The following is a 461,373-nucleotide window of genomic DNA, read 5'->3' on the forward strand; positions in this document are numbered from 1 at the left end:
GCGGCATGTTGGCCTCATCGCCCATCCAGGTTCGTTCAAAAACCGCCCGCTGTAATGAACTAATCGCAATGCTAAGTTGCTGTAACACCGGGTTATGCACTGATTGCAGTACCGCCTCGTGATAGCGAATATCCGCTTCGTTAAACGCTTCGCGGTCCTGATTGTTGGCGATCATCTCGTTCAGCGCTGATTCAATCTGCGCCAGATCGCTGGAAGTCGCGCGCTCTGCCGCCCAACGGGCAATCGCCGGTTCCACCAGATTTCGCACTTCGCTCATTGCACTGATAAGCCGTGGGTCGTAGTCGTTTTCCAGCACCCATTGCAGCACGTCAGTATCGAGGTAATTCCACTGATTACGCGGTGCCACAAACGCCCCGCGATAACGTTTCATTTCAATCAGCCGCTTCGCCATCAGCGAACGAAACACCTCACGGATGATGTTGCGCGAGGTTGCAAACTCCTCACAAAGTTCCGCTTCGGCCGGAAGCGGCGAGCCTGGCACGTATTTGCCGTGAACGATCTGTTTACCCAGCGTAATGACGATGCGATCGGTTTTATTGAGAGTCATGGAGAGTCCTTGTGCTCTGTATGTACTTCTCTACTTTACCCCGATCGATGCATAACGCGGCAATTTTGTAGTACCAGCGTGATGACGTTCGCGTTTGCCGTGCGTGTAATGTAGTACAAACTAATATTGTTGTACTACAATTTAGATCACAAAAAGAACAATGCATAAAAAAATGACATGCGTCGGGCAGAAATCTGAAAAGGGATATCAGGCGCTAAACAGGAGGGAAAGAAGAGTATGCTTTCAACGGCTTAGCTACTCGTTTAAAGGATTAGTCATGAAGTTGAATTTTAAGGGATTTTTTAAGGCTGCCGGTTTGTGTTATTTGGCATTTGCGTTGACCGGATGTCTAACCGCAGGACTGCTTTTCAATACCGCAAGTCCTCCACATGCCGAGCAATGGCGGTCAGACTCGATTAAGGGGTTATCGCTGGCAGAGGATAGTAACGGTACGAAAGGCTATGTTTTTGTTGGTGAATCGTTGGACTATCTGTTGACCACGGGCGGCGGCGAGGTGGTTAAAATGCTGAACGATCCGGCAATTCATGGCGAAAGAATCACCGTTTCCGATAACGCGAAATTTATTTTAAGCAGCAGTGATACTAATTTTTCTGGTTCAATAACGCTCTATTACGACTGGGATAATGAGGAAGATAAAGCACTGGCGACACAATATGGTTTTATTTGTAATACCCAGCGTTGTACCTGGGCACTTGACGGCCTGAAAGGCTCTATCCACCAGAAAAATAAAAAAGCGGATTACTCAAACGTGATGGTTTTCCATCAACCCTTTACGGTGGGATTTTATAAGTACAAAGCAACTGATGGCGTTCCGCGCGGCCTCGCTAATGCACTGCTACCAGTCACTCTTACGCTGGATATAGTAACGTCACCACTCCAGTTCCTGATTTTATGCACGACCAGAAATTGTTAATCGCTGCGGGCAAACGCATTTATGCAGTTTGCCCTCCCACTGATTAATTCAGCACATACTTCTCAATAGCAAACGCCACGCCATCTTCCAGGTTGGATTTGGTGACAAAGTTCGCCACTTCTTTCACCGAAGGAATAGCGTTATCCATTGCCACACCAACACCTGCATATTCAATCATTGCGATGTCGTTTTCCTGATCGCCAATCGCCATGATTTCTTCCGGCTTAATGCCCAGCACATCGGCCAGTGATTTCACACCCGTACCTTTGTTAACGCGTTTATCGAGGATTTCGAGGAAGTACGGCGCACTTTTCAGCACGGTATATTTCTCTTTCACTTCCTGCGGAATACGCGCGATAGCCTGGTCGAGGATGGCGGGTTCATCAATCATCATCACTTTCAGGAACTGGGTATTGGGGTCCATTTTCTCCGCTTCGCAGAACACCAGCGGAATAGTGGCAACGAAAGATTCATGCACCGTGTAGTAGCTGATATCACGGTTGGCGGTGTACAGCGTGGTGCGGTCCAGGGCGTGGAAATGAGAACCGACTTCGCGAGAGAGTTTTTCCAGGAAACGGTAGTCTTCATAGCTCAGAGCGGTTTGCGCCACGGTGCTACCATCGGCGGCCTTCTGTACCAGCGCGCCGTTATAAGTAATGCAGTAATCGCCCGGCTGTTCCATATGCAGCTCTTTCAGGTAGTTGTGAACACCTGCATAAGGGCGACCCGTCGTTAGCACGACATTCACGCCACGGGCGCGAGCTGCGGCAATCGCGTTTTTAACAGCGGGTGAAATGGTGTGATCGGGCAGCAGAAGGGTGCCATCCATATCGATAGCAATGAGTTTGATAGCCATGAGTTCCCCAGGTAGATTGGTTCCTGACCCATGCTAACGCGATTCCGCTCAAAAATCAGTACAACACCCGAGGGAAAAGGGGGATGCAACGCGCGTTGCATGCTCCCCTTTTGCTTAGCGGAAGAGTTTCCCTTTCAGCAGTTCCATGCCTGCGGAAAGCAGATCGTTATTGGCTTGCGAAGACACTTCACCCTGCGGTGAGAGAGCATCAATAATCTTTGGCAGTTGCTCTGCCAGCAAGCTGGAAGCCGTACTGGCATCTACACCCAGTTTTTGCCCGAGATCGGACACCGCATTTGTGCCGAGCGCCGACTCCAGTTGCTCGCCGCTCACCGGCTGATTGCCCTGTTGATTACTCAACCAGGTTGAGAGAATGGCACCTAAGCCGCCACTTTGCAGTTTTTCCAACAGCACCTGAATGCCACCCTGCTCCTCAACCCAACTCAAAATAGCCTGATATTTCCCCGCATCGCCTTTCAGAAAGGCGCCGACAACTTCATCCAAAAGTCCCATGATAATCACCTGTAAAGCGTTACGTGTTGACTCAAAAAGTATAGTTCTGCGGAATGATAATTACGGATTGCAGAAATAAAAAGGGCGGAGATGATCTCCGCCCTTTTCTTATAGCTTCTTGCCGAATGCGGCGTTAACGTCTGATCCGGCCTACAAAATCATGCAAATTCAAAATATTGCAGGAGTCTCGTAGGCCTGATAAGCGTAGCGCATCAGGCACGCTCGCATTGTTAACGCCATTAAATATCGATATTCGCCGCTTTCAGGGCATTCTCTTCGATAAACGCACGACGCGGTTCAACGGCGTCGCCCATCAGCGTGGTGAACAACTGATCGGCAGCAATCGCATCTTTAACGGTAACGCGCAGCATACGACGGCTTTCCGGGTCCATGGTGGTTTCCCACAGCTGTTCCGGGTTCATCTCGCCCAGACCTTTATAACGCTGGATGGAGAGGCCGCGACGGGACTCTTTCACCAGCCAGTCCAGCGCCTGCTCGAAGCTGGCTACCGGCTGACGACGCTCGCCACGTTCGATAAACGCATCTTCTTCCAGAAGGCCACGCAGTTTCTCACCCAGCGTGCAGATACGACGATATTCGCCACCGGTGATAAACTCGTGATCCAGCGGATAGTCAGTATCCACACCGTGGGTACGCACGCGAACAATCGGTTCAAACAGGTTTTGATCAGCATTGGTGTGGACATCAAACTTCCACTGGCTGCCGTGCTGTTCTTTGTCGTTCAGTTCGCTGACCAGGGCGTTCACCCAACGGGTAACGGTCTGCTCATCAGAGAGGTCGGCTTCCGTCAGCGTCGGCTGATAGATAAGCTCTTTCAGCATTGCTTTCGGATAACGACGCTCCATGCGGTTGATCATTTTCTGCGTCGCGTTGTACTCAGACACCAGTTTCTCTAACGCTTCGCCAGCCAATGCCGGTGCACTGGCGTTGGTGTGCAGCGTTGCGCCATCCAGCGCGATAGAGATCTGGTACTGATCCATCGCTTCGTCGTCTTTAATGTACTGTTCCTGCTTGCCTTTCTTCACTTTGTACAGCGGCGGCTGAGCGATGTAGACGTGACCACGTTCAACGATTTCCGGCATCTGACGATAGAAGAAGGTCAACAGCAGCGTACGAATGTGCGAGCCGTCGACGTCCGCATCGGTCATGATGATGATGCTGTGATAACGCAGTTTGTCCGGGTTGTACTCGTCACGACCGATACCACAACCAAGCGCGGTGATCAGCGTCGCCACTTCCTGGGAAGAGAGCATCTTATCGAAGCGCGCTTTCTCGACGTTGAGGATTTTACCCTTCAGCGGCAGAATCGCCTGGTTCTTGCGGTTACGCCCCTGCTTCGCAGAGCCGCCCGCGGAGTCCCCTTCCACAAGGTACAGTTCAGAGAGCGCCGGGTCGCGTTCCTGACAGTCCGCCAGTTTACCTGGCAGGCCCGCTAAATCCAGCGCACCTTTACGACGGGTCATTTCACGAGCGCGACGCGCAGCTTCACGGGCACGAGCAGCATCGATAATTTTGCCGACTACGATTTTCGCGTCGGTTGGGTTTTCCAGCAGGTATTCTGCCAGCAGTTCGTTCATCTGCTGTTCAACCGCCGATTTCACCTCAGAAGAAACCAGTTTGTCTTTGGTCTGAGAGGAGAATTTCGGGTCCGGCACTTTTACGGAAACGACGGCAATCAGGCCTTCACGCGCATCGTCACCGGTGGCGCTGACTTTGGCTTTTTTGCTGTAGCCTTCTTTATCCATGTAGGCGTTCAGAGTACGGGTCATCGCCGCACGGAAGCCTGCCAGGTGAGTACCGCCATCACGCTGCGGAATGTTGTTGGTAAAGCAGTAGATGTTTTCCTGGAAGCCATCATTCCACTGCAATGCAACTTCAACGCCGATACCGTCTTTTTCGGTGGAGAAGTAGAAGATATTCGGGTGGATCGGCGTTTTGTTTTTGTTCAGATATTCAACGAACGCCTTGATACCGCCTTCATAGTGGAAGTGGTCTTCTTTGCCGTCGCGCTTGTCGCGCAGACGAATGGAAACGCCAGAGTTGAGGAACGACAACTCACGCAGGCGTTTCGCCAGAATGTCATATTCGAATTCGGTCACATTGGTGAAGGTTTCGAGGCTTGGCCAGAAACGCACCATGGTGCCGGTTTTTTCAGTCTCGCCGGTAACCGCCAGCGGAGCCTGCGGTACACCGTGTTCGTAGATCTGACGGTGAATTTTACCCTCGCGCTGGATAACCAGCTCCAGTTTTTGCGACAGGGCGTTTACTACCGAAACACCAACGCCGTGCAGACCGCCGGACACTTTATAGGAGTTATCGTCAAATTTACCGCCTGCGTGCAGGACGGTCATGATCACTTCCGCCGCCGATACGCCCTCTTCCGGGTGAATACCGGTCGGAATGCCGCGCCCGTCATCCTGTACAGAGACAGAGTTATCGGCGTGAATGGTGACGATAATTTCTTTACAGTGACCCGCGAGCGCTTCGTCGATAGCGTTATCTACCACCTCGAATACCATGTGGTGCAGACCGGTGCCGTCATCCGTGTCGCCGATATACATACCCGGGCGCTTACGCACCGCATCCAGCCCTTTCAGGACTTTGATACTGGAGGAGTCATAAGAATTCGACATCAACGTTTCTCGCTCATTTATTCTTGGGTTAATCCGTTATTTTACCCTTTTCCACGGTAAACATCTTCGAATTTTCGTCCGACATGTCTATTACGTGTTCAGCACTGATCGCGCTGACAAAGACCTGTGATTGCGTCGCTTTTAAGCGGCTGGCAAGCAGTCCGCGACGCTCATCATCAAGCTCAGAGGCAAAATCATCTATCAGGTAGAGACACCGCCGCCCGCTTTCACGGGTGAGGAACTCTCCTTGCGCCAGACGTAAGGCGCACATCAACAGCTTAAGCTGCCCACGCGATAAGGTATCTTCCACCGGCGCACCGTCGGCGCGAATGCGTAAGTCCGCTTTATGCGGGCCGTGCGCGGTGTAGGTTAGCTGGCGATCGCGTTCAAAATTACGTTCCAGCACCTCAGCATATTCTGTCTCTTTCTCCCAGCCGCGCTGAAAAGAGAAAGTCAGAGTAAACTCCGGGAGAAATTGCTTACAAGTATCGGCCATATCAGCGGCGATACCGGCACTGTACTCGGCGCGCCAGGTGCTGATTTGTTCTGCCAGCGGGATCAGTTCTTTATCCCACGGGCGTAGCTGTTCATAACGAGTCACCTGGCGCAGTGCCGCATTGCGCTGCTTGAGTAATCGCTTGAGATTGCTCCAGGCGGTGAAAAATCCGGGTTCGTTGTGAAAGCATCCCCAGTCGAGGAAAGCTCTTCTGTATTTGGGGCCGCCGTTGAGTAAAGTAAACCCTTCTGGCGTTATCAGTTGCATCGGCATCAGATGCGCCAGCTCGGCGACCTTATGCCCGTCAGTACCGTCGATGCGGACTTTGCTGTCGCCCTGTTTATCTTTGGTTAGGCCAATCGCCGTCTCGCGCTCTTCGCCCTGTAAACGCCCATGGAGAATAAACGCCTCCTGCTCGTGGCGAATAACACGACCAATCTGCAAACTGCGAAACGCCCGACCGTGGCCGAGCGTATAGATAGCTTCCAGCACGCTGGTTTTGCCACTGCCGTTGGCACCAACCAGAAAGTTAAAGCCGGGAGATAAAGCGAGATCCGCGGTTTCAATGTTGCGGAAATCGCGGATCAACAAGCGGGTGAGGGACATTACAGTCTCATTGGCATGACAACATAGGCAGCCGACTGTGATGCGGCATCTTCAATCTGCACACTGGAAACCGAATCGGTCAGCATCATGCGCACGTTTTCGCATTTCAGCGCGTTCAGAACATCCAGCACATAGCTGACGTTGAAGCCAATTTCCATCTCCGCACCGCTATAGGTAACGTCGAGGATCTCTTCCGCTTCTTCCTGTTCCGGGTTATTGGCGGTGATTTTCAGCTGATTTTCGCTGACATACAGACGCACGCCGCGGAATTTCTCGTTGGAGAGGATCGCTGCACGGGCAAACGCCTGCTTGAGCAGATCGCAGCCTGCTTCCAGATGTTTGTCCGGGTTCTTCGGCAGAACGCGGCGATAATCCGGGAAGCGACCATCCACCAGTTTGGAGGTGAAGATAAAGTCGCCAACGTGGGCGCGAATGTTGTTGCTGCCAATCTGCACGCGCAGCGGATTGTCGCCGCCGTCGAGCATACGCATCAGTTCAATCACACCTTTACGCGGCACGATCACCGAATGGCTTGGCAAAGACTGACCAATTGGCATGGAACAGACCGCCAGACGGTGACCGTCGGTCGCCACGGTACGCAGTTCTTCACCTTCGGTTTCGAACAGCATACCGTTTAAGTAATAGCGAACATCCTGATGCGCCATCGAAAACTGAGTCGCTTCAATCAGACGCTTCATCGTCGCCTGCGGCAGGGTAAATTCGACTTCGCTCTGCCAGTCATCGAGGTTCGGGAAATCTGCTGCTGGCAGGGTGGAAAGCGAAAAACGGCTACGCCCGGAACGCACCAGCATCCGCTCACCTTCCAGTTGCACGGCAATTTCCGCGCCTTCAGGCAGACCACGGCAGATATCAAAGAATTTGCGCGCCGGAACGGTCGTCGCCCCTGGTTCGTGCGGCTGAACCAGCGCAACACGTGCCACCATTTCCATCTCGAGATCGGTACCGGTCAGCGACAACGTACCGTCAGCAACCTGTAACAGCAGATTACCGAGAATCGGTAGCGTAGGACGACCACCTAACGGACCGCTCACCTGTTGTAGCGGTTTTAATAAATGCTCACGTTCTACGGTAAATTTCATAGGTTTACGATGACAATGTTCTGATTAAATTTGAAAAATCTTCTTTGATATCGTGGCTCTCTTCACGCAACTGCTCGATCTTCCGGCAAGCATGAAGCACCGTTGTGTGGTCACGACCACCAAACGCATCGCCAATCTCGGGCAGACTGTGGTTAGTCAACTCTTTCGCCAGCGCCATCGCCATCTGGCGCGGACGCGCCACCGAGCGGGATCGACGCTTGGAAAGGAGATCCGCAACTTTGATCTTGTAGTACTCTGCCACCGTCTTCTGAATATTGTCGATGGTGACCAGTTTTTCCTGCAATGCCAGCAAGTCGCGCAGCGCCTCACGCACGAAGTCGATGGTGATCGCCCGTCCGGTAAAGTTGGCGTTAGCAATGACGCGGTTCAACGCCCCTTCCAGCTCACGTACGTTAGAGCGTAGACGCTTGGCGATAAAGAACGCCACTTCGCCCGGCAAACGAATGTCGTTTTCGTCGGCCTTTTTCATCAGGATCGCCACGCGGGTTTCTAACTCTGGCGGTTCGATCGCCACAGTCAGTCCCCAACCGAAGCGGGATTTCAGACGATCCTCAACGCCGTTGATCTCTTTCGGATAGCGATCCGAGGTGAGAATGATCTGCTGGTTACCTTCCAGCAGGGCGTTGAAGGTGTGGAAAAACTCTTCCTGAGATCGTTCTTTATTAGCAAAAAACTGAATATCGTCGATCAGTAGTGCATCTACGGAACGGTAGTAGCGTTTAAACTCTTCGATCGCGTTGTTTTGCAGGGCTTTAACCATGTCCTGAACAAAGCGCTCGGAGTGCATATAAACCACTTTGGCATTCGGCTTACGCGCCATAATGCCGTTACCCACCGCATGCAGCAGGTGAGTTTTACCCAGACCCGTGCCGCCATAAAGGAACAACGGGTTATAGGCACCGCCAGGGTTATCAGCCACCTGACGAGCCGCCGCGCGCGCCAGTTGGTTAGATTTACCTTCAACGAAGTTATCAAACGTGTGTTTGACGTTTACGTTAGAACGATAGGTCGGTTCTGCCGGAGCCGGGACGTTATCCCAACCGGAACGCGTAGAAGGCGCAACACGTTGCGGCTGCGCATGCGCCACCTGTGCTGGGGCCGCGACGTTGCTCGTCACTGCCGCTTGTGGCGTTTGTGTCACCGGTTTGGTGCCGACTTCAAAACGCAGCTGTGGGGCATCCGCTCCGCAGAAACTGGTTAGCAGTCCATTGATATTATTAAGGTACTTGTCCCGTACCCAATCGAGGACAAAACGGTTTGGCGCGTACAGGGCCAGCGTGTTATCGCTCAGTTCCGCCTGCAATGGGCGTATCCACATACTGAATTCTGTGGCTGGTAACTCATCCTGCAATCGGGCAAGACACTGCTGCCAAAGCGAAAGTGACACGGCGGACTCCACTCGAACAAAAGTCGATAATGACTAAGGCTGAAACATTCATGATTGTTGACGTACGTCGAAAAGACCCTGCTTGAGGGTGACGCACGAACCGCTGTCTGCGGTTATATGCCCGATCAAGATCCTGCTAAACGATCGGGACCGCGGATCATAGCCTAAACTGCGCAAGAGATCTTCTGTTTCTCACAGATTTTCCCGATTTATCCACAGGATGATCCAGAACTCGCTAAGTGTAAACGATCCTGCCGCGAGGCGGGCACGATTTACGCCGCATATTGGAAAATTTAATGACCATAGACAAAAATTGGCTTAATCGATCTAATAAAGATCCAGGACGATCCTTGCGCTTTACCCGTCAGCCCGTATAATCCTCCACCCGGCGCGCCATGCTGGTTTTCACTGGTGTGAGGTCGTACGTTTTCCCTGCGAAAAGGTGCGGAAAAGCGCGGTAAATAAGGAAAGAGAATTGACTCCGGAGTGTACAATTATTACAATCCGGCCTCTTTAATCACCCATGGCTTCGGTGTCCATCGTTTCATTTTTCGGCGGATATCCAATAAAGCCATTGAATTTATTCAAGTTTAGGTAGAAATCGCCATGAAACGCACTTTTCAACCGTCTGTACTGAAGCGCAACCGTTCTCACGGCTTCCGTGCTCGTATGGCTACTAAAAATGGTCGTCAGGTTCTGGCACGTCGTCGTGCTAAAGGCCGCGCTCGTCTGACCGTTTCTAAGTAATAAAGCTAACCCCTGAGTGGTTAAGCTCGCATTTCCCAGGGAGTTACGCTTGTTAACTCCCAGTCAATTCACATTCGTCTTCCAGCAGCCACAACGGGCTGGCACGCCGCAAATTACCATTCTCGGCCGCCTGAATTCGCTGGGGCATCCCCGTATCGGTCTTACAGTCGCCAAGAAAAACGTTCGACGCGCCCATGAACGCAATCGGATTAAACGTCTGACGCGTGAAAGCTTCCGTCTGCGCCAACATGAACTCCCGGCTATGGATTTCGTGGTGGTGGCGAAAAAAGGGGTTGCCGACCTCGATAACCGTGCTCTCTCGGAAGCGTTGGAAAAATTATGGCGCCGCCACTGTCGCCTGGCTCGCGGGTCCTGATAGCCCTCATTCGGGTCTATCAACGCCTGATTAGTCCGCTACTCGGGCCGCATTGTCGTTTCACTCCAACCTGTTCAAGCTACGGAATTGAGGCATTGCGCAGGTTTGGAGTGATAAAAGGCAGTTGGTTGACGGTGAAACGCGTATTAAAATGCCACCCTTTACACCCTGGTGGTGACGATCCCGTCCCGCCCGGACCATTTGATACCAGAGAACACTAACGATGGATTCGCAACGCAATCTTTTAGTCATCGCTTTGCTGTTCGTGTCTTTCATGATCTGGCAAGCCTGGGAGCAGGATAAAAACCCGCAACCTCAGGCCCAACAGACCACGCAGACAACGACCACCGCAGCGGGTAGCGCCGCCGACCAGGGCGTACCGGCCAGTGGCCAGGGGAAACTGATCTCGGTTAAGACCGACGTGCTTGATCTGACCATCAACACCCGTGGTGGTGATGTTGAGCAAGCTCTGCTGCCTGCTTACCCGAAAGAGCTGAACTCTACCCAACCGTTCCAGCTGCTGGAAACTTCACCGCAGTTTATTTATCAGGCACAGAGCGGTCTGACCGGTCGTGATGGCCCGGATAACCCGGCTAACGGCCCGCGTCCGCTGTATAACGTTGAAAAAGACGCTTATGTGCTGGCTGAAGGTCAAAACGAACTGCAGGTGCCGATGACGTATACCGACGCGGCAGGCAACACGTTTACCAAAACGTTTGTCCTGAAACGTGGTGATTACGCTGTCAACGTCAACTACAACGTGCAGAACGCTGGCGAGAAACCGCTGGAGATCTCCACCTTTGGTCAGTTGAAGCAATCCATTACACTGCCACCGCATCTCGACACCGGAAGCAGCAACTTCGCACTGCACACCTTCCGTGGCGCGGCGTACTCCACGCCTGACGAGAAGTACGAGAAATATAAGTTCGATACCATTGCCGATAACGAAAACCTGAACATCTCTTCGAAAGGTGGTTGGGTGGCGATGCTGCAACAGTATTTCGCGACTGCGTGGATCCCGCATAACGACGGTATCAACAACTTCTACACCGCTAATCTGGGTAACGGCATCGCCGCTATCGGCTATAAATCTCAGCCGGTACTGGTTCAGCCTGGTCAGACTGGCGCAATGAACAGCACCCTGTGGGTTGGCCCGGAAATCCAGGACAAAATGGCAGCAGTTGCTCCGCACCTGGATCTGACCGTTGATTACGGTTGGTTGTGGTTCATCTCTCAGCCGCTGTTCAAACTGCTGAAATGGATCCATAGCTTTGTGGGTAACTGGGGCTTCTCCATTATCATCATCACCTTTATCGTTCGTGGCATCATGTACCCGCTGACCAAAGCGCAGTACACCTCCATGGCGAAGATGCGTATGCTGCAGCCGAAGATTCAGGCGATGCGTGAGCGTCTGGGCGATGACAAACAGCGTATCAGCCAGGAAATGATGGCGCTGTACAAAGCTGAGAAGGTTAACCCGCTGGGCGGCTGCTTCCCGCTGCTGATCCAGATGCCAATCTTCCTGGCGTTGTACTACATGCTGATGGGTTCCGTTGAACTGCGTCAGGCACCGTTTGCACTGTGGATCCACGACCTGTCAGCACAGGACCCGTACTACATCCTGCCGATCCTGATGGGCGTAACGATGTTCTTCATTCAGAAGATGTCGCCGACCACTGTGACCGACCCGATGCAGCAGAAGATCATGACCTTTATGCCGGTCATCTTCACGGTGTTCTTCCTGTGGTTCCCATCAGGTCTGGTGCTGTACTATATCGTCAGCAACCTGGTTACCATTATCCAGCAGCAGCTGATTTACCGTGGTCTGGAGAAACGTGGCCTGCATAGCCGCGAGAAGAAAAAATCCTGATTCGGTGAGTTTTCGCTAAAATAAGGGCGGTCAGTTGACCGCCTTTTTTCTTTTCGTAGGGCGGATAAGCACCGCGCATCCGCCACACAAAGCAACAGGAACATCATGAGCGATAATGACACTATCGTAGCCCAGGCCACGCCTCCGGGACGTGGCGGCGTTGGCATCCTGCGCATCTCCGGCCTCAAAGCCCGTGAGGTTGCCGAAACCGTGCTGGGTAAACTGCCTAAGCCGCGCTACGCCGATTATCTTCCGTTTAAAGACGCCGATGGCAGCGTGCTCGATCAGGGGATTGCGCTATGGTTCCCTGGCCCGAACTCGTTCACCGGCGAAGATGTGCTGGAACTGCAAGGTCATGGCGGTCCGGTGATCCTCGACCTGCTGTTAAAACGCATTCTGACTATTCCCGGCCTGCGGATTGCCCGTCCTGGTGAGTTTTCCGAACGCGCATTTCTGAACGATAAACTCGACTTAGCCCAGGCCGAAGCGATTGCCGATCTGATCGACGCCAGCTCGGAACAGGCGGCGCGCTCAGCGCTAAACTCGCTGCAAGGCGCGTTCTCCGCACGGGTTAACCATCTGGTGGAAGCCCTCACCCACTTGCGCATTTACGTCGAAGCGGCAATTGATTTCCCTGATGAAGAGATCGATTTCCTCTCCGACGGCAAAATTGAAGCCCAGCTCAATGACGTGATTGCCGATCTCGACGCAGTACGCGCCGAGGCTCGTCAGGGCAGCTTGTTGCGCGAAGGGATGAAAGTCGTCATTGCCGGGCGTCCAAACGCCGGTAAATCAAGCCTACTGAACGCGCTGGCGGGCCGTGAAGCGGCAATCGTGACTGATATCGCCGGAACCACGCGTGACGTACTGCGTGAGCATATCCACATTGACGGAATGCCGCTGCATATCATCGATACCGCCGGACTACGTGAAGCCAGTGACGAAGTTGAACGTATTGGGATCGAGCGCGCGTGGCAGGAAATTGAACAGGCCGACCGCGTGCTGTTTATGGTTGATGGCACCACCACGGATGCCGTTGATCCAGCAGAGATCTGGCCGGAGTTTATCGCCCGTCTGCCAGCGAAACTGCCGATCACCGTGGTACGCAATAAAGCCGATATCACCGGCGAAACGCTGGGGATGAGTGAAGTGAACGGTCACGCGTTAATTCGTCTCTCGGCAAGGACTGGTGAAGGTGTGGACGTACTGCGTAACCATCTCAAACAGAGCATGGGCTTTGACACCAACATGGAAGGCGGCTTCCTGGCGCGTCGTCGTCACCTACAGGCACTGGAACAGGCGGCAGAGCACCTGCAACAGGGTAAAGCGCAACTGTTAGGTGCCTGGGCGGGTGAGCTGCTGGCGGAAGAACTGCGTCTGGCGCAGCAGAATTTAAGCGAGATCACCGGAGAATTTACCTCAGACGACCTACTGGGGCGGATTTTCTCCAGCTTCTGTATTGGTAAGTGAGTCGTCTAAATTGATATAAAGGGCACTGTTCCGTTCTGGGGAAACTAACTATCAGAACGGAACAGCGCTTGTTTTTTATGAGCATCCTGCACCGAAACTGCATTTGCTACTGGCTGGAGCGACTTTAAACACCTTGCAGTCCTGTCTTTACAGAGAACGATATTGCTTTAACCTATTAAGCTCCTCTTGCGGAAAGTTAAATTCGTCTACTGCTTTCCAGAATAGTTCTTTAAGTACAGGATTGCCATTTGCCTGACTTATTACAGATTTACCTTCATTATTCTTTTCTTCCAGCTGCATCATCACATCTTTAAGGTAATTTTCATTTTCACCAACCACAATTTTGAATATTTTCAGCCAGAGTCCCATATGTATATCATCCCCGTTATTTACCACATGAGAGAATGGCTTGCCATCAAAGTCACGGGTAAACTGCTCCACAATTTCATCGAAAGTGAATCCGTGTTGCAACGCCAGGCGAATCGCCGCATTCAGATATACGTCAATGACCTGTTTACTCATTTTCTTAAAGCTTGCAATATGCAAAGAGCAGACGGCATTATTTCTGCTCAGCGACAGTAGTTCGCTCACCACATCTTTATCATTTTCATAATGGCTGGCTATCACATCAGCTGTCTCCATCCAGGCGGCAACAATCTCCGTATACCCTTTCACTATCGCAGAATATAAGCCTGATGCCTTCGTCCATTTGTCTGACTCCCCCGTCCATTTTTCTCTTGCAGCCATCAGTTTCAATATATCTTCTTTATTTATTTCATTTTTAAACATTTTGGCTTTTATATTGGCGAGCAATATATTAACAACATTATAATTATTGGTTTTAATAGCGCTATTTAAATCATAAGTTGAGCATATTTTTTTTCCTATATAAAGAAGTATTTCATTTTTATTTACCCCAAACTCTTTCTCAAAGTCATCTATCGCCAAGAACAATGCCTTGACACTTTCTTTTTTATTTTTTGATAACGCTACAGAAATCGCGCTCACACCACGGTTATCTTTCGCAAGGAGTAGAGTTTCCAGGTCTTCCCGGCTAAAGTTAAATTTTCGGGCCAACTCTTTTAAATTTGTTATATATTCATTAATCTTATTAAGATTATCGTGTTGCAGTGACATATATAACCCATATGTTCCCCCTGGTCCTTTAGCAGCAAGAATCTCAAGAACCTTTGATACTGTCATTTCTTGGGAATTTCTTAACTTATCGAAAAAAAGAACAATATTTTCATACGTCCCCATTTGCATTAATAGATATAATGCTGATGGTGATAATGGTGGTTGCAATTCATTTTCTATACCACTTAATAAATGGGCCTGCTCTCGAGGGAGATAAGGAATTATGCCTACACACTCGGAGCAAATTTCTGTTTTTACCCATTTTATATTCGCCAACTCAATATTTATAAATGATTGTAATGACCCAAAAGAATCACAGTTTTTTGCTTTATAGCGTACTGCAGTATTGGTTGCATTAGGATCATAAAAGGATACAACATATTCAGTTTCTCCGGCAGGCGTTTGTTTTATCCTCAAGCGGACGGCCATAGCGTGTGTTTGAGATTTAACGATTGCCGCCATATGCGTTAACTTCTCTTTTTCCATTCTGTGAAAGAAGACAGATAATATCTCCCCGAACTTGTCACTAGCAACGACGCATGTACCTGGTGGTGGATTGTTTATTAGATTATCAAATTGCTGATCAAGCTCGTATGGAAAATGTTGCTGTATCCCTTCTGGAGTTGAATAGCATTCCTTCAATGGAACTTTACCTGTATTTTCATTCATTGAATCTATACAATACTGCAGAGAAATATGCCTGCACACGACTAAATCTTCTGGTTTTTCATTAAAATAAACCTTACAGTTATAATCTACAATATCATATTTACTATTAGCTTTTTTCTGCTCTTTAGTAAAACTCTCATCATCTGCGTTCGTATGAGAGCGAATAAAAATATCTTTGAGGGATGTTGTAAGCGCAGGCGGTACAAAAATCTGTGTAGCATACTTTCCTTCAGCATCCCCCACAGTTACAATCATACTTTCAGGGTCTTGCTCAGATGTTGAGACAATAATAATAAGTCCACCACCGATAAAAACCCATGGTTCAATCTCACTGCTATTATTAACAAAATTACTTAATGAACCCGCTTTTTCAAGTGAATAAACTGAAGGATTTTTAAGATACGACACTATATCGTCAACGATTAATTGAGTTTTATTTTTTCCTCCATCCAAATCAGGTATGAAAGAAGAAGATTGTACACATACTCTGCCAACAGTTACGTTATCAACCATTTCCTTTCTCCTCATTCATATGAAAGTTGTAGTAATAATAAGGTTACTATTTAAATATCAACTATCAAATTTCGCTCATTTATAGAGTTATTCGTCTTTTTACGTCATTTCCCTATAAGGTCATCGACCTGGTAATGAGGTGAGTAAACCGCGACACGTCAACGTGGGAAAAAGCTCCTTGTAATGGTATCCCTATAATCAATGCCATCACCTTCAACAATAATGATAAAAATTAAAAAATTATCCACCCACGGATTTATGTTAATATTCCGTATGCGCCAGCTCCCACAAACACAGCCAATAACTAATTGTGATTCGATTCACATTTAAACAATTTCAGCATAGACAAATTTCTTGAGTATTATACTGTAGCCTCGTGTCTTTCGAGGATAAGTGCATTATGAATATCTTACATATATGTGTGACCTCAAAATGGTTCAATATTGACAACAAGATTGTCGATCACCGCCCTTGATTTGCCCTTCTGTAGCCATCACCAGAGCCAAACCGATTAGATTCAATGTGATCTATTTGTTTGCTATATCTTAATTTTGCCTTTTGCAAAGGCTGTCTCTCATTTATTTACTTGTTTTAGTAAATGATGGTCTTGGCATATATAACTGGCGAATTAATAGATATTGCAAATATCATATTCACAGGGATCACTGTAATTAAAATAAATGAAGGATTATGTAATGGAAAACTTTAAACATCTCCCTGAACCATTCCGCATTCGTGTTATTGAGCCAGTAAAACGTACGACTCGCACTTACCGTGAAGAGGCAATTATTAAATCCGGTATGAACCCATTCCTGCTGGATAGTGAAGATGTGTTTATCGATTTACTGACCGACAGCGGCACCGGGGCAGTGACGCAGAGTATGCAGGCCGCGATGATGCGCGGCGACGAAGCCTACAGCGGCAGCCGCAGCTACTATGCGTTAGCCGAATCAGTGAAAAATATCTTTGGTTATCAATACACTATTCCGACTCACCAGGGCCGTGGTGCAGAGCAAATCTATATTCCTGTTCTGATTAAAAAACGCGAGCAGGAAAAGGGCCTGGATCGCAGCAAAATGGTGGCGTTCTCTAACTATTTCTTTGATACCACGCAGGGCCATAGCCAGATCAACGGCTGTACCGTGCGTAACGTCTATATCAAAGAAGCCTTCGATACTGGCGTGCGTTACGACTTTAAAGGCAACTTTGACCTTGAGGGATTAGAACGCGGTATTGAAGAAGTTGGCCCGAATAACGTGCCGTATATCGTTGCAACCATCACCAGTAACTCCGCAGGTGGTCAGCCGGTTTCACTGGCAAACTTAAAAGCGATGTACAGCATCGCGAAGAAATACGATATTCCGGTGGTCATGGACTCCGCACGCTTTGCCGAAAACGCCTATTTCATCAAGCAGCGTGAAGCAGAATACAAAGACTGGACTATCGAGCAGATCACCCGCGAAACCTACAAATATGCCGATATGCTGGCGATGTCCGCCAAGAAAGATGCAATGGTGCCGATGGGCGGCTTGCTGTGCATGAAAGACGACAGCTTCTTTGATGTGTATACCGAATGCAGAACCCTTTGCGTGGTACAGGAAGGCTTCCCGACATATGGCGGCCTGGAAGGCGGCGCGATGGAGCGTCTGGCGGTAGGTCTGTATGACGGCATGAATCTGGACTGGCTGGCTTATCGTATCGCGCAGGTGCAGTATCTGGTCGATGGTCTGGAAGAGATTGGCGTTGTCTGCCAACAGGCGGGCGGTCACGCGGCGTTCGTTGATGCCGGTAAACTGTTGCCGCATATCCCGGCAGATCAGTTCCCGGCACAGGCGCTGGCCTGCGAGCTGTATAAAGTCGCCGGTATCCGTGCGGTAGAAATTGGCTCTTTCCTGTTAGGCCGCGATCCGAAAACCGGTAAACAGTTGCCGTGCCCGGCTGAGCTGCTGCGTTTAACCATTCCGCGCGCAACCTATACCCAAACACATATGGACTTCATTATTGAAGCCTTCAAACATGTGAAAGAGAACGCGGCGAATATTAAAGGGTTAACCTTTACCTATGAGCCAAAAGTATTGCGTCACTTCACCGCAAAACTGAAAGAAGTTTAATTAATACATTCAGAGTGGCTATAAGGATGTTAGCCACTCTAACTCCCTACATCTTCAATAACAAAAATAGCCTTCCTCTAAAGGTGGCATCATGACTGATCAAGCTGAAAAAAAGCACTCTGCATTTTGGGGTGTTATGGTTATAGCAGGTACAGTAATCGGTGGAGGTATGTTTGCTTTACCTGTTGATCTTGCCGGTGCCTGGTTTTTCTGGGGTGCCTTTATCCTTATCATTGCCTGGTTTTCGATGCTTCATTCCGGGTTATTATTATTAGAAGCAAATTTAAATTATCCCGTCGGCTCCAGTTTTAACACCATCACCAAAGATTTAATCGGTAACACCTGGAACATTATCAGCGGTATTACCGTTGCCTTCGTTCTCTATATCCTCACTTATGCCTATATCTCTGCTAATGGTGCGATCATTAGTGAAACGATATCAATGAATTTGGGTTATCACGCTAATCCACGTATTGTCGGGATCTGCACAGCCATTTTCGTTGCCAGCGTATTGTGGATAAGCTCGTTAGCCGCCAGCCGTATTACCTCGTTGTTCCTCGGGCTGAAAATTATCTCCTTTGTGATCGTGTTTGGTTCTTTCTTCTTCCAGATCGATTACTCCATTCTGCGCGATGCCACCAGCACCACGGCGGGAACGTCTTACTTCCCGTATATCTTTATGGCTTTGCCGGTGTGTCTGGCGTCATTTGGTTTCCACGGCAATATTCCCAGCCTGATTATTTGCTATGGCAAACGCAAAGATAAGCTAATCAAAAGCGTGGTTTTCGGTTCGCTGTTGGCGCTGGTGATTTATCTCTTCTGGCTCTATTGCACGATGGGGAACATTCCGCGAGAAAGCTTTAAGGCGATTATCTCTTCAGGCGGCAACGTTGATTCGCTGGTGAAATCGTTCCTCGGCACCAAACAGCACGGCATTATCGAGTTTTGCCTGCTGGTGTTCTCTAACTTAGCTGTCGCCAGTTCGTTCTTTGGTGTCACACTGGGGTTGTTCGATTATCTGGCGGATCTGTTTAAGATTGATAACTCCCACGGCGGGCGTTTCAAAACCGTGCTGTTAACCTTCCTGCCACCTGCTTTGTTATATCTCGTCTTCCCAAACGGCTTTATTTACGGGATCGGCGGTGCCGGGTTGTGCGCCACCATCTGGGCAGTCATTATCCCCGCAGTGCTGGCAATCAAAGCTCGCAAGAAATTTCCCAATCAGATGTTCACGGTCTGGGGCGGCAATCTTATTCCGGCGATTGTCATTCTCTTTGGTATAACCGTAATTTTATGCTGGTTCGGTAACGTCTTTAATGTGTTACCTAAATTTGGCTAATCCGTTTAAGAAGCCAGCGAAATAGCTGGCTTCTTGCCTGTCAGGAAATCACTTATGTCCAAATGGCAACTCGCCTGATTCTCCTTCACCACGTATGCTTTGCGTCACCTTACTATCAGGACGCTTTAGCCCATGTCCCGCTTTTTGATTTGTAGTTTTGCCCTGGTTTTACTTTATCCCGCCGGGATTGATATGTACCTCGTTGGTTTACCGCGCATCGCCGCCGATCTCAATGCCAGCGAAGCGCAGTTGCATATTGCGTTCTCCGTTTATCTGGCAGGTATGGCAGCAGCGATGTTATTTGCCGGTAAAGTGGCCGATCGTTCAGGGAGAAAGCCTGTCGCCATACCCGGCGCGGCGCTATTTATTATCGCCTCGGTGTTCTGTTCACTGGCTGAAACCAGCACGTTATTTCTTGCAGGGCGATTTCTACAGGGGTTAGGCGCAGGCTGTTGTTACGTGGTGGCGTTCGCCATTTTACGTGACACACTGGATGATCGACGTCGGGCAAAAGTGCTGTCGTTACTCAACGGTATTACCTGCATCATTCCGGTGTTAGCGCCAGTGCTCGGACACCTGATTATGCTTAAATTCCCGTGGCAGAGTCTGTTCTGGACGATGGCAACGATGGGCATCGCAGTACTGATGTTGTCTTTGTTTATTTTAAAAGAAACGCGCCCTGCCGCCCCCGCAGCTTCTGACAAACCACGAGAAAATAGCGAGTCGCTGCTTAACCGGTTTTTCCTCAGCCGTGTTGTTATCACCACCCTCAGCGTTTCGGTGATCCTCACCTTCGTGAATACGTCGCCGGTATTGCTGATGGAAATCATGGGCTTTGAGCGCGGAGAATACGCCACCATAATGGCGTTGACCGCAGGGGTCAGCATGACCGTTTCATTCTCCACGCCATTTGCACTGGGGATCTTTAAGCCACGTACGTTGATGATCACCTCACAGGTGTTATTTCTGGCGGCAGGTATCACTCTTGCCGTTTCACCTTCCCATGCGGTTTCTCTGTTTGGTATCACGCTGATTTGCGCCGGTTTCTCGGTAGGTTTTGGCGTAGCGATGAGTCAGGCGTTAGGGCCGTTTTCATTACGCGCGGGCGTAGCCAGCTCGACCTTAGGTATTGCGCAAGTTTGCGGTTCGTCACTGTGGATTTGGCTGGCAGCGGTGGTTGGTATCGGCGCATGGAATATGCTGATCGGGATTCTGATTGCCTGTAGCATAGTGAGCCTGTTGCTGATTATGTTCGTCGCGCCTGGACGCCCCGTTGCCGCTCATGAAGAAATCCATCACCACGCTTGATCTCAATTTACTGCTCTGCCTGCAACTGCTGATGCAGGAACGCAGCGTGACCAAAGCGGCTAAGCGGATGAACGTGACGCCTTCGGCGGTGAGTAAGTCGCTGGCAAAGTTAAGAGCGTGGTTTGACGACCCGCTCTTTGTGAACTCACCGCTGGGCCTGTCACCCACACCGCTAATGGTCAGCATGGAGCAAAATCTGGCGGAGTGGATGCAAATGAGCAATTTGCTGCTGGATAAACCACACCACGAAACGCCGCGCGGTCTTAAGTTTGAACTGGCGGCGGAATCGCCGCTGATGATGATTATGCTTAATGCGCTATCGAAACGGATCTACCAACGATACCCGCAGGCGACCATCAAATTGCGCAACTGGGATTATGATTCACTGGATGCGATTACCCGTGGCGAAGTGGATATTGGTTTTTCCGGTCGCGAAAGTCATCCCCGTTCGCGGGAGCTGTTAAGCTCGCTGCCATTAGCCATTGATTATGAAGTACTGTTTAGTGATGTGCCCTGCGTCTGGTTGCGCCAGGATCATCCAGCACTGCATGAAGCGTGGGATCTGGATACCTTTTTACGTTACCCACATATCAGCATTTGCTGGGAACAGAGCGATACCTGGGCGCTGGACAATGTGTTACAGGAGCTGGGGCGCGAACGCACGATTGCTATGAGTTTGCCGGAATTCGAGCAGTCACTGTTTATGGCAGCGCAGCCCGACAATCTGCTACTGGCGACCGCACCACGCTACTGTCAGTACTACAATCAACTCCACCAACTGCCGTTGGTTGCTCTACCTCTCCCGTTTGACGAAAGCCAGCAAAAAAAGTTGGAAGTCCCTTTTACCCTACTGTGGCATAAACGGAACAGCCATAATCCGAAAATCGTCTGGTTACGGGAAACCATTAAAAATCTTTACGCGTCGATGGCATAACCGAATCGTATGAAACGCGACCCTATTTCACAATAAAATGTAAAAAAGTTGTAATAAACTTATCTGAATCGAACTTTTAGCCGCTTTAGTCTGTCCATCATTCCAGTAAATGATTACTCTTGTATTCATAATGGACCATTAAGCATGGAGCGAAAAATGGCGACTCACTTTGCCCGAGGGATTTTAACGGAAGGACATCTGATTTCTGTTCGTCTCTCCTCCCAGTGTCATCAAGAAGCCCGAAATATTCCCCCTCATCGTCAAAGCCGTTTCCTGGCGTCCAGAGGTTTACTCGCAGAACTGATGTTCATGCTGTATGGCATCGGCGAATTACCGGAAATCGTCACCCTGCCGAAAGGAAAACCGGTTTTCAGTGATAAAAATTTGCCCTCGTTTTCTATTTCCTATGCCGGGAATATGGTTGGCGTGGCGCTAACAACCGAAGGTGAATGTGGCCTCGATATGGAACTGCAGCGTGCGACGCGCGGGTTTCATAGCCCACACGCGCCCGATAACCACACCTTTTCCAGCAACGAATCACTATGGATCAGTAAACAAAACGATCATAACGAAGCGCGAGCGCAACTCATCACGCTGCGCCGAAGCGTGCTAAAACTAACCGGTGATGTTTTGAATGACGATCCGCGCGATCTGCAACTGCTGCCCATTGCCGGACGCCTGAAATGTGCTCATGTAAATCATGTTGAAGCGTTATGCGACGCGGAGGACGTGCTGGTGTGGTCCGTGGCGGTCACGCCCACAATTGAAAAGCTCAGTGTCTGGGAGTTAGATGGCAAACGCGGCTGGAAAAGCCTGCCGGATATTCACAGCCGCGCCAACAATCCTACCAGCCGGATGATGCGTTTTGCCCAACTCTCTACCGTGAAGTCTTTTTCGCCAAATTGATAGACAACCACAGGAGTCATCATGTCTGAAAAATTGAAGGTGGTTACGTTACTGGGGAGCCTGCGCAAAGGCTCATTTAATGGCATGGTTGCACGTACCCTGCCGAAAATTGCTCCTGCTAGCATGGAAATCAATGCATTACCTTCCATTGCCGACATTCCCCTGTATGACGCTGATGTACAGCAGGAAGAAGGTTTTCCCGCAACGGTAGAAGCTATGGCGGAGCAGATCCGTCAGGCTGACGGTGTGGTGATCGTCACGCCGGAATATAACTACTCGGTACCGGGCGGGCTGAAAAATGCCATCGACTGGCTTTCCCGCCTGCCGGATCAACCTCTGGCTGGTAAACCGGTGTTGATTCAGACCAGCTCAATGGGCGTGATTGGCGGCGCGCGCTGTCAGTATCACCTGCGCCAGATTCTGGTTTTCCTCGATGCAATGGTGATGAACAAGCCGGAATTTATGGGCGGCGTGATTCAGAACAAAGTTGATCCGCAAACCGGAGAAGTGATTGATCAGGGTACGCTGGATCACCTGACCGGGCAATTAACCGCATTTGGTGAGTTTATTCAGCGAGTTAAGATCTAAATAAAAAACCCGCCAGCAATCATGCATGGCGGGTTTTTAACGCGCTATCGATTTTAGTGAGCGTCGATAAACACAATCTTCAGGATAAACAGCAGCGCAACGATGATTACGCACGGGCTTAGATCACGCAGACGTCCGGTACCGATTTTCATCACGCAGTAGGAGATAAAGCCCAGCGCAATACCTTCGGTAATCGAGAAGCTGAACGGCATCATCACGGCGGTAATAAACGCTGGAACGGATTCGGTAAGATCCTGCCAATTCACGCGAGCAAGACTTGAGGTCATCAGCACACCAACGTAGATCAACGCACCAGCTGCAGCGTAGCCAGGCACCATCCCCGCCAGCGGCGACAGGAAGATAACCAGCAGGAACAGCAAGCCGACAACAACTGCCGTCAGACCGGTGCGACCACCAACAGAAACGCCGGAAGAGGACTCAATATACGCCGTAACAGAAGAAGTACCGATAAACGAACCTGTCACGGAAGAGATACTGTCGACATACAGTGCCTGCTTCATGCGCGGGAATTTACCTTTCTCATCCGCCAGACCTGCTTTATCAGTTACGCCAATCAGCGTACCGGAGGAGTCAAACAGGTTGACCAGCATGAAAGAGAAAATCACCCCTGCCAAACCGAGATTAAACGAACCGGCTAAATCGACATGACCCACTACTGTCATTACGCTCGGTGGCGCAGACACGATGCCGTTGTAGTGCACATCACCCAGCATCCAGCCCAGCAGCGTCGTCACCACAATAGAAACCAGCACCGCCGCGTGAATATTGCGCGAGGCCAGAATAGCGATGATGAAGAAGCCGAGGATACCCAGCAGCACGCTGTGAGAAGTCAGGTTACCGATGCTCACCAGCGTTTCGGGATTCGCGACAATCACGCCCGCGTTTTTCAGCCCCATCATGCCAATGAACAGGCCGATACCGCTGGTGATGCCCACACGCAGACTTACCGGAATGTTAGCAATCATCCAGTAGCGAATGCGGAAAACTGTCAGTAACAATAGACCAATCGCGCCCCAGAAGATTGCGCCCATCCCGACCTGCCACGGCAAGCCCATCGCCTGTACAACCACAAAAGCGAAGAATGCGTTCAGGCCCATTGCTGGTGCCAGTGCAACTGGCAGATTAGCAAACAGTCCCATCAGAATGCTGCCAAATGCAGCAATCAGACAAGTGGTGACGAAGACGGCGCTGGTGTCCATGCCAGCAACGCCAAGAATTTGCGGGTTAACAAAAACGATGTAAACCATCGTCAGGAAGGTGGTAAAACCGGCGATCACTTCGGTCCGAGCCGTCGTGCCATGTTCGCGCAGTTTAAACACGCGTTCCAGCATCCCCTGACCAGAAGCCTGGGTTGTGTGTTGTTGACTCATTATCTATTTCCGAACTAAGGAGGGAAAATCCGTCGCTATCGTATACCAAAATGAGACAATATGGACGGCTGAAGATAACTTTTTTTCATTGTATTTGCTTATACGGCAACGATTGCGTTGTGCAAATTTGCATGACGAAAACGTTAAACTAATGATAAAGGAAAGACATGTCCCAGATAGAAGCGGTATTTTTCGACTGCGACGGTACGCTGGTCGATAGCGAGGTCATTTGCTCTCGCGCATATGTGACGATGTTCAGGGAATTTGGCATTAACGTAGACCTGGAAGAGATTTTTACCCGTTTTAAAGGCGTAAAACTCTATGAAATCATCGATATCATCAGTAAAGAGCAGGACGTGACGATGGTCCAGGCCGATGCAGAGCACGTTTACCGCGCAGAAGTCACCCGCCTGTTTGATAGCGAACTAGAGGTCATCACGGGAGCGAACGAATTGCTGGCGAGCGTTAACGTGCCGATGTGCGTGGTTTCTAATGGCCCGGTGAGCAAAATGCAGCATTCGCTTGGTAAGCTCAATATGCTGCACTACTTCCCGGAAAAACTGTTCAGTGGTTACGACATTCAGCGTTGGAAGCCTGACCCGGCATTAATGTTCCATGCGGCAAAAGCGATGAATGTGAACGTTGAAAACTGCATTCTGGTCGATGACTCCAGCGCCGGTGCGCAGTCAGGGATAGATGCCGGTATGGAAGTGTTTTACTTCTGCGCTGACCCGCACAATAAGCCGATCGTTCACCCGAAAGTCACCACCTTTACCGAGCTGGCGCAACTGCCTGCGCTCTGGAAGGCACGCGGCTGGGATATAGCGCGTTAATTGCTCCGAACTTTAACGCTTACACATCAGTCACGCTGGTTTGAGATAAAGACTACCAAGTGTCTGATGAGTAAGCGTATGTTTCCCTTTCAAAAATTTATGTCGTTATTCGTCCAGTCAATCACTCTCTGCTTAGCTAAGCCTGGGTTATATTTTTCACAATATCGGGATATTTATCGAACCATGTAATAATATTCAAGATTATTTCACTGAGTTTTTTATACTTTTTATATTTTTTCTCCCGACTATAATTTTGAACAATATCCTGGTAAGTTCGTATTTCATCATCTATTTTATCAATATCAATCTTAAAGTTATTTAATTTTCTTTGTATATCATTACGCGTCAAATTATCTTTGTTTTCACTAACTAGTTGTGCTTTCTCTTTCACAATTTTATTATGTTCTTTTGTTAATTCGTTAATTTTTTGCAATATGTCCTCGTAACCTTCATTGGACTCTTTTACTTCCTGATAATATTTGGTTAAACTTTCCTTGTTAATTTTAAATATACCTGCTAAATTTTGAAAATCGAAAGCAAAATTATTGAGTGCTGAGTCGTAAAGTTCTTTAAAAGATTTTATTTTTTCTAGTTGTTTTTTTAGCTCTATTTTGTCTATATCAACATCGTCAAATAGGTGGACAAGATTTTTAAATTTGAAATTTAAATTTCTATCAAATTGGTTATGAGACTCTTGCCTTTCTTTTCGGATAAATTCTTCTGAATATTTAAGATCTTCTTGTGCATTTGACTGCGAAATTTTTTCTTTTATGACAGATTCAACAAAGTTAATTCTGTCACGTCCCATCATATTGTTAATGATATGTTGTGCCCTACCATGCATATCTTTGAAGATAAAAAAATTAGCTTTTTCAATATCAAAAGAAAATTCCTCTTTAAACGATCCATTTTCATTATAGAGTGCGGCTAAAAACGACTGTAATTCTGCAAATGCTTTTTCATATATTAGCCGAGTATTTGGCAAGGATTTTTCAAGTTCCCCTATGTCTTTATATAGAGCATCTGCCTGATTTATGAAATTAGGTATTTGTTCTTTACTTATAGCTCCGTCTATATTCATATAAATGTATTTTTTATCGGTAAGACTACCTTGTGAATAAATTGTAGCAGAATCGATAGCACAGCCTTCGAGTCTGTCCTCTCTGTAACAATAGCCCAGATCCGCCCCGTGCAAACGACTATTTTTAAAGAAAATGTTATTATTCTCTGTATTTTCATTGCTATATGAAGAGTTAATACCTTTATTAATATTGTCTGCACATTTAATAAAATTATCATCTAACTTAAGAGTTCTCGATCTTCTTTCAATGCGATCAGAAAAATACTCAACGGGGTTAAACATATATTTACCTGAACCAGCTTCACCAAGACCACTGTTTATTTTAATATGGTTCAAAGTACAATTATTAAATACTATCCCATGATCCCTCCCCCTGATGTAATTATTATTAGACTTGTTGAATGAGTTTGCCAAAAATTTCATTCCAGGAGCTTCAAGTCCTGTGATATCACAGTTATAAAAATGACTCAGAAGTATACTCGATCCAGGACAACTACCTCCCTGAATTGTACAGTCTTGAACAAAAGACTGCATAAAGAGATAAGCCCCTAATTTTTCTTGGATATTGACGGGTTGTTTAACGGTGTAGACTTGAGACGTCTCACAACTATATTGTTTTATTTCGCATTTAGAAATAAAACAACCTTTAAACATACCTATTATTGATTTTTCATTTCCTGACTCTGCAGTTTTTTCATTAGGATCATAAAAATGTATGTTGTTGAACTTACAATCTTCGAAATAACAATTTTCAAAAACTGGGCCTTCAAGGGTCGGAGTTTCTATATTTCCTGAAAAAGTTACATTTTTAAAACTACAATATTTTAATGAATTTAATACATCTTTAGGCAACGAAGTTAAATTGATAGTTGTATCAAAAATAGGAATTTTATTTTTAATCAGCGTCGTAAGTTTTACAGCATTATCAGAAAACTTTAATCTCTTCATGGGAGAATTATCAAAATGTAAATCATCAAGATAGTTATCAAGAGTGAATCTTTCAGAAAAAACTTGATGCTTATCGGCCTCATTTACAGTCTCCCCCGTGTAGAGATTAAAAGATCTACACACAACCACTTCATTATTTTCATTTGTGGTAAAATCTGTAGTAGTACTAAATCGCCATTGTTCTTCTACTTTGGCCAGAGATTTAATATTCTTGAACATCTCCGCTTTATTATCATTTTTTGTCACAAATTCGTAAATTAAGCTTTTAACTTGTTTAATATGCGATCCGGGAAAAAGATCGCGAATAAACTCCCACAGTGTACGTTTTTTAAATAATGCCCCATTACCATCCAGAATATTTTCAATATCCTTAAAATTTACATCGTATTTCTTATTATTAATATCTAAAGTAACCTTGTCAGAATATCCGTTATGCTTATGCTTCTCATTTTTCACCTCTGAAAAGGGATTAGCATTTATAAGAACATCTGATCTTAATTTAGCAACCATAAATCCTCCGATGTGCAATATTAGGGTGTTTAAAAATAACGACATCTAGATTGTTAATTAACACTACCGCTAGCCAGGTTAGCAACAAGTGTTACTTATATTACTAGTGAAGACTATAAAAAATAGCTCATTTCCCCCGATTTAATCCAGGGTGTTTACCTTGGATTCCCAATTTTTAGGCATAACGAATCATCCCTCAGGTAAACCGCAATATCTGAAAATGAGCGATTTTTTATAGCTGGTTATATTGTCAATGTTAGAATAAATAGATTTTATAATATGTTACCAAGGTGATTTATGGAAAATCTTATTGGCACTCCACCAAACTATGCAGTTCCCCATAAGTATATAGACATGGAGCAAATGGAATATTTATGTCATATCAATCGTTTTTCTAAAATACCTGACGATTTTTTGATAACTGGTCAGAGAGAGGACCTTTTTACATACAAATATGTTTTAGATGGCTCTTTTTCAAATTTACAGCATTTACTTCCCAAAGGACAACTACAGAAGATACAACAGAGATTAAGTTCTCTTATTGACAAAAATAAGTTCCATTGTTTTCATATTTTTTTATTAAAACTATGCTCAATTGAAAATATTCCAGTCCCAAATGCCGATTACGCTTTCTTTGATGACGAAATGCCATTGACATTAACTGATGAACAGATCGAAAATATTTCTTTTTTAAACGCATATCACAAAGAAAAGAAAGAAAACAACGACATTGTTACATTTGATTTCATGAGCGCTGATCACCACCATAATTTTAGCACAACCATAGCTTTAACAAATGATAGCTTCCATATATCTTCAATAAACAACCATAACTCACAGGTTATATTCGATGAAAACATCCATTTACATCCCTATGAATTACCAGAATCATCACAATGGTGTTATCAGTTAATAAAAAACATGATTTCTTTACATTGCAGATATAATAACAATTTCAAAATAAAAAAAACCTTTTGTTTTGATTTTAAAAATAAATCTTTTTGTAATGCCAGGTTGCAATATATAACGTTTATTGCATGTTTATTTTCACATGCAAACATGAAATATTCGACATTTCATGATGTTAACCTTGATATGTGTGAGATAAAGAATTGCAATTTTGACAATTCAGAGATGAATTTCATTTCGTGCGTCGGGACAAATTTTAGCGGTTCTACATTTAACAATGTAAAAACAACAACAGCGCAACTAATTAAGACACCAACAAAGTGGACGAATAATACTCTAAAATATTGGTTCTCCAGTTGTAATAAACGTAATATCATCTTCACTTTTAATACAATATCTGATAGAAATATGAAATTAAAAGGTATCAAGGATATATTACTGTCGTTGGTTGACCAAAAAGTCAATATTTATAGTGTAAGGCAAGAGCTTCTGGATTTTCTTAATAATGATTTATATAAAAATAATGGAGAGATTCTCTCTTATAAAGAATCAATAATGTTGTTTTGTGCTGTGTAGCCGAAAAATAGATGATTCAGATTAACTACCGCACTCTATGTTGTGTTTATATCCATGTCAGGTAACAGGTCATTTGTGAATCCTGACACCAGACTATGACTATCGTCCAGGGATAATCCACAACCGCTGGAAGTAGTCTCATTTCTGCAGGATAAAACCGTAGAGTGCGATTGCGATGAATAATAAATACAGGCTTATTATTCCAGTCTTTTTTATTGCGTTGGTTGTTTCAAATGGCTCGGTTAGTAAAATGCACCATTCGCTCGGAAAACTCAACATGTTGCACTCTTATACGCCGTCTGGAAAAGGCGTAGGAGTGGTATAACCATTTAATCGCCTCCCAACGTCAACGCTTACACATCAGCGACACTGGTTTAATTAAAGCATACCAAATTTCTGATGAGTAAGCGTCTTTTCGTATAACCTCATTGTCACAGGAACGACTTGATCCGTTTATTTATTCGCCATGTTATTCAGTATCAATTTTCTTAATAGCTTTCACCATATTTTCATTTTCTTTTAGCCAACTCCTGATATTTTGAACTACATCATTAAGTGTATTTTCTTGTTGATACTCTTTCTCCAATCTCTCTGTTTCATCCTTAAGATGTAGAATCTCTTTACTTATATTTGGTATTTTTCCATCTATCACCTTTATTATCCCCTTAATCTCATTAATTCTTTCCGCATCTTTTTTATCTTTATTGTCTTTATTATTTAAGTAAAAATCCTCTTTAATCAATTGATCCTTAGTATCGACTAAATCATTTCTTTCGACAATAAGTTTGGCATATTTGTCTTTTATATCGCCATAATTTTCCTTATTATAGTCATTATTTTTCTCAATTACCCACCGTAAGTATTGCTCAATGCCAGAGAATAAATCGACTTTATCATCTACATATTTTGATACTTTTCTATAATCCCTATAATTTATTTTCGTTCTTTCCTTAAATTCATTCAATGCTAAAAAAATCTTTTGCATTTTATCAAAACTATCATCTTTATGATTTTTATTATATTCTTTGTAAATATTTCGCAAATCATTAAAATCAAAGTGGAAGTGAAATGTTTTGCTGTTTGAAATAGCAGAACGATTTATTTTTAAATAGTTACGTTGATCGTAAGGTCTTTGCCAAAAGAATCCAGTATAGAGCTTATGCATGAAATTCACTTTATCAATATCTATTTCATTGGCTATATCTTTTTCTATATTGTACAAAACTTTTAATATAATATACTGGATAGCTTCACCATTAAGTTGATATTTTTTTCCTTCATCATCAAGATTGAAGCGCCCCAGCTTGACCAACAAAGATTGTAAATATAATAGTTCCTTTTGGTAATGACTTTCCGCATCCTTGCCATATTTATTAAATTCTTCTACCCATGAATTAATTTCCATTAAATTTTTCATGAAATCTGAAATGCCATTTTCAGCTATAGCTCCTTTCATGTCCATATAAACAGGAATTCTAATCTGGGTGTTCGCAGCAAGATTACCACTTAACCAAGTGGTTAAATGATCAATAGCACAATCATCCAATTTAATTCCATTGATTGACTCGCCCAAACAAGTTTTAAGTAAATTGCAATTACTAAGTTTTAAATATTTATCTATATCATCAGCAACGTATTTATCATTTATATAACGACCGCCACTCATATTAGGGAAAAGATTAACGTAGATAAGGTTTGAAATGTGTTTATCCAGATTAAGTTTACCTCCATCCTTTTTGAAATACTCTCTGGGATCAAAATCCAGTAAATCTTTGCGAATTCCATTTCGCTTGTATGTCATATCAGAGGAGCTAAAATCACAATTATAAAAATGATTATCATATTTTAATTCACATTTATATTTGTGATAAAACGAAGTCCCTATGAAATCCATTTCAGCACCATTAAGCTTTGCTATTTTACAACATAACAAACTGCTTGCAATAACACTTGCATTTTTACACACTCCATCCTGAAGAGTACACTCATCTACAAATGACTGCATAAACAGATATGCACCAACTGGCTTACCCACATTGGGATCTTGATTTACAGAGTATATTTTTGATGTATCTATGTTAAAATTTTTTATTTCACATCGATACAGAAAACACTCTTTAAACACGCCGTAAATAGGTATTTCATTATTTGGTTTTACTCGATACCTGGAGCTAACAAGTGACACATTCTCAAAAATACAGTCCTCAAAAAAACAATTTCCAAATACTGAACCATTAAGATTTTCGTAAGATATAGCACCAGTGAATGTCACTTTTTTAAAGTTACAATATTTTAGAGATGCCAGGGCTTCTTTTTCCAGCGCAGATAAATCGATTGTGATATTTTCAAAGGGGATTTTATTTTTTAAATATACGCTAAGCTTTTCATTATCATTTGGGAACTGTATTTTCAGCATCCCTGATTGAAAAGCCTTCTGATCAAAATGAATATCATGCTTATAAATATCCAAGCTGAGTTCTTCAGAAAATAAAGAACGCATTGTGTTTTTTTCAGCATCATTATGATAATCTTGCGCATTAATATTTATATTAAATACTCTACTAACAATAATGTCTTTATTTTCATCTACAGTAAATTCTGTAGTCGTATTAAAGCGCCATTGTTGATCTTGATCGGCGAGAGATTTAACTCTATTAAACATCTCAACTTTATCATCAGTTTTCGTCACAAAATCTACAATGGCTTGTTTAGCCTCCTTAATATGAGACATGGGAAAAAGATCGAGTATAAACTCCCAAAGACTTCGTTTAAGAAAAGATTGACTATCACCAGCTAAAATATTTGTTATATCTTTATGAGTTACTGAATACTTACCCACATCATCAAGAGACAAACCAATTTTTCCTGAATATTTTTGCGTTCTATTTTTTTCATTCAGATTTTCATCTGGCATTTTAGTCAGAGTAGCAAATTTATCTGTAACTGTACTATATGATGATATAGCCATAATCATTTCTCCTGAACACAATATTTATTCGCCCGCTCACAATACATAACCGTTTTGTATAAAAAAGAACACTTTGGTGTTGTTTTGATACGATTATGACTAAACCACCTATGAATACTGTAAAAAATCGCTCATTTTTTATGTTCCGATATAGGGCTTTTACCCTGGTTTTTTTGTTTTCTTTTCCATTTTCTGTACGGGTAACGATATAAATGAAAGGAATAACAAAAAAAATTTTATAACGGGGCACTACATTAAAAGTAAAATAATTCAAATGAAATAATATATTTGCATTGCACTGGGGAGAGTTTCGAGGTGAGTTTGTGTGGCAATATTTCAAGGAGAAAGTTTATCAGCCCGGTAACTATGTATGACCGGGCTGATTGCCAGATGCGGCGTAAAAGCCTTATCTGACCTACAGTTAGCGTTACTCTTTCGGGTCTTTTCCGGCCAGCAGTTTATCCAGCTCATCACCGCCTACGTGACGGAAATCCTGACCTTTCACGTAGTAGAAGATAAACTCACAAATATTCTGGCAGCGGTCGCCGATACGTTCGATTGAACGCGCACAAAACAGCGCGGTAAGTACGCTTGGAATGGTGCGCGAATCTTCCATCATGTAGGTCATCAGCTGACGAACAATACCTTCGTACTCCTGATCGACTTTTTTATCTTCACGATAAATACGTACCGCTTCGTCAATGTCCATCCGCGCGAACGCGTCGAGCACGTCGTGCAGCATCTGGATGGTATGACGGCCCAGCGACTCCAGACTTACCAGCAACGGCTGATGCTGCTGGGAGAATTTCTCCAGCGCGGTGCGGCAGATTTTATCCGCCACGTCACCAATACGCTCCAGTTCGGCGATGGTTTTGCTGATCACCATCACCAGACGCAGGTCGCTCGCCGTCGGCTGACGTTTGGCGATAATGCGCACGCAGGCTTCATCGATCGCCACTTCCATCATGTTGACGTTCTTGTCGCCTTCGATCACCCGCTTCGCCAGATCGCTGTCCTGGTTATGCATCGCGGTGATCGCATCAGAAAGCTGCTGCTCCACCATGCCGCCCATGGTCATCACCTGCGTGCGGATGCTTTCCAGTTCGGCATTGAACTGGCCGGAAATATGTTTATTAAGATTGAGACTGTCCATAACGCACTCCTGAATCAACCGTAACGACCGGTGATGTAGTCTTCTGTTTGTTTCTTCGCTGGTTTGGTGAACAGATCGTCCGTGTTGCTGAACTCAATCAATTCGCCCAGGTACATAAACGCCGTGTGGTCGGAACAACGCGCTGCCTGCTGCATGTTGTGGGTGACGATCACTACGGTGTAATCCTGCTTCAGTTCGGTGATCAGCTCTTCAATACGCCCGGTAGAGATAGGGTCGAGCGCCGAACACGGTTCGTCGAGTAGCAGCACTTCCGGGCGAATGGCGATACCACGCGCAATGCACAGACGCTGTTGCTGACCACCAGAGAGAGAGTAACCGCTCTGGTGCAATTTATCTTTGGTTTCGTTCCACAATGCGGCTTTGGTCAATGCCCACTGCACGCGCTCGTCCATGTCGGCACGGGAGAGCTTCTCAAACAGACGCACGCCAAAGGCGATGTTGTCGTAAATGGACATCGGGAACGGCGTCGGTTTCTGGAACACCATGCCCACTTTCGCACGCAGCAGGGCGATATCCTGAGTGTTAGTCAGGATGTTGTCGCCATCGAGCAAAATCTCACCTTCCGCACGCTGCTCCGGATACAGTTCAAACATTTTGTTGAAAGTACGCAGCAGCGTCGATTTACCGCAGCCAGACGGCCCGATAAACGCCGTAACCTGGTTTTTGGCGATATCCAGGTTGATGTTTTTCAGGGCATGGAATTTGCCGTAGTAGAAGTTCAAATTACGAACCTGAATTTTACTCGGGGCAGTTTCAACCATACTCATTGCAATCTTTTCCTCATCGTGCCTGATGCACTTCGCTAATCAGGCTTACCGTAGGCCGGATAAGGCGTTCACACCGCATCCGGCAAAGTGTTAACCGTGTTTATTCTTCGCAAAAACAACGCGCGCCAGAATGTTCAGCAGCAGGACGCACAGGGTAATAATCAACACCCCGGCCCAGGCCAATTGCTGCCATTCTGCAAATGGGCTCATCGCAAACTTAAAGATCGTCACCGGCAAGTTGGCGATCGGCTGCATCATGTCCGTGCTCCAGAACTGGTTGGAGAGCGCGGTAAACAGCAGCGGCGCGGTTTCACCAGCAATACGGGCAATCGCCAGCAGGATACCGGTCATGATCCCGGACACCGACGCTTTTAGCGTAATCGCGGAGATCATCTTCCACTTCGGCGTACCCAGCGCATAAGCCGCTTCACGCAGGCTGTCCGGCACCAGTTTCAGCATGTTCTCGGTGGTGCGGATAACAATCGGTACCTGCAACAACGCCAGGGCAATCACGCCCGCCCAGCCGGAGAAGTGCTCCATTTGCGCCACCACGATGGTGTAAACAAACAGACCAACCACAATCGACGGCGCGGAGAGCAGAATGTCGTTAATGAAGCGAATAACTTCTGCCAGCCAGGATTTACGTCCATATTCCGCCAGGTAAATCCCCGCCATAATGCCCAGTGGCGTACCGAATACCGTGGCCCACAAAATTAACAGGCCGCTACCCGCCAGGGCGTTCGCCAGACCACCGCCTTCCGTATTTGGCGGCGGCGTCATTTCGGTGAACAGCGCCAGCGACATACCATCGATACCGCGAGTGATGGTGGACATTAAAATCCAGATCAGCCAAAACAAACCGAAAGCCATCGTCGCCATTGAGAGCGTCAGTGCAATACGGTTTTTGAGGCGGCGACGCGCCTGCATTTTGCGGCGGGATTCTGCCAGTGCCGCAGTGGTTTGCGTTTCAACCATAGCCATTAGCGTGCCCCCTCATTCTTAGCCAAGCGCATAATCATAAACTTCGATGCGGCGAGGACGATGAAGGTAATCACAAACAGGATCAGGCCCAGTTCCATCAGTGCGGCAACGTGCAGACCGGATTCCGCTTCAGCAAATTCGTTCGCCAGCGCAGAGGTGATACTGTTGCCCGGCATGTACAGCGAGGCGCTGTCGAGCTGGTAGGTGTTACCGATGATAAAGGTCACCGCCATGGTTTCACCGAGCGCGCGCCCCAGACCCAGCATGATGCCGCCGATAACCCCATTTTTGGTGAACGGAAGAACGATACGCCAGATAACTTCCCAGGTGGTGCAGCCGATACCGTAGGCTGACTCTTTCATCATCACCGGGGTTTGTTCGAATACATCGCGCATTACCGCTGCAATGTACGGAATAATCATGATGGCGAGGATCACGCCTGCCGCAAGGATACCGATACCAAAGGCCGGGCCGGAGAACAGCGCGCCAACAATCGGGATATTAGACATGATATTGCCGACCGGCTCCTGGAAGTAAACGGCGAACAGTGGCGCGAAGATAAACAGGCCCCACATGCCGTACACGATACTTGGAATGGCTGCCAGCAACTCAATGGCGATACCCAGCGGGCGCTTCAGCCAGCCAGGCGCAAGCTCGGTCAGGAACAGGGCGATACCGAAACTCACCGGGACGGCGATCAGCAGCGCGATAAACGAGGTCACCAACGTACCGTAGATCGGCACCAGCGCCCCGTAGATATCGTTCGGCGCATCCCACTCTTTGGTCCACAGGAAAGCCAGACCAAATTTCTGAATGCTCGGCCAGGAGGAGATGATCAGAGAGACAATAATGCCACCCAACATCAATAGCACAATCAGCGCCGCCAGTTTTACCAGCACGCTGAAAATTATGTCGCCCTTTTTACCCGGTGGGTTAAAAGCAGGCTTGGTTGCAGCCATAAGTTACTCTTCAGTTAAACGCGTTTACAAAGTCATTTTGTAATGCCGGATAAGCCGTTAATGCCTTATCCGGCATGGTGTTTTATTAGTACAGTGGCTTGCCGCTACTGTCTTTAATATTGGTCTTCCACGCAGCGCGAACTTGTTCAACTACGCTATCCGGCAGGCTGGCGTAATCCAGGTCGTTAGCCTGTTTAGCCCCTGTTTTGTACGCCCAGTCGAAGAACTTCAGCACTTCTACACCCTGCTCAGGTTTCTTCTGATCTTTGTGGACCAGAATGAAGGTGGTAGAAGTGATAGGCCATGCATCTTCGCCTTTCTGGTTGGTCAGATCCTGAGCGAATGTTTTGCTCCAGTCTGCGCCTTTTGCTGCATTAGCGAAGTTTTCTTCGGTCGGACTAACCGGTTTACCATCAGCGGAGATCAGTTTGGTGTACGCCAGGTTGTTCTGCTTAGCGTAAGCATATTCAACGTAACCAATTGCACCCGGCAGACGCTGAACGAACGCGGCGATACCGTCGTTACCTTTACCGCCCAGACCGATTGGCCATTTTACGGTAGAGCCAGTACCAACGTTGTTTTTCCATTCTTCGTTCACTTTCGCCAGGTAGCTGGTGAAGACGAAGGATGTCCCGGAGCCATCTGCGCGGCGCACTACAGCAATGTTCTGTGAAGGCAGTTTCAGACCCGGATTCAGTTTGGCGATGGCTTCATCATCCCACTTTTTGATTTTGCCCAGGTAGATGTCGCCGAGGGTTTTACCATCCAGCACCAGTTCGCCAGATTTTAGCCCCGGAATGTTAACCGCCAGCACCACGCCGCCAATTACGGTCGGGAACTGGAACAGACCTTCCTGAGCCAGTTTTTCGTCAGACAGCGGCGCGTCAGAAGCACCGAAATCAACGGTGTTGGCGATAATCTGTTTTACGCCGCCGGAAGAACCGATACCCTGGTAGTTAACTTTATTACCGGTTTCTTTCTGGTAAGTGTCAGCCCATTTGGCATACACCGGCGCAGGGAAGGTTGCACCTGCACCTGTCAGGCTTGCTTCTGCAAACACAGAGAAAGCGCTCATCGATAAGGTCGCGGCGACAACAGTTGCGACGGTGGTACGCATAACTTTCATAATGTCTCCTGGGAGGATTCATAAAGCATTGTTTGTTGGCTACGAGAAGCAAAATAGGACAAACAGGTGACAGTTATATGTATGGAATATGACAGTTTTATGACACAACGAGATTTATGCGTAATTTATTGATTTTTATAACCAGGCAAAAAGAAAAACCATGTCATCTTTTTGTCATGTCATGTGCAAATAGGTTAGAAAGAGGTGTCTGATGACAACGGTGCGAGGAGCACCGTTGTCCTTTGATTAACGAACAATTTCGATGGTGATAGTTGCCGTAGCAGTAAATGTTCCTGGCGCGGGTCGTGCACCAGTGAGGCTCGCAGGGGCAGCAGAAAAAGTTACATTGCCAGCTTTCTCACCAATAACGCTTGTTGCTCCCATATCAGTTGGTAGTTCGCCCCCGTTGACGTTGATTTCCCTGTTATTTTTATCGTAGATTTTTATCCCTACATTTGGGTTTGATGTTACAACCATCGAATTATCGCTACTGGGTTCAGTAGCATAAAAAGAGGTAGTGATATCATCCGTATTCATTATTCCTAAATACTCACACTCAATAGTGACAGTTTTGGTGATTTTATGCGCTGACACAGCACTCCCGACAACAGATGAAAAATCTGCGGCTGGAATAGTACTAAAATCAAAATTAATAGGCTGTAAACTATTAATTTCACAACTTTGTGGCGCAGTGATGTCTCCACGAACATAAACATCAGCCATCGGCTGCGAATAATCAATCGGTGTGTCACGGCTGATAGTTCCGTACAACTTCGCAACAAGCGTTGTGGGAATAGTTACCTTTCCCGCAAAGGGTTTTTTAATATAAAAATAAACCTTAGCCTTGGCACCACTAGAAATATCTAATGGCTCCTCTCTTCCACAATTATATACTGTAGTTACATCAGGATCATTAGCATGATACTCGAATGGTGCATTAACAAATCCGACCCCCAAAAGATCAATTGCTATACCCACATCCAGATGTGGATTAAGATTATAGTAATTTACATTAGAATGAACCCCAGCATAACTTAAAGCATCATTTATTTTTGCCGTGTAGTAAATATAGGGAAATTCACCGACCTTTCCTGTATTACAGTGACAGTGTGCCGGATAAGACCCGCCATTAGTTACTGTTGTATTAAATGTGGACCCCGCTTTATTCTGAGTTGCCGTAATAACATATCCAGGAAAATCAAGCACACTATGAAAAACGCCATTATCCGGAGTACAGATACCTTGAGGGGCCGCAAGAGTCGTACTCGTGTAAAAAATGGCGACAATAGAAAAACACCACAACAGAATATTATTTCTCATAAAAAACCTTTAATTACAGGTGACACTCTGCTCAATTAAACCATTCTCATTTTCTGGTACTGAAAGTGAGTAGCCAAAGGTACATTTCGTGACTGCGTCTCCTCCCCAGGATAAAGTGACCTGCCCTTTATCTGACAGACCCGAGAGATAAAGCTCACCAGAATCACCGACTATTCCTGAATCGGCGGTACTTGTGTTTTGAACTGAGGCAATGGCGCCAAAAGGTGCCGGTTTACCATTTGCATTTACCACTCTGAAGAGAACGCGGTAACCCACATGCGTCACAAACTCCGCTTTAACCACCGCGCCGCGGGTAGGAACCATCGTAACGACGGTATTATCGAGTTCAACATTCGACTTAGAGAAATAGTTGTCGCTGATCGCTACCCGGTTTTCATCATAAGGATTTAGCTGTGTCTTAACCGTGTAACCACGCCAGTCTGTTGCCGCCCCGCGCATATTATCAATTTCCAGACCTGCGGCTCCCGGTGCTTTAATAAGGGCAATGGTTTCACCCAGTTCCTGGCTAAACGTTATCCCTTCACTGTGCGCCAGAATGCCACCCCGGATACCATAATTGAGTCGCTGAGAATTTTGGCTGTAGTTATAACTGCCGTTTAACGTGCCGTAGGTACCGTCATAGGTCAGCGACATATTACCGCCTACTTGATCATCGCGGCTGTTATAGGACTGCATGAGATTCCAGGAGAGATTATTTTTCTCCAGCGCCGTACCGCTTAGGCCAAGTTGATGCGAGCTACCAGAATCATCATTTTGCGAAACCGAATAGGTGGCATAACTATTTCCCCACCAGCCCGATAATGGAACTGATAAAGAGAGCATGTAGATTTGTTCGCTGGTGTTATCATTGGCATAACTATTACTCGTCCCTTGCCGGGCCGTATTGGAATAACTCCATGAGACGTTCCACGAGAGGCGCTTCCAGCTACTGCTGTAACCAAATTGGATTAATCGTTCGACATCATCTGTGTGCCAATATTGCTGGCGGCTTAATGTCAGGTATAAGTTGCCATAATCTCTGCCCAGCGATTGCGTTAACGTTCCTTCCACACGGCTGCGACGGTTTCCGGTTTGCCAGAAATCTTCGGGACTATTTTGCCGGGAGGCCCATTCATTGAGGGTATAGTAGCCTTCGGTAGAGTAACGATAGCCAACCAGGCGTAAGCTGGTGTCTGTATCGTCAAAACGTTTTGAATACAGAAAACGATATGATTGACCCGTTTCCGTATCATCAGCAAATTTCGCTCTGGCATGTGTTACATCTAAGGAGATGGCTCCCAGAGAACCGAGATCTTTACCTACCCCCAAAGCAACAGAACCATACTTTTCAGCAGCCTGTACGCCGCCATACAAGGTAAAACCGTAGGGCAAGCCATGAAGGATCTGTGCCTGAAGCACGTCAGGAGTAAAACCATCTTCATCGCGCAGTTCCCCCACGCTAACATCTACATCGGTCTGACCTTCACGTTTGAGGATAGCCAGCGACGCATAAGGCTGGGTGAATCGTTGTTCACTACCATCTTCTTCCTTGATAGTTACATCCAGGTCGCCGCCTGAGCTGGCAGTATTGAGGTCGGTGATTTCAAAGGCGCCTTGTGGCACGGCTGACTGATAAATTACGTAGCCGTTCTGCCGAATGATGACGGTGGCGTTGGATTTTGCAATCCCACGAACCACAGGCGCGAAGCCATTCTGGCTGGCGGGTAACATATCTTTATCAGTATAAAGTCGTGCACCACGGATTTGCGTGCTGTCGAAAATATCGCTCGCCGTCCACGTATCGCCGATCATAATCTGGCTTCTTAACGCAGCAATATCACGTTGTATCCAGGTGCTGATAGAGTTGTATTCCGCACGACCATCGGTGGTGTTTAAGGTGCTGTAATTGCGTAGTCGCCACGGCCCAATATTGAGTCCGTTACGCAGGTTGAGATAACTGGTATCGGTCTCCTGAGAGCTGTAATCCGAGCGCAGGGTATGAGAACCGGAAAAATCGTAGTTGATAGTCAGTGCGTTAATTCCCTCATCCCAACGCGTGGGGCTTATGTAATCGTAAGCCATCGCATCCATATAGATCTGGGGAATGGTGATATTCAGTTGCAGCTTATCGCTGTCCAGTTGCCAGGTTGAGCCTTCAATGCGTGGTGCAGGGTCAATACAGGCCTTGTCATCCACCTTATTGAGCGCTTTCAGCGCGTCAACTTTTACGCCAAAGGAAGTCAGCGTTTTTTTTACCGCGACAAAGCAAGCGTGCAGATCGGCATCAGGGTTATCCTGAACAAAAGTCACATCCTGACGCTCGAACATTTTGCCATTGATAAAAATATCAACACTGTAGGCGCCGGGAGGTATGTGATTCGCTTTGTTAAACTGGCGAATATCGACTCCGGATTGATGGTCTATTTCCAGCAGCGCCGGATTAAATACGCTGACCTCGGCCATCAGGCTTTGCGAGAAAACGAGACACGTCCCTGCCGTCAGACCAACCGCTATTCTGGTCGTAACCATAATTCGCCTATCCTTATGCAATGCTTACAACGCTTGCTTTATTGGCTCGCTTATCGCGCCGTAGTCATTAATAAATCGCCAGGTCATTTGGCTACCCGAAGAATTAGCAGGCAACGGTAATGTGAGCGTCTCGAAAGGTCGGATCATGTTGAGAGGCACATCATGGCCATCAACAATGACATCCATCACGCTGATATGAATCGGGTTAGGGTTCTCAGCAATAAGATTTCGGCCTTCCCGATGCCACTTCACCTTTGGTGCGGCATTTTCGGGAATCATGCGGATAGATGCCGGTCTCCAGAACAGCTTAATTCGCGTTTTAACGGCGATTTCCAGCGAATTCGCTTCTTTGTTGCTCGCAGAGGGCGGAATGTTTTTGATATTTAGCCAGAAGACAGACTCACGATCCTCTGGTAATGACAAACCTTTGGTGTGGACAATACGTAATATTTTTTCTTGCGCGGGCTCTAAACGTGATACCGGCGGAATAACAATAAATGGCGCTTTAGTTTTATCATCTTTATTAAATGGGTCCACCCACGCCTGGATGAGGTAAGGAATTTTTTCTTCTTTACTAAATACAGAAATAGATTTATCTGCATCATTGCTCACATAAACGACTCGTGTACCGCCAATAACAACACCAGCATAGGTTAATGCCGGCCGGACTAAATAGGCGCTTAGTAGAATTAAAACTAATAAGTTATGCGAAATTATTGCTTTAAAGAGCCTGATTAGACAACTTTTTCTGGACATAACGACTCCCTGGCCAAAGCCAACTGAATAAAAAGGCCCTGAATTAATTATTTCTTATATTCGACGGTAAATTGTGAATCAGCGTTCGCTGTACCTGCCGTTACGGTCGCATTGGTAGCAACATAGCGTGCAATAAACTTCATTTCAGCCTTGCCGTCACCGTCGATAGCGGTATAGGCGGAGTCGTTATAGAGTTTAACCTGAGAGTTATCGGACTGGTTAAATATACGGATGCCGACGCCAGTAGCAACTATTGCAGCACCTGTGCCAGTATAATCACCTGGATTGCTCGCAGTAATAGGTGTACCTACTTTCAGATCACCGTCTCCGCCAGGTGCTTCGGTACCATCAAAACGAACGGCTGCCTCAGTATAGGTTGACGGACATTTTTCCAGTTTAATACTAAATTGCTGTGGTGACGCCAGGCTGCCTACTCCTGAAAACGCACTTTTGTTGACCTTACCAAGAGGAACAGTTTGATCGGCGGTATCGGAAGTCACTTCACATGTGCTATCGACAATTTCACCGACAAAGTGAACAACGCCATCTTCTGCAAGTGCATTTCCGGCTAACATTAAAGATGCCAGCGTAAGTGCACCACCAATAATATTACGTTTCATACGAACTCCATTGATATAATATATCCTTCAGTCTAAATCATCACTTAAATTAATAAGTGTATTTATGATTCAGAGGCATAGTACACCAATGGGGTATTTTTATCTAAAAATAATATTAATTATGCAAAATTAAATATAAATTTATTATTTAGATATTATTAAAACAGTAAAAAATCAAGTGTATTATCGGACATCACCAATAATTCAGAATATATTTATATTAATTTTCGCATCAATAATAACCCACTGATACCCTTTATAAAAAAAAGGCCGCCCGTCGGCAGCCCTTTATATCAATGATGAAAATTACTCAACCGTAACCGATTTTGCCAGGTTACGCGGCTGGTCAACGTCGGTGCCTTTGATCAGCGCGACGTGATAAGCCAGTAACTGCAGCGGAACAGTGTAGAAGATCGGTGCAATAACCTCTTCCACATGCGGCATCTCGATGATGTGCATGTTATCGCTACCGACAAAACCAGCATCCTGATCGGCGAAGACGTACAGTTGACCACCACGCGCACGAACTTCTTCAATGTTGGATTTCAGTTTTTCCAGCAATTCGTTGTTCGGTGCGACGACGATAACCGGCATATCGGCGTCAATCAGCGCCAGCGGACCGTGTTTCAGTTCGCCTGCTGCGTAGGCTTCCGCATGAATATAAGAGATCTCTTTCAGCTTCAATGCGCCTTCCAGCGCAATTGGATACTGATCGCCACGGCCCAGGAACAGCGCGTGGTGTTTGTCAGAGAAATCTTCCGCCAGAGCTTCAATGCGTTTGTCCTGAGACAGCATCTGCTCAATACGGTTCGGCAGCGCCTGCAGACCATGCACGATATCATGCTCAATGGAGGCATCCAGACCTTTCAGGCGAGACAGTTTCGCCACCAGCATCAACAGCACAGTTAGCTGAGTGGTAAATGCTTTGGTGGACGCCACGCCGATTTCAGTACCTGCGTTGGTCATCAGCGCCAGATCGGATTCACGTACCAGAGAAGAACCCGGAACGTTACAAATTGCCAGCGAGCCCAAATATCCCAGCTCTTTCGACAGACGCAGGCCCGCCAGGGTATCCGCGGTTTCGCCAGACTGCGACAGAGTGATCATCAAGCTATTGCGACGCACAGCAGATTTGCGATAGCGGAATTCAGAGGCGATTTCAACGTCGCACGGAATACCTGCCAGCGATTCAAACCAGTAACGGGAAACCATACCGGAGTTGTAAGAAGTACCACAGGCGAGGATCTGAATATGCTCAACCTTCGACAGCAGTTCGTCAGCGTTCGGCCCCAGCTCGCTTAGGTCCACCTGGCCGTGGCTGATACGCCCGGTAAGGGTGTTTTTGATCGCGTTCGGCTGTTCGTAGATCTCTTTCTGCATGTAGTGGCGGTAAATACCTTTATCGCCCGCGTCATATTGCAGATTGGATTCGATATCCTGACGTTTCACTTCCGCGCCAGTTTTATCGAAGATGTTTACCGAACGGCGAGTGATTTCCGCAATATCGCCTTCTTCAAGGAAGATAAAGCGACGGGTCACTGGCAACAGCGCCAACTGGTCAGAAGCAATAAAGTTTTCGCCCATGCCCAGGCCAATCACCAGCGGGCTACCAGAACGAGCCGCCAGCAGGGTATCCGGGTGACGGGAGTCCATAATTACCGTACCGTACGCGCCGCGCAGTTGCGGAATAGCACGCAGAACAGCCTCACGCAGAGTACCGCCTTGTTTCAGCTCCCAGTTCACCAGGTGTGCAATCACTTCGGTGTCGGTTTCAGAAACGAAGGTATAGCCACGTGCTTTTAACGCTTCACGCAGCGGTTCATGGTTTTCGATGATGCCGTTATGCACCACCACAATGTGTTCAGAAACATGCGGATGCGCATTCACTTCTGAAGGTTCGCCGTGCGTCGCCCAGCGAGTGTGAGCAATCCCGGTGCCGCCATGCAGAGGATGTTCTTCCGCTGCCTGGGCCAGCATCTGGACTTTACCGAGGCGACGCAGGCGGGTCATATGACCTTCTGCATCTACAACCGCCAGACCGGCAGAGTCATATCCGCGGTATTCCAGACGACGTAAACCTTCAAGAAGGATTTCTGCTACATCACGTTGCGCGATCGCGCCAACAATTCCACACATAGTTTTTGATTCCGATTTATATCGTTGTCGGTCAACCTGTATGCCCGTTTTTCGGGCGCCCCGAGCCTTTGTAGAGAGTGGGGTTATTTTTATAGTTACTGCTTGTGGGCGGGAGATTATGTTATCTCCTCATCCCATATGACCGGATTACCCGGCCAGAATTACTTTTTCTTTACCGGACGACGCCAGCCTTCTTTTTGCGACTGCGGCACACGGCTGATTGCCAGAGCATTTTCGCCAACATTACGCGTCACAGTTGTACCCGCAGCAATGGTTGCGCCTTTGCCTACCGTTACCGGGGCCACCAGCTGAGTATCGGATCCAACAAACACATCGTCGCCAATAATGGTTTTAAATTTATTGGCACCATCGTAGTTGCAGGTAATGGTTCCTGCGCCGATGTTGACGTTATCGCCAATTTCCGCATCCCCCAGGTAAGTCAGATGACCTGCTTTCGAGCCTTTACCCAGACGCGCTTTTTTCATCTCAACGAAGTTACCGACGTGTGCGCCTTCCAGCAACTCAGCACCAGGACGCAGACGGGCAAACGGGCCAATGGTACAGGCCGCTGCCAGATTCGCATCTTCCACAACGGTATACGGGCTAATTTCGCAATCATCGCCAATCACGCTGTTTTTAATCACGCAACCGGTGCCGATTTTCACACGATTACCGAGAGTCACGTTGCCCTCGATGATAACGTTAGTATCAATTTCAACATCGCGCCCGTGAGTTAGCGTACCGCGTAGATCAAAACGCGCCGGATCGCGCAGCATAACGCCTGCTAACAGCAGTTTTTCAGCTTGTTCGGATTGATAAACACGCTCCAGACGCGAGAGTTGCAGGCGGTTATTCACGCCTTCTACTTCGCTTAAACGTTGCGGATGAACGGCAACAATTTCACGTCCTTCCTGATACGCCAGCGCAATAATGTCGGTGATGTAGTATTCGCCCTGCGCATTATTATTGGTCAGCTTCACCAGCCAGCGTTTCATATCTGCGCCGTTGGCGATCAGAATACCGGTGTTGATCTCCTGAATCTGACGCTGCTCGTCGGTGGCATCTTTGTGCTCAACAATGCCGGTAACTTTGCCGTTTTCACGGGTGATACGTCCATAACCGGTCGGATCATCCAGTTTCACCGTCAGCAGACCAATGCCGCCCTGCGGTTTAGCATCACGCAGGCGCTGGAGTGTTTCAACAGAGATCAGCGGCACGTCGCCGTAGAGCATTAAAATGTCTTCATCATCGGCAAAGAAAGGTGCGGCCTGCTGCATTGCATGACCCGTACCCAGCTGTTCTGCCTGAAGCACCCAGTTCAGGTTGTCGTCTTTCAGCGCCTGTTTAAGCAGCTCACCGCCGTGACCGTAAACCAGGTGAACGTGCGCTGCGCCTAATTCATTCGCAGCATCAATGACATGCTGAACCATCGCTTTCCCGGCAAGGGTATGCAGCACTTTCGGAAGATCGGAATACATGCGCGTGCCTTTACCTGCGGCAAGGATCACTACGCTCATAGCATTATTCAACATACGCGTCCTGACTGTAATTTGAGAACGAATTTAAACCGCTTCACCTTGAAAAAACTACATTTTTTTCATCGTGAAATGGACAGAGGATAAATTGTTCAATAACGGATTATCCCCGCTGACGAAAGCGCCATTTTCGACCATCGTCACGCCTTTTGTCTGCAGAAAATTAAGGCAATACCTTCATTTAAGCGTCAGGTGGATGTTTTTGCTCTTATTTCGATCAATGAATAAACGGGAAACAGGGGGTTTTATATCAGCAGGATCTATGTGAACGCTCTTCAGGACGGGTCAATACGCGTAAAAAAAAGCCAGCCTGTTTCCAGACTGGCTTTTGTGCTTTTCAAGCCGGTGTTACATCGCTTTTTTGGTCAACTCGATAACGCGCAACTGCGCGATCGCTTTGGCCAGTTCCGCAGACGCCTGAGCGTAATCTACGTCGCCGTGAGAGCTGCTAATGTGCTCTTCAGCCTTACGTTTCGCTTCCATGGCTCGCGCTTCGTCGAGATCCTGGCCGCGAATTGCGGTGTCGGCCAGAACGGTCACGTTGCCAGGCTGCACTTCAAGAATGCCGCCAGACAGATAGATAAACTCTTCGTGACCGTGCTGTTTCACGATGCGAATCATACCAGGCTTAATGGCGGTGAGCAGCGGTGCGTGGCCCGGGTAAATGCCCAGTTCACCTTCGCTACCCGTTACCTGGATTTTCTCGACCAGACCAGAGAACATTTGTTGCTCTGCGCTGACGACGTCCAGGTGGTAAGTCATTGCCATATCACCCTCCGATTAAGGCGTTAAAGTTTTTTGGCTTTTTCCACTGCTTCTTCGATGGAACCGACCATGTAGAACGCCTGCTCCGGCAGGTGATCGTATTCGCCTTCCATGATGCCTTTAAAGCCACGGATGGTGTCTTTCAGGGAGACGTATTTACCCGGAGAACCGGTGAATACTTCTGCCACGAAGAACGGCTGGGACAGGAAGCGCTGGATCTTACGAGCGCGCGCTACCACCAGTTTGTCTTCTTCAGACAGTTCATCCATACCCAGGATGGCGATGATGTCTTTCAGTTCCTGATAACGTTGCAGGATGGACTGAACGCCACGCGCGGTGTCGTAGTGTTCCTGACCAACCACCAGCGGGTCCAGCTGACGGCTGGTAGAGTCCAGCGGGTCAACAGCCGGGTAGATACCCAGAGACGCGATCTGACGGCTCAGTACCACGGTTGCGTCAAGGTGCGCAAAGGTGGTTGCCGGAGACGGGTCAGTCAAGTCATCCGCAGGTACGTATACCGCCTGTACGGAGGTGATAGAACCAGTTTTGGTGGAGGTGATACGTTCCTGAAGAACGCCCATCTCTTCCGCCAGAGTCGGCTGATAACCTACCGCTGAAGGCATACGGCCCAGCAGTGCGGATACTTCCGTACCGGCCAGGGTGTAACGATAGATGTTGTCAACGAACAGCAGAACGTCACGACCTTCGTCACGGAATTTCTCAGCCATGGTCAGGCCGGTCAGTGCAACGCGCAGACGGTTTCCCGGCGGCTCGTTCATCTGGCCATATACCAGGGATACTTTGTCGATAACGTTGGAGTCGGTCATTTCGTGGTAGAAGTCGTTACCCTCACGAGTACGTTCACCTACGCCCGCAAACACAGAGTAACCGGAGTGCTCGATCGCGATGTTACGAATAAGCTCCATCATGTTTACGGTTTTACCTACACCCGCACCACCGAACAGACCGACTTTACCGCCCTTAGCGAACGGACACATCAGGTCGATAACTTTGATACCGGTTTCCAGCAGTTCCTGAGAGTTTGACAGCTCTTCGTAGGAAGGTGCTGCGCGGTGAATCGCCCAACGCTCTTCTTCACCGATCTCGCCTTTCATGTCGACCGGTTCACCCAGTACGTTCATGATACGGCCCAGAGTCGCTTTACCTACCGGGACTTCGATCGGGTGTTCGAGGTCTGTTACATCCAGACCGCGACGCAGACCGTCGGAGGAACCCATTGCGATGGTACGCACGATACCGCCGCCGAGCTGCTGCTGAACTTCCAGCACCAGACGCTCATTACCATTTTGCACCTCAAGAGCATCGTACACGCGCGGTACGGCATCCTGAGGGAATTCGACGTCAACTACGGCGCCGATTACCTGGACAATCTTTCCAGTAGCCATCTTAAATCCTCTACGAAATAACCTGTTTAAACCGCGGCGGCCCCCGAGACGATCTCGGTGAGTTCCTGAGTAATGCTGGCCTGACGAGCTTTGTTGTATACCAACTGCAGCTCTTTAATCAGGCTGCCGCCATTGTCGGTCGCGGCTTTCATCGCCACCATACGGGCGGCCTGCTCGCTGGCCAGGTTTTCAACCACGCCCTGATAAACCTGAGATTCGACATAACGACGCAGCAGGGTATCCAGCAACGCCTTCGGATCGGGTTCGTACAGGTAATCCCAGGATTTATGTTTCAGATCATCATCATCTGATGCCGGTAACGGCAGCAGCTGGCTGATGGTCGGAACCTGAGACATGGTGTTAATAAATTTGTTGCTGACAATGTAAAGCTTGTCCAGACGGCCTTCGTCGTAGGCCTGCAACATCACTTTTACCGGACCGATCAGTTCGGACAGGGAAGGGTTATCCCCCATGCCGGTGACCTGGGCAACAACATTGCCGCCCACGGAGTTGAAGAACGACACGCCTTTCGAGCCGATCATTGCGAGGTCGCATTGAACGCCTTTGTCGGTCCAGGTCTTCATTTCCGCCAGCAGTTTTTTGAACAGGTTAATGTTCAAACCACCGCACAAACCACGGTCGGTCGACACCACCAGGTAGCCTACGCGTTTAACGTCGCGGTCTTCCAGGTATGGGTGCTTATATTCCAGATTACCGTGTGCAAGGTGACCAATCACTTTGCGCATGGTTTCTGCATAAGGACGGCTGGCCGCCATGCGATCCTGCGATTTACGCATTTTGGAAGCGGCGACCATCTCCATCGCTTTAGTGATCTTTTGCGTGTTCTGGACGCTTGCGATCTTACTACGTATCTCTTTTGCGCCGGCCATGAGCTTCTCCTCAATGCCTTGCGGCCTGCCCTAAGGCAAGCCGCCAGACGTTACCAGGATTGGGTTGCTTTGAAGGAATCGAGGATGCCTTTCAGCTTGCCTTCGATTTCGTCGTTGTAGCCACCGGTCTGGTTGATCTCTTGCATCAACGGAGCGTGATCACGGTCGACGTAAGCCAGCAGAGCGGCTTCGAAGCTGCCGATTTTCGACAGTTCAACATCCGCCAGGTAACCACGTTCTGCTGCGAACAGAACCAGAGACTGCTGCGCAACGGACATCGGCGCATACTGTTTCTGTTTCAGCAGTTCGGTCACTTTCTGACCGTGGTCAAGCTGCTTACGTGTTGCATCGTCAAGGTCGGATGCAAACTGAGAGAACGCTGCCAGTTCACGATACTGTGCCAGAGCGGTACGGATACCACCGGACAGTTTTTTCATGATCTTGGTCTGTGCTGCACCACCAACACGGGATACGGAAATACCCGGGTTAACCGCAGGACGAATACCGGCGTTGAACAGGTTGGTTTCCAGGAAGATCTGACCATCGGTAATGGAGATTACGTTAGTCGGAACGAACGCAGAAACGTCACCCGCCTGAGTTTCGATAATCGGCAGCGCGGTCAGAGAACCGGTTTTCCCTTTCACTTCACCTTTGGTGAAGGCTTCAACGTATTCGGCGTTAACACGCGCAGCACGCTCCAGCAGACGAGAGTGGAGGTAGAATACGTCGCCCGGGAATGCTTCACGTCCTGGCGGACGACGGAGCAGCAAGGAGATCTGACGGTAAGCAACAGCCTGTTTAGACAGGTCATCGTAAATGATCAGCGCATCTTCACCGCGGTCACGGAAGTATTCGCCCATTGCGCAACCGGCATACGGCGCCAAGTATTGCAGTGCAGCGGATTCAGACGCGGTTGCTACCACAACGATGGTGTTAGCCAGTGCGCCGTGCTCTTCCAGTTTACGTACCACGTTAGAAATAGTGGACGCTTTCTGGCCGATAGCGACATAGATACATTTGATACCGGAATCGCGCTGGTTAATGATGGCATCGATTGCCAGTGCGGTTTTACCGGTCTGACGGTCACCGATGATCAATTCACGCTGACCACGACCGATTGGGATCATGGAGTCAACGGCTTTATAACCGGTCTGTACCGGCTGATCTACGGACTGACGTTCGATAACGCCCGGGGCGATAGCTTCTACAGCAGAAAAGCCGTCGTGATCCAGCGGACCTTTACCGTCGATTGGTGCACCCAGAGTGTTAACCACACGGCCCAGCAGGCCACGGCCAACCGGAACTTCCAGGATACGGCCAGTACACTTAACTTTCATGCCTTCGGCAAGGTCAGCGTACGGACCCATAACAACCGCACCTACAGAGTCACGCTCGAGGTTCAGTGCGATAGCGTAACGGTTACCCGGCAGGGAGATCATTTCACCCTGCATACAATCGGCCAGGCCGTGGATGCGGATAACACCGTCACTTACAGAAACAATAGTACCTTCGTTGTGAGCTTCACTCACAACATTGAACTGAGCAATGCGCTGCTTGATCAGTTCGCTGATTTCGGTGGAATTCAGTTGCATGCTCCAGTCCCCTTAAGACTGCAAGATGTCTGCAAGGCGCTCAAGACGACCGCGTACGCTGCCATCAATGACCATATCACCCGCTCGGATGATAACGCCTGCCATTACAGACTTATCGATTTTGCAATTCAGCTTAACTTTGCGTGACAGACGTTTTTCCATCGCAGCAGAAATTTTCGCGAGCTGTTGTTCACTCAACGCGGCAGCGGAAATGACGTCTACCTCAGCGGTAGCCTCACTCACAGCACGCAGGTGAATAAACTGCTCCAGAACATCCGGGAGCGCATTAAGACGACCATTTTCAGCCATAACCCGAATCAGGTTCTGACCGTTTTCGTCCAGTTGCTCACCACAAACTGCGATAAACGACTCGGCGAGCGTTTCTGGCGCAAGCGCGCCAGAGAGAAGCTCTGCCATTTGTTCGTTTTTGGTTACCTCGGCGGCAAACGCCAGCATGTCCTGCCAGCGTTCTACACTTTGGTGTTCGACGGCAAAGTCAAAAGCTGCTTTGGCGTAGGGGCGAGCTACCGTAATAAATTCAGACATCAGCCCCTCCCTCCTTACAGTTCAGCGACAAGTTTATCCACGATGTCGCTGTTAGCAGCTTCATCCACGGAACGTTCGATGATCTTCTCGGCGCCAGCAACAGCCAGGATAGCAACTTGCTTACGCAGCTCTTCACGGGCACGTTTACGCTCGGCTTCAATTTCCGCCTGCGCCTGGGCCACGATTTTAGTACGTTCCTGCTCTGCTTCAGCTTTAGCTTCGTCCAGAATCTGCGAGCGGCGTTTGTTCGCCTGCTCGATGATTACCTGGGCTTCCGCTTTCGCTTTTTTCAGCTGGTCGGTCGCGCTGGCCTTTGCAAGGTCAAGGTCCTTATGTGCTCGTTCTGCGGAAGCAAGGCCGTCAGCAATTTCTTTTTGACGTTTTTCGATGGCTGCCATTAATGGCGGCCATACGTACTTCATGCAGAACAGAACGAACAGGACAAACGCGATGGCCTGGCCGAGGATTGTTGCGTTAAGATTCACAGCACAATGCCTCTATTTAGTTAACGTTCTGATATTGCTCTTTAAATAAAAGCAACGCTTACTACGCGACAGCGAACATCACGTACAGACCCAGACCTACAGCGATCATCGGGATAGCATCCACCAGACCCATAACGATAAAGAACTGAGTACGCAGCAGAGGAATCAGATCAGGTTGACGCGCTGCGCCTTCCAGGAATTTACCCCCGAGGATGCCGATACCGATCGCAGCACCGATTGCCGCCAGACCCATCATCACAGCGGCAGCCATGTACAGCAGATCCATATTCAGGTTTTCCATGACAGTCTCCAGTTTGTTTCAGTTAAAACGTAGTAGTGTTGGTAAATTAATGTTCTTCAGACGCCATCGACAGATAGACGATCGTCAGAACCATGAAGATGAAGGCTTGCAGCGTAATGATCAGGATGTGGAAAATGGCCCACGGCACATTCAGGATCCACTGTGACCACCACGGCAACAGACCAGCAATCAGAATGAAAATCAGCTCACCGGCATACATGTTACCGAACAGTCGCAAACCGAGTGAAACTGGTTTGGACAGCAGGCTTACCCCTTCAAGGATTAAGTTGACAGGAATGAACGCCCAGTGATTGAACGGCTGCAGCGTCAACTCTTTCGTGAAGCCGCCGATGCCTTTCATTTTGATGCTGTAGAACAGAATCAGGATAAATACGCCCAGTGCCATAGACAGCGTTACGTTCACGTCCGCAGACGGAACCACACGCAGTGCCGGCAGACCCAGTACATGTTCAGCGATGTACGGCAGCAGGTCGATAGGCAGTAAGTCCATCAAGTTCATCAGGAATACCCAGACGAAAATCGTCAGGGCCAGCGGAGCAATCAGCTTGCTCTTGCCATGGTACATGTCTTTCACGCTACCATTAACAAAGCCGATCACCAGCTCAATCGCGGTCTGAAACTTACCTGGCACGCCGCTGGTCGCCTTTTTGGCTACACTACGGAATAAAACCAGGAACAACAGACCCAGCACCACCGAGAAGAACATGGAGTCAATATTGATTGTCCAGAAGGTGGCTGGGGGGTTATGCGGATCCACCAGCGAGAATGTACGCAGGTCCAGCTGAAGGTTATTCAGGTGGTGTCCTATGTAATCCTGCGGCGTCATATTTTCTGAAGCCATGATGCCTTTTACCCTTTGTTGTTAATTACAGCCGGTGCCAGTATCTGAACCACCAGCACCAAAACCCACGTAACGATCAGCGGCAAGAATACCGCCTTTAAAACCGCCAACGCCACCACCAGTAACACCAACATCGCCAGAACTTTAAAAGCTTCGCTAAATGCGAATGTCCAGGCCACCCGGCCTTTCGCTGGTGTATGTGCCTGGTGACGCCAGGCAAATATCATAAACAAAACGTTAGGCAGAAAGACTGCCAGGCCTCCACTTAATGCAGAGACGCCCCAGAAGGGGTCTTTGAGGCTGAACAGCAATCCACTTGCTATCACCACCAGTAACTGAACGAGCAGAAGCTTCCGAGCAACGTTTCGACTCACGAGCGACACAGACATCACGTTTTTCACTCCTGCTCCCTTCGAGGTATGCCGCGTGTCGTATAAAACTTTCTTTAAGGCTTAGAGTCAAGCATCAAAAAGCGGTCAAATTATACGGTGCGCCCCCGTGATTTCAAACAATAAGTAGCCAAAAGGTGAATAAATGTTTAAATATTTTTCCAGTGCATACAATTGCGACTTTTCTGCAAACCCTGTTCGATCATGAAAAACTGTAAATAACGCGTAAACACTGGCGACAAAGCGTGCTTCAGATCACATATTGAGCATGTTCGCGCACAGCATATTTATTTACTTGGCAAATGATGCCTTTGCAAGTTTATGATATTTCAGTCTAAAAACAGATACTGTTTTAATAAATGACATTTACACAACAAAAACCACCCATTGACATTTTTAATAATGTTTTAACAGACAATGATGATTCTTAGCGCCGATTTTTAGCAGACTGATATTTTCACTTATGACTTATTTTCTGCTTACCAAAAAAAGCCACGTTACTTTGTTGATGCAAAAGAGTGAACGTGGCGTTAAATGTAACCAGTTATATCAGTAGAAAACCTGGTTGTTGTTAACAGTCTAACCGGTCAATTTTTTATGATTTTTTTGATAAAAATTAAATTTTATTTGCTTTAATCACCACCAGATGACGTTCGCCATCCAGGGCCGGAACGTGAAGTTTAACCACTGATTCGACCTGATATTCTTCGGGCAACAAAGCGATTTCATCTTCCGGTATTTGGCCTTTCAGCGCGTAGAAACGACCTTGCTCACCAGGAAGATGGTGGCACCAGCTCACCATATCGTTCAGAGAGGCAAAGGCGCGGCTAATTACGCCATCAAATGGCGGCTCAGAAGGAAACTCTTCTACCCTGCTCTGTACTGGCTCAATATTCGCCAGTTTAAGCTCATGTTGCACCTGACGAAGGAAACGCACGCGTTTACCAAGGCTATCCAACAACGTGAAATGGGCTTCAGGACGCACGATAGAGAGTGGAATGCCAGGCAGTCCTGGTCCGGTGCCGACATCGATAAACCGTTCACCTTGCAGATACGGTGCCACCACAATGCTATCGAGAATATGGCGTACCAGCATCTCATTAGGATCGCGGACCGAAGTCAGGTTGTACGCTTTATTCCATTTATGCAGCATATTCACGTAGGCAATTAGCTGGTTTTTCTGGTGATCGGTAAGCGAAATTCCTGCGTCTTTCAGCAGAGAGGAGAGTTTGTTGAGCACGGTGATTACCTGTTCTTGATGCGTAGCCCGGTAAGCGGGTGCTTACCAGGCATTTTTAATGCGTTATGCGCTACGACGCAGCATACCCTGTTTTTTCAGCCACACCAGCAGAATGGAGATGGCCGCAGGCGTGACGCCAGAAATACGCGAAGCCTGACCGATAGAAGCCGGTTTGTGATCGTTAAGTTTGGCGATCACTTCGTTAGAAAGACCGGATACCTGGCGGTAATCCAGCGTCGCTGGTAGCAGGGTGTTCTCGTTACGCAGCTGCTTTTCGATCTCATCTTGCTGGCGCGCGATATAACCTTCGTATTTAACCTGAATCTCAACCTGTTCCGCCGCCTGTTCGTCTGTCAACGCAGGGGCAAAAGGCGTCAGCATGGTTAATTTTTCATAAGTCATTTCCGGACGACGCAGCAGATCTTCACCACTGGCTTCACGGGAAAGCGGCGCAGTCAGGTGAGCATTCACTTCGGCTGCAGCTTCCGCCGACGGGGTTACCCAGGTCGATTTCAGACGCTGACGCTCACGCTCGATATTCTCAAGTTTCTCGTTAAAGCGCGCCCAACGTTCGTCATCCACCAGGCCCAGTTCACGACCAATTTCAGTCAAACGCAGATCCGCATTATCTTCGCGCAGCATCAGACGATATTCTGCGCGCGAGGTAAACATACGATACGGTTCTTTGGTTCCTAAAGTGCACAGGTCATCAACCAGTACGCCGAGATACGCCTGAGAACGCGCCGGAGCCCAACCTTCTTTGTCAGCAGACAGACGGGCAGCGTTAAGACCAGCCAGCAAACCTTGCGCAGCGGCTTCTTCGTAACCGGTAGTGCCGTTAATCTGACCAGCAAAGAACAGCCCCTGGATAAACTTGCTCTCCAGCGTCGGTTTCAGGTCGCGAGGATCGAAGAAGTCATACTCAATGGCATAACCCGGACGCACGATCTTCGCGTTTTCCATCCCCTGCATGGAGCGGACGATTTGCATCTGCACATCGAACGGCAGGCTGGTGGAGATACCGTTCGGATAAATTTCGTTAGAGGTCAGCCCTTCCGGTTCAAGGAAGATCTGATGCTGATTTCTGTCGGCGAAGCGCATGACTTTGTCTTCGATCGACGGGCAGTAGCGTGGGCCGACACCTTCGATCACCCCTGCGTACATTGGGCTACGATCGAGGTTACTGCGGATCACATCATGGGTTTTCTCGTTGGTATGAGTGATATAACACGGCACCTGCTGTGGATGCTGGGACGCATTGCCCATAAACGAGAATACCGGCATTGGGTTATCGCCATGCTGTTGCGCCAGCACGCTGAAGTCGATAGTACGCGCATCAATACGCGGCGGAGTCCCGGTTTTCAGACGACCAACGCGCAGCGGCAGTTCACGCAAACGGCGAGAAAGCGGAATGGACGGCGGATCACCAGCACGGCCACCGCTGTAGTTATCCAGACCGATATGAATTTTACCGTCGAGGAACGTCCCAACGGTGAGCACGACGGCTTTGGCACGGAACTTCAGTCCCATTTGGGTAACAGCGCCAACTACACGATCGTTTTCGACAATAAGATCTTCAACCGCCTGCTGGAAGATCATCAGGTTCGGTTGGTTCTCCAGCGCCGTACGTACCGCCTGACGGTAGAGCACACGATCCGCCTGAGCTCGGGTAGCGCGAACTGCCGGTCCCTTGCTTGCGTTTAGTATCCTAAACTGGATACCCGCCTGATCGATCGCTTTCGCCATCAGACCGCCGAGTGCATCCACTTCTTTTACCAGATGTCCCTTCCCAATACCGCCGATCGCCGGGTTGCAGCTCATCTGCCCCAGAGTGTCGATATTGTGTGTCAAAAGCAGAGTCTGTTGACCCATACGCGCCGCGGCCATCGCGGCCTCGGTGCCTGCATGACCCCCGCCAATGATGATGACGTCAAAAGGATCCGGATAAAACATGGTGATTGCCTCGCATAACGCGGTATGAAAATGGATTGAAGCCCGGGCCGTGGATTCTACTCAACTTTGTCGGCTTGAGAAAGACCTGGGATCCTGGGTATTAAAAAGAAGATCTATTTATTTAGAGATCTGTTCTATTGTGATCTCTTATTAGGATCGCACTTCCCTGTGGATAACAAGGATCCGGCTTTTAAGATCAACAACCTGGAAAGGATCATTAACTGTGAATGATCGGTGATCCTGGACCGTATAAGCTGGGATCAGAATGAGGGGTTATACACAACTCAAAAACTGAACAACGGTTGTTCTTTGGATAACTACCGGTTGATCCAAGCTTCCTGACAGAGTTATCCACAGTAAATCGCACGATCTGTATACTTATTTGAGTAAATTAATCCACGATCCCAGCCATTCTTCTGCCGGATCTTCCGGAATGTCGTGATCAAGGATGTTGATCTTCAGTGTTTCGCCTGTCTGTTTTGCACCGGAATTTTTGAGTTCTGCCTCGAGTTTATCGATAGCCCCACAAAAGGTGTCATATTCACGACTACCAATACCGATTGCGCCAAAGCGGACCGCAGAAAGATCGGGCTTCTGTTCCTGCAATGCTTCATAGAAAGGAGAAAGGTTGTCCGGAATATCTCCGGCACCGTGGGTTGAGCTGATAACCAGCCAGATCCCCGAGGCAGATAAATCTTCCAACAGCGGACCGTGCAGCGTTTCGGTGGTAAAACCCGCCTCTTCCAGCTTTTCAGCCAGGTGTTCTGCTACATATTCGGCACCGCCGAGGGTGCTGCCGCTGATAAGAGTGATATCTGCCATAAACCGCCACCTTTATTAAGAGTGGCGTATTGTACGCTGTGAACGCGTTGGGATCTACCTGTGGAAAAGTATGGGATTAAAAAAGCCGATCAGGGCTTAATGGTACGCATGATCGGGTTCTGCAGGACGATCAGTGTCTCGGTGGACTGAATTTCATCAATTGTTTGGATCTTGTTGATAAGTACATGCTGGAGAGCATCGATCGAACGGCACATCACTTTTATAAAGATGCTGTAGTGGCCGGTTGTGTAATAGGCTTCAGTGACTTCATCGAGGCTTTCCAGCTTTGCCAGCGCGGAAGGATAGTCTTTGGCGCTCTTTAATATAATGCCGATAAAGCAGCCTACGTCATAACCGAGCTGCTTCGGGCTGACATCAATACGCGCCCCGGTAATGATCCCCGCCTGCTTCATTTTCTCTACTCGAACGTGAATCGTCCCCGGACTGACGCCAAATTGTTTCGCCAGTTCGGCGTAAGCGGTGCGCGCATTGCCCATTAATGCTTCCAGGATGCCACGGTCCAGATTGTCGATCAGATAATTTTCCATAGGATTTTCTTATGCGGATTGATGATTCATTCTATTTTAGCCTTCTTTTTTAATGAATCAAAAGTGAGTTAGGCTTTTTATTGAATGATTATTGCATGTGTGTCGGTTTTTGTTGCTTAATCATAAGCAACAGGACGCAGGAGTATAAAAAATGAAAACCGCTTACATTGCCAAACAACGCCAAATTAGCTTCGTGAAATCTCACTTTTCTCGTCAACTGGAAGAACGTCTGGGGCTGATCGAAGTCCAGGCGCCGATTCTTAGCCGTGTGGGGGATGGCACGCAGGATAACTTGTCGGGCTGTGAAAAAGCGGTACAGGTAAAAGTGAAAGCTCTGCCTGATGCCCAGTTCGAAGTGGTTCATTCACTGGCGAAATGGAAACGTCAGACCTTAGGGCAACACGACTTCAGCGCGGGCGAAGGGCTGTACACGCACATGAAAGCCCTTCGCCCCGATGAAGACCGTCTTTCCCCGTTGCACTCGGTCTATGTTGACCAGTGGGACTGGGAACGCGTAATGGGCGACGGCGAGCGTCAATTCTCGACTCTGAAAAGCACGGTAGAGGCGATCTGGGCGGGAATTAAAGCAACCGAAGCTGCAGTTAGCGAAGAGTTTGGCCTGGCACCGTTCCTGCCGGATCAGATCCACTTCGTACACAGCCAGGAGTTACTGGCTCGTTATCCGGATCTCGATGCCAAAGGACGTGAGCGGGCGATTGCGAAAGATCTTGGCGCGGTATTCCTCGTCGGGATTGGCGGCAAGTTGAGTGATGGTCATCGTCACGACGTACGCGCACCGGATTATGATGACTGGAGCACCCCGTCAGAGCTGGGCCATGCGGGTCTGAACGGCGATATTCTGGTATGGAACCCGGTACTGGAAGATGCGTTTGAGCTTTCTTCCATGGGGATCCGCGTGGATGCCGATACGTTGAAACATCAGCTGGCGCTGACCGGTGATGAAGATCGTCTGCAGCTGGAGTGGCATCAGGCGCTGCTGCGCGGTGAAATGCCGCAGACCATCGGCGGCGGTATCGGGCAGTCTCGTTTGACCATGCTGCTGCTGCAACTGCCACATATCGGCCAGGTTCAGTGTGGTGTATGGCCGGCAGCTGTTCGCGAGAGCGTCCCTTCTCTGCTGTAATTGTTTATCGCCGCCAGCGTCTGAGCAGGCGGCTTCGCATCCCGGTATCAAAGCGCCAGATATGATCGAAAATGCGCATGATGCCGGGTTTGCCATGTGCCGACATCGCCACGGCATGAAAGCGATGCTGATGTACCCGCTGCAACTCTTTCACTTTGCTCGTCACGTCGTCAGGCAACCGCTGGGCGATAAAATCAGAAATCACCACCGCATCGGCGTCAAACCACTCCCGACTTTGCAAGCGTTCCATAATGGCGCGAAAACAACTGGCAAGATCGGTGCCACCACGAAACTGCTGACTTAAAAAGCGGATCGCTTGCTCAATACCTTGTGGGCCTGAAAGCTCATAACGGACGATCTCGGTGGAAAATAGCATAATATAGCAGCGCCGGTTTTCAGCGAGAGCAATGCGCATCAAGGCCAGGCAGAACGCTTTCGCACACTGTTCATTAAAGCCGCCCATTGAGCCGGAAGTATCCACGCAGACAATAAACGGTCCGCGCGGCTGTTCGTCGTAATCTTTATGGACTACCGGGCGTTCGATAACTTTTTCACGCCACGACTCACCGTGCAGGCGATAGGTGAGCAACTGTTTTTCCACCAGCCGACGGTAAAACTCATACTCCAGTTCCGTTATCCCCAGTGTCGCCAGTTCTGGCGGCAGGAGACGTAAAATATCGTCGCTTTGTTGCAGACCATCAACCTGCTCAGGAACTGTCGCCGGTTCGCGCACCATGGTGCGGAAGGTTTCCATCTGCGCATCGTTGCGCGGTATTGATTTGGCTTCCCGGGAACGCCCCAACTGTTCTGCCAGGCGTTTCAGTTCCGGCTGTTCGTTAAGAAATTCACCGTATTTCACAATCAACTGATAGTCACCACGTTTAAGCTGACCGGCGCTCATATCCCACAGACGACCAGCTGCGGTATTGTTATCTGCGAGAATCGGTTCAAGTTGCCCGCTCAGCGTCATGCGTTCCTGAACTTCACTCAACAGTTGTTCGCGTTCTTCTTCTAATAGCTGTTGATTTAACGTCGTTGCTTGCACGATCAGACTTAAACGCCAACGCTGGAGAAAAAGTGTGTGTAACGCTGAAGTGATCGTGCTGTTAGCATCAACCAACTGTCGGGCTTGTTCTGCCCATGGGGAATTCAGACGATGCAGTAAGTCCAGGATCTGTGGTAGCTGCACAATAAACTGCGGCGTGGAGAGGAGCTGGCTTTCCTGATAGCACATCACCTCTTCGGTGAGTTCCGGCGGGACTCGGGCATCTTTCAGCCGACTGCGCAGTGCCTCACGCCAGCGGGGAACATCATCAGTGATTGCCGCCTTCAGTCGTGGGAATTTTTCAAAGAAGACTGCCAGCTGCGGTGAGGCCAGCAGCGCGATGATCATCTCTTCGATCAATCCCTCTTCGCTGACGGCCAGCATCACATTAAGCGTATCCAGCGTTAGCATTGTTGTGCCTGGCGAATCTGGGTGCCGACATCCTGTAGGCTGGCTTCAATGCGACCTAACCAGTCGCCAGGGATAAACAGACATTTTTGCTGTTCGCTGAATAAAGCGTGTTGCTTGCGCCAGTCGCTTTCAAGCTCTTCCAGTTGTTGTTTTATTTCACCTGGCAGACCTTCAGCAGATGAACCGGGAAGTGCCAGCGTACTGCCTTGTAAACTTACATCGCGTACGACAAGATGTTGGGCGCTATCAACTTCCAGATTCAATTTCTGGGCAAAGCCGATACCGTTCAGTTTGCCGCGAATTTCACCACCTCTGCTCAGCCACTGTTCCAGCGCGCTACGCTCAAAGGAGATATGAACCACTTCCATATCATGCAGTTTTAACGGTTTTTGCAGCAGCAGAGTCAGAGTGGAAGCAGTAACGTTAACAGGGAGTTGATACTGCTGACGACGGCTGAAAATGCCGCCCAGACGAATTACCGTTAAGGCTGTTTTATCGCTTTGTTGCTGCTGTAGTTGCAGGTGACGTTGCACAATCGCGCCCAGGCGGGTCAACATCCCTTGCTGTTGCCAGGCATGACCGGTCATCAATACATCAATTTGTTGTTGTATCAAATTCAGGCTTTGCGCGTCATACCACAGGCAATCTTTCAGCAAAATGAGATCTACCGGGGCAACAGCACTGCGACCGCTAAAAAAGGCGCTGGCCTGCAATAAGCGGATCGCTTTTTTCCAGCGACGATCCGAGACATAAGGCGCATCCGGTAATTTATCCAGTTGCTGGCGCAGCATAAAAATCAGCTCAAATACATGATCGGGCAGCGTAATTTCACCAATCTCTTTCTGCCAGCGTTCATATTCTTCATCTGTGACCTGCAAGGAGGCAGGAACCGGATTGTCATTTTCATCCTGTTGACTGGTCAGCATGGAGCGGAAATTCGCTTTATCCTGCACTTTATCTAACCACAGACGAATCAGCATGCGGTCATATAACGCTTCCAGACTGCTGTCTGCTTCCGGCAGCTCGTTGGAGGCCGCCACCAGCAGACGCATCGGGATTTTTTCTACGTGTGCACCGTTGCGGAACTGGCGCTCGTTAATGGCGGTGAGCAAGGTATTAAGAATTGCCGGGCCCGCTTTCCAGATCTCATCCAGAAAGACGATTTCTGCTTCCGGCAGGTAACCGCTGGTTAAACGTTCATAGCGCCCTTCATCTTTTAGCGCCTGAATAGAAAGGGGACCAAAAACCTCTTCCGGCGTGGAGAAGCGGGTCATCAGATATTCAAACGCGCGGGCATTCTGAAAGGCGAATTTTAAGCGCCGAGCGATCAAACTTTTGGCAATGCCTGGCGGGCCAAGGAGGAACACACTTTCACCACTTAATGCCGCTAATAAACACAAGCGGATGGCGTGGCTACGTTCATAAAGCCCCTTTTCCAACGAACTGCTCAGGCGGGAAATTCTTTCCGCTAATAAATGAGGGTGAGCCATAATGAAGTGGCGTCCTTTCGTCAAAAGTTCTGCGTAAATTGCGAGTATAGACGTTTCTTGCTGGTGGCTAAAATAGTCTCAAAGGGGGGTTATTTTTCTTTGAGCCAGGTTAATGTGGCCGCATTTAGGAGTACGATTTTGCCGTTAATCGTGCATACTGTGCGCTTTTTTGTGGGCCAAGGGACTAAGCACACATTTCATATTTCAACGAAAGACTAGTCTATGAGCACTGATAATAAGCAATCATTGCCCGCGATTACCCTCGCGGCGATTGGAGTTGTCTACGGCGATATTGGTACCAGCCCGTTATATACACTTCGTGAATGTTTGTCCGGCCAGTTTGGTTTTGGCGTTGAACGCGATGCCGTGTTTGGCTTTTTATCGCTGATCTTCTGGCTGCTAATCTTTGTGGTTTCCATTAAATATCTCACCTTCGTGATGCGGGCAGATAACGCCGGTGAAGGGGGGATCCTGACGTTGATGTCGCTTGCCGGGCGTAATACGTCGGCGCGAACCACATCAATGCTGGTGATTATGGGGCTAATCGGCGGCAGCTTTTTCTATGGTGAAGTCGTCATAACACCCGCTATTTCGGTGATGTCTGCCATTGAAGGTCTGGAAATCGTCGCCCCGCAGCTGGATACCTGGATAGTTCCCCTCTCAATTATCGTTCTCACTTTATTATTTATGATTCAAAAACATGGCACGGCTATGGTCGGTAAGCTGTTTGCGCCGATCATGCTGACCTGGTTTTTGATTCTGGCAGGGCTGGGGTTACGTAGCATTATTGCTAACCCGGAAGTGCTGCATGCGCTGAATCCGATGTGGGCGGTGCATTTCTTCCTTGAATACAAAACGGTTTCGTTTATTGCGTTAGGGGCAGTGGTGCTGTCGATTACCGGTGTCGAGGCGCTGTACGCTGATATGGGGCACTTTGGTAAGTTCCCGATTCGCCTGGCGTGGTTCACCGTCGTATTGCCTTCATTAACTCTTAATTACTTTGGCCAGGGCGCTCTGTTGTTAAAGAACCCGGAAGCGATTAAGAACCCGTTCTTCCTGTTGGCACCGGACTGGGCGCTGATCCCGCTGCTGATCATCGCCGCACTGGCGACGGTAATTGCCTCGCAGGCAGTTATCTCTGGCGTCTTCTCATTGACGCGTCAGGCCGTACGTCTGGGATATTTGTCGCCGATGCGCATTATTCACACCTCCGAAATGGAGTCAGGGCAAATCTATATTCCGTTTGTGAACTGGATGCTCTATGTCGCGGTCGTGATTGTGATCGTCAGCTTTGAGCACTCCAGCAACCTGGCGGCGGCGTACGGGATTGCGGTGACCGGAACCATGGTGCTGACATCTATTCTCTCGACTACCGTGGCACGTCAGAACTGGCACTGGAATAAGTATTTTGTTGCGCTGATCCTGATTGCTTTCCTTTGTGTCGATATTCCATTGTTCACCGCTAACCTCGATAAACTGCTCTCCGGCGGCTGGTTGCCATTGAGCCTCGGTACGGTGATGTTTATCGTGATGACCACCTGGAAGAGCGAGCGTTTCCGCTTGCTGCGGCGGATGCATGAACATGGCAACTCTCTGGAGGCGATGATTGCTTCGCTGGAGAAATCACCGCCCGTTCGCGTGCCTGGGACCGCGGTGTATATGTCACGTGCAATCAACGTCATTCCCTTTGCGCTGATGCATAACCTTAAACATAACAAGGTATTGCATGAGCGGGTGATTCTGTTAACTCTGCGCACCGAAGACGCGCCTTATGTCCATAACGTCCGTCGGGTACAGATTGAACAACTGTCGCCCACTTTCTGGCGCGTGGTGGCAAGTTATGGATGGCGGGAAACGCCAAACGTGGAAGAAGTTTTCCACCGCTGTGGTCTGGAAGGGTTAAGTTGCCGGATGATGGAAACCTCCTTCTTTATGTCGCATGAGTCGTTGATCCTCGGCAAACGCCCGTGGTATTTGCGTCTGCGCGGCAAGCTGTACTTGCTGCTGCAACGTAATGCGCTGCGTGCGCCGGATCAATTTGAAATCCCACCAAACAGGGTTATCGAACTGGGTACTCAGGTCGAAATCTAACGCCAGACGCCTCCTTTCTCCATAAGGGGGCGTTTTTGTTTTCATGGTTAATCACCATGTAAAACGTTTCGAGGTTGATCACATTTCCGTAACGTCACGATGGTTTTCCCAACTCAGTCAGGATTAAACTGCGGGTCAGCGAAACGTTTCGCTGATGGAGAAAAAAATGAAAAAAGGCACCGTTCTTAATTCTGATATTTCATCGGTGATCTCCCGACTGGGACATACCGATACGCTGGTGGTGTGTGATGCAGGTTTACCTATCCCCAAAAGTACAACGCGTATCGATATGGCATTAACCCAGGGTGTACCTTCTTTTATGCAGGTGCTGGGCGTCGTCACAAATGAAATGCAGGTTGAGGCTGCCATTATCGCGGAAGAGATCAAACAACATAATCCGCAACTCCACGAAACGTTGCTCACTCACCTTGAGCAGCTGCAACAACACCAGGGAAATACCATTGAAATTCGTTACACCACGCATGAACAATTCAAACAACTAACCGCAGAAAGTCAGGCGGTAATTCGCAGCGGAGAATGTTCTCCGTATGCGAATATCATTCTCTGTGCTGGCGTGACGTTCTGAGGCCGTCATGGAAGCATTACTTCAGCTTAAAGGCATCGATAAAGCCTTCCCGGGCGTAAAAGCCCTCTCGGGCGCAGCGTTAAATGTCTATCCTGGCCGCGTGATGGCGCTGGTGGGCGAAAACGGTGCGGGTAAATCCACCATGATGAAAGTGCTTACGGGTATCTATACTCGCGATGCCGGTACGCTTTTATGGCTGGGGAAAGAAACGACGTTTACCGGGCCGAAATCTTCCCAGGAAGCCGGGATTGGGATTATCCATCAGGAACTGAACCTGATCCCGCAGTTGACCATTGCCGAAAACATTTTCCTCGGTCGTGAGTTTGTTAATCGCTTTGGCAAAATTGACTGGAAAACCATGTATGCCGAAGCGGATAAATTGCTGGCTAAACTTAACCTGCGCTTTAAAAGCGACAAGCTGGTGGGCGATCTTTCCATCGGTGACCAGCAAATGGTTGAAATTGCAAAAGTGCTGAGCTTTGAGTCGAAAGTCATCATTATGGATGAACCGACCGATGCACTGACCGATACCGAAACCGAATCCTTGTTCCGCGTCATCCGCGAGCTGAAATCGCAAGGCCGCGGTATTGTCTATATTTCCCACCGCATGAAAGAAATCTTCGAGATTTGCGATGACGTTACCGTTTTTCGTGATGGGCAATTTATTGCTGAGCGTGAAGTAGCATCACTGACCGAAGATTCGCTGATTGAGATGATGGTGGGCCGCAAGCTGGAAGATCAATATCCGCACCTGGACAAAGCGCCAGGAGATATTCGCCTGAAAGTCGATAATCTCTGCGGACCTGGCGTTAACGATGTCTCTTTTACTTTACGCAAAGGCGAAATTCTTGGCGTCTCTGGTTTGATGGGCGCTGGGCGTACCGAACTGATGAAAGTGCTCTACGGCGCACTGCCGCGCACCAGCGGTTACGTCACCCTGGATGGGCATGAAGTTGTTACCCGTTCACCGCAGGATGGCCTGGCAAACGGCATTGTGTATATCTCCGAAGACCGTAAACGCGACGGTTTGGTGCTGGGCATGTCAGTAAAAGAGAATATGTCGCTGACCGCGCTGCGCTACTTCAGCCGTACTGGTGGCAGTTTGAAGCATGCCGATGAACAGCAGGCAGTAAGTGATTTCATTCGTCTGTTTAATGTGAAAACGCCGTCGATGGAACAGGCAATTGGTCTGCTTTCCGGTGGCAATCAGCAAAAAGTGGCGATTGCCCGTGGTCTGATGACACGCCCCAAAGTGTTGATCCTCGATGAGCCTACCCGTGGCGTAGATGTCGGCGCGAAAAAAGAGATCTATCAACTGATTAACCAGTTCAAAGCCGATGGCTTGAGCATCATTCTGGTGTCATCGGAGATGCCAGAAGTATTAGGCATGAGCGATCGCATCATCGTCATGCATGAAGGGCATCTCAGCGGGGAATTTACTCGTGAGCAGGCCACCCAGGAAGTGTTAATGGCTGCCGCTGTGGGCAAGCTTAATCGCGTGAATCAGGAGTAAAAAAATGACAACCCAGACTGTCTCTGGTCGCCGTTATTTCACGAAAGCGTGGCTGATGGAGCAGAAATCGCTTATCGCTCTGCTGGTGCTGATCGCGATTGTCTCGACGTTAAGCCCGAACTTTTTCACCATCAATAACTTATTCAATATTCTCCAGCAAACCTCGGTGAACGCCATTATGGCGGTCGGGATGACGCTGGTGATCCTGACGTCGGGCATCGATTTGTCGGTAGGTTCTCTGTTGGCGCTGACCGGCGCAGTGGCTGCATCTATCGTCGGCATTGAAGTCAATGCGCTGGTGGCTGTCGCTGCCGCTCTCGCATTAGGTGCTGCAATTGGTGCGGTAACCGGGGTGATTGTAGCGAAAGGTCGCGTCCAGGCGTTTATCGCTACGCTGGTTATGATGCTTTTACTGCGCGGCGTGACCATGGTTTATACCAACGGTAGCCCAGTGAATACCGGCTTTACTGAGAACGCCGATCTGTTTGGCTGGTTTGGTATTGGTCGTCCGCTGGGCGTACCTACGCCAGTCTGGATCATGGGAATTGTCTTCTTCGCGGCCTGGTACATGCTGCATCACACGCGTCTGGGGCGTTACATCTACGCGCTGGGCGGCAACGAAGCGGCAACGCGTCTTTCTGGTATCAACGTCAATAAAATCAAAATCATCGTCTATTCTCTTTGTGGTCTGCTGGCATCGCTGGCCGGGATCATTGAAGTGGCGCGTCTCTCCTCCGCACAACCCACGGCGGGGACTGGCTATGAGCTGGATGCTATTGCTGCGGTGGTTCTGGGCGGTACGAGTCTGGCGGGCGGAAAAGGTCGCATTGTTGGGACGTTGATCGGTGCATTAATTCTTGGCTTCCTTAATAATGGATTGAATTTGTTAGGTGTTTCCTCCTGTTACCAGATGATCGTCAAAGCGGTGGTGATTTTGCTGGCGGTGCTGGTAGACAACAAAAAACAGTAATAACGACTACAGGACATCTTGAATATGAACATGAAAAAACTGGCTACCCTGGTTTCCGCTGTTGCGCTAAGCGCCACCGTCAGTGCGAATGCGATGGCAAAAGACACCATCGCGCTGGTGGTTTCCACGCTTAACAACCCGTTCTTTGTATCGCTGAAAGATGGCGCGCAGAAAGAGGCGGATAAACTCGGCTATAACCTGGTGGTGCTGGACTCCCAGAACAACCCGGCGAAAGAGCTGGCGAACGTGCAGGACTTAACTGTTCGCGGCACCAAAATTCTGCTGATTAACCCGACCGACTCCGACGCAGTGGGTAATGCTGTGAAGATGGCTAACCAGGCGAACATCCCGGTTATCACTCTTGACCGCCAGGCCACGAAAGGTGAAGTGGTGAGCCACATTGCTTCTGATAACGTACTGGGCGGCAAAATCGCGGGTGATTATATCGCGAAGAAAGCGGGTGAAGGTGCCAAAGTTATCGAGCTGCAAGGCATTGCCGGTACCTCCGCAGCCCGTGAGCGTGGCGAAGGTTTCCAGCAGGCCGTTGCTGCTCACAAGTTTAATGTTCTTGCCAGCCAGCCAGCGGACTTTGACCGCACCAAAGGTTTGAACGTAATGCAGAACCTGTTGACCGCTCATCCGGATGTTCAGGCTGTGTTCGCGCAGAATGATGAAATGGCGCTGGGCGCGCTGCGCGCACTGCAAACTGCCGGTAAATCGGATGTGATGGTCGTCGGATTTGACGGTACACCGGATGGCGAAAAAGCGGTGAATGATGGCAAACTAGCAGCGACTATCGCTCAGCTACCCGATCAGATTGGCGCGAAAGGCGTCGAAACCGCCGATAAAGTGCTGAAAGGCGAGAAAGTTCAGGCTAAGTATCCGGTTGATCTGAAACTGGTTGTTAAGCAGTAGTTTTAATCAGGTTGTATGACCTGATGGTGACACAAATACGTCATCGACAGATGAACGTGTAATATAAAGAAAAGCAGGGCACGCGCCACCCTAACACGGTGGCGCATTTTATGGACATCCCGAATATGCAAAACGCAGGCAGCCTCGTTGTTCTTGGCAGCATTAATGCTGACCACATTCTTAATCTTCAATCTTTTCCTACTCCAGGCGAAACCGTAACCGGTAACCACTATCAGGTTGCATTTGGCGGCAAAGGCGCGAATCAGGCTGTGGCTGCTGGGCGTAGCGGTGCGAATATCGCGTTTATTGCCTGTACGGGTGATGACAGCATTGGTGAGAACGTTCGCCAGCAGCTCGCTACTGATAACATCGATATTTCTCCGGTCAGCGTGATCAAAGGCGAATCAACAGGTGTGGCGCTGATTTTTGTTAATGGCGAAGGTGAGAATGTCATTGGTATTCATGCCGGCGCTAACGCAGCCCTTTCCCCTGCGCTGGTGGAGGCGCAACGTGAGCGTATTGCTAACGCATCGGCATTATTAATGCAGCTGGAATCACCACTCGAAAGTGTGATGGCAGCGGCGAAAATCGCCCATCAAAATAAGACTATCGTTGCGCTTAACCCGGCTCCGGCTCGCGAACTTCCTGACGAACTGCTGGCGCTGGTGGACATTATTACGCCAAACGAAACGGAAGCAGAAAAGCTCACCGATATTCGTGTTGAAAATGATGAAGATGCAGCGAAAGCGGCGCAGGTACTGCATGAAAAAGGTATCCGTACTGTACTGATTACTTTAGGAAGTCGTGGTGTATGGGCTAGCGTGAATGGTGAAGGTCAGCGCGTTCCTGGATTCCGGGTGCAGGCTGTCGATACCATTGCTGCCGGAGATACTTTTAACGGCGCGTTAATCACGGCGTTGCTGGAAGAAAAACCGTTGCCGGAGGCGATTCGTTTTGCTCATGCCGCCGCAGCGATTGCTGTAACGCGCAAAGGCGCACAACCTTCCGTTCCATGGCGTGAAGAGATCGACGCATTTTTAGACAGGCAGAGGTGACGCTTGGCTACAATGAAAGATGTTGCCCGCCTGGCGGGCGTTTCTACCTCAACAGTTTCTCACGTCATCAATAAAGATCGCTTCGTCAGTGAAGCGATTACTGCCAAAGTTGAAGCGGCAATTAAAGAACTCAATTACGCGCCATCAGCTCTGGCGCGTAGCCTCAAGCTCAATCAGACTCGAACCATTGGCATGTTGATTACTGCCAGTACCAATCCTTTTTATTCTGAACTGGTGCGTGGCGTTGAACGCAGCTGCTTCGAGCGCGGCTATAGTCTTGTTCTTTGCAATACCGAAGGCGATGAGCAGCGGATGAATCGTAATCTGGAAACGCTGATGCAAAAGCGCGTTGATGGCTTGCTGTTACTGTGCACCGAAACGCATCAGCCTTCGCGTGAAATCATGCAACGTTATCCGACAGTGCCTACCGTGATGATGGACTGGGCACCATTCGATGGCGACAGCGATCTCATTCAGGATAATTCGTTGCTGGGCGGAGACTTAGCAACGCAATATCTGATCGATAAAGGTCATACCCGTATCGCCTGTATTACCGGCCCGCTGGATAAAACTCCGGCGCGCCTGCGGTTGGAAGGTTATCGGGCGGCGATGAAACGTGCGGGTCTCAACATTCCTGATGGCTATGAAGTCACTGGTGATTTTGAATTTAACGGCGGGTTTGACGCTATGCGCCAACTGTTATCACATCCGCTGCGTCCTCAGGCCGTCTTTACCGGAAATGACGCTATGGCTGTTGGCGTTTACCAGGCGCTATATCAGGCAGAGTTACAGGTTCCGCAGGATATCGCGGTGATTGGCTATGACGATATCGAACTGGCAAGCTTTATGACGCCACCATTAACCACTATCCATCAACCGAAAGATGAACTGGGGGAGCTGGCGATTGATGTACTCATCCATCGGATAACCCAACCGACCCTTCAGCAACAACGATTACAACTTACTCCGATTCTGATGGAACGCGGTTCGGCTTAGATTTACGCTGTCTTTTGATCAAATTATTACCATCGGTTGTTTTCAGAAGCATGAACATTGCTGCTGAAGCAACAGTAATAATGCCCATTGTGATAAACGTATAGTGGAATTGTTCGACAGTCGTTGTGCCTTCCATCCCTTCATAAACGCGAAGGACGGCCGCACTTACAGCAACGCCTAAACTGATAGACAGTTGCTGCGTGACCGCCAGAACACTGTTACCGCTGCTGGCGTTGTCATCGGTCAGATCGGCAAGTGTGATGGTATTCATCGCGGTAAATTGCGTCGACATAGCCATCCCTAATATAAACAACGGCAAGATCAGCATCCATATCGCCATTGCTGGTGATTGCAAAGAGAACTGAGCGATCATTAGCCCAATAATTACCGTGATCCCCACTAACGTATGGCGATAGCCCAGACGACGTAAGACTTGGGTAACCATCGATTTTGCAATAATGGAACCTAACGCTGTCGGTGCCATCATACAGCCGGCAATAAACGCCTGATAACCAAATCCTACCTGTAACATCAATGGCATAAGGAACGGTACACAGCCGGTCCCCAGACGGGTTGCAATATTGCCTACTATACCGATCGAGAAAGTGCGGGTTTTAAATAAATCTAATGAAATTAATGGGTTTAGCGTGCGTCGTGCATGGAGAATATAGAGAAGCAGTAACCCGATGCTGGTGACAATTACCGTCAAGGCAATCCAACTGGCGACAATCTTTTCACCGAAGAGCTCTATTCCGCTTGAGAAGAGAACAAGGCTGAGGCCAAACAGCAAAAAGCCAGTGATATCGAATCTGCGTCGTGCGGTGGTGAAATTGGGCATATGTTTGCGCGCGTAAAGAAGGCCGGCAATACCTATGGGGATATTGATTAAAAATATCCAGTGCCAGGTTGCCCAGGTGACCAGCACGCCGCCAAGTACGGGGCCTAAAATTGGCCCCACCAGACCCGGCATGGCGACAAAATTCAATACAGGAAGAAGCTCATTACGAGGATAAGCACGCAGTAAGGCCAGCCGAGCAACAGGCATCATCATTGCGCCACCTATCCCCTGAATAACCCGGAAGACAACCAGCTGTGGTAGCGAGTTAGAAAGTGCGCAGGCCAGAGAACCCAATGTGAACAGACTCACGGCAAGGGTAAATATGCGACGCGTACCGAAGCGATCGGCTAGCCATCCGCTTACCGGAATAAGCATCGCCACCGTCAGCGTGTAACTGATGATGGCTGATTGCATCGCGAGAGGAGAACGATTAAGGCTATGAGCGATTGCGGGTAAGGCGGTATTCAGAATAGTGGCATCAAGTGCCTGCATGAAGAAGGCCATCGCCGCGATCCACGGCAAACCCGCCATACTGCGCTTCTTTTTATCGCTCATTCAATGTCCTGTTATCGGGGTGTCACTTATCAGGTGAGCGTAGCAGCGCCTGACAAGCTTTAAATGCCGCGTCGCCATCGCTTTGGATAATCGCATCAACAATCGCCTGGTGCAGATCCAGCTTTATCACTGTGTCGCTGGTAATTGACGTGAAGTAAGTGTGATAAACCGAATGGAAGAGCGAGGCGAATGAGGTCAAAAACGGATTGGCGCTCATTTCATAGATATGCTCATGCCAGGCCATATCGACCTCAATCCAGCGTTCACGGCGAAAGTTCTCTTTTAATGCCACCATTTCGGCCATTAACGTATTGAGATGCGCCTTCTGTTCCGCGGTGCCAACCGTTGCAGCCAGTAGGCAAGCTTGCGGCTCCAGACAGATACGCATAACCAGAAAGTGATCGATGACCTGATGAAAGTTCTCTTCTGTCATCCACCAGGTAAGCAATTCCTGATCAAGAAAATTCCAGTTTGATTGTGGCATGACCCGGGTACCAATTCGTGGTCGCGGTAAAACCATCCCTTTTGCCGTTAACGTTTTAACCGCTTCGCGTACCGCTGTACGACTCACTCCAAATTGCTCGCCCAGCTCAATCTCACCAGGCAAAATGGTGCCGGGTTCATATTCACCTTTTAAGATCCGTTGCGCCAGCTTCTCAGCCAGAACATACGAAAGGTTTTTCTGTGCAGCTAACTGTTGTGCGCTTAAAGGCATTACTAATCTTCCTTTTTCTTTTTATTCCTCCTTAGTATGCCACCAGGAAGTGTGATTACGGTTGCAAAAACGGCAAATTGCTTGTTTTATGGCACATTAACGGGGCTTTTGCTGAAAAAATGCGCGGTCGGAAAATTATTTTAAATTTCCTCTTGTCAGGCCGGAATAACTCCCTATAATGCGCCACCACTGACACGGAACAACGGCAAACACGCCGCCGGGTCAGCGGAGTTCTCCTGAGAACTTCGGCAGAGAAAGCAAAAATAAATGCTTGACTCTGTAGCGGGAAAGCGTATTATGCACACCCCGCGCCGCTGAGAAAAAGCGAAGCGGCACTGCTCTTTAACAATTTATCAGACAATCTGTGTGGGCACTCGAAGATACGGATTCTTAACGTCGCAAGACGAAAAATGAATACCAAGTCTCAAGAGTGAACACGTAATTCATTACGAAGTTTAATTCTTTGAGCATCAAACTTTTAAATTGAAGAGTTTGATCATGGCTCAGATTGAACGCTGGCGGCAGGCCTAACACATGCAAGTCGAACGGTAACAGGAAGCAGCTTGCTGCTTTGCTGACGAGTGGCGGACGGGTGAGTAATGTCTGGGAAACTGCCTGATGGAGGGGGATAACTACTGGAAACGGTAGCTAATACCGCATAACGTCGCAAGACCAAAGAGGGGGACCTTCGGGCCTCTTGCCATCGGATGTGCCCAGATGGGATTAGCTAGTAGGTGGGGTAACGGCTCACCTAGGCGACGATCCCTAGCTGGTCTGAGAGGATGACCAGCCACACTGGAACTGAGACACGGTCCAGACTCCTACGGGAGGCAGCAGTGGGGAATATTGCACAATGGGCGCAAGCCTGATGCAGCCATGCCGCGTGTATGAAGAAGGCCTTCGGGTTGTAAAGTACTTTCAGCGGGGAGGAAGGGAGTAAAGTTAATACCTTTGCTCATTGACGTTACCCGCAGAAGAAGCACCGGCTAACTCCGTGCCAGCAGCCGCGGTAATACGGAGGGTGCAAGCGTTAATCGGAATTACTGGGCGTAAAGCGCACGCAGGCGGTTTGTTAAGTCAGATGTGAAATCCCCGGGCTCAACCTGGGAACTGCATCTGATACTGGCAAGCTTGAGTCTCGTAGAGGGGGGTAGAATTCCAGGTGTAGCGGTGAAATGCGTAGAGATCTGGAGGAATACCGGTGGCGAAGGCGGCCCCCTGGACGAAGACTGACGCTCAGGTGCGAAAGCGTGGGGAGCAAACAGGATTAGATACCCTGGTAGTCCACGCCGTAAACGATGTCGACTTGGAGGTTGTGCCCTTGAGGCGTGGCTTCCGGAGCTAACGCGTTAAGTCGACCGCCTGGGGAGTACGGCCGCAAGGTTAAAACTCAAATGAATTGACGGGGGCCCGCACAAGCGGTGGAGCATGTGGTTTAATTCGATGCAACGCGAAGAACCTTACCTGGTCTTGACATCCACGGAAGTTTTCAGAGATGAGAATGTGCCTTCGGGAACCGTGAGACAGGTGCTGCATGGCTGTCGTCAGCTCGTGTTGTGAAATGTTGGGTTAAGTCCCGCAACGAGCGCAACCCTTATCCTTTGTTGCCAGCGGTCCGGCCGGGAACTCAAAGGAGACTGCCAGTGATAAACTGGAGGAAGGTGGGGATGACGTCAAGTCATCATGGCCCTTACGACCAGGGCTACACACGTGCTACAATGGCGCATACAAAGAGAAGCGACCTCGCGAGAGCAAGCGGACCTCATAAAGTGCGTCGTAGTCCGGATTGGAGTCTGCAACTCGACTCCATGAAGTCGGAATCGCTAGTAATCGTGGATCAGAATGCCACGGTGAATACGTTCCCGGGCCTTGTACACACCGCCCGTCACACCATGGGAGTGGGTTGCAAAAGAAGTAGGTAGCTTAACCTTCGGGAGGGCGCTTACCACTTTGTGATTCATGACTGGGGTGAAGTCGTAACAAGGTAACCGTAGGGGAACCTGCGGTTGGATCACCTCCTTACCTGAAAGAACTGTTCTTTGCAGTGCTCACACAGATTGTCTGATAGAAAGTGAAAAGCAAGGCGTCTTGCGAAGCAGACTGATACGTCCCCTTCGTCTAGAGGCCCAGGACACCGCCCTTTCACGGCGGTAACAGGGGTTCGAATCCCCTAGGGGACGCCACTTGCTGGTTTGTGAGTGAAAGTCACCTGCCTTAATATCTCAAAACTCATCTTCGGGTGATGTTTGAGATATTTGCTCTTTAAAAATCTGGATCAAGCTGAAAATTGAAACACTGAACAACGAAAGTTGTTCGTGAGTCTCTCAAATTTTCGCAACACGATGATGAATCGCAAGAAACATCTTCGGGTTGTGAGGTTAAGCGACTAAGCGTACACGGTGGATGCCCTGGCAGTCAGAGGCGATGAAGGACGTGCTAATCTGCGATAAGCGTCGGTAAGGTGATATGAACCGTTATAACCGGCGATTTCCGAATGGGGAAACCCAGTGTGATTCGTCACACTATCATTAACTGAATCCATAGGTTAATGAGGCGAACCGGGGGAACTGAAACATCTAAGTACCCCGAGGAAAAGAAATCAACCGAGATTCCCCCAGTAGCGGCGAGCGAACGGGGAGCAGCCCAGAGCCTGAATCAGTGTGTGTGTTAGTGGAAGCGTCTGGAAAGGCGCGCGATACAGGGTGACAGCCCCGTACACAAAAATGCACATACTGTGAGCTCGATGAGTAGGGCGGGACACGTGGTATCCTGTCTGAATATGGGGGGACCATCCTCCAAGGCTAAATACTCCTGACTGACCGATAGTGAACCAGTACCGTGAGGGAAAGGCGAAAAGAACCCCGGCGAGGGGAGTGAAAAAGAACCTGAAACCGTGTACGTACAAGCAGTGGGAGCACCCTTTGGGGTGTGACTGCGTACCTTTTGTATAATGGGTCAGCGACTTATATTCTGTAGCAAGGTTAACCGAATAGGGGAGCCGAAGGGAAACCGAGTCTTAACTGGGCGTTAAGTTGCAGGGTATAGACCCGAAACCCGGTGATCTAGCCATGGGCAGGTTGAAGGTTGGGTAACACTAACTGGAGGACCGAACCGACTAATGTTGAAAAATTAGCGGATGACTTGTGGCTGGGGGTGAAAGGCCAATCAAACCGGGAGATAGCTGGTTCTCCCCGAAAGCTATTTAGGTAGCGCCTCGTGAATTCATCTCCGGGGGTAGAGCACTGTTTCGGCAAGGGGGTCATCCCGACTTACCAACCCGATGCAAACTGCGAATACCGGAGAATGTTATCACGGGAGACACACGGCGGGTGCTAACGTCCGTCGTGAAGAGGGAAACAACCCAGACCGCCAGCTAAGGTCCCAAAGTCATGGTTAAGTGGGAAACGATGTGGGAAGGCCCAGACAGCCAGGATGTTGGCTTAGAAGCAGCCATCATTTAAAGAAAGCGTAATAGCTCACTGGTCGAGTCGGCCTGCGCGGAAGATGTAACGGGGCTAAACCATGCACCGAAGCTGCGGCAGCGACGCTTATGCGTTGTTGGGTAGGGGAGCGTTCTGTAAGCCTGCGAAGGTGTACTGTGAGGTATGCTGGAGGTATCAGAAGTGCGAATGCTGACATAAGTAACGATAAAGCGGGTGAAAAGCCCGCTCGCCGGAAGACCAAGGGTTCCTGTCCAACGTTAATCGGGGCAGGGTGAGTCGACCCCTAAGGCGAGGCCGAAAGGCGTAGTCGATGGGAAACAGGTTAATATTCCTGTACTTGGTGTTACTGCGAAGGGGGGACGGAGAAGGCTATGTTGGCCGGGCGACGGTTGTCCCGGTTTAAGCGTGTAGGCTGGTTTTCCAGGCAAATCCGGAAAATCAAGGCTGAGGCGTGATGACGAGGCACTACGGTGCTGAAGCAACAAATGCCCTGCTTCCAGGAAAAGCCTCTAAGCATCAGGTAACAACAAATCGTACCCCAAACCGACACAGGTGGTCAGGTAGAGAATACCAAGGCGCTTGAGAGAACTCGGGTGAAGGAACTAGGCAAAATGGTGCCGTAACTTCGGGAGAAGGCACGCTGATATGTAGGTGAAGCGACTTGCTCGTGGAGCTGAAATCAGTCGAAGATACCAGCTGGCTGCAACTGTTTATTAAAAACACAGCACTGTGCAAACACGAAAGTGGACGTATACGGTGTGACGCCTGCCCGGTGCCGGAAGGTTAATTGATGGGGTTAGCGGTAACGCGAAGCTCTTGATCGAAGCCCCGGTAAACGGCGGCCGTAACTATAACGGTCCTAAGGTAGCGAAATTCCTTGTCGGGTAAGTTCCGACCTGCACGAATGGCGTAATGATGGCCAGGCTGTCTCCACCCGAGACTCAGTGAAATTGAACTCGCTGTGAAGATGCAGTGTACCCGCGGCAAGACGGAAAGACCCCGTGAACCTTTACTATAGCTTGACACTGAACATTGAGCCTTGATGTGTAGGATAGGTGGGAGGCTTTGAAGTGTGGACGCCAGTCTGCATGGAGCCGACCTTGAAATACCACCCTTTAATGTTTGATGTTCTAACGTAGGCCCCTTATCGGGGTTGCGGACAGTGTCTGGTGGGTAGTTTGACTGGGGCGGTCTCCTCCTAAAGAGTAACGGAGGAGCACGAAGGTTGGCTAATCCTGGTCGGACATCAGGAGGTTAGTGCAATGGCATAAGCCAGCTTGACTGCGAGCGTGACGGCGCGAGCAGGTGCGAAAGCAGGTCATAGTGATCCGGTGGTTCTGAATGGAAGGGCCATCGCTCAACGGATAAAAGGTACTCCGGGGATAACAGGCTGATACCGCCCAAGAGTTCATATCGACGGCGGTGTTTGGCACCTCGATGTCGGCTCATCACATCCTGGGGCTGAAGTAGGTCCCAAGGGTATGGCTGTTCGCCATTTAAAGTGGTACGCGAGCTGGGTTTAGAACGTCGTGAGACAGTTCGGTCCCTATCTGCCGTGGGCGCTGGAGAACTGAGGGGGGCTGCTCCTAGTACGAGAGGACCGAAGTGGACGCATCACTGGTGTTCGGGTTGTCATGCCAATGGCACTGCCCGGTAGCTAAATGCGGAAGAGATAAGTGCTGAAAGCATCTAAGCACGAAACTTGCCCCGAGATGAGTTCTCCCTGACCCTTTAAGGGTCCTGAAGGAACGTTGAAGACGACGACGTTGATAGGCCGGGTGTGTAAGCGCAGCGATGCGTTGAGCTAACCGGTACTAATGAGCCGTGAGGCTTAACCTTACAACGCCGAAGATGTTTTGGCGGATTGAGAGAAGATTTTCAGCCTGATACAGATTAAATCAGAACGCAGAAGCGGTCTGATGAAACAGAATTTGCCTGGCGGCCTTAGCGCGGTGGTCCCACCTGACCCCATGCCGAACTCAGAAGTGAAACGCCGTAGCGCCGATGGTAGTGTGGGGTCTCCCCATGCGAGAGTAGGGAACTGCCAGGCATCAAATTAAGCAGTAAGCCGGTCATAAAACCGGTGGTTGTAAAAGAATTCGGTGGAGCGGTAGTTCAGTCGGTTAGAATACCTGCCTGTCACGCAGGGGGTCGCGGGTTCGAGTCCCGTCCGTTCCGCCACCCTAATTAGGGGCGTAGTTCAATTGGTAGAGCACCGGTCTCCAAAACCGGGTGTTGGGAGTTCGAGTCTCTCCGCCCCTGCCAGAAATCATCCTTAGCGAAAGCTAAGGATTTTTTTTATCTGTACCAACCCTCTCCGAAGTAAATCCTTCCACCGGCATCCTTGCCAGTCATTTTGATTAATACACTTCATCCAGCACGTTAATTTTCAATAGATCACGAATCAACGCATTTTTATCGCTATTTTGCAGCCATATAGCATAAAGCGGCCGTGAAAGTGTTGTGCTATCGACAACGGTATGCAGACCGCCTTTTTTACGCGCCCAGCTGACTGGTAGCCAGGTGCAACCATTAAGCATCGCAATCTGTTGCTGTGCCAGTTCAGCTGAACTCGTTGTCAGAATGGGAACTTCGTCAGCACCGATCAAACCTGCCTCATGCTGTTGAAAATCTGGCCCCCACTCTAATCGCAGATAGTTTAGATCTCCCTTTAGTTTAGAAGGGGCACTGGTATAAAGCGCTAAAGTGAAATACCCCAACAACTGACTGCTAAATTCGTCCATTTTGGGTGCTTCAGTAGTAATAAGAAGATCAAGCTGGCGTTCATGCAGCTGTTTTACCAGAGACTGCCGTTGGGCAATTCGCGCTTCGAACTGTAAACCTGTATGGGCATCCTGATTTTGATACAAGCGTCCCAGCCACTGATTAAGCATACATTCCCACAACGAGGCGCTGGCACCGATAGAAAACTCGTTATGTCGTGAGGTATGCGCCACCTCCTTACGGGCGGCCTGCCAGGTGCTCATGAGCGTTTCTGCGTAAGGCAGTAGTTTTTCACCGGCAGCGGTTAAACGGATATTGTTTCTGTGGCGGGTGAAAAGGTTCACACCCAGTTGATTTTCCAGTTGTCTGATTCGAAAGCTCACTGCTGACTGGGTCAGATAGAGCGATTCAGCTGCTCGACCAAAGTGACGCGTTCGGCTAACTTCCAGGAAAGTTTTTAACAATTCCGTATCCACAGTGCTCTCCGCAAAATTATTTGTCGTTATGATTTAAATGTTTTGTTTTACACTCTGTCAAGCGTAACTAATACTCCGCGCCATAACTAGCTCGGTCAAAGAATTAGGAGCGTGCAGGATGGCGGAAAGCTTTACGACGACTAATCGATATTTCGACAATAAACATTATCCACGTGGATTCTCTCGTCATGGTGATTTCACCATCAAAGAGGCACAACTGCTTGAGCGTCATGGTTATGCCTTCAATGAGCTGGATCTCGGCAAACGCGAGCCGGTTACCGAGGAAGAGAAACTCTTCGTAGCAGTATGCCGTGGCGAACGTGAGCCAGTGACAGAAGCAGAACGCGTGTGGTCCAAGTATATGACGCGTATCAAGCGTCCAAAACGTTTTCACACCCTTTCCGGCGGTAAACCGCAGGTTGAAGGTGCTGAAGACTACACCGATTCTGACGATTAATAAAAAGGGCGAAATGCCCTTTTTTTTATGTCAGTAGTTTTTGCAGATGGATGAGCAAACGGTCAATGGCACGATAGCTAACTGCCTCCTGCAAATGCTGACGTGTGATAATGTCGGACTGATCAATATCAGCAATGGTTCGTGCAACTTTCAGTAACCGCTGCCAGGCACGAATCGATAACCCCAGATGGATCAGCGTTTCTTCCAGCCACTGCGCATCTTCGCTCTCAAGCTTGCAGAATTGGCGTATTTCCGGACTATCCAGCCAGGCATTCAGTTTATTCTGCCGCTTAAATTGGCGCTCTCTGGCGGCCATTACGCGTTGTTTAACGGTGGCGCTGTTTTCCCCCTGAACAACCGCTTTACTCAAAATACCGGGTGGCGGTAGTGGGATCTCCAGTGAGAGGTCGAATCGGTCAAGAAAGGGACCAGAGAGTCGGTTGAGATAACGCAGCGTTTGCTCTGGTGTGCAGCGGTTATGGTTTCCCTGATAATGTCCGGTAGGGCTGGGATTCATCGCCGCGACAAGCTGGAAACGGGCTGGATAGGTTATTTTTGCTCGCGTGCGTGAAAGATGGATCTGCCCGGATTCAATCGGCTCTCGCAAGGCATCCAGTGTACGCCGTTCAAATTCAGGTAGCTCATCAAGAAAAAGCACGCCGTTATGCGCCAGCGAAATTTCACCAGGCCCTGGAATTGCACCACCGCCCACCATCGCAGTTAACGACGCACTGTGATGCGGTGAGCGGAACGGGCGCTGCCGCCATTGTTTTTGTACTGATTCAGCATTTACCAGACTTAATATCGCAGCGCTCTCCAGTGCCTCTTCATTGCTTAAATCTGGCAACAGGCCATTAATACGGCTGGCGAGCATTGTTTTACCTGTTCCCGGCGGTCCAATCAGTAAAAGGTTGTGCCCGCCAGCTGCGGTAATTTCCAGTCCTCGCTTTCCTTGCTCCTGACCGACAACATCACTGAGATCATGTTGTAGCGCCCGGGATACTGCATCAGTTGGTTTCGGGCGTTCGAGAGCGTGCTTACCCTCCAGAAACGCACAGACAGCCTGCAGATGATCGGCTATCAGGCATCCTTCACCGTTAATTAGCCCCACTTCATCCTCGTTATCTTTCGCGACGATAATTTTTCTGCCCGACTTAATGGCTTCAGTTGCACTGGAGATTGCGCCGGGAACGCCACGCAGAGCGCCTGTAAGCGCCAGTTCTCCGACTAATTCATATTCATCTAACTTATTGGCTGTAAGCTGTTCTGAGGCTGCCAGCAACGCAATGGCGATAGGTAAATCATATCGTCCCCCTTCTTTTGGCAGATCGGCTGGAGCAAGGTTGATGGTGATTTTTTTCGCCGGATATTCATATCCGCTATTGATAATGGCGCTGCGCACGCGATCGCGAGCTTCTTTTACCGTTGTTTCTGGTAAGCCCACCATCGTTAAGCCGGGTAGACCTTTACTGATATGTACCTCAACAGTGATTGGGGGCGCATTTACTCCCAGGGCTGCGCGGGTATGAACAATTGACAGTGACATAAGCCCTCCTTGAGTCGCCATTATGTGCATAAGATATCGCTGCTGTAGCCCGCTAATTCGTGAATTTTAGTGGCTGATTCCTGTTTATTTGTGCAAGTGAAGTTGAGTTGTTCTGGCGGTGGAACGATGCTCGCAAAAATGCAGTGGACAAAGGATTAACTACGAGGAAGGGAACAACATTCATACTGAAATTGAATTTTTTTCACTCACTGTTTTCTTTTTAAAAAACAACAATTTCTATTGAAATTATTAAAGGCATCATAAAAATCGGCCAAAAAATATCTTGTGCTATTCGCAAAATCTATGGTAACTCTTTAGGCATTCCTTCGAACAAGATGCAAGAAAAGACAAAATGACAGCCCTTCTACGAGTGATTAGCCTGGTCGTGATTAGCGTGGTGGTGATTATTATCCCACCGTGCGGGGCTGCACTTGGACGAGGAAAGGCTTAGAGATCAAGCCTTAACGAACTAAGACCCCCGCACCGAAAGGTCCGGGGGTTTTTTTTGACCTTAAAAACATAACTGAGGAGCAGACAATGAATAACAGCACAAAATTCTGTTTCTCAAGATTCAGGACGGGGAACTAACTATGAATGGCGCACAGTGGGTGGTACATGCGTTGCGGGCACAGGGTGTGAACACCGTTTTCGGTTATCCGGGTGGCGCAATTATGCCGGTTTACGATGCATTGTATGACGGTGGCGTGGAACACTTGCTGTGCCGACACGAGCAAGGTGCAGCAATGGCGGCTATCGGTTATGCCCGTGCTACCGGCAAAACTGGCGTTTGCATCGCCACGTCTGGTCCTGGTGCAACCAACCTGATAACCGGGCTTGCGGACGCGCTGTTAGATTCCATCCCCGTTGTTGCTATCACCGGTCAGGTATCCGCACCGTTTATCGGCACTGACGCATTTCAGGAGGTGGATATTCTGGGGTTGTCGTTAGCCTGCACCAAGCACAGTTTCCTGGTGCAATCACTGGAAGAGTTACCGCGTATCATGGCCGAAGCGTTTGACGTCGCCAGCTCAGGTCGTCCCGGTCCGGTTTTGGTCGATATCCCAAAAGATATCCAGTTAGCCAGCGGCGATCTGGAACCGTGGTTCACCACTGTTGAAAACGAAGTGACTTTCCCACATGCCGAAGTCGAGCAAGCGCGTCAGATGCTGGCAAAAGCGCAAAAACCGATGCTGTACGTTGGCGGTGGCGTGGGCATGGCGCAGGCAGTTTCGGCTTTGCGTGAATTTCTCTCTGCCACAAAAATGCCTGCCACCTGCACGCTGAAAGGACTTGGCGCAGTTGATGCGGATTATCCGTACTATCTGGGCATGCTGGGGATGCACGGCACCAAAGCGGCGAACTTTGCGGTGCAGGAATGCGACTTGTTGATCGCCGTGGGTGCACGTTTTGATGACCGGGTAACTGGCAAACTGAACACCTTCGCACCACACGCCAGTGTTATCCATATGGATATCGACCCGGCAGAAATGAACAAGCTGCGTCAGGCGCATGTGGCATTGCAGGGTGATTTAAACACGCTGTTGCCTGCGTTACAGCAGCCGTTAAATATCAATGACTGGCAGCAACACTGCGCGCAGCTGCGTGATGAACATGCATGGCGTTACAACCATCCCGGTGATGCTATCTACGCGCCGTTGTTGTTAAAACAACTGTCGGATCGTAAACCTGAAGATTGTGTAGTAACCACAGATGTAGGGCAGCACCAGATGTGGGCCGCGCAGCACATCGTCCACACTCGCCCGGAAAATTTCATCACTTCAAGCGGATTAGGCACCATGGGGTTTGGTTTACCGGCAGCGGTTGGTGCGCAAGTTGCGCGACCGAACGATACCGTCGTCTGTATCTCCGGTGACGGCTCTTTCATGATGAATGTGCAAGAGCTGGGCACCGTAAAACGCAAGCAGTTACCGTTGAAAATCGTCTTACTCGATAACCAACGGTTAGGGATGGTTCGACAATGGCAGCAACTGTTTTTCCAGGAACGATATAGCGAAACCACCCTTACCGATAATCCCGATTTCCTCATGTTAGCCAGCGCCTTCGGCATCCCTGGCCAACACATCACCCGTAAAGACCAGGTTGAAGCGGCACTCGACACCATGCTGAACAGTGATGGGCCATACCTGCTTCATGTCTCAATCGACGAACTTGAGAACGTCTGGCCGCTGGTGCCGCCTGGCGCCAGTAATTCAGAAATGTTGGAGAAATTATCATGATGCAACATCAGGTCAATGTATCGGCTCGCTTCAATCCGGAAACCTTAGAACGTGTTTTACGCGTGGTGCGTCATCGTGGTTTCCACGTCTGCTCAATGAATATGGCCGCCGCCAGCGATGCACAAAATATAAATATCGAATTGACCGTTGCCAGCCCACGGTCGGTCGACTTACTGTTTAGTCAGTTAAATAAACTGGTGGACGTCGCACACGTTGCCATCTGCCAGAGCACAACCACATCACAACAAATCCGCGCCTGAGCGCAAAAGGAATATAAAAATGACCACGAAGAAAGCTGATTACATTTGGTTCAATGGGGAAATGGTTCGCTGGGAAGACGCGAAGGTGCATGTGATGTCGCACGCGCTGCACTATGGTACCTCAGTTTTTGAAGGTATCCGTTGCTATGATTCGCACAAAGGACCAGTTGTATTCCGCCATCGTGAGCATATGCAGCGTCTGCATGACTCCGCCAAAATCTATCGCTTCCCGGTTTCGCAGAGCATTGATGAGCTGATGGAAGCGTGTCGTGACGTGATCCGCAAAAACAATCTCACCAGCGCCTATATCCGTCCGCTGATCTTCGTCGGTGATGTTGGCATGGGCGTAAACCCGCCAGCGGGATACTCAACCGACGTGATTATCGCCGCTTTCCCGTGGGGAGCGTATCTGGGTGCAGAAGCGCTGGAGCAGGGGATCGATGCAATGGTTTCCTCCTGGAACCGCGCAGCGCCAAACACCATCCCAACCGCGGCAAAAGCCGGTGGTAACTACCTCTCTTCTCTGCTGGTGGGTAGCGAAGCGCGCCGCCACGGTTATCAGGAAGGTATCGCGCTGGACGTGAATGGTTATATCTCTGAAGGTGCGGGCGAAAACCTGTTTGAAGTGAAAGACGGTGTGCTGTTTACCCCACCGTTCACCTCATCCGCGCTGCCGGGGATTACCCGTGACGCCATCATCAAACTGGCGAAAGAACTGGGAATTGAAGTGCGTGAGCAGGTGCTGTCGCGCGAATCACTGTACCTGGCGGATGAAGTGTTTATGTCTGGTACAGCGGCTGAAATCACGCCAGTGCGCAGTGTAGATGGTATCCAGGTAGGCGAAGGCCGTTGTGGCCCGGTTACCAAACGCATCCAGCAAGCCTTCTTCGGCCTCTTCACCGGCGAAACCGAAGATAAATGGGGCTGGTTAGATCAAGTTAATCAATAAATACAAAAAATGGGACGGCACGCACCGTCCCATTTACGAGACAGACACTGGGAGTAAATAAAGTATGCCTAAGTACCGTTCCGCCACCACCACTCATGGTCGTAATATGGCGGGTGCTCGTGCGCTGTGGCGCGCCACCGGAATGACCGACGCCGATTTCGGTAAGCCGATTATCGCGGTTGTGAACTCGTTCACCCAATTTGTACCGGGTCACGTTCATCTGCGCGATCTCGGTAAACTGGTCGCCGAACAAATTGAAGCGGCTGGCGGCGTTGCCAAAGAGTTCAATACCATTGCGGTGGATGATGGGATCGCTATGGGCCACGGGGGGATGCTTTATTCACTGCCATCTCGCGAACTGATCGCTGATTCCGTTGAGTATATGGTCAATGCCCACTGCGCCGACGCCATGGTCTGCATCTCTAACTGCGACAAAATCACCCCGGGGATGCTGATGGCTTCCCTGCGCCTGAATATTCCGGTGATCTTTGTTTCCGGCGGCCCGATGGAGGCCGGGAAAACCAAACTGTCCGATCAGATCATCAAGCTCGATCTGGTTGATGCGATGATCAAGGGCGCAGACCCGAAAGTCTCTGACTCCCAGAGCGATCAGGTTGAACGTTCCGCCTGTCCAACCTGCGGATCGTGTTCCGGGATGTTCACCGCTAACTCGATGAACTGCCTGACCGAAGCTCTGGGCCTGTCGCAGCCGGGCAACGGCTCGCTGCTGGCAACCCACGCTGACCGTAAGCAGTTGTTCCTCAATGCCGGTAAACGCATTGTTGAATTGACCAAACGTTACTACGAACAGGATGATGAAAGCGCACTGCCGCGTAACATCGCCAGTAAGGCGGCGTTTGAAAACGCCATGACGCTGGATATCGCGATGGGCGGATCGACTAACACCGTACTTCACCTGCTGGCGGCGGCACAGGAAGCGGAAATCGACTTCACCATGAGTGATATCGATAAGCTCTCCCGCAAAGTACCGCAGCTGTGTAAAGTCGCGCCGAGCACCCAGAAATACCATATGGAAGATGTTCACCGTGCTGGTGGTGTTATCGGTATTCTCGGCGAACTGGATCGCGCGGGGTTACTGAACCGTGATGTGAAAAACGTACTTGGCCTGACGTTGCCGCAAACACTGGAACAATACGACATCGTCGTGACCCAGGATGATGCGGTAAAAAATATGTTCCGCGCTGGCCCTGCGGGCATTCGTACTACACAGGCATTCTCGCAGGATTGCCGCTGGGATACGCTGGACGACGATCGCTCCAATGGCTGTATCCGCTCGCTGGAACACGCCTACAGCAAAGACGGCGGTCTGGCGGTGCTCTACGGTAATTTCGCAGAAAACGGCTGCATCGTTAAAACCGCAGGCGTCGATGACAGCATCCTAAAATTCACCGGCCCGGCGAAAGTGTACGAAAGCCAGGACGACGCGGTAGAAGCGATCCTCGGTGGCAAAGTTGTCGCGGGCGATGTGGTGGTGATCCGCTATGAAGGCCCGAAAGGCGGCCCTGGCATGCAGGAAATGCTCTACCCAACCAGCTTCCTGAAATCAATGGGGCTCGGCAAAGCCTGTGCGCTGATCACCGATGGACGCTTCTCCGGCGGCACCTCTGGTCTTTCCATCGGCCACGTCTCGCCGGAAGCGGCAAGCGGCGGCAGCATTGGCCTGATTGAAGATGGTGACCTGATCGCTATCGACATTCCGAACCGTGGCATTCAGTTACAGGTAAGCGATGCCGAACTGGCGGCCCGTCGTGAAGCGCAGGAAGCCCGTGGCAACAAAGCCTGGACGCCGAAAAACCGTGAACGTCAGGTTTCCTTTGCCCTGCGCGCCTACGCCAGCCTGGCAACCAGCGCCGACAAAGGCGCGGTGCGCGATAAATCGAAACTGGGGGGTTAATGATGGCAGACTCACAACCCCTGTCTGGTGCTCCGGAAGGCGCCGAATATTTAAGAGCGGTGCTACGTGCACCGGTTTACGAGGCGGCGCAGGTCACGCCGCTACAAAAAATGGAAAAGCTCTCGTCGCGTCTTGATAACGTGATTCTGGTGAAGCGCGAAGATCGCCAGCCGGTACACAGCTTTAAGCTGCGCGGTGCATACGCCATGATGGCGGGCCTGACGGAAGAACAAAAAGCGCACGGCGTGATCACTGCCTCGGCGGGTAATCACGCGCAGGGCGTCGCGTTTTCTTCCGCACGGTTAGGCGTGAAGGCGCTGATCGTCATGCCAACCGCCACCGCCGATATCAAAGTTGATGCGGTACGCGGCTTTGGCGGCGAAGTGTTGCTTCATGGCGCGAACTTTGACGAAGCAAAAGCGAAAGCGATCGAACTGTCACAGCAGCAGGGCTTCACCTGGGTGCCACCGTTCGACCACCCGATGGTGATCGCTGGGCAAGGCACGCTGGCGCTGGAACTGCTCCAGCAGGATGCCCATCTTGACCGCGTGTTTGTGCCGGTCGGCGGCGGCGGTCTGGCGGCGGGTGTGGCGGTGTTGATCAAACAACTGATGCCGCAAATCAAAGTGATCGCCGTAGAAGCGGAAGATTCTGCCTGCCTGAAAGCGGCGCTGGATGCGGGTCATCCTGTGGATCTGCCGCGCGTGGGGCTGTTTGCTGAAGGCGTTGCGGTAAAACGCATTGGCGACGAAACCTTCCGTTTGTGCCAGGAGTATCTCGACGACATCATCACCGTCGATAGTGATGCTATCTGTGCGGCGATGAAGGATTTATTCGAAGATGTGCGCGCGGTGGCGGAACCCTCCGGCGCGCTGGCACTGGCAGGGATGAAAAAATATATCGCTCAGCACAACATTCGCGGTGAACGGCTGGCGCATATTCTTTCCGGTGCTAACGTGAACTTCCACGGCCTGCGCTACGTCTCGGAACGCTGCGAACTGGGCGAACAACGTGAAGCATTGCTGGCGGTGACCATTCCGGAAGAGAAGGGCAGCTTCCTGAAGTTCTGCCAGTTGCTTGGCGGGCGCTCGGTCACCGAGTTCAACTACCGCTTTGCCGATGCGAAAAACGCCTGCATTTTTGTCGGCGTGCGCTTAAGCCGCGGCCTCGAAGAGCGTAAAGAAATTTTGCAGATGCTCAACGATGGCGGCTACAGCGTGGTTGATCTCTCCGACGACGAAATGGCGAAGCTACACGTGCGCTATATGGTTGGCGGGCGTCCATCGCATCCGTTGCAGGAACGTCTCTACAGCTTCGAATTCCCGGAATCACCGGGTGCGCTGCTGCGCTTCCTCAACACGCTGGGTACGCACTGGAACATCTCGCTGTTCCATTATCGCAGCCACGGTACCGACTACGGGCGCGTACTGGCGGCGTTCGAGCTTGGCGATCATGAACCGGATTTCGAAACCCGGCTAAATGAGCTGGGCTACGATTGCCACGACGAAACCCATAACCCGGCGTTCAGGTTCTTTTTGGCAGGTTAATGGTTCGGTAAAATCTTCCAGAAAGCCTCAATCAGCGGCTCATGCAGCCGCTTTTTTTGTGCACAAACGCCCAGCTCAAACGGCGTTTTCTCATCGCTACGCTCCAGAATCATCACGCGGTTACGCACCGGTTCCGGGCTGTTTTCCAGCACCACTTCTGGCAACAAGGCCACGCCGCAGCCGAGCGCCACCATCGATACCATCGCTTCATGCCCACCAACCGTGGCGTAAATCATCGGGTTGCTGATTTTGTTGCGTCGGAACCACAGTTCAATGCGGCGGCGTACCGGTCCCTGATCGGCCATGATAAACGGCACTGTAGACCAGTCCGGCTTCTCTACCGAAACCTGATTACGCACCGGGCACGGTAAGGCTGGCGCGATCAGCACCACCGCAAGGTTCTCCAGCATCGAAAACGCCACCGCACCGGGCAGCGTCTCCGGCTTCCCGGCAATCGCCAGATCCGCTTCCCCCGTTACAACTTTTTCCATTGCGTCCGCCGCATCACCAGTAGTGAGTTTAATCTCCACCGACGGGTGTTCCGCGCGGAAGCGATCCAGAATCGGCGGCAGATGGCTGTAGGCAGCGGTCACCGAGCAGAAGATATGTAATTCGCCAGAGAGGGACGGCCCTTGCTGGTCGATGGTGTGGCGCAATTGCTGATACTGCAACAGTGTTTGCTGGGCGAAAACGCGCAGTTCTTCGCCCGCTTCCGTCAGCGTCACCGTACGGTTATCGCGTACAAACAATGGTTGACCGAGATCGTCTTCCAGGCGCTGAATCTGACGCGAAAGCGTGGACGGACTGACGTGCATCGCCCGTGCGCTGCGGCCAAAATGGCGGCTTTCCGCCAGATGTAGAAACATTTTCAGGTCGCGTAAATCCACTGGTAGATCCCCCGGTTAGGACGTTGCAGAAATTGCAACATGACGTTGTGAATATATCAATTTCCGCAATAAATTTCCTGTTGTAATGTGGTGACATTCTCGCTCATCAGCGAACCGAACAATAAGAAGCACAACATCACGAGGAATCACCATGGCTAACTACTTCAATACACTGAATCTGCGCCAGCAACTGGCGCAACTGGGTAAATGTCGCTTTATGGGCCGCGACGAATTCGCTGACGGCGCGAGCTACCTTCAGGGTAAAAAAGTGGTCATCGTCGGTTGTGGCGCACAGGGTCTGAACCAGGGCCTGAACATGCGTGATTCTGGTCTGGACATCTCCTATGCCTTGCGTAAAGAAGCGATCGCTGAGAAGCGCGCATCCTGGCGTAAAGCGACCGAAAACGGTTTTAAAGTTGGCACTTATGAAGAGCTGATCCCGCAGGCGGATCTGGTCGTTAACCTGACGCCAGACAAACAGCACTCCGACGTGGTGCGTTCCGTACAGCCGCTGATGAAAGACGGCGCGGCGCTGGGTTACTCGCATGGTTTCAACATCGTCGAAGTGGGCGAGCAGATCCGTAAAGACATCACCGTAGTAATGGTTGCGCCGAAATGCCCTGGCACCGAAGTGCGTGAAGAGTACAAACGTGGGTTTGGCGTACCGACGCTGATTGCCGTTCACCCGGAAAACGATCCGAAAGGCGAAGGCATGGCGATCGCTAAAGCATGGGCGGCAGCCACCGGTGGTCACCGTGCGGGCGTGCTGGAGTCGTCCTTTGTTGCGGAAGTGAAATCTGACCTGATGGGCGAGCAAACCATTCTGTGCGGTATGTTGCAGGCTGGCTCTCTGCTGTGCTTCGACAAGCTGGTGGAAGAAGGCACCGACCCGGCATATGCAGAAAAACTGATTCAGTTCGGTTGGGAAACCATCACCGAAGCCCTGAAGCAGGGCGGCATCACCCTGATGATGGACCGTCTCTCTAACCCGGCGAAACTGCGTGCTTATGCGCTGTCAGAGCAACTGAAAGAGATCATGGCACCGCTGTTCCAGAAACATATGGACGATATCATCTCTGGCGAATTCTCTTCCGGCATGATGGCGGACTGGGCTAACGACGATAAGAAACTGCTGACCTGGCGTGAAGAGACCGGCAAAACCGCGTTCGAAACCGCGCCGCAGTATGAAGGCAAAATCGGCGAGCAGGAGTACTTCGATAAAGGCGTACTGATGATCGCGATGGTAAAAGCAGGCGTTGAGCTGGCATTCGAAACCATGGTTGATTCCGGCATCATCGAAGAGTCTGCTTACTATGAATCACTGCACGAACTGCCGCTGATTGCCAATACCATCGCCCGTAAGCGTCTGTACGAAATGAACGTGGTTATCTCTGATACCGCCGAGTACGGTAACTATCTGTTCTCTTACGCTTGTGTGCCGTTGCTGAAACCGTTTATGGCAGAGCTGCAACCGGGCGACCTGGGTAAAGCTATTCCGGAAGGTGCGGTAGATAACGCGCAGTTGCGTGATGTGAACGAAGCGATTCGCAGCCATGCGATTGAGCAGGTAGGTAAGAAACTGCGCGGCTATATGACGGATATGAAACGTATTGCAGTTGCGGGTTAAGTGCGATTCAGAGTTCAAGGCCTTCTCCCGGAGAAGGCCTTGCTGTTAGTTACGGTAAAGCACCTTAATGATGTGATACCCGAACTGGGTATGCAGCGGACCGGTTGGCTCCAGTACCGGACAAGAGAAAACCACTTTATCGAACGCCGGAACCATCTGGCCCTGGCGGAATTCACCTAAATCACCGCCGCGTTTCCCTGACGGGCAAATAGAGTGTTTCTTCGCCAGCTTGCCGAAATCGGCACCATTCTTAATCTGCTCGAGAAGTTCCAGAGCCAGTTTCTCTTCTTTTACAAGGATATGCAGTGCTGCTGCTGTTTTTGCCATGATCGTGCCTTGAATTAAAAATTGTCAGTCAGGGAGGGGGGACATATATGGCAAAAGCCCGGAAAATCCGGGCTTCGCAGGTCCCTCAAGGGGAGAAAACTTAGGGCCTCTATGGGCTACAGAGTCATTATCGGGGATGGTGATTTTATTGTCAATTTATGAGCGATATGGCATTGATTGACTTGATGACTGCCCTCTGTATGTCTGCAACCAACTCATGTGGCAAACATTGATTAAGATACCCCCGATAAGTCCTTGCTCTGTTTAATCGGTTTCGACTGACTTGTTGTACCAGGTCGGCTTTAGCCCAACGTATCTGCTGATCAAAGAATTGCAGGTCATTGATAACATTACTGGCTATTTCAACATGCATTCCACGATTTAACTTGTCATGGTCGCGAGTGGTTGATAATGGAACGACGATACATGCGTTGCCATTAATTTTTCCGTTGAGCACGACAACCAACCTATTTTTTATCATCTCAGGTGGAATGCGGCCATCGTAATACGTCGTGCTGAACTGTCCATTCTGGCTAACAGGATAGTTACCAAAGTTGCATTCCAGTATTTCACCAACCTTGGGGCTGAAATTAATCGCCACGAGTAAACCTCTCCTTAGTAAACTCTGAAAAAGTAATAACACAACGTTACGACCCGATATTTTCTAAGTCTAATGGATTCATGATGCACTCCGGTTTCGGCCTTCCCTCTCTGATTTAAACATCCGCAGCCATCCGGTTAGCGGTTTTCACTCGGTCACATTCAAATGCGATTCTGCTACAATCCTCCCCCCGTTCGAAGATTGAGCAATACACCTATGCGTCTAAACCCCGGCCAACAACAAGCTGTCGAATTCGTTACCGGCCCCTGCCTGGTGCTGGCGGGCGCGGGTTCCGGTAAAACTCGTGTTATCACCAATAAAATCGCCCATCTGATCCGCGGTTGCGGTTATCAGGCACGGCATATCGCGGCGGTGACCTTTACCAATAAGGCGGCGCGCGAGATGAAAGAGCGTGTCGGGCAGACGCTGGGGCGTAAAGAGGCGCGCGGGCTGATGATCTCCACCTTCCATACATTAGGGCTGGATATCATCAAACGGGAGTATGCGGCGCTTGGGATGAAAGCGAACTTTTCACTGTTTGACGATACCGATCAACTGGCGTTGCTCAAAGAACTGACCGAGGGGCTGATTGAAGATGACAAAGTTCTTCTGCAACAGCTGATTTCGACCATCTCTAACTGGAAGAACGATCTCAAAACACCGGCGCAGGCGGCGGCAGAAGCAAAGGGCGAGCGGGATCGCATTTTTGCCCATTGTTATGGGCTGTATGATTCACACCTGAAAGCCTGTAACGTTCTCGACTTCGATGATCTGATTTTATTGCCGACGTTACTGCTGCAACGCAATGAAGAAGTCCGCGAGCGCTGGCAGAACAAAATTCGCTACCTGCTGGTGGATGAGTATCAGGACACCAACACCAGCCAGTATGAACTGGTGAAACTGCTGGTGGGCAGCCGCGCACGTTTTACCGTGGTAGGCGATGATGACCAGTCGATCTACTCCTGGCGCGGTGCCCGTCCGCAAAACCTGGTGCTGTTGAGCCAGGATTTCCCTGCGTTGAAGGTGATTAAACTCGAACAGAACTATCGCTCTTCCGGGCGTATTCTGAAAGCGGCGAACATCCTTATCGCCAATAACCCGCACGTCTTTGAAAAGCGTCTTTTTTCTGAACTGGGTTACGGCACAGAGCTAAAAGTTTTAAGCGCGAATAACGAGGAACATGAGGCCGAGCGCGTCACCGGTGAATTGATCGCCCATCACTTCGTCAATAAAACGCAGTACAAAGATTACGCCATTCTTTATCGTGGTAACCATCAGTCGCGGGTGTTTGAAAAATTCCTGATGCAAAACCGCATCCCGTACAAAATTTCCGGTGGCACGTCGTTTTTCTCTCGCCCAGAAATCAAAGATTTGCTGGCTTATCTGCGCGTGCTGACTAACCCGGACGATGACAGCGCATTTCTGCGTATCGTTAACACGCCGAAACGAGAGATTGGCCCGGCGACGCTGAAAAAGCTGGGCGAGTGGGCGATGACGCGCAATAAAAGTATGTTTACCGCCAGTTTTGATATGGGCCTGAGTCAGACGCTTAGTGGACGTGGTTATGAAGCATTGACCCGCTTCACTCACTGGCTAGCGGAAATCCAGCGCCTGGCGGAGCGGGAACCGATTGCCGCAGTACGCGATCTGATCCACGGCATGGATTATGAATCCTGGCTGTATGAAACATCGCCCAGCCCGAAAGCTGCCGAAATGCGCATGAAGAACGTCAACCAACTGTTTAGCTGGATGACGGAGATGCTGGAAGGCAGTGAACTGGATGAGCCGATGACGCTCACTCAGGTGGTGACGCGCTTTACTCTGCGAGACATGATGGAGCGCGGCGAGAGCGAGGAAGAGCTGGATCAGGTACAACTGATGACTCTGCACGCGTCAAAAGGGCTGGAGTTTCCTTATGTCTACATGGTCGGTATGGAAGAAGGATTTTTGCCTCACCAGAGCAGCATCGATGAAGACAATATTGATGAGGAGCGTCGGCTGGCCTATGTTGGCATCACCCGCGCCCAGAAGGAATTGACCTTTACGCTGTGTAAAGAACGCCGTCAGTACGGCGAACTTGTGCGCCCGGAGCCGAGTCGCTTCCTGCTGGAGCTGCCGCAGGATGATTTGGTATGGGAACAGGAGCGCAAAGTTGTCAGCGCCGAAGAACGAATGCAGAAAGGCCAAAACCATCTGGCAAATCTGAAGGCGATGATGGCAGCAAAACGAGGGAAATAATCAAGGCCGGGTAAGATGCGCGAGCATCGCACCCAGCATATTACTCTTTAATGCACTTCCAACGGCCAGTGAACATAGCTTTGCCACTGGCTTTCCTGATCAATAATCTCTTTACCCAGCGGATGTTGGGTTAGCCAACCTTGCGGAAGCGTCAAGGTCAACAGTTCATGGTTGGCCTTTAATGTCATCTCTGGCACGAGATCGTCACGGCGACGGCTGGCAAAAATGATGGCCAGGCGTAGTAAACGGCAGAGTTGTTCTGCGACGCGTGGCGGTACGGCATTTTGTTGATGCAACGAGGAGAGATCTATTGGGTTCGTCTGGTTGAGTAGTAGCGTCGCCAGTAATTTTTTCTGTGCAGGCGTAAAACCGGGAAGATCCAGATTACGCACCAGATAAGCAGCATGTTGCGGCGCTTGTTTGAAATCAACGCTCAGACCGATTTCATGAAGCTGACAGGCGCTGATGAGCAAATCACGGCTTATTGCTTCAAGATGCCATTCGTTTTCCACCTGATCGAAGAAATTAGCCGCAACTTTGGCTACTCGCTGAGCCTGATCAATATCGATCATAAAGCGGCGTTGAATATTACGCAGCGTACGGCTGCGAATATCCTGCTCGACGGCCAGATGCAACATGCCGTAGACCAGGCCTTCACGCAGTGCACCGCCAGCCAGGGTCATACACTGAATATTCAGTTCGGTAAAAATGGCTATCAGGATCGCCAGACCACTCGGGAACACTAACGCACGTTCCAGCGTCAGCCCGTCGATCTCCAGTTCCTCCAGTCGACCACAATGAATGGCGCGCTGTTTCAGTTGCTGCAACTTTTCCAGGGTAATCCGTTCATCCATCCCCTGTGCCATCATGATTTCTTGTAAGGCCTGCACAGTGCCGGAAGCACCAACGCATACTTTCCAGCCGTGATACCGCAATTCATCGGCAACCGGACGTAACACTTCGCGTGCCGCTTTTTCTGCGGCATCAAAATTTTCCTGCCCCAGATTACGATCGGCAAAATAGCGTTCCAGCCAGGTGACGCAGCCCATCGACAGGCTGAACAACGAGGTGGTTTGTGCGCCCGTGCCGGTTACCAGTTCAGTACTGGCGCCGCCGATATCCACCACCAGGCGCTGATCGGCACCGCCAGTGGTGTGAGCAACCCCCTGATAAATCAGGCGAGCTTCTTCTTCACCGCTGATCACTTGTACCGGACAACCGAGGATTTCCTGCGCTTTGGCAATAAAATCACCGGCATTGACGGCAAGGCGTAATGTCGCCGTGGCGACAACGCGAATTTGCGAGGGAGGGATATCTTGCAGACGTTCAGCAAACAGGCGCAAACATTGCCAACCGCGCTCCATTGCTTCATTAGACAGGGCATTTTCGCTGTTCAGGCCAGCAGCCAGACGCACTTTGCGTTTAATTCGCGTCAGCGTCTGGATGCTTCCAGCCACCTCGCGCACAACCAGCATATGAAAACTATTCGAACCGAGATCAATGGCTGCATATAATGACGAAGTGGAACCCATACTCTTCATCCTTCATTCTGTCTCTGCGTTGGCTGCGTTCTTTCATCCGAATCACTTACTACAGTAAGTTCATTGGGATTAACTCTCTTGCCATCTTGATACAGTTTGAATGATTTTGAGTATGACATTTTTTATTTAACCTGAACGACGACGATTACGCGGAGCGCCAGTACGACGCGGACCATTACCTGTACGCGGGCGTGTGAGGCGCAGCGGTTTTGGCAGATCGGTCATCAATGCGTCCGGATTGTATTTGCTTACCGGAATTGAGTGACCAATATAGGTCTCAATAGCAGGCAAATTCAATGCATACTCTTCACAGGCCAGGCTGATAGAGTGACCGCTTGCTCCTGCGCGACCTGTACGACCAATACGGTGAACGTAATCTTCACAGTCATCGGGTAAATCGTAGTTAAAGACGTGCGTCACTGCCGGAATATGCAAACCACGCGCGGCAACGTCGGTGGCAACCAGAATATCCAGATCGCCACGGGTAAATTCATCAAGGATACGCAGACGTTTTTTCTGCGCGACATCGCCTGTCAACAAACCGACACGATGACCATCTGCTGCCAGGTGGCCCCAGATCTCTTCACAACGATGTTTGGTGTTGGCGAAAATAATCGCTCGGTCTGGCCATTCTTCTTCAATCAGCGTTTGCAGCAAACGCATTTTTTCTTCGTTAGAAGGGTAGAAAAGCTCTTCTTTTATACGGTGGCCCGTTTTCTGTTCCGGTTCCACTTCAATATATTCGGCATTGTTCATCTGCTCGAATGCCAGTTCGCGTACCCGGTACGAAAGCGTGGCGGAGAACAGCATGTTGAGGCGCTGGTTTGCAGGCGGCATACGGCGGAACAGCCAGCGGATATCTTTAATAAAGCCCAGATCGTACATGCGATCGGCTTCGTCCAGTACTACCACCTGAATGGCACCGAGGTTAATGTGGTTCTGCTTGGCGTAGTCAATTAAACGACCCGTGGTGCCAATCAGTATGTCAACGCCGCTTTCCAGCACTTTCAGCTGTTTGTCGTAGCCATCACCACCGTAAGCCAGACCCAGCTTCAGGCCGGTAGCTTGCGCCAGTGGCTCCGCATCGGCGTGGATCTGCACGGCAAGTTCACGCGTCGGTGCCATAATTAAGGCACGCGGCTGATTCACCTTGCGATCGGCAATCGCGGGATGAGAGAGAAGATAATGAAACGTTGACGTAAGAAACGCCATCGTTTTCCCGGTACCGGTTTGCGCCTGCCCGGCTACGTCACGACCCGCCAGCGTCAGCGGAAGGGCCAGTGCCTGAATGGGCGTACAGTTATGAAACCCTTTTTTTTCAAGGGCTTCTACAACCTTCGGATGCAGGGCGAAGTCGGAAAACTTCTGTTCTGTTAAATGTGTTTTGCTCATAGTGTGGTAGAATATCAGCTTACTATTGCTTTACGAAAGCGTATCCGGTGAAATAAAGTCAACCTTTAGTTGGTTAATGTTACACCAACAACGAAACCAACACGCCAGGCTTATTCCTGTGGAGTTATATATGAGCGATAAAATTATTCACCTGACTGACGACAGTTTTGACACGGATGTACTCAAAGCGGACGGGGCGATCCTCGTTGATTTCTGGGCAGAGTGGTGCGGTCCGTGCAAAATGATCGCCCCGATTCTGGATGAAATCGCTGACGAATATCAGGGCAAACTGACCGTTGCAAAACTGAACATCGATCAAAACCCTGGCACTGCGCCGAAATATGGCATCCGTGGTATCCCGACTCTGCTGCTGTTCAAAAACGGTGAAGTGGCGGCAACCAAAGTGGGCGCACTGTCTAAAGGTCAGTTGAAAGAGTTCCTCGACGCTAACCTGGCGTAAGGGAATTTCATGTTCGGGTGCCCTGTCGCTAAAAACTGGACGCCCGGCGTGAGTCATGCTAACTTAGTGTTGACTTCGTATTAAACATACCTTATTAAGTTTGAATCTTGTAATTTCCAACGCTTCCCGTTTTATCTTAAATGCGAAGTGAACAGATTTCTGGCTCGTCACTCAATCCGTCTTGTCGTTTCAGTTCTGCGTACTCTCCTGTGACCAGGCAGCGAAAAGACATGAGTCGATGACCGTAAACAGGCATGGATGATCCTGCCATACCATTCACAACATTAAGTTCGAGATTTACCCCAAGTTTAAGAACTCACACCACTATGAATCTTACCGAATTAAAGAATACGCCGGTTTCTGAGCTGATCACTCTCGGCGAAAATATGGGGCTGGAAAACCTGGCTCGTATGCGTAAGCAGGACATTATTTTTGCCATCCTGAAGCAGCACGCAAAGAGTGGCGAAGATATCTTTGGTGATGGCGTACTGGAGATATTGCAGGATGGATTTGGTTTCCTCCGTTCCGCAGACAGCTCCTACCTCGCCGGTCCTGATGACATCTACGTTTCTCCTAGCCAAATCCGCCGTTTCAACCTCCGCACTGGTGATACCATCTCTGGTAAGATTCGCCCGCCGAAAGAAGGTGAACGCTATTTTGCGCTGCTGAAAGTTAACGAAGTTAACTTCGACAAACCTGAAAACGCCCGCAACAAAATCCTCTTTGAGAACTTAACCCCGCTGCACGCAAACTCTCGTCTGCGCATGGAACGTGGTAACGGTTCTACTGAAGATTTAACCGCTCGCGTACTGGATCTGGCATCACCTATCGGTCGTGGTCAGCGTGGTCTGATTGTGGCACCGCCGAAAGCCGGTAAAACCATGCTGCTGCAGAACATTGCTCAGAGCATTGCTTACAACCACCCGGATTGTGTGCTGATGGTTCTGCTGATTGACGAACGTCCGGAAGAAGTCACCGAGATGCAGCGTCTGGTAAAAGGTGAAGTTGTTGCTTCCACCTTTGACGAACCCGCATCTCGCCACGTTCAGGTTGCGGAAATGGTGATCGAGAAGGCGAAACGCCTGGTTGAGCACAAGAAAGACGTTATCATTCTGCTCGACTCCATCACTCGTTTGGCGCGTGCTTACAACACCGTTGTTCCGGCGTCAGGTAAAGTGCTGACCGGTGGTGTGGATGCCAACGCCCTGCATCGCCCGAAACGCTTCTTCGGTGCGGCGCGTAATGTGGAAGAGGGCGGCAGCCTGACCATCATCGCTACCGCGCTTATCGATACCGGTTCCAAGATGGACGAAGTTATCTACGAAGAGTTTAAAGGTACAGGCAACATGGAACTGCACCTCTCTCGTAAGATCGCTGAAAAACGCGTCTTCCCGGCAATCGACTACAACCGTTCCGGTACCCGTAAAGAAGAGCTGCTCACTACTCAGGAAGAGCTGCAGAAAATGTGGATCCTGCGCAAAATCATTCACCCGATGGGCGAAATCGATGCCATGGAGTTCCTCATTAATAAACTGGCGATGACCAAGACCAATGACGATTTCTTCGAAATGATGAAGCGCTCATAAATTTGTCTTATGCCAAAAACGCCACGTGTTTACGTGGCGTTTTGCTTTTATATCTGTAATCTTATTGCCGCACTGGCAATGTTAGGAAAATTCCTGGGTTTTGCTCGTGTGTTATGCAATTTGCATATCGAATGATTAATTTTTGCACAGGACTGGTGGGTTCGGAACGGACTTTCCCTTCTGAATAAAGGTCTTCGTGGTTATACTTCTGCTAATAATTTTCTCTGAGAGCATGCATTGTGAATTTACTGACAGTGAGTACTGATCTCATCAGTATTTTTTTATTCACGACACTGTTTCTGTTTTTTGCCCGAAAGGTAGCAAAAAAAGTCGGTTTAGTGGATAAACCTAACTTCCGCAAACGTCACCAGGGATTGATACCTCTCGTTGGGGGTATTTCGGTTTACGCAGGGATTTGCTTCACGTTCGGAATTGTCGATTATTATATTCCGCATGCATCTCTCTATCTCGCTTGTGCCGGTGTGCTTGTGTTCATCGGTGCGCTGGATGACCGTTTTGATATCAGCGTAAAAATCCGTGCCACCATACAGGCCGCTGTTGGCATTGTTATGATGGTGTTCGGCAAACTTTATCTCAGTAGCCTGGGTTATATCTTTGGCTCCTGGGAGATGGTGCTCGGACCGTTTGGCTACTTCCTGACGCTATTTGCCGTCTGGGCGGCAATTAATGCTTTCAACATGGTTGATGGCATTGATGGCTTGCTGGGCGGGTTGTCCTGCGTCTCGTTTGCAGCAATCGGTATGATTTTGTGGTTCGACGGGCAAACCAGCCTCGCTATCTGGTGCTTTGCGATGATCGCCGCCATCCTGCCCTATATCATGCTCAACCTTGGTATCCTGGGTCGCCGCTACAAAGTCTTTATGGGTGATGCGGGCAGTACGCTGATTGGTTTTACCGTTATCTGGATCCTGCTCGAAACGACTCAGGGAAAAACGCACCCAATAAGCCCGGTTACTGCATTATGGATTATCGCCATTCCGCTAATGGATATGGTGGCAATTATGTACCGTCGCCTGCGTAAAGGCATGAGCCCATTCTCTCCTGACCGTCAGCATATTCACCATTTGATCATGCGTGCCGGGTTTACTTCCCGCCAGGCGTTTGTGCTGATTACCCTTGCCGCAGCACTGCTCGCCTCAATTGGCGTGCTGGCAGAATACTCTCATTTTGTCCCGGAATGGGTCATGCTGGTGCTCTTTTTGCTAGCATTCTTCCTCTATGGATATTGCATTAAGCGTGCCTGGAAAGTTGCTCGCTTTATTAAGCGCGTAAAACGCAGACTGCGTAGAAATCGTGGTGGCAGCCCCAATTTAACCAAATAAATGAGGATGTGATGACACAACCAATGCCTGGGAAACCGGCCGAAGACGCTGAAAATGAACTGGATATTCGTGGGTTGTTTCGTACCTTGTGGGCTGGGAAGCTGTGGATTATTGGCATGGGGCTGGCGTTTGCGTTAATCGCGCTGGCGTATACTTTTTTTGCTCGTCAGGAGTGGAGCTCGACGGCGATTACCGATCGTCCAACAGTGAATATGCTGGGAGGATACTACTCGCAGCAGCAATTTTTGCGTAACCTGGACGTCCGTTCGAACATGGCTTCTGCCGACCAACCATCGGTCATGGATGAAGCCTATAAAGAGTTTGTTATGCAACTGGCCTCGTGGGATACCCGCCGCGATTTCTGGTTGCAGACAGACTATTACAAACAGCGGATGGTCGGGAACAGCAAAGCCGATGCGGCGTTGCTGGATGAAATGATTAACAACATCGTGTTTATTCCCGGTGACTTCACGCGTGCGGTCAATGATAGCGTTAAGCTGATTGCCGAAACCGCGCCTGACGCTAATAACCTGTTACGTCAGTATGTTGCGTTTGCCAGCCAACGAGCAGCCAGCCATCTGAATGATGAGCTGAAAGGCGCATGGGCGGCGCGTACCATCCAGATGAAAGCTCAGGTGAAGCGTCAGGAAGAAGTGGCGAAAGCCATCTACGACCGCCGGATGAACAGCATTGAACAGGCGCTGAAAATTGCTGAGCAGCATAATATTTCGCGCAGTGCGACAGATGTACCTGCCGAGGAACTACCTGATTCAGAAATGTTCCTGCTTGGGCGTCCAATGCTCCAGGCGCGACTGGAAAATTTACAGGCCGTCGGTCCGGCCTTTGATCTCGACTATGATCAGAATCGGGCCATGTTAAACACCCTGAATGTTGGTCCAACCCTGGATCCGCGTTTTCAGACCTATCGCTATTTGCGTACGCCGGAAGAACCGGTAAAACGCGATAGCCCACGTCGTGCCTTCCTGATGATTATGTGGGGCATTGTCGGGGGGCTGATCGGGGCTGGTGTCGCATTAACCCGCCGTTGCTCGAAATAGCAACACTGCTGCGGTGAGCGCAAAGGCGCTCGCCGCTTATTCGAAGAGAATCGATGTGAAAGTACTGACTGTATTTGGTACGCGCCCGGAAGCCATCAAGATGGCGCCGTTGGTGCATGCGTTGGCAAAAGATCCTTTTTTTGAGGCTAAAGTTTGCGTCACTGCGCAGCATCGGGAGATGCTCGATCAGGTGCTGAAACTCTTTTCCATTGTACCTGACTACGATCTCAACATAATGCAGCCAGGACAGGGTCTGACAGAGATAACCTGTCGGATTCTGGAAGGGCTAAAACCTATTCTTGCCGAGTTCAAACCAGACGTCGTGCTGGTTCACGGCGATACGACGACGACGCTGGCAACCAGCCTGGCGGCGTTTTATCAGCGTATTCCTGTTGGTCACGTTGAGGCTGGTCTGCGCACGGGCGATCTCTATTCGCCGTGGCCGGAAGAGGCTAACCGTACATTGACCGGGCATCTGGCGATGTATCACTTCTCTCCAACCGAAACTTCCCGGCAAAACTTGCTGCGTGAAAACGTTGCTGACAGCCGAATCTTCATTACCGGTAATACCGTTATTGATGCACTGTTATGGGTGCGTGACCAGGTGATGAGCAGCGATACGCTGCGTTCAGAACTGGCGGCAAATTATCCGTTTATCGACCCTGATAAAAAAATGATTCTGGTGACCGGTCACAGACGTGAGAGTTTTGGTCGTGGCTTTGAAGAAATCTGCCATGCGCTGGCAGACATCGCCACCACTCACCAGGACATTCAGATTGTCTATCCGGTGCATCTCAACCCGAACGTCAGAGAGCCGGTCAATCGCATTCTGGGGCACGTGAAAAATGTCATTCTGATCGATCCCCAGGAGTATTTACCGTTTGTCTGGCTGATGAACCACGCCTGGCTGATTTTGACCGATTCAGGTGGCATTCAGGAGGAAGCGCCTTCGCTGGGGAAACCAGTGCTGGTGATGCGTGAAACCACTGAACGTCCGGAAGCAGTGAAGGCGGGTACGGTACGTCTGGTCGGCACGGATAAGCAGCGAATCGTCGAGGAAGTGACGCGTCTTTTAAAAGACGAAAACGAATATCAAACCATGAGCCGCGCCCATAACCCGTATGGTGATGGTCAGGCATGCTCTCGCATTCTGGAAGCGTTAAAAAATAATCGGATATCACTATGAGTTTTGCGACCATTTCTGTCATTGGACTGGGTTACATTGGACTGCCAACGGCGGCAGCGTTTGCCTCCCGGCAAAAACAGGTGATTGGTGTTGATATCAACCAACACGCGGTTGATACCATCAATCGTGGCGAAATCCATATCGTCGAGCCTGATTTGGCGAGCGTAGTAAAAACTGCCGTAGAAGGCGGTTTTTTACGAGCGAGCACGACGCCGGTTGAAGCGGATGCCTGGCTGATTGCTGTACCCACGCCGTTTAAAGGCGATCATGAGCCTGATATGGCTTACGTTGAATCGGCTGCTCGCTCTATTGCGCCAGTGCTGAAAAAAGGCGCGCTGGTGATCCTTGAGTCCACCTCGCCGGTGGGTTCAACCGAGAAGATGGCAGAATGGTTAGCAGAGATGCGTCCGGACCTGACTTTCCCACAGCAGGTGGGCGAGCAGGCGGACGTCAACATTGCTTACTGCCCGGAACGAGTGTTACCGGGCCAGGTTATGGTCGAGCTGATTAAAAACGATCGCGTGATTGGTGGTATGACGCCGGTTTGTTCGGCCCGTGCCAGCGAACTGTACAAAATTTTCCTCGAAGGTGAGTGTGTCGTCACTAACTCACGGACGGCGGAAATGTGTAAACTCACCGAGAACAGCTTCCGCGATGTGAATATCGCTTTTGCTAATGAATTGTCGCTGATTTGTGCCGATCAGGGGATTAACGTCTGGGAACTGATTCGCCTGGCGAATCGCCACCCACGCGTCAATATTCTTCAGCCTGGCCCAGGTGTGGGCGGCCACTGCATCGCTGTTGATCCGTGGTTTATCGTGGCACAGAATCCGCAGCAGGCGCGGCTTATCCGTACCGCGCGCGAAGTGAACGATCACAAACCGTTCTGGGTGATTGATCAGGTCAAAGCGGCGGTTGCCGACTGCCTGGCCGCTACCGATAAACGCGCCAGTGAGCTGAAAATTGCCTGCTTTGGTCTGGCGTTTAAACCGAATATTGATGACCTGCGCGAAAGTCCGGCGATGGAAATCGCTGAATTGATCGCTCAGTGGCACAGCGGCGAAACGCTGGTTGTTGAGCCTAACATTCACCAGTTGCCGAACAAACTGAATGGGCTTTGTACTCTGGCGCAGCTTGACGAGGCGCTGGCAACGGCAGATGTGCTGGTGATGTTGGTCGATCATAGTCAGTTCAAAGTTATCAATGGCGACAACGTCCATCAGCAGTATGTCGTCGATGCCAAAGGAGTCTGGCGCTAATGAGAAAGATTCTGATAACAGGCGGTGCCGGGTTTATTGGCTCGGCGCTGGTGCGTTATATCATCAACGAGACGAACGATGCGGTGGTGGTGGTCGATAAGCTGACCTACGCCGGAAACCTGATGTCGTTGGCACCAGTCGCGCAAAGCGATCGCTTTGCCTTTGAGAAAGTTGATATCTGCGATCGGGCAGAGTTGGCGCGCATTTTCACAGAACATCAGCCAGACTGCGTTATGCATCTGGCAGCTGAAAGCCATGTTGACCGTTCTATTGACGGCCCGGCAGCGTTTATCGAAACCAACATTGTCGGGACTTATACACTGCTTGAAGCGGCGCGGGCTTACTGGAATGCGCTGGCAGAAGACAAAAAATCGGCGTTCCGTTTTCATCATATCTCCACCGACGAAGTATACGGTGACCTGCATTCCACAGATGATTTCTTTACCGAAACCACGCCGTATTCGCCGAGCAGCCCTTATTCTGCTTCAAAAGCAAGCAGCGACCATCTGGTGCGCGCCTGGCTGCGGACCTACGGCCTGCCGACGTTAATCACCAACTGCTCTAATAACTACGGTCCTTACCACTTTCCGGAAAAACTGATCCCGCTGATGATCCTCAACGCGCTGGCGGGTAAACCGCTGCCGGTATATGGCAATGGGCAGCAAATCCGTGACTGGTTATATGTTGAAGATCATGCCCGCGCGCTGTATTGCGTGGTGACCACCGGGAAAGTCGGTGAAACCTATAATATTGGTGGTCACAACGAGCGTAAGAATCTCGAGGTTGTGGAAACCATCTGCGAGCTGCTGGAAGAACTGGCCCCGAATAAATCGCACGGTGTGGCGCACTATCGCGATCTGATTACCTTTGTCGCTGACCGTCCAGGGCATGACCTACGCTATGCCATTGATGCTTCGAAAATTGCCCGTGAACTTGGCTGGCTGCCGCAGGAAACCTTTGAAAGTGGAATGCGTAAAACAGTGCAGTGGTATCTGGCTAATGAAAGCTGGTGGAAGCAGGTGCAGGACGGCAGCTATCAGGGTGAGCGTTTAGGTCTGAACGGCTAATTCTCAGCGGAGGCAAACATGAAAGGTATTATCCTGGCGGGCGGTTCCGGCACCCGATTGCATCCGATTACGCGCGGCGTATCGAAGCAATTGTTGCCGATTTACGATAAGCCAATGATTTACTATCCGCTGTCGGTGCTGATGCTGGCCGGTATCCGCGAAATTCTCATCATCACCACGCCGGAAGATAAAGGTTATTTCCAGCGCCTGCTGGGCGATGGTAGTGAGTTCGGTATCCAGCTGGAATATGCCGAACAGCCCAGCCCGGACGGTCTTGCGCAGGCATTTATCATCGGTGAAACCTTCCTTAATGGTGAACCATCTTGTCTGGTGCTGGGCGATAACATCTTCTTCGGCCAGGGCTTCAGTCCGAAGCTGCGTCATGTTGCGGCGCGCACGCAAGGGGCGACGGTATTTGGCTATCAGGTAATGGATCCAGAACGCTTTGGCGTCGTGGAGTTTGACGAAAATTTCCGCGCTATCTCTCTGGAAGAAAAGCCAAAACAGCCAAAATCAAACTGGGCGGTGACCGGGCTTTATTTCTACGACAGTAAAGTTGTGGAGTACGCAAAGCAGGTGAAGCCGTCGGAGCGTGGTGAACTGGAGATTACCTCCATCAACCAGATGTACCTCGAGGCAGGCAACCTGACCGTTGAACTGCTCGGGCGCGGATTTGCCTGGCTGGACACCGGCACACACGACAGCCTGATTGAAGCCAGTACCTTTGTACAGACGGTGGAAAAACGCCAGGGCTTTAAGATTGCCTGCCTGGAAGAGATTGCCTGGCGTAACGGCTGGCTCGATGACGAAGGTGTGAAGCGTGCTGCCAGTTCATTAGCGAAAACTGGCTACGGCCAATATCTGCTGGAGTTACTCCGTGCCCGTCCGCGCCAGTATTGAACCACTAACCTGGGAAAATGCCTTCTTTGGCGTTAACAGCGCTATCGTGCATCTCACTCCTGATGCGCCACTCCTGACGCCAGACGCTTTAGCGCCGTGGTCACGAGTGCAGGCCAAAATTGCTGCATCAAATACTGTTGAGCTGGATGCCTTGCAACAGCTGGGATTCTGCCTGGTTGAAGGTGAAGTTGATTTGGCGCTACCCGTGAACAATGTCAGTGATAGCGGCGCAGAAGTGGCACAAGAGACAGATATTCCCGTATTACGTCAGTTAGCCAGTGCCGCATTTGCGCAAAGCCGTTTTCGTGCGCCGTGGTATGCGCCTGACGCCAGCGGTCGCTTTTATGCGCAGTGGGTTGAAAATGCCGTGCGCGGCACCTTTGATCATCAATGCCTCATTTTACGTTCGGCGTCCGGCGATATTCGCGGCTATGTCTCTTTACGGGAACTCAATGCGACAGATGCGCGAATTGGCCTGCTGGCTGGACGCGGTGCAGGTGCTGAGCTGATGCAAACAGCGCTAAACTGGGCGTATGCTCGCGGTAAAACAACTTTGCGGGTGGCGACCCAGATGGGCAACACCGCCGCGCTTAAACGATACATACAAAGTGGTGCGAATGTAGAAAGCACCGCGTACTGGTTATACAGGTGATCACATGATTCCATTTAACGCACCGCCGGTGGTGGGAACCGAACTCGACTATATGCAGTCGGCAATGGGTAGCGGCAAACTGTGTGGCGATGGCGGTTTTACCCGTCGCTGCCAGCAGTGGCTGGAGCAACGTTTTGGCAGCGCCAAAGTGTTACTGACGCCGTCCTGCACCGCTTCTCTGGAGATGGCGGCGCTGCTGCTCGATATCCAGCCTGGCGATGAAGTGATCATGCCGAGCTACACCTTTGTCTCCACCGCCAATGCCTTTGTGCTGCGTGGCGCGAAAATCGTCTTTGTGGATGTTCGCCCGGACACTATGAACATCGACGAAACGCTGATTGAAGCGGCGATCACCGACAAAACGCGCGTTATCGTGCCGGTCCATTACGCGGGTGTGGCCTGCGAAATGGACACCATTATGGCGTTGGCGAAAAAGTATAACCTGTTTGTGGTGGAAGATGCCGCTCAGGGCGTGATGTCCACTTATAAAGGGCGTGCACTGGGAACCATTGGTCATATTGGCTGCTTTAGCTTCCATGAAACCAAAAACTACACGGCGGGCGGTGAAGGCGGCGCGACGCTGATTAACGATAAAGCGTTAATCGAACGAGCCGAGATCATCCGTGAAAAAGGCACAAACCGCAGCCAGTTCTTCCGTGGTCAGGTCGATAAATATACCTGGCGCGATATTGGCTCCAGCTATTTGATGTCCGATCTGCAAGCTGCGTACCTGTGGGCGCAACTGGAAGCAGCGGATCGTATCAATCAGCAACGTCTGGCGCTGTGGCAAAACTACTACGATGCGTTAGCACCTCTGGCGAAAGCCGGGCGTATCGAGCTGCCGTCGATTCCCGATGGCTGCGTGCAGAACGCGCATATGTTCTACATTAAACTGCGGGATATTGATGACCGGAGCGCGTTGATTAACTTTCTGAAAGAAGCGGAAATCATGGCGGTGTTCCATTACATTCCGCTGCACGGTTGCCCTGCGGGGGAACGCTTTGGTGAGTTCCACGGTGAAGATCGCTACACCACCAAAGAGAGCGAGCGCCTGCTGCGCCTGCCGTTGTTCTACAACCTGTCGCCCGTCAATCAGCGCACGGTAATTGCGACCTTGTTGAACTACTTCTCCTGATATGTCGTTGGCAAAAGCGTCCTTGTGGACGGCGGCCAGTACACTGGTCAAGATTGGTGCCGGGTTACTAGTCGGTAAGTTGCTGGCGGTGTCATTTGGTCCTGCGGGGCTTGGGCTGGCGGCAAATTTCCGCCAGTTGATTACCGTGCTCGGCGTGCTTGCTGGTGCAGGCATCTTTAACGGCGTAACCAAATACGTTGCCCAGTACCATGATAATCCGCAGCAGCTGCGCCGCGTGGTCGGCACTTCATCAGCGATGGTGCTTGGTTTCTCTACGCTGATGGCGCTGGTTTTTGTGCTGGCGGCAGCGCCAATTAGCCAGGGATTGTTTGGTAATACCGACTATGTGGGGCTGGTGCGTTTAGTGGCGCTGGTGCAAATGGGGATCGCCTGGGGCAACCTGTTGCTGGCGCTGATGAAAGGCTTTCGCGATGCTGCAGGTAATGCGTTATCGCTGATTGTCGGCAGCCTGATTGGCGTAATTGCTTATTATGTCAGTTACCGTTTGGGCGGTTATGAAGGGGCATTGCTGGGGCTGGCGCTGATTCCCGCGTTGGTGGTGATTCCTGCCGTCATCATGTTGATCAAACGTGGTGCCATCCCGTTAAGCTATCTGAAACCCTGCTGGGATAACGGCCTGGCAGGGCAGTTGAGCAAATTTACGCTCATGGCGTTGATTACGTCGGTGACCTTGCCCGTTGCGTACATCATGATGCGTAAACTGTTGGCGGCGCAGTATAGCTGGGATGAAGTGGGTATCTGGCAAGGGGTGAGCAGTATTTCCGATGCCTACCTGCAATTTATTACGGCATCGTTCAGCGTATATTTACTGCCCACGTTGTCGCGGCTAACGGAAAAGCGCGATATCACCCGGGAAGTGGTTAAATCGCTGAAATTCGTCTTACCGGCAGTGGCGGCGGCGAGTTTTACCGTCTGGTTGCTGCGTGATTTTGCTATCTGGCTGCTGTTGTCGAATAAATTTACCGCTATGCGCGATCTCTTTGCCTGGCAGTTAGTGGGTGATGTGTTAAAAGTGGGCGCTTATGTCTTTGGTTATCTGGTGATCGCCAAAGCGTCACTGCGGTTTTATATTCTGGCGGAAGTCAGCCAGTTCACTTTATTGATGGTATTTGCCCACTGGCTAATCCCTGCGCATGGTGCACTGGGCGCGGCGCAGGCCTATATGGCAACCTATATCGTCTATTTTTCTCTTTGTTGTGGCGTGTTTTTACTCTGGCGTAGGCGGGCATGACTGTACTGATTCACGTACTGGGATCGGATATCCCTCACCATAACCAAACCGTTTTGCGGTTTTTCAACGACGTGCTGGCCGCGACGAGCGAGCATGCGCGCGAGTTTATGGTTGTTGGCAAGGACGACGGCTTAAGTGATAGCTGTCCGGCGCTTTCTGTGCAATTTTTCCCTGGGAAAAAATCGCTGGCGGAAGCGGTCATCGCGAAAGCAAAAGCTAACCGTCAGCAGCGATTTTTTTTCCACGGTCAGTTCAATCCCAAACTGTGGCTGGCTCTGCTGAGTGGTGGCATTAAGCCCAGCCAGTTTTTCTGGCATATCTGGGGGGCAGACCTGTATGAGCTTTCCAGTGGCTTGAGATATAAGCTTTTTTACCCGTTGCGTCGCCTGGCGCAAAAGCGAGTCGGCTGTGTATTTGCCACCCGCGGTGATTTGAGTTTTTTTGCCAAAACGCATCCAAAGGTGCGGGGCGAACTGCTGTACTTCCCGACGCGGATGGACCCTTCTCTCAATACGATGGCGAACGATCGCCAACGTGAAGGGAAAATGACCATTCTGGTGGGGAACTCCGGCGACCGCAGCAATGAGCATGTCGCCGCCTTACGCGCCGTTCATCAGCAATTTGGCGATACTGTAAAAGTGGTTGTACCGATGGGATATCCGCCTAATAACGAAGCGTACATCGAGGAAGTTCGTCAGGCGGGGCTGGCGTTATTCAGCGAAGAAAATCTGCAAGTTCTGAGCGAAAAACTGGAATTTGACGCCTATCTGACGCTACTTCGTCAGTGCGATCTCGGTTACTTTATTTTTGCCCGCCAGCAGGGCATTGGTACGCTGTGCTTACTTATTCAGGCGGGTATTCCTTGTGTGCTTAACCGGGAAAATCCGTTCTGGCAGGATATGACGGAACAGCATTTGCCGGTGCTGTTTACTACCGACGATCTCAACGAGGATATTGTGCGTGAAGCGCAGCGCCAGCTGGCGTCGGTGGATAAAAACACCATTGCCTTCTTTAGCCCGAACTATCTGCAAGGCTGGCAGCGGGCATTGGCGATTGCCGCCGGGGAGGTCGCATGAGTCTGCTGCAATTCAGTGGCCTGTTTGTTGTCTGGCTGCTCTGCACGTTGTTTATTGCCACGCTGACCTGGTTTGAGTTTCGCCGTGTGCGCTTTAACTTCAATGTCTTCTTTTCATTGCTGTTTTTGCTCACCTTTTTCTTCGGCTTTCCGCTGACCAGCGTGCTGGTATTTCGCTTTGATGTTGGTGTTGCGCCGCCAGAAATCTTGTTGCAGGCGTTGCTTTCTGCGGGCTGCTTCTACGCGGTTTACTATGTCACCTACAAAACCCGCCTACGCAAACGCGTTGCTGATGTACCGCGCCGTCCGCTGTTTACCATGAACCGCGTGGAGACCAATCTCACGTGGGTGATCCTGATGGGCATTGCGTTGGTAAGCGTCGGCATCTTCTTCATGCACAACGGTTTTTTGCTGTTCCGTCTTAACTCCTACAGTCAGATCTTCTCCAGTGAAGTCTCCGGCGTGGCGTTAAAGCGCTTCTTTTACTTTTTCATCCCAGCAATGCTGGTGGTCTACTTTCTGCGCCAGGACAGCAAAGCGTGGCTGTTTTTCCTCGTCAGCACGGTCGCCTTTGGCTTGCTGACTTACATGATTGTCGGCGGCACTCGCGCCAATATTATCATCGCATTTGCTATCTTCCTGTTTATTGGCATTATTCGCGGCTGGATTTCGTTGTGGATGCTGGCGGCGGCGGGCGTGCTGGGGATTGTGGGCATGTTCTGGCTGGCGCTAAAACGCTATGGAATGAATGTGAGCGGCGATGAAGCGTTCTATACGTTTCTCTATCTCACTCGCGACACCTTCTCGCCGTGGGAGAATCTGGCGTTGCTGTTGCAGAACTACGACAACATCGACTTCCAGGGCCTGGCTCCCATTGTCCGCGATTTCTATGTCTTTATCCCTTCCTGGCTGTGGCCGGGTCGCCCGAGTATGGTACTGAACTCCGCCAACTACTTTACCTGGGAAGTGCTGAATAACCACTCCGGGCTGGCGATCTCGCCTACGCTTATAGGCTCACTGGTTGTTATGGGCGGCGCGTTGTTCATCCCACTCGGGGCGATTGTGGTTGGACTGATCATCAAATGGTTCGACTGGCTGTATGAACTGGGCAATCGCGAAACTAATCGCTATAAGGCTGCGATATTGCACAGTTTCTGCTTCGGGGCGATCTTCAATATGGTCGTACTGGCGCGTGAAGGGCTGGATTCGTTTGTCTCACGCGTGGTCTTTTTTATCGTGGTCTTCGGCGCATGTCTGATGATCGCAAAACTGTTGTACTGGCTTTTTGAAAGCGCCGGACTCATTCATAAACGTACAAAATCATCGCTCCGGACGCAGGTTGAAGGATAACAATGAATAACAACACCACAGCACCGACCTATACGCTGCGTGGCTTACAGTTGATTGGTTGGCGTGATATGCAGCACGCCCTCGATTATCTGTTTGCTGACGGGCAGCTTAAGCAGGGAACGCTGGTTGCCATTAATGCCGAAAAAATGCTGACCATTGAAGATAACGCCGAGGTCAGGGAGTTAATTAATGCTGCCGAATTTAAATATGCTGATGGCATCAGCGTTGTACGTTCAGTACGTAAAAAGTACCCGCAGGCGCAGGTTTCCCGCGTTGCCGGGGCCGATCTCTGGGAAGAGCTGATGGCGCGCGCAGGCAAAGAAGGGACGCCGGTATTTCTTGTGGGCGGTAAACCTGAAGTGCTGGCGCAAACTGAAGCTAAACTGCGCAATCAGTGGAATGTGAATATCGTTGGCAGTCAGGATGGTTATTTTAAACCCGAGCAGCGTCAGGCGCTGTTTGAACGCATTCATGCCAGCGGAGCGCAAATCGTCACCGTTGCGATGGGATCGCCAAAGCAGGAGATCTTCATGCGCGACTGCCGTCTGGTGCATCCGGATGCGCTGTATATGGGCGTTGGCGGGACTTACGATGTTTTCACCGGTCACGTGAAACGCGCACCGAAAATCTGGCAAACGCTGGGGCTGGAGTGGCTCTACCGCCTGCTTTCGCAGCCGAGCCGCATTAAGCGTCAGCTTCGTTTGCTGCGTTATTTACGCTGGTATTACACCGGCAACCTCTGATTTTCCTCTCTCTGTAAAGCGACGGAGTGGTCACTTCGTCGCCTGCCTGTCTTTTTATTACACAAAGCATTCAAATTTTTAATGCTTTATTTGCCATTTCTCCTGAATTACGAAAACATTCGCAACACTCGATGTACCCATAACGATAACCGGTAACACCGGAAAGCATGCAAACACAACACGAGGATTTATGGCAGATAACAAACCAGAGCTACAGCGTGGGCTGGAAGCTCGACATATCGAACTCATCGCCCTGGGGGGCACCATTGGCGTCGGCCTGTTTATGGGGGCCGCCAGTACCCTGAAATGGGCCGGGCCATCCGTATTGTTGGCCTATATCATCGCCGGGCTGTTTGTCTTTTTCATCATGCGTTCAATGGGCGAAATGTTGTTCCTCGAACCGGTTACCGGTTCGTTCGCCGTTTATGCGCATCGTTATATGAGCCCGTTTTTTGGCTATCTCACCGCCTGGTCTTACTGGTTTATGTGGATGGCGGTGGGGATCTCAGAAATCACCGCCATTGGCGTTTATGTCCAGTTCTGGTTCCCGGAGATGGCGCAGTGGATACCCGCATTGATCGCGGTGGCGCTGGTGGCGCTGGCGAATCTGGCGGCAGTGCGGTTGTACGGCGAAATCGAGTTCTGGTTCGCGATGATCAAAGTCACCACGATTATCGTGATGATTGTTATTGGCCTGGGCGTGATTTTCTTTGGCTTTGGCAATGGCGGGCAGTCGATTGGTTTTAGCAATCTCACAGAGCATGGCGGTTTCTTTGCGGGTGGCTGGAAAGGGTTCCTGACCGCATTGTGTATTGTGGTGGCGTCCTACCAGGGCGTGGAGCTGATTGGCATTACTGCCGGTGAAGCGAAGAATCCGCAGGTGACGCTGCGCAGTGCCGTAGGCAAGGTGCTGTGGCGTATCCTGATTTTCTACGTAGGCGCGATTTTCGTTATCGTCACCATCTTCCCGTGGAATGAAATAGGCAGTAACGGCAGCCCGTTCGTACTGACTTTCGCCAAAATCGGCATTACTGCAGCGGCGGGTATTATCAACTTTGTGGTACTGACGGCTGCGCTCTCTGGCTGTAACAGCGGCATGTACAGTTGTGGACGTATGCTCTACGCACTGGCGAAAAACCGTCAGTTACCGGCGGCAATGGCGAAAGTTTCCCGTCAAGGTGTTCCGGTTGCAGGCGTGGCGGTATCAATTGCTATTCTGTTAATTGGCTCATGCCTGAACTACATCATTCCCAATCCACAGCGTGTGTTTGTCTATGTCTACAGTGCCAGCGTGCTTCCGGGGATGGTGCCATGGTTTGTGATTTTGATTAGCCAGTTGCGTTTTCGTCGAGCGCACAAAGCGGCGATTGCCAGCCATCCGTTCCGCTCAATCCTGTTCCCGTGGGCCAACTACGTAACAATGGCATTCCTGATTTGCGTTTTGATCGGCATGTACTTTAATGAAGATACGCGTATGTCGCTGTTTGTCGGTATCATCTTTATGCTGGCGGTGACGGCAATTTATAAAGTTTTTGGGCTTAATCGCCACGGTAAAGCGCATAAACTGGAGGAATAAGCAGCAAAACGCACAAACCGTAACCAAACGCGCAATTTATTTAAAAAGGGACTAGACAGAGGGGTGGGAAGTCCGTATTATCCACCCCCGCAACGGCGCTAAGCGCCCGTAGCTCAGCTGGATAGAGCGCTGCCCTCCGGAGGCAGAGGTCTCAGGTTCGAATCCTGTCGGGCGCGCCATTTAGTCCCGGCGCTTGAGCTGCGGTGGTAGTAATACCGCGTAACAAGATTTGTAGTGGTGGCTATAGCTCAGTTGGTAGAGCCCTGGATTGTGATTCCAGTTGTCGTGGGTTCGAATCCCATTAGCCACCCCATTATTAGAAGTTGTGACAATGCGAAGGTGGCGGAATTGGTAGACGCGCTAGCTTCAGGTGTTAGTGTCCTTACGGACGTGGGGGTTCAAGTCCCCCCCCTCGCACCACGACTTTAAAAAATTGAACTAAAAATTCAAAAAGCAGTATTTCGGCGAGTAGCGCAGCTTGGTAGCGCAACTGGTTTGGGACCAGTGGGTCGGAGGTTCGAATCCTCTCTCGCCGACCAATTTTGAACCCCGCTTCGGCGGGGTTTTTTGTTTTCTGTGCATTTCATCACTCTCCCTTCGCAATAAACGCCCGTAGTCACTCATTGCTACACGGTATGATTTCGCCCTTAACGTATTGAAGGATGACTTCAGGCAAGGAGCGACCATGCTGCAACAGGTTCCAACGCGTGCTTTTCATGTGATGGCGAAACCAAGCGGTTCCGATTGTAATCTGAACTGTGACTACTGTTTTTATCTCGAAAAACAATCCCTTTACCGCGAAAAGCCAGTTGCGCATATGGACGATGACACGCTGGAAGCGTATGTCCGTCACTATATCGCTGCCAGCGAACCCCAAAACGAAGTGGCTTTTACCTGGCAGGGCGGCGAACCAACGTTACTCGGGCTGGATTTTTACCGCCGTGCCGTGGCGCTACAGGCGAAATATGGTGCTGGTAGGAAGGTAAGTAACAGCTTCCAGACTAACGGTGTGCTGCTTGATGATGAGTGGTGTGCATTTCTGGCAGAAAATCATTTTCTTGTTGGGTTATCGCTGGACGGTCCGGCTGAGATCCACAATCAATATCGCGTGACCAAAGGTGGCAGACCCACGCATAAGCTGGTGATGCGTGCCCTGACGCTCCTGCAAAAACATCATGTCGACTATAACGTGCTGGTCTGTGTCAACCGCACCAGCGCGCAGCAACCGTTACAGGTTTATGATTTTTTGTGCAATGCAGGCGTGGAGTTCATCCAGTTTATTCCGGTGGTGGAGCGCCTGGCTGATGAAACAGCTGCCCGCAATGGACTGAAATTACATGCGCCTGGTGATATTCAGGGGGAACTGACAGAATGGTCGGTGCGCCCCGATGAGTTCGGTGAGTTTCTGGTGGCGATTTTCGACCACTGGATTAAGCGCGACGTCGGTAAGATTTTCGTAATGAATATCGAATGGGCGTTCGCCAATTTTGTTGGCGCACCGGGCGCGGTTTGCCATCATCAGCCGACCTGTGGACGCTCGGTGATTGTTGAGCACAACGGTGACGTTTATGCCTGCGATCACTATGTTTATCCCCAGTATCGACTAGGGAATATGCTTCAGCAAACAATTGCAGAAATGTTAGATTCCCCGCAGCAGCAGGTGTTTGGAGAAGATAAATTTAAGCAGTTACCGGCGCAGTGTCGCAGTTGTAACGTGTTAAAAGCATGTTGGGGAGGCTGCCCGAAACACCGCTTTATGCTCGATGCCAGCGGTAAGCCGGGGCTGAATTATTTGTGTGCCGGGTATCAGCGTTATTTCCGCTATCTACCGCCATATCTTAAAGCAATGGCTGATTTGCTGGCGCACGGTCGCCCGGCCAGCGACATTATGCAGGCGCATTTGATGGTGGTGAATAAGTAAAAAAGCAGCCATTTTGTGGCCGCCTGCGGTTGATTGCCGGATGCGATGCTGACGCATCTTATCCGGCCTACAGGACGCTGCAATTTATTGAATTTGCAAGGCTTGTAGGCCGGATAAGGCGTTCACGCCGCATCCGGCAAGGTCAGTGTGGCCCGATGTAGCGATAGCGCCGGCTTAATCAGATTTAATCTGCGCGCGCGGCGGATATTTTTTCAGGATCTCCATATACGCGTGCATTTCGGTCTGTAGCGGTACACCCATTGGGATATGGCGCACGCCGATAGAGTCGCTTTCCTGCGGATCGGTGTACAGGTTAAACACCGACGATCCCGCCGTTTGCATTACTGTGCCGGTGAATCCACCCTGATACCCGCTCTGGGTATAAGCGTATGGCTGTTGGATGAGTACGTGATATTTAAACTCATCCATACGCACAGCAGAAAGTTTGCCGTTGAGGAAGTAGTGCTCGGCCTTACGGTTAGACTGACCATTTGTTCCCAGGAAGAAAGATGTCTGGTCCACACCATCAATAAAGGTGGTTTTCGGCACTAAATTCGCCACTTTCGCTCCAGGATGTCCTGCCAGATCCAGCGCCGTAGGGAAGAGATCCGCCAGATCGACAATACCGTCAGATTTACGCGGTTGGATCATCCCTTTCCAGTAAACGAAGGTTGGCACACGAACGCCGCCTTCCCATGTAGAACCTTTCGCACCGCGGAACGGCGTGCGACCGTGCGGCGGAACTTCAGCTTCCGGACCGTTATCAGAGGTGAACACAATCAGCGTGTTATCAAGCTGACCGTTTTTCTCCAGTGCTTTATACAGATTGGCGAAGATATCGTTCATCTCCACCATGCAGTCGCCGTAAGAGGTGCGCGCCGGAGAGCTACCCGCATATTTCGCATTTGGGTAGTTATCGAAGTGACAGCCGCGAGTGCCGTAGTAGAGGAAGAAAGGCTTATCGCTCTTCGCCATCTTGTCGAGGAACTTAACGCCATATTCCATCCAGCGTTGATCCAGGTCTTCCATATATTTCGGCGTAATGTCGGCAATGGCTTCCTGTTCACCGCCGCGCACGGCATGAACGTCATCTTTGCTGAACGGCAGTTTTTGGATGTATTCAGAACGATCCGGGCTCAGGGCGACTTCCGGGTTGACATGAACATCACGCCATTCGGTATACATATCGGATACCGAGTTAAAGCCGCGGAAATCATCAAAGCCAACGTTCTGCGGCTGCGACTCTTTGTTTTCCCCCATATGCCATTTCCCGATGGCCTGGGTGACGTAGCCCTGATCGTGCAGCAACTGCGGCAGAGTGGTTAACCCTTGCAGACCGCCCGGTTGCCCGTACATTGGCGGCATCAGAATGCCGTGGTGGATGGAGTATTGTCCGGTGAGAATCGTGGCGCGGGTTGGGGAAGAACTCGGTTGAGAATACGCCGAAGTTAAAATCAGCCCCTGGCTGGCAACGGCGTCGATATCTGGTGTAGGGTTACCCACCGCCACGCCGCCGCCGTTAAAGCCAACGTCCATCCAGCCCACATCATCCAGCAAGAAAACAACCACGTTCGGTTTCTTACCGGTCTTTTTCTCTAATTCCGCCAGCTTCTGCTGGGTTTCTTTGTCTTGTGCAGGATGCTGCATCACCGGCATCATGTTGTCGGCAATAGTGGTCGCCGGTTTAACCAGATACTGGTTTGGGTGATCGTATCCGGCAAAGCCTTTGCGTGCGGTGGCGGTTGACGGGGTATCTGCTGCGCTGGCCATGAGTGGAAGAGCGGCGGCGACAGCCACAACAAGAAGTTTGGGTGAAAACGAAAATTCCATGCAAAATGCTCCGGTTTCATGTCGTCAAAATGTTGACGTAATTAAGCATTGATAATTGAGATCCCTCTCCCTGACAGGATGATTGCATAAATAATAGTGATGAAAATAAATTATTTATTTATCCAGATAATGAATTTGAAAATCAGGAGAGCGTTTTCAATCCTACCTCTGGCGCAGGTGATATGTAAGGCGGTGATGTTATATCGCGTTGATTATTGATGCTGTTTTTAGTTTTAATGGCAATTAATATATATATTATTAATTGAATGACTTTTATTATTCATTATATATATGTGTAGAATCGTGCGCAGGAGAAATATTCACTCAGGAAGTTATTACTCAGGAAGCAAAGAGGATTACAGAATTATCTCATAACAAGTGTTAAGGGATGTTATTTCCCGGTTCTCTGTGGCATACTAAACGAGTAGATGCTCATTCCATCTCTTATGTTCGCCTTAGTGCCTCATAAACTCCGGAATGACGCAGAGCCGTTTACGGTGCTTATCGTCCACTGACAGATGTCGCTTATGCCTCATCAGACACCATGGACACAACGTTGAGTGAAGCACCCACTTGTTGTCATACAGACCTGTTTTAACGCCTGCTCCGTAATAAGAGCAGGCGTTTTTTTATGACCGAATAAAGAACTGGTTACGTCGCTCCTGGGTCATCGGTTGCGCGTTTAAAACTCTTACAAGAGAGCCTACCGTGACGATGGGAAGAAACGGATTCTCTTCTATTCCGCATAGATCGCGCCCGCAACGAGCAGCGGTATCTTCAACCAGCTCTTCTAACTCGACTGCGTCGCGCACCAAATCCAGATCATCGTCCAGTATATCATCGGCTTTCAGTGGCAGTGGGTAATCGATATAGCCGTTTCCTTGCAAGGTATCCCACACCGCACGAATCACCCATGTATCTACGGTGTAGGTGTCAAATTCGCGGGCGAACTGGCAAATGGAGCGTACCCGACGTTTATCTGCCATGATTCGGTACTTCTTGAGGAGCTTGATTTTTTCCTGCTTCGCCGCAGCTATCAGATACCCAATAAAAAGTGTTAACCAGAAGATGAATGTATTGCCCGTACGCACAAAGGAAATAATCAGCCAACTTACGCCAGCCAGAGCGGCACATATCAACAAGATTAAAAAGAGCGTTGCCCGAAAAGGAGTAATTTCATGCGATGGCAAGCGGAAAAGATAGCGGGACGGCGTGCGCAATTTTGACATCCTGGTAAAAAATATCGCCTCTGAACGAGGCGATATAGATTACTGTGACGGGTTATTCTGTAAGGTTAGCATCAAGCCATCGCGACGCATCGCTGCGGCTTCTTCCGGCTTGTGCAGTCTGTCCAGCGCGTCGGCAAGCCATGCGTAATCGTAGGCGTCCGGACGTTGTTTCAGCGCCGCGCGGAAGGCGAGCGATGCTTCCTGCCATTCGCCGTGCTTCATCAGCGACTGACCCAGTGTGCTCCACAACAACGGGCGATCGCCCACGTTTTTGATCTGTTGGCGCAGCACTTTTTCCAGCTGTTCCGGGTTATTGGTTTTCAGACGCGGGATCGGCAGCAGCAGGCGATCGTCATACTGGCGTTTCAGGCCGTCGATGATAATTTGCTGGGCAGTATCATGATCGTCACATTCAATAAGATGTTCCGCCATTGCCACCTGTAACGCCACCTGATGACGCGTTTTCCGGCTTTGGTTTTTCCACCAGTTACGCAAACCTTCGCTACCGTTATCGGCACGCGCCTGATCCATCAGGCCAATCCATGCCTGTTGTTCCAGCATTGCACGATGCTCTTCATCGCCAACGTGGGCTTTTGCCATTGATGGGATGATATCCAGCAGCGAACTCCATGCACCGGTGCGGATATACGCCTGTTCCGCCAGACGTAATACTTCCGGATGGCGTGGCGTAACTTCCAGCAGCTTATCAACGCCGTGACGTGCTGCATGGTTTTCATTACGGGCCAGTTGCAGACGTACACGGGTGATTTCTACCGGAATTGTGTCGTTGCCGGCCAGCTCCGCTGCGCGTTCCAGATGTTGGTTGGCGCGTGCTTCATCACCGCGTTGTTGCGCGGCTTCGGCAGCCAGCAGATAGTTCACCACCGGTTGTTCAGCGTGATCGGCATTTTTCGCCATCAGCTTTTCAACTTGCTGATAATCGCCTTCCGCTAGTTTCAGCAGCGCCTGTTCGGTCTGCTTACGGGCACGGCGACGCTTACGTCCGACAAACCACCCACGGGTGTGTGCGCCTGTGCGGAAGATCCGCCGCAGTAGCCACTCAATGGCAAACAGCACTACCATCGCCAGAATCAAAATGATCGCCAGGCCCGTGACGCTGGTTTCGATATTGTAGGTATCGGTCTGGATCAGCACGTACCCCTGATGACCGGCAATCATCGGGCCGACCACGATCCCCGCAATCAGCAACACAAAGAGCAATAACACTTTTAGCATGGTTATTCTCCTTGCGGCGCGGCTGCCGGAGTATCAGCTTGCGGTGCAGGTGCAGGTGCAGGTGCAGGTGCAGGTTTAGCTTCCGTTGTCCCTGCTGCCGGTTGTGCCAGCAGGTTACGCACGCGGGTCTGCATCAGTTTTTCCAGCATCGCCTGGCTTTGCAGGGTTTCCGGGAGATCCATCGAGATATTTTGCTGACTTAACTGGTCCACCTCGTCGAGGAACGCTTTGGTGGTGGCATCATCAGTATCGTAGTAAGCACGTACCCAGGTGGAGACATTCTCCAGCGCCTGGCGGTAAGTCTCTTCCTGATGACGCGGTACGGCTTGTGCCGCGACCAGCAGGCGGGAGCGAATATTTTCGCGCAGATAGATATCCTGATTCGGTGCTAACAGTGGTACGGCGGTGTCATCACGACGGCGAATCGTAATGAAGTTGTCCATAAAGTTCTGCCAGCTTTTTTGTAGATTGATACGCCATTCGCTGAGGGAACTGGAAAGCTCTTCACCGTCGGAATCCATTGGTGAACCATCGCTGTCATTATCGGCCAGACGCAGGTTATCTACCTGATTAGAAAGCTGGTTCAGCTTAAGGATGATGCCGTCATAATCCACCTGCGATACCGCAGAAAGGCTGGCGATATCATCGGTAATTGCCCGACGAACGGTAATCAGACTCGGGTCATTCATATCCGCCAGGCTGGCATCTGCACTTTTCAGCAACGCTGCAGCGGTCGTGACGTCCTGATCGCTCCACAGCTTCCTTCCGGCGAGTTTCACCAGGAAATCAGCCTGAGCCAGCAGCCAGGTTTTAGCATCGCTGCCGGAAATAGTCGCGACCTTTTGTTGGACTTCATCCAGCTGTTTTGCCAGCGTTTCTTGCTGACGATTCGCTTGCTCAAGCTGTACAGCTTGTTGCTTGATAATGCCTTCCAGCTCGGCTTTTTGGCTCTCCTGGGCTTTTTGCAGTGCCGTAAGTTGGTTAGCCAGGGCATCGCTGGTGGCAGTCTGATTGACGGCCTGTTGTTTACCCCAGCCATACAAACCGACGCCCGCCGCCAGAGCAATAGCGATAGCCACCGCGCTGAGAATCAATGCGGTATTGTTCTTACTCTTTTTTTCTGTTGCGACAGGTTGTGACGTGGTGTCCACGGCCTCCCTGGTCTCTTCAACCACGGCGGAGGTTTTTTCTTGTTCCGTCATTATGGCTTCCTGTTATGAGAGTTATTGTAATGCCCGTAAAAGCGCATCGTTGTCAGCGTTATCGGCGACCTTAATGTCTTGCCAGCCCAGTTCCCGGGCGAGTTTCGCCAAACGCTCACTGACGACCAATAGTCGACAGCGTAGTAACCAGTGCTCACGATACCATTGTGGGATCAGCGACCAGAGTTGCTGCAACATTTCACCGCTGGTAACAACGACCGTCGTCACCTCGCGGGATTGCCAGCGCATCGCTTCTTCTGCACCATCGTAATGGATTGCGCATCGTTGATAACATTCACAAAAAGTGACCTCAGCACCGCGCGCCGTCAGGGTATCCCCAATCAGCTCACGACCGCCATTGCCACGCAATATCAACGCACGTTTGCCCGCAATATTTTGTAATTCAGGTAATTGTAGCAAGACTTCGCTGATTTCCCGATCCTGCGGGTAGAGAATCTTCTGTCCGCTTACGGTATGTAGCGCCAGTGCGGTGGTCCGTCCAATGGCAAAATAATCAGGTAGTCGGGGCCATTTACGATCTTGCTGATGCAGCTGTGATTGGGCAAAAGCAACCGCGTGTTGCGAGAGGGCAAACAACAGATCCCTCTCCCCCAGCGCTGCCAGTTGATCAGCAAGTTGCGGTAATTGTCGACCCGGAGAAAACTTAATCAGCGGAAAATGCCAGGCCACCTGCCCCAGTGTGCGCAGACGGCTCACTAACTCTTCTCCAGCGGGAGACGGGCGGGTGACCAGGATACTCATGCCGGGGCGTCTCCGTTATAGACTTCAGCAAGGATCTCGCGCGCGCCGTTATTCAGTAGCTCTTCTGCCAGCGAAATCCCCATTTGTTCGGCATCTTGCGGCGCACCGCGGCGTTCACCGCGAATAATCTGCGAACCGTCCGGCGCGCCGACCAGCGCACGCAGCCAGATTTCGCCATCAATAAGCTCGGCGTAGCTACCAATTGGCACCTGACATCCGCCTTCGAGACGGGTATTCATGGCGCGTTCTGCGGTAACACGCAGTGCAGTTTCGTGGTGATTCAGCGCGGCAAGCAGCTCGCGAGTGCGAGTATCATTAAGGCGGCATTCAATACCGACCGCACCTTGTCCTACCGCCGGAAGAGAAATCTCGGGTGGCAACGCGGCGCGAATGCGTGACTCCAGACCTAAACGTTTTAGTCCGGCTACGGCAAGAATGATGGCATCGTATTCGCCGTTATCCAGTTTGCTCAGGCGAGTGCCGACGTTGCCGCGCAGGGAGCGGATAATCAGATCCGGGCGGCGTTCAGCCAGTTGGCACTGGCGACGTAAACTGGACGTCCCGACGATACTGCCTGCAGGTAACGCATCCAGACTGTCATAGTTATTGGACACAAAGGCATCGCGAGGATCTTCACGCTCGCAAATGGTGACCAGCCCCAGACCTTGCGGGAATTCAACCGGCACATCTTTCATTGAATGTACGGCGATATCGGCGCGATTCTCCAGGAGCGCGACTTCCAGCTCTTTAACAAATAAACCTTTTCCGCCTACTTTCGCCAGCGGCGTATCAAGAATCACATCGCCGCGCGTCACCATCGGTACCAGTTCAACGACCAGACCCGGATGGCTCGCCATTAACTTGTCTTTGACATAGTGTGCCTGCCAGAGTGCAAGTGGGCTTTGGCGTGTGGCAATTCTTAAAACATTGTCTAACATGCTTGTTACCGTCATTATCATCCGTGGTCCATCCTAACATCCTTGCCAGAGCGATGTCAGTGTTGTGGTGAAACGTAGACGCCTGCGCAAACCGTAAAATGAGGTCTGGCAGTGGATCCTGACAGGCGTTTCACGCCGTCGTAATAAGGAATTTACAGAGAATAAACGGTGCTACACTTGTATGTAGCGCATCTTTCTTTACGGTCAATCAGCAAGGTGTTAAATTGATCACGTTTTAGACCATTTTTTCGTCGTGAAACTAAAAAAACCAGGCGCGAAAAGTGGTAACGGTTACCTTTGACATACGAAATATCCCGAATGCCGCGTGTTACCGTTGATGTTGGCGGAATCACAGTCATGACGGGTAGCAAATCAGGCGATACGTCTTGTACCTCTATATTGAGACTCTGAAACAGAGACTGGATGCCATAAATCAATTGCGCGTGGATCGCGCGCTTGCTGCTATGGGGCCTGCATTCCAACAGGTCTACAGTCTACTGCCGACATTGTTGCACTATCACCATCCGCTAATGCCGGGTTACCTTGATGGTAACGTTCCCAAAGGCATTTGCCTTTACACGCCTGATGAAACTCAACGCCACTACCTGAACGAGCTTGAACTGTATCGTGGAATGTCAGTACAGGATCCGCCGAAAGGTGAGCTTCCAATTACTGGTGTATACACCATGGGCAGCACCTCGTCCGTAGGGCAAAGTTGTTCCTCTGACCTGGATATCTGGGTCTGTCATCAATCCTGGCTTGATAGCGAAGAGCGCCAGTTACTACAACGTAAATGCAGCCTGCTGGAAAGCTGGGCCGCCTCGCTGGGCGTGGAAGTTAGCTTCTTCCTGATTGATGAAAATCGCTTCCGTCATAATGAAAGCGGCAGCCTGGGGGGCGAAGATTGTGGCTCCACCCAGCATATACTGCTGCTTGACGAATTTTATCGTACCGCCGTGCGTCTCGCCGGTAAGCGTATTCTGTGGAATATGGTGCCGTGTGACGAAGAAGAGCATTACGATGACTATGTGATGACGCTTTACGCGCAGGGCGTGCTGACGCCAAATGAATGGCTGGATCTCGGTGGCTTAAGCTCGCTTTCTGCTGAAGAGTACTTTGGTGCCAGCCTTTGGCAGCTCTACAAGAGTATCGATTCCCCATACAAAGCGGTACTGAAAACACTGCTGCTGGAAGCCTATTCCTGGGAATACCCGAACCCACGTCTGCTGGCGAAAGATATCAAACAGCGTTTGCACGACGGCGAGATTGTATCGTTTGGTCTCGATCCGTACTGCATGATGCTGGAGCGTGTTACTGAATACCTGACGGCGATTGAAGATTTCACCCGTCTGGATTTAGTGCGTCGCTGCTTCTATTTAAAAGTGTGCGAAAAACTCAGCCGTGAACGCGCCTGTGTAGGCTGGCGTCGTGAAGTGCTAACCCAGTTAGTGAAAGAGTGGGAATGGGACGATGGTCGTCTTGCAATGCTCGATAACCGCGCTAACTGGAAGATTGATCAGGTGCGTGAGGCGCACAACGAGCTGCTCGATGCAATGATGCAGAGCTACCGTAATCTGATCCGCTTTGCGCGTCGCAATAACCTTAGCGTCTCCGCCAGCCCACAGGATATCGGTGTTCTGACGCGTAAACTGTACGCCGCGTTTGAAGCATTGCCAGGTAAAGTGACGCTGGTAAACCCGCAGATTTCGCCCGATCTCTCGGAACCGAATCTGACCTTTATTTATGTGCCGCCGGGCCGGGCTAACCGTTCAGGTTGGTATCTGTATAACCGCGCGCCAAATATTGAGTCGATCATCAGCCATCAGCCGCTGGAATATAACCGTTACCTGAATAAACTGGTGGCGTGGGCATGGTTTAACGGCCTGCTGACCTCGCGCACCCGCTTGTATATTAAAGGCAACGGCATTGTCGATTTGCCTAAGTTGCAGGAGATGGTCGCCGATGTGTCGCACCATTTCCCGCTGCGCCTGCCTGCACCGACGCCAAAAGCGCTCTACAGCCCGTGTGAAATTCGCCATCTGGCGATTATCGTTAACCTGGAATATGACCCGACAGCTGCGTTCCGCAATCAGGTGGTGCATTTTGATTTCCGTAAGCTGGACGTCTTCAGCTTTGGCGAAAACCAAAATTGCCTGGTAGGTAGCGTTGACCTGCTGTACCGCAACTCGTGGAACGAAGTGCGTACGCTGCACTTCAACGGCGAGCAGTCGATGATCGAAGCCCTGAAAACCATTCTCGGCAAAATGCATCAGGACGCCGCACCGCCAGATAGCGTGGAAGTCTTCTGCTACAGCCAGCATCTGCGCGGCTTAATCCGTACTCGCGTGCAGCAACTGGTTTCTGAGTGCATTGAACTGCGTCTTTCCAGCACCCGCCAGGAAACCGGGCGCTTCAAGGCGCTGCGCGTTTCTGGTCAAACTTGGGGCTTATTCTTCGAACGCCTGAATGTATCGGTACAGAAACTGGAAAATGCCATCGAGTTTTATGGCGCTATTTCGCATAACAAACTGCACGGCCTGTCAGTGCAGGTTGAAACCAATCACGTCAAATTACCGGCGGTGGTGGACGGCTTTGCCAGCGAAGGGATCATCCAGTTCTTCTTCGAAGAAACGCAAGACGAGAATGGCTTTAATATCTACATTCTCGACGAAAGCAACCGGGTTGAGGTGTATCACCACTGCGAAGGCAGCAAAGAGGAACTGGTGCGTGACGTCAGTCGCTTCTACTCGTCTTCGCACGACCGTTTCACCTACGGCTCAAGCTTCATCAACTTCAACCTGCCGCAGTTCTATCAAATTGTGAAGGTTGATGGTCGTGAACAGGTGATTCCGTTCCGCACCAAATCTATCGGCAACATGCCGCCTGCCAATCAGGATCACGACACGCCGCTATTACAGCAGTATTTTTCGTGATGAGCGTGCCGGAAAGCGAGGCTTATCCGGCATGCAATCTTAGCGGAAACTGACTGTTTCACCCGCTTGCTGCGTTGCCGCCTGTTCCAGCAAATCCCAGAAGGTTTCGCCGCTACGGTCGCAAATCCATTCGTCGCCTTTCAGATCAAAATGGTAGCCGCCCTGTTTGGTTGCCAGCCAAACCTGGTGCAGCGGTTCCTGACGGTTGATAATGATTTTGCTGCCATTTTCAAAGGTAATGGTCAGCACACCGCCGTTGATTTCGCAGTCGATATCGCTGTCGCCATCCCAGTCATCCAGACGTTCTTCAATGGTCAGCCACAGGGTATCGGCCAGGCGATGAAATTCACTGTCGTTCATTGTTGTTTCCTGTTTTTAGGTGATGGCGGCAGTATAGCGGCATGGTGTCAGGGCTTCAAAGTTTGCCCGTCTGCTGCTGCGTTCCGGCACGATTCCTCCGTCACCGGAATAATAATGTCGCTATTATGAATTTCACGGACATTCTTTTCTCTGACGTATGTTTTCGCTGGGCAGGGGGAGGGTGTAATCCTTACCTCTGTATCGGTCCATGTATAAACATTGCGATCGTCATAAGCAAAGCGATCGTTTTTAGTTAGCGGGCCGTTAACTGGAATAATTTGCACGCTCTTGCGTGACCGTAATTGGTGGATAAAGTAAGCATGCTGTTTGCCGCGATTAAATGAGTGATCAATGACCAGGTCTGGCAAATCCAGCGGGATTATTTCAAGCTGGTCTTCACCAAAAGTCGATAATTTTGTTACATACAGCCGATCTTTATACTGCGCAATATTGTCAGTAATCAGATGAAATTGTTCAGGTTCAATACCTGGTAGGTCTATCCACTGGCTCCACTGACGGTCGGACGTGAGCTGTTTACGCCAGCGAACGCGACTTTCCCCTACTTCAAAAGAGACGTCATCATCTACGGGTATCGCTTTGCCAGACAATTGCCCAAAGGGATAACGATGCATACCCTTATTGTCGCGAAAAACCAGCAGTGAATGAGGTATCCAGCGAATTATCTCAAATGAGTCTGCATTCGCCGTAAGGTGAACGCCATTTAAATAAATATTCTGCCCACTGCGGATAAGCAGATCATTGGAATACAAATTTCTGTTTACACTCATAAGACGTGGATTAATACCCCACCATCTTTTTTCTAATACAGTAACATTACTGCTGCTCCCCTGACGTCGACCGGACAAATAGAGATTTTTACTATCCACCAGCGTGGTAGAGTTACCTTCGATAGCTTTTAGTGTCGCCAGATCAACACGTGACGCGCCGCTATTACTTTCGGTGCGCTGTCCGTCAAAATAGAGGCTATATTTATCGACCGCGAAGCGGCCCATAGCCTGAAAGCTGGCAATATCGACAGTGGGTGTTCCCGGTGGATTGCTAACGATTTTGCCACGCCAGAGAATAACGCGGCCGTCTGTCACCCAGTGGTATTCCTCATTTTTTATGCTTATTTCATCGGTGGGTATATAGCCTTCCACCAACTCCCGCTCCCTGGATATATTTGTCACAAGGCGTAAATCGGCTCTGTTCATCTTCGGAAATTGGGCAATGATTTTCTCATCCTCCCCATAACCTTTACCGTAAGACATAACACCGTGATCATTGTAATAGTCGAACCCTATGGCCTGTACAGCAGGCGTCAGAAATATGTGCCCCAACAGGATGAGTGCAACAGTGATTATTTGACCTTTCATTTTGTCGCCTCATTGCGCGGGGCAGGAATAAATTCGCCGTCATCGGTAATTTTTCCGTCCAGATATCCCGTTTTGTAATTTACCCCGTAGCCATATCCCGAATGTTGTTCCTTCCAGATTAAGCGAACTTGTTTCGGATCCGCAGTGCGGTATCGCCAGAGCTGCGCGCCATCAAAGCTGTAAACGTAGCGGTTATCGCGGGCATACCATCTGCGCAAAAAGGGATGGTCATCAAGATGGGCTTCGCGTTCATCCGGAGAGTGGTTATCCAGTAAGATCAGCGGTCCGTCAGATTCAAACACGTGTAAACCGGAATGGTTTGGCCACCCTTCGGCACGCGTAAGTAAATAGCCATGGCGTTTCCCGGCGTTGAAACGTTTGTTGATAATAAGATTGGGATCATCAAGTTTTACGATCTCCAGCTTGCGGTCACCAGACTCTGTTTCGATGATGGTATAAAGCGAATCCTGATACTGGGCGACAGCATCACTGATGGGGTGGAACTGTTCAGGATCGAGCCCCGGTAATTCTTCCTGTTTACAAGCAGGCCCTTTACGCCAGAACACTTTCTTTTCCAGCAGAGAAAAATCCAGACAGTGCTTTGTTAAATCTTCATCCCACGCCAGATTTTCCTTGTCGAGGACTTTACGCTGTAGCCCGTTTTTATCACGCCAGGTCAAGAGTGAGCCGGGCATCCAGCGCACGACGGAAAAGGTGTCCGGGTCGGCATCAAGCTGTTCGCCGTTGATCAGGATTTTGGTCCGTGTACGAGCCAGGGTATCCCAGGGGCCAAATGGCATAGCCACACAGGGATTAAACGCGGTAGAAAACTTTCCTCGCTGATCCCATGACTTTTGTGCCAGCACACGGAAACTATCGGGATCTGCGAGGCGATGCCCATTGATATACAAGAAATTAGCGTCACGTAATATCAGCCCCAGTAAGTCAGGATCCCAGGGAGGCCGGAATTCCACCTGATGCAGTGTTTTGATATCTAAGCTATTTCCCCCGCCATTGTTATCGGTGCGCTTGCCTTCAAAATAGAGACTGTGTTTATCCGCGGCAAAATCTCCCCATGCCTTGAATGAGGCGATATCGACGGGTGGTGCGTCGTGAGGATTTTGCACTACTTCACCCGCGTAGAGGATATAGCGACCATCGCTATGCCAGGAGTAATGGGGATACCAGGCTTGTGCGCCCTCATAGAGGTTGTCAGTTGTTAGATCAGTCAGAGGTGGTTCTTTATTCCATTCATCTTGTGTTGTTGCGTCTATTAATAAATTAGGTAAACGACGCAAACTCTTGTAATTCACGTCAGGTAGAGAAAGATTTGTTTCTTTATAAGGGCGCAGGTACACCACGCCTTTTCCCTGTTTCTGGTAAATATTATGTTCAGGCGCGGAAAGCCGACATCCCCATGCCGGGGATAAGAATAACGAACAAGACAACAAACAAACCACATTGCGATAGTGCATAAAGCCATCCTGGCGCGAGGTGCCGATCACGAAACTACCAGCAAAACATAAATCCCCACGTGTAAGCGTTATACTCGCAGCAATTCCTCATTTTTCAGACTTCATAAAGAGTCGCTAAACGCTTGCTTTTACGTCTTCTCCTGCGATGATAGAAAGCAGAAAGCGATGAACTTTACAGGCAATCCATAATGAAAAACGTGTTTAAGGCACTCACTGTATTACTTACTCTCTTCAGCCTGACGGGCTGCGGTCTGAAAGGTCCGCTCTATTTCCCGCCTGCAGATAAAAACGCACCGCCACCGACCAAACCGGTAGAGACGCAAACGCAATCCACGGTGCCGGATAAAAACGACCGCGCCACTGGCGATGGCCCATCCCAGGTGAATTACTAAAAGTCAGTTTCTGTACCCGCGTGATTGGAGTAAATGATGCAGTTCTCGAAAATGCATGGCCTTGGCAACGATTTTATGGTCGTCGACGCGGTAACGCAGAATGTCTTTTTTTCACCAGAACTGATTCGTCGCCTGGCGGATCGGCACCTGGGGATAGGGTTTGACCAACTGCTGGTGGTTGAGCCACCGTATGATCCGGAACTGGATTTTCACTATCGCATTTTCAATGCTGATGGCAGTGAAGTGACGCAGTGCGGCAACGGCGCGCGCTGCTTTGCCCGCTTTGTGCGCCTGAAAGGGCTGACCAATAAGCGCGATATCCGCGTCAGCACTGCCAACGGGCGGATGGTTCTGACCGTCACCGATGACGATCTGGTGCGCGTCAATATGGGCGAACCCAACTTCGAACCTTCTGCCGTGCCATTTCGCGCTAACAAAGCGGAAAAGACCTATATTATGCGCGCCGCCGAGCAGACAATCTTATGCGGCGTGGTGTCGATGGGAAATCCGCACTGCGTGATTCAGGTTGATGATGTCGATACTGCGGCGGTAGAAACGCTTGGTCCTGTTCTGGAAAGCCACGAACGTTTTCCGGAGCGCGCTAATATCGGTTTTATGCAAGTGGTTAAGCGCGAGCATATTCGTTTACGCGTTTATGAGCGTGGGGCAGGAGAAACCCAGGCCTGCGGCAGCGGCGCGTGTGCGGCGGTGGCGGTAGGGATTCAGCAAGGTTTGCTGGCCGAAGAAGTACGTGTGGAACTCCCCGGCGGTCGTCTTGATATCGCCTGGAAAGGTCCGGGTCACCCCTTATATATGACGGGGCCGGCGGTACATGTCTACGACGGATTTATTCATCTATGAAGCAACCAGGGGAAGAACTACAGGAAACACTCACGGAGCTAGATGACCGGGCGGTTGTCGATTATCTGATTAAAAATCCTGAGTTTTTTATCCGCAATGCGCGCGCAGTAGAAGCGATACGTGTGCCGCATCCGGTACGCGGCACCGTTTCGTTGGTCGAGTGGCACATGGCCCGCGCACGTCATCATATTCATGTTCTGGAAGAGAACATGGCGCTGTTGATGGAACAGGCTATCGCCAACGAAGGCTTGTTCTATCGCTTACTTTACCTGCAGCGTAGTCTCACAGCCGCCAGCAGTCTCGACGATATGCTGATGCGTTTTCACCGCTGGGCGCGCGATCTCGGCCTGGCAGGTGCGAGTCTGCGCCTGTTTCCGGATCGCTGGCGCTTAGGTGCGCCGTCGAACCACACTCATCTCGCATTAAGCCGTCAGTCTTTCGAACCGCTGCGTATTCAGCGTCTGGGGCAGGAACAGCACTATCTTGGGCCGCTTAACGGACCGGAGCTGCTGGTGGTGCTACCGGAAGCGAAAGCGGTGGGATCGGTGGCGATGTCGATGCTGGGAAGCGATGCTGATTTGGGTGTCGTGCTGTTCACCAGCCGCGATGCCAGTCACTATCAACAAGGGCAGGGAACGCAGTTACTTCATGAAATTGCGCTGATGTTGCCGGAGCTTCTGGAGCGTTGGATTGAACGCGTATGACCGATTTACACACCGATGTAGAACGCTACCTACGTTATCTGAGCGTGGAGCGTCAGCTTAGCCCGATAACCCTGCTTAACTACCAGCGCCAACTTGAGGCGATCATCAATTTTGCCAGCGAAAACGGCCTGCAAAGCTGGCAGCAATGTGATGCGGCGATGGTGCGCAATTTCGCTGTACGCAGTCGCCGTAAAGGGCTGGGCGCGGCAAGCCTCGCATTACGCCTCTCTGCGCTACGTAGCTTTTTTGACTGGTTGGTCAGCCAGAACGAACTTAAAGCCAACCCGGCGAAAGGTGTTTCGGCACCGAAAGCGCCGCGTCATCTGCCGAAAAATATCGACGTCGATGATATAAATCGGCTGCTGGATATTGATATCAACGATCCCCTCGCCGTGCGCGATCGGGCAATGCTGGAAGTAATGTACGGTGCGGGTCTGCGTCTTTCCGAACTGGTGGGGCTCGATATCAAACACCTCGACCTGGAGTCCGGTGAAGTGTGGGTGATGGGGAAAGGCAGCAAAGAGCGCCGCCTGCCGATTGGTCGCAACGCCGTGGCGTGGATTGAGCACTGGCTTGATTTGCGCGACCTGTTTGGTAGCGAAGACGACGCGCTTTTTCTGTCGAAACTGGGCAAGCGTATCTCCGCGCGTAATGTGCAGAAACGCTTTGCCGAATGGGGCATAAAACAAGGGCTGAATAATCACGTTCACCCGCATAAATTACGTCACTCGTTCGCTACGCATATGCTGGAGTCGAGCGGTGATCTTCGTGGTGTACAGGAGCTGCTGGGTCATGCCAACCTTTCTACCACGCAAATCTATACTCATCTTGATTTTCAACACCTTGCCTCGGTGTACGATGCGGCGCATCCACGCGCCAAACGGGGGAAATAATGCGTTTTTACCGGCCTTTGGGGCGCATCTCGGCGCTCACCTTTGACCTGGATGATACCCTTTACGATAACCGTCCGGTGATTTTGCGCACTGAGCAGGAGGCGCTTACCTTTGTGCAAAATTACCATCCGGCGCTGCGCAGCTTCCAGAATGAAGATCTGCAACGTCTGCGTCAGGCGGTACGGGAAGCGGAACCCGAGATTTATCATGATGTGACGCGCTGGCGTTTTCGCTCAATAGAACAAGCGATGCTTGATGCCGGGCTGAGCGCGGAAGAGGCCAGTGCAGGCGCACACGCGGCAATGATCAACTTTGCCAAATGGCGTAGCCGGATCGACGTTCCGCAGCAAACGCACGACACCTTAAAACAGCTGGCGAAGAAATGGCCGCTGGTGGCGATCACCAACGGTAACGCCCAGCCGGAGCTGTTTGGTTTGGGGCATTATTTTGAGTTTGTGCTGCGCGCTGGTCCGCACGGGCGCTCGAAACCGTTCAGCGATATGTACTTCCTGGCGGCGGAAAAACTCAACGTGCCGATCGGTGAGATCTTACATGTCGGGGACGATCTCACCACTGACGTGGGTGGGGCAATTCGCAGCGGAATGCAGGCCTGTTGGATCAGACCGGAAAATGGCGATCTGATGCAAACCTGGGACAGCCGTTTACTCCCGCATCTGGAAATTTCCCGGTTGGCATCTCTGACCTCGCTGATATAATCAGCAAATCTGTATATATACCCAGCTTTTTGGCGGAGGGCGTTGCGCTTCTCCGCCCAACCTATTTTTACGCGGCGGTGCCAATGGACGTTTCTTACCTGCTCGACAGCCTTAATGACAAACAGCGCGAAGCGGTGGCCGCGCCACGCAGCAACCTTCTGGTGCTGGCGGGCGCGGGCAGTGGTAAGACGCGCGTACTGGTGCATCGTATCGCCTGGCTGATGAGCGTGGAAAACTGCTCGCCGTACTCGATTATGGCGGTGACATTTACCAACAAAGCGGCGGCGGAAATGCGCCATCGTATCGGGCAACTGATGGGTACCAGCCAGGGCGGTATATGGGTCGGCACTTTCCACGGGCTGGCACACCGTCTGCTGCGTGCGCACCATATGGACGCCAACCTGCCGCAGGATTTCCAGATCCTCGACAGCGAAGACCAGCTGCGCCTGCTTAAGCGTCTGATCAAAGCCATGAACCTCGACGAGAAGCAGTGGCCGCCGCGCCAGGCAATGTGGTACATCAACAGCCAGAAAGATGAAGGGCTGCGTCCGCATCATATTCAAAGCTACGGTAATCCGGTGGAGCAGACCTGGCAGAAGGTGTACCAGGCGTATCAGGAAGCGTGCGACCGCGCGGGCCTGGTAGACTTCGCTGAACTACTGCTACGCGCCCACGAACTGTGGCTTAACAAGCCGCATATCCTGCAACACTACCGCGAACGTTTTACCAATATCCTGGTAGACGAATTCCAGGATACCAACAACATTCAGTACGCGTGGATCCGCCTGCTGGCGGGCGATACTGGCAAAGTGATGATTGTTGGCGATGACGACCAGTCAATCTACGGCTGGCGCGGGGCGCAGGTGGAGAATATTCAGCGTTTCCTCAATGATTTCCCCGGTGCCGAAACTATCCGTCTGGAGCAAAACTACCGCTCCACTAGCAATATCCTGAGCGCGGCGAACGCCTTGATTGAAAACAACAACGGGCGTTTGGGTAAAAAGTTGTGGACCGATGGCGCGGACGGTGAGCCGATTTCCCTCTATTGCGCTTTTAACGAACTCGACGAAGCGCGTTTTGTTGTTAACCGCATCAAGACCTGGCAGGACAACGGCGGGGCGCTCGCCGAGTGCGCCATTCTCTATCGTAGCAATGCCCAGTCGCGTGTACTGGAAGAGGCGTTATTACAAGCCAGTATGCCGTACCGTATTTATGGCGGGATGCGCTTCTTCGAACGCCAGGAAATCAAAGATGCGCTCTCGTATCTGCGCCTGATTGCCAACCGTAACGACGACGCGGCCTTTGAGCGCGTGGTGAATACGCCAACGCGGGGTATTGGTGACCGGACGCTGGACGTGGTACGTCAGACATCGCGCGATCGCCAGTTAACACTCTGGCAGGCATGTCGTGAACTGTTGCAGGAAAAAGCCCTCGCCGGACGTGCTGCCAGCGCTTTGCAACGGTTTATGGAACTGATCGACGCCTTAGCGCAAGAAACTGCCGATATGCCGCTGCATGTACAGACTGATCGGGTAATTAAAGACTCCGGCCTGCGCACCATGTACGAGCAAGAGAAGGGCGAAAAAGGCCAGACGCGTATCGAAAACTTAGAGGAACTGGTGACGGCAACGCGCCAGTTCAGCTACAACGAAGAAGACGAAGATTTAATGCCGCTGCAGGCGTTCCTCTCCCATGCGGCACTGGAAGCAGGTGAAGGGCAGGCGGATACCTGGCAGGATGCGGTACAGCTGATGACGCTACACTCGGCGAAAGGTCTGGAATTCCCGCAGGTGTTTATTGTCGGTATGGAAGAGGGCATGTTCCCAAGCCAGATGTCGCTGGATGAAGGCGGGCGTCTGGAAGAAGAACGCCGTCTGGCCTACGTTGGCGTAACCCGCGCGATGCAGAAACTGACGCTGACCTACGCGGAAACCCGGCGTCTGTATGGCAAAGAGGTTTACCATCGCCCGTCGCGTTTTATTGGCGAGTTGCCGGAAGAGTGTGTGGAAGAGGTGCGTTTACGCGCTACGGTAAGCCGCCCGGTCAGCCATCAGCGTATGGGTACGCCGATGGTTGAGAACGACAGCGGTTACAAACTCGGCCAGCGCGTACGACACGCCAAGTTTGGTGAAGGGACTATCGTCAATATGGAAGGCAGCGGCGAACATAGTCGTTTGCAGGTGGCATTTCAGGGCCAGGGTATTAAATGGCTGGTGGCGGCTTACGCCCGGCTGGAGACGGTATAACGTTGCCGGATGCGGTGCTGCGCACCTTATCCGGCCTACAAAATCATGTAGATTCAATAAATTGCAATGTCATGTAGGCCGGGTAAGGCGTTTACGCCGCATCCGGCATCTGCACCATATTCAGTGACACAAAACGGTTGTTTTAACTTTTCTGCTCGACGGAAATCATGGTAACAAAAGGATAGCGTTGCCACGGGATTGCCCCGCCTTTCACATACATATGTGAAATCGTGCCATCAAGATAAAGCAGTTGCTCAACGTTCAGTTTCGTTTTGGCATAACAGGCAAAATCATAAAAATTTGTCACCTGCTGGCTCAACAAAAACACGGCGTTCCCTTGTTTATTAATCCCAACACCGTTACGAATTTTGCGTGAGGCGACGTTGGGATGAATACGCGGATTAATGACGCCGTTTTCCATCAACATTGGCCCTGACTGCACCGCGAACTGAATCTCTTTACTGGTTTTAAAGGCATCCAGACGAACGATGCCGACTTTATCTCCCGCGACATAAAACACACCGCCAGGACGGATAAAGAAATTCCCTTCACCTGAAGCGAGATTTAACGCCACCTTCTGCTGACCGTTTTCGATGTACAAACCGAGCGGCGCATAGCTTTCATCATATATGCTGCCGTTCATCGCCATTTGCACCTGACCCTGACTATTAATATCCGTCAGCAGCGCATGTAACGTTTCCCACGCTTCGCCATTGGCTTTTTGCCAGTACATTTTCACCCGCTCTGTTTGAGGATTAACGGTATACGCCTGTACGGTCAGTGTCGGATCTGATAGTGCGCAATCATCAGCGGCAACAGCAAACAAGGGAAGTAAGGTGAGGGCGAGAAAAATCCGTTTGAGATTCAAGGTGATCATTCCTTTACCAATGAGTAGCCGATGCGCCATTATAGGTCCTGGATGTGGGATTTTTTTATCCTGTTAGCGACCTTGACGAGTACCAAAAAGCGCGAAGTTCAACTATTGTTCTGTGGTGTTCTGTTGCGTGTTGACGGCAAAATTTTGCTGGCGTAACATGCGCGCACGATCACTCTAAGAGGACATTCGCCTTGGACACACCCAGTAGATACTGGCTCATTATCCTGTCATCCAGGATCAACTCCTAAGGCTATCCCTTTTTGCTGATAGCCTTAGCGGTTGTCAGCGACCTCAATTTTTCCCGTCGCGCTGAGTCAGGCTGTTTAATGGTCTGAAACCCAATTTGTTTCTGTGTGCCCACCGAACTGTCCGATATTTTAAGCATTGGGAGTCCCGGTCATGCTGAGCGCATTTCAACTGGAAAATAACCGACTGACCCGGCTGGAAGTCGAAGAGTCACAACCCCTTGTAAATGCAGTATGGATTGATCTTGTCGAACCGGATGACGACGAGCGACTGCGCGTACAATCTGAACTTGGGCAGAGCCTGGCAACCCGCCCGGAACTGGAAGACATCGAAGCATCGGCACGTTTCTTTGAAGACGATGACGGCCTGCATATTCACTCCTTCTTCTTCTTTGAAGATGCGGAAGATCACGCCGGTAACTCCACTGTGGCATTTACCATCCGTGATGGTCGTCTGTTTACTCTGCGTGAGCGTGAACTGCCCGCTTTTCGTCTGTATCGTATGCGTGCCCGTAGCCAGTCAATGGTGGACGGTAACGCCTACGAGCTGCTGCTGGATCTGTTCGAAACCAAAATCGAACAGTTGGCAGATGAAATTGAAAATATCTACAGCGACCTGGAGCAGTTGAGCCGGGTAATTATGGAAGGGCATCAGGGCGATGAGTACGACGAGGCGCTCTCCACGCTGGCGGAACTGGAAGATATCGGCTGGAAAGTTCGCCTGTGTCTGATGGATACCCAGCGCGCGCTCAACTTCCTGGTACGTAAAGCACGCTTACCGGGTGGGCAACTGGAACAGGCGCGTGAAATCCTGCGAGATATCGAATCCCTGCTGCCGCATAACGAATCCCTGTTCCAGAAGGTGAACTTCCTGATGCAGGCGGCGATGGGCTTTATCAATATCGAGCAGAACCGCATCATCAAAATCTTCTCGGTGGTATCCGTGGTGTTCCTGCCACCGACGCTGGTCGCTTCCAGCTACGGGATGAACTTTGAGTTTATGCCGGAACTGAAGTGGAGCTTCGGCTACCCAGGCGCGATTATCTTTATGATCCTCGCGGGCCTGGCACCGTATCTGTACTTTAAACGGAAGAACTGGTTGTAAAAAACGAGAGTGGTGGTTTAGCCCGGCTAAGCCACCAGTTATTCAAAGGCTCCAGGTATTTAACCCTTTTACCTCTTTCTCATAAAACCATTTGTTCGTGTTAACAGCAACATAGGCTGCTACGGCAATTCCCAAAATGTTAACGCCAATTAGTGCACCAACAAATAGAGATAGAATGCAAAGTAATAGAACTATAATTGCTTTTTTCCATAAACCCAGAACAAATAGATAGATCCAGGAACAGAAGAAAGCAATGAAATTAATTTGAATAGTTAATCGTTGTCTTACTTTTAATGCTTTAAATGCTGCTTTATATTCTGGTGTTGCCCCCCAGAATCCAGGAAAGCCATGTTGATCATAAAAACTAAAGCGATATTTCCATTTTTCACTTAATGAACCATCGTTCATATATTCCTTACTCATAAATACTCCATAACTATTGTTTTGATGAATCAGTAGGTGCAAGCATTAGCATACTGAAAGTAGAAAAATAACAAATCAAAAAAATCATCGAACCATTGCCTGAACAATCAAAATGTTCGGCTATCATTGTGATGATAGAGATGATATATACTGCTAATGTACCAAAAACATAAGTTTTTATATATATGAAACCACTATCACGGAGTCGTTGGCAATTCATGTTGATGACGAGATAATGGAGTGCGATGGTAGAGACAATAACAAGAAAACCTGCGTCCCCATCGTTAAAAAAGATAATAAGAAAGGCAAAAATGAAATTTATTAAAATAAATGAAAATATATAACGACGTCTGGAAATCTTACCGTTAGATGTTGGGATAAATATACGCAACATAAATTTTACATCCTTGTGTGAGTCTCCTGTCAGCATGACAATATGCCCACTCTCATGCAAGAGTCGGCATATTTTTTCAGAATATATTTATTTGGACGTTCTACGCTGCGTATAAATCGCATCCATCACAAAAATTGCCAGCGCCACCCAAATAAAGGCGAAGGTCACCATCTTATCGGCACCCGGTTTTTCACCATAAAACGTCACAGCCAGCAGGAACATCAGCGTCGGGCCAATATACTGAAAAAAGCCTAACGTTGAGAGACGCAGGCGTGTCGCAGCCGCAGTAAAACACAACAGCGGTACGGTAGTGACAATACCGGCGGCGATCAGCAGTAAATTCAGCGACATCGGGTTTTGCCCCAGATGGCTGGTTGAGCTGTCGGCAATAGCAAACAGGTAAATCGCCGCCACGGGCAGCAGCCACATAGTTTCGATTAACATGCCGGTTTGCGCTTCAACAGCAATCTTCTTGCGTACCAGGCCGTAGAAGGCAAAACTAAACGCCAGCCCCAGCGCGATAATCGGCAGTGAACCAAAAGTCCACAACTGAACCAACACACCACATATCGCCAGAATCACCGCCAGCCATTGCATCCGGCGGAATCGCTCGCCGAGGAAAATCATTCCCAGCACTATATTCACCAGTGGGTTAATAAAATAACCGAGGCTCGCTTCCAGCATATGGTGATTGTTCACCGCCCAGATAAACAGTAGCCAGTTGCCGCCAATCAGTACGGCAGAGACGGCCAGCATAAAAATTTTCTGTGGCGTCTGAATCAGCGTTTTTAAATAAGACCACTGGCGGCAGATGCTCATCAGCACCACCATAAAGAAAAACGACCAGATCACGCGATGCGTCAGGATCTCATCGGCGGGCACGTAGTAAATCAGCTTGAAGTACGCTGGCGCAATACCCCAAATAAAATAAGCGGCAAGAGCGAGTAATACGCCCTGCCGCGTTTGTTTGGTGTCCATTGGCAAAACTCATTTTTTATTGGTAAAAGCAGTTTACCTGCTTTTACGTTATCAACCTACCATATAGGTGGCTGTAGCGCTGGCAATATAAAGCTGTTCTTCATTGTGTAATTCAACGCGGGCGACGGCGACTTTATTGCCTGCCCGCAACAGGCTACTGGTAGCAGTAAAACGCTCGCCTCTGCCTGGGCGCAGATAATCGACGCGAAGATCAATGGTCCCCATCCGCGATAGCCGCTGGCGCAGTTCATCTTCACTGATGGTTTCGTGGCGGGTTAAGGTACTTCCCACGCACACCAGACCTGCGGCGACATCCAGCGCCGACGCAATGACCCCGCCGTGCAAAATGCTTTGCGCCCAGTTACCCACCATCATTGGCTGATTTTTAAAGGCCAGCTGTGCGAACTCTTTTTCGTAACGCTCCAGTTCCATCCCTAACGCACGGTTAAATGGCATGTGATAAACAAACATCTCACCCACTAATTTCAGGGCTTGTTCAGCGGTCAGTACGGCAGACATATCATCCTTACACTTTATTGGTTAATGAAATGTTGATTTTATGCTTCTTTTTTGTTGGTTTCTACTTTAGGAAGGGATAACTAACGGCAAAGGAGTTAAGTATGTAAAATAGCCCGCAGAAAAATATTCATCTAATCAATAATTCGTTACGGAGAACACGACCGATGCGGACTCTGCAGGGCTGGTTGTTGCCGGTGTTTATGTTGCCAATGGCAGTGTATGCGCAAGAGGCAACGGTAAAAGAGGTGCATGACGCGCCTGCGGTGCGTGGCAGTATTATTGCGAATATGCTGCAGGAGCATGACAATCCTTTCACGCTCTATCCTTATGACACCAACTACCTCATCTACACCCAAACCAGCGATCTGAATAAAGAAGCGATTGCCAGTTATGACTGGGCGGAAAATGCGCGTAAGGATGAAGTGAAATTCCAGTTGAGTCTGGCATTTCCGCTGTGGCGCGGAATATTGGGGCCAAATTCGGTGTTGGGAGCTTCTTACACGCAAAAATCCTGGTGGCAACTGTCCAATAGCGAAGAGTCTTCACCGTTTCGTGAAACCAACTACGAACCGCAATTGTTCCTTGGTTTTGCCACAGATTACCGCTTTGCTGGCTGGACGCTGCGCGATGTGGAGATGGGTTATAACCACGACTCTAACGGGCGTTCAGACCCGACTTCCCGCAGCTGGAACCGCCTTTATACCCGTCTGATGGCAGAAAACGGTAACTGGCTGGTAGAGGTGAAGCCGTGGTATGTGGTGGGGAATACTGACGATAACCCAGATATCACCAAATATATGGGTTACTACCAGCTTAAAATCGGCTATCACCTGGGTGATGCGGTGCTGAGTGCGAAAGGACAGTACAACTGGAACACCGGTTACGGTGGTGCGGAGTTAGGCTTAAGTTACCCGATCACCAGGCATGTGCGCCTTTATACCCAGGTTTACAGCGGTTATGGCGAATCGCTCATCGACTATAACTTTAACCAGACCCGTGTGGGTGTGGGGGTTATGCTAAACGACTTGTTCTAATGTGAGTTGATTGAAAGGCAAAACTGGAATCCAGCATCCAGGATTACCCTCTCAGAGACTAAAAGCATTGCAGTTTCTCGCGCAGGCGCTGAAAATAGCGCCTGTTTTTATTTCAGGCAATCGGGGTTAATGTGGCGCAGGCGGAAGTGTTGAATCTGGAGTCCGGGGCTAAACAGGTTTTACAAGAAACCTTTGGCTACCAACAGTTTCGCCCCGGCCAGGAAGAGATTATCGACACCGTACTTTCCGGTCGCGATTGCCTGGTCGTCATGCCCACTGGTGGCGGAAAATCCCTTTGCTATCAAATTCCTGCCTTACTGCTAAACGGTCTTACCGTGGTTGTTTCACCACTGATTTCGTTGATGAAAGATCAGGTGGATCAGCTACAGGCCAACGGCGTGGCGGCGGCGTGCCTTAACTCGACGCAAACCCGCGAGCAGCAGCTTGAAGTAATGACAGGCTGCCGCACCGGGCAAATCCGCCTGCTGTATATCGCGCCGGAACGCCTGATGCTGGATAACTTCCTTGAGCATCTGGCGCACTGGAATCCAGTGTTATTAGCCGTTGATGAAGCGCACTGTATCTCCCAATGGGGGCACGATTTCCGCCCGGAATACGCCGCGCTCGGTCAGCTGCGTCAGCGTTTTCCTACTCTGCCGTTTATGGCGCTAACCGCCACCGCCGACGACACCACGCGGCAGGATATCGTGCGCCTGCTGGGGCTGAACGATCCGCTGATTCAAATCAGCAGTTTTGATCGCCCGAATATTCGCTACATGCTGATGGAGAAGTTCAAACCTCTCGATCAGCTGATGCGCTACGTGCAGGAACAACGCGGTAAGTCGGGGATTATTTACTGTAATAGTCGTGCGAAAGTAGAAGACACCGCAGCGCGTCTGCAAAGCAAGGGTATCAGCGCAGCGGCTTATCACGCCGGGCTTGAAAACGATGTCCGTGCGGACGTGCAGGAAAAATTCCAGCGCGATGACCTGCAAATTGTGGTGGCGACGGTGGCGTTCGGCATGGGCATCAATAAACCAAACGTCCGCTTCGTGGTCCACTTTGATATTCCGCGCAATATCGAATCCTATTATCAGGAAACCGGACGCGCCGGGCGTGATGGCCTGCCCGCGGAAGCGATGCTGTTTTACGATCCAGCGGATATGGCGTGGCTGCGCCGTTGCCTGGAAGAGAAGCCGCAGGGGCAGTTGCAGGATATCGAACGTCATAAACTCAATGCGATGGGCGCGTTTGCCGAAGCGCAAACTTGCCGTCGTCTGGTGTTGCTGAACTATTTTGGCGAAGGGCGGCAGGAGCCGTGCGGGAACTGCGATATCTGCCTCGATCCGCCGAAACAGTACGATGGTTCAACCGATGCGCAGATTGCGCTTTCCACCATTGGTCGTGTGAATCAGCGTTTTGGTATGGGCTATGTAGTGGAAGTGATTCGCGGCGCCAATAACCAGCGAATCCGCGACTATGGTCATGACAAACTGAAAGTCTACGGCATGGGTCGCGATAAAAGCCATGAACATTGGGTCAGCGTGATCCGCCAGCTGATTCACCTCGGCCTGGTGACGCAAAATATTGCGCAGCATTCTGCCCTACAACTGACAGAGGCCGCGCGCCCGGTGTTGCGCGGCGAATCCTCTTTACAACTTGCCGTGCCGCGTATTGTGGCGCTCAAACCGAAAGCGATGCAGAAATCGTTCGGTGGCAATTACGATCGCAAACTGTTCGCCAAATTACGCAAACTGCGTAAATCCATTGCTGATGAAAGTAATGTCCCGCCGTATGTGGTGTTTAACGACGCGACCCTGATTGAGATGGCGGAACAGATGCCAATCACCGCCAGCGAAATGCTCAGCGTTAACGGCGTTGGGATGCGCAAACTGGAGCGCTTTGGCAAACCGTTTATGGCACTTATCCGTGCGCATGTCGATGGCGACGACGAAGAGTAGTCAGCGGCATAAAAAAGTGCCAGGATGAAGACTCCGTAAACGATTTCCCCGCGAGTCAATTGTATGTTGATGTTATTCCTCACCGTCGCCATGGTTCATATCGTGGCGCTTATGAGCCCCGGTCCCGATTTCTTTTTTGTCTCCCAGACTGCCGTTAGCCGTTCGCGCAAAGAAGCGATGATGGGCGTGCTGGGCATTACCTGCGGCGTAATGGTCTGGGCAGGGATCGCGTTGCTTGGCCTGCATTTGATTATCGAAAAAATGGCCTGGCTGCATACGCTGATTATGGTGGGCGGTGGCCTGTATCTCTGCTGGATGGGTTATCAGATGCTGCGTAGCGCACTGAAAAAAGAGGTCGTTTCTGCGCCTGCGCCACAGGTAGAACTGGCAAAAAGCGGGCGCAGTTTCCTGAAAGGCTTACTGACCAATCTCGCCAATCCGAAAGCGATTATCTACTTTGGTTCGGTATTCTCGCTGTTTGTCGGCGATAACGTCGGCACCACTGAGCGCTGGGGCATTTTCGCGTTGATTATTATCGAAACACTGGCGTGGTTTACCGTCGTTGCCAGCCTGTTTGCCCTGCCGCAAATGCGCCGTGGTTATCAACGTCTGGCGAAGTGGATTGATGGTTTTGCCGGGGCGTTATTTGCCGGATTTGGTATTCATTTGATTATTTCGCGTTGATGCCAGACGCGTCATCAGAGTAAGTCGGATAAGGCGTTTACGCCGCATCCGACATTATTTTTCACGCATGCCTCGCCGATGCCAACAACGCTCCTACCAGCATAAACAACGAGCCGAAAATCTTATTCAATGCCTTCATCTGTTTTGGCCCTTTTATCCATAATGCGATCCGTTGGGCGAGGGTGGCGTAACCGATCATCACAATAATATCGACCACAATAGTGGTGACGCCGAGCACGATATACTGCATCAGTTGCGGCTGCTGCGGCATGATGAATTGCGGAAAGAGCGCCGCCAGAAACACAATACTTTTGGGATTGGTGAGATTCACAAACACTGCGCGTTGGAACAAATGTCGGCGCGATTGAGTAGAGGCCAGCGATTTAAGATCAATTGCGCCAGCAGCACGCCACTGCTGGATACCCAGCCAAATCAAATAAGCTGCTCCTGCCCACTTCAACACTTCAAACGCAATCACTGAGCGGGAGAATAGCGTACCCAACCCCACACCAACCAGCACAATATGAATCGCCAGTCCGGTCTGAAGCCCAGCAATAGACGCCATCGCACCACGATAACCGTGGTTGAGCGAGGTGGTCATGGTGTTGATTGCACCAGAGCCTGGCGACAGGCTTAAAATGATTGATGTTAGCAGGTAGGCAAACCACCATTCTAAGGTCATGATGAACTCCCGGTGTGTCTATTTTTGTGCCACAATACGCTACTGTCGCAGCGTTGTGTCAGACACGCTTAAAAAAACGATTTTACGTGGTTTAAGAGGCAGATTACCCGATGTTTCAGCAGCAAAAAGACTGGGAAACAAGAGAAAACGCGTTTGCTGCTTTTACCATGGGACCGCTGACTGATTTCTGGCGTCAGCGTGATGAAGCAGAGTTTACTGGTGTAGATGACATTCCGGTGCGCTTTGTCCGTTTTCGCGCACAGCACCATGACCGGGTGATAGTCATCTGCCCGGGGCGTATTGAGAGCTACGTAAAATATGCGGAACTGGCCTACGACCTGTTCCATTTGGGGTTTGATGTCTTAATCATCGACCATCGCGGGCAGGGACGTTCCGGTCGCCTGTTAGCCGATCCGCATCTTGGGCATGTTAATCGCTTTAATGATTATGTTGATGATCTGGCGGCATTCTGGCAACAGGAGGTCCAGCCCGGTCCGTGGCGTAAGCGCTATATACTGGCACATTCGATGGGCGGTGCGATCTCCACGTTATTTCTGCAACGCCATCCAGGTGTATGTGACGCCATTGCGCTAACTGCGCCAATGTTTGGGATCGTGATTCGTATGCCGTCATTTATGGCGCGGCAGATCCTTAACTGGGCCGAAGCGCATCCCCGTTTCCGTGATGGCTATGCAATAGGCACCGGGCGCTGGCGCGCGTTGCCGTTTGCTATCAACGTACTGACCCACAGCAGACAGCGATATCGACGTAACTTACGCTTCTATGCTGATGACCCAACGATTCGCGTCGGTGGGCCGACCTACCATTGGGTACGCGAAAGTATTCTGGCTGGCGAACAGGTGTTAGCCGGTGCGGGTGATGACGCCACGCCAACGCTTCTCTTGCAGGCTGAAGAGGAACGCGTGGTGGATAACCGCATGCACGACCGTTTTTGTGAACTCCGCACCGCTGCGGGCCATCCTGTCGAAGGGGGACGACCGCTGGTAATTAAAGGTGCGTACCATGAGATCCTTTTTGAAAAGGACGCAATGCGCTCAGTCGCGCTCCACGCCATTGTTGATTTTTTCAACAGGCATAACTCACCCAGCGGAAACCGCTCTACAGAGGTTTAAATTTCTTATGTACCAGGTTGTTGCGTCTGATTTAGATGGCACGTTACTTTCTCCCGACCATACGTTATCCCCTTACGCCAAAGAAACTCTGAAGCTGCTCACCGCGCGCGGCATTAACTTTGTGTTTGCGACCGGTCGCCACCACGTTGATGTAGGGCAAATTCGCGATAATCTGGAGATTAAGTCTTACATGATTACCTCCAATGGCGCGCGTGTTCACGATCTGGATGGCAATCTGATTTTTGCTCATAACCTGGATCGCGACATTGCCAGCGATCTGTTTGGCGTGGTCAACGACAACCCGGACATCATTACTAACGTTTATCGCGACGACGAATGGTTTATGAATCGCCACCGCCCGGAAGAGATGCGCTTTTTTAAAGAAGCGGTGTTCAAATATGCGCTGTATGAGCCAGGATTACTGGAGCCGGAAGGCGTCAGCAAAGTGTTCTTCACCTGCGATTCCCATGAGCAACTGCTGCCGCTGGAGCAGGCAATCAACGCTCGTTGGGGCGATCGCGTCAACGTCAGCTTCTCTACCCTAACTTGTCTGGAAGTGATGGCGGGTGGCGTTTCAAAAGGCCATGCCCTGGAAGCGGTAGCGAAGAAACTGGGCTACAGTCTGAAAGATTGTATTGCCTTTGGTGACGGGATGAACGACGCCGAAATGCTGTCGATGGCAGGTAAAGGCTGCATTATGGGCAGTGCGCACCAGCGTCTGAAAGATCTGCATCCGGAGCTGGAAGTGATTGGTACTAATGCCGACGACGCGGTGCCGCATTATCTGCGTAAACTCTATTTATCGTAATTGTTCTTTATTTGGTCAGTTGTCAACCTGATACTTCGCTACAATGGATACTCGTTAATCAAAGAGTTTTCCATTGTGGCGCTACTTATCATCACCACGATTCTGTGGGCCTTCTCCTTTAGCTTTTATGGCGAGTACCTTGCGGGGCACGTCGATAGCTATTTTGCAGTGCTGGTGCGCGTTGGCCTGGCGGCACTCGTGTTTCTGCCGTTTCTGCGTACCCGTGGCAATAGCCTGAAAACGGTCGGTCTGTATATGCTGGTGGGCGCGATGCAGCTTGGCGTGATGTATATGCTGAGTTTTCGCGCCTATCTCTACCTGACGGTCTCCGAACTGTTGCTGTTCACCGTACTGACGCCGCTCTACATCACGCTGATTTATGACATCATGAGTAAGCGCCGTCTGCGCTGGGGCTATGCTTTTAGCGCCTTGTTGGCGGTGATTGGTGCCGGGATTATTCGCTATGATCAGGTCACTGACCATTTCTGGACCGGCCTGTTGCTGGTGCAACTCTCCAATATCACTTTTGCCATCGGCATGGTGGGCTACAAACGCCTGATGGAAACTCGCCCGATGCCGCAGCATAACGCCTTTGCGTGGTTCTATCTTGGCGCGTTCCTGGTGGCGGTGATTGCATGGTTCTTGCTGGGAAATGCGCAGAAAATGCCGCAAACCACGCTGCAATGGGGCATTCTGGTGTTTCTTGGCGTGGTGGCTTCCGGTATTGGCTACTTTATGTGGAACTACGGCGCGACTCAGGTGGACGCCGGAACGCTGGGCATTATGAATAATATGCACGTTCCGGCAGGGCTGTTGGTTAACCTGGCTATCTGGCACCAACAGCCGCACTGGCCAACGTTTATTACAGGCGCGCTGGTGATCCTGGCCTCACTGTGGGTGCATCGTAAGTGGGTCGCTCCGCGCTCTTCACAAACGGCAGATGATCGCAGGCGTGATTGCGCGCTGAACGAATAAACGCTTCCGTAATCGGCTGACGCTGCTCACCATCGCGAACGGCGGCGTACAGTCGGCTCCACAAGCCTTCGCCCAGGGTTTTGGTGACCACCAGACCCTGGCGTTCAAAACTCTCCACCACCCAGTGCGGTAGAGCAGCGATGCCCATCCGTGCGGCAACCATCTGAATCAACAACAAGGTGTTATCGACGCTTTTCAGTGACGGGCTAACGCCTGCGGGCTGAAGAAAATGCCGCCAGACATCCAGTCGGCTACGCTGCACCGGATAAATTAACAGCGTCTCGCTGGCGAGATCTTCCGGCGTGATTCGCGTTTTTGTCGCCAGTGGATGGTCAGGTGCCAACACCAGACGCACTTCATAATCGAACATCGGCGAATAATGCAGGCCACTGCGCGGCAGAATATCGGAGGTCATCACCAGATCCAGCTCACCCTGCTGCAACGCGGGCTGCGGGTCAAACGTCACGCCCGATTTAAAATCCATCTCCACCTGCGGCCAGTTCTTATGGAAATTTTCTAACGCGGGCGTCAGCCACTGAATACAGCTATGGCACTCAATGGCAATGCGCAGGCGCGTCTGCTGCGGTTCATTGCAGGCTTGCAGTGCCTGGCTGATTTGCGGCAGCACCTGATTCGCCAGTTGCAACAGGATTTCTCCCTGCGGTGTAAACCGAAGCGGCTGGCTTTTACGCACAAATAGCCGGAAGCCAAGGCGTTGTTCCAGATCGCTAAACTGGTGAGACAGGGCGGATTGCGTTTGATGCAACGTCGCCGCAGCGGCTGCGAGTGAGCCGCAGTTCCGCAACGCTTGTAGCGTTTTCAGGTGTTTTACTTCGATCATGAAAGTCCTTCACTTCGGCATGAATAATTTGCGCTTGAGGAATATACAGTAACCGCCAATTATGGATGTGTAAACATCTGGACGGCTAAATACTAAAAATTCCATAAGGGGCATATAATGACAATTCTTAATCACACCCTCGGTTTCCCTCGCGTTGGCCTGCGTCGCGAGCTGAAAAAAGCGCAAGAGAGTTATTGGGCGGGGAACTCCACGCGTGAAGAACTGCTGGCGGTAGGGCGTGAACTGCGTGCTCGTCACTGGGATCAACAAAAGCAAGCAGGTATCGACCTGCTGCCGGTGGGTGATTTTGCCTGGTACGATCATGTCCTGACCACCAGCCTGCTGCTGGGTAACGTTCCGGCGCGTCACCAGAACAAAGATGGTTCGGTAGATATCGACACCCTGTTCCGTATTGGTCGTGGACGTGCGCCGACTGGCGAACCTGCGGCGGCAGCGGAAATGACCAAATGGTTTAACACCAACTATCACTACATGGTGCCGGAGTTCGTTAAAGGCCAACAGTTCAAACTGACCTGGACGCAACTGCTGGAGGAAGTGGACGAGGCGCTGGCGCTGGGCCACAAGGTCAAGCCCGTGCTGCTGGGACCGGTTACCTACCTGTGGCTGGGTAAAGTGAAAGGTGAACAGTTTGATCGCCTGAGCCTGCTAAACGACATTCTGCCGGTTTATCAGCAAGTGTTGGCAGAACTGGCAAAACGCGGCATTGAGTGGGTACAGATCGACGAACCCGCGCTGGTGCTGGAACTGCCGCAGGCGTGGCTGGACGCCTATAAACCCGCTTACGACGCGCTCCAGGGCCAGGTGAAACTGCTGCTGACTACCTATTTTGAAGGCGTAACGCCAAATCTCGACACCATTACTGCGCTGCCTGTTCAGGGTCTGCATGTCGATCTCGTACATGGTAAAGATGACGTTGCTGAACTGCACAAGCGTCTGCCTTCTGACTGGCTGCTATCTGCTGGTCTTATCAATGGTCGTAACGTCTGGCGCGCCGATCTTACCGAGAAATATGCGCAAATTAAGGACATTGTCGGCAAACGTGATTTGTGGGTGGCATCTTCCTGCTCATTGCTGCACAGCCCTATCGACCTGAGCGTGGAAACGCGTCTTGATGCAGAAGTGAAAAGCTGGTTTGCCTTCGCCCTGCAAAAATGTCATGAACTGGCATTGCTGCGCGATGCGCTGAACAGTGGTGATACGGCAGCTCTGGCAGGGTGGAGCGCTCCGATTCAGGCGCGTCGTCACTCTACTCGTGTACATAATCCGGCAGTAGAAAAGCGTCTGTCGGCGATCACCGCCCAGGACAGTCAGCGTGCGAACGTTTATGAAGTGCGTGCTGAAGCCCAGCGTGCGCGTTTTAAACTGCCAGCCTGGCCGACCACCACGATTGGCTCTTTCCCGCAAACCACAGAAATCCGTACCCTGCGTCTGGATTTCAAAAAGGGTAATCTCGACGCCAACAACTATCGTACGGGCATTGCAGAACATATCAAGCAGGCCATTGTTGAGCAGGAACGTCTGGGTCTGGATGTGCTGGTGCATGGTGAGGCCGAGCGTAATGACATGGTGGAATACTTTGGCGAGCACCTGGATGGCTTTGTCTTTACGCAAAACGGTTGGGTACAGAGCTACGGTTCCCGCTGCGTGAAGCCACCGATTGTCATTGGTGACGTTAGCCGCCCGGCACCGATTACTGTGGAGTGGGCGAAGTATGCGCAATCGCTGACCGACAAACCGGTGAAAGGGATGCTGACTGGTCCGGTGACCATTCTCTGCTGGTCGTTCCCGCGTGAAGATGTCAGCCGTGAAACCATCGCCAAACAAATTGCGCTGGCGCTGCGTGATGAAGTGGCCGATCTGGAAGCGGCTGGAATTGGCATCATCCAGATTGATGAACCGGCGCTACGCGAAGGTTTACCGCTGCGTCGCAGCGACTGGGATGCCTATCTTCAGTGGGGCGTGGAGGCTTTCCGTATCAACGCTGCCGTAGCGAAAGATGACACGCAAATCCACACTCACATGTGTTACTGCGAGTTCAACGACATCATGGATTCGATTGCGGCGCTGGATGCTGACGTCATCACAATCGAAACCTCGCGTTCCGACATGGAGTTGCTGGAGTCGTTTGAAGAGTTTGATTATCCGAATGAAATCGGTCCTGGCGTCTATGACATTCACTCGCCAAACGTACCGAGCGTGGAATGGATTGAGTCCCTGCTGAAGAAAGCGGCAAAACGCATTCCGGCAGAGCGTCTGTGGGTCAACCCGGACTGTGGTCTGAAAACGCGCGGCTGGCCAGAAACCCGCGCGGCACTGGCGAACATGGTGCAGGCGGCGCAGAATTTGCGTCGGGGGTAAAATCCAAACCGGGTGGTAATACCACCCGGTCTTTTCTCATTACAGCGACTTCTTCCCACCATACAGCCTGAACCACTCCAGCATTCGCTGCCAGCCATCTTTCGCAGATTCGGCATGATAGCTCGGGCGATAATCGGCGTTGAATGCATGCCCGGCATCCGGGTAGACGATAATCTCTGCTTTCGCATTAGCAGCCCGCAGCGCCTGGCGCATGGTTTCAACGCTCTCCTGCGGAATGCTGTTATCCTGGCCGCCATATAAGCCGAGAACCGGAGCGTTAAGATCGGTTGCGATATCAACAGGTTGTTTCGGTGAATTCAGCGTCTTATCGCCGGTTAATTTGCCGTACCATGCCACCGCTGCTTTCAGTTGTGGATTATGCGCAGCATACAGCCAGGTGATGCGCCCACCCCAGCAAAATCCGGTGATCATTAAGCGATGAACATCGCCGCCGTTGCGTGACGCCCAACTGGCGACATGATCGAGATCGGCCAGCACCTGCGAGTCAGGCACTTTTGCTACCAGACCGCTAAGCAGCGTAGGGATATCGGCAAAATCATTCGGATCGCCTTCGCGGAAGTAAAGTTCAGGTGCGATAGCCAGATACCCCTCCAGCGCCAGACGGCGACAAATATCGCGGATATGTTCATGCACGCCAAAAATTTCCTGCACTACAATGACCACTGGTAGTAGGCCATCGCTCTGCTTTGGTCTGGCATGGTAAGCAGGCATGTTATCCCCTTGTGAAGGGATAGAGGTGATGCCTGCTACAATCGCGTCATCCGGGGTCTGAACGATGGTCGAAGCGAGAGGTGATGCAGCAGGTGCAAATCCAGATTGTTGTGTTGTTGCCATGGTATTCTCCGTACCCTTATAAAAATGTTGCGCAATGTTAACTATAGTCAGCATGCAACAAATCACATTGCCTGAATCGGCTCATCTTTTATGCAGTCATGCAGAATGAAGAGTGATTTATGTGATTCGCATCACTTTTGCTGGGTAAATTTATGCAACGCATTTGCATCAAGGTGATGAGTGTCACGAAAAAATGTTAAACCCTTCGGTAAAGTGTCTTTTTGCTTCTTCTGACTAAACCGATTCACAGAGGAGTTGTATATGTCCAAGTCTGATGTTTTTCATCTCGGCCTCACTAAAAACGATTTACAAGGGGCTACGCTTGCCATCGTCCCTGGCGACCCGGATCGTGTGGAAAAGATCGCCGCGCTGATGGATAAGCCGGTTAAGCTGGCATCTCACCGCGAATTCACCACCTGGCGTGCAGAGCTGGATGGTAAACCTGTTATCGTCTGCTCTACCGGTATCGGCGGCCCGTCTACCTCTATTGCAGTTGAAGAGCTGGCACAGCTGGGCATTCGCACCTTCCTGCGTATCGGTACAACGGGCGCTATTCAGCCGCATATTAATGTTGGCGATGTCCTGGTTACCACGGCGTCTGTTCGTCTGGATGGCGCGAGCCTGCACTTCGCACCGCTGGAATTCCCGGCTGTCGCTGATTTCGAATGTACGACCGCGCTGGTTGAGGCTGCGAAATCCATCGGCGCGACGACTCACGTTGGCGTGACGGCTTCTTCTGATACCTTCTACCCAGGTCAGGAACGTTACGATACTTACTCTGGTCGCGTAGTTCGTCACTTTAAAGGTTCTATGGAAGAGTGGCAGGCGATGGGCGTAATGAACTATGAAATGGAATCTGCAACCCTGCTGACCATGTGTGCAAGCCAGGGCCTTCGTGCCGGTATGGTGGCGGGCGTTATCGTCAATCGTACCCAACAAGAGATCCCGAATGCTGAGACGATGAAACAAACCGAAAGCCATGCGGTGAAAATCGTGGTGGAAGCGGCGCGTCGTCTGCTGAAATAAAAAACGCTCCCTGGCTTAGGGGAGCATTCCGATTGTTGTTAACGTGTGCTTTGTTCATGCCGGATGCGGCGTGATCGCCTTATCCGGCCTACAAAAGCATGCAAATTCAATATATTGCATTTCTGTGGTAGGCCTGATAAGCGCAGCGCATCAGGCAATTTAGCGTTTGTCATCAGTCTCATACTCCCCAACGTCGGGGAGCGATATCAATTACTGACGCCGTAAGCGCATAATTTTGCGTATTATTGGCGTCAGTAGCGTAAAGGCTGCCAGTGTCAGCAATGCCAGGGTTATCGGTCGGGTATACAGAAAGTCGAGTGACCCACCAGAAAGCGACAGCGCACGGCGAAAATTACTTTCCGCCATTGGCCCCATAATCAATGCCAGCACTACGGGTGATGCCGGATACCCCCCTTTTTGCATGAAATAGCCCACCACGCCTGCAATCAGCATAATGCCAACATCAAACAGGCTATTGTTCAGCGCATAAGTCCCGACCACACAAAGTGCGAGGATCATCGGCGTGAGAATATTGCCGGGGATCTTCACCACGTTACCGATGACTTTCAAAGAGAGCAGTCCAAGAACTAGCAGCATGAAGTAACAAAAGATCATGCCGACAAACAGCGTATAAACCATATCGCCGTGGTCGGTAAACATAAGTGGGCCTGGCTGCATCCCTTGTAACGTTAACGCGCCCAGCATGATGGCAGTTACCGCATCGCCTGGGATCCCCAACGTCAGCATAGGTAACAATGCGCCACCGGTGCAGCCATTCGCGCCTGCCTCACAGGAGGCCACCGCCTTAATCTCACCCTTACCAAAGTTTTCAGGCGTCTTACTGAAACGACGAGTTTCGTTATAGGCAACAAAAGCTGCAATATCTGCCCCCGCACCGGGGATCATGCCGATAAAAACCCCTAATCCTGATGAGCGCAAAATGGTTAATGCGATGCGGCGTAGTGTTTGCCAGGGCAGTAACAGACTGCCGATAGCCACCTTCGCCCCCTGACGAATTTGCTGGTTTTGCTCCATAGAGCGGAATGCTTCTGAAGCAGCAAATAAACCAATCATCACCGGGATAAATGGCACATTCATCAGCTCCACAAATCCACCTGTAAAGCGTGGAAAACCGCCCATTGGATCAAGGCCTATCGTTGCGATAAGCAATCCGCCAACCCCGGCAATCAGCCCTTTAATCAGTGACTCACCGGAAATACTGGCAATAATGCTCAGTCCGAAGGTTGCCAGGGCGAAGGACTCCGAGGCACTAAATTTCAACGCCCAACTGGCAAGTACCGGAGAGAGAAACATCAATACGATAATGCTGAGCGTTCCACCGCTAAAAGAAGAGAACGTGGCGGCACTTAACGCCAGCCCGGCTTTTCCCTGCTTCGTCAGCTCATATCCGTCAATGGCGGTGGCAGCGGCGGCAGGCGTACCGGGAATTTTGAGCAAAATTGCGGTGATAGAACCACCATACACACCACCAAAAAAGACACCGCAAATCATCAACAAGCCAGAAACAGGCTCCATGCCGTAGGTGAAAGGCAGCAAAATCGCCACACCCATGGTCGCTGTCAGGCCAGGCAGAGCGCCAATCATAATACCCAGCATCACTCCAAACGTGGCAAACAGCAGCGCCTGAGGATTACTGAGTAATGTCGAAAACCCCTGAGTTAAAAGTTCACTTTCAAACATTGCAGGCCCCTGTTATTCGAAAAATGTGCCGACAGGCAATGGCACCTGTAACGCTTCGACAAACAGCAACCAGAGGATTGCCGTTAACAGCAGCGCAATACCCGGTGTGAGTACCCATCGCCTGTAGCCCATCAATGCCATAATGACGATGAGGAAAACAGGAGTAGTAATGAGATAACCGCAGTAGCTCATTGCCACGATATAAAACGCGGTTGCCGCAATTCCTGTTGCCGTTTTCCTGAATGCCGGTTTTTCCTGTGCGTTGGCGCAAGGGACTGGTTTTGCCAGCAAAAGATCGCGTATCACAAGTAAGACAGCGAGCACAATCAGAGCGCAGGCATAGAAAGTAGGGAAGGCACTTGCACCGGGATCCGTTTCAATGGCAGTTGCTGGAAAATCAGCGGCATTAATTATCACCGCGCCAGCAACCACACAAAGTAACAGCGCCACCACCACAGTGGATGAAAGGCGCTTGCGGTGCGGTACGGCGAGTTGAGCAACAGACTGTTTTGTGTTCATCGACCGTACCTCGGGATTATTTTTTCAGGCCCAGGCGAGTCAGCAGCTCGTCAAAGTACTTTTCCTGCTCGTTGATTTGGGTCTGGAAGCTGACACCATCAAGCCATGCATAGTTGAGATTCAACTTTTGCAGCGCATCCTGGAATGCAGGCTCTTCAGCCGTCTCTTTTGCTGCCTTTGCCAGAACATCCACCACATCCTGCGGCGTTTTTTGCGACACAATCAGGCCGCGCCAGGTGCCGATGGAGAGATCAACGCCTTTCTCTTTTAACGTCGGTACGTCAGGCATGGTTTTCATATGTTCATCCGCCATCACTACCAGTGTCTTCAGCTTGCCGCCTTTCACATGATTGATAACTTCACCTGGGCTTACGGAAACCGCTTCAATATGCCCGCCTAACAGGCCTGTAATGGCAGGGGCTGCGCCGTCATATGGGACATGAGAAAACTTCACGCCCGTTTTGTCTTCCAGTGCAGCTGCCGCCAGATGCCAGATTGCTCCGGTGCCTGAGTTACCAATGCGTACTTTTCCGGGATTCGCTTTGGCGTAAGTCATAAATTCTTCATAGCTATTCCACGGTGCATCGGCACGGACGGTGATAGCAGCCGGATCCGCATTCAGACGGGCAATGGGTTTAAAGTCGCTGGTTTTAAAACGCACCATTCCGAGACTGGGAAGGGTGGTCAGTTCAACCGTGCCTAAACCCATTTTGTAACCGTTAGGGCGGGCAGCGGCGATTTCACTCAGGCCGATAGCGCCGCCACCGCCAGGTTTATTGATAACCCCGATGCTGACGGGCAAATGGTTTTTGGCGGCATCAGCAAAGGCACGGGCAACCAGATCCGTACCGCCTCCGGCCGCGTAGGGTACGACTAACTCGATCTGTTTGGTTGGCCAGGAGGCCGCCTGCACAGGCGCAGTGCTGAGGGCAGCGCCGGCAAGAAGTACCATTGCAGCCATTTTTTTCGGTAAGGTAAGATGTTTTATCATTGCTTTTATATCCTTATTTATCAGTTATTTGCTATTTAAATTGTTCCATGCGTTCATAAACAGTACTGCATTTTCATAGACTTGCTCTGGCGTCATGCCGGGGCGATATAGCGCAGAACCGAGGCCAAAGCCGTTTGCGCCGTGGCTCAGATAACGCGCCATTGTGTCTGGAGTGATACCGCCAACCGGTAACATCGGAACGGATTGTGGAATAACCGCACGCCAGGCTTTGGTGACTTCAGGCGTAATTTGTTCAGCCGGGAACAGCTTGATGGCATTGGCGCCATGTTCAATGGCAGCAAAAGCTTCGGTGGGCGTAGCGACGCCAGGCGCACAATACATACCCAGCGCACGGGCACGACGGATCACCGCAGTATCGCAATGCGGCATTACGATAATCTGGCCTCCAGCCTCTTTAACCGCGACGACTTGCTCCACCGAAAGCACAGTTCCGGCTCCGACCAGGCAGTCCTTAGGCAGGGCGTCGCGCAGTAAACTGATACTTTGCAACGGCTCCGGCGAGTTCATGGGAATCTCAATCAGGCGAAATCCAGCGGCATACAGCTTTTCACCGATGGCGACAATCTCATCCGGTTTCACGCCGCGTAAAATGGCGACTAACCCGGTTTTTTGCAAAAGCGTATTAAATGGCATGAGTACATTCCCTGGCGTTGGTGGAGAGTAGCCCGGCAGCGTGGGCGATCCGCCATAACCCCTGTTCAGTGGCATTAGGAATGGCGTGTAGCTGTCTGTCGGGAAAAACGTGGCTGAATGCTTGTGAATAGCGGCTGTTCAGAGTGGCGCTACCGATTAAGGCGATCGGTGTTGTGGCGGGTAAATCACGTAGCAAACTGGATGCCAGACCGCATAATTCATGGCCTATCAGTAATCCTGAAAGGTAATCCCCCTGCGAGGACGGCGTAAGATTACTGGTCAGCAGGCGCGAACGGGTCGAAAACAGCGTCGATAATAATCCGGTCTGATGATGCTCTTGTGCTGATTTCAGCCCATGGGTGAAGGCATCCCAGTGCGGTTCATCTCCCGAACGCATGGTGGCACCGAGAATCGAATGGCGGGATAAAACATCAAATAACTCGCCTGTCATAAAGGTTCGGAAATCGGTAATGGTGTTGTTTTCAACTACCGCCCATTTCGCATGTGTGCCAGGTAAGCCAATCAGCACAGGCATACCCTGGCGGATCGCGTTTTGCAGGGCCGGTTCCATCGAGATAGCACCGAAGATTTGTGTCTCTTCGCCACGCATCACTTCGGGCATTTCACCTTCTTTAATCACGCCGGGAATGATGTGCAGCATTGTCTGCTGCTGGTAGATAACAGGCGTCAACTGCTTTGCCAGACCCTCGAGAGTGACCGGGCAAGGTAAATAAGCTGCGGGTTGCCACCCTTGCGCACTGCCGATCATGCCGCAAGCCAGAACCGGGCATTGGGATTGTGCCAGCCAGTCGCCGCAGACACGTAAAAACGTATCGTGGAAAGCGTCCTCACGTGTTGCTGCCTGGGAGGGTAATTTCATGATCCCCCACGGGAATTCACGTTTTTCTTGTGGATTGGGTGAGTCGCCAAAACGCCATGCCCGAAGCGATGACGTTCCCCAGTCCAGGGCAATAAATGAGGTGTTTCCCGACATTAGCCGTTTCCTTTAGTCATGGTTTATTTATTTTTGTGGACGTGCTTACCCCAGCCCAGTTCAGCGGATATCTCTTCTGCACAGGATTTGACGTAAGGTGCCAGTTCTTCCAGACGCGCCAGTGACATATACGTAGTGGTACTGGCGACAGAAATAGCCGCCACAATTTCATCCCGGGCGTTGTAAACCGGCGCTGCAACGCAACGGATAGTCGGCTCGTTCTCTTCCAGATCAAAAGCAAAACCACTGGCGGCATAACGACGCATGTTCTGAATAAATGTGCCCAGTTTTGTTTCATCACCACAGGTCTTAAACAGCGTGCGCCACTCTTCTTCTGTTCGGTTGAGGATCAATGCCTTGCCGATGCCGGTGATTGCCAGTGGCATGCGATGGCCTGGGCGTGAGCGCATTTCCAGCCCACGCTGACTGTTGATCTTCTCCAGATACAGCACTTCGCCGCCTTCAACGATCCCCAGATGCACGGTGTCCAGGGTGTAACGGGCCAGACGCTGCAAAACGGGCAGCGCAACTTCGTACAGCGAGGTGCTTTCCAGTGCTCTGGCACCGAATTCGATCAGTTTGGCGCCCAGTTGGTAGCCCTGCGTTGGGACGTGGCGCAGGTAGCGTTGTTCCACCAGAACGGTGACTAAACGATGGGTTGTGCTCCGGGTCGTGCCGGTGAACTCGCCGATACTTTTCAGGTCATGGCAGCCGTTATAAACAGCATTAAGAACCGCCAGCCCGCGTAATAACGTTTGTGCGCCAGCGGTGGTTGAAGAGGTATCTGCCATACGTTTCTCCTGATGATATTGCTGAAGTGTTCCACATAATGACGTGGGGAAAAGGTGATATATCCCACAATATAAACTACGTCTCATATTGTGGGATAAAATAATAAAAATTAAGGATCGTTTTGCGTAGCGCCTCGCAGGAAACTTCTTTCAAACTGGACGTTTGTACAGCACAATTCTATTTTGTGCGGGTAAGTAATGAGGCTGGAGGCGTTGTGGATATCTCAATCATGGTTTACGCAGTTATTGCGTTGGTGAGCGTGGCGATTGGCTGGCTGATTGCCAGTTATCAGCATGCGCAGCAAAAAGCCGAGCAATTCGCTGAACGTGAAGAGATGGTCGCGGAGTTAAGTGCGGCAAAACAACAAATTACCCAAAGCGAACATTGGCGTGCTGAGTGCGAGTTACTCAATAATGAAGTGCGCAGTCTGCAAAGCATTAACACCTCGCTGGAGGCGGATCTGCGTGAGGTCACCACGCGAATGGAGGCCGTACAGCAACATGCTGACGATAAAATTCGCCAAATGATCAACAGCGAACAGCGCCTCAGTGAGCAGTTTGAAAACCTCGCCAACCGTATTTTCGAGCACAGCAATCGCCGGGTTGATGAGCAAAACCGTCAGAGTCTGAACAGCCTGTTGTCGCCACTACGTGAACAACTGGACGGTTTTCGTCGTCAGGTTCAGGACAGTTTCGGTAAAGAAGCACAAGAACGCCATACCCTGACTCACGAAATACGCAATCTCCAGCAGCTCAACGCGCAAATGGCCCAGGAAGCGATCAACCTGACGCGTGCGCTGAAAGGCGACAATAAAACCCAGGGCAACTGGGGCGAGGTAGTATTGACGCGTGTGCTGGAGGCTTCCGGTCTGCGTGAAGGGTATGAATATGAAACCCAGGTCAGCATCGAAAATGACGCCCGCTCGCGGATGCAGCCGGATGTCATCGTGCGGCTGCCGCAGGGCAAAGATGTGGTGATCGACGCAAAAATGACGCTGGTCGCCTATGAACGCTATTTCAACGCAGAAGACGACTACACCCGCGAAAGCGCGCTACAGGAACATATCGCGTCGGTGCGTAACCATATCCGTTTGCTGGGACGCAAAGATTATCAACAGCTGCCGGGGCTGCGAACCCTGGATTACGTGCTGATGTTTATTCCCGTTGAACCCGCTTTTTTACTGGCGCTTGACCGCCAGCCGGAGCTGATCACCGAAGCGTTGAAAAACAATATCATGCTGGTTAGCCCGACCACGCTGCTGGTGGCGCTGCGCACTATCGCCAACCTCTGGCGCTATGAGCATCAAAGTCGTAACGCCCAGAAAATAGCCGATCGCGCCAGCAAGTTGTACGACAAAATGCGCTTGTTTGTCGATGATATGTCCGCGATTGGTCAAAGTCTGGACAAAGCACAGGACAACTATCGTCAGGCAATGAAAAAACTCTCTTCAGGTCGCGGAAATGTGCTGGCGCAAGCAGAAGCGTTTCGCGGTTTAGGGGTAGAAATTAAACGCGAGATTAATCCGGATTTGGCTGAACAAGCGGTGAGCCAGGATGAAGAGTATCGACTGCGGTCGGTTCCGGAGCAGCCGAATGATGAAGCTTATCAACGCGATGATGAATATAATCAGCAGTCGCGCTAGCCCATTGGGGGTAGTTAAGCCGGGTAGAAATCTAGGGCATCGACGCCCAATCTGTTACACTTCTGGAACAATTTTTTGATGAGCAGGCATTGAGATGGTGGATAAGTCACAAGAAACGACGCACTTTGGTTTTCAGACCGTCGCGAAGGAACAAAAAGCGGATATGGTCGCTCACGTTTTCCATTCCGTGGCATCGAAATACGATGTCATGAATGATTTGATGTCTTTTGGCATACATCGTTTGTGGAAACGCTTCACGATTGATTGCAGCGGCGTACGCCGTGGGCAGACCGTGCTGGATCTGGCAGGCGGTACTGGCGACCTGACAGCGAAATTCTCCCGCCTGGTGGGTGAAACTGGCAAAGTGGTCCTTGCTGATATCAATGAATCCATGCTCAAAATGGGCCGCGAGAAGCTGCGTAATATTGGTGTGATTGGCAACGTTGAGTATGTTCAGGCGAACGCTGAGGCGCTGCCGTTCCCGGATAACACCTTTGATTGCATCACCATTTCGTTTGGTCTGCGTAACGTCACTGACAAAGATAAAGCTCTGCGTTCAATGTATCGCGTTCTGAAACCTGGCGGCCGACTGCTGGTGCTTGAGTTCTCGAAGCCGATTATCGAGCCGTTAAGTAAGGCCTATGACGCTTACTCCTTCCATGTGCTGCCGCGTATTGGCTCACTGGTCGCGAACGACGCTGACAGCTACCGTTATCTTGCTGAATCTATCCGCATGCATCCCGATCAGGACACCCTGAAAGCTATGATGCAGGATGCTGGATTCGAAAGTGTCGACTATTACAACCTGACGGCAGGGGTTGTGGCGCTGCATCGTGGTTATAAGTTCTGACAGGAGACCGGAAATGCCTTTTAAACCTTTAGTGACGGCAGGAATTGAAAGTCTGCTCAACACCTTCCTGTATCGTTCACCCGCGCTGAAAACGGCCCGCTCGCGTCTGCTGGGTAAAGTTTTGCGCGTGGAGGTAAAAGGCTTTTCGACGTCATTGATTCTGGTGTTCAGCGAACGCCAGGTCGATGTGCTGGGCGAATGGGCAGGAGATGCTGACTGCACCGTTATCGCCTACGCCAGCGTGTTGCCGAAACTTCGCGATCGCCAGCAGCTTGCTGCGTTAATTCGCAGCGGTGAGCTGGAAGTACAGGGCGATATTCAGGTGGTGCAAAACTTCGTTGCGCTGGCAGATCTGGCAGAGTTCGACCCTGCGGAACTGCTGGCCCCTTATACCGGTGATATCGCCGCTGAAGGTATCAGCAAAGCCCTGCGTGGAGGCGCAAAGCTCCTGCATCACGGTATTAAACGCCAGCAACGTTATGTGGCGGAAGCCATTACTGAAGAGTGGCGTATGGCACCTGGTCCACTTGAAGTGGCCTGGTTTGCGGAAGAGACGGCTGCCGTCGAGCGTGCTGTTGATGCCCTGACCAAACGGCTGGAAAAACTGGAGGCTAAATGACGCCAGGTGAAGTACGGCGCCTATATTTCATCATTCGCACTTTTTTAAGCTACGGACTTGATGAACTGATCCCTAAAATGCGTATCACCCTGCCGTTACGACTATGGCGATACTCATTATTCTGGATGCCAAATCGGCATAAAGACAAACCTTTAGGTGAGCGACTACGACTGGCTCTGCAAGAACTGGGGCCAGTGTGGATCAAGTTCGGGCAGATGCTGTCTACCCGCCGCGACCTTTTTCCTCCGCATATTGCCGATCAGCTGGCGTTATTGCAGGACAAAGTTGCTCCGTTTGATGGCAAGCTGGCAAAGCAACAGATTGAAGCTGCAATGGGCGGTTTGCCGGTAGAAGCGTGGTTTGACGATTTTGAAATCAAGCCGCTGGCGTCGGCTTCTATCGCCCAGGTTCATACCGCGCGATTGAAATCGAATGGTAAAGAGGTGGTGATTAAAGTCATCCGCCCGGATATTTTGCCGGTCATTAAAGCGGATCTGAAACTTATCTACCGTCTGGCTCGCTGGGTGCCGCGTTTGCTGCCGGATGGTCGCCGTCTGCGCCCAACCGAAGTGGTGCGCGAGTACGAAAAGACATTGATTGATGAACTGAATTTGCTGCGGGAATCCGCCAACGCCATTCAGCTTCGGCGCAATTTTGAAGACAGCCCGATGCTCTACATCCCGGAAGTTTACCCTGACTATTGTAGTGAAGGGATGATGGTGATGGAGCGCATTTACGGCATTCCGGTTTCAGATGTCGCAGCGCTGGAGAAAAACGGCACTAACATGAAATTGCTGGCAGAACGCGGCGTGCAGGTGTTCTTCACTCAGGTCTTTCGTGACAGCTTTTTCCATGCCGATATGCACCCTGGCAACATCTTTGTAAGCTATGAACACCCAGAAAACCCGAAATATATCGGCATTGATTGCGGGATTGTTGGCTCGCTAAACAAAGAAGATAAACGCTATCTGGCGGAAAACTTTATCGCCTTCTTTAATCGCGATTATCGCAAAGTGGCAGAGCTACACGTCGATTCAGGCTGGGTGCCGCCAGATACCAATGTTGAAGAGTTCGAATTTGCCATTCGTACGGTCTGTGAACCTATCTTTGAGAAACCGCTGGCCGAAATTTCGTTTGGACATGTACTGTTAAATCTGTTTAATACGGCGCGTCGCTTCAATATGGAAGTGCAGCCGCAACTGGTGTTACTCCAGAAAACCCTGCTCTACGTCGAAGGGGTAGGACGCCAGCTTTATCCGCAGCTCGATTTATGGAAAACGGCGAAGCCTTTCCTGGAGTCGTGGATTAAAGATCAGGTCGGTATTCCTGCGCTGGTGAGAGCATTTAAAGAAAAAGCGCCGTTCTGGGTCGAAAAAATGCCAGAACTGCCTGAATTGGTTTACGACAGTTTGCGCCAGGGCAAGTATTTACAGCACAGTGTTGATAAGATTGCCCGCGAGCTTCAGTCAAATCATGTACGTCAGGGACAATCGCGTTATTTTCTCGGAATTGGCGCTACGTTAGTATTAAGTGGCACATTCTTGTTGGTCAGCCGTCCTGAATGGGGGTTGATGCCCGGCTGGTTAATGGCAGGTGGTCTGATCGCCTGGTTTGTCGGTTGGCGCAAAACACGCTGATTTTTTCATCGCTCAAGGCGGGCCGTGTAACGTATAATGCGGCCTTGTTTAATCATCATCTACCACAGAGGAACATGTATGGGTGGTATCAGTATTTGGCAGTTATTGATTATTGCCGTCATCGTTGTACTGCTTTTTGGCACCAAAAAGCTCGGCTCCATCGGTTCCGATCTTGGTGCGTCGATCAAAGGCTTTAAAAAAGCAATGAGCGATGATGAACCAAAGCAGGATAAAACCAGTCAGGATGCTGATTTTACTGCGAAAACTATCGCCGATAAGCAGGCGGATACGAATCAGGAACAGGCTAAAACAGAAGACGCAAAGCGCCACGATAAAGAGCAGGTGTAATCCGTGTTTGATATCGGTTTTAGCGAACTGCTATTGGTGTTCATCATCGGCCTCGTCGTTCTGGGGCCGCAACGACTGCCTGTGGCGGTAAAAACGGTAGCGGGCTGGATTCGCGCGTTGCGTTCACTGGCGACAACGGTGCAGAACGAACTGACCCAGGAGTTAAAACTCCAGGAGTTTCAGGACAGCCTGAAAAAGGTTGAAAAGGCGAGCCTCACTAACCTGACGCCCGAACTGAAAGCGTCGATGGATGAACTACGCCAGGCCGCGGAGTCGATGAAGCGTTCCTACGTTGCAAACGATCCTGAAAAGGCGAGCGATGAAGCGCACACCATCCATAATCCGGTGGTGAAAGATAATGAAGCTGCGCATGAAGGCGTAACGCCTGCCGCTGCACAAACGCAGGCCAGTTCGCCAGAACAGAAGCCAGAAACCACGCCAGAGCCGGTGGTAAAACCTGCTGCGGACGCTGAACCGAAAACCGCTGCACCTTCCCCTTCGTCGAGTGATAAACCGTAAACATGTCTGTAGAAGATACTCAACCGCTTATCACGCATCTGATTGAGCTGCGTAAGCGTCTGCTGAACTGCATTATCGCGGTGATCGTGATATTCCTGTGTCTGGTCTATTTCGCCAATGACATCTATCACCTGGTATCCGCGCCATTGATCAAGCAGTTACCGCAAGGCTCAACGATGATCGCCACTGACGTGGCCTCGCCGTTCTTTACGCCGATCAAGCTAACCTTTATGGTGTCGCTGATTCTATCAGCGCCGGTGATTCTCTATCAGGTGTGGGCGTTTATCGCCCCAGCATTGTATAAGCACGAACGTCGCCTGGTGGTGCCGCTGCTGGTTTCCAGCTCTCTGCTGTTTTATATCGGCATGGCGTTCGCCTACTTTGTGGTCTTTCCTCTGGCATTTGGCTTCCTTGCCAATACCGCGCCGGAAGGGGTACAGGTATCCACCGACATCGCCAGCTATTTAAGCTTCGTTATGGCGCTGTTTATGGCGTTTGGTGTCTCCTTTGAAGTGCCGGTGGCAATTGTGTTGCTGTGCTGGATGGGAATTACCTCGCCAGAAGACTTACGCAAAAAACGTCCGTATGTGCTGGTTGGCGCATTTGTTGTCGGGATGCTGCTGACGCCGCCGGATGTCTTCTCGCAAACGCTGCTGGCGATCCCGATGTACTGCCTGTTTGAAATCGGTGTCTTCTTCTCACGCTTTTACGTTGGTAAGGGTCGAAACCGGGAAGAGGAAAACGACGCTGAAGCAGAAAGCGAAAAAACTGAAGAATAAATTCAACCGCCCGTCAGGGCGGTTGTCATATGGAGTACAGGATGTTTGATATCGGCGTTAATTTGACCAGTTCGCAATTTGCGAAAGACCGTGATGATGTTGTAGCACGCGCTTTTGACGCAGGAGTTGATGGGCTGCTCATCACTGGCACTAACCTGCACGAAAGCCAGCAGGCACAAAAACTGGCGCGTCAGTATTCATCCTGTTGGTCAACGGCGGGCGTGCATCCTCATGACAGCAGCCAGTGGCAAGCAGCGACCGAAGAAGCGATCATTGAACTGGCCTCGCAGCCAGAAGTGGTGGCGATTGGTGAGTGTGGCCTCGACTTTAACCGCAACTTTTCTACCCCAGAAGAGCAGGAACGTGCTTTTGTTGCCCAGCTACGCATTGCCGCAGAATTAAACATGCCGGTATTTATGCACTGTCGCGATGCCCACGAGCGGTTTATGACATTGCTGGAGCCGTGGCTGGATACACTGCCTGGTGCGGTTCTTCATTGCTTTACCGGCACACGCGAAGAGATGCAGGCGTGCGTGGCGTGTGGAATTTATATCGGCATTACTGGTTGGGTTTGCGATGAACGACGCGGGCTGGAGCTGCGGGAATTGTTGCCGTTGATTCCGGCGGAGAAATTGCTGATCGAAACTGATGCGCCGTATTTGCTCCCGCGCGATCTCACGCCGAAGCCATCATCCCGGCGCAACGAGCCAGCCCATCTGCCCCATATTTTGCAACGTATTGCGCACTGGCGTGGAGAAGATGCCGCATGGCTGGCTGCCACCACGGATGCCAATGTTAAAACACTGTTTGGGATTGCGTTTTAGAGTTTGCGGAACTCGGTGTTCTTCACACTGTGCTTAATCTCTTTATTAATAAGATTAAGCAATAGCATGGAGCGAGCCTCACCGTCGGGTTCGGTGAAAATGGCCTGAAAACCTTCGAACGCGCCTTCGGTAATAATCACCTTATCACCCGGATAAGGGGTTGCCGGATCGACAATGTCTTTCGGTTTATATACCGACAGTTGATGGATTACCGCTGATGGGACTATCGCCGGCGATGCGCCAAAGCGCACAAAGTGGCTGACACCACGGGTCGCGTTGATTGTCGTGGTATGAATGACTTCTGGATCAAATTCGACAAACAGGTAGTTGGGGAACAATGGCTCACTGACTGCAGTACGTTTGCCACGCACGATTTTTTCCAGGGTGATCATCGGTGCCAGGCAATTCACCGCCTGTCTTTCGAGGTGTTCCTGGGCACGTTGAAGTTGCCCGCGCTTGCAGTATAGTAAATACCAGGATTGCATAATGACTCTTATCCGTTTAATCGGGGCGCAAGGATAGCAAAAGCTTTACGCTAAGTTAATTATATTCCCCGGTTTGCGTTATACCGTCAGAGTTCACGCTAATTTAACAAATTTACAGCATCGCAAAGATGAACGCCGTATAATGGGCGCAGATTAAGAGGCTACAATGGATGCCATGAAATATAACGATTTACGCGACTTCCTGACGCTGCTTGAACAGCAGGGTGAGCTAAAACGTATCACGCTCCCGGTGGATCCGCATCTGGAAATCACTGAAATTGCTGACCGCACTTTGCGTGCCGGTGGGCCTGCGCTGTTATTCGAAAACCCTAAAGGGTACTCAATGCCGGTGCTTTGCAACCTGTTCGGTACGCCGAAGCGCGTGGCGATGGGCATGGGGCAGGAAGATGTTTCGGCGCTGCGTGAAGTGGGTAAATTATTGGCTTTTCTGAAAGAGCCGGAGCCGCCAAAAGGTTTCCGCGACCTGTTTGATAAACTGCCGCAGTTTAAACAAGTATTGAACATGCCGACAAAGCGACTGCGTGGTGCGCCCTGCCAACAAAAAATCGTCTCTGGCGATGACGTCGATCTTAACCGCATTCCCATTATGACCTGCTGGCCGGAAGATGCCGCGCCGCTGATTACCTGGGGGCTGACCGTAACGCGCGGCCCGAATAAAGAACGGCAGAATCTGGGTATTTATCGCCAGCAGCTGATTGGTAAAAACAAACTGATTATGCGTTGGCTGTCGCATCGCGGCGGCGCGCTGGATTATCAGGAGTGGTGCGCGGCGCATCCGGGCGAACGTTTCCCGGTTTCTGTGGCGCTGGGTGCTGATCCCGCCACGATTCTCGGTGCGGTAACGCCCGTTCCGGATACACTTTCAGAATATGCGTTTGCCGGATTGCTGCGCGGCACCAAGACCGAAGTGGTGAAGTGTATCTCCAATGACCTTGAAGTGCCCGCCAGTGCGGAGATTGTGCTGGAAGGGTATATCGAACAAGGTGAAACGGCGCCGGAAGGGCCGTATGGCGACCACACCGGTTACTATAACGAAGTCGATAGTTTCCCGGTATTTACTGTGACGCATATTACCCAGCGTGAAGATGCGATTTATCATTCCACCTATACCGGGCGTCCGCCGGATGAACCTGCGGTGCTGGGTGTCGCACTGAACGAAGTGTTTGTGCCGATTCTGCAAAAACAGTTCCCGGAAATTGTCGATTTTTACCTGCCGCCGGAAGGCTGCTCTTATCGCCTGGCGGTAGTGACGATCAAAAAACAGTACGCCGGACACGCGAAGCGCGTCATGATGGGCGTCTGGTCGTTCTTACGCCAGTTTATGTACACTAAATTTGTGATCGTTTGCGATGATGACGTCAACGCACGCGACTGGAACGATGTGATTTGGGCGATTACCACCCGTATGGACCCGGCGCGGGATACTGTTCTGGTAGAAAATACGCCTATTGATTATCTGGATTTTGCCTCGCCTGTGTCCGGGCTGGGTTCAAAAATGGGGCTGGATGCCACGAATAAATGGCCAGGGGAAACCCAGCGTGAATGGGGACGTCCCATCAAAAAAGATCCGGATGTTGTCGCGCATATTGACGCCATCTGGGATGAACTGGCCATCTTTAACAACGGTAAAAGCGCCTGATGCGCGTTTGTTTTGCCCTATTTATCGATCCGACAGAGAAAGCGCATGACAACCTTAAGCTGTAAAGTGACCTCGGTAGAAGCTATCACGGATACCGTATACCGTGTCCGAATCGTACCAGATGCGGCCTTTTCTTTTCGTGCTGGTCAGTATTTGATGGTAGTGATGGATGAGCGCGACAAACGTCCGTTTTCAATGGCCTCGACGCCGGATGAAAAAGGTTTCATCGAGCTGCATATTGGCGCTTCTGAAATTAACCTTTACGCGAAAGCCGTTATGGACCGTATTCTCAAAGATCATCAAATCGTGGTCGATATTCCCCACGGAGAAGCGTGGCTGCGCGATGATGAAGAACGTCCGATGATTTTGATTGCGGGTGGCACCGGGTTCTCTTATGCGCGCTCGATTTTGCTGACGGCGCTGGCGCGTAACCCAAACCGTGATATCACCATTTACTGGGGCGGGCGTGAAGAGCAGCATCTTTATGATCTCTCCGAGCTTGAGGCGCTTTCGCTGAAGCATCCTGGTCTGCAAGTGGTGCCGGTGGTTGAACAACCGGAAGCGGGTTGGCGTGGGCGTACTGGCACCGTGTTAACGGCGGTATTGCAGGATCACGGCACGCTGGCAGAGCATGATATCTATATTGCCGGACGTTTTGAGATGGCGAAAATTGCCCGTGACCTGTTTTGCAGTGAGCGTAATGCGCGGGAAGATCGCCTGTTTGGCGATGCGTTTGCATTTATCTGAGATATAAAAAACCCGCCCCTGACAGGCGGGAAGAACGGCAACTAAAACTTTATACAGTGGCATTTAGATCTATGTCGCATCCGGCATTCGGCACACGATGCCTGATGCGACGCTTGCGCGTCTTATCAGGCCCACATGGGCGCAGGATCGGTAGACCGGATAAGGCGTTTACGCCGCATCCGGCAAGTGGTTAAACCCGCTCAAACACCGTTGCAATACCCTGACCCAGACCGATACACATCGTCGCCAGACCAAACTGAACGTCTTTGCGTTCCATCAGATTCAGCAGCGTGGTGCTGATACGCGCACCGGAACAACCCAGCGGATGACCCAGCGCGATCGCGCCACCGTTGAGGTTGATCTTCTCGTCAATCTGCTCCATTAGCCCCAGATCTTTAATACATGGCAGGATCTGTGCGGCAAAAGCTTCATTCATTTCAAACACGCCGATATCGCTGGCAGAAAGCCCCGCTTTTTTCAGCGCCAGCTTCGAGGCTGGAACCGGGCCGTAACCCATAATCGACGGGTCACAACCAACGACCGCCATCGAACGTACGCGGGCGCGTGGCTTAAGACCTAATTCACGAGCGCGGCTTTCACTCATCACCAGCATGGCTGCAGCGCCATCGGAGAGAGCGGAAGACGTACCCGCCGTTACCGTGCCGCTGACTGGATCGAACGCCGGACGCAGCGTGGCGAGGGCTTCCACGGTGGTTTCCGGCCGAATCACTTCGTCGTAATTAAACTGCTTCAGGACGCCGTCGGCATCGTGACCACCGGTCGGGATGATTTCATTTTTAAATGCGCCCGACTGCGTGGCGGCCCAGGCGCGGGCGTGTGATCGCGCGGCAAAGGCATCCTGCATTTCACGGCTGATACCGTGCATACGCGCCAGCATTTCTGCCGTTAAGCCCATCATGCCCGCCGCTTTGGCGACATTGCGGCTCAGGCCGGGGTGAAAATCGACGCCGTGACTCATCGGCACATGGCCCATATGCTCCACGCCACCGACCAGACATGCCTGTGCATCGCCAGTCATAATCATCCGTGCTGCGTCATGCAGTGCCTGCATGGATGAACCGCACAAGCGATTGACGGTCACCGCCGGGACAGAATGCGGCACTTCTGCCAACAGCGCCGCGTTACGAGCGATATTAAAACCCTGCTCCAGCGTCTGCTGCACACAACCCCAGTAAATATCATCGAGGGCCGCTGCTTCCAGCGCCGGGTTACGCGCCAGCAGGCTACGCATTAAATGAGCGGAGAGATCTTCCGCACGCACGTTACGAAAAGCACCGCCCTTCGAACGGCCCATCGGGGTACGAATTGCATCGACAATGACAACCTGTTCCATTGTGACTCCTTAAGCCGTTTTCAGGTCGCCAACCGGACGGGCTGGCTCAACCAGGGGATAGTACGGTTCGTTATGACGCGCTTTATTACGCAGACCTTCCGGCACTTCATACAGCGGGCCGAGGTGCTGATATTGTTGTGCCATATCGAGGTATTTTGCGCTACCGAGGGTGTCCAGCCAGCGGAACGCGCCGCCGTGGAACGGAGGGAAGCCCAGGCCGTAGACCAGTGCCATATCGGCTTCTGCCGGAGTGGCGATAATGCCTTCCTCCAGACAACGCACCACTTCGTTGACCATCGGGATCATCATGCGGGCGATAATCTCTTCTTCGCTGAAATCGCGCTTCGGCTGGCTGACTTCTGCCAGCAGGTCGTCAACGGCGGCATCTTCTTCTTTCTTCGGCTTACCTTTGCTGTCTTCTTTATAACGCCAGAAACCAAGGCCGTTCTTCTGACCAAAACGGTTGGCATCAAACAGTGCGTCGATGGCATCGCGATAATCTTTCTGCATCCGCTGCGGGAAACCTGCTGCCATCACTGCCTGGGCGTGATGCGCGGTATCAATGCCCACGACATCCAGCAAGTATGCCGGACCCATCGGCCAGCCGAACTGTTTTTCCATCACTTTGTCGATCTTGCGAAAATCCGCGCCGTCGCGCAGCAGCTGGCTGAAACCGGCGAAATAGGGGAACAGCACGCGGTTAACAAAGAAGCCGGGGCAGTCGTTAACCACAATCGGCGTTTTGCCCATCTTGCTCGCCCAGGCGACGACTTTCGCGATGGTTTCGTCGGAGCTTTTCTCGCCGCGAATTATTTCTACCAACGGCATCCGGTGGACCGGGTTAAAGAAGTGCATCCCGCAGAAGTTTTCCGGACGTTCCAGCGCGTTGGCCAGTTCGCTGATAGGAATGGTTGAAGTGTTAGACGCCAGCACGGTATCCGGGCGTACTTTCTGCTCGGTTTCTGCCAGTACGGCTTTTTTCACTTTCGGGTTTTCGACAACCGCTTCTACCACAACATCCACGCGGTCAAACCCGGCGTAGTCGAGCGTTGGATGAATCGTGGAGATCACGCCAGCCAGTTTCAGACCGTCGATCTTGCCGCGCTCAAGCTGCTTGTTCAGCAGTTTTGCGGCTTCAGTCATACCGAGGGTTAACGACTTGTCATTGATATCTTTCATGACAACCGGCACGCCTTTCCACGCAGACTGGTAAGCAATGCCGCCGCCCATAATGCCTGCGCCCAGCACAGCGGCCTGTTTTGGGGTTTCAACGTCTTTGGTGAGTTTCTTCGCTTTGCCTTTTACATATTGATCGTTAAGGAAAATGCCGACCAGTGCGCGAGCTTCGTTGGTATGCGCCAGCGGGACAAAACTTTTGTTTTCCAGATTTAATGCTTCTTCACGACCAAAACGGGCAGCCGCTTCAATGGTTTTTACTGCGGTGATGGGCGCGGGGTAATGTTTCCCTGCTGTTTGTGCGACCATTCCTTTAGCGATGGTGAAGCTCATGGTGGCTTCAATCTTGCTCAGTTTTAGCGGTTCCAGCTTCGGCTGACGTTTCGCTTTCCAGTCGAGGTCGCCGTTAATGGCCTGACGTAAAATCGCCTTCGCGCCTTCAACCAGTTTTTCTGCTTTGACTACGCCATCCACCAGACCGATTTTCAGCGCCTGATCCGCGCCGACATCTTTACCGGCAGCAATGATTTCCAGCGCACTATCAGCACCGAGCATACGTGGCATACGTACAGAACCGCCAAAGCCCGGCATGATGCCCAGTTTGGTTTCCGGCAGACCGATGCGCAGATCTGGCGTCGCCAGACGATAATCGGTCGCCAGCACACATTCGCAGCCACCGCCCAGCGCATAGCCGTTGACGGCAGCAATGGTCGGCACCGGCAGATCTTCCAGGCGATTAAACACGCTATTGGCAAAATGCAGCCACTGGCTTAACTGTTCTTCAGGAACGAGGAACAGGGACAAGAATTCGGTGATATCAGCACCGACGATAAAGGCTGCTTTATTCGAACGCAGCAGCAGCCCTTTTAAATCTGATTGCTGTTCCAGCACGCCGATGGCCTCGCCGAGGCTGGCGACGGTCGCAGTGTCGAGTTTATTAACTGAACCTGGGGCATCAAATACCAGTTCGGCAATGCCATCTTCCAGCCAGTCAAGGTACAGGGTGTCGCCTTTGTAAAGCATGTCAGTCTCCTGAATCCGCAAGGTGATCTGGTCGTACCAGATGAGACGAAGTGTGTATTTTGTGTTAAAAATATGCAAATAAAAGATTAAAGAAATGCCAATCTGATCACGCTCGGCAGAAATCACGCTCTGTATTAACGTTGTGCTAAGATGCGGAGACTTAAGGTCAAAAAACAGAAGGGTAAAAAATGGAATCACTGGCCTCGCTCTATAAAAATCATATAGCTACCTTACAGGAACGGACTCGCGATGCGCTGGCGCGCTTCAAGCTGGATGCGTTACTTATTCACTCCGGCGAACTGTTCAACGTTTTTCTCGACGATCATCCCTATCCTTTTAAAGTGAACCCGCAATTCAAAGCGTGGGTGCCGGTAACCCAGGTGCCAAACTGCTGGTTGCTGGTAGATGGCGTGAACAAGCCGAAACTGTGGTTTTATCTGCCGGTTGATTACTGGCACAACGTTGAACCACTGCCGACCTCCTTCTGGACTGAGGACGTGGAAGTAATTGCGTTGCCGAAAGCCGATGGCATTGGTAGCCTGTTGCCAGCTGCGCGCGGCAATATCGGTTATATCGGTCCGGTGCCGGAACGTGCGCTGCAACTGGGTATTGAGGCCAGCAATATCAACCCGAAAGGGGTGATCGACTACCTGCATTACTACCGCTCCTTCAAAACCGAGTACGAACTGGCCTGTATGCGTGAAGCGCAGAAAATGGCGGTCAACGGTCATCGCGCGGCAGAAGAAGCGTTCCGTTCTGGCATGAGCGAGTTCGATATCAACATTGCCTATCTGACCGCGACCGGTCATCGTGATACCGACGTGCCTTACAGCAACATTGTGGCGCTCAACGAACACGCTGCGGTACTGCATTACACCAAACTCGACCATCAGGCACCGGAAGAGATGCGCAGCTTCCTGCTGGATGCCGGGGCCGAATATAACGGCTATGCGGCTGACCTGACTCGTACCTGGTCGGCAAAAAGCGACAACGACTATGCACAGCTGGTGAAAGACGTAAATGATGAACAACTGGCGCTGATCGCCACCATGAAAGCAGGCGTCAGCTATGTGGATTACCACATCCAGTTCCATCAGCGTATCGCCAAACTGCTGCGTAAACATCAAATCATCACCGATATGAGTGAAGAGGCGATGGTCGAAAATGATCTTACCGGACCGTTTATGCCGCACGGTATCGGCCATCCGCTGGGCCTGCAGGTGCATGACGTGGCCGGTTTTATGCAGGATGATAGCGGTACGCACCTCGCGGCACCGGCAAAATATCCGTACCTGCGCTGCACCCGTATTCTCCAGCCGGGCATGGTCTTAACCATCGAACCGGGTATCTACTTCATCGAATCGCTGCTGGCACCGTGGCGTGAAGGGCAGTTCAGCAAACACTTCAACTGGCAGAAAATTGAAGCACTGAAACCGTTCGGCGGTATTCGTATCGAAGACAACGTGGTGATCCACGAAAACAACGTGGAAAACATGACCCGGGATCTGAAACTGGCGTGATGGAAAGCTGGTTAATTCCTGCGGCACCGGTCACGGTTGTTGAAGAGATCAAAAAAAGCCGCTTCATTACGCTGTTGGCGCATACCGATGGCGTCGAGGCGGCGAAAGCGTTTGTTGAATCGGTGCGGGCAGAACACCCTGATGCCCGCCACCATTGCGTGGCGTGGGTAGCTGGCGCACCGGATGATTCTCAACAACTGGGTTTCTCTGATGACGGGGAACCCGCGGGAACGGCAGGTAAACCGATGCTCGCCCAACTTATGGGCAGCGGCGTCGGGGAAATTACCGCCGTGGTGGTGCGCTACTACGGCGGCATATTGCTGGGCACCGGTGGGTTAGTGAAAGCGTATGGCGGCGGCGTGAATCAGGCACTGCGCCAGCTAACGACCCAACGCAAGACGCCATTAACCGAATATACTTTGCAATGTGAATATAGTCAGTTAACCGGCATTGAAGCATTGCTGGGGCAGTGTGGCGGCAAAATTATCAACAGTGATTATCAGACATTCGTTCTGCTGCGGGTGGCGCTTCCGGCGGCGAAAGTGGCTGAATTTTCCGCAAAACTGGCGGATTTTAGCCGTGGTTCATTGCAATTGTTAGCGATTGAAGAATAATCCCCACTTCATTTTGCAGAACTAAGGAAGCGGCAGAGATGCATTTTCGCGCCATTACCCGAATTGTTGGACTACTGGTCATCTTATTTTCAGGGACCATGATTATCCCTGGGCTGGTAGCACTCATCTACCGGGATGGTGCGGGCCGCGCCTTTACCCAGACCTTTTTTGTCGCCCTTGCCATTGGTTCTATGCTGTGGTGGCCGAACCGTAAAGAAAAGGGCGAACTGAAATCCCGTGAAGGGTTTCTGATAGTGGTGCTGTTCTGGACCGTGTTGGGTAGCGTCGGTGCGCTCCCTTTTATCTTTTCGGAAAGCCCAAACCTCACGATTACCGATGCGTTTTTTGAATCTTTCTCCGGTCTGACTACCACGGGGGCCACTACGCTGGTGGGACTGGATACACTTCCTCACGCAATCCTCTTTTATCGCCAGATGCTGCAATGGTTTGGCGGGATGGGGATCATCGTGTTGGCGGTTGCGATACTGCCTATCCTCGGCGTGGGTGGGATGCAGCTCTATCGCGCGGAAATGCCCGGCCCGCTGAAAGATAACAAAATGCGCCCGCGAATTGCGGAAACGGCGAAAACCCTGTGGTTGATTTATGTCTTGCTGACCGTCGCCTGTGCGCTGGCGTTGTGGTTTGCCGGAATGGATGCCTTTGATGCCATCGGCCATAGCTTTGCGACTATCGCTATTGGCGGCTTCTCGACACATGATGCCAGTATCGGTTATTTCGACAGCCCGACTATTAACACTATCATTGCTATCTTCCTGCTGATCTCCGGCTGTAACTACGGTCTGCACTTTTCGCTGTTAAGTGGGCGTAGTCTGAAGGTTTATTGGCGCGATCCGGAATTTCGCATGTTTATCGGCGTACAGTTTACGCTGGTGGTTATTTGTACCCTCGTGCTGTGGTTTCATAATGTCTATAGTTCGGCGCTGATGACAATTAACCAGGCGTTTTTCCAGGTGGTGTCGATGGCGACAACCGCCGGGTTTACGACTGACAGCATTGCCCGCTGGCCGCTCTTTTTGCCGGTACTGCTTTTATGTTCAGCATTTATTGGCGGTTGCGCCGGGTCTACGGGCGGTGGCCTGAAAGTGATCCGCATTCTGCTGCTGTTTAAGCAGGGGAACCGTGAGCTGAAACGACTGGTGCATCCGAACGCCGTTTACAGCATTAAGCTGGGGAATCGCGCACTGCCGGAACGTATCCTCGAAGCTGTTTGGGGATTTTTCTCCGCTTATGCCCTGGTGTTTATCGTCAGTATGCTGGCGATTATCGCCACGGGTGTGGATGACTTTTCTGCCTTTGCCTCGGTTGTTGCGACATTGAATAACCTGGGGCCAGGGCTTGGCGTGGTTGCTGATAACTTTACCAGTATGAACCCGGTGGCTAAATGGATCCTGATTGCCAATATGCTGTTTGGTCGTCTCGAGGTCTTTACATTGCTGGTGCTCTTTACCCCGACTTTCTGGCGTGAATGATGGAGTAATACGTGAAAACATTAATTCTTTTCTCAACAAGGGACGGACAAACGCGCGAGATTGCCGCCTACCTGGCTTCGGAACTGAAAGAACTGGGGATCCAGGCAGATGTCGCTAATGTGCATCGCATTGAAGAACCCCAGTGGGAAAACTACGATCGCGTGGTCATTGGTGCTTCTATTCGCTATGGTCACTACCACTCTGCGTTCCAGGAATTTGTCAAAAAGCATGCGACGCGGCTGAATTCGATGCCGAGCGCCTTTTACTCCGTAAACCTGGTGGCGCGTAAACCGGAGAAGCGTACTCCACAGACCAACAGCTACGCGCGGAAGTTTCTGATGAGTTCACAATGGCGTCCCGATCGCTGTGCCGTCATTGCCGGGGCGCTACGTTATCCACGTTACCGCTGGTACGACCGCTTTATGATCAAGCTGATTATGAAGATGTCAGGCGGTGAAACGGATACGCGCAAAGAAGTTGTCTATACCGATTGGCAGCAGGTGGCGAATTTCGCCCGAGAAATCGCCCATTTAACCGACAAACCGACGCTGAAATAAGCATAAAGAGTAAAAAATGCGCGGTCGGAAAATTATTTTAAATTTCCTCTTGTCAGGCCGGAATAACTCCCTATAATGCGCCACCACTGACACGGAACAACGGCAAACACGCCGCCGGGTCAGCGAGATTCTCCTGAGAATCTCGACAGAGAAAAGCAAAAAAATGCTTGACTCTGAAGCGGGAAAGCGTATTATGCACACCCCGCGCCGCTGAGAAAAAGCGAAGCGGCACTGCTCTTTAACAATTTATCAGACAATCTGTGTGGGCACTCGAAGATACGGATTCTTAACGTCGCAAGACGAAAAATGAATACCAAGTCTCAAGAGTGAACACGTAATTCATTACGAAGTTTAATTCTTTGAGCATCAAACTTTTAAATTGAAGAGTTTGATCATGGCTCAGATTGAACGCTGGCGGCAGGCCTAACACATGCAAGTCGAACGGTAACAGGAAGCAGCTTGCTGCTTTGCTGACGAGTGGCGGACGGGTGAGTAATGTCTGGGAAACTGCCTGATGGAGGGGGATAACTACTGGAAACGGTAGCTAATACCGCATAACGTCGCAAGACCAAAGAGGGGGACCTTCGGGCCTCTTGCCATCGGATGTGCCCAGATGGGATTAGCTAGTAGGTGGGGTAACGGCTCACCTAGGCGACGATCCCTAGCTGGTCTGAGAGGATGACCAGCCACACTGGAACTGAGACACGGTCCAGACTCCTACGGGAGGCAGCAGTGGGGAATATTGCACAATGGGCGCAAGCCTGATGCAGCCATGCCGCGTGTATGAAGAAGGCCTTCGGGTTGTAAAGTACTTTCAGCGGGGAGGAAGGGAGTAAAGTTAATACCTTTGCTCATTGACGTTACCCGCAGAAGAAGCACCGGCTAACTCCGTGCCAGCAGCCGCGGTAATACGGAGGGTGCAAGCGTTAATCGGAATTACTGGGCGTAAAGCGCACGCAGGCGGTTTGTTAAGTCAGATGTGAAATCCCCGGGCTCAACCTGGGAACTGCATCTGATACTGGCAAGCTTGAGTCTCGTAGAGGGGGGTAGAATTCCAGGTGTAGCGGTGAAATGCGTAGAGATCTGGAGGAATACCGGTGGCGAAGGCGGCCCCCTGGACGAAGACTGACGCTCAGGTGCGAAAGCGTGGGGAGCAAACAGGATTAGATACCCTGGTAGTCCACGCCGTAAACGATGTCGACTTGGAGGTTGTGCCCTTGAGGCGTGGCTTCCGGAGCTAACGCGTTAAGTCGACCGCCTGGGGAGTACGGCCGCAAGGTTAAAACTCAAATGAATTGACGGGGGCCCGCACAAGCGGTGGAGCATGTGGTTTAATTCGATGCAACGCGAAGAACCTTACCTGGTCTTGACATCCACGGAAGTTTTCAGAGATGAGAATGTGCCTTCGGGAACCGTGAGACAGGTGCTGCATGGCTGTCGTCAGCTCGTGTTGTGAAATGTTGGGTTAAGTCCCGCAACGAGCGCAACCCTTATCCTTTGTTGCCAGCGGTCCGGCCGGGAACTCAAAGGAGACTGCCAGTGATAAACTGGAGGAAGGTGGGGATGACGTCAAGTCATCATGGCCCTTACGACCAGGGCTACACACGTGCTACAATGGCGCATACAAAGAGAAGCGACCTCGCGAGAGCAAGCGGACCTCATAAAGTGCGTCGTAGTCCGGATTGGAGTCTGCAACTCGACTCCATGAAGTCGGAATCGCTAGTAATCGTGGATCAGAATGCCACGGTGAATACGTTCCCGGGCCTTGTACACACCGCCCGTCACACCATGGGAGTGGGTTGCAAAAGAAGTAGGTAGCTTAACCTTCGGGAGGGCGCTTACCACTTTGTGATTCATGACTGGGGTGAAGTCGTAACAAGGTAACCGTAGGGGAACCTGCGGTTGGATCACCTCCTTACCTTAAAGAACTGTTCTTTGCAGTGCTCACACAGATTGTCTGATGAGAATGAGCAGTAAAACCTCTACAGGCTTGTAGCTCAGGTGGTTAGAGCGCACCCCTGATAAGGGTGAGGTCGGTGGTTCAAGTCCACTCAGGCCTACCAAATTTGCACCGCAAATTTGAAGAGGTTTTAACTACATGTTATGGGGCTATAGCTCAGCTGGGAGAGCGCCTGCTTTGCACGCAGGAGGTCTGCGGTTCGATCCCGCATAGCTCCACCATCTCTGTAGTGATTAAATAAAAAATACTTCAGAGTGTACCTGCAAAGGTTCACTGCGAAGTTTTGCTCTTTAAAAATCTGGATCAAGCTGAAAATTGAAACACTGAACAACGAAAGTTGTTCGTGAGTCTCTCAAATTTTCGCAACACGATGATGAATCGCAAGAAACATCTTCGGGTTGTGAGGTTAAGCGACTAAGCGTACACGGTGGATGCCCTGGCAGTCAGAGGCGATGAAGGACGTGCTAATCTGCGATAAGCGTCGGTAAGGTGATATGAACCGTTATAACCGGCGATTTCCGAATGGGGAAACCCAGTGTGATTCGTCACACTATCATTAACTGAATCCATAGGTTAATGAGGCGAACCGGGGGAACTGAAACATCTAAGTACCCCGAGGAAAAGAAATCAACCGAGATTCCCCCAGTAGCGGCGAGCGAACGGGGAGCAGCCCAGAGCCTGAATCAGTGTGTGTGTTAGTGGAAGCGTCTGGAAAGGCGCGCGATACAGGGTGACAGCCCCGTACACAAAAATGCACATACTGTGAGCTCGATGAGTAGGGCGGGACACGTGGTATCCTGTCTGAATATGGGGGGACCATCCTCCAAGGCTAAATACTCCTGACTGACCGATAGTGAACCAGTACCGTGAGGGAAAGGCGAAAAGAACCCCGGCGAGGGGAGTGAAAAAGAACCTGAAACCGTGTACGTACAAGCAGTGGGAGCACCCTTTGGGGTGTGACTGCGTACCTTTTGTATAATGGGTCAGCGACTTATATTCTGTAGCAAGGTTAACCGAATAGGGGAGCCGAAGGGAAACCGAGTCTTAACTGGGCGTTAAGTTGCAGGGTATAGACCCGAAACCCGGTGATCTAGCCATGGGCAGGTTGAAGGTTGGGTAACACTAACTGGAGGACCGAACCGACTAATGTTGAAAAATTAGCGGATGACTTGTGGCTGGGGGTGAAAGGCCAATCAAACCGGGAGATAGCTGGTTCTCCCCGAAAGCTATTTAGGTAGCGCCTCGTGAATTCATCTCCGGGGGTAGAGCACTGTTTCGGCAAGGGGGTCATCCCGACTTACCAACCCGATGCAAACTGCGAATACCGGAGAATGTTATCACGGGAGACACACGGCGGGTGCTAACGTCCGTCGTGAAGAGGGAAACAACCCAGACCGCCAGCTAAGGTCCCAAAGTCATGGTTAAGTGGGAAACGATGTGGGAAGGCCCAGACAGCCAGGATGTTGGCTTAGAAGCAGCCATCATTTAAAGAAAGCGTAATAGCTCACTGGTCGAGTCGGCCTGCGCGGAAGATGTAACGGGGCTAAACCATGCACCGAAGCTGCGGCAGCGACGCTTATGCGTTGTTGGGTAGGGGAGCGTTCTGTAAGCCTGCGAAGGTGTACTGTGAGGTATGCTGGAGGTATCAGAAGTGCGAATGCTGACATAAGTAACGATAAAGCGGGTGAAAAGCCCGCTCGCCGGAAGACCAAGGGTTCCTGTCCAACGTTAATCGGGGCAGGGTGAGTCGACCCCTAAGGCGAGGCCGAAAGGCGTAGTCGATGGGAAACAGGTTAATATTCCTGTACTTGGTGTTACTGCGAAGGGGGGACGGAGAAGGCTATGTTGGCCGGGCGACGGTTGTCCCGGTTTAAGCGTGTAGGCTGGTTTTCCAGGCAAATCCGGAAAATCAAGGCTGAGGCGTGATGACGAGGCACTACGGTGCTGAAGCAACAAATGCCCTGCTTCCAGGAAAAGCCTCTAAGCATCAGGTAACAACAAATCGTACCCCAAACCGACACAGGTGGTCAGGTAGAGAATACCAAGGCGCTTGAGAGAACTCGGGTGAAGGAACTAGGCAAAATGGTGCCGTAACTTCGGGAGAAGGCACGCTGATATGTAGGTGAAGCGACTTGCTCGTGGAGCTGAAATCAGTCGAAGATACCAGCTGGCTGCAACTGTTTATTAAAAACACAGCACTGTGCAAACACGAAAGTGGACGTATACGGTGTGACGCCTGCCCGGTGCCGGAAGGTTAATTGATGGGGTTAGCGGTAACGCGAAGCTCTTGATCGAAGCCCCGGTAAACGGCGGCCGTAACTATAACGGTCCTAAGGTAGCGAAATTCCTTGTCGGGTAAGTTCCGACCTGCACGAATGGCGTAATGATGGCCAGGCTGTCTCCACCCGAGACTCAGTGAAATTGAACTCGCTGTGAAGATGCAGTGTACCCGCGGCAAGACGGAAAGACCCCGTGAACCTTTACTATAGCTTGACACTGAACATTGAGCCTTGATGTGTAGGATAGGTGGGAGGCTTTGAAGTGTGGACGCCAGTCTGCATGGAGCCGACCTTGAAATACCACCCTTTAATGTTTGATGTTCTAACGTAGGCCCCTTATCGGGGTTGCGGACAGTGTCTGGTGGGTAGTTTGACTGGGGCGGTCTCCTCCTAAAGAGTAACGGAGGAGCACGAAGGTTGGCTAATCCTGGTCGGACATCAGGAGGTTAGTGCAATGGCATAAGCCAGCTTGACTGCGAGCGTGACGGCGCGAGCAGGTGCGAAAGCAGGTCATAGTGATCCGGTGGTTCTGAATGGAAGGGCCATCGCTCAACGGATAAAAGGTACTCCGGGGATAACAGGCTGATACCGCCCAAGAGTTCATATCGACGGCGGTGTTTGGCACCTCGATGTCGGCTCATCACATCCTGGGGCTGAAGTAGGTCCCAAGGGTATGGCTGTTCGCCATTTAAAGTGGTACGCGAGCTGGGTTTAGAACGTCGTGAGACAGTTCGGTCCCTATCTGCCGTGGGCGCTGGAGAACTGAGGGGGGCTGCTCCTAGTACGAGAGGACCGGAGTGGACGCATCACTGGTGTTCGGGTTGTCATGCCAATGGCACTGCCCGGTAGCTAAATGCGGAAGAGATAAGTGCTGAAAGCATCTAAGCACGAAACTTGCCCCGAGATGAGTTCTCCCTGACCCTTTAAGGGTCCTGAAGGAACGTTGAAGACGACGACGTTGATAGGCCGGGTGTGTAAGCGCAGCGATGCGTTGAGCTAACCGGTACTAATGAACCGTGAGGCTTAACCTTACAACGCCGAAGATGTTTTGGCGGATTGAGAGAAGATTTTCAGCCTGATACAGATTAAATCAGAACGCAGATGCGGTCTGATGAAACAGAATTTGCCTGGCGGCCTTAGCGCGGTGGTCCCACCTGACCCCATGCCGAACTCAGAAGTGAAACGCCGTAGCGCCGATGGTAGTGTGGGGTCTCCCCATGCGAGAGTAGGGAACTGCCAGGCATCAAATTAAGCGAAAGGCCATCCTGACGGATGGCCTTTTTGCATTGGTGCAGAAAATCATGCCGGATGCGACGCTGGCGCATCTTATCCAGCCTACTTTTGCATCCACTCCACCACAAAATCAGCCAGCCCCTCAACATCATTAATATCCAGTAACGCGACATCAAGATTAAGCGGCACATCACTGGCTACAGCAATAACATGTCTGTCTATCACTAATTCTTCCGGTCGATGTCCGGCTCCATCGCGAAACAGCACAATCTTTGCGATCTCTTCATGCTTAAACCCTTCGACCAGAATCAAATCCAGCTTTGAGGTATCCATTCGACTTGCGAGAAAATGTAGATCCAGCTCTTCTTCGTCTGGTGTTTCCGTCATCAAGGCCCATCGCTGCTGGCTGGCAACGATGGTTTGTGCCGCGCCAGCCTTGCGCAGCTCATAGCTATCTTTGCCCGGTTTATCAACATCCATATCATGGTGCGTATGCTTAATCAGCCCTGGACGGATCCCTCTGGCGCATAATGCCGGGATCAGTTTTTTCAGCAGCGTAGTTTTTCCAGTGCCGCTCCACGCGGCAAAGGCGAGTAACGGTATCATCGTTTTTCCTGCCATCGGGCAAGCTCCTCTGGCGTATTCACGTTTACAAATGCATCTTTATGATCGCTGAAATCGACCGCGTGACCGCCAGCCAGACGCATAAATGCCATTACCCGGCGTTCTCCTGCTTGCAGATATTCCAGTAATAAAGGCTCAATTGCGCGGTTTACCAGAGCAATAGTCGGGTGATCGCGTTCACCGTCGTGGACCCACACGACAGGCGCATCTTTGCGCTGATGATTAAGCCGGGCAGCTAAATCAGGGGGAATGTAAGGCGTATCGCATGGGCAAAACAAAAACCACTCCCCCGCTTCCTGCTGCATTACTGAAAGCATTCCTGCCAGAGGGCCTGGGTAATCCGCCAGTGTATCTTCAATCACTTTCAGACCGCTTGCCTGATAGATTTCCTGATGACGATTAGCATTAACCACGACGTGAGAGAGCTGCGTCATAAGCGCGTCAGCGACATGTTGCCATAATGGTTTGCCGTTTAATTCAAGCAATCCTTTATCTACGCCGCCCATTCGTCTGGCTTTACCGCCCGCCAGCACAACGCCTGTTATCGTCGTCATCAGATTCACCGATATCGCCTCTTTTATTGTGGGATTGACCCTGCTAACGTGTCTGTCTCAAGAGTAAGGAGCATTACTATGAAATGTAAACGTCTGAATGAAGTTATTGAACTCCTCCAGCCAGCCTGGCAAAAAGAGCCAGACCTTAACCTGCTGCAATTTTTGCAGAAACTGGCGAAAGAGTCAGGTTTTGACGGCGAACTGGCGGATTTGACGGATGACATTCTGATCTATCACCTGAAAATGCGTGATTCCGCGAAAGATGCGGTGATCCCGGGTTTGCAGAAAGATTATGAAGAAGATTTCAAAACGGCGCTGTTACGCGCTCGCGGCGTAATTAAAGAGTAAAAGCTTGTAAGCGGTGCCACCAAAATCATCGTGAAATGATATCCTTCATCATTCGTAATGTTTTCCGGATGATGGGATGAACAACAGCGCTTTTACTTTCCAGACACTACACCCGGATACCATCATGGACGCTCTGTTTGAGCATGGGATCCGGGTGGATTCCGGTCTTACCCCGCTTAACAGCTATGAAAACCGTGTCTATCAATTTCAGGACGAAGATCGTCGACGTTTTGTCGTCAAATTTTATCGCCCTGAACGTTGGACAGCCGATCAAATCCTCGAAGAACATCAATTTGCGTTGCAGCTGGTTAACGATGAAGTTCCGGTCGCAGCGCCTGTGGCCTTTAACGGTCAGACTTTATTGAATCATCAGGGATTTTATTTCGCTGTTTTTCCAAGCGTCGGTGGTCGCCAGTTCGAAGCTGATAATATCGATCAGATGGAAGCTGTTGGGCGTTATTTAGGGCGTATGCACCAGACGGGGCGCAAACAGCTTTTTATCCATCGCCCGACCATCGGTCTGAATGAATATCTCATTGAGCCACGCAAGCTGTTTGAGGACGCCACACTGATACCTTCCGGGTTGAAAGCGGCATTCCTGAAAGCGACAGATGAGCTGATCGCCGCCGTTACAGCACACTGGCGGGAAGATTTCACCGTTCTGCGGCTACATGGAGACTGCCACGCCGGGAATATCCTCTGGCGCGATGGTCCAATGTTTGTTGATCTGGATGATGCACGTAATGGTCCGGCTATTCAGGATTTGTGGATGTTGCTCAATGGCGATAAAGCCGAGCAGCGGATGCAACTGGAAACTATTATTGAAGCTTATGAAGAATTTAGCGAGTTCGACACCGCTGAAATCGGACTGATTGAACCTTTACGCGCCATGCGTTTGGTTTATTATCTTGCCTGGCTAATGCGGCGTTGGGCTGATCCCGCGTTCCCGAAAAATTTCCCGTGGTTAACCGGGGAAGATTACTGGCTGCGACAGACGGCGACTTTTATAGAACAGGCAAAAGTTCTACAAGAACCCCCTTTGCAATTAACACCTATGTATTAATCGGAGAGAGTAGATCATGAAAAAGATTTGGCTGGCGCTGGCTGGTTTAGTTTTAGCGTTTAGCGCATCGGCGGCGCAGTATGAAGATGGTAAACAGTACACTACCCTGGAAAAACCGGTAGCTGGCGCGCCGCAAGTGCTGGAGTTTTTCTCTTTCTTCTGCCCGCACTGCTATCAGTTTGAAGAAGTTCTGCATATTTCTGATAACGTGAAGAAAAAACTGCCGGAAGGCGTGAAGATGACTAAATACCACGTCAACTTCATGGGGGGTGACCTGGGCAAAGATCTGACTCAGGCATGGGCAGTGGCGATGGCACTGGGCGTGGAAGACAAAGTCACTGTTCCGCTGTTTGAAGGCGTACAGAAAACCCAGACCATTCGTTCAGCATCTGATATCCGCGATGTATTTATCAACGCAGGTATTAAAGGTGAAGAGTACGACGCGGCGTGGAACAGCTTCGTGGTGAAATCCCTGGTCGCTCAGCAGGAAAAAGCTGCAGCTGACGTGCAATTGCGTGGCGTTCCGGCGATGTTTGTTAACGGTAAATATCAGCTGAATCCGCAGGGTATGGATACCAGCAATATGGATGTTTTTGTTCAGCAGTATGCTGATACTGTGAAATATCTGTCCGAGAAAAAATAATTCAATGTAAATTACATAAAGCCCGTGAATATTCACGGGCTTTTTTATTATTTAATAAATATAAATACATTCTGATAATGCGTCCTGCCGCTGGACATTATTTCAGCATAAGTGGATATTCAAAGTTTTGCTGTTTTATCAGGGAATATTTATATGATACGTAAGTCAGCTACAGGTGTTATTGTTGCGTTAGCCGTAATCTGGGGTGGTGGCACATGGTACACAGGTACGCAAATTCAGCCTGGTGTCGAAAAGTTTATTAAAGATTTTAACGATGCTAAAAAGAAAGGTGAACATGTCTACGATATGACGTTAAGTTATAAAAATTTTGACAAAGGCTTTTTTAATTCTCGTTTTCAAATGCAAATGACATTTGATAACGGTGCACCTGATCTCAATATCAAACCTGGCCAGAAAGTTGCGTTTGATGTGGATGTTGAGCACGGTCCGTTACCCATCACAATGTTAATGCGTGGTAATGTCATCCCCGCACTGGCAGCGGCAAAAGTGAAATTAGTGGATAATGAACTGACACAACCGCTATTTATCGCCGCAAAAAATAAATCTCCTGTGGAAGCGACATTGCGATTCGCGTTTGGTGGCTCATTCTCCACGACATTAGATGTTGCCCCTGCAAAATATGGAAAGTTTTCTTTTGGTGAAGGCCAGTTTACTTTTAATGGTGATGGTAGCTCATTGTCTAACCTGGATATTGAAGGCAAAGTCGAAGATATTGTTCTGGAATTATCGCCATTGAACAAAGTAACGGCGAAAAGTTTTACCATTGATTCTCTGACGCGATTAGAAGAAAAGAAATTTCCGGTTGGCGAAAGCGAGTCGAAATTCAATCAGATTAACATTATCAATCAGGGAGAAGACGTTGCCCAAATCGATGCTTTCGTTGCAAAAACCAGGCTGGATCGCGTTAAAGACAAAGATTATATCAATGTCAATCTGACCTACGAACTTGATAAGTTAACAAAAGGGAATCAGCAACTCGGTAGTGGTGAGTGGTCCTTGATTGCGGAATCTATTGATCCCTCAGCGGTGCGCCAATTTATCATTCAGTATAACATTGCGATGCAGAAGCAGCTTGCTGCACACCCTGAGTTAGCAAACGATGAAGTTGCTCTGCAAGAAGTGAATGCTGCATTGTTCAAAGAGTATTTACCGTTATTACAAAAAAGTGAGCCGACCATTAAACAACCGGTAAGATGGAAGAACGCACTCGGCGAACTAAATGCCAATCTGGATATCAGTATTGCCGACCCAGCCAAATCTTCATCATCCACAAACAAAGATATTAAATCGCTCAATTTTGACGTGAAGTTACCGCTTAATGTTGTCACAGAAACCGCAAAACAGCTTAATTTATCTGAAGGCATGGATGCGGAAAAAGCGCAAAAGCAGGCTGATAAACAAATCAGCGGGATGATGACATTAGGTCAGATGTTTCAGTTAATCACGATTGACAACAATACCGCCTCGCTGCAACTGCGTTATACACCGGGTAAAGTTGTTTTTAACGGACAGGAGATGAGCGAAGAAGAATTTATGTCTCGTGCCGGACGTTTTGTTCATTAAAATACTCACTCGCCTCTGCTCATTCAGAGGCGAGCAAAATTTACTTGTCCTGCCGCTGTGATGACATCAACGACGTCAGAAGCCGGTCTTTTTCCTGCCACAGTGAGTTCAGCCATTGCTGAAAATGGCGCTTAAAGCTTTTGTCATTGATGTAGTCGCCATGTAACTCATCGGCAATAGGCTGCAAATCCACATGTACGACAATTCGCGTCAGTTTACCGCTTAACATATCGAAGAACGGCTGACGGTTATTGTCCGGATAACACAGCGTAACATTAAGCAGTTTATCGAATTGTTTACCCAGTACATTTAGCGCCATCGCAATGCCTGCCGCCTTTGGTGGCAACAAGTTTTGAAAAGTGGAGTGGGTTTGCTGATGTTTTTCTTGCGTGAAACGGGAGCCTTCAACGAAATTGACAATGGTGGTGGGGTGCAGGCGAAACTTTTCACAAGAACGCCGGGTGGTTTCAACATCTTTACCACGTCGTTCCGGATGACGTAATAAATAAGCGCGGGAATAACGCTTCATAAACGGCATATCCAGCGCCCAGCATGCCAGGCCAAGAAATGGCACCCAGGCAAGCTGCTGCTTGAGGAAATATTTATTCATCGGAATGTGCTTACGAAACAGCACGCACAGTACGACAATATCTGCCCAACTACGGTGGTTACAAATAAGCAGATACCAGTTCTTCTTACTTAACCCTTCCAGCCCGTGAACTTCCCATTGCAGGTGTGGGTTCAGATGCAGTAATACCGCCAGACTTTCACACCAGCAATACATCATAAAATCACAAAAACGCGAAACCTTTCGCCAAATGACTGGCACAGGTAGCAATAGTTTTACAATCCCGGCAATGATGATCGGGACGGAGCAAAAAATAGTGACCAAAATGGTCAATACGATACTCAGCAAAAGGGTTATCGCAGCGAGTATTCTCGTCATAATGAATTTATTCAAAAGGTTAGCCATAGACAGTGCGCTAAAGAAGCGCAAGGCGCCGATTTTAGCAGAAAACGCCCCAAATAACGGATGATCCTTAAGGAGAAAAATAATTCATATCTATCCACATTAGAAAAAATCCCATTATCACAATTATTAGGGATGGCTTTATATTTAACTGTATGAAAAGCAAAGACAAACATCATGCTGTAAAAAGCATGATAATAAATTAAAAGTGATGTAAATAATTTATGCACAAAGTTATCCACATGACGATTTGCGAGCGATCCAGAAGATCTACAAAAGATTTTCACGAAAAGCGGTGAAAAACTCATGTTTTCATCCTGTCTGTGGCATCCTTTACCCATAATCTGATAAACAGGCACGGACATTATGGTTCAGATCCCCCAAAATCCACTTATCCTTGTAGATGGTTCATCTTATCTTTATCGCGCATATCACGCGTTTCCCCCGCTGACTAACAGCGCAGGCGAGCCGACCGGTGCGATGTATGGTGTCCTCAACATGCTGCGCAGTCTAATCATGCAATATAAACCGACGCATGCAGCGGTGGTCTTTGACGCCAAGGGAAAAACCTTTCGTGATGAACTGTTTGAACATTACAAATCACATCGCCCGCCAATGCCGGACGATCTGCGAGCACAAATCGGACCTCTGCACGCGATGGTCAAAGCGATGGGACTGCCGCTGCTGGCGGTTTCTGGCGTAGAAGCGGACGACGTTATCGGTACTCTGGCGCGCGAAGCCGAAAAAGCCGGGCGTCCGGTGCTGATCAGCACTGGCGATAAAGATATGGCGCAGCTGGTGACGCCAAATATTACGCTTATCAATACCATGACGAATACCATCCTCGGCCCGGAAGAGGTGGTGAATAAGTACGGCGTGCCGCCAGAACTGATCATCGACTTCCTGGCGCTGATGGGTGACTCCTCTGATAACATCCCTGGCGTACCGGGCGTCGGTGAAAAAACCGCGCAGGCATTGCTGCAAGGTCTTGGCGGGCTGGATACGCTGTATGCCGAGCCAGAAAAAATTGCTGGGTTGAGCTTCCGTGGCGCGAAAACAATGGCAGCGAAGCTCGAGCAAAACAAAGAAGTTGCTTATCTCTCATACCAGCTGGCGACGATTAAAACCGACGTTGAACTGGAGCTGACCTGTGAACAACTGGAAGTGCAGCAACCGGCGGCGGAAGAGTTGTTGGGGCTGTTCAAAAAGTATGAGTTCAAACGCTGGACTGCTGATGTCGAAGCGGGCAAATGGTTACAGGCTAAAGGGGCGAAACCCGCAGCCAGGCCGCAGGAAACCAGTGTTGCAGACGAAGCGCCAGAAGTGACGGCAACGGTGATTTCTTATGACAACTACGTCACCATCCTTGATGAAGAAATACTGAAAGCGTGGATTGCGAAGCTGGAAAAAGCGCCGGTATTTGCATTTGATACCGAAACCGACAGCCTCGATAACATCTCTGCCAACCTGGTCGGGCTTTCTTTTGCTATCGAGCCAGGCGTAGCGGCATATATTCCGGTTGCTCATGATTATCTTGATGCGCCCGATCAAATCTCTCGCGGGCGTGCACTCGAGTTGCTAAAACCGCTGCTGGAAGATGAAAAGGCGCTGAAGGTTGGGCAAAACCTAAAATACGATCGCGGTATTCTGGCGAATTACGGCATTGAGCTGCGTGGGATTGCGTTTGATACCATGCTTGAATCCTACATTCTCAATAGCGTTGCCGGGCGTCACGATATGGACAGCCTCGCGGAACGTTGGTTGAAGCACAAAACCATCACTTTTGAAGAGATTGCCGGTAAAGGCAAAAATCAACTGACCTTTAACCAGATTGCCCTCGAAGAGGCCGGACGTTACGCAGCCGAAGATGCCGATGTCACCTTGCAGCTGCATCTGAAAATGTGGCCGGATCTGCAAAAACACAAAGGGCCGTTGAACGTCTTCGAGAACATCGAAATGCCGCTGGTGCCGGTGCTTTCACGCATTGAACGTAACGGTGTGAAGATCGATCCGAAAGTGCTTCATAATCATTCTGAAGAGCTCACTCTACGTCTGGCTGAGCTGGAAAAGAAAGCGCATGAAATTGCAGGTGAAGAATTTAACCTTTCTTCCACCAAGCAGTTACAAACCATTCTGTTTGAAAAACAGGGCATTAAACCGCTGAAGAAAACGCCGGGTGGTGCGCCGTCAACGTCGGAAGAGGTACTGGAAGAACTGGCGCTGGACTATCCGTTGCCAAAAGTGATTCTGGAGTATCGTGGTCTGGCGAAGCTGAAATCGACCTACACCGACAAGCTGCCGCTGATGATCAACCCGAAAACCGGGCGTGTACATACCTCTTATCACCAGGCAGTAACCGCAACGGGACGTTTATCGTCAACCGATCCTAACCTGCAAAACATTCCGGTGCGTAACGAAGAAGGTCGTCGTATCCGCCAGGCGTTTATTGCGCCAGAGGATTATGTGATTGTCTCGGCGGACTACTCGCAGATTGAACTGCGCATTATGGCGCATCTCTCGCGTGACAAAGGCTTGCTGACCGCATTCGCGGAAGGAAAAGATATCCACCGGGCTACGGCGGCAGAAGTGTTTGGTTTGCCACTGGAAACCGTCACCAGCGAGCAACGTCGTAGCGCGAAAGCGATCAACTTTGGTCTGATTTATGGCATGAGTGCTTTCGGTCTGGCGCGACAATTGAACATTCCACGTAAAGAAGCGCAGAAGTACATGGACCTTTACTTCGAACGCTACCCAGGCGTGCTGGAGTATATGGAGCGCACCCGTGCGCAGGCGAAAGAACAGGGCTACGTTGAAACGCTGGACGGACGCCGTCTGTATCTGCCGGATATCAAATCCAGCAATGGTGCTCGTCGTGCAGCGGCTGAACGTGCAGCCATTAACGCGCCAATGCAGGGAACCGCCGCCGACATTATCAAACGAGCGATGATTGCCGTTGATGCGTGGTTACAAGCTGAGCAACCGCGTGTGCGTATGATTATGCAGGTACACGATGAACTGGTATTTGAAGTTCATAAAGATGATGTCGATGCCGTCGCGAAGCAGATTCATCAACTGATGGAAAACTGTACCCGTCTGGATGTGCCGTTGCTGGTGGAAGTGGGGAGTGGCGAAAACTGGGATCAGGCGCACTAAGATTCGCCTGAACATGCCCTTTTTTCGTAAGTAAGCAACATAAGCTGTCACGTTTTGTGATGGCTATTAGAAATTCCTATGCAACAACTGAAAAAAAATTACAAAAAATGCTTTCTGAACTGAACAAAAAAGAGTAAAGTTAGTCGCGTAGGGTACAGAGGTAAGATGTTCTATCTTTCAGACCTTTTACTTCACGTAATCGGATTTGGCTGAATATTTTAGCCGCCCCAGTCAGTAATGACTGGGGCGTTTTTTATTGGGCGAAAGAAAAGATCCGTAATGCCTGATGCGCACTGATTATCAGGCCAACGGTAGAAGTGTAATCTATTGAATTTACGGGCCGGATACGCCACATCCGGCACAAGCATTAAGGCAAGAAAATTATTCGCCGTCCTGCGTTTCTTTTACAGGCTGCATCTCGCTAAACCAGGTATCCAGTTTCTGCCGCAGCTTGTCCACGCCTTGCTTCTTCAGCGAAGAGAACGTTTCAACCTGCACATCACCGTTAAACGCCAGCACTGCTTCACGCACCATATTCAATTGTGCTTTACGTGCGCCGCTTGCCAGTTTGTCCGCTTTGGTCAGCAGCACCAGTACGGCGATATTACTGTCTACCGCCCACTCAATCATCTGCTGATCCAAATCTTTCAGCGGATGGCGAATATCCATGAGTACCACCAGGCCTTGCAGGCTCTGACGTTTTTCGAGGTACTCGCCGAGCGCGCGTTGCCATTTGCGCTTCATCTCTTCCGGGACTTCCGCGTAGCCATAGCCGGGCAGGTCAACCAGACGCTTGCCGTCAGCCACTTCAAACAGGTTGATAAGCTGGGTGCGCCCTGGGGTTTTTGAGGTCCGCGCCAGGCTTTTCTGGTTAGTCAGCGTGTTCAGCGCGCTGGATTTACCTGCGTTGGAACGGCCTGCAAAAGCCACTTCAATTCCGGTATCGGAAGGTAGGTGGCGAATATCAGGCGCACTCATCACAAAATGCGTCTGTTGATAATTCAAATTAGTCAAAGCGGTCGTCTCCGTCAGTCAAAGCTTTGCGGTGATTATACCTGAACCATAATAAAAGGCGGATTTTTCGGCGTGAGCGTTGTAAGTAAAAGCCATACGCTTTGTGAGACATTGCCGATAGTCTTTATGCGAAATAGCAGAGAAAATTCTGCGATGCATGTCAAATAAGCTATATAAATCAGTTAATTGCTTTTATATAAAACTCTGAAAATGTGCAAATACTGATGGCGGTTGATTGTTTGTTTAAAGCAAAGGCGTAAAGTAGCACCCATAGAGCGAGGACGCTAACAGGAACAATGACTCAGGATGAGGGTCAGGAGCGCCAGGAGGCGAAGACAGAGGATTGTCAGGAAGACAAACGTCCGGAGACGTAATTAAACGGAAATGGAATCAACACGGATTGTTCCGGCTAATGGAAAAACAGGGTGTGTTGGCGGCCTGCAAGGATTGTAAGACCCGTTAAGGGTTATGAGTCAGGAAAAAAGGCGACAGAGTAATCTGTCGCCTTTTTTCTTTGCTTGCTTTCTGTTAGATTCCGCCGCAAATCTATACTGAATAAAACGGCTAAAAGACGAACCATTATGAAACCATCATCTTCAAACTCACGCAGCAAAGGTCATGCAAAAGCGCGTCGAAAAACACGCGAGGAGCTGGATCAGGAAGCTCGTGACCGTAAGCGTCAGAAAAAACGTCGTGGTCATGCGCCGGGCAGCCGCGCAGCGGGCGGTAACACCACGTCAGGCAGCAAAGGCCAGAACGCACCGAAAGATCCACGTATTGGCAGTAAAACCCCTATTCCATTGGGCGTGACTGAAAAAGTCACCAAACAGCACAAACCGAAGAGTGAGAAACCTATGCTTTCACCGCAGGCGGAGTTGGAGTTACTGGAAACGGATGAGCGTCTGGATGCGCTGCTGGAACGTCTGGAGGCAGGCGAAACCCTGAGCGCCGAAGAGCAATCCTGGGTGGATGCCAAACTGGATCGTATTGATGAGTTGATGCAGAAACTCGGCCTCTCTTATGACGATGACGAAGAAGAGGAAGAAGACGAGAAGCAAGAAGACATGATGCGTTTGCTGCGGGGCAACTAACGGATTGCCGCCGTGGGCCTTCCCGTTCTGCTGATAACCCTTCCGGTTATATGTTATCTGGTGTGGTTATTCGTTAAACTACAGCGGTTGTCGCGGCGACAAAAGTGGCTGCGCAACCGGTTGATGACCCGAAACGGGCATCCGCCGGTACGCCGTAGCCGCCAGAGACGCCATCGGAAGGAGTGAGCATGTCTGTACAGCAAATCGACTGGGATCTGGCCCTGATCCAGAAATATAACTATTCCGGGCCACGATACACCTCGTACCCAACCGCGCTGGAGTTTTCAGAAGACTTCGGCGAACAGGCGTTTTTACAAGCCGTGGCGCGCTATCCTGAGCGTCCATTATCTCTCTACGTACATATCCCGTTCTGCCATAAGCTTTGTTACTTCTGCGGTTGCAATAAGATTGTTACTCGCCAGCAGCACAAGGCCGATCAGTATCTGGACGCGCTGGAGCAAGAAATCGTCCATCGTGCACCGCTGTTCGCCGGGCGTCACGTCAGCCAATTGCACTGGGGCGGAGGAACGCCGACGTATCTGAATAAAGCGCAAATCAGCCGTCTGATGAAGCTGCTGCGCGAAAACTTCCAGTTCAATGCCGATGCGGAGATCTCGATCGAAGTCGATCCGCGGGAAATCGAACTGGATGTACTCGATCATTTACGCGCCGAAGGCTTTAATCGCCTGAGCATGGGCGTGCAGGACTTCAACAAAGAAGTGCAACGTCTGGTTAACCGCGAGCAGGATGAAGAGTTCATCTTTGCACTGCTTAACCATGCGCGTGAGATTGGCTTTACCTCCACCAACATCGACCTGATTTACGGCCTGCCGAAACAAACGCCGGAGAGTTTCGCCTTTACCCTGAAACGCGTGGCGGAACTTAACCCCGATCGCCTGAGTGTCTTTAACTACGCGCATTTGCCGACCATTTTTGCTGCTCAGCGTAAAATCAAAGATGCTGACCTGCCGAGTCCGCAGCAAAAACTCGATATCCTGCAGGAAACCATCGCCTTCCTGACACAATCGGGCTATCAGTTTATCGGTATGGATCACTTTGCCCGTCCGGATGACGAGCTGGCGGTGGCCCAGCGTGAAGGCGTGCTGCATCGTAACTTCCAGGGCTACACCACTCAGGGCGATACCGATCTGCTGGGGATGGGCGTTTCCGCCATCAGCATGATTGGCGACTGCTACGCGCAGAACCAGAAAGAGTTGAAGCAGTACTATCAGCAAGTGGATGAACAAGGCAATGCGCTGTGGCGTGGTATTGCGCTAACGCGTGATGACTGTATTCGCCGCGATGTGATTAAGTCGCTCATCTGCAACTTCCGTCTGGATTACGCCCCTATTGAGCAACAGTGGGATTTGCTCTTCGCTGACTACTTTGCAGAAGATCTCAAGCTGCTCGCCCCGTTAGCAAAAGATGGGCTGGTGGATGTGGATGAGAAGGGGATTCAGGTAACGGCGAAAGGTCGCCTGCTGATCCGCAACATTTGCATGTGCTTTGATACCTATCTGCGCCAGAAAGCGCGGATGCAGCAGTTCTCACGGGTGATTTAAATGGTGAATGGCGCTTCGTTTACAAAGTAGAAAACGAAAGCGCCATCAATGTGCTGAGAACAAGATTGCTTGATGCGCTGGTTAAGAAAACCTGTTGAAATTATTGCTTTTGTAGGCCGGATAAGGCGTTTACGCTGCATCCGGCATCTGAGCATGATGCCTGATGCGACGCTGGTCGCGTCTTATCAGGCCTACGACTTTCTCCGCATCCGGCATAAACAACGAGCTTCAGCTAAACAGCCCAATCATCGCGGCACACAGAACAGCAGCAACAGCAGTTTGTGGTGTGTGGCTGTCAACTGCGCCACTCGATACGAGATTAATTATTGATTCCAGCATAATGACTCTCCCCGTTTTCCGGGCAAGATCATACTGAACTTATCGGAACAGTAAAGCGCAAAATACCAGCAATTTGCGCTCAATAATCAATCTTTACACACAAGCCGTGAATCACTCCATCCCCAGCTCTTTTAACTTCCGCGTCAGTGTGTTACGCCCCCAGCCGAGTAGCCGCGCCGCTTCCTGTTTATGCCCCTGCGTATGTCGCAACGCGGTTGTCAGTAATGTCCGCTCAAGCTCAGGCTGCGCTTCGGAAAGCAGGTTTTGATGACCGGAACGTAGCGCTCTGTCTGCCCACTGCGCTAACAGCGTTGCCCAACTGTCCGGCTGTAATTGCGAAGGGCTTTCCGCTACGGTTGATTCAAACAGTTCGCCTGGCAAATCCTGAATCAACACTTCCTGCCCGGCGGCCATCACCGTTAGCCAGCGGCAGGTGTTTTCCAGCTGGCGCACGTTACCCGGCCATGCCAGACGCGTCAGCGCGGCTTCGGTTTCCGGATGCAGCAACTTCGCTTCTACGCCCAGTTCGCGCGCGGCAACCTGTAAAAAATGGCGTGCCAGACGGGGAATATCTTCCCGACGCTCGCGCAATGGCGGCAGATGAACGCGGATAACGTTCAGGCGGTGGAACAAATCCTCACGGAACTTGCCTTCCTGTACCCGCTGTTCGAGATTCTGGTGGGTCGCAGCGATAATCCGCACATCCACTTTCACCGGCGCATAACCGCCAACGCGATAAAACTGACCGTCTGCCAGCACGCGCAGCAAACGCGTCTGTACATCGAGCGGCATATCGCCAATTTCATCGAGGAATAACGTGCCGCCATCGGCCTGTTCAAAACGCCCCTGACGAATGGTATTCGCGCCGGTAAACGCGCCTTTCTCGTGACCGAACAGTTCTGATTCGATCAAATCCTTCGGGATAGCCGCCATATTCAGCGCGATAAACGGCGCTTTGGCTCGCGGACTGTGGCGATGCAGGGCATGAGCGACCAATTCTTTACCGGTACCGGACTCGCCGTTAATCAGCACACTAATAGAAGAACGTGAAAGCCGACCGATAATCCGGAACACGTCCTGCATGGCTGGCGCTTCGCCGATGATATCGGTCGTCGGGCCGTTAAGCTGAACATTACGCGGTTGCTGCTGTTCCTGATAATGGCTGATGGCGCGCTCAACCAGCGCCACGGCTTCGTCGATATCAAATGGTTTAGGCAGATAATCAAACGCCCCTTGTTGATAGGCGCTGACGGCAGCATCCAGATCGGAATGTGCGGTCATAATGATGACCGGAAGCATCGGATGGCGCTGTTTAATCTGCTTGAGCAGCGCAAGCCCGTCCATTCCCGGCATACGGATATCCGACAGCAGTACATCCGGTGTTTTGCTCGCCAGCGCCTCCAGCACTTCCGCGCCGTTCTCAAACGTCGTACAGGTTAAACCTGCTCCAGCGAGCGCACGTTCAAGCACCCAACGGATGGAACTATCGTCATCGACTACCCAGACTATCCCTCGTTGCATAAACGTCACCTTTATTTCCTGATAGGCAGGTAAACCGAGAACTCGGTATGACCTGGCCAACTGGTAAATTCAATTTTGCCTGAATGCTGATCAATCAAATTACGGGCGATGGATAAGCCAAGCCCGGTGCCACCTTCGCGGCCGCTGACCATCGGGTAAAACAGCGTATCCTGCAAATGAGGCGGAATGCCTGGCCCGTTATCTTCCACATCAATCCGCGCCGCCAGCCGATAGCGCTCGCCGTGTAAAGTCAGTTGAAACGCGGTGCGGGTACGCAGAATGATTTCACCACCTTCCGGCCCCAGCGCCTGAAGTGCATTGCGCACAATATTCAGCAATACCTGTTCAATTTGATCCGGGTCGTGCGCCAGTTCCGGCAGGCTGGGGTCGTAATCACGAATCAACCGCACGTTGTCCGGCAGTTCCATCGACACCAACGTCACCACGCGTTCAGCCACTTTGTGAATACTTTCGGTAACGCGCGTACCAGGCAGCTGCGGCCCCAACAGACGGTCGACCAGATTTCGCAGCCGGTCCGCCTGTTCGATAATCACTTTGGTATATTCGAGCAGTGACGGGTCAGGTAATGCTTTGCTGAGCAACTGGGCCGCGCCACGTAAACCGCCAAGCGGATTTTTAATCTCATGCGCCAGGCCGCGCACTAAATCACGGGCAGCAACCTGCTGGGCGTGCTGTAGCTGTTCCTGACTTAAGCGGCGCTGGTTATCCATCGGTGCCATCTCCAGCAGGATCATGCCGTCCGGCATACGCTGGGCCGTCACAGAAAGGATATGCGAGCGCCCGTCGATGACCAGCGTCACTTCGTTATCGGTAAAACCTTGCCCCGCCTCAAGACTTTCTTGCATCAGCTCGATATTTAATGAGAAGTAGCTCAACAGTTCCGGTAACGGTGTACCAAACAATTTGCGGGAGCTTTGAGCGAGCAGTTGTTGTGCGGCGGGGTTGGCGTAATGGATCGCCAGGTTGTCATCAATTAACAAAATACTGTTAATCAGCGAGTTGAGGATCTGCCCAGCATCGGGCTGCGTGCCTGTTGCCATAAAGCAGTCTCCTGAACAGGTTGCACCATTTTAGTGCATTATAGCTTTTTACGGATAAAAAGCGCGAAGCATCAAAGAAGTTACGGAGAAAAAAGCCCATGCAGAGATGGGCTGAAAGTTTCCACGGCAACTAAATCCCGGCCTTCTTAGCACCGGGTAGTACAACTTCAACTATTAGACGCTGTAGTACAGCTCAAACTCTACCGGATGCGGAGTCATACGCACGCGGTCATTTTCTTCGCGACGCAGAGCGATGTACGCATCAATGGCTTCGTCAGTGAACACGCCACCGGCTTTCAGGAACTCGCGGTCCAGATCCAGTTCGTTCAGTGCTTCTTCCAGAGAGCCTGCAACCTGTGGGATCTCTTTCGCTTCTTCTGGCGGCAGGTCATACAGGTTTTTGTCCATGGCTTCGCCTGGGTGGATCTTGTTCTTGATACCATCAAGACCGGCCATCAGCAGGGCAGCAAAGCACAGGTACGGGTTAGCCGCTGGGTCCGGGAAACGGACTTCGATACGACGTGCTTTCGGAGAAGAAACCACTGGAATACGGATAGACGCAGAACGGTTGCGCGCAGAGTAAGCCAGCATTACCGGTGCTTCGTAGCCCGGGACCAGACGCTTGTAAGAGTTGGTGGTCGGGTTTGCCAGGGCGTTAATTGCTTTAGCGTGTTTGATTACGCCGCCAATGTAGTACAACGCCTGCTCAGACAGACCTGCATATTTGTCGCCAGCGAACAGGTTGACGCCGTTTTTAGACAGTGACATGTGGCAGTGCATACCGGAGCCGTTATCACCGAACATCGGTTTTGGCATAAAGGTCGCGGTTTTACCGAAGCGGTGTGCTACGTTGTGCACAACATATTTGTAGATCTGAATTTCGTCAGCTTTTTTGGTCATGGTATTGAAGCGGGTAGCCACTTCGTTCTGACCAGCAGTCGCTACTTCGTGGTGATGGGCTTCAACTACCAGTCCCATCTGTTCCATCACCAGACACATTTCAGAACGGATATCCTGAGCAGAGTCTACCGGCGGAACCGGGAAGTAACCGCCTTTCACTGCCGGACGGTGACCTTTGTTACCACCTTCATATTTGGTGGAGGAGTTCCATGCACCTTCGATATCGTCGATGGCAACATGAGAACCGGAGATAGACGCGCCGAAACGGATGTCATCGAACAGGAAGAATTCAGGTTCTGGCCCGAACAGTACGGTGTCGGCAATGCCAGTAGAACGCAGGTAATCTTCAGCGCGCTTCGCGATGGAACGCGGGTCACGGTCATAGCCTTGCAGGGTGCCTGGTTCAAGGATATCGCAACGGATAATCAGGGTAGAGTCCGCGAAGAACGGGTCAATCACTGCGGTGGATGCGTCTGGCATCAGCACCATGTCGGATTCGTTAATGCCTTTCCAGCCGCCAATCGAGGAGCCGTCAAACATTTTGCCTTCTTCGAAGAATTCAGCATTCACCTGATGAGCAGGGATAGTGACGTGCTGTTCTTTACCTTTGGTATCGGTGAAGCGCAAATCAACAAACTTCACTTCGTGCTCGTTCAGCATCGTCAGTACGTGTTCAGCGGACATACTTTAACTCTCCTGGATTGGTCATGGTCGTCGTGGTAACGAAATCTGCAATTATTTTGGCCGTGTCGCCGTAAAAAAGATAAAGCGAAAACTGTGCCAACTTTTAAATTGCCCCTAAAAGGCGTTATCATGCGCACCATCGTGCAAAAGGGCTGCACCACGATGTGAATATTGCACCAATATAGTGCTTCAATGGAAACATTAAGCACCATATTGGTGCAATGACCTTTGGATAACCCTTTTTATGCTCCGTGAAAGCGATCACAAAGGGACTCTGCAATACTTGTTTGCGGAGGATGTTTGTGATCCTGTTTTGTAGTGCGATTAATCCGTGTACAATAACGCGCTATTTCTAATGCCTGAGGCAAAGTTGTGATCGAAAAATTGCGTAATATCGCCATCATCGCGCACGTAGACCATGGTAAAACCACCCTGGTAGACAAGCTGCTCCAACAATCCGGTACGTTCGACTCTCGTGCCGAAACCCAAGAGCGCGTGATGGACTCCAACGATTTGGAGAAAGAGCGTGGGATTACCATCCTCGCGAAAAACACCGCTATCAAATGGAATGATTACCGTATCAACATCGTTGATACCCCGGGGCACGCCGACTTCGGTGGTGAAGTTGAACGTGTAATGTCCATGGTAGACTCAGTGCTGCTGGTGGTTGACGCATTTGACGGCCCGATGCCGCAAACGCGCTTCGTAACCAAAAAAGCGTTTGCTTACGGCCTGAAGCCAATTGTTGTTATCAACAAAGTTGACCGCCCTGGCGCGCGTCCTGACTGGGTTGTGGATCAGGTATTCGACCTGTTCGTTAACCTCGACGCGACCGACGAGCAGCTGGACTTCCCGATCGTTTACGCTTCTGCGCTGAACGGTATCGCCGGTCTGGACCACGAAGATATGGCGGAAGACATGACCCCGCTGTATCAGGCAATTGTTGACCACGTTCCTGCGCCGGACGTTGACCTTGACGGTCCGTTCCAGATGCAGATTTCTCAGCTCGATTACAACAGCTATGTTGGCGTTATCGGCATTGGCCGCATCAAGCGCGGTAAAGTGAAGCCGAACCAGCAAGTTACTATCATCGATAGCGAAGGCAAAACCCGCAACGCGAAAGTCGGTAAAGTGCTGGGCCACCTCGGTCTGGAACGTATCGAAACCGATCTGGCGGAAGCTGGCGATATCGTGGCGATCACGGGCCTGGGCGAACTGAACATTTCTGACACCGTTTGCGACACGCAAAACGTTGAAGCGCTGCCGGCACTCTCCGTTGATGAGCCGACCGTTTCTATGTTCTTCTGCGTTAACACCTCGCCGTTCTGCGGTAAAGAAGGTAAGTTCGTAACGTCTCGTCAGATTCTGGATCGTCTGAACAAAGAACTGGTACACAACGTTGCGCTGCGCGTAGAAGAAACTGAAGACGCCGATGCGTTCCGCGTTTCTGGTCGTGGCGAACTGCACCTGTCTGTTCTGATCGAAAACATGCGTCGTGAAGGTTTCGAACTGGCGGTATCCCGTCCGAAAGTTATCTTCCGTGAAATCGACGGTCGTAAACAAGAGCCGTATGAAAACGTGACGCTGGACGTTGAAGAACAGCATCAGGGTTCTGTGATGCAGGCGCTGGGCGAACGTAAAGGCGACCTGAAAAACATGAATCCAGACGGTAAAGGCCGCGTACGTCTCGACTACGTGATCCCAAGCCGTGGTCTGATTGGCTTCCGTTCTGAGTTCATGACCATGACCTCTGGTACGGGTCTGTTGTACTCCACCTTCAGCCACTACGACGACGTGCGTCCGGGTGAAGTGGGTCAGCGTCAGAACGGCGTACTGATCTCTAACGGTCAGGGTAAAGCGGTCGCGTTCGCGCTGTTCGGTCTGCAGGATCGCGGTAAGCTGTTCCTCGGTCACGGTGCAGAAGTTTACGAAGGTCAGATTATCGGTATTCACAGCCGTTCTAACGACCTGACTGTAAACTGTCTGACCGGTAAGAAACTGACCAACATGCGTGCTTCCGGTACTGACGAAGCCGTTGTTCTGGTTCCGCCTATCCGCATGACGCTGGAACAAGCGCTGGAGTTCATCGATGATGACGAACTGGTAGAAGTGACTCCGACCTCTATCCGTATTCGTAAACGTCACCTGACGGAAAACGATCGTCGTCGCGCCAACCGCGCACCGAAAGACGATTAATTTCGTTTTTTAGTCATAAAAAACCTGCCAGCGATGGCAGGTTTTTTGCTTTTGTAGGCCTGATAAGATGCGTCAGCATCGCATCAGGCGTCATCTGAAACCCTGCGCATCAAGAAAATCCGCAATAGCATCTGTGTTGTTGTGACCAATAACGCGGTCAGCACTGACTTTTGCCAGCGAACTGCCATTGCCCATCGCAATCCCTTTGCCTACCATCCGCAGCATCCCCGCATCATTATCGTTATCGCCAAAGGCGATGATTTCATCCAGCACGATATTTTGCTGTCGGGCATACCAGGCCAGACTTTTGCCTTTCTCACACCCCACCTGTGTAATATCCAGTTGATGATGCCAGGACCAGCTACAGGCCAGCGATAATTCTTGTCGGGCAAATTCCTCTGTCTGGCGCAATAACGAAGCCTTGCGGTGTATCAGGCTAATCTGCAAAACAAAATCATCGTACGTATAAATATTTGGCTGCAATATTTGTTGTGAAAACCAGAGTCGTAGCCTTTCCACCTTGTGGATATCAAGCGCCAGCGGACGCAATATTTGCCGCTGGCGCGGATGATAAAGATAGCTGCCGTTACAGCAAATCATCGGCTCGGTTAACTGCAATTGTTGGTAATAAGGCAGGGCTTCGCTGTGCGAACGTCCGGTGGCGAGGATAATTTTCACACCTGCCTGTTGTGCGCTTTGCAGTGCCGAAACAGACGCAGGGGAAATCATCTTCTTGCTGTTCAGCAATGTGCCGTCTAAATCGAGCGCGATTAACCGCCAGATCATAACGAGAAGATCCGAAAGCAGCGTTCAGCATCAAATTGTGAGAGGGCCGGAATATCCTCACGCAGGTGATAAGCCAGATAACAGTGACAGTGCCTGGACATACAAGACGGAGATGAAAGTTGCTGTTGATATAAATTGCCAATCTTAATTTTGCTGATATTACAGGCGAAGAGATCGCCATCAGCATTCATAAACACGCTCTTTTTGCCGCCCAGACAAAACTCGACATTGGCAGGCCAGAGGCTGGTTTCCAGATAATAAAGCGGGTCCAGCAACTGAAACTGGCTATTTCTTTCGTCGCTGGTGGGCCTTTTATCGCGCTCATTGGCGTTTAGCCAGAAATAGATATCGGGAGGAAGATGCGCGCGTAACCACTGTAATTCGTCATAGTCGGCTACGCTGGCGACGGCCCCCACAGAACAGGTAATCCCCGTGTCCTTAATTGCCAGTAACTGTTTAAGGAAAACTTCTTTACTTGCCTGGGAAGGATGAAACGAACACCACAGCCGCAGCTTTGCTAAATCGCCCTGAGAGTGCTGAAAAGTCGCGACTAAGGTGGATAAATTAAAAGAGGCGTTGGTCTGAATACCCACCGCCTGCACATGGGAATAGCGGCTGATTTCCGCCATCGCCGCCATATAATAACGATAACGCAATGCTTCGCCGTAGGGCGTAATAAATACATTTAATGGTGAACCCAGCGCCGGTAAATGTTCAACCATGCGCCATAATGCCACTTCATCCTGCTGTTTATCATTGCGGTCTTGTTTATGAAAAGGGCAATAACCACAGCGATAATTACACGACTTTATCTCGCCGCGATAAATCAGCGTCTGGATCTGCTTGAGCGTCATCGTTTATGCGTCTCCAGCCTGCGAACTTCCGGGGAGATAAACAGCGGGCCAAGCTGGTCCGAAAGCGCTAAACCCTGCGCGGTGAGCAGAATACGATTATCCTGCTGGTGGCAGTAATCTTGTTTGATGAAATCGCCCAGCAGGGGAAAATCGCTTAATACCTCAGAGAAGAACTGGTGCTGATAATCCCGTAACGAAAGCCCCTTATAGAAAAAGAGATTCTTGATAATAAAACGCCGCTTCATTTCTGCTTGTGAAAGTACATAGCCGTGGTGAATCTGGGTCTTATCTGGCCGGGCGATAAAATCCGTGACAATTTGCCGCGATGCGGGCTGGTTTTGCGACCACGGCGTGCAGTAATGTAAATTGCCAAGATAACTGCGCCCGCCCGCGCCAAGCGCCAGCGAATTTTCAAAGCCACAACTTTCAGCCGCCGAATCATTATTCACCCGCACAAAACGGCGCATTGACGTTTGCGTATAACCTTCATGCAATAAGCGATCGCGGGCTTCAATATAGAGGCTATACATATCCGGCTGACGCGGCATGTTATATAGCGGGTACAGAAACAGTTCGTCAGGCTGATAATCTAATGCTTGATTAAGCGACGCCATTAAACTTGCGGCTGTTTGACCAGGAATACCGTAAATAATATCAATATTGATTATCGGGAAATTACCCCTGCGCAGTAGCTCCAGCGCCCGATGGGCATTTTCCGCACTATGGCGGCGGTGTAATGTGGCAAGTTCCAGATCGTTAAAACTCTGAATGCCAATACTGACGCGGTTTACCGCAAGCTGGCGCAATAACGCGACCTTTTCGGCGGTGGTATCGGAAGGCGATGTTTCAATTGCCTTAAAAATCTGCGCATCGACCTGTAATTCGTCAAACACCCCGCGAAACAACCGTGACAGTTGCCCGGTATTAAGCAGTAGTGGCGTACCGCCGCCAATGGTAAAACTGGCCCAGTCTACAGGCGCAAGTTGCATTTGCCGGGCCTGGATAATAATTGCTTCTATGTAGTTGTCGATAAAGGCATTGTCTGCCCCCGTGCAGGTAAAGAGATTACAAAACCCGCAGCGGCTCTGGCAAAAAGGCATATGAATATAGAGATGTGTTTTATGCTCGTAAATACGCGATTTCACATCCGCAAAAGCAATATTGTTTAATTCCCGATAAGCGGTCTTATGCGGGTAACTGTACATATATTGCTGATAAATCGATTCATTATTCATGGTCTTTGCCGTCTAACACAAAGTGAAAATAGGGTACGGTATTCACAATCGGATGGTTAAAACTGTGGAAATATTTACCGTCTTCCCCGTAGCAGGTGCCATGATCGGAACAGAGAATAACTAACGTCTCCCGCCCGGTTTGCCGAAAGATATCGAAAAGTTTTTCGATTCTGGCATCAATATAATGCAGGGCAGCGGCGTGAGTTTCTACCGTATCGCCAGGTTTGGCATTTTCAATATAAAAATGATTCGGATAATGAATGGTGTCGATATTGATATACATCATCAGCGGCTGTTCAGCGTTCACCTTTTTGTTAATTAAGGTGAGCTGATTATCCATGCTCTCTTTCACCGTGCAGGAGAAATTAGGATACCAGTAACTCTCTTTAAACATCGCCGGGAACACTTTTCCCATCCCTGAGCGGTTATTAAAAAAGGAGACGCCACCCACGCAGATAGTGCGGTAACCTTTGTTTTCCAGCCCTTTAATCCACGTCTCTTCGCTGAACGCGAACGCATTTTTTGGCCCTAAACGACCTAAACCAATATCTTTCGGGAAAAAGAGCATTGAATGACCAGGTGCAGCTTCCAGCGGCTTAGGCATAAAACCAGAGAACATCGAATGATGCGAAGGCCAGGTAAAATTGCCAGCGGCTTCACACTTTATCCAGCGACCATAGCGGTTAATATTTGGTGTATTTCCCGCCTCTTGTTCCTGAAACGCAATATCAAAACGCAGGGAATCAAGCACCACAAACAGGATATTGGCTTCCCTGGCAATTAAATCATTCAGATTGATTTCGCCATCGCAGGAATGGATTGCCGTGCGGGTATTTTCCGGTACTTCGTCTGTTACGTTATACATGATGTTCTCTCATTACCTGAATCTGGCGTTGATAAATTTTGTTTTTTTCGCAGGTGTCCTGATAAATAAGATCGCCCTGGCCGTTAATTTCGATAATATAGGGTGTTAAATTTTGCGTGAGTAATACGTCAAGCCCGGCAATGTGTACGTCCGGATAGAGGGTCATGGCGTTGAGACAAAGCGTATCAATTTCAGCTACTTTTTCTACGGGTAAATTAAGATCGGCAAAACGGATAGCTTCATTTTGTAAATGTAAATTGGTGATCGGCTGTGATGATGTTCTGACAACCCGCCAGACGATTTCACCATTAACGTACACGATGCGTAAATCGTAGCTTTTATTGCCCACTCTGGCTTTTGCCAGCCAGCGTTCGATAATATTGTCTTGTTGTAAAATAGCATTCACAATCAACGTAATATCACCGCTGTTTTCATAGCGGATAATATGTTTACTGTTCACCAGCCTGTCACCTGCAACCTGGATGGCGCAATAAAGCACCTGACGGTTATCGCCGGGATGTAGACTCAAAGCCAGCACCCCGGCGGCCCCTGATCCGAAATTCGGCTTAATAAACACGCGATAAACCTTTTCGCTGCGCATACAGGCGATCAGTTGATCGTAGCTACGGATATCATCCGCTAATATTGGCGGTGTCGGGATCGCGTGTTCGACTAATCGTTGCTTACAGTGGCGTTTATCCAGAAGATGAATAATACCTTCTGGTGAGTTAATAAAACGGATCTCCCTTCTGGTAGCCATTTTTTGTAAAAAAGTAATATAGTTTTGGCTAACCGTATTAATTAAGCGAATATCTGTTTCCTGATGTAAGGGGGGATCGATTTTTACCATGCCTTTATTTAAGAGCAGGGTAAGTGCTTGATCATAGCTCACTACGTTGATATGTTCCTGTAAGCGTGACGCTGCCTGGCAAAAATAAAATGTGCGTTTGCTTTCAGGATGACCAATTAGCGTAATCACGAAGAATTCCTTTTCTGTGATAAATAATGGGAGAGATGACTCTCTCCCAATAAATGTCATTTATTCGGTATACATCGCATGCATATAAATTTCGTCATCATAGACTTCAGGCGTTAGCGCTTCTGATAATTCGAGAGTACATGTCAGTGTTTTTTGCAGTTTTTTCTGCATCTCTTCTGTCAGGTAATGATGGTACAAATCCAGCAGTTTCAGATGGCTAAGGCGATCGGCATGTTTGAGAAGATGCTCTGCACCTTCGTCGGTAAGCGTACCGCAGGAGAGTGCCAGCACTTCCAGTTGCGGCAGAATGTCGCTTTCCAGCACGCGGCGGACGATTTCGTTTTGCTCTTCGCTGTTCACCAGGCCAAGATGCGTCAGGCTCGGGAAGAGGGATTTCGACGCCAGCTTCATTACGATATCCAGCGATGCATCAAAACCATAATTCTCAACGCCAATATAAACGATAAGTGTTTTTAACGCAGGCAGTTGGGCATTTTGCAATGAGGCGAACACGTCACACGGCGTACCGCCAGAGATAATTTCCAGATGCTCCAGTTTGTCATGGGCGATTTCTCCCAGTTCCAGGCCCTGAGTACCTTTAATTGTCAGCTTTTTGAGGTTCGGCAGCGCAGCATACAGACGAGAATAATCCCCTTGTTTTATCCACGAAATTTCACACTCTTCGCTTTCCATATCGCCGATAAATAGGGATTCGAGATGAGCAAAGCGTTCGGCATGTTCAACAAACATGTCGATTATTGGTTGGCAACTTTCCTCATCCCAGCACTCCCCCCAACGACCAATAATCAGAGAGCGGATTTTAGGCAGGTCTTCATCGGCTAAAATATTGTTAATAAACTCTTCTTGCGGGATTTCATTATCCCAATCCATAAAAAATTTCTTTTCCATTTTCTCATTCCTTGTGAGTGTTGCGGTGGAAAAGATCTTACCTGGTAGTCAATGACTTTGATAGAGAGGACGAGGAATATTTTATAATCAACGTGGTTATATAATTATGGGGAGTTATTTATATTGTGAATATCTGTGTAAAAAGCCGCTTAACCTGAACTGTCCAACTTTATGGGGGGCAGTCCATATCAGCGACTTTTTACATTTTCACATCAGAAGAAATACTTCGTTCCGATACGAATCTGGTTTTGCTCGCGGTGATACGGCTCGACGTTGCGGTCTAACCAGCGTAATTCGAAATAAGGCAGCCAGTGTTCATTAATACGGTAACGGAAGGTATTAGTGATTTCCCAATGATGATCTTTTCCATTGCTGCTATTAAAGTCATTTACGCGTATAAAATAATGTGGCTCAAATGTATAGGAGAATTTATCGGTGATTTTGAAATTCCAGTAGGTACCAATTTCATAGGTGTCATTATTATCCAGCTCCCCGTTCAAATCTGTTGAACTGTAGTTATTATGGTTATAGCGATTTCGCACTGTCAGATTAAACCATGGTACAAATTTATAGTTGACGTCCAGATATACTGCACCACCGGAACCGGCGCTCTTATCATTAATTAATCCACCGGGCTGGATGGTTAATTTATCGGTTGGTTTAAATAACGGATACCAGCCTTCAATTTCGTTATATCCATGTTTTAGTTCATCTTCGCGCTGAAAGTTGTAGGTATTGGTTAACATGATACCCGCGCCCATATCGAAGTTATAACCCACACGTAGCATAACCTCGCCCTGATCGGAGGCGAGATTATATGCCTCCCTGTTTTCGACGTATGCGCCAGCAAATACCGAGGCAGAGGTCAGAGAAGATAATAAAATTATTGCATTAATCTTTTTCATAATAAGTCCATTTTTTTAACGTAGGGGGGCCGCCACCCATCAGGATGGAAATAGCGGCTATTGACATTTATAACGTTACGGAAGCAGTTTTTTCTTTTGTCTCAATCTCTTTATTTTTACGTTGGTTGATGTCCTCAATAATTAACGCAAAACGTTTTTCATTGAGCGTGTAAAAGAATCCCATCGTCAATGCAGCAATTATCGCCAGCGCACAAGGCCAAATAAAAATGAGCTGACGCAAACCCTGTAATGTTGCATCGCTTTGCGCGATGTTGGGAACATAACCGATTTGCGTCAGCATAATGCCTGGCAAGAAGCCAGCAAGTGCGGCAGAAATTTTACGAAAGAAGGTATAACCAGTATAAACAGAACCTTCGGCACGAATACCGGTTTTCCATTCACCGTAATCTACGGTGTCAGGAACTAACGCCCAGTTCAGGCTGTTCACAAAGGCCGTACCAAAAAAGGCGACACAAGAGAACATGACGAAAGTGAAAGAGTTACTGCCCCAGAAATAATTCAGGATATCCCCCACCGCCCACAGCACCATGCCAGCTAAATAAACCTGTTTTTTACCAAAACATTTTACAGTTAATGGCACCAGCAATACGCCGATGAGGATGCATCCCATACTGAAGAATCCCATCCACGACAATAAATTAATATCATTCAGCACATACTGGGTGTAATAGACCTGAATTGCCAGTTTGATATTAAATGCCGCCAGGGTACACAGGTTAGCAATGCATAAAACCAGCAATGGCGGATTACGAAATATCGCGCAAAAAGATTTGAGAATACTGGCTTTATGTCCGGTTGGCGTCGTGTCCACATAATGCTCTTTGACGCCTCTGTAGCACAGCATCATAAAAATAAAGCCACCAATGGAGAACATCAGTGCCGCGCAGGCATAACCGACAGTGGAGTCAGAAAAAAGCGACTGCAGTGGAATAAATGCTACGGTACAAATCAATAGCCCTATGGTTGCACCACCCTGGCGGTAAGCCGCAAGCTGCGCGCGCTCATTGGGGTTTTTGGTAATTGCTGGGATCATCGCGCCATACGAGCAGTTCATCAGACTGTATGAAAGTCCAAACATCATAAACAGCGCGGTGGCAATCGTCGTTTTAATCGGCAAACTAAAAGTGGTGGCGATAAACTGGAGCGTTGCAATTAACGCCGCCGGAACCGCTGCATATAAAATAAAGGGACGAAATTTGCCTTTAGGCCCAATATTTTTCCGCGAGTCGAGTAAAAATCCGGTGAGCATATCGGTAAACGCGGTAAAGAATTTTGCCACCAGAAAGATAATCCCGCCATAGTAAGCAGGCATCCCTAATTCATCGGTATAAAATTTGAGGAGATACAGAGTGCCGATGCTAAGCATTAAATTCGAACCGACGTCGCCCATGCCATAAGCGATTTTTTCCCGCAGATTCAGTTTTAATGTCAGTGGATTATGGTCAGACATAATCACTCCTTATAACGCCCCGCAGGGCGTTGTTTATTATTTATGCCGTGCGTTTACGGGCTTCTATTTCTTCAACAATGCGGACGTACATTTTCTCGTTCAGACTGTAGAAGCAACCCATCGTAACAATGGTGACTACCGCCAGTGCGCTTGGGTAGATGAAGATCAGCTGGCGTAAACCTTCGATGGTATGGTCAGCCTGCGCCACGTTTGGCACATAGCCGATTTGCGTCAGCATCCAGCCTGGGAAGAAACCTGCCAGCGCCTGAGATACTTTGCGAAAGAAGGTGAAGCCGGTGTAGACCGTACCTTCCGAACGAACGCCGGTGCGCCACTCGCCGTACTCGACGGTGTCGGAAACCAGTGCCCAGTTCAGGCTGTTAACAAACGCCGAGCCGAAGAATGCCAGGCAGGAGAACGCCACAAAACTGACCGAGCCGCCGCCGAAGAAATAGTTGAGCAGATCGCCCAGCACCCAAATCAGCAGGCCGCCGATATAGACCTTCTTCTTACCAAAACGTCTGACTGCACCAGGCATCAGGAACACGCCGATGAAAATACAGCCCATGCTGAAAAATCCCATATATGACAACAGGATGGGATCGTTAAGCACGTACTGGGTGTAATAGACCTGAATGGCGAGCTTGACGTTAAATGCCCCTAAGGTACAGAGGTTAGCAATGCACAAAATGAACAGCGGGCGGTTACCGGCAATTGCGCGGAAAGACTGCAACAAGCCTGGCTTTTGCGCCGGATTTGCAGGTTGCGTTTCGACATAACGCTCTTTCACGCCCGAATAGCAGATCCACATAAACAGCAGGCCGAACAGTGAAAACAGCGTGGCGGCGAAGATATAGCCAAGTTGCTGATTACCCTCGATAAGATTCATAACCGGCACGAATCCCACCGTACAAAGCAGCAGGCCCAATGTAGCGCCACCCTGACGCCATGCCGCCAGTGATGCGCGTTCGTTGGGGTTTTTGGTAATAGCGGGGACCATTGCGCCATAAGAGCAGTTCATCATGCTGAAAAACAGCCCGTAGAGCATAAACAGGATAGTGGCCATCACCGTTTTACCGGTGACATCAAACGGTGTGCCGACAAAGTTGGCGATCGCCAGTAAGGTGACCGGGAATGACGCATACAGAATAAAAGGACGGAACTTACCTTTTGGACCGATCTTGCGTCGGGAATCGAGCATGATGCCGGTACCCATATCGGTAAACGCAGTAAAGAACTTCGAAATCAAAAAGATAATGCCGCCATAGGTACCGGGCAGCCCCAGAACGTCGGTATAAAACTTCAAAAGATAAAGCGTGCCGATATCCAGCAGGATGTTAGAGGCCAGATCGCCGATACCGTAAGAGAGTTTCTCTTTAAAGGGCAGGCGTAAAGTAGCCGGATCTTCCGTTGTGATGTGACTCATCGTTGTTCTCCCTGTGCCCGTGAGTTTCCCCACGGGCGGACGTGATTAGATGCTTTTTAACGAGGCGAACAGTGCAGCCCATTCGCTGTCGGCGCGATAAAAGACCGGCGGTTTGCCGATGGGCGCTTCAACGGTGACTTCTCCGCCGTGGAAGGTTTCTCCGCTCCAGGTGTGGACCCAGTTATCCTCTGGCAGATAGAGCGTCCAGTCGCTGCGACCTTGCTCGTGCACCGGAGCGACCAGAATGTCGCGGCCCAGCAGGTACTGATATTTCAGGGTGTAGGTGTGTGCATCGTCTTCGTAATGCAGGAACAGCGGGCGCATAACGGGCAGACCGGACTTCGCGTTCTGCGCGACGGCGTCTTTGAGGTAAGGTTTCAGGGTGGTGAAGACGGTGGTCATACGGGCAAAATGGGCGATGGTTTCCGCGTCGCCGTCAAACTGCCAGTTGTCGCCAGGACGGTTACCTTCGTGGGTGCGCATCATCGGCGTGAAGGCGCTGAAATCGCACCAGCGCAGCAGCAGCTCTTTGCTGCGCTTCATCTCAAACAGGGTGGTGTAACCGCCAATGTCACTGTGATGCAGGCCATGCCCGGTCATCGCCAGCGAGAGCGCCGCCGGAACAACCGACGCCAGGCCATCGTCCAGACTCCAGTCGACGTTCTGGTCGCCCGCCCACATCATGGTGGAGTATTTCTGGCTACCGGTAGAACCGGCGCGCATAAAGAAAAGGATCTCGCCAAGCTTGCCCGTTTCTTCAAGGGCTTCGTAGTTACATTTCGCCCACAGTGCGGGCCAGGCGTTATGCATAATTTCGGCGCTAACGCCGTTATGCAGATACGTATCGGTCGGCAAATATTCGCCAAAATCTGCCATCCAGCCGCCGCAGCCCAATTCGATCATGTTTTTCTTGATGACCTCTTTAAACCAGGAATAGGCTTCAGGATTGGTCAAATCGACAACGCCGCCGTAAAACTCCCCAAATTCCACCAGATAGTCACCGCCAGAGGCATCTTTTGCCAGATAGCCATGTTGCGCCGCTTCTTCGCAGAGATCTTTATCGCTGGCAACATACGGGTTGATGTAGGCGAGGAACTGCACGCCTTCTTCTTTCCATTGCTTGATGCGGGAATCTAACTGTGGGTAGTTTTCACTGTTCCACTTCCAGTTCCACATCACACGTTTGCCAAAAGAGGTCATACGGATCCCGGACCAGTCCTGCGCCCAGATGCCGTTGACCTTCACGCCCGCGTTACGCATGGTGTCCAGTTTCTTCTGGCATACATCTGTCCCGCCCTGAATACCTAGCGTTACCCCGTCATAAATCCAGTCGGGCAGTTCTGGCTGACGTCCCAGCAGGGCGGTTAATTTTTCCAACAGGGAGATGTATGTGTCCGCACATTCAAAACGCAGGGTGGCATTGTCTTCCCACAATGCCAGTTCATGGTATTCCGGAGCACTGAAGTCGAAGTTCATATAGCAGCTGTTATCGACATGGCAGTAATACTTCTGCGTGCTGACAAAAGTAGGCTGCGGGAAGAAAGTCCAGTAATAGTCGCCGCCCGCGTTCTCTTTGCAGTCGGCCTGCCAGGTGACATAGGTTTGTTTGTTGCGACCAACGCCTTGTTCACTGGTCCATAGCGGGAACGGTTTGCCGCGCAGATCAAAGTAGGAGAATTGTTCGCCGCAGCCGTAGATATGGTCCTCTGGTTGTGCGGCGAGACGCAGCCAGATGCGGTTATGGTGACGATCATCGTTTTGCAGTTTCAGCACTAAACGGCCTTGTTCGTCAGTAGAGATATGCAGCGTGGCGCTAATGTCAGAACCACGGCAGAAATGGATTAACCAGCCATCCGGTGACTGGCTGACGATGGCGTCGGTCAGCGCAATTTTCTCCTGCAATTTATCTTTAATGCTGAAATTACCGCGGAACATATCGATATCCGCTATACCTGAGCCAATCGATAAGCAAGGATTATCTTTGCTATGGATTAAAATAAGACGGTCTTGAAAACGTAGAGTAAAACTGTCGTTATTCTGATGAAATTGAAAATCTAATAACTGTGGGCGTGGCGTATCCATAAATAATCTCCATAGAGTATAAAACTAATATTTCATGCCATCCTGTTATTACAGGTTTCATTAATTAAAGAATGTGTGAAGGTATAAATTAAAACCCGCATAATGATTATTTACTTTCTTCAGCCCGGCGGATTGCCGCCACTTTTTTACCAAATGCCAGTTGCAGTATAACTAACAAGGTAAACGGAGGCAGAAGTGCGGCAGCAGCGGGAATTCCCAACGCACCTTTTATCAACATAGAACCGGAGGCAATCAACAATAAAAAGACCATCACACGAAACACTTTGACCGAAATGCGTTTATGCACATATTGTCCAATCAGTGAACCGAGGATCATGGTGGGAATACAAAACAGCACCAGTTTAAAGATAGAAACAGTCAAAATTCCGCTGGTCGCCAGCCCGCCGATCACCGCGATGTTGTTTGCGGTGAAGAAGGCGTTCAGTGTGCCGCGAAATGCCGCCGGACCTAAGTTACGTAGCATCCCGTAGATAACCATCGGCGGCCCGTTGGTTGAGAACGCCGCGCCTAATGCGCCAGCTACTGCGCCGATAGGTGCGGCGATCCAGTTACGGTCATAAATCGGCAAGCGAGGAATAAACATGCTGTAAAAGGAGTAGAGGATAAGAAATCCACCTAAGCCCACTTTCATAAAATGGTCGGGTAAATACGACAGCGCATATAAACCGACGGGTATTCCCAAAAATGAGAAAATAATCAGCACCATTGCCGAGCGCCAATCCGTTTCTTTGCGTGATAGCCAGGTGGCGTACAAGGCGGTTGCGGTGCCGACAATTACCGAAAGTGGTGTTGCCATTTTTACGGGGAGCATTAACGTGACGAGTGGCATGGTGGTTAAACCGCCACCAAATCCCGCGCATATCCCCACAAAGGTATAAAGAAACATCAACGCGATAACGATACATACCACGTTTGTTTCCAGCATGGCCCCATCTGGCGAAAATAACGTAAAAAAGTCCATAATATTTCCTGTTGTGTAAATACAACCCTAAACAATGATCTCGTTTTTTTCTTAATGAAATTAATTGTGCTGCCCGTGAATATTAAAAAACAGGCGATGCGTTTTTCCTGGTTCCAGTAATAATAAATCGGTGCCGGAATTAAAGGCGTTAGGCGGGCAACTCATAGGTTCAATTGCCAGTCCCTGACGCTGTAATTTTTCGCCGCTATAAACCTGCACCCAGGGTTGATCGGAACAAAGACTCACCGAAAGTGCCTGCTGTGGATGGGTAATGGTCATTTCCCACAGATCATTAGCGGTTTTAAAGGTATGGTCTATTTTTGTCGCGGCTATTTTTGTCGCCCGCGTGAAATTTAAATTCAGCTCATCAACGTGGTGAAGCGTTGTCGGATTTGCGTGCTCATCGACGGCATAAACCTGTTCTGCCGGAAGCTGGAAAAGATAGTCATCAACAGATGTTAAGTTGCAGGTTAAATAAGGATGAATACCCACACCATAAGGTGCGGTCACAGTACCAATATTCTGGCTTGCGATCTCAACGGAAAGGCCCGTGCGAGCATTGAGCGAATAAACAACCTGCGAAGCCAGCATAAACGGATAGCCGTAACTGGGCGGTAGAAAAGCTGTCAGGGTAACGCTGGTGGCGGTTAATTCGCTAATTTGCCAGTCTCGCCAGGCAAGCAGCCCGTGAATAGCGGCTTTTGAACTATGTTCATTAATGGGTAACTGATATTCCTGTCCCCGATAGCGGTAACAGCCGTTGGCGATCCGGTTCGGCCACGGAATAAGCACTTTACCCAGATGCGCCAGCGGCATCTCTTCGGGTTTGTGCGGGATGACTAAATGACAACCCTGAAAAGTTAATTCAGCCAGACCAGCACCAACCGTCACGATAGTCGCGTGATAATCCCCCGCGGCAAGTGAAACGGTTTGTCCACTGCAATGCATGTTGGTGATTTGCATACGAGGCACCTTTATTGAATAACGACATACCCGGCATGTAGCCTGATATGCCGTTATTTCAGCTCAGTTATTTCGCGTTAACGTCCAGCAGGCCTGCGGCAACTGCCGGAGCCAGGCCTGGCGCTAACGGGATACGCGGGATCACCAGGCAATGCAGCAGGTGATAAATATCCTGTTTACCGTCCCAGACTTTGGTGGTGACCTTATTGTCCGCATCCAGCTCCTGCCACCAGGAACCATTTTCATAGTCCATCAGGTACTTAATGCAGTAGTCCCACCATGTCTGATACCAGGTTTCGTACTGGCGATCGCCGGTAACGGTGTAGAGCGCGTAAGCCGTACCCATCGCTTCGACGATAGGCCAACGCACACGTTCGCGGACCACCGGTTTGCCTTCCCAGTCAACGGTATAAACAATCCCGTCGGCACCATCGGGCGCCCAGGCATCGCGCACGGTGGCGTTGAACAGACCTTTGGCATCTTCTAGCAACCAGGCCGGAGGCTGTTCGCAACGGGCTTCCAGGGCAGCGTGGATATGCAGCATTAAACGGCCCCATTCGATCCAGTGGCCCGGCGTGCCTCCGAATGCGCGGAAGCGGTGCGCCGGGTTATCTTTGTTGTAATCCGGCAGCGGATTCCACTGGGTATCGAAGTGCTCGTTAACGCGATAATGATTATTTCTGGCGACGTCGTGGATAATGACGGAAGCCACGCGAATCGCGCGATCCAGCCATTTTTTGTCATGCGTTACGTCATAAACAATCAAGAAAGCTTCCACCGCGTGCATATTGGCATTGCCGCCGCGGTACTCTTCGGTTTTGCTGAAGGCTTCGTCCCAGGATTCCAGGCACATCTGCTCTTCTTCGCTCCAGAAGTATTTCTCGATAATTTCAATGGTGTAATCGAGCAGCTTACGCGCTTCCGGGTGACCCGTTGTGACGGCACTGGCAGCACCCAGCAGGGCAAAGAAATGTTGATAGCCCTGTTTGGAGGCATCCACCACGCCCTCGTCATTGACACAGGCATACCAGCCGCCATATTTTTTATCGCGCAGTGCGCCGTTCATGGCTTTGATACCATGATCAACCAACGAGTAAGCGCCAGGTCGACCCATCGCCGCAGCAACGGAATACACGTGCAACATACGGGCGGTGATCCACAGATGGGTGCCCATCTCTTCTTTGATTTGCCCTTTATTGCCTAACCAGCCAAAGCCAGTCGGTACTACGGAATTTTTACCAAAATCAAAGATGCGATCGGTTTCCTGTTCCAGCCAACGGTTGTGACTTAAGGTGTTAAACCATTTCATTTTTGTATCCTCATCTTAACGGCGTTTAGCCATCATTTCGTCGACGATATCGCCAAGTTGTTGTAATTTCGGTGCGCAAACGTCACGCAGCATCAGCTCGTTGTCCGGTAAACCGACAACCGATGCCCAGACGGCACGACCAGCCAGGAAGCCCGATGCACCCGCTGTCATTGCCACGCGTACGGCACGCGGGAACAGTTTTTCGTCGACGCCGGATGAGAGGATCACCCACGGCATATTGATATGGTCATTCAGACGTTGTGAAGCACTGAGAAGCTCTTGTTGCGGACCTTTGCCATAAAGCGGCATTTCAACTTTGTAGAGGTCAGCGCCACTGTCGCCCAGCTCTTTAGCGGCATCGATGATCGCTTGTTCGCGATCGAATTTATCGCCACGACGCGGTGGGCGGACGACTGGCTCAATGATGCTCACCAGACCGTGTGAGTGGCACAGTTCATTGAACTCTTTCACCATATCCAGGCGTTGCTGCGCATCTTCATCACTACGCCACAGCACCAGTAGTTTCAGGGCTTTGCCACCGTCTTGTTTGATTTGTAGCGGGTTGATTTTGCGGTCAATGACTACGCTATCTACCGGAATACCGTTGCCAGGGATGAACTCATCGGCGGCGACAATCATGGCGCAACTTTTGGCAATCGCGTTTTGCTCAACCACCTGGCGGTAGCAGAATTGTTGATCTACCAGAATCGCCGATGCATAAGGTGAAAGCGTCTTCGCGGTGTTAACTTTGAAATCAGTTAAAACGCTATCGGTTACTGGAGCGGGTGCGCCAGCCGCGGCAAACATCATGCGCATGGCTTCGCGCTGATCGACTGCCAGCATGGCAAAACCGCCCGATGCGCGCGTAATGTCGTTGATGGTGTACTTATTCATTCATTTATTCCTTTATCCAGTCGTTACATTTTTACTTTGGCAGTCATCCCGGCACTGACACGGACCTGCTCCAGAATGGCGGACCAGTCCTGGCGACCTCGACCCGCTGCGCGCGCCTGGCTATAAACCTCCCGTGAGGCGGCCCCCAGCGGCATCGGCACATGCAACTGGTTGGCAACATCGAGGGCGATGCCAAGATCCTTATGGGCAAGATCGATCATGAAGGCGGGAGAAAGATCTCCACTGAGGACTTTGTTCGGCCAGGAAGTGGTGAAGTGGCCTTTACCGGCGGCAGTACCGCTCATTACCTTGACGGCAACATCGAAGGGAAGATTCAGGGCTTCGCACAAAACGGCGGCTTCTGCCGACAACGCATTGAGCGCGATGCTCATGTAGTTGTTGATAAGCTTAACGCGGATCCCCATGCCCGGACCGCCCGCGTTGATCAACTCGCTGCCCATCGCCATCAGGATCGGCGTGGCGCGTTCAACTTGTTCAGCAGTGCCGCCAGCCAGCAGTAGCAGAGTACCGGTAATGGCATTTGCGGAAGTACGGCCAACCGGAACATCCATCATGCTGAAGCCTCTGACCTGCATATCAGCAATCAATTTATCGGTTTGCAGGGGGTGGATGGTCGACATATCAATGACCAGCGCATCGGAAGATAAGCTCTCACAGACACCGTTTTCACCGAACAACACGCTGCGCACCAGATCGCCATTCGGCAACATGGTAATGATAAATTCGGCATCTTTAGCGGCCTGCGCTGGGTTAGCAGCGGGAGTCGCCCCTTTGTCTACCAGATGCTGTACGGCTTCGGCATTCACATCGAAGACGCAAAGTTGATGCCCTTGCTGCAATAAATTGCTCGCCATTGGCGAACCCATTTGTCCTAAACCGATAAACGCGATTGCTGCCATAACCCTCTCCTGAATACAGTGATGTCACTTTTTGTCATTTATGACATACCTTGCTTGTCTGCTTTTGATCGTATTTGTAATTTATCGTCAAAAAATTGACAGCCGTCACTTTTTAAACAATTGGTGAAATTAAAATGAACGCATCCCAAAATGCTTAAGGAATGACCATGATTCGTGTTGCTTGTGTAGGAATTACCGTGATGGATCGCATCTATTACGTGGAAGGGTTGCCGACGGAGAGCGGTAAATACGTGGCGAAAAATTATACGGAAGTTGGCGGCGGGCCAGCGGCTACAGCAGCAGTTGCGGCGGCCAGACTGGGTGCGCAGGTCGATTTTATTGGTCGCGTCGGTGACGACGACACGGGAAACAGCCTGCTGGCAGAGCTGGAATCCTGGGGCGTTAACACCCGTTACACCAAGCGGTATAACCAGGCGAAATCTTCGCAATCCGCCATCATGGTGGATGCCAAAGGCGAGCGAATCATCATTAACTATCCCAGCCCGGACCTGCTGCCTGACGCAGAGTGGTTGGAGGAAATTGATTTCTCTCAGTGGGACGTGGTGCTGGCAGATGTACGCTGGCATGACGGCGCGAAAAAAGCCTTCACTCTGGCGCGGCAGGCGGGCGTGATGACCGTGCTGGACGGTGATATTACGCCGCAGGATATCAGTGAGCTGGTGGCGTTAAGCGATCATGCAGCTTTTTCAGAACCGGGTCTGGCGCGGCTAACGGGCGTGAAAGAGATGGCGAGTGCCCTAAAACAGGCACAAATGCTCACAAATGGACATGTCTATGTTACTCAGGGCAGTGCAGGCTGTGACTGGCTGGAGAATGGCGGGCGACAGCATCAGCCAGCTTTCAAAGTTGATGTGGTAGATACTACCGGTGCGGGCGATGTTTTTCACGGCGCATTGGCGGTGGCGCTGGCAACAGGTGGAGATTTAGCGGATTCCGTCCGCTTTGCCAGCGGTGTGGCGGCGTTAAAATGCACGCGTCCCGGTGGGCGTGCCGGGATCCCTGACTGTGATCAAACCCGATCTTTTTTGTCACTTTTTGTATAAAATGCCAGGGTGATGGTTTTTCGAGGAATTTTCATGAGCCTTACCGAACTGACCGGTAACCCGCGGCACGACCAACTCCTCATGCTGATCGCCGAGCGTGGGTATATGAATATTGATGAGCTGGCAAATCTGCTGGATGTTTCCACGCAGACGGTCCGCCGGGATATTCGTAAATTAAGCGAGCAAGGGCTGATCACGCGCCATCACGGTGGCGCGGGTCGGGCCTCCAGCGTCGTTAATACGGCGTTCGAACAGCGTGAGGTTTCGCAAACTGAAGAGAAAAAAGCGATTGCCGAAGCGGTGGCAGACTATATTCCTGATGGATCGACAATATTTATCACCATCGGTACGACTGTCGAACATGTCGCCCGGGCGTTACTTAACCATAATCATTTGCGGATAATCACGAACAGCCTGCGTGTGGCGCATATTCTGTACCACAACCCGCGCTTTGAAGTGATGGTGCCCGGCGGTACATTGCGCTCTCATAATAGCGGGATCATTGGCCCTTCAGCGGCTTCCTTTGTGGCCGATTTTCGGGCTGATTATCTGGTAACAAGTGTTGGGGCGATTGAGAGCGATGGCGCGTTGATGGAGTTTGATGTTAACGAAGCTAACGTGGTGAAAACGATGATGGCGCACGCGAGAAATATTCTGCTGGTCGCCGATCACACTAAGTATCATGCTTCGGCGGCGGTTGAAATTGGTAATGTGGCACAGGTCACTGCACTCTTTACCGACGAGCTGCCGCCCGCTGCGCTAAAATCACGTTTACAAGACAGCCAAATTGAAATCATCCTTCCCCAGGAAGACGCGTAGAATTTTGTGACCGTTGACCTTGCTTCATACCTGACCACATAGCCAAACCCATCCTTTCCCGCTACAGTTAATTTCTTGTGGCGCGAAAGGAGGCAAAAATGCTCTATATCTTTGATTTAGGTAATGTGATTGTCGATATCGACTTTAACCGTGTGCTGGGAGCCTGGAGCGATTTAACGCGTGTTCCCCTGGCTACGCTTAAGAAGAGTTTCCACATGGGCGAGGCGTTTCATCAGCATGAGCGTGGGGAAATTAGCGACGAAGCGTTCGCAGAGGCGCTGTGTCATGAGATGGCTCTACCGCTAAGCTATGAGCAGTTTTCCCACGGCTGGCAGGCGGTGTTTGTCGCGCTGCGCCCGGAAGTGATCGCCATCATGCATAAACTGCGTGAGCAGGGGCATCGTGTGGTGGTGCTTTCCAATACTAACCGCCTACATACCACCTTCTGGCCGGAGGAATACCCGGAAATTCGTGATGCTGCTGACCATATCTATCTGTCGCAAGATCTGGGGATGCGCAAACCTGAAGCACGAATTTACCAGCATGTTTTGCAGGCGGAAGGTTTTTCAGCCAGCGATACGGTCTTTTTCGATGACAACGCCGATAATATAGAAGGAGCAAATCAGCTAGGTATTACCAGTATTCTGGTGAAAGATAAAACCACCATCCCGGACTATTTCGCGAAGGTGTTATGCTAAAAAACATTCAGGACAAAGCCAGGCACCGTACCCGTCCGCTATGGGCCTGGCTAAAACTACTCTGGCAACGCATTGATGAGGACAATATGACAACCCTGGCAGGTAATCTTGCCTATGTGTCGTTGCTCTCATTAGTGCCGCTGGTTGCCGTTGTTTTTGCGCTTTTCGCCGCGTTTCCCATGTTTTCGGACGTCAGCATTCAGTTGCGTCACTTTATTTTTGCCAACTTTCTGCCTGCTACTGGCGATGTTATCCAGCGATATATCGAACAGTTTGTCGCCAATTCCAACAAAATGACCGCCGTCGGGGCGTGCGGGCTGATCGTCACAGCATTATTGCTGATGTACTCCATCGATAGCGCATTGAATACCATCTGGCGCAGTAAACGAGCGCGACCAAAAATTTACTCGTTTGCCGTGTACTGGATGATTTTAACGCTGGGGCCGCTGCTGGCAGGGGCCAGTCTGGCGATCAGCTCCTATCTGCTCTCTCTGCGTTGGGCAAGCGATCTCAATACTGTCATTGACAATGTGCTGCGTATTTTTCCGCTGTTGTTGTCGTGGATCTCCTTTTGGTTGCTCTACAGCATTGTTCCTACCATTCGCGTACCTAACCGCGACGCGATTGTCGGTGCGTTTGTCGCCGCACTCCTGTTCGAAGCAGGAAAAAAAGGTTTCGCGCTTTATATCACCATGTTCCCCTCATATCAGCTCATTTACGGTGTGCTGGCGGTGATCCCCATTCTCTTTGTCTGGGTCTACTGGACATGGTGTATCGTCTTGCTTGGTGCGGAAATTACTGTCACTCTCGGGGAATACCGCAAACTAAAACAAGCAGCTGAACAAGAAGAAGACGACGAACCATGATTGCATTAATTCAACGCGTAACCCGTGCCAGCGTCACCGTGGAGGGAGAAGTGACGGGCGAAATTGGCGCGGGACTTTTGGTGTTATTGGGTGTCGAAAAGGATGACGACGAACAGAAAGCAAACCGTCTGTGCGAGCGCGTGCTTGGCTATCGCATCTTCAGCGATGCCGAAGGCAAGATGAATCTCAACGTGCAACAGGCGGGCGGCAGTGTGCTGGTGGTTTCCCAGTTTACCCTCGCCGCAGATACCGAACGGGGGATGCGCCCAAGTTTCTCCAAAGGCGCATCACCGGATCGCGCAGAGGCGTTATATGACTATTTCGTCGAACGCTGCCGTCAGCAAGAGATGAACACGCAAACAGGACGCTTCGCTGCGGATATGCAGGTATCGCTGGTCAATGATGGCCCCGTAACATTCTGGTTGCAGGTATGAGCCAGCTTCCAGGGTTGTCACGGGAAACAAGAGAGAGTATCGCTATGTATCACCTTCGGGTTCCACAAACAGAAGAAGAATTAGAGCGTTACTATCAGTTTCGCTGGGAAATGTTGCGTAAGCCCTTGCATCAACCAAAAGGTTCGGAACGCGACGCGTGGGATGCGATGGCGCATCACCAGATGGTCGTCGACGAGCAGGGTAATCTGGTGGCAGTAGGGCGGCTGTATATTAATGCCGATAACGAAGCGTCCATCCGTTTTATGGCCGTTCATCCCGACGTGCAGGACAAAGGGTTAGGAACGCTGATGGCGATGACTCTGGAGTCGGTGGCGCGTCAGGAAGGCGTTAAGCGCGTGACCTGTAGCGCCCGTGAAGACGCGGTGGAGTTTTTCGCCAAGCTGGGGTTCGTTAATCAGGGAGAAATCACCACACCAACCACCACGCCGATTCGTCATTTTTTGATGATTAAACCCGTCGCCACTCTGGATGATATTCTGCATCGCGGCGACTGGTGCGCGCAGTTGCAACAGGCGTGGTATGAACACATCCCGCTTAGTGAAAAAATGGGCGTGCGCATTCAGCAATATACCGGGCAAAAATTTATCACCACCATGCCGGAAACCGGCAATCAGAATCCGCACCACACGCTGTTTGCCGGGAGTTTATTCTCGCTGGCTACGCTCACCGGTTGGGGGCTTATCTGGCTGATGTTGCGTGAACGCCACCTCGGCGGAACGATTATTCTGGCGGATGCGCATATCCGCTACAGCAAGCCGATTAGCGGAAAACCCCATGCGGTAGCCGACCTCGGTGCCTTAAGTGGCGATCTCGACCGTCTGGCGCGCGGACGAAAAGCACGGGTGCAGATGCAAGTAGAAATCTTTGGCGACGAGACGCCGGGTGCAGTGTTTGAAGGCACGTATATCGTTCTGCCCGCGAAGCCATTTGGCCCGTATGAAGAAGGCGGGAACGAAGAAGAGTAGCTGATGGAGAGGGGCGTACTGCCTCTCTCATTCTTTCAGGTCATTTACATCAGCCCCTGACTATTCCGGTTATATTGAATAAGAACTCCATAAATTTTTATTCTTCGTTGGCTCCATACGTGTCTTGCTACATCACTGTTCAGGAGCATTTAAATATTATTTGTAGAGCCGAGTGGCAATTATCGCCGATAATGCTTAATTCATCATCTTAGTTCAGGTTTGAGCGATTTTTGATAGTCAAAACCCCCTCTAGTGCCATACTTTTCTCATAAATATTTTTAAAATCTATAGCTAACAAACATTATGCAAAGATAATGGGCTGGCATCATTGTCAGTATCATTCATTTACTGCTTCTGGATGTTGTAAATAATTATGTGGCATGTTTGCTCTTAAACCGTGGGAAGGAGGCTGTAATGGTTGCCAATATTAATCTCATTAAACAAGAAAGTTATTCTATTGTTAATTTAGAAAAACAACTAACGAGTAATGAATCACCGAAGCAAACGCTATTAAATCATTTTTCACTTTGCCTTAAAATGGAAGGTGAGGAGCAACTGTGCGATTGTGTTAACGAACTGAAACTCGGGTTGTCGAGTAATAATGAATATGACCTGTTCAAAAATAGAGAAACCTCACTGTGGAAACGCAAAGTACCAGAAAGCGCAGCGCTGGCAATGACGGGAACAGTATATAAATTATTTGGTAGTCGCTTACTCAACGCCCGCAATCAGTTAGATAAAAACCTCCTCGAAATGGCTATGCAAATGGTTTATGGCAAAGATATGGTGACAAAGTCAGGGGATATATTGATTGATATACAATTAAATAAGGATGGCAGCCTCAAGAGTAAGCACTACACATTTGATGTAGGTGAAGTTATAAACAGTTATAATATTGACCTCTTTGTGAATGCCTCGAGTATTAATCAAACTTACTTACATGATAAAAAGCCTGGTGACGTTATTAGCCTATATGGCACTTTAGATAACGTTCCTCTTGTAGTAAAGGAATGCACCGGTAAAAATCATCAAATTAACGTTAAAGCCAAATTGCCACAAGAACGAAGTGAAAAAGTTGAGGATATGTGTGAAAGAATGAGAGGTGGCATCTCTATGTTTAACCACACCACAAAAACAGCTGATAATATAGAGCATAATTTGCAGCTAAGTTTTCTCGTGGATTCACGGCCGTCGATCACCAATAAATACTCAGCCAAAGATGTAAGTCCAGATATACTTACATTGCCCGTCAACGTATATCATGCAGATTTTAAAATTAAAATCAATAACGAAGTAGAGAAGGCTTCGTCAATTGTGTTATGTGCTGTGCAAAAAAATCTCCATGCAGCAAGGAAGGTTCTTAGCGGGATAATAGGAAATGTGCCCAAAAATAATAAACCAAAAACAATCATTTTTGATTTGCGTTTTCTTAGTGCAATTAAGCAGAAAGTTTTTTTTGGCAATGAAAAACCGTTGTTTGTAAAACATACCGCAATGATGAGGGAGGCATGCCAGGATTTACCGCAGCCAGTGGAATATATTCCTTTAGACTGTGAAGCGCATAGCCATCGCAGCGTCGCCTTTGCCAAAACCGTGGTTGCACCTATCATGGTGACAGGTGTGGGCGCTGCTTTAATGTATGCAACATCATCAGGCCCGTATTATGCGAAAAGTATTTCTGACTCGCCGGATATCGAGATGATAAAAAATCGTATGGCTGGATTATTTAACCACATGGGTAATTCTGTACAAACAAAATATCGGCCGGTTTTTGATAAATGGAATGAACTGGTAGATAAATTAAATCACGAAAGAAATACAGTACCGTTTGCGTGTTTGACCACCATTTTAGCAACAGCGTTAAATGAAATTCCTGAGGGGGATACGAATGTTGCCGTTGTGATGGGGTGTAAATCTGCGAAAGATCGCACGATATCCATTGTCCTTGGCAACTCGATGTTGCAAACACTCATTGAAAAACGCCTCGCCGATGGTAGAGAAATAGAAAACCTTTTTGATCAACAGGGATATTTTAGTTGCGAGTCATTAACAGCTGAAGAATTAATGATGTTAAAAGACCTTTTTGATATTCGAGTTCTTCATCTCTCTAACAAATTTAATGTCGGGTTGCAAGGTAATATCAACACGGATGTTTTACAAGATTCGTTTTTTAAAAATGTCGATTTCATTCATGAATCTAACTCGTATACCGTAGGGATGGGAGTCTGAAGAGTAAAACTCATTTGAATTACCAGAATTCGGCCAATGCATTGCAAAAATGACATACAAAGAGAGAAGTGTGCAGGCACTTAGCCGCGAGGGGCATGGTTATGCCATACAGAAAGCACCAGCATTCAGAACTCCTGTGAAAGCGGCATAGTGCCGCCTGCTCAGGAGTTTTACTATGACCCGTAATCGTGCTTAACGTTACCATCCTATGATTCGATTAAAAAAACTCACCGTCGCGCTGATGATTGACGTCAATGCTATCGGATGATACCGGGGTGTTCCGGAAGGAATTCCTTGTTTCCCGAACTGTTACCCACAAAATTATAACGACGAGCAAGTAAAGACCGGTTGGCGGCAGCATTGACCGGTCTGTGATGGATGTTAAATTTCACCTTAAATCCTGGTGCTGTTAGGATGCTGACGTTTTTCGGGTACACCATTCAGATTATGCAAATGAAGACCCAATCAAAAAATAAATATCCCTGAATATAATATATTTATAGCACCCATATCTCATCCTGGGCGATAACCAAACCATTTTTGATTAACAAATGAAACAACTGCAACGTTCTTATTATTTCTGGAAAACGTCTCGCAAAAACAAAACAGCATGCAAAAATCCGCTTTTTTTAAATGATTTTTCGGCGTAATTTTCGCACATACATTAATGAGTAATATATGTAAGGTATTGGTAATGGTGATGAATACGGTTTTTCTTCATTTATCAGAAGAGGCAATTAAACGGCTGAACAAGCTTAGGGGCTGGCGTAAGGTTTCACGATCTGCAATTTTACGCGAAGCGGTAGAGCAATATCTGGAACGTCAGCAATTCCCGGTGCGTAAAGCAAAGGGAGGCAGGCAAAAGGGGGAGACAGTGGGTGTCGATGATCAGTGTAAGGAGCATAAGGAATGACAAAAAATTTTTTATTCTTGAATATAAAAAACCAGATCCCCTTATTCTGGTATTAATACAAGGTTGTTTTACTTGAACTTCTAATAATTGCAACTGTTACATCATATCTGGAAAACGCCTCGCAAAAATAAAAGTGATACGTAAATGCACTTTCTTTAAGCATTCGACAAAGGTACTTTTCTCTCTATAGATTCAAAAATGATATTGGCGAGATATTTATGAACTCTCTGGCAGGTATGGATATGGGCAGAATTTTACTCGATTTATCGAATGAGGTGATTAAGCAACTTGATGATCTTGAGGTGCAGTGTAATCTTCCTCGTGCGGAGCTATTACGGGAAGCGGTAGATCAATACCAGGTAAATCAATCGCAAACAGCAATATCCAGTGTTCCTGGCATCTGGCAAGGATGTGAGGAAGATGGTGTCGAATACCAGCGTAAGCTGCGCGAGGAATGGTAATGGGAAAAAATGATATCAATCAGATTGCTGACAACGTGCGAGTTGTTCATGCCGGATGCGGCGTGAACGCCTTATCCTGCCTACAAAGTCGTGCAAATTCAACATATTGCAGTTTATTGGTAGGCCTGATAAGCGCAGCGCATCAGGCAATCTTACGCTTGTCATCAGTGACATACCAATAACCTTATCGATGTGTTGGCGGGAAGAATGAGGCCAAACAGGCACTAACAGCACAGTCTTGAATGGGTAACGCGGAATACGAGAGATGGTGTCGTCACACCCTATCAACTGTAATCCGGGCGACCAGCGCCACCCGGAAAACGTCAGAGATTACTCCCCTTCACCCGGAAACAGGAACGGGTTGATGGAACTACGGGCATAGCCCTCTTGCTCCATTCGCGCATCCAGTACCAGAGAGGCGAGGTCATCTGCCACGGCTTCAACTTTCGGTTCTTTTTCCTGATAAAGAATCTTCAGGTAAGTGCCACAGTCATCGCAGCTTTCGGCTTTAATCGCGGCCTGTTCGTCATCCAGCGACCAGTAATGCAGTTTGCCGCTCTGTTCACAGTTGCTGCATTTTACGCGCACTACGTGCCATTCAGTTTCACACAGGTTGCAGTGCAGGTAACGCAGACCCTGAGTGGTGCCAATTTGCACCATACTGGACACCGGCATAGAACCACAAACCGGGCAATATTGACGTTGTTCGCCGTATTCAGCGCGGGCTTTGCCCGGGATCAGATTGGCCATCTGCGCCCAGTAGAGTGACAGTGCAGCCCAGATAAACGGCGCTTTATCGCTGCTGACGGACGAGAAATCAGAGGCGAACAGCGCGCTGGCCATATCTTCCAGCTCCTGGCTTGATGCCTTCTCCAGATTCTCAATCACTGCCAGCGCCGGGCCGCTCATTTCAGGTTTCAGCTCAGCAATCATTGCCATCAGCAGCTTTTGCCAGTGCTTATCACGCGGCAAAACGTGAATATCCAGCGGTGGCTTGCCCTGTGCGCTGGCTTCTTTAATGCGCGCGGTCAGATCCATCTCCAGCGGATGGTCGTACAGCACCACTTCCTGGGCGTGGGCGATAAGCGCAGCAAAGCGCAGATAATCACCCAGCGGATTATTTTCTGCCAGCTCGCGCAGACGCTCGGCGCGGCGGTTGTATAAATTCTTGAGCCGAGGGAACAATAACGGCGGAATCATATCCGCCGTACGTTTCTCGCTCGAACCCAGCTCATCTTGCGGGATTATGCGAATACTCATTCAGCTTTCTTTTCCGTTGTCTTGCGGACCTCACGGTACCAGCGCGGGTGATGTTTCTTCGCCCAGGCGCTGGTAACCCATCCTTCCACCATGGCGGTAATCGTGCCTTTCACCCAAAGGGCGGCGTAGATATGCACCATGATAACCACAATTAACGCCACTGCGGCAAATGAATGCAGCATTAACGCGAATCGGATCACCGGGATTGAGAAAGCAGGCGCAAAATAAGGACGCCAGATAATCACACCGCTCACCAGCAGCAGGACCAGGAAAATAATCGCCGCCCAGAAAACGCATTTCTGACCGAAGTTATAACGCCCGGTGTCACCTACTTCCTCGTTGACGACGATCTTACGAATATTCTTCGCCCAAAAGATATCATCCCGATTGATTAGGTTGTGATGCCAGTAACGGAAAAACATGATGATGAACGAGGCAAACATAACCACGCCGACAAACGGGTGCAGAATGCGCGCCAGCTGCGGTGTGCCCATGATTTGCATCAACCAGTTGAAGGAAGGGAACAAAAAGCCCAGCCCGCTCACCGCCGCCAGGATGAAGCAGAAGGCGGTGATCCAGTGGTTGATACGTTCCGGCGCGGTGTAGCGCACGATGGTGTCACGTCGTTTCATTTGCGCTCCTCGTCTTTCTCTTCGTGCAGATTATTCTCTTCCTCATCCGCACGGTTCGGACCGACACCCACGTAGTGGAAGATACTGGCCGCGAAGGTAGCCGCAAAGCCAACAGCTGCGAGCGGTTTCCAGATGCCTTTCCAGAATTTCACGGTTTCGCTGATTTCCGGGTTCTCCGGCAAGCCATGATACAGATTCGGCTTGTCAGCATGGTGCAGCACGTACATAACGTGTGTACCACCCACGCCTGCCGGATCGTACAGACCCGCATTGTCGTAACCACGGGTTTTCAGCTCCGCCACGCGCTCGTTCGCCAGCGTTTTCATCGACTCTTTCGTACCGAAGTGAATCGCACCCGTCGGGCAGGTTTTCACACAGGCCGGTTCTTGCCCAACCACCACGCGGTCAACGCACAGCGTACATTTATAAACGCGGTTGTCTTCCGGGTTGAGGCGCGGAATGTCGAACGGACAGCCCGCAATGCAATAACCGCAACCAATGCACTGCTCGGACTGGAAGTCGACGATACCGTTGGCATACTGAATAATTGCCCCTTCCGCCGGACACGCTTTCAGGCAGCCTGGATCGGAACAGTGCATACAGCCGTCTTTACGGATCAGCCATTCCAGTTTGTCGTTCTGCTCCACTTCCGAGAAGCGCATCACCGTCCACGATTTGGCGCTTAAATCATTGGGGTTGTCGTACACCCCAATGTTATTGCCGACGGTATCGCGAATGTCGTTCCACTCTGAACACGCCACCTGACAGGCTTTACAGCCGATACAGGTGGTGACGTCGATGAGTTTCGCCACTTCTTCCTGGAAGTCCCGCGCCTGAGGCGCGGGGGTCAGACCGTTAGTCGCGGAACGACGAATGATATCTTGAGATTGATAAGCCATATGTCGTCTCCGTTACACCTTTTCCACATTCACAAGGAAGGACTTAAACTCCGGCGTCTGCGTGTTCGCATCACCAACGAATGGCGTTAACGTATTGGCAATAAAGCCTTTTTTCGCAACACCTTCATAGCCCCAGTGAATCGGAATACCGATGGTATCGATATCTTTGCCATTCGCTTTCAGCGTGCGAATACGTTTGGTCACCACCGCTTTGGCTTTGATATAGCCACGGTTGGAGGAGACTTTCACGGTATCGCCCTGAGCAATGCCAAGTTTATTCGCCAGCGACTCACCGATTTCCACAAACTGCTCTGGCTGCAAAATCGCATTCAACAGCGCGTGTTTGGTCCAGTAGTGGAAGTGCTCGGTCAGACGATAGGTGGTTCCGACATACGGGAACTTATCGGCTTTACCCAATGCTTCGGCGTCGTCTTTAAAGATACGTGCAGCCGGGTTCGAGATAACGTTTGGATGCAGTGGGTTAGTTCCCAGCGGCGTTTCAAACGGCTCGTAGTGTTCCGGGAACGGACCTTCCGCCATCTTATCGAGGGCAAACAGACGCCCCATGCCTTCCTGCTGCATGATAAACGGCCCGACGCCACTGCCCGGAGGCGCTGCGCTGTAGTCCGGAATATCCCAGCCGGTCCATTTGGTGCCGTCCCATTTCAGCAACTGACGCTTCGGATCCCACGGGTTACCCTGCGGATCTGCGGAGGCGCGGTTATACAGAATGCGGCGGTTAAGCGGCCATGCCCATGCCCAGCCCAGCGTGTTACCGAGGCCAGACGGATCGGCGTTATCACGGCGCGCCATCTGGTTGCCCTCTGGCGTCCAGCTACCGGCGAAAATCCAGCAGCCACAGGAGGTGGTACCGTCATCGCGCAGTTGTGCGAACGAGCTAAGTTGTTGGCCTTTCTTGACGATAACCGCCCCGGTTGCCGGATCGGTAATATCGGCCAGCGCCTTACCGTTGCTCTCCATCGCCACTTCTTCCGACTTCGGCTCATGCGGGATGGCGTAGTTCCAGGTCATGTTCAGCACCTGGTCCGGGTTCGCGCCACCCTGTTCGGCGTACATCTTGCGCAAGCGCAGGAAGATACCGGAGAGGATCTCGCCATCAGTCAGCGCAATCCCCGGGGCGTCCGCACCTTTCCAGTGCCACTGCAACCAGCGACCGGAGTTAACGATTGAACCATTCTCTTCCGCGAAGCAGGTCGATGGCAGACGGAACACTTCGGTCTGGATCTTCGACGAGTCCACTTCGTTCAGCTCACCGTGGTTCTGCCAGAAGTTAGAGGTTTCAGTGTTCAGCGGGTCGATAGTGACGAGGAACTTCAGTTTCGACAGACAACCGATCACTTTGTTTTTGTTCGGGAATGAGGCAACAGGGTTAAAGCCCTGGCAGATATAGCCATTGACCTTGCCCTCTTTCATCATCTCGAAGTATTGCAGGACGTCGTAGCCTTTATCCCACTTCGGCAACCAGTCAAAGCCCCAGCTGTTTTCTGCCGTCGCTTTATCACCAAAGAAGGCCTTCATCATGGAGACGAAGAATTTCGGGTAATTGCCCCAGTAGTTAACCTGGCCTTCCAGCAGCGGTTTCGGCGTGTTGGCGGCAAGGTAGGTTTGCAGATCGGTCTGCTTCTCGCTTGGCAGCGTCATGTAACCTGGCAGGCTCTGCGACAGCAGCCCCAGGTCCGTCAGCCCCTGAATGTTGGAGTGACCGCGCAGGGCGTTAACGCCGCCGCCTGCCATCCCCATATTGCCGAGCAGCAGCTGGATCATCGCCATCGTTCGAATGTTTTGCGCACCAACGGAGTGTTGCGTCCAGCCGAGCGCGTAAAGGAACGAGGCAGTTTTATCGTGAGCACTGGTTTCGGCGATGTATTCGCAGACTTTCAGGAACGCGTCTTTCGGCGTACCACAGATGTTTTCAACCACATCTGGCGTATAACGGGAAACGTGCTGTTTCAGCAAGTTCCACACGCAGCGCGGATGTTGCAGCGTGGTATCGCGTTTGGCGAAGCCGTTTTCGTCCAGCTCGTAGGTCCAGGAGGATTTATCGTACTTGCGTTTTTCCGCGTCGTAGCCGGTGAACAGGCCATCTTCAAAGCCGTAATCCTCACGCACGATCAGGCTGGCGTTGGTATAGGCTTCGGTGTATTCGCGGTTGAATTTTTCATTGTTCAGCAGGTACAGCAATACGCCTGACAGGAAAGCAATGTCAGTACCGGAACGAATAGGGGCATAGTAGTCAGCCACCGCCGCCGTACGCGTAAAGCGAGGATCGATCACAATCAGCTTCGCGCCGTTGTGAATTTTGGCTTCCATCGCCCAGCGGAACCCGACCGGGTGTGCTTCAGCGGCGTTACCGCCCATCACCACGACGAGGTTGGCGTTCTTGATGTCGACCCAGTGGTTGGTCATCGCACCGCGACCAAATGTTGGAGCAAGACTTGCTACCGTTGGTCCGTGTCAGACACGCGCCTGGTTGTCGACCGCGAGCATACCCAGCGCGCGGGAGAATTTTTGCGTTAAATAGCCGGTTTCGTTACTCGACGCGGAAGCACACAACATCCCGGTGGAGAGCCAGCGGTTAACAGTCACGCCTTCGGCGTTTTGCGCAATGTAGTTAGCATCGCGGTCTTCTTTCATCAGTTTGGCAATGCGATCAAACGCCTCTTCCCAACTGATTTGCTGCCATTTATCAGAACCTGGCGCACGGTATTCCGGAAACTTCAGACGGCTTTCGGAGTGGATGAAATCCACCAGGCCAGCGCCTTTCGGACAAAGTGCACCGCGGTTGACCGGGTGATCCGGGTCACCTTCGATATGGAAGATAGATGCTTTGGCGTTTTTTGCTCCGTCACCGAGGCTGTACATCAACAGCCCACAGCCTACGGAACAATAGGTGCAGGTATTACGGGTTTCGCGGGTGCGCAGCAGTTTATACTGCCGGGTTTCCGCGAGTGCTACGCTGGGTGCAAAACCCAGTGCCGCTGCCGTGGTGCCTGCCATACCGCCAGCGCAGATCTTAAAGAACTGCCTTCTGCTGACCTGCATGGATTGCTCCTTGTTTCGACATTGTCACGTCCCATTTACATTCGCTTGCTGCGTGTGCAGGGAGTGGGAGTTATTTTTCTTTGCGGAAGGGGCCGCAAAGGTCCAGAATTGGCTCAATTTCCCTCCATCCAGGAAGGGTTTGTAACAGAATACCATAATGTTGGTGTGTGTGTTCTTATCCGGTTAATAGAAAGTGAAAAAAACACAGCAAAAAGAAATCAAAAATGTGACAAATGTCACAGGTGTTCGTCAAATTGAGTTATGGCGGCGTGACGATTTACAACACCCACGGTTAGATGAGGTGGCGGAAGAGGTTCCCGTTGCGCTGGTCTACAACGGCATTTCGCATGTGGTGATGATGGCGTCGCCCAAAGACCTTGAATACTTTGCGCTCGGTTTTTCGCTTTCCGAGGGGATTATCGAAAGTCCGCGCGATATCTTCGGTATGGATGTCGTTCCTTCCTGTAATGGTCTGGAAGTGCAAATTGAGCTTTCCAGCCGCCGCTTTATGGGGTTGAAGGAGCGTCGTCGGGCACTGGCGGGACGTACGGGATGTGGCGTGTGCGGCGTGGAGCAACTTAATGACATCGGTAAACCGGTGCAGTCGCTGCCGTTCACTCAGACATTTGATCTCAACAAACTGGATGATGCATTACGCCATCTCAATGATTTCCAGCCAGTGGGGCAACTGACTGGTTGTACTCACGCCGCTGCCTGGATGTTGCCATCTGGCGAACTGGTAGGCGGGCATGAAGACGTGGGTCGCCATGTGGCGCTGGATAAACTGTTAGGCCGCCGGTCACAAGAAGGGGAAAGCTGGCTGCAAGGTGCGGTGCTGGTTTCCAGTCGTGCCAGTTATGAAATGGTGCAAAAGTCAGCGATGTGCGGCGTCGAGATTTTGTTTGCGGTGTCTGCCGCGACCACGCTTGCCGTAGAAGTGGCTGAGCGTTGTAATTTGACGCTGGTGGGCTTTTGTAAGCCGGGTCGGGCAACGGTTTATACTCATCCGCAGCGATTGATTCATAATTAAAGAAATACCGCAATTCTGATTCTGGATTGCGGTTTTATTTTTCTATTAAATAATCCTCAATATATTATTCAGCATTCAAATAATAATTTCACCACAAGAAATTATCTCGTTAAATCCGGGTTATATCGATATACTCCAGTCGCATTAATCCTTTAAGAATTAATCATTATTTATATAAGACATTTTGTTTTAATCATCGCGTCAATAAATAAATGTTTCCGATGAGTGAATGCAAATAACAAACCTTGCACCGGTTGTAAAAAACAGCAATGTATTTTCAATAGTAGGTGATGGATTATGAGTATTGAAAAATGAGTACATTACAGTTACCTGGCAGTTCATATTCTACAGAAGTTAATTTAAACGGTTTAATTGAGGTGCTTAGTAAGCATCTTTACTCCACTCCCGTAGTTGCCGTGCGCGAGCTGGTGCAGAACGGCCATGATGCGATTGTGCGTCGCAGGATTGAGCAGCCCGATGCGCCAAAGGATAACCAAATTCGTGTGGTGGCTGACGTGGCGAAGTCCACTATCACTATTACTGATACCGGTGCGGGTCTGACAGAAAGCGAAATTCACGGCTTCCTTGCTACAGTGGGCGTGGGTTATACCCGAATGTTGCGCCAGCAGGATGACAACACCGGTTTAATTGGTATGTTCGGCCTCGGTTTTTTGTCGGCCTTTGTACTGGCAAAAGAGGTCACGGTGTTGACCACATCCTGGCAAACGCCGGATCAGAGCTGGAAATACCACTCTACCGACGGGCAAAAATATACCGTTACGCCGCATCAGTCCTCGGAAACGGGTACGCAGGTGATTCTGACGCTCAAAGAAGAGTACAGCCATCTGGCGAGTAACAATTTGCTGAACCGCGTTCTTTCACGCTATTGCATATTGCTGCACGAACCAGTCTATGTCGGTGATGCCCGCGAGCCGGTGAATAAACTGCAACCACCGTGGCGTGAAGTTGCCCCTGAAGGCGTAACCATGCACCGCGCGCTGGTACAGCGTAAAAATCTCGCCTTTGCCGCACAGTTTGAATCCTCCTTCGAACCGATTTGCACCATTCCGGTGGTGCCCGTGGGGATGAGCGACGCGGTTGGGATTTTATGGATTCAGGATGGCGCAACCTACGGCACCAGCGATAACCGTAACCTGTCGCTGTTTTTGCGCGGTATGTTACTGGATGATGAAGCGCGTGAGTTGTTACCTCCCTGGGCCGGATTTATTGGCGGCGTGATTGAGTCATCGAAACTAACGCCTACGGCGAGCCGGGAAGATCTCCAGCGGGACGAAACCTGGGTTGCGGTGCAGGAGGCGTTAAAAGAGGCGCTGATTTCTGGTTTGTCCGATCTCGCACAAAATCAGCCAGAAATCTGGCGGCGTGTATTAATGCGCCACAACGAAGCGTTGCTGGGTGCGGCCTTGTGTGATGATCGTCTGTTTGATTTACTCAAAGATCGCCTGCAGGTGCCAACGTCAAAAGGTGCGCTGCTGGCGAAGGATTTACGCGTTAATAACAGTATTCATATTCTGTTAAGCCGCGACGGCGGTTTTGAAGAGATGTTGTTTCATATTCTGCAACGGCCCGTAGCCCGTGGCGATCGTTATGCGGTGGTGCCATTTTTACGTCGTTGGGCGCTGTTATATCACTGCCGGATTATCGAAGTCGGTACGCAAACGGGTAATGAGCAGTTGTTCAGCCTGGCAGAATTACCCGAAGAGCAGGTTGCTTATCTGGAAGAGCATCTTTGCGATGGCGAGCAATTAATTATCTCCCGCTTCGAACCCGCCGTTTTACCGTTAGTGGTTACGCCAGACCGCGAAGCAGAATTAAAACAAATTCTCGAACAGGATGACGCAGATAAACGCATCAGCACCGCAGCGTTAATGCTGGCGCGGCAATTTACCTCGCAAATCCAAAAGACTAAAACTTCAAGTCTGTATATCAATCTTAATAACCCCTGTGTCATGCAACTGGTGACGGCATTACAACACCATCAACAGCCAGCGGCAGCATTACGGTTATTAAAATCGCTGAAAGTGATTTTGTGCTCCAGCGGTAATAAAGAACAGCAGTGGGATTTACACCAGGCACTGGAAGATTTTACTCAGGTTATTCCTGTCTTAATTAATCAAGGAAAATAAAATGAATATATGGGAATGGTACAATAAATATAGTCAGGAATTACGCGATGCCGGACAGGAGTATATTCCGCAGCTTATTGATGATTATTCGGAAAGCGTTATGCACCTGCAAATGGAAAAATGCGATTCGCTATTACCAGAAGTAAAAGCGCTTACCCAGGTGGCGAAAAATCCCTGGCTGGAGATTTTTATTGGTCACTGGGAAATGCGCCATCGTCTGACTAACCGCGAAGAAGGCGAAAAAGTGCTGCCAGACGTGGTGGCGCTGTTTGAAAAAGCACACCGGGAAGAGGCAAAAGATTGCCCGCAATCTATCTGCGTTACCCAGGATTTATCTGCCTGCTACGAAAATATTGATGCGCCTGGCTGGGCGAATGAACGCATGGCAGTATGTGAAGAAACCATTGCGCGAATTGATGCAACCTGGAGCTGTTTTCAGTGTTTGTCCACCGAATATGCCAGCGCACTGATAGATTCCAAAAGAGCAGAAGAGGCATTGGCGTACCTGGATCGGCAAATCGACGCGGTTAAAGCATCCGGTGACGATGATATTGAAGCATTATTGAATACCCGTGCCGATATTTTGATTGAACTGCAGCGTTACGATGAAGCACGCAAATTGATTGATGAACTGGCAGAAGAAAATGATTACTGGGGGCGCGACCGTATCAGTTATCAGTTGAAAAAACTGTATATCATGGCGTTGTGTGGACAGGACGAAGACGTATGGGCTGAGTTGCCGCGCTGGGCTGATCTTACGCCTTTTTCGTGGGGGATTTGGATCAAGATCATCACTGCGCTACTGCCTCGCCATCCACAAAGAAACAACTGGCAGCTGGCGCGCATTATCCAAAAAATGCTGGAGCATCGTTCGCAGGCCGGCGCGCACCGTAAAGTGGTGAATCTGGCGAAACTGCAAATTACCCTGGCGCTGGAGCGTGAATCCGTCTGGGTTGCCAAAATAGCGATGAAACTGGCCCAGCGACACATTCCAAAATTACGCGTGTTACTGGGGGTTGATCGTGAGTTTCTCGAACTGAGTGAAAAAATCGCCGCCAAAGAAGCAGAGTTGCTTGCTCGTCCGGTTGTAGAAGTACCTGAAAATAGCGATGAAGAAACGCAACCAGATCCAGAAAAAGACGTCGAAACATTCCGCCGCGCTTACCTGAACGCGCCAGATGATGCGGAATTGCTGGGCAAACTGGTCAATGCGTTAAACGCCTGTAATGCGATTGATGAGTCGATTGAACTTCTGCAACGCTACGTCGAAAGCCACATCCAGGAAGATAATGGTCTTTGCTTCGATCTGTTGGATTTATTGCTCCACCGTGACGATCTGCAAACCATTGAGCACCTGGCGAAGCAGTATGAACAGGCGGGGCTGCTACATATGGCCTTGTGGTTCCGTGCGCGAGTGATCAACCAACAGGAAGACTGGAGTGAACTGGAGTCGATTGGGCAACAGTTGCTGCAACACGAAAAAGGGCGTGAGTGGGTTGGCGTTTATCGCATGTGCTCCTGGGCAGCACAAAAACAGGAAGCCTGGGATCGACAGCTGGATTATTTACAACAATTGCAGCAACTGATGATTAACCGTGAAGAAGATATTCGCAATCTCCAGTGGGATATCATGGCGACCGCCAGCATCCTGCAACAATGGGATTTGGTTCGTGCTATTGCTGCTGAACTGGAAATCGAACTTACGGAAGGTGAAGGTTTTATTGACGAAAAATGGGGGCTGTTAAACATCCGCTTCCGGGAAAATTATGAATACCGCTATTACTATGCTCAACGTATTGGGCCGGTAACAGCAAGGATCATTGAGCCAACTTACCGCACCGATTATCCGCAACATGTTGATGAGGTTGTGGTATTCGATGCAGAAATGTTGAATACCCAACCAGAGGATGAGGAAGAACGGAAGAATTTCACGCCACTTTATGCCTGCCTGCAAACCATTATCCCGACCGAATACGGCGAGTCCTGGTTCTGCGAAGGTGTCATGCCTGGTGAAGAAGAGTTTAATACTTTCCGTGAGGCGCTCCGTGAACGAAACTGGTACTACTGGAGCAACAGTAATGACGACTATACATTAACGGACAGTCATCAAGGAGAAGGCGCTGAACCGCTGCCTGCATTCTACTTTGTTATCAGTGCGCCGCGTTCAATTTCTAAAGGTGATATCGATAAGACCTTGCACGAATTGACCGCTGACTGGGAACATCCATTGTGCTGGTGGCGTCTCGCCAAAGAAGCCGGGGCGAATGAAGAGAAGCATGCTGCTATTGCTGAACGCTACGGGATGTAGTGCATGATTAATGGTGGGGGACATGACACTCCCTCCCGCAAAGGTTGTGCCGTTAATTAAAATAAGTCCTGTGATTTAGAAATTAAATTACAGGACTTATTCATTTTATGAATATTATCGATTTATTTATAAACAAAACGCGTGTAGTGACATTTTCTTTTTTCATTTATTATATTCACACTCTTATTTATCTATTTATAAGGCAATTAAATGAAAAGGAATTTATTATCTTCCGCTATTATAGTCGCCATAATGGCCCTCGGTCTCACGGGTTGTGACGATAAAAAATCCGAAACAGAAACGCCCCCGCCTGCCAATAGTCAACCTGCCGCACCAGCTCCTGAAGCGAAACCTGCTGAAGCTCCCGTTGCAAAAGCAGAAGTTAAACCTGAAACGCCTGCTCAACCGGTGGTCGATGAACAAGCGGTTTTCGACGAAAAAATGGATGTCTATATCAAGTGCTACAACAAGTTACAGATCCCTGTACAGAGCAGTCTGGCGCGTTATGCTGACTGGCTGAAAGATTTTAAACAGGGCCCTACCGGTGAAGAGCGTACTGTTTATGGTATCTACGGTATTAGTGAATCCAACCTCGCTGAGTGTGAAAAAGGCGTAAAAAGTGCTGTGGCGTTAACGCCTGCGCTGCAACCTATTGATGGCGTGGCGGTGAGTTATATTGATGCTGCCGTGGCGTTGGGTAATACCATTAACGAAATGGAAAAATATTACACCCAGGAAAATTATAAAGACGATGCGTTTGCGAAAGGGAAAACGCTGCACCAGACATTCTTAAAAAATCTTGAAGCCTTTGAACCTGTAGCAGAATCTTATCATGCGGCGATTCAGGAAATTAACGATAAGCGCCAGCTTGCGGAACTGCAAAATATTGAACAAAGAGAAGGGAAAACATTCAACTACTACTCTCTGGCAGTCATGATTTCAGCGAAACAAATTAATAACCTGATATCGCAAGATAAGTTTGATGCAGAAGCGGCAATGAAGAAAGTGACTGAACTTGAAACGCTGGTGGCACAGGCCAAAGAAGCGGATAAAGGCGGCATGAATTCCTCGTTCATTAGTTCGGCAGATCAATATCAGCTCGAGGCTAAAAAATATGTTCGCCGCGTCAGAGATAAAGTTCCGTATTCTGACTGGGATAAAGAGCAACTTCAGGATGCAAACACAAGTTGGATGGTCGACGACTCTTTCCCGAGAGCATTACGTGAGTACAACGAAATGGTCGATGATTATAATCGCCTGCGTTAAATGTTTTTGATTTTGGTGATAAATGCAGTGTCGGATGCGGCGCATCCGACACAGTTCACCCCTTGTGAAGTAACGCCATAAATGCCTCATATCCTGTTAACCCGGCAATAACCTCTGCCGGATGCTGGCACAATACGCTGGCAAGATAGCTAAATATTTTTAGCTCATGACGCGCATCGGCGGCGGCACAGGCGATCAGCACATGGTTAACTACTTCGTTATTCACCTCAACCGGTTGGGCGAGGGTAATAAAAAATCCACGAAAACGTCGTTCCTGTTCGCTCCAGCAATGTGGGATGGCGAGACGATTAACAATCAGGTTTTCGCCTTCGCTTTCGCGGGCGATGATCCGTTGTGCTTCATCGGCGGTAATGTGGTGTTGCGTCACTAATTGCGCACATATTTGCCGGGTAATATGTTGCCAGCTTTCACCACGTACATTCGAATAATGAAAACTTCCGGGGGCAGAAAAAAAACGCTCCGGTTGCTGGCGAATAAATGCCGTCGCCAGAAAATGTTTTATTTGTTCGATACCGGCAGCCGTAATGATATTTTTTACAGTGATGCAATTATTGACCGCGTCATCCAGTAAATAATGGCTGTTATTAATGATCAATAACGGCTCAATCTCTTCGTGAATGGCAACCAGTTCGCTTAAGCAGCGGGCAATAATCACCCGACAATTCAGGACGTCGCGCTCAATGGCGAGCTGATTAATAGTGGCAATCGCGTTTTGATCAGAGAGCAAAATGATCGGCTGGCGTTCGTTTTGATGCCGTTCCAGCGCACAGGCAAAATACAAACCAATCAGATCGCTGTCGAAAAGGGGAATATCGAGTTGTTCACGCAGTAGCGTAATAAAGTGCAGACTCATATCAAAGGCCGCAGGCCAGGCGGCTTTCAGGTTATTCATGCTGCTTTGGCGGTGCTCTCCAATCCACACCGGCGCGGCAAGGCAACGTAATAAATGCCCGGTAATATTCTCAACCAGCTGCGTATCAATAATATTCAATGACGCAATGCCCGGCACCCTTTGCAGCAATGCCAGCACATTATCGACACAAATAACCTGCGCCTGTTGATGCTGTTTTTCTATCAACCCCGTCAACGTTCTTACAGCGTTATCACCAAGAAACAGGCCGCTATATTCAACAATCTGTTTTATCTCGCTACCGGGATATTCAGGCCATGTGTCAGTAAGCTGATTACGCAACGCGTAAATAGCCAGAATCAGGCTTGAGAGATAGTCGCCTTGCATCAGCGGCCAGCGACGTTGCTTTTCGCAGGCGGTGGTTAATTGTTGAAAATTGTCTCGTGTTACGCCCGCCAGCGGAATTAAAAACGGATCTTTGCGTAACAGATTTGCCAGCAAAATAATGCGTTTCTCTTGCGTCTCATCTATGTAATGACCTAAGCCGGGGCGACTGGCGAGACAAAAACTGCGTTCATAGCGCTGTTTCAGGCGGGGCAGGCGCTCTGCTACCCAGGTTTCTGGCAAATTAAGCGTCGAGGCGAGTTGCGCACGGGGAGTGAAGGTATTCAGTAATAACAGCGCCAGCAGCCGATCGTCGTTATCGTGCTTTTGCAGCAACTGAAAAAAGCTGCGACGCTCGAAGATTTCCAGCTGATAGCCCGCGTTGCCACTGGCGGAAATGCGGGCTTTGCCGTTAAGGGTAAAGTTGAGATAGTCAATATCACGCAGGATGGTCCTGCCGGAAACGCCAGTCTGTTGCGCCAGCTCGCCAGGCGTGCGTGGCTGTTGCTCCAGCAGATCGACAATCTTTAACTGGCGTTCGTTTAGCATTAATCCACCTGACGGAACTGGCTAAACGCGTTGACTTTCTCCGCGGTTAAGGTGGTCAGAAAATCCCGTATCAACGTGAGCAGAGCATCGTAATCGGCTTTTGAAATCATGCCGCTGTTAGCGTGCAGATAACGCGTTGGCAGGCACAGCGCGACAACCGGACGCCCGCCGCCCATCACGTTGTAGCGCCCGCCATCCGTCGCTCCGGTTTTCATGGTGGAAAATTGCAGCGGTAAATCATTCTGCGTGGCACAGCTTTTTAACGCTGCTACCAGTTTCTGGTTGGGGAAGTACCGCTTGTCAAACAGCATCAGCCCCGGCCCGTTGCCCAGTTTCAGCGGATATTTAATGTTATCAATGCCTGGAACATCGCCCGCGACAGCGGTATCCAGCACGATCACCACATCCGGTTTAATGTGTTCAGCCGAGGTTTGCGCCCCGCGTAGCCCAACTTCTTCTTCCACACTGCCAACGCCATACAGCGTAATTTCGGGGTTATTCACCGTCTGCAATAGCTCAGCCATCATTGCGCAGCCGATGCGGTTATCCAACGCCTTGCCGACCATTTTATCTTCGCCCCAGCAGGCAAAATTGGCTTCCGGGCTAATAAAATTGCCAATTTCCACGCCGCGTTTTTCCGCTTCTTCGCGACTGTTTTCGCCAATATCAATGAACATCTCATCAAATGACAGCGGTTGTTGCTTTTGCTTTTCGGTTAACGCATGTGGGGCGACGGAGCCAATTACACCAGGGATTTTCACTCCCTTGTGTGTGCGTATGGTTACCCGGTGGTTGAGCATCGACTGATTCCACCAGCCGCCAATGGTGGTAAAACGCAGAAAACCGCTCTCGTCGATGTGGGTGACCATAAAGCCGACTTCATCCATATGCCCGACAACGGCAACTTTCGGCCCTTTATTCCCCTTACGGGCAACAAAGCTGCCCAGACCATCGAAGGTGATCTCATTCACGCAGGGTTCCAGCGTGTTTATCAGAATGTCGCGAACTTCCTGTTCATCGCCGCTGACGGCGCTGGCTTCGCACAACTGTTGCAGTAACTCAATGTTCATGGACAAGCTCCTGTTGCGCAGCTTTGGCTTTGCGGCGTAACCATAATCCTTTCAGGACGATAATGAATGAAATGTTCAGCGCGAGGCCAATCGCCAGCACCAGATAAAATGAACCTACCGGCGACATCAGGCCGATCAGCGGGTCAAAGATACCCAAACCCGGTGCCAGCCGTTTGATTCCGAAAGCGATCACCAGCACGCCGGTAATACCGCCCGCCAGCGTATTGGCGGTAATCATCGGCAACGGGGCTGCCAGAGCGTAAGGAATAGCCGGTTCGGTTGCGACTGTGGCACCGACCACTATGGCGCTACTGGCGGCTTCTTTTTCCTGTTGAGTAAACAGTTTGGGCGCAATGAACGTCGCAAGACCCGCCGCGACAGGCGGCATTAGCGCGACAACGCCGACGATGGCGTACCAGTCGTAAATGTGTTTTTCCAGCAGAGAGAAGCAGAAGAACCAGGCGGTTTTGTTGATGGGGCCGCCCATATCGAATGCCAGCATCGCACCAACCAGAAACGCCGCCGCAAACTTCATTGACGGAGGAATGGTGTTCAGGAAGTGCAGCAACCCGCCCATGAGGTCGGACATCACCGGTCCGATAACGTAGTAAGTCAGTACGCCAAAAACCAGCAGAGTAACGAACGGGATCAGCATGGAACCGAGCAGCGGTTGTAATGCTTTGCCAAGGCGCACTTTACGGAACCAGAAGACGAAATAGCCAATCGCCAGCCCAAGCACCACCGCACCGAGGAAGCCCGCGCCAGACTGGGTGCCGAGCAGGGCTTTGTCGTTCGCCAGATAACAAACCAGAAACGCCGGAGCGAAAGCGGGTTTATCGGCAATCGACGAGGCAATATAAGCGCCCATGATGGGGATCATAAAGGTGAAACCGAGATAACCGATGGATTCAACCACCCAGGTAAACGACGGCGCACCTTTCGACATATCGGTATACGGCAAACCGAACTGCACCAGCATGTTGGCAAGCGCCACCAGGATACCGCCACCGATGACAAACGGCAGCGCCGCAGAGACGCCCGCCATCAGATGGCTCATTACGCTGCCACTTTGCACTTCCTGTTTGCCGAGCTTCACGCCGCTATCTGCGGCAAAAAGTTGTGAGTTTGTCGGTAATTCACTGAAAATCTGGTCGATATTTTTCAGCGCCTGGGAGATGGCAATCTCATAAACCTTTTTCCCGGCAAATCGCGCGCGATCATCACCGCTCAGGCCACGCCCGGTAGCGAGAATCACGTAATCGGCAGCGGCAATCTCTTCGCTGGATAAGCGGTTTTCGACGCCGCTTGATCCTTGAGTTTCAACTTTAATGGTATGACCGAGAGAACGGGCTTTCTGTTCCAGGGCTTCCGCCACCATGTAGGTGTGAGCGATCCCGGCGGGGCAGTTGGTGATCGCGACAATACGTAAGGATGACTCCATCGCCACTTCCTTATGAGCTGAGGGTTTGATTTAACAAAGCAAGCACCTGGACGGCGTCGCCTTGTCGCAGTTGGTTGATAAAATCCTGGTGGATAATTTTGCGACACAGTGTGCCGATGATTTTGACCTGATCCTCTTCGCCACTTTGCGGCACGCCGAGGCAGATCCAGCAATTGACGTCTTCGCCATCGCTGGCTTTCCAGTCAATGGCCTGCGCTTTGCGAGCGAATAATACGAACGGTTGTTTAACACAGGCGCTTTTACCGTGCGGCACGGCGACACCAGAACCAAAACCGGTGGAGTGCATTTTTTCGCGCACCAGCAGGGTTTGCAGGAATTGATGTGAGTCGGTGATAAAACCGTTTTGTAACGCCATTGTCGCCAACTGCTTCAGAACGGAATAAGTGCCATTGCCCTGAATATTCAGGTCAATACAGCTTGCAGTAAGTGCTGCCATTATTGGACTCCATGAAAAAATATTATAGTTAATTGTAACGGCGGGGCGGTTTTGTGATGAGCGCGGATATGTCGTGAAGTCGTGACAATATAAGGCAGAGTGAAGGATAAATTTTGCGGTGTAAGGCACATATTGATGGGAAAAATAAATGCAGTGAATAAAAAATCATTATTTAATGATGTTGTGAATGTTTAACTGCCGCACATATTTTGCAGCAAGGTTATTTATATTTGTGGCTTATGAGTCAGCGTGAATTATATCTAATATTTTTTACGATATTTAGTTAAAAACGGCACTATTGTTATATTCCTCACGTTCCAGGAAATCAGCGGATTTACTCATATTATGCAGCGGGATACTATCCATCGGCCTGCTGAAGTTGGATTAAAAATTAGAAAGTGCACACCTTATATTTCTCTATATACGTATTCCTTTTGGAAAGCGTAGGGTCTCTTTTATTTCAGGGAACGTAAATAATGAAAAAATCGACATTATCTTTAGCCATCGGTTTATTATTGGCATGTAGTACCGGAATGGCAAAAACACAGCATTTAACGCTGGAACAACGCATGGCATTGCTGGAAGAACGCCTGGAAGCGGCAGAAATGCGGGCAGCAAAAGCAGAGAGCCAGGTTAAACAGCTGCAGACACAACAAGCCGCTGAGATCCGCGAAATTAAAGCTGCCCAGGGCAATACGCCGGTTAATGGACAGGCAACGGCGGAATCTGCAAAGAAAAATTCCACCTCACCTAATCTTTTGCTTTCAGGTTATGGCGATTTAAAAATCTACGGCGACGTAGAATTTAATATGGATGCGGAAAGTAATCATGGCCTGCTGGCAATGACCAACGCTGATGTGAATAGCGATCCCACTAATGAACAGTGGAATCTCAATGGTCGTATTCTGTTAGGTTTTGATGGTATGCGAAAACTGGATAATGGTTATTTCGCCGGGTTCTCCGCACAACCGCTGGGGGATATGCACGGTTCAGTAAATATCGATGATGCGGTATTCTTCTTTGGCAAAGAAAACGACTGGAAGGTCAAAGTAGGCCGTTTTGAAGCCTACGATATGTTCCCGCTGAATCAGGATACCTTTGTTGAACATTCCGGTAATACTGCGAACGATCTTTATGACGATGGCAGCGGTTATATCTATATGATGAAAGAGGGCCGAGGGCGCTCTAACGCTGGCGGTAATTTCCTCGTCAGCAAACAACTCGATAACTGGTATTTTGAATTAAACACGTTACTTGAAGACGGAACATCTTTATATAATGACGGTAATTATCATGGACGCGATATGGAGCAGCAGAAAAATGTTGCTTATCTGCGTCCGGTAATTGCCTGGTCGCCGACGGAAGAATTCACCGTTTCCGCAGCGATGGAAGCGAACGTAGTAAATAATGCTTATGGTTATACCGATAGCAAGGGTAATTTTGTCGATCAGTCCGATCGTACCGGCTATGGTATGAGCATGACCTGGAATGGCCTGAAAACGGATCCGGAAAATGGCGTCGTGGTTAATCTTAATACCGCCTATTTAGATGCTAATAATGAAAAAGATTTCACTGCCGGGATTAACGCGCTGTGGAAACGTTTCGAGCTGGGTTATATCTACGCGCACAATAAGATTGATGAATTCAGCGGTGTAGTTTGTGATAACGACTGCTGGATTGATGATGAAGGGACGTACACCATTCACACCATTCATGCGTCTTATCAGTTCGCTAATGTGATGGATATGGAGAACTTTAATATTTACCTTGGTACTTATTACTCCATTCTGGATAGCGACGGTGATAAAAAACACGGTGATGATACTGATGACCGTTACGGCGCACGCGTTCGCTTTAAATACTTCTTCTGATGAAGGCGCGGTGCTGGATATTTTCCGGCACCGCAACTCATTAAGGCAGGTAAAACACTTCTTGCAGCTCGCTACTGACTGGGCTGTTATCCGGGTTAGCTGGCATAACGTCGGTCATATACTTCCACCAACGTTGGCAAACATCAGTACTGGCTACCGCATTCCACCGTTCTTCAGATTCAATCTCTACCGTGGCAAACAGCAGATTACGCGCTTTGTCGAGGTAAATGGCGTAGTTATGCGCACCGTGAGATTTCAACACTGCTTCCAGTTCCGGCCAGATTGGATTATGCCGACGCTGATACTCTTCGTGGGCGTCGGGGTTAACCTGCATGACAAAGGCTTTGCGGATCATATTTGCTCCTTACAGCGCCAGCGCACTGGCAAGTGGTGTAACGCCGAAACGCTGGCCGAGTGCTATCAGCTCTTCACGACTGATGGTCTGTTTCATGCCGCCCATCGAATAAACCTTCACTAATACTTGTGCTGATTTTTCTGCGGTGTCGATTAAACCGAATGTTTCATCCAGTGTCGGACCGCTGCCGAAGACGCCGTGGAAGGGCCACAACACCAGCGAATGTTTTTGCATTTCCTGTGCGGTCGCCTGGCCGATTTCGTCCGTGCCGGGCACCATCCACGGCAAAATGCCGACGCCATCCGGGAACACTACCAGACACTCGGTGCTGCCTTCCCAAAGCTGGCGAGTGAAGAGCGCGGTGTCGTTTTCCAGTACGTAGGTAAGGGCGATCAGGTTGGTGGCGTGGCAGTGCATGATCACCCGATCTTTACCGTTGGTGGCTTTAATGCGCTCGCAGTGGGAAAGGAAGTGAGCCGGAAGTTCAGAGGTTGGAACGGCTTCGTGAGTTAGCCCCCAGAGAATGTGGTAGCCCGCGCCGTCGCTGTCGACTTTTACGACGCCTAAGTTAGCCGCAGGATCAAGCTGGACGTTACGAAAGAATTTGCCGGAGCCGGTGACAATAAACGGTGTATTTGCCAGTAAAGGCATGGGCTGGCTGAGCGGGATATAGCGCGGTTGTGCATGAAAGTTGTCGTGATACGGTGCGATATCGGCGTCATCCAGGCGCAGCGTCAGGTTACCACCATTGCGCTCGTCCCAGCCTTTCAGCCAGGCGTCGGTGGTGGCTTTGATCATTCCCTGGACAAACCAGGACTGGGTAATGTTTTGCATGTTCTGTGTTCCTGTAAATTCGGTGTTGTCGGATGCACGACCCGTAGGCCGGATAAGGCGCTCGCGCCGCATCCGGCAGTGTTTACCCACGCTGGCTCAAAATTTCTTTTTCATAAGCCCGCACGCTCTCCAGCCATTCGCTACCTGCTGGGGTATCGTGACGCTGACAATACATTTCCCACACCGCCTGCCACGGCAACGATTTCTGCTCTTCCAGTAGCGCCAGACGCGCAGTGTAATCGCCAGCTGCTTCCAGCTTGCGCAGCTCAGCGGTAGGTTCCAGCAACGCACGCAGCAGGGCTTTTTTCATATTGCGTGTACCAATGACCCACGCGGCAATGCGGTTGATAGAGGCATCAAAGAAATCGAGACCGATATGTACCCGGTCGAACAGATCGTGACGAACAATCTCACTGGCAATCGCCTGAGTTTCATCATCCAGTAGCACTACGTGATCGCTGTCCCAGCGAACCGGACGGCTGACGTGCAGCAGCAACTGCGGCACATACAGCATGGCGGCGGAAATCTTGTCGGAAATCACTTCAGTTGGGTGGAAATGTCCGGCATCCAGGCACAGCGCCGTCTGGCGGCTGGTGGCATACCCCATGTAAAACTCATTGGAGCCAACCGTGTAGCTCTCCGCGCCAATACCAAACAATTTGCTCTCAACGGCGTCGATATGGTGCGCAGGATCCAGCTTCTCGCTGATCACCTCATCCAGAGCTGCCAGCAGACGCTGACGCGGGGCGAGACGGTCAACGGTGATATCTTTCATGCCATCCGGGATCCAGATGTTCATCACCGACGGTGTGCCAAGTTGCTCGCCAAAATAGGCTGAAACACGGCGGCTGGCTTTGCAGTGATCAATCCAGAACTGGCGAATGCTGTCGTCGGCATGGGAAAGCGTAAAGCCATCGGCGCTTAGCGGATGCGAAAAACAGGAGGGGTTAAAATCCAGACCGAGCTGATTGGTTTTCGCCCATTCAACCCAGTTTTTGAAGTGCTCTGGTTTGATTTGGTCGCGCGCGACTGGCGTATCTGATTCCAGATAGATGGCATGTAAATTAAGCCGTTTCGGACCCGGAATCAGCCGCATAGCTTGTTCCAGATCGGCACGTAGCTCGCTGGCATTACGCGCTTTGCCCGGATAATTGCCAGTAGCCTGAATCCCACCGGTCAGCGAACCTTCCGGGTTTTCAAAACCGGAAACATCATCGCCCTGCCAGCAGTGCATTGAAACGGGTAAACGATCAAGTTGGCGCAGCGCCTCCTCGACATCAATCCCTACTGCCGCGAAACGCTGTTTCGCCAGCTCCCAGGCCTGTTCCAGTTGAGTGGTCATGCGCAAAGCTCCTTTGTCTGTCGTGTAGAGTGAATCCGCGCCACATAGTGGGCAATTTCACTGTCAGGATTAGGGGTAAAGGTGGTCAGATTCGCGGTGGTGCTGACGACCTGACGGAAATCATCCACATTGTTGAGTTCATCCAGCGTCATTAACTGGATGCCGATATTGCCGAGCGTCGAGGCTTCAACAGGCCCGGCAATCACCCGAATACCGCAGGCATCGGCACATAGCTGATTGAGCAGCGCGTTCTGGCAGCCGCCGCCGACAATATGCAGTTGCGAGAAATCTTCACCGCGCAGCTGCGCCAGCTCATGCAACACATCGGCATACAGCAGCGCCAGACTGTCGAAAATACAGCGCGCCAGTTCAGCATCACTTTCCGGGATTGGTTGCGCCGTTTCCCGACACGCAGCCTGAATTTCGCTGCACATCTCGTCAGGATTAATAAAGCGATCGTCATTGGGATTGATGATAAAGCGGCAGGCCGGGAGTGCCTGTGTCGCGGCGATAAGCGCCGGAAGATCGTTGATTTGCCGCTCCTGAAACACCCGCTGAAGCAGCCATAAGCCCATGATATTTTTCAGCACCCGATAGCGACCTTCCGCCCCGCCTTCATTGGTGATGTTGGCTGCCAGCGCCGTGTCATTGGTGAATGGTGTCTGGCTTTCGAAGCCCATCAATGACCAGGTGCCAGAAGAGAGATATGCAGCGCGGGAACCGTTTAACGGCGAGGCGATAACCGCGCTGGCGGTATCATGGCTGGCAACGGCGACGACAGGAATTGCATTACCTTGCGGGCAAATCCAGTGACCAATGACATTACCCGGATGTGTCGGGCGACCAAACCAGGCTTTGTTGGCCCCGCTCCACGCCAGTAGCGTTTCGTCCCAGTCGTCGCTATTGATATTGACCAGTTGCGTGGTGGTGGCGTTGGTATATTCCCAGTTCATCTTGCCGGTCAGGCGATAACTGAAGTAATCCGGCATCAGCAGAGCGTGAGCAATGTGTGGAATAAGCTCAGGTTGTTGCTCCGTCAGCGCACGCAACTGATAAAGCGTATTGAAGGGTAGAAATTGTATGCCGCTACGCTGATAAATATCGCGTTTGCCGAGTTGCTGTTGTGCCTGCGTCATCAGACCATGGGTGCGGCTATCGCGATAAGCAACGGGCAGACCCACACGCTTACCCTGTAGGTCGAGCAGCACAAAGTCCACGCCCCAGGTATCAATCCCAATGCTATCGATACGAATCCCTTGCTCGCACACCTTGTTTAATCCAAGGCGAATGGCACTTTCCAGGCTATCCACATCCCAGGTGACATAACCGTTCTGGCTATGCAGGCCATTGTTAAAACGATGGATTTCGCGCAGCGTCAGGCTGCGGCATTCACACTCGTAACGCGCCAGCATCACGCGCCCACTGGATGCGCCGAGATCGACGGCGACACAATTGCGAAAGGTCATAATGTGATCCTGCTGAATTTCATTACGACCAGTCTAAAAAGCGCCTGAATTCGCGACCTTCTCGTTACTGACAGGAAAATGGGCCATTGGCAACCAGGGAAAGATGAACGTGATGATGTTCACAATTTGCTGAATTGTGGTGATGTGATGCTTACCGCATTTCCTGAAAATTCACGCTGTATCTTGAAAAATCGACGTTTTTTACGTGGTTTTTCGTCGAAAATTTAAGGTAAGAACCTGACCTCGTGATTACTATTTCGCCGTGTTGACGACATCAGGAGGCCTGTATGACCGTATTACATAGTGTGGATTTTTTTCCGTCTGGTAACGCGTCCGTGGCGATAGAACCCCGGCTCCCGCAGGCGGATTTTCCTGAACATCATCATGATTTTCATGAAATTGTGATTGTCGAACATGGCACGGGTATTCATGTGTTTAATGGGCAGCCCTATACCATCACCGGTGGGACTGTCTGTTTCGTACGCGATCATGATCGGCATCTGTATGAACATACCGATAATCTGTGTCTGACCAATGTGCTGTATCGCTCGCCGGATCGATTTCAGTTTCTCGCCGGGCTGAATCAGTTGCTGCCACAAGAGCAGGATGGGCAGTATCCGTCTCACTGGCGCGTTAACCACAGCGTGTTGCAGCAGGTGCGACAGCTGGTTGCACAGATGGAACAGCAGGAAGGGGAAAATGATTTACCCTCGACCGCCAGTCGCGAGATCTTGTTTATGCAATTACTGCTCTTGCTGCGTAAAAGCAGTTTGCAGGAGAACCTGGAAAACAGCGCATCACGTCTCAACTTGCTTCTGGCCTGGCTGGAGGACCATTTTGCCGATGAGGTAAATTGGGATGCCGTGGCGGATCAATTTTCTCTTTCGCTGCGTACGCTACATCGGCAGCTTAAGCAGAAAACGGGACTGACGCCTCAGCGTTACCTGAACCGCCTGCGACTGATGAAAGCCCGACATCTGCTACGCCACAGCGAGGCCAGCGTTACAGACATCGCCTATCGCTGCGGATTTAGTGACAGTAACCACTTTTCGACGCTTTTTCGCCGAGAGTTTAACTGGTCACCGCGTGATATTCGCCAGGGACGGGATGGCTTTCTGCAATAACGCGAATCTTCTCAACGTATTTGTACGCCATATTGCGAATAATCAACTTCGTTCTCTGGCCGAGGTAGCCACGGTGGCGCATCAGTTAAAACTTCTCAAAGATGATTTTTTTGCCAGCGACCAGCAGGCAGTCGCTGTGGCTGACCGTTATCCGCAAGATGTCTTTGCTGAACATACACATGATTTTTGTGAGCTGGTAATTGTCTGGCGCGGTAATGGTCTGCATGTACTCAACGATCGCCCTTATCGCATTACCCGTGGCGATCTCTTTTACATTCATGCTGACGATAAACACTCCTACGCTTCCGTTAACGATCTGGTTTTGCAGAATATTATTTATTGCCCGGAGCGGCTGACGCTGAATCTTGACTGGCAGGGGGCGATTCCGGGATTTAGCGCCAGCGCAGGGCAACCACACTGGCGCTTAGGTAGCATGGGGATGGCACAGGCGCGGCAGGTTATCGGTCAGCTTGAGCATGAAAGTAGTCAGCATGTGCCGTTTGCTAACGAAATGGCAGAGTTGCTGTTCGGGCAGTTGGTGATGTTGCTGAATCGCCATCGTTACACCAGTGATTCGTTGCCGCCAACATCCAGCGAAACGTTGCTGGATAAGCTGATTACCCGGCTGGCGGCCAGCCTGAAAAGTCCCTTTGCGCTGGATGAATTTTGTGATGAGGCATCGTGCAGTGAGCGCGTTTTGCGTCAGCAATTTCGCCAGCAGACTGGAATGACCATCAATCAATATCTGCGGCAGGTCAGAGTGTGTCATGCGCAATATCTTCTCCAGCATAGCCGCCTGTTAATCAGTGATATTTCAACCGAATGTGGCTTTGAAGATAGTAACTATTTTTCGGTGGTGTTTACCCGGGAAACCGGGATGACGCCCAGCCAGTGGCGTCATCTCAATTCGCAGAAAGATTAATTCGCCATGCCCATGCCGACGATGTTGGCGGCGACAATAATCACCACACAACCGAGGCTCAACACCGTTACCGGACGGCGACCTGCATTGTTCCACTCTTTCAGCACCAGCCCGACGATACCGCCGCACAATACATAGAAGCTCATATGCAGCATCCAGCTGATGTAGTCATACTGCGCCGGAATGCGGGCGTGGCCCCAGGCATAGAAAAAGAATTGCAGATACCACATCAAACCGCCCAGTGCCGAGAGTAACACGTTGTGAATGATCAGCGGTTTTGCCAGTGAAAAGTCGGCTTTTAGCGACAAATCCTTCACTTTTGCCAGACGAATGAAGCAGAAACCGAGGTTGATGATCGCGCCGCCTCCCATGATGACAACATAGCTTGGCAGAGCGACATACAGTGGATCGACGCCCAGTGCGGCAGCTGCTTCATGCATCGGTTTTGCGGCGTTCATCGCAAAGGACATCCCGGCAGAGAAAATGCCGCACATCACCGCCAGCACCAGCCCTTTTTTCAGGTTGAACTCTTCGGCTTTTATGCCCATCTTGCGCTCTTTCAACTGCCCGGCGCGAGTTACAATCCCTACGCCAATCAGCGCCACCAGAACGCCGAGCAACGTCATGCGTCCGCCTTCGGTATTAATCAGAACATCGAAATTGCCGTTGATAATTGGCGTCATCAGCGTACCGACAATCAACGTAATGCCAATGGCGATGCCAATTCCCATCGACATGCCGAGATAACGCATGGTCAGGCCGTAGTTGATATTACCGATCCCCCACATAGCGCCGAACAGAAAAACAGGCAGCAGCGTAGAGAGACTAAACGAGCTGTAATACGCCCAGAAATTCGGTAGTAACAGGGCGCTGATGGCCCACGGCAGAATAATCCACGAAACAATCCCACCGACTGACCACATGGTTTCCCATGACCATTTCTTTACTTTTTTGAACGGCGCGTAAAAACAGGCTGCACTGGCCGCGCCGATCAAATGCCAAAATATCCCCATCGTAATCGCGTTACTCATCTTCTTATCCTCATCATTTTTCGCCGCGTCACATCTCCGACGAGATGAGTGTAAAAATCGTGCTGTCGATTAACCTTTCGCCTGTTGCCGCCGTTGTCGATTTACTGGCAATCACGGCATTAAGTGGGTGATTTGCTTCACATCTCGGGCATTTTCCTGCAAAACCATACCCTTACGAAAAGTACGGCATTGATAATCATTTTCAATATCATTTAATTAACTATAATGAACCAACTGCTTACGCGGCATTAACAATCGGCCGCCCGACAATACTGGAGATGAATATGAGCTATACCCTGCCATCCCTGCCGTATGCTTACGATGCCCTGGAACCGCACTTCGATAAGCAGACCATGGAAATCCACCACACCAAACACCATCAGACCTACGTCAACAACGCCAACGCGGCGCTGGAAAGCCTGCCAGAATTTGCCAACCTGCCGGTTGAAGAGCTGATCGCCAAACTGGACCAGCTGCCAGCAGACAAGAAAACCGTACTGCGCAACAACGCTGGCGGTCACGCTAACCACAGCCTGTTCTGGAAAGGTCTGAAAAAAGGCACCACCTTACAGGGTGACCTGAAAGCGGCTATCGAACGTGACTTCGGCTCCGTTGATAACTTCAAAGCAGAATTTGAGAAAGCGGCAGCTTCCCGCTTTGGTTCCGGCTGGGCATGGCTGGTGCTGAAAGGCGATAAACTGGCGGTGGTTTCTACTGCTAACCAGGACTCCCCGCTGATGGGTGAAGCTATTTCTGGCGCTTCCGGCTTCCCGATTCTGGGCCTGGATGTGTGGGAACATGCTTACTACCTGAAATTCCAGAACCGCCGTCCTGACTACATCAAAGAGTTCTGGAACGTGGTGAACTGGGACGAAGCAGCGGCACGTTTCGCGGCGAAAAAATAATCATTTGCCGCCTGCTGCAATGAGGCGTTTACGCCGCATATCAGCTTAAAAAATGAACCATCGCCAACGGCGGTGGTTTTTTTGTGATCAATTTCAAAATAAAAACAATGATCCGATAAAAATAAAACGGTGTTTCAATTGATGTGGTTTTGATCACTTTTATTGATTAAATGAATGTCTATCTTCGTTTTCATCAACACTGATGCTCCGTTGAGGAATTACGCATCAGCCCTTAAAAATATGCCGACAGGTGATGGAAATGCAGATAAAACGCTCGATTGAAAAAATCCCGGGGGGGATGATGCTCGTCCCGCTATTCCTTGGCGCACTGTGCCACACCTTCTCGCCGGGGGCGGGGAAATATTTTGGATCATTCACCAACGGGATGATTACCGGTACGGTGCCCATTCTGGCGGTGTGGTTTTTTTGCATGGGGGCGTCAATAAAATTAAGCGCGACGGGAACGGTATTGCGTAAATCCGGTACGCTGGTGGTAACAAAAATTGCCGTCGCGTGGGTGGTTGCGGCAATTGCCTCGCGCATTATTCCGGAACATGGTGTTGAAGTTGGATTCTTTGCCGGACTTTCAACGCTGGCGCTGGTGGCGGCGATGGATATGACCAACGGCGGACTTTACGCTTCCATCATGCAGCAGTACGGTACGAAAGAAGAAGCTGGGGCATTTGTGTTGATGTCATTGGAGTCCGGGCCGCTCATGACGATGATTATTCTGGGCACTGCCGGGATTGCCTCGTTTGAACCGCATGTTTTCGTCGGCGCAGTATTACCGTTCCTGGTGGGCTTTGCCCTTGGGAACCTTGACCCTGAATTACGAGAATTTTTCAGCAAAGCGGTGCAGACGCTGATTCCATTCTTTGCCTTCGCGCTGGGCAATACCATTGATTTGACTGTAATTGCCCAGACAGGTTTGCTGGGGATCCTGTTGGGTGTGGCAGTAATTATCGTGACCGGTATTCCGTTGATTATCGCCGATAAATTGATTGGCGGTGGCGATGGTACTGCCGGAATTGCCGCTTCCAGTTCCGCAGGGGCCGCGGTAGCGACACCTGTGCTGATTGCTGAAATGGTGCCTGCGTTTAAACCGATGGCTCCGGCAGCAACTTCGCTGGTAGCGACGGCGGTCATTGTGACTTCGATTCTGGTGCCAATTCTTACCTCTATCTGGTCACGTAAAGTCAAAGCCAGAGTGGCGAAAATCGAAATTTTAGGCACGGTAAAATAAACCTGCTTCCTTAATCCCCACAGCCGGATGAACTAACGTTCGTCCGGTTTGCGATTGAGCTCCTGCCTGGATACATACCGCGAAAACAGCACGCCTGACATAAAATAAATATGGTCTAATGGGGAAATTTCTCGTGGAGAGGGAACAGATGCGATATCCGGTTGATGTATACACGGGCAAGATTCAGGCTTATCCCGAAGGCAAACCCAGCGCAATTGCCAAAATCCAGGTTGATGGTGAGTTGATGCTGACGGAGCTGGGGCTGGAAGGTGACGAGCAGGCGGAGAAGAAGGTTCACGGCGGGCCAGACAGAGCGCTGTGTCATTATCCTCGTGAGCACTATCTCTACTGGGCGCGGGAATTTCCGGAACAGGCGGAGTTGTTTGTTGCGCCTGCGTTTGGCGAAAATCTCTCAACCGACGGTCTGACGGAAAGTAATGTTTATATTGGCGATATTTTCCGCTGGGGAGAGGCATTTATTCAGGTCAGCCAGCCACGCTCCCCTTGCTATAAACTCAATTACCATTTTGATATCAGCGATATAGCGCAGTTGATGCAAAACACGGGTAAAGTGGGGTGGTTGTATAGCGTGATTGCGCCAGGGTTGGTATCTGCTGATGCGCCGCTGGAGTTGGTTTCTCGTGTCAGTGATGTGACCGTGCAGGAGGCTGCTGCTATCGCATGGCATATGCCGTTTGATGATGAGCAGTATCACCGTTTGCTTTCCGCAGCCGGACTATCGAAAAGCTGGACGCGAACGATGCAGAAGCGCCGACTTAGCGGCAAGATTGAAGATTTTTCACGGCGGTTGTGGGGAAAATAACCCCCGGAGAGTAGGCCTGATAAGACGCTATCAGCGTCGCATCAGGCATTCTGCTCAAACGCCGGATGCGGCGTAAACGCCTTATCCGGCCTACAAATGCGGAGTTTAACTCCGCTTATACAGCGGCAGCCAAATCACCAGCCGCAAACCGCCCAGCGGGCTGTCTTCTGCCTTCACCCAACCACGGTGCTGCTGGATAGCTGTTTCGACAATCGCCAGCCCTAAGCCCGTACCGCCAGATTCACGATCGCGCGCTTCATCGGTGCGATAGAACGGACGGAAAATCTGCTCGCGATCTTCCGGGCTAACGCCAGGACCATCATCATCCACCGTAATGGTGATACCGTCTTTGTCTACCGCGAAGCCTACTTCGATCTTCGTATGGGAATAACGCAGAGCATTACGAACAATGTTTTCCAGCGCGCTTTCCAGGGCGTTTGGGTTGCCGTACAGCGGCCACGGCCCCGGCGGGAAGTTAACTGTAAACGACTTGCCCATCTGCTCGGCTTCGAACGCCGCGTTATCCAGCACTTCGCTCCACAACTGGTTGGCTTTCAATGTCTCGCTCACCAGCGCGTTTTTCTGCTGATTACGTGACATCACCAACAGGTCGTTGATCATGCTGTCCAGACGCTGGGCTTCGGTTTCAATACGCTCCAGTTCCTTGCTTTCACCACTACGACGGCGCAATAACGCCGTACCCAGTTGCAGACGCGTCAGCGGGGTGCGCAGCTCGTGAGAGATATCAGAAAGCAGACGCTGCTGAGAGGTCATCATGCGCTCCAGCGCGGTGACCATCTGGTTAAAACTGGCACCAGCGGCAAGGAATTCCTGTGGCCCCGCTTCAAGTTCCGGGTGCTGGCGTAAGTTTCCCTGGGCAACTTCATCGGCCGCGTTTTTCAGCTTACGCGCCGGTTTTGCCAGACTCCAGGCCAACCACAACAGCAGCGGCGTACTGACCAGCATGGTGACAATCAGCAGTAATAGCGGGCGGTCAAACAGTAAGTTAATGAAATCGGATTGAGAACTGCTGGCCGGACGAATCAGATACAGTTGGTAATTATCTTCGCCATCACGCACGGAGAACGGACCGACCAGTTCCACGCGGCCATACTTTTTCTTTTGCGGATGATCGGCGTTATCGGCCTGACCAATAAAGTTACGAATGATCTGCATTTCGCTGCGTTCAGCGCCGATCACGCGGCCCTCGGTGGTCACCAATAACAAACGCTGTCCTGGCGGTGCCCACTTATCAATCGCCCGGAACAGACGCCGCCACCACATTAAATCGTTGGGCGGATCGTTCGCCAGTTCCGCTTCGACATGCTGCTCAATCATCAGCCCCTGACGCTGTTCGCTATCCAGAAGCTCGGTCATCTGGCGTGAATCGAGCTTGGGTAACATCAAAACCAACATCAACACCAGCGCCAGCGTCAGCCAGAAGATGGCGAAGATGCGCGCGGTTAAGCTGCCTATCATGAAGCAGAAACCATCAGATAGCCGCGACCACGCAAGGTTTTAAACCACGGGTGACCATCTTTACGATCCGGCAGTTTACGACGCAGGTTGGAAATGTGCATATCGATAGCGCGGTCGAAAGGCGTCAGGCGTTTGCCCAGCACTTCCTGGCTTAAATGCTCACGGGAAACCACCTGACCCAGATGCTGTGCCAGCAAATAGAGCAGGGTAAACTCAGTGCCGGTTAACTCCAGCGTTTGCCCGTCGAAGCTGGCTTCCTGACGGCCTGGATTCAGCACTAAGGCATCAACTTCCAGTGTCGGTGAACCGTTGTCGTTGTTTTGCTGTTGCTCGCTCCAGTGCGAACGGCGCAGGATCGCGCGAATACGTGCCACCAGCTCACGATCATTAAACGGTTTCGGGAGATAGTCATCTGCGCCCAGCTCAAGGCCGAGAACGCGATCAAGTTCACTGCCACGCGCCGTCAACATAATGACAGGCGTCTGGTGTGTCTGGCGAAGTGCTTTTAATGTGTCGATACCATTTTTCTTCGGCATCATGACATCAAGCAAAAGTAAATCAATGCTGTCGTCCAGAAGATCAAGCGCCTGCTCCCCATCGTGGGCAACAATCACGTTGAAGCCTTCCATCTCGAGCAGCTCCTTTAACAGGGAAGTCAGCTCTCGGTCATCATCAACTAACAGGATTTTATTCATTGTTTAAATACCTCCGAGGCAGAAATTACGTCATCAGACGTCGCTAATCCATGACTTTACGTTGTTTTACACCCCCTGACGCATGTTTGCAGCCTGAATCGTAAACTCTCTATCGTTGAATCGCGACAGAAAGATTTTGGGAGCAAATGATGCGCATAGTTACCGCTGCCGTCATGGCCTCAACGCTGGCAGTCAGTTCATTAAGCCACGCTGCTGAAGTCGGTTCAGGCGATAACTGGCATCCGGGTGAAGAACTTACGCAGCGCAGTACGCAGAGCCATATGTTCGACGGCATAAGTTTAACCGAACATCAGCGTCAGCAGATGCGAGATCTTATGCAACAGGCCCGGCACGAACAGCCGCCTGTTAATGTTAGCGAACTGGAGACAATGCATCGCCTTGTCACCGCAGAAAAATTTGATGAAAACGCTGTGCGCGCACAGGCAGAAAAAATGGCGAATGAGCAAATTGCTCGTCAGGTTGAGATGGCAAAAGTCCGCAATCAAATGTATCGCCTGTTAACGCCGGAGCAGCAAGCGGTTTTAAACGAGAAACATCAACAACGAATGGAGCAGTTGCGCGACGTGACGCAATGGCAAAAAAGTTCATCGTTGAAGCTATTGAGTAGTAGCAACTCACGTTCCCAGTAGTAAACCCTGTTTTCCTTGCCATAGACACCATCCCTGTCTTCCCCCACATGATGTGGGGGTTTTTTTTATCCTCAATTTGCCTACTGCTTAATGCATTGCAGATGATTTGCTTCCGTTATACTACCGTCAGTTGATAGCGGGAGTATTTATGAATCAATCTTATGGACGGCTGGTCAGTCGGGCGGCGATTGCTGCAACGGCGATGGCTTCGCTGCTATTGCTGATTAAAATTTTTGCATGGTGGTATACCGGGTCGGTGAGTATTCTCGCCGCGCTGGTGGATTCGCTGGTGGATATCGGCGCGTCGTTGACGAATTTACTGGTGGTGCGATATTCCCTGCAACCTGCCGACGATAATCACTCGTTTGGTCACGGTAAAGCTGAGTCCCTCGCGGCGCTGGCGCAAAGTATGTTTATCTCCGGTTCGGCACTATTCCTGTTTTTGACGGGTATTCAACATCTGGTATCTCCAACACCGATGACAGATCCAGGCGTCGGGGTTATCGTGACAATTGTGGCGCTAATTTGTACGATTATCCTTGTCTCGTTTCAGCGGTGGGTGGTGCGCCGGACGCAAAGCCAGGCGGTGCGGGCTGATATGCTACATTACCAGTCTGATGTTATGATGAACGGCGCAATTCTGCTGGCGCTGGGGTTGTCCTGGTACGGCTGGCATCGCGCCGATGCTCTGTTTGCATTGGGAATCGGCATCTATATTTTATATAGCGCGTTACGCATGGGATATGAGGCGGTACAGTCATTACTGGATCGCGCATTACCTGATGAGGAACGGCAAGAAATTATTGATATCGTGACTTCCTGGCCGGGTGTTAGCGGCGCTCACGATCTTCGCACGCGGCAGTCAGGGCCGACCCGCTTTATTCAGATTCATTTGGAAATGGAAGACTCTCTGCCTTTGGTTCAGGCACATATGGTGGCGGATCAGGTAGAGCAGGCTATTTTACGGCGTTTTCCGGGATCGGATGTGATTATCCATCAGGATCCCTGTTCCGTCGTACCCAGGGAGGGTAAACGGTCTATGCTTTCATAATCAGTATAAAAGAGAGCCAGACCCGCATTTTGTGTATAAAATACCGCCATTTGGCCTGACCTGAATCAATTCAGCAGGAAGTGATTGTTATACTATTTGCACATTCGTTGGATCACTTCGATGTGCAAGAAGACTTCCGGCAACAGATTTCATTTTGCATTCCAAAGTTCAGAGGTAGTCATGATTAAGAAAATCGGTGTGTTGACAAGCGGCGGTGATGCGCCAGGCATGAACGCCGCAATTCGCGGGGTTGTTCGTTCTGCGCTGACAGAAGGTCTGGAAGTAATGGGTATTTATGACGGCTATCTGGGTCTGTATGAAGACCGTATGGTACAGCTAGACCGTTACAGCGTGTCTGACATGATCAACCGTGGCGGTACGTTCCTCGGTTCTGCGCGTTTCCCGGAATTCCGCGACGAGAACATCCGCGCCGTGGCTATCGAAAACCTGAAAAAACGTGGTATCGACGCGCTGGTGGTTATCGGTGGTGACGGTTCCTACATGGGTGCAATGCGTCTGACCGAAATGGGCTTCCCGTGCATCGGCCTGCCGGGCACTATCGACAACGACATCAAAGGCACTGACTACACTATCGGTTTCTTCACTGCGCTGAGCACCGTTGTAGAAGCGATCGACCGTCTGCGTGACACCTCTTCTTCTCACCAGCGTATTTCCGTGGTGGAAGTGATGGGTCGTTATTGTGGCGATCTGACCCTGGCTGCGGCCATTGCCGGTGGCTGTGAATTCGTTGTAGTTCCGGAAGTTGAATTCAGCCGTGAAGACCTGGTAAACGAAATCAAAGCGGGTATCGCGAAAGGTAAAAAACACGCGATCGTGGCGATTACCGAACATATGTGTGATGTTGACGAACTGGCGCATTTCATCGAGAAAGAAACCGGTCGTGAAACCCGTGCAACTGTGTTGGGCCACATTCAGCGCGGTGGTTCTCCGGTGCCTTACGACCGTATTCTGGCTTCCCGTATGGGTGCTTACGCCATTGAACTGCTGCTGGCAGGTTACGGCGGTCGTTGTGTAGGTATCCAGAACGAACAGCTGGTTCACCACGACATCATCGACGCTATCGAAAACATGAAGCGTCCGTTCAAAGGCGACTGGCTGGACTGCGCGAAAAAACTGTATTAATGATTTCGGAAAAAGGCAGATTCCTTTAGCCTGAAACCGATGACAGAAGCAAAATGCCTGATGCGCTTCGCTTACCAGGCCTACATGAATTCTGCAATTTATTGAATTTGCAAACTTTTGTAGGCCGTATAAGGCGTTCGCGCCGCATATGGCATGGACAAAGCGCACTTTGTCAGCAATATGAGGCGGATTTCTTCCGCCTTTTTAATCCCCCAACATATACCCGCAAGTTATAGCCAATCTTTTTTTATTCTTTAATGTTTGGTTAACCTTCTGGCACGCTTTGCTCATCACAACACAACATAAGAGAGTCGGGCGATGAACAAGTGGGGCGTAGGGTTAACATTTTTGCTGGCGGCAACCAGCGTTATGGCAAAGGATATTCAGCTTCTTAACGTTTCATATGATCCAACGCGCGAATTGTACGAACAGTACAACAAGGCATTCAGCGCCCACTGGAAACAGCAAACTGGCGATAACGTGGTGATTCGTCAGTCACACGGTGGTTCAGGCAAACAAGCGACGTCGGTAATCAATGGTATTGAAGCTGATGTTGTCACTCTGGCTCTGGCCTATGACGTGGACGCAATTGCGGAACGCGGGCGGATTGATAAAGAGTGGATCAAACGTCTGCCGGATAACTCCGCACCGTACACTTCCACCATTGTTTTCCTGGTACGTAAGGGCAATCCGAAGCAGATCCATGACTGGAACGATCTGATTAAACCGGGTGTTTCGGTGATCACGCCTAATCCGAAAAGCTCTGGTGGCGCGCGCTGGAACTACCTGGCTGCCTGGGGCTACGCGCTGCACCACAACAACAACGATCAGGCAAAAGCGCAGGATTTTGTTCGGGCACTGTATAAAAACGTCGAAGTTCTGGATTCTGGTGCGCGCGGCTCCACTAACACTTTTGTCGAGCGTGGGATTGGCGATGTGCTGATCGCCTGGGAAAACGAAGCTCTACTGGCAGCGAATGAACTGGGGAAAGATAAATTCGAAATCGTCACGCCGAGTGAGTCTATTCTCGCAGAGCCAACCGTGTCGGTGGTCGATAAAGTGGTTGAGAAAAAAGGTACTAAAGAGGTGGCGGAAGCCTACCTGAAATATCTCTACTCGCCAGAAGGTCAGGAAATTGCCGCGAAAAACTACTACCGTCCGCGCGACGCTGAGGTAGCGAAAAAGTACGAAAATGCGTTTCCAAAATTGAAGTTATTCACCATTGATGAAGAGTTCGGCGGCTGGACGAAAGCGCAAAAAGAGCATTTTGCTAACGGCGGTACGTTCGATCAGATCAGCAAACGCTGATTTCCCCAGGATAATTATCAAACCCGGTGGTTTCTCGCGACCGGGTTTTTTATTTGTCACGATTTTGCGTTACCCTTGCATCTCTTTGAGGTACAGGGAAAAAAAGATGAAAAAAGCGGGTCTTCTTTTTTTGGTGATGATAGTTATCGCCGTTGTGGCTGCCGGTATTGGTTACTGGAAATTAACCGGTGAAGAGTCGGATACATTACGTAAGATTGTCCTTGAGGAATGTTTGCCCAATCAGCAGCAAAATCAAAATCCTTCGCCATGTGCGGAAGTCAAACCTAATGCCGGATACGTGGTTTTAAAAGATCTTAATGGCCCACTGCAATATCTGTTGATGCCAACGTATCGTATTAACGGTACTGAAAGTCCTTTGTTGACCGATCCTTCAACGCCGAACTTCTTTTGGTTGGCCTGGCAGGCGCGTGATTTTATGAGCAAAAAATACGGCCAGCCGGTTCCCGATCGCGCGGTTTCTTTGGCGATCAACTCTCGCACCGGGCGTACGCAAAACCATTTTCATATTCATATCTCTTGTATTCGTCCTGATGTGCGCGAACAGCTGGATAACAATCTGGCGAACATCAGCAGCCGCTGGTTGCCACTGCCAGGTGGTTTGCACGGGCATGAATACCTGGCGCGTCGGGTAACGGAAAGCGAACTGGTACAACGCAGCCCATTTATGATGCTTGCAGAAGAAGTGCCTGAGGCGCGGGAACATATGGGAAGCTACGGGCTGGCGATGGTGCGGCAGAGTGATAATTCGTTTGTGTTGCTGGCGACACAACGAAATCTACTGACGCTGAACCGTGCTTCAGCCGAGGAAATCCAGGATCATCAGTGTGAGATTTTGCGTTAAGGCGAGGAGTTAAGGAAAGTAAGTGCCGGATATGAAATCCGGCACCTGTCAGACTTAAGCCTGTTTAGCCGCTTCTGCAGCTTTAACGATCACTGCGAAAGCGTCAGCTTTCAGAGAAGCACCGCCAACCAGCGCGCCGTCGATGTCTGGCTGAGCAAACAGTTCTGCAGCGTTAGACGCGTTTACAGAGCCGCCGTACTGGATGATCACTTGTTCAGCGATGTTAGCGTCAACTTTAGCGATGTGGTCACGGATGAATTTGTGAACAGCCTGTGCCTGCGCCGGAGTTGCCGATTTGCCAGTACCGATTGCCCATACTGGTTCGTAAGCGATTACCGCACCTTCGAATGCTGCAGCACCCTGAGTTTTTAGCACTGCGTCAATCTGACGTGCGCAAACTTCTTCAGTTTTGCCCGCTTCGTTTTCAGCTTCGGTTTCACCGATGCACAGAACCGGAGTCAGACCCTGCTCTTTCAGCACCGCGAATTTTTTCGCGATCAGTTCGTCAGACTCTTTGTGATAAGTACGACGTTCAGAGTGACCGATGATGATGTACTGTGCGCCGATGTCTTTCAGCATAGCAGCAGAGGTTTCACCGGTGAATGCGCCGGACAGGTTCAGATCCACGTTCTGCGCACCCAGCATGATGTGGCTGCCTTCAGCTTCACGCTTCGCCATATCGATGTACATTTCCGGTGGTGCGATTGCAACCGCACAGCCAGCAACGCCTGCCAGCTCTTTACGCAGGTTAGAAACCAGCTCATGAACCATGTGGCGGCTGCCGTTCAGTTTCCAGTTACCCATCACTAAAGGATGTCGCATTTTAATTCTCCACGCTTATAAGCGAATAAAGGAAGATGGCCGCCCCGCAGGGCAGCAGGTCTGTGAAACAGTATAGAGATTCATCCGCGGAAAGGCTTTGCTTTTTGTCATTTATTCAACCCTTCAAGCGATTCAGATAGCGCCAGCTTAATCGGTTCAACAGCGAAGGTCAGTCCCTTTTCGCCGTTGTCCGCGACAACATAGCGCAGTGCACCTTCGGTCTCGGTGTAATAACGTTTGTTTTTCCCCGCCGTTAGTAGCGACTGCAGTTTTTTCTGGCTTTGTGTTTTGGTCATTAATGGGGTGAGTGTGCGGATCACCGCTGCCATGTATTCCTGAGCTTTCGCTTTCGCGGCTTTTTGCTCTGGCCCCTGGATAGGTAGCCAGGTCATTTGAATGCTTTTGATTTTTAAGGTACCGCGCTCCAGCGCTGTAGAAGCATACAAGTTCTCATTAATTTTACTTGCAGCACGAGTGAGATTGGCTTTGTCGGGACTGCTGTCGATGGCACGAAATTCGTTCAGTGGCAGGCTGGGGTTCTGGCTGTTAAAGTCTTCTCGAAACTGGCTGATGGAGAGATCGAAAGTAGGGGCTCCAGCCAGCAGATAAGGCGCGGTCGTTGCCGTACCTGGTGTTTGTGCATGCGCCGCTGTTGTAACGGTTAATGCAGAACATAAGAGAAAAAACAGCGTACACCCTGGCTTCATTGACAGTACCTTTTGTTATGACTGGCTCCGATTAAAACGATATCTGTCGCCCTTGTCAAAAGGGTAGAATCCCGGAAAAGACAACCATCAAGGAACTTACATGACCATACAGCAATGGTTATTTTCATTTAAAGGGCGTATTGGACGCCGTGATTTCTGGATTTGGATAGGCCTGTGGTTCGCAGGCATGCTGGTGCTTTTCTCACTGGCGGGTAAAAATTTACTCGATATTCAGACCGCGGCGTTTTGCCTTGTGTGCTTGCTTTGGCCAACAGCGGCAGTAACCGTTAAGCGCTTGCATGATCGCGGGCGTTCCGGCGCATGGGCATTTCTGATGATTGTGGCGTGGATGCTGCTGGCGGGTAACTGGGCGATTTTACCTGGTGTCTGGCAATGGGCGGTGGGGCGTTTTGTCCCGACGTTGATTCTGGTGATGATGCTTATCGATCTTGGTGCGTTTGTTGGCACACAAGGCGAAAATAAATATGGTAAAGACACTCAGGATGTGAAGTATAAAGCCGACAATAAATCAAGTAATTAACCTTTAATATATCTCTTACTGCTATTTTTTTTCCGGGTTTGTTATTTCCACGTTGAAAATGACAATGCCCGGAAAATCCTTCTGATCTCTTCACCTTAAGCAATATCAAAAAAAATGGTAATCCATAAGATCATTACTTGTTTGTTCTTCCCTTAACGGCGCATTATTCTTAAGTCGTAATCGACAGAGAGGCGAATATACAGAGGTGCCCTATGAAAGATGTCGTAGATAAATGCAGTACTAAAGGATGTGCGATTGATATCGGTACGGTGATTGATAACGACAACTGTACCAGTAAGTTTTCGCGCTTTTTTGCCACCCGCGAAGAAGCAGAGTCCTTTATGACTAAACTGAAAGAGCTTGCCGCCGCTGCATCCTCTGCGGATGAAGGGGCCAGCGTGGCCTATAAGATTAAGGATCTGGAGGGGCAAGTTGAGCTTGATGCGGCCTTCACCTTCTCATGCCAGGCCGAGATGATTATTTTTGAGTTATCACTGCGTTCGTTAGCTTGATGGAGTTGCTTTAGAAGGAGTTAAACATGGCTTATAAACACATTGGCGTGGCAATTTCCGGGAATGAAGAAGATGCCTTACTGGTGAATAAAGCCCTGGAGCTCGCCAGACATAATGACGCTCACCTGACGTTAATTCATATTGATGATGGCTTAAGCGAGTTGTATCCGGGTATCTACTTCCCTGCAACAGAGGATATTCTTCAATTGTTGAAGAATAAGTCGGATAACAAGCTGTATAAACTGACGAAAAATATTCAATGGCCGAAGACAAAACTGCGTATTGAACGTGGGGAAATGCCGGAAACACTGCTGGATATTATGCAACAAGAGCAGTGCGACCTCCTTGTCTGTGGTCATCACCACTCATTTATCAACCGTTTGATGCCAGCATACCGCGGGATGATCAATAAGTTGAAAGCGGATCTGCTCATCGTGCCGTTTATCGATAAGTAACCGCTTACCAGTAATGCTCCGCTGTCATATGGCCCGGTCGACGACGTAAATGTTTCGTCATCTGCCGGGTTTCTTTTAGCAACTGTTGCGTATCGCGAACCATCTGTGGATTGCCGCACAGCATCACATGGCTGGTTTCTTTATCCATCGGCAAGCCCACCGCACTTTCCAGTTCACCACTTTCAATTAACGCCGGTATTCGCCCGGTGAGCGAACCCGCCGCCGTTTCCCGACTGACCACCTTCTGAATGCGCAGTTTCCCTTCGTAGCGTTTTTCCAGTTCTTGCATCAGTGGCAGATAACTTAAGTCGGCGGCATAACGTGCGGCGTGAACCAGAACCAGATTTTTGAAGCGATCTAAATCTTTGCCCAGTTGCAGAATTGATAAATAAGGGCCAATCGCTGTACCGGTTGCCAGCATCCATAGCGTTTCGCAATCTGGTACTTCATCCAGCACAAAGAAGCCAGCTGCTTCGCTAACCACCTGCACTTCATCGCCCGGTTTCAGTGCCGCCAGTCGTGGGCTTAATTTGCCATCGGGGACGGTCACCAGGTAAAACTCCAGATCGGGATTATCAGGAGAGTTAACGTAGGAATAGGCACGCTGGACGCGTTCGCCGTCAATTTCAAGGCCTAGTTTGGTGAATTGCCCGGCAGTAAATGGAAGCACGGGAGCGTGAACGGTGAGACTAAACAGGGCGTCGGTCCAGTTCTGCACTTTAGTGACTTTGCCTGTTACCCAATCAGCCATGTTTTTCTCCTGTTTTGATTGACTTGCCTTATCTTCGTTCTCCGAACAAAAAAATTCCAGTCCCGAAGGACTGGAAGGCTCAATCGATCAAATCACTCAGAGAATGTGCACCTGCATTTCCGGGTCTTTACGATCCAGATAGTGGATGGATTGAATGCGACGAATGGTGCGTGATTTACCGCGGATCAGCAGTGTTTCGGTGGTGGCGATATTGCCTTTGCGGCTAATACCTGCCAGCAGATCACCTTTGGTGATGCCAGTGGCAGAAAAGATGACGTTGTCGCTGCGCGCCATATCGCCCAGACGCAACACTTTACCCGCTTCGATGCCCATCGCTTTGCAGCGCGCCAGCTCCTGCTCGCCAATGCGGCGATTTTCTTCGTTGTCGCCTTTGACGTCATGACGTGCCAGCAGACGACCATTCATGTCGCCATCTAATGCGCGGATCACCGCCGCAGAAACCACGCCTTCCGGCGCGCCACCAATACCGTACAGCACGTCAACTTCGCTGTCTGGCATACAGGTGAGAATTGAGGCTGCCACATCGCCATCCGGAATAGCAAATACGCGCACGCCGAGTTGCTGCATTTCTGCGATAACGGCATCGTGGCGCGGTTTTGCCAGAATCGTTACCGTCAGTTCGCTCAACGGTTTGCCGAGCGCCGCCGCAACATTGCGCAGGTTATCCGCCAGCGGCAGGTTCAGGTCAATGGTGCCTTTGGCTCCCGGTCCGACGATCAGCTTCTCCATATACATATCTGGCGCGTTGAGGAAGCAGCCTTTATCGCCTACTGCCAGCACCGCCAGCGCGTTAGCCTGGCCCATCGCTGTCATGCGCGTGCCTTCAATCGGATCAACAGCAATATCTACCGCATCGCCGCGACCGGTACCGACTTTTTCACCAATGTAGAGCATCGGCGCTTCGTCGATTTCACCTTCACCAATGACGATGGTACCGTCAATGTTGACCTGGTTGAGCATAATGCGCATGGCGTTAACCGCTGCGCCGTCCGCGGTGTTTTTATCGCCGCGTCCTAACCATTTGTAGCCAGCCAGCGCCGCAGATTCGGTGACGCGGGAAAATTCGATGGCAAGTTCTCGTCTCATAGCAAACTCTAAGCAGTAAGGAATGGCGCGAAGTGTAGCACAGGGGAAGGGCAGGATTATTGATGTGTGCGGGGGTTGCCCCCGCACGATTTCAGAGTCTACGACATGCCGGATGCGGCGTGAACGCCTTATACGGCCTACACAAAATGGCATCGGCTCGTAGGCCTGATAAGACGCGTAAGCGTCGCATCAGGCGATCAGTATCAGGCAATTGGTTCAGATGCCTGATATTACTCGTCGTGTTCTTCCCACGCCATCGCGCGTTTAACCGCTTTTTTCCAGCCAGCGTAACGGTAATTACGCTCGGTGGTTTCGATGCCAGGACGGAACTCGCGCTCAATCACCGCTTTCTCTTGCAGCTCGTCGAGGTTCTGCCAGAAGCCTACCGCCAGACCAGCAAGATAGGCCGCACCCAATGCGGTGACTTCGCGCACTTCCGGGCGCTCAACGCGCGTGCCGAGAATATCGGACTGGAACTGCATCAGGAAATTGTTCGCCACTGCGCCGCCATCCACGCGCAGGGCGTGCAGACGAATACCAGAATCGGCCTGCATCGCTTCCAGCACGTCACGCGTCTGATAAGCAATAGACTCCAGCGTCGCGCGTATAATGTGGTTAGCGTTCACTCCACGAGTCAGACCGAAGATCGCCCCGCGCGCATACGGATCCCAGTACGGCGCACCCAGCCCGGTAAACGCCGGAACCACATACACACCGTTGGTGTTTTGCACTTTCGTGGCAAAGTATTCGGAATCGTAGGCGTCGTTAATCAACTTCATCTCATCGCGCAGCCACTGAATGGATGCGCCCGCCATAAACACCGCACCTTCCAGCGCATAGTTTACTTCTCCGCTCGGGCCACAGGCGATGGTAGTCAGCAGACCGTTTTCTGATTTCACCGCTTTCTCGCCGGTGTTCATCAGCATAAAGCAGCCAGTGCCATAGGTGTTCTTCGCCATCCCTTCTTTCACGCACAACTGACCAAACAGCGCCGCCTGCTGGTCACCGGCGATCCCGGAGATTGGAATACGCGTGCCGCCTTTGCCGCCAATGTTAGTCTGACCGTACACTTCGGAAGAACGACGCACTTCTGGCAGCATCTCGCGCGGAATATCCAGCACTTCCAGCATTTTGTCGTCCCAGTCCAGGGTATGGATGTTGAACAACATGGTACGAGAGGCGTTGGTGTAATCGGTCACATGGACACGGCCCTGAGTCATTTTCCAGATAAGCCACGTATCAACCGTACCAAACAGCAATTCACCACGACGTGCACGCTCGCGAGAGCCTTCCACATGGTCGAGGATCCACTTCACTTTGGTGCCAGAGAAGTACGGGTCAATCACCAGACCGGTATTGCTGCGGATATAATCTTCTAAACCGTCACGTTTTAAATGCTCGCAGATTTCTGCGGTACGACGGCACTGCCAGACAATGGCGTTATAGATAGGCTTGCCGGTTTCTTTTTCCCAGACAATAGTGGTTTCACGCTGATTCGTAATACCGATAGCTGCAATTTGATCGGAACTGATATCGGCTTTCGCCAGCACTTCTACCAGCGTGGAGCTTTGGGTGGCCCAGATTTCCATTGGGTCGTGTTCTACCCAGCCTGGTTTTGGGTAGATTTGCTCAAATTCGCGCTGTGACACGCTAATGATATTGGCATCGTGATCCATTACGACCGCGCGGGAGCTGGTGGTGCCCTGGTCGAGCGCAACGATATATTTTTTTTCAGTCATGTTTAATTGTCCCGTAGTCATATTACAGCGAAGCTTTTTGTTCTGAAGGAGTTGTGGTCTCCTTTTCTTCCACAACACAGATATCGCAAGGCAAATGGCGACCAATCAGTTTGCGGTAGGCAAATGCACCTACAATCGCGCCAACGATAGGGCCAAAAAGCGGCACCAGGAAGTAAGGAATGTCTCTGCCGCCGGTAAAGGCGACATTGCCCCAGCCCGCCAGCCAGGCAAAGACTTTCGGACCGAAGTCACGCGCTGGGTTCATGGCAAAGCCCGTCAATGGGCCCATAGATGCGCCAATGACCGCAATCAGTAGACCAATCAGCAAGGGAGCTAAAGGGCCGCGTGGTACACCGTTGCCATCGTCCGTTAACGCCAGGATCAGCCCCATCAGAATAGCGGTAATCACCATCTCAACTGCGAAAGCCTGCACAAAATTGATATGAGGATTAGGGTAAGTAGAGAAAGTGCCAGCCAGATCAACACTTTCAACGCTGCCGCGAACAATGTGATGAGTCTGTTCGAAGTCGAAAAATAAATTGTAGTAAAGCCCGTAAACTAAAGCCGCAGCGCAGAAAGCGCCGGCAACTTGTGAAACGATGAAAGGAATAACTTTGCGCTTGTCGAAACAGGCAAACAGCCACAATGCAATGGTAACAGCGGGGTTAAGATGCGCGCCGGAAACCCCTGCGGTCAGGTAGATGGCCATTGCCACCCCCAGTCCCCAAATGACACTGATTTCCCACTGACCAAAAGACGCACCAGCGACTTTTAGTGCTGCAACGCAACCCACACCGAAAAAAATCAACAACCCGGTACCGAGGAATTCAGCAATGCACTGGCCTTTCAAGGTTGATGTTTGACTCATAATCGGATCCTGAAGAGTTAATGTTTGTTGTATGCGTGAAAGTCACGGACCTCCACGATGCTTGTAGGCATGCTGTAAACTTATCGTTAACGAGCAAAAACGAGAAATATCGAACTTAAAATGTGTGTGCTTCGTCATAAAATGAGCGTTATCGCGCCATTTATTCCATCTGATTGTACATGATGCATGTTTGTTAGATCATTCGCGCAACAAATTTATTAACATTTTCGATTTGCGTGGATTATGTCTCCAGGAGAAGGATGAAAAGTGTGGCAAACCGTAATCTGCAAGGCGTGCCGCTGGACAGCGATGGCGCGGCTTCATACAATCGGAGCTAACTAAAGTGCGCTCGTATTTATTAAGGCGTCACCGGTAATCGGGACGAGGATTTTTTATCCATCAACGCCTTGCAATTCAGGAGAGGTATGACAATGTCATTAGAAGTGTTTGAGAAACTGGAAGCAAAAGTACAGCAGGCGATTGATACCATCACTCTGTTGCAGATGGAAATCGAAGAGCTGAAAGAAAAAAACAACTCACTGTCGCAGGAAGTTCAAAATGCCCAGCATCAGCGCGAAGAGCTGGAGCGTGAGAACAACCATCTGAAAGAACAGCAGAACGGCTGGCAGGAACGTCTGCAGGCCCTGCTGGGTCGCATGGAAGAGGTTTAATCTCTTCCACGCAGAGGCGCCGCAAGGCGCCTTATTTTTTACTTCACTGCATTTTTAGCGGAAAGCATAATCTCCATCGCCTGTTGGCGATATTTATCTGCCGTATCTGGCGCCATTAATGCAATGATCCCCACAGCCCTGGGGGTGTCTTCAAGATAAACACTGATGGTTCTTTTCTGCTGACCATCAAAATTTATCAACACATCCTGATACTTACAGGTGAAATGTTTGGCATTACAATCATGAAACTGGAAGGCTTCCTCATTGTATTGATCCTTGAGATTGTCTCGCTGCTTCTTCTTTAACGCTTCCAGCGGGTCATCGGCGCTACGTCCTGCGGGCAGGCGGAAAGCAGAAATGAAGACGCTATTATCCTCACTTCTTATATCAATGGTTTTATTAGTACTAATGGAAACCGTATTCCAGTGTCGGTTCGGGATAGTCACTGTTATCGCAGCATTCTCAAAGGTATATTGCCACGGGGTAAACATACGAAACGTATTGCCGACTTTGGATAAAAGCAGGATTCCCAATACCCAACAGCACCCGCGAGTAAAACTGGCGAAGTTACGTTTTTTTTTAATAAATGCGCACAGAATACCTGACACAAGCACGGGAAGTAACAACGGCCCCAGAAATACTGAACCGATATACTCGCCAACCATGCCAGGATCTCCAGACAGTAGGTTGCTGTGCTGAAGATGACTAAGAAAAGTAGTTATTATCCATAGTATTAATAAGATAACGTATCTCATATCAATCCCTTATTATATAATACGTTCGCTACTAACGATGATTCATATCCCTATTCCCAGAATAGTTAATTTACCATATAGCATTAATTTTTAATGCTGCATATTTTTATGAAATGATTTATCGATAATTAATTTATATTGTCAGATGTGAACTATTGATATTTAAAATGAATTAAATAAAAACAAACGATAGTCTTTATGAATATTTTGCATATAAAAAAGGGGAATTTAATTCCCCTTTTAACGCATGGCAGGTACTTATTCAATATCCAGCGGATCTTCTGAAAGAATAATTCCGGTATTGTCGGCATAAAGATGGTCACCGGAGAAGAAGGTGACGCCGCCAAAATTAACGCGGACATCGCTTTCGCCAATGCCTTCGCCAGCGGCACCGACTGGAATTGCTGCCATCGCCTGGATGCCGATATCCAGCTCTTCCAGGTCATCTACCTGACGCACCGCGCCGTAAATGACCAGGCCTTCCCATTCATTTTGTACTGCCAGACGCGCCAGCTCAGCATCGACCAGTGCGCGACGAACAGAACCACCGCCATCAACGACGAGAACACGACCACGGCCATTCTGTTCGAGCAGATCGTACAGCAACCCGTTGTCCTCGAAACATTTTACCGTGATTATTTGTCCGCCAAACGACGCCCGTCCGCCAAAGTTGGAGAACAGCGGTTCCACGACGTTAACATCTTCTTGATAGATGTCACAAAGCTCGGAAGTATCGTATTTCATAGGCTTAACATTCAGTTGCTGCGAGAATTTTCAGTATATCGCGCTATGTGGGCTGTTGGCAAAATCATCAATTGTTAATTGATATTTGTCAGTTATGCTGCCCACTGGCTTAGGAATATCCCTAAAACAAACAGCAGGTTAGTCAGTAACGCTCCCTTGACAGTGCGTTCCAGCATCGGTCGCATCGCCACCGGGTCCATTTCCCGCATCACATAACGGGCTTGCTTCACCAGTAATGGTGCCGCCAGCAGGAACAGCCAGCCCCACAGGCTATGCAGTGAAAAGAGATTAAACAGCGCCAGACACACCAGAGAGCCCATCAGCAGGCAGGCATGATAACGACGCGCGTTCACTTCACCTAAGCGCACCACCAGCGTGTTTTTGCCATTTTCGCGGTCGCTATTGATATCACGCAGGTTATTAATGTTCAGTACTGCCGTTGCCAGCAGGCCGCATGCGGTTGCCGGAAGGATCAGTGCCGGAATCAATGTATGAGCCTGTAAATACCAGCTGCCCATGACGCTCAACCAGCCAAAGAAAACCAGTACGGAAATATCACCCAGACCGATATAACCATAAGGACGATTGCCCACGGTGTAGGTGATAGCGGCAATGATCGACAACCCGCCAAGAATCAGGAAACCGACAAAATCGGCCAGCGTATGGCACGCCACTGCAACCAGTGCCAGCCCGGAGAGACAGATGAGCACGACGGTAATAATGAGCGCCCGTTTCATCTCTTGCTGGGTAATGACCCCTTTTTGCATGCCACGTAGCGGGCCAATGCGGTCAGGTTTATCGCTGCCTTTTACTGCATCGCCGTAATCATTAGCGAGGTTAGAGAGAATTTGAAGCAGTCCGGCGGTAATCAGTGCCAGCAGGGCGACCAGCGGATCGAAGTGACCTTGCCACCATGCCAGCGCCGTCCCGACGATAATTGCAGCAAAGGCGAGGGGGAGGGTTTTAGGTCGTAAACTTTCCAGCCACGCCTGAGTTCGGCTAATTTGTTGTTCAGTCATAATACGCGCCAATAAAAATGGGGCCTTTCAGCCCCATCAAACAATGATGAAAATGATTGAACGCGATTATAGGATAAAACGGCTCAGATCTTCATCTGCCACCAACGCATCCAGATGTTTGCTCACATAATCTGCGTCAATAGTGATGGTTTGACCGCTTAAATCGCTGGCGTCGTAGGAAATCTCTTCCATTAAACGCTCCAGAACAGTATGTAAACGACGAGCACCGATGTTTTCGGTAGATTCGTTCACCTGCCATGCTGCTTCCGCGATCCGCTTAATACCGGAGTCGGTGAACTCGATATTTACGCCTTCAGTCGCCATCAATGCTTTGTACTGCACGGTGATAGAGGCATTCGGTTCGGTCAGAATACGCTCGAAGTCGCTGGTGGTCAGTGCCTGCAGTTCAACTCGGATTGGCAGACGACCTTGCAGTTCCGGGATCAGGTCAGACGGTTTCGCAATCTGGAACGCGCCAGAAGCGATAAACAGAATGTGGTCAGTTTTGACCATCCCGTGTTTGGTGGAAACGGTGCAACCTTCTACCAGCGGCAGCAGGTCACGCTGAACACCTTCACGAGAAACATCCGGACCGGAAGACTCGCCGCGCTTACAGATTTTGTCGATTTCGTCGATAAACACGATCCCGTGCTGCTCAACAGCGTCGATAGCATCTTGCTTCAGCTCTTCCGGGTTCACCAGTTTCGCCGCTTCTTCTTCAATCAGCAGCTTCATGGCGTCTTTGATTTTCAGCTTACGCGCTTTTTGCTTCTGACCGCCCAGGTTCTGGAACATGGACTGCAGCTGGCTGGTCATCTCTTCCATTCCCGGAGGCGCCATAATTTCAACGCCCATCGGTGCTGCGGCAAGATCGATCTCGATTTCTTTGTCATCGAGCTGGCCTTCACGCAGTTTTTTGCGGAATGCCTGACGAGCAGCGGACGGTTCCTGCTGTTGTTCGGTCTGTCCCCAGTTGTTTTTAGCCGGTGGGATCAGCACGTCGAGAATACGTTCTTCTGCCAGTTCTTCAGCGCGATAACGGTTTTTCTCAATAGCCTGGACGCGTACCATTTTCACGGCGGCATCGGTCAGATCGCGGATAATAGAATCCACTTCCTTACCTACATAGCCCACTTCGGTGAATTTGGTCGCTTCAACTTTAATGAACGGCGCATTCGCCAGCTTAGCCAGACGACGAGCGATTTCAGTTTTACCGACACCGGTCGGGCCGATCATCAGGATATTTTTCGGGGTCACTTCATGGCGCAGCTCTTCGTTAAGCTGCATGCGACGCCAGCGGTTACGCAGTGCAATCGCCACGGAACGCTTGGCGTTGTCCTGGCCGATGATGTGCTTATCCAGTTCGCTGACGATTTCGCGTGGGGTCATTTCAGACATGGGAGATCCTTACGCTTTGTAGCTTAATTCTTCGATGGTGTGGAAATGGTTGGTATAGATGCAAATGTCGCCTGCAATATCCAACGCCTTTTCAGCAATTTCACGGGCGCTTAGTTCAGTGTTTTCTAACAGCGCGCGCGCCGCAGCCTGGGCGTAAGGGCCGCCGGAGCCGATAGCAATAAGATCGTTTTCTGGCTGCACCACGTCACCGTTACCGGTGATGATCAGTGAAGCGGTTTCATCCGCGACTGCCAGCAGTGCTTCAAGTTTGCGTAACATGCGATCGGTACGCCAGTCTTTTGCCAGCTCAACGGCGGCTTTGACCAGATGGCCCTGATGCATTTCCAGTTTACGTTCAAACAGTTCGAACAGCGTAAAAGCATCCGCAGTACCGCCCGCAAAGCCCGCGATGACTTTGTCGTTGTACAGACGGCGGACTTTTTTCACGTTACCTTTCATTACGGTATTGCCCAACGTGGCCTGACCATCACCAGCGATGACCACATGGCCGTTACGGCGTACGCTTACTATAGTTGTCACGAGCTGACCCCTTGGTTACGAATACAGAGTACAAACCCCGTACAAAAGTACGGGGCATAATGCAATTATAGATGGGGGGGATTTTGAGGGTTTCAACCCCCGGTAGCGAGTCGAATACAGTTTGTATGACCCGCCATCTTCAGGCGATTCAGGGTGCCGTCGGCATTTTCTTTCCCTTTAATCGGGCCAATCACCACACGATTCCAGCCATTGTTGGTGGTAATTTTCGAGTCAAAGCCTTCGAACGCCAGCTGAGCACGTACCGTCTCTGCCTGTTCCGCGCCTCGGAACGAACCGCACTGTACCATCCAGCGCCGCTCGTCTTTTTTCTCCGCCGTCTGTTTTGGCGCGTCAGCGGCCCGGCTAACAGGCGCGACTTGCTGTGACTTCGGCTGCGCCGCGGCAGTGTGTGCTGGCGTTTGCAGGAGATCCTGGTACGGCTGCTGAGCCGCCTGGCGAGTCTGCTGCGTCTGGCGCGGTGGTTGCTGCGCTTGCGTGGTACGCGGTTGTTGATATGCCTGCTCAGCCTGACGCTGCTGCTGTTGAGCCGCCTGAATCTGACGCTGTTGTGCCTGACGTTGAAGCGTTTGCTGACGCTGTTCCGGCGTCTGTTCATTCCACGGAACTTCAACCAGCTGCGTTGGCTGCTGGCGCATATCGGCCTGCATTTGTTCAAGAAGCTGACGTTGTTCTGGTGTCAGTTGCTCCGGCGTTTTCACTTCACCACCGGCAGACGGTTCTGTTGGTGCACGCACACCCGGCTGGCGACTTTCCAGCTCTTTAATGTAGCGCCAGCGTTCTTCTGGTTTCGGTGGTAATCCGTTTCCGGTCACTTTCTGGCTTTGCAGCGTCTCGGACTCTTCTTTCTTGTGATGCGTAATGAAGTACAGACCACCGATAAAGGTCACAAGAACGGCGGCAGCAATAGCGACCATTGCGGGAGAAACCGCAGGCAGATTTCGTTGCTTTTTCCGTGAGGTGCTTTTTTTTCGCCGCGAAGGTGCCGGTTGGCTGCGGCGTACATAATCTCGTTGTGCCACTATCGTTTCGCTGTATTTATTCGTTCGTCAGCCCGCCATGTTACTTAAGCGGCGGGCCTTTGACCAGTCACGGCAGTCTTAAAGGTTTACTTTAAGGTAACGCGCGCGTTGATCCCCGGATGATAAGTTCGCAGTCCATTAAACGAGAGCCACTGCCAACGTGTTGCCCCTGCATTTGATCAAGCAATAACAGCATAGCTTCCCGACCGATTTCGTAACGCGGCTGCGCGATGGTTGTCAGCGGCGGATCACAAAATTGCGTCAGGTCGATGTTATCAAAACCGATTATGGAAAGGTCTTCCGGGACTTTCAGCCCCTGGCGTTTTGCCTGAGAAAGTGCGCCGAGCGCCATCACATCACTATGGCAGAAGACAGCAGTAGGCGGTTGTGGAAGATCAAGCAGCTGTTGCATTGCTTTGCTTCCGGCTTCGAAGGTGAAGTCGCCACGGGCGATGTATTGCGGATCAACCATAATGCCGCAGCGACGCAGCGCCTGAACGTAGCCTTGCAGGCGGTAGTGACACAGCGGCATCTCTTCGGGACCGGCTATACAGCCAATCCGTTTATGCCCTTGCTCATATAAATAATTTACTGCATCAAATGCGGCGGTCAGATTGTCGATATGAACTGTTGGTAGCTCCAGTTCCGGTGCAAATTCGTTCGCCATCACCATCGGCGGCAGATTACGCTGTTCCTCAATGCTGGCATCAAACGGCAGCCTTGAACCCAGCAGCAACATGCCATCAATTTGCTTGGTGATGATCAAATCGATAAAGGTTTTTTCCTGCTGATTTTGATGCGCACAGTCGCCAATCAGCACCAGATATCCGTGATTTGCCGCCGTAACTTCGATACCGCGAATAATTTCGCTAAAGAAGGGATCGCAGATATCCGGGACAATCACCAGAATGGTACGGGATTCATTACGCTTGACGTTGCGCCCCATAGGCTGCGGCAAATAACCTACTTCCCGGGCCGCTTTTTCAACCCGATTACGGGTGGCCTGGGAGACTTTATCGGGATTCATTAATGCTCGGGAGACGGTCGCTGTAGAGACTTTTGCCTTCAGGGCAACGTCTTTCATGGTCGCGGCAGTTTCCTGCTTCTTCGCTTTCACACTCACTCCTCGCCCGGCACGGCAGGCGTACTACTTCCATGTTTACTTCACATCGGCAACATTTTTAGCAGATAGCGCGTGAAAACGGTTACAGAATTTTCATGAAAAGTGTGATGAATATTGAATTTTTCGATCCGCCTCGCATCGTTTGCGCATTAGCCCTCGATGGGATCGACATCCAGCACCCATTTCACCTTACGGGAATCCGGTATTGTATTGATGAGCGCCAGCGTACCACTAATGATGTGTTGCAAGCGCACGCGGGAAGGGTGCTGCAACAATATCTGCCAGCGCCAGCGGCCACCACGCTTAGGGGCCAGTGCCGGAACCGGACCGAGAACCCACAGTTTGTCGTCTGCAAGCGGGCTGGCGAGGATCAGATTACGCAACTGTTGCAGGAACAGCGGCGCGTGCTGATTGTTATGATCTTCCGCACGCACAATCACATGGCTGGTCCACGGCGGCAGTTGCATCATGCGTCGTTCAGCCAGCGCCTGTTCGGCAAAGGCGTCGTAGCCTTTATAGAGCAATGTTTGCAACAGAGGATGTTCCGGATGGTGCGTTTGCAGCACCACTTCACCCTGTTTACCCGCACGCCCGGCACGACCGGCGACCTGGGTGTAAACCTGGGCGAAACGCTCTGCCGAGCGAAAATCGGCAGAAAACAGCGCGCCGTCTACGTCCAGTAATGCCACCAGCGTCACATCCGGAAAGTGGTGACCTTTCGCCAGCATTTGCGTGCCGATCAAAATCCTCGCACCGCCGCGATGTACTTCCGCCAGTTGTTGTTCCAGCGCCCCTTTGCGGCTGGTGGTATCGCGGTCGATACGAGAAATGGGCACACCAGGGAACATTGGCGCGAGCGTCTGTTCAAGCTGTTCGGTGCCCAGCCCCACGGGTACCAGGTGCGTGGAGCCGCAGGAAGGGCACTGGCGCGGCACCGGGCGTTGGCTGTCACAGTGGTGACAGCGCAAATGCTGTTGCGCCTGATGCAGCGTGTAGTAGTGATCGCAACGTGGGCATTCGGCAATCCAGCCGCAGTCGTGGCACAGCAAGGCAGGCGCAAAGCCACGGCGGTTAAGAAAGAGGATAACCTGGTTGTCGGCCTGTAAATGCTGGCGCATACGGGTGATTAACGCCGGAGCCAGACCAGCCTGCACCTTCTGACCTTTTAAATCCAGCACGTGTTGAATTGCCGGACGCGCATTCCCTGCCCGACGGGTCAGGCGTAGCAGGCGGTATTTTTTCTGCTGGACGTTGCATAATGTTTCCAGCGCGGGCGTTGCGGAGCCAAGAATAATCGGGATTTGCTCGCTGTGCGCACGATACACCGCCAGGTCGCGGGCATGATAGCGCCAGCCTTCCTGCTGTTTGTAGGAACTGTCGTGCTCTTCATCAATGACAATCACACCGAGATTTTTAAACGGCGTAAACAGCGCGGAGCGGGTGCCGATCACAATCGCCGCCTCACCATTTTTCGCTTTCAACCACGCCGAAAGACGCTCGCTGTCGTTCAGGCCGGAATGCAGAACTTCCACTGGCGCATTAAACCGCTCACGAAAACGGGCAATAGTTTGCGGTGTCAGGCCGATTTCCGGCACCATCACCAGCGCCTGTTTGCCCTGAGCGAGCACGTTTTCCAGCACGCTTAAATAGACTTCCGTTTTACCGGAACCGGTAACACCCGCCAGCAGCCAGGCAGAAAAAGTATCTGCCGCGCTATGAATTGCGCCAACGGCGGTGGCCTGTTCGGTATTCAATCGCAACCGTTCACCAGAAACGGCATAGTTCGTGCGCCAGTCGCTAAACTCTGGTGTTTCACTTGCTAAATCACACAGACCTTTTTTGCGCAGCGCCTGCAACGCGGCATCATTAAATTCGAGCGTGGCAACCTGATCACGCCAGATTTTGCCTTGCCGTAACGCTGCCAGCGCCTGTTGTTGCTTGGGTGAGCGTTTCAGGCTGTTCAGATCCACCGCCTGACCTTGTTCAGTGGCAAACCAGTACCACATCGGCGCGTTCGCCGCAGGCCGCCCCTGGCGTAGTAAAATCGGCAAGGCATGAAACAGCACATCGCCAATCGGATGATGATAGTAATCTGCGGCCCAGAGCAGTAATCGCCAGACGGAGTGAGTAAATACCGGCTCAACGTCCAGCACTTCAACTACCGCTTTCAGCTCGTTAAGCGGCAGCTCGCTGACATCGCTAACTGACACCACAACCCCGATGCGCTCCTGCTGTTTGCCAAACGGCACGCGCACGCGACACCCGGCTTTAACCGTCATGCCTTCTGGCAGCAGATAGTCAAAGGTACGAGGAAGCGGAACGGGCAAGGCAACGTGGGCAACGGGCATAGCATCATCCTGACTTGAAATTCGGTGGGTTAGTATACACATTGCCGTAGAAGAGTGCGGATCAGTTTGCATACGCTGGTTAATTTCTGTATGATTTCGCGCCTTCGTACGAAATGATCGTATTGAAGCTATACTTTTAACATCGCGTGGTGTCTGGCGTTAGGGCTGGAAGAGCGACGCGGCCTTAAACCGAGGTTTTCCCATGAAAAAAGATATTCACCCGAAATACGAAGAAATTACTGCTAGCTGCTCTTGCGGTAACGTAATGAAAATCCGCTCCACCGTTGGTCATGATCTGAACCTCGACGTGTGCAGCAAGTGCCACCCGTTCTTCACTGGCAAACAGCGTGATGTTGCTACCGGTGGCCGTGTTGACCGCTTCAACAAGCGTTTCAACATCCCGGGCAGCAAATAAGACCGGATTTCCGAAAAAAGCGCCGCACGGCGCTTTTTTTGTGTCTGAATTTTGGTCGTATTACCACGAAAACAGCGGCCATTCTTTGGCGACTGTGGTGAGTTGTGGCGCATCGAAAACGGCTTGTGGCGAGACCACCGTTTCCTCAAGCGGAATATTTTTCCCGTAACGTTCTTTGAGCTTCGCCTGAACCAGCGGGTTGCTGAGATCGAACTCTTTCAGTTTTTGCTGTTCACCCACGTGCATTCCCAGTGCGTTCTGGTAAACCTTCCACACTACTTCCGAACAGTACTGGCGATCATCACTCCACGAGAAGCTGAAATCGTACGGTTTGCCGAGATAACGTTTTGCCGTTTGCGCCAGTTTTTGCTGTTGTTCAACACTCAGTCCGCCTTCAACGCGGCGAACAACGTATTTGCCCTTTTCACCATGGGCGATCCACTGCTTGAGCGGGGTGTATTTCACCGGGCCGACCGCTTCAAAAACGTAGGGCTTTTTGTTACGCATCACCAGCATACCGGTGTGGCTGTAATCGGAATGGGTCGCCAGTTGGATCGCTTTACTTTGCGATGAGCGAGAGATTTGAAAGATGATGTCGCCAGTTTGCGGCTGCCAGGCAAAGGCAGGCACAGAAACCAGCAGGCTGAGGATCAGTAGCCTGTATTTCATAGTTAAACGTCCATGTATGAAAAAAGCGGCTGGTTAACTCCGCGCCGCTCTTTTCCGCTTTAGTATTCCCACGTTTCCGGGTTAATCCCCATCTCACGCATGATCTCTTTTGCCGCTTCCGGGATTTCGTCGCTGCGCTCTTTACGCAGATCGGCATCATCCGGCAGAGGTTGCCCGGTAAAGGCATGCAGAAACGCTTCGCACAGCAGCTCGCTGTTGGTAGCGTGACGCAGGTTGTTCACCTGACGACGCGTGCGTTCATCGGTGAGGATTTTTAACACCTTAAGAGGAATGGAAACCGTAATCTTTTTGACTTGTTCACTCTTCTTGCCGTGCTCAGCGTATGGGCTGATATATTCGCCGCTCCATTCAGCCATGAGATACTTAATCCTCTTCGTCAATAAATTGAGACCAGACCACACAATTTATGTGGGTACTGACCGTAAACCCGCATAGTTTACCGTACAGGCGTTACCGTGACATCGTGTAATGCACCTGTCGGCGTGATAATGCATATAATTTTAACGGCTATTTGGGATTTGCTCAATCTATACGCAAAGAAGTTTAGATGTCCAGATGTATTGACGTCCATTAACACAATGTTTACTCTGGTGCCTGACATTTCACCGACCAAGCCCAGGGAACTTCATCACATGACGCGTAAACAGGCCACCATTGCAGTGCGTAGCGGGTTAAATGACGACGAACAGTATGGTTGCGTTGTCCCTCCCATCCATCTTTCCAGCACCTATAACTTTACCGGATTTAATGAACCGCGCGCGCATGATTACTCGCGTCGCGGAAACCCAACGCGCGATGTGGTTCAGCGTGCGCTGGCTGAACTGGAAGGCGGTGCTGGTGCAGTGCTGACTAATACCGGCATGTCTGCCATCCACCTGGTAACGACCGTCTTTTTGAAACCTGGCGATTTGCTGGTTGCGCCGCACGACTGCTACGGCGGCAGCTATCGCCTGTTCGACAGCCTGGCGAAACGCGGCTGTTATCGCGTGCTGTTTGTTGATCAAGGAGATGAGCAGGCATTGCAGGCTGCACTGGCAGAAAAACCCAAACTAGTACTGGTAGAAAGCCCAAGTAATCCATTGTTACGCGTCGTGGATATTGCGAAAATCTGCCATCTGGCAAGGGAAGTCGGGGCGGTGAGCGTGGTGGATAACACCTTCTTAAGCCCGGCATTACAAAATCCACTGGCATTAGGTGCCGATCTGGTGTTGCATTCATGCACGAAATATCTGAACGGTCACTCAGATGTAGTGGCTGGCGTGGTGATTGCTAAAGACCCGGACGTTGTCACCGAACTGGCCTGGTGGGCAAACAATATTGGCGTGACGGGCGGCGCGTTTGACAGTTATTTGTTGCTGCGCGGTTTGCGAACGCTGGTGCCGCGTATGGAGCTGGCGCAGCGCAACGCGCAGGCGATAGTGAAATATCTGCAAACCCAGCCGTTAGTGAAAAAACTGTATCACCCGTCGCTGCCGGAAAATCAGGGGCATGAAATTGCTGCGCGCCAGCAAAAAGGCTTTGGCGCAATGTTGAGTTTTGAACTGGATGGCGATGAGCAGACGCTGCGTCGTTTCCTGGGCGGGTTGTCGTTGTTTACGCTGGCGGAATCATTAGGGGGAGTGGAAAGTTTAATCTCTCACGCCGCAACCATGACACATGCAGGCATGGCGCCAGAAGCGCGTGCTGCCGCCGGGATCTCCGAGACGCTGCTGCGTATCTCCACCGGTATTGAAGATGGCGAAGATTTAATTGCCGACCTGGAAAATGGCTTCCGGGCTGCAAACAAGGGGTAAAAATGAGTGTGATTGCGCAGGCAGGGGCGAAAGGTCGTCAACTGCATAAATTTGGTGGCAGTAGTCTGGCTGATGTGAAGTGTTATTTGCGTGTCGCGGGCATTATGGCGGAGTACTCTCAGCCTGACGATATGATGGTGGTTTCCGCCGCCGGTAGCACCACTAACCAGTTGATTAACTGGTTGAAACTAAGCCAGGCCGATCGTCTCTCTGCGCATCAGGTTCAACAAACGCTGCGTCGCTATCAGTGCGATCTGATTAGCGGCCTGCTACCCGCCGAAGAAGCCGATAGCCTCATTAGCGCCTTTGTCAGCGATCTGGAACGCCTCGCGGCGCTGCTCGACAGCGGTATTAATGATGCGGTGTATGCAGAAGTGGTGGGCCACGGGGAAGTGTGGTCGGCACGCTTAATGTCTGCGGTGCTTAATCAACAAGGATTGCCTGCGGCCTGGCTTGATGCCCGCGAGTTTTTACGCGCTGAACGTGCCGCGCAACCACAGGTTGATGAAGGCCTTTCGTACCCATTGCTGCAACAACTACTGGTGCAACATCCGGGCAAACGCCTGGTGGTGACCGGATTTATCAGCCGCAACAACGCCGGTGAAACGGTGCTGCTGGGGCGTAACGGTTCCGACTATTCCGCGACACAAATCGGTGCGCTGGCGGGAGTTTCCCGCGTAACCATCTGGAGCGATGTCGCCGGGGTATATAGCGCCGACCCGCGTAAAGTGAAAGACGCCTGCCTGCTGCCGTTGCTGCGTCTGGATGAAGCCAGCGAACTGGCGCGTCTGGCGGCCCCCGTTCTTCACGCCCGTACTTTACAGCCAGTTTCTGGCAGCGAAATCGACCTGCAGCTGCGCTGTAGCTACACGCCGGATCAAGGTTCCACGCGCATTGAACGCGTGCTGGCCTCAGGTACTGGCGCGCGTATTGTCACCAGCCACGATGATGTCTGTTTGATTGAGTTTCAGGTGCCCGCCAGTCAGGATTTTAAACTGGCGCATAAAGAGATCGACCAAATCCTGAAACGTGCTCAGGTGCGCCCACTGGCAGTTGGCGTGCATAACGATCGCCAGTTGCTGCAATTTTGCTACACCTCGGAAGTGGCCGACAGTGCGCTGAAAATCCTCGACGAAGCAGGATTACCCGGCGAACTGCGTCTGCGTCAGGGGCTGGCGCTGGTGGCGATGGTTGGGGCGGGCGTCACCCGTAACCCGCTGCATTGCCACCGCTTCTGGCAGCAACTGAAAGGCCAGCCGGTCGAGTTTACCTGGCAGTCCGATGACGGCATCAGCCTGGTGGCAGTACTGCGCACCGGCCCGACCGAAAGCCTGATTCAGGGGCTGCATCAGTCCGTCTTCCGCGCAGAAAAACGCATCGGCCTGGTATTGTTCGGTAAGGGCAATATCGGTTCCCGCTGGCTGGAACTGTTCGCCCGTGAGCAGAGCACGCTCTCGGCGCGCACCGGCTTTGAATTTGTGCTGGCAGGCGTGGTGGACAGCCGTCGCAGCCTGTTGAGCTATGACGGGCTGGACGCCAGCCGTGCGCTAGCCTTCTTTAATGATGAAGCCGTCGAACAGGATGAAGAGTCGCTATTCCTGTGGATGCGTGCCCATCCGTATGATGATTTAGTTGTGCTGGACGTTACTGCCAGCCAGCAGCTTGCTGATCAGTATCTCGATTTCGCCAGCCACGGTTTCCACGTCATCAGTGCCAACAAACTGGCGGGAGCGAGCGACAGCAATAAATATCGCCAGATCCACGACGCGTTCGAAAAAACCGGGCGTCACTGGCTATACAACGCCACCGTCGGCGCAGGTTTGCCGATCAACCATACCGTGCGCGATCTGATCGACAGCGGCGACACTATTTTGTCGATCAGCGGGATCTTCTCCGGCACGCTCTCCTGGCTGTTCCTGCAATTCGACGGTAGCGTGCCGTTTACTGAGCTGGTGGATCAGGCGTGGCAGCAGGGCTTAACTGAACCTGACCCGCGTGATGACCTCTCCGGCAAAGATGTGATGCGCAAGCTGGTGATTCTGGCGCGTGAAGCGGGTTACAACATTGAACCGGACCAGGTGCGTGTTGAATCACTGGTGCCAACCCATTGCGAAGGTGGAAGCATCGACCATTTCTTTGAAAATGGCGATGAACTTAATGAGCAGATGGTACAACGGTTGGAAGCGGCCCGTGAAATGGGGCTGGTGTTGCGCTACGTGGCGCGTTTCGATGCCAACGGCAAAGCGCGAGTGGGCGTGGAAGCGGTGCGTGAAGACCATCCGCTGGCATCACTACTACCGTGCGATAACGTCTTTGCCATCGAAAGCCGCTGGTATCGCGACAACCCGCTGGTGATCCGCGGGCCAGGTGCAGGGCGCGACGTCACCGCTGGGGCGATTCAGTCGGATATTAACCGTCTGGCGCAGTTGTTGTAGTGATTATTGAACAAAAGCTGGCAGTTGCCAGCTTTTGTTGTCACCTCTAAACCACCTCCTGCGGAGGTGGTGATTGATTGTCATTTTGCCTTTGGTCAGTGCCCCGGTAATAAGGGGGCTTTTGTGTTGAGCGATGAATTCACAGTGTGAATGGTGAAGTTATTTATGACAATTACAAAATGGCATTAAGTAAAAATATCTAAAACATCACCTGATTTAAAATTGATAACCAATAGTAGTATAGGTTCCCCATCCTGTGTTTTTTAATTCAAATGGACCATCTCCGAAGTTAACTTTCTCCCCAGCATTCCATTGTCCACCGTTGTGAAAATAACGTAGTGTAAATGCAAATTTCCAGTGTTCATATAGCAGGGAAAGGATATGGCTTGAAGCAATAGCATTACTGGTTCGTTTATTATTGTGTGATTTGTCCGCAAGATCGGAGCCAAAATCAAAGTTAGTAAAACTATTGTATACCAATCGCCCTCCGAATAAATGGGTAAGAGGAATGCTATATTTTATTTTGAATCGATATCCGTCCCATTCATTTTCATTAGCGGCACCATAGTTTTGCCACTGATACTTGGCGTATATATTGGCAGAAAGCTTAATTGGTAGACCCGTGTCGATATCTGTACCAAGCCCCATATACCATGTACTTTGCCGGGATGACTGGTTGTCACCCATATCATAGACATAGTTGTTTGCAATGAACCATTCTTTAAAAGGGCCGAACGCAAGATTTAATCCGGTCAATTTGTCAATGGAAAACCGAGGTTCTATTTCCGTAAATAGTGGTGAGCCCTCATCCCAGATCCCAACATCATAGTGACTGCCGACGCCAAAGAATTTTGGTAGATCAACATAACCATAAAAATCAAACCAGTCTTTTCTTCCTGCTACAGTATATTCAGGGTAGAGGTCGTTAGTCAGCCTTGGGCCAAAGCGAGAGTCTGTGCGACCAATGACATTCAAGCTTTGATGTAACCAGCCTTCCTCACTTTTAATTTCCTGAGCGTTTCCAATGCAAGGTATTAATAGAATCGATAAAGCTATCCCGTGCTTTTTTATACACATAAATATATCTCATTATTTATTGTTGATTTAGAGAAAAATAATGCCATTCAGTGAATGAATGGCATTATAATTTTTTTATTATTTGCTAACGTCCACCCGCATTTCATTTACCTGTGCAGGCGTAATCTTGTGGCCTTTCTTCAAATAATCGATCACGACATCGGACATGTTATTTCCGGCGCGGACCTGAACATTTTTCCCTTCTTTGAATGCCAGAAAACCATCGCCCCCCAGTGCAAGGAAAGTCGTTGTTGCAACATGGTAAATATTCGTATCAACGATCTCTTCACCATTAATTTTAAAAGATACTATGCGCTGACCTACTGGTTTCTGCGGGGTATAGCGCATTTCTGCGCCTTTTGACATTTGCAGGATGCCATTGGTAAGCGATGCCCCGTGTTCCAGTAGGTTACGCAGATCCTTACCGCTGAGATCCATTTCAGTAAGTTCATTCTTGAAGGGGAATGTACTGGTAATGTCGCCAAAGGTAATCGTGCCTGCATTTATATCCGCACGTAAGCTGCCGGAGTTTATCAATGCAATCTGTGCAGTCGGAGCAGCGACAAGCATTGCATCGGTAAACAGGTTGCCTAGTTGCGATGACTCACCATAGGCGCGAGTTAATGCAATCGATGATTCACCCACTGGTTGGCGTACAATATCCGCCAGTTTTTTATTCCAGCCATTGATAACTTTTTGTGTCGTTGGATCGGGTATCCATTCATCGGCATAAACTGTTTTCAGCTCAAAGCTCTTCATTTTATGGGTACGAGCTGTAGGGTTGACATCAAGGACTAATTTACCAATATCGATACCGCCACTATCAGTTGAAAGGATTAAGGTGTTGCCGACTTTGATTGGCTCTGGCGTTCCGACGTGGGCATGCCCGGTAATCAGAATATCCAATCCTTTCACCTTGCTAGCGGTTTGAATATCTTTATCAAGAGCGCGTCTAACATCTGTATTGCCAATGCTGGACTGACGCGCCGGAACGCCTTCATGAACCAGCGCCACAGTGAGGTCAACCTTATCACGTAACTCGTCGATATAATGCTGCAAATACTTCACTTCATCACGTGCTTCAATCCCCTGATTCTTAAGGGTCTCGGAAGATTTATCAAAGCGGTTATTATTGTCATTATCGAGTCCCTGGAGAGAGAGCTCCGAGACCGTATCATTAAATGCAAATACGCCGTGTAGCCCAATAATACCAATCTTGATGCCATCTTTTTCCAGGATGGTGTAGGGCTTGTTCCAGAAGGGTTTCTCACTCTCTTTATGATAAACATTGCCCAATAAAACAGGAAAATTCGCTTTGCTTAATTGTCGCAGGGCATTATCCCAGCCATGGTCAAACTCATGATTACCGATTGATACTGCGTCAAAAGGCATGGTATTCATAATGTCAATTATTGCTTCGCCCTTTGTCAGACTGCTGATATAAGGGCCGGTGAAATAGTCTCCAGCATCAAAATAAAAGGTGGCTTTATTTTTCGCTTTCTCTTGTTTTACTAAAGTAGATATATTGGCAAAGCCGCCAATGTCGCGTTTTCCGTCTGCGATATACGGCACTTTATAAGAATCCACATGAGCGTGAAGATCATTGGTATAAATAATCGTGACATCCTGCGCCATGGCTGAGACCGAAAAAATAGTCAGCAATGTTGCGGCAAGTAAAGTACGCTGCACTGTTTTCATTCGCATTCCTTGTTAAATAAATAGACTGATAAATGATATTTTATTTGGCGACGTCCATTACTCGTTTAGTTAAGTCTGGGGTGACAGGTTTATGATTTTTGAAATAATCGATGATAGATTCCGCCGAGGTTGTTCCCGGTATCGTCTTCACATTTTTTCCATTCAAAAATGCTTCAAAACCGTCACCACCACTGGCACAAAAGGAGTGCGTGACAATACGATATGTTTGATTATCTTCCACGGGTTTGCCGTTAATGGTGAAAGAGATTAACCGTTGGTTCAGTGGTTTTTTGCTGTCATAGACAACCGCAACGCTTTTTGAAACCTGTAACACACCGTTAGTTAGATTGGTTGCATGCGTCATCAACGATTTGAGATCGCGGCCCGTCAAATCCATCTCGATGAGGTCATTATTAAAGGGGAATGTGCTAATAACATCTCCCAGCGTGATATCACCTTTAGGAAAATCAGCTCGCATCCCACCGCTATTTTGAAATCCGGCAATGGCATCTGGTGTTTTTTCCATCATTGCATCAAGAATAAGGTTACCGGTAGAAGAAGAACTGCCATACTCACGTGTTAAAACTACGGGAGAATGGCCGACAACTTCCTGTGTTATTTTGTTAAGCTTTGCACTCCATTTATCGATAGTATTTTGAACGATGGTGTCAGGTTTAAATTGATCTGCGAAGATGGTGATTAACTCACCATTATAACTATCAATTTTCTTCGTTTTCGGATTGTAATCAAGCACAAGTTTTCCGATGTCGGTGCCGTATGCATCGGTAGATACAATTAATGTGTTATTAACTTTTATTGGTTGCGGTGTTCCGACATGTGCGTGACCGGTAATTAAGACATCAACACCATTCACTTTTTTAGCTGTCTCAATATCTGCCTGTAGTAGCCGCTCCACATCTTTACTACCAAAGCTTGATTGACGCGCCGGAACACCTTCGTGAATTAGCAAAACGGTAATGTCGACTTTACCTTTTAATTCTGCAAGTGCTTTATTTAAATATTTAATTTCGTCTCTGGCTTCTACGCCTTCACGTGCTTTTGCCGCGACTGTATCATAGAAAGCGAATGCACCATGCAATCCAATCACACCAATCTTTAAACCATCTTTTTCGATAATAGTCCACGGATGATCCCAAACTGGTTTATTTGTATCGGTGTAGTAAATATTTCCCAGCAGAATGGGGAATTTTGCTTTTGATAACTGAGATACCATATTGGGCACGCCGTGATCGAACTCGTGATTACCAACGGACACCGCATCAAAGGGCATGGTGTTCATGATATCAATAATAGCTTCACCTTTGGTCAGGGTACTGATATACGGACCGGTAAAATAGTCGCCTGCATCAAAGAAAAAGACATCTTTGTTTTTTTTCTTCGCTTCATTAACGATGCCTGCAATATTAGCCATACCACCTACAAGTCTGTTCTTATCAACAGCGGGAATTTTTGCCGGATTGACATGTGCGTGAATATCATTCGTATAATAAATAGTAACGTCCTGAGCTAGTATACTGTGAGAAAACATCACGCTGAATATGACTGATAAAGTCGTAAATACAGTTCTCATCATCCCTCCTTGATAGGGGTTGTTACATTGGTTGAATTATTTAAATAAAAGGAACTCCGTGTCTTATTTTTATGTAAGCATAGGTCAGGAAAGTATTATGTGATCTTAGTAACAAATAATGTTATTAATTAAACATTGACTGTGATTATATTTTTCAGTCATACATTCATATATTTAATTAAATGAGAAATAGTGATCCCATTAATTTATGGTCGTTTGTCGAGTGTATTGACTAACAAGATGGAGTGAGCGATTCATTGTATTTTAACGCCAGTGAGGTCAGCATTTTCGTTACGCGACCTGCGGATAATAACGCGCTTTGGGTAAAGTCGTGTTGGTCTGTCAGCCATGTGATAAAGCAACGACTGGTTGCCAGAGAAACATTTGCGCCCCTTTCTAAGGAGACTCCTGTGAGCAGGCAGACCATCTTGCTGTTATTCCCCTGCCCCCAGCGTTGCCACTGATTTTGCCACCAACCATGGTATGTCGTTCCCTGAAAATGCCAGGGAATATCAGCGTTACGGTCGCTGATTTCTTCTTCTACGAACCAAAGTTCGCCTTGTTGTTGGCGGAACTGATCTGCCCAGGCTGTAATAATTGCGCCTCTCAGAAAACATTCGTGTGAAATGATATGCGTTTTGACATGTGGAAAGCGGATTTTCAGTATTCTGAAATGCCCGTGAGCCGTGATAACCGGGCGTAGTATGGCTCCCTTGCCATTGCGCTTGAGCACAGCACTGCCATACTGAATTTCATCGAACTGGCTCCGGCGCAAGAATTGCGCTTCACGCATATCTACCCTCTGCACAATATCGCTATGGTGCTCGGTTGGTTCTGTATTGCCTCTGTAACTGTACCGCAGACTGTCTCCTGTCTGATGTTGCGTATAATTCGTGGAGAGATGAAGGATGTTGCCACGAGTGGCGTCAAGACTGACTAAAACATAGAGCTTTTGTAGTGCGCTGGCTCCTTGAAAGGGCATGAACAGTTGAACGGTTTCAATGGACTGGGGATACGTAATTTCTCTTGCTGGCTGCTGTTTCGGAGTCCAGACTTTTTTGCATGAACGGCATTGAACGCGTTGTGTTCCATGCGGGTTGTGGCCATAAAAAATCTTTTCTTTACAATAGCATGATGGACAAAAATGCCCTGTTTCTATGGCACACGCAGTCATGTGAACTGACAACCAGTCACGAAATTGTTGTTCATCAAACAAAGGGGGGTAACTTCCGCATGCCTGGCAGTGCAGTGCCGGAAAACCCATTTTATAGTCTGGCCAACTGTAATCTTCCGATGAGGCCAATCCCAAATGTCGACAACCGAACGTTTTACAGACATTAATCGCAAACAGATTTGACATATATCACCAACGATTTCATAAGGTCGTCGATTTTGTCCTACAGTTATTGCCTCTGGATGTGAGTATTCTCACATAAAAAAGCCTTTCAGAACGTAATGTAGCAATCCTTTATCTCACTGGAAGGGATTGTTTATGAAAATTAAAATGCTTGCTGCGGGTATCGCATTAACACTGCCGTTTTGGGCCTGCGCCAAAGATGTCACCATTATTTATACCAATGACCTCCACGCACATGTAGAGCCCTATAAAGTGCCGTGGATTGCTGAGGGTAAACGGGATATTGGCGGCTGGGCAAATATCACTACGCTTGTTAAACAAGAAAAAGCTAAAAACAAAGCGACCTGGTTTTTTGATGCGGGTGACTATTTTACCGGGCCGTATATCAGCAGCCTGACTAAAGGCAAGGCGATTATCGATATTATGAATACCATGCCGTTCGATGCGGCCACTATAGGTAATCATGAATTTGATCACGGCTGGGACAATACGTTATTACAGTTGAGTCAGGCACAATTCCCGATTGTGCAGGGTAATGTTTTTTATCAGAACAGCAGTAAATCATTCTGGGATAAGCCATATACCATTATTGAAAAAGACGGCGTGAAAATTGGTGTTATAGGTTTGCACGGTGTATTTGCCTTTAATGATACGGTATCTGCGGCAACGCGAGTGGGTATTGAGGCGCGTGATGAAATTAAATGGCTACAACGTTATATCGATGAACTCAAAGGCAAGGTTGATTTGACCGTTGCGCTGATTCACGAAGGTGTTCCGGCCCGCCAGTCCAGTATGGGGGGCACAGATGTGCGCCGCGCACTGGATAAAGATATTCAGACGGCAAGTCAGGTGAAAGGGCTGGATATTTTGATCACCGGGCATGCACATGTGGGTACGCCGGAACCGATTAAAGTCGGCAATACGCTCATCCTCTCCACTGACAGCGGTGGGATTGATGTGGGTAAACTGGTTCTCGACTACAAAGAGAAACCGCACACTTTTACGGTGAAAAACTTCGAGCTTAAAACCCTTTACGCCGACGAGTGGAAGCCCGATGCGCAAACAAAACAGGTGATTGATAGTTGGAATAAAAAGCTGGATGAAGTCGTGCAGCAAACGGTGGCGCAATCGCCAGTTGAATTAAAACGTGCCTATGGTGAATCGGCATCCCTGGGGAACCTGGCGGCGGACGCTTTACTGGTAGCGGCGGGTAAAAATACCCAGTTGGCGTTAACCAACTCTGGTGGGATTCGCAATGAGATCCCGGCGGGTGCAATTACGATGGGTGGCGTCATCAGTACCTTCCCGTTCCCCAACGAACTGGTGACGATGGAACTCACGGGTAAACAATTACGCGGTTTGATGGAACACGGCGCAAGTTTAAGTAATGGCGTTTTACAGGTATCGAAAGGCCTGGAAATGAAGTACGACAGCAGCAAGCCGGTTGGTCAGCGGGTTATCTCGCTGACGCTGAATGGCAAACCGATTGAAGATGCGACGGTTTACCACATTGCTACTCAGAGTTTCCTTGCTGATGGTGGAGATGGTTTTACCGCGTTTACCGAGGGTAAAGCGCGCAATACGACGGGCGGTTATTACGTTTATCACGCGGTGGTTGATTACTTTAAAGCGGGTAACACCATCACGGATGAACAGATCAACGGTATGCGCGTGAAAGATATTAAATAAAAGTACGCACTGAGTTGACTCTACTGTTTGTTACCAGTTGATTTCGCAGATTCTGTATTCGGCCTACACGAGAGCGCAGGCCGAATCAGATGCTTTAGCATCACCATCTGGTGGCAGGGCGTTGTTTTTCGAATGAGAACAGGTGCCGTTGTGTTGCCTGTATATCAGTCAAAACGAGTGAGGTTGATTGCGCTATAAAGAAATCTCTTTATTACCTCTAATTAAGATGAGTTTTTTTCATCTTCCCTGATTTTTCCTCACCATCATTGGTCATTTTTCGGTTGACGCCCTTCAGCTTTTCCTTCATCTTTACATCTGGACGTCTAAACGGATAGATGTGCACAACACAACATATAACTACAAGCGATTGATGAGGTAAGGTATGAGCTTTTTTCACGCCAGCCAGCGGGATGCCCTGAATCAGAGTCTGGCAGAAGTCCAGGGGCAGATTAACGTTTCGTTCGAGTTTTTCCCGCCGCGTACCAGTGAAATGGAGCAGACCCTGTGGAACTCCATCGATCGCCTTAGCAGTCTGAAACCGAAGTTTGTATCGGTGACCTATGGCGCGAACTCCGGCGAGCGCGACCGTACGCACAGCATTATTAAAGGCATTAAAGATCGCACTGGTCTGGAAGCAGCACCACATCTGACCTGTATTGATGCGACGCCCGACGAGCTGCGCACCATTGCACGCGACTACTGGAATAACGGTATTCGTCATATCGTGGCGCTGCGTGGCGACCTGCCGCCGGGAAGCGGTAAGCCGGAAATGTATGCTTCTGACCTGGTGACGCTGTTAAAAGAAGTGGCAGATTTCGATATCTCCGTGGCAGCGTATCCGGAAGTACATCCGGAAGCGAAAAGCGCTCAGGCGGATTTGCTCAACCTGAAACGCAAAGTCGATGCCGGAGCCAACCGCGCGATTACTCAGTTCTTCTTTGATGTCGAAAGCTACCTGCGTTTTCGTGACCGCTGCGTCTCGGCAGGCATTGATGTGGAAATCATTCCGGGCATTTTGCCGGTATCTAACTTTAAACAGGCGAAGAAATTTGCCGATATGACCAACGTACGTATTCCGGCGTGGATGGCGCAAATGTTTGACGGGCTGGATGACGATGCCGAAACCCGCAAACTGGTGGGCGCGAATATTGCCATGGATATGGTGAAGATTTTAAGCCGTGAAGGAGTGAAAGATTTCCACTTCTATACGCTTAACCGCGCTGAAATGAGTTACGCGATTTGCCATACGCTGGGTGTTCGACCTGGTTTATAAATAGTGTGGCTTTTGTGAAAATCACACTGTGATCACAAATTTTAAACAGAGCACAAAATGCTGCCTCGAAATGAGGGCGGAAAAATAAGGTTGTCAGCTTTGTTTTCGCCCTCCTTCCTTGAAGAATAGGAAGCTAAAACCCTTTTTTATAAAGCATTTGTCCGAATTCGGACATAATCAAAAAAGCTTAATTACGATCAATTTGATCTACATCTCTTTAACCAACAATATGTAAGATCTCAACTATCGCATCCGTGGATTAATTCAATTATAACTTCTCTCTAACGCTGTGTATCGTAACGGTAACACTGTAGAGGGGAGCACATTGATGAGCACGTCAGACGATATCCATAACACGACAGCCACTGGCAAATGCCCGTTCCATCAGGGCGGTCACGACCAGAGCGCAGGTGGGGGCACAACCACGCGCGACTGGTGGCCAAATCAACTCCGTGTTGACCTGTTAAACCAACATTCTAATCGTTCTAACCCGCTGGGTGAGGACTTTGACTACCGCAAAGAATTCAGCAAATTAGATTACTACGGCCTGAAAAAAGATCTGAAAGCCCTGCTGACAGAATCTCAGCCGTGGTGGCCTGCCGACTGGGGCAGCTACGCCGGTCTGTTTATTCGTATGGCCTGGCACGGTGCGGGTACTTACCGTTCCATCGACGGTCGCGGCGGCGCGGGTCGTGGTCAGCAACGTTTTGCACCGCTGAACTCCTGGCCGGATAACGTAAGCCTCGATAAAGCGCGTCGCCTGTTGTGGCCAATCAAACAGAAATATGGTCAGAAAATCTCCTGGGCCGACCTGTTTATCCTCGCGGGTAACGTGGCGCTGGAAAACTCTGGCTTCCGTACCTTCGGTTTTGGTGCTGGTCGTGAAGACGTCTGGGAACCGGATCTGGACGTTAACTGGGGTGATGAAAAAGCCTGGCTGACTCACCGTCATCCGGAAGCACTGGCGAAAGCACCGCTGGGCGCAACCGAGATGGGCCTGATTTACGTTAACCCGGAAGGCCCGGATCACAGCGGTGAACCGCTTTCTGCGGCAGCAGCTATCCGCGCGACCTTCGGCAACATGGGCATGAACGACGAAGAAACCGTGGCGCTGATTGCGGGTGGTCATACGTTGGGTAAAACCCACGGTGCCGGTCCGACATCAAACGTAGGTCCTGATCCAGAAGCTGCACCGATTGAAGAACAAGGTTTAGGCTGGGCGAGCACTTACGGCAGCGGCGTTGGCGCAGATGCCATCACCTCTGGTCTGGAAGTGGTCTGGACCCAGACACCGACCCAGTGGAGCAACTATTTCTTCGAGAACCTGTTCAAATATGAGTGGGTACAGACTCGCAGCCCGGCTGGCGCAATCCAGTTCGAAGCGGTAGACGCACCGGAAATTATCCCGGATCCGTTTGATCCGTCGAAGAAACGTAAACCGACAATGCTGGTCACCGACCTGACGCTGCGTTTTGATCCTGAGTTCGAGAAGATCTCTCGTCGCTTCCTCAACGATCCGCAGGCGTTCAACGAAGCCTTTGCCCGTGCCTGGTTCAAACTGACGCACAGGGATATGGGGCCGAAATCTCGCTACATCGGGCCGGAAGTACCGAAAGAAGATCTGATCTGGCAAGATCCGCTGCCGCAGCCGATCTACAACCCGACTGAGCAGGACATTATCGATCTGAAATTCGCGATTGCGGATTCTGGTCTGTCTGTCAGCGAACTGGTGTCGGTGGCTTGGGCGTCTGCTTCTACCTTCCGTGGTGGCGACAAACGCGGTGGTGCCAACGGTGCGCGTCTGGCATTAATGCCGCAGCGCGACTGGGATGTGAACGCCGCAGCCGTTCGTGCTCTGCCAGTTCTGGAGAAAATTCAGAAAGAGTCAGGCAAAGCCTCGCTGGCGGATATCATCGTTCTGGCTGGTGTGGTTGGCGTAGAGAAAGCCGCAAGCGCCGCAGGTTTGAGCATTCATGTACCGTTTGCGCCGGGTCGCGTTGATGCGCGTCAGGATCAGACTGACATTGAAATGTTCGAACTGCTGGAGCCAATTGCTGACGGTTTCCGTAACTACCGCGCTCGTCTGGATGTTTCCACCACTGAGTCACTGCTAATTGATAAAGCACAGCAACTGACTCTGACCGCGCCGGAAATGACCGCGCTGGTGGGCGGGATGCGCGTACTGGGTGCCAACTTCGATGGCAGCAAAAATGGCGTCTTCACTGACCGCGTTGGTGTATTGAGCAATGACTTCTTCGTGAACTTGCTGGATATGCGTTACGAGTGGAAAGCGACCGACGAATCGAAAGAGCTGTTCGAAGGCCGTGACCGTGAAACCGGCGAAGTGAAATACACGGCCAGCCGTGCGGATCTGGTCTTTGGTTCTAACTCAGTCCTGCGTGCGGTGGCGGAAGTTTACGCCAGCAGCGATGCCCACGAGAAATTTGTTAAAGACTTCGTGGCGGCATGGGTGAAAGTGATGAACCTCGACCGTTTCGACCTGCTGTAATCTGACCTTTTTCAGCGACTGTCTTTCAGGCAGTCGCTGAAGTTTCTTTACCGGCGTATAGTGTCCACAGGAAAACTACACACTGGATCTCTCATGTCTGCCGCAGGAAAGAGCAACCCACTGGCAATCAGTGGCCTGGTTGTGCTCACACTTATCTGGAGTTATAGCTGGATTTTCATGAAGCAAGTCACCAGCTACATCGGTGCCTTCGACTTTACCGCTTTACGCTGCATTTTCGGCGCTCTCGTTTTATTCATCGTCCTTTTATTACGCGGTCGCGGCATGCGCCCGACGCCCTTTAAATACACCTTAGCCATTGCCCTGTTACAAACCTGCGGGATGGTTGGCCTGGCGCAGTGGGCGCTGGTGAGCGGCGGAGCAGGGAAGGTGGCAATCCTGAGCTATACCATGCCATTCTGGGTGGTGATTTTCGCCGCGTTGTTTCTCGGTGAACGCCTGCGACGCGGGCAATATTTCGCGATTCTCATTGCCGCTTTCGGCTTATTTTTGGTGTTGCAGCCGTGGCAACTCAATTTCTCTTCGATGAAAAGCGCCATGCTGGCGATCCTCTCTGGTGTCAGTTGGGGGGCGAGTGCCATTGTCGCTAAACGCCTTTACGCCCGTCATCCGCGCGTGGATTTATTGTCGTTAACATCCTGGCAGATGTTGTATGCGGCGCTGGTGATGAGTGCGGTCGCTTTACTGGTGCCGCAACGTGAAATTGACTGGCAGCCCACCGTATTCTGGGCGCTGGCCTACAGTGCGATTCTGGCGACGGCGCTGGCCTGGAGTTTATGGTTGTTTGTGCTGAAAAACTTGCCCGCCAGTATTGCCAGCTTAAGTACACTGGCTGTTCCCGTTTGTGGCGTACTCTTTTCCTGGTGGCTGCTCGGTGAAAATCCGGGGGCCGTTGAAGGTAGCGGTATTGTGCTGATTGTGCTGGCACTGGCGCTGGTGAGCCGTAAGAAAAAAGAAGCCGTCAGTGTAAAAAGGATCTGAATTTTTTCTTCATGTGGGGCGAGCGCTTATTTAGCAAAATACCGATAGTGCCCCACCATCTGCCAACTAAACAGCACGTCTTCTTCCTGCGCGCCTGCGCCAATGTTATGTATCACCAGCGGCGTACCGTCGCGGGCGAAGCCATCTGAAACCACCCCAATATGTGCCAGCCCATTATCTAATCGCCAGGAGACAATATCGCCCGCTTGGTAGTCACTGGCGTTTTTGCTGGTGGGGCGCGTTTTATCGTGGCGGGTAAACCAGGTTTCCAGATTAGGCACCCGACGGTGATCGATGTTGCTGTCCGGGCGTTTTAACTTCCACTTTTGCGGATAATCGGCAAAATTCTTCGCCATATCTTCGTGAACCAGTTTCTGCAAATCGACCTTCTGGCTGCGCAGGGCACGGATCACCACATCGGAACATACGCCGCGCTCTTGCGGGACATCACCGCCAGGATAAGTAAGCTGCACATACGCCGGATCGTAAAATAGCGTGCTGCCAATTTGCTGTCTGGCACCGTCTGCGATGGCAAGATTGGTGTTGGCCTGGATTTGTACCACGGTTGGTGGAACAGCGGGAGATTTTAAGGAGTAACTGGTAAATACCGTCAGAAGACTGAACAACGCCAGTGAAGCTTTCATCTGTTTCGTCCGTGAAAAAATATTCACAGATTCGACCTTCCGGGCTAACGATTGTTCTGTGGAGAAAATGTCCAGAAGCGGATAAAAACTCCCGAACAACGTGGGAGTATCAGATTAATGGCACAGAGTGCCGGATGCGGCGTGAACGCCTTGTCAGACATAAAAAACACGTAAATTCAATGCATTGCATATATTTCGTAGGCCTGATAAGTGTAGCGCATCAGGCAATTTTGCGTTCAAACTCCCGGACAAGCCGGGAGTTTGGCATAGATTATTCCCACTCTTGCAGGAAACGCTGACCGTACTGGTCGGCTACCAGCAGTGCGGCGTAAACCTGATCTGGCGTCGCGCCGCCAGGCATGTTGTGGATGGTTTCACCTTCTGCACATGCCGCTTCTGCCACAATCCGCATTTTCGCCGGGACATCTTCTTTAATATCCAGTTGAGCGAGGGTTATTGGCAAACCTACCGCATGGCTAAGTGCAGCTACGGTTTCGATTTCTTCCACCGGCGCATTTTCCAGAACCAGCTGCGTCAGCGTACCGAATGCCACTTTTTCACCATGATAATAGTGATGGGCATCAGGGATTGCAGTCAGGCCGTTATGCACCGCGTGCGCCGCAGCCAGCCCACCGCTTTCAAAGCCAACGCCGCTCAAATAGGTGTTCGCTTCAATCACGCGTTCCAGTGCTGGAGTTACTACATGCTGTTCGGCGGCAAGCATCGCTTTTTCGCCTTCTTCCAGCAGCGTGTTGTAGCACAGTTCAGCCAGCGCCAGCGCTGCCTGAGTACACTTACCGCCCGCCATTGTGGTCGCACCGCTACGAGAGCAAGCACGCGCTTCAAACCAGGTCGCCAGCGCATCGCCGATACCCGCCGCTAACAGACGTGCAGGTGCGCCCGCGACGATTTTGGTGTCGACAATGACCATATTCGGGTTATTTGGCAACAGCAAATAGCGGTCAAACTCACCATCATCGGTGTAGATAACAGACAGCGCGCTGCACGGCGCGTCGGTAGAGGCAATAGTCGGTGCGATCGCTACCGGAACACCCATGAAATGTGCCAGCGCTTTGGCAGTATCGAGGGTTTTTCCGCCACCGATACCGAGAATTGCGCCACACTGCGCAGTCTCCGCGATGCCACGCAGACGGTCGATCTCATTTTGCGAACATTCACCGCCAAACGGCGCAATTTCTACTACCAGTCCAGCATCTTTAAAGCTTTTCTCGACAGTGGATTGAGCAAAACCTAAAACAAATTTGTCACCCACCACTAACCAGCGTTCTGCCAGCGGCTTCAGGTACTCGCCCAGACGATTAATGACATCTGCGCCCTGGATGTATTTACCCGGTGATTGAATAATGCGGTCCATAATTGCTCCTTTAGAGATGAGTAGTGCCAAATGCGGCATTCCAGTCGTGCTCAAACTTCTCTATAGCCGACTCTACCGCAGGAGTGTTGAGCATTTGTTGCGCTACATCTAAGGGTAGGGTGATGGACTCACATCCTGCCAGCAAACAATCCAGCGCCTGACGCGGTGTTTTAAAGCTGGCAGCCAGCACCATGCTTTCTGGCGCGTGCATTTCCAACAGCGCTTGCAGCTCCTGAACCGTACGAATGCCGTCACCGCCCTGGGCGTCGACGCGGTTAACATACGGAGCAACATATTTTGCCCCTGCCAGCGCGGCTAATAACCCTTGTGCGGCGCTATATACAGCGGTGCCAAGTGTAGTAATACCCTCTTTTTTCAGCATTTTAATGGCGGCAAGACCTTCGGAAGTTACCGGGATTTTCACCACAATGCCCGGAATGGCGTCGCGCAGGCGCTTCGCTTCTTCCACCATACCCTGTGCGTCACGACTCATGGTCTGAGCAAACAAAATACCCTCATCACCAATCGCTTTTTGCAAACGCGGCAGCACTTCCCAGATGGACTCCTTGCTGGCCGCGATAATGCTCGGGTTAGTTGTCACCCCGGCAATCGGGAATATGCGTGCCAGACGTTCGACTTCTGCGACGTTAGCGGTGTCCAGATACAGTTCCATGATGTTTCCTTTTACAGTTCCAGTTCATGTTGCAGCAGGCTGGCGATAGCGTCGGCAGAGGCGGCGTTAACCAGCGCGTTACGGAATTCTTCGTGCATGATGCGGCGAGCGAGGCGCGAGAAAATGCGCATATGCTGATCGCCCGCAGCGTGTTTGTTCAGGGTTAACATAATGATGAATTGTGCTTCATCATCGCCCCAGCGCACCGGCGCTTGCAGACGCGCTACACTGATGGTGGATTGCTCAATGTGTTCTGATTTGCTGTGGGGAATGGCAAAACTAAAGCCCAGACCGGTAGAGAAAACGGCCTCGCGTGCCCACAAGTCGGCTTCCAGTTTACGCGGATAGCGGCAGCGGCCCGCCAGCAGCAGGTTATCGGTCATGCCTTTGAGCACTTCTTCTTTGCTGCGCCAGTCGCTTTCCAGCGTGATGCACTCGGCGGTGACCAGCGGTGCATCCTGTTGCGTCATGCGGAATTGCGCCAGCAGGTGTTCCACTTCCAGCGAAGTACGGCAGGCCATTGCTTGGTTGAGCAACTGGCGGCATTCGCGGCTATCAAGTTGCGCCATTCGCGCTTTCGCCGCCGGAATTGACGGTGCACTCATGCTCAACTCATCCAGCCCTAAACCGACCAGCAACGGCAGCACGGAACCTTTCGCCCCCAGTTCACCGCACAGACCAATCCATTTGCCCTGGCGATGCACTGCCTGCACGGCGTAATCAAGCGCTCGTAAGAATGCCGGATTCAGGCTGTTGTAGTGACGAGTTACCTTAGCGTTATCGCGATCCACTGCCAGCAGATATTGCGTCAGGTCATTACTACCAATACTAAAGAAATCAATCTCTTCACAGCATTGATCGATGATGAACATTACTGACGGCACTTCAAGCATGATACCGAGCTGGATTTTCTCATCAAACGGAATGTGTTCGTTACGCAGCTGCTGTTTAGCTTCTGCCAGTTTTTCTTTCACCCATAAGATCTCTTCCATTGAAGAGATCATCGGGATCATGATTTTCAGGCTGCCATGAGCGGAGGCGCGCAGGATCGATCGTAGCTGCGTGGTAAACAACGAGGCGTACTCTTCATAAATACGTACGGCGCGATAACCGAGGAACGGGTTTGCCTCTGCGGGAATATTCAGATAATCAACGGGTTTGTCACCGCCAATATCCATAGTGCGCACAATAATGCTGCGTCCGTTGGCGGACTCCAGCGCCTGACAAAAAATGTTGTACAGCTCGCTTTCGCCCGGTGCACTGGTGCGATCCATATAGAGCATTTCAGTGCGGAACAAACCAACGCCTTCCGCACCATTGCCGAATGCGGCCTGCGCTTCGACGGAGTGAGCGATGTTAGCGGCAATTTCAATGCGGATACCGTCAGCGGTACGGGCTTGTTGGGTCAGCCAGACACGCTGTTGCTCACGAAGGGCGTTCTGTACGCGGGCTTCTTGCTGATAATAACGGGCTACGGCTTCTCCTGGCTCAACCACAATCGCCCCAGCGTTGCCGTCGATATAAATCGTTTGATGCTGCCACGGAGTAAGGGCATCAATATCCACACCAACCAGCGTCGGAATGTTGAACGAACGGGCAAGGATCACCGTGTGTGAGGTGGTGCCGCCGCTTTTGAGCAACAATCCTTTGAGGTGATTTTTATCCAGTTCGAGGAACTGGCTAGGGGTCAGTTCATCCGCCATACAAATGGCGGGCTGCGTTAGCTTGCCCGGTGCCGGAAAGCGTTTCTCGCCGTAGATTTGCTGGAGTAACTGGAAGCAGACATCGCGCACATCCAGCGCGCGTTCTTGCAGGTAGCTGCTGCTGGAACGGGCGAACTCTTCGCAAAAGTGATTCGCACTGGCGACAATTGCTTCGGCGCAGCTTAATCCGGCGCTGACGCCTGCCAGTAAATGTTCGCGCAGGGAAGTATCGCCAGCCAGGGATCGGTGCGCTTCCAGAATCGCGCTGGTAGCACCGTCGCTATCCAGCAGACGAAACTCAATATTTTTCAGTACCAGTGTCAGGCCGTTTTCCAGCGCGGATTGCTCGGCGTCAACGCCGTTGGTTGCGGGGAGGTTACCCAGCGCGTTGAGATCTAAAGAAGAGATTGGCGTCAGAATGCCGCCTGCGCTACCACTGCATACGGTGCGGGCGCGGATAATACGCGGATTCAGGTTGGTTAATGATACCGGCAGCGGCTCCAGTTCGTCAGATTTTATTTCCGCCAGCGGCGCGTCGCAGTGGGGAAATTCATCGCGCAGCCATTGGCTTAAACGCTGATGCGCTTCCTGTTCATCGGCCCCGGAAATCAGTAACTGGCAGCTATCGCCCACCAGCGTATCGGTGCCAATCAGCGCAAGGGCGTTTTTGGCGTTGCCCTTGCGGTCAGTGCGCAGGTTATGCCACTCAATTTGTGATGAAAAAGTATTACACAGCGTTTCAACGTGGCTTGCCGGACGGGCATGTACGCCGTTAGGTAGCTCACAAATAAATTCCACAATCAGGGCCATTGCCTTTCTCCCGGTACGGTTCTCTGTTTACAGGATAAGAGCGCACGGCAACGGCCTGCCATGTGACAAATCTGCCAAAAGCTGGACAAATGTAATGTAACCGTCAATTTGCGACGCGTCTCACAAGACGCCGTTCTGCGGCATGCTTCCGGGGTATCGCAAGTTATGAGGCGGATCGCATTTTTGTACTGATATTACAAAAGTCCAGTAAATGGCCTTTTTATCCACTGTTTGCTCCGCCTGCGATTGCCTATTGTTTCCTCCATCAAAAATATGGACATGGGCTTTTGCAAGCCCGGGAGCAGCTTATGAATGAGTTGGTGCAGATCCTGAAAAATACCCGTCAGCATTTAATGACGGGCGTTTCACATATGATTCCCTTCGTGGTATCGGGCGGTATTTTGCTGGCGGTTTCCGTCATGTTGTATGGCAAAGGCGCAGTGCCGGATGCCGTAGCCGATCCGAATCTAAAAAAACTGTTTGATATCGGCGTTGCGGGGTTGACGCTGATGGTGCCTTTCCTCGCAGCGTACATCGGTTATTCCATTGCAGAACGTTCTGCGCTGGCTCCGTGCGCCATCGGTGCCTGGGTTGGTAACAGCTTTGGCGCGGGCTTCTTTGGTGCGCTGATCGCAGGGATTATCGGCGGCATCGTGGTGCATTATCTGAAGAAAATTCCGGTGCATAAAGTTCTGCGCTCGGTGATGCCAATCTTCATCATTCCGATCGTCGGCACACTGATTACCGCTGGTGTCATGATGTGGGGACTGGGCGAGCCGGTGGGTGCGTTGACCAACAGCCTGACTCAGTGGCTACAGGGGATGCAGCAGGGCAGCATTGTTATGCTGGCGGTGATCATGGGGCTGATGCTGGCGTTCGATATGGGTGGTCCGGTTAACAAAGTGGCCTATGCCTTCATGCTGATTTGCGTTGCTCAGGGTGTTTATACCGTGGTGGCTATTGCCGCTGTTGGGATTTGTGTTCCACCGTTGGGCATGGGGCTGGCGACGCTGATTGGTCGTAAAAATTTCTCTGCAGAAGAGCGCGAAACCGGCAAAGCGGCGCTGGTGATGGGGTGCGTTGGTGTTACTGAAGGGGCGATTCCTTTCGCCGCTGCCGATCCGCTGCGTGTCATTCCTTCCATCATGGTCGGTTCAGTTTGTGGTGCAGTAACTGCGGCGCTGGTCGGTGCGCAGTGCTATGCAGGCTGGGGTGGTCTGATTGTGCTGCCGGTGGTTGAAGGCAAGCTGGGTTATATCGCCGCAGTGGCTGTCGGAGCAGTGGTGACGGCAGTCTGCGTGAACGTGCTGAAAAGTCTGGCGCGTAAAAATGGGTCTTCGACTGATGAAAAAGAAGACGACCTGGATTTGGATTTTGAAATTAATTAATTGAGGAACGAGCCATGACGAAAATTATTGCAGTAACCGCGTGTCCATCTGGTGTTGCCCATACTTATATGGCGGCAGAGGCGCTGGAAAGTGCCGCGAAAGCGAAAGGCTGGGAAGTGAAAGTAGAAACCCAGGGCTCGATTGGTCTGGAAAATGAACTGACTGCGGAAGACGTGGCGAGCGCCGATATGGTGATTCTGACCAAAGATATCGGCATCAAGTTTGAAGAGCGTTTTGCTGGCAAGACCATTGTGCGCGTCAACATCAGCGACGCGGTAAAACGTGCTGATGCCATTATGAGCAAAATTGAAGCTCACCTGGCGCAAACCGCTTAAGTTCTTATCCCGCCCGTAAGGGCGGGTTCGCTTTCCCACAGGAGTTCCTCATGACGAATCGTATCTCTCGCCTTAAAACTGCACTGTTTGCTAATACCCGTGAAATCTCGCTGGAGCGGGCGCTGCTTTATACCGCCAGCCATCGGCAAACCGAAGGCGAACCAGTGATATTGCGCCGGGCGAAAGCAACAGCGTATATCCTTGAACATGTTGAAATTTCGATTCGTGATGAAGAACTGATTGCTGGTAACCGTACCGTAAAACCGCGCGCCGGGATTATGTCGCCGGAAATGGACCCTTACTGGCTGCTGAAAGAGCTGGATCAATTTCCGACGCGACCGCAGGACCGCTTCGCCATTAGTGAAGAAGATAAACGTATCTACCGCGAAGAGCTGTTCCCATACTGGGAAAAACGCTCGATGAAAGATTTTATTAACGGGCAGATGACGGATGAAGTAAAAGCCGCGACCAGCACGCAGATTTTCAGTATCAACCAGACAGATAAAGGCCAGGGGCACATCATTATTGATTACCCGCGCCTGCTGAATCACGGGCTGGGTGAGCTGGTGGCGCAGATGCAGCAACATTGCCAGCAACAGCCGGAGAATCACTTTTATCAGGCTGCGCTGTTATTGCTCGAAGCCTCGCAGAAACACATTTTGCGTTACGCCGAACTGGCGGAAACGATGGCGGCAAACTGCACTGATGCCCAGCGTCGCGAAGAACTGCTGACTATGGCGGAGATCTCCCGCCATAACGCCGAACATAAGCCACAGACATTCTGGCAGGCGTGCCAGTTGTTCTGGTACATGAACATCATTCTGCAATACGAATCCAACGCCAGCTCGCTGTCTTTAGGGCGCTTCGACCAGTATATGTTGCCATTCTATCAGGCATCATTAACCCAGGGCGAAGATCCGGCGTTCCTGAAAGAACTGCTCGAATCTTTATGGGTGAAATGCAATGACATCGTGCTTTTACGCTCCACCAGCAGTGCGCGTTATTTCGCAGGTTTCCCGACCGGCTATACCGCACTGCTCGGCGGTTTAACCGAGAACGGACGTAGCGCGGTGAACGTGCTTTCGTTCCTTTGCCTTGACGCTTATCAAAGCGTGCAATTGCCGCAACCGAACCTCGGCGTGCGCACTAACGCCTTGATCGACACGCCGTTCCTGATGAAAACCGCAGAAACCATCCGCCTCGGCACGGGTATTCCGCAAATCTTCAACGATGAAGTGGTGGTGCCAGCGTTCCTCAACCGTGGCGTTTCGCTGGAAGATGCGCGCGACTATTCCGTAGTGGGGTGCGTGGAATTATCTATTCCCGGCAGAACCTACGGTCTGCATGACATCGCGATGTTTAACCTGCTGAAAGTGATGGAAATCTGCCTGCATGAAAATGAAGGTAATGCTGCGCTGAGTTATGAAGGTTTGCTGGAACAGATCCGCGTCAAGATCAGCCACTACATCACCCTGATGGTTGAAGGCAGCAATATTTGTGATATCGGCCATCGTGACTGGGCTCCTGTACCGCTGCTCTCATCGTTTATCAGCGATTGTCTGGAAAAAGGCCGCGATATTACCGATGGCGGCGCGCGTTATAACTTCTCCGGCGTACAGGGGATCGGTATCGCCAACCTGAGCGATTCTCTCCATGCGTTGAAAGGGATGGTTTTTGAGCAACAGCGTTTAAGTTTTGACGAATTGCTGTCGGTATTAAAAGCCAACTTCGCAACGCCAGAAGGCGAAAAAGTCCGCGCTCGCTTAATTAACCGCTTTGAGAAATACGGTAACGATATCGACGAGGTGGATAACATTAGCGCTGAACTCCTGCGTCATTACTGCAAAGAAGTGGAAAAATACCAGAACCCGCGCGGTGGCTACTTCACGCCAGGATCGTATACCGTTTCTGCTCATGTCCCGTTGGGAGCGGTGGTTGGTGCGACGCCAGACGGCCGTTTTGCCGGGGAACAACTGGCAGACGGTGGTTTGTCTCCCATGCTGGGCCAGGATGCACAAGGACCAACGGCGGTACTGAAATCAGTCAGCAAGCTCGATAACACGCTGCTTTCTAACGGTACATTGCTGAACGTGAAATTCACTCCGGCGACCCTGGAAGGTGAAGCGGGATTACGCAAACTAGCCGACTTCTTACGGGCATTTACCCAGCTTAAATTACAACACATTCAGTTTAACGTGGTGAACGCCGACACGTTGCGGGAAGCGCAACAGCGCCCACAAGATTATGCCGGGCTGGTGGTGCGCGTAGCCGGATACAGCGCCTTCTTTGTCGAACTGTCGAAGGAGATCCAGGATGACATCATCCGCCGGACAGCACATCAGCTGTAACGTTGTAGAAACGCGCCGCGATGACGTGGCGCGCATTTTCAACATTCAGCGTTATTCACTGAATGACGGTGAGGGCATCCGCACGGTGGTCTTTTTTAAAGGCTGCCCGCATCTTTGCCCGTGGTGTGCTAATCCGGAGTCGATCTCCGGCAAAATCCAGACGGTGCGCAGAGAGGCGAAATGCCTGCACTGCGCAAAATGTTTGCGTGATGCGGATGAATGCCCCTCCGGCGCGTTTGAACGGATTGGTCGCGATATCAGCCTTGACGCGCTGGAGCGGGAAGTGATGAAAGATGACATTTTCTTTCGCGCGTCCGGCGGTGGCGTCACGCTTTCTGGCGGCGAAGTGTTAATGCAGGCGGAGTTTGCGACCCGTTTTTTACAGCGACTGCGGCTATGGGGTGTGTCATGCGCCATCGAAACTGCCGGAGACGCGCCAGCCAGCAAGTTGTTACCGCTGGCGAAATTGTGCGATGAAGTGTTGTTCGATTTAAAAATTATGGACGTGACTCAGGCGCGGGATGTGGTGAAGATGAACCTGCCACGCGTGCTGGAGAACTTGCGTTTGCTGGTGAGTGAGGGTGTCAACGTGACCCCGCGTTTACCGCTGATCCCTGGTTTCACACTCAGCCGGGAGAATATGCAGCAGGCGCTGGACGTGCTGATCCCGCTGAATATCAGGCAGATCCATCTGTTACCGTTTCACCAGTACGGCGAACCAAAATACCGTCTGCTGGGGAAAACATGGTCGATGAAAGAGGTGCCAGCGCCGTCGTCAGCCGATGTGGCAACGATGCGCGAAATGGCAGAACGGGCCGGATTTCAGGTTACCGTGGGAGGTTAAAATGGCATACCTGGTGGCAGTAACCGCCTGTGTCAGTGGCGTGGCGCATACTTATATGGCGGCGGAACGGCTGGAAAAGTTGTGCCAGATAGAGAAGTGGGGCGTCAGCATTGAAACTCAGGGCGCGCTGGGGACGGAGAATCGTTTAGCGGACGAGGATATCCGTCGGGCGGATGTTGCGCTGTTAATTACGGATATCGAGCTTGCCGGTGCCGAGCGATTTGAACATTGCCGCTATGTGCAATGCAGCATCTACGCATTCCTGCGTGAGCCGCAGCGGGTAATGAGCGCGGTGCGCAAAGTGCTTTCTGCGCCGCAGCAAACCCACCTTATTCTGGAGTAGTCGGTTTTTCTGTCAGTTGGCTGTGGTACTGCCGACGATATTCCGACGGCGAGCGTTCGGTGTTTTTACGAAACAGACGGCAGAAGTAGTTGCTGTCAACAAAGCCGCAGGCGTGCTCCACTTCTTTTACCTTCAGGTCATAGCCTTTCAATAACGTCTTAGCGTGTTCCAGTCGCGTGTGATTCAGGTATTCGTTAAAACCAATGGCCCCCGTTTTTTGAAACAGGTGCGAGAGGTAATTTGGCGAAATATAGAACGCCTGTGCGACAGATTCGCGGGTAAGCGCGGTGGCATAGTGTTCGTCGATATAATCGCGAATAGCTTCAAATAGTGCCTGGCTACGTGAGGCGGTCTGGATTTGGCTGCCGAGCAAATCGCGGCAGTGGCTAAGCAGGCTAGCGACGATAAGTCTGGCCGTTTGCTGCTCCTGCGACTGCATTTGCATTTCATTGAGCGTTTGTAGCAGAAAAGAACCAATGCGCGGGCCGCGTCGGGCGACGTGTTGCTTCGCCAGATTTTGATATTGTTTGCCATCCCATTGCACGACGCTGAAGCCGAGTTGCTGTTTGCCAAACAGCACGCTAAAGGTAGTGGCGGGGGCTTGCCATTGTGGAAAATTCCAGCCACCAGCGGGAACGTACAGCACATCGCCGGGAACTAACGTTGCTCCAGCGCCGGTATCAACAAACTCACCTTCCAGCACAATTTCCAGCCGTGGAAAATCGACCTGATACGCAAGATCGGGCACCGGGCCGTTGCTGCTGGCAAAGTAAATCTGGCGCAGGGACAGCGGGCCGTTGATCAGGCGGGAGAGCAGATAGCTGACGTCGTGATACATGTTATTCCCTTAGGTACATAGACGGGAAAACAGTAACTGGCATTATGAAAAAAGGCCACCTGAAAAGTGTGGCCTGATGGGAGTGCGATGTAAACATTGCGGCAGTTTCAGTCGCTTTATCTGGCCTACCGCCGCGATCTGTAGGCCGGATAAGACGCGTCAAGCGTCGCATCCGGCAAATAGCACTTGGCTGATAATTACTGATTACCCACCTGATCGCCATACGGCAGAGTGTCGTAATCGATCAGTGCGTTTTTCTTATACGGGTTACCAATCCAGCGGGTAGTTTCTTTGAACTGCGGATTCACCACTGAACGGGTTGGATCGTAACCGTCGTAAGATAAGCCCGCCAAATCTGACCAGGTGTGGATCAGTTCCGCCAGGCTGTATTTACGATCAACATCCTGCGAGAAATCACGCGGATGAGTCGCTTGCCATTTTTCTGACGTCCACAGCAGGAACGGAATGGTGTACATGTGGCGCGTCGGATTGTCTTCATTACGCCCCTGAGTTTTGTGCGGTGGCGTGTCGTAAACCTCTTCACCGTGGTCAGAGAAGTAAACCAGGAAACCGTTCGGGTCTGCTGCTTTAAAGTCTTTAATCAGGCTGGCAACCACATGATCGTTATACAGGTTAGCGTTATCATAATCGTTATATGACTCCAGCTCTTCTGCGCTTAGTCCCGGCGGAACATGATCGGTATTGCCATCAAACTTGCCCTGATTTTCCGGGTAGCGGTATTTGTATTTGATATGCGTACCCAGCAGATGAACGATGATCAGTTTCTTCGGCGCAGGGTCATTCAGTACTTCCTGGAACGGCTTCAGCACGTTGGTGTCGTATTCACGCGCACTCTGCGTACGTTGCTGGTTCATGTAGTACTGCTTGTCGGTCTGGCGCGAAAATACCGTCAGCATGGTATTGCGGGCGGTCATCGTCTGCTGGTTGGTGATCCAGAAGGTTTTATAACCCGCCTGTTTCATCATGTTCATCAGCGACGGCTGCGTCAGATACAGATCCGGGTTCTTTTCATTGGCAAAAGTCAGCGCCTGTTGCAGGATTTCAATGGTGTACGGACGAGACGTCACCACGTTATTAAACACGGTCAGATTCGGATCGGTTTTATGCAGCGCATCCAGCTCCGGCGTGGTTTCACGCGGATAACCGTACAGACTCATGCGTCCACGCTGGGTCGACTCGCCAATCACCAGCACTAAGGTGCGCGGTTCGTTACCCGATTCATCTTTGAAATTAGCCAGCGGCGGCAAGGCATTATTTTCATTCAGTAGCTTTGTTAGCGAGTTTAGTTGCTGACGATACTGATAATAGCCGGTCAGGAATTGCCACGGTGCGGCAGGCTCCATACGCGATGCCAGGTTATCCAACGTTTTCTCAAACGGCTTGTTTTTGATAAACGTATTCATGGCGATCGGATGCAGAATCAAGCCATAAAGCAGGGCAAAAGAGACAACATAACGCCACGGCTTTGGAATATAGACCGGGCGCAGGCGTGTCCACAGCAGAACTGCCACCGCCGTATAGGCCAGCGCGATAAGCACAATTTTCAGGCTGAAATACTGGCTTAAATACTCGCTGGCTTCGTTGGTGTTGGTTTCGAACATCACAAACAGAACGCTCTGCGAGAACTCCTGACCGTAGATGACGTAGTAGCACAGCGCTGCCAGAGAGGCCGCCCATAGCACTACGCCGATTACTGCGGCAATAATTTTAATCCGCTTCGGAAAGAGGAATACCGGGATCAACCACAGCGAACTGAATAACAGCGAGTCGCGAATGCCGTTAGTGCCACTATAACCACTGATGTAAATAATGGCCTGTAGCAAGGTAGAGAAAAACCAAAAGTAGAGCAGTGCCCAACCCAGGGCTTTCCAGCTAAAAAGAGGTTTAGCCTGGACTTCTGTGGAATGCATAGTAAGAACCTGTCTTGAAAAAATATCGCCGAATGTAACGACAATTCCTTAAGGATATCTGAAGGGATATCCAGAATTTGAATAAAATGCAGACAGAAATATATTGAAAACGAGGGTGTTAGAACAGAAGTATTTCAGAAAACCCTCGCGCAAAAGCACGAGGGTTTGCAGGAGGGGGGAAGATTAGCCGGTATTACGCATACCTGCCGCAATCCCGGCAATAGTAACCATTAACGCTTGCTCGACGCGAGGATCCGGTTCCTGGCCTTCTTTTTCTGCCTGGCGGGAGCGGTGCAGCAACTCGGCCTGCAATACGTTCAGTGGGTCGGTGTAAATATTTCGCAGCTGAATAGACTCCGCAATCCACGGCAGATCGGCCATCAGGTGAGAATCGTTGGCAATCGCCAGCACCACTTTGATGTCTTCTTCTTGCAGATTACGTAACTCTTTACCTAACGGCCACAATGCTTTGTCTACCAGACGTTGATCATAGTATTCCGCCAGCCACAGGTCTGCTTTGGCGAAGACCATCTCCAGCATGCCGAGACGCGTCGAGAAGAATGGCCAGTCGCGGCACATGGCTTCCAGTTCGCTCTGCTTGCCATCTTCGACCACTTTTTGCAGCGCCGTACCTGCACCCAGCCAGGCGGGGAGCATCAGGCGGTTTTGTGTCCAGGCAAAAATCCACGGAATGGCGCGCAGTGACTCGACGCCGCCGGTCGGGCGACGTTTCGCCGGACGTGAACCCAACGGCAGTTTGCCCAGCTCTTGTTCCGGCGTAGCGGAGCGGAAGTACGGCACAAAATCTTTGTTTTCACGTACGTAGCCACGGTAGAGATCGCAGGAGATGACTGACAGTTCATCCATAATGCGACGCCAGCTCTCTTTCGGCTCCGGCGGTGGCAGCAGGTTGGCTTCCAGAATTGCCCCGGTGTACAGCGACAGGCTGCTAACGGTGATTTCTGGCAGACCATATTTAAAGCGGATCATCTCGCCCTGTTCGGTCACGCGAAGGCCGCCTTTCAGGCTTCCTGGCGGTTGTGACAGCAGCGCCGCATGGGCAGGTGCGCCGCCGCGACCAATGGAACCGCCGCGGCCGTGGAACAGCGTCAGTTCAATACCCGCTTTTTCGCAGGTTTTGATTAATGCATCCTGTGCCTGATATTGCGCCCAGGAAGCCGCCATCACCCCCGCATCTTTTGCTGAGTCGGAATAGCCAATCATCACCATCTGTTTGCCCTGAATCAGGCCGCGATACCAGTCGATATTGAGCAACTGGGTCATGACATCGTTGGCGTTGTTCAGGTCATCAAGGGTTTCAAACAGCGGTGCAACCGGCATCGCAAATCCAATACCCGCTTCTTTCAGCAGCAGGTGTACAGCCAGTACGTCGGACGGCGTTTTTGCCATCGAGATCACGTAGGCGGCAATGGAACCTTGCGGTGCTTCAGCAATTACCTGACAGGTATCAAGTACTTCGCGCGTTTCGGCGCTCGGTTGCCAGTTACGCGGCAGAAGAGGGCGTTTGGAGTTCAGTTCGCGGATCAGGAACGCCTGTTTGTCGGCCTCTGACCAGCTTTCGTAGTCGCCGATGCCGAGGTAGCGGGTCAGTTCGCCCAGCGCTTCGGTATGACGGGTGCTCTCCTGACGGATATCAATACGGACCAGCGGTACACCGAAACATTTCACGCGGCGCAGGGTGTCGAGCAGATCGCCGTTGGCAATAATACCCATGCCACACGCCTGAAGGGACTGGTAGCAAGCGTAGAGCGGCTCCCACAGTTCTTCGTTCTGCGTCAGCAGACCCTCTGGTTTTGGTACTTCTTCACCTTTCAGGCGCGCTTCCAGCCATGCCTGTGTCGCCATCAAGCGGGAACGCAGGTTTTTCATCAGATAGCGATACGGTTCTGCGGCACCTTCTTCGCCGACCAGCGCCAGCAGTTCCGGAGTTGCTTCAACCATCGACAGTTCAGAAACCAGAACTTGAATATCTTTCAGGAACAGATCGGTGGCTTTCCAGCGGCTGAGCAGCAGGACGTGGCGGGTGATATCGGCAGTGACGTTCGGGTTTCCGTCGCGGTCGCCGCCCATCCACGAGGTAAAACGCACCGGAGCAAATTCGACGGGTAGTTTGTAGCCGAGGTTCTCTTCCAGTTGTTCGTTCAGTTCGCGCAGGTAATTCGGTACGCCTTGCCACAGGCTGTTTTCTACTACGGCAAAGCCCCATTTGGCCTCATCTACCGGGCTTGGGCGCAGCTTACGGATTTCATCGGTATGCCATGACTGGGCGATCAACTGGCGCAGGCGGCGCATCAGTTGGTTATGTTCGTAGTCGGCGATATCTTTGTTGTCGAGCTGTTTTAAGCAGGCGTTCACTTCCACCATTTTGTGGATCAGCGTACGACGGGTAATTTCGGTTGGGTGAGCCGTGAGGACCAGTTCCAGCGACAGCGATTCAACTGCTTTTTTGATGGTGTCTTCGCTCAGTTCCGGCTGGTTTTTCAGTTTACGCAGGGTGCGGGCGATCACTTCCGGATTGCTGGCTGCTTCGCCTTTCGGCGAAATGCTATGGTATTGCTCGGCGGTGTTAGCCAGGTTCAGGAACTGACTAAACGCACGCGCAACGGGCAGCAGCTCGTCGTTCGACAAATTTTGTAAAGTGGTGAGCAACTCCTGGCGGTTAGCATCATTGCCAGCGCGTGAAGATTTGGACAACTTACGGATAGTTTCTACGCGTTCAAGAATGTGTTCTCCCAACGCATCCTTGATGGTTTCCCCCAGCACTTTGCCGAGCATACTGACATTACTACGCAATGCGGAATATTGTTCGTTCATATTACCCCAGACACCCCATCTTATCGTTTGATAGCCCTGTATCCTTCACGTCGCATTGGCGCGAATATGCTCGGGCTTTGCTTTTCGTCGTCTTTTATAAAGCCACGTAAAAGCGATGACGTCAAATGCTGCGAAATCGCTTCAGCAAACGAATAAATAGCAGGAATTTACGCCATTAAATTCACGACGCTTTAAATAAGCGTAACTTATGGAAATGTTAAAAAATCGCCTTGAGTAACACCAAAGGTGTAGGTCGGATAAGATGCGCAAGCATCGCATCCGACATTGTTTGGCCTACGTTTTAATGCCAGCAGAAATGGTGAATCACCTGGGTGATCAGTTCGCGGGTGGGCTTGATAAACCGTGTCTCCAGGTATTCATCAGGCTGATGAGCCTGATTAATTGAGCCAGGTCCCAGCACCAGCGTCGGGCATAACGTCTGAATAAACGGCGCTTCGGTACAGTAGTTCACTACTTCGGTCTTTGCTCCGAGCAATTTCTCAACCACTTCAACCAGTTGATGATTCGGTGGGCATTCATAGCCAGGGATCGGTGGATGCAGCTCGTCGACCGTCAGACGACCCGGCCAGCGTTCGCTCACCGGAGCCAATGCATCGTTGAGCAAACCATTAAGTTCATTGAGTGTCATGCCTGGCAGCGGACGAATATCCATATGCAACTCACAGCAAGCGCAAATACGGTTAGATGCATCGCCACCGTGAATATGCCCGAGGTTGAGCGTAGGGTATGGCACGGTAAATGCTTCGTAGTGATAACGTTCTTTCAGGTTATCGCGCAATTGCAAAATATGCCCGATGGCGTCGTGCATCAATTCGATCGCGTTAACTCCGCGTGCTGGATCGCTGGAGTGCCCCGACTGGCCCTGAATACGGATGGCGTTCGAGATATGGCCTTTATGCGCGCGTACCGGTTGCAGCGACGTCGGTTCGCCAATGATGGCGCAATCCGGGCGCAGGGCGGTAGTTTCGGCAAAATAACGCGCTCCTGCCATACTGGTCTCTTCATCGGCAGTCGCCAGAATGTAGAGCGGTTTTTTCAGTTTCGTGACGTCGACATCGCGTAGTGCATCGAGGATAAACGCAAAAAAGCCTTTCATGTCGGCGGTGCCTAAGCCGTAAAGCTTGCCGTCATGCTCCGTCAGCGTAAACGGATCGCGCGTCCAGCGGCCGTCATCAAATGGCACCGTATCGGTATGCCCCGCCAGCAGCAAACCGCCAGCTCCCTGTCCGCAACTGGCTAGCATATTAAATTTGTTGCGAGTTCCCGGCACGGGCTGCACTTCCACATTGAAGCCCAAATCTTTAAACCAGTCCGCCAGCAGAGTGATTAAATCTGCATTGCTTTGATCGAGTGCCTCTTCCGTGGCGCTTATTGAAGGTGTGGCAATCAGAGCACGGTAAATCTCGATAAATGGCGGTAATTTGTTTTTCATTGTTGACACACCTCTGGTCATGATAGTATCAATATTCATGCAGTATTTGTGAATAAAAATACACTAACGTTGAGCGTAATAAAACCCACCAGCCGTAAGGTGAATGTTTTACGTTTAACCAGGCAACCAGACATAAGAAGGTGAATAGCCCCGATGTTGAATACGCTGATTGTGGGTGCCAGCGGTTACGCTGGCGCAGAGCTAGTGACCTATGTAAATCGCCATCCGCATATGAACATAACCGCTTTGACTGTTTCAGCGCAAAGCAATGATGCGGGAAAGTTAATCTCCGATTTGCATCCGCAGCTAAAAGGCATCGTTGATCTGCCGTTGCAGCCGATGTCGGATATCAGTGAGTTTAGCCCAGGGGTGGACGTGGTGTTTCTTGCTACTGCCCATGAAGTTAGTCACGATTTAGCGCCACAATTTCTTGAAGCGGGCTGTGTGGTGTTCGACCTTTCCGGCGCGTTTCGTGTTAACGACGCCACCTTCTATGAAAAATATTACGGCTTTAGCCATCAATACCCGGAACTGTTGGAACAGGCAGCTTACGGTCTGGCGGAGTGGTGCGGTCATAAATTAAAAGAAGCGAACTTAATTGCGGTGCCTGGCTGTTATCCGACGGCGGCGCAATTGGCGCTGAAACCGTTGATTGATGCCGATCTTCTTGACCTCAATCAGTGGCCGGTTATCAACGCCACCAGTGGTGTGAGCGGAGCAGGACGTAAGGCAGCGATTTCAAATAGTTTTTGTGAAGTTAGCCTGCAACCGTATGGTGTCTTTACCCATCGCCACCAGCCGGAGATCGCCACGCATCTCGGTGCTGACGTTATTTTTACCCCGCATCTGGGCAATTTCCCGCGCGGCATTCTCGAAACCATTACCTGCCGCCTGAAGCCAGGCGTGAACCAGGCGCAAGTCGCGCAAGCGTTACAGCAGGCGTATGCCCATAAACCGCTGGTACGGTTGTATGACAAAGGCGTTCCGGCGCTGAAAAATGTCGTCGGGCTGCCGTTCTGCGATATCGGTTTTGCCGTTCAGGGGGAACATCTGATTATTGTGGCGACCGAAGACAACTTATTGAAAGGCGCGGCAGCACAAGCGGTACAGTGCGCCAATATTCGTTTCGGCTATGCGGAAACGCAGTCTCTTATTTAGGGGTGCAATGATGAATCCATTAATTATCAAACTGGGCGGCGTACTGCTGGATAGTGAAGAGGCGCTGGAACGTCTGTTTAGCGCCCTGGTGAATTATCGCGAGTCACATCAGCGTCCGCTGGTGATTGTCCACGGCGGCGGCTGCGTGGTGGATGAGCTGATGAAAGGACTGAATCTGCCGGTGAAAAAGAAAAACGGCCTGCGGGTGACGCCTGCGGATCAGATAGACATTATCACCGGAGCGCTGGCGGGAACGGCAAATAAAACCCTGCTGGCATGGGCGAAGAAACATCAGATTGCAGCCGTAGGTTTGTTTCTTGGCGACGGCGACAGCGTAAAAGTGACCCAGCTCGATGAAGAGTTAGGCCATGTTGGACTGGCGCAGCCAGGTTCGCCTAAGCTTATCAACACGTTGCTGGAAAACGGTTATCTACCAGTGGTCAGCTCCATTGGCGTAACGGACGAAGGGCAACTGATGAACGTCAATGCTGACCAGGCGGCGACGGCGCTGGCGGCAACGCTGGGCGCGGATCTGATTTTGCTCTCTGATGTCAGCGGTATTCTCGACGGCAAAGGGCAACGTATTGCCGAAATGACCGCAGCGAAAGCAGAACAACTGATTGAGCAGGGCATTATTACTGACGGCATGATAGTGAAAGTGAACGCGGCGCTGGACGCTGCGCGCACACTGGGTCGCCCGGTAGATATTGCCTCCTGGCGTCATGCGGAACAGCTTCCGGCACTGTTTAACGGTATGCCGATGGGTACACGGATTTTAGCTTAAGTTTTGTTGGCCGGAGATGTAGCTTTCCGGCATTGAATTTCAAAATAAGGAAACAGAGTTATGGCACTTTGGGGCGGGCGTTTTACCCAGGCAGCAGATCAACGGTTTAAACAATTCAACGACTCACTGCGCTTTGATTACCGTCTGGCGGAGCAGGATATTGTTGGCTCTGTGGCCTGGTCCAAAGCGCTGGTAACGGTAGGCGTGTTAACCGCAGAAGAACAGGTGCAACTGGAAGAGGCGCTCAATGTGCTGCTGGAAGATGTTCGCGCCAGGCCACAACAAATTCTTGAAAGCGACGCCGAAGATATCCATAGCTGGGTGGAAGGCAAACTGATCGACAAAGTGGGCCAGTTAGGCAAAAAACTGCACACCGGGCGTAGCCGTAATGATCAGGTGGCGACCGATCTGAAACTGTGGTGCAAGGATACCGTTAGCGAGTTGCTGACGGCTAACCGACAGCTGCAATCGGCGCTGGTGGAAACCGCACAAAACAATCAGGACGCGGTAATGCCAGGTTACACTCACCTGCAACGCGCCCAACCGGTGACGTTCGCGCACTGGTGCCTGGCCTATGTTGAGATGCTGGCGCGTGATGAAAGCCGTTTGCAGGATGCGCTTAAGCGTCTGGATGTCAGCCCGTTAGGCTGTGGCGCACTAGCGGGAACGGCCTATGAAATCGACCGTGAACAGTTAGCAGGCTGGCTGGGCTTTGCTTCGGCGACCCGTAACAGTCTCGACAGCGTTTCTGACCGCGACCACGTGCTGGAACTGCTTTCTGCCGCCGCTATCGGTATGGTGCATTTGTCGCGTTTTGCCGAAGATCTGATTTTCTTTAACACCGGCGAAGCGGGTTTTGTGGAGCTTTCTGATCGCGTGACTTCCGGTTCATCATTAATGCCGCAGAAGAAAAACCCGGATGCGCTGGAGCTGATTCGCGGTAAATGCGGTCGTGTTCAGGGCGCGTTGACTGGCATGATGATGACGCTGAAAGGTTTGCCGCTGGCTTATAACAAAGATATGCAGGAAGACAAAGAAGGTCTGTTCGACGCGCTCGATACCTGGCTGGACTGCCTGCATATGGCGGCGCTGGTGCTGGACGGCATTCAGGTGAAACGCCCACGTTGCCAGGAAGCGGCGCAGCAGGGGTATGCGAACGCCACTGAACTGGCGGATTACCTGGTGGCGAAAGGTGTGCCGTTCCGCGAGGCGCACCATATTGTTGGTGAAGCGGTGGTGGAAGCCATTCGTCAGGGCAAACCGCTGGAAGATCTGCCGCTCAGTGAGTTGCAGAAATTCAGTCAGGTGATTGGCGAAGATGTCTATCCGATTCTGTCGCTGCAATCGTGCCTCGACAAGCGTGCGGCAAAAGGCGGCGTCTCACCGCAGCAGGTGGCGCAGGCGATTGCTTTTGCGCAGGCGCGGTTGGAGTAAGTCTTAGGCGATTTATGGCTTGGCAAAACGCCAGGCCATGCTAAGAGGGTTACTGCCCGTAATAAGCATTGGCACCATGCTTGCGTAAAAAATGCTTATCCAGTAGAGGCTGTTGAATAGCCGTAAGATGGGGCTGTAGTTGTTGTGTAAAGAGATTCATATAGGCAATTTCTTCAAGTACAACGGCGTTATGCACGGCGTTCGCGGGATCAGTTCCCCAGGCAAAGGGGCCATGACTGTTTACTAAAACAGCCGGAATGTCAGCGGGAGATATTTCTCGTTGTCTGAACGTTTCAATAATCACTCGCCCCGTTTCATATTCATATTGTCCATTAATTTCGTCATCCTTCATGGGGCGTGTACAGGGGATAGTGCCGTAGAAATAATCAGCGTGGGTTGTCCCAAAGGCCGTGAGATCTTTTCCGGCCTGAGCCCATATTGTGGCGTGTCGGGAATGGGTATGAACGATACCACCAATATCCGGGAAAGCACGGTATAGCGCCAGATGAGTATCGGTGTCTGAAGAGGGTTTCCTGTGTCCATCAATAACTTCACCACTTTGTAAATCCACTACCACCATATCTGCAATGCCCATTTGGCTGTATTCGACCCCAGAAGGTTTAATAACCATGACACCTTTTTCGCGATCAACACCACTAACATTTCCCCAGGTAAACGTCACTAACTGATGAAGGGGTAATGATAAATTCGCAGCAAGAACTTTTTCCTTTAGCATATCCATTTTTAACTCCACGATAATCTGTATGTATTATATAAATAAACTTTAACTTTTGAGTTTGGGCTTTTTTTGCTCATAAATTATGTTTCCTAAATTACGCTGAATATAAGAAATGTAAAATATTCAAGGCATGTAAGAAGGCAACGAAAGAGGATAAGTGGGTATAAACGGTTTTATTCGGGCGTATTCGGTCATGAATGGAAGCGATTGCTATGCCCGATTATTTTTGTTTTTGTATTTAAATTTTTCGTTAGATGGCAGAATAAGACTTATTTAGTGACCGATATCTCAAAGTAATGTCAAATAGTAGAGTGTTCTCAATTTAATTTGTGATAAAGATCACCATTCCTGTTTGCGATTATAATTATAAAATGAATCTTGATTCCTATCACTTTATTTTATGAGGGAACAGTTAATTATATAAGCATGCTAATTTGATAATAACGGACCGATACTATGTTGCAGGCAGAGCGCCATAAAATGATATGCGCACATGTACAAAAACAAGGTGCTGTGCGGGTAACTGAATTATCACGATTATTTAAAGCGTCTCCTGAGACAATTCGTCGGGATTTAACGGTACTGGAGCGCAACAAAAAGTTAATCCGTAGCTTTGGTGGCGCGGTCGCTCTGGATTCATCTGATAGCGCTCCGGTTATGCTCGCCGATAATGCGTGGCAAGATAATAGTATCGATCGTGCGGAATCATTCCGTAAACGGACTGAAGAAAATCCTGATATAAAAGCCAGAATTGCGAAGGCCGCATTGCAATTTATTCACCCTGGTGATTGTATTTTAATGGATAACAGTAGTACTTGTTGGTTTTTAGCTCGTCAAATTCCCGATATAGATGTTACCGTAGTTACAAATTCATTACGGATAATTCAGGCGTTAGCTTGCCGTGATCGAGTTCGAATTATTGGTATCGGTGGTGAGTATTCTGAGCGACATGATGATTTTCATGGCCCGGTTGCAGAGAGTGCGATCCGAAATTTTCAAATCAACAGTTTTTTCTTTTCATGCCAGGGGTTGAATCTGGGGAATGGTGTCCGCGATGGCAGTGAAATTAATGCCAGACTTAAACAGGTGATGCTTCAGGTGTCAGGACAAAAAATATTGCTGGTCGACTCCACTAAGTTTGAACAGTATGCATTTAGTAAAATATGCACGCTGGATGAAATCGATATTCTGGTGACTAATGTTTGTACAGATACTCGGTATCGAACACAATTTCCACAATTAAACATTGTGGAGGTTGATAAATAATAGGCGTTATTTATTGTCTAAATTATTAATCAATGCCTAAGGGATTATAAATTATATAAATAGTCAGGTCGATATTATATCGAGTTTTCCTGACACCTGAACTATTTCTTAAGGAAATTACGATGAAAAAATTAATCTTACCCTGCCTTATTGCTACCGTATTATCTTCCACTGCTGCATGGGCTGATCAGACTGTAACATCACAAAAAGCGAATAAACCTTTTACGATGGGGGTAGTAGTAAAAGTCGGTGGAATTCCCTGGTTTAATGTGATGGAACAAGGCATTAAAAATGAAGGAAAACTATTGGGGGTTGATGCATGGCAGGTCGGCCCTACAACGGCAGATCCAGCTGAACAGGTTCGGGCGATTGAAGATTTAATTGCACGAAAAGTGGATGTTATTGGTGTTGTTCCTAACGATGCAAAGGTTCTTGAACCTGTACTTAAGCGTGCACAAGAAGCCGGTATTAAAGTTATTACCCACGAATCACCAGATCAAAAAAATGCAGATTGGGATTTTGAGTTGTTAAATACCCAGACAATGGGTGCCAATCATATGAAAGATATGGCGAAGTGTATGGGCGAAGAAGGTAAATACGCCATGTTTGTCGGCAGTCTGACTGTGCCTTTGGTAAATGACTGGGCCAATGCCGCGATTGCCTATCAAAAAGAACATTATCCAAATATGACGTTGGTTGAAGATCGTTTTGGTGTTGCTGAGTCGGTGGATGATTCAATGCGCACGACGAACGATTTAATGTCTAAATATAAAGATCTTAAAGGCATTATGTCATTTGGTTCACAAGGACCAATTGGTGCGGGGCGTGCTATTGATAAGCGGAAGAAAAATGATGCAATTTGCGTTTTTGGAACCTTCACTCCAGGTCAGGGAATTAAGCTACTCGAAAAAGGTGCCATTGATGGGGGATATATTTCAAACCCTATGATTGCGGGTAAGGTTTTTGTCCAGGTTGCGACGGCAATGATGAACGGTGAACCTATTAAAGACGGTGTAAAAATCGGTGATATGGGCGAGATCAAGGTTAATAACAACACTATTTATAGTGATAATCCAGAAAAGCTCGATCTTGAAAATACACGACGTTTAGTGAAGCTAGGCTTGTAATTTTACTGTAAATCACCGGGTCAAATTTGACCCGGAATTCCTTTAGTCGTATTCAGGAATATTATGATGCCTCATATTATAGAGAAGAATGCGGAGCAACCATTAGTGACGCTAAGGTCACTAACGAAAAGTTTCGGTGGCCATAGGGCTCTAAAGAATATCAATCTTACCTTAAATAAAGGTGAGGTTCATTGTCTTGCTGGTGCGAATGGGTGTGGTAAAAGTACTCTGATCAAAACGCTGTGTGGTGTTTATGTCCCTGATTCGGGAAGTGAAATTATTATAGATGGTAAGTCCTGGACTCGTCTTTCTCCTGATAAAGCTCGGGAACTGGGTATTCAGGTGATATATCAGGATCTTTCTTTATTCCCAAATCTTTCTGTTGCTGAAAATATCGCTTTTGAATACAACCTGAAGGGATATTTAGGGCTGCACAGAAAAAAACAACTTCGAGATGTATCGCAGAAAATAATTCAGGAGCTGCAATTCAATCTCGATCCTGATGCGTTAGTACAACATTTGCCGATTGCACAACGCCAACAGGTCGCGATTTGCCGGGCTCTGATTGCCGATGCCCGCTTAGTCATCATGGACGAGCCAACGGCATCATTGACGCGTACAGAAGTTAATCAATTACTACGCACAGTGAATTACTTACGCGATAAAAATATTACCGTAGTTTTTGTTAGCCACCGCCTTGATGAAGTTAAGGAAATTTCAGATCGGATTACGGTCATCCGTGATGGAGAGATAATTGGAACGTGGGCTGCCAATCAACTTTCTCCGGGCGATATTACTGAGTTAATGACCGGAAAAACTATAGTCCACCAGAAGAAGCTACCAAATAGCGTTGAAGGCAAAGTAGTCCTTGAACTAAACAAATTATGCAGAAAAGGGCAATTTGAAGATGTTTCTCTAAAACTACACCAGGGCGAGGTTCTGGGATTGTGTGGTTTACTTGGTGCGGGGAGAACTGAATTAGCATTGAGTCTTTTCGGTATTACTCGACCAGATAGTGGTGATATTTATCTGGAAGGTAAGCCCGTTACAATTAAAGACAACACGCATGCGGTAAAACTGGGAATAGCATATGTTTCAGAAGATCGCCTGACACTGGGGGCCGTATTACCCCAATCTATCAGCGATAATATGGTGCTCTCGATTCTGGATCGTTTAAAGACGGCATCGGGGTTTATTGATGAAAATCGAAAAGAAACCTTAGTCAAGGAGTGGATCCAGGATTTGGATATTAAAGTCACCGATCCAAATAATCCACTTTCAACGCTATCTGGCGGCAATCAACAAAAGGTTGTCCTGGCTAAATGGATTTTAACACGACCTAAGGTTTTAATTCTGGATGCGCCAACGGTAGGTGTAGATATTGGCGCAAAAGATAGTATTTACCAGCTTATTCATCGGCTTTCAGGTGTGGGTATTTCAGTGATATTAATTACTGATGAAGCACCAGAAGCTTATTATAACTGCGATCGTATTTTTCATATGAAGCGCGGAAAGATTATTAATGAGCTGTTGCCTTCGAATTATACCGAGCAGCAGTTGGCGGAGGTGATTAATGGTTAGCTTTATGCGGCTGCGGTTTCCTCGTTCAGTCGAAGCTTGGTTAGGATGGGTCATTGTTCTCATGCTGGTATTTTTTTCCATCATGAGCGATGAGTTTTTATCAATACAGAACTTGCTCGATCTCTCGGAAAGTTATGCCGTAACGGGTATTTTCGCCCTCGGATTATTTGTCGTATTGGTTACTGGCGGAATTGATATCTCTTTTGCAGCAGTAGCTTCGGTTGTGCAATATGTTGTGGCGTCGTTACTGCTTAATGAAACGCTATCAAATCCATTTTTCTGTCTGGTGTTTGCTGTTTTTCTTGGCATCATTTTTGGTTTGATAAACGCTATTCTTATTTATTACCTTAATGTCGTTTCCATCATCATTACGATTAGTATGCAGTCGCTACTGTTCGGTATGTTGATGTGGTTGACTAATGGCCACAGTATTTACGATTTACCGGATTGGTGGATTACGCAGCGTTCTTTCCTGAGTTTTGAATTTGGCGGAGAAGATTACCAGATCGGATTACCGTTAGTGGTTATGCTGGGAATGGCATTTCTGACGTGGATGATAATGAACAAAACCCATATTGGGCGTCAGCTTTATGCCGTGGGAGGGAATACCGAATCAGCAAGACGTATTGGGATTCGGGTGTCGCTAATTTATCTGTTTGCTTATGGTTATCTTGGTGCCGCTGCAGCAATTGGTGGAATGCTGCAAGCTTACCGTATGAGTGAAGTTGTGCCGAATGCATTGGTTGGCGGAGAGTTGGATGTGCTGGCTGCAGCGGTATTGGGCGGTGCCAGTTTATCAGGCGGACGTGGTACGGTCATTGGTACGCTTATGGGCGTATTTCTTATCGGTATTCTTAAAAACGGCCTTAATTTGATTGGCATCTCGAGTTATTTCGTCAATATCGTTATTGGAGTGGTTATTGTCTCGGCGATTTGTGTGACCCATTACAAAAAACGTAAAGAAACTGATGTTGGTTTCGTCTAACGGGAGGATCGAAATGAACAAGCGGATATTTTTTCCACTAGATGGTACCAGTTCAGGCTTATTATCAATATGTTTTATTGCGGTGGTGTTATTTAGTCTGGTAATGCCGGGGCGTTTTTTCACCGGCAATACTTTTCTGAGCATTGCATTTCAATTGCCAGAGCTTGGGTTGCTCACGTTTGCGATGTTTATACCCATGTTGAGCGGGGGGCTCAATCTGGCAATCATCGGTACTGCGAATCTGACCAGCCTGTTTATGGCCTGGCTGTTGATTCAATATGTACCCGCAGATGCATCTACAGGTAGTCAGTTGTTTTGGCTCTTCCTGGCTATTGTCGGGGCGATGCTTATTGCCATCATCATTGGAGCTATTACTGGGTCAATTATTTCTCATATAGGCGCTCACCCTATTTTGGTCACATTGGGTAGCATGACCATTATTAGTGGTATCGGTATTTACCTGACTAAGGGGGCAGCTTTAAGTGGTATGCCACCAGTAGTCCGCAGTATTGGGTCTGAAGTTATCATGGGGATCCCAGTACCGATGATAATTTTTATCGTCACCACCGTTGCTTTAGCTCTGTTCCTCGGCAAAACCCGTACGGGAAAAACGATTTATATGTGTGGCAGTAATATTAACGCCACATGGTTTAGCGGTATTCGCACCGACCGCGTATTAATTGCTATATATGCTATATCCAGCATGTTGTGTGTATTAGCAGGTCTTATTATGCTCGCGCGATTTAATTCGGCGCGTATGGGCTATGGCGATTCCTATCTGCTCTTGACGGTTCTTGCAATTGTATTGGGAGGCACAGATCCATTCGGTGGGGCGGGTAAAGTCAGTCATGTTTTTTGTGCCTTACTTGTGCTTCAGGTTATTGCTACCGGCCTTAGTCTGTTGGGACTTAGTTTGCATTTCAATCTGGCGGTATGGGGGATCACATTGATCGCCGCACTGGCATTTAAATTCATCAAACAAAAATGGCAGTTGCAGCGTGACATGAATAAGAGCCGGAAAATCTTTCAACAACAATTGATCACTCGTGAGGGAAAATAATGCGACGCCACCCGTTAGGTATTTATGAAAAAGCGCTACCCAGGAATACCAGTTGGGTAGAGAAACTAGCCCTGGCTAAATCTTGCGGTTTTGATTTTGTTGAGATGTCGGTAGATGAGAATGATGAACGACTCGCCCGCCTGGACTGGTCGCTCACCGAGCGTATGGAGCTTATTAGCGCCATTCAGCAAACGGGGATCCGTATTCCGACAATGTGCCTGTCTGCTCACCGGCGTTTTCCATTTGGTAGCCATGATAGAGATACTCGTCAGCAGGCACGTACGATTATGTTGAAGGCGTTACGCCTGGCGCAGGATTTGGGGATTCGAACAATCCAACTGGCAGGCTATGACGTTTATTATGAGCCGCAGAATGAAGAAACTATCGCCTGGTTTGAAGATGCGATGGCCTGGACAGCTGAACAGGCCGCAGCGGCACAAGTTATGTGTGCTGTAGAGATCATGGATACGCCATTTATTAATTCTATTAGTAAATGGAAAGTCCTGGATACAAAAATTAATTCCCCTTGGTTTACCGTTTATCCGGATGTTGGCAATCTGACCGCATGGGGTAATGAACTGGAAAGTGAGCTGGTAAAGGGGATTGATCGAATTGCCGCAATCCATCTTAAAGATACGTACCCAGTAACGCCTGATTCTCCAGGGCAATTTCGTGACGTTCCTTTTGGTGAAGGGTGTGTAGATTTTATTAAATTATTTAAGATCCTGCGTAATCTTAATTATCGCGGAACGTTTCTGATAGAAATGTGGACAGAAAAAGCGACGGAACCTCTATTAGAAATTATTCATGCACGTCAATGGATTGAAGAGAAAATGCGCTTTGCCGGCTGGGATAATATTTAGAAACTAAGGAGGGATCATGGAGCGGTATTTTATTGGTGTCGATTTAGGTGGTACAGAAACCAAAGCGGGAATTTATACGGCAGAAGGACGTGAAATAGGTGTCTCTTCGCAGGCGTTACCTCTGTTAAGCCCATGTCCTGGTTTTTGCGAACGCGACATGGAGGCGTTATGGAAGGTAACGTGCCAGGTCATTTCACTGTCGATGTCAGATAACAATATTACTGCGAGTCAGATTGATGGCATCAGTTTTTCTGCTCATGGTAAAGGTTTGTACCTGCTCGACCGGCAAGGTAAGCCCTTACGACACGGCATTGTTTCCTCTGATTCTCGCGCACAACAACTGGTTGCAAGCTGGAAAGAACAAGGAATTGACCGCGAAAGTTATCACCGTAGTCTGCAACAGCTCTGGCCATCGCACCCTGTAGCACTATTGCATTGGTTGAAAAAACATGAGACTGACAATTATGGCCGCATCGGAACCATTTTGATGGTTCATGATTACATACGTTCACGGCTTACTGGCAAACTGGCTTGTGAAGAAACCAATATTTCAGGCAGTAATTTTTATAATCAATATACCAGTGCTTATGATGCTGAACTTTTTCGCCTATTTGAGATTAAGGAAGTTGCGGGTAAGGTTCCCGATATTATTGGCTCCGCTGATTTAGCTGGGTTTGTGACATCTGAAGCAGCCAGCCAATGTGGGCTTCTCGCCGGAACGCCTGTTTTTGGTGGTGTTTTTGATGTCGTTGGTGCGGCGCTCACTTCTGGCATCTATGACAGTACAACGTTAAGTGCGGTTGCTGGCACCTGGTCAATTGCAACGCGAATCTTTGATCGCATTATTCCTTCTGATTATCCCTATGTATGGGGGAAATTTAGCATTCCAGGTACATTTTTCGCCCATGAGGGAAGCCCTACATCAGCCAGTAATTTGACATGGTTCTTGCAGCAATTTTTACCGGATCTTCCTGACAGTTATCGGGTGATTAATGAGTGGGTGGAACGAGGGTATGAGAAGCAGAATGATATTCTCTTTTTCCCGTGGTTGTTTGGCTCGAATTACCATGAGGCATTAAGCGGGGGATTTTTGGGGCTGTGTGGGCATCATAAAAGAGAAGATTTGGTGTACGCTATTTATCAGGGCATTGTCTTTTCTCATTTGTTGCATCAGGACCGTCTTATTGAGATTGATAAGTCATTGCAAACGATTCGTTTCTCTGGCGGGCCAACGCATTCCAGAATCTGGATGCAGATGTTTTGTGATGCCAGCAAAATGCCTCTTGAAATTGTCGATATTGAACAGTCAGGTTGTAGAGCGGCTGCAATGTGTGCGGCAGTAGGAGGAGGGGCTTATTCTGGATTCAAACAGGCCATGAAGGCTACGCAGCTCAACGTGATTCGTCTTGAACCGAATGTAGAAAAAGCACACATGCTCAGGCGACGGTTTGCTCGCTTTAAACAGGTAGCCAGTGCGCTGAGCTCCGTTGTTTGATGGAAAACAAAGCAGATCCTGGAGAGCCATAAAGTTCACGTTGGCTGTCGTTATTTTGAGTTGAGAAATGCCTGAAATAGTCTGTGACTTCAACGGTTAATGGGTTGCGGAAGGGAGGAACGGCTACCCTTACCGCAACTAATATTAATCGTATTTCTTCCTGCTTGTGTATCTTCTTTTCATCTCTCATTCCGAAAAATCCTTTTTAAATAAACCTATCGATACGTATTGAATTAAGTAAAATATGATTATCTTTTGTTGTTGTTATAACTCCCTTCCTTAAAGGAATTTGTTATGTGATTATTTAACACGTTGTTTTAACGATGGTAGTTAATAGTGTAGGTGAGATTTGAGGATATTTTTGTTCCTCGGTGGAAATTTTTATTTTTAATGTGATCACGGTTGAATAATCGCTCTTTCTCTCTTGTATGGTAGTAGGCGTGAAATTAAGTTTGAAGCGTCTATTTACAACACAGGAGATTGCAATAATGAAAATTATTGCTGCAGATGTTTTTGTTACTTGCCCAGGACGTAATTTCGTTACGCTTAAAATAACCACTGCAAGCGGACTTTGTGGATTGGGAGATGCCACATTAAATGGTCGCGAATTGTCGGTCGCTTCTTATCTGAAAGATCATCTTTGTCCACAATTAATTGGCCGCGATGCCAGTCGTATCGAAGATATCTGGCAATTCTTTTATAAAGGTGCTTACTGGCGACGTGGCCCCGTCACGATGTCGGCCATTTCTGCCATTGATATGGCGTTGTGGGATATCAAAGCCAAAGCGGCAAATATGCCATTGTATCAACTGCTTGGTGGGGCTTCTCGTGAAGGCGTGATGGTTTATTGCCACACCACCGGGCGCACGATTGATGAAGTCCTTGAAGACTATGCAAAGCACCAGCAGATGGGCTTTAAGGCGATTCGTGTGCAGTGCGGTGTACCGGGTATGCAAACCACTTATGGCCTGGCGAAGGGCAAAGGACTGGCGTATGAACCGGCAACCAAAGGCCTGTGGCCGGAAGAGCAGTTGTGGTCTTCAGAAAAGTATCTCGATTTTACACCGAAGTTATTTGAAGCGGTGCGTAATAAGTTCGGTTTTAACGAACATCTGTTGCATGACATGCACCATCGCCTGACTCCTATCGAAGCGGCACGCTTTGGGAAGAGCATAGAGGATTACCGCCTGTTCTGGATGGAAGATCCGACGCCTGCCGAGAACCAGGAATGTTTTCGTCTGATTCGCCAGCATACTGTGACGCCGATTGCGGTCGGTGAAGTGTTTAACAGTATCTGGGACTGCAAGCAGTTAATCGAAGAGCAGCTGATTGACTATATTCGCACGACGATTACCCATGCAGGCGGCATTACCGGGATGCGACGGATTGCCGATTTTGCATCGCTTTATCAGGTACGTACCGGTTCGCATGGCCCTTCAGATTTATCGCCTGTTTGTCATGCGGCGGCGCTGCATTTTGACCTCTGGGTGCCAAACTTTGGTGTTCAGGAGTACATGGGCTATTCCGAACAAATGCTTGAAGTCTTCCCGCACAGCTGGCGCTTCGATGAAGGTTATATGCACCCAGGCGATGAACCGGGGCTGGGTATTTCTTTCGATGAGAAACTGGCGGCGAAATATCCGTATGACCCGGCGTATCTCCCCGTCGCACGACTGGAAGATGGCACATTGTGGAACTGGTAATAACGGTTCGCTTAATTATTTTCTGAATAGTCAGCAAATCGATTAATTCCGCTCAAGGAGCTAAAAATGGACGTTGATGTGTCAACCAGTGTTGCGGGTAATAAACCGCAACGGATTCGTCGTATTCAGACAGTAACGCTGGTTTTATTATTTATGGCGGGGATCGTTAATTTCCTCGACCGTTCGTCATTGAGCGTGGCAGGCGAAGCGATTCGTGGCGAGTTAGGATTATCGGCGACAGAATTTGGCGTTTTGCTTTCTGCATTTTCTCTGTCTTATGGTTTTTCACAACTCCCTTCCGGTATTTTGCTAGACCGCTTTGGCCCACGAATAGTTTTAGGTGCAGGCTTAATATTCTGGTCATTAATGCAGGCATTAACAGGAATGGTTAATTCTTTTAGCCACTTTATTTTAATGCGTATCGGTCTGGGTATTGGCGAAGCGCCATTTATGCCTGCGGGAGTAAAGTCGATCACCGACTGGTATGCGCAAAAAGAACGCGGCACGGCGCTGGGGATTTTTAACTCATCTACCGTTATCGGTCAGGCTATTGCGCCTCCTGCTCTTGTATTGATGCAGCTGGCATGGGGCTGGCGGGCAATGTTCGTCATCATCGGCGTGGCGGGGATTCTGGTTGGGATCTGTTGGTACGCGTGGTATCGCAACCGGGCGCAGTTTGTCCTGACCGACGAAGAACGGACCTATCTCTCCGCGCCGGTTAAACCGCGTCCACAATTACAATTTAGCGAGTGGCTGGCGCTGTTTAAGCATCGGACAACCTGGGGGATGATTTTAGGTTTCTCTGGCGTCAATTATACCGGTTGGCTCTACATCGCGTGGTTACCCGGTTATTTACAAGCCGAGCAAGGCTTCAGTCTGGCGAAAACCGGTTGGGTGGCGGCGATTCCTTTCCTCGCGGCGGCGGTCGGGATGTGGGTTAACGGTATTGTTGTCGATCGGCTGGCGAAAAAAGGCTACGACCTGGCGAAGACGCGTAAAACGGCTATTGTCTGCGGTTTGATGATGTCGGCATTAGGCACGTTGCTGGTCGTGCAATCCTCCTCGCCAGCCCAGGCTGTAGCGTTTATCTCAATGGCGCTGTTCTGCGTGCATTTCGCGGGAACATCTGCATGGGGACTGGTGCAGGTGATGGTGTCAGAAACAAAAGTGGCTTCCATCGCCGGGATTCAAAACTTTGGCAGTTTTGTTTTTGCTTCCTTTGCTCCGATCGTAACCGGTTGGGTAGTGGATACCACGCACTCGTTTAATCTGGCGCTGGTTATCGCGGCCTGTGTGACGTTCACCGGGGCGCTGTGTTACTTCTTTATTGTCAAAGATCGGATTGAGTAACTGTTACTATCAGGCTCTCTTGCTGTGGGCCTGTAGAATAAAAAAAAGCGGATCCTGGAGATCCGCAAAAGTTCACGTTGGCTTTAGTTATTCGAGTTGAGAAACTCTCGAAACGGGCAGTGACTTCAAGGGTTAAAAGAGGTGCCGCTCCGTTTCTGTGAGCAATTATCAGTCAGAATGCTTGATAGGGATAATCGTTCATTGCTATTCTACCTATCGCCATGAACTATCGTGGCGATGGAGGATGGATAATGAATATTCGTGATCTTGAGTACCTGGTGGCATTGGCTGAACACCGTCATTTTCGGCGTGCGGCAGATTCCTGCCACGTTAGCCAGCCGACGCTTAGCGGGCAAATTCGTAAGCTGGAAGATGAGCTGGGCGTGATGTTGCTGGAGCGGACCAGCCGTAAAGTGTTATTCACCCAGGCGGGAATGCTGCTGGTGGATCAGGCGCGTACCGTGCTGCGTGAGGTGAAAGTCCTTAAAGAGATGGCAAGCCAGCAGGGCGAGACAATGTCCGGGCCGCTGCATATTGGTTTGATTCCCACGGTTGGGCCTTACCTGTTACCGCATATTATCCCGATGCTGCACCAGACCTTTCCAAAGCTGGAAATGTATCTGCATGAAGCACAGACCCACCAGTTACTGGCGCAACTGGACAGCGGCAAACTCGATTGCGTGATCCTCGCGCTGGTGAAAGAGAGCGAAGCATTCATTGAAGTGCCGTTGTTTGATGAGCCAATGTTGCTGGCTATCTATGAAGATCACCCGTGGGCGAACCGCGAATGCGTACCAATGGCCGATCTGGCAGGGGAAAAACTGCTGATGCTGGAAGATGGTCACTGTTTGCGCGATCAGGCAATGGGTTTCTGCTTTGAAGCCGGGGCGGATGAAGATACACACTTCCGCGCGACCAGCCTGGAAACTCTGCGCAACATGGTGGCGGCAGGTAGCGGGATCACTTTACTGCCTGCGCTGGCTGTGCCGCCGGAGCGTAAACGCGATGGGGTTGTTTATTTGCCGTGTATTAAGCCGGAACCACGCCGCACTATTGGCCTGGTTTATCGTCCGGGCTCACCGCTGCGCAGCCGCTATGAGCAGCTGGCAGAGGCCATCCGCGCAAGAATGGATGGCCATTTCGATAAAGTGTTAAAACAGGCGGTTTAAACCGTTTAACGCGGCTACCCGATAGGCTTCCGCCATCGTCGGGTAGTTAAAGGTGGTGTTGACGAAGTACTCAATAGTGTTGCCGCCACCTTTCTGTTCCATAATCGCCTGACCGATATGAATAATTTCGGCAGCGCGCTCGCCAAAGCAGTGAATGCCCAGAATCTCTTTTGTTTCCCGATGGAACAAAATTTTCAGCGTGCCCACGTTCATGCCGACGATTTGTGCGCGTGCCAGATGTTTGAACTGGGCGCGGCCCACTTCATATGGCACTTTCATCGCGGTCAGCTGCTGTTCGGTTTTGCCCACAGAGCTGATTTCCGGGATGGTGTAAATACCGGTAGGGATATCTTCAATCAGATGTGCGGTGGCTTCACCTTTCACCAGCGCCTGTGCGGCAATACGCCCCTGGTCATAGGCTGCCGACGCCAGGCTCGGATAACCAATCACGTCGCCCACCGCGTAAACGTGCGGCTGCGCGGTCTGATACATGCTGTTGACCTTCAGCTGTCCGCGACTGTCAGTTTCCAGCCCAATGTTCTGTAACGCCAGCGAATCGGTATTACCGGTGCGACCGTTGGCATAGAGCAGACAGTCAGCTTTCAGTTTTTTACCCGACTTCAGATGCATGATCACACCGTCGTCACAGCCTTCGATCTTCTCGTACTCTTCGTTGTGACGAATCACTACGCCACTGTTCCAGAAGTGATAGGAGAGAGAATCTGACATCTCTTGATCGAGAAACGCCAGCAGACGATCGCGGGTGTTGATCAGATCCACTTTTACATCCATACCGCGGAAGATCGACGCATATTCACAGCCGATCACTCCAGCACCGTAAATAAGTACATGGCGCGGTTCGTGGTGCATGCTAAGAATTGAGTCGCTGTCATAAATGCGTGGATGGGTGAAATCAACATCTGTTGGATGATATGGACGAGAACCGCAGGCAATAACAAATTTTTCAGCAGTTAGTGTTTCGACGCTGCCGTCCGGGCAATCCAGCGCCAACGTATGCTCGTCAACAAAGCGAGCGTTCCCCTGCAATATTTCACAGTGATTACGTTCGTAAAATCCCTGACGCATGCGCGTTTGTTGATTAATCACGTTATCGGCATGGTTAAGGATATCGGCAAAAGAAGAGCGGAGCAGTCGGGAATGGTCGCTGTAAAGTGGGTTTTGATTGAATTCTATAATGCGGCTGACGGCGTGACGGAGAGCTTTCGACGGGATGGTGCCCCAGTGGGTGCAACCGCCGCCAACATTTTGATAACGCTCGATAACTGCGACGCGCGCACCTTGCTTAACCAGGCCCATTGCAGCGCCTTCGCCGCCGGGGCCGGAACCTATTACTATGGCATCGTAATCGTAGGAATGTGGCATGGTAGGGCTTACCTGTTCTTATACATAAAAGCAACAGAATGGTAACATTTTATCGCGGGTAAGCCAATTGATCCCCGTCATTTATCTGGCTATATCGTGAGCGGCCTTTGCTTTGTCTGTTTCTTACTTTTGCCTTGAACGTTTTATTGGATTTTTATCGCCAGTACTCACCGTTTAAGTGGCAGGTTTCCGTTGTTCGTAAAAGAACCAGCCAAAGAATTGCAGTAAATATGTTTTATTGCGTTACGGTTCATTCACAACACTGGAGCAATCCAGTATGTTCATTCTCTGGTATAGTGCCAGCAGTACTTTTGGCAAGGATTCAGACATCGTGATGGGCGTAAGAGCGCAACAAAAAGAAAAAACCCGCCGTTCGTTGGTGGAAGCCGCATTTAGCCAATTAAGTGCTGAACGCAGCTTCGCCAGCCTGAGTTTGCGTGAAGTGGCGCGTGAAGCGGGCATTGCTCCCACCTCTTTTTACCGGCATTTTCGCGACGTAGACGAACTCGGTCTGACCATGGTTGATGAGAGCGGTTTAATGCTGCGCCAACTCATGCGCCAGGCGCGTCAGCGTATCGCCAAAGGCGGGAGTGTGATCCGCACCTCGGTCTCCACATTTATGGAGTTCATCGGTAATAATCCTAACGCCTTCCGGTTATTATTGCGGGAACGCTCCGGCACCTCCGCTGCGTTTCGTGCCGCCGTTGCGCGTGAAATTCAGCACTTCATTGCGGAACTTGCGGACTATCTGGAACTCGAAAACCATATGCCGCGTGCGTTTACTGAAGCGCAAGCCGAAGCCATGGTGACGATTGTCTTCAGTGCGGGTGCCGAGGCGTTGGACGTCGGCGTCGAACAACGTCGGCAATTAGAAGAGCGACTGGTACTGCAACTGCGAATGATTTCGAAAGGGGCTTATTACTGGTATCGCCGTGAACAAGAGAAAACCGCAATTATTCCGGGAAATGTGAAGGACGAGTAATGAAACAAGCAAATCAAGATAGAGGTACGCTGCTGCTGGCGCTGGTGGCTGGCTTATCGATTAATGGTACTTTCGCAGCGCTGTTTAGCTCCATTGTGCCATTTTCTGTATTCCCGATTATTTCCCTGGTGCTGACGGTTTACTGCCTGCATCAACGTTATCTTAATCGCACTATGCCGGTAGGCTTGCCGGGTCTGGCAGCTGCCTGTTTTATTCTCGGCGTTCTGCTGTATAGCACTGTGGTTCGTGCGGAATATCCGGATATAGGTTCTAACTTCTTCCCGGCCGTACTGTCCGTCATTATGGTGTTCTGGATTGGCGCGAAGATGCGTAACCGTAAGCAGGAAGTTGCTGAGTAATCGGTTCATGCCGGATGCTAGCGCATCCGGCATGGGCTTTACTTAGCGGTCAGTAATACGCCGCACTCCATATGGTGCGTATAGGGGAACTGATCAAACAGAGCCAGACGTTCAACCTTGTGCGTCTGGCTTAATGTTTCCAGATTCTTACATAATGTTTCCGGGTTGCAGGAGATATACAGAATACGTGGATACGCCTGCACCATTTTCTCGGTTTCACTGTCCAGACCGCTGCGCGGTGGGTCGACAAAAATGGTTTCGCACTGATAACTCTTCAAGTCGATCCCTTGCAGGCGATTAAACTCGCGCACACCATTCATCGCCTGAGTAAATTCTTCTGCCGCCATACGAATAATTTGGACGTTATCAATATGGTTAGCGGCAATGTTGTATTGCGCGGCAGCGACCGACGGCTTGGCGATTTCGGTGGCTAATACCCGATCAAAATTGCGCGCCAGGGCTAATGAGAAGTTACCGTTGCCGCAGTACAGCTCCAGTAAATCGCCTTTTGAGCCTTTGGTGACGTCCAGCGCCCATTCCAGCATCTGAATATTCATCGCCGCGTTCGGCTGGGTAAAGCTGTTTTCTACCTGACGGTAGATCATCTCTTTCCCTGCGACCGGCAGACGTTCGTCGATGTAATCTTGATCCAGCGCGATTTTGGTTTTCGTTGCCCGACCAATCAGATGCACATTTAAATTTTGTGCGCGCAACGCATCGCGCAGAGCTTCCGCCTGTTGACGCCATTCGTCATCCAGCTTTTTATGGTACAGCAGGGAAACCACCGCCTGATTACTCAGCGTAGTGAGGTAATCAATCTGGAATAGCTTGTGGCGCAGAACGGGATTATTACGCACACCCGCAATCATCGCCGTCATCAACTGGTTGATAAGTTCACTGGCGGCGGGGAAGCTATCCACGCGGATACGGCTTTTGGTTTGTTGATCGAAAATGATGTGGTACAGGTCATCGCCATCGTGCCAGATGCGGAACTCCGCACGCATCCGGTAATGACTGACCGGCGAGCGAAACACTTCCGGAACCAGGTCAGAAAACGGCGCCATCATACTTTGCAAACGTACCACTTTTTCGGCTAACTGCGCTTCATACTGTTCTGTTGGAAGGTGTTCGGGGGTCATGATGTATCCTGAAAATGAAATGTACGCGGCGATTGTAGGGATTGCTCATCAGATGTCCAGATCTTGATGTATTTCTATTTGTGAGCTACGTCTGGACAGCAACTTGTTACAACCTGTAGCATCCACTCGCCGGTCCTGTGAGTTAATAGGGAATCCAGTGCAAATCTGGAGCTGACGCGCAGCGGTAAGGAAAGGTGCGATGATTGCGTTATGCGGACACTGCCATCCGGTGGGAAGTCATCATCTCTTAGTATTTTATATACCCCTCCAAGCCCGAAGACCTGCCGGCTAACGTCGCATCTGGTTCTCATCATCGCGTAATATTGATGAAGCCTGCGGCATCCTTCTTCTATTGTGGATGCTTTACAATGATTAAAAAAGCTTCGCTGCTGACGGCGTGTTCCGTCACGGCATTTTCTGCTTGGGCACAGGATACCAGCCCGGATACTCTCGTCGTTACGGCTAACCGTTTTGAACAGCCGCGCAGCACTGTGCTTGCACCAACCACCGTTGTGACGCGTCAGGATATCGACCGCTGGCAGTCGACCTCGGTCAATGATGTGCTGCGCCGTCTTCCGGGTGTCGATATCACCCAAAACGGCGGTTCAGGTCAACTCTCTTCTATTTTTATTCGCGGTACAAATGCCAGTCATGTGTTGGTGTTAATTGATGGCGTACGCCTGAATCTGGCGGGGGTGAGTGGTTCTGCCGACCTTAGCCAGTTCCCTATTGCGCTTGTCCAGCGTGTTGAATATATCCGTGGGCCGCGCTCCGCTGTTTATGGTTCCGATGCAATAGGTGGGGTCGTGAATATCATCACGACGCGCGATCAACCCGGAACGGAAATTTCAGCAGGGTGGGGAAGCAATAGCTATCAGAACTATGATGTTTCTACACAGCAACTACTGGGAGATAAGACACGGGTAACGCTGTTGGGCGATTATGCCCATACTCATGGTTATGATGTTGTCGCCTATGGTAATACCGGAACGCAAGCTCAGCCAGATAACGATGGTTTTTTAAGTAAAACGCTTTATGGCGCGCTGGAGCATAACTTTACTGATGTCTGGAGCGGTTTTGTGCGCGGCTATGGCTATGATAACCATACCAATTATGACGCATATTATTCTCCCGGCTCACCGTTGCTCGATACCCGTAAACTCTATAGCCAAAGTTGGGACGCCGGGCTGCGCTATAACGGCGAACTGATTAAATCACAACTCATTACCAGCTATAGCCATAGCAAAGATTACAACTACGATCCGCATTATGGTCGTTATGATTCGTCGGCGACGCTTGATGAGATGAAGCAATACACCGTCCAGTGGGCAAACAATGTCATCGTTGGTCACGGTAGTATTGGTGCGGGTGTCGACTGGCAGAAACAGACTACGACGCCGGGTACAGGTTACGTTGAGGATGGATATGATCAACGTAATACCGGCATCTATCTGACCGGGCTGCAACAAGTCGGCGATTTTACCTTTGAAGGCGCAGCACGCAGCGACGATAACTCACAGTTTGGTCGTCATGGAACCTGGCAAACCAGCGCTGGTTGGGAATTCATCGAAGGCTATCGCTTCATTGCTTCCTACGGGACATCTTATAAGGCACCAAATCTTGGACAACTGTATGGCTTCTACGGAAATCCAAATCTGGAACCTGAGAAAAGCAAACAGTGGGAAGGCGCGTTTGAAGGCTTAACCGCTGGGGTGAACTGGCGTATTTCTGGATATCGTAACGATGTCAGTGACTTGATCGATTACGATGATCACACCCTGAAATACTATAACGAAGGGAAAGCGCGAATTAAGGGCGTCGAGGCGACCGCCAATTTTGATACCGGACCACTGACGCATACTGTGAGTTATGATTATGTCGATGCGCGCAATGCAATTACCGACACGCCGTTGTTACGCCGTGCTAAACAGCAGGTGAAATACCAGCTCGACTGGCAGTTGTATGACTTCGACTGGGGTATTACTTATCAGTATTTAGGCACTCGCTATGATAAGGATTACTCCTCCTGGCCGTATCAAACCGTGAAAATGGGCGGTGTGAGCTTGTGGGATCTTGCGGTTGCGTATCCGGTCACCTCTCACCTGACAGTTCGTGGTAAAATAGCCAACCTGTTCGACAAAGATTATGAGACAGTCTATGGCTACCAAACTGCAGGACGGGAATACACCTTGTCTGGCAGCTACACCTTCTGAACCACGTCCCACCGTGCTGGTGTTTGACTCCGGCGTCGGTGGGTTGTCGGTCTATGACGAGATCCGGCATCTCTTGCCGGATCTCCATTACATTTATGCTTTCGATAACGTCGCTTTCCCTTATGGCGAAAAAAGCGAAGAGTTTATTGTTGAGCGAGTGGTGGCAATTGTCACCGCAGTGCAAGAACGCTATCCCCTTGCGCTGGCAGTGGTCGCTTGCAACACCGCCAGTACCGTTTCACTTCCTGCATTACGCGAAAAGTTCGACTTCCCGGTTGTTGGTGTCGTGCCGGCGATTAAACCTGCTGCACGTCTGACGGCAAATGGCATTGTCGGATTACTGGCAACCCGCGGAACAGTTAAACGTTCTTATACTCATGAGCTGATCGCGCGTTTCGCTAATGAATGCCAGATAGAAATGCTGGGCTCGGCAGAGATGGTTGAGTTGGCTGAAGCGAAGCTGCATGGCGAAGATGTTTCTCTGGATGCACTAAAGCGTATCTTGCGCCCGTGGTTAAGAATGAAAGAGCCACCAGATACCGTTGTTCTGGGGTGTACCCACTTCCCTCTACTACAAGAAGAACTGTTACAAGTGCTGCCAGAGGGAACACGGCTGGTGGATTCTGGCGCAGCGATTGCTCGCCGAACGGCCTGGTTGTTAGAACATGAAGCCCCGGATGCAAAATCCGCCGATGCGAATATTGCCTTTTGTATGGCAATGACGCCAGAAGCTGAACAATTATTGCCCGTTTTACAGCGCTACGGCTTCGAAACGCTCGAAAAACTGGCAGTTTTAGACTGATTTGGTTGAATGTTGCGCGGTCGGAAAATTATTTTAAATTTCCTCTTGTCAGGCCGGAATAACTCCCTATAATGCGCCACCACTGACACGGAACAACGGCAAACACGCCGCCGGGTCAGCGAGATTCTCCTGAGAATCTCGACAGAGAAAAGCAAAAAAATGCTTGACTCTGAAGCGGGAAAGCGTATTATGCACACCCCGCGCCGCTGAGAAAAAGCGAAGCGGCACTGCTCTTTAACAATTTATCAGACAATCTGTGTGGGCACTCGAAGATACGGATTCTTAACGTCGCAAGACGAAAAATGAATACCAAGTCTCAAGAGTGAACACGTAATTCATTACGAAGTTTAATTCTTTGAGCATCAAACTTTTAAATTGAAGAGTTTGATCATGGCTCAGATTGAACGCTGGCGGCAGGCCTAACACATGCAAGTCGAACGGTAACAGGAAGCAGCTTGCTGCTTTGCTGACGAGTGGCGGACGGGTGAGTAATGTCTGGGAAACTGCCTGATGGAGGGGGATAACTACTGGAAACGGTAGCTAATACCGCATAACGTCGCAAGACCAAAGAGGGGGACCTTCGGGCCTCTTGCCATCGGATGTGCCCAGATGGGATTAGCTAGTAGGTGGGGTAACGGCTCACCTAGGCGACGATCCCTAGCTGGTCTGAGAGGATGACCAGCCACACTGGAACTGAGACACGGTCCAGACTCCTACGGGAGGCAGCAGTGGGGAATATTGCACAATGGGCGCAAGCCTGATGCAGCCATGCCGCGTGTATGAAGAAGGCCTTCGGGTTGTAAAGTACTTTCAGCGGGGAGGAAGGGAGTAAAGTTAATACCTTTGCTCATTGACGTTACCCGCAGAAGAAGCACCGGCTAACTCCGTGCCAGCAGCCGCGGTAATACGGAGGGTGCAAGCGTTAATCGGAATTACTGGGCGTAAAGCGCACGCAGGCGGTTTGTTAAGTCAGATGTGAAATCCCCGGGCTCAACCTGGGAACTGCATCTGATACTGGCAAGCTTGAGTCTCGTAGAGGGGGGTAGAATTCCAGGTGTAGCGGTGAAATGCGTAGAGATCTGGAGGAATACCGGTGGCGAAGGCGGCCCCCTGGACGAAGACTGACGCTCAGGTGCGAAAGCGTGGGGAGCAAACAGGATTAGATACCCTGGTAGTCCACGCCGTAAACGATGTCGACTTGGAGGTTGTGCCCTTGAGGCGTGGCTTCCGGAGCTAACGCGTTAAGTCGACCGCCTGGGGAGTACGGCCGCAAGGTTAAAACTCAAATGAATTGACGGGGGCCCGCACAAGCGGTGGAGCATGTGGTTTAATTCGATGCAACGCGAAGAACCTTACCTGGTCTTGACATCCACGGAAGTTTTCAGAGATGAGAATGTGCCTTCGGGAACCGTGAGACAGGTGCTGCATGGCTGTCGTCAGCTCGTGTTGTGAAATGTTGGGTTAAGTCCCGCAACGAGCGCAACCCTTATCCTTTGTTGCCAGCGGTCCGGCCGGGAACTCAAAGGAGACTGCCAGTGATAAACTGGAGGAAGGTGGGGATGACGTCAAGTCATCATGGCCCTTACGACCAGGGCTACACACGTGCTACAATGGCGCATACAAAGAGAAGCGACCTCGCGAGAGCAAGCGGACCTCATAAAGTGCGTCGTAGTCCGGATTGGAGTCTGCAACTCGACTCCATGAAGTCGGAATCGCTAGTAATCGTGGATCAGAATGCCACGGTGAATACGTTCCCGGGCCTTGTACACACCGCCCGTCACACCATGGGAGTGGGTTGCAAAAGAAGTAGGTAGCTTAACCTTCGGGAGGGCGCTTACCACTTTGTGATTCATGACTGGGGTGAAGTCGTAACAAGGTAACCGTAGGGGAACCTGCGGTTGGATCACCTCCTTACCTTAAAGAACTGTTCTTTGCAGTGCTCACACAGATTGTCTGATAGAAAGTGAAAAGCAAGGCGTCTTGCGAAGCAGACTGATACGTCCCCTTCGTCTAGAGGCCCAGGACACCGCCCTTTCACGGCGGTAACAGGGGTTCGAATCCCCTAGGGGACGCCACTTGCTGGTTTGTGAGTGAAAGTCACCTGCCTTAATATCTCAAAACTCATCTTCGGGTGACGTTTGAGATATTTGCTCTTTAAAAATCTGGATCAAGCTGAAAATTGAAACACTGAACAACGAGAGTTGTTCGTGAGTCTCTCAAATTTTCGCAACACGATGATGAATCTCAAGAAACATCTTCGGGTTGTGAGGTTAAGCGACTAAGCGTACACGGTGGATGCCCTGGCAGTCAGAGGCGATGAAGGACGTGCTAATCTGCGATAAGCGTCGGTAAGGTGATATGAACCGTTATAACCGGCGATTTCCGAATGGGGAAACCCAGTGTGATTCGTCACACTATCATTAACTGAATCCATAGGTTAATGAGGCGAACCGGGGGAACTGAAACATCTAAGTACCCCGAGGAAAAGAAATCAACCGAGATTCCCCCAGTAGCGGCGAGCGAACGGGGAGCAGCCCAGAGCCTGAATCAGTGTGTGTGTTAGTGGAAGCGTCTGGAAAGGCGCGCGATACAGGGTGACAGCCCCGTACACAAAAATGCACATACTGTGAGCTCGATGAGTAGGGCGGGACACGTGGTATCCTGTCTGAATATGGGGGGACCATCCTCCAAGGCTAAATACTCCTGACTGACCGATAGTGAACCAGTACCGTGAGGGAAAGGCGAAAAGAACCCCGGCGAGGGGAGTGAAAAAGAACCTGAAACCGTGTACGTACAAGCAGTGGGAGCACCCTTTGGGGTGTGACTGCGTACCTTTTGTATAATGGGTCAGCGACTTATATTCTGTAGCAAGGTTAACCGAATAGGGGAGCCGAAGGGAAACCGAGTCTTAACTGGGCGTTAAGTTGCAGGGTATAGACCCGAAACCCGGTGATCTAGCCATGGGCAGGTTGAAGGTTGGGTAACACTAACTGGAGGACCGAACCGACTAATGTTGAAAAATTAGCGGATGACTTGTGGCTGGGGGTGAAAGGCCAATCAAACCGGGAGATAGCTGGTTCTCCCCGAAAGCTATTTAGGTAGCGCCTCGTGAATTCATCTCCGGGGGTAGAGCACTGTTTCGGCAAGGGGGTCATCCCGACTTACCAACCCGATGCAAACTGCGAATACCGGAGAATGTTATCACGGGAGACACACGGCGGGTGCTAACGTCCGTCGTGAAGAGGGAAACAACCCAGACCGCCAGCTAAGGTCCCAAAGTCATGGTTAAGTGGGAAACGATGTGGGAAGGCCCAGACAGCCAGGATGTTGGCTTAGAAGCAGCCATCATTTAAAGAAAGCGTAATAGCTCACTGGTCGAGTCGGCCTGCGCGGAAGATGTAACGGGGCTAAACCATGCACCGAAGCTGCGGCAGCGACGCTTATGCGTTGTTGGGTAGGGGAGCGTTCTGTAAGCCTGCGAAGGTGTACTGTGAGGTATGCTGGAGGTATCAGAAGTGCGAATGCTGACATAAGTAACGATAAAGCGGGTGAAAAGCCCGCTCGCCGGAAGACCAAGGGTTCCTGTCCAACGTTAATCGGGGCAGGGTGAGTCGACCCCTAAGGCGAGGCCGAAAGGCGTAGTCGATGGGAAACAGGTTAATATTCCTGTACTTGGTGTTACTGCGAAGGGGGGACGGAGAAGGCTATGTTGGCCGGGCGACGGTTGTCCCGGTTTAAGCGTGTAGGCTGGTTTTCCAGGCAAATCCGGAAAATCAAGGCTGAGGCGTGATGACGAGGCACTACGGTGCTGAAGCAACAAATGCCCTGCTTCCAGGAAAAGCCTCTAAGCATCAGGTAACAACAAATCGTACCCCAAACCGACACAGGTGGTCAGGTAGAGAATACCAAGGCGCTTGAGAGAACTCGGGTGAAGGAACTAGGCAAAATGGTGCCGTAACTTCGGGAGAAGGCACGCTGATATGTAGGTGAAGCGACTTGCTCGTGGAGCTGAAATCAGTCGAAGATACCAGCTGGCTGCAACTGTTTATTAAAAACACAGCACTGTGCAAACACGAAAGTGGACGTATACGGTGTGACGCCTGCCCGGTGCCGGAAGGTTAATTGATGGGGTTAGCGGTAACGCGAAGCTCTTGATCGAAGCCCCGGTAAACGGCGGCCGTAACTATAACGGTCCTAAGGTAGCGAAATTCCTTGTCGGGTAAGTTCCGACCTGCACGAATGGCGTAATGATGGCCAGGCTGTCTCCACCCGAGACTCAGTGAAATTGAACTCGCTGTGAAGATGCAGTGTACCCGCGGCAAGACGGAAAGACCCCGTGAACCTTTACTATAGCTTGACACTGAACATTGAGCCTTGATGTGTAGGATAGGTGGGAGGCTTTGAAGTGTGGACGCCAGTCTGCATGGAGCCGACCTTGAAATACCACCCTTTAATGTTTGATGTTCTAACGTAGGCCCCTTATCGGGGTTGCGGACAGTGTCTGGTGGGTAGTTTGACTGGGGCGGTCTCCTCCTAAAGAGTAACGGAGGAGCACGAAGGTTGGCTAATCCTGGTCGGACATCAGGAGGTTAGTGCAATGGCATAAGCCAGCTTGACTGCGAGCGTGACGGCGCGAGCAGGTGCGAAAGCAGGTCATAGTGATCCGGTGGTTCTGAATGGAAGGGCCATCGCTCAACGGATAAAAGGTACTCCGGGGATAACAGGCTGATACCGCCCAAGAGTTCATATCGACGGCGGTGTTTGGCACCTCGATGTCGGCTCATCACATCCTGGGGCTGAAGTAGGTCCCAAGGGTATGGCTGTTCGCCATTTAAAGTGGTACGCGAGCTGGGTTTAGAACGTCGTGAGACAGTTCGGTCCCTATCTGCCGTGGGCGCTGGAGAACTGAGGGGGGCTGCTCCTAGTACGAGAGGACCGGAGTGGACGCATCACTGGTGTTCGGGTTGTCATGCCAATGGCACTGCCCGGTAGCTAAATGCGGAAGAGATAAGTGCTGAAAGCATCTAAGCACGAAACTTGCCCCGAGATGAGTTCTCCCTGACCCTTTAAGGGTCCTGAAGGAACGTTGAAGACGACGACGTTGATAGGCCGGGTGTGTAAGCGCAGCGATGCGTTGAGCTAACCGGTACTAATGAACCGTGAGGCTTAACCTTACAACGCCGAAGATGTTTTGGCGGATTGAGAGAAGATTTTCAGCCTGATACAGATTAAATCAGAACGCAGAAGCGGTCTGATGAAACAGAATTTGCCTGGCGGCCTTAGCGCGGTGGTCCCACCTGACCCCATGCCGAACTCAGAAGTGAAACGCCGTAGCGCCGATGGTAGTGTGGGGTCTCCCCATGCGAGAGTAGGGAACTGCCAGGCATCAAATTAAGCAGAAGGCCCAGTCGGAAGACTGGGCCTTTTTGCGTTTCTACAAACTCTCCCTGTCGTCATAACTACAAGCCATCCCCCCACAGATACGGTAAACTAGCCTCGTTTTTGCATCAGGAAAGCAGCTATGAACCACTCCTTAAAACCCTGGAACACATTTGGCATTGATCATAATGCTCAGCACATTGTATGTGCCGAAGACGAACAACAACTACTCAATGCCTGGCAGCATGCAACCGCAGAAGGGCAACCCGTTCTTATTCTGGGTGAAGGAAGTAATGTACTTTTTCTGGAAGACTATCGCGGCACGGTGATCATCAACCGGATCAAAGGTATCGAAATTCATGATGAACCTGATGCGTGGTATTTACATGTAGGAGCCGGAGAAAACTGGCATCGCCTGGTAAAATACACTTTGCAGGAAGGTATGCCAGGTCTGGAAAATCTGGCGTTAATTCCTGGTTGTGTCGGCTCATCACCTATCCAGAATATTGGTGCTTATGGCGTAGAATTACAGCGAGTTTGCGCTTATGTTGACTGTGTCGAACTGGCGACAGGCAAGCAAGTGCGCTTAACTGCCAAAGAGTGCCGTTTTGGCTATCGCGACAGTATTTTTAAACATGAATACCAGGACCGCTTCGCCATTGTAGCCGTAGGTCTGCGCCTGCCAAAAGAGTGGCAACCTGTACTAACGTATGGTGACTTAACTCGTCTGGATCCTACAACCGTAACGCCACAGCAAGTATTTGATGCGGTGTGTCATATGCGCACCACCAAACTCCCTGATCCAAAAGTGAATGGCAATGCCGGTAGTTTCTTCAAAAACCCTGTTGTATCTGCCGAAACGGCTAAAGCATTACTGGCACAATTTCCAACAGCACCAAATTATCCCCAGACGGATGGTTCAGTAAAACTGGCCGCTGGTTGGCTTATCGATCAGTGCCAGCTAAAAGGAACACAAATTGGTGGGGCTGCGGTACACCGTCAACAGGCGTTAGTTCTCATTAATGAAGGCAATGCAAAAAGCGAAGATATTGTGCAGCTGGCACATCATGTAAGACAGAAAGTGGGTGAAAAATTTAATGTCTGGCTTGAGCCAGAAGTTCGCTTTATTGGTGCATCAGGTGAAGTTAGCGCAGTGGAGACGATTTCATGAAGGATAATACCGTTCCGCTAAAATTAATCACGCTATTAGCGAATGGCGAATTTCACTCTGGCGAGCAGCTGGGTGAAACGTTAGGAATGAGCCGGGCGGCCATTAATAAACATATTCAAACACTGCGTGACTGGGGCGTTGATGTCTTTACCGTTCCGGGTAAAGGATACTGCCTGCCTGAGCCCATCCAGTTACTTAATGCTGAACAGATATTGAGTCAGCTGGATAGCGGTAGTGTAGCCGTGCTGCCAGTTATTGACTCTACGAATCAGTACCTTCTTGATCGTATCGGAGAGCTTAAATCGGGTGATGCCTGCGTTGCAGAATATCAGCAGGCTGGTCGTGGTCGCCGAGGTCGGAAATGGTTTTCGCCTTTTGGCGCAAACTTGTATTTGTCGATGTTCTGGCGTCTGGAACAAGGCCCGGCTGCGGCGATTGGTTTAAGTCTGGTTATCGGTATCGTGATGGCGGAAGTATTACGCAAGTTGGGCGCTGATAAAGTTCGTGTTAAATGGCCGAATGACCTCTATCTGCAGGATCGCAAGCTGGCAGGTATTCTTGTGGAGCTGACTGGCAAAACCGGCGATGCGGCGCAAATAGTCGTTGGTGCTGGTATCAACATGGCAATGCGTCGTGTTGAAGAGAGTGTCGTTAATCAGGGGTGGATCACGCTGCAGGAAGCTGGGATCAATCTCGATCGTAATGCGTTGGCGGCCATGCTAATACGTGAATTACGTGCGGCGCTGGAACTCTTTGAGCAAGAAGGATTGGCACCTTATCTTTCGCGCTGGGAAAAACTGGATAATTTTATTAATCGCCCAGTGAAACTTATCATTGGTGATAAAGAAATATTTGGCATTTCACGTGGAATAGACAAACAAGGCGCTTTATTGCTTGAGCAGGATGGAATAATAAAATCCTGGATGGGCGGTGAAATATCCCTGCGTAGTGCAGAAAAATAAGAAAGGGGAGCATTAGCTCCCCTGAAAATTATTTGCGTAGTCTGACCTCTTCTACCGCGTGATTAGCACTCTTTGTCAGGATTAAACTGGCGCGCTCACGAGTAGGTAGAATATTTTGCTTTAAGTTCAGCCAGTTGATCTCTTTCCACAATGTCATGGCAGTGTTAATCGCTTCTTCTTTAGTTAATTTCGCGTAGTTATGAAAATAGGAATCCGGGTCTGTAAAAGCCCCTTCACGGAATTTCAGGAAACGGTTGATATACCACGTTTGAAGTAAGTCTTCTGGTGCATCAACATATATCGAAAAATCGACAAAATCAGAAACAAATACATGATGTGGATCGTGAGGATAATCCATCCCGCTCTGTAAGACATTTAACCCTTCAAGAATTAAAATATCAGGCTGAACAACAGTTTTATCTCCATCCGGGATCACATCATAAATAAGATGCGAGTAAACAGGTGCCGTAACGTTTGGCACGCCGGATTTGAGATCGGAAACAAACTTCACCAGGCGATGCATATCATACGATTCCGGGAAGCCTTTCTTCTTCATCAGACCACGTTCTTTCAGCACCTGATTAGGGTGAAGGAAGCCATCAGTCGTGATCAGTTCAACACGACGATGCTCCGGCCAACGGCTTAATAGTGCCTGCAATACACGGGCGGTTGTACTTTTCCCCACCGCGACGCTACCTGCGATACTGATAATGTAAGGAATGCGTTGCCCGTTGGTACCAAGAAACTGTTCCAGAACTGCCTGACGGCGCAGATTCGAGCTTATATAGAAGTTCAGCAAACGTGACAAAGGTAAATAGATCTCGGCCACTTCTTCTAACGAGAGATCTTCATTAATACCTTTGAGACGGGCGATCTCATCTTCCGATAACGTCATAGGTACGGAATCACGCAGAGCTGCCCACTGGTTGCGGTCAAACTGTAGGTAAGGCGTCATTAACGTTTGCTCTTTTATACTCATAAGCATGTTTCTGGCGGTCATAGCTCTATCGGCAAAACGATATTTGCCATGGCGCGTCACAGTTCTGTTGAATGGGTTAATGGGCAGGAGGGTAACACCAGATGGGGAGGAATAATAAGAAAAAATCTCTCCCAGGAAGCTATCGTTGAAAAGCAATGTGACAGATATTCCATCTGATAAAAAGAATTGCGCTTTAGAAGGAGCGCATTGTTGAGAACAATGATGTTGAAAAAGTGTGCTAATTTGCCCTCTGTTCGACTGTTTCTTCATCGTGTCGCATAAAATATGACCAATAAAACAAATTATGCAATTTTTTAGTTGCATGAACTCGCATGTCTCCATAGAATGCGCGCTACTTGATGCCGACTTAGCTCAGTAGGTAGAGCAACTGACTTGTAATCAGTAGGTCACCAGTTCGATTCCGGTAGTCGGCACCATCAAGTCCGGTGGGGTTCCCGAGCGGCCAAAGGGAGCAGACTGTAAATCTGCCGTCACAGACTTCGAAGGTTCGAATCCTTCCCCCACCACCAATTTCGGCCACGCGATGGCGTAGCCCGAGACGATAAGTTCGCTTACCGGCTCGAATAAAGAGAGCTTCTCTCGATATTCAGTGCAGAATGAAAATCAGGTAGCCGAGTTCCAGGATGCGGGCATCGTATAATGGCTATTACCTCAGCCTTCCAAGCTGATGATGCGGGTTCGATTCCCGCTGCCCGCTCCAAGATGTGCTGATATAGCTCAGTTGGTAGAGCGCACCCTTGGTAAGGGTGAGGTCGGCAGTTCGAATCTGCCTATCAGCACCACTTCTTTTCTCCTCCCTGTTTTTTCCTTCTGTTTATTGCATTCAACAAGTCGGGCATGTTGCCTGGTTGATGTGGTGATATCACCGATTTATCCGTGTCTTAGAGGGACAATCGATGTCTAAAGAAAAGTTTGAACGTACAAAACCGCACGTTAACGTCGGTACTATCGGCCACGTTGACCATGGTAAAACAACGCTGACCGCTGCAATCACTACCGTACTGGCTAAAACCTACGGCGGTGCTGCTCGCGCATTCGACCAGATCGATAACGCGCCGGAAGAAAAAGCTCGTGGTATCACCATCAACACTTCTCACGTTGAATACGACACCCCGACTCGTCACTACGCACACGTAGACTGCCCGGGGCACGCCGACTATGTTAAAAACATGATCACTGGTGCTGCTCAGATGGACGGCGCGATCCTGGTAGTTGCTGCGACTGACGGCCCGATGCCGCAGACTCGTGAGCACATCCTGCTGGGTCGTCAGGTAGGCGTTCCGTACATCATCGTGTTCCTGAACAAGTGCGACATGGTTGATGACGAAGAGCTGCTGGAACTGGTTGAAATGGAAGTTCGTGAACTTCTGTCTCAGTACGACTTCCCGGGCGACGACACTCCGATCGTTCGTGGTTCTGCTCTGAAAGCGCTGGAAGGCGACGCAGAGTGGGAAGCGAAAATCCTGGAACTGGCTGGCTTCCTGGATTCTTACATTCCGGAACCAGAGCGTGCGATTGACAAGCCGTTCCTGCTGCCGATCGAAGACGTATTCTCCATCTCCGGTCGTGGTACCGTAGTTACCGGTCGTGTAGAACGCGGTATCATCAAAGTTGGTGAAGAAGTTGAAATCGTTGGTATCAAAGAGACTCAGAAGTCTACCTGTACTGGCGTTGAAATGTTCCGCAAACTGCTGGACGAAGGCCGTGCTGGTGAGAACGTAGGTGTTCTGCTGCGTGGTATCAAACGTGAAGAAATCGAACGTGGTCAGGTACTGGCTAAGCCGGGCACCATCAAGCCGCACACCAAGTTCGAATCTGAAGTGTACATTCTGTCCAAAGATGAAGGCGGCCGTCATACTCCGTTCTTCAAAGGCTACCGTCCGCAGTTCTACTTCCGTACTACTGACGTGACTGGTACCATCGAACTGCCGGAAGGCGTAGAGATGGTAATGCCGGGCGACAACATCAAAATGGTTGTTACCCTGATCCACCCGATCGCGATGGACGACGGTCTGCGTTTCGCAATCCGTGAAGGCGGCCGTACCGTTGGCGCGGGCGTTGTAGCAAAAGTTCTGAGCTAATTGCCGATAACATTTGACGCAATGCGCACTAAAAGGGCATCATTTGATGCCCTTTTTGCACGCTTTCGTACCAGAACCTGGCTCATCAGTGATTTTCTTTGTCATAATCATTGCTGAGACAGGCTCTGTTGAGGGCGTATAATCCGAAAAGCTAATACGCGTTTCGATTTGGTTTGCCTCGCGATCGCGGGGTGAAAATGTTTGTAGAATACTTCTGACAGGTTGGTTTATGAGTGCGAATACCGAAGCTCAAGGAAGCGGGCGCGGCCTGGAAGCGATGAAGTGGGTCGTTGTGGTGGCATTGCTCCTGGTAGCAATTGTCGGCAACTACCTTTATCGCGACATTATGCTGCCGCTGCGTGCGCTGGCCGTAGTAATTCTGATTGCTGCAGCGGGTGGTGTCGCGCTGTTAACGACAAAAGGAAAAGCAACCGTTGCTTTTGCCCGTGAAGCGCGTACCGAAGTCCGTAAGGTCATTTGGCCGACTCGCCAGGAAACATTGCACACCACGCTGATTGTGGCTGCGGTTACCGCAGTAATGTCACTGATCCTGTGGGGACTGGATGGTATTCTGGTTCGCCTGGTATCCTTTATCACTGGCCTGAGGTTCTGAGATGTCTGAAGCTCCTAAAAAGCGCTGGTACGTCGTTCAGGCGTTTTCCGGTTTTGAAGGCCGCGTAGCAACGTCGCTACGTGAGCATATCAAATTACATAACATGGAAGATTTGTTTGGTGAAGTCATGGTACCAACCGAAGAAGTGGTTGAAATCCGTGGCGGACAGCGTCGCAAAAGCGAACGCAAATTCTTCCCTGGCTACGTCCTCGTTCAGATGGTGATGAACGACGCGAGCTGGCACCTGGTGCGCAGCGTACCGCGTGTGATGGGCTTCATCGGCGGTACTTCCGATCGTCCTGCGCCAATCAGCGATAAAGAAGTGGATGCGATTATGAATCGCCTGCAGCAGGTTGGCGATAAGCCGCGTCCGAAAACGCTGTTTGAACCGGGTGAAATGGTTCGTGTTAATGATGGTCCGTTCGCTGACTTCAACGGTGTTGTTGAAGAAGTTGATTACGAGAAATCTCGTCTGAAAGTGTCTGTTTCTATCTTCGGTCGTGCGACCCCGGTAGAGCTGGACTTCAGCCAGGTTGAAAAAGCCTAACCCAGCGATCAAAAAAGCGGCGATTTAATCGTTGCACAAGGCGCGAGATTGGAATACAATTTCGCGCCTTTTGTTTTTATGGGCCTTGCCCGTAAAACGATTTTTTATATCACGGGGAGCCTCTCAGAGGCGTTATTACCCAACTTGAGGAATTTATAATGGCTAAGAAAGTACAAGCCTATGTCAAGCTGCAGGTTGCAGCTGGTATGGCTAACCCGAGTCCGCCAGTAGGTCCGGCTCTGGGTCAGCAGGGCGTAAACATCATGGAATTCTGCAAAGCGTTCAACGCAAAAACTGATTCCATCGAAAAAGGTCTGCCGATTCCGGTAGTAATCACCGTTTACGCTGACCGTTCTTTCACTTTCGTTACCAAGACTCCGCCGGCAGCAGTTCTGCTGAAAAAAGCGGCTGGTATCAAGTCTGGTTCCGGTAAGCCGAACAAAGACAAAGTGGGTAAAATTTCCCGCGCTCAGCTGCAGGAAATCGCGCAGACCAAAGCTGCCGACATGACTGGTGCCGACATTGAAGCGATGACTCGCTCCATCGAAGGTACTGCACGTTCCATGGGCCTGGTAGTGGAGGACTAAGAAATGGCTAAACTGACCAAGCGCATGCGTGTTATCCGCGAGAAAGTTGATGCGACCAAACAATACGACATCAACGAAGCTATCGCTCTGCTGAAAGAGCTGGCGACTGCTAAATTCGTAGAAAGCGTGGACGTTGCTGTTAACCTCGGCATCGACGCTCGTAAATCTGACCAGAACGTACGTGGTGCAACTGTACTGCCGCACGGTACTGGCCGTTCCGTTCGCGTAGCCGTATTTACCCAGGGTGCAAACGCTGAAGCTGCTAAAGCTGCAGGCGCTGAACTGGTAGGTATGGAAGATCTGGCTGACCAGATCAAGAAAGGCGAAATGAACTTTGACGTTGTTATTGCTTCTCCGGATGCAATGCGCGTTGTTGGCCAGCTGGGCCAGGTTCTGGGTCCGCGCGGCCTGATGCCAAACCCGAAAGTGGGTACTGTAACGCCGAACGTTGCTGAAGCGGTTAAAAACGCTAAAGCTGGCCAGATTCGTTACCGTAACGACAAAAACGGCATCATCCACACCACCATCGGTAAAGTGGACTTTGACGCTGACAAACTGAAAGAAAACCTGGAAGCTCTGCTGGTTGCGCTGAAAAAAGCAAAACCGACTCAGGCGAAAGGCGTGTACATCAAGAAAGTTAGCATCTCCACCACCATGGGTGCAGGTGTTGCAGTTGACCAGGCTGGCCTGAGCGCTTCTGTAAACTAATGCCTTTACGTGGGCGGTGATTTTGTCTACAATCTTACCCCCACGTATAATGCTTAATGCAGACGTATATCCGAGATATTCGGGTTGTAGCAAGGCGGCAACTGAGTGAGTCGCCAGGAGCATAGCTAACTATGTGACTGGTGCGAACGAAGGAAGCCAACGCCGCTACAAGCTGAATAGCGACGGATAGAAAAGATTTGTTCGTTGGAGCCTGGCCTATCCAGGCCTCCGTCGAAGACCGCAGGAGTTTCGCAAGAAACTTAATCCCCTGCGTAGACGGTGACAGAACGCTAAGATTATTCTTTTATATTCTGGCTTGTTTCTGCTCACCGTAATAAAGACGCTCTCTCCGTTTGGAGGAGTGAAGTGAGTTCCAGAGATTTTCTCTGGCAAACATCCAGGAGCAAAGCTAATGGCTTTAAATCTTCAAGACAAACAAGCGATTGTTGCTGAAGTCAGCGAAGTAGCCAAAGGCGCGCTGTCTGCAGTAGTTGCGGATTCCCGTGGCGTAACTGTAGATAAAATGACTGAACTGCGTAAAGCAGGTCGCGAAGCTGGCGTATACATGCGTGTTGTTCGTAACACCCTGCTGCGCCGTGCTGTTGAAGGTACTCCGTTCGAGTGCCTGAAAGACGCGTTTGTTGGTCCGACCCTGATTGCATACTCTATGGAACACCCGGGCGCAGCTGCTCGTCTGTTCAAAGAGTTCGCGAAAGCGAATGCAAAATTTGAGGTCAAAGCCGCTGCCTTTGAAGGTGAGCTGATCCCGGCGTCTCAGATCGACCGCCTGGCAACTCTGCCGACCTACGAAGAAGCAATTGCACGCCTGATGGCAACCATGAAAGAAGCTTCGGCTGGCAAACTGGTTCGTACTCTGGCTGCTGTACGCGATGCGAAAGAAGCTGCTTAATCGCAGTTATCTTTTTAACGCATTCGCTTACGTATAAACTTATTCTGATATTCAGGAACAATTTAAATGTCTATCACTAAAGATCAAATCATTGAAGCAGTTGCAGCTATGTCTGTAATGGACGTTGTAGAACTGATCTCTGCAATGGAAGAAAAATTCGGTGTTTCCGCTGCTGCTGCTGTAGCTGTAGCTGCTGGCCCGGTTGAAGCTGCTGAAGAAAAAACTGAATTCGACGTAATTCTGAAAGCTGCTGGCGCTAACAAAGTTGCTGTTATCAAAGCAGTACGTGGCGCAACTGGCCTGGGTCTGAAAGAAGCTAAAGACCTGGTAGAATCTGCACCGGCTGCTCTGAAAGAAGGCGTGAGCAAAGACGACGCAGAAGCACTGAAAAAAGCTCTGGAAGAAGCTGGCGCTGAAGTTGAAGTTAAATAAGCCAACCCTTCCGGTTGCAGCCTGAGAAATCAGGCTGATGGCTGGTGACTTTTTAGTCACCAGCCTTTTTGCGCTGTAAGGCGCCAGTAGCGTTTCACACTGTTTGACTACTGCTGTGCCTTTCAATGCTTGTTTCTATCGACGACTTAATATACTGCGACAGGACGCCCGTTCTGTGTAAATCGCAATGAAATGGTTTAAGCGTGATAGCAACAGGCATTGCGGAAAGTGTTCCATTTTCCGGTCAACAAAATAGTGTTGCACAAACTGTCCGCTCAATGGACAGATGGGTCGACTTGTCAGCGAGCTGAGGAACCCTATGGTTTACTCCTATACCGAGAAAAAACGTATTCGTAAGGATTTTGGTAAACGTCCACAAGTTCTGGATGTACCTTATCTCCTTTCTATCCAGCTTGACTCGTTTCAGAAATTTATCGAGCAAGATCCTGAAGGGCAGTATGGTCTGGAAGCTGCTTTCCGTTCCGTATTCCCGATTCAGAGCTACAGCGGTAATTCCGAGCTGCAATACGTCAGCTACCGCCTTGGCGAACCGGTGTTTGACGTCCAGGAATGTCAAATCCGTGGCGTGACCTATTCCGCACCGCTGCGCGTTAAACTGCGTCTGGTGATCTATGAGCGCGAAGCGCCGGAAGGCACCGTAAAAGACATTAAAGAACAAGAAGTCTACATGGGCGAAATTCCGCTCATGACGGACAACGGTACCTTTGTTATCAACGGTACTGAGCGTGTTATCGTTTCCCAGCTGCACCGTAGTCCGGGCGTCTTCTTTGACTCCGACAAAGGTAAAACCCACTCTTCGGGTAAAGTGCTGTATAACGCGCGCATCATCCCTTACCGTGGTTCCTGGCTGGACTTCGAATTCGATCCGAAGGACAACCTGTTCGTACGTATCGACCGTCGCCGTAAACTGCCTGCGACCATCATTCTGCGTGCCCTGAACTACACCACAGAGCAGATCCTCGACCTGTTCTTTGAAAAAGTTATCTTTGAAATCCGTGATAACAAGCTGCAGATGGAACTGGTGCCGGAACGCCTGCGTGGTGAAACCGCATCTTTTGACATCGAAGCTAACGGTAAAGTGTACGTAGAAAAAGGCCGCCGTATTACTGCGCGCCACATTCGCCAGCTGGAAAAAGACGACGTCAAACTGATCGAAGTCCCGGTTGAGTACATCGCAGGTAAAGTGGTTGCTAAAGACTACATTGATGAGTCTACTGGTGAGCTTATCTGTGCTGCGAACATGGAGCTGAGCCTGGATCTGCTGGCTAAGCTGAGCCAGTCTGGTCACAAGCGTATCGAAACGCTGTTCACCAACGATCTGGATCACGGCCCGTATATCTCTGAAACCTTACGTGTCGACCCAACTAACGATCGTCTGAGCGCACTGGTAGAAATCTACCGCATGATGCGCCCTGGCGAGCCGCCGACTCGTGAAGCCGCTGAAAGCCTGTTCGAGAACCTGTTCTTCTCTGAAGACCGCTATGACTTGTCTGCGGTTGGTCGTATGAAGTTCAACCGCTCTCTGCTGCGCGACGAAATCGAAGGTTCCGGTATCCTGAGCAAAGACGACATCATTGATGTTATGAAAAAGCTCATCGATATCCGTAACGGTAAAGGCGAAGTCGATGATATCGACCACCTCGGTAACCGTCGTATCCGTTCCGTTGGCGAAATGGCGGAAAACCAGTTCCGCGTTGGCCTGGTACGTGTAGAGCGTGCGGTGAAAGAGCGTTTGTCTCTGGGCGATCTGGATACCCTGATGCCTCAGGATATGATCAACGCCAAACCGATTTCCGCAGCAGTGAAAGAGTTCTTTGGTTCCAGCCAGCTGTCTCAGTTTATGGACCAGAACAACCCGCTGTCTGAGATTACACACAAGCGTCGTATCTCCGCACTCGGCCCAGGCGGTCTGACCCGTGAACGTGCAGGCTTCGAAGTTCGAGACGTACACCCGACTCACTACGGTCGCGTATGTCCAATCGAAACCCCTGAAGGTCCGAACATCGGTCTGATCAACTCCCTGTCCGTGTACGCACAGACTAACGAATATGGCTTCCTTGAGACGCCGTACCGTAAAGTGATCGACGGTGTTGTAACCGACGAAATTCACTACCTGTCTGCTATCGAAGAAGGCAACTACGTTATCGCCCAGGCGAACTCCAACCTGGATGAAGAAGGCCACTTCGTAGAAGATCTGGTAACTTGCCGTAGCAAAGGCGAATCCAGCTTGTTCAGCCGCGACCAGGTTGACTACATGGACGTATCCACCCAGCAGGTGGTATCCGTCGGTGCGTCCCTGATCCCGTTCCTTGAACACGATGACGCCAACCGTGCATTGATGGGTGCGAACATGCAACGTCAGGCCGTTCCGACTCTGCGTGCTGATAAGCCGCTGGTTGGTACGGGTATGGAACGTGCTGTTGCCGTTGACTCCGGTGTAACTGCGGTTGCTAAACGTGGTGGTGTCGTTCAGTACGTGGATGCTTCCCGTATCGTTATCAAAGTTAACGAAGATGAGATGTATCCGGGTGAAGCAGGTATCGACATCTACAACCTGACCAAGTACACCCGTTCTAACCAGAACACCTGTATCAACCAGATGCCGTGTGTGTCTCTGGGTGAACCGGTAGAACGTGGTGACGTGCTGGCAGACGGTCCGTCCACCGACCTCGGTGAACTGGCGCTCGGTCAGAACATGCGCGTAGCGTTCATGCCGTGGAATGGTTACAACTTCGAAGACTCCATCCTCGTATCCGAGCGTGTTGTTCAGGAAGACCGTTTCACCACCATCCACATTCAGGAACTGGCATGTGTGTCCCGTGACACCAAGCTGGGGCCAGAAGAGATCACTGCTGACATCCCGAACGTAGGTGAAGCTGCGCTCTCCAAACTGGATGAATCCGGTATCGTTTACATTGGTGCGGAAGTGACCGGTGGCGACATTCTGGTTGGTAAGGTAACGCCGAAAGGTGAAACTCAGCTGACCCCAGAAGAAAAACTGCTGCGTGCGATCTTCGGTGAGAAAGCGTCTGACGTTAAAGACTCTTCTCTGCGCGTACCAAACGGTGTATCCGGTACGGTTATCGACGTTCAGGTCTTTACTCGCGATGGCGTAGAAAAAGACAAACGTGCGCTGGAAATCGAAGAAATGCAGCTCAAACAGGCGAAGAAAGACCTGTCTGAAGAACTGCAGATCCTCGAAGCGGGTCTGTTCAGCCGTATCCGTGCTGTGCTGGTAGCCGGTGGCGTTGAAGCTGAGAAGCTCGACAAACTGCCGCGCGATCGCTGGCTGGAGCTGGGCCTGACCGACGAAGAGAAACAAAATCAGCTGGAACAGCTGGCTGAGCAGTATGACGAACTGAAACATGAGTTCGAGAAGAAACTCGAAGCGAAACGCCGCAAAATCACCCAGGGCGACGATCTGGCACCGGGCGTGCTGAAGATTGTTAAGGTATATCTGGCGGTTAAACGCCGTATCCAGCCTGGTGACAAGATGGCAGGTCGTCACGGTAACAAGGGTGTAATTTCTAAGATCAACCCGATCGAAGATATGCCTTACGATGAAAACGGTACGCCGGTAGACATCGTACTGAACCCGCTGGGCGTACCGTCTCGTATGAACATCGGTCAGATCCTCGAAACCCACTTGGGTATGGCTGCGAAAGGTATCGGCGACAAGATCAACGCCATGCTGAAACAGCAGCAAGAAGTCGCGAAACTGCGCGAATTCATCCAGCGTGCATACGATCTGGGCGCTGATGTTCGTCAGAAAGTTGACCTGAGTACCTTCAGCGATGAAGAAGTTATGCGTCTGGCTGAAAACCTGCGCAAAGGTATGCCAATCGCAACGCCGGTCTTCGACGGTGCGAAAGAAGCAGAAATTAAAGAACTGCTGAAACTTGGCGACCTGCCGACTTCTGGTCAGATCCGCCTGTACGACGGTCGCACTGGTGAACAGTTCGAACGTCCGGTAACCGTGGGTTACATGTACATGCTGAAACTGAACCACCTGGTCGACGACAAGATGCACGCGCGTTCCACCGGTTCTTACAGCCTGGTTACTCAGCAGCCGCTGGGTGGTAAGGCACAGTTCGGTGGTCAGCGTTTCGGGGAGATGGAAGTGTGGGCGCTGGAAGCATACGGCGCAGCATACACCCTGCAGGAAATGCTCACCGTTAAGTCTGATGACGTGAACGGCCGTACCAAGATGTATAAAAACATCGTGGACGGCAACCATCAGATGGAGCCGGGCATGCCAGAATCCTTCAACGTATTGTTGAAAGAGATTCGTTCGCTGGGTATCAACATCGAACTGGAAGACGAGTAATTCTCGCTCAAACAGGTCACTGCTGTCGGGGTAAAACCCGGCAGCGGATTGTGCTAACTCCGACGGGAGCAAATCCGTGAAAGATTTATTAAAGTTTCTGAAAGCGCAGACTAAAACCGAAGAGTTTGATGCGATCAAAATTGCTCTGGCTTCGCCAGACATGATCCGTTCATGGTCTTTCGGTGAAGTTAAAAAGCCGGAAACCATCAACTACCGTACGTTCAAACCAGAACGTGACGGCCTTTTCTGCGCCCGTATCTTTGGGCCGGTAAAAGATTACGAGTGCCTGTGCGGTAAGTACAAGCGCCTGAAACACCGTGGCGTCATCTGTGAGAAGTGCGGCGTTGAAGTGACCCAGACCAAAGTACGTCGTGAGCGTATGGGCCACATCGAACTGGCTTCCCCGACTGCGCACATCTGGTTCCTGAAATCACTGCCGTCCCGTATCGGTCTGCTGCTCGATATGCCGCTGCGCGATATCGAACGCGTACTGTACTTCGAATCCTATGTGGTTATCGAAGGCGGTATGACCAACCTGGAGCGTCAGCAGATCCTGACTGAAGAGCAGTATCTGGACGCGCTGGAAGAGTTCGGTGACGAATTCGACGCGAAAATGGGTGCGGAAGCAATCCAGGCTCTGCTGAAGAGCATGGATCTGGAGCAAGAGTGCGAACAGCTGCGTGAAGAGCTGAACGAAACCAACTCCGAAACTAAGCGTAAGAAGCTGACCAAGCGTATCAAACTGCTGGAAGCGTTCGTTCAGTCTGGTAACAAACCAGAGTGGATGATCCTGACCGTTCTGCCGGTACTGCCGCCAGATCTGCGTCCGCTGGTTCCGCTGGATGGTGGTCGTTTCGCGACTTCTGACCTGAACGATCTGTATCGTCGCGTCATTAACCGTAACAACCGTCTGAAACGTCTGCTGGATCTGGCTGCGCCGGACATCATCGTACGTAACGAAAAACGTATGCTGCAGGAAGCGGTAGACGCCCTGCTGGATAACGGTCGTCGCGGTCGTGCGATCACTGGTTCTAACAAGCGTCCTCTGAAATCTTTGGCCGACATGATCAAAGGTAAACAGGGTCGTTTCCGTCAGAACCTGCTCGGTAAGCGTGTTGACTACTCCGGTCGTTCTGTAATCACCGTAGGTCCATACCTGCGTCTGCATCAGTGCGGTCTGCCGAAGAAAATGGCACTGGAACTGTTCAAACCGTTCATCTACGGCAAGCTGGAACTGCGTGGTCTTGCTACCACCATTAAAGCTGCGAAGAAAATGGTTGAGCGCGAAGAAGCTGTCGTTTGGGATATCCTGGACGAAGTTATCCGCGAACACCCGGTACTGCTGAACCGTGCACCGACTCTGCACCGTCTGGGTATCCAGGCATTTGAACCGGTACTGATCGAAGGTAAAGCTATCCAGCTGCACCCGCTGGTTTGTGCGGCATATAACGCCGACTTCGATGGTGACCAGATGGCTGTTCACGTACCGCTGACGCTGGAAGCCCAGCTGGAAGCGCGTGCGCTGATGATGTCTACCAACAACATCCTGTCCCCGGCGAACGGCGAACCAATCATCGTTCCGTCTCAGGACGTTGTACTGGGTCTGTACTACATGACCCGCGACTGTGTTAACGCCAAAGGCGAAGGCATGGTGCTGACTGGCCCGAAAGAAGCAGAACGTCTGTATCGCTCTGGTCTGGCTTCTCTGCATGCGCGCGTTAAAGTGCGTATCACCGAGTATGAAAAAGATGCTAACGGTGAATTAGTAGCGAAAACCAGCCTGAAAGATACGACCGTTGGCCGTGCCATTCTGTGGATGATTGTACCGAAAGGTCTGCCTTACTCCATCGTCAACCAGGCGCTGGGTAAGAAAGCAATCTCCAAAATGCTGAACACCTGCTACCGCATTCTCGGTCTGAAACCGACCGTTATTTTTGCGGACCAGATCATGTACACCGGCTTTGCATATGCAGCGCGTTCTGGTGCATCTGTTGGTATCGATGACATGGTCATCCCGGAGAAGAAACACGAAATCATCTCCGAGGCAGAAGCTGAAGTTGCTGAGATTCAGGAGCAGTTCCAGTCTGGTCTGGTAACTGCGGGCGAACGCTACAACAAAGTTATCGATATCTGGGCTGCGGCGAACGATCGTGTATCCAAAGCGATGATGGATAACCTGCAAACTGAAACCGTTATTAACCGTGACGGTCAGGAAGAGAAGCAGGTTTCCTTCAACAGCATCTACATGATGGCCGACTCCGGTGCGCGTGGTTCTGCGGCACAGATTCGTCAGCTGGCGGGTATGCGTGGTCTGATGGCGAAGCCGGATGGCTCCATCATCGAAACGCCAATCACCGCGAACTTCCGTGAAGGTCTGAACGTACTCCAGTACTTCATCTCAACCCACGGTGCTCGTAAAGGTCTGGCGGATACCGCACTGAAAACGGCGAACTCCGGTTACCTGACTCGTCGTCTGGTTGACGTGGCGCAGGACCTGGTGGTTACCGAAGACGATTGTGGTACTCATGAAGGTATCATGATGACTCCGGTTATCGAAGGTGGTGACGTTAAAGAGCCGCTGCGCGATCGCGTACTGGGTCGTGTAACTGCTGAAGACGTTCTGAAGCCGGGTACTGCTGATATCCTCGTTCCGCGCAACACGCTGCTGCACGAACAGTGGTGTGACCTGCTGGAAGAGAACTCTGTCGACGCGGTAAAAGTACGTTCTGTTGTATCTTGTGACACCGACTTTGGTGTATGTGCGCACTGCTACGGTCGTGACCTGGCGCGTGGCCACATCATCAACAAAGGTGAAGCAATCGGTGTTATCGCGGCACAGTCCATCGGTGAACCGGGTACACAGCTGACCATGCGTACGTTCCACATCGGTGGTGCGGCATCTCGTGCGGCTGCTGAATCCAGCATCCAGGTGAAAAACAAAGGTAGCATCAAGCTTAGCAACGTGAAGTCGGTTGTGAACTCCAGCGGCAAACTGGTTATCACTTCCCGTAACACCGAACTGAAATTGATCGACGAATTCGGTCGTACCAAAGAAAGCTATAAAGTGCCTTACGGTGCAGTACTGGCGAAAGGCGATGGCGAACAGGTTGCTGGCGGCGAGACCGTTGCAAACTGGGACCCGCACACCATGCCGGTTATCACCGAAGTAAGCGGTTTTGTACGCTTTACTGACATGATCGACGGCCAGACCATTACTCGTCAGACCGACGAATTGACCGGTCTGTCTTCGCTGGTGGTTCTGGATTCCGCAGAACGTACCGCAGGTGGTAAAGATCTGCGTCCGGCACTGAAAATCGTTGATGCTCAGGGTAACGACGTTCTGATCCCGGGTACCGACATGCCTGCGCAGTACTTCCTGCCGGGTAAAGCGATTGTTCAGCTGGAAGATGGCGTACAGATCAGCTCCGGTGACACCCTGGCGCGTATTCCGCAAGAATCTGGCGGTACCAAGGACATCACCGGTGGTCTGCCACGCGTTGCGGACCTGTTCGAAGCACGTCGTCCGAAAGAGCCGGCAATCCTGGCTGAAATCAGCGGTGTGGTTTCCTTCGGTAAAGAAACCAAAGGTAAACGTCGTCTGGTTATCACCCCGGTAGACGGTAGCGAGCCGTACGAAGAGATGATTCCGAAATGGCGTCAGCTCAACGTGTTCGAAGGTGAACGTGTAGAACGTGGTGACGTAATTTCCGACGGTCCGGAAGCGCCGCATGACATTCTGCGTCTGCGTGGTGTTCATGCTGTGACTCGTTACATCGTTAACGAAGTACAGGACGTATACCGTCTGCAGGGCGTTAAGATTAACGATAAACACATCGAAGTTATCGTTCGTCAGATGCTGCGTAAAGCTACCATCGTTAACGCGGGCAGCTCCGACTTCCTGGAAGGCGAACAGGTTGAATACTCTCGCGTCAAGATCGCAAACCGCGAACTGGAAGCGAACGGCAAAGTGGGTGCAACTTACTCCCGCGATCTGCTGGGTATCACCAAAGCGTCTCTGGCAACCGAGTCCTTCATCTCCGCGGCATCGTTCCAGGAGACCACTCGCGTGCTGACCGAAGCAGCCGTTGCGGGCAAACGCGACGAACTGCGCGGCCTGAAAGAGAACGTTATCGTAGGTCGTCTGATCCCGGCAGGTACCGGTTACGCGTACCACCAGGATCGTATGCGTCGCCGTGCTGCAGGTGAAGCTCCGGCTGCACCGCAGGTGACTGCAGAAGACGCATCTGCCAGCCTGGCAGAACTGCTGAACGCAGGTCTGGGCGGTTCTGATAACGAGTAATCGTTAATCCGCAAATAACGTAAAAACCCGCTTCGGCGGGTTTTTTTATGGGTGTTATTCAGAGGGCAAATTCTTCATGGGAAATATTAAGAAAGGCAGGGCGAAACGAGGAAGAAGCTTTTCGCCCTGGACAACATTCCTGCTGACGGTACTAACATAAAAAAACGCAACGCTTTCAACAACCTTGCGTTTTTCATCTTCCGTAGCTGCTCGGAATAAATTTACGTTCTTACATTTTGTCTCATGTCCTTTGCGAGGCGCGTCCCAGATAGCTGTCCCAGTCTTTCCACACCGGCTGCAAACCCTGAGCGGTTAACGCGGCGGCCACCGCTTCTGGTCTGCGATCGTCGTGCGGTGAGAACTGTTCCAGCTCGGGATGATTGTCGGCATAACCACCTGGTTGCGTTTTCGAGAAGGCGCTGACGTTATTGATCGCCAGCGGAATAACGCGATCGCGAAACCACGGTGATTCCCGCGTGGAGAGTGACAGTTCAATCTCCGGCGCAAGTAGGCGGAAGGCGCAGATAGTTTGTACTAACTGGCGTTCATCCATAATCGACGCTGGCTCAATCCCGCCAGTACACGGGCGCAGGCGCGGGAAGGAGACAGAGTAACGGCTTTGCCAGTAATGTTGTTGCAGCCATAGCAAATGTTCGGCAACCATATAGCAGTCAACGCGCCAGCTGTCGGAAAGGCCGATTAGCGCGCCGAGGCCTATCTTATCTATCCCCGCACGGCCCAGCCGATCCGGCGTTTCCAGCCGCCAGAAGAAGTCCTGTTTTTTCCCTTTCAGATGATGGTGGGCGTATGTCGCCTCGTGATATGTCTCCTGATAAACCATCACCCCATCCAGACCAAGTTGCTTTAACTCGGCGTATTCCGCTTCCGCCAGTGGCTGTACTTCCATCTGTAGTGAAGAGAACTGTTCACGCAGGACAGGGAGATGACGACGAAAGTAATCCATCCCCACTTTCGCCTGATGTTCACCAGTGACCAGCAATAGATGTTCAAAGCCCATCTCCCGGATAGCGGCGCTTTCCCTGGCGATATCCGCTTCATCCAGCGTTTTACGCTTGATGCGATTGCTCATGGAAAATCCGCAGTAAGTGCAGTCGTTAGCGCAAAGATTAGAGAGATAAAGCGGGACGTAGAAGCTGACGATGTTGCCAAATCGCTGGCGGGTCAGGCGCTGCGCCCGTTGAGCCAGTGGTTCCAGGTATTCACCGGCGGCAGGTGATAGCAATGCCATCATATCGTCGCGAGTGAGTTGCGAAACATTGAGTGCCCGCTCTACGTCAGCTGCCGTTTTGCTGTTGATTCGCAGGCGGATGTCGTCCCAGTCCAGTTGTCGCCAGCGATCGCTGAAGGTTTTCATGCCGATGCCTCCAGAAATCCGGTCAGCGGGCTAGTGGCATGAGCAAAATGACTGCGACTGCCCGGCCCGGACTGACGTGCCAGCAGGCCGGCGTCTACCGCCAGACGAAATGCCTTCGCCATGTTGACGGGATCGTCAGCGACGGCAATCGCCGTATTCACTAACACCGCATCGGCTCCCATTTCAAGCGCCTGCGCGGCATGGCTGGGAACGCCAATGCCAGCATCAACGACCACCGGAACCGTGGCTTGCTGGATAATAATCTCCAGCATGGCGCGGGTTTCCAGTCCTTGATTAGAGCCAATTGGTGCGCCAAGCGGCATTACTGCTGCACAGCCCACTTCCTCCAGACGTTTGCACAACACTGGATCGGCACCGCAGTAAGGCAGCACGACAAATCCCTGTTGCACCAACATTTCTGCGGCTTTCAGGGTTTCGATGGGATCGGGCAACAGCCAGCGGGCGTCAGGGTGAATCTCTAATTTTAGCCAGTTTGTGCCTAACGCTTCACGTGCCAGATGGGCGGCGAAAATGGCTTCTTCCGCGGTTTTCGCCCCGGAAGTATTCGGCAGCAGGGTCACACCCGCCGCGATAAGCGGTTCGAGGATAGCGTCGTTGTGCTGGCGCAAGTCGACACGTTTCATCGCCAGCGTCACCAGTTGGCTGCCGGAAGCGCGAATAGACTCCACCATCAGTTGTGAAGAGGCGAATTTTCCGGTGCCAGTAAACAGATGTGAATCAAACGTTTTGTCCGCAATATGTAACATCTCAACCCCCTGCAATAACCTGAAAAAGCAGGATCTGGTCGCCATCCTGCACGATATGTTGCGCCCATTGTTCCCGCGGGACGATTTGCTGATTAATCGCCAGTGCCGCACCTGCTTGTTGTTGATCGAGTTGCTCCAGCAGTTCGTGAACAGTTAGTCCGGCGACGCACTGCATCGGTTGATCGTTAAACAGGATCTGCATTGCTTCCTCCGCATACCGGGCAACTGCTGGCGCGGCGCAACGCCAGGTTGCGCCATTGGTTTAATTTACCGTCAAACAGTCGAAGATATCCCGCAGGGGTCTCTATACCACTCAATAGCTTAATTGCTTCCAGTGCCTGTAACGTGCCCATGACCCCGACCACCGGGCCAACCACGCCTGCCGTGCGGCAGTTGCGTTCAGGCTCCTGGTTATCCGGCCACAGGCAGCGGTAACACCCCTGTTCCCAGGGCGGTGTCAGCACCATCAACTGACCACCAAATCCGACCGCGCTGGCGGTGATAAGCGGTGTGTTAAGTGCTACGCAGGCGGCATTAATCTCCTGGCGAGTCGCCATGTTGTCGGTACAGTCGAGCACCACATCGGCCCGTGCTACCGCATCTTTTAACGCCTCACCCGTTAACCGTTGTTGTAATGCTGTCAGTTGAATGTCGGGATTTAACTGTGTCAGTCGCTGTTGGCTGACCTGCGATTTCGGGCGATCGATATCTTCAGTGGTAAAGAGGATTTGTCGTTGCAGATTGCTCAAATGCACATCGTCGTCATCTGCCAGTACCAGCGTCCCGACACCAGCTCCCGCCAGGTATAGCGCAGCAGGTGTACCCAACCCACCCAGACCGATAATCAGCACCTGGCTGTCGAGCAGTTTTTGTTGCCCGTCAAGAGCAATATCGTCGAGCAGGATTTGACGGCTATAACGCATAAAATCACGGTCATTCATCGCCAACTCCTGCAATTTCCAGCAACTGTTCCGTTGCCAAACGCCAGTCTGCGGCCTGGGTAATGGCACTGACGACGGCGATACTGCCAACACCTGTCGCCATCACCGCAGGTGCGCGCGGCAGGCTGATACCGCCAATCGCTACAGTGGGATAATCCGCCAGGCGCTCAATGTGCCGTGCCAGCTGTTCCAGCCCCTGCGGTGCAGAAGGCATCTGTTTGGTTTGGGTCGGGAACACATGTCCTAGCGCGATATAAGAAGGACGTGCTGCCAGCGCGACGTCGATTTCCATGTCATCATGAGTCGAAACGCCCAGCCGCAGGCCTGCCGCGCGGATGGCGCTGAGATCGGTGGCTTGCAAATCTTCCTGCCCCAGATGGACGCCATACGCCTGATGCTTAATCGCCAGCCGCCAGTAATCATTGATAAACAGCCGTGCGTTATAGCGGCGGCCCAGCGCAATTGCTGCCACGACATCGGCTTCCACTTCTTCATCGCGCCGATCTTTGATGCGCAGCTGGAGAGTACGCACGCCTGCATCCAACAGACGTTCGATCCACTGTACGCTGTCCACTACCGGGTACAGTCCTAAACGAAAAGGTACGTGAGGAAAATCAGGCTGATACATCACGCTTCCTCCTTACGCAGGTATATTTCTCCACCTCTGGCACGGAAGTTCTCCGACATATCCGCCATTCCCACTTCAATGGTTTGCGCGGCGGCATAGTCACGCACTTCCTGGCTGATTTTCATCGAGCAGAATTTCGGCCCACACATGGAGCAAAAATGGGCGACTTTGCCGGACTCTTGTGGCAGGGTTTCATCGTGATAAGCGCGGGCGGTAAACGGGTCGAGGGCCAGATTAAACTGGTCTTCCCAGCGAAATTCGAAGCGGGCTTTCGACATGGCGTTATCGCGAATTTGCGCGCCCGGATGCCCTTTCGCCAGGTCGGCGGCGTGGGCGGCAATCTTATAGGTGATAAGCCCCTGCTTAACATCTTCTTTATTAGGCAGACCCAGATGCTCTTTTGGTGTTACGTAACAGAGCATCGCGCAGCCAAACCAGCCAATCATCGCCGCGCCAATCCCCGATGTGAAGTGGTCATAACCCGGCGCAATATCAGTAGTTAGCGGCCCGAGGGTATAGAACGGAGCTTCGTGGCAGTGCTCTAACTCCTCGGTCATATTGCGGCGGATCATCTGCATCGGCACGTGGCCTGGACCTTCAATCATCACCTGCACGTCATATTCCCAGGCGATTTTGGTCAGTTCGCCCAGCGTATGTAGCTCGGCAAACTGCGCTTCATCGTTGGCGTCCTGAATAGAACCGGGGCGCAGGCCGTCGCCCAGCGACAACGAAACATCATAAGCGGCACAGATTTCACAAATTTCGCGGAAGTGTTGATAGAGGAAATTTTCCTGATGATGGGAGAGGCACCATTTCGCCATAATCGAACCGCCGCGAGAGACGATACCGGTCAGGCGTTTCGCGGTCATCGGCACGTAGCGCAGCAGCACGCCCGCATGGATAGTGAAGTAATCCACACCTTGCTCGGCCTGTTCCAGCAGCGTGTCACGGAACGCTTCCCAGGTAAGATCTTCAGCGATCCCGTTAACCTTCTCCAGCGCCTGGTAGATCGGCACTGTACCGATCGGCACCGGGCTGTTACGCAAAATCCACTCGCGGGTTTCGTGAATATAGCGACCGGTGGAGAGATCCATCACCGTATCCGCCCCCCAGCGCGTAGACCATACCAGCTTTTCCACTTCTTCTTCGATGGAAGAGGTGACTGCCGAGTTGCCGATATTGGCGTTAACCTTCACCAGAAAGTTGCGACCAATAATCATCGGCTCCGATTCCGGATGATTAATGTTGGCCGGGATAATCGCACGTCCGGCAGCAACTTCATCACGGACAAATTCCGCGGTGATATTTTCCGGCAGACGTGCGCCAAAGCTCATTCCCGGATGCTGGTGGCGCAAAACTTCGCTACGTATGCGCTCGCGACCCATATTCTCGCGAATGGCGATGAATTCCATTTCGGGCGTGATGATGCCCCGGCGGGCGTAGTGCAGTTGGGTGACGCGGTGTCCTGCTTTGGCGCGCTTTGGGGTTAATACGCCGCTAAAACGTAGCTCGTCGAGGCCATCATCTGCTAGTCGCGCTTTAGTGTAATCGGAACTGCGCACGGTAAGTTCTTCGGTATCGCCGCGCGCATCGATCCACGGCTGGCGCAGTTTTGCCAGTCCTTGCTGCACGTTAATGGCGATCTGTGGATCGCCATACGGACCGGAGGTGTCGTAGACCGGAATCGCTTCGTTTTCTTCGTACTGCGGCTGTTCTTTGCTGCCGCCAATTAGCGTCGGGCTAAGCTGGATCTCACGCATCGGCACGCGCACGCCGGGGTGTGTGCCAGTGATGTAAATACGTTTTGAGTTGGGAAAGGCGGTGCCTTCCAGGGTGTCGATAAAATGTTGGGCCTGGGCGCGTTGTTCGCGGCGGGTCAGTTTTGTTGCAGACATAGCTCATTCCAAAAAGTTAAGGACGTGGCTTGTCAGACGACGGATGAAGCAAGAGACGATCGCCGCAAAGGCGATGCGATAGCAGATTAACTCTTGTTCCCTTCGCAGGTATTAGCCTGATCAGGTTCCGCGGATCCCGAATAAACGGTCTCAGCCAGTTAAGGCACTCCGACAAGAAATTAGCCCCGCAAACGGGGCGTTGAATGTAAATTACGCGTTAACAGCGCAGAACTCAAGCAGGATGTTTGACGCGGGCGGCGTCAAGCACCAGCAGAATCAGCTTATCTTCCAGCACAAAGCGCGCTTCCAGGGCCTCGCCGATGTCAGATAAAACTTGTTGAAACTCAAGGTAATTATCATGATCGATAGCGGTTTCAAGGCTGGAATCGTAGTAATCCATAATCTGTTGGGTATTGGCTTCGAGTTGTGGCCAAATCTTCGCGGCGCGTGCGAGTTGCCCATTGCCTTCCAGTTTATGAAGAATGCGCTCATAAATACTGAAATGTCCGGCAGACAAGTAATCGACCAGGCTCTGACAAAAATCATCAAGGGCTTTTTCGTTTAGCCTCATGTACGATTCTTTGCCAGGCTTAATGCCAACCAGATTGTAGTAAGCCACGAGCAGATGCTTACGTACATGTAGCCAGCGATCAACCAGTTTGTTACTTCCTCTGACGCGCTCCGTCAGGTTATCGAGCTGGTTAAGCATGATTGACTCCGCAAGTTTGTATTCAAAAACTGCTCAGTGAGAAATGTAAAAACCATGTTAAACATGCCAGTGATGCAAAGGTAGTGCAAGAGCTATGGATCGTATAATTGAAAAATTAGATCACGGCTGGTGGGTCGTCAGCCATGAACAAAAATTATGGTTGCCGAAGGGAGAATTGCCATATGGCGAAGCGGCAAATTTCGATCTTGTGGGTCAGCGCGCACTACAAATCGGCGAATGGCAGGGGGAACCTGTTTGGTTAGTACAACAGCAGCGGCGTCACGATATGGGGTCGGTACGTCAGGTCATTGATCTCGATGTTGGGCTGTTTCAACTGGCCGGACGTGGCGTGCAACTGGCGGAGTTTTACCGATCGCATAAATACTGTGGTTACTGCGGGCATGAAATGTATCCGAGCAAAACCGAATGGGCGATGCTGTGCAGCCATTGCCGTGAGCGTTACTACCCGCAAATCGCCCCCTGCATTATTGTTGCCATCCGTCGCGATGATTCGATCCTCCTCGCCCAGCATACCCGCCATCGTAACGGTGTCCATACGGTACTTGCCGGATTCGTCGAAGTGGGCGAAACCCTCGAGCAGGCGGTCGCGCGGGAAGTGATGGAAGAGAGCGGAATTAAAGTTAAAAACTTGCGGTACGTGACTTCCCAGCCGTGGCCGTTTCCCCAGTCGCTGATGACCGCATTTATGGCGGAATATGATAGCGGCGACATCGTGATTGATCCGAAAGAGCTGCTCGAGGCGAACTGGTATCGCTACGATGATTTACCGTTACTTCCGCCGCCCGGCACCGTGGCGCGCCGTCTGATAGAAGATACGGTGGCGATGTGTCGGGCAGAGTATGAGTGATGATACACTGACCGCCTGACGCACTAAGGAACAGCCAAAATGACCGAACTCAAAAACGATCGTTATCTGCGGGCGCTGCTGCGCCAGCCCGTTGATGTCACTCCAGTATGGATGATGCGCCAGGCGGGTCGCTATCTACCGGAATATAAAGCCACGCGCGCCCAGGCGGGCGATTTTATGTCGCTGTGCAAAAATGCAGAGCTGGCGTGCGAAGTGACTTTGCAACCGCTGCGTCGCTATCCGCTGGATGCGGCGATCCTCTTTTCCGATATCCTCACCGTGCCGGACGCGATGGGGTTAGGGCTCTATTTTGAAGCCGGAGAAGGTCCGCGTTTTACCTCGCCAGTCACCTGCAAAGCTGACGTTGATAAACTGCCAATTCCGGACCCGGAAGATGAGCTGGGTTATGTGATGAACGCGGTGCGTACTATTCGCCGCGAACTGAAAGGCGAAGTGCCGCTGATTGGTTTTTCCGGCAGCCCGTGGACGCTGGCGACCTATATGGTGGAAGGTGGCAGCAGCAAAGCGTTCACCGTGATCAAAAAGATGATGTATGCCGATCCACAGGCGCTGCACGCTCTGCTCGATAAACTGGCGAAAAGCGTCACTTTGTATCTGAATGCGCAAATTAAAGCTGGTGCTCAGGCCGTGATGATCTTCGATACCTGGGGCGGCGTGCTCACCGGGCGCGATTATCAACAGTTCTCGCTCTATTACATGCATAAAATAGTTGATGGTTTACTGCGTGAAAACGACGGTCGCCGTGTACCGGTCACCCTGTTTACCAAAGGCGGTGGACAGTGGCTGGAAGCTATGGCGGAAACGGGTTGCGATGCGCTGGGCCTCGACTGGACAACGGATATCGCCGATGCGCGCCGCCGCGTGGGCAATAAAGTCGCGCTGCAGGGTAATATGGATCCGTCGATGCTGTACGCGCCACCTGCCCGCATTGAAGAAGAAGTCGCGACTATACTTGCAGGTTTCGGTCACGGCGAAGGTCATGTATTTAACCTTGGTCACGGCATTCATCAGGATGTGCCGCCAGAACATGCTGGCGTGTTTGTGGAGGCTGTGCATCGCCTGTCTGAACAGTATCACCGCTAAGGAGTGATTATGGATCTCGCGTCATTACGCGCTCAACAAATCGAACTGGCTTCTTCTGTGATCCGTGAGGATCGACTTGATAAAGATCCGCCGGATCTGATCGCCGGAGCCGATGTCGGGTTTGAGCAAGGCGGAGATGTGACGCGAGCGGCGATGGTGCTGCTGAAATACCCCTCTCTTGAGCTGGTGGAGTATAAAGTGGCACGCATCGCCACCACCATGCCTTACATTCCAGGTTTTCTTTCCTTCCGCGAATATCCTGCGCTGCTGGCAGCGTGGGAGATGCTGTCGCAAAAGCCCGATTTAGTGTTTGTCGATGGTCATGGGATCTCGCATCCTCGCCGTCTTGGCGTCGCCAGCCACTTTGGTTTGCTGGTGGATGTGCCGACCATTGGCGTAGCGAAAAAACGGCTCTGCGGTAAATTCGAACCGCTCTCCAGCGAACCGGGCGCGCTGGCCCCACTGATGGATAAAGGCGAGCAGCTGGCATGGGTCTGGCGCAGCAAAGCGCGCTGTAACCCGCTATTTATCGCTACCGGTCATCGGGTCAGCGTGGACAGCGCGCTGGCGTGGGTACAACGCTGCATGAAAGGCTATCGTCTGCCGGAGCCAACGCGCTGGGCAGACGCGGTGGCCTCGGAACGTCCGGCGTTCGTGCGCTATACAGCAAATCAGCCCTAATTCAGGTAAACTGCGGATAATTTCCGTATTTGAGAACTCAACATGTTACAAAACCCAATTCATCTGCGTCTGGAGCGCCTGGAAAGCTGGCAGCACGTCACTTTTATGGCCTGCTTATGCGAACGCATGTACCCTAATTACGCCATGTTCTGTCAGCAAACTGGTTTTGGTGATGGGCAAATTTACCGCCGTATTCTCGATCTCATCTGGGAAACGCTGACCGTCAAAGACGCAAAAGTAAATTTCGACAGCCAACTGGAGAAATTTGAAGAAGCGATTCCTTCAGCCGACGATTTCGATCTGTACGGCGTTTATCCGGCAATCGATGCTTGCGTGGCGTTAAGTGAACTGGTCCATTCGCGTTTAAGTGGCGAAACGCTCGAACACGCGGTAGAAGTGAGTAAGACCTCCATCACGACCGTGGCGATGCTGGAAATGACTCAGGCTGGCCGTGAAATGAGCGATGAAGAGCTCAAAGAAAACCCAGCTGTAGAGCAAGAGTGGGACATTCAGTGGGAAATATTCCGACTTTTAGCTGAGTGCGAAGAACGCGATATCGAGCTGATAAAAGGCCTTAGGGCAGACCTGCGTGAGGCGGGCGAGAGCAATATTGGTATAATTTTTCAGCAATAAGACCAGAAAACGTGATTTAACGCCTGATTTGTCATACCTGGAGTCTTCCCTTTCGCCCCCCGTCTGGTCTACATTTGGGGGGCGAAAAAAAGTGGCTATCGGTGCGTGTATGCAGGAGAGTGCTATTCTGGCATTTCCGTCGCACTCGATGCTTAGCAAGCGATAAACACATTGTAAGGATAACTTATGAACAAGACTCAACTGATTGATGTAATTGCAGAGAAAGCAGAACTGTCCAAAACCCAGGCTAAAGCTGCTCTGGAGTCCACTCTGGCTGCAATTACTGAGTCTCTGAAAGAAGGCGATGCTGTACAACTGGTTGGTTTCGGTACCTTCAAAGTGAACCACCGCGCTGAGCGTACTGGCCGCAACCCGCAGACCGGTAAAGAAATCAAAATTGCCGCAGCTAACGTGCCGGCATTTGTTTCTGGCAAGGCACTGAAAGACGCAGTTAAGTAAGATTGCGTGGCAGTGAACAGTTTTAACGAAGGGGTGGTTTCACCCCTTTTGTCTTTCTGGCGTCGATCATTGATGCTGGCGGGCGCTCTGTTTCTCACTGCCTGTAGTCACAACTCTTCACTTCCTCCCTTTACCGCCAGTGGATTTGCTGAAGATCAGGGCGCGGTACGTATCTGGCGAAAAGACAGTGGCAATAATGTGCATCTGCTTGCTGTGTTTAGCCCGTGGCGCAGTGGCGATACCACGACGCGAGAGTATCGCTGGCAGGGCGATAACCTCACGCTTATCAATATCAATGTTTACAGCAAACCGCCGGTGAATATTCGCGCGCGTTTTGACGATCGCGGCGATCTGAGCTTTATGCAACGTGAATCCGATGGGGAAAAGCAGCAGCTTTCTAACGACCAAATCGATTTATACCGTTATCGTGCTGATCAGATCCGCCAGATTAGCGATGCCTTACGTCAGGGGAGAGTCGTGCTGCGCCAGGGGCGCTGGCATGCGATGGAACAGACCGTGACCACCTGCGAAGGGCAAACCATTAAACCTGATTTAGATTCGCAGGCGATAGCGCATATCGAGCGCCGCCAGAGCCGCTCTTCTGTTGATGTCAGCGTGGCATGGCTGGAAGCGCCCGAAGGTTCGCAATTACTGTTAGTGGCAAACTCTGATTTCTGTCGCTGGCAACCCAACGAGAAAACGTTCTGATTTACCAGTGGCCCATACCCATATGACCGCCACCACCGCAGCCGCCGTAACCCATTCCGGTACCGCGCGGAATACCCGCTTCAGCCATCGCAATATCTCGTTTCACCCGTAACTCATCTAACGACTGACGCAAATTCTCCATCTCTATGGCGACCGCGTTAATTTTGCTGCTATCCGGTGGGTTCGCGGCTAACAGGGCATTGTATTCATAACGCTTCGTCACCAGTTGCTGTTGCAGTGCGCTGCTTTGAGCGTAAAAGTCATTATGGATTTTCTGCCACGCTGTCTGTTGTTCGCTGGTCAAAGGCACGGCATTTTGCTGCCACATACCGTGTCCGCCGTGAGCAAATACAGATGTCGATCCCATCGCCATTGCTGAAAGCGCCATCATCACCAGGGCAATTTTCGTGTTCCGTTTCATGGTTAATCCTCCAGTGGTTGTCTTACTTTGGGTATTGCATCTTTCGTGCCAACGGCGAAACGCTGATATGACGGGCAATATGACATGATAAACGAGTAAAAATGACTCGCCTGCTGTGTGTAGCGAGTCATTTTTACTCATTGAAACTTAAGCCTTTGTGTTAAAGCGCAGGGTAAGTGCTAATAAAAGATGGCATGATTTCTGCTGTCAAAAAGGGATGAACAGGCAAAGAAGAAGATGCGTTTTATGCAGCGATCAAAAGATGCCTTAGCAAAATGGTTAAGCGCGATCCTTCCCGTAGTCATTGTTGGACTGGTGGGGTTGTTTGCGGTGACCGTGATTCGCGATTATGGGCGCGAGACTGCCGCCGCCAGACAAACTCTGCTGGAAAAAGGCAGTGTACTTATCCGCGCTCTCGAATCCGGCTCGCGCGTCGGTATGGGGATGCGCATGCATCATGCGCAGCAGCAGGCTTTACTGGAAGAAATGGCTGGGCAGCCAGGAGTGCGTTGGTTTGCGGTCACGGATGAACAAGGAACAATCGTGATGCATAGCAACTCCGGCATGGTGGGAAAACAGCTTTATTCCCCGCAGGAAATGCAGCAGTTACATCCGGGAGACGAAGAAGCGTGGCGGCGGATCGATAGCGCAGACGGCGAGCCTGTTCTGGAAATTTATCGCCAGTTTCAACCGATGTTTGCTGCTGGAATGCACCGGATGCGCCATATGCAGCAGTATGCCACGACACCACAAGCAATTTTTATCGCTTTCGACGCCAGTAACATTGTGAGTGCCGAAGAGCGTGAGCAGAGAAACACCCTGATTATCCTCTTCGCCCTGGCGACGGTCTTGCTGGCAAGCGTGTTGTCATTCTTCTGGTATCGCCGCTATCTTCGCTCGCGCCAGCTGTTACAGGATGAAATGAAGCGCAAAGAGAAGCTGGTGGCGCTGGGACATCTGGCCGCAGGCGTCGCCCATGAAATCCGTAACCCTCTTTCCTCGATTAAAGGGCTGGCGAAATATTTTGCCGAACGCGCACCAGCAGGAGGAGAAGCACATCAATTGGCGCAGGTGATGGCGAAAGAAGCCGACCGTTTAAACCGCGTGGTAAGCGAGCTGCTGGAGCTGGTTAAGCCAACGCATCTGGCTTTGCAGGTGGTGGATCTCAACACGCTGATTAACCACTCATTACAACTGGTAAGCCAGGATGCAAACAGTAGGGAGATCCAATTACGCTTTACCGCCAACGACGCATTGCCGGAGATACAGGCCGATCCCGACCGACTGACTCAGGTCCTGTTGAATCTCTATCTCAATGCTATTCAGGCGATTGGTCAGCATGGCGTGATTAGCGTGACGGCCAGCGAAAGCAGCGCAGGCGTTAAAATAAGCGTAACCGACAGCGGTAAGGGAATTGCGGCGGATCAGCTTGAAGCCATCTTCACCCCGTACTTCACCACCAAAGCCGAAGGCACCGGACTGGGGCTGGCGGTTGTGCATAATATTGTTGAACAACACGGTGGTACAATTCAGGTCGTAAGCCAGGAGGGGAAAGGTGCAACGTTCACCCTCTGGCTTCCGGTCAATATTACGCGTAAGGACCCACAAGGATGACGCACGATAATATCGATATTCTGGTGGTGGATGATGACATTAGCCACTGCACTATCTTGCAGGCATTGCTGCGCGGCTGGGGCTATAACGTCGCGCTGGCGAACAGCGGGCGACAGGCGCTGGAGCAAGTGCGGGAACAGGTTTTTGATCTTGTGCTTTGTGATGTGCGAATGGCAGAGATGGATGGCATCGCCACGCTGAAAGAGATCAAAGCGTTAAATCCGGCAATTCCGGTACTGATTATGACCGCGTACTCCAGCGTCGAGACGGCGGTAGAGGCGTTGAAAACCGGGGCGCTGGATTATCTCATCAAGCCGCTGGATTTCGATAACCTGCAGGCGACGCTGGAAAAGGCGCTTGCGCATACGCACAGTGTTGATGCTGAAACGCCTGCGGTGTCTGCCAGCCAGTTCGGTATGGTCGGTAAAAGCCCGGCGATGCAACACCTGCTCAGTGAAATCGCCCTTGTCGCGCCATCGGAAGCCACGGTGCTGATCCACGGCGATTCCGGCACCGGTAAAGAGCTGGTCGCCAGGGCGATTCACGCCAGTAGCGCACGGAGTGAAAAACCGCTGGTGACGCTCAACTGTGCGGCACTCAACGAATCCTTGCTGGAATCTGAATTGTTCGGTCACGAAAAAGGGGCGTTTACTGGAGCCGACAAACGGCGGGAAGGGCGCTTTGTGGAAGCAGACGGCGGCACGCTGTTTCTCGATGAAATTGGCGATATCTCACCGATGATGCAGGTTCGTCTACTGCGTGCGATTCAGGAGCGCGAAGTACAGCGTGTCGGTAGCAATCAGACTATCTCGGTTGATGTCCGGCTGATTGCGGCGACTCATCGCGATCTTGCCGCTGAGGTAAAGGCCGGGCGTTTTCGTCAGGATCTCTACTATCGCCTGAATGTGGTGGCGATTGAAGTACCTTCGCTACGGCAACGGCGGGAAGATATTCCTCTGCTGGCTAACCATTTTCTGCAGCGGTTTGCCGAACGCAATCGCAAGGCGGTAAAAGGGTTTACTCCCCAGGCGATGGATCTGCTGATTCACTACGACTGGCCGGGAAATATTCGTGAACTGGAAAACGCGGTGGAACGGGCGGTGGTGCTGCTGACCGGGGAATATATTTCCGAACGCGAGCTGCCGCTGGCGATTGCCAGTACGCCGATCCCGCTGGTGCAAAGTCAGGATATTCAGCCGCTGGTGGAAGTCGAAAAAGAAGTGATTCTGGCGGCGCTGGAGAAAACGGGCGGCAACAAAACCGAAGCCGCCCGTCAGTTAGGGATTACGCGCAAAACGCTATTGGCAAAACTGTCGCGTTAGTTCTGCTCGCGTTCGATGGCGCGCCAGCCGATATCCTTCCGGCAGAAGCAATCGTCCCAATGGATATCGGTCATTAAGGCATAAGCGCGTTTCTGCGCTTCTGCCACGGTATGACCCAGCGCGGTGATGCACAGTACGCGCCCGCCGCTGGTTACCACCTGCTCGTCATCCGCCAGTTTTGTGCCCGCGTGGAACACTTTGCCGTCAGACACTTCTTCCAGCGGCAGGCCGTGGATCACATCGCCGGTGCGGTAATCGCCCGGATATCCACCCGCAGCCATCACCACGCCGAGAGAAGCGCGTTCATCCCACTCGGACGTTTTCTCGTCAAGCGTACCTTCACAGGCCGCCAGGCAAAGCTCAACCAGATCGGACTTCATGCGTAGCATAATCGGCTGGGTTTCAGGATCGCCAAAGCGGCAGTTAAATTCGATAACCTTCGGATTACCCTGTTTGTCGATCATCAGGCCCGCATAGAGAAAACCGGTGTAGGTGTTGCCTTCCGCCGCCATGCCTTTCACGGTTGGCCAAATGATACGTTCCATGGTGCGCAGATGAACTTCATCTGTCACCACTGGCGCAGGGGAGTAAGCGCCCATACCGCCCGTGTTCGGCCCGGTATCTTTATCGCCTACGCGTTTGTGATCCTGGCTGGTGGCCATTGGCAGCACATGCTCACCGTCCACCATCACGATAAAGCTCGCTTCTTCACCGTCGAGGAACTCTTCGATAACAATACGATGACCCGCGTCGCCAAAAGCGTTGCCTGCCAGCATGTCGTGCACGGCGGCTTCAGCTTCTTCCAGCGTCATCGCCACGATCACGCCTTTCCCGGCAGCCAGACCGTCCGCTTTAATGACGATTGGCGCGCCTTTCTCACGCAGATACGCCAGTGCAGGTTCTACCTCGGTGAAGTTCTGGTATTCCGCCGTAGGGATCTTATGGCGGGCCAGGAAATCCTTGGTAAACGCTTTCGAGCCTTCCAGTTGTGCGGCGCCTGCGGTTGGTCCGAAGATTTTCAGCCCGGCGGCGCGGAAAGTATCGACCACGCCTTTCACCAGCGGCGCTTCCGGGCCGACGATGGTTAAATCTACCTTTTCATTTTGCGCGAAATCTAGCAGTGCCGGGATATCGGTCACGCCGATAGCGACGTTTTGCAGCGCGGGTTCCAGTGCAGTGCCTGCGTTACCCGGAGCAACAAAAACAGTCTCAACCAGCGGCGACTGGGCCGCTTTCCAGGCCAGCGCGTGCTCGCGCCCGCCATTACCAATCACTAATACTTTCATCTGTCGCTCCATTAATGGCGGAAGTGGCGCATATCGGTGAAGAGCATCGCAATACCGTGCTCGTCGGCGGCGGCAATCACTTCGTCATCACGGATAGAACCGCCAGGCTGGATTACGCAGGTCACGCCTGCAGCGGCTGCGGCATCAATACCGTCGCGGAACGGGAAGAACGCGTCAGAAGCCATCGAGGAACCTTTCACTTCCAGACCTTCATCGGCGGCTTTAATACCGGCGATTTTCGCGGAGTACACGCGGCTCATCTGGCCCGCGCCAATACCGATGGTCATATTGTTTTTGGCATAGACGATAGCGTTGGATTTCACGAACTTCGCTACTTTCCAGCAGAACAGCGCATCACGCAGCTCCTGTTCGGTCGGCTGACGTTTGGTGACGACGCGCAGTTCTTCTGCACCAACCATACCCAGGTCACGATCCTGAACCAGCAGACCGCCGTTCACGCGTTTGAAATCAAGGCCTGGAACACGCTCGGCCCACTGACCACATGTCAGGACACGTACGTTCTGTTTAGCGGCGGTGATTTTCAACGCTTCTTCGCTGGCGGACGGCGCAATAATCACTTCGACAAACTGACGAGAAATGATGGCCTGTGCGGTTTCAGCATCCAGCTCGCGGTTAAAGGCGATAATGCCGCCGAACGCCGAGGTTGGGTCGGTTTTATACGCGCGATCGTAAGCATCAAGAATGGAATCGCTGATAGCCACGCCGCATGGGTTGGCGTGCTTCACAATCACACATGCCGGCTCGGCGAACTCTTTCACGCACTCCAGCGCCGCATCGGTATCGGCGATGTTGTTATAAGAGAGGGCTTTACCCTGAACCTGGGTTGCGGTGGCAACGGAGGCTTCTTTCACATTCTCTTCTATATAGAAGGCAGCCTGCTGGTGGCTGTTCTCGCCGTAGCGCATATCCTGCTTCTTAATGAAGTTCAGGTTCAGCGTACGCGGGAAGCGACCGGCGGCTTCTTTGCTTTCACCGTGATAGGCTGGGACCATGCTGCCGAAGTAGTTGGCAATCATGCTGTCGTAGGCGGCGGTATGTTCAAAGGCTTTGATAGCGAGATCGAAACGGGTTGCAAGCAGAAGCGATCCTTCGTTGGCATCCATCTCTTTAATGATGGCGTCGTAGTCGCTGCTCTTCACCACGATAGCGACATCTTTATGGTTCTTGGCAGCGGAGCGCACCATCGTTGGGCCGCCGATATCGATGTTCTCAACCGCATCTTCCAGCGAGCAGCCTTCACGGGCAACGGTCTGGGCGAACGGATAGAGGTTAACAACTACCATATCGATAGGCTGGATCTGATGTTCTTCCATAATGGCATCGTCCTGGCCGCGACGGCCTAGAATGCCACCATGTACTTTCGGATGCAGGGTCTTCACGCGTCCATCCATCATCTCCGGGAAACCGGTGTAATCGGAAACTTCGGTTACCGGCAGACCTTTTTCTGCTAACAGACGGGCAGTGCCCCCTGTAGACAGCAGCTCCACACCGCGTGCGGAAAGTGCCTGGGCGAATTCGACGATACCGGCTTTGTCAGAAACACTGAGCAGAGCGCGGCGGACTGGACGACGTTGTTGCATGGTAAATCCCCTGGATTTGACTATTACAGAGAGCGTTAGCTGAATTTTTCGCGAAAAACTCAGCTAACGCCCCTAACGGGGCATCCTTATTTTTCGCCCGCATTGTAACGAAAACGTTTGCGCAACGCTCGCGAATTTTTCTCTTTCAATGGTGATCACAATTTTGACAGTGTTTACCGTGGGAAAAATACAGAAATTACATTGATGATTGTGGATAACTCTGTGCGTAAAAAGGTATAAAGCGGGGTTTTGCTGGGGAATGCAGCAGTCAGTCATTTTTCTGCAATTTTTCTATTGCGGCCTGCGGAGAACTCCCTATAATGCGCCTCCATCGACACGGCGGATGTGAATCACTTCACACAAACAGCCGGTTCGGTTGAAGAGAAAAATCCTGAAATTCAGGGTTGACTCTGAAAGAGGAAAGCGTAATATACGCCACCTCGCGACAGTGAGCTGAAAGCCGCGTCGCAACTGCTCTTTAACAATTTATCAGACAATCTGTGTGGGCACTCGAAGATACGGATTCTTAACGTCGCAAGACGAAAAATGAATACCAAGTCTCAAGAGTGAACACGTAATTCATTACGAAGTTTAATTCTTTGAGCATCAAACTTTTAAATTGAAGAGTTTGATCATGGCTCAGATTGAACGCTGGCGGCAGGCCTAACACATGCAAGTCGAACGGTAACAGGAAGCAGCTTGCTGCTTTGCTGACGAGTGGCGGACGGGTGAGTAATGTCTGGGAAACTGCCTGATGGAGGGGGATAACTACTGGAAACGGTAGCTAATACCGCATAACGTCGCAAGACCAAAGAGGGGGACCTTCGGGCCTCTTGCCATCGGATGTGCCCAGATGGGATTAGCTAGTAGGTGGGGTAACGGCTCACCTAGGCGACGATCCCTAGCTGGTCTGAGAGGATGACCAGCCACACTGGAACTGAGACACGGTCCAGACTCCTACGGGAGGCAGCAGTGGGGAATATTGCACAATGGGCGCAAGCCTGATGCAGCCATGCCGCGTGTATGAAGAAGGCCTTCGGGTTGTAAAGTACTTTCAGCGGGGAGGAAGGGAGTAAAGTTAATACCTTTGCTCATTGACGTTACCCGCAGAAGAAGCACCGGCTAACTCCGTGCCAGCAGCCGCGGTAATACGGAGGGTGCAAGCGTTAATCGGAATTACTGGGCGTAAAGCGCACGCAGGCGGTTTGTTAAGTCAGATGTGAAATCCCCGGGCTCAACCTGGGAACTGCATCTGATACTGGCAAGCTTGAGTCTCGTAGAGGGGGGTAGAATTCCAGGTGTAGCGGTGAAATGCGTAGAGATCTGGAGGAATACCGGTGGCGAAGGCGGCCCCCTGGACGAAGACTGACGCTCAGGTGCGAAAGCGTGGGGAGCAAACAGGATTAGATACCCTGGTAGTCCACGCCGTAAACGATGTCGACTTGGAGGTTGTGCCCTTGAGGCGTGGCTTCCGGAGCTAACGCGTTAAGTCGACCGCCTGGGGAGTACGGCCGCAAGGTTAAAACTCAAATGAATTGACGGGGGCCCGCACAAGCGGTGGAGCATGTGGTTTAATTCGATGCAACGCGAAGAACCTTACCTGGTCTTGACATCCACGGAAGTTTTCAGAGATGAGAATGTGCCTTCGGGAACCGTGAGACAGGTGCTGCATGGCTGTCGTCAGCTCGTGTTGTGAAATGTTGGGTTAAGTCCCGCAACGAGCGCAACCCTTATCCTTTGTTGCCAGCGGTCCGGCCGGGAACTCAAAGGAGACTGCCAGTGATAAACTGGAGGAAGGTGGGGATGACGTCAAGTCATCATGGCCCTTACGACCAGGGCTACACACGTGCTACAATGGCGCATACAAAGAGAAGCGACCTCGCGAGAGCAAGCGGACCTCATAAAGTGCGTCGTAGTCCGGATTGGAGTCTGCAACTCGACTCCATGAAGTCGGAATCGCTAGTAATCGTGGATCAGAATGCCACGGTGAATACGTTCCCGGGCCTTGTACACACCGCCCGTCACACCATGGGAGTGGGTTGCAAAAGAAGTAGGTAGCTTAACCTTCGGGAGGGCGCTTACCACTTTGTGATTCATGACTGGGGTGAAGTCGTAACAAGGTAACCGTAGGGGAACCTGCGGTTGGATCACCTCCTTACCTTAAAGAACTGTTCTTTGCAGTGCTCACACAGATTGTCTGATAGAAAGTGAAAAGCAAGGCGTCTTGCGAAGCAGACTGATACGTCCCCTTCGTCTAGAGGCCCAGGACACCGCCCTTTCACGGCGGTAACAGGGGTTCGAATCCCCTAGGGGACGCCACTTGCTGGTTTGTGAGTGAAAGTCACCTGCCTTAATATCTCAAAACTCATCTTCGGGTGACGTTTGAGATATTTGCTCTTTAAAAATCTGGATCAAGCTGAAAATTGAAACACTGAACAACGAGAGTTGTTCGTGAGTCTCTCAAATTTTCGCAACACGATGATGAATCTCAAGAAACATCTTCGGGTTGTGAGGTTAAGCGACTAAGCGTACACGGTGGATGCCCTGGCAGTCAGAGGCGATGAAGGACGTGCTAATCTGCGATAAGCGTCGGTAAGGTGATATGAACCGTTATAACCGGCGATTTCCGAATGGGGAAACCCAGTGTGATTCGTCACACTATCATTAACTGAATCCATAGGTTAATGAGGCGAACCGGGGGAACTGAAACATCTAAGTACCCCGAGGAAAAGAAATCAACCGAGATTCCCCCAGTAGCGGCGAGCGAACGGGGAGCAGCCCAGAGCCTGAATCAGTGTGTGTGTTAGTGGAAGCGTCTGGAAAGGCGCGCGATACAGGGTGACAGCCCCGTACACAAAAATGCACATACTGTGAGCTCGATGAGTAGGGCGGGACACGTGGTATCCTGTCTGAATATGGGGGGACCATCCTCCAAGGCTAAATACTCCTGACTGACCGATAGTGAACCAGTACCGTGAGGGAAAGGCGAAAAGAACCCCGGCGAGGGGAGTGAAAAAGAACCTGAAACCGTGTACGTACAAGCAGTGGGAGCACCCTTTGGGGTGTGACTGCGTACCTTTTGTATAATGGGTCAGCGACTTATATTCTGTAGCAAGGTTAACCGAATAGGGGAGCCGAAGGGAAACCGAGTCTTAACTGGGCGTTAAGTTGCAGGGTATAGACCCGAAACCCGGTGATCTAGCCATGGGCAGGTTGAAGGTTGGGTAACACTAACTGGAGGACCGAACCGACTAATGTTGAAAAATTAGCGGATGACTTGTGGCTGGGGGTGAAAGGCCAATCAAACCGGGAGATAGCTGGTTCTCCCCGAAAGCTATTTAGGTAGCGCCTCGTGAATTCATCTCCGGGGGTAGAGCACTGTTTCGGCAAGGGGGTCATCCCGACTTACCAACCCGATGCAAACTGCGAATACCGGAGAATGTTATCACGGGAGACACACGGCGGGTGCTAACGTCCGTCGTGAAGAGGGAAACAACCCAGACCGCCAGCTAAGGTCCCAAAGTCATGGTTAAGTGGGAAACGATGTGGGAAGGCCCAGACAGCCAGGATGTTGGCTTAGAAGCAGCCATCATTTAAAGAAAGCGTAATAGCTCACTGGTCGAGTCGGCCTGCGCGGAAGATGTAACGGGGCTAAACCATGCACCGAAGCTGCGGCAGCGACGCTTATGCGTTGTTGGGTAGGGGAGCGTTCTGTAAGCCTGCGAAGGTGTACTGTGAGGTATGCTGGAGGTATCAGAAGTGCGAATGCTGACATAAGTAACGATAAAGCGGGTGAAAAGCCCGCTCGCCGGAAGACCAAGGGTTCCTGTCCAACGTTAATCGGGGCAGGGTGAGTCGACCCCTAAGGCGAGGCCGAAAGGCGTAGTCGATGGGAAACAGGTTAATATTCCTGTACTTGGTGTTACTGCGAAGGGGGGACGGAGAAGGCTATGTTGGCCGGGCGACGGTTGTCCCGGTTTAAGCGTGTAGGCTGGTTTTCCAGGCAAATCCGGAAAATCAAGGCTGAGGCGTGATGACGAGGCACTACGGTGCTGAAGCAACAAATGCCCTGCTTCCAGGAAAAGCCTCTAAGCATCAGGTAACAACAAATCGTACCCCAAACCGACACAGGTGGTCAGGTAGAGAATACCAAGGCGCTTGAGAGAACTCGGGTGAAGGAACTAGGCAAAATGGTGCCGTAACTTCGGGAGAAGGCACGCTGATATGTAGGTGAAGCGACTTGCTCGTGGAGCTGAAATCAGTCGAAGATACCAGCTGGCTGCAACTGTTTATTAAAAACACAGCACTGTGCAAACACGAAAGTGGACGTATACGGTGTGACGCCTGCCCGGTGCCGGAAGGTTAATTGATGGGGTTAGCGGTAACGCGAAGCTCTTGATCGAAGCCCCGGTAAACGGCGGCCGTAACTATAACGGTCCTAAGGTAGCGAAATTCCTTGTCGGGTAAGTTCCGACCTGCACGAATGGCGTAATGATGGCCAGGCTGTCTCCACCCGAGACTCAGTGAAATTGAACTCGCTGTGAAGATGCAGTGTACCCGCGGCAAGACGGAAAGACCCCGTGAACCTTTACTATAGCTTGACACTGAACATTGAGCCTTGATGTGTAGGATAGGTGGGAGGCTTTGAAGTGTGGACGCCAGTCTGCATGGAGCCGACCTTGAAATACCACCCTTTAATGTTTGATGTTCTAACGTAGGCCCCTTATCGGGGTTGCGGACAGTGTCTGGTGGGTAGTTTGACTGGGGCGGTCTCCTCCTAAAGAGTAACGGAGGAGCACGAAGGTTGGCTAATCCTGGTCGGACATCAGGAGGTTAGTGCAATGGCATAAGCCAGCTTGACTGCGAGCGTGACGGCGCGAGCAGGTGCGAAAGCAGGTCATAGTGATCCGGTGGTTCTGAATGGAAGGGCCATCGCTCAACGGATAAAAGGTACTCCGGGGATAACAGGCTGATACCGCCCAAGAGTTCATATCGACGGCGGTGTTTGGCACCTCGATGTCGGCTCATCACATCCTGGGGCTGAAGTAGGTCCCAAGGGTATGGCTGTTCGCCATTTAAAGTGGTACGCGAGCTGGGTTTAGAACGTCGTGAGACAGTTCGGTCCCTATCTGCCGTGGGCGCTGGAGAACTGAGGGGGGCTGCTCCTAGTACGAGAGGACCGGAGTGGACGCATCACTGGTGTTCGGGTTGTCATGCCAATGGCACTGCCCGGTAGCTAAATGCGGAAGAGATAAGTGCTGAAAGCATCTAAGCACGAAACTTGCCCCGAGATGAGTTCTCCCTGACCCTTTAAGGGTCCTGAAGGAACGTTGAAGACGACGACGTTGATAGGCCGGGTGTGTAAGCGCAGCGATGCGTTGAGCTAACCGGTACTAATGAACCGTGAGGCTTAACCTTACAACGCCGAAGATGTTTTGGCGGATTGAGAGAAGATTTTCAGCCTGATACAGATTAAATCAGAACGCAGAAGCGGTCTGATGAAACAGAATTTGCCTGGCGGCCTTAGCGCGGTGGTCCCACCTGACCCCATGCCGAACTCAGAAGTGAAACGCCGTAGCGCCGATGGTAGTGTGGGGTCTCCCCATGCGAGAGTAGGGAACTGCCAGGCATCAAATTAGAAAAACCCCGGTCCATAAGGCCGGGGTTTTTTGCATATCAATTATTTGCATGATGAAGGGAATCTCATGTCAGTTCTGTATATCCAAATTCGTCGTAATCAAATTACTGTTCGCGATCTTGAAAGCAAACGTGAAGTGTCAGGAGAGGCTGCCTTCAGTAACCAGCGCCTGTTAATCGCCAATTTCTTTGTTGCAGAAAAAGTTCTGCAAGATCTTGTTTTGCAACTCCACCCACGTTCACCCTGGTACTCTTTTTTGCCAGCAAAACGTATGGATATTGTTGTGAGCGCGCTGGAAATGAATGAGGGCGGTTTGTCACAGGTTGAGGAGCGCATTCTTCATGAAGTGGTCGCTGGTGCAACGTTAATGAAATATCGCCATTTCCACATCCATGCGCAATCAGTGGTGCTCAGTGATAGTGCGGTCATGGCAATGCTTAAGCAGAAATAATCATGTCACCATTGGTGGGTACGAAACCTGAAGTTCAGCCCACCGGGATGAGAAAAAAATTGCCTACGCCTCCACATACGCCAGATTCAGCAGCGGATACGGTTTCCCCAAATCGTCCACCTCGGAACGCCCTGAAACCTTAAAGCCCATCTTCTTATAGAACCCCACCGCCTGCTCATTTTGCTCATTAACATTGGTTGTCAGTTCCGGGGCCATTGAGAGCGCATGCTCGACCAGCAACCGACCCACGCCGCAGCCGCGCGCATCAGGATCGACAAAGAGCGCATCCATATGCTGACCACTCAATAACATAAACCCAATCGGCTGATCCCGCTCATTAACCGCGACCCACAACGGCGCTTCCGGCAGGAAGGAACGCACCAGCTCTTCCAGCTCGGCCCGATACTCTGCTGATAAAAAATCGTGAGTGGCATCGACAGAACGGCACCAAATCGCAACCAGTTCTTCCCCTTCCTCATGCCGTGAGCGGCGAATACTAATAACCATTTTCTCTCCTTTTCGTCATTCTTATATTCTAACGTAGCCTTTTCCTTGAAACTTTCTCACCTTCAACATGCAGGCTCGACATTGGCAAATTTTCTGGTTATCTTCAGCTATCTGGATGTCTAAACGTATAAGCGTATGTAGTGAGGTAATCAGGTTATGCCGATTCGTGTGCCGGACGAGCTACCCGCCGTCAATTTCTTGCGTGAAGAAAACGTCTTTGTGATGACAACTTCTCGCGCGTCTGGTCAGGAAATTCGTCCGCTAAAGGTGCTTATCCTTAACCTGATGCCGAAGAAGATCGAAACTGAAAATCAGTTTCTGCGCCTGCTTTCAAACTCACCTTTGCAGGTCGATATTCAGCTGTTGCGCATCGATTCCCGTGAATCGCGCAACACGCCCGCAGAGCATCTGAATAACTTCTACTGTAACTTTGAAGATATTCAGGAACAAAACTTTGACGGTCTGATAGTTACCGGCGCGCCGCTGGGCCTGGTGGAGTTTAATGATGTCGCTTACTGGCCGCAAATCAAACAGGTGCTGGAGTGGTCGAAAGATCACGTCACCTCGACGCTGTTTGTCTGTTGGGCGGTCCAGGCCGCGCTCAATATCCTCTATGGCATTCCTAAGCAAACCCGCACTGACAAACTCTCTGGCGTTTACGAACATCACATTCTCCATCCTCATGCACTTCTGACGCGTGGCTTTGATGATTCATTCCTGGCACCACATTCGCGCTATGCTGACTTTCCGGCAGCGTTGATTCGTGATTACACCGATCTGGAAATTCTGGCGGAGACAGAAGAAGGGGATGCCTATCTGTTTGCCAGCAAAGATAAGCGCATTGCCTTTGTGACGGGGCATCCGGAATACGACGCACATACACTGGCGCAGGAATTTTTCCGCGATGTGGAAGCCGGACTAGACCCGGATGTACCGTATAACTATTTCCCGCATAATGATCCGCAAAATACACCGCGAGCGAGCTGGCGTAGTCACGGTAATTTGCTGTTTACCAACTGGCTCAACTATTACGTCTACCAGATCACGCCATACGATCTACGGCACATGAATCCAACGCTGGATTAATCATCTGTGATAGTCGATCGTTAAGCGATTCAGCACCTTACCTCAGGCACCTTCGGGTGCCTTTTTTATTTCCGAAACGCACCTTAGTAGGTGAACAAATTTTATTTATATTGTTATCAATAAGTTATTAAGTATTTTTAATTAAAATGGAAATTGTTTTTGATTTTGCATTTTAAATGAGTAGTCTTAGTTGTGCTGAACGAAAAGCGCACAACGATCCTTCGTTCACAGTGGGGAAGTTTTCGGATCCATGACGAGGAGCAGCACGATGACTGAACAGGCAACAACAACCGATGAACTGGTTTTCACAAGGCCGTATGGCGAGCAGGAGAAGCAAATTCTTACTGCCGAAGCGGTAGAGTTTCTGACTGAGCTGGTGACGCATTTTACGCCACAACGCAATAAACTTCTGGCAGCGCGCATTCAGCAGCAGCAGGATATCGATAACGGAACGTTGCCTGATTTTATTTCGGAAACAGCTTCCATTCGTGATGCTGACTGGAAAATTCGTGGTATTCCTGCGGACTTAGAAGATCGTCGGGTAGAGATTACCGGACCCGTAGAGCGCAAGATGGTGATCAACGCGCTCAACGCCAATGTGAAAGTCTTTATGGCCGATTTTGAGGATTCACTGGCCCCGGACTGGAACAAAGTGATCGATGGACAAATTAACCTGCGCGATGCAGTTAATGGCACCATCAGTTACACCAATGAAGCAGGCAAAATTTATCAGCTCAAGCCCAATCCAGCGGTTTTGATTTGTCGGGTACGCGGTCTGCACTTGCCGGAAAAACATGTCACCTGGCGTGGTGAGGCAATCCCTGGCAGCCTGTTTGATTTTGCGCTCTACTTCTTTCACAACTATCAGGCACTGTTGGCAAAGGGCAGCGGTCCCTATTTCTATCTGCCGAAAACCCAGTCCTGGCAGGAAGCGGCCTGGTGGAGCGAAGTCTTCAGCTATGCAGAAGATCGCTTTAATCTGCCGCGCGGCACCATCAAGGCGACGTTGCTGATTGAAACGCTGCCTGCTGTGTTCCAGATGGACGAAATCCTTCACGCGTTGCGTGACCATATTGTTGGTCTGAACTGCGGTCGCTGGGATTACATCTTCAGCTATATCAAAACGTTGAAAAACTATCCCGATCGCGTCCTGCCAGACAGACAGGCAGTGACGATGGATAAACCATTCCTGAATGCTTACTCACGCCTGTTGATAAAAACCTGCCATAAACGCGGAGCTTTTGCGATGGGCGGCATGGCGGCGTTTATTCCGAGCAAAGATGAAGAGCGCAATAACCAGGTGCTGAACAAAGTAAAAGCGGATAAAGCGCTGGAAGCCAATAACGGTCACGATGGCACATGGATTGCCCACCCAGGCCTTGCGGATACGGCAATGGCGGTATTCAACGACATTCTCGGCTCCCGTAAAAATCAGCTTGAAGTGATGCGCGAACAAGACGCGCCGATTACTGCCGATCAGCTGCTGGCACCTTGTGATGGTGAACGCACCGAAGAAGGTATGCGCGCCAACATTCGCGTGGCTGTGCAGTACATCGAAGCGTGGATCTCTGGCAACGGCTGTGTGCCGATTTATGGCCTGATGGAAGATGCGGCGACGGCTGAAATTTCCCGTACCTCCATCTGGCAGTGGATCCATCACCAAAAAACGTTGAGTAATGGCAAACCGGTGACCAAAGCCTTGTTCCGCCAGATGCTGGGCGAAGAGATGAAAGTCATTGCCAGCGAACTGGGCGAAGAACGTTTCTCCCAGGGGCGTTTTGACGATGCCGCACGCTTGATGGAACAGATCACCACTTCCGATGAGTTAATTGATTTCCTGACCCTGCCAGGCTACCGCCTGTTAGCGTAAACCACCACATAACTATGGAGCATCTGCACATGAAAACCCGTACACAACAAATTGAAGAATTACAGAAAGAGTGGACTCAACCGCGTTGGGAAGGCATTACTCGCCCGTACAGTGCGGAAGATGTGGTGAAATTACGCGGTTCAGTCAATCCTGAATGCACGCTGGCACAACTGGGTGCGGCGAAAATGTGGCGTCTGCTGCATGGCGAGTCGAAAAAAGGCTACATCAACAGCCTCGGTGCACTGACTGGCGGTCAGGCGCTGCAACAGGCGAAAGCGGGTATTGAAGCAGTCTATCTGTCGGGATGGCAGGTAGCGGCGGACGCTAACCTGGCGGCCAGCATGTATCCGGATCAGTCGCTCTATCCGGCAAACTCGGTGCCAGCTGTGGTGGAGCGGATCAACAATACTTTCCGCCGTGCGGATCAGATCCAATGGTCCGCGGGCATTGAGCCGGGCGATCCGCGCTATGTCGATTACTTCCTGCCGATCGTTGCCGATGCGGAAGCCGGTTTTGGCGGTGTCCTGAATGCCTTTGAACTGATGAAAGCGATGATTGAAGCCGGTGCAGCGGCAGTTCACTTCGAAGATCAGCTGGCATCAGTGAAGAAATGCGGTCACATGGGCGGCAAAGTTTTAGTGCCAACTCAGGAAGCTATTCAGAAACTGGTCGCGGCGCGTCTGGCAGCTGACGTGACGGGCGTTCCAACCCTGCTGGTTGCTCGTACCGATGCCGATGCGGCGGATCTGATTACCTCCGATTGCGACCCATATGACAGCGAATTTATTACCGGCGAGCGTACCAGCGAAGGCTTCTTCCGTACTCATGCAGGTATTGAACAAGCGATCAGCCGTGGCCTGGCGTATGCGCCATATGCTGACCTGGTATGGTGTGAAACCTCCACGCCAGACCTGGAACTGGCGCGTCGCTTTGCACAAGCCATCCACGCGAAATATCCGGGCAAACTGCTGGCTTATAACTGCTCGCCGTCGTTCAACTGGCAGAAAAACCTCGACGACAAAACTATTGCCAGCTTCCAGCAGCAGCTGTCGGATATGGGCTACAAGTTCCAGTTCATCACCCTGGCAGGCATCCACAGCATGTGGTTCAACATGTTTGACCTGGCAAACGCCTATGCCCAGGGCGAGGGTATGAAGCACTATGTTGAGAAAGTGCAGCAGCCGGAATTTGCCGCCGCGAAAGATGGCTATACCTTCGTATCTCACCAGCAGGAAGTGGGGACGGGTTACTTCGATAAAGTGACGACCATTATTCAGGGCGGCACGTCGTCGGTTACCGCGCTGACCGGCTCCACCGAAGAATCGCAGTTCTAAGCAACAACAACCGTTGCTGACTGTAGGTCGGATAAGGCGTTCACGCCGCATCCGACAATGAGCGCCTGATGCGACGCTTGCGCGTCTTATCAGGCCTACAGTCGTTGCCGAACGTAGGCCGGATAACGCGTTCACGCCGCATCCGGCAATCGGTGCACGATGCCTGATGCGACGCTTGCGCGTCTTATTAGGCCTACAACCGTTGCTGACCGTAGGCTGGATAAGGCGTTCACGCCGCATCCGGCAATCAACGCCTGATGCGACGATTTGCGCGTCTTATCCGGCAATTCACTGCTCCTGATGAGGGCAACAAATGCCGCGTGGCCTGGAATTACTGATTGCACAAACCATTCTGCAAGGCTTCGACGCTCAGTATGGTCGATTCCTCGAAGTGACTTCCGGGGCGCAGCAGCGTTTCGAACAAGCCGACTGGCACGCTGTCCAGCAGGCGATGAAAAACCGTATCCATCTTTACGATCATCACGTGGGTCTGGTGGTGGAGCAACTGCGCTGCATTACCAACGGCCAAAGCACGGACGCGGCATTTTTACTGCGCGTTAAAGAGCATTACACCCGGCTGTTGCCGGACTACCCGCGTTTCGAGATTGCGGAGAGCTTTTTTAACTCCGTGTACTGTCGGTTATTTGACCACCGTTCGCTTACTCCCGAGCGGCTTTTTATCTTTAGCTCCCAGCCAGAGCGCCGTTTTCGTACCATTCCCCGCCCGCTGGCGAAAGACTTTCACCCCGATCACGGCTGGGAATCTCTGCTAATGCGCGTTATCAGCGACCTGCCGCTGCGTCTGCGTTGGCAGAATAAAAGCCGTGACATTCATTACATCATTCGCCATCTGACGGAAACGCTGGGGACAGGCAACCTCGCGGAAAGTCATTTACAGGTGGCGAACGAACTGTTTTATCGCAATAAAGCCGCCTGGCTAGTGGGCAAACTGATCACGTCTTCCGGCACATTGCCCTTTTTGCTGCCGATCCACCAAACGGACGACGGCGAGTTATTTATTGATACCTGCCTGACGACTACCGCCGAAGCGAGCATCGTCTTTGGCTTTGCGCGTTCTTATTTTATGGTTTATGCACCGCTGCCCGCAGCACTGGTCGAGTGGCTACGGGAAATTCTGCCAGGTAAAACGACCGCAGAATTGTATATGGCTATCGGCTGCCAGAAGCACGCTAAAACCGAGAGCTACCGCGAATATCTCGTTTATCTACAGGGCTGTAATGAGCAGTTTATTGAAGCGCCGGGTATTCGTGGGATGGTGATGCTGGTGTTCACGCTGCCAGGTTTTGACCGGGTATTTAAAGTCATCAAAGACAAATTCGCGCCGCAGAAAGAGATGTCTGCCGCGCACGTTCGCGCCTGCTATCAACTGGTGAAAGAGCACGATCGCGTAGGTCGAATGGCGGACACCCAGGAGTTTGAAAACTTTGTGCTGGAGAAGCGGCATATTTCCCCGGCATTAATGGCATTACTGCTCCAGGAAGCAGCGGAAAAAATCACCGATCTCGGCGAACAAATTGTGATTCGCCATCTTTATATTGAGCGGCGGATGGTGCCGCTCAATATCTGGCTGGAACAAGTGGAAGGTCAGCAGTTGCGCGACGCCATTGAAGAATACGGCAACGCCATTCGCCAGCTTGCTGCCGCCAACATCTTCCCCGGCGACATGCTGTTTAAAAACTTCGGTGTCACCCGTCACGGGCGCGTGGTGTTTTATGATTACGATGAAATTTGCTACATGACGGAAGTAAACTTCCGCGACATCCCACCGTCGCGCTACCCGGAGGACGAACTTGCCAGCGAACCGTGGTACAGCGTCTCGCCGGGCGATGTTTTCCCGGAAGAATTCCGCCACTGGCTTTGCGCCGATCCGCGCATTGGTCCGCTGTTTGAAGAGATGCACGCCGACCTGTTCCGCGCCGATTACTGGCGCGCACTACAAAACCGCATTCGTGAAGGACATGTGGAAGATGTTTATGCGTATCGGCGCAGGCAAAGATTTAGCGTACGATATGGGGAGATGCTTTTTTGAGTAAAGCTTCCATCTTATTTTTCTCCGCGATGTATCGAGGGTTATCCGTAAAGCCATAGCTTTCAGCCATCTTATTTAACGTATTAAGGATTAATTCAGCAATAACCCGGTGACCCAATTCAAAAGCCAACTCAAAGGCAGAGTATTTTTGTGGCGCTTTATGTTGCCAAAAATCCATAATATCTTCAGCGGTAAATCCAAAAAGGCGTGCATGGTCAGATAAAGCAAGATAAACCGTCTCTACAACGTTTTGTTGTTTATGCTGTATCGCTGAAAACAAACCGGGATATTCATTAGAATTATTTGCCAGGAGGAGGGTCTTCATATTTTTTTTATCGAATTTAAACGTATTAAACAGAGTGGGTAATGCGTTAAAAATAGTCTTAATAACGTTCATATGTCCGCGCTGCATGGCTATAAACAAACCCGTGTCGCGCGCAAGACTTTTGGCGGTCAGAAGATCTACAATATCAGAAGCGGAAATGTTAATTTCCTGGGCCAGACAGGGCAATGCTTCGAGTATAACTCTCACGATATCGCTATGCCCATTTTGCATCGCCAGGTATAGCCCCGGGTAACCATAAAAATCCTTTGCCTTCAGGAGATCGAGTACCTGCTCTTTAGTCAAATGACATGTGCGAATTAACAAAGGTAATGCATCCAAAAAAACTTTCAGCATGTCGGCATCACCATTCGCCATAATATAGTATAAAACATGGCTGGACGATCTACTTTTGGCACTCAGGATTTTATACACCTGTTTGTTATCTAAATGATGTGTAGCAGCAAGTTTAGGTAAGGCGTTCAGAATCGAGGTTACGACATTTTTATCCTTACGTGATATCGCTAAAAATAATCCAGAACAACCATTTTTATCTTTTGCCTCCACAATATTAATGAGGTTTTTTTTCGAGAGTAATTCTTCATATCCAGGAGCTGACAGTGAATTGAAAATAGTCTCAACGATATCCGCATTACCATAATTTATAGCCAAATATAAACCTGGTAGGTTAATACTATTATAGGCAGTCAACATTTCTGTTCTATGTAGTTCTGGCATTTTCTGGAGCTGAATCATCAGCTGCGTAAGTTTGTGATTCTGACCAATTGCCATGAGCAAATTCATCGTTGCAGGTGATAATGGAGGGGTTATTTCATCCACAGATCCTTTTAACATCAATAGCTGCTCTTTCGGAAGTGCTGGAATTATTGCAACAGATTGGTTAATAACATGATCATTTGACCATTTCAGGAGGCTATAATCTACATTCATAAAATCCATCAGAGAATAGTGTTTAATATCCTCTTTACTTTCGCTCATGATTCTTATTTTATCGTTAGTTACATTAGGATCATAAACCGAAACCACGTAATGGGTACATCCTTCAGTTGTATTTTTTATTCTTAGCCGGGCCGTCAAAGCATGGTTATCCACCAATAATATGGCCGCCATAACACTGATACCATTTGATTCCATCTTGTCAAAATATGCCTTCATAACTAGACCGAAATCACCGCAGGCAGCAACACAACGCCCCTCAGGACGGCTGGAAATTAACGCCAAAGTCTGGTTTTTGCATTTTTTGTTGAAGTGAGCGAGAAAATTTTCAGCTGAAGAATAATCATCTTGATGGGGTTTGTAATCAACATTCTGATAAATATCATTAATATATTGTGCAGCAATGTGTCGGCATACTATACGGTTTTGGGGGCGCCCCGGAAAATAACATTGACCATTAAGTTTAACTCTTGGAAATTCTTTTTCTTTTCTATCTGAGGTTAGGTTTAATTCTTGTTTATCAAGAGTGTCTAAGCGTTGAGGTAAAATTTCCATTAGGTATTCTTCAAATATTGGAGCAATGGTTTGAGTGAGTGTCGTGTTTTCATTTTTATTAATTATCGTAATTTCTTTTTTATCAGCCTGTAAGACAGACGTGGAAAATTTAATGACAAAATCCTTATTACTAAAGATATGACGGCCGTTTTGTCTACAGTTTTCTGAGAAGCTTTTTAATAGAGGTGTCCCCAGCTCCTTGCCAGAAAATTTATTCTCGAGTTCTTTATAAAACAATTCACTCAGGTTTTGGTGTTCATTTGTCTGGGCTGTATTATTAATATTTAAAGAGAAAGAATTGCGATGAATACGAGTAATCATTTAAATATCTCATTGTTTATTGATGTCTGGAGTTTTAACTATCAGAACAGTGAAAAATTTAATATGATTACAAGTAAAGAAATATCATAAATCGCTCAATCTCATAATGAAACCGCAAAAGTTTCGGCGCAATGAGTTCTTGCGATTTTGTTAATAATTAAGTGGTTTGATGTTTAAAAATAATGCTGAGTTAATAAAAGTGTGTGAAGTGTATGATATTAAGTTATTTTTGCGTCAATGCGATTAACAGATACCCTTATTCTATTGCTACTCAGGTATGACGGGCAGAATATTACCTCTACCCGCCAGAAAAAGTCAGCGCATTCCACCGTACGCCAGCGTCACTTCCTTCGCAGCTTTAATCACCATCGCACCAAACTCGGTTACGCGATCATCGGTAATACGTGAAATCGGCCCGGAAATCGAAATTGCCGCAAATGGTTCGCGGTGCTCATCGAAAATACACGCTGCGAGGCAACGTAGTCCCAGCGCATGTTCCTCATCGTCAAATGAATAACCCCGTTTTCGCGTTTGGGCGAGATCTTCTTTTAAATGTACAGGAGACACCAGTGTTGCGTGGGTATAGGCATGTAACCCTTTGCGGTGCAGCAGCTTCGTCACCTGTTCTTCGCTCAGTTGGGCTAAAAAGGCTTTACCCGCACCGGAAGCGTGCATCGGTAATTTACCGCCAATAGGGGCGGACATACGCATCAGGTGCGTACACTGTACCTGGTCGATAATAATCGCTTCGTGATCGCTTTGATCAAGCACCGCCATATTTACCGTTTCGCCAGACTCTTCCATTAGATTGCGCAGGATAGGGTGAACAATGGCTAACAAATTACGGCTCTGGAGAAAGCTGCTGCCGACCATAAAGGCATGTGCGCCGATTGCCCAGTGTCCCAGTTCGCCAACCTGACGCACAAAGCCCTGTTGTTGCATCGTGGTTAGCAAGCGATGGGTCGTGGAATTAGGCAATCCGGCTTGCTGTGCCAGTTCCGTGAGTGCCACACTGCCATTGGATTCGGCTATCCATTCCAGTAATTTCAGGCCACGCGTTAAAGACTGTACTTGCCCGGTAGCGGGGGCGGTGGCAGCGGCGGGTTTTCTGCCGCGTTTTGCGGGAACAGGTGCGACCATGACAGCCTCCTTTTTCTGTATCGTGGAAATCATTTTCATTTTTATTGTTAGCTAATGCAATAGTTGCTGAACTGATCCGATGAGTTAATGTTGAACAAATCTCATGTTGCGTGGTGGTCGCTTTTACCACAGATGCGTTTATGCCAGTATGGTTTGTTGAATTTTTATTAAATCTGGGTTGAGCGTGTCGGGAGCAAGTGTGAGCAGCAAAGTGGAACAACTGCGTGCGCAGTTAAATGTACGTATTCTGGTGCTGGATGGCGGTATGGGCACTATGATCCAGAGCTATCGACTGAACGAAGCCGATTTTCGTGGTGAACGCTTTGCCGACTGGCCATGCGATCTCAAAGGCAACAACGACCTGCTGGTACTCAGCAAACCGGAAGTGATCGCCGCTATCCACAACGCCTACTTTGAAGCGGGCGCGGATATCATCGAAACCAACACCTTCAACTCCACGACCATTGCGATGGCGGATTACCAGATGGAATCCCTGTCGGCGGAAATCAACTTTGCGGCGGCGAAGCTGGCGCGTGCCTGTGCTGACGAGTGGACCGCCCGTACGCCAGAGAAACCGCGCTACGTTGCCGGTGTTCTCGGCCCGACCAACCGCACGGCGTCTATTTCTCCGGACGTGAACGATCCAGCATTCCGCAACATCACTTTTGACCAGCTGGTGGCGGCTTATCGAGAATCCACTAAAGCGCTGGTGGAAGGCGGTGCGGATCTGATCCTGATTGAAACCGTTTTCGACACCCTTAACGCCAAAGCGGCGGTCTTTGCGGTGAAAACGGAGTTCGAAGCGCTGGGCGTTGAACTGCCGATAATGATCTCCGGCACCATCACTGACGCCTCCGGGCGCACGCTCTCCGGGCAGACCACCGAAGCATTTTACAACTCATTGCGCCACGCCGAAGCGCTGACTTTCGGCCTGAACTGTGCGCTGGGGCCCGATGAACTGCGCCAGTACGTGCAGGAGCTGTCACGGATTGCGGAATGCTACGTCACCGCGCACCCGAACGCTGGGCTGCCCAACGCCTTTGGTGAATACGATCTCGACGCCGACACGATGGCAAAACAAATACGTGAATGGGCACAAGCGGGCTTTCTCAATATCGTCGGCGGCTGCTGTGGCACCACGCCACAACATATTGCAGCGATGAGTCGTGCTGTAGAAGGATTAGCGCCGCGCAAACTACCGGAAATTCCCGTAGCCTGCCGTTTGTCTGGCCTGGAGCCGCTGAACATTGGCGACGATAGCCTGTTTGTGAACGTGGGTGAACGCACCAACGTCACCGGTTCCGCTAAGTTCAAGCGCCTGATCAAAGAAGAGAAATACAGCGAGGCGCTGGATGTGGCGCGTCAGCAGGTGGAAAACGGTGCGCAGATTATCGATATCAACATGGATGAAGGGATGCTCGACGCCGAAGCGGCGATGGTGCGTTTTCTCAATCTGATTGCCGGTGAACCGGATATCGCTCGCGTGCCGATTATGATCGACTCCTCAAAATGGGAGGTCATTGAAAAAGGTCTGAAGTGTATCCAGGGCAAAGGCATTGTTAACTCTATCTCGATGAAAGAGGGCGTCGATGCCTTTATTCATCACGCGAAACTGTTGCGTCGCTACGGTGCGGCAGTCGTGGTTATGGCCTTTGACGAACAGGGCCAGGCCGATACCCGCGCACGGAAAATCGAGATTTGCCGTCGGGCGTACAAAATCCTCACCGAAGAGGTTGGCTTCCCGCCAGAAGATATCATCTTTGACCCGAACATCTTCGCGGTCGCAACTGGCATTGAAGAGCACAACAACTACGCGCAGGACTTTATCGGCGCGTGTGAAGACATCAAACGTGAACTGCCGCACGCGCTGATTTCCGGCGGCGTTTCTAACGTTTCGTTCTCATTCCGTGGCAACGATCCGGTGCGCGAAGCCATTCACGCGGTGTTCCTCTACTACGCTATTCGCAATGGCATGGATATGGGGATCGTCAACGCCGGACAACTGGCGATTTACGACGACCTACCCGCTGAACTGCGCGACGCGGTGGAAGATGTGATTCTTAATCGTCGCGACGATGGCACCGAGCGTTTACTGGAGCTTGCCGAGAAATATCGCGGCAGCAAAACCGACGACACCGCCAACGCCCAGCAGGCGGAGTGGCGCTCGTGGGAAGTGAATAAACGCCTGGAGTACTCGCTGGTCAAAGGTATTACCGAATTTATTGAACAGGACACCGAAGAAGCCCGTCAGCAGGCTACGCGCCCGATTGAAGTGATTGAAGGCCCGTTGATGGACGGCATGAACGTGGTCGGCGATCTGTTTGGCGAAGGGAAAATGTTCCTGCCGCAGGTGGTCAAATCGGCGCGTGTGATGAAGCAGGCGGTGGCTTACCTCGAACCATTCATAGAAGCCAGCAAAGAGCAGGGCAAAACCAACGGCAAGATGGTGATCGCTACAGTGAAGGGTGACGTCCACGACATCGGTAAAAACATCGTTGGCGTGGTGCTGCAATGTAACAACTACGAAATTGTTGATCTCGGCGTGATGGTGCCTGCGGAAAAAATTCTCCGTACCGCCAAAGAAGTGAATGCTGATTTGATTGGCCTTTCAGGATTGATCACGCCGTCGCTGGATGAAATGGTCAACGTGGCGAAAGAGATGGAGCGTCAGGGCTTCACCATTCCGCTATTGATTGGCGGCGCGACCACCTCAAAAGCGCACACGGCGGTGAAAATCGAGCAGAACTACAGCGGCCCGACGGTGTATGTGCAGAACGCTTCACGCACCGTTGGTGTGGTGGCGGCGCTGCTTTCCGACACTCAGCGCGATGATTTCGTTGCTCGTACCCGCAAGGAGTACGAAACCGTGCGTATTCAACACGGGCGCAAGAAACCGCGCACTCCACCGGTCACGCTGGAAGCGGCGCGCGATAACGATTTCGCTTTTGACTGGCAGGCTTACACGCCGCCGGTGGCGCACCGTCTCGGCGTGCAGGAAGTCGAAGCCAGCATCGAAACGCTGCGTAATTACATCGACTGGACACCGTTCTTTATGACCTGGTCGCTGGCCGGGAAGTATCCGCGCATTCTGGAAGATGAAGTGGTGGGTGAAGAGGCGAAGCGCCTGTTTAAAGACGCCAACGACATGCTGGATAAATTAAGCGCCGAGAAAACGCTGAATCCGCGTGGCGTGGTGGGGCTGTTCCCGGCAAACCGTGTGGGCGATGACATTGAAATCTACCGTGACGAAACGCGTACCCATGTGATCAACGTCAGCCACCATCTGCGTCAACAGACCGAAAAAACGGGCTTCGCTAACTACTGTCTCGCTGACTTCGTTGCGCCGAAGCTTTCTGGTAAAGCAGATTACATCGGCGCATTTGCCGTGACTGGCGGACTGGAAGAGGACGCACTGGCTGATGCCTTTGAAGCACAGCACGATGATTACAACAAAATCATGGTGAAAGCGCTTGCCGACCGTTTAGCCGAAGCGTTTGCGGAGTATCTCCATGAGCGTGTGCGTAAAGTCTACTGGGGCTATGCGCCGAACGAGAACCTCAGCAACGAAGAGCTGATCCGCGAAAACTATCAGGGAATCCGCCCGGCACCTGGCTATCCGGCCTGCCCGGAACATACGGAAAAAGCCACCATCTGGGAGCTGCTGGAAGTGGAAAAACACACTGGCATGAAACTCACAGAATCTTTCGCCATGTGGCCCGGCGCATCGGTTTCGGGTTGGTACTTCAGCCACCCGGACAGCAAGTATTACGCGGTAGCGCAAATTCAGCGCGACCAGGTCGAAGACTATGCCCGCCGTAAAGGTATGAGCGTCTCAGATGTTGAACGCTGGCTGGCACCGAATCTGGGGTATGACGCGGACTGATTCACAAATCTGTCACTTTTCCTTACAACAAACAGGGCGCTCAATGAGTGCCCTGTCTCTTTATTAATATGAAACACTTATACTGGAATCAGGCTGGAATAATCTTAGCCGGAAAAACGAAGGTCAAAAGGCACAGTAAAGATGCCAGTCAGCGTGTTTCCGGTCCTTTGGTCATTCAATTGCTTCAGGAACATATAACGATAAGGAGAACCTGAACTCGTGTTAACGCTGCTTCACCTGCTTTCTGCCGTCGCCCTGTTGGTCTGGGGGACACATATTGTTCGAACAGGCGTAATGCGCGTCTTCGGCGCACGTCTGCGCACTGTTCTGAGCCGGAGCGTCGAAAAAAAGCCGCTCGCCTTTTGTGCGGGGATCGGCGTTACCGCACTGGTGCAGAGCAGTAATGCTACCACCATGCTGGTGACTTCGTTCGTCGCTCAGGATCTGGTTGCCCTCGCACCGGCTTTGGTCATTGTGCTGGGTGCAGATGTCGGGACCGCGCTAATGGCGCGTATTCTCACCTTCGATTTATCCTGGTTGTCACCACTACTTATTTTTATCGGCGTGATTTTTTTCCTCGGACGCAAACAATCACGCGCCGGGCAACTGGGCCGTGTCGGTATTGGTCTTGGGCTGATTTTACTGGCGCTGGAATTGATTGTGCAGGCCGTAACGCCGATCACCCAGGCAAACGGCGTTCAGGTGATCTTTGCCTCGCTAACCGGCGATATTCTGCTGGATGCGCTGATTGGCGCGATGTTCGCCATTATCAGCTACTCCAGCCTTGCTGCTGTACTGCTGACCGCGACTTTGACCGCCGCAGGCATTATCTCTTTCCCAGTGGCGCTTTGTCTGGTGATTGGTGCAAACCTCGGTTCCGGCCTGCTGGCGATGCTCAACAACAGTGCCGCCAATGCCGCAGCCCGCCGTGTCGCGCTGGGTAGCCTGCTGTTTAAGCTGGTGGGTAGCCTGATTATCCTGCCGTTTGTCCATTTGCTGGCAGAGACAATGGGGAAGTTGCCATTGTCAAAAGCGGAATTGGTGATCTATTTCCACGTCTTCTACAACCTTGTACGCTGCCTGGTCATGTTGCCATTCGTTGACCCGATGGCACGGTTTTGCAAAACGATTATTCGCGATGAACCGGAACTGGATACCCAGCTACGGCCTAAACATCTGGATGTCAGCGCGCTGGATACGCCCACGCTTGCTCTGGCGAACGCTGCCCGCGAAACCCTGCGCATTGGCGACGCCATGGAACAGATGATGGAAGGGTTGAATAAAGTGATGCACGGCGAGCCACGGCAGGAGAAAGAGCTGCGTAAGTTGGCAGATGATATCAACGTTCTCTACACCGCCATTAAGCTGTATCTGGCGCGAATGCCAAAAGAAGAGCTGGCGGAGGAAGAGTCGCGTCGCTGGGCGGAGATTATCGAAATGTCGCTTAACCTTGAACAGGCCTCCGATATCGTCGAGCGCATGGGGAGTGAAATTGCCGACAAATCGCTGGCAGCAAGGCGAGCATTTTCGCTTGATGGCTTGAAGGAATTGGATGCACTCTATGAGCAATTGCTCAGTAATTTAAAACTGGCAATGTCGGTTTTCTTCTCTGGCGATGTTGCCAGCGCCCGTCGTTTACGCCGCAGCAAGCATCGTTTTCGCATTCTTAATCGCCGTTATTCTCACGCCCACGTTGATCGCCTGCATCAGCAAAACGTGCAGAGCATTGAAACCAGTTCGCTACATTTAGGCTTACTGGGCGATATGCAGCGTTTGAACTCGCTGTTTTGTTCGGTGGCTTACAGTGTGCTGGAACAGCCGGATGAAGATGAAGTACGGGACGAGTATTAATACCGTGACCCTATAGGCCTGATAAGACGCGTAAAGCGTCGCATCAGGCACTATGTACAAGATGCCGGATCATGCATCCGGCAATTCACTTAAAAACGGTGACCCGCTTCCAGCGGCACCGCTTCTTCACCAGCCTTAAACACATAAGTGGTGTTCGGGCCACCCAGCGTAGCGTGACCTTTACTTACTGTGATCCAGTTACCTTCCGGCAGACCAATAATCGTCAGTTCTGGCGCGACGACCAGCAGTTCGCGAATACGCTGCTCACGGGTTTCACCTTTATGGCCTTCCGGCAGCGCGTTGGTGAAGTGCGGGTTGATTTGCAGCGGGAACAGATTTAGCGCATCGAAACCTTGCGGATCGACAATCGGCATATCGTTGGTGGTACGAATGGTTGGGCAAGCAAGGTTAGCGCCTGCGCTCCAGCCAATATACAGCGCGCCACGTTTCACCACGTCAGTAATTGGTGCCAGCAGCCCGCGCTCGCGGCACTGTTTCAGCAACTGGAAAGTATTACCGCCGCCGACAATCACAATTTCCGCATTTTCAATCGCGGCAACGGGATCGACAACGCTATGAATACCGGTGACAGAAACACCCAGCGGAGCGAGAACCGCAGCCGTTTTCGCTGTGTAATCATCCCAGGTCTGCGTTACGCCCGCGAAAGGAATAAATACCGCAGAACGGCGACCCTGCAACTGTTCAGCAATCAGCGGCAGCGCGTGTTCCAGCCAGGCTTTACCCGGCAGCGTCGAGTTACTCAATAAAAGCAGTTCCATTACTTCTCCGGTTAGTAAGAAATCACGGGAGGCATGCTATCACTGTGATTTTAATCGCTTACTGACATGGCTCACGATGTCGCACATTGCTTCTGGAAAGTGATTTGAGCAGGTAACGAATTCAAGCCAATGGAAATAACAAATAGTTCGCTCATGACTATTTTTTATCAACCCAAAGGTACGGTATATTCCGTTTTTTACAGGAGAATTTATGCTGCCCGACTCATCAGTCCGTTTAAATAAATACATCAGCGAAAGCGGAATTTGCTCACGCCGCGAAGCGGATCGCTATATCGAGCAAGGCAATGTGTTCCTTAACGGCAAGCGAGCCACCATTGGCGATCAGGTGAAACCCGGCGACGTTGTGAAAGTAAATGGTCAGTTGATTGAGCCTCGGGAAGCCGAAGATTTGGTACTTATCGCCCTGAACAAGCCCGTCGGTATTGTCAGCACCACCGAAGATGGCGAGCGCGATAACATTGTCGATTTTGTTAACCACAGCAAACGCGTGTTCCCGATTGGCCGCCTGGATAAAGATTCCCAGGGGCTGATTTTCCTCACCAATCACGGCGATCTGGTGAATAAAATCCTCCGTGCGGGTAACGATCATGAGAAAGAGTATCTGGTTACGGTCGATAAACCGATTACCGATGAATTTATTCGTGGTATGGGGGCGGGGGTGCCGATCCTCGGGACGGTGACGAAAAAGTGCAAAGTCAAAAAAGAAGCGCCGTTTGTTTTTCGCATTACCCTGGTGCAGGGACTGAACCGTCAGATCCGTCGCATGTGCGAGCACTTTGGTTACGAAGTGAAAAAGCTGGAGCGTACGCGCATTATGAACGTCAGTTTAAGCGGCATTCCGCTGGGTGAGTGGCGCGATTTAACCGACGATGAGCTAATAGATCTCTTTAAATTAATTGAGAATTCCACTTCTGAGGTAAAACCCAAAGCGAAGGCCAAACCGAAAACGGCGGGCATTAAACGCCCGGTGGTGAAGATGGAAAAAACATCAGAAAAAGGCGGTCGCCCGACGTCCAACGGTAAACGTTTCACCTCGCCGGGGCGCAAAAAGAAGGGGCGCTAATCAGCGCCTGCCGCGCGTTGACGTATTTGCCGACCAGCTAAACGATGCTTCGGGATCGGGTTTATAAGCCTGCTTTTTCTTCAACTGGCGGGCTTTTTTTGCTTCAGCCTCACGCTCAACCATTAATTTATCGATGTACTCTTTCTTAATGCTGTTAGTTTCCGAGTTGGTCAGCACGCGACCATGCGCAATACGCGCCCGATCCAGCAGTGTTTTAAGTTCACGCTGCTCGCGTTCAGTCATCTCTTTTTGGGTAATACGGGGGAGTGCCATGATGGTGCCCTCAGTGAGCCGGAGAGTTCAGTGTACGGGAATTCCTTTGCGAGCAGAACTGATAATATTCATTTTGCCTTCTCTTAACTATTTATCTCTTTCGATAATTAGTTAGAGATGCAGATAAAAAATTAAAGGTAATTATTCTTAGATAAAGATGCTGGTTAACAGGGAATAGACTCGTTTATTGATGGGCATAATGACAAGAAAAACATACGGCCCGAAATAATGTCTTTCGGGCCATACTGTGTTTACTCAAACAAATTAAAATGCAGCTTCTGCACCACCTGCTCGGCATCTTCGCCGGGCACCAGGAAGCACAGGTTATGGCTGGATGCGCCGTAGCAAATCATGCGGATGTTAAACGGTTCCAGTACGCCAAATACCTCTTTGCCAACGCCACAGGCTTTTGACAGGTCATTACCAATTAACGCGACCAGTGCCAGACCTTCTTCCACTTCTACCCGGCATAGTGCAGACAGCTCCATCAGCAGGGATTGCGTCAGCAACGTATCGCCAGTGGAGGTGGAACCGGTGGTATCAAGGGTTAATGCCACGCTCACTTCGGAGGTGGTGATGAGATCCACCGAAATATTATGCCGCGCGAGAATGCCGAAAACTTCCGCGAGGAAACCGCGAGAATGCAGCATATTCAGGCTGTGCAAAGTGAGCAGAGTCTGATTACGACGAAGCGCCAGGGCGCGGAACAGCGGCGGATTTTCAGTTTTATTGCACACCAGCGTACCACCTGCGCGTGGGTCTTTACTGGAGCCGACAAACACCGGAATATCGCTGCGTACTGCGGGTAGCAATGTTGCCGGATGCAGTACTTTTGCACCAAAAGTTGCCATCTCTGCCGCTTCGGCAAACGCGATTTCATCAATACGTTTTGCTGCGGTGACCACGCGTGGATCGGTGGTGTAGATGCCCGGGACGTCGGTCCAGATATCAACACGAGATGCGTGTAAAGCCTCCGCCAGCAAGGCTGCCGTATAATCGCTGCCTCCACGGCCAAGCGTCGTTGTACGACCTTTACTTTCGCTGCCGATAAATCCTTGGGTGATCACTAAGCCTTCATTGAGGCGCGGGAGCAGCTGCAGCGCGGTCAGTTCCGCCAGCGCGGCTACGTCTGGCTCTGCACGACCAAATCGGTCATTAGTACGCATCACTTTACGTACATCAAACCACTGTGCCTGAATATCGCGTTCGCGCAGGATCTCAACAAACAGCAGGGTCGACATCAGCTCGCCGTGGCTGACCAGTTCATCTGTCAGCGCCGGAGACGTTGCCAGCGCCGCCGCTTCTGCCAGAACAGTAATGTTCTCCAGCAGACGTTCAATCTCTTCACGGATAACGTTCGGGTAACGCAGACGTTCCAGAATGGCAAACTGGATATTGCGGATTGCGTCGAGTTTTTCGAATCGCTCGCCAGGTTCCAGTCCTTCAGCTAAAGCGACCAGCAGATTAGTGATACCAGCAGAAGCCGAGAGGACAACTAAACGTACGTTGGCATCAGAAAGCACAATATCAGCACTGCGGTTCATCGCGTCAAAATCAGCTACGCTGGTACCGCCAAATTTGGAGACAACAATTTCAGACATAACTACCTCGTGTCAGGGGATCCATTTTCAGCCTTGGCACAAGGGAAGAGCGGAAGACGGGTGGGCGCAGAGCGATACTTCGCTACTATTTTCACCCAGAAGTGCTCCACCACTTGCGAAACGCCCGACTGCGAACGCTTCTGGTGACAACCCAGGGGATTCAGCCCCTGTAGCCGATGATGAACGTGGCCAGCCGTTCAATCACCTCGGCGATGCACCCCCTCAGGTGTTATCACAGGACTGGCTCCTCCAACACCGTTACTTGGGCAACGCGCCTCTTCTGGCCTGCGCTAGCGCAGGTAGTACATTTATAAATAAAGGGTGAGCGGGGCGGTTGTCAACGATGGGGTCATGCGGATTTTTCATCCACTCCTGGCGGTCAGTAGTTCAGCTAATAAATGCTTCACTGCGCTAAGGGTTTACACTCAACATTACGCTAACGGCACTAAAACCATCACATTTTTCTGTGACTGGCGCTACAATCTTCCAAAGTCACAATTCTCAAAATCAGAAGAGTATTGCTAATGAAAAACATCAATCCAACGCAGACCGCTGCCTGGCAGGCACTACAGAAACACTTCGATGAAATGAAAGACGTTACGATCGCCGATCTTTTTGCTAAAGACGGCGATCGTTTTTCTAAGTTCTCCGCAACCTTCGACGATCAGATGCTGGTGGATTACTCCAAAAACCGCATCACTGAAGAGACGCTGGCGAAATTACAAGATCTGGCGAAAGAGTGCGATCTGGCGAGTGCGATTAAGTCGATGTTCTCTGGCGAGAAGATCAACCGCACCGAAAACCGCGCCGTACTGCACGTAGCGCTGCGTAACCGTAGCAATACCCCGATTCTGGTTGATGGCAAAGATGTCATGCCGGAAGTTAACGCCGTGCTGGAGAAGATGAAAACCTTCTCGGAAGCGATCATTTCCGGTGAGTGGAAAGGTTATACCGGCAAAGCCATCACTGACGTAGTGAACATCGGGATCGGCGGTTCTGACCTCGGCCCATACATGGTGACTGAAGCACTGCGTCCGTACAAAAATCACCTGAACATGCACTTTGTTTCTAACGTCGATGGAACTCACATCGCGGAAGTGCTGAAAAAAGTAAACCCGGAAACCACCCTGTTCCTGGTAGCGTCTAAAACCTTCACCACTCAGGAAACTATGACCAACGCCCATAGCGCGCGTGACTGGTTCCTGAAAGCGGCAGGTGATGAAAAACACGTTGCGAAACACTTTGCGGCGCTCTCAACCAATGCCAAAGCCGTTGGTGAGTTTGGTATTGATACCGCCAACATGTTCGAGTTCTGGGACTGGGTCGGCGGTCGTTACTCTTTATGGTCAGCGATTGGCCTGTCGATTGTTCTCTCCATCGGCTTTGATAACTTCGTTGAACTGCTTTCCGGCGCACACGCGATGGACAAGCATTTCTCCACCACACCTGCAGAGAAAAACCTGCCTGTACTGCTGGCGCTGATCGGCATCTGGTACAACAATTTCTTTGGCGCGGAAACTGAAGCGATTCTGCCGTACGACCAGTATATGCACCGTTTCGCAGCGTACTTCCAGCAGGGCAATATGGAGTCCAACGGTAAGTATGTTGACCGTAACGGTAACGTTGTGGATTACCAGACTGGCCCGATTATCTGGGGTGAACCTGGTACTAACGGTCAGCACGCGTTCTACCAGCTGATCCACCAGGGTACGAAGATGGTGCCGTGCGATTTCATCGCCCCGGCTATCACCCATAACCCGCTCTCTGATCATCACCAGAAACTGCTGTCTAACTTCTTCGCTCAGACCGAAGCGCTGGCGTTTGGTAAATCCCGCGAAGTGGTTGAGCAGGAATATCGCGATCAGGGTAAAGATCCGGCCACGCTTGACTACGTGGTACCGTTCAAAGTGTTCGAAGGTAACCGTCCGACCAACTCTATCCTGTTGCGCGAAATCACTCCGTTCAGCCTGGGGGCGTTGATTGCGCTGTATGAGCACAAAATCTTTACTCAGGGCGTGATCCTGAACATCTTCACCTTCGACCAGTGGGGCGTGGAGCTGGGTAAACAGCTGGCGAACCGTATTCTGCCAGAGCTGAAAGATGACAAAGAAATCAGCAGCCACGATAGCTCGACCAATGGTCTGATTAACCGCTATAAAGCGTGGCGCGGTTAATCATCGAGCGAACCTGATGCCGATGATATGTAGGCCGGATAAGGCGTTTACGCCGCATCCGGCAACTGGTGCCTGATACGACGCTTTACGCATCTTATCAGGCCTACAGGTCGATGCCGATATGTACATCGTATTCGGCAATTAATACATAGCAGGATTGATTAAATAACCTTAATAACAATGCCGACTATAAGTCGGCATTGTTTTATCAGATAAATCCCCTTGTCTGTGATTTAACAGAAATCATACCGTGAGGTTAATCCTAAAATAGATTTTTAATCGTGGTTATTTCGGAAAATACGTAGGTCAATCATTTTTGATTTTATTTTAACTTTTTGATTTTTAAACTTATTTATATATAAGTTGAAACTTATATTTGATATTCATTCCAATTATCTTAAAACCCCATCACTAATTCCCCACGCCGTAATTCGCATGCTTTAGTTGTGTATACTCGATCCCGCCCGAAATGTTTTTGGGTAAATCTCCATTCATTCAATGAAGGGAAATTGTTATGAAAAAAGTTCTGTATGGCATTTTTGCCATATCTGCGCTTGCGGCGACTTCTGCGTGGGCTGCACCTGTACAGGTGGGCGAAGCGGCAGGGGCGGCAGCAACGTCGGTTTCGGCGGGTAGCTCCTCCGCGACCAGCGTCAGCACCGTAAGCTCGGCGGTGGGTGTCGCGCTCGCGGCAACCGGTGGCGGTGATGGTTCTAATACCGGGACCACAACAACCACAACCACCAGTACCCAGTAATAAAGTATGTATCCCTAAAATAATTCGAGTCATCGCATCTGTGGCTTGAAGTATGACGGGGATTAACCATAACCACACTCCGGTGTGGTTATTCTGCCCCTCTGGAGAAGAGTCGTGAAGCGACCTGCACTCATTCTTATCTGCCTGCTATTACAGGCCTGTTCAGCCACGACTAAAGAGCTGGGCAATTCACTGTGGGACAGTCTGTTCGGTACGCCAGGCGTACAGCTGACGGACGATGATATTCAAAATATGCCCTATGCCAGCCAGTACATGCAGCTTAATGGCGGGCCGCAGTTGTTTGTGGTGCTGGCCTTCGCTGAAGATGGACAACAAAAATGGGTCACTCAGGATCAGGCCACTCTCGTCACACAACATGGTCGTCTGGTGAAGACTTTGCTTGGCGGCGACAACCTGATTGAAGTGAATAACCTTGCCGCCGACCCGCTGATAAAACCCGCACAAATTGTTGATGGCGCAACCTGGACGCGCACGATGGGCTGGACCGAGTACCAGCAGGTGCGCTACGCCACCGCACGCTCGGTTTTCAAATGGGATGGCACCGATACCGTCAAAGTCGGTAGCGATGAAACTCCGGTTCGTGTGCTGGACGAAGAAGTCTCCACCGACCAGGCACGCTGGCATAACCGCTATTGGATCGACAGCGAAGGGCAAATTCGCCAGTCGGAACAGTATCTCGGCGCGGATTATTTCCCGGTGAAAACCACTCTCATCAAGGCGGCAAAACAATGATTAAACAAACTATTGCTGCGTTGATTATGAGCGTGGGAGCGTCATCGGTCTTTGCGGCAGGCACCGTCAAAGTGTTCAGTAATGGCAGCAATGAGGCCAAAACGCTGACAGGCGCAGAGCATTTAATTGATCTGGTAGGTCAACCGCGGCTCGCAAACAGTTGGTGGCCCGGTGCGGTGATTAGCGAAGAGCTGGCAACGGCGGCGGCATTACGGCAGCAGCAGGCGTTGCTGACAAGGCTGGCAGAACTGGCCTCAGAATCCAGCACCGACGATGCCGCCGCCATTAACGCCTTACGCCAGCAAATTCAGGCGTTGAAGGTGACGGGCAGACAAAAAATCAATCTTGATCCTGATATCGTGCGCGTTGCCGAACGCGGTAACCCGCCGTTGCAGGGCAACTACACGCTGTGGGTCGGACCACCACCGTCCACGGTCACGTTATTCGGGCTTATCAGCCGTCCTGGCAATCAGCCATTCACTCCAGGTCGCGACGTGGCGAGCTATCTCTCTGACCAGAGCCTGCTCAGCGGTGCGGATCGCAGCTACGCGTGGGTGGTTTACCCGGACGGACGCACGCAAAAAGCGCCGGTGGCTTACTGGAACAAGCGTCACGTAGAGCCGATGCCCGGCAGCATTATTTATGTTGGCCTCGCGGACTCCGTCTGGAGTGAGACACCTGATGCACTTAACGCCGACATTCTTCAGACTCTGACGCAGCGGATACCGCAATAATGAAAAAAAGACATCTGCTTAGTTTACTGGCGCTGGGCATTAGCACGGCTTGCTATGGCGAAACATATCCTGCGCCCATTGGTCCGTCGCAATCGGATTTCGGTGGTGTAGGATTATTACAAACACCTACCGCGCGCATGGCGCGGGAAGGGGAGTTGAGTCTGAACTATCGCGATAACGATCAGTACCGTTATTACTCTGCTTCGGTGCAACTCTTCCCGTGGTTGGAAACAACGCTGCGTTATACCGATGTGCGCACTCGGCAGTACAGCAGCGTCGAAGCGTTCTCTGGTGATCAAACGTATAAAGATAAAGCCTTCGATCTCAAACTGCGTTTATGGGAAGAGAGTTACTGGCTGCCACAGGTGGCGGTTGGTGCGCGGGATATCGGCGGTACGGGGCTGTTCGATGCGGAATATCTTGTCGCCAGCAAAGCCTGGGGGCCATTCGATTTTACGCTCGGCCTGGGCTGGGGATATCTGGGCACCAGCGGTAACGTGAAAAATCCGCTCTGTTCAGCCAGTGACAAATATTGCTATCGCGATAACAGCTACAAACAAGCGGGATCTATCGACGGCAGCCAGATGTTCCACGGTCCGGCCTCACTGTTTGGCGGCGTGGAATACCAGACGCCCTGGCAGCCGCTGCGTCTGAAACTGGAGTATGAAGGCAATAATTATCAGCAGGATTTTGCCGGGAAGCTGGAGCAAAAAAGTAAGTTTAACGTCGGGGCGATTTATCGCGTTACCGATTGGGCCGACGTTAACCTTAGCTATGAACGCGGTAACACCTTTATGTTTGGCGTCACGCTGCGTACCAACTTTAACGATCTACGCCCGTCCTACAATGATAACGCCCGTCCGCAATATCAACCGCAACCACAGGATGCCATTTTGCAGCATTCGGTGGTGGCGAATCAGTTAACGCTGTTGAAATACAACGCCGGACTGGCCGATCCGCAGATCCAGACGAAAGGCGATACGCTGTACGTCACCGGTGAGCAGGTGAAATATCGTGATTCGCGTGAAGGGATCATCCGTGCTAATCGGATCGTGATGAACGATCTGCCGGAGGGGATCAAGACGATCCGCGTTACAGAAAATCGCCTTAACATGCCGCAGGTGACGACGGAAACCGATGTCGCCAGCCTGAAAAATCATCTTGCCGGAGAGCCGTTGGGCCACGAAACGACGCTGGCGCAAAAACGCGTCGAGCCGGTAGTTCCTGCGTCCACTGAGCAGGGCTGGTATATCGACAAATCGCGCTTTGATTTCCATATCGATCCGGTGCTGAACCAGTCGGTCGGGGGCCCGGAAAACTTTTACATGTACCAGTTGGGCGTGATGGGAACGGCGGATTTGTGGCTGACGGACCATCTGCTGACCACCGGTAGCCTGTTTGCTAACCTGGCGAACAATTACGACAAGTTTAATTACACCAATCCACCGCAGGACTCGCACTTACCGCGCGTTCGTACCCATGTGCGTGAGTATGTGCAGAATGATGTCTATGTGAATAACCTGCAAGCCAACTACTTTCAGCATCTGGGCAACGGCTTCTACGGTCAGGTCTACGGTGGTTATCTCGAAACCATGTTTGGCGGCGCGGGGGCAGAAGTATTGTATCGCCCGCTGGATAGCAACTGGGCGTTTGGTCTGGATGCTAACTACGTTAAACAGCGCGACTGGCGTAGTGCGAAAGATATGATGAAATTCACCGATTACAGCGTGAAAACTGGTCATTTGACCGCCTACTGGACGCCATCTTTCGCTCAGGATGTATTAGTGAAAGCCAGCGTCGGGCAGTATCTGGCAGGGGATAAAGGCGGCACGCTGGAAATAGCCAAACGCTTTGACAGCGGCGTGGTGGTGGGTGGGTATGCCACGATCACGAATGTTTCGAAAGAGGAGTACGGCGAAGGGGACTTCACCAAAGGCGTGTATATCTCTGTACCGTTGGATCTCTTCTCGTCTGGCCCGACTCGTAGCCGAGCGGCAATTGGCTGGACGCCGCTGACGCGTGACGGTGGTCAGCAACTTGGGCGTAAGTTCCAGTTGTATGACATGACCAGCGACCGAAGCGTCAATTTCCGCTAAGTCAGAGGAAAGGTGCCAGTTTTCGCACTCACTGGCACCTTCATTCTTAATGGCCTGTCGAGCCATCAGGAACGCAGTTCACCCCCGGTTTGCGATCTGGTGTGTAAAGGCGAAAACATTCTGTTTTCCTGTCCGTCGATATTGGTTGCAGGTCTGGTTGCCTGAGCGACTGGGCCATCATTGGGCTGGAGACATTGCTTTGCGGTAGGTCGGCTTTATCAGCAGTACCGAGCGGACCAGCATAAGCAGGAAGGACAGAGACTGATAACATCAAAGCAGCAAAATAAGGCTTCATTTTTACCACCTTTATCAGGTTACGTTTCATTTGTTCCAGAGGAACATTGTTGATTTTTCGCGCATTGCTGGTGGCTGGGAATCACCTGAATGGGTGATTTTTGCATTACAGGCTATGGTGCGGTTTGTCTTGCCGGATGCGCCGCCAGGCGCGGCTTATCCGGCCTACGGGTAGGACGGATAAGGCGTTCACGCCGCATCCGGCGTTGGTTGGGAGATGCCCATTTAATCGATCTGAACAAAACATACACAAAAAATATAGATCTCCGTCACATTTTTGCGTTATACAGGAAGCTCGCCACTGTGATGGAGGTACTGCTATGACGTCACTCTCTCGTCCGCGCGTGGAGTTTATCTCCACCATTTTGCAGACCGTTCTCAATCTTGGCCTGTTGTGTCTCGGCCTGATTTTGGTTGTCTTCCTCGGCAAAGAAACGGTGCATCTGGCTGATGTGCTGTTCGCGCCAGAACAAGCCAGCAAATATGAGCTGGTGGAAGGGCTGGTGGTTTACTTTCTCTATTTCGAATTTATCGCGTTGATTGTGAAGTACTTTCAGTCCGGTTTTCACTTTCCCTTGCGTTACTTTGTCTATATCGGGATCACCGCCATTGTGCGCTTGATCATCGTCGATCATAAATCACCACTGGATGTGTTGATCTACTCGGCAGCGATCCTGCTACTGGTGATCACCTTATGGCTGTGTAATTCGAAACGGCTGAAGCGGGAGTAAAAAAAGGCGCTCCATAGAGCGCCGAATAACAGTCACAAGTTGGGATAACGTAAGTTGAGGGTGTAGCGGCATAACATTGGCAGAACAACATCTTTAACCTTTCACACCACCTGCCGTCAGTCCGTTGACCAGCCAGCGTTGAGCCAGCAAGAAGACGATGGTGATCGGTAATGCAGACATCACGGCAGCGGCGGCAAAGTCACCCCACAGGTAGTTTTGCGGGTTGAGGTATTGCTGCATTCCCACGGCCAGGGTGTAGCTGTTTACGTCACGCAGTAACAACGACGCGACCGGAACTTCAGTAATGGCAGCGATAAACGACAGGATGAACACCACCGCCAGAATCGGCACTGACAGCGGCAACAGGACAAGGCGGAAGGCCTGCCACGGTGTTGCACCATCCAGCGCCGCCGCTTCTTCCAGCGAACTGTCGATGGTTTCGAAATAGCCTTTGATGGTCCAGACATGCAGCGCAATCCCCCCCAGGTACGCGAAGATTACGCCGCCGTGAGTATTCAGGCCGATGAATGGAATGTACTCACCCAAACGATCAAATAACGCATACAACGCTACCAGTGAAAGCACCGCCGGGAACATCTGGAAAATCAGCATGCCTTTCAGCAGTGTCGCTTTACCAGGAAAGCGCATACGGGCGAAAGCGTAGGCGCAGGTGGTGGATAGCGCAACAATGCCAATCGCGGAAATTCCGGCGACCTTTACTGAGTTCCACAGCCACAGCAGTACCGGGAACGGCGGTGGCGTAATGCGCCCATCAGCCTGTTCAACGCTAAAACCTAACGCCAGTTTCCAGTGATCCCAGGAGATTTGTTCCGGGATCAGGCTACCAGTCGCGAAGTTCCCCTGACGCAGAGAGATAGCGACGACCATCAGCAGCGGGAACATAATCGCCGCGATAAAAAGTAGCAGTAGCAGATGAGTAATAAACAAACGTGCTTTTTGCGATTTCGGTTGGACCATTGCCATTTTTGTTATCTCCCTTAATCAAACTTCATTCGCGTGGCTTTCAGGTTGACGATCGCCAGCGCACCCACCAGCAGGAAGATCAGCGTGGCAATTGCCGCCGCCAGACCGAAGTCCTGACCACCGCCGCCTTCAAAGGCGATGCGGTAGGTGTAGTTAACGAGCAGGTCGGTATAACCGGCTGGCGTGGTAGTGCCAAGACGATCCGGGCCGCCGTTAGTTAACAGTTGAATCAGCACGAAGTTGTTAAAGTTAAAGGCGAAGCTGGCGATCATTAGCGGTGTGAGCGGTTTAATCAGCAGCGGCAGCGTAATTTTAAAGAAGTTCTGGAATGGACCTGCGCCATCCATTGCTGAGGCTTCATACAGATCGTCCGGAATCGCTTTCAACAAGCCCATGCAGAGGATCATCATGTACGGATAACCCAGCCAGGTGTTGACGATAATCAGCATCGTGCGGGCAGTGGTCGGATCGCTAAACCAGGCAGGCTTCACGCCAAATAGCGCGCTCAACATCATGTTGATTTCACCGAAGCTCTGGTTAAACAACCCTTTGAAAATCAAGATTGAAATAAACGATGGCACCGCGTAGGGCAGAATCAGCAGGACACGATAGACCGCTTTGCCGCGCAACGCTTCCCACTGCACCAGACACGCCAGAACCATGCCGACTGCCACTGTTAAAAAGACGGTGATTAGCGAGAACACCACGGTCCAGACGAAAATGGCGAGGAACGGTTTCTGAATGCCTTCGTCGGTGAAGACGCGGGTAAAGTTTTTCCAGCCGGTGGTCACGGTGTAACCGGGGCTTAACTTTTCATCGCCCCAGTTGCCGTCGGCGGTAATGGACTGGTAAAAACCAATTTGGTTATTCGGCCGATATTTCACACCGCTCTGGTTATTCGTCAGCGTGCCGTCACCGTCGAGTGTGTAGAGCGGCTGCGTGCCAGAAAACTGGCGCAGGGAGCTCATCATCACTTTGTTACCATCCGGCAGAATGGCAGTAATGTCACTCAGTGCCTGACGATTCTGGGTAATCACACGCAGATTCGCGCGCTCGCCTTCAGGCTGGGCGGCTGTTTCTTTTAGTTGCAGTTTTTGCTCGCCGCCAAATTTAAACGCGTCGGAGAGGTAATTTTTGCCAGTTTCGCCGTCGCTGAGCGCCAGTTGCCACTCATCGCCCGCCGGGTAAAGACCAAAGTTATAGGTTTTGCCTGCTTGCCAGGAGCGATCTAACAACACTTCCTGCGCACGTTCAAAAGTCAGCTGGTTAGTGCTGCTGTAGTTGGTGAAGGCAATGGCGATGGTGCAGACCAGAGGGAAAAGGACGAATAGCCCCATCCCAGCCATTCCCGGATAGACATAGCGCCAGGCGTAGGCTTTACGATTGGCGAAAATATAGAGCCCCGCTGAACTCAATATCAGCGTGGTAATGGCGAACAGGTATTCCCCTTGTGCGTACATTAAAACAACAAGGTAACCCACCAGCAGGCCGAGCAGACCTAACACTGACCATTTCAGCGCGTCGCTTTGCCACCAATGTTTCTTTTTAATGACATCCATGGGGTTCTTCCTCATCCAGGACAGATAAAGCATTTACGCCTTATCCGACAACAACTGCCTGATGCGACGCTGACGCGTCTTATCAGGCCTACATACGTTTCGGTTTTGTAGGCCGGATAAGGCGTTTACGCCGCATCCGGCATTTCACCGTATTACTTGGTGATACGAGTCTGTGCATCTTTCAGCGCTGCATCCACAGTCTGACGACCACTGGCGGCGTTGATCACGGCAGTACGCACGGCATACCAGAAAGCGGACATCTGCGGGATGTTCGGCATAATTTCACCTTTCTGAGCGTTATCCATGGTGGCGGCAATACGAGGATCTTTCGCAAGTTCATCCTGATAGGACTTCAGCGCTACTGCACCCAGCGGTTTATCTTTATTAACCGCTTCCAGGCCTTCGTCAGTCAGCAGATAGTTTTCGAGGAACTCTTTCGCCAGCTCTTTGTTCGGACTGGCGGCGTTAATACCCGCGCTCAGTACGCCCACGAACGGTTTGGATGGCTGGCCCTTAAAGGTCGGCAGTACCGTTACACCATAATTCACTTTGCTGGTGTCGATGTTGGACCATGCCCACGGGCCGTTGATGGTCATCGCTGTTTCGCCTTTATTAAAGGCGGCTTCTGCGATGGAGTAATCGGTGTCCGCATTCATGTGTTTGTTTTTAATCAGGTCAACCAGGAAGGTCAGACCCGCTTTCGCGCCAGCGTTATCCACGCCCACGTCTTTAATGTCGTACTTGCCGTTTTCGTACTTGAACGCATAACCCCCGTCAGCAGCAATCAGCGGCCAGGTGAAGTACGGTTCTTGCAGGTTGAACATTAGCGCGCTCTTACCTTTCGCTTTCAGTTCTTTATCCAGCGCTGGGATCTCTTCCCATGTTTTTGGCGGGTTCGGCAGCAGATCTTTGTTATAAATCAGCGATAACGCTTCGACAGAAATTGGGTAAGCAATCAGCTTGCCGTTGTAACGTACGGCATCCCAGGTAAACGGATACAGCTTGTCCTGGAACGCTTTGTCTGGGGTGATTTCAGCCAACAGGCCAGATTGAGCATAGCCACCAAAGCGGTCGTGCGCCCAGAAGATAATGTCAGGGCCATCGCCAGTTGCCGCAACCTGAGGGAATTTCTCTTCCAGTTTATCCGGATGCTCAACGGTGACTTTAATTCCGGTATCTTTCTCGAATTTCTTACCGACTTCAGCGAGGCCGTTGTAGCCTTTGTCGCCGTTAATCCAGATTACCAGTTTACCTTCTTCGATTTTGGCGAGAGCCGAGGCGGAAAACATCATCGTCGTTAATGCGGATAATGCGAGGATGCGTGCACCTGTTTTTATTTTCATAATCTATGGTCCTTGTTGGTGAAGTGCTCGTGAAAACACCTAAACGGACTCTAGTTTCTTTATACGGCAACCTCTTTCCATCCTCCTTGCCCCTACGCCCCTCCGTTGCTTTGTGTGATCTCTGTTACAGAATTGGCGGTAATGTGGAGATGCGCACATAAAATCGCCACGATTTTTGCAAGCAACTTCACGAAATTCCTTACATGGTCTCGGTTTAGTTCACAGAAGCCGCGTTCTCATCCTCCCGCCTCCTCCCCCATAAAAAAGCCAGGGGGTGGAGGATTTAAGCCATCTTCTGATGACGCATAGTCAGCCCATCATGAATGTTGCTGTCGATGACAGGTTGTAACAAAGGGAGAAGGGCATGGCGAGCGTACAGCTGCAAAATGTAACGAAAGCCTGGGGCGAGGTCGTGGTATCGAAAGATATCAATCTCGACATCCATGAAGGTGAATTCGTGGTGTTTGTCGGGCCGTCTGGCTGCGGAAAATCGACTTTACTGCGCATGATTGCCGGGCTTGAGACGATCACCAGCGGCGACCTGTTCATCGGTGAGAAACGGATGAATGACACTCCGCCAGCAGAACGCGGCGTTGGTATGGTGTTCCAGTCTTACGCGCTCTATCCCCACCTGTCAGTAGCAGAAAACATGTCATTTGGCCTGAAACTGGCAGGCGCGAAAAAAGAGGTGATTAACCAACGCGTTAACCAGGTGGCGGAAGTGCTGCAACTGGCGCATTTGCTGGATCGCAAACCGAAAGCGCTCTCTGGTGGTCAGCGTCAGCGTGTGGCGATTGGCCGTACGCTGGTGGCCGAGCCAAGCGTATTTTTGCTCGATGAACCGCTCTCCAACCTTGATGCCGCACTGCGTGTGCAAATGCGTATCGAAATCTCCCGCCTGCATAAACGCCTGGGCCGCACGATGATTTACGTCACCCACGATCAGGTCGAAGCGATGACGCTGGCCGACAAAATCGTGGTGCTGGACGCCGGTCGCGTGGCGCAGGTTGGGAAACCGCTGGAGCTGTACCACTATCCGGCAGACCGCTTTGTCGCCGGATTCATCGGTTCGCCAAAGATGAACTTCCTGCCGGTAAAAGTGACCGCCACCGCAATCGATCAAGTGCAGGTGGAACTGCCGATGCCGAATCGTCAGCAAGTCTGGCTGCCGGTTGAAAGCCGTGATGTCCAGGTTGGAGCCAATATGTCGCTGGGTATTCGCCCGGAACATCTACTGCCGAGTGATATCGCTGACGTCATCCTTGAGGGTGAAGTTCAGGTCGTCGAGCAGCTCGGCAACGAAACTCAAATCCATATCCAGATCCCTTCCATTCGTCAAAACCTGGTGTACCGCCAGAACGACGTGGTGTTGGTAGAAGAAGGTGCCACATTCGCTATCGGCCTGCCGCCAGAGCGTTGCCATCTGTTCCGTGAGGATGGCACTGCATGTCGTCGACTGCATAAGGAGCCGGGCGTTTAAGCACCCCACAAAACACACAAAGCCTGTCACAGGTGATGTGAAAAAAGAAAAGCAATGACTCAGGAGATAGAATGATGATTACTCTGCGCAAACTTCCTCTGGCGGTTGCCGTCGCAGCGGGCGTAATGTCTGCTCAGGCAATGGCTGTTGATTTCCACGGCTATGCACGTTCCGGTATTGGCTGGACAGGTAGCGGCGGCGAACAACAGTGTTTCCAGACTACCGGTGCTCAAAGTAAATACCGTCTTGGCAACGAATGTGAAACTTATGCTGAATTAAAATTGGGTCAGGAAGTGTGGAAAGAAGGCGATAAGAGCTTCTATTTCGACACTAACGTGGCCTATTCCGTCGCACAACAGAATGACTGGGAAGCTACCGATCCGGCCTTCCGTGAAGCAAACGTGCAGGGTAAAAACCTGATTGAATGGCTGCCAGGCTCCACCATCTGGGCAGGTAAGCGTTTCTACCAACGTCATGACGTTCATATGATCGACTTCTACTACTGGGATATTTCTGGTCCTGGTGCCGGTCTGGAAAACATCGATGTTGGCTTCGGTAAACTCTCTCTGGCAGCAACCCGCTCCTCTGAAGCAGGTGGTTCTTCCTCTTTCGCCAGCAACAATATTTATGACTATACCAACGAAACCGCGAACGACGTTTTCGACGTGCGTTTAGCGCAGATGGAAATCAACCCGGGCGGCACATTAGAACTGGGTGTCGACTACGGTCGTGCCAACCTGCGTGATAACTATCGTCTGGTTGATGGCGCATCGAAAGACGGCTGGTTATTCACTGCTGAACATACTCAGAGTGTCCTGAAGGGCTTTAACAAGTTTGTTGTTCAGTACGCTACTGACTCGATGACCTCACAGGGTAAAGGTCTGTCGCAGGGTTCTGGCGTTGCGTTTGATAACGAAAAATTTGCCTACAATATCAATAACAACGGTCACATGCTTCGTATCCTCGACCACGGTGCGATCTCCATGGGCGACAACTGGGACATGATGTACGTGGGTATGTACCAGGATATCAACTGGGATAACGACAACGGCACCAAGTGGTGGACCGTCGGTATTCGCCCGATGTACAAGTGGACGCCAATCATGAGCACCGTGATGGAAATCGGCTACGACAACGTCGAATCCCAGCGCACCGGCGACAAGAACAATCAGTACAAAATTACCCTCGCGCAACAATGGCAGGCTGGCGACAGCATCTGGTCACGCCCGGCTATTCGTGTCTTCGCAACCTACGCCAAGTGGGATGAGAAATGGGGTTATGACTACACCGGTAACGCCAATACCAACACTAACTTCGGCAAAGCCGTTCCTGCTGATTTCAACGGCGGCAGCTTCGGCCGTGGTGACAGCGACGAGTGGACCTTCGGTGCCCAGATGGAAATCTGGTGGTAATAGCAAAACCTGGGCCGGATAAGGTGCTTGCGCCGCATCCGGCAACCAACGCCTGATGCGACGCTTGCGCGTCTTATCAGGCCTACAACGGCTGTCAAATGTAGGCCGGATAAGGCGTTTACGCCGCATCCGGCATAAAAACAGGTTGTCATTATCTGAAAGGGGCGAAAGCCCCTCTGATTATCGGGTTTAGCGCGCTATTGCCTGGCTACCGCTGAGCTCCAGATTTTGAGGTGAAAACAATGAAAATGAATAAAAGTCTCATCGCCCTCTGTTTATCAGCAGGGTTGCTGGCAAGCGCGCCTGGAATTAGCCTTGCCGATGTTAACTACGTACCGCAAAACACCAGCGACGCGCCAGCCATTCCATCTGCCGCGCTGCAACAACTCACCTGGACACCGGTCGATCAATCGAAAACCCAGACCACCCAACTGGCGACCGGCGGCCAACAACTGAAAGTCCCCGGCATCAGTGGTCCGGTTGCTGCGTACAGCGTCCCGGCAAACATTGGCGAACTGACACTGACGCTGACCAGCGAAGTGAACAAACAAACCAGCGTATTTGCGCCCAACGTGCTGATTCTTGATCAGAACATGACCCCATCAGCCTTTTTCCCCAGCAGTTATTTCACCTACCAGGAACCTGGCGTGATGAGCGCAGACCGTCTGGAAGGCGTTATGCGCCTGACACCGGCGTTGGGGCAGCAGAAACTTTATGTACTGGTCTTTACCACGGAAAAAGATCTCCAGCAGACGACCCAACTGCTCGACCCGGCAAAAGCCTATGCCAAAGGCGTCGGTAACTCGATCCCGGATATTCCCGATCCGGTTGCTCGTCATACCACCGATGGCTTACTGAAACTGAAAGTGAAAACGAACTCCAGTTCCAGCGTGTTGGTGGGGCCTCTATTTGGTTCTTCCGCGCCAGCTCCGGTTACGGTAGGCAACACGGCGGCACCAGCTGTGGCTGCACCCGCTCCGGCACCGGTGAAGAAAAGCGAGCCGATGCTCAACGACACGGAAAGTTATTTTAATACCGCGATCAAAAACGCTGTCGCGAAAGGTGATGTTGATAAGGCGTTAAAACTGCTTGATGAAGCTGAACGCCTGGGGTCGACATCTGCCCGTTCCACCTTTATCAGCAGTGTAAAAGGCAAGGGGTAATTACGCCCCACAGTGCTGATTTTGCAACAACTGGTGCGTCTCCTGGCGCACCTTTTTTTATGCTTCATTCCTGGGATATGAGCGATTTTTTATAGTACTTCACTTCTTCTTCACTAAGAATATCCATTATCTCAATGCCTTATCAGAGATTCTTTTCCTTTCGCCGGTAGTGTCTGGACGCTCAGGCTACTTTTCCAGTTATTTCATTTCTGTAATACAGAGGTTTTATGATAGGTCATATCACAAATTCTGGCGGCAATAACTCTTTGATGAAACATGATGTGGTGCAAGGAAATAATAAATTAGATCTTGATTTACTACGTAATTTTAATGGGGTGCCAGGTTTAAATAGAGATAACTTTATTTATATCAGTGATATATTTTTAAATATAAAACAACGGAACGAAAAAAATCATGCAATAAATATGTTTCGTGAAGTCTCAATCAGTAATGATATTATAAGCGTAAAATTTTATAGAAATGAAGAAATAGAATGTGCTTGTGATTTTCTGATGGATAAAGATGCGCAGGGGTATATCGACCTGTCTGATTTGGATTTAACAAGTTGCCATTTTAAAGGTGACGTTATTTCGGAGGTGTCTTTTTTATCGTCAAATCTACAACATGCAACTTTCGAATGTAAAGAAATTGAGAATTGCAATTTTACTAAGGCAACAGTTAATAATGTCATATTTAAATGTCGACGTTTACACAATGTGATTTTTCTCAAAACGAGTGGCGAATGTGTTGATTTTAGCCAAAATATTCTCGATACCGTTGACTTTTCTCAGAGTAACTTTGGTCATGGTAATTTTCGCGAATGTCAGATTAAAAATTCAAACTTCGATAAATGTTATCTTAATGCTTCACACTTCACCAGAGCATATTTTCTTTCTGATAAGGAAATATCATTTATTAAATCGAATCTGACAGCTGTTATGTTTGATCATGTGCGAATGTCGACAGGGAATTTTAAAGACTGCATTACAGAGAAATTGGCATTAACGATTGATTACTCAGATATATTTGGTAATGAAGATCTTGATGGTTATATCAATGGCATTATCCAAATGATTAATACGTTGCCTGATAATGCAGTGAAATTAAAATCCGTTCTGGCAGTCAAACTGGTGATACAATTAAAAATTCTTAATATTGTTAATAAAAACTTTATTGAGAATATGAAAAACACATTTAGTCATTATCCTTATGTGAGCAATCCAATTATACGTAGCTATTTATATCATGATGAAGATGATAAGTTCGATATTTTTATGCGTCAACATCGTTTTAGTAAGGTGAAATTTGATGTCACACAGATGAATACTTTCATTAATAGATTTCGTGTGAATAAATGGTTGATTGATCAAAATAATAATTTTTTTATCCAACTTATCGATCAGGCTCTACGATCATCGGATGAGATTATCAGAGAAAATGCCTGGTATCTTTATAAAGAGTGGATACGCAGTGATAATATATCACCTATATTTAAAGAAGTTGACGATTATTTAAGAACATTTAACGCCAAGCAATTAACACAAAACGACAATATCTTTATCTTGTTTTCCTCTGTCGATGATGGGCCAGTTATGGTGGTAAGCTCCCAGCGCTTACATGATATGTTGAATCCTACAAAAGATACCCATTGGAATTCCCCCTATATCTTTAAATCCAGACATGAAATGCTGCCTGTTAATATTACTCCGGAAACACTTTTTGGCTCCAAATCTCATGATGAACATACGCTTTTCCCAATTTTTACTGCGAGTTGGCAAGCTACTCGTATAAAGAATAAAGGTGTTTAAGTAGAGGAAAACATCACCGTTCTGGCATCCTGGGCGGTGATGCCCCTATGGTTGCCCTCGCCAGCACGGGCATCGGCAAAGCGTAAGGTTCAACAGCGTTTTACCACTTCATGCGATTGTTGCGTTTTTGTTGCGCATTAGATCACTTAATTTGCTTTACATCTCCCGTAAACACTTTTCTGCGATACAATGCCTTTACGTTATGTAACGGAGAGTTCGGCATGTCACACCCCGCGTTAACGCAACTGCGTGCGCTGCGCTATTTTAAAGAGATCCCTGCCCTGGATACGCAACTGCTCGACTGGCTGTTGCTGGAAGATTCCATGACAAAACGTTTTGAACAGCAGGGAAAAACGGTGAGCGTGACGATGATCCGCGAAGGGTTTGTCGAGCAGAATGAAATCCCCGAAGAACTGCCACTGCTGCCGAAAGAGTCTCGTTACTGGTTACGTGAAATTTTGTTATGTGCCGATGGTGAACCGTGGCTTGCCGGTCGTACCGTCGTTCCTGAGTCAACGTTAAGCGGGCCGGAGCTGGCGTTACAAAAATTGGGTAAAACGCCGTTAGGACGCTATCTGTTCACATCATCGACATTAACCCGGGACTTTATTGAGATAGGCCGTGATGCCGGACTGTGGGGGCGACGTTCCCGCCTGCGATTAAGCAGTAAACCGCTGTTGCTAACCGAACTGTTTTTACCGGCGTCACCGTTGTACTAAGAGGAAAAAAATATGGAGTGGAGTCTGACGCAGAATAAGCTGCTGGCGTTTCATCGCTTAATGCGTACGGATAAGCCAATTGGCGCGTTACTGCTGCTCTGGCCAACATTATGGGCGTTGTGGGTGGCGACACCGGGCGTTCCCCAGCTCTGGATCCTGGCGGTGTTTGTCGCGGGTGTCTGGCTGATGCGCGCTGCTGGTTGTGTGGTGAATGATTATGCTGACCGCAAGTTTGATGGTCATGTTAAGCGTACGGCGAACCGACCACTTCCCAGCGGCGCGGTAACGGAGAAAGAGGCGCGCGCGCTGTTTGTCGTGCTGGTACTGATTTCGTTTTTACTGGTGCTGACGCTGAATACGATGACCATTCTGTTGTCGATTGCCGCGCTGGCGCTGGCGTGGGTGTACCCGTTTATGAAGCGGTATACCCATCTACCGCAAGTGGTGCTGGGGGCGGCGTTTGGCTGGTCGATTCCAATGGCTTTTGCCGCTGTGAGTGAGTCGGTGCCGTTGAGTTGCTGGTTAATGTTCCTCGCCAATATTCTCTGGGCGGTGGCTTACGACACGCAGTATGCGATGGTTGACCGCGATGATGATGTGAAGATTGGCATTAAATCCACCGCAATCCTGTTCGGCCAATACGATAAATTGATTATTGGTATTTTGCAGATTGGCGTACTGGTGCTGATGGCGATCATCGGTGAGTTAAATGGCTTAGGCTGGGGATATTACTGGTCAATTCTGGTGGCTGGCGCGCTGTTTGTTTATCAACAAAAACTGATTGCCAACCGTGAGCGAGAAGCCTGCTTTAAGGCATTTATGAATAATAACTATGTTGGTCTGGTACTGTTTTTAGGGCTGGCAATGAGTTACTGGCATTTCTGATGATGTAACAAAGCCGGATGATCATCCGGCTTTCTTCTGGGCTGCCTGATGCGCTGCGCTTCTCAGGCCTACACAACATATCGCAATTTATTGAATTTGCAGATCATGGTAGGCCGAATAAGGCGTTTGCGCCGCATCCGGCAATTCTCACTGATTACCCTTCGCCCTGCGTCGCACTCTCAATCGTCAAACGCACGTCTGATGTAATCAACTCCGCCAACAACTGATACACCTTCATCGTTTCTGCCGGTTCGGCGTCGCCGCTATCGCTGATATACCCTTCATCACGCAGTGTCAGCACCAGAGAACTGAACACCGCCTTGTCGAAGAACTCCGGCGCATTGATACCGTGCAGCACGGAGAGACGTTGCGCGACGGTGCGGCTCTCTTTCTCCAGCGTACCGCGGTTGATCGACGGGTTGGCGCTCAACAGCCAAAAAGTGATGGCATAACGTTGCAGCGTTTCGCGCGCGCCTGCGGCCAGCAGCTGTAGCGTGCGAGAATGCGCCGGGTTGATATGCAACTCATCATCTTGCAGGGTAATCAGCCCCTGACGTTGCATCTCATTTGCCAGCGCATCAATAACGTCTGGCAATTCGTCGCGATCCCAGCGCAGGAACAGCTCCGCTTTCAGCATTGGGTAAAGCACATTGACGTGCTCCATCAATACGTCGCGGGAGATGTGGCGATGCTGAGTGACAATTGCCGCCATCAGCGAAGGCAGCACCAACATATGCGCAATGTTGTTGCGATAGTAGGTCATCAACACCGCTTGCTCGCGCGGCAGAATGATGATGTCGCCGATAGTGTCTTTCTCGACTTCAAACTTGTTCATTTGCAGCGCGTGATCGATAAGCTCGCTGGCGCTGGCTGAAGGAACGGTTGAGTCCGTGGAGTAAGGTACATTGCGCATCAGATCCAGGTAGCAGTTGAGTTGCTCGGTTAACTGCTCGCGGGTGAGTGAGCGCTGACGTGACGCCAGAAGCGCAGTACAGCACAGGTTCATGGCGTTTGCCGCGCCTGCGTTGTTAATGCGTACCATCAGATCGGCAGCAATATTATTGACCGTCGGCGTTAACCAGGCCGGACGCACCGCTTCGATGGGATCGATAGATTCACGCCAGTCTGGTACGTGCTGGTTAAGGTAGGTCATCAACGGCATTGGTTCACCGAAGTTGACGTAACCCTGACCGAGATTACGTAGCTTGCTTAAACCGCGCAGCATCTGCGGCAGGCTCTCTTTCTCTTTCGTTGCACCGCGCAGTTCTTTGGCGTAAGTACCCACTTCCATGACGTGCTCATAACCGATGTAGATCGGAATCAGCGTAATCGGACGCGTGCCGCCACGCAGCATCGCCTGAATGGTCATCGACAGCGTACCGGTTTTCGGGTCAAGCAAACGCCCCGTACGGGAACGACCGCCTTCCACGAAATACTCGACGGAATAACCACGGCTGAACAGTTCGCCGAGATACTCACGGAAAACGGTGGAATAGAGCTTATTGCCTTTAAACGTACGGCGAATAAAGAACGCACCCAGACGGCGGAAAATCGGCCCGGCCGGCCAGAAGTTCAGGTTGATCCCGGCGGCGATATGCGGCGGCACCAGCCCCTGGTGATACAGCACGTAAGAAAGCAGCAGGTAGTCCATGTGACTGCGGTGGCAAGGCACATACACCAGCTCATGACCGTCGTGGGCCAACTGGCGAACGCGCTCGGCGTTATGGACGTTGATACCCTGGTAAAGTCGGTTCCAGGTGAAGCCCAGAATGCGGTCAGTCAGGCGGATCATCTCGTAAGAGAAATTCGCCGCAATCTCTTCCATCAGCGCAATCGCGTTCTGCTGCGCTTTTTCATGGGAGATTTTTTTGCTGCGCGCTTCATCTTCTACCGCTTTGGCAATGGCGCGGGAGGCGAGCAGCTTATTAAACAGATCCTGACGAGCAGGCAGACGTGGTCCTACGGCAGCCAGACGTTGACGGGCAAAGTGCATACGCGCCACGCGCGCCAGTTTCTGCGCGATAGTTTTATCTGTGCCGTGTTCATCGGCCATGCGGCGCAGCGAAACTGACGGCGAGAAACGCACAAAACTGTCGCGACCGAGCCACAGTACGGCGAAAAATTTCTGCACGCCATTTAGCATACGCAGCGGTGGGTTCACTTCACCTTTTTCCCGCCCAGGCGCGCGACCGAACATCACCGATACTGGCACCATCTGCACATCCAGATTTGGATTGCTACGATGCAAATCAAGATAGTCGTGGAACAGCTTAATGGACTCTTCTTTCGGTGTGTAATAGGTGAAAACACGCGGCCCGCCGTGAATGAACACATAGCGCGGCAGTAGCGTGCCGTCAATCTCCAGCGGCTCTAACGGGTCAGGCAGGTCATGTGCCAGACACTGGGCGCGCAACGTCAGCAAATCTGCTTTCGAGTTGTACGGTAAAACGTACATAATTGGACGAGAGGTATCCAGTCCCAGTTCCGGGGCAGGATCTGCCGGAATAGACTTGCTTTTTACCAGGATGCTTAATGGTAAATTCAGTAATTTGTAGTAAATTCGTGGCCAGCCGGACATAAACGATGTAAAGCCTCTGGTTAATAATGCAAATGCGCGGCAAGGATAGCAGAAACTCATGGGAAATTCTGTGGTATCCGCTCATGTTTCGCGCGGCGTTACGCAAACCCGAATCATCGGATTTAACGGTACACTGATATTGACGCTCATAATGTAAAAAGGTTCTTTCAATGGCCAATAATACCACTGGATTCACCCGAATTATCAAAGCTGCTGGCTATTCCTGGAAAGGTTTACGCGCTGCATGGATCAACGAAGCGGCATTCCGTCAGGAAGGCGTAGCGGTATTGTTGGCGGTTGTCATCGCCTGCTGGCTGGATGTGGACGCGATTACCCGCGTGCTGCTTATCAGCTCCGTGATGCTGGTGATGATTGTGGAAATTCTCAATAGCGCCATCGAAGCCGTGGTTGACCGAATTGGCTCTGAATACCATGAGCTTTCCGGACGCGCTAAAGATATGGGATCCGCCGCGGTGCTGATTGCGATTATCGTCGCCGTGATTACCTGGTGCATCCTGTTATGGTCGCATTTTGGATAACCCTTCCAGAATTCGATAAATCTCTGGTTTATTGTGCAGTTTATGGTTCCAAAATCGCCTTTTGCTGTATATACTCACAGCATAACTGTATATACACCCAGGGGGCGGAATGAAAGCGTTAACGGCCAGGCAGCAAGAGGTGTTTGATCTCATCCGTGATCACATCAGCCAGACAGGTATGCCGCCGACGCGTGCGGAAATCGCGCAGCGTTTGGGGTTCCGTTCCCCAAACGCTGCTGAAGAACATCTGAAAGCGCTGGCACGCAAAGGCGTTATTGAAATTGTTTCCGGCGCATCACGCGGGATTCGTCTGTTACAGGAAGAGGAAGAGGGGTTGCCACTGGTAGGTCGTGTGGCTGCCGGTGAACCGCTTCTGGCGCAGCAGCATATTGAAGGTCATTATCAGGTTGATCCTTCCTTGTTCAAACCGAATGCGGATTTCCTGCTGCGCGTCAGCGGGATGTCGATGAAAGATATCGGCATTATGGATGGCGACTTGCTGGCTGTGCATAAAACTCAGGACGTACGTAATGGTCAGGTCGTCGTCGCTCGTATTGATGACGAAGTTACCGTTAAGCGTCTGAAAAAACAGGGCAATAAAGTCGAACTGTTGCCAGAAAACAGTGAGTTTAAACCGATTGTCGTTGACCTTCGTCAGCAAAGCTTCACGATTGAAGGGCTGGCGGTTGGGGTTATTCGCAACGGCGACTGGCTGTAACATATCTCTGAGACCGCGATGCCGCCTGGCGTCGCGGTTTGTTTTTCATCTCTCTTCATCAGGCTTGTCTGCATGGCATTCCTCACTTCATCTGATAAAGCGCTCTGGCATCTCGCCTTACCCATGATTTTCTCCAATATCACCGTTCCGTTGCTGGGACTGGTCGATACGGCGGTTATTGGTCATCTTGATAGTCCGGTTTATTTGGGCGGCGTGGCGGTTGGTGCAACGGCGACCAGCTTTCTCTTTATGCTGTTGCTGTTTTTACGCATGAGCACCACCGGGCTTACTGCGCAGGCTTATGGCGCTAAAAATCCTCAGGCATTAGCCCGTGCGCTGGTGCAACCGTTGCTGTTGGCGTTGGGGGCTGGGGCGTTAATTGCGCTGCTGCGTACACCGATTATCGATCTGGCGCTGCATATTGTTGGCGGTAGTGAAGCAGTCCTGGAACAGGCGCGGCGCTTTCTTGCAATCCGCTGGTTAAGCGCACCGGCGTCGCTGGCGAATCTGGTGTTACTTGGCTGGCTACTCGGCGTGCAATATGCCCGTGCGCCAGTAATTTTGTTAGTGGTTGGCAATATCCTCAACATTGTGCTGGATGTCTGGCTGGTGATGGGGCTGCATATGAACGTGCAGGGCGCTGCGCTGGCGACGGTTATTGCGGAATATGCAACATTGCTGATTGGTCTGCTAATAGTGCGTAAAATCCTCAAAATACGCGGCATCTCCGGAGAAATGCTGAAAAAAGCCTGGCGAGGTAATTTCCGCAGTTTGCTGGCGCTTAACCGCGATATTATGCTGCGTTCGCTGTTGTTGCAACTCTGTTTCGGCGCGATCACCGTACTTGGTGCGCGACTGGGGAGTGACATTATCGCTGTTAACGCGGTTCTGATGACGCTACTCACCTTTACCGCCTATGCGCTGGATGGTTTTGCCTACGCGGTTGAAGCACATTCCGGTCAGGCATACGGTGCGCGCGACGGTAGCCAGTTGCTGGATGTCTGGCGGGCAGCGTGCCGCCAGTCGGGGATCGTAGCGTTACTGTTTTCGGTGGTCTATTTGCTGGCAGGGGAACACATCATTGCGTTACTGACGTCGTTAACCCAGATTCAGCAGCTGGCCGATCGCTATCTTATCTGGCAGGTGATTTTGCCGTTGGTTGGCGTCTGGTGTTATCTGCTGGACGGCATGTTTATAGGCGCAACGCGCGCCGCCGAAATGCGTAACAGTATGGCGGTGGCCGCCGCAGGTTTCGCGCTGACGCTCCTTACGCTGCCGTGGCTGGGTAATCATGGTTTGTGGTTGGCGTTAACTGTCTTTCTGGCGCTGCGCGGGCTTTCTCTGGCAGCTATCTGGCAGCGTCACTGGCGCAACGGTACCTGGTTTGCAGCAACGTGACGGTTAAAAATTCTGAATAAATAATCCTGGGTAAAATTCCTGACTACACTTAACCTCACGTTCAGAAGAAAAGTGAGCGTACTCTCATTCACAACCTAACGATGAGGTCTTGATTATGAATAAAGATGAAGCCGGCGGTAACTGGAAACAGTTTAAAGGTAAAGTGAAAGAGCAATGGGGCAAACTGACCGATGATGATATGACGGTCATTGAAGGTAAACGTGATCAATTGGTCGGTAAAATCCAGGAACGTTATGGTTATCAGAAAGATCAGGCAGAAAAAGAGGTCGTGGATTGGGAAAACCGCAATGAATATCGCTGGTAATTAATCCCTCCTGCCCGACGTGTACAAGGATGTACGCCCTCTTAACGCGGTTTCTTTTTCACCTGCACAGAGTGATCATGCTGGCACTGTTCAGGATGACGACACGCTTCCACTTCCACGCATGCCGCACAGAGCCCATGTGCTTCAATCACATTATGCCGCAGGGCAAACCCCATTTTTGCCGCCAGCGTATGCATAATGTCTTCCACGCCTTCTGCACATTCTTCTTTCACTGCGCCGCAGCGATCGCAAATAAACATGGCTGAAGTATGCGTTGGCTGGTCGAACAGATGACAGAGCACATAACTGTTGGTGGATTCCACCTTATGCACAAAACCTTGCTCAAGCAGAAAATCCAGCGCGCGATAAACCGTTGGCGGCTTGGCTTGCGGTTCAGCTTCGCGCAGCAAATCAAGCAGATCGTAAGCGCTGATAGCGCCATCCTGCAGACTCATCAGGCGCAACACTTCCAGGCGCTGTGGAGTCAGGCGCACATTACGCTGCGCGCAGATTTTTTCAGCCTGCGCTAATAACTCCTGCGTTGTGGTCTTTTCCATCGGGCACCTCAAAGTGGGGGTTAAGAATGTCCTTACTTTACCATGTTCCAGGAAAAACACCGAGAACCCTTATTGTTGTTGTAATGTTGATTTTCTGTTTCATAGGTAAGGTGTTGTATAGCCAGGTGACACCATTATCAACATGACAATAATTATTACTCCATTTTTAAATACATTGCTTGAAGTTAACTCGCTATTTATTTAAATGCGTTTGAAAGTATGCCTATAGATCAGAAATTATGAGCTATTTTTGATAGTGACTTTTTGTCAAATGAATTATAAGAATGATACAGCTCGGTAAAAAGGTGGATAAATTATGTCAAGTATAATAGGAAGTTCAAGAGATTACTTTAATAAAAGCCTCAACTCAAATCAATACGATAATAAAAATGTAAGCTCGGGAAAACTTAAGGATATGTATAATAAATCGGTTGATTATGCAACGATGAGTAATCGCGCTGCGATTATTGCAAAAATAGATTTGTTTATTCAGAGGATTACCCATAATTTATGGACTGCAAGTGAAAAGAATGTTTCCTTAATTGGACGAATAAATGCTCTCAAAGATTGGGTTGAGGAGTGTATTGTACAGTGCACTAATGAGCAATTAGGTGATCGTGACTATATTTCTGCATTTGTAGAACGGGCGATTTTTCATTATGCGATGGATTTTGTTTGTAAGCCAATGGAAAATAGCGATGCAACTCTAATAGACAGGTGTACTTTCGATGTAATAAATCAGAATGACCTTCCCTCCGCAATTCAGCTATTTTATGATAAACCCTATGGTAAAGTACCTGTAGCGTCATTACATCTAAAAACTGTAAGCGAAGGTTTTTTAAATTTGGAAAATGCATATAAAGCAAAGAACGATGCTCGCTTAAAACCCTTGGCTTCCCTTTTACTTTCATTCTCATATGGTAGTGCATCAGCTGATATCATAGCAACAGCACAAAAAGTTAATGATTATTGTGAAAACCACATAACAAGTCAGATAAAAATATTATCTCGTCAAGTGATGAAAAAAAGCCTGATGGATATAAAAGAATTAGTAGATAAAAATGAACTGGATTTTAATTTAATTCTGAATGAGAGGAAAAAGAAGGCTGAAGAAGACAATAAAGACATCACAGACATTACAAAAATGCAGGCTGCAGGTGAGACGTTAATTAAATTCGTTCAATCATTTGACCCAGACTCAACGGGACCCATTGTAATTGGCAAAGATATGAATGACAAAGATATAAATGACAACGATCTCATTAACGAAGATATTATTAAGTTCATTTATGACCTATTCGGTATTGTGTTAAAAAAATAAAATATGAATTTTCTCTGTAGTATGGAATTTTTTACATAAAAGAACCCAACATTGCTTGGGTTCTTTTTTATCTATCATTGCCATTCGCCGCGAGATAGTTCAACACGCTTTTATGTATGATTTTTTATTTATCGTCGAAACTGAATTGCTTATCATTGCTTTTCACAACGCTAACATCTAATAAGATTATTTCTTCAATTCGCGAGAGCGTCACGCTTTGAAGGGATCTCATTTTTCTTTTTCAAAGAGCCAGGCGCTTCCTGTTGTTATGGTATAGTACCCCGCTATTGAGCCTCCTGAACAGTGATGCTGAATAACATAACTCCATGATATATCGTTAAAATAATCTCTACTTTTGAAAATGCACGGTAATTCTGAAATGCAAAAAATCAACCAAACCAGCGCAATGCCTGAAAAAACTGACGTTCACTGGAGTGGTCGGTTTAGCGTTGCACCAATGCTCGACTGGACGGACAGGCACTGCCGTTATTTCCTGCGTCTGCTTTCCCGCAATACGTTGCTGTATACAGAAATGGTGACCACAGGGGCGATTATTCACGGTAAAGGTGATTACCTGGCGTACAGTGAAGAAGAACATCCGGTAGCGTTGCAACTGGGCGGTAGCGATCCGGCGGCGCTGGCGCAGTGTGCGAAGCTGGCAGAAACGCGCGGATATGATGAGATCAACCTGAATGTCGGCTGCCCGTCTGACCGGGTACAGAACGGCATGTTTGGTGCGTGCCTGATGGGCAATGCGCAGCTGGTTGCCGACTGCGTGAAAGCGATGCGCGATGTCGTATCGATTCCGGTGACGGTGAAAACGCGTATTGGCATCGATGACCAGGACAGCTATGAATTTCTCTGCGATTTCATCAACACCGTTTCCGGCAAAGGCGAGTGTGAGATGTTCATCATCCACGCACGTAAAGCCTGGCTTTCTGGGTTAAGCCCGAAAGAAAACCGTGAAATCCCGCCGCTCGATTATCCGCGTGTGTATCAACTGAAGCGCGACTTTCCGCATCTGACGATGTCGATTAACGGTGGCATCAAGTCGCTGGAAGAGGCTAAAGCACATTTGCAACATATGGATGGCGTGATGGTCGGGCGCGAAGCGTATCAGAATCCAGGCATTCTGGCGGCGGTAGACCGAGAGATCTTTGGTTCTTCGGATACCGATGCCGATCCGGTGGCGGTGGTGCGTGCCATGTATCCGTACATTGAGCGTGAACTCAGCCAGGGGACGTATCTCGGCCATATTACCCGGCATATGCTGGGCTTGTTCCAGGGTATTCCTGGCGCGCGTCAGTGGCGGCGTTATTTAAGTGAAAATGCCCATAAAGCGGGTGCTGACATTAACGTGCTGGAACACGCGCTCAAACTGGTGGCAGACAAGCGTTAACTTTTCACCAAAAAGTAGTCAAATTCACCACGCCCTGCGCACCGTCGCGGGGCGTTTTGCTGTTAAATCAATAGATTATTTTTGGCATGATTCTTGTAATGCCAGCAAGAGATTTCATATTTGGGAGAGCATCATGCTGGAACTACTTTTTGTGATTGGCTTTTTTGTCATGCTGATGGTCACCGGTGTTTCGTTGCTGGGTATTATCGCTGCGCTGGTTGTGGCGACGGCCATTATGTTCCTCGGCGGTATGCTGGCATTGATGATTAAGTTGCTGCCGTGGCTGTTATTGGCAATTGCGGTAGTGTGGGTTATTAAGGCGATTAAAGCACCAAAAGTGCCGAAATATCAGCGCTATGACCGTTGGCGTTACTAAGGGATTGTGCGGACGATCACAACCTAAGGTTTTATCCTTAGAACAAAATAGGAATTGATAATCAAATCTGTCACTATTGCGCCTCTAACAGATTCATCGTGCTGTACCCTACATACAGCCGAACTATAAAAAGAAAGGGCTTCCCAGGTGGAAGCCCTATTTCTTTTATGGAATCAACAGGCTGGAACCTTGCGTCGCCCGGCTTTCCAGAATCGCATGCGCACGCTGTGCATCCTTAAGCGGATATTTCTGCTGCTCGGTGACATCGACCTTAATCACACCGCTGGCAATCAAAGAGAACAGTTCATTACTGGCCTCGGTTAATTCCTCCCGCGTGGTGATATAGCCTTGGAGGGAAGGGCGTGTCACATACAGCGAGCCTTTCTGATTGAGAATGCCTAAGTTCACACCGGTAACCGCACCTGATGAGTTGCCAAAACTGACCATTAAGCCGCGGCGTTGCAGGCAATCCAGCGACCGTTCCCAGGTGTCTCTGCCCACGGAATCGTACACCACGCGCACTTTCTTACCGCCGGTGATCTCTTTTAACCGCTCGACCAGGTTTTCTTCGCGATAGTTAATCACCTGCCACGCCCCCGCTTTTAGCGCACTCTGCGCTTTTTGCGCGCTTCCCACGGTACCGATGAGCTTCGCGCCCAGGGCTTTTGCCCACTGGCAGGCAATCAAGCCAACGCCGCCAGCAGCAGCGTGGAACAGGAACTGTTCGTCGGGTTTAATTTCATAGGTTTTGCGCAGCAGATAATAAACCGTTAAGCCTTTCAGGAATGATGCCGCCGCTTGCTCAAAAGAAATTGCCGCGGGCAGAATCGCCGCTTTATCGGCATTGACGTTATGCACAGAGCTGTAAGCGCCTAATGCCGACTGTGCATAGACTACGCGATCGCCTGCCTTAATATGCTTTACACCACTGCCGACTTTACTCACGATGCCTGCCGCTTCGGTACCTAATCCGCTGGGTAGCGATGGCGGCGGATAAAGGCCGCTGCGGATATACGTGTCGATAAAATTGATGCCAATGGCTTTATTTTCGACCTGGATTTCATTCTCCGCCGGATCGGCAGGAGTGAACTCTACGGCTTGAAGTACTTCCGGGCCACCGTGCTTGTGAAATTCAATTCGTGTTGCCATGTGTCCTCCAGAACGTATCGTCAGGGTCTGCTTCATATGGTAAAGTTTCGACCCATTCTTTATCTCGGTAACTCCATTCACTATGGCAGGAAATAAACCCTTCAACAAACAGCAGGCTCAAGTTGCCGGGCTGAAAGTGCCTCCGCACTCGATCGAAGCGGAGCAGTCGGTGTTGGGCGGTTTAATGCTGGATAACGAACGCTGGGACGATGTAGCCGAGCGTGTGGTGGCAGACGATTTTTACACCCGCCCACACCGTCATATCTTTACCGAAATGGCGCGTTTGCAGGAAAGCGGTAGTCCTATCGATCTGATTACCCTTGCGGAATCGCTGGAACGTCAGGGGCAACTCGACAGCGTTGGTGGTTTTGCTTACCTGGCAGAGTTGTCAAAAAATACGCCAAGTGCGGCGAACATCAGTGCCTATGCGGACATCGTGCGTGAACGTGCCGTTGTCCGTGAAATGATCTCTGTCGCGAATGAGATTGCCGAAGCCGGTTTTGATCCGCAGGGGCGAACCAGCGAAGACCTGTTGGACCTGGCTGAATCCCGCGTCTTTAAAATTGCCGAAAGTCGTGCAAACAAAGACGAAGGGCCGAAGAACATCGCCGATGTGCTCGACGCAACCGTGGCGCGTATTGAGCAGCTGTTTCAGCAGCCACACGATGGCGTTACCGGGGTAAACACCGGTTATGACGATCTCAACAAAAAAACCGCTGGTTTGCAGCCGTCGGATTTGATCATCGTCGCCGCGCGTCCGTCGATGGGTAAAACGACATTTGCGATGAACCTCGTCGAAAACGCGGCGATGTTGCAAGATAAACCGGTACTTATCTTCTCTCTTGAGATGCCATCAGAACAGATTATGATGCGTTCTCTGGCGTCGCTGTCGCGCGTTGACCAGACTAAAATCCGTACCGGGCAGCTGGATGATGAAGACTGGGCGCGTATTTCCGGCACCATGGGTATTTTGCTCGAAAAACGCAATATCTATATTGATGATTCCTCCGGCCTGACACCAACGGAAGTGCGTTCCCGCGCACGCCGTATTGCCCGTGAACACGGCGGCATCGGGCTTATCATGATCGACTACCTGCAATTGATGCGCGTACCGGCGCTTTCCGATAACCGTACGCTGGAAATTGCAGAAATCTCCCGCTCGCTGAAAGCACTGGCGAAAGAACTGAACGTGCCGGTGGTGGCGCTGTCCCAGTTGAACCGTTCTCTGGAACAACGTGCCGACAAACGCCCGGTCAACTCCGACCTGCGTGAATCTGGTTCTATCGAGCAGGATGCGGACTTGATCATGTTTATCTATCGTGATGAGGTGTATCACGAAAACAGTGATTTAAAAGGCATCGCGGAAATTATTATCGGTAAACAACGTAACGGCCCAATCGGGACGGTACGCCTGACCTTTAACGGTCAATGGTCGCGCTTCGACAACTATGCGGGGCCGCAGTACGACGACGAATAATAATTATTTTATGAATTAGGTAATTAAAGCAAACACTTATCAAGGAACACAAATGCAAGCGGCAACTGTTGTGATTAACCGCCGCGCTCTGCGACACAACCTGCAACGTCTTCGTGAACTGGCTCCTGCCAGTAAAATGGTTGCGGTGGTGAAAGCGAACGCTTATGGTCACGGTCTTCTTGAGACCGCGCGAACGCTCCCCGATGCTGACGCCTTTGGCGTAGCCCGTCTCGAAGAAGCTCTGCGACTGCGTGCGGGGGGAATCACCAAACCTGTACTGTTACTCGAAGGCTTTTTTGATGCCAGAGATTTACCGACGATTTCTGCGCAGCATTTTCATACCGCCGTGCATAACGAAGAACAGCTTGCTGCGCTGGAAGAGGCTAGCCTGGACGAGCCGGTTACCGTCTGGATGAAACTCGATACTGGTATGCACCGTCTGGGTGTAAGGCCGGAACAGGCTGAGGCGTTTTATCATCGTCTGACGCGGTGCAAAAACGTTCGTCAGCCGGTGAATATCGTCAGCCATTTTGCGCGCGCGGATGAGCCAAAATGCGGTGCAACCGAGAAACAACTCGATATCTTTAATACCTTTTGTGAAGGCAAACCTGGTCAACGTTCCATTGCCGCGTCGGGGGGCATTCTGCTGTGGCCACAGTCACATTTTGACTGGGTGCGCCCGGGCATCATTCTTTACGGTGTCTCGCCGCTGGAAGATCGCTCCACCGGTGCCGATTTTGGCTGTCAGCCAGTGATGTCACTAACCTCCAGCCTGATTGCTGTGCGTGAGCATAAAGCCGGAGAGCCTGTCGGTTATGGTGGAACCTGGGTAAGCGAACGTAATACCCGTCTTGGCGTAGTCGCTATGGGTTATGGCGATGGTTATCCGCGCGCCGCGCCGTCCGGTACGCCGGTGCTGGTGAACGGTCGCGAAGTACCGATTGTTGGCCGCGTCGCAATGGATATGATTTGCGTAGATTTAGGTCCACAGGCGCAAGATAAAGCCGGGGATCCGGTCATTTTGTGGGGTGAAGGTTTGCCTGTAGAGCGTATCGCTGAAATGACGAAAGTAAGCGCTTACGAACTTATCACGCGCCTGACCTCAAGGGTCGCGATGAAATACGTGGATTAATCGTTCTGTAATATCTGATTATCTGTGCCGGATGTGGTATGAATGCCTATCCGGCTAATAAAATCTTACTAATTCAATAAATTGATATTATTTCATGCTGTTATAAAGGTCGTGCCTCTGGCGAATGTGCGTTTGTCATTGGTCACTTTTTGTTGCTAATTGTCGTTCACCCCTGAACATCCTCTCGATCTTCCCCACCTTCCGGTTTATTGTGTTTTAACCACCTGCCCGTAAACCTGGAGAACCATCGCGTGTTTCAAAAAGTTGACGCCTACGCTGGCGACCCGATTCTTACGCTTATGGAGCGTTTCAAAGAAGACCCTCGCAGCGACAAAGTGAATTTAAGTATCGGTCTGTACTACAACGAAGACGGAATTATTCCCCAACTGAAAGCCGTGGCGGATGCGGAAGCGCGCCTGAATGCGCAGCCTCATGGCGCTTCGCTTTATTTACCGATGGAAGGGCTTAATAGCTATCGCCATGCCATTGCGCCACTGCTGTTTGGTGCGGACCATCCGGTACTGCAACAACAGCGCGTAGCAACCATTCAAACCCTTGGCGGCTCAGGGGCATTGAAAGTGGGCGCAGATTTCCTGAAACGCTACTTCCCGGAATCAGGCGTCTGGGTCAGCGATCCTACCTGGGAAAACCACGTAGCAATATTCGCCGGGGCTGGATTCGAAGTGAGTACTTACCCCTGGTATGACGAAGCGACTAACGGCGTGCGCTTTAATGACCTGTTGGCGACGCTAAAAACATTACCTGCCCGCAGTATTGTGTTGCTGCACCCATGTTGCCACAACCCAACGGGTGCCGATCTCACTAATGACCAGTGGGATGCGGTGATTCAAATTCTCAAAGCCCGCGAGCTTATCCCATTTCTTGATATTGCCTATCAAGGATTTGGTGCCGGTATGGAAGAGGATGCCTACGCCATTCGCGCCATTGCCAGCGCTGGATTACCCGCTCTGGTGAGCAATTCGTTCTCGAAAATTTTCTCCCTTTACGGCGAGCGCGTCGGCGGACTTTCTGTGCTGTGTGAAGATGCCGAAGCCGCAGGCCGCGTACTGGGGCAATTGAAAGCAACAGTTCGCCGCAACTACTCCAGCCCGCCGAATTTTGGTGCGCAGGTGGTGGCTGCGGTGCTGAATGACGAGGCATTGAAAGCCAGCTGGCTGGCGGAAGTAGAAGAGATGCGTACTCGCATTCTGGCGATGCGTCAGGAACTGGTGAAGGTATTGAGCACAGAAATGCCAGAACGCAATTTCGATTATCTGCTTAATCAGCGCGGTATGTTCAGTTATACCGGTTTAAGTGCCGCTCAGGTTGACCGACTACGTGAAGAATTTGGTGTCTATCTCATCGCCAGCGGTCGCATGTGTGTCGCCGGGTTAAATACGGCAAATGTACAACGTGTGGCAAAGGCGTTTGCTGCGGTGATGTAATGTCGTTGGCAGGCGGATGAACAGCCGCCTGCTCAATCATCAATAAGTGGGTATACGTATTTTTTCGGCTAATCGTACAAAGGAATGGGTTCTGATAAGCGATATTTCCTACTGAGAAAATAGAAGTTTTTATATCCGAATATTTTTACACGATAGAGAGCCATTAAGTTATTAAATACAACTAACATAGTCTGATTGCATGTGATCCTGCTCCCTTTCTTAACAAAAGCCGTAGATAACCCTTTTATTCCCTGGCAGCTGGCGTTATGGTCAGATGGTTTTTGCAACAAATCTCACAATAAAAAGTTTCAACATACTGACTATTTAGGGAAAAATATGCGCAAGATCACACAGGCAATCAGTGCCGTTTGCTTATTGTTCGCTCTAAACAGTTCCGCTGTTGCCCTGGCCTCATCTCCTTCACCGCTTAACCCTGGTACTAACGTTGCCAGGCTTGCTGAACAGGCTCCAATTCATTGGGTTTCGGTCGCACAAATTGAAAATAGCCTCGCAGGTCGTCCGCCAATGGCGGTGGGGTTTGATATCGATGACACGGTACTTTTTTCCAGTCCGGGCTTCTGGCGCGGCAAAAAAACCTTCTCGCCAGAAAGCGAAGATTATCTGAAAAATCCTGTGTTCTGGGAAAAAATGAACAATGGCTGGGATGAATTCAGCATTCCAAAAGAGGTCGCTCGCCAGCTGATTGATATGCATGTACGCCGCGGTGACGCGATCTTCTTTGTGACTGGTCGTAGCCCGACGAAAACAGAAACGGTTTCAAAAACGCTGGCGGATAATTTTCATATTCCTGCCACCAACATGAATCCGGTAATTTTTGCGGGCGATAAACCAGGGCAAAATACAAAATCGCAATGGCTGCAGGATAAAAATATCCGAATTTTTTATGGCGATTCCGATAACGATATTACCGCCGCACGCGATGTTGGCGCTCGTGGCATCCGCATTCTACGCGCCTCCAACTCTACCTACAAACCCTTGCCACAAGCGGGGGCGTTTGGTGAAGAGGTGATCGTCAATTCAGAATACTGACAGAGCGGGAGAGCGTGATGCTCTCCCGAATGCTGTTTTTTTAATCACACCTTTATCCTTTCGCTGTCTTGCTGCAAACTGATTAAGAGAGTTTTATCAAGGAGCAGCACATGTGGTATCAAAAGACGCTCACGCTTAGCGCCAAATCTCGTGGGTTTCATCTGGTAACGGATGAAATTTTGAATCAGCTGGCTGATATGCCGCGCGTTAACATCGGTTTACTGCATCTGTTGCTGCAACATACCTCCGCCTCTCTGACACTTAATGAGAACTGCGATCCCACCGTACGCCACGACATGGAGCGTTTTTTCCTCCGCACCGTTCCCGATAACGGAAATTATGAGCATGACTATGAGGGGGCCGACGATATGCCTTCTCATATCAAATCCTCAATGCTGGGAACATCGCTTGTATTGCCGGTGCATAAAGGGCGTATTCAGACCGGCACCTGGCAAGGCATCTGGCTGGGGGAACATCGCATCCACGGCGGATCGCGTCGCATCATCGCGACACTACAAGGGGAGTAAAAAATGACCATTTCGGAGTTGCTACAATATTGCATGGCAAAACCAGGCGCAGAACAGAGCGTGCATAACGACTGGAAAGCGACGCAGATAAAAGTGGAAGATGTACTGTTTGCGATGGTGAAAGAAGTAGAAAATCGCCCAGCTGTTTCGCTGAAAACCAGCCCGGAGCTGGCGGAGCTGCTACGTCAGCAGCACAGCGATGTGCGTCCAAGCCGCCATCTGAATAAAGCGCACTGGAGCACCGTGTATCTCGACGGATCGCTACCGGATTCGCAAATCTATTATCTGGTGGATGCGTCTTATCAGCAGGCGGTGAATTTGCTGCCGGAAGAAAAACGTAAATTGCTGGTGCAACTCTGAAAGAAAAAGGCCGCTCAGAAAGCGGCCTTTGCGATTACAGCATCGGCTTAAGGAAGCGCGCCGTGTGTGATGCTTCGCACTCCGCGACGGTTTCTGGCGTACCGGAGACGAGGATTTCGCCGCCACCACTGCCGCCTTCCGGTCCCAGGTCGACAATCCAGTCAGCGGTTTTGATCACGTCGAGATTGTGCTCAATCACCACGATGGTATTGCCCTGATCGCGTAGTTTATGCAGTACGTCGAGCAGTTGCTGAATATCGGCAAAGTGCAGACCGGTGGTCGGCTCGTCGAGAATATACAGCGTCTGCCCGGTGCCGCGTTTTGACAGCTCACGCGCCAGCTTCACGCGCTGGGCTTCACCACCAGAAAGTGTGGTTGCGGACTGCCCCAGGCGAATGTACGTCAGACCAACGTCCATCAACGTTTGCAGCTTACGCGCCAGAGCTGGCACCGCATCAAAGAACTCACGCGCCTCTTCGATGGTCATATCCAGCACTTCGTGGATGGTTTTGCCTTTGTACTTAATCTCCAGCGTTTCACGGTTATAGCGTTTGCCTTTGCACTGGTCGCACGGTACGTAAATGTCCGGCAGGAAGTGCATCTCCACTTTGATCACGCCGTCGCCCTGACAGGCTTCGCAGCGTCCGCCACGGACGTTAAAGCTGAAACGTCCTGGCGTATAACCGCGCGCACGGGATTCCGGTACGCCCGCAAACAGTTCGCGCACAGGCGTAAACACGCCGGTATAGGTCGCCGGGTTAGAACGCGGAGTACGACCAATTGGGCTTTGGTCGATATCGATCACTTTATCGAAATGCTCCAGCCCCTGAATATCGCGATAAGGTGCCGGTTCGGCGATGGTCGCACCATTCAACTGGCGTTGGGCAATTGGGAACAGTGTGTCGTTAATCAGCGTCGATTTACCGGAACCTGAAACCCCTGTGATGCAGGTAAACAGACCGACTGGCAGCGTCAGCGTCACGTCTTTCAGGTTATTACCACGTGCGCCTGTCAGCTTCAGCACTTTTTCCGGATTCGCCGGAACGCGTTTCTTCGGCACTTCAATTTTGCGTTTGCCGCTCATGTATTGTCCGGTTAACGACTCTGGCACGGCCATAATCGCTTCCAGGGGACCTTCCGCGACTACTTCACCGCCGTGTACACCTGCGCCCGGGCCAATGTCGATCACATGGTCAGCGGCGCGAATCGCGTCTTCGTCGTGCTCCACCACAATCACGGTATTACCGAGATCGCGCAGATGGATAAGCGTACCCAGCAGGCGCTCGTTATCGCGCTGGTGCAGGCCGATAGACGGCTCATCGAGCACGTACATAACGCCAACCAGGCCCGCACCAATCTGGCTCGCCAGACGGATACGCTGGGCTTCACCGCCAGAAAGCGTTTCTGCCGAGCGGGAAAGTGTCAGGTAATTCAGGCCGACGTTAACGAGGAATTTCAGGCGATCGCCAATCTCCTTAAGAATTTTTTCCGCAATCTTCGCTCGTTGACCTGCGAGTTTGAGATTGTTGAAGAATTCCATCGCATGACCGATGCTCATGTCGGAGATAGCAGGCAGCGGCGTATTCTCGACATACACATGGCGCGCTTCCCGACGCAGACGCGTTCCTTCGCAGCTGGCGCACGGGCGATTGCTGATAAACTTGGCTAATTCTTCGCGTACCGCACTGGATTCCGTCTCTTTATAACGGCGCTCCATATTGTGCAGCACGCCTTCGAACGGATGACGACGAATGGAGGTATCGCCACGATCGTTCATGTATTTGAATTCAATGTTTTCTTTGCCAGAACCGTACAACACCACTTTATGCACATTCGCGCTCAGGCTGCCCCACGGCGCTTCGACGTCGAACTTATAGTGATCTGCCAGCGATTTCAGCATCTGGAAGTAATAGAAGTTGCGGCGATCCCAGCCTCGGATCGCACCACCTGCCAGCGACAGTTCCGGATTCTGGATCACGCGGTCAGGATCGAAATATTGCTGTACGCCAAGGCCGTCACAGGTCGGGCAGGCACCCGCCGGGTTGTTAAACGAAAACAGGCGTGGTTCCAGTTCACGCATACTGTAGCCGCAAATTGGGCAGGCGAAGTTGGCGGAAAATAGCAGCTCTTCCGCTTTTGGATCGTCCATATCGGCAACTACCGCGGTACCACCGGAAAGCTCCAGCGCGGTTTCAAACGACTCTGCCAGACGTTGGGTGAGATCGTCACGCACCTTGAAGCGATCAACCACCACTTCAATGGTATGTTTCTTTTGCAGTTCCAGTTTCGGCGGATCGGAAAGATCGCAGACTTCGCCATCAATACGAGCACGGATGTAACCCTGGCTTGCCAGATTTTCCAGCGTTTTGGTGTGTTCGCCTTTGCGCTCTTTAATGATTGGCGCGAGCAGCATCAGGCGTTTACCTTCCGGCTGCGACAGCACGTTATCCACCATCTGGCTGACGGTTTGCGCCGCCAGCGGTACATCGTGGTCCGGGCAGCGCGGCTCACCGACGCGGGCGAACAACAAACGCAAATAGTCGTGGATTTCGGTGATTGTCCCCACCGTAGAACGCGGGTTATGAGACGTCGATTTCTGCTCAATCGAGATGGCAGGAGAAAGCCCCTCAATATGATCGACGTCCGGCTTTTCCATCAGTGACAGAAACTGCCGCGCGTAGGCGGAAAGGGATTCAACGTAACGGCGCTGCCCTTCGGCATATAAGGTGTCGAAAGCGAGCGAGGATTTGCCAGAACCCGAAAGCCCGGTCACGACAATGAGCTTGTCGCGGGGGATAACGAGGTTGATGTTTTTGAGATTATGGGTGCGGGCGCCCCGAACTTCGATCTTATCCATTCACCTTTCCCGGATTAAACGCTTTTTTGCCCGGTGGCATGGTGCTACCGGCGATCACAAACGGTTAATTATGACACAAATTGACCTGAATGAATATACAGTATTGGAATGCATTACCCGGAGTGTTGTGTAACAATGTCTGGCCAGGTTTGTTTCCCGGAACCGAGGTCACAACATAGTAAAAGCGCTATTGGTAATGGTACAATCGCGCGTTTACACTTATTCAGAACGATTTTTTTTCAGGAGACACGAACATGGCCAGCAGAGGCGTAAACAAGGTTATTCTCGTTGGTAATCTGGGTCAGGACCCGGAAGTACGCTACATGCCAAATGGTGGCGCAGTTGCCAACATTACGCTGGCTACTTCCGAATCCTGGCGTGATAAAGCGACCGGCGAGATGAAAGAGCAGACTGAATGGCACCGCGTTGTGCTGTTCGGCAAACTGGCAGAAGTGGCCAGCGAATATCTGCGTAAAGGTTCTCAGGTTTATATCGAAGGTCAGCTACGTACCCGCAAATGGACCGATCAATCCGGTCAGGATCGCTACACCACAGAAGTCGTGGTGAACGTTGGCGGCACCATGCAGATGCTGGGTGGTCGTCAGGGTGGTGGCGCTCCTGCAGGTAGCAATATCGGTGGTGGTCAGCCGCAGGGCGGTTGGGGTCAGCCTCAGCAGCCGCAGGGCGGCAATCAGTTCAGCGGCGGCGCGCAGTCTCGCCCGCAGCAGTCTGCTCCGGCAGCACCGTCTAATGAGCCGCCGATGGACTTTGATGACGATATTCCGTTCTGATTTGTCATTAAAACAATAGGTTATATTGTTTTAAGGTGGATGATTAAAGCATCTGCCAGCCATAAAAAAAGAAGCCTCCGTTATGGAGGCTTCTACATATCAAGTCAAAATCATTGGCCATTGTGGCGGTGTCTGATTCATCTCTTCTATCATCACCGACTCGATGTTGTGCCAGATGGCGGTGATGTCCGCCATTGTGATGCCAAGCAACCCCATTGCGAACCAACAGGCGGAAACCACGCCCAGACCGCTGCTGATCACTGCAAGCCCGACATAATCAGACCGACGAAAACGGATGTTGAGCGTGCTGGCCAGAAACATCATTACGGCACTAAGAAGTTGCCAGCGAAGAAGAACCACGCCAGTGGTGAGGGTAGCCATCAAACAATTCCTCTGAAAAGAGCCGATACCCTGGACAGCGCGGCGTTGTTCACGGGAGGCGTGATACAATCTGGCTATCGCGGGGCTTGCAGAACACAAAAAGAAACACTCTGTTTGTTTCATTAATTTTGTGAACTATATCACAATTGATTGTTTGTTAGCCAGATTAGGCCGTGACTTTTATTGCCGTACAGATTATGTGTTTTTTCAGCGGCATTAAGGGCATATCTTCCCGCCGCCTCTGCATTCCTGTAGGAAATTAATTTTGAATATCAATGAATTATTTTTATTCAGGTGACGATTAAAAAGGTATCAATTTCAAATCAGGCAAAAGTGCTATTTATACCGTAAGATTTATCTAAAGACGTCGATAACCAGGGTTCTCGCCTTGCAATGACCGGGTATAAACAGGCAGGAAATTGATAGCAATGAGTCATCATGCACGACACCAATTACTGGCGTTGCCGGGCATTATCTTTTTAGTTCTCTTTCCCATCATTCTGTCGCTATGGATTGCCTTCCTTTGGGCAAAATCAGAAGTGAATAGTCAGCTCCAAACTTTTGCTCAGCTGGCGCTGGATAAATCCGAGCTGGTCATTCGCTAGGCAGATTTAGTGAGCGATGCAGCAGAACGCTATCAGGGGCAAGTTTGCACTCCGGCCCATCAAAAGCGAATGTTGAATATTATTCGTGGCTATCTTTATATTAATGAATTGATCTATGCCCGTGATAACCATTTTTTATGCTCATCGCTGATAGCGCCTGTAAACGGTTATACGATTGCACCAGCCGATTATAAGCGTGAACCTAACGTTTCTATCTATTATTACCGCGATACGCCTTTTTTCTCTGGCTATAAAATGACCTATATGCAGCGGGGAAATTATGTGGCGGTCATCAACCCTCTATTCTGGAGTGAAGTGATGTCTGATGATCCGACATTGCAATGGGGTGTGTATGATACGGTAACGAAAACCTTTTTCTCGTTAAGCAACGAGGCCTCGGCAGCAACGTTTTCTCCGCTGATTCATTTGAATGATTTAACCGTACAAAGAAATGGCTATTTATATGCGACAGTTTATTCGACAAAACGCCCAATTGCAGCCATTGTTGCGACTTCATATCAACGTCTTATAGCGCATTTTTATAATCATCTTATTTTTGCGTTACCCGCCGGCATTTTGGGGAGTCTTGTTCTGTTATTACTCTGGCTACGTATTCGACAAAACTATTTGTCTCCCAAACGCAAATTGCAACGCGCCCTCGAAAAACATCAACTTTGCCTTTATTACCAGCCCATAATCGATATCAAAACAGAAAAATGTATCGGCGCTGAAGCATTGTTACGTTGGCCTGGTGAGCAGGGGCAAGTAATGAATCCGGCAGAGTTTATTCCGCTGGCAGAAAAGGAGGGGATGATCGGACAGGTAACTGATTATGTTATTGATAATGTCTTCCGCGATCTGGGCGCGTACCTGGCAACACATGCCGATCGCTATGTTTCTATTAATCTGTCGGCCTCCGATTTTCATACGTCACGGTTGATAGCGCGAACCAATCAGAAAACAGAGCAATACGCGGTGCGTCCACAGCAAATTAAATTTGAAGTGACTGAACATGCATTTCTTGATGTCGACAAAATGACGCCGATTATTCTGGCTTTCCGCCAGGCCGGTTACGAAGTGGCAATTGATGATTTTGGTATTGGCTACTCTAACTTGCATAACCTTAAATCATTGAATGTTGATATTTTGAAAATCGACAAATCGTTTGTTGAGACGCTGACTACCCACAAAACCAGCCATTTGATTGCGGAACACATCATCGAGCTGGCGCACAGCCTGGGGCTGAAAACGATTGCAGAAGGGGTAGAAACTGAGGATCAGGTTAACTGGTTGCGTAAACGCGGCGTGCGTTATTGCCAGGGATGGTTCTTTGCGAAGGCGATGCCGCCGCAGGTGTTTATGCAATGGATGGAGCAATTACCCGCGCGGGGGTTAACGCGCGGGCAATAAAACTACAGGCGGTGGCGATAATCGCTGGGAGTGCGATCAAACTGCCGACGGAAAACGCGGGAGAAGGTCTGCTGCGAGACATAACCCAGGTCCATTGCGATATCAAAAATCGGACGCTCGGTGGTGCGCAACTCAACGGCGGCCAGTAACAGGCGGCGTTGGCGAATGTAATCACCAAGTGTCTGATGCGTTACCGTACGGAACATCCGCTGTAAGTACCACTTTGAATAACCTGATTTTTTCGCGACGACATCAATGTTCAGTGGCTGGTCAATATGCTCGTCAATCCATGCAATAAGATCCTGAATAATTTTCTGATGGGACATAAATCTGCCTCTTTTCAGTGTTCAGTTCGTTAATTCATCTGTTGGGGAGTATAATTCCTCAAGTTAACTTGAGGTAAAGCGATTTATGGAAAAGAAATTACCCCGCATTAAAGCCTTGCTCACCCCAGGCGAAGTGGCGAAACGCAGTGGGGTAGCGGTATCTGCACTGCATTTCTATGAGAGCAAAGGGCTGATTACCAGTATTCGAAATAGCGGTAATCAGCGACGATATAAGCGTGATGTGCTGCGATATGTAGCGATTATCAAGATTGCTCAACGTATTGGCATTCCATTGGCGACAATTGGTGAAGCATTTGGTGTGTTGCCTGAAGGGCATACGTTAAGCGCCAAAGAGTGGAAGCAGCTTTCTTCACAATGGCGAGAAGAATTAGATCGGCGCATTCATACCTTAGTGGCTTTGCGAGATGAACTGGATGGTTGCATTGGCTGCGGCTGCCTTTCGCGTAGCGACTGCCCGTTGCGTAACCCGGGCGACCGCTTAGGGGAAGAAGGTACTGGCGCGCGTTTGCTGGAAGACGAGCAAAACTAAAGCGCCACAAGGGCGCTTTAGTTTGTTTCCGGTCTTTGTCTTTCACTCTATCCCGCTGGTTCACAGGAGGGTTTCCCCCGACGTCAACACACCTCATTCGAGCACGTGGTGGAGGTTCCGGTTGGTGTTGATACTTTAATTGTATGCCGCCTCCGTATCTTCGCCAGTGCAAAAAGACGCTTTTTAGACGCAATATTTTTGCCATCTTGCACGATTTTTTACTGCAACTCTTCGCTACAAGCTACCTACAAATGCCGTAATTTTGCGCATCGACGGTAACGTTTGCGCATCAATTGCCTGGTTTTTCATCGTCAATACAAGAAAAGGGAAAAAAGCAGCAAACTTAGGTTGAAAAAGCCGCTATGATCGCCGGATAATCGTTTGCTTTTTTTTACCACCCGTTTTGTATGCGCGGAGTTAAACGTTTGCTTTTTTGCGACGCCCCACATTGTCGCAAACCTGGAGCAGGAAGATAACGTTTCGCTGGCAGGGGATTGTCCGCCACGCATCTTGACGAAAATTAAACTCTCAGGGGATGTTTTCTTATGTCTACGCCATCAGCGCGTACCGGCGGTTCACTCGACGCCTGGTTTAAAATTTCACAACGTGGAAGCACTGTCCGTCAGGAAGTGGTTGCCGGGTTAACAACGTTTCTGGCGATGGTCTACTCGGTTATCGTCGTTCCAGGCATGTTGGGTAAAGCGGGCTTCCCGCCTGCGGCAGTTTTCGTTGCGACCTGTCTGGTTGCCGGACTCGGTTCTATCGTGATGGGTCTGTGGGCTAATCTGCCGTTGGCGATTGGTTGCGCCATCTCCCTGACGGCGTTTACCGCATTCAGTCTGGTGCTGGGGCAACATATTAGCGTACCTGTCGCGCTGGGTGCCGTGTTCCTGATGGGTGTGCTGTTTACGATAATTTCTGCCACGGGTATTCGTAGCTGGATTTTGCGCAACTTGCCGCACGGTGTGGCGCACGGCACGGGGATCGGTATCGGTCTTTTCCTGCTGCTCATTGCCGCTAATGGTGTCGGTCTGGTGATTAAAAACCCGCTTGATGGTCTGCCCGTTGCGCTGGGTGATTTCGCGACCTTCCCGGTGATTATGTCACTGGTAGGTCTGGCGGTGATCATCGGCCTGGAAAAACTGAAAGTCCCTGGTGGCATTCTGCTGACCATTATCGGTATCTCAATTGTCGGTTTGATCTTCGATCCTAACGTCCATTTCTCCGGCGTTTTCGCTATGCCTTCATTGAGCGATGAAAACGGCAATTCACTGATTGGCAGCCTGGACATTATGGGCGCGCTGAACCCTGTGGTTCTGCCGAGCGTGCTGGCACTGGTGATGACTGCTGTTTTCGATGCCACCGGAACCATCCGGGCCGTCGCCGGCCAGGCAAACCTGCTGGATAAAGACGGGCAAATTATCGACGGCGGGAAAGCACTGACCACCGACTCCATGAGCAGTGTTTTCTCTGGTCTGGTGGGGGCAGCTCCGGCAGCGGTATACATCGAGTCTGCGGCGGGTACAGCGGCGGGCGGAAAAACCGGTCTGACGGCTATCACCGTTGGCGTGTTGTTCCTGCTGATTCTGTTCCTCTCTCCACTCTCTTACCTCGTTCCGGGTTACGCAACGGCTCCGGCGCTGATGTACGTTGGCCTGCTGATGCTGAGCAATGTGGCGAAAATTGACTTTGCTGATTTTGTTGATGCGATGGCGGGCCTGGTAACAGCAGTATTCATCGTACTGACCTGTAACATCGTAACAGGCATCATGATCGGCTTCGCGACTCTGGTGATTGGTCGTCTGGTTTCCGGAGAATGGCGCAAGTTGAACATCGGTACGGTCGTCATCGCCGTGGCGCTGGTGACCTTCTATGCGGGCGGTTGGGCTATCTAAGCTTTAATAAGATTCTGAAAACGGGTGGCAATGGCTGCCCGTTTTTATTTTCTCCGCACATTGTGTGAGCTTTTGCGATATTCTGAAAAAATGAGAATTCAGGCATAACGCCTTTCTCAGATCATAAAAAACATCGCAAACAGGGAACGCATGGAAATCTTCTTCACCATACTGATAATGACCCTCGTGGTCTCGCTGTCCGGGGTGGTCACTCGTGTCATGCCCTTTCAGATCCCGCTTCCGCTTATGCAAATCGCCATCGGTGCGCTACTGGCGTGGCCGACGTTTGGTTTGCATGTGGAGTTTGATCCTGAACTCTTTTTAGTCTTGTTTATCCCGCCGTTGCTGTTCGCAGATGGCTGGAAAACGCCGACCCGTGAATTTCTCGAACATGGTCGGGAGATTTTCGGCCTCGCGCTGGCGCTGGTGGTGGTCACCGTGGTTGGCATTGGCTTCCTTATTTACTGGGTGGTGCCGGGCATTCCGCTGATTCCCGCCTTTGCGCTGGCGGCGGTGCTTTCTCCGACCGATGCTGTGGCGCTTTCCGGTATTGTTGGCGAAGGGCGCATCCCGAAAAAAATCATGGGTATTTTGCAGGGCGAAGCGTTGATGAATGACGCCTCCGGCCTGGTGTCATTAAAGTTTGCTGTGGCAGTGGCGATGGGGACGATGATCTTCACCGTCGGCGGTGCAACGGTGGAATTTATGAAAGTGGCAATAGGCGGTATTCTCGCCGGTTTTGTGGTGAGCTGGCTGTATGGTCGTTCGCTGCGATTCCTCAGCCGCTGGGGCGGTGATGAACCCGCGACGCAGATTGTTCTGCTGTTCTTGCTGCCATTCGCTTCTTATCTGATTGCCGAACATATTGGCGTTTCCGGCATCCTCGCTGCGGTTGCCGCCGGGATGACCATCACCCGCTCCGGTGTGATGCGCCGTGCGCCGCTGGCAATGCGCCTGCGCGCAAACAGCACCTGGGCGATGCTGGAATTTGTCTTTAACGGCATGGTGTTCCTGCTGTTAGGTCTGCAGCTGCCGGGTATTCTGGAGACGTCGCTGATGGCGGCAGAAATCGACCCTAACGTCGAAATCTGGATGCTGTTTACCGATATCATTCTGATTTATGCGGCGCTGATGCTGGTCCGTTTTGGCTGGCTGTGGACGATGAAAAAGTTCAGCAACCGTTTCCTGAAGAAGAAGCCGATGGAGTTTGGTTCGTGGACCACACGAGAAATCCTGATTGCGTCTTTTGCCGGGGTGCGTGGGGCGATCACACTAGCCGGTGTGCTCTCTATCCCGCTACTCTTGCCGGATGGCAACGTCTTCCCGGCGCGCTATGAGTTGGTGTTCCTGGCGGCTGGCGTCATTCTCTTTTCGCTGTTTGTCGGCGTGGTGATGTTGCCCATTCTGCTGCAACACATTGAAGTCGCAGACCATTCGCAGCAGTTGAAAGAGGAGCGTATTGCGCGAGCGGCAACGGCAGAAGTGGCGATTGTGGCAATCCAGAAAATGGAGGAGCGTCTGGCGGCGGATACCGAAGAGAATATCGATAACCAGCTGCTCACGGAGGTCAGTTCTCGCGTCATTGGTAACCTGCGTCGTCGCGCCGATGGACGTAACGACGTTGAAAGTTCCGTGCAGGAAGAGAACCTTGAGCGTCGCTTCCGTCTGGCGGCATTGCGTTCTGAACGTGCTGAACTGTACCACCTGCGCGCCACGCGGGAGATCAGTAACGAAACGCTGCAAAAATTATTGCACGATCTCGATTTGCTTGAAGCGTTGTTGATTGAGGAAAATCAGTAAGCCGAAAGCGACGTAACCAGGCCCGAGGTAATCTGAAAAAGGTGCAATCTTTTGCACCTTTTTCAGATTACCTCGGGCTAACATTCATGATTCTAAAATAAATAAGTCAGAAGTCCGTGAGTATCTCTCTTTTAAAGTCAATTCATTGGCTATTCTTCGGCTTAATCTCAATCTGCGTATTGCATAGTATCTTCAGTGGTATTCATAGACACTTCCTGAATATTATGCTCAGTTTGTGACATGCCAGTATGAGTGGCACAATCCTCTTCAAAGAGTTTCTGTAGTGTTATCAGGATATCACTATTAATGGGAATATTATCCTCCCCACGGAGAATGGATATGCCCATTCCCTGGACGATAGCCTCATCGAAATTAACCCGATAGAAACGGGTATTAAACATCCAGGCTTTTGTTAAAATAGAACAGTTGAAATGGCAATTGCTTAAATTGGCATTATTAAAATTAGCATTAGCCATATTAGAATCGGTACATATAACCATTTCGAGGAACGTATTTGTCAGCCGCGTAAAAAAGAGTTTGCTATTAATTAAGTTTATATTCTGGAGGGTTGCTTTGTTCAGGTTGACGCGAGAAAGATTAGCATGTTCAAAGTTAATTAAATCGAGTTTAGAGAAACTAAGGTCGGCTCTAAATAAATTAACATATGGCGCTATTACTTTATAAAGATTCACCTCAGCCATGTACGCCATATAAAAATTTGAATAGTCAAGGAAGGTATTTTTAATTTTAGCTCTAATCATTGTTGCATTGAAGAATTCAACATGCATAGCGGAGCATGCATTTAGAGTTCCGTCAGTCATTTTTATCTGAGCGAAATTTGAGTCATCGAGAATACAATTATCAAAAATTATTTTTTCCATTATGGCAAAATTAAAATTCGTTTGATACATATTACAGCCCTGGAAAATAGCATTTTGTAGTCTGCAACCTGCAAAATCCGAATTGGATAAATCTTCATCTTTAATCCTGATACCTTTCAGGCTAAGGTGTGAAAAATCGTAACCACCATTTACTGTCTGTGGGATTTCGATAGTATTATTATGGACAGTGACATTATTTATAAAATACACTACCTTAATTGACACTTCCTTATCTTTATTAAGGTAAACTCTTCTCGTAATTCTATCGTCATATTTATTACTTGCATATAAAGCTATATCTATAAAATATTTATGAATTTTCCTGTCAGTTTCTTTAGTGATTTTTCCTGATGGTAAAGTATCATAAGTTCTTTTCATTTTCTGAATCAAGCCTATCACTTTTTCATGATCATCCATTTTGAAAAGAGAGAGGGCTTTATTGTCAATTAACGTGTCTTTATGATGTTTGCTATAATTATCTGATTTTGTTTTCTTTGTATGTGATGGACTTGTGACAGAGTGGTTATCGTTAATCAGGCAAAGAGGGAAAAACATATTATTTAAACCATTATAGCGCATAAAATATCCTTATAATTAACAAGAAAGAAAAGGCATATTCTCTGCATTATCATTTTCTACGACTGTCAAAAATCGCTCATTTTTTTAATGAGTTTATTTGTTTAATATTATGGGAAAAGATGATGCATATTGGAGAGGAAGAGTATTCCCCGATCAAGCGACCGGGGAAGGGTAGAGATTAATGCGCGCGGCCTTGCTCAACACCAAAGCCGGTCTGGGAGCGGATAAACTGCGCACGGAACAGTTCACGCTCGCGCGCACCTTCCGCTGAATTATCCGTTGCCGAGAAGAACCAGATGCCGAGGAATGCCACGCTGATAGAGAACAGCGCCGGGTATTCGTACGGGAAGATGGCTTTTTCGTGACCGAGGATCTGTACCCAAATGGTAGGGCCGAGAATCATCAGTACCACTGCGGTAATCAGCCCCAGCCAGCCGCCCAGCATCGCGCCACGAGTGGTCAGTTTCGACCAGTACATGGAAAGCAGAATGATCGGGAAGTTACAGCTCGCCGCGATGGCAAACGCCAGGCCCACCATAAAGGCGATGTTCTGATTCTCAAACAGCACACCGAGGATAATCGCAATCACGCCCAAAATCAGGACGGTGATTTTCGATACTCGCAGTTCTTCACGTTCAGTCGCGCCTTTTTTGAAGACGTTAGCGTACAGGTCATGCGAAACCGCGGAAGCGCCTGCCAGCGTCAGTCCCGCAACCACCGCAAGAATGGTGGCGAAAGCAACCGCTGAAATAAAGCCGAGGAACAGGTTACCGCCCACGGCATTGGCCAGGTGAACTGCCGCCATGTTGTTACCACCAATCAGATGGCCCGCCGCGTCTTTATATTCCGGATTCGCACCGACCAGCATGATCGCACCAAAGCCGATAATAAAGGTCAGGATATAGAAGTAGCCCATAAATCCGGTGGCGTAGAACACGCTCTTACGCGCTTCGCGGGCATCGCTGACCGTAAAGAAACGCATCAGAATGTGCGGTAAGCCCGCCGTACCAAACATCAGCCCCAGACCCAGCGACAGCGCGGAGATGGGATCTTTCACCAATCCGCCCGGCTTCATGATATCGACACCTTTCGGGTGTACCGCCATCGCTTCGCTGAACAGATTGTTGAAGCTAAAGCCGACGTGTTTCATCACCATAAAGGCCATAAAGCTGGCACCGAACAGCAACAGCACAGCTTTGATAATCTGTACCCAGGTGGTCGCCAGCATGCCGCCGAACAGGACGTACATCATCATCAGTACACCGACCAGCACCACGGCGACGTGATAATTAAGGCCAAACAGCAGCTCGATGAGTTTACCTGCCCCCACCATCTGGGCGATAAGGTAAAGCGCCACCACCACCAGAGAACCACAGGCCGAAAGAATACGGATTGGCCCCTGTTTCAGGCGGTACGAGGCTACATCGGCAAAGGTGTAGCGACCGAGGTTACGCAGACGTTCGGCAATCAGGAACAGAATGATCGGCCAGCCCACCAGGAAGCCCAGCGAGTAAATTAAGCCATCATAGCCGGAGGTAAACACCAGCGCGGAGATACCCAAAAATGAGGCGGCAGACATATAGTCCCCGGCAATCGCCAGCCCGTTCTGGAAACCGGTGATATTGCCGCCTGCGGTGTAGTAGTCATTACGCGAACGTACGCGTTTTGACGCCCAGTAGGTAATGCCGAGCGTAAACACGACGAAAATCAGGAACATAATAATCGCCTGCCAGTTCGTTGGCTGGCGCTCTACGGCCCCGCTAATAGCATCCGCGGCGTTAGCTGCGAAAGGGAGTGTGGCGGCAAGCGCCGTCAGAACTCTTTTCATGATGCTTGTACCTCATGCAGGACTTCATTATTAAGACGGTCGAATTCGCCGTTCGCCCGCCAGATGTAGATACCGGTGAGAACAAAGGAGATCACGATCACTCCAACACCAATCGGAATACCGCGTGTGACGCTGGTGTTCGGATTCAGCGGGGTGCCCAGCCAGCCGGGCGCGAAGGCGATCAGTAAAATAAAGCCGATATAAACTGCCAGCATAATAATCGACAGGATGGTGGCAAACCGTTGCCGTTTTTCGACTAACTCCCTGAAATGCGCATTGTCTTCTATCCGCTGATAAATAGTGCCATTCATCACAGATTCTCCAGAGGTAATGTAGGGATTGTTTTAATTCCCGCGCCCTTATGGGAGCGGGTTAACGCCCAGGTAACCCTTGCCTTATGTAGGCCGGATAAGGCGTTATACGCCGCATCCGGCAATCAATGCCTGATGCGACGCTGTCGCGTCTTATCAGGCCTACAAATCGTTTCCGACTTGTTGCCCGGATCGCATCCGGCAATTGAGAGTTACGAGGGCATCGCGATAGCCTGCTTCTCTTCAAGCAGCTTCTCGACTACGCCAGGATCGGCAAGCGTCGAGGTATCGCCCAGGTTGCTGGTATCGCCCGCCGCAATTTTGCGCAGAATACGGCGCATAATTTTGCCGGAGCGGGTTTTAGGCAGGGAGTCGGTCCAGTGCAGCACGTCTGGCGTCGCCAGCGGGCCAATCTCTTTACGCACCCAGTTGCGGACTTCTGCGTACAGTTCTGGTGACGGTTCCTCCCCGTGATTAAGCGTGACGTAGGCGTAGATCGCCTGACCTTTAATATTGTGCGGAATACCCACGACAGCGGCTTCGGCAATTTTCGGATGCGCCACCAGCGCCGACTCAATCTCTGCCGTCCCCAGACGGTGACCGGAGACGTTCAGCACGTCGTCCACACGCCCGGTGATCCAGTAATAGCCATCTTCATCACGACGCGCGCCGTCGCCGCTGAAATACATATTTTTGAAGGTGGAGAAGTAGGTCTGTTCAAAACGCTCATGATCGCCAAACAATGTACGCGCCTGACCCGGCCAGGAGTCGGTGATCACCAGGCTGCCTTCGGTAGCCCCTTCCAGCGGGTTACCTTCGTTATCGACCAGCGCCGGTTGCACGCCGAAGAACGGACGTGTTGCCGAACCGGCTTTCAGCTCGGTAGCGCCAGGCAGCGGCGTGATCATGAAACCGCCAGTTTCGGTCTGCCACCAGGTATCGACCACCGGACATTTCTCGTTGCCGATCTTCTTCCAGTACCACTCCCACGCTTCCGGGTTGATTGGCTCGCCTACGGAACCGAGAATGCGCAGCGACGAACGGTCAGTGCCTTCGATCGCTTTATCGCCTTCTGCCATCAGCGCGCGGATCGCCGTGGGCGCGGTATAGAGAATATTGACCTGATGCTTGTCCACCACCTGGGCCATACGGGCAGGCGTCGGCCAGTTCGGTACGCCTTCAAACATCAGCGTGGTCGCGCCGCATGCCAGCGGGCCGTACAGCAAATAACTGTGCCCGGTAACCCAGCCCACATCGGCGGTGCACCAGTAGATATCGCCAGGATGATAATCAAAGACATATTTAAAGGTCAGCGCCGCGTACACCAGATAACCGCCGGTAGTGTGCAGCACGCCTTTCGGCTTCCCGGTGGAACCGGAGGTATAGAGAATAAACAGCGGATCTTCGGCGTTCATCTCTTGCGCCTGGTGCTGATCGCTCGTTTGCTCAATCAGATCGTGCCACCACAGATCGCGCCCTTCCTGCCAGTCAATTTTTCCGCCAGTACGCTTCAGTACCACCACATGCTCAACGCTAGTGACATTCGGATTTTTCAGCGCGTCATCGACGTTTTTCTTCAGCGGAATACTGCGCCCAGCGCGCACACCTTCGTCAGAAGTGATCACCAACCGTGAGTTGGAATCGATAATGCGTCCGGCAACGGCCTCTGGTGAGAAGCCGCCGAAAATCACCGAATGCACCGCGCCAATGCGGGCGCAGGCCAGCATTGCGACCGCAGCTTCCGGCACCATCGGCATATAAATCGCCACTACATCACCTTTTTTAATGCCCAGCTCGAGCAGGGTATTGGCGAAGCGGCAAACATCGCGATGCAGCTCTTTATAGCTGATATGTTTGCTCTGGCTGGCGTCGTCGCCTTCCCAGATGATGGCGGTGCGATCGCCGTTTTCTTGCAGATGGCGGTCAAGGCAGTTCGCCGCCAGATTCAGCGTGCCATCCTCGTACCATTTAATGGACACATTACCCGGGGCAAAGGAGGTGTTTTTCACCTTCTGGTAAGGTTTGATCCAGTCGAGAATTTTTCCCTGTTCGCCCCAGAAGGTATCTGGTGCGTTAATAGATTGTTGATACATCGCCTCGTACTGCTGAGGGTTTATCAGGCAACGGTCTGCGATGTTGGCAGGAATGGTGTGTTTGTGAATTTGACTCATGCTTTTGTTCTCCTTGTAGGATGTTAATAATATGTGGCATAAGCGTTAAATGTAGGGGTATTGGCAGTTTTGTTTAGTATTTGGGCGACAGATCACGCAAAAGTAGAATTGTGCAAATAAACGGCAGGGTAATTTTTGAAGGTCAGCAACAAAAGTTGATTAATTCTTTGAGGAACATGCAGTTATGCATGCTGTTGAAAAAGAGGAAGATACTGACTAACTCTAAAGTGGTATTTCACATGCACTTACAATTGATTAAAGACAACATTCACAGTGTGGTTATTTGTTACACATAGGGGCGAGCAATGTCATGACAGTGTAGGTGCGGTTACTGTCGTGAAAAACAATAAAAACCGCCATTGCAACAATGGCGCAATTCGGATGAAGCCCCTATGACAAGGATAAAAATAAACGCACGCCGTATCTTCAGCTTATTGATTCCTTTTTTCTTTTTCACTTCTGTTCACGCTGAACAAACGGCTGCTCCCGCAAAACCTGTAACTGTGGAAGCGAAGAATGAAACCTTTGCCCCGCAGCATCCCGATCAATATCTCTCCTGGAAAGCCACCTCTGAACAGTCAGAGCGTGTTGACGCCCTGGCGGAAGATCCACGGCTGGTGATCCTGTGGGCGGGGTATCCTTTCTCGCGCGATTACAACAAGCCGCGTGGACATGCCTTTGCTGTGACCGATGTGCGTGAAACCCTGCGTACCGGTGCGCCGAAAAACGCTGAAGATGGTCCGCTACCGATGGCATGCTGGAGTTGTAAAAGCCCGGATGTGGCGCGTCTGATCCAGAAAGACGGCGAAGATGGCTACTTCCATGGTAAATGGGCGCGTGGCGGCCCGGAAATCGTCAACAACTTAGGTTGTGCCGATTGTCATAACACCGCCTCACCAGAATTCGCCAAAGGCAAACCGGAATTAACCCTTTCCCGTCCGTATGCGGCTCGTGCGATGGAAGCCATTGGTAAACCTTTTGAGAAAGCCGGACGTTTCGACCAGCAATCGATGGTTTGCGGTCAGTGCCATGTGGAGTATTACTTCGATGGCAAAAACAAAGCCGTTAAATTCCCGTGGGATGACGGCATGAAAGTCGAAAATATGGAGCAGTATTACGACAAAATTGCCTTCTCTGACTGGACTAACTCCCTGTCGAAAACGCCAATGCTGAAAGCGCAGCACCCGGAATATGAAACCTGGACAGCGGGCATTCACGGTAAAAACAACGTGACCTGTATCGACTGCCATATGCCAAAAGTGCAGAACGCCGAAGGCAAACTCTACACCGACCATAAAATTGGTAATCCGTTTGATAACTTCGCCCAGACTTGTGCGAACTGCCATACCCAGGACAAAGCTGCCTTGCAAAAAGTGGTCGCGGAACGTAAGCAGTCGATTAACGACCTGAAAATCAAGGTTGAAGATCAACTGGTTCACGCTCACTTCGAAGCGAAAGCGGCGCTGGACGCAGGCGCGACAGAAGCCGAAATGAAGCCCATTCAGGACGATATTCGTCATGCCCAGTGGCGTTGGGATCTGGCGATCGCTTCCCACGGCATTCATATGCACGCACCGGAAGAAGGTCTGAGGATGCTCGGTACGGCGATGGATAAAGCGGCGGATGCGCGCACCAAACTGGCGCGCCTGCTGGCGACCAAAGGCATCACCCATGAAATCCCGATCCCGGATATCTCGACCAAAGAGAAAGCCCAGCAGGCCATTGGCCTGAACATGGAACAAATCAAGGCTGAGAAGCAGGACTTTATCAAAACGGTGATCCCGCAGTGGGAAGAGCAGGCACGTAAAAACGGTCTGTTAAGCCAATAACCCTGTTCCGCCTCGCAAGGGGCGGAAAACACAATGGAGTGAATATGAGCGTATTACGTTCGTTATTAACTGCCGGGGTGCTGGCGTCGGGCCTGTTGTGGAGCCTGAACGGAATTACCGCTACCCCTGCGGCGCAGGCATCTGGTGATCGCTACGAAGTTACCCAGCAGCGTAACCCGGATGCCGCCTGTCTGGACTGTCATAAACCAGATACCGAAGGTATGCATGGCAAACATGCTTCTGTTATCAACCCGAATAACAAACTGCCGGTCACCTGCACCAACTGTCACGGCCAGCCATCACCGCAACACCGCGAAGGGGTGAAAGATGTGATGCGCTTTAACGAGCCGATGTACAAGGTTGGAGAGCAGAACAGCGTCTGTATGTCCTGCCATCTGCCGGAACAGTTGCAAAAAGCGTTCTGGCCGCACGATGTCCACGTAACCAAAGTGGCGTGCGCCAGCTGCCATTCCCTGCATCCACAGCAAGATACGATGCAGACGTTAAGTGACAAAGGACGGATTAAGATTTGCGTCGATTGCCACAGCGATCAGCGCACCAATCCGAACTTTAACCCGGCGTCTGTTCCGTTGCTTAAGGAGCAGCCATGACCTGGTCTCGTCGCCAGTTTCTCACCGGCGTCGGCGTGCTGGCAGCCGTCAGCGGCACCGCAGGACGCGTGGTGGCGAAAACGTTGAATATCAATGGGGTGCGTTACGGCATGGTGCATGACGAGTCGTTATGCATCGGCTGTACTGCCTGTATGGATGCTTGTCGGGAAGTGAACAAGGTGCCGGAAGGCGTCTCGCGCCTGACAATTATTCGTAGCGAGCCGCAGGGCGAATTTCCTGATGTGAAATATCGCTTCTTTCGTAAGTCTTGCCAGCACTGCGACCATGCACCGTGCGTTGACGTCTGCCCAACGGGTGCGTCTTTTCGCGATGCTGCCAGCGGGATTGTCGATGTTAACCTAGATCTCTGCGTCGGTTGTCAGTACTGCATCGCCGCCTGTCCGTACCGCGTGCGCTTTATCCATCCGGTCACGAAGACGGCGGACAAATGCGATTTCTGCCGTAAGACCAATTTGCAGGCCGGTAAGCTCCCCGCGTGCGTTGAGGCTTGCCCGACGAAGGCGCTGACGTTTGGCAATCTGGACGATCCCAACAGTGAGATTTCGCAACTGCTACGCCAGAAGCCCACTTACCGCTACAAGCTGGCGCTGGGAACCAAACCGAAGCTGTACCGCGTACCGTTTAAATACGGGGAGGTGAGCCAATGACGCAGACTTCCGCATTTCATTTTGAATCGCTGGTGTGGGACTGGCCGATTGCCATCTACCTGTTTTTGATTGGTATTTCTGCCGGTCTGGTGACGCTGGCCGTGCTGTTACGTCGCTTCTACCCACAGGCGGGCGGTGCAGACAGTACGTTGCTGCGCACCACGCTGATTGTCGGGCCTGGCGCGGTGATCCTCGGTCTGTTGATCCTCGTCTTCCACCTGACAAGACCGTGGACCTTCTGGAAGCTGATGTTCCACTACAGTTTTACCTCAGTGATGTCGATGGGGGTGATGCTGTTTCAGCTCTACATGGTGGTGCTGGTGTTGTGGCTGGCGAAAATCTTTGAACATGATTTGCTTGCCCTGCAACAACGCTGGTTGCCGAAGCTGGGAATTGTGCAAAAGGTTCTGAGCCTGCTGACGCCCGTTCACCGCGGACTGGAAACGCTGATGCTGGTGCTGGCGGTGTTGCTGGGGGCTTATACCGGCTTTCTGCTGTCTGCGCTGAAATCATATCCGTTCCTCAATAATCCGATTTTACCGGTGCTATTCCTCTTCTCCGGCATCTCGTCCGGTGCGGCGGTGGCGTTGATCGCTATGGCGATACGCCAGCGCAGTAATCCGCATTCCACGGAAGCGCACTTTGTTCACCGGATGGAAATCCCTGTGGTATGGGGCGAAATCTTCCTGCTGGTGGCGTTTTTTGTTGGCCTGGCGCTGGGCGATGACGGCAAAGTGCGTGCGCTGGTGGCAGCATTGGGCGGTGGTTTCTGGACGTGGTGGTTCTGGCTTGGTGTCGCCGGGCTGGGGCTGATTGTGCCAATGTTGCTCAAACCGTGGGTCAATCGCAGTTCCGGGATTCCTGCCGTGCTGGCGGCGTGTGGGGCCAGCCTGGTCGGGGTGTTGATGCTGCGCTTTTTCATTCTCTACGCTGGGCAGTTGACGGTGGCGTAAGCCAGAAAAGAGGTGGTTTCTGGACGTATTCCTTCCTGAAGTCGGTTTTCTGGCGTTGTTGTTAAGTCTTGGGGTCAACGTGTTGACCCCGTTGACAACCTTTGCGGGAGTGCGGTTGCGCTGGCCTGCCATGATGCGACTCACTTGCATCGGCACTCTGGCACAGTTCGCGCTCCTGCTGATCGCTTTTGGCGTACTGACGTATTGTTTTCTCATCAGCGATTTCTCGGTCATTTATGTCGCCCAACATAGCTACAGCCTGCTGTCGTGGGAACTCAAACTGGCGGCAGTGTGGGGAGGGCATGAAGGTTCGCTGCTACTTTGGGTGCTACTCCTTTCCGCGTGGAGCGCGCTGTTTGCCTGGCATTATCGGCAGCAAACCGATCCGCTATTTCCGCTGACGCTAGCCGTTTTATCTCTCATGCTCGCCGCACTGCTACTGTTTGTGGTGCTGTGGTCCGATCCCTTCGTGCGGATATTTCCACCAGCAATCGAAGGTCGCGATCTCAATCCGATGCTGCAACATCCCGGTCTTATCTTTCATCCACCGCTGCTTTATCTTGGCTATGGCGGTTTGATGGTAGCGGCGAGCGTGGCGCTGGCGAGTCTACTGCGCGGCGAGTTTGATGGTGTCAACGCCCGAATTTGCTGGCGTTGGGCACTACCTGGCTGGAGCGCATTAACGGCGGGGATCATCCTTGGTTCCTGGTGGGCCTATTGCGAACTGGGCTGGGGCGGCTGGTGGTTCTGGGACCCGGTGGAAAACGCCTCTTTATTACCCTGGCTTTCTGCCACTGCGCTGCTGCACAGTTTGTCCCTGACACGCCAGCGGGGGATTTTCCGCCACTGGTCGCTGTTACTGGCGATAGTTACTCTGATGCTGTCGCTGCTGGGCACCTTAATTGTCCGTTCTGGCATTCTGGTTTCGGTTCATGCGTTCGCACTGGATAACGTCCGCGCCGTGCCGTTGTTCAGCCTGTTTGCACTGATTAGCCTTGCGTCTCTGGCTCTGTATGGCTGGCGAGCGCGGGACGGTGGCCCGGCGGTGCGTTTTTCGGGGTTATCGCGGGAAATGTTAATCCTCGCTACGCTGTTGCTGTTTTGCGCAGTGCTACTGATAGTGCTGGTGGGAACGCTTTATCCGATGATTTACGGCCTGCTGGGCTGGGGACGCCTCTCCGTTGGCGCGCCGTATTTTAACCGCGCGACGTTACCGTTTGGTCTGTTGATGCTGGTGGTGATTGTGCTGGCGACGTTTGTCTCTGGCAAACGCGTGCAGCTTCCGGCGCTGCTGGCGCATGCGGGTGTGCTGTTATTTGCCGCGGGGATCGTGGTTTCAAGCGTCAGCCATCAGGAGATCAGCCTGAATTTACAGCCGGGTCAGCAGGTGACTCTGGCAGGATACACCTTCCGTTTTGAGCGCCTCGATCTGCAAGCCAAAGGCAATTACACCAGCGAAAAAGCGATAGTGGCGCTGTTTGACCATCAGCAACGCATTGGTGAATTAACGCCGGAGCGGCGTTTTTACGAAGCACGTCGTCAGCAAATGATGGAACCGTCAATTCGCTGGAACGGCATCCATGACTGGTATGCGGTCATGGGCGAGAAAACCGGACCGGATCGTTACGCTTTTCGTTTGTATGTACAACGCGGTGTGCGCTGGATCTGGGGGGGAGGATTGTTGATGATTGCGGGCGCATTGTTAAGCGGATGGCGGGGGAGGAAGCGCGATGAATAAAGGGCTTCTCACGCTACTGCTGTTATTTACCTGTTTTGCGCGCGCTCAGGTTGTAGACACCTGGCAATTCGCCAATCCGCAACAACAGGAACAGGCGTTAAATATTGCCAGCCAGTTACGCTGCCCGCAGTGCCAGAATCAGAACTTACTGGAATCCAATGCGCCGGTGGCAGTCAGTATGCGCCATCAGGTTTACAGCATGGTGGCGGAGGGGAAAAGTGAAGTCGAAATCATTGGCTGGATGACCGAACGCTACGGAGATTTTGTTCGCTATAACCCACCGTTAACCGGTCAGACGCTGGTGTTGTGGGCGCTGCCAGTGGTGTTGTTACTGCTGATGATACTGATCCTCTGGCGGGTAAGGGCGAAGCGATGAAACAGCCTCAAATACCGGTGAAAATGCTGACAACACTCACGATATTGATGGTATTTCTCTGTATCGGCAGTTATCTGTTAAGCCCAAAATGGCAGGCGGTACGTGCGGAGTATCAGCGTCAGCGCGATCCGCTACATCAGTTTGCCAGCCAGCAAACCCCGGAAGCGCAGCTTCAGGCATTGCAGGATAAAATCCGCGCTAATCCACAAAACAGCGAACAATGGGCGTTACTGGGCGAGTATTATCTGTGGCAAAACGATTACAGCAATTCGCTGCTGGCGTACCGTCAGGCGTTGCAACTACGTGGTGAGAACGCTGAACTGTATGCGGCGCTGGCGACGGTGCTTTATTACCAGGCCAGCCAGCATATGACCGCCCAGACTCGCGCAATGATCGACAAAGCCCTCGCGCTGGACTCTAACGAAATCACCGCTCTGATGCTGCTGGCTTCCGATGCGTTTATGCAGGCGAATTACGCGCAAGCCATCGAACTATGGCAAAAAGTGATGGATCTCAACTCACCCCGGATCAACCGGACACAGCTGGTCGAGTCGATTAATTTGGCGAAACTGTTGCAGCGGAGATCAGATTAATCATCTGGTGATGAAGATTATGTTATTGAGCTGCATAAAAAATAATCGAATGAACATATGCCCAAAATAATCACTAATCAGTATTATTGCAGGTTAAACAAATAAAAATCTTTCCATAACAAATGGTTATTCATTAATCCTGCCATAAACTCGCGTTATTATGCATTAATGCAGCGAAAAGCTCTGTTGTTAAAGGGTTGCGCAACATACCGCGCAAATGATACTGATCATAAGCGTTAAAAAAATCTACAAACCAACGCAACACAATTCATGCCCTGGCAGTATGTCACGTTCTCGCGTTTCTGAACGGGGAACGGCGCTCCATTGAGGAAGTTATTCTGATGAAAAATATAAAATTCAGCCTGGCCTGGCAGATTCTGTTTGCTATGGTGCTGGGCATTCTCCTGGGAAGCTACCTGCACTACCATAGCGACAGCCGCGACTGGCTGGTCGTCAATTTGCTCTCTCCGGCGGGTGATATCTTCATCCATCTGA

General features: G+C 50.6%; 384 protein-coding genes, 15 tRNA genes, 12 rRNA genes, 5 pseudogenes and 3 riboswitches (2 of these 419 only partly in view). Of the genes and pseudogenes, 243 read left to right on the forward strand and 173 right to left on the reverse strand.

Going from position 1 to position 461,373, the window contains the following annotated elements:
• A protein-coding gene (gene dgoR / locus QUE34_RS22700) for a D-galactonate utilization transcriptional regulator DgoR (protein WP_000174305.1) crosses the window boundary here: on the reverse strand, positions 1-568 show its 5' portion. Its footprint begins 122 nt before the window's first position; 568 of the gene's 690 nt are visible here — the first part of the coding sequence; the start codon lies at positions 566-568; its stop codon lies beyond the left edge, outside the window.
• A gap of 277 nt (positions 569-845) precedes the next feature.
• Here dgoR and QUE34_RS22705 point away from each other — a divergent pair, with 277 nt between their 5' ends.
• Positions 846-1,502, forward strand: a complete 657-nt coding sequence (locus tag QUE34_RS22705) for a YidX family protein (protein WP_286338891.1) — start codon at positions 846-848, stop codon at positions 1,500-1,502.
• 43 nt (positions 1,503-1,545) lie between these two features.
• Here the strand turns inward: QUE34_RS22705 and yidA are convergent, their stop codons facing one another.
• The 6 genes from yidA to dnaA all read right to left on the reverse strand — a co-directional run bounded on the left by yidA (position 1,546) and on the right by dnaA (position 9,135).
• Entirely contained in the window at positions 1,546-2,358 is an 813-nt protein-coding gene (gene yidA, locus QUE34_RS22710) for a sugar-phosphatase (protein WP_000985559.1), read from the reverse strand.
• A 114-nt stretch (positions 2,359-2,472) separates the two neighbouring features.
• Positions 2,473-2,871 (reverse strand): YidB family protein, encoded by a 399-nt coding sequence (locus QUE34_RS22715; RefSeq protein ID WP_198600490.1) that lies wholly within the window; start codon positions 2,869-2,871, stop codon positions 2,473-2,475.
• A gap of 239 nt (positions 2,872-3,110) precedes the next feature.
• Positions 3,111-5,525 (reverse strand): DNA topoisomerase (ATP-hydrolyzing) subunit B, encoded by a 2,415-nt coding sequence (gyrB, locus tag QUE34_RS22720; RefSeq protein WP_001353554.1) that lies wholly within the window; start codon positions 5,523-5,525, stop codon positions 3,111-3,113.
• Positions 5,526-5,553: 28 nt separating this feature from the next.
• The gene (gene recF, locus QUE34_RS22725) at positions 5,554-6,627 is read right to left on the reverse strand and encodes a DNA replication/repair protein RecF (RefSeq protein WP_000060098.1); all 1,074 of its coding nucleotides are present in this window, start codon (positions 6,625-6,627) and stop codon (positions 5,554-5,556) included.
• A complete protein-coding gene (gene dnaN / locus QUE34_RS22730; protein ID WP_000673464.1) occupies positions 6,627-7,727 on the reverse strand; it encodes a DNA polymerase III subunit beta in 1,101 nt (366 codons plus the stop codon). The genes recF and dnaN overlap by 1 nt, the downstream gene beginning before the upstream one ends.
• Before the next feature lie 4 nt (positions 7,728-7,731).
• Positions 7,732-9,135: a chromosomal replication initiator protein DnaA gene (gene dnaA / locus QUE34_RS22735; protein WP_000059102.1), complete on the reverse strand. Its 1,404-nt coding sequence runs from the start codon at positions 9,133-9,135 to the stop codon at positions 7,732-7,734.
• A gap of 296 nt (positions 9,136-9,431) precedes the next feature.
• Here dnaA and QUE34_RS22740 point away from each other — a divergent pair, with 296 nt between their 5' ends.
• The 6 genes from QUE34_RS22740 (at position 9,432) to mnmE (ending at position 13,598) form a co-directional block, all read left to right on the forward strand.
• Positions 9,432-9,512: a hypothetical protein gene (locus tag QUE34_RS22740; RefSeq protein WP_122134670.1), complete on the forward strand. Its 81-nt coding sequence runs from the start codon at positions 9,432-9,434 to the stop codon at positions 9,510-9,512.
• Between the two features lie 229 nt (positions 9,513-9,741).
• A complete protein-coding gene (gene rpmH / locus QUE34_RS22745) occupies positions 9,742-9,882 on the forward strand; it encodes a 50S ribosomal protein L34 (RefSeq protein WP_000831330.1) in 141 nt (46 codons plus the stop codon).
• Positions 9,883-9,898: 16 nt separating this feature from the next.
• Complete coding sequence (gene rnpA / locus QUE34_RS22750) at positions 9,899-10,258, forward strand: ribonuclease P protein component (RefSeq protein ID WP_000239730.1); 360 nt, start codon at positions 9,899-9,901, stop codon at positions 10,256-10,258.
• A complete protein-coding gene (gene yidD / locus QUE34_RS22755; RefSeq protein ID WP_001307474.1) occupies positions 10,222-10,479 on the forward strand; it encodes a membrane protein insertion efficiency factor YidD in 258 nt (85 codons plus the stop codon). The genes rnpA and yidD overlap by 37 nt, the downstream gene beginning before the upstream one ends.
• A 2-nt stretch (positions 10,480-10,481) precedes the next feature.
• Positions 10,482-12,128 (forward strand): membrane protein insertase YidC, encoded by a 1,647-nt coding sequence (gene yidC, locus QUE34_RS22760; RefSeq protein WP_016242848.1) that lies wholly within the window; start codon positions 10,482-10,484, stop codon positions 12,126-12,128.
• Positions 12,129-12,233: 105 nt separating this feature from the next.
• On the forward strand, positions 12,234-13,598 hold the full coding sequence (mnmE, locus tag QUE34_RS22765) for a tRNA uridine-5-carboxymethylaminomethyl(34) synthesis GTPase MnmE (protein WP_001282361.1): 1,365 nt from the start codon (positions 12,234-12,236) through the stop codon (positions 13,596-13,598).
• A gap of 147 nt (positions 13,599-13,745) precedes the next feature.
• On the opposite strand, the gene QUE34_RS22770 is transcribed toward mnmE, so the two are convergent.
• The gene (locus tag QUE34_RS22770) at positions 13,746-15,917 is read right to left on the reverse strand and encodes a ShET2/EspL2 family type III secretion system effector toxin (RefSeq protein WP_103253847.1); all 2,172 of its coding nucleotides are present in this window, start codon (positions 15,915-15,917) and stop codon (positions 13,746-13,748) included.
• A gap of 400 nt (positions 15,918-16,317) precedes the next feature.
• On the opposite strand from QUE34_RS22770, the gene tnaC reads away from it, so the two are divergent.
• The 7 genes from tnaC (at position 16,318) to yieF (ending at position 23,103) form a co-directional block, all read left to right on the forward strand.
• Positions 16,318-16,392, forward strand: a complete 75-nt coding sequence (gene tnaC, locus QUE34_RS22775) for a tryptophanase leader peptide (RefSeq protein WP_001364348.1) — start codon at positions 16,318-16,320, stop codon at positions 16,390-16,392.
• A 220-nt stretch (positions 16,393-16,612) separates the two neighbouring features.
• The gene (tnaA, locus tag QUE34_RS22780) at positions 16,613-18,028 is read left to right on the forward strand and encodes a tryptophanase (protein WP_001469007.1); all 1,416 of its coding nucleotides are present in this window, start codon (positions 16,613-16,615) and stop codon (positions 18,026-18,028) included.
• Between the two features lie 91 nt (positions 18,029-18,119).
• Complete coding sequence (gene tnaB, locus QUE34_RS22785) at positions 18,120-19,367, forward strand: low affinity tryptophan permease TnaB (protein ID WP_032304109.1); 1,248 nt, start codon at positions 18,120-18,122, stop codon at positions 19,365-19,367.
• 132 nt (positions 19,368-19,499) lie between these two features.
• Positions 19,500-20,675 carry a multidrug efflux MFS transporter MdtL gene (gene mdtL, locus QUE34_RS22790; protein WP_000086006.1) on the forward strand — a complete coding sequence of 392 codons (1,176 nt, stop codon included), beginning with the start codon at positions 19,500-19,502 and terminating at the stop codon, positions 20,673-20,675.
• Positions 20,650-21,609 (forward strand): HTH-type transcriptional regulator YidZ, encoded by a 960-nt coding sequence (gene yidZ, locus QUE34_RS22795; protein ID WP_024211990.1) that lies wholly within the window; start codon positions 20,650-20,652, stop codon positions 21,607-21,609. Before mdtL ends, yidZ begins: the two co-directional genes overlap by 26 nt.
• Before the next feature lie 156 nt (positions 21,610-21,765).
• Positions 21,766-22,515, forward strand: coding sequence for a 4'-phosphopantetheinyl transferase family protein (locus QUE34_RS22800; protein ID WP_024211991.1), 750 nt, complete (start codon positions 21,766-21,768; stop codon positions 22,513-22,515).
• A gap of 21 nt (positions 22,516-22,536) precedes the next feature.
• Positions 22,537-23,103 (forward strand): class I chromate reductase YieF, encoded by a 567-nt coding sequence (gene yieF, locus QUE34_RS22805; RefSeq protein ID WP_001291118.1) that lies wholly within the window; start codon positions 22,537-22,539, stop codon positions 23,101-23,103.
• A gap of 53 nt (positions 23,104-23,156) precedes the next feature.
• Here yieF and adeP read toward each other — a convergent pair whose 3' ends face one another.
• The gene (gene adeP, locus QUE34_RS22810) at positions 23,157-24,494 is read right to left on the reverse strand and encodes an adenine permease AdeP (RefSeq protein ID WP_032304110.1); all 1,338 of its coding nucleotides are present in this window, start codon (positions 24,492-24,494) and stop codon (positions 23,157-23,159) included.
• A gap of 167 nt (positions 24,495-24,661) precedes the next feature.
• On the opposite strand from adeP, the gene yieH reads away from it, so the two are divergent.
• On the forward strand, positions 24,662-25,327 hold the full coding sequence (gene yieH / locus QUE34_RS22815; RefSeq protein ID WP_032304111.1) for a 6-phosphogluconate phosphatase: 666 nt from the start codon (positions 24,662-24,664) through the stop codon (positions 25,325-25,327).
• 136 nt (positions 25,328-25,463) lie between these two features.
• On the opposite strand, the gene QUE34_RS22820 is transcribed toward yieH, so the two are convergent.
• Positions 25,464-27,866: a hypothetical protein gene (locus tag QUE34_RS22820; protein ID WP_032304112.1), complete on the reverse strand. Its 2,403-nt coding sequence runs from the start codon at positions 27,864-27,866 to the stop codon at positions 25,464-25,466.
• A gap of 297 nt (positions 27,867-28,163) precedes the next feature.
• Between QUE34_RS22820 and QUE34_RS22825 the strand changes: the two genes are divergently transcribed.
• Positions 28,164-29,351, forward strand: coding sequence for a pentapeptide repeat-containing protein (locus QUE34_RS22825; protein ID WP_032304113.1), 1,188 nt, complete (start codon positions 28,164-28,166; stop codon positions 29,349-29,351).
• 469 nt (positions 29,352-29,820) lie between these two features.
• Here QUE34_RS22825 and QUE34_RS22835 read toward each other — a convergent pair whose 3' ends face one another.
• The 26 genes and pseudogenes from QUE34_RS22835 to asnC all read right to left on the reverse strand — a co-directional run bounded on the left by QUE34_RS22835 (position 29,821) and on the right by asnC (position 58,021).
• Positions 29,821-32,205 (reverse strand): type III effector protein, encoded by a 2,385-nt coding sequence (locus QUE34_RS22835; protein ID WP_141218827.1) that lies wholly within the window; start codon positions 32,203-32,205, stop codon positions 29,821-29,823.
• A pseudogene (locus QUE34_RS22840) lies at positions 32,172-32,319 on the reverse strand (hypothetical protein). Before QUE34_RS22840 ends, QUE34_RS22835 begins: the two are co-directional and overlap by 34 nt.
• A gap of 427 nt (positions 32,320-32,746) precedes the next feature.
• Positions 32,747-33,472: a phosphate signaling complex protein PhoU gene (gene phoU / locus QUE34_RS22845; protein WP_000377785.1), complete on the reverse strand. Its 726-nt coding sequence runs from the start codon at positions 33,470-33,472 to the stop codon at positions 32,747-32,749.
• A gap of 14 nt (positions 33,473-33,486) precedes the next feature.
• On the reverse strand, positions 33,487-34,260 hold the full coding sequence (gene pstB, locus QUE34_RS22850) for a phosphate ABC transporter ATP-binding protein PstB (RefSeq protein WP_000063126.1): 774 nt from the start codon (positions 34,258-34,260) through the stop codon (positions 33,487-33,489).
• A 90-nt stretch (positions 34,261-34,350) separates the two neighbouring features.
• Entirely contained in the window at positions 34,351-35,241 is an 891-nt protein-coding gene (pstA, locus tag QUE34_RS22855) for a phosphate ABC transporter permease PstA (RefSeq protein ID WP_001252002.1), read from the reverse strand.
• Complete coding sequence (gene pstC, locus QUE34_RS22860; RefSeq protein WP_000741620.1) at positions 35,241-36,200, reverse strand: phosphate ABC transporter permease PstC; 960 nt, start codon at positions 36,198-36,200, stop codon at positions 35,241-35,243. The genes pstA and pstC overlap by 1 nt, the downstream gene beginning before the upstream one ends.
• A gap of 85 nt (positions 36,201-36,285) precedes the next feature.
• The gene (gene pstS / locus QUE34_RS22865; protein WP_000867152.1) at positions 36,286-37,326 is read right to left on the reverse strand and encodes a phosphate ABC transporter substrate-binding protein PstS; all 1,041 of its coding nucleotides are present in this window, start codon (positions 37,324-37,326) and stop codon (positions 36,286-36,288) included.
• 246 nt (positions 37,327-37,572) lie between these two features.
• Complete coding sequence (locus QUE34_RS22870) at positions 37,573-38,646, reverse strand: fimbrial protein (protein WP_103253845.1); 1,074 nt, start codon at positions 38,644-38,646, stop codon at positions 37,573-37,575.
• A 9-nt stretch (positions 38,647-38,655) separates the two neighbouring features.
• Positions 38,656-41,175 (reverse strand): long polar fimbrial usher protein LpfC-O113, encoded by a 2,520-nt coding sequence (lpfC-O113, locus tag QUE34_RS22875; RefSeq protein ID WP_105268634.1) that lies wholly within the window; start codon positions 41,173-41,175, stop codon positions 38,656-38,658.
• 24 nt (positions 41,176-41,199) lie between these two features.
• A complete protein-coding gene (gene lpfB-O113, locus QUE34_RS22880; protein WP_105268633.1) occupies positions 41,200-41,931 on the reverse strand; it encodes a long polar fimbrial chaperone LpfB-O113 in 732 nt (243 codons plus the stop codon).
• 47 nt (positions 41,932-41,978) lie between these two features.
• On the reverse strand, positions 41,979-42,551 hold the full coding sequence (gene lpfA-O113, locus QUE34_RS22885; protein WP_105268632.1) for a long polar fimbria major subunit LpfA-O113: 573 nt from the start codon (positions 42,549-42,551) through the stop codon (positions 41,979-41,981).
• Between the two features lie 306 nt (positions 42,552-42,857).
• Positions 42,858-44,687, reverse strand: a complete 1,830-nt coding sequence (gene glmS, locus QUE34_RS22890) for a glutamine--fructose-6-phosphate transaminase (isomerizing) (RefSeq protein ID WP_105268631.1) — start codon at positions 44,685-44,687, stop codon at positions 42,858-42,860.
• 161 nt (positions 44,688-44,848) lie between these two features.
• Complete coding sequence (gene glmU, locus QUE34_RS22895; protein ID WP_105268630.1) at positions 44,849-46,219, reverse strand: bifunctional UDP-N-acetylglucosamine diphosphorylase/glucosamine-1-phosphate N-acetyltransferase GlmU; 1,371 nt, start codon at positions 46,217-46,219, stop codon at positions 44,849-44,851.
• Between the two features lie 351 nt (positions 46,220-46,570).
• Positions 46,571-46,990, reverse strand: coding sequence for a F0F1 ATP synthase subunit epsilon (locus QUE34_RS22900; protein ID WP_001251965.1), 420 nt, complete (start codon positions 46,988-46,990; stop codon positions 46,571-46,573).
• Positions 46,991-47,010: 20 nt separating this feature from the next.
• Complete coding sequence (gene atpD, locus QUE34_RS22905) at positions 47,011-48,393, reverse strand: F0F1 ATP synthase subunit beta (protein ID WP_105268629.1); 1,383 nt, start codon at positions 48,391-48,393, stop codon at positions 47,011-47,013.
• Between the two features lie 26 nt (positions 48,394-48,419).
• Entirely contained in the window at positions 48,420-49,283 is an 864-nt protein-coding gene (atpG, locus tag QUE34_RS22910) for a F0F1 ATP synthase subunit gamma (protein WP_000896498.1), read from the reverse strand.
• Between the two features lie 50 nt (positions 49,284-49,333).
• Positions 49,334-50,875, reverse strand: a complete 1,542-nt coding sequence (gene atpA / locus QUE34_RS22915) for a F0F1 ATP synthase subunit alpha (protein WP_001176745.1) — start codon at positions 50,873-50,875, stop codon at positions 49,334-49,336.
• A gap of 12 nt (positions 50,876-50,887) precedes the next feature.
• Positions 50,888-51,421: a F0F1 ATP synthase subunit delta gene (atpH, locus tag QUE34_RS22920; protein WP_105268628.1), complete on the reverse strand. Its 534-nt coding sequence runs from the start codon at positions 51,419-51,421 to the stop codon at positions 50,888-50,890.
• Positions 51,422-51,435: 14 nt separating this feature from the next.
• Positions 51,436-51,906: a F0F1 ATP synthase subunit B gene (gene atpF, locus QUE34_RS22925; RefSeq protein ID WP_001052219.1), complete on the reverse strand. Its 471-nt coding sequence runs from the start codon at positions 51,904-51,906 to the stop codon at positions 51,436-51,438.
• A gap of 61 nt (positions 51,907-51,967) precedes the next feature.
• Positions 51,968-52,207: a F0F1 ATP synthase subunit C gene (gene atpE / locus QUE34_RS22930; RefSeq protein ID WP_000429386.1), complete on the reverse strand. Its 240-nt coding sequence runs from the start codon at positions 52,205-52,207 to the stop codon at positions 51,968-51,970.
• Positions 52,208-52,253: 46 nt separating this feature from the next.
• Positions 52,254-53,069, reverse strand: coding sequence for a F0F1 ATP synthase subunit A (gene atpB / locus QUE34_RS22935; protein WP_000135618.1), 816 nt, complete (start codon positions 53,067-53,069; stop codon positions 52,254-52,256).
• Between the two features lie 8 nt (positions 53,070-53,077).
• Positions 53,078-53,458: a F0F1 ATP synthase subunit I gene (atpI, locus tag QUE34_RS22940; protein WP_105268627.1), complete on the reverse strand. Its 381-nt coding sequence runs from the start codon at positions 53,456-53,458 to the stop codon at positions 53,078-53,080.
• Between the two features lie 616 nt (positions 53,459-54,074).
• Positions 54,075-54,698 (reverse strand): 16S rRNA (guanine(527)-N(7))-methyltransferase RsmG, encoded by a 624-nt coding sequence (gene rsmG, locus QUE34_RS22945; RefSeq protein WP_105268626.1) that lies wholly within the window; start codon positions 54,696-54,698, stop codon positions 54,075-54,077.
• A 63-nt stretch (positions 54,699-54,761) separates the two neighbouring features.
• Complete coding sequence (gene mnmG, locus QUE34_RS22950) at positions 54,762-56,651, reverse strand: tRNA uridine-5-carboxymethylaminomethyl(34) synthesis enzyme MnmG (RefSeq protein WP_105268625.1); 1,890 nt, start codon at positions 56,649-56,651, stop codon at positions 54,762-54,764.
• Positions 56,652-57,029: 378 nt separating this feature from the next.
• Entirely contained in the window at positions 57,030-57,473 is a 444-nt protein-coding gene (mioC, locus tag QUE34_RS22955; protein WP_000763742.1) for an FMN-binding protein MioC, read from the reverse strand.
• 89 nt (positions 57,474-57,562) lie between these two features.
• The gene (gene asnC, locus QUE34_RS22960; RefSeq protein ID WP_000432970.1) at positions 57,563-58,021 is read right to left on the reverse strand and encodes a transcriptional regulator AsnC; all 459 of its coding nucleotides are present in this window, start codon (positions 58,019-58,021) and stop codon (positions 57,563-57,565) included.
• Positions 58,022-58,172: 151 nt separating this feature from the next.
• Between asnC and asnA the strand changes: the two genes are divergently transcribed.
• Positions 58,173-59,165, forward strand: a complete 993-nt coding sequence (gene asnA, locus QUE34_RS22965; RefSeq protein WP_000845098.1) for an aspartate--ammonia ligase — start codon at positions 58,173-58,175, stop codon at positions 59,163-59,165.
• 4 nt (positions 59,166-59,169) lie between these two features.
• On the opposite strand, the gene viaA is transcribed toward asnA, so the two are convergent.
• Both viaA and ravA read right to left on the reverse strand, forming a co-directional pair.
• Positions 59,170-60,621: an ATPase RavA stimulator ViaA gene (viaA, locus tag QUE34_RS22970; RefSeq protein ID WP_000956611.1), complete on the reverse strand. Its 1,452-nt coding sequence runs from the start codon at positions 60,619-60,621 to the stop codon at positions 59,170-59,172.
• Positions 60,615-62,111 (reverse strand): ATPase RavA, encoded by a 1,497-nt coding sequence (gene ravA / locus QUE34_RS22975; RefSeq protein WP_001353548.1) that lies wholly within the window; start codon positions 62,109-62,111, stop codon positions 60,615-60,617. Before ravA ends, viaA begins: the two co-directional genes overlap by 7 nt.
• Positions 62,112-62,333: 222 nt before the next feature.
• On the opposite strand from ravA, the gene kup reads away from it, so the two are divergent.
• The 7 genes from kup (at position 62,334) to rbsR (ending at position 70,237) form a co-directional block, all read left to right on the forward strand.
• Entirely contained in the window at positions 62,334-64,202 is a 1,869-nt protein-coding gene (kup, locus tag QUE34_RS22980) for a low affinity potassium transporter Kup (protein WP_000102319.1), read from the forward strand.
• Positions 64,203-64,368: 166 nt separating this feature from the next.
• Positions 64,369-64,788: a D-ribose pyranase gene (gene rbsD / locus QUE34_RS22985; RefSeq protein WP_046081400.1), complete on the forward strand. Its 420-nt coding sequence runs from the start codon at positions 64,369-64,371 to the stop codon at positions 64,786-64,788.
• Positions 64,789-64,795: 7 nt separating this feature from the next.
• Positions 64,796-66,301 (forward strand): ribose ABC transporter ATP-binding protein RbsA, encoded by a 1,506-nt coding sequence (gene rbsA, locus QUE34_RS22990; protein ID WP_000387771.1) that lies wholly within the window; start codon positions 64,796-64,798, stop codon positions 66,299-66,301.
• A 4-nt stretch (positions 66,302-66,305) separates the two neighbouring features.
• Positions 66,306-67,271, forward strand: a complete 966-nt coding sequence (gene rbsC, locus QUE34_RS22995; protein WP_105268623.1) for a ribose ABC transporter permease — start codon at positions 66,306-66,308, stop codon at positions 67,269-67,271.
• 24 nt (positions 67,272-67,295) lie between these two features.
• Positions 67,296-68,186, forward strand: a complete 891-nt coding sequence (gene rbsB, locus QUE34_RS23000; RefSeq protein ID WP_001056273.1) for a ribose ABC transporter substrate-binding protein RbsB — start codon at positions 67,296-67,298, stop codon at positions 68,184-68,186.
• A 125-nt stretch (positions 68,187-68,311) separates the two neighbouring features.
• Positions 68,312-69,241, forward strand: a complete 930-nt coding sequence (gene rbsK, locus QUE34_RS23005) for a ribokinase (RefSeq protein WP_105268637.1) — start codon at positions 68,312-68,314, stop codon at positions 69,239-69,241.
• Between the two features lie 3 nt (positions 69,242-69,244).
• On the forward strand, positions 69,245-70,237 hold the full coding sequence (gene rbsR / locus QUE34_RS23010) for a ribose operon transcriptional repressor RbsR (RefSeq protein ID WP_000224481.1): 993 nt from the start codon (positions 69,245-69,247) through the stop codon (positions 70,235-70,237).
• Here rbsR and mdtD read toward each other — a convergent pair.
• Together mdtD and QUE34_RS23020 are read right to left on the reverse strand one after the other, a co-directional pair.
• Positions 70,203-71,630 (reverse strand): multidrug transporter subunit MdtD, encoded by a 1,428-nt coding sequence (gene mdtD / locus QUE34_RS23015; RefSeq protein WP_001280843.1) that lies wholly within the window; start codon positions 71,628-71,630, stop codon positions 70,203-70,205. The two genes, rbsR and mdtD, sit on opposite strands and share 35 nt — an antisense overlap.
• A gap of 22 nt (positions 71,631-71,652) precedes the next feature.
• Positions 71,653-72,345, reverse strand: coding sequence for a FadR/GntR family transcriptional regulator (locus QUE34_RS23020; protein WP_001131177.1), 693 nt, complete (start codon positions 72,343-72,345; stop codon positions 71,653-71,655).
• Positions 72,346-72,825: 480 nt separating this feature from the next.
• Here QUE34_RS23020 and QUE34_RS23025 point away from each other — a divergent pair.
• The 6 genes from QUE34_RS23025 to QUE34_RS23050 all read left to right on the forward strand — a co-directional run bounded on the left by QUE34_RS23025 (position 72,826) and on the right by QUE34_RS23050 (position 78,053).
• Positions 72,826-74,367 (forward strand): 16S ribosomal RNA (locus tag QUE34_RS23025).
• Positions 74,368-74,452: 85 nt separating this feature from the next.
• A tRNA-Glu gene (locus tag QUE34_RS23030) sits at positions 74,453-74,528 on the forward strand.
• A gap of 193 nt (positions 74,529-74,721) precedes the next feature.
• Positions 74,722-77,627: ribosomal RNA gene (locus QUE34_RS23035) — 23S ribosomal RNA — on the forward strand.
• Between the two features lie 95 nt (positions 77,628-77,722).
• Positions 77,723-77,838: ribosomal RNA gene (gene rrf / locus QUE34_RS23040) — 5S ribosomal RNA — on the forward strand.
• Together the 16S, 23S and 5S rRNA genes with 3 tRNA genes alongside form the textbook arrangement of a ribosomal RNA operon.
• 54 nt (positions 77,839-77,892) lie before the next feature.
• Positions 77,893-77,969 (forward strand) — tRNA-Asp (locus QUE34_RS23045).
• A gap of 8 nt (positions 77,970-77,977) precedes the next feature.
• Positions 77,978-78,053, forward strand: a tRNA-Trp gene (locus QUE34_RS23050).
• A 95-nt stretch (positions 78,054-78,148) separates the two neighbouring features.
• Here the strand turns inward: QUE34_RS23050 and hdfR are convergent.
• Positions 78,149-78,988: an HTH-type transcriptional regulator HdfR gene (gene hdfR / locus QUE34_RS23055; protein ID WP_000379245.1), complete on the reverse strand. Its 840-nt coding sequence runs from the start codon at positions 78,986-78,988 to the stop codon at positions 78,149-78,151.
• A 118-nt stretch (positions 78,989-79,106) separates the two neighbouring features.
• Here hdfR and maoP point away from each other — a divergent pair, with 118 nt between their 5' ends.
• Complete coding sequence (maoP, locus tag QUE34_RS23060) at positions 79,107-79,445, forward strand: macrodomain Ori organization protein MaoP (protein ID WP_000841001.1); 339 nt, start codon at positions 79,107-79,109, stop codon at positions 79,443-79,445.
• A gap of 25 nt (positions 79,446-79,470) precedes the next feature.
• On the opposite strand, the gene QUE34_RS23065 is transcribed toward maoP, so the two are convergent.
• Positions 79,471-80,991 carry a YifB family Mg chelatase-like AAA ATPase gene (locus QUE34_RS23065; protein WP_103253853.1) on the reverse strand — a complete coding sequence of 507 codons (1,521 nt, stop codon included), beginning with the start codon at positions 80,989-80,991 and terminating at the stop codon, positions 79,471-79,473.
• Positions 80,992-81,343: 352 nt separating this feature from the next.
• Here QUE34_RS23065 and ilvL point away from each other — a divergent pair, with 352 nt between their 5' ends.
• From ilvL to ilvA, 7 genes are all read left to right on the forward strand, one after another.
• Positions 81,344-81,442 carry an ilv operon leader peptide gene (gene ilvL / locus QUE34_RS23070; RefSeq protein WP_001311244.1) on the forward strand — a complete coding sequence of 33 codons (99 nt, stop codon included), beginning with the start codon at positions 81,344-81,346 and terminating at the stop codon, positions 81,440-81,442.
• Positions 81,443-81,528: 86 nt separating this feature from the next.
• A complete protein-coding gene (gene ilvX / locus QUE34_RS23075; protein ID WP_001387183.1) occupies positions 81,529-81,579 on the forward strand; it encodes a peptide IlvX in 51 nt (16 codons plus the stop codon).
• A gap of 2 nt (positions 81,580-81,581) precedes the next feature.
• A complete protein-coding gene (gene ilvG, locus QUE34_RS23080) occupies positions 81,582-83,228 on the forward strand; it encodes an acetolactate synthase 2 catalytic subunit (protein WP_032304139.1) in 1,647 nt (548 codons plus the stop codon).
• Positions 83,225-83,488 carry an acetolactate synthase 2 small subunit gene (gene ilvM / locus QUE34_RS23085; RefSeq protein ID WP_000983255.1) on the forward strand — a complete coding sequence of 88 codons (264 nt, stop codon included), beginning with the start codon at positions 83,225-83,227 and terminating at the stop codon, positions 83,486-83,488. Before ilvG ends, ilvM begins: the two co-directional genes overlap by 4 nt.
• 19 nt (positions 83,489-83,507) lie before the next feature.
• Positions 83,508-84,437, forward strand: coding sequence for a branched-chain-amino-acid transaminase (ilvE, locus tag QUE34_RS23090; protein ID WP_000208520.1), 930 nt, complete (start codon positions 83,508-83,510; stop codon positions 84,435-84,437).
• A 64-nt stretch (positions 84,438-84,501) separates the two neighbouring features.
• Positions 84,502-86,352: a dihydroxy-acid dehydratase gene (ilvD, locus tag QUE34_RS23095; protein ID WP_032304140.1), complete on the forward strand. Its 1,851-nt coding sequence runs from the start codon at positions 84,502-84,504 to the stop codon at positions 86,350-86,352.
• Positions 86,353-86,354: 2 nt separating this feature from the next.
• Positions 86,355-87,899 carry a threonine ammonia-lyase, biosynthetic gene (ilvA, locus tag QUE34_RS23100; protein ID WP_072274257.1) on the forward strand — a complete coding sequence of 515 codons (1,545 nt, stop codon included), beginning with the start codon at positions 86,355-86,357 and terminating at the stop codon, positions 87,897-87,899.
• Here the strand turns inward: ilvA and ilvY are convergent.
• Complete coding sequence (gene ilvY, locus QUE34_RS23105; RefSeq protein WP_032304143.1) at positions 87,896-88,786, reverse strand: HTH-type transcriptional activator IlvY; 891 nt, start codon at positions 88,784-88,786, stop codon at positions 87,896-87,898. The genes ilvA and ilvY overlap by 4 nt on opposite strands.
• Before the next feature lie 151 nt (positions 88,787-88,937).
• Between ilvY and ilvC the strand changes: the two genes are divergently transcribed.
• On the forward strand, positions 88,938-90,413 hold the full coding sequence (gene ilvC / locus QUE34_RS23110; RefSeq protein ID WP_001296589.1) for a ketol-acid reductoisomerase: 1,476 nt from the start codon (positions 88,938-88,940) through the stop codon (positions 90,411-90,413).
• A gap of 45 nt (positions 90,414-90,458) precedes the next feature.
• Here the strand turns inward: ilvC and ppiC are convergent, their stop codons facing one another.
• A complete protein-coding gene (ppiC, locus tag QUE34_RS23115) occupies positions 90,459-90,740 on the reverse strand; it encodes a peptidylprolyl isomerase PpiC (RefSeq protein WP_001140258.1) in 282 nt (93 codons plus the stop codon).
• Between the two features lie 151 nt (positions 90,741-90,891).
• The gene (locus QUE34_RS23120; protein ID WP_000996698.1) at positions 90,892-91,341 is read right to left on the reverse strand and encodes a type II toxin-antitoxin system PemK/MazF family toxin; all 450 of its coding nucleotides are present in this window, start codon (positions 91,339-91,341) and stop codon (positions 90,892-90,894) included.
• 216 nt (positions 91,342-91,557) lie between these two features.
• Between QUE34_RS23120 and rep the strand changes: the two genes are divergently transcribed.
• Complete coding sequence (gene rep / locus QUE34_RS23125; protein ID WP_001238880.1) at positions 91,558-93,579, forward strand: DNA helicase Rep; 2,022 nt, start codon at positions 91,558-91,560, stop codon at positions 93,577-93,579.
• A 47-nt stretch (positions 93,580-93,626) separates the two neighbouring features.
• On the opposite strand, the gene gppA is transcribed toward rep, so the two are convergent.
• Both gppA and rhlB read right to left on the reverse strand, forming a co-directional pair.
• Complete coding sequence (gene gppA / locus QUE34_RS23130) at positions 93,627-95,111, reverse strand: guanosine-5'-triphosphate,3'-diphosphate diphosphatase (protein ID WP_001355380.1); 1,485 nt, start codon at positions 95,109-95,111, stop codon at positions 93,627-93,629.
• Positions 95,112-95,246: 135 nt separating this feature from the next.
• Complete coding sequence (rhlB, locus tag QUE34_RS23135; protein WP_000047508.1) at positions 95,247-96,512, reverse strand: ATP-dependent RNA helicase RhlB; 1,266 nt, start codon at positions 96,510-96,512, stop codon at positions 95,247-95,249.
• Between the two features lie 130 nt (positions 96,513-96,642).
• On the opposite strand from rhlB, the gene trxA reads away from it, so the two are divergent.
• From trxA to QUE34_RS23240, 21 genes are all read left to right on the forward strand, one after another.
• Positions 96,643-96,972, forward strand: a complete 330-nt coding sequence (gene trxA, locus QUE34_RS23140; RefSeq protein WP_001280776.1) for a thioredoxin TrxA — start codon at positions 96,643-96,645, stop codon at positions 96,970-96,972.
• A 140-nt stretch (positions 96,973-97,112) separates the two neighbouring features.
• A complete protein-coding gene (gene rhoL / locus QUE34_RS23145; protein ID WP_001295255.1) occupies positions 97,113-97,214 on the forward strand; it encodes a rho operon leader peptide RhoL in 102 nt (33 codons plus the stop codon).
• A gap of 84 nt (positions 97,215-97,298) precedes the next feature.
• A complete protein-coding gene (gene rho / locus QUE34_RS23150; protein ID WP_001054527.1) occupies positions 97,299-98,558 on the forward strand; it encodes a transcription termination factor Rho in 1,260 nt (419 codons plus the stop codon).
• 239 nt (positions 98,559-98,797) lie between these two features.
• Entirely contained in the window at positions 98,798-99,901 is a 1,104-nt protein-coding gene (gene wecA / locus QUE34_RS23155; protein ID WP_001050960.1) for a UDP-N-acetylglucosamine--undecaprenyl-phosphate N-acetylglucosaminephosphotransferase, read from the forward strand.
• Between the two features lie 11 nt (positions 99,902-99,912).
• The gene (wzzE, locus tag QUE34_RS23160; protein ID WP_001355381.1) at positions 99,913-100,959 is read left to right on the forward strand and encodes an ECA polysaccharide chain length modulation protein; all 1,047 of its coding nucleotides are present in this window, start codon (positions 99,913-99,915) and stop codon (positions 100,957-100,959) included.
• A gap of 55 nt (positions 100,960-101,014) precedes the next feature.
• Complete coding sequence (gene wecB / locus QUE34_RS23165) at positions 101,015-102,145, forward strand: non-hydrolyzing UDP-N-acetylglucosamine 2-epimerase (protein ID WP_001364316.1); 1,131 nt, start codon at positions 101,015-101,017, stop codon at positions 102,143-102,145.
• Complete coding sequence (gene wecC / locus QUE34_RS23170; RefSeq protein WP_000006603.1) at positions 102,142-103,404, forward strand: UDP-N-acetyl-D-mannosamine dehydrogenase; 1,263 nt, start codon at positions 102,142-102,144, stop codon at positions 103,402-103,404. Before wecB ends, wecC begins: the two co-directional genes overlap by 4 nt.
• On the forward strand, positions 103,404-104,471 hold the full coding sequence (rffG, locus tag QUE34_RS23175) for a dTDP-glucose 4,6-dehydratase (RefSeq protein ID WP_103253855.1): 1,068 nt from the start codon (positions 103,404-103,406) through the stop codon (positions 104,469-104,471). The genes wecC and rffG overlap by 1 nt, the downstream gene beginning before the upstream one ends.
• 18 nt (positions 104,472-104,489) lie before the next feature.
• On the forward strand, positions 104,490-105,371 hold the full coding sequence (gene rfbA, locus QUE34_RS23180) for a glucose-1-phosphate thymidylyltransferase RfbA (RefSeq protein ID WP_286338892.1): 882 nt from the start codon (positions 104,490-104,492) through the stop codon (positions 105,369-105,371).
• On the forward strand, positions 105,349-106,023 hold the full coding sequence (gene rffC, locus QUE34_RS23185) for a dTDP-4-amino-4,6-dideoxy-D-galactose acyltransferase (protein WP_032304146.1): 675 nt from the start codon (positions 105,349-105,351) through the stop codon (positions 106,021-106,023). The genes rfbA and rffC overlap by 23 nt, the downstream gene beginning before the upstream one ends.
• Before the next feature lie 4 nt (positions 106,024-106,027).
• On the forward strand, positions 106,028-107,158 hold the full coding sequence (rffA, locus tag QUE34_RS23190) for a dTDP-4-amino-4,6-dideoxygalactose transaminase (RefSeq protein WP_000612062.1): 1,131 nt from the start codon (positions 106,028-106,030) through the stop codon (positions 107,156-107,158).
• 1 nt (position 107,159) lies between these two features.
• Positions 107,160-108,410: a lipid III flippase WzxE gene (gene wzxE / locus QUE34_RS23195; protein ID WP_000050277.1), complete on the forward strand. Its 1,251-nt coding sequence runs from the start codon at positions 107,160-107,162 to the stop codon at positions 108,408-108,410.
• On the forward strand, positions 108,407-109,486 hold the full coding sequence (gene rffT, locus QUE34_RS23200; protein ID WP_032304149.1) for a TDP-N-acetylfucosamine:lipid II N-acetylfucosaminyltransferase: 1,080 nt from the start codon (positions 108,407-108,409) through the stop codon (positions 109,484-109,486). Before wzxE ends, rffT begins: the two co-directional genes overlap by 4 nt.
• A complete protein-coding gene (gene wzyE, locus QUE34_RS23205) occupies positions 109,483-110,835 on the forward strand; it encodes an ECA oligosaccharide polymerase (protein WP_032304150.1) in 1,353 nt (450 codons plus the stop codon). The genes rffT and wzyE overlap by 4 nt, the downstream gene beginning before the upstream one ends.
• Before the next feature lie 2 nt (positions 110,836-110,837).
• Positions 110,838-111,578 (forward strand): lipopolysaccharide N-acetylmannosaminouronosyltransferase, encoded by a 741-nt coding sequence (wecG, locus tag QUE34_RS23210; RefSeq protein ID WP_032304151.1) that lies wholly within the window; start codon positions 110,838-110,840, stop codon positions 111,576-111,578.
• A 190-nt stretch (positions 111,579-111,768) separates the two neighbouring features.
• Entirely contained in the window at positions 111,769-113,154 is a 1,386-nt protein-coding gene (gene thrP / locus QUE34_RS23215) for a bifunctional threonine/serine APC transporter ThrP (RefSeq protein ID WP_000774737.1), read from the forward strand.
• 102 nt (positions 113,155-113,256) lie between these two features.
• Positions 113,257-113,333: transfer RNA gene (locus QUE34_RS23220), tRNA-Arg, on the forward strand.
• Positions 113,334-113,391: 58 nt separating this feature from the next.
• Positions 113,392-113,467 (forward strand) — tRNA-His (locus tag QUE34_RS23225).
• Between the two features lie 20 nt (positions 113,468-113,487).
• Positions 113,488-113,574: transfer RNA gene (locus tag QUE34_RS23230), tRNA-Leu, on the forward strand.
• 42 nt (positions 113,575-113,616) lie between these two features.
• Positions 113,617-113,693: transfer RNA gene (locus QUE34_RS23235), tRNA-Pro, on the forward strand.
• Positions 113,694-113,839: 146 nt separating this feature from the next.
• A complete protein-coding gene (locus QUE34_RS23240) occupies positions 113,840-115,075 on the forward strand; it encodes an anaerobic sulfatase maturase (RefSeq protein WP_103253856.1) in 1,236 nt (411 codons plus the stop codon).
• A 174-nt stretch (positions 115,076-115,249) separates the two neighbouring features.
• Here the strand turns inward: QUE34_RS23240 and aslA are convergent, their stop codons facing one another.
• From aslA to hemC, 6 genes are all read right to left on the reverse strand, one after another.
• The gene (aslA, locus tag QUE34_RS23245) at positions 115,250-116,905 is read right to left on the reverse strand and encodes an arylsulfatase AslA (protein ID WP_000395858.1); all 1,656 of its coding nucleotides are present in this window, start codon (positions 116,903-116,905) and stop codon (positions 115,250-115,252) included.
• A 629-nt stretch (positions 116,906-117,534) separates the two neighbouring features.
• Positions 117,535-118,125, reverse strand: a complete 591-nt coding sequence (locus QUE34_RS23250; protein WP_032304174.1) for a hypothetical protein — start codon at positions 118,123-118,125, stop codon at positions 117,535-117,537.
• A gap of 48 nt (positions 118,126-118,173) precedes the next feature.
• Complete coding sequence (gene hemY, locus QUE34_RS23255; RefSeq protein WP_032185557.1) at positions 118,174-119,370, reverse strand: protoheme IX biogenesis protein HemY; 1,197 nt, start codon at positions 119,368-119,370, stop codon at positions 118,174-118,176.
• 2 nt (positions 119,371-119,372) lie between these two features.
• Entirely contained in the window at positions 119,373-120,572 is a 1,200-nt protein-coding gene (gene hemX / locus QUE34_RS23260; RefSeq protein WP_001604292.1) for a uroporphyrinogen-III C-methyltransferase, read from the reverse strand.
• 21 nt (positions 120,573-120,593) lie between these two features.
• A complete protein-coding gene (hemD, locus tag QUE34_RS23265; protein ID WP_032304154.1) occupies positions 120,594-121,334 on the reverse strand; it encodes a uroporphyrinogen-III synthase in 741 nt (246 codons plus the stop codon).
• The gene (gene hemC, locus QUE34_RS23270) at positions 121,331-122,272 is read right to left on the reverse strand and encodes a hydroxymethylbilane synthase (protein WP_001355383.1); all 942 of its coding nucleotides are present in this window, start codon (positions 122,270-122,272) and stop codon (positions 121,331-121,333) included. Before hemC ends, hemD begins: the two co-directional genes overlap by 4 nt.
• A 386-nt stretch (positions 122,273-122,658) precedes the next feature.
• Between hemC and cyaA the strand changes: the two genes are divergently transcribed.
• Complete coding sequence (cyaA, locus tag QUE34_RS23275; protein WP_000281697.1) at positions 122,659-125,205, forward strand: class I adenylate cyclase; 2,547 nt, start codon at positions 122,659-122,661, stop codon at positions 125,203-125,205.
• A 39-nt stretch (positions 125,206-125,244) separates the two neighbouring features.
• Here cyaA and cyaY read toward each other — a convergent pair whose 3' ends face one another.
• Genes cyaY through QUE34_RS23290 form a run of 3 tightly spaced genes read right to left on the reverse strand, consistent with a single transcriptional unit; the run spans position 125,245 to position 128,416 of the window.
• On the reverse strand, positions 125,245-125,565 hold the full coding sequence (gene cyaY, locus QUE34_RS23280) for an iron donor protein CyaY (protein WP_000999963.1): 321 nt from the start codon (positions 125,563-125,565) through the stop codon (positions 125,245-125,247).
• Positions 125,566-125,612: 47 nt separating this feature from the next.
• Complete coding sequence (locus QUE34_RS23285) at positions 125,613-126,941, reverse strand: hypothetical protein (protein ID WP_032304157.1); 1,329 nt, start codon at positions 126,939-126,941, stop codon at positions 125,613-125,615.
• Entirely contained in the window at positions 126,938-128,416 is a 1,479-nt protein-coding gene (locus QUE34_RS23290) for a hypothetical protein (protein ID WP_032304159.1), read from the reverse strand. The genes QUE34_RS23285 and QUE34_RS23290 overlap by 4 nt, the downstream gene beginning before the upstream one ends.
• Positions 128,417-128,604: 188 nt before the next feature.
• Between QUE34_RS23290 and lptM the strand changes: the two genes are divergently transcribed.
• From lptM to uvrD, 6 genes are all read left to right on the forward strand, one after another.
• Entirely contained in the window at positions 128,605-128,808 is a 204-nt protein-coding gene (gene lptM, locus QUE34_RS23295) for an LPS translocon maturation chaperone LptM (RefSeq protein ID WP_000799889.1), read from the forward strand.
• A gap of 36 nt (positions 128,809-128,844) precedes the next feature.
• Positions 128,845-129,669 (forward strand): diaminopimelate epimerase, encoded by an 825-nt coding sequence (dapF, locus tag QUE34_RS23300; RefSeq protein ID WP_032304160.1) that lies wholly within the window; start codon positions 128,845-128,847, stop codon positions 129,667-129,669.
• On the forward strand, positions 129,666-130,373 hold the full coding sequence (locus tag QUE34_RS23305) for a DUF484 domain-containing protein (RefSeq protein WP_000812785.1): 708 nt from the start codon (positions 129,666-129,668) through the stop codon (positions 130,371-130,373). Before dapF ends, QUE34_RS23305 begins: the two co-directional genes overlap by 4 nt.
• Entirely contained in the window at positions 130,370-131,266 is an 897-nt protein-coding gene (gene xerC, locus QUE34_RS23310; RefSeq protein WP_000130685.1) for a tyrosine recombinase XerC, read from the forward strand. The genes QUE34_RS23305 and xerC overlap by 4 nt, the downstream gene beginning before the upstream one ends.
• Entirely contained in the window at positions 131,266-131,982 is a 717-nt protein-coding gene (gene yigB, locus QUE34_RS23315) for a 5-amino-6-(5-phospho-D-ribitylamino)uracil phosphatase YigB (protein ID WP_001213569.1), read from the forward strand. The genes xerC and yigB overlap by 1 nt, the downstream gene beginning before the upstream one ends.
• Before the next feature lie 83 nt (positions 131,983-132,065).
• Entirely contained in the window at positions 132,066-134,228 is a 2,163-nt protein-coding gene (gene uvrD, locus QUE34_RS23320; RefSeq protein ID WP_032304162.1) for a DNA helicase II, read from the forward strand.
• 142 nt (positions 134,229-134,370) lie between these two features.
• On the opposite strand, the gene QUE34_RS23325 is transcribed toward uvrD, so the two are convergent.
• On the reverse strand, positions 134,371-135,135 hold the full coding sequence (locus QUE34_RS23325; RefSeq protein WP_103253857.1) for a phosphodiester glycosidase family protein: 765 nt from the start codon (positions 135,133-135,135) through the stop codon (positions 134,371-134,373).
• Positions 135,136-135,296: 161 nt separating this feature from the next.
• On the opposite strand from QUE34_RS23325, the gene ysgD reads away from it, so the two are divergent.
• Together ysgD and corA are read left to right on the forward strand one after the other, a co-directional pair.
• Positions 135,297-135,353 carry a YsgD/CorL family protein gene (ysgD, locus tag QUE34_RS23330; RefSeq protein ID WP_212723238.1) on the forward strand — a complete coding sequence of 19 codons (57 nt, stop codon included), beginning with the start codon at positions 135,297-135,299 and terminating at the stop codon, positions 135,351-135,353.
• A gap of 151 nt (positions 135,354-135,504) precedes the next feature.
• Positions 135,505-136,455, forward strand: coding sequence for a magnesium/cobalt transporter CorA (corA, locus tag QUE34_RS23335; protein WP_000947159.1), 951 nt, complete (start codon positions 135,505-135,507; stop codon positions 136,453-136,455).
• Between the two features lie 42 nt (positions 136,456-136,497).
• Here corA and QUE34_RS23340 read toward each other — a convergent pair whose 3' ends face one another.
• From QUE34_RS23340 to yigI, 4 genes are all read right to left on the reverse strand, one after another.
• Complete coding sequence (locus QUE34_RS23340; protein ID WP_000032590.1) at positions 136,498-136,878, reverse strand: DUF2628 domain-containing protein; 381 nt, start codon at positions 136,876-136,878, stop codon at positions 136,498-136,500.
• A 13-nt stretch (positions 136,879-136,891) separates the two neighbouring features.
• A complete protein-coding gene (gene yigG, locus QUE34_RS23345) occupies positions 136,892-137,272 on the reverse strand; it encodes a protein YigG (RefSeq protein WP_021521448.1) in 381 nt (126 codons plus the stop codon).
• An 87-nt stretch (positions 137,273-137,359) separates the two neighbouring features.
• The gene (rarD, locus tag QUE34_RS23350; protein ID WP_032304164.1) at positions 137,360-138,250 is read right to left on the reverse strand and encodes an EamA family transporter RarD; all 891 of its coding nucleotides are present in this window, start codon (positions 138,248-138,250) and stop codon (positions 137,360-137,362) included.
• Positions 138,251-138,301: 51 nt separating this feature from the next.
• A complete protein-coding gene (yigI, locus tag QUE34_RS23355) occupies positions 138,302-138,769 on the reverse strand; it encodes an acyl-CoA thioesterase YigI (RefSeq protein WP_001277142.1) in 468 nt (155 codons plus the stop codon).
• Positions 138,770-138,933: 164 nt separating this feature from the next.
• Between yigI and pldA the strand changes: the two genes are divergently transcribed.
• The 3 genes from pldA (at position 138,934) to rhtC (ending at position 142,448) form a co-directional block, all read left to right on the forward strand.
• Positions 138,934-139,803: a phospholipase A gene (pldA, locus tag QUE34_RS23360; protein ID WP_001259701.1), complete on the forward strand. Its 870-nt coding sequence runs from the start codon at positions 138,934-138,936 to the stop codon at positions 139,801-139,803.
• 131 nt (positions 139,804-139,934) lie between these two features.
• Positions 139,935-141,764 carry an ATP-dependent DNA helicase RecQ gene (recQ, locus tag QUE34_RS23365; protein ID WP_000035580.1) on the forward strand — a complete coding sequence of 610 codons (1,830 nt, stop codon included), beginning with the start codon at positions 139,935-139,937 and terminating at the stop codon, positions 141,762-141,764.
• A gap of 63 nt (positions 141,765-141,827) precedes the next feature.
• A complete protein-coding gene (gene rhtC / locus QUE34_RS23370) occupies positions 141,828-142,448 on the forward strand; it encodes a threonine export protein RhtC (protein WP_000928844.1) in 621 nt (206 codons plus the stop codon).
• A 61-nt stretch (positions 142,449-142,509) separates the two neighbouring features.
• Here the strand turns inward: rhtC and rhtB are convergent, their stop codons facing one another.
• Entirely contained in the window at positions 142,510-143,130 is a 621-nt protein-coding gene (rhtB, locus tag QUE34_RS23375) for a homoserine/homoserine lactone efflux protein (protein WP_000171696.1), read from the reverse strand.
• A gap of 110 nt (positions 143,131-143,240) precedes the next feature.
• On the opposite strand from rhtB, the gene pldB reads away from it, so the two are divergent.
• The 3 genes from pldB (at position 143,241) to bioP (ending at position 146,046) form a co-directional block, all read left to right on the forward strand.
• Positions 143,241-144,263, forward strand: a complete 1,023-nt coding sequence (gene pldB / locus QUE34_RS23380) for a lysophospholipase L2 (RefSeq protein ID WP_000487644.1) — start codon at positions 143,241-143,243, stop codon at positions 144,261-144,263.
• A gap of 7 nt (positions 144,264-144,270) precedes the next feature.
• Positions 144,271-145,071, forward strand: coding sequence for a sugar/pyridoxal phosphate phosphatase YigL (gene yigL / locus QUE34_RS23385; RefSeq protein ID WP_000285352.1), 801 nt, complete (start codon positions 144,271-144,273; stop codon positions 145,069-145,071).
• A 75-nt stretch (positions 145,072-145,146) separates the two neighbouring features.
• The gene (gene bioP, locus QUE34_RS23390) at positions 145,147-146,046 is read left to right on the forward strand and encodes a biotin transporter (protein WP_001196237.1); all 900 of its coding nucleotides are present in this window, start codon (positions 145,147-145,149) and stop codon (positions 146,044-146,046) included.
• Here the strand turns inward: bioP and metR are convergent.
• Complete coding sequence (metR, locus tag QUE34_RS23395; RefSeq protein ID WP_000573627.1) at positions 145,934-146,887, reverse strand: HTH-type transcriptional regulator MetR; 954 nt, start codon at positions 146,885-146,887, stop codon at positions 145,934-145,936. The two genes, bioP and metR, sit on opposite strands and share 113 nt — an antisense overlap.
• Positions 146,888-147,004: 117 nt before the next feature.
• Between metR and metE the strand changes: the two genes are divergently transcribed.
• Positions 147,005-149,266 carry a 5-methyltetrahydropteroyltriglutamate--homocysteine S-methyltransferase gene (gene metE, locus QUE34_RS23400; RefSeq protein ID WP_032304166.1) on the forward strand — a complete coding sequence of 754 codons (2,262 nt, stop codon included), beginning with the start codon at positions 147,005-147,007 and terminating at the stop codon, positions 149,264-149,266.
• 39 nt (positions 149,267-149,305) lie between these two features.
• Here metE and QUE34_RS23405 read toward each other — a convergent pair whose 3' ends face one another.
• A complete protein-coding gene (locus QUE34_RS23405) occupies positions 149,306-150,121 on the reverse strand; it encodes a dienelactone hydrolase family protein (RefSeq protein WP_024256973.1) in 816 nt (271 codons plus the stop codon).
• Positions 150,122-150,382: 261 nt separating this feature from the next.
• Here QUE34_RS23405 and udp point away from each other — a divergent pair, with 261 nt between their 5' ends.
• The gene (udp, locus tag QUE34_RS23410) at positions 150,383-151,147 is read left to right on the forward strand and encodes a uridine phosphorylase (protein WP_000045178.1); all 765 of its coding nucleotides are present in this window, start codon (positions 150,383-150,385) and stop codon (positions 151,145-151,147) included.
• Between the two features lie 210 nt (positions 151,148-151,357).
• Here the strand turns inward: udp and QUE34_RS23415 are convergent, their stop codons facing one another.
• From QUE34_RS23415 to QUE34_RS23440, 6 genes are read right to left on the reverse strand one after another with little or no spacing between them, the layout of a single operon-like run.
• The gene (locus QUE34_RS23415) at positions 151,358-152,848 is read right to left on the reverse strand and encodes a tripartite tricarboxylate transporter permease (RefSeq protein ID WP_000463035.1); all 1,491 of its coding nucleotides are present in this window, start codon (positions 152,846-152,848) and stop codon (positions 151,358-151,360) included.
• A gap of 12 nt (positions 152,849-152,860) precedes the next feature.
• Positions 152,861-153,367 (reverse strand): tripartite tricarboxylate transporter TctB family protein, encoded by a 507-nt coding sequence (locus tag QUE34_RS23420; protein WP_001093397.1) that lies wholly within the window; start codon positions 153,365-153,367, stop codon positions 152,861-152,863.
• Positions 153,368-153,383: 16 nt separating this feature from the next.
• Positions 153,384-154,358 carry a Bug family tripartite tricarboxylate transporter substrate binding protein gene (locus tag QUE34_RS23425; RefSeq protein WP_105268710.1) on the reverse strand — a complete coding sequence of 325 codons (975 nt, stop codon included), beginning with the start codon at positions 154,356-154,358 and terminating at the stop codon, positions 153,384-153,386.
• A 24-nt stretch (positions 154,359-154,382) separates the two neighbouring features.
• Positions 154,383-155,012 carry a 2-dehydro-3-deoxy-6-phosphogalactonate aldolase gene (locus QUE34_RS23430; protein ID WP_001116474.1) on the reverse strand — a complete coding sequence of 210 codons (630 nt, stop codon included), beginning with the start codon at positions 155,010-155,012 and terminating at the stop codon, positions 154,383-154,385.
• Positions 155,002-156,006 (reverse strand): 2-dehydro-3-deoxygalactonokinase, encoded by a 1,005-nt coding sequence (locus QUE34_RS23435; RefSeq protein WP_032304168.1) that lies wholly within the window; start codon positions 156,004-156,006, stop codon positions 155,002-155,004. The genes QUE34_RS23430 and QUE34_RS23435 overlap by 11 nt, the downstream gene beginning before the upstream one ends.
• A 23-nt stretch (positions 156,007-156,029) precedes the next feature.
• The gene (locus QUE34_RS23440) at positions 156,030-156,797 is read right to left on the reverse strand and encodes an IclR family transcriptional regulator (protein ID WP_032304169.1); all 768 of its coding nucleotides are present in this window, start codon (positions 156,795-156,797) and stop codon (positions 156,030-156,032) included.
• A 215-nt stretch (positions 156,798-157,012) separates the two neighbouring features.
• On the opposite strand from QUE34_RS23440, the gene rmuC reads away from it, so the two are divergent.
• The 8 genes from rmuC (at position 157,013) to tatD (ending at position 164,016) form a co-directional block, all read left to right on the forward strand.
• Entirely contained in the window at positions 157,013-158,440 is a 1,428-nt protein-coding gene (gene rmuC / locus QUE34_RS23445; RefSeq protein WP_032185577.1) for a DNA recombination protein RmuC, read from the forward strand.
• A 94-nt stretch (positions 158,441-158,534) separates the two neighbouring features.
• Positions 158,535-159,290 (forward strand): bifunctional demethylmenaquinone methyltransferase/2-methoxy-6-polyprenyl-1,4-benzoquinol methylase UbiE, encoded by a 756-nt coding sequence (ubiE, locus tag QUE34_RS23450; protein ID WP_000227958.1) that lies wholly within the window; start codon positions 158,535-158,537, stop codon positions 159,288-159,290.
• Positions 159,291-159,303: 13 nt separating this feature from the next.
• Positions 159,304-159,909 carry a ubiquinone biosynthesis protein UbiJ gene (ubiJ, locus tag QUE34_RS23455; protein ID WP_001355388.1) on the forward strand — a complete coding sequence of 202 codons (606 nt, stop codon included), beginning with the start codon at positions 159,304-159,306 and terminating at the stop codon, positions 159,907-159,909.
• Positions 159,906-161,546: a ubiquinone biosynthesis regulatory protein kinase UbiB gene (gene ubiB / locus QUE34_RS23460; RefSeq protein WP_000187543.1), complete on the forward strand. Its 1,641-nt coding sequence runs from the start codon at positions 159,906-159,908 to the stop codon at positions 161,544-161,546. The genes ubiJ and ubiB overlap by 4 nt, the downstream gene beginning before the upstream one ends.
• A 78-nt stretch (positions 161,547-161,624) precedes the next feature.
• The gene (gene tatA / locus QUE34_RS23465; protein WP_001295260.1) at positions 161,625-161,894 is read left to right on the forward strand and encodes a Sec-independent protein translocase subunit TatA; all 270 of its coding nucleotides are present in this window, start codon (positions 161,625-161,627) and stop codon (positions 161,892-161,894) included.
• Between the two features lie 3 nt (positions 161,895-161,897).
• Positions 161,898-162,413: a Sec-independent protein translocase protein TatB gene (gene tatB / locus QUE34_RS23470; protein ID WP_000459594.1), complete on the forward strand. Its 516-nt coding sequence runs from the start codon at positions 161,898-161,900 to the stop codon at positions 162,411-162,413.
• A gap of 2 nt (positions 162,414-162,415) precedes the next feature.
• Positions 162,416-163,192, forward strand: a complete 777-nt coding sequence (tatC, locus tag QUE34_RS23475) for a Sec-independent protein translocase subunit TatC (protein ID WP_000109943.1) — start codon at positions 162,416-162,418, stop codon at positions 163,190-163,192.
• 41 nt (positions 163,193-163,233) lie between these two features.
• Positions 163,234-164,016, forward strand: a complete 783-nt coding sequence (gene tatD, locus QUE34_RS23480; RefSeq protein ID WP_032304172.1) for a 3'-5' ssDNA/RNA exonuclease TatD — start codon at positions 163,234-163,236, stop codon at positions 164,014-164,016.
• Here the strand turns inward: tatD and rfaH are convergent.
• Positions 164,013-164,501: a transcription/translation regulatory transformer protein RfaH gene (rfaH, locus tag QUE34_RS23485; RefSeq protein ID WP_001192396.1), complete on the reverse strand. Its 489-nt coding sequence runs from the start codon at positions 164,499-164,501 to the stop codon at positions 164,013-164,015. The two genes, tatD and rfaH, sit on opposite strands and share 4 nt — an antisense overlap.
• Positions 164,502-164,667: 166 nt before the next feature.
• On the opposite strand from rfaH, the gene ubiD reads away from it, so the two are divergent.
• On the forward strand, positions 164,668-166,161 hold the full coding sequence (gene ubiD / locus QUE34_RS23490; protein WP_000339813.1) for a 4-hydroxy-3-polyprenylbenzoate decarboxylase: 1,494 nt from the start codon (positions 164,668-164,670) through the stop codon (positions 166,159-166,161).
• Between the two features lie 45 nt (positions 166,162-166,206).
• Complete coding sequence (gene fre / locus QUE34_RS23495; RefSeq protein WP_001306785.1) at positions 166,207-166,908, forward strand: NAD(P)H-flavin reductase; 702 nt, start codon at positions 166,207-166,209, stop codon at positions 166,906-166,908.
• 190 nt (positions 166,909-167,098) lie between these two features.
• On the opposite strand, the gene fadA is transcribed toward fre, so the two are convergent.
• Entirely contained in the window at positions 167,099-168,262 is a 1,164-nt protein-coding gene (gene fadA / locus QUE34_RS23500) for an acetyl-CoA C-acyltransferase FadA (RefSeq protein ID WP_000438749.1), read from the reverse strand.
• A 9-nt stretch (positions 168,263-168,271) separates the two neighbouring features.
• Entirely contained in the window at positions 168,272-170,461 is a 2,190-nt protein-coding gene (gene fadB, locus QUE34_RS23505) for a fatty acid oxidation complex subunit alpha FadB (RefSeq protein ID WP_032304176.1), read from the reverse strand.
• A gap of 188 nt (positions 170,462-170,649) precedes the next feature.
• On the opposite strand from fadB, the gene pepQ reads away from it, so the two are divergent.
• From pepQ to rrf (QUE34_RS23550), 9 genes are all read left to right on the forward strand, one after another.
• Entirely contained in the window at positions 170,650-171,981 is a 1,332-nt protein-coding gene (gene pepQ, locus QUE34_RS23510; protein ID WP_000444561.1) for a Xaa-Pro dipeptidase, read from the forward strand.
• Positions 171,981-172,595 (forward strand): IMPACT family protein, encoded by a 615-nt coding sequence (locus QUE34_RS23515; protein ID WP_032304173.1) that lies wholly within the window; start codon positions 171,981-171,983, stop codon positions 172,593-172,595. The genes pepQ and QUE34_RS23515 overlap by 1 nt, the downstream gene beginning before the upstream one ends.
• A gap of 38 nt (positions 172,596-172,633) precedes the next feature.
• Complete coding sequence (gene trkH, locus QUE34_RS23520; RefSeq protein ID WP_000545683.1) at positions 172,634-174,085, forward strand: Trk system potassium transporter TrkH; 1,452 nt, start codon at positions 172,634-172,636, stop codon at positions 174,083-174,085.
• An 11-nt stretch (positions 174,086-174,096) separates the two neighbouring features.
• Positions 174,097-174,642, forward strand: coding sequence for a menaquinone-dependent protoporphyrinogen IX dehydrogenase (gene hemG, locus QUE34_RS23525; protein WP_000853949.1), 546 nt, complete (start codon positions 174,097-174,099; stop codon positions 174,640-174,642).
• A gap of 376 nt (positions 174,643-175,018) precedes the next feature.
• Positions 175,019-176,560 (forward strand): 16S ribosomal RNA (locus QUE34_RS23530).
• Positions 176,561-176,628: 68 nt separating this feature from the next.
• A tRNA-Ile gene (locus tag QUE34_RS23535) sits at positions 176,629-176,705 on the forward strand.
• 42 nt (positions 176,706-176,747) lie between these two features.
• Positions 176,748-176,823 (forward strand) — tRNA-Ala (locus QUE34_RS23540).
• Positions 176,824-177,006: 183 nt separating this feature from the next.
• Positions 177,007-179,912, forward strand: a 23S ribosomal RNA gene (locus tag QUE34_RS23545).
• 95 nt (positions 179,913-180,007) lie between these two features.
• Positions 180,008-180,123: ribosomal RNA gene (gene rrf / locus QUE34_RS23550) — 5S ribosomal RNA — on the forward strand.
• 93 nt (positions 180,124-180,216) lie between these two features.
• Here the strand turns inward: rrf (QUE34_RS23550) and mobB are convergent.
• Positions 180,217-180,735 (reverse strand): molybdopterin-guanine dinucleotide biosynthesis protein MobB, encoded by a 519-nt coding sequence (gene mobB, locus QUE34_RS23555; protein WP_001620772.1) that lies wholly within the window; start codon positions 180,733-180,735, stop codon positions 180,217-180,219.
• Positions 180,717-181,301, reverse strand: coding sequence for a molybdenum cofactor guanylyltransferase MobA (gene mobA, locus QUE34_RS23560; RefSeq protein WP_032185590.1), 585 nt, complete (start codon positions 181,299-181,301; stop codon positions 180,717-180,719). The genes mobB and mobA overlap by 19 nt, the downstream gene beginning before the upstream one ends.
• Positions 181,302-181,370: 69 nt before the next feature.
• On the opposite strand from mobA, the gene QUE34_RS23565 reads away from it, so the two are divergent.
• The 4 genes from QUE34_RS23565 (at position 181,371) to QUE34_RS23580 (ending at position 184,930) form a co-directional block, all read left to right on the forward strand.
• Positions 181,371-181,640, forward strand: coding sequence for a YihD family protein (locus tag QUE34_RS23565; protein ID WP_001295263.1), 270 nt, complete (start codon positions 181,371-181,373; stop codon positions 181,638-181,640).
• A 76-nt stretch (positions 181,641-181,716) separates the two neighbouring features.
• Entirely contained in the window at positions 181,717-182,703 is a 987-nt protein-coding gene (srkA, locus tag QUE34_RS23570; protein WP_001065496.1) for a stress response kinase SrkA, read from the forward strand.
• A gap of 16 nt (positions 182,704-182,719) precedes the next feature.
• Positions 182,720-183,346, forward strand: a complete 627-nt coding sequence (dsbA, locus tag QUE34_RS23575) for a thiol:disulfide interchange protein DsbA (protein WP_000725337.1) — start codon at positions 182,720-182,722, stop codon at positions 183,344-183,346.
• 153 nt (positions 183,347-183,499) lie between these two features.
• Positions 183,500-184,930, forward strand: coding sequence for a YdgA family protein (locus tag QUE34_RS23580; protein WP_032304179.1), 1,431 nt, complete (start codon positions 183,500-183,502; stop codon positions 184,928-184,930).
• 40 nt (positions 184,931-184,970) lie between these two features.
• On the opposite strand, the gene yihG is transcribed toward QUE34_RS23580, so the two are convergent.
• Positions 184,971-185,903: a 1-acylglycerol-3-phosphate O-acyltransferase YihG gene (gene yihG / locus QUE34_RS23585; RefSeq protein ID WP_032304181.1), complete on the reverse strand. Its 933-nt coding sequence runs from the start codon at positions 185,901-185,903 to the stop codon at positions 184,971-184,973.
• A gap of 363 nt (positions 185,904-186,266) precedes the next feature.
• Here yihG and polA point away from each other — a divergent pair, with 363 nt between their 5' ends.
• Together polA and spfP are read left to right on the forward strand one after the other, a co-directional pair.
• Positions 186,267-189,053, forward strand: a complete 2,787-nt coding sequence (polA, locus tag QUE34_RS23590) for a DNA polymerase I (RefSeq protein WP_032304182.1) — start codon at positions 186,267-186,269, stop codon at positions 189,051-189,053.
• A gap of 165 nt (positions 189,054-189,218) precedes the next feature.
• A complete protein-coding gene (gene spfP, locus QUE34_RS28680) occupies positions 189,219-189,266 on the forward strand; it encodes a small protein SpfP (protein WP_071892919.1) in 48 nt (15 codons plus the stop codon).
• Between the two features lie 168 nt (positions 189,267-189,434).
• Here spfP and yihA read toward each other — a convergent pair whose 3' ends face one another.
• Entirely contained in the window at positions 189,435-190,067 is a 633-nt protein-coding gene (yihA, locus tag QUE34_RS23595) for a ribosome biogenesis GTP-binding protein YihA/YsxC (protein WP_032304183.1), read from the reverse strand.
• Between the two features lie 296 nt (positions 190,068-190,363).
• Between yihA and QUE34_RS23600 the strand changes: the two are divergent.
• The 3 genes and pseudogenes from QUE34_RS23600 to hemN all read left to right on the forward strand — a co-directional run bounded on the left by QUE34_RS23600 (position 190,364) and on the right by hemN (position 192,720).
• Positions 190,364-190,530: pseudogene (locus QUE34_RS23600) on the forward strand (hypothetical protein).
• A gap of 118 nt (positions 190,531-190,648) precedes the next feature.
• Entirely contained in the window at positions 190,649-191,158 is a 510-nt protein-coding gene (yihI, locus tag QUE34_RS23605) for a Der GTPase-activating protein YihI (protein WP_001295266.1), read from the forward strand.
• A gap of 188 nt (positions 191,159-191,346) precedes the next feature.
• Positions 191,347-192,720, forward strand: a complete 1,374-nt coding sequence (gene hemN / locus QUE34_RS23610; protein WP_000116096.1) for an oxygen-independent coproporphyrinogen III oxidase — start codon at positions 191,347-191,349, stop codon at positions 192,718-192,720.
• Between the two features lie 228 nt (positions 192,721-192,948).
• Here hemN and QUE34_RS23615 read toward each other — a convergent pair whose 3' ends face one another.
• From QUE34_RS23615 to glnA, 4 genes are all read right to left on the reverse strand, one after another.
• The gene (locus QUE34_RS23615) at positions 192,949-193,059 is read right to left on the reverse strand and encodes a YshB family small membrane protein (RefSeq protein WP_000893994.1); all 111 of its coding nucleotides are present in this window, start codon (positions 193,057-193,059) and stop codon (positions 192,949-192,951) included.
• Between the two features lie 111 nt (positions 193,060-193,170).
• Positions 193,171-194,580 (reverse strand): nitrogen regulation protein NR(I), encoded by a 1,410-nt coding sequence (glnG, locus tag QUE34_RS23620; RefSeq protein WP_001353709.1) that lies wholly within the window; start codon positions 194,578-194,580, stop codon positions 193,171-193,173.
• Positions 194,581-194,591: 11 nt separating this feature from the next.
• On the reverse strand, positions 194,592-195,641 hold the full coding sequence (gene glnL, locus QUE34_RS23625) for a nitrogen regulation protein NR(II) (RefSeq protein ID WP_000190577.1): 1,050 nt from the start codon (positions 195,639-195,641) through the stop codon (positions 194,592-194,594).
• Between the two features lie 174 nt (positions 195,642-195,815).
• Entirely contained in the window at positions 195,816-197,225 is a 1,410-nt protein-coding gene (glnA, locus tag QUE34_RS23630) for a glutamate--ammonia ligase (protein WP_001271704.1), read from the reverse strand.
• Between the two features lie 372 nt (positions 197,226-197,597).
• On the opposite strand from glnA, the gene typA reads away from it, so the two are divergent.
• On the forward strand, positions 197,598-199,421 hold the full coding sequence (typA, locus tag QUE34_RS23635) for a ribosome-dependent GTPase TypA (protein ID WP_000570668.1): 1,824 nt from the start codon (positions 197,598-197,600) through the stop codon (positions 199,419-199,421).
• Positions 199,422-199,511: 90 nt separating this feature from the next.
• On the opposite strand, the gene QUE34_RS23640 is transcribed toward typA, so the two are convergent.
• The 15 genes from QUE34_RS23640 to yihU all read right to left on the reverse strand — a co-directional run bounded on the left by QUE34_RS23640 (position 199,512) and on the right by yihU (position 216,001).
• Positions 199,512-200,207 (reverse strand): Cof-type HAD-IIB family hydrolase, encoded by a 696-nt coding sequence (locus QUE34_RS23640; RefSeq protein WP_032304184.1) that lies wholly within the window; start codon positions 200,205-200,207, stop codon positions 199,512-199,514.
• Positions 200,204-201,061 (reverse strand): STM4011 family radical SAM protein, encoded by an 858-nt coding sequence (locus tag QUE34_RS23645; RefSeq protein ID WP_032304186.1) that lies wholly within the window; start codon positions 201,059-201,061, stop codon positions 200,204-200,206. The genes QUE34_RS23640 and QUE34_RS23645 overlap by 4 nt, the downstream gene beginning before the upstream one ends.
• The gene (locus tag QUE34_RS23650; RefSeq protein WP_103253698.1) at positions 201,058-202,296 is read right to left on the reverse strand and encodes an STM4012 family radical SAM protein; all 1,239 of its coding nucleotides are present in this window, start codon (positions 202,294-202,296) and stop codon (positions 201,058-201,060) included. The genes QUE34_RS23645 and QUE34_RS23650 overlap by 4 nt, the downstream gene beginning before the upstream one ends.
• Entirely contained in the window at positions 202,289-203,161 is an 873-nt protein-coding gene (locus tag QUE34_RS23655) for an STM4013/SEN3800 family hydrolase (protein WP_032304189.1), read from the reverse strand. The genes QUE34_RS23650 and QUE34_RS23655 overlap by 8 nt, the downstream gene beginning before the upstream one ends.
• Positions 203,154-204,140, reverse strand: a complete 987-nt coding sequence (locus QUE34_RS23660) for an STM4014 family protein (protein WP_032304190.1) — start codon at positions 204,138-204,140, stop codon at positions 203,154-203,156. Before QUE34_RS23660 ends, QUE34_RS23655 begins: the two co-directional genes overlap by 8 nt.
• A 60-nt stretch (positions 204,141-204,200) precedes the next feature.
• On the reverse strand, positions 204,201-205,049 hold the full coding sequence (locus QUE34_RS23665; protein WP_103253699.1) for an STM4015 family protein: 849 nt from the start codon (positions 205,047-205,049) through the stop codon (positions 204,201-204,203).
• A 212-nt stretch (positions 205,050-205,261) separates the two neighbouring features.
• Complete coding sequence (gene ompL, locus QUE34_RS23670; protein WP_032304192.1) at positions 205,262-205,954, reverse strand: porin OmpL; 693 nt, start codon at positions 205,952-205,954, stop codon at positions 205,262-205,264.
• Between the two features lie 67 nt (positions 205,955-206,021).
• Positions 206,022-207,425 (reverse strand): MFS transporter, encoded by a 1,404-nt coding sequence (locus tag QUE34_RS23675; protein WP_001279685.1) that lies wholly within the window; start codon positions 207,423-207,425, stop codon positions 206,022-206,024.
• A 40-nt stretch (positions 207,426-207,465) separates the two neighbouring features.
• A complete protein-coding gene (locus tag QUE34_RS23680) occupies positions 207,466-208,851 on the reverse strand; it encodes an MFS transporter (protein ID WP_032304194.1) in 1,386 nt (461 codons plus the stop codon).
• A gap of 45 nt (positions 208,852-208,896) precedes the next feature.
• A complete protein-coding gene (yihQ, locus tag QUE34_RS23685; RefSeq protein ID WP_032304196.1) occupies positions 208,897-210,933 on the reverse strand; it encodes a sulfoquinovosidase in 2,037 nt (678 codons plus the stop codon).
• A gap of 106 nt (positions 210,934-211,039) precedes the next feature.
• Positions 211,040-211,915: a sulfite exporter TauE/SafE family protein gene (locus QUE34_RS23690; protein ID WP_000345431.1), complete on the reverse strand. Its 876-nt coding sequence runs from the start codon at positions 211,913-211,915 to the stop codon at positions 211,040-211,042.
• 60 nt (positions 211,916-211,975) lie between these two features.
• Positions 211,976-212,878 carry an aldose-1-epimerase gene (locus QUE34_RS23695; protein WP_001167556.1) on the reverse strand — a complete coding sequence of 301 codons (903 nt, stop codon included), beginning with the start codon at positions 212,876-212,878 and terminating at the stop codon, positions 211,976-211,978.
• A gap of 67 nt (positions 212,879-212,945) precedes the next feature.
• The gene (gene yihS, locus QUE34_RS23700) at positions 212,946-214,187 is read right to left on the reverse strand and encodes a sulfoquinovose isomerase (protein ID WP_000870914.1); all 1,242 of its coding nucleotides are present in this window, start codon (positions 214,185-214,187) and stop codon (positions 212,946-212,948) included.
• Positions 214,188-214,202: 15 nt separating this feature from the next.
• Entirely contained in the window at positions 214,203-215,081 is an 879-nt protein-coding gene (gene yihT / locus QUE34_RS23705) for a sulfofructosephosphate aldolase (protein WP_103253702.1), read from the reverse strand.
• Positions 215,082-215,104: 23 nt separating this feature from the next.
• Positions 215,105-216,001 carry a sulfolactaldehyde 3-reductase gene (gene yihU / locus QUE34_RS23710; RefSeq protein WP_103253703.1) on the reverse strand — a complete coding sequence of 299 codons (897 nt, stop codon included), beginning with the start codon at positions 215,999-216,001 and terminating at the stop codon, positions 215,105-215,107.
• A gap of 167 nt (positions 216,002-216,168) precedes the next feature.
• On the opposite strand from yihU, the gene yihV reads away from it, so the two are divergent.
• From yihV to yiiF, 10 genes and pseudogenes are all read left to right on the forward strand, one after another.
• Positions 216,169-217,065, forward strand: a complete 897-nt coding sequence (gene yihV / locus QUE34_RS23715) for a sulfofructose kinase (protein WP_000621624.1) — start codon at positions 216,169-216,171, stop codon at positions 217,063-217,065.
• Between the two features lie 33 nt (positions 217,066-217,098).
• Entirely contained in the window at positions 217,099-217,884 is a 786-nt protein-coding gene (locus QUE34_RS23720; protein WP_000059678.1) for a DeoR/GlpR family DNA-binding transcription regulator, read from the forward strand.
• 98 nt (positions 217,885-217,982) lie between these two features.
• Positions 217,983-218,582 (forward strand): glucose-1-phosphatase, encoded by a 600-nt coding sequence (gene yihX, locus QUE34_RS23725; protein ID WP_032304198.1) that lies wholly within the window; start codon positions 217,983-217,985, stop codon positions 218,580-218,582.
• The gene (locus QUE34_RS23730; RefSeq protein WP_032185608.1) at positions 218,576-219,448 is read left to right on the forward strand and encodes a virulence factor BrkB family protein; all 873 of its coding nucleotides are present in this window, start codon (positions 218,576-218,578) and stop codon (positions 219,446-219,448) included. Before yihX ends, QUE34_RS23730 begins: the two co-directional genes overlap by 7 nt.
• Positions 219,445-219,882, forward strand: coding sequence for a D-aminoacyl-tRNA deacylase (gene dtd, locus QUE34_RS23735; protein ID WP_000560983.1), 438 nt, complete (start codon positions 219,445-219,447; stop codon positions 219,880-219,882). Before QUE34_RS23730 ends, dtd begins: the two co-directional genes overlap by 4 nt.
• 44 nt (positions 219,883-219,926) lie before the next feature.
• On the forward strand, positions 219,927-220,868 hold the full coding sequence (fabY, locus tag QUE34_RS23740) for a fatty acid biosynthesis protein FabY (protein ID WP_001297068.1): 942 nt from the start codon (positions 219,927-219,929) through the stop codon (positions 220,866-220,868).
• A 414-nt stretch (positions 220,869-221,282) separates the two neighbouring features.
• Positions 221,283-222,170 (forward strand): annotated as a pseudogene (locus QUE34_RS23745) (hypothetical protein); the annotation flags it as partial.
• A gap of 12 nt (positions 222,171-222,182) precedes the next feature.
• Complete coding sequence (locus tag QUE34_RS23750; protein ID WP_241232093.1) at positions 222,183-223,097, forward strand: transposase; 915 nt, start codon at positions 222,183-222,185, stop codon at positions 223,095-223,097.
• A gap of 694 nt (positions 223,098-223,791) precedes the next feature.
• Positions 223,792-224,010, forward strand: coding sequence for a ribbon-helix-helix domain-containing protein (locus QUE34_RS23755; RefSeq protein WP_032185613.1), 219 nt, complete (start codon positions 223,792-223,794; stop codon positions 224,008-224,010).
• Positions 224,011-224,228: 218 nt separating this feature from the next.
• Positions 224,229-224,471, forward strand: coding sequence for a protein YiiF (yiiF, locus tag QUE34_RS23760; RefSeq protein ID WP_032304202.1), 243 nt, complete (start codon positions 224,229-224,231; stop codon positions 224,469-224,471).
• Between the two features lie 330 nt (positions 224,472-224,801).
• On the opposite strand, the gene fdhE is transcribed toward yiiF, so the two are convergent.
• The 4 genes from fdhE to fdnG are packed head-to-tail and all read right to left on the reverse strand — an operon-like array spanning position 224,802 to position 230,325.
• Positions 224,802-225,731 carry a formate dehydrogenase accessory protein FdhE gene (fdhE, locus tag QUE34_RS23765; RefSeq protein ID WP_000027715.1) on the reverse strand — a complete coding sequence of 310 codons (930 nt, stop codon included), beginning with the start codon at positions 225,729-225,731 and terminating at the stop codon, positions 224,802-224,804.
• Positions 225,728-226,363 (reverse strand): formate dehydrogenase cytochrome b556 subunit, encoded by a 636-nt coding sequence (fdoI, locus tag QUE34_RS23770; RefSeq protein WP_000829013.1) that lies wholly within the window; start codon positions 226,361-226,363, stop codon positions 225,728-225,730. Before fdoI ends, fdhE begins: the two co-directional genes overlap by 4 nt.
• Entirely contained in the window at positions 226,360-227,262 is a 903-nt protein-coding gene (gene fdoH, locus QUE34_RS23775) for a formate dehydrogenase O subunit beta (protein WP_032304205.1), read from the reverse strand. The genes fdoI and fdoH overlap by 4 nt, the downstream gene beginning before the upstream one ends.
• 12 nt (positions 227,263-227,274) lie before the next feature.
• Positions 227,275-230,325: a formate dehydrogenase-N subunit alpha gene (gene fdnG, locus QUE34_RS23780; RefSeq protein ID WP_015953878.1), complete on the reverse strand. Its 3,051-nt coding sequence runs from the start codon at positions 230,323-230,325 to the stop codon at positions 227,275-227,277.
• A 193-nt stretch (positions 230,326-230,518) separates the two neighbouring features.
• On the opposite strand from fdnG, the gene fdhD reads away from it, so the two are divergent.
• From fdhD to QUE34_RS23800, 4 genes are all read left to right on the forward strand, one after another.
• On the forward strand, positions 230,519-231,355 hold the full coding sequence (gene fdhD, locus QUE34_RS23785; RefSeq protein WP_032304207.1) for a formate dehydrogenase accessory sulfurtransferase FdhD: 837 nt from the start codon (positions 230,519-230,521) through the stop codon (positions 231,353-231,355).
• A 311-nt stretch (positions 231,356-231,666) separates the two neighbouring features.
• The gene (locus QUE34_RS23790) at positions 231,667-233,502 is read left to right on the forward strand and encodes an ATP-binding protein (protein WP_032304208.1); all 1,836 of its coding nucleotides are present in this window, start codon (positions 231,667-231,669) and stop codon (positions 233,500-233,502) included.
• A gap of 1 nt (position 233,503) precedes the next feature.
• Entirely contained in the window at positions 233,504-235,810 is a 2,307-nt protein-coding gene (locus QUE34_RS23795) for a tetratricopeptide repeat protein (RefSeq protein ID WP_105268569.1), read from the forward strand.
• A 210-nt stretch (positions 235,811-236,020) separates the two neighbouring features.
• The gene (locus tag QUE34_RS23800) at positions 236,021-237,076 is read left to right on the forward strand and encodes a YiiG family protein (protein WP_032304212.1); all 1,056 of its coding nucleotides are present in this window, start codon (positions 236,021-236,023) and stop codon (positions 237,074-237,076) included.
• A 55-nt stretch (positions 237,077-237,131) separates the two neighbouring features.
• On the opposite strand, the gene QUE34_RS23805 is transcribed toward QUE34_RS23800, so the two are convergent.
• From QUE34_RS23805 to QUE34_RS23820, 4 genes are read right to left on the reverse strand one after another with little or no spacing between them, the layout of a single operon-like run.
• Positions 237,132-238,880, reverse strand: coding sequence for a putative frv operon regulatory protein (locus QUE34_RS23805; RefSeq protein ID WP_103253705.1), 1,749 nt, complete (start codon positions 238,878-238,880; stop codon positions 237,132-237,134).
• A complete protein-coding gene (locus QUE34_RS23810) occupies positions 238,880-239,950 on the reverse strand; it encodes an aminopeptidase (RefSeq protein ID WP_032304215.1) in 1,071 nt (356 codons plus the stop codon). The genes QUE34_RS23805 and QUE34_RS23810 overlap by 1 nt, the downstream gene beginning before the upstream one ends.
• Positions 239,940-241,391 (reverse strand): PTS fructose-like transporter subunit IIBC, encoded by a 1,452-nt coding sequence (locus tag QUE34_RS23815; RefSeq protein ID WP_021574865.1) that lies wholly within the window; start codon positions 241,389-241,391, stop codon positions 239,940-239,942. Before QUE34_RS23815 ends, QUE34_RS23810 begins: the two co-directional genes overlap by 11 nt.
• 10 nt (positions 241,392-241,401) lie before the next feature.
• The gene (locus QUE34_RS23820; protein ID WP_032304217.1) at positions 241,402-241,848 is read right to left on the reverse strand and encodes a PTS fructose transporter subunit IIA; all 447 of its coding nucleotides are present in this window, start codon (positions 241,846-241,848) and stop codon (positions 241,402-241,404) included.
• 476 nt (positions 241,849-242,324) lie between these two features.
• Between QUE34_RS23820 and QUE34_RS23825 the strand changes: the two genes are divergently transcribed.
• Positions 242,325-243,719 carry a carbohydrate porin gene (locus tag QUE34_RS23825; RefSeq protein WP_000749944.1) on the forward strand — a complete coding sequence of 465 codons (1,395 nt, stop codon included), beginning with the start codon at positions 242,325-242,327 and terminating at the stop codon, positions 243,717-243,719.
• 40 nt (positions 243,720-243,759) lie between these two features.
• Here the strand turns inward: QUE34_RS23825 and rhaM are convergent, their stop codons facing one another.
• From rhaM to rhaB, 4 genes are all read right to left on the reverse strand, one after another.
• On the reverse strand, positions 243,760-244,074 hold the full coding sequence (gene rhaM / locus QUE34_RS23830; RefSeq protein ID WP_000619503.1) for an L-rhamnose mutarotase: 315 nt from the start codon (positions 244,072-244,074) through the stop codon (positions 243,760-243,762).
• A 9-nt stretch (positions 244,075-244,083) separates the two neighbouring features.
• Complete coding sequence (gene rhaD, locus QUE34_RS23835; protein ID WP_032304219.1) at positions 244,084-244,908, reverse strand: rhamnulose-1-phosphate aldolase; 825 nt, start codon at positions 244,906-244,908, stop codon at positions 244,084-244,086.
• Positions 244,909-244,990: 82 nt separating this feature from the next.
• A complete protein-coding gene (gene rhaA, locus QUE34_RS23840) occupies positions 244,991-246,250 on the reverse strand; it encodes an L-rhamnose isomerase (protein ID WP_032185622.1) in 1,260 nt (419 codons plus the stop codon).
• Complete coding sequence (gene rhaB / locus QUE34_RS23845) at positions 246,247-247,716, reverse strand: rhamnulokinase (protein WP_032304222.1); 1,470 nt, start codon at positions 247,714-247,716, stop codon at positions 246,247-246,249. Before rhaB ends, rhaA begins: the two co-directional genes overlap by 4 nt.
• A 287-nt stretch (positions 247,717-248,003) precedes the next feature.
• On the opposite strand from rhaB, the gene rhaS reads away from it, so the two are divergent.
• Together rhaS and rhaR are read left to right on the forward strand one after the other, a co-directional pair.
• Positions 248,004-248,840 carry an HTH-type transcriptional activator RhaS gene (rhaS, locus tag QUE34_RS23850; protein WP_000217153.1) on the forward strand — a complete coding sequence of 279 codons (837 nt, stop codon included), beginning with the start codon at positions 248,004-248,006 and terminating at the stop codon, positions 248,838-248,840.
• A 73-nt stretch (positions 248,841-248,913) separates the two neighbouring features.
• Positions 248,914-249,762: an HTH-type transcriptional activator RhaR gene (gene rhaR / locus QUE34_RS23855; RefSeq protein ID WP_032304266.1), complete on the forward strand. Its 849-nt coding sequence runs from the start codon at positions 248,914-248,916 to the stop codon at positions 249,760-249,762.
• Here the strand turns inward: rhaR and rhaT are convergent.
• On the reverse strand, positions 249,759-250,793 hold the full coding sequence (gene rhaT / locus QUE34_RS23860) for an L-rhamnose/proton symporter RhaT (RefSeq protein ID WP_000063508.1): 1,035 nt from the start codon (positions 250,791-250,793) through the stop codon (positions 249,759-249,761). The two genes, rhaR and rhaT, sit on opposite strands and share 4 nt — an antisense overlap.
• A 284-nt stretch (positions 250,794-251,077) precedes the next feature.
• Between rhaT and sodA the strand changes: the two genes are divergently transcribed.
• From sodA to yiiM, 3 genes are all read left to right on the forward strand, one after another.
• The gene (sodA, locus tag QUE34_RS23865; RefSeq protein WP_032304224.1) at positions 251,078-251,698 is read left to right on the forward strand and encodes a superoxide dismutase [Mn]; all 621 of its coding nucleotides are present in this window, start codon (positions 251,078-251,080) and stop codon (positions 251,696-251,698) included.
• 259 nt (positions 251,699-251,957) lie between these two features.
• Entirely contained in the window at positions 251,958-252,941 is a 984-nt protein-coding gene (gene kdgT / locus QUE34_RS23870; protein WP_001166064.1) for a 2-keto-3-deoxygluconate transporter, read from the forward strand.
• A 148-nt stretch (positions 252,942-253,089) separates the two neighbouring features.
• Positions 253,090-253,764, forward strand: a complete 675-nt coding sequence (gene yiiM, locus QUE34_RS23875) for a 6-hydroxyaminopurine reductase (protein ID WP_032304225.1) — start codon at positions 253,090-253,092, stop codon at positions 253,762-253,764.
• A 105-nt stretch (positions 253,765-253,869) separates the two neighbouring features.
• On the opposite strand, the gene cpxA is transcribed toward yiiM, so the two are convergent.
• Positions 253,870-255,243: an envelope stress sensor histidine kinase CpxA gene (gene cpxA / locus QUE34_RS23880; protein ID WP_032304226.1), complete on the reverse strand. Its 1,374-nt coding sequence runs from the start codon at positions 255,241-255,243 to the stop codon at positions 253,870-253,872.
• Positions 255,240-255,938 carry an envelope stress response regulator transcription factor CpxR gene (gene cpxR, locus QUE34_RS23885; protein WP_001033722.1) on the reverse strand — a complete coding sequence of 233 codons (699 nt, stop codon included), beginning with the start codon at positions 255,936-255,938 and terminating at the stop codon, positions 255,240-255,242. The genes cpxA and cpxR overlap by 4 nt, the downstream gene beginning before the upstream one ends.
• Positions 255,939-256,087: 149 nt before the next feature.
• Between cpxR and cpxP the strand changes: the two genes are divergently transcribed.
• The 5 genes from cpxP (at position 256,088) to cdh (ending at position 260,952) form a co-directional block, all read left to right on the forward strand.
• Entirely contained in the window at positions 256,088-256,588 is a 501-nt protein-coding gene (cpxP, locus tag QUE34_RS23890; RefSeq protein ID WP_032304267.1) for a cell-envelope stress modulator CpxP, read from the forward strand.
• A gap of 148 nt (positions 256,589-256,736) precedes the next feature.
• Positions 256,737-257,639, forward strand: a complete 903-nt coding sequence (fieF, locus tag QUE34_RS23895; RefSeq protein ID WP_001076748.1) for a CDF family cation-efflux transporter FieF — start codon at positions 256,737-256,739, stop codon at positions 257,637-257,639.
• A 180-nt stretch (positions 257,640-257,819) separates the two neighbouring features.
• Positions 257,820-258,782, forward strand: a complete 963-nt coding sequence (gene pfkA, locus QUE34_RS23900) for a 6-phosphofructokinase (protein ID WP_001318165.1) — start codon at positions 257,820-257,822, stop codon at positions 258,780-258,782.
• A 318-nt stretch (positions 258,783-259,100) separates the two neighbouring features.
• Positions 259,101-260,090, forward strand: a complete 990-nt coding sequence (gene sbp, locus QUE34_RS23905) for a sulfate/thiosulfate ABC transporter substrate-binding protein Sbp (protein WP_001045689.1) — start codon at positions 259,101-259,103, stop codon at positions 260,088-260,090.
• A gap of 106 nt (positions 260,091-260,196) precedes the next feature.
• Positions 260,197-260,952 (forward strand): CDP-diacylglycerol diphosphatase, encoded by a 756-nt coding sequence (gene cdh / locus QUE34_RS23910; RefSeq protein WP_001355351.1) that lies wholly within the window; start codon positions 260,197-260,199, stop codon positions 260,950-260,952.
• 54 nt (positions 260,953-261,006) lie between these two features.
• Here cdh and tpiA read toward each other — a convergent pair whose 3' ends face one another.
• Together tpiA and QUE34_RS23920 are read right to left on the reverse strand one after the other, a co-directional pair.
• Positions 261,007-261,774, reverse strand: a complete 768-nt coding sequence (gene tpiA / locus QUE34_RS23915; protein ID WP_001216325.1) for a triose-phosphate isomerase — start codon at positions 261,772-261,774, stop codon at positions 261,007-261,009.
• A 107-nt stretch (positions 261,775-261,881) separates the two neighbouring features.
• Positions 261,882-262,481: a YiiQ family protein gene (locus QUE34_RS23920; RefSeq protein ID WP_032304227.1), complete on the reverse strand. Its 600-nt coding sequence runs from the start codon at positions 262,479-262,481 to the stop codon at positions 261,882-261,884.
• A gap of 100 nt (positions 262,482-262,581) precedes the next feature.
• Here QUE34_RS23920 and QUE34_RS23925 point away from each other — a divergent pair, with 100 nt between their 5' ends.
• The 3 genes from QUE34_RS23925 (at position 262,582) to uspD (ending at position 263,989) form a co-directional block, all read left to right on the forward strand.
• Positions 262,582-263,022 carry a DUF805 domain-containing protein gene (locus QUE34_RS23925; protein WP_000155257.1) on the forward strand — a complete coding sequence of 147 codons (441 nt, stop codon included), beginning with the start codon at positions 262,582-262,584 and terminating at the stop codon, positions 263,020-263,022.
• A 212-nt stretch (positions 263,023-263,234) separates the two neighbouring features.
• Positions 263,235-263,534: a DUF406 domain-containing protein gene (locus QUE34_RS23930; protein WP_000655986.1), complete on the forward strand. Its 300-nt coding sequence runs from the start codon at positions 263,235-263,237 to the stop codon at positions 263,532-263,534.
• A 26-nt stretch (positions 263,535-263,560) separates the two neighbouring features.
• Positions 263,561-263,989, forward strand: a complete 429-nt coding sequence (uspD, locus tag QUE34_RS23935; RefSeq protein ID WP_000323553.1) for a universal stress protein UspD — start codon at positions 263,561-263,563, stop codon at positions 263,987-263,989.
• Between the two features lie 4 nt (positions 263,990-263,993).
• Here uspD and fpr read toward each other — a convergent pair whose 3' ends face one another.
• From fpr to glpF, 4 genes are all read right to left on the reverse strand, one after another.
• Positions 263,994-264,740, reverse strand: a complete 747-nt coding sequence (gene fpr / locus QUE34_RS23940; protein ID WP_032304228.1) for a ferredoxin--NADP(+) reductase — start codon at positions 264,738-264,740, stop codon at positions 263,994-263,996.
• Positions 264,741-264,836: 96 nt separating this feature from the next.
• Positions 264,837-265,847, reverse strand: coding sequence for a class II fructose-bisphosphatase (gene glpX / locus QUE34_RS23945; RefSeq protein ID WP_105268571.1), 1,011 nt, complete (start codon positions 265,845-265,847; stop codon positions 264,837-264,839).
• Between the two features lie 230 nt (positions 265,848-266,077).
• A complete protein-coding gene (gene glpK / locus QUE34_RS23950; protein ID WP_032185630.1) occupies positions 266,078-267,586 on the reverse strand; it encodes a glycerol kinase GlpK in 1,509 nt (502 codons plus the stop codon).
• Between the two features lie 22 nt (positions 267,587-267,608).
• A complete protein-coding gene (gene glpF / locus QUE34_RS23955; RefSeq protein WP_000084268.1) occupies positions 267,609-268,454 on the reverse strand; it encodes a glycerol uptake facilitator protein GlpF in 846 nt (281 codons plus the stop codon).
• 425 nt (positions 268,455-268,879) lie between these two features.
• On the opposite strand from glpF, the gene zapB reads away from it, so the two are divergent.
• On the forward strand, positions 268,880-269,125 hold the full coding sequence (gene zapB / locus QUE34_RS23960) for a septal ring assembly protein ZapB (protein ID WP_001296623.1): 246 nt from the start codon (positions 268,880-268,882) through the stop codon (positions 269,123-269,125).
• Positions 269,126-269,163: 38 nt separating this feature from the next.
• On the opposite strand, the gene QUE34_RS23965 is transcribed toward zapB, so the two are convergent.
• From QUE34_RS23965 to priA, 8 genes are all read right to left on the reverse strand, one after another.
• Positions 269,164-269,790, reverse strand: a complete 627-nt coding sequence (locus tag QUE34_RS23965) for a hypothetical protein (protein WP_123057342.1) — start codon at positions 269,788-269,790, stop codon at positions 269,164-269,166.
• A 348-nt stretch (positions 269,791-270,138) separates the two neighbouring features.
• Positions 270,139-270,624, reverse strand: a complete 486-nt coding sequence (gene rraA, locus QUE34_RS23970) for a ribonuclease E activity regulator RraA (RefSeq protein ID WP_000872908.1) — start codon at positions 270,622-270,624, stop codon at positions 270,139-270,141.
• Between the two features lie 92 nt (positions 270,625-270,716).
• Entirely contained in the window at positions 270,717-271,643 is a 927-nt protein-coding gene (gene menA / locus QUE34_RS23975) for a 1,4-dihydroxy-2-naphthoate polyprenyltransferase (RefSeq protein ID WP_000139496.1), read from the reverse strand.
• A 66-nt stretch (positions 271,644-271,709) separates the two neighbouring features.
• The gene (hslU, locus tag QUE34_RS23980) at positions 271,710-273,041 is read right to left on the reverse strand and encodes an ATP-dependent protease ATPase subunit HslU (protein WP_001293344.1); all 1,332 of its coding nucleotides are present in this window, start codon (positions 273,039-273,041) and stop codon (positions 271,710-271,712) included.
• A 9-nt stretch (positions 273,042-273,050) separates the two neighbouring features.
• Positions 273,051-273,581, reverse strand: coding sequence for an ATP-dependent protease subunit HslV (hslV, locus tag QUE34_RS23985; protein ID WP_000208242.1), 531 nt, complete (start codon positions 273,579-273,581; stop codon positions 273,051-273,053).
• 92 nt (positions 273,582-273,673) lie between these two features.
• Positions 273,674-274,621 (reverse strand): cell division protein FtsN, encoded by a 948-nt coding sequence (gene ftsN, locus QUE34_RS23990; protein WP_032304230.1) that lies wholly within the window; start codon positions 274,619-274,621, stop codon positions 273,674-273,676.
• Positions 274,622-274,712: 91 nt separating this feature from the next.
• Positions 274,713-275,738 (reverse strand): DNA-binding transcriptional regulator CytR, encoded by a 1,026-nt coding sequence (cytR, locus tag QUE34_RS23995; RefSeq protein WP_000644904.1) that lies wholly within the window; start codon positions 275,736-275,738, stop codon positions 274,713-274,715.
• Positions 275,739-275,893: 155 nt separating this feature from the next.
• Positions 275,894-278,092, reverse strand: a complete 2,199-nt coding sequence (gene priA / locus QUE34_RS24000; RefSeq protein ID WP_032304231.1) for a primosomal protein N' — start codon at positions 278,090-278,092, stop codon at positions 275,894-275,896.
• 202 nt (positions 278,093-278,294) lie between these two features.
• Here priA and rpmE point away from each other — a divergent pair, with 202 nt between their 5' ends.
• Positions 278,295-278,507, forward strand: coding sequence for a 50S ribosomal protein L31 (gene rpmE, locus QUE34_RS24005; protein ID WP_000710769.1), 213 nt, complete (start codon positions 278,295-278,297; stop codon positions 278,505-278,507).
• Between the two features lie 60 nt (positions 278,508-278,567).
• Here rpmE and QUE34_RS24010 read toward each other — a convergent pair whose 3' ends face one another.
• Positions 278,568-279,176, reverse strand: coding sequence for a YiiX family permuted papain-like enzyme (locus QUE34_RS24010; protein WP_032304233.1), 609 nt, complete (start codon positions 279,174-279,176; stop codon positions 278,568-278,570).
• A 59-nt stretch (positions 279,177-279,235) separates the two neighbouring features.
• Complete coding sequence (gene metJ / locus QUE34_RS24015) at positions 279,236-279,553, reverse strand: met regulon transcriptional regulator MetJ (RefSeq protein WP_000852812.1); 318 nt, start codon at positions 279,551-279,553, stop codon at positions 279,236-279,238.
• Between the two features lie 276 nt (positions 279,554-279,829).
• Here metJ and metB point away from each other — a divergent pair, with 276 nt between their 5' ends.
• A complete protein-coding gene (gene metB / locus QUE34_RS24020) occupies positions 279,830-280,990 on the forward strand; it encodes a cystathionine gamma-synthase (RefSeq protein WP_001353720.1) in 1,161 nt (386 codons plus the stop codon).
• A gap of 2 nt (positions 280,991-280,992) precedes the next feature.
• Positions 280,993-283,425 (forward strand): bifunctional aspartate kinase/homoserine dehydrogenase II, encoded by a 2,433-nt coding sequence (metL, locus tag QUE34_RS24025; RefSeq protein WP_032304236.1) that lies wholly within the window; start codon positions 280,993-280,995, stop codon positions 283,423-283,425.
• A 231-nt stretch (positions 283,426-283,656) separates the two neighbouring features.
• Here the strand turns inward: metL and QUE34_RS24030 are convergent.
• From QUE34_RS24030 to QUE34_RS24045, 4 genes and pseudogenes are all read right to left on the reverse strand, one after another.
• Positions 283,657-284,502 (reverse strand): annotated as a pseudogene (locus QUE34_RS24030) (nucleoside-specific channel-forming protein Tsx); the annotation flags it as partial.
• Positions 284,503-284,580: 78 nt separating this feature from the next.
• Positions 284,581-286,200: a bifunctional metallophosphatase/5'-nucleotidase gene (locus QUE34_RS24035; protein ID WP_032304237.1), complete on the reverse strand. Its 1,620-nt coding sequence runs from the start codon at positions 286,198-286,200 to the stop codon at positions 284,581-284,583.
• Between the two features lie 40 nt (positions 286,201-286,240).
• Positions 286,241-287,791: a bifunctional metallophosphatase/5'-nucleotidase gene (locus tag QUE34_RS24040; protein ID WP_032304238.1), complete on the reverse strand. Its 1,551-nt coding sequence runs from the start codon at positions 287,789-287,791 to the stop codon at positions 286,241-286,243.
• Between the two features lie 232 nt (positions 287,792-288,023).
• Entirely contained in the window at positions 288,024-289,151 is a 1,128-nt protein-coding gene (locus tag QUE34_RS24045; RefSeq protein ID WP_105268572.1) for a cytoplasmic protein, read from the reverse strand.
• A 132-nt stretch (positions 289,152-289,283) separates the two neighbouring features.
• On the opposite strand from QUE34_RS24045, the gene QUE34_RS24050 reads away from it, so the two are divergent.
• The 4 genes from QUE34_RS24050 (at position 289,284) to yijE (ending at position 295,618) form a co-directional block, all read left to right on the forward strand.
• Positions 289,284-290,837: a bifunctional metallophosphatase/5'-nucleotidase gene (locus QUE34_RS24050; protein ID WP_032304241.1), complete on the forward strand. Its 1,554-nt coding sequence runs from the start codon at positions 289,284-289,286 to the stop codon at positions 290,835-290,837.
• 382 nt (positions 290,838-291,219) lie between these two features.
• Positions 291,220-292,110, forward strand: a complete 891-nt coding sequence (metF, locus tag QUE34_RS24055) for a methylenetetrahydrofolate reductase (RefSeq protein WP_000007523.1) — start codon at positions 291,220-291,222, stop codon at positions 292,108-292,110.
• Positions 292,111-292,438: 328 nt separating this feature from the next.
• Positions 292,439-294,619, forward strand: coding sequence for a catalase/peroxidase HPI (katG, locus tag QUE34_RS24060; RefSeq protein ID WP_001296626.1), 2,181 nt, complete (start codon positions 292,439-292,441; stop codon positions 294,617-294,619).
• A gap of 93 nt (positions 294,620-294,712) precedes the next feature.
• Positions 294,713-295,618 (forward strand): cystine transporter YijE, encoded by a 906-nt coding sequence (gene yijE / locus QUE34_RS24065; protein ID WP_032304244.1) that lies wholly within the window; start codon positions 294,713-294,715, stop codon positions 295,616-295,618.
• Positions 295,619-295,644: 26 nt separating this feature from the next.
• Here yijE and QUE34_RS24070 read toward each other — a convergent pair whose 3' ends face one another.
• The 4 genes from QUE34_RS24070 to ptsP all read right to left on the reverse strand — a co-directional run bounded on the left by QUE34_RS24070 (position 295,645) and on the right by ptsP (position 300,823).
• Positions 295,645-296,262 (reverse strand): DUF1287 domain-containing protein, encoded by a 618-nt coding sequence (locus tag QUE34_RS24070; protein WP_000647863.1) that lies wholly within the window; start codon positions 296,260-296,262, stop codon positions 295,645-295,647.
• Between the two features lie 271 nt (positions 296,263-296,533).
• Positions 296,534-297,637 (reverse strand): bifunctional L-1,2-propanediol dehydrogenase/glycerol dehydrogenase, encoded by a 1,104-nt coding sequence (gene gldA / locus QUE34_RS24075; RefSeq protein WP_000373989.1) that lies wholly within the window; start codon positions 297,635-297,637, stop codon positions 296,534-296,536.
• A gap of 10 nt (positions 297,638-297,647) precedes the next feature.
• Positions 297,648-298,310, reverse strand: coding sequence for a fructose-6-phosphate aldolase (fsa, locus tag QUE34_RS24080; protein ID WP_000424845.1), 663 nt, complete (start codon positions 298,308-298,310; stop codon positions 297,648-297,650).
• Between the two features lie 11 nt (positions 298,311-298,321).
• A complete protein-coding gene (ptsP, locus tag QUE34_RS24085) occupies positions 298,322-300,823 on the reverse strand; it encodes a phosphoenolpyruvate--protein phosphotransferase (protein ID WP_105268573.1) in 2,502 nt (833 codons plus the stop codon).
• Positions 300,824-301,131: 308 nt separating this feature from the next.
• Between ptsP and QUE34_RS24090 the strand changes: the two genes are divergently transcribed.
• The 5 genes from QUE34_RS24090 to QUE34_RS24110 are packed head-to-tail and all read left to right on the forward strand — an operon-like array spanning position 301,132 to position 306,081.
• Positions 301,132-302,211, forward strand: coding sequence for a PTS fructose transporter subunit EIIC (locus tag QUE34_RS24090; RefSeq protein WP_001572162.1), 1,080 nt, complete (start codon positions 301,132-301,134; stop codon positions 302,209-302,211).
• A 14-nt stretch (positions 302,212-302,225) separates the two neighbouring features.
• On the forward strand, positions 302,226-302,546 hold the full coding sequence (locus QUE34_RS24095; RefSeq protein ID WP_000161265.1) for a PTS fructose-like transporter subunit IIB: 321 nt from the start codon (positions 302,226-302,228) through the stop codon (positions 302,544-302,546).
• 50 nt (positions 302,547-302,596) lie between these two features.
• On the forward strand, positions 302,597-304,894 hold the full coding sequence (locus tag QUE34_RS24100) for a formate C-acetyltransferase (protein ID WP_032304247.1): 2,298 nt from the start codon (positions 302,597-302,599) through the stop codon (positions 304,892-304,894).
• Positions 304,860-305,738 carry a [formate-C-acetyltransferase]-activating enzyme gene (locus QUE34_RS24105; protein WP_032304248.1) on the forward strand — a complete coding sequence of 293 codons (879 nt, stop codon included), beginning with the start codon at positions 304,860-304,862 and terminating at the stop codon, positions 305,736-305,738. Before QUE34_RS24100 ends, QUE34_RS24105 begins: the two co-directional genes overlap by 35 nt.
• A gap of 1 nt (position 305,739) precedes the next feature.
• Positions 305,740-306,081 (forward strand): PTS fructose-like transporter subunit IIB, encoded by a 342-nt coding sequence (locus tag QUE34_RS24110; RefSeq protein ID WP_032304250.1) that lies wholly within the window; start codon positions 305,740-305,742, stop codon positions 306,079-306,081.
• On the opposite strand, the gene QUE34_RS24115 is transcribed toward QUE34_RS24110, so the two are convergent.
• The 4 genes from QUE34_RS24115 to argE form a co-directional block, all read right to left on the reverse strand.
• Complete coding sequence (locus QUE34_RS24115) at positions 306,068-306,919, reverse strand: AraC family transcriptional regulator (RefSeq protein WP_105268574.1); 852 nt, start codon at positions 306,917-306,919, stop codon at positions 306,068-306,070. The two genes, QUE34_RS24110 and QUE34_RS24115, sit on opposite strands and share 14 nt — an antisense overlap.
• 197 nt (positions 306,920-307,116) lie before the next feature.
• Positions 307,117-308,850 carry a phosphoethanolamine transferase CptA gene (locus QUE34_RS24120; protein WP_000556307.1) on the reverse strand — a complete coding sequence of 578 codons (1,734 nt, stop codon included), beginning with the start codon at positions 308,848-308,850 and terminating at the stop codon, positions 307,117-307,119.
• A gap of 183 nt (positions 308,851-309,033) precedes the next feature.
• Positions 309,034-311,685: a phosphoenolpyruvate carboxylase gene (gene ppc, locus QUE34_RS24125; protein WP_032304252.1), complete on the reverse strand. Its 2,652-nt coding sequence runs from the start codon at positions 311,683-311,685 to the stop codon at positions 309,034-309,036.
• A gap of 301 nt (positions 311,686-311,986) precedes the next feature.
• A complete protein-coding gene (gene argE / locus QUE34_RS24130; protein WP_001295506.1) occupies positions 311,987-313,138 on the reverse strand; it encodes an acetylornithine deacetylase in 1,152 nt (383 codons plus the stop codon).
• 153 nt (positions 313,139-313,291) lie between these two features.
• Here argE and argC point away from each other — a divergent pair, with 153 nt between their 5' ends.
• The 3 genes from argC to argH are packed head-to-tail and all read left to right on the forward strand — an operon-like array spanning position 313,292 to position 316,514.
• Positions 313,292-314,296 (forward strand): N-acetyl-gamma-glutamyl-phosphate reductase, encoded by a 1,005-nt coding sequence (gene argC / locus QUE34_RS24135; RefSeq protein WP_000935360.1) that lies wholly within the window; start codon positions 313,292-313,294, stop codon positions 314,294-314,296.
• Between the two features lie 7 nt (positions 314,297-314,303).
• Complete coding sequence (gene argB / locus QUE34_RS24140) at positions 314,304-315,080, forward strand: acetylglutamate kinase (RefSeq protein WP_001362445.1); 777 nt, start codon at positions 314,304-314,306, stop codon at positions 315,078-315,080.
• A gap of 60 nt (positions 315,081-315,140) precedes the next feature.
• The gene (gene argH / locus QUE34_RS24145; RefSeq protein WP_032304254.1) at positions 315,141-316,514 is read left to right on the forward strand and encodes an argininosuccinate lyase; all 1,374 of its coding nucleotides are present in this window, start codon (positions 315,141-315,143) and stop codon (positions 316,512-316,514) included.
• 49 nt (positions 316,515-316,563) lie between these two features.
• Here argH and araD read toward each other — a convergent pair whose 3' ends face one another.
• The gene (gene araD, locus QUE34_RS24150; RefSeq protein ID WP_032304255.1) at positions 316,564-317,256 is read right to left on the reverse strand and encodes an L-ribulose-5-phosphate 4-epimerase; all 693 of its coding nucleotides are present in this window, start codon (positions 317,254-317,256) and stop codon (positions 316,564-316,566) included.
• Between the two features lie 453 nt (positions 317,257-317,709).
• Here araD and QUE34_RS24155 point away from each other — a divergent pair, with 453 nt between their 5' ends.
• The 10 genes from QUE34_RS24155 (at position 317,710) to oxyR (ending at position 329,852) form a co-directional block, all read left to right on the forward strand.
• Positions 317,710-318,519 carry a DeoR/GlpR family DNA-binding transcription regulator gene (locus QUE34_RS24155; protein WP_032304256.1) on the forward strand — a complete coding sequence of 270 codons (810 nt, stop codon included), beginning with the start codon at positions 317,710-317,712 and terminating at the stop codon, positions 318,517-318,519.
• A gap of 122 nt (positions 318,520-318,641) precedes the next feature.
• Positions 318,642-319,646, forward strand: coding sequence for a substrate-binding domain-containing protein (locus tag QUE34_RS24160; protein ID WP_032304257.1), 1,005 nt, complete (start codon positions 318,642-318,644; stop codon positions 319,644-319,646).
• A 63-nt stretch (positions 319,647-319,709) separates the two neighbouring features.
• The gene (locus tag QUE34_RS24165) at positions 319,710-321,227 is read left to right on the forward strand and encodes a sugar ABC transporter ATP-binding protein (RefSeq protein WP_032304258.1); all 1,518 of its coding nucleotides are present in this window, start codon (positions 319,710-319,712) and stop codon (positions 321,225-321,227) included.
• Positions 321,220-322,212, forward strand: coding sequence for an ABC transporter permease (locus QUE34_RS24170; protein ID WP_032304259.1), 993 nt, complete (start codon positions 321,220-321,222; stop codon positions 322,210-322,212). The genes QUE34_RS24165 and QUE34_RS24170 overlap by 8 nt, the downstream gene beginning before the upstream one ends.
• 13 nt (positions 322,213-322,225) lie before the next feature.
• Positions 322,226-323,272 carry an ABC transporter permease gene (locus QUE34_RS24175; RefSeq protein ID WP_032304270.1) on the forward strand — a complete coding sequence of 349 codons (1,047 nt, stop codon included), beginning with the start codon at positions 322,226-322,228 and terminating at the stop codon, positions 323,270-323,272.
• A complete protein-coding gene (locus tag QUE34_RS24180; protein WP_032304260.1) occupies positions 323,272-324,135 on the forward strand; it encodes an L-ribulose-5-phosphate 3-epimerase in 864 nt (287 codons plus the stop codon). The genes QUE34_RS24175 and QUE34_RS24180 overlap by 1 nt, the downstream gene beginning before the upstream one ends.
• Positions 324,136-324,151: 16 nt before the next feature.
• On the forward strand, positions 324,152-325,630 hold the full coding sequence (locus QUE34_RS24185; protein ID WP_032304262.1) for an FGGY-family carbohydrate kinase: 1,479 nt from the start codon (positions 324,152-324,154) through the stop codon (positions 325,628-325,630).
• Between the two features lie 488 nt (positions 325,631-326,118).
• Entirely contained in the window at positions 326,119-327,333 is a 1,215-nt protein-coding gene (gene manD, locus QUE34_RS24190) for a D-mannonate dehydratase ManD (RefSeq protein ID WP_000690928.1), read from the forward strand.
• A 66-nt stretch (positions 327,334-327,399) separates the two neighbouring features.
• Positions 327,400-328,683: an MFS transporter gene (locus tag QUE34_RS24195; RefSeq protein ID WP_000382176.1), complete on the forward strand. Its 1,284-nt coding sequence runs from the start codon at positions 327,400-327,402 to the stop codon at positions 328,681-328,683.
• A gap of 251 nt (positions 328,684-328,934) precedes the next feature.
• Entirely contained in the window at positions 328,935-329,852 is a 918-nt protein-coding gene (gene oxyR / locus QUE34_RS24200) for a DNA-binding transcriptional regulator OxyR (protein WP_001025939.1), read from the forward strand.
• Here oxyR and sthA read toward each other — a convergent pair.
• Positions 329,835-331,235 carry a Si-specific NAD(P)(+) transhydrogenase gene (gene sthA / locus QUE34_RS24205; protein ID WP_001120810.1) on the reverse strand — a complete coding sequence of 467 codons (1,401 nt, stop codon included), beginning with the start codon at positions 331,233-331,235 and terminating at the stop codon, positions 329,835-329,837. The two genes, oxyR and sthA, sit on opposite strands and share 18 nt — an antisense overlap.
• A 331-nt stretch (positions 331,236-331,566) precedes the next feature.
• On the opposite strand from sthA, the gene fabR reads away from it, so the two are divergent.
• Together fabR and QUE34_RS24215 are read left to right on the forward strand one after the other, a co-directional pair.
• The gene (gene fabR / locus QUE34_RS24210) at positions 331,567-332,217 is read left to right on the forward strand and encodes an HTH-type transcriptional repressor FabR (RefSeq protein WP_001309117.1); all 651 of its coding nucleotides are present in this window, start codon (positions 331,567-331,569) and stop codon (positions 332,215-332,217) included.
• Positions 332,217-332,576, forward strand: coding sequence for a YijD family membrane protein (locus QUE34_RS24215; RefSeq protein WP_000806411.1), 360 nt, complete (start codon positions 332,217-332,219; stop codon positions 332,574-332,576). Before fabR ends, QUE34_RS24215 begins: the two co-directional genes overlap by 1 nt.
• A gap of 38 nt (positions 332,577-332,614) precedes the next feature.
• On the opposite strand, the gene trmA is transcribed toward QUE34_RS24215, so the two are convergent.
• Positions 332,615-333,715, reverse strand: coding sequence for a tRNA (uridine(54)-C5)-methyltransferase TrmA (gene trmA, locus QUE34_RS24220; RefSeq protein ID WP_000187026.1), 1,101 nt, complete (start codon positions 333,713-333,715; stop codon positions 332,615-332,617).
• A 113-nt stretch (positions 333,716-333,828) separates the two neighbouring features.
• Positions 333,829-334,018: riboswitch (cobalamin riboswitch) on the forward strand.
• A gap of 65 nt (positions 334,019-334,083) precedes the next feature.
• Between trmA and btuB the strand changes: the two genes are divergently transcribed.
• The 8 genes from btuB to birA all read left to right on the forward strand — a co-directional run bounded on the left by btuB (position 334,084) and on the right by birA (position 344,242).
• Positions 334,084-335,928 (forward strand): TonB-dependent vitamin B12 receptor BtuB, encoded by a 1,845-nt coding sequence (gene btuB / locus QUE34_RS24225; protein ID WP_103253711.1) that lies wholly within the window; start codon positions 334,084-334,086, stop codon positions 335,926-335,928.
• A complete protein-coding gene (murI, locus tag QUE34_RS24230; RefSeq protein ID WP_001696387.1) occupies positions 335,873-336,730 on the forward strand; it encodes a glutamate racemase in 858 nt (285 codons plus the stop codon). The genes btuB and murI overlap by 56 nt, the downstream gene beginning before the upstream one ends.
• A gap of 372 nt (positions 336,731-337,102) precedes the next feature.
• Positions 337,103-338,644: ribosomal RNA gene (locus QUE34_RS24235) — 16S ribosomal RNA — on the forward strand.
• Between the two features lie 85 nt (positions 338,645-338,729).
• A tRNA-Glu gene (locus QUE34_RS24240) sits at positions 338,730-338,805 on the forward strand.
• A 193-nt stretch (positions 338,806-338,998) separates the two neighbouring features.
• A 23S ribosomal RNA gene (locus tag QUE34_RS24245) occupies positions 338,999-341,904 on the forward strand.
• A 95-nt stretch (positions 341,905-341,999) separates the two neighbouring features.
• Positions 342,000-342,115 (forward strand): 5S ribosomal RNA (gene rrf / locus QUE34_RS24250).
• 136 nt (positions 342,116-342,251) lie between these two features.
• On the forward strand, positions 342,252-343,280 hold the full coding sequence (gene murB, locus QUE34_RS24255; protein WP_032302241.1) for a UDP-N-acetylmuramate dehydrogenase: 1,029 nt from the start codon (positions 342,252-342,254) through the stop codon (positions 343,278-343,280).
• Complete coding sequence (gene birA, locus QUE34_RS24260; protein WP_032302239.1) at positions 343,277-344,242, forward strand: bifunctional biotin--[acetyl-CoA-carboxylase] ligase/biotin operon repressor BirA; 966 nt, start codon at positions 343,277-343,279, stop codon at positions 344,240-344,242. Before murB ends, birA begins: the two co-directional genes overlap by 4 nt.
• 28 nt (positions 344,243-344,270) lie before the next feature.
• Here birA and coaA read toward each other — a convergent pair whose 3' ends face one another.
• Positions 344,271-345,221 carry a type I pantothenate kinase gene (coaA, locus tag QUE34_RS24265; protein WP_000023085.1) on the reverse strand — a complete coding sequence of 317 codons (951 nt, stop codon included), beginning with the start codon at positions 345,219-345,221 and terminating at the stop codon, positions 344,271-344,273.
• Positions 345,222-345,582: 361 nt separating this feature from the next.
• On the opposite strand from coaA, the gene QUE34_RS24270 reads away from it, so the two are divergent.
• The 13 genes from QUE34_RS24270 to rpoC all read left to right on the forward strand — a co-directional run bounded on the left by QUE34_RS24270 (position 345,583) and on the right by rpoC (position 359,768).
• A tRNA-Thr gene (locus QUE34_RS24270) sits at positions 345,583-345,658 on the forward strand.
• An 8-nt stretch (positions 345,659-345,666) separates the two neighbouring features.
• Positions 345,667-345,751, forward strand: a tRNA-Tyr gene (locus QUE34_RS24275).
• A 116-nt stretch (positions 345,752-345,867) separates the two neighbouring features.
• Positions 345,868-345,942 (forward strand) — tRNA-Gly (locus QUE34_RS24280).
• A 6-nt stretch (positions 345,943-345,948) separates the two neighbouring features.
• Positions 345,949-346,024 (forward strand) — tRNA-Thr (locus QUE34_RS24285).
• A gap of 114 nt (positions 346,025-346,138) precedes the next feature.
• The gene (gene tuf, locus QUE34_RS24290; RefSeq protein WP_000031784.1) at positions 346,139-347,323 is read left to right on the forward strand and encodes an elongation factor Tu; all 1,185 of its coding nucleotides are present in this window, start codon (positions 346,139-346,141) and stop codon (positions 347,321-347,323) included.
• 229 nt (positions 347,324-347,552) lie between these two features.
• Positions 347,553-347,936, forward strand: coding sequence for a preprotein translocase subunit SecE (secE, locus tag QUE34_RS24295; protein ID WP_001275702.1), 384 nt, complete (start codon positions 347,553-347,555; stop codon positions 347,934-347,936).
• 1 nt (position 347,937) lies between these two features.
• On the forward strand, positions 347,938-348,483 hold the full coding sequence (gene nusG, locus QUE34_RS24300) for a transcription termination/antitermination protein NusG (protein WP_001287516.1): 546 nt from the start codon (positions 347,938-347,940) through the stop codon (positions 348,481-348,483).
• 158 nt (positions 348,484-348,641) lie between these two features.
• Positions 348,642-349,070 carry a 50S ribosomal protein L11 gene (rplK, locus tag QUE34_RS24305; protein ID WP_001085926.1) on the forward strand — a complete coding sequence of 143 codons (429 nt, stop codon included), beginning with the start codon at positions 348,642-348,644 and terminating at the stop codon, positions 349,068-349,070.
• A 3-nt stretch (positions 349,071-349,073) separates the two neighbouring features.
• On the forward strand, positions 349,074-349,778 hold the full coding sequence (rplA, locus tag QUE34_RS24310) for a 50S ribosomal protein L1 (RefSeq protein ID WP_001096680.1): 705 nt from the start codon (positions 349,074-349,076) through the stop codon (positions 349,776-349,778).
• Between the two features lie 412 nt (positions 349,779-350,190).
• Positions 350,191-350,688, forward strand: a complete 498-nt coding sequence (gene rplJ / locus QUE34_RS24315; RefSeq protein WP_001207201.1) for a 50S ribosomal protein L10 — start codon at positions 350,191-350,193, stop codon at positions 350,686-350,688.
• 66 nt (positions 350,689-350,754) lie between these two features.
• Positions 350,755-351,120, forward strand: a complete 366-nt coding sequence (rplL, locus tag QUE34_RS24320) for a 50S ribosomal protein L7/L12 (RefSeq protein ID WP_000028878.1) — start codon at positions 350,755-350,757, stop codon at positions 351,118-351,120.
• Positions 351,121-351,439: 319 nt separating this feature from the next.
• On the forward strand, positions 351,440-355,468 hold the full coding sequence (rpoB, locus tag QUE34_RS24325; protein ID WP_001353730.1) for a DNA-directed RNA polymerase subunit beta: 4,029 nt from the start codon (positions 351,440-351,442) through the stop codon (positions 355,466-355,468).
• A gap of 76 nt (positions 355,469-355,544) precedes the next feature.
• Entirely contained in the window at positions 355,545-359,768 is a 4,224-nt protein-coding gene (rpoC, locus tag QUE34_RS24330; RefSeq protein ID WP_000653947.1) for a DNA-directed RNA polymerase subunit beta', read from the forward strand.
• Positions 359,769-360,009: 241 nt separating this feature from the next.
• On the opposite strand, the gene thiH is transcribed toward rpoC, so the two are convergent.
• The 7 genes from thiH to rsd all read right to left on the reverse strand — a co-directional run bounded on the left by thiH (position 360,010) and on the right by rsd (position 366,083).
• A complete protein-coding gene (gene thiH / locus QUE34_RS24335; protein ID WP_000847477.1) occupies positions 360,010-361,143 on the reverse strand; it encodes a 2-iminoacetate synthase ThiH in 1,134 nt (377 codons plus the stop codon).
• A complete protein-coding gene (gene thiG / locus QUE34_RS24340; RefSeq protein WP_032303895.1) occupies positions 361,140-361,910 on the reverse strand; it encodes a thiazole synthase in 771 nt (256 codons plus the stop codon). The genes thiH and thiG overlap by 4 nt, the downstream gene beginning before the upstream one ends.
• Position 361,911: 1 nt before the next feature.
• On the reverse strand, positions 361,912-362,112 hold the full coding sequence (thiS, locus tag QUE34_RS24345; RefSeq protein ID WP_001166248.1) for a sulfur carrier protein ThiS: 201 nt from the start codon (positions 362,110-362,112) through the stop codon (positions 361,912-361,914).
• Positions 362,096-362,851, reverse strand: coding sequence for a thiazole biosynthesis adenylyltransferase ThiF (gene thiF, locus QUE34_RS24350; protein ID WP_032303894.1), 756 nt, complete (start codon positions 362,849-362,851; stop codon positions 362,096-362,098). The genes thiS and thiF overlap by 17 nt, the downstream gene beginning before the upstream one ends.
• Positions 362,844-363,479 (reverse strand): thiamine phosphate synthase, encoded by a 636-nt coding sequence (gene thiE, locus QUE34_RS24355; protein WP_032303893.1) that lies wholly within the window; start codon positions 363,477-363,479, stop codon positions 362,844-362,846. Before thiE ends, thiF begins: the two co-directional genes overlap by 8 nt.
• On the reverse strand, positions 363,479-365,374 hold the full coding sequence (gene thiC, locus QUE34_RS24360) for a phosphomethylpyrimidine synthase ThiC (RefSeq protein ID WP_032303891.1): 1,896 nt from the start codon (positions 365,372-365,374) through the stop codon (positions 363,479-363,481). The genes thiE and thiC overlap by 1 nt, the downstream gene beginning before the upstream one ends.
• A gap of 80 nt (positions 365,375-365,454) precedes the next feature.
• Positions 365,455-365,555: riboswitch (TPP riboswitch) on the reverse strand.
• A gap of 51 nt (positions 365,556-365,606) precedes the next feature.
• Positions 365,607-366,083: a sigma D regulator gene (rsd, locus tag QUE34_RS24365; RefSeq protein WP_000934302.1), complete on the reverse strand. Its 477-nt coding sequence runs from the start codon at positions 366,081-366,083 to the stop codon at positions 365,607-365,609.
• Positions 366,084-366,177: 94 nt separating this feature from the next.
• Here rsd and nudC point away from each other — a divergent pair, with 94 nt between their 5' ends.
• From nudC to QUE34_RS24395, 6 genes are all read left to right on the forward strand, one after another.
• Positions 366,178-366,951, forward strand: coding sequence for an NAD(+) diphosphatase (nudC, locus tag QUE34_RS24370; RefSeq protein ID WP_000373940.1), 774 nt, complete (start codon positions 366,178-366,180; stop codon positions 366,949-366,951).
• Positions 366,952-366,990: 39 nt separating this feature from the next.
• Positions 366,991-368,055 carry a uroporphyrinogen decarboxylase gene (gene hemE / locus QUE34_RS24375; protein WP_000137657.1) on the forward strand — a complete coding sequence of 355 codons (1,065 nt, stop codon included), beginning with the start codon at positions 366,991-366,993 and terminating at the stop codon, positions 368,053-368,055.
• A gap of 9 nt (positions 368,056-368,064) precedes the next feature.
• Complete coding sequence (nfi, locus tag QUE34_RS24380) at positions 368,065-368,736, forward strand: deoxyribonuclease V (protein WP_032303890.1); 672 nt, start codon at positions 368,065-368,067, stop codon at positions 368,734-368,736.
• Between the two features lie 42 nt (positions 368,737-368,778).
• The gene (locus tag QUE34_RS24385; RefSeq protein WP_000940106.1) at positions 368,779-369,369 is read left to right on the forward strand and encodes a YjaG family protein; all 591 of its coding nucleotides are present in this window, start codon (positions 368,779-368,781) and stop codon (positions 369,367-369,369) included.
• Positions 369,370-369,555: 186 nt separating this feature from the next.
• Positions 369,556-369,828 (forward strand): nucleoid-associated protein HU-alpha, encoded by a 273-nt coding sequence (gene hupA, locus QUE34_RS24390; RefSeq protein WP_001044513.1) that lies wholly within the window; start codon positions 369,556-369,558, stop codon positions 369,826-369,828.
• A gap of 12 nt (positions 369,829-369,840) precedes the next feature.
• Positions 369,841-370,536: a DUF1481 domain-containing protein gene (locus QUE34_RS24395; RefSeq protein WP_032243492.1), complete on the forward strand. Its 696-nt coding sequence runs from the start codon at positions 369,841-369,843 to the stop codon at positions 370,534-370,536.
• A gap of 1 nt (position 370,537) precedes the next feature.
• Here the strand turns inward: QUE34_RS24395 and zraP are convergent, their stop codons facing one another.
• The gene (gene zraP / locus QUE34_RS24400; protein ID WP_032303889.1) at positions 370,538-370,957 is read right to left on the reverse strand and encodes a zinc resistance sensor/chaperone ZraP; all 420 of its coding nucleotides are present in this window, start codon (positions 370,955-370,957) and stop codon (positions 370,538-370,540) included.
• 237 nt (positions 370,958-371,194) lie between these two features.
• Between zraP and zraS the strand changes: the two genes are divergently transcribed.
• Together zraS and zraR are read left to right on the forward strand one after the other, a co-directional pair.
• Complete coding sequence (gene zraS / locus QUE34_RS24405) at positions 371,195-372,571, forward strand: two-component system sensor histidine kinase ZraS (RefSeq protein WP_032303888.1); 1,377 nt, start codon at positions 371,195-371,197, stop codon at positions 372,569-372,571.
• Positions 372,568-373,893 carry a sigma-54-dependent response regulator transcription factor ZraR gene (zraR, locus tag QUE34_RS24410; RefSeq protein WP_032303887.1) on the forward strand — a complete coding sequence of 442 codons (1,326 nt, stop codon included), beginning with the start codon at positions 372,568-372,570 and terminating at the stop codon, positions 373,891-373,893. The genes zraS and zraR overlap by 4 nt, the downstream gene beginning before the upstream one ends.
• Here zraR and purD read toward each other — a convergent pair.
• Positions 373,890-375,179, reverse strand: coding sequence for a phosphoribosylamine--glycine ligase (gene purD, locus QUE34_RS24415; protein ID WP_000866831.1), 1,290 nt, complete (start codon positions 375,177-375,179; stop codon positions 373,890-373,892). The two genes, zraR and purD, sit on opposite strands and share 4 nt — an antisense overlap.
• Positions 375,180-375,190: 11 nt before the next feature.
• Positions 375,191-376,780, reverse strand: a complete 1,590-nt coding sequence (purH, locus tag QUE34_RS24420) for a bifunctional phosphoribosylaminoimidazolecarboxamide formyltransferase/IMP cyclohydrolase (protein ID WP_032303886.1) — start codon at positions 376,778-376,780, stop codon at positions 375,191-375,193.
• A 616-nt stretch (positions 376,781-377,396) separates the two neighbouring features.
• Here purH and QUE34_RS24425 point away from each other — a divergent pair.
• From QUE34_RS24425 to QUE34_RS24445, 5 genes are all read left to right on the forward strand, one after another.
• Positions 377,397-378,938: ribosomal RNA gene (locus tag QUE34_RS24425) — 16S ribosomal RNA — on the forward strand.
• 85 nt (positions 378,939-379,023) lie between these two features.
• Positions 379,024-379,099: transfer RNA gene (locus QUE34_RS24430), tRNA-Glu, on the forward strand.
• A 193-nt stretch (positions 379,100-379,292) separates the two neighbouring features.
• Positions 379,293-382,198: ribosomal RNA gene (locus QUE34_RS24435) — 23S ribosomal RNA — on the forward strand.
• A gap of 95 nt (positions 382,199-382,293) precedes the next feature.
• Positions 382,294-382,409, forward strand: a 5S ribosomal RNA gene (rrf, locus tag QUE34_RS24440).
• 76 nt (positions 382,410-382,485) lie between these two features.
• Positions 382,486-382,869: a YjaA family stress response protein gene (locus QUE34_RS24445; RefSeq protein ID WP_001353546.1), complete on the forward strand. Its 384-nt coding sequence runs from the start codon at positions 382,486-382,488 to the stop codon at positions 382,867-382,869.
• Between the two features lie 63 nt (positions 382,870-382,932).
• Here the strand turns inward: QUE34_RS24445 and QUE34_RS24450 are convergent, their stop codons facing one another.
• Complete coding sequence (locus QUE34_RS24450; protein ID WP_032185661.1) at positions 382,933-383,376, reverse strand: acetyltransferase; 444 nt, start codon at positions 383,374-383,376, stop codon at positions 382,933-382,935.
• A gap of 156 nt (positions 383,377-383,532) precedes the next feature.
• On the opposite strand from QUE34_RS24450, the gene metA reads away from it, so the two are divergent.
• From metA to aceK, 4 genes are all read left to right on the forward strand, one after another.
• Complete coding sequence (gene metA, locus QUE34_RS24455; protein WP_001122781.1) at positions 383,533-384,462, forward strand: homoserine O-acetyltransferase MetA; 930 nt, start codon at positions 383,533-383,535, stop codon at positions 384,460-384,462.
• Between the two features lie 268 nt (positions 384,463-384,730).
• The gene (gene aceB / locus QUE34_RS24460) at positions 384,731-386,332 is read left to right on the forward strand and encodes a malate synthase A (RefSeq protein ID WP_032185663.1); all 1,602 of its coding nucleotides are present in this window, start codon (positions 384,731-384,733) and stop codon (positions 386,330-386,332) included.
• Positions 386,333-386,361: 29 nt separating this feature from the next.
• Complete coding sequence (gene aceA / locus QUE34_RS24465) at positions 386,362-387,666, forward strand: isocitrate lyase (RefSeq protein ID WP_000857856.1); 1,305 nt, start codon at positions 386,362-386,364, stop codon at positions 387,664-387,666.
• Between the two features lie 313 nt (positions 387,667-387,979).
• Complete coding sequence (aceK, locus tag QUE34_RS24470) at positions 387,980-389,716, forward strand: bifunctional isocitrate dehydrogenase kinase/phosphatase (protein WP_032304276.1); 1,737 nt, start codon at positions 387,980-387,982, stop codon at positions 389,714-389,716.
• Here aceK and QUE34_RS24475 read toward each other — a convergent pair.
• The gene (locus tag QUE34_RS24475) at positions 389,685-391,871 is read right to left on the reverse strand and encodes a ShET2/EspL2 family type III secretion system effector toxin (RefSeq protein ID WP_032304278.1); all 2,187 of its coding nucleotides are present in this window, start codon (positions 391,869-391,871) and stop codon (positions 389,685-389,687) included. The genes aceK and QUE34_RS24475 overlap by 32 nt on opposite strands.
• Before the next feature lie 315 nt (positions 391,872-392,186).
• Positions 392,187-393,011: a glyoxylate bypass operon transcriptional repressor IclR gene (iclR, locus tag QUE34_RS24480; RefSeq protein WP_032304279.1), complete on the reverse strand. Its 825-nt coding sequence runs from the start codon at positions 393,009-393,011 to the stop codon at positions 392,187-392,189.
• 199 nt (positions 393,012-393,210) lie between these two features.
• On the opposite strand from iclR, the gene metH reads away from it, so the two are divergent.
• The gene (metH, locus tag QUE34_RS24485) at positions 393,211-396,894 is read left to right on the forward strand and encodes a methionine synthase (RefSeq protein WP_032304280.1); all 3,684 of its coding nucleotides are present in this window, start codon (positions 393,211-393,213) and stop codon (positions 396,892-396,894) included.
• A gap of 219 nt (positions 396,895-397,113) precedes the next feature.
• Entirely contained in the window at positions 397,114-398,745 is a 1,632-nt protein-coding gene (locus QUE34_RS24490) for a Na/Pi cotransporter family protein (RefSeq protein WP_032304282.1), read from the forward strand.
• Between the two features lie 89 nt (positions 398,746-398,834).
• Here the strand turns inward: QUE34_RS24490 and pepE are convergent, their stop codons facing one another.
• Complete coding sequence (gene pepE / locus QUE34_RS24495) at positions 398,835-399,524, reverse strand: dipeptidase PepE (RefSeq protein WP_000421763.1); 690 nt, start codon at positions 399,522-399,524, stop codon at positions 398,835-398,837.
• A gap of 211 nt (positions 399,525-399,735) precedes the next feature.
• Between pepE and rluF the strand changes: the two genes are divergently transcribed.
• Positions 399,736-400,608, forward strand: a complete 873-nt coding sequence (rluF, locus tag QUE34_RS24500; protein ID WP_032185666.1) for a 23S rRNA pseudouridine(2604) synthase RluF — start codon at positions 399,736-399,738, stop codon at positions 400,606-400,608.
• On the opposite strand, the gene QUE34_RS24505 is transcribed toward rluF, so the two are convergent.
• The gene (locus tag QUE34_RS24505; protein ID WP_001207638.1) at positions 400,609-400,881 is read right to left on the reverse strand and encodes a YjbD family protein; all 273 of its coding nucleotides are present in this window, start codon (positions 400,879-400,881) and stop codon (positions 400,609-400,611) included.
• Between the two features lie 251 nt (positions 400,882-401,132).
• A complete protein-coding gene (gene lysC / locus QUE34_RS24510) occupies positions 401,133-402,482 on the reverse strand; it encodes a lysine-sensitive aspartokinase 3 (RefSeq protein ID WP_001290305.1) in 1,350 nt (449 codons plus the stop codon).
• Positions 402,483-402,573: 91 nt separating this feature from the next.
• A riboswitch (Lysine riboswitch) is annotated at positions 402,574-402,770 on the reverse strand.
• A 236-nt stretch (positions 402,771-403,006) separates the two neighbouring features.
• On the opposite strand from lysC, the gene pgi reads away from it, so the two are divergent.
• From pgi to QUE34_RS24535, 5 genes are all read left to right on the forward strand, one after another.
• Positions 403,007-404,656, forward strand: coding sequence for a glucose-6-phosphate isomerase (pgi, locus tag QUE34_RS24515; protein WP_000790001.1), 1,650 nt, complete (start codon positions 403,007-403,009; stop codon positions 404,654-404,656).
• 514 nt (positions 404,657-405,170) lie between these two features.
• Positions 405,171-405,413: an exopolysaccharide production protein YjbE gene (yjbE, locus tag QUE34_RS24520; RefSeq protein WP_000757329.1), complete on the forward strand. Its 243-nt coding sequence runs from the start codon at positions 405,171-405,173 to the stop codon at positions 405,411-405,413.
• A 114-nt stretch (positions 405,414-405,527) separates the two neighbouring features.
• Entirely contained in the window at positions 405,528-406,166 is a 639-nt protein-coding gene (locus QUE34_RS24525; RefSeq protein WP_001296632.1) for a YjbF family lipoprotein, read from the forward strand.
• The gene (locus QUE34_RS24530) at positions 406,163-406,900 is read left to right on the forward strand and encodes a capsule biosynthesis GfcC family protein (protein ID WP_032304283.1); all 738 of its coding nucleotides are present in this window, start codon (positions 406,163-406,165) and stop codon (positions 406,898-406,900) included. Before QUE34_RS24525 ends, QUE34_RS24530 begins: the two co-directional genes overlap by 4 nt.
• Positions 406,900-408,996 carry a YjbH domain-containing protein gene (locus QUE34_RS24535; protein WP_032304285.1) on the forward strand — a complete coding sequence of 699 codons (2,097 nt, stop codon included), beginning with the start codon at positions 406,900-406,902 and terminating at the stop codon, positions 408,994-408,996. Before QUE34_RS24530 ends, QUE34_RS24535 begins: the two co-directional genes overlap by 1 nt.
• Positions 408,997-409,042: 46 nt before the next feature.
• On the opposite strand, the gene QUE34_RS24540 is transcribed toward QUE34_RS24535, so the two are convergent.
• Positions 409,043-409,321, reverse strand: a complete 279-nt coding sequence (locus QUE34_RS24540) for a periplasmic protein (protein WP_001295279.1) — start codon at positions 409,319-409,321, stop codon at positions 409,043-409,045.
• Between QUE34_RS24540 and QUE34_RS24545 the strand changes: the two genes are divergently transcribed.
• Together QUE34_RS24545 and psiE are read left to right on the forward strand one after the other, a co-directional pair.
• The gene (locus tag QUE34_RS24545) at positions 409,322-409,465 is read left to right on the forward strand and encodes a hypothetical protein (protein ID WP_000487760.1); all 144 of its coding nucleotides are present in this window, start codon (positions 409,322-409,324) and stop codon (positions 409,463-409,465) included.
• Positions 409,466-409,610: 145 nt separating this feature from the next.
• Complete coding sequence (gene psiE, locus QUE34_RS24550) at positions 409,611-410,021, forward strand: phosphate-starvation-inducible protein PsiE (RefSeq protein ID WP_000202899.1); 411 nt, start codon at positions 409,611-409,613, stop codon at positions 410,019-410,021.
• 93 nt (positions 410,022-410,114) lie between these two features.
• On the opposite strand, the gene malG is transcribed toward psiE, so the two are convergent.
• The 3 genes from malG to malE all read right to left on the reverse strand — a co-directional run bounded on the left by malG (position 410,115) and on the right by malE (position 413,907).
• Positions 410,115-411,005, reverse strand: a complete 891-nt coding sequence (malG, locus tag QUE34_RS24555) for a maltose ABC transporter permease MalG (protein ID WP_001252058.1) — start codon at positions 411,003-411,005, stop codon at positions 410,115-410,117.
• A 14-nt stretch (positions 411,006-411,019) separates the two neighbouring features.
• Positions 411,020-412,564: a maltose ABC transporter permease MalF gene (malF, locus tag QUE34_RS24560; RefSeq protein ID WP_001353545.1), complete on the reverse strand. Its 1,545-nt coding sequence runs from the start codon at positions 412,562-412,564 to the stop codon at positions 411,020-411,022.
• A 152-nt stretch (positions 412,565-412,716) separates the two neighbouring features.
• Positions 412,717-413,907 carry a maltose/maltodextrin ABC transporter substrate-binding protein MalE gene (gene malE, locus QUE34_RS24565; protein WP_000695398.1) on the reverse strand — a complete coding sequence of 397 codons (1,191 nt, stop codon included), beginning with the start codon at positions 413,905-413,907 and terminating at the stop codon, positions 412,717-412,719.
• Positions 413,908-414,271: 364 nt separating this feature from the next.
• Here malE and malK point away from each other — a divergent pair, with 364 nt between their 5' ends.
• The 6 genes from malK (at position 414,272) to ubiA (ending at position 421,374) form a co-directional block, all read left to right on the forward strand.
• Positions 414,272-415,387, forward strand: coding sequence for a maltose/maltodextrin ABC transporter ATP-binding protein MalK (malK, locus tag QUE34_RS24570; RefSeq protein ID WP_000179165.1), 1,116 nt, complete (start codon positions 414,272-414,274; stop codon positions 415,385-415,387).
• A 71-nt stretch (positions 415,388-415,458) separates the two neighbouring features.
• Entirely contained in the window at positions 415,459-416,799 is a 1,341-nt protein-coding gene (lamB, locus tag QUE34_RS24575; RefSeq protein ID WP_000973665.1) for a maltoporin LamB, read from the forward strand.
• A 242-nt stretch (positions 416,800-417,041) separates the two neighbouring features.
• Positions 417,042-417,962: a maltose operon protein MalM gene (gene malM, locus QUE34_RS24580; RefSeq protein ID WP_001355073.1), complete on the forward strand. Its 921-nt coding sequence runs from the start codon at positions 417,042-417,044 to the stop codon at positions 417,960-417,962.
• 227 nt (positions 417,963-418,189) lie between these two features.
• Positions 418,190-419,770: a SopA family protein gene (locus QUE34_RS24585; RefSeq protein WP_103253800.1), complete on the forward strand. Its 1,581-nt coding sequence runs from the start codon at positions 418,190-418,192 to the stop codon at positions 419,768-419,770.
• Positions 419,771-419,991: 221 nt separating this feature from the next.
• A complete protein-coding gene (ubiC, locus tag QUE34_RS24590) occupies positions 419,992-420,489 on the forward strand; it encodes a chorismate lyase (protein ID WP_032304288.1) in 498 nt (165 codons plus the stop codon).
• Positions 420,490-420,501: 12 nt separating this feature from the next.
• The gene (gene ubiA, locus QUE34_RS24595) at positions 420,502-421,374 is read left to right on the forward strand and encodes a 4-hydroxybenzoate octaprenyltransferase (RefSeq protein ID WP_000455230.1); all 873 of its coding nucleotides are present in this window, start codon (positions 420,502-420,504) and stop codon (positions 421,372-421,374) included.
• 154 nt (positions 421,375-421,528) lie between these two features.
• Here ubiA and plsB read toward each other — a convergent pair whose 3' ends face one another.
• A complete protein-coding gene (gene plsB, locus QUE34_RS24600; RefSeq protein WP_000017354.1) occupies positions 421,529-423,952 on the reverse strand; it encodes a glycerol-3-phosphate 1-O-acyltransferase PlsB in 2,424 nt (807 codons plus the stop codon).
• Between the two features lie 170 nt (positions 423,953-424,122).
• Here plsB and dgkA point away from each other — a divergent pair, with 170 nt between their 5' ends.
• From dgkA to QUE34_RS24620, 4 genes are all read left to right on the forward strand, one after another.
• A complete protein-coding gene (dgkA, locus tag QUE34_RS24605; RefSeq protein ID WP_000002907.1) occupies positions 424,123-424,491 on the forward strand; it encodes a diacylglycerol kinase in 369 nt (122 codons plus the stop codon).
• Positions 424,492-424,600: 109 nt separating this feature from the next.
• On the forward strand, positions 424,601-425,209 hold the full coding sequence (gene lexA / locus QUE34_RS24610; protein ID WP_000646078.1) for a transcriptional repressor LexA: 609 nt from the start codon (positions 424,601-424,603) through the stop codon (positions 425,207-425,209).
• A gap of 72 nt (positions 425,210-425,281) precedes the next feature.
• On the forward strand, positions 425,282-426,607 hold the full coding sequence (dinF, locus tag QUE34_RS24615; RefSeq protein WP_032304289.1) for an MATE family efflux transporter DinF: 1,326 nt from the start codon (positions 425,282-425,284) through the stop codon (positions 426,605-426,607).
• A 115-nt stretch (positions 426,608-426,722) separates the two neighbouring features.
• A complete protein-coding gene (locus QUE34_RS24620; RefSeq protein WP_032304291.1) occupies positions 426,723-426,932 on the forward strand; it encodes a CsbD family protein in 210 nt (69 codons plus the stop codon).
• 41 nt (positions 426,933-426,973) lie between these two features.
• Here QUE34_RS24620 and zur read toward each other — a convergent pair whose 3' ends face one another.
• Positions 426,974-427,489: a zinc uptake transcriptional repressor Zur gene (gene zur, locus QUE34_RS24625; protein ID WP_001295691.1), complete on the reverse strand. Its 516-nt coding sequence runs from the start codon at positions 427,487-427,489 to the stop codon at positions 426,974-426,976.
• A gap of 316 nt (positions 427,490-427,805) precedes the next feature.
• On the opposite strand from zur, the gene QUE34_RS24630 reads away from it, so the two are divergent.
• From QUE34_RS24630 to pspG, 3 genes are all read left to right on the forward strand, one after another.
• Positions 427,806-428,810, forward strand: a complete 1,005-nt coding sequence (locus QUE34_RS24630) for a DUF2713 family protein (RefSeq protein WP_032304292.1) — start codon at positions 427,806-427,808, stop codon at positions 428,808-428,810.
• 361 nt (positions 428,811-429,171) lie between these two features.
• On the forward strand, positions 429,172-430,209 hold the full coding sequence (gene dusA, locus QUE34_RS24635) for a tRNA dihydrouridine(20/20a) synthase DusA (RefSeq protein WP_001355080.1): 1,038 nt from the start codon (positions 429,172-429,174) through the stop codon (positions 430,207-430,209).
• 133 nt (positions 430,210-430,342) lie between these two features.
• Positions 430,343-430,585: an envelope stress response protein PspG gene (gene pspG, locus QUE34_RS24640; RefSeq protein WP_000891404.1), complete on the forward strand. Its 243-nt coding sequence runs from the start codon at positions 430,343-430,345 to the stop codon at positions 430,583-430,585.
• A gap of 165 nt (positions 430,586-430,750) precedes the next feature.
• On the opposite strand, the gene QUE34_RS24645 is transcribed toward pspG, so the two are convergent.
• Positions 430,751-431,734: a quinone oxidoreductase gene (locus QUE34_RS24645; protein WP_032304293.1), complete on the reverse strand. Its 984-nt coding sequence runs from the start codon at positions 431,732-431,734 to the stop codon at positions 430,751-430,753.
• Between the two features lie 82 nt (positions 431,735-431,816).
• Between QUE34_RS24645 and dnaB the strand changes: the two genes are divergently transcribed.
• From dnaB to QUE34_RS24675, 6 genes are all read left to right on the forward strand, one after another.
• A complete protein-coding gene (gene dnaB / locus QUE34_RS24650; RefSeq protein WP_105268551.1) occupies positions 431,817-433,211 on the forward strand; it encodes a replicative DNA helicase in 1,395 nt (464 codons plus the stop codon).
• Between the two features lie 52 nt (positions 433,212-433,263).
• Positions 433,264-434,343 (forward strand): alanine racemase, encoded by a 1,080-nt coding sequence (alr, locus tag QUE34_RS24655; RefSeq protein WP_001147340.1) that lies wholly within the window; start codon positions 433,264-433,266, stop codon positions 434,341-434,343.
• Between the two features lie 251 nt (positions 434,344-434,594).
• A complete protein-coding gene (gene tyrB / locus QUE34_RS24660; RefSeq protein WP_032185680.1) occupies positions 434,595-435,788 on the forward strand; it encodes an aromatic amino acid transaminase in 1,194 nt (397 codons plus the stop codon).
• Positions 435,789-436,124: 336 nt separating this feature from the next.
• Positions 436,125-436,838: an acid phosphatase AphA gene (gene aphA, locus QUE34_RS24665; protein ID WP_001226928.1), complete on the forward strand. Its 714-nt coding sequence runs from the start codon at positions 436,125-436,127 to the stop codon at positions 436,836-436,838.
• Positions 436,839-436,948: 110 nt separating this feature from the next.
• Entirely contained in the window at positions 436,949-437,365 is a 417-nt protein-coding gene (locus tag QUE34_RS24670; RefSeq protein ID WP_000270375.1) for a secondary thiamine-phosphate synthase enzyme YjbQ, read from the forward strand.
• 3 nt (positions 437,366-437,368) lie between these two features.
• The gene (locus QUE34_RS24675; RefSeq protein ID WP_000155657.1) at positions 437,369-437,725 is read left to right on the forward strand and encodes an MmcQ/YjbR family DNA-binding protein; all 357 of its coding nucleotides are present in this window, start codon (positions 437,369-437,371) and stop codon (positions 437,723-437,725) included.
• Between the two features lie 34 nt (positions 437,726-437,759).
• On the opposite strand, the gene uvrA is transcribed toward QUE34_RS24675, so the two are convergent.
• Entirely contained in the window at positions 437,760-440,582 is a 2,823-nt protein-coding gene (gene uvrA / locus QUE34_RS24680) for an excinuclease ABC subunit UvrA (protein ID WP_000357740.1), read from the reverse strand.
• 254 nt (positions 440,583-440,836) lie between these two features.
• On the opposite strand from uvrA, the gene ssb1 reads away from it, so the two are divergent.
• Positions 440,837-441,373, forward strand: coding sequence for a single-stranded DNA-binding protein SSB1 (gene ssb1 / locus QUE34_RS24685; RefSeq protein WP_032185683.1), 537 nt, complete (start codon positions 440,837-440,839; stop codon positions 441,371-441,373).
• A gap of 99 nt (positions 441,374-441,472) precedes the next feature.
• On the opposite strand, the gene QUE34_RS24690 is transcribed toward ssb1, so the two are convergent.
• Positions 441,473-441,754 (reverse strand): YjcB family protein, encoded by a 282-nt coding sequence (locus QUE34_RS24690; protein WP_001295689.1) that lies wholly within the window; start codon positions 441,752-441,754, stop codon positions 441,473-441,475.
• 428 nt (positions 441,755-442,182) lie between these two features.
• Between QUE34_RS24690 and pdeC the strand changes: the two are divergent.
• Positions 442,183-443,769: pseudogene (gene pdeC, locus QUE34_RS24695) on the forward strand (cyclic di-3',5'-guanosine monophosphate phosphodiesterase PdeC).
• Positions 443,770-443,771: 2 nt separating this feature from the next.
• Here pdeC and soxS read toward each other — a convergent pair.
• Entirely contained in the window at positions 443,772-444,095 is a 324-nt protein-coding gene (gene soxS, locus QUE34_RS24700; RefSeq protein ID WP_000019358.1) for a superoxide response transcriptional regulator SoxS, read from the reverse strand.
• 85 nt (positions 444,096-444,180) lie between these two features.
• Between soxS and soxR the strand changes: the two genes are divergently transcribed.
• The 3 genes from soxR to QUE34_RS24715 all read left to right on the forward strand — a co-directional run bounded on the left by soxR (position 444,181) and on the right by QUE34_RS24715 (position 448,340).
• Positions 444,181-444,645 carry a redox-sensitive transcriptional activator SoxR gene (gene soxR / locus QUE34_RS24705; RefSeq protein WP_000412428.1) on the forward strand — a complete coding sequence of 155 codons (465 nt, stop codon included), beginning with the start codon at positions 444,181-444,183 and terminating at the stop codon, positions 444,643-444,645.
• Between the two features lie 545 nt (positions 444,646-445,190).
• Positions 445,191-446,540: a guanine/hypoxanthine transporter GhxP gene (ghxP, locus tag QUE34_RS24710; protein ID WP_000106871.1), complete on the forward strand. Its 1,350-nt coding sequence runs from the start codon at positions 445,191-445,193 to the stop codon at positions 446,538-446,540.
• A gap of 150 nt (positions 446,541-446,690) precedes the next feature.
• Positions 446,691-448,340 carry a Na+/H+ antiporter gene (locus QUE34_RS24715; protein ID WP_000402207.1) on the forward strand — a complete coding sequence of 550 codons (1,650 nt, stop codon included), beginning with the start codon at positions 446,691-446,693 and terminating at the stop codon, positions 448,338-448,340.
• Between the two features lie 167 nt (positions 448,341-448,507).
• On the opposite strand, the gene QUE34_RS24720 is transcribed toward QUE34_RS24715, so the two are convergent.
• The 4 genes from QUE34_RS24720 to acs form a co-directional block, all read right to left on the reverse strand.
• The gene (locus tag QUE34_RS24720) at positions 448,508-449,800 is read right to left on the reverse strand and encodes a pentapeptide repeat-containing protein (RefSeq protein ID WP_032304298.1); all 1,293 of its coding nucleotides are present in this window, start codon (positions 449,798-449,800) and stop codon (positions 448,508-448,510) included.
• Between the two features lie 178 nt (positions 449,801-449,978).
• Positions 449,979-451,628, reverse strand: a complete 1,650-nt coding sequence (actP, locus tag QUE34_RS24725) for a cation/acetate symporter ActP (RefSeq protein ID WP_032304299.1) — start codon at positions 451,626-451,628, stop codon at positions 449,979-449,981.
• Positions 451,625-451,939: a DUF485 domain-containing protein gene (locus tag QUE34_RS24730; protein ID WP_001014565.1), complete on the reverse strand. Its 315-nt coding sequence runs from the start codon at positions 451,937-451,939 to the stop codon at positions 451,625-451,627. Before QUE34_RS24730 ends, actP begins: the two co-directional genes overlap by 4 nt.
• Before the next feature lie 212 nt (positions 451,940-452,151).
• Complete coding sequence (gene acs, locus QUE34_RS24735) at positions 452,152-454,110, reverse strand: acetate--CoA ligase (protein ID WP_032304301.1); 1,959 nt, start codon at positions 454,108-454,110, stop codon at positions 452,152-452,154.
• 392 nt (positions 454,111-454,502) lie between these two features.
• Between acs and nrfA the strand changes: the two genes are divergently transcribed.
• The 8 genes from nrfA to gltP form a co-directional block, all read left to right on the forward strand.
• Positions 454,503-455,939, forward strand: coding sequence for an ammonia-forming nitrite reductase cytochrome c552 subunit (gene nrfA / locus QUE34_RS24740; protein WP_032304302.1), 1,437 nt, complete (start codon positions 454,503-454,505; stop codon positions 455,937-455,939).
• A gap of 44 nt (positions 455,940-455,983) precedes the next feature.
• Complete coding sequence (nrfB, locus tag QUE34_RS24745; protein ID WP_001296647.1) at positions 455,984-456,550, forward strand: cytochrome c nitrite reductase pentaheme subunit; 567 nt, start codon at positions 455,984-455,986, stop codon at positions 456,548-456,550.
• Entirely contained in the window at positions 456,547-457,218 is a 672-nt protein-coding gene (nrfC, locus tag QUE34_RS24750; RefSeq protein WP_032304304.1) for a cytochrome c nitrite reductase Fe-S protein, read from the forward strand. Before nrfB ends, nrfC begins: the two co-directional genes overlap by 4 nt.
• Complete coding sequence (gene nrfD / locus QUE34_RS24755) at positions 457,215-458,171, forward strand: cytochrome c nitrite reductase subunit NrfD (RefSeq protein ID WP_000195167.1); 957 nt, start codon at positions 457,215-457,217, stop codon at positions 458,169-458,171. Before nrfC ends, nrfD begins: the two co-directional genes overlap by 4 nt.
• 19 nt (positions 458,172-458,190) lie before the next feature.
• Positions 458,191-459,909 carry a heme lyase CcmF/NrfE family subunit gene (locus QUE34_RS24760; protein WP_072001022.1) on the forward strand — a complete coding sequence of 573 codons (1,719 nt, stop codon included), beginning with the start codon at positions 458,191-458,193 and terminating at the stop codon, positions 459,907-459,909.
• Entirely contained in the window at positions 459,902-460,285 is a 384-nt protein-coding gene (nrfF, locus tag QUE34_RS24765) for a heme lyase NrfEFG subunit NrfF (protein ID WP_001032533.1), read from the forward strand. Before QUE34_RS24760 ends, nrfF begins: the two co-directional genes overlap by 8 nt.
• Positions 460,282-460,878 (forward strand): heme lyase NrfEFG subunit NrfG, encoded by a 597-nt coding sequence (gene nrfG / locus QUE34_RS24770; protein ID WP_000812977.1) that lies wholly within the window; start codon positions 460,282-460,284, stop codon positions 460,876-460,878. The genes nrfF and nrfG overlap by 4 nt, the downstream gene beginning before the upstream one ends.
• A gap of 341 nt (positions 460,879-461,219) precedes the next feature.
• Positions 461,220-461,373: the 5' portion of a glutamate/aspartate:proton symporter GltP gene (gene gltP, locus QUE34_RS24775; RefSeq protein WP_000789589.1), read on the forward strand. 1,160 nt of this gene lie beyond the right edge of the window; 154 of the gene's 1,314 nt are visible here — the first part of the coding sequence; its start codon is at positions 461,220-461,222; its stop codon lies off the right edge, out of view.

It is taken from the genome of Escherichia sp. KS167_9B (assembly GCF_030295215.1).
Lineage (GTDB): Bacteria > Pseudomonadota > Gammaproteobacteria > Enterobacterales > Enterobacteriaceae > Escherichia > Escherichia coli_F.

Bases quoted from the DNA above. Each gene is read 5' to 3' on its own strand.
- rhaA (WP_032185622.1), bottom strand. From the start codon at position 246,250: ATGACCACTCAACTGGAACAGGCCTGGGAGCTGGCGAAACAGCGTTTC.
- rhaB (WP_032304222.1), bottom strand. From the start codon at position 247,716: ATGACCTTTCGCAATTGTGTCGCCGTCGATCTCGGCGCATCCAGTGGG.
- atpA (WP_001176745.1), bottom strand. From the start codon at position 50,875: ATGCAACTGAATTCCACCGAAATCAGCGAACTGATCAAGCAGCGCATT.
- plsB (WP_000017354.1), bottom strand. From the start codon at position 423,952: ATGTCCGGCTGGCCACGAATTTACTACAAATTACTGAATTTACCATTA.
- QUE34_RS23305 (WP_000812785.1), top strand. From the start codon at position 129,666: ATGAAGCAACCAGGGGAAGAACTACAGGAAACACTCACGGAGCTAGAT.
- lamB (WP_000973665.1), top strand. From the start codon at position 415,459: ATGATGATTACTCTGCGCAAACTTCCTCTGGCGGTTGCCGTCGCAGCG.
- rplK (WP_001085926.1), top strand. From the start codon at position 348,642: ATGGCTAAGAAAGTACAAGCCTATGTCAAGCTGCAGGTTGCAGCTGGT.
- coaA (WP_000023085.1), bottom strand. From the start codon at position 345,221: ATGAGTATAAAAGAGCAAACGTTAATGACGCCTTACCTACAGTTTGAC.
- metR (WP_000573627.1), bottom strand. From the start codon at position 146,887: ATGATCGAAGTAAAACACCTGAAAACGCTACAAGCGTTGCGGAACTGC.
- QUE34_RS23920 (WP_032304227.1), bottom strand. From the start codon at position 262,481: ATGAAGCCAGGGTGTACGCTGTTTTTTCTCTTATGTTCTGCATTAACC.
- metL (WP_032304236.1), top strand. From the start codon at position 280,993: ATGAGTGTGATTGCGCAGGCAGGGGCGAAAGGTCGTCAACTGCATAAA.
- yihV (WP_000621624.1), top strand. From the start codon at position 216,169: ATGATTCGTGTTGCTTGTGTAGGAATTACCGTGATGGATCGCATCTAT.
- fdoI (WP_000829013.1), bottom strand. From the start codon at position 226,363: ATGAAACGACGTGACACCATCGTGCGCTACACCGCGCCGGAACGTATC.
- dsbA (WP_000725337.1), top strand. From the start codon at position 182,720: ATGAAAAAGATTTGGCTGGCGCTGGCTGGTTTAGTTTTAGCGTTTAGC.
- QUE34_RS24175 (WP_032304270.1), top strand. From the start codon at position 322,226: ATGAACAAGCGGATATTTTTTCCACTAGATGGTACCAGTTCAGGCTTA.
- thrP (WP_000774737.1), top strand. From the start codon at position 111,769: ATGGCAGATAACAAACCAGAGCTACAGCGTGGGCTGGAAGCTCGACAT.
- wecG (WP_032304151.1), top strand. From the start codon at position 110,838: ATGAATAACAACACCACAGCACCGACCTATACGCTGCGTGGCTTACAG.
- recF (WP_000060098.1), bottom strand. From the start codon at position 6,627: ATGTCCCTCACCCGCTTGTTGATCCGCGATTTCCGCAACATTGAAACC.
- QUE34_RS23730 (WP_032185608.1), top strand. From the start codon at position 218,576: ATGCTAAAAAACATTCAGGACAAAGCCAGGCACCGTACCCGTCCGCTA.
- malM (WP_001355073.1), top strand. From the start codon at position 417,042: ATGAAAATGAATAAAAGTCTCATCGCCCTCTGTTTATCAGCAGGGTTG.
- pfkA (WP_001318165.1), top strand. From the start codon at position 257,820: ATGATTAAGAAAATCGGTGTGTTGACAAGCGGCGGTGATGCGCCAGGC.
- QUE34_RS24385 (WP_000940106.1), top strand. From the start codon at position 368,779: ATGTTACAAAACCCAATTCATCTGCGTCTGGAGCGCCTGGAAAGCTGG.
- wzxE (WP_000050277.1), top strand. From the start codon at position 107,160: ATGTCGTTGGCAAAAGCGTCCTTGTGGACGGCGGCCAGTACACTGGTC.
- hupA (WP_001044513.1), top strand. From the start codon at position 369,556: ATGAACAAGACTCAACTGATTGATGTAATTGCAGAGAAAGCAGAACTG.
- yigI (WP_001277142.1), bottom strand. From the start codon at position 138,769: ATGTCTGCCGTACTGACCGCTGAACAAGCCCTGAAATTAGTGGGTGAG.
- ilvE (WP_000208520.1), top strand. From the start codon at position 83,508: ATGACCACGAAGAAAGCTGATTACATTTGGTTCAATGGGGAAATGGTT.
- nrfB (WP_001296647.1), top strand. From the start codon at position 455,984: ATGAGCGTATTACGTTCGTTATTAACTGCCGGGGTGCTGGCGTCGGGC.
- lpfA-O113 (WP_105268632.1), bottom strand. From the start codon at position 42,551: ATGAAACGTAATATTATTGGTGGTGCACTTACGCTGGCATCTTTAATG.
- kdgT (WP_001166064.1), top strand. From the start codon at position 251,958: ATGCAGATAAAACGCTCGATTGAAAAAATCCCGGGGGGGATGATGCTC.
- yigL (WP_000285352.1), top strand. From the start codon at position 144,271: ATGTACCAGGTTGTTGCGTCTGATTTAGATGGCACGTTACTTTCTCCC.
- trmA (WP_000187026.1), bottom strand. From the start codon at position 333,715: ATGACCCCCGAACACCTTCCAACAGAACAGTATGAAGCGCAGTTAGCC.
- cdh (WP_001355351.1), top strand. From the start codon at position 260,197: ATGAAAAAAGCGGGTCTTCTTTTTTTGGTGATGATAGTTATCGCCGTT.
- lpfB-O113 (WP_105268633.1), bottom strand. From the start codon at position 41,931: ATGTCCAGAAAAAGTTGTCTAATCAGGCTCTTTAAAGCAATAATTTCG.
- fpr (WP_032304228.1), bottom strand. From the start codon at position 264,740: ATGGCTGATTGGGTAACAGGCAAAGTCACTAAAGTGCAGAACTGGACC.
- ilvG (WP_032304139.1), top strand. From the start codon at position 81,582: ATGAATGGCGCACAGTGGGTGGTACATGCGTTGCGGGCACAGGGTGTG.
- QUE34_RS24630 (WP_032304292.1), top strand. From the start codon at position 427,806: ATGTCAAGTATAATAGGAAGTTCAAGAGATTACTTTAATAAAAGCCTC.
- QUE34_RS24445 (WP_001353546.1), top strand. From the start codon at position 382,486: ATGTCAGTTCTGTATATCCAAATTCGTCGTAATCAAATTACTGTTCGC.
- yijE (WP_032304244.1), top strand. From the start codon at position 294,713: ATGTCTGCCGCAGGAAAGAGCAACCCACTGGCAATCAGTGGCCTGGTT.
- QUE34_RS23790 (WP_032304208.1), top strand. From the start codon at position 231,667: ATGAGTACATTACAGTTACCTGGCAGTTCATATTCTACAGAAGTTAAT.
- QUE34_RS23675 (WP_001279685.1), bottom strand. From the start codon at position 207,425: ATGTCTGACCATAATCCACTGACATTAAAACTGAATCTGCGGGAAAAA.
- QUE34_RS23805 (WP_103253705.1), bottom strand. From the start codon at position 238,880: ATGCTAAACGAACGCCAGTTAAAGATTGTCGATCTGCTGGAGCAACAG.
- lpfC-O113 (WP_105268634.1), bottom strand. From the start codon at position 41,175: ATGGTTACGACCAGAATAGCGGTTGGTCTGACGGCAGGGACGTGTCTC.
- fre (WP_001306785.1), top strand. From the start codon at position 166,207: ATGACAACCTTAAGCTGTAAAGTGACCTCGGTAGAAGCTATCACGGAT.
- pldA (WP_001259701.1), top strand. From the start codon at position 138,934: ATGCGGACTCTGCAGGGCTGGTTGTTGCCGGTGTTTATGTTGCCAATG.
- tnaA (WP_001469007.1), top strand. From the start codon at position 16,613: ATGGAAAACTTTAAACATCTCCCTGAACCATTCCGCATTCGTGTTATT.
- QUE34_RS23415 (WP_000463035.1), bottom strand. From the start codon at position 152,848: ATGTTTGAAAGTGAACTTTTAACTCAGGGGTTTTCGACATTACTCAGT.
- sodA (WP_032304224.1), top strand. From the start codon at position 251,078: ATGAGCTATACCCTGCCATCCCTGCCGTATGCTTACGATGCCCTGGAA.
- zraR (WP_032303887.1), top strand. From the start codon at position 372,568: ATGACGCACGATAATATCGATATTCTGGTGGTGGATGATGACATTAGC.
- QUE34_RS23240 (WP_103253856.1), top strand. From the start codon at position 113,840: ATGCTGCAACAGGTTCCAACGCGTGCTTTTCATGTGATGGCGAAACCA.
- uvrD (WP_032304162.1), top strand. From the start codon at position 132,066: ATGGACGTTTCTTACCTGCTCGACAGCCTTAATGACAAACAGCGCGAA.
- QUE34_RS23690 (WP_000345431.1), bottom strand. From the start codon at position 211,915: ATGGACTTTTTTACGTTATTTTCGCCAGATGGGGCCATGCTGGAAACA.
- QUE34_RS23800 (WP_032304212.1), top strand. From the start codon at position 236,021: ATGAAAAGGAATTTATTATCTTCCGCTATTATAGTCGCCATAATGGCC.
- gldA (WP_000373989.1), bottom strand. From the start codon at position 297,637: ATGGACCGCATTATTCAATCACCGGGTAAATACATCCAGGGCGCAGAT.
- rffA (WP_000612062.1), top strand. From the start codon at position 106,028: ATGATTCCATTTAACGCACCGCCGGTGGTGGGAACCGAACTCGACTAT.
- ppc (WP_032304252.1), bottom strand. From the start codon at position 311,685: ATGAACGAACAATATTCCGCATTGCGTAGTAATGTCAGTATGCTCGGC.
- rhaS (WP_000217153.1), top strand. From the start codon at position 248,004: ATGACCGTATTACATAGTGTGGATTTTTTTCCGTCTGGTAACGCGTCC.
- mdtD (WP_001280843.1), bottom strand. From the start codon at position 71,630: ATGAGCGATAAAAAGAAGCGCAGTATGGCGGGTTTGCCGTGGATCGCG.
- udp (WP_000045178.1), top strand. From the start codon at position 150,383: ATGTCCAAGTCTGATGTTTTTCATCTCGGCCTCACTAAAAACGATTTA.
- QUE34_RS24730 (WP_001014565.1), bottom strand. From the start codon at position 451,939: ATGAATGGCACTATTTATCAGCGGATAGAAGACAATGCGCATTTCAGG.
- pstA (WP_001252002.1), bottom strand. From the start codon at position 35,241: ATGGCTATGGTTGAAACGCAAACCACTGCGGCACTGGCAGAATCCCGC.
- QUE34_RS24530 (WP_032304283.1), top strand. From the start codon at position 406,163: ATGATTAAACAAACTATTGCTGCGTTGATTATGAGCGTGGGAGCGTCA.
- QUE34_RS23425 (WP_105268710.1), bottom strand. From the start codon at position 154,358: ATGATAAAACATCTTACCTTACCGAAAAAAATGGCTGCAATGGTACTT.
- QUE34_RS24535 (WP_032304285.1), top strand. From the start codon at position 406,900: ATGAAAAAAAGACATCTGCTTAGTTTACTGGCGCTGGGCATTAGCACG.
- QUE34_RS22705 (WP_286338891.1), top strand. From the start codon at position 846: ATGAAGTTGAATTTTAAGGGATTTTTTAAGGCTGCCGGTTTGTGTTAT.
- ptsP (WP_105268573.1), bottom strand. From the start codon at position 300,823: ATGGCCCTGATTGTGGAATTTATTTGTGAGCTACCTAACGGCGTACAT.
- manD (WP_000690928.1), top strand. From the start codon at position 326,119: ATGAAAATTATTGCTGCAGATGTTTTTGTTACTTGCCCAGGACGTAAT.
- yieF (WP_001291118.1), top strand. From the start codon at position 22,537: ATGTCTGAAAAATTGAAGGTGGTTACGTTACTGGGGAGCCTGCGCAAA.
- QUE34_RS24620 (WP_032304291.1), top strand. From the start codon at position 426,723: ATGAATAAAGATGAAGCCGGCGGTAACTGGAAACAGTTTAAAGGTAAA.
- QUE34_RS23645 (WP_032304186.1), bottom strand. From the start codon at position 201,061: ATGACGCTCAAGCAGATCCAGACGCTGATTTATCGCGGCGAGATAAAG.
- QUE34_RS24100 (WP_032304247.1), top strand. From the start codon at position 302,597: ATGACGAATCGTATCTCTCGCCTTAAAACTGCACTGTTTGCTAATACC.
- QUE34_RS22800 (WP_024211991.1), top strand. From the start codon at position 21,766: ATGGCGACTCACTTTGCCCGAGGGATTTTAACGGAAGGACATCTGATT.
- aceB (WP_032185663.1), top strand. From the start codon at position 384,731: ATGACTGAACAGGCAACAACAACCGATGAACTGGTTTTCACAAGGCCG.
- QUE34_RS23430 (WP_001116474.1), bottom strand. From the start codon at position 155,012: ATGCCATTTAATACGCTTTTGCAAAAAACCGGGTTAGTCGCCATTTTA.
- yiiF (WP_032304202.1), top strand. From the start codon at position 224,229: ATGAACTCTCTGGCAGGTATGGATATGGGCAGAATTTTACTCGATTTA.
- atpD (WP_105268629.1), bottom strand. From the start codon at position 48,393: ATGGCTACTGGAAAGATTGTCCAGGTAATCGGCGCCGTAGTTGACGTC.
- uspD (WP_000323553.1), top strand. From the start codon at position 263,561: ATGGCTTATAAACACATTGGCGTGGCAATTTCCGGGAATGAAGAAGAT.
- QUE34_RS23820 (WP_032304217.1), bottom strand. From the start codon at position 241,848: ATGGCAGCACTTACTGCAAGCTGTATTGACCTGAATATTCAGGGCAAT.
- QUE34_RS22900 (WP_001251965.1), bottom strand. From the start codon at position 46,990: ATGGCAATGACTTACCACCTGGACGTCGTCAGCGCAGAGCAACAAATG.
- glpF (WP_000084268.1), bottom strand. From the start codon at position 268,454: ATGAGTCAAACATCAACCTTGAAAGGCCAGTGCATTGCTGAATTCCTC.
- ubiA (WP_000455230.1), top strand. From the start codon at position 420,502: ATGGAGTGGAGTCTGACGCAGAATAAGCTGCTGGCGTTTCATCGCTTA.
- yihG (WP_032304181.1), bottom strand. From the start codon at position 185,903: ATGGCTAACCTTTTGAATAAATTCATTATGACGAGAATACTCGCTGCG.
- hemN (WP_000116096.1), top strand. From the start codon at position 191,347: ATGTCTGTACAGCAAATCGACTGGGATCTGGCCCTGATCCAGAAATAT.
- QUE34_RS24010 (WP_032304233.1), bottom strand. From the start codon at position 279,176: ATGAAATACAGGCTACTGATCCTCAGCCTGCTGGTTTCTGTGCCTGCC.
- rplA (WP_001096680.1), top strand. From the start codon at position 349,074: ATGGCTAAACTGACCAAGCGCATGCGTGTTATCCGCGAGAAAGTTGAT.
- aphA (WP_001226928.1), top strand. From the start codon at position 436,125: ATGCGCAAGATCACACAGGCAATCAGTGCCGTTTGCTTATTGTTCGCT.
- QUE34_RS23650 (WP_103253698.1), bottom strand. From the start codon at position 202,296: ATGAATAATGAATCGATTTATCAGCAATATATGTACAGTTACCCGCAT.
- QUE34_RS24195 (WP_000382176.1), top strand. From the start codon at position 327,400: ATGGACGTTGATGTGTCAACCAGTGTTGCGGGTAATAAACCGCAACGG.
- thiC (WP_032303891.1), bottom strand. From the start codon at position 365,374: ATGTCTGCAACAAAACTGACCCGCCGCGAACAACGCGCCCAGGCCCAA.
- QUE34_RS22740 (WP_122134670.1), top strand. From the start codon at position 9,432: ATGACCATAGACAAAAATTGGCTTAATCGATCTAATAAAGATCCAGGA.
- acs (WP_032304301.1), bottom strand. From the start codon at position 454,110: ATGAGTCAAATTCACAAACACACCATTCCTGCCAACATCGCAGACCGT.
- fdhE (WP_000027715.1), bottom strand. From the start codon at position 225,731: ATGAGTATTCGCATAATCCCGCAAGATGAGCTGGGTTCGAGCGAGAAA.
- yjbE (WP_000757329.1), top strand. From the start codon at position 405,171: ATGAAAAAAGTTCTGTATGGCATTTTTGCCATATCTGCGCTTGCGGCG.
- tatD (WP_032304172.1), top strand. From the start codon at position 163,234: ATGTTTGATATCGGCGTTAATTTGACCAGTTCGCAATTTGCGAAAGAC.
- murI (WP_001696387.1), top strand. From the start codon at position 335,873: ATGGCTACCAAACTGCAGGACGGGAATACACCTTGTCTGGCAGCTACA.
- nrfD (WP_000195167.1), top strand. From the start codon at position 457,215: ATGACGCAGACTTCCGCATTTCATTTTGAATCGCTGGTGTGGGACTGG.
- mnmE (WP_001282361.1), top strand. From the start codon at position 12,234: ATGAGCGATAATGACACTATCGTAGCCCAGGCCACGCCTCCGGGACGT.
- glmU (WP_105268630.1), bottom strand. From the start codon at position 46,219: ATGTTGAATAATGCTATGAGCGTAGTGATCCTTGCCGCAGGTAAAGGC.
- gppA (WP_001355380.1), bottom strand. From the start codon at position 95,111: ATGGGTTCCACTTCGTCATTATATGCAGCCATTGATCTCGGTTCGAAT.
- QUE34_RS24475 (WP_032304278.1), bottom strand. From the start codon at position 391,871: ATGATTACTCGTATTCATCGCAATTCTTTCTCTTTAAATATTAATAAT.
- atpB (WP_000135618.1), bottom strand. From the start codon at position 53,069: ATGGCTTCAGAAAATATGACGCCGCAGGATTACATAGGACACCACCTG.
- araD (WP_032304255.1), bottom strand. From the start codon at position 317,256: ATGGATATGCTAAAGGAAAAAGTTCTTGCTGCGAATTTATCATTACCC.
- murB (WP_032302241.1), top strand. From the start codon at position 342,252: ATGAACCACTCCTTAAAACCCTGGAACACATTTGGCATTGATCATAAT.
- pgi (WP_000790001.1), top strand. From the start codon at position 403,007: ATGAAAAACATCAATCCAACGCAGACCGCTGCCTGGCAGGCACTACAG.
- aceA (WP_000857856.1), top strand. From the start codon at position 386,362: ATGAAAACCCGTACACAACAAATTGAAGAATTACAGAAAGAGTGGACT.
- rhtC (WP_000928844.1), top strand. From the start codon at position 141,828: ATGTTGATGTTATTCCTCACCGTCGCCATGGTTCATATCGTGGCGCTT.
- lptM (WP_000799889.1), top strand. From the start codon at position 128,605: ATGAAAAACGTGTTTAAGGCACTCACTGTATTACTTACTCTCTTCAGC.
- pstB (WP_000063126.1), bottom strand. From the start codon at position 34,260: ATGAGTATGGTTGAAACTGCCCCGAGTAAAATTCAGGTTCGTAATTTG.
- fieF (WP_001076748.1), top strand. From the start codon at position 256,737: ATGAATCAATCTTATGGACGGCTGGTCAGTCGGGCGGCGATTGCTGCA.
- ilvC (WP_001296589.1), top strand. From the start codon at position 88,938: ATGGCTAACTACTTCAATACACTGAATCTGCGCCAGCAACTGGCGCAA.
- ubiD (WP_000339813.1), top strand. From the start codon at position 164,668: ATGGATGCCATGAAATATAACGATTTACGCGACTTCCTGACGCTGCTT.
- atpG (WP_000896498.1), bottom strand. From the start codon at position 49,283: ATGGCCGGCGCAAAAGAGATACGTAGTAAGATCGCAAGCGTCCAGAAC.
- uvrA (WP_000357740.1), bottom strand. From the start codon at position 440,582: ATGGATAAGATCGAAGTTCGGGGCGCCCGCACCCATAATCTCAAAAAC.
- rpmE (WP_000710769.1), top strand. From the start codon at position 278,295: ATGAAAAAAGATATTCACCCGAAATACGAAGAAATTACTGCTAGCTGC.
- dapF (WP_032304160.1), top strand. From the start codon at position 128,845: ATGCAGTTCTCGAAAATGCATGGCCTTGGCAACGATTTTATGGTCGTC.
- purD (WP_000866831.1), bottom strand. From the start codon at position 375,179: ATGAAAGTATTAGTGATTGGTAATGGCGGGCGCGAGCACGCGCTGGCC.
- wzzE (WP_001355381.1), top strand. From the start codon at position 99,913: ATGACACAACCAATGCCTGGGAAACCGGCCGAAGACGCTGAAAATGAA.
- wecC (WP_000006603.1), top strand. From the start codon at position 102,142: ATGAGTTTTGCGACCATTTCTGTCATTGGACTGGGTTACATTGGACTG.
- mobB (WP_001620772.1), bottom strand. From the start codon at position 180,735: ATGGCAGGAAAAACGATGATACCGTTACTCGCCTTTGCCGCGTGGAGC.
- argB (WP_001362445.1), top strand. From the start codon at position 314,304: ATGATGAATCCATTAATTATCAAACTGGGCGGCGTACTGCTGGATAGT.
- rpoB (WP_001353730.1), top strand. From the start codon at position 351,440: ATGGTTTACTCCTATACCGAGAAAAAACGTATTCGTAAGGATTTTGGT.
- dusA (WP_001355080.1), top strand. From the start codon at position 429,172: ATGCACGGTAATTCTGAAATGCAAAAAATCAACCAAACCAGCGCAATG.
- tatA (WP_001295260.1), top strand. From the start codon at position 161,625: ATGGGTGGTATCAGTATTTGGCAGTTATTGATTATTGCCGTCATCGTT.
- aceK (WP_032304276.1), top strand. From the start codon at position 387,980: ATGCCGCGTGGCCTGGAATTACTGATTGCACAAACCATTCTGCAAGGC.
- rhaD (WP_032304219.1), bottom strand. From the start codon at position 244,908: ATGCAAAACATTACCCAGTCCTGGTTTGTCCAGGGAATGATCAAAGCC.
- QUE34_RS24110 (WP_032304250.1), top strand. From the start codon at position 305,740: ATGGCATACCTGGTGGCAGTAACCGCCTGTGTCAGTGGCGTGGCGCAT.
- QUE34_RS24715 (WP_000402207.1), top strand. From the start codon at position 446,691: ATGGAAATCTTCTTCACCATACTGATAATGACCCTCGTGGTCTCGCTG.
- QUE34_RS23340 (WP_000032590.1), bottom strand. From the start codon at position 136,878: ATGAGTAAGGAATATATGAACGATGGTTCATTAAGTGAAAAATGGAAA.
- QUE34_RS23720 (WP_000059678.1), top strand. From the start codon at position 217,099: ATGAGCCTTACCGAACTGACCGGTAACCCGCGGCACGACCAACTCCTC.
- QUE34_RS23565 (WP_001295263.1), top strand. From the start codon at position 181,371: ATGAAATGTAAACGTCTGAATGAAGTTATTGAACTCCTCCAGCCAGCC.
- rffG (WP_103253855.1), top strand. From the start codon at position 103,404: ATGAGAAAGATTCTGATAACAGGCGGTGCCGGGTTTATTGGCTCGGCG.
- glnL (WP_000190577.1), bottom strand. From the start codon at position 195,641: ATGGCAACAGGCACGCAGCCCGATGCTGGGCAGATCCTCAACTCGCTG.
- thiH (WP_000847477.1), bottom strand. From the start codon at position 361,143: ATGAAAACCTTCAGCGATCGCTGGCGACAACTGGACTGGGACGACATC.
- ubiE (WP_000227958.1), top strand. From the start codon at position 158,535: ATGGTGGATAAGTCACAAGAAACGACGCACTTTGGTTTTCAGACCGTC.
- rbsD (WP_046081400.1), top strand. From the start codon at position 64,369: ATGAAAAAAGGCACCGTTCTTAATTCTGATATTTCATCGGTGATCTCC.
- hemC (WP_001355383.1), bottom strand. From the start codon at position 122,272: ATGTTAGACAATGTTTTAAGAATTGCCACACGCCAAAGCCCACTTGCA.
- QUE34_RS24645 (WP_032304293.1), bottom strand. From the start codon at position 431,734: ATGGCAACACGAATTGAATTTCACAAGCACGGTGGCCCGGAAGTACTT.
- rpmH (WP_000831330.1), top strand. From the start codon at position 9,742: ATGAAACGCACTTTTCAACCGTCTGTACTGAAGCGCAACCGTTCTCAC.
- lexA (WP_000646078.1), top strand. From the start codon at position 424,601: ATGAAAGCGTTAACGGCCAGGCAGCAAGAGGTGTTTGATCTCATCCGT.
- QUE34_RS23285 (WP_032304157.1), bottom strand. From the start codon at position 126,941: ATGAAAGGTCAAATAATCACTGTTGCACTCATCCTGTTGGGGCACATA.
- glmS (WP_105268631.1), bottom strand. From the start codon at position 44,687: ATGTGTGGAATTGTTGGCGCGATCGCGCAACGTGATGTAGCAGAAATC.
- maoP (WP_000841001.1), top strand. From the start codon at position 79,107: ATGGCGGAAAGCTTTACGACGACTAATCGATATTTCGACAATAAACAT.
- yihU (WP_103253703.1), bottom strand. From the start codon at position 216,001: ATGGCAGCAATCGCGTTTATCGGTTTAGGACAAATGGGTTCGCCAATG.
- QUE34_RS23695 (WP_001167556.1), bottom strand. From the start codon at position 212,878: ATGCAAATCACCAACATGCATTGCAGTGGACAAACCGTTTCACTTGCC.
- QUE34_RS23515 (WP_032304173.1), top strand. From the start codon at position 171,981: ATGGAAAGCTGGTTAATTCCTGCGGCACCGGTCACGGTTGTTGAAGAG.
- asnA (WP_000845098.1), top strand. From the start codon at position 58,173: ATGAAAACCGCTTACATTGCCAAACAACGCCAAATTAGCTTCGTGAAA.
- adeP (WP_032304110.1), bottom strand. From the start codon at position 24,494: ATGAGTCAACAACACACAACCCAGGCTTCTGGTCAGGGGATGCTGGAA.
- xerC (WP_000130685.1), top strand. From the start codon at position 130,370: ATGACCGATTTACACACCGATGTAGAACGCTACCTACGTTATCTGAGC.
- ompL (WP_032304192.1), bottom strand. From the start codon at position 205,954: ATGAAAAAGATTAATGCAATAATTTTATTATCTTCTCTGACCTCTGCC.
- rhaM (WP_000619503.1), bottom strand. From the start codon at position 244,074: ATGATCCGCAAAGCCTTTGTCATGCAGGTTAACCCCGACGCCCACGAA.
- gyrB (WP_001353554.1), bottom strand. From the start codon at position 5,525: ATGTCGAATTCTTATGACTCCTCCAGTATCAAAGTCCTGAAAGGGCTG.
- thiF (WP_032303894.1), bottom strand. From the start codon at position 362,851: ATGAATGACCGTGATTTTATGCGTTATAGCCGTCAAATCCTGCTCGAC.
- QUE34_RS24170 (WP_032304259.1), top strand. From the start codon at position 321,220: ATGGTTAGCTTTATGCGGCTGCGGTTTCCTCGTTCAGTCGAAGCTTGG.
- QUE34_RS23795 (WP_105268569.1), top strand. From the start codon at position 233,504: ATGAATATATGGGAATGGTACAATAAATATAGTCAGGAATTACGCGAT.
- dtd (WP_000560983.1), top strand. From the start codon at position 219,445: ATGATTGCATTAATTCAACGCGTAACCCGTGCCAGCGTCACCGTGGAG.
- asnC (WP_000432970.1), bottom strand. From the start codon at position 58,021: ATGGAAAATTATCTGATCGACAATCTGGACCGTGGCATCCTGGAAGCA.
- btuB (WP_103253711.1), top strand. From the start codon at position 334,084: ATGATTAAAAAAGCTTCGCTGCTGACGGCGTGTTCCGTCACGGCATTT.
- nusG (WP_001287516.1), top strand. From the start codon at position 347,938: ATGTCTGAAGCTCCTAAAAAGCGCTGGTACGTCGTTCAGGCGTTTTCC.
- nrfF (WP_001032533.1), top strand. From the start codon at position 459,902: ATGAATAAAGGGCTTCTCACGCTACTGCTGTTATTTACCTGTTTTGCG.
- tpiA (WP_001216325.1), bottom strand. From the start codon at position 261,774: ATGCGACATCCTTTAGTGATGGGTAACTGGAAACTGAACGGCAGCCGC.
- aslA (WP_000395858.1), bottom strand. From the start codon at position 116,905: ATGGAATTTTCGTTTTCACCCAAACTTCTTGTTGTGGCTGTCGCCGCC.
- QUE34_RS23615 (WP_000893994.1), bottom strand. From the start codon at position 193,059: ATGCTGGAATCAATAATTAATCTCGTATCGAGTGGCGCAGTTGACAGC.
- ghxP (WP_000106871.1), top strand. From the start codon at position 445,191: ATGTCTACGCCATCAGCGCGTACCGGCGGTTCACTCGACGCCTGGTTT.
- nfi (WP_032303890.1), top strand. From the start codon at position 368,065: ATGGATCTCGCGTCATTACGCGCTCAACAAATCGAACTGGCTTCTTCT.
- QUE34_RS24690 (WP_001295689.1), bottom strand. From the start codon at position 441,754: ATGGCTACCCTCACCACTGGCGTGGTTCTTCTTCGCTGGCAACTTCTT.
- hslU (WP_001293344.1), bottom strand. From the start codon at position 273,041: ATGTCTGAAATGACCCCACGCGAAATCGTCAGCGAACTGGATAAGCAC.
- fabY (WP_001297068.1), top strand. From the start codon at position 219,927: ATGTATCACCTTCGGGTTCCACAAACAGAAGAAGAATTAGAGCGTTAC.
- zur (WP_001295691.1), bottom strand. From the start codon at position 427,489: ATGGAAAAGACCACAACGCAGGAGTTATTAGCGCAGGCTGAAAAAATC.
- lysC (WP_001290305.1), bottom strand. From the start codon at position 402,482: ATGTCTGAAATTGTTGTCTCCAAATTTGGCGGTACCAGCGTAGCTGAT.
- fsa (WP_000424845.1), bottom strand. From the start codon at position 298,310: ATGGAACTGTATCTGGACACCGCTAACGTCGCAGAAGTCGAACGTCTG.
- QUE34_RS23290 (WP_032304159.1), bottom strand. From the start codon at position 128,416: ATGCACTATCGCAATGTGGTTTGTTTGTTGTCTTGTTCGTTATTCTTA.
- ilvM (WP_000983255.1), top strand. From the start codon at position 83,225: ATGATGCAACATCAGGTCAATGTATCGGCTCGCTTCAATCCGGAAACC.
- kup (WP_000102319.1), top strand. From the start codon at position 62,334: ATGAGCACTGATAATAAGCAATCATTGCCCGCGATTACCCTCGCGGCG.
- yidD (WP_001307474.1), top strand. From the start codon at position 10,222: ATGGCGCCGCCACTGTCGCCTGGCTCGCGGGTCCTGATAGCCCTCATT.
- iclR (WP_032304279.1), bottom strand. From the start codon at position 393,011: ATGGTCGCACCTGTTCCCGCAAAACGCGGCAGAAAACCCGCCGCTGCC.
- dnaB (WP_105268551.1), top strand. From the start codon at position 431,817: ATGGCAGGAAATAAACCCTTCAACAAACAGCAGGCTCAAGTTGCCGGG.
- QUE34_RS23020 (WP_001131177.1), bottom strand. From the start codon at position 72,345: ATGCCTTTAAGCGCACAACAGTTAGCTGCACAGAAAAACCTTTCGTAT.
- QUE34_RS24035 (WP_032304237.1), bottom strand. From the start codon at position 286,200: ATGAAAACAGTGCAGCGTACTTTACTTGCCGCAACATTGCTGACTATT.
- QUE34_RS23580 (WP_032304179.1), top strand. From the start codon at position 183,500: ATGATACGTAAGTCAGCTACAGGTGTTATTGTTGCGTTAGCCGTAATC.
- mnmG (WP_105268625.1), bottom strand. From the start codon at position 56,651: ATGTTTTATCCGGATCCTTTTGACGTCATCATCATTGGCGGGGGTCAT.
- rbsK (WP_105268637.1), top strand. From the start codon at position 68,312: ATGCAAAACGCAGGCAGCCTCGTTGTTCTTGGCAGCATTAATGCTGAC.
- QUE34_RS24160 (WP_032304257.1), top strand. From the start codon at position 318,642: ATGAAAAAATTAATCTTACCCTGCCTTATTGCTACCGTATTATCTTCC.
- dnaN (WP_000673464.1), bottom strand. From the start codon at position 7,727: ATGAAATTTACCGTAGAACGTGAGCATTTATTAAAACCGCTACAACAG.
- zraS (WP_032303888.1), top strand. From the start codon at position 371,195: ATGCGTTTTATGCAGCGATCAAAAGATGCCTTAGCAAAATGGTTAAGC.
- thiS (WP_001166248.1), bottom strand. From the start codon at position 362,112: ATGCAGATCCTGTTTAACGATCAACCGATGCAGTGCGTCGCCGGACTA.
- metA (WP_001122781.1), top strand. From the start codon at position 383,533: ATGCCGATTCGTGTGCCGGACGAGCTACCCGCCGTCAATTTCTTGCGT.
- fadB (WP_032304176.1), bottom strand. From the start codon at position 170,461: ATGCTTTACAAAGGCGACACCCTGTACCTTGACTGGCTGGAAGATGGC.
- QUE34_RS23435 (WP_032304168.1), bottom strand. From the start codon at position 156,006: ATGTCGGGAAACACCTCATTTATTGCCCTGGACTGGGGAACGTCATCG.
- hemD (WP_032304154.1), bottom strand. From the start codon at position 121,334: ATGAGTATCCTGGTCACCCGCCCGTCTCCCGCTGGAGAAGAGTTAGTG.
- phoU (WP_000377785.1), bottom strand. From the start codon at position 33,472: ATGGACAGTCTCAATCTTAATAAACATATTTCCGGCCAGTTCAATGCC.
- QUE34_RS23815 (WP_021574865.1), bottom strand. From the start codon at position 241,391: ATGGAGTCATCCTTACGTATTGTCGCGATCACCAACTGCCCCGCCGGG.
- ubiC (WP_032304288.1), top strand. From the start codon at position 419,992: ATGTCACACCCCGCGTTAACGCAACTGCGTGCGCTGCGCTATTTTAAA.
- dgkA (WP_000002907.1), top strand. From the start codon at position 424,123: ATGGCCAATAATACCACTGGATTCACCCGAATTATCAAAGCTGCTGGC.
- tnaB (WP_032304109.1), top strand. From the start codon at position 18,120: ATGACTGATCAAGCTGAAAAAAAGCACTCTGCATTTTGGGGTGTTATG.
- purH (WP_032303886.1), bottom strand. From the start codon at position 376,780: ATGCAACAACGTCGTCCAGTCCGCCGCGCTCTGCTCAGTGTTTCTGAC.
- argC (WP_000935360.1), top strand. From the start codon at position 313,292: ATGTTGAATACGCTGATTGTGGGTGCCAGCGGTTACGCTGGCGCAGAG.
- QUE34_RS23665 (WP_103253699.1), bottom strand. From the start codon at position 205,049: ATGGAAAAGAAATTTTTTATGGATTGGGATAATGAAATCCCGCAAGAA.
- QUE34_RS23420 (WP_001093397.1), bottom strand. From the start codon at position 153,367: ATGAACACAAAACAGTCTGTTGCTCAACTCGCCGTACCGCACCGCAAG.
- QUE34_RS23640 (WP_032304184.1), bottom strand. From the start codon at position 200,207: ATGATCTGGCGGTTAATCGCGCTCGATTTAGACGGCACATTGCTGAAC.
- yidZ (WP_024211990.1), top strand. From the start codon at position 20,650: ATGAAGAAATCCATCACCACGCTTGATCTCAATTTACTGCTCTGCCTG.
- priA (WP_032304231.1), bottom strand. From the start codon at position 278,092: ATGCCCGTTGCCCACGTTGCCTTGCCCGTTCCGCTTCCTCGTACCTTT.
- QUE34_RS24095 (WP_000161265.1), top strand. From the start codon at position 302,226: ATGACGAAAATTATTGCAGTAACCGCGTGTCCATCTGGTGTTGCCCAT.
- cpxP (WP_032304267.1), top strand. From the start codon at position 256,088: ATGCGCATAGTTACCGCTGCCGTCATGGCCTCAACGCTGGCAGTCAGT.
- yihS (WP_000870914.1), bottom strand. From the start codon at position 214,187: ATGAAATGGTTTAACACCTTAAGTCACAACCGTTGGCTGGAACAGGAA.
- sthA (WP_001120810.1), bottom strand. From the start codon at position 331,235: ATGCCACATTCCTACGATTACGATGCCATAGTAATAGGTTCCGGCCCC.
- rbsB (WP_001056273.1), top strand. From the start codon at position 67,296: ATGAACATGAAAAAACTGGCTACCCTGGTTTCCGCTGTTGCGCTAAGC.
- ssb1 (WP_032185683.1), top strand. From the start codon at position 440,837: ATGGCCAGCAGAGGCGTAAACAAGGTTATTCTCGTTGGTAATCTGGGT.
- QUE34_RS23655 (WP_032304189.1), bottom strand. From the start codon at position 203,161: ATGTATAACGTAACAGACGAAGTACCGGAAAATACCCGCACGGCAATC.
- rbsA (WP_000387771.1), top strand. From the start codon at position 64,796: ATGGAAGCATTACTTCAGCTTAAAGGCATCGATAAAGCCTTCCCGGGC.
- QUE34_RS24720 (WP_032304298.1), bottom strand. From the start codon at position 449,800: ATGCGCTATAATGGTTTAAATAATATGTTTTTCCCTCTTTGCCTGATT.
- QUE34_RS23825 (WP_000749944.1), top strand. From the start codon at position 242,325: ATGAAAAAATCGACATTATCTTTAGCCATCGGTTTATTATTGGCATGT.
- yihT (WP_103253702.1), bottom strand. From the start codon at position 215,081: ATGAATAAGTACACCATCAACGACATTACGCGCGCATCGGGCGGTTTT.
- QUE34_RS22825 (WP_032304113.1), top strand. From the start codon at position 28,164: ATGGAAAATCTTATTGGCACTCCACCAAACTATGCAGTTCCCCATAAG.
- secE (WP_001275702.1), top strand. From the start codon at position 347,553: ATGAGTGCGAATACCGAAGCTCAAGGAAGCGGGCGCGGCCTGGAAGCG.
- rplL (WP_000028878.1), top strand. From the start codon at position 350,755: ATGTCTATCACTAAAGATCAAATCATTGAAGCAGTTGCAGCTATGTCT.
- hemX (WP_001604292.1), bottom strand. From the start codon at position 120,572: ATGACGGAACAAGAAAAAACCTCCGCCGTGGTTGAAGAGACCAGGGAG.
- birA (WP_032302239.1), top strand. From the start codon at position 343,277: ATGAAGGATAATACCGTTCCGCTAAAATTAATCACGCTATTAGCGAAT.
- rep (WP_001238880.1), top strand. From the start codon at position 91,558: ATGCGTCTAAACCCCGGCCAACAACAAGCTGTCGAATTCGTTACCGGC.
- pspG (WP_000891404.1), top strand. From the start codon at position 430,343: ATGCTGGAACTACTTTTTGTGATTGGCTTTTTTGTCATGCTGATGGTC.
- pepQ (WP_000444561.1), top strand. From the start codon at position 170,650: ATGGAATCACTGGCCTCGCTCTATAAAAATCATATAGCTACCTTACAG.
- QUE34_RS23930 (WP_000655986.1), top strand. From the start codon at position 263,235: ATGAAAGATGTCGTAGATAAATGCAGTACTAAAGGATGTGCGATTGAT.
- katG (WP_001296626.1), top strand. From the start codon at position 292,439: ATGAGCACGTCAGACGATATCCATAACACGACAGCCACTGGCAAATGC.
- QUE34_RS22820 (WP_032304112.1), bottom strand. From the start codon at position 27,866: ATGGTTGCTAAATTAAGATCAGATGTTCTTATAAATGCTAATCCCTTT.
- cpxR (WP_001033722.1), bottom strand. From the start codon at position 255,938: ATGAATAAAATCCTGTTAGTTGATGATGACCGAGAGCTGACTTCCCTG.
- rluF (WP_032185666.1), top strand. From the start codon at position 399,736: ATGCTGCCCGACTCATCAGTCCGTTTAAATAAATACATCAGCGAAAGC.
- QUE34_RS24670 (WP_000270375.1), top strand. From the start codon at position 436,949: ATGTGGTATCAAAAGACGCTCACGCTTAGCGCCAAATCTCGTGGGTTT.
- rfaH (WP_001192396.1), bottom strand. From the start codon at position 164,501: ATGCAATCCTGGTATTTACTATACTGCAAGCGCGGGCAACTTCAACGT.
- atpE (WP_000429386.1), bottom strand. From the start codon at position 52,207: ATGGAAAACCTGAATATGGATCTGCTGTACATGGCTGCCGCTGTGATG.
- glnA (WP_001271704.1), bottom strand. From the start codon at position 197,225: ATGTCCGCTGAACACGTACTGACGATGCTGAACGAGCACGAAGTGAAG.
- malF (WP_001353545.1), bottom strand. From the start codon at position 412,564: ATGGATGTCATTAAAAAGAAACATTGGTGGCAAAGCGACGCGCTGAAA.
- sbp (WP_001045689.1), top strand. From the start codon at position 259,101: ATGAACAAGTGGGGCGTAGGGTTAACATTTTTGCTGGCGGCAACCAGC.
- rfbA (WP_286338892.1), top strand. From the start codon at position 104,490: ATGAAAGGTATTATCCTGGCGGGCGGTTCCGGCACCCGATTGCATCCG.
- wzyE (WP_032304150.1), top strand. From the start codon at position 109,483: ATGAGTCTGCTGCAATTCAGTGGCCTGTTTGTTGTCTGGCTGCTCTGC.
- alr (WP_001147340.1), top strand. From the start codon at position 433,264: ATGCAAGCGGCAACTGTTGTGATTAACCGCCGCGCTCTGCGACACAAC.
- malG (WP_001252058.1), bottom strand. From the start codon at position 411,005: ATGGCAATGGTCCAACCGAAATCGCAAAAAGCACGTTTGTTTATTACT.
- malK (WP_000179165.1), top strand. From the start codon at position 414,272: ATGGCGAGCGTACAGCTGCAAAATGTAACGAAAGCCTGGGGCGAGGTC.
- thiE (WP_032303893.1), bottom strand. From the start codon at position 363,479: ATGTATCAGCCTGATTTTCCTCACGTACCTTTTCGTTTAGGACTGTAC.
- trkH (WP_000545683.1), top strand. From the start codon at position 172,634: ATGCATTTTCGCGCCATTACCCGAATTGTTGGACTACTGGTCATCTTA.
- metF (WP_000007523.1), top strand. From the start codon at position 291,220: ATGAGCTTTTTTCACGCCAGCCAGCGGGATGCCCTGAATCAGAGTCTG.
- QUE34_RS24540 (WP_001295279.1), bottom strand. From the start codon at position 409,321: ATGAAACGTAACCTGATAAAGGTGGTAAAAATGAAGCCTTATTTTGCT.
- cpxA (WP_032304226.1), bottom strand. From the start codon at position 255,243: ATGATAGGCAGCTTAACCGCGCGCATCTTCGCCATCTTCTGGCTGACG.
- QUE34_RS24040 (WP_032304238.1), bottom strand. From the start codon at position 287,791: ATGAGAACTGTATTTACGACTTTATCAGTCATATTCAGCGTGATGTTT.
- QUE34_RS22715 (WP_198600490.1), bottom strand. From the start codon at position 2,871: ATGGGACTTTTGGATGAAGTTGTCGGCGCCTTTCTGAAAGGCGATGCG.
- atpH (WP_105268628.1), bottom strand. From the start codon at position 51,421: ATGTCTGAATTTATTACGGTAGCTCGCCCCTACGCCAAAGCAGCTTTT.
- QUE34_RS24115 (WP_105268574.1), bottom strand. From the start codon at position 306,919: ATGTATCACGACGTCAGCTATCTGCTCTCCCGCCTGATCAACGGCCCG.
- thiG (WP_032303895.1), bottom strand. From the start codon at position 361,910: ATGTTACATATTGCGGACAAAACGTTTGATTCACATCTGTTTACTGGC.
- glnG (WP_001353709.1), bottom strand. From the start codon at position 194,580: ATGCAACGAGGGATAGTCTGGGTAGTCGATGACGATAGTTCCATCCGT.
- QUE34_RS24120 (WP_000556307.1), bottom strand. From the start codon at position 308,850: ATGCATTCCACAGAAGTCCAGGCTAAACCTCTTTTTAGCTGGAAAGCC.
- rhaT (WP_000063508.1), bottom strand. From the start codon at position 250,793: ATGAGTAACGCGATTACGATGGGGATATTTTGGCATTTGATCGGCGCG.
- QUE34_RS24180 (WP_032304260.1), top strand. From the start codon at position 323,272: ATGCGACGCCACCCGTTAGGTATTTATGAAAAAGCGCTACCCAGGAAT.
- yiiM (WP_032304225.1), top strand. From the start codon at position 253,090: ATGCGATATCCGGTTGATGTATACACGGGCAAGATTCAGGCTTATCCC.
- yihI (WP_001295266.1), top strand. From the start codon at position 190,649: ATGAAACCATCATCTTCAAACTCACGCAGCAAAGGTCATGCAAAAGCG.
- yidA (WP_000985559.1), bottom strand. From the start codon at position 2,358: ATGGCTATCAAACTCATTGCTATCGATATGGATGGCACCCTTCTGCTG.
- ilvA (WP_072274257.1), top strand. From the start codon at position 86,355: ATGGCAGACTCACAACCCCTGTCTGGTGCTCCGGAAGGCGCCGAATAT.
- QUE34_RS23680 (WP_032304194.1), bottom strand. From the start codon at position 208,851: ATGAGTCACATCACAACGGAAGATCCGGCTACTTTACGCCTGCCCTTT.
- fadA (WP_000438749.1), bottom strand. From the start codon at position 168,262: ATGGAACAGGTTGTCATTGTCGATGCAATTCGTACCCCGATGGGCCGT.
- rplJ (WP_001207201.1), top strand. From the start codon at position 350,191: ATGGCTTTAAATCTTCAAGACAAACAAGCGATTGTTGCTGAAGTCAGC.
- metE (WP_032304166.1), top strand. From the start codon at position 147,005: ATGACAATTCTTAATCACACCCTCGGTTTCCCTCGCGTTGGCCTGCGT.
- pldB (WP_000487644.1), top strand. From the start codon at position 143,241: ATGTTTCAGCAGCAAAAAGACTGGGAAACAAGAGAAAACGCGTTTGCT.
- QUE34_RS24675 (WP_000155657.1), top strand. From the start codon at position 437,369: ATGACCATTTCGGAGTTGCTACAATATTGCATGGCAAAACCAGGCGCA.
- zraP (WP_032303889.1), bottom strand. From the start codon at position 370,957: ATGAAACGGAACACGAAAATTGCCCTGGTGATGATGGCGCTTTCAGCA.
- argH (WP_032304254.1), top strand. From the start codon at position 315,141: ATGGCACTTTGGGGCGGGCGTTTTACCCAGGCAGCAGATCAACGGTTT.
- rho (WP_001054527.1), top strand. From the start codon at position 97,299: ATGAATCTTACCGAATTAAAGAATACGCCGGTTTCTGAGCTGATCACT.
- malE (WP_000695398.1), bottom strand. From the start codon at position 413,907: ATGAAAATAAAAACAGGTGCACGCATCCTCGCATTATCCGCATTAACG.
- QUE34_RS22770 (WP_103253847.1), bottom strand. From the start codon at position 15,917: ATGGTTGATAACGTAACTGTTGGCAGAGTATGTGTACAATCTTCTTCT.
- nrfG (WP_000812977.1), top strand. From the start codon at position 460,282: ATGAAACAGCCTCAAATACCGGTGAAAATGCTGACAACACTCACGATA.
- ravA (WP_001353548.1), bottom strand. From the start codon at position 62,111: ATGGCTCACCCTCATTTATTAGCGGAAAGAATTTCCCGCCTGAGCAGT.
- QUE34_RS23065 (WP_103253853.1), bottom strand. From the start codon at position 80,991: ATGTCACTGTCAATTGTTCATACCCGCGCAGCCCTGGGAGTAAATGCG.
- yigB (WP_001213569.1), top strand. From the start codon at position 131,266: ATGCGTTTTTACCGGCCTTTGGGGCGCATCTCGGCGCTCACCTTTGAC.
- zapB (WP_001296623.1), top strand. From the start codon at position 268,880: ATGACAATGTCATTAGAAGTGTTTGAGAAACTGGAAGCAAAAGTACAG.
- polA (WP_032304182.1), top strand. From the start codon at position 186,267: ATGGTTCAGATCCCCCAAAATCCACTTATCCTTGTAGATGGTTCATCT.
- tuf (WP_000031784.1), top strand. From the start codon at position 346,139: ATGTCTAAAGAAAAGTTTGAACGTACAAAACCGCACGTTAACGTCGGT.
- hemY (WP_032185557.1), bottom strand. From the start codon at position 119,370: ATGCTAAAAGTGTTATTGCTCTTTGTGTTGCTGATTGCGGGGATCGTG.
- QUE34_RS24070 (WP_000647863.1), bottom strand. From the start codon at position 296,262: ATGAAAGCTTCACTGGCGTTGTTCAGTCTTCTGACGGTATTTACCAGT.
- QUE34_RS23965 (WP_123057342.1), bottom strand. From the start codon at position 269,790: ATGGTTGGCGAGTATATCGGTTCAGTATTTCTGGGGCCGTTGTTACTT.
- oxyR (WP_001025939.1), top strand. From the start codon at position 328,935: ATGAATATTCGTGATCTTGAGTACCTGGTGGCATTGGCTGAACACCGT.
- QUE34_RS24105 (WP_032304248.1), top strand. From the start codon at position 304,860: ATGACATCATCCGCCGGACAGCACATCAGCTGTAACGTTGTAGAAACG.
- pstC (WP_000741620.1), bottom strand. From the start codon at position 36,200: ATGGCTGCAACCAAGCCTGCTTTTAACCCACCGGGTAAAAAGGGCGAC.
- srkA (WP_001065496.1), top strand. From the start codon at position 181,717: ATGAACAACAGCGCTTTTACTTTCCAGACACTACACCCGGATACCATC.
- QUE34_RS24090 (WP_001572162.1), top strand. From the start codon at position 301,132: ATGAATGAGTTGGTGCAGATCCTGAAAAATACCCGTCAGCATTTAATG.
- soxR (WP_000412428.1), top strand. From the start codon at position 444,181: ATGGAAAAGAAATTACCCCGCATTAAAGCCTTGCTCACCCCAGGCGAA.
- trxA (WP_001280776.1), top strand. From the start codon at position 96,643: ATGAGCGATAAAATTATTCACCTGACTGACGACAGTTTTGACACGGAT.
- hemE (WP_000137657.1), top strand. From the start codon at position 366,991: ATGACCGAACTCAAAAACGATCGTTATCTGCGGGCGCTGCTGCGCCAG.
- QUE34_RS23925 (WP_000155257.1), top strand. From the start codon at position 262,582: ATGACCATACAGCAATGGTTATTTTCATTTAAAGGGCGTATTGGACGC.
- tatC (WP_000109943.1), top strand. From the start codon at position 162,416: ATGTCTGTAGAAGATACTCAACCGCTTATCACGCATCTGATTGAGCTG.
- metB (WP_001353720.1), top strand. From the start codon at position 279,830: ATGACGCGTAAACAGGCCACCATTGCAGTGCGTAGCGGGTTAAATGAC.
- rarD (WP_032304164.1), bottom strand. From the start codon at position 138,250: ATGGACACCAAACAAACGCGGCAGGGCGTATTACTCGCTCTTGCCGCT.
- nrfA (WP_032304302.1), top strand. From the start codon at position 454,503: ATGACAAGGATAAAAATAAACGCACGCCGTATCTTCAGCTTATTGATT.
- QUE34_RS24045 (WP_105268572.1), bottom strand. From the start codon at position 289,151: ATGTCAAATCTGTTTGCGATTAATGTCTGTAAAACGTTCGGTTGTCGA.
- QUE34_RS24185 (WP_032304262.1), top strand. From the start codon at position 324,152: ATGGAGCGGTATTTTATTGGTGTCGATTTAGGTGGTACAGAAACCAAA.
- pepE (WP_000421763.1), bottom strand. From the start codon at position 399,524: ATGGAACTGCTTTTATTGAGTAACTCGACGCTGCCGGGTAAAGCCTGG.
- corA (WP_000947159.1), top strand. From the start codon at position 135,505: ATGCTGAGCGCATTTCAACTGGAAAATAACCGACTGACCCGGCTGGAA.
- yihX (WP_032304198.1), top strand. From the start codon at position 217,983: ATGCTCTATATCTTTGATTTAGGTAATGTGATTGTCGATATCGACTTT.
- argE (WP_001295506.1), bottom strand. From the start codon at position 313,138: ATGAAAAACAAATTACCGCCATTTATCGAGATTTACCGTGCTCTGATT.
- QUE34_RS22870 (WP_103253845.1), bottom strand. From the start codon at position 38,646: ATGAGAAATAATATTCTGTTGTGGTGTTTTTCTATTGTCGCCATTTTT.
- cyaY (WP_000999963.1), bottom strand. From the start codon at position 125,565: ATGAACGACAGTGAATTTCATCGCCTGGCCGATACCCTGTGGCTGACC.
- rffT (WP_032304149.1), top strand. From the start codon at position 108,407: ATGACTGTACTGATTCACGTACTGGGATCGGATATCCCTCACCATAAC.
- rhoL (WP_001295255.1), top strand. From the start codon at position 97,113: ATGCGAAGTGAACAGATTTCTGGCTCGTCACTCAATCCGTCTTGTCGT.
- ppiC (WP_001140258.1), bottom strand. From the start codon at position 90,740: ATGGCAAAAACAGCAGCAGCACTGCATATCCTTGTAAAAGAAGAGAAA.
- ilvD (WP_032304140.1), top strand. From the start codon at position 84,502: ATGCCTAAGTACCGTTCCGCCACCACCACTCATGGTCGTAATATGGCG.
- QUE34_RS24155 (WP_032304256.1), top strand. From the start codon at position 317,710: ATGTTGCAGGCAGAGCGCCATAAAATGATATGCGCACATGTACAAAAA.
- ubiJ (WP_001355388.1), top strand. From the start codon at position 159,304: ATGCCTTTTAAACCTTTAGTGACGGCAGGAATTGAAAGTCTGCTCAAC.
- atpI (WP_105268627.1), bottom strand. From the start codon at position 53,458: ATGTCTGTGTCGCTCGTGAGTCGAAACGTTGCTCGGAAGCTTCTGCTC.
- rhtB (WP_000171696.1), bottom strand. From the start codon at position 143,130: ATGACCTTAGAATGGTGGTTTGCCTACCTGCTAACATCAATCATTTTA.
- nrfC (WP_032304304.1), top strand. From the start codon at position 456,547: ATGACCTGGTCTCGTCGCCAGTTTCTCACCGGCGTCGGCGTGCTGGCA.
- ilvL (WP_001311244.1), top strand. From the start codon at position 81,344: ATGACAGCCCTTCTACGAGTGATTAGCCTGGTCGTGATTAGCGTGGTG.
- QUE34_RS24450 (WP_032185661.1), bottom strand. From the start codon at position 383,376: ATGGTTATTAGTATTCGCCGCTCACGGCATGAGGAAGGGGAAGAACTG.
- glpX (WP_105268571.1), bottom strand. From the start codon at position 265,847: ATGAGACGAGAACTTGCCATCGAATTTTCCCGCGTCACCGAATCTGCG.
- yieH (WP_032304111.1), top strand. From the start codon at position 24,662: ATGTCCCAGATAGAAGCGGTATTTTTCGACTGCGACGGTACGCTGGTC.
- QUE34_RS23755 (WP_032185613.1), top strand. From the start codon at position 223,792: ATGGTGATGAATACGGTTTTTCTTCATTTATCAGAAGAGGCAATTAAA.
- nudC (WP_000373940.1), top strand. From the start codon at position 366,178: ATGGATCGTATAATTGAAAAATTAGATCACGGCTGGTGGGTCGTCAGC.
- metJ (WP_000852812.1), bottom strand. From the start codon at position 279,553: ATGGCTGAATGGAGCGGCGAATATATCAGCCCATACGCTGAGCACGGC.
- QUE34_RS23440 (WP_032304169.1), bottom strand. From the start codon at position 156,797: ATGGCAGATACCTCTTCAACCACCGCTGGCGCACAAACGTTATTACGC.
- rsd (WP_000934302.1), bottom strand. From the start codon at position 366,083: ATGCTTAACCAGCTCGATAACCTGACGGAGCGCGTCAGAGGAAGTAAC.
- QUE34_RS24215 (WP_000806411.1), top strand. From the start codon at position 332,217: ATGAAACAAGCAAATCAAGATAGAGGTACGCTGCTGCTGGCGCTGGTG.
- rhlB (WP_000047508.1), bottom strand. From the start codon at position 96,512: ATGAGCAAAACACATTTAACAGAACAGAAGTTTTCCGACTTCGCCCTG.
- QUE34_RS23405 (WP_024256973.1), bottom strand. From the start codon at position 150,121: ATGGCAACAACACAACAATCTGGATTTGCACCTGCTGCATCACCTCTC.
- pstS (WP_000867152.1), bottom strand. From the start codon at position 37,326: ATGAAAGTTATGCGTACCACCGTCGCAACTGTTGTCGCCGCGACCTTA.
- fdoH (WP_032304205.1), bottom strand. From the start codon at position 227,262: ATGGCTTATCAATCTCAAGATATCATTCGTCGTTCCGCGACTAACGGT.
- viaA (WP_000956611.1), bottom strand. From the start codon at position 60,621: ATGCTAACGCTGGATACGCTTAATGTGATGCTGGCCGTCAGCGAAGAG.
- soxS (WP_000019358.1), bottom strand. From the start codon at position 444,095: ATGTCCCATCAGAAAATTATTCAGGATCTTATTGCATGGATTGACGAG.
- yihQ (WP_032304196.1), bottom strand. From the start codon at position 210,933: ATGGATACGCCACGCCCACAGTTATTAGATTTTCAATTTCATCAGAAT.
- QUE34_RS24505 (WP_001207638.1), bottom strand. From the start codon at position 400,881: ATGGCACTCCCCCGTATTACCCAAAAAGAGATGACTGAACGCGAGCAG.
- QUE34_RS24585 (WP_103253800.1), top strand. From the start codon at position 418,190: ATGATAGGTCATATCACAAATTCTGGCGGCAATAACTCTTTGATGAAA.
- QUE34_RS23810 (WP_032304215.1), bottom strand. From the start codon at position 239,950: ATGAACATTGAGTTACTGCAACAGTTGTGCGAAGCCAGCGCCGTCAGC.
- menA (WP_000139496.1), bottom strand. From the start codon at position 271,643: ATGACTGAACAACAAATTAGCCGAACTCAGGCGTGGCTGGAAAGTTTA.
- dinF (WP_032304289.1), top strand. From the start codon at position 425,282: ATGGCATTCCTCACTTCATCTGATAAAGCGCTCTGGCATCTCGCCTTA.
- yigG (WP_021521448.1), bottom strand. From the start codon at position 137,272: ATGTTGCGTATATTTATCCCAACATCTAACGGTAAGATTTCCAGACGT.
- yidC (WP_016242848.1), top strand. From the start codon at position 10,482: ATGGATTCGCAACGCAATCTTTTAGTCATCGCTTTGCTGTTCGTGTCT.
- actP (WP_032304299.1), bottom strand. From the start codon at position 451,628: ATGAAAAGAGTTCTGACGGCGCTTGCCGCCACACTCCCTTTCGCAGCT.
- psiE (WP_000202899.1), top strand. From the start codon at position 409,611: ATGACGTCACTCTCTCGTCCGCGCGTGGAGTTTATCTCCACCATTTTG.
- mdtL (WP_000086006.1), top strand. From the start codon at position 19,500: ATGTCCCGCTTTTTGATTTGTAGTTTTGCCCTGGTTTTACTTTATCCC.
- QUE34_RS24050 (WP_032304241.1), top strand. From the start codon at position 289,284: ATGAAAATTAAAATGCTTGCTGCGGGTATCGCATTAACACTGCCGTTT.
- ubiB (WP_000187543.1), top strand. From the start codon at position 159,906: ATGACGCCAGGTGAAGTACGGCGCCTATATTTCATCATTCGCACTTTT.
- rraA (WP_000872908.1), bottom strand. From the start codon at position 270,624: ATGAAATACGATACTTCCGAGCTTTGTGACATCTATCAAGAAGATGTT.
- mioC (WP_000763742.1), bottom strand. From the start codon at position 57,473: ATGGCAGATATCACTCTTATCAGCGGCAGCACCCTCGGCGGTGCCGAA.
- QUE34_RS23325 (WP_103253857.1), bottom strand. From the start codon at position 135,135: ATGGCGCATCGGCTACTCATTGGTAAAGGAATGATCACCTTGAATCTC.
- QUE34_RS24165 (WP_032304258.1), top strand. From the start codon at position 319,710: ATGATGCCTCATATTATAGAGAAGAATGCGGAGCAACCATTAGTGACG.
- glpK (WP_032185630.1), bottom strand. From the start codon at position 267,586: ATGACTGAAAAAAAATATATCGTTGCGCTCGACCAGGGCACCACCAGC.
- rbsC (WP_105268623.1), top strand. From the start codon at position 66,306: ATGACAACCCAGACTGTCTCTGGTCGCCGTTATTTCACGAAAGCGTGG.